This is a genomic window from Pseudomonas sp. MHK4 (assembly GCF_054600775.1).
On record NZ_BAAIAK010000001.1, the window covers coordinates 570,118 to 1,031,490 of the forward strand.

At 60.5% G+C, this 461,373-nt stretch carries 389 protein-coding genes and 13 pseudogenes (1 of these 402 only partly in view); 229 read left to right on the plus strand and 173 right to left on the minus strand.

Translation table 11 applies throughout. From position 1 onward, the window contains the following. The 4 genes from ACYP2Q_RS02435 to ACYP2Q_RS02450 all read left to right on the plus strand — a co-directional run. Nucleotides 1–1,398 carry the 3' portion of a long-chain-fatty-acid--CoA ligase gene (locus tag ACYP2Q_RS02435; protein ID WP_459729010.1) on the plus strand. 168 nt of this gene lie to the left of the window's left edge, so the window shows 1,398 of its 1,566 coding nt (coding positions 169–1,566); the start codon falls outside the window, past its left edge; its stop codon occupies nt 1,396–1,398. Between the two features lie 110 nt (nt 1,399–1,508). Continuing rightward, nucleotides 1,509–3,329, plus strand: a complete 1,821-nt coding sequence (locus ACYP2Q_RS02440) for a DUF1302 domain-containing protein (protein WP_459729011.1) — start codon at nt 1,509–1,511, stop codon at nt 3,327–3,329. Nucleotides 3,330–3,354: 25 nt separating this feature from the next. Continuing rightward, nucleotides 3,355–4,722: a DUF1329 domain-containing protein gene (locus tag ACYP2Q_RS02445; protein ID WP_459729012.1), complete on the plus strand. Its 1,368-nt coding sequence runs from the start codon at nt 3,355–3,357 to the stop codon at nt 4,720–4,722. Nucleotides 4,723–4,805: 83 nt separating this feature from the next. Further along, complete coding sequence (locus tag ACYP2Q_RS02450; protein ID WP_459729013.1) at nt 4,806–5,993, plus strand: lipid-transfer protein; 1,188 nt, start codon at nt 4,806–4,808, stop codon at nt 5,991–5,993. 262 nt (nt 5,994–6,255) lie between these two features. On the opposite strand, the gene ACYP2Q_RS02455 is transcribed toward ACYP2Q_RS02450, so the two are convergent. Then, the gene (locus ACYP2Q_RS02455) at nt 6,256–7,968 is read right to left on the minus strand and encodes a hypothetical protein (protein ID WP_459729014.1); all 1,713 of its coding nucleotides are present in this window, start codon (nt 7,966–7,968) and stop codon (nt 6,256–6,258) included. Nucleotides 7,969–8,129: 161 nt separating this feature from the next. Here ACYP2Q_RS02455 and ACYP2Q_RS02460 point away from each other — a divergent pair, with 161 nt between their 5' ends. Together ACYP2Q_RS02460 and ACYP2Q_RS02465 are read left to right on the plus strand one after the other, a co-directional pair. Then, nucleotides 8,130–9,245 carry a CaiB/BaiF CoA transferase family protein gene (locus ACYP2Q_RS02460; protein WP_459729015.1) on the plus strand — a complete coding sequence of 372 codons (1,116 nt, stop codon included), beginning with the start codon at nt 8,130–8,132 and terminating at the stop codon, nt 9,243–9,245. A gap of 111 nt (nt 9,246–9,356) precedes the next feature. Further along, nucleotides 9,357–10,367, plus strand: a pseudogene (locus ACYP2Q_RS02465) (LuxR C-terminal-related transcriptional regulator); the annotation flags it as partial. Between the two features lie 54 nt (nt 10,368–10,421). Here ACYP2Q_RS02465 and ACYP2Q_RS02470 read toward each other — a convergent pair. Then, a complete protein-coding gene (locus ACYP2Q_RS02470; protein WP_459729016.1) occupies nt 10,422–12,929 on the minus strand; it encodes a LuxR C-terminal-related transcriptional regulator in 2,508 nt (835 codons plus the stop codon). Nucleotides 12,930–13,403: 474 nt separating this feature from the next. Here ACYP2Q_RS02470 and ACYP2Q_RS02475 point away from each other — a divergent pair, with 474 nt between their 5' ends. Both ACYP2Q_RS02475 and ACYP2Q_RS02480 read left to right on the plus strand, forming a co-directional pair. After that, nucleotides 13,404–15,311 (plus strand): DUF1302 domain-containing protein, encoded by a 1,908-nt coding sequence (locus ACYP2Q_RS02475; RefSeq protein ID WP_459729017.1) that lies wholly within the window; start codon nt 13,404–13,406, stop codon nt 15,309–15,311. Nucleotides 15,312–15,337: 26 nt separating this feature from the next. Continuing rightward, entirely contained in the window at nt 15,338–16,705 is a 1,368-nt protein-coding gene (locus ACYP2Q_RS02480) for a DUF1329 domain-containing protein (protein ID WP_459729018.1), read from the plus strand. Between the two features lie 850 nt (nt 16,706–17,555). On the opposite strand, the gene ACYP2Q_RS02485 is transcribed toward ACYP2Q_RS02480, so the two are convergent. Next, nucleotides 17,556–18,296 carry a helix-turn-helix transcriptional regulator gene (locus ACYP2Q_RS02485; protein ID WP_459729019.1) on the minus strand — a complete coding sequence of 247 codons (741 nt, stop codon included), beginning with the start codon at nt 18,294–18,296 and terminating at the stop codon, nt 17,556–17,558. 338 nt (nt 18,297–18,634) lie between these two features. Here ACYP2Q_RS02485 and ACYP2Q_RS02490 point away from each other — a divergent pair, with 338 nt between their 5' ends. From ACYP2Q_RS02490 to ACYP2Q_RS02530, 9 genes and pseudogenes are all read left to right on the plus strand, one after another. After that, nucleotides 18,635–19,516 (plus strand): HTD2 family dehydratase, encoded by an 882-nt coding sequence (locus ACYP2Q_RS02490; protein ID WP_459729020.1) that lies wholly within the window; start codon nt 18,635–18,637, stop codon nt 19,514–19,516. Further along, nucleotides 19,513–20,673, plus strand: a complete 1,161-nt coding sequence (locus tag ACYP2Q_RS02495; protein ID WP_459729021.1) for an acyl-CoA dehydrogenase family protein — start codon at nt 19,513–19,515, stop codon at nt 20,671–20,673. The genes ACYP2Q_RS02490 and ACYP2Q_RS02495 overlap by 4 nt, the downstream gene beginning before the upstream one ends. A 10-nt stretch (nt 20,674–20,683) precedes the next feature. Then, the gene (locus ACYP2Q_RS02500; RefSeq protein ID WP_459729022.1) at nt 20,684–22,051 is read left to right on the plus strand and encodes an MmgE/PrpD family protein; all 1,368 of its coding nucleotides are present in this window, start codon (nt 20,684–20,686) and stop codon (nt 22,049–22,051) included. After that, on the plus strand, nt 22,041–23,255 hold the full coding sequence (locus ACYP2Q_RS02505) for a CaiB/BaiF CoA transferase family protein (RefSeq protein WP_459729023.1): 1,215 nt from the start codon (nt 22,041–22,043) through the stop codon (nt 23,253–23,255). Before ACYP2Q_RS02500 ends, ACYP2Q_RS02505 begins: the two co-directional genes overlap by 11 nt. A 13-nt stretch (nt 23,256–23,268) precedes the next feature. Further along, entirely contained in the window at nt 23,269–24,081 is an 813-nt protein-coding gene (locus ACYP2Q_RS02510) for an HpcH/HpaI aldolase/citrate lyase family protein (RefSeq protein WP_459729024.1), read from the plus strand. Between the two features lie 211 nt (nt 24,082–24,292). Continuing rightward, entirely contained in the window at nt 24,293–25,615 is a 1,323-nt protein-coding gene (locus ACYP2Q_RS02515) for an MFS transporter (RefSeq protein ID WP_459729025.1), read from the plus strand. A gap of 168 nt (nt 25,616–25,783) precedes the next feature. After that, nucleotides 25,784–27,034 (plus strand): OprD family porin, encoded by a 1,251-nt coding sequence (locus ACYP2Q_RS02520; protein ID WP_459729026.1) that lies wholly within the window; start codon nt 25,784–25,786, stop codon nt 27,032–27,034. Between the two features lie 67 nt (nt 27,035–27,101). Then, nucleotides 27,102–28,217: pseudogene (locus ACYP2Q_RS02525) on the plus strand (AMP-binding protein); the annotation flags it as partial. 123 nt (nt 28,218–28,340) lie between these two features. After that, nucleotides 28,341–28,664: an AMP-binding enzyme gene (locus ACYP2Q_RS02530; RefSeq protein WP_459729462.1), complete on the plus strand. Its 324-nt coding sequence runs from the start codon at nt 28,341–28,343 to the stop codon at nt 28,662–28,664. A 44-nt stretch (nt 28,665–28,708) separates the two neighbouring features. Here ACYP2Q_RS02530 and ACYP2Q_RS02535 read toward each other — a convergent pair whose 3' ends face one another. Continuing rightward, the gene (locus ACYP2Q_RS02535; protein WP_459729027.1) at nt 28,709–30,001 is read right to left on the minus strand and encodes a carbohydrate porin; all 1,293 of its coding nucleotides are present in this window, start codon (nt 29,999–30,001) and stop codon (nt 28,709–28,711) included. Nucleotides 30,002–30,104: 103 nt separating this feature from the next. Further along, nucleotides 30,105–32,510 (minus strand): glucose/quinate/shikimate family membrane-bound PQQ-dependent dehydrogenase, encoded by a 2,406-nt coding sequence (locus ACYP2Q_RS02540; protein WP_459729028.1) that lies wholly within the window; start codon nt 32,508–32,510, stop codon nt 30,105–30,107. Nucleotides 32,511–32,782: 272 nt separating this feature from the next. Between ACYP2Q_RS02540 and tcuC the strand changes: the two genes are divergently transcribed. Then, on the plus strand, nt 32,783–34,075 hold the full coding sequence (gene tcuC / locus ACYP2Q_RS02545) for a tricarballylate/proton symporter TcuC (protein ID WP_459729029.1): 1,293 nt from the start codon (nt 32,783–32,785) through the stop codon (nt 34,073–34,075). Nucleotides 34,076–34,100: 25 nt separating this feature from the next. Next, nucleotides 34,101–34,877 (plus strand): substrate-binding domain-containing protein, encoded by a 777-nt coding sequence (locus ACYP2Q_RS02550; RefSeq protein ID WP_459729030.1) that lies wholly within the window; start codon nt 34,101–34,103, stop codon nt 34,875–34,877. On the opposite strand, the gene ACYP2Q_RS02555 is transcribed toward ACYP2Q_RS02550, so the two are convergent. Then, nucleotides 34,867–35,772, minus strand: coding sequence for a LysR family transcriptional regulator (locus tag ACYP2Q_RS02555; RefSeq protein ID WP_459729031.1), 906 nt, complete (start codon nt 35,770–35,772; stop codon nt 34,867–34,869). The genes ACYP2Q_RS02550 and ACYP2Q_RS02555 overlap by 11 nt on opposite strands. A 162-nt stretch (nt 35,773–35,934) precedes the next feature. Continuing rightward, nucleotides 35,935–36,404, minus strand: a pseudogene (locus tag ACYP2Q_RS02560) (isochorismatase family protein). Between the two features lie 169 nt (nt 36,405–36,573). Between ACYP2Q_RS02560 and ACYP2Q_RS02565 the strand changes: the two are divergent. After that, the gene (locus tag ACYP2Q_RS02565) at nt 36,574–37,221 is read left to right on the plus strand and encodes a dTMP kinase (RefSeq protein ID WP_459729032.1); all 648 of its coding nucleotides are present in this window, start codon (nt 36,574–36,576) and stop codon (nt 37,219–37,221) included. A 387-nt stretch (nt 37,222–37,608) separates the two neighbouring features. On the opposite strand, the gene ACYP2Q_RS02570 is transcribed toward ACYP2Q_RS02565, so the two are convergent. After that, nucleotides 37,609–38,478, minus strand: coding sequence for a LysR substrate-binding domain-containing protein (locus ACYP2Q_RS02570; RefSeq protein WP_459729033.1), 870 nt, complete (start codon nt 38,476–38,478; stop codon nt 37,609–37,611). 153 nt (nt 38,479–38,631) lie between these two features. On the opposite strand from ACYP2Q_RS02570, the gene ACYP2Q_RS02575 reads away from it, so the two are divergent. Then, nucleotides 38,632–39,273 carry a DUF998 domain-containing protein gene (locus ACYP2Q_RS02575; protein ID WP_459729034.1) on the plus strand — a complete coding sequence of 214 codons (642 nt, stop codon included), beginning with the start codon at nt 38,632–38,634 and terminating at the stop codon, nt 39,271–39,273. A 176-nt stretch (nt 39,274–39,449) separates the two neighbouring features. Here the strand turns inward: ACYP2Q_RS02575 and ACYP2Q_RS02580 are convergent, their stop codons facing one another. Further along, nucleotides 39,450–40,259, minus strand: a complete 810-nt coding sequence (locus ACYP2Q_RS02580; RefSeq protein WP_447763583.1) for a helix-turn-helix transcriptional regulator — start codon at nt 40,257–40,259, stop codon at nt 39,450–39,452. Between the two features lie 129 nt (nt 40,260–40,388). Here ACYP2Q_RS02580 and ACYP2Q_RS02585 point away from each other — a divergent pair, with 129 nt between their 5' ends. The 7 genes from ACYP2Q_RS02585 to ACYP2Q_RS02615 all read left to right on the plus strand — a co-directional run bounded on the left by ACYP2Q_RS02585 (nt 40,389) and on the right by ACYP2Q_RS02615 (nt 47,970). After that, the gene (locus ACYP2Q_RS02585; protein ID WP_447763585.1) at nt 40,389–41,204 is read left to right on the plus strand and encodes a carbon-nitrogen hydrolase family protein; all 816 of its coding nucleotides are present in this window, start codon (nt 40,389–40,391) and stop codon (nt 41,202–41,204) included. 106 nt (nt 41,205–41,310) lie between these two features. Further along, nucleotides 41,311–42,411, plus strand: coding sequence for a polyamine ABC transporter substrate-binding protein (locus ACYP2Q_RS02590; RefSeq protein WP_459729035.1), 1,101 nt, complete (start codon nt 41,311–41,313; stop codon nt 42,409–42,411). Nucleotides 42,412–42,466: 55 nt separating this feature from the next. Further along, the gene (locus ACYP2Q_RS02595; protein WP_447763589.1) at nt 42,467–44,101 is read left to right on the plus strand and encodes an amidohydrolase; all 1,635 of its coding nucleotides are present in this window, start codon (nt 42,467–42,469) and stop codon (nt 44,099–44,101) included. A gap of 181 nt (nt 44,102–44,282) precedes the next feature. Beyond that, nucleotides 44,283–45,608, plus strand: coding sequence for a hypothetical protein (locus ACYP2Q_RS02600; protein ID WP_459729036.1), 1,326 nt, complete (start codon nt 44,283–44,285; stop codon nt 45,606–45,608). Between the two features lie 17 nt (nt 45,609–45,625). Further along, the gene (locus ACYP2Q_RS02605) at nt 45,626–45,754 is read left to right on the plus strand and encodes a hypothetical protein (protein ID WP_276310309.1); all 129 of its coding nucleotides are present in this window, start codon (nt 45,626–45,628) and stop codon (nt 45,752–45,754) included. Between the two features lies 1 nt (nt 45,755). Continuing rightward, entirely contained in the window at nt 45,756–47,090 is a 1,335-nt protein-coding gene (locus tag ACYP2Q_RS02610; RefSeq protein WP_459729037.1) for an APC family permease, read from the plus strand. Nucleotides 47,091–47,421: 331 nt separating this feature from the next. After that, nucleotides 47,422–47,970 (plus strand): cytochrome b, encoded by a 549-nt coding sequence (locus tag ACYP2Q_RS02615; protein ID WP_459729038.1) that lies wholly within the window; start codon nt 47,422–47,424, stop codon nt 47,968–47,970. A gap of 39 nt (nt 47,971–48,009) precedes the next feature. Here the strand turns inward: ACYP2Q_RS02615 and ACYP2Q_RS02620 are convergent. Together ACYP2Q_RS02620 and ACYP2Q_RS02625 are read right to left on the minus strand one after the other, a co-directional pair. Continuing rightward, nucleotides 48,010–48,120: pseudogene (locus ACYP2Q_RS02620) on the minus strand (hypothetical protein); the annotation flags it as partial. Between the two features lie 75 nt (nt 48,121–48,195). Continuing rightward, nucleotides 48,196–49,161: a helix-turn-helix domain-containing protein gene (locus ACYP2Q_RS02625; RefSeq protein WP_459729039.1), complete on the minus strand. Its 966-nt coding sequence runs from the start codon at nt 49,159–49,161 to the stop codon at nt 48,196–48,198. A gap of 378 nt (nt 49,162–49,539) precedes the next feature. Here ACYP2Q_RS02625 and ACYP2Q_RS02630 point away from each other — a divergent pair, with 378 nt between their 5' ends. The 4 genes from ACYP2Q_RS02630 (at nt 49,540) to ACYP2Q_RS02645 (ending at nt 54,000) form a co-directional block, all read left to right on the plus strand. Continuing rightward, a complete protein-coding gene (locus ACYP2Q_RS02630) occupies nt 49,540–50,370 on the plus strand; it encodes an SDR family NAD(P)-dependent oxidoreductase (RefSeq protein ID WP_459729040.1) in 831 nt (276 codons plus the stop codon). A 76-nt stretch (nt 50,371–50,446) separates the two neighbouring features. Next, nucleotides 50,447–52,192, plus strand: a complete 1,746-nt coding sequence (locus tag ACYP2Q_RS02635; protein ID WP_459729041.1) for an FAD-dependent oxidoreductase — start codon at nt 50,447–50,449, stop codon at nt 52,190–52,192. Nucleotide 52,193: 1 nt separating this feature from the next. Further along, the gene (locus ACYP2Q_RS02640; protein ID WP_459729042.1) at nt 52,194–52,526 is read left to right on the plus strand and encodes an NIPSNAP family protein; all 333 of its coding nucleotides are present in this window, start codon (nt 52,194–52,196) and stop codon (nt 52,524–52,526) included. A gap of 115 nt (nt 52,527–52,641) precedes the next feature. Then, the gene (locus tag ACYP2Q_RS02645) at nt 52,642–54,000 is read left to right on the plus strand and encodes an MFS transporter (RefSeq protein ID WP_459729043.1); all 1,359 of its coding nucleotides are present in this window, start codon (nt 52,642–52,644) and stop codon (nt 53,998–54,000) included. 180 nt (nt 54,001–54,180) lie between these two features. Here the strand turns inward: ACYP2Q_RS02645 and ACYP2Q_RS02650 are convergent, their stop codons facing one another. Beyond that, on the minus strand, nt 54,181–55,080 hold the full coding sequence (locus ACYP2Q_RS02650) for a LysR substrate-binding domain-containing protein (RefSeq protein WP_459729044.1): 900 nt from the start codon (nt 55,078–55,080) through the stop codon (nt 54,181–54,183). A gap of 85 nt (nt 55,081–55,165) precedes the next feature. Here ACYP2Q_RS02650 and ACYP2Q_RS02655 point away from each other — a divergent pair, with 85 nt between their 5' ends. Then, a complete protein-coding gene (locus tag ACYP2Q_RS02655) occupies nt 55,166–55,663 on the plus strand; it encodes a hypothetical protein (protein ID WP_459729045.1) in 498 nt (165 codons plus the stop codon). Between the two features lie 97 nt (nt 55,664–55,760). Here the strand turns inward: ACYP2Q_RS02655 and ACYP2Q_RS02660 are convergent, their stop codons facing one another. From ACYP2Q_RS02660 to ACYP2Q_RS02675, 4 genes are all read right to left on the minus strand, one after another. Then, nucleotides 55,761–57,470, minus strand: a complete 1,710-nt coding sequence (locus tag ACYP2Q_RS02660; protein ID WP_459729046.1) for an FAD-dependent oxidoreductase — start codon at nt 57,468–57,470, stop codon at nt 55,761–55,763. 76 nt (nt 57,471–57,546) lie between these two features. Next, nucleotides 57,547–57,867, minus strand: coding sequence for an NIPSNAP family protein (locus tag ACYP2Q_RS02665; RefSeq protein WP_419710100.1), 321 nt, complete (start codon nt 57,865–57,867; stop codon nt 57,547–57,549). Then, complete coding sequence (locus ACYP2Q_RS02670; protein ID WP_459729047.1) at nt 57,836–59,611, minus strand: FAD-dependent oxidoreductase; 1,776 nt, start codon at nt 59,609–59,611, stop codon at nt 57,836–57,838. Before ACYP2Q_RS02670 ends, ACYP2Q_RS02665 begins: the two co-directional genes overlap by 32 nt. Continuing rightward, nucleotides 59,608–60,462, minus strand: a complete 855-nt coding sequence (locus tag ACYP2Q_RS02675; RefSeq protein WP_459729048.1) for a shikimate dehydrogenase family protein — start codon at nt 60,460–60,462, stop codon at nt 59,608–59,610. Before ACYP2Q_RS02675 ends, ACYP2Q_RS02670 begins: the two co-directional genes overlap by 4 nt. 145 nt (nt 60,463–60,607) lie before the next feature. On the opposite strand from ACYP2Q_RS02675, the gene ACYP2Q_RS02680 reads away from it, so the two are divergent. Then, nucleotides 60,608–61,381 carry an IclR family transcriptional regulator domain-containing protein gene (locus tag ACYP2Q_RS02680; protein WP_459729049.1) on the plus strand — a complete coding sequence of 258 codons (774 nt, stop codon included), beginning with the start codon at nt 60,608–60,610 and terminating at the stop codon, nt 61,379–61,381. Between the two features lie 297 nt (nt 61,382–61,678). On the opposite strand, the pseudogene ACYP2Q_RS02685 reads toward ACYP2Q_RS02680, so the two are convergent. Further along, nucleotides 61,679–61,870 (minus strand): annotated as a pseudogene (locus ACYP2Q_RS02685) (transposase); the annotation flags it as partial. 2 nt (nt 61,871–61,872) lie between these two features. Next, nucleotides 61,873–62,862: pseudogene (locus ACYP2Q_RS02690) on the minus strand (site-specific integrase); the annotation flags it as partial. Nucleotides 62,863–64,144: 1,282 nt separating this feature from the next. On the opposite strand from ACYP2Q_RS02690, the gene ACYP2Q_RS02695 reads away from it, so the two are divergent. Continuing rightward, complete coding sequence (locus ACYP2Q_RS02695) at nt 64,145–64,750, plus strand: class I SAM-dependent DNA methyltransferase (RefSeq protein ID WP_459729050.1); 606 nt, start codon at nt 64,145–64,147, stop codon at nt 64,748–64,750. A gap of 730 nt (nt 64,751–65,480) precedes the next feature. Further along, nucleotides 65,481–69,530: an autotransporter outer membrane beta-barrel domain-containing protein gene (locus tag ACYP2Q_RS02700; protein WP_459729051.1), complete on the plus strand. Its 4,050-nt coding sequence runs from the start codon at nt 65,481–65,483 to the stop codon at nt 69,528–69,530. A gap of 338 nt (nt 69,531–69,868) precedes the next feature. Here ACYP2Q_RS02700 and ACYP2Q_RS02705 read toward each other — a convergent pair whose 3' ends face one another. Then, nucleotides 69,869–70,792, minus strand: a complete 924-nt coding sequence (locus tag ACYP2Q_RS02705; protein ID WP_459729052.1) for a LysR family transcriptional regulator — start codon at nt 70,790–70,792, stop codon at nt 69,869–69,871. Nucleotides 70,793–70,877: 85 nt separating this feature from the next. On the opposite strand from ACYP2Q_RS02705, the gene ACYP2Q_RS02710 reads away from it, so the two are divergent. The 9 genes from ACYP2Q_RS02710 (at nt 70,878) to ACYP2Q_RS02750 (ending at nt 82,138) form a co-directional block, all read left to right on the plus strand. After that, the gene (locus tag ACYP2Q_RS02710; protein ID WP_459729053.1) at nt 70,878–71,939 is read left to right on the plus strand and encodes an LLM class flavin-dependent oxidoreductase; all 1,062 of its coding nucleotides are present in this window, start codon (nt 70,878–70,880) and stop codon (nt 71,937–71,939) included. Between the two features lie 61 nt (nt 71,940–72,000). Continuing rightward, nucleotides 72,001–72,999, plus strand: a complete 999-nt coding sequence (locus ACYP2Q_RS02715) for a flavin reductase (RefSeq protein ID WP_459729054.1) — start codon at nt 72,001–72,003, stop codon at nt 72,997–72,999. A gap of 66 nt (nt 73,000–73,065) precedes the next feature. Further along, the gene (locus ACYP2Q_RS02720) at nt 73,066–74,457 is read left to right on the plus strand and encodes an MFS transporter (protein ID WP_459729055.1); all 1,392 of its coding nucleotides are present in this window, start codon (nt 73,066–73,068) and stop codon (nt 74,455–74,457) included. Between the two features lie 11 nt (nt 74,458–74,468). Next, nucleotides 74,469–74,882, plus strand: coding sequence for a GFA family protein (locus ACYP2Q_RS02725; protein ID WP_459729056.1), 414 nt, complete (start codon nt 74,469–74,471; stop codon nt 74,880–74,882). Nucleotides 74,883–74,938: 56 nt separating this feature from the next. Beyond that, the gene (locus ACYP2Q_RS02730) at nt 74,939–75,979 is read left to right on the plus strand and encodes a YeiH family protein (RefSeq protein ID WP_459729463.1); all 1,041 of its coding nucleotides are present in this window, start codon (nt 74,939–74,941) and stop codon (nt 75,977–75,979) included. Nucleotides 75,980–76,099: 120 nt separating this feature from the next. Then, nucleotides 76,100–77,473, plus strand: coding sequence for a DUF1329 domain-containing protein (locus tag ACYP2Q_RS02735; protein WP_459729057.1), 1,374 nt, complete (start codon nt 76,100–76,102; stop codon nt 77,471–77,473). Nucleotides 77,474–77,653: 180 nt separating this feature from the next. After that, nucleotides 77,654–79,840 (plus strand): ornithine decarboxylase SpeF, encoded by a 2,187-nt coding sequence (gene speF / locus ACYP2Q_RS02740; protein WP_459729058.1) that lies wholly within the window; start codon nt 77,654–77,656, stop codon nt 79,838–79,840. A 55-nt stretch (nt 79,841–79,895) separates the two neighbouring features. After that, nucleotides 79,896–81,236 (plus strand): putrescine-ornithine antiporter, encoded by a 1,341-nt coding sequence (gene potE, locus ACYP2Q_RS02745; protein WP_459729059.1) that lies wholly within the window; start codon nt 79,896–79,898, stop codon nt 81,234–81,236. Next, nucleotides 81,233–82,138 (plus strand): amino acid ABC transporter substrate-binding protein, encoded by a 906-nt coding sequence (locus tag ACYP2Q_RS02750; RefSeq protein ID WP_459729060.1) that lies wholly within the window; start codon nt 81,233–81,235, stop codon nt 82,136–82,138. Before potE ends, ACYP2Q_RS02750 begins: the two co-directional genes overlap by 4 nt. 52 nt (nt 82,139–82,190) lie before the next feature. Here ACYP2Q_RS02750 and ACYP2Q_RS02755 read toward each other — a convergent pair whose 3' ends face one another. Further along, on the minus strand, nt 82,191–83,150 hold the full coding sequence (locus ACYP2Q_RS02755; RefSeq protein WP_459729061.1) for an HlyD family secretion protein: 960 nt from the start codon (nt 83,148–83,150) through the stop codon (nt 82,191–82,193). Nucleotides 83,151–83,153: 3 nt separating this feature from the next. Next, entirely contained in the window at nt 83,154–83,528 is a 375-nt protein-coding gene (locus ACYP2Q_RS02760; protein WP_459729063.1) for a DUF3302 domain-containing protein, read from the minus strand. Nucleotides 83,529–83,601: 73 nt separating this feature from the next. On the opposite strand from ACYP2Q_RS02760, the pseudogene ACYP2Q_RS02765 reads away from it, so the two are divergent. The 4 genes and pseudogenes from ACYP2Q_RS02765 to ACYP2Q_RS02780 all read left to right on the plus strand — a co-directional run. After that, nucleotides 83,602–83,709 (plus strand): annotated as a pseudogene (locus ACYP2Q_RS02765) (hypothetical protein); the annotation flags it as partial. Nucleotides 83,710–83,866: 157 nt separating this feature from the next. Next, a complete protein-coding gene (locus ACYP2Q_RS02770) occupies nt 83,867–85,378 on the plus strand; it encodes an aldehyde dehydrogenase family protein (RefSeq protein ID WP_459729064.1) in 1,512 nt (503 codons plus the stop codon). Nucleotides 85,379–85,476: 98 nt separating this feature from the next. Continuing rightward, entirely contained in the window at nt 85,477–85,632 is a 156-nt protein-coding gene (locus ACYP2Q_RS02775) for a hypothetical protein (protein ID WP_459729065.1), read from the plus strand. Continuing rightward, on the plus strand, nt 85,629–87,059 hold the full coding sequence (locus ACYP2Q_RS02780) for a purine-cytosine permease family protein (RefSeq protein ID WP_459729066.1): 1,431 nt from the start codon (nt 85,629–85,631) through the stop codon (nt 87,057–87,059). The genes ACYP2Q_RS02775 and ACYP2Q_RS02780 overlap by 4 nt, the downstream gene beginning before the upstream one ends. A gap of 41 nt (nt 87,060–87,100) precedes the next feature. Here ACYP2Q_RS02780 and ACYP2Q_RS02785 read toward each other — a convergent pair whose 3' ends face one another. Next, nucleotides 87,101–87,733, minus strand: a complete 633-nt coding sequence (locus ACYP2Q_RS02785) for a helix-turn-helix domain-containing protein (protein WP_459729067.1) — start codon at nt 87,731–87,733, stop codon at nt 87,101–87,103. A gap of 676 nt (nt 87,734–88,409) precedes the next feature. On the opposite strand from ACYP2Q_RS02785, the pseudogene ACYP2Q_RS02790 reads away from it, so the two are divergent. From ACYP2Q_RS02790 to ACYP2Q_RS02800, 3 genes and pseudogenes are all read left to right on the plus strand, one after another. After that, nucleotides 88,410–88,535: pseudogene (locus ACYP2Q_RS02790) on the plus strand (double zinc ribbon domain-containing protein); the annotation flags it as partial. 138 nt (nt 88,536–88,673) lie between these two features. Then, nucleotides 88,674–91,862 (plus strand): adenylate/guanylate cyclase domain-containing protein, encoded by a 3,189-nt coding sequence (locus tag ACYP2Q_RS02795; protein ID WP_459729464.1) that lies wholly within the window; start codon nt 88,674–88,676, stop codon nt 91,860–91,862. Nucleotides 91,863–91,976: 114 nt separating this feature from the next. After that, nucleotides 91,977–93,026 carry a patatin-like phospholipase family protein gene (locus ACYP2Q_RS02800; protein ID WP_459729068.1) on the plus strand — a complete coding sequence of 350 codons (1,050 nt, stop codon included), beginning with the start codon at nt 91,977–91,979 and terminating at the stop codon, nt 93,024–93,026. Nucleotides 93,027–93,287: 261 nt separating this feature from the next. On the opposite strand, the gene ribBA is transcribed toward ACYP2Q_RS02800, so the two are convergent. From ribBA to ACYP2Q_RS02825, 5 genes are all read right to left on the minus strand, one after another. Further along, nucleotides 93,288–94,373 carry a bifunctional 3,4-dihydroxy-2-butanone-4-phosphate synthase/GTP cyclohydrolase II gene (gene ribBA / locus ACYP2Q_RS02805; protein WP_459729070.1) on the minus strand — a complete coding sequence of 362 codons (1,086 nt, stop codon included), beginning with the start codon at nt 94,371–94,373 and terminating at the stop codon, nt 93,288–93,290. Nucleotides 94,374–94,482: 109 nt separating this feature from the next. Next, complete coding sequence (locus tag ACYP2Q_RS02810; protein ID WP_459729071.1) at nt 94,483–95,700, minus strand: MFS transporter; 1,218 nt, start codon at nt 95,698–95,700, stop codon at nt 94,483–94,485. 88 nt (nt 95,701–95,788) lie between these two features. Further along, nucleotides 95,789–96,676 carry an alpha/beta hydrolase gene (locus ACYP2Q_RS02815; protein ID WP_459729072.1) on the minus strand — a complete coding sequence of 296 codons (888 nt, stop codon included), beginning with the start codon at nt 96,674–96,676 and terminating at the stop codon, nt 95,789–95,791. 114 nt (nt 96,677–96,790) lie between these two features. Beyond that, nucleotides 96,791–97,897, minus strand: coding sequence for an LLM class flavin-dependent oxidoreductase (locus ACYP2Q_RS02820; RefSeq protein ID WP_459729073.1), 1,107 nt, complete (start codon nt 97,895–97,897; stop codon nt 96,791–96,793). A 60-nt stretch (nt 97,898–97,957) separates the two neighbouring features. Then, nucleotides 97,958–98,365, minus strand: a complete 408-nt coding sequence (locus ACYP2Q_RS02825; protein WP_459729074.1) for a RidA family protein — start codon at nt 98,363–98,365, stop codon at nt 97,958–97,960. A gap of 494 nt (nt 98,366–98,859) precedes the next feature. On the opposite strand from ACYP2Q_RS02825, the gene ACYP2Q_RS02830 reads away from it, so the two are divergent. Further along, nucleotides 98,860–99,165 (plus strand): hypothetical protein, encoded by a 306-nt coding sequence (locus ACYP2Q_RS02830; RefSeq protein WP_459729075.1) that lies wholly within the window; start codon nt 98,860–98,862, stop codon nt 99,163–99,165. Further along, complete coding sequence (locus ACYP2Q_RS02835) at nt 99,162–99,449, plus strand: LysR family transcriptional regulator (RefSeq protein WP_459729076.1); 288 nt, start codon at nt 99,162–99,164, stop codon at nt 99,447–99,449. The genes ACYP2Q_RS02830 and ACYP2Q_RS02835 overlap by 4 nt, the downstream gene beginning before the upstream one ends. 102 nt (nt 99,450–99,551) lie before the next feature. On the opposite strand, the gene ACYP2Q_RS02840 is transcribed toward ACYP2Q_RS02835, so the two are convergent. Then, the gene (locus ACYP2Q_RS02840) at nt 99,552–100,103 is read right to left on the minus strand and encodes a flavin reductase family protein (RefSeq protein ID WP_459729077.1); all 552 of its coding nucleotides are present in this window, start codon (nt 100,101–100,103) and stop codon (nt 99,552–99,554) included. Continuing rightward, complete coding sequence (locus ACYP2Q_RS02845) at nt 100,103–100,606, minus strand: NAD(P)H-dependent oxidoreductase (RefSeq protein WP_459729078.1); 504 nt, start codon at nt 100,604–100,606, stop codon at nt 100,103–100,105. The genes ACYP2Q_RS02840 and ACYP2Q_RS02845 overlap by 1 nt, the downstream gene beginning before the upstream one ends. 278 nt (nt 100,607–100,884) lie before the next feature. Here ACYP2Q_RS02845 and antA point away from each other — a divergent pair, with 278 nt between their 5' ends. From antA to antC, 3 genes are read left to right on the plus strand one after another with little or no spacing between them, the layout of a single operon-like run. Next, on the plus strand, nt 100,885–102,291 hold the full coding sequence (gene antA / locus ACYP2Q_RS02850) for an anthranilate 1,2-dioxygenase large subunit (protein WP_459729465.1): 1,407 nt from the start codon (nt 100,885–100,887) through the stop codon (nt 102,289–102,291). A 3-nt stretch (nt 102,292–102,294) separates the two neighbouring features. Beyond that, nucleotides 102,295–102,786 carry an anthranilate 1,2-dioxygenase small subunit gene (gene antB, locus ACYP2Q_RS02855; RefSeq protein WP_459729079.1) on the plus strand — a complete coding sequence of 164 codons (492 nt, stop codon included), beginning with the start codon at nt 102,295–102,297 and terminating at the stop codon, nt 102,784–102,786. Nucleotides 102,787–102,804: 18 nt separating this feature from the next. Continuing rightward, nucleotides 102,805–103,836 carry an anthranilate 1,2-dioxygenase electron transfer component AntC gene (gene antC / locus ACYP2Q_RS02860; protein ID WP_459729080.1) on the plus strand — a complete coding sequence of 344 codons (1,032 nt, stop codon included), beginning with the start codon at nt 102,805–102,807 and terminating at the stop codon, nt 103,834–103,836. Between the two features lie 204 nt (nt 103,837–104,040). Here the strand turns inward: antC and ACYP2Q_RS02865 are convergent, their stop codons facing one another. The 6 genes from ACYP2Q_RS02865 to ACYP2Q_RS02890 all read right to left on the minus strand — a co-directional run bounded on the left by ACYP2Q_RS02865 (nt 104,041) and on the right by ACYP2Q_RS02890 (nt 110,402). After that, nucleotides 104,041–104,745, minus strand: a complete 705-nt coding sequence (locus tag ACYP2Q_RS02865) for a methyl-accepting chemotaxis protein (protein WP_459729466.1) — start codon at nt 104,743–104,745, stop codon at nt 104,041–104,043. A 67-nt stretch (nt 104,746–104,812) separates the two neighbouring features. Continuing rightward, on the minus strand, nt 104,813–105,679 hold the full coding sequence (locus ACYP2Q_RS02870; protein WP_459729081.1) for an MCP four helix bundle domain-containing protein: 867 nt from the start codon (nt 105,677–105,679) through the stop codon (nt 104,813–104,815). Between the two features lie 184 nt (nt 105,680–105,863). Further along, complete coding sequence (locus ACYP2Q_RS02875) at nt 105,864–106,859, minus strand: AraC family transcriptional regulator (protein ID WP_459729082.1); 996 nt, start codon at nt 106,857–106,859, stop codon at nt 105,864–105,866. 115 nt (nt 106,860–106,974) lie between these two features. Next, entirely contained in the window at nt 106,975–107,937 is a 963-nt protein-coding gene (locus tag ACYP2Q_RS02880) for a PDR/VanB family oxidoreductase (RefSeq protein WP_459729083.1), read from the minus strand. Nucleotides 107,938–108,109: 172 nt separating this feature from the next. After that, entirely contained in the window at nt 108,110–109,159 is a 1,050-nt protein-coding gene (locus tag ACYP2Q_RS02885) for a Rieske 2Fe-2S domain-containing protein (protein WP_459729085.1), read from the minus strand. A gap of 451 nt (nt 109,160–109,610) precedes the next feature. After that, complete coding sequence (locus ACYP2Q_RS02890; RefSeq protein ID WP_459729086.1) at nt 109,611–110,402, minus strand: outer membrane protein OmpK; 792 nt, start codon at nt 110,400–110,402, stop codon at nt 109,611–109,613. A 547-nt stretch (nt 110,403–110,949) separates the two neighbouring features. On the opposite strand from ACYP2Q_RS02890, the gene ACYP2Q_RS02895 reads away from it, so the two are divergent. The 4 genes from ACYP2Q_RS02895 to ACYP2Q_RS02910 all read left to right on the plus strand — a co-directional run bounded on the left by ACYP2Q_RS02895 (nt 110,950) and on the right by ACYP2Q_RS02910 (nt 114,973). Beyond that, complete coding sequence (locus ACYP2Q_RS02895; protein ID WP_459729087.1) at nt 110,950–111,384, plus strand: CBS domain-containing protein; 435 nt, start codon at nt 110,950–110,952, stop codon at nt 111,382–111,384. 233 nt (nt 111,385–111,617) lie between these two features. After that, nucleotides 111,618–112,730 (plus strand): S-(hydroxymethyl)glutathione dehydrogenase/class III alcohol dehydrogenase, encoded by a 1,113-nt coding sequence (locus tag ACYP2Q_RS02900; RefSeq protein ID WP_459729088.1) that lies wholly within the window; start codon nt 111,618–111,620, stop codon nt 112,728–112,730. Between the two features lie 56 nt (nt 112,731–112,786). Further along, nucleotides 112,787–113,170: a VOC family protein gene (locus ACYP2Q_RS02905; protein ID WP_459729089.1), complete on the plus strand. Its 384-nt coding sequence runs from the start codon at nt 112,787–112,789 to the stop codon at nt 113,168–113,170. A gap of 189 nt (nt 113,171–113,359) precedes the next feature. Then, nucleotides 113,360–114,973: a long-chain fatty acid--CoA ligase gene (locus ACYP2Q_RS02910; protein WP_459729467.1), complete on the plus strand. Its 1,614-nt coding sequence runs from the start codon at nt 113,360–113,362 to the stop codon at nt 114,971–114,973. Between the two features lie 465 nt (nt 114,974–115,438). On the opposite strand, the pseudogene ACYP2Q_RS02915 reads toward ACYP2Q_RS02910, so the two are convergent. The 4 genes and pseudogenes from ACYP2Q_RS02915 to parS form a co-directional block, all read right to left on the minus strand. Further along, nucleotides 115,439–115,819 (minus strand): annotated as a pseudogene (locus tag ACYP2Q_RS02915) (DNA-binding protein); the annotation flags it as partial. A gap of 94 nt (nt 115,820–115,913) precedes the next feature. Then, entirely contained in the window at nt 115,914–117,059 is a 1,146-nt protein-coding gene (locus tag ACYP2Q_RS02920; RefSeq protein WP_459729090.1) for an ATP-binding protein, read from the minus strand. A 227-nt stretch (nt 117,060–117,286) separates the two neighbouring features. Beyond that, on the minus strand, nt 117,287–117,745 hold the full coding sequence (locus ACYP2Q_RS02925) for an RES family NAD+ phosphorylase (protein ID WP_459729091.1): 459 nt from the start codon (nt 117,743–117,745) through the stop codon (nt 117,287–117,289). Continuing rightward, nucleotides 117,745–118,221 carry a type II RES/Xre toxin-antitoxin system antitoxin gene (gene parS, locus ACYP2Q_RS02930; protein WP_459729093.1) on the minus strand — a complete coding sequence of 159 codons (477 nt, stop codon included), beginning with the start codon at nt 118,219–118,221 and terminating at the stop codon, nt 117,745–117,747. Before parS ends, ACYP2Q_RS02925 begins: the two co-directional genes overlap by 1 nt. Nucleotides 118,222–118,507: 286 nt before the next feature. Between parS and ACYP2Q_RS02935 the strand changes: the two genes are divergently transcribed. Together ACYP2Q_RS02935 and ACYP2Q_RS02940 are read left to right on the plus strand one after the other, a co-directional pair. Beyond that, nucleotides 118,508–119,845 (plus strand): MFS transporter, encoded by a 1,338-nt coding sequence (locus tag ACYP2Q_RS02935; protein ID WP_459729095.1) that lies wholly within the window; start codon nt 118,508–118,510, stop codon nt 119,843–119,845. Between the two features lie 55 nt (nt 119,846–119,900). Then, the gene (locus ACYP2Q_RS02940) at nt 119,901–121,253 is read left to right on the plus strand and encodes an amidohydrolase (RefSeq protein ID WP_459729096.1); all 1,353 of its coding nucleotides are present in this window, start codon (nt 119,901–119,903) and stop codon (nt 121,251–121,253) included. Between the two features lie 46 nt (nt 121,254–121,299). Here ACYP2Q_RS02940 and ACYP2Q_RS02945 read toward each other — a convergent pair whose 3' ends face one another. The 4 genes from ACYP2Q_RS02945 to ACYP2Q_RS02960 form a co-directional block, all read right to left on the minus strand. Next, nucleotides 121,300–123,486 (minus strand): methyl-accepting chemotaxis protein, encoded by a 2,187-nt coding sequence (locus tag ACYP2Q_RS02945; RefSeq protein WP_459729097.1) that lies wholly within the window; start codon nt 123,484–123,486, stop codon nt 121,300–121,302. Nucleotides 123,487–123,586: 100 nt separating this feature from the next. Beyond that, complete coding sequence (locus ACYP2Q_RS02950; RefSeq protein WP_459729098.1) at nt 123,587–125,023, minus strand: MFS transporter; 1,437 nt, start codon at nt 125,021–125,023, stop codon at nt 123,587–123,589. Nucleotides 125,024–125,079: 56 nt separating this feature from the next. After that, nucleotides 125,080–125,895, minus strand: coding sequence for a shikimate dehydrogenase (gene aroE / locus ACYP2Q_RS02955; RefSeq protein WP_459729099.1), 816 nt, complete (start codon nt 125,893–125,895; stop codon nt 125,080–125,082). A 20-nt stretch (nt 125,896–125,915) separates the two neighbouring features. Then, nucleotides 125,916–126,680 carry an SDR family oxidoreductase gene (locus ACYP2Q_RS02960; protein ID WP_459729100.1) on the minus strand — a complete coding sequence of 255 codons (765 nt, stop codon included), beginning with the start codon at nt 126,678–126,680 and terminating at the stop codon, nt 125,916–125,918. A gap of 139 nt (nt 126,681–126,819) precedes the next feature. On the opposite strand from ACYP2Q_RS02960, the gene ACYP2Q_RS02965 reads away from it, so the two are divergent. Next, a complete protein-coding gene (locus tag ACYP2Q_RS02965; protein ID WP_459729101.1) occupies nt 126,820–127,716 on the plus strand; it encodes a LysR substrate-binding domain-containing protein in 897 nt (298 codons plus the stop codon). A 377-nt stretch (nt 127,717–128,093) separates the two neighbouring features. On the opposite strand, the gene ACYP2Q_RS02970 is transcribed toward ACYP2Q_RS02965, so the two are convergent. Then, complete coding sequence (locus ACYP2Q_RS02970; protein WP_459729102.1) at nt 128,094–128,978, minus strand: LysR family transcriptional regulator; 885 nt, start codon at nt 128,976–128,978, stop codon at nt 128,094–128,096. A 158-nt stretch (nt 128,979–129,136) separates the two neighbouring features. Here ACYP2Q_RS02970 and ACYP2Q_RS02975 point away from each other — a divergent pair, with 158 nt between their 5' ends. From ACYP2Q_RS02975 to ACYP2Q_RS03000, 6 genes and pseudogenes are all read left to right on the plus strand, one after another. Then, complete coding sequence (locus ACYP2Q_RS02975; RefSeq protein WP_459729103.1) at nt 129,137–130,492, plus strand: MFS transporter; 1,356 nt, start codon at nt 129,137–129,139, stop codon at nt 130,490–130,492. Between the two features lie 15 nt (nt 130,493–130,507). Beyond that, nucleotides 130,508–130,963, plus strand: coding sequence for a type II 3-dehydroquinate dehydratase (locus ACYP2Q_RS02980; RefSeq protein ID WP_459729105.1), 456 nt, complete (start codon nt 130,508–130,510; stop codon nt 130,961–130,963). 129 nt (nt 130,964–131,092) lie between these two features. Beyond that, on the plus strand, nt 131,093–132,388 hold the full coding sequence (locus ACYP2Q_RS02985) for an OprD family porin (protein WP_459729106.1): 1,296 nt from the start codon (nt 131,093–131,095) through the stop codon (nt 132,386–132,388). A gap of 199 nt (nt 132,389–132,587) precedes the next feature. Then, nucleotides 132,588–132,890: pseudogene (locus tag ACYP2Q_RS02990) on the plus strand (PAS domain-containing protein); the annotation flags it as partial. Between the two features lie 228 nt (nt 132,891–133,118). After that, on the plus strand, nt 133,119–134,153 hold the full coding sequence (locus ACYP2Q_RS02995; RefSeq protein ID WP_459729468.1) for a methyl-accepting chemotaxis protein: 1,035 nt from the start codon (nt 133,119–133,121) through the stop codon (nt 134,151–134,153). 284 nt (nt 134,154–134,437) lie between these two features. After that, nucleotides 134,438–135,121, plus strand: coding sequence for a class I SAM-dependent methyltransferase (locus ACYP2Q_RS03000; RefSeq protein ID WP_459729107.1), 684 nt, complete (start codon nt 134,438–134,440; stop codon nt 135,119–135,121). Nucleotides 135,122–135,277: 156 nt separating this feature from the next. On the opposite strand, the gene ACYP2Q_RS03005 is transcribed toward ACYP2Q_RS03000, so the two are convergent. After that, entirely contained in the window at nt 135,278–135,544 is a 267-nt protein-coding gene (locus ACYP2Q_RS03005) for a hypothetical protein (protein ID WP_459729108.1), read from the minus strand. A 145-nt stretch (nt 135,545–135,689) separates the two neighbouring features. After that, nucleotides 135,690–137,240, minus strand: a complete 1,551-nt coding sequence (locus ACYP2Q_RS03010) for a phospholipase D family protein (RefSeq protein WP_459729109.1) — start codon at nt 137,238–137,240, stop codon at nt 135,690–135,692. 232 nt (nt 137,241–137,472) lie between these two features. Here ACYP2Q_RS03010 and ACYP2Q_RS03015 point away from each other — a divergent pair, with 232 nt between their 5' ends. After that, entirely contained in the window at nt 137,473–137,862 is a 390-nt protein-coding gene (locus ACYP2Q_RS03015) for a hypothetical protein (RefSeq protein ID WP_459729110.1), read from the plus strand. 117 nt (nt 137,863–137,979) lie between these two features. Beyond that, nucleotides 137,980–139,176 (plus strand): GAF domain-containing sensor histidine kinase, encoded by a 1,197-nt coding sequence (locus tag ACYP2Q_RS03020; RefSeq protein ID WP_459729111.1) that lies wholly within the window; start codon nt 137,980–137,982, stop codon nt 139,174–139,176. Nucleotides 139,177–139,179: 3 nt separating this feature from the next. On the opposite strand, the gene cydB is transcribed toward ACYP2Q_RS03020, so the two are convergent. Next, the gene (gene cydB, locus ACYP2Q_RS03025) at nt 139,180–140,181 is read right to left on the minus strand and encodes a cytochrome d ubiquinol oxidase subunit II (RefSeq protein WP_459729112.1); all 1,002 of its coding nucleotides are present in this window, start codon (nt 140,179–140,181) and stop codon (nt 139,180–139,182) included. A gap of 12 nt (nt 140,182–140,193) precedes the next feature. Next, complete coding sequence (locus tag ACYP2Q_RS03030) at nt 140,194–141,570, minus strand: cytochrome ubiquinol oxidase subunit I (protein ID WP_459729113.1); 1,377 nt, start codon at nt 141,568–141,570, stop codon at nt 140,194–140,196. Between the two features lie 216 nt (nt 141,571–141,786). Between ACYP2Q_RS03030 and ACYP2Q_RS03035 the strand changes: the two genes are divergently transcribed. Continuing rightward, nucleotides 141,787–143,010 (plus strand): zinc-dependent alcohol dehydrogenase, encoded by a 1,224-nt coding sequence (locus ACYP2Q_RS03035; protein WP_459729114.1) that lies wholly within the window; start codon nt 141,787–141,789, stop codon nt 143,008–143,010. Between the two features lie 54 nt (nt 143,011–143,064). Here ACYP2Q_RS03035 and ACYP2Q_RS03040 read toward each other — a convergent pair whose 3' ends face one another. The 5 genes from ACYP2Q_RS03040 to ACYP2Q_RS03060 form a co-directional block, all read right to left on the minus strand. After that, on the minus strand, nt 143,065–144,231 hold the full coding sequence (locus tag ACYP2Q_RS03040) for a carboxylate-amine ligase (RefSeq protein ID WP_459729115.1): 1,167 nt from the start codon (nt 144,229–144,231) through the stop codon (nt 143,065–143,067). A 22-nt stretch (nt 144,232–144,253) separates the two neighbouring features. Beyond that, nucleotides 144,254–144,502, minus strand: coding sequence for a hypothetical protein (locus ACYP2Q_RS03045; RefSeq protein WP_274075715.1), 249 nt, complete (start codon nt 144,500–144,502; stop codon nt 144,254–144,256). Between the two features lie 132 nt (nt 144,503–144,634). Then, the gene (locus ACYP2Q_RS03050) at nt 144,635–145,456 is read right to left on the minus strand and encodes a DUF3618 domain-containing protein (RefSeq protein WP_459729116.1); all 822 of its coding nucleotides are present in this window, start codon (nt 145,454–145,456) and stop codon (nt 144,635–144,637) included. Then, complete coding sequence (locus ACYP2Q_RS03055; protein WP_459729118.1) at nt 145,453–145,884, minus strand: phage holin family protein; 432 nt, start codon at nt 145,882–145,884, stop codon at nt 145,453–145,455. The genes ACYP2Q_RS03050 and ACYP2Q_RS03055 overlap by 4 nt, the downstream gene beginning before the upstream one ends. After that, nucleotides 145,884–146,522, minus strand: coding sequence for a hypothetical protein (locus ACYP2Q_RS03060; protein WP_459729119.1), 639 nt, complete (start codon nt 146,520–146,522; stop codon nt 145,884–145,886). Before ACYP2Q_RS03060 ends, ACYP2Q_RS03055 begins: the two co-directional genes overlap by 1 nt. Before the next feature lie 232 nt (nt 146,523–146,754). Here ACYP2Q_RS03060 and glgX point away from each other — a divergent pair, with 232 nt between their 5' ends. After that, entirely contained in the window at nt 146,755–148,929 is a 2,175-nt protein-coding gene (gene glgX / locus ACYP2Q_RS03065) for a glycogen debranching protein GlgX (protein ID WP_459729120.1), read from the plus strand. A gap of 1,089 nt (nt 148,930–150,018) precedes the next feature. On the opposite strand, the gene ACYP2Q_RS03070 is transcribed toward glgX, so the two are convergent. Further along, nucleotides 150,019–150,978: a threonine dehydratase gene (locus ACYP2Q_RS03070; protein ID WP_459729121.1), complete on the minus strand. Its 960-nt coding sequence runs from the start codon at nt 150,976–150,978 to the stop codon at nt 150,019–150,021. A gap of 96 nt (nt 150,979–151,074) precedes the next feature. Between ACYP2Q_RS03070 and ACYP2Q_RS03075 the strand changes: the two genes are divergently transcribed. Next, complete coding sequence (locus ACYP2Q_RS03075; protein ID WP_459729469.1) at nt 151,075–151,896, plus strand: helix-turn-helix transcriptional regulator; 822 nt, start codon at nt 151,075–151,077, stop codon at nt 151,894–151,896. Between the two features lie 12 nt (nt 151,897–151,908). On the opposite strand, the gene ACYP2Q_RS03080 is transcribed toward ACYP2Q_RS03075, so the two are convergent. Continuing rightward, a complete protein-coding gene (locus ACYP2Q_RS03080) occupies nt 151,909–152,604 on the minus strand; it encodes a tRNA (adenine(22)-N(1))-methyltransferase (protein ID WP_459729123.1) in 696 nt (231 codons plus the stop codon). Between the two features lie 199 nt (nt 152,605–152,803). Here ACYP2Q_RS03080 and ACYP2Q_RS03085 point away from each other — a divergent pair, with 199 nt between their 5' ends. Continuing rightward, entirely contained in the window at nt 152,804–153,103 is a 300-nt protein-coding gene (locus ACYP2Q_RS03085) for a hypothetical protein (protein ID WP_459729124.1), read from the plus strand. A gap of 162 nt (nt 153,104–153,265) precedes the next feature. On the opposite strand, the gene ACYP2Q_RS03090 is transcribed toward ACYP2Q_RS03085, so the two are convergent. The 8 genes from ACYP2Q_RS03090 to ACYP2Q_RS03125 form a co-directional block, all read right to left on the minus strand. Beyond that, on the minus strand, nt 153,266–154,762 hold the full coding sequence (locus tag ACYP2Q_RS03090; protein ID WP_459729470.1) for a diguanylate cyclase domain-containing protein: 1,497 nt from the start codon (nt 154,760–154,762) through the stop codon (nt 153,266–153,268). Nucleotides 154,763–154,828: 66 nt separating this feature from the next. Next, entirely contained in the window at nt 154,829–156,448 is a 1,620-nt protein-coding gene (locus tag ACYP2Q_RS03095; RefSeq protein ID WP_459729125.1) for a mechanosensitive ion channel family protein, read from the minus strand. An 89-nt stretch (nt 156,449–156,537) separates the two neighbouring features. Then, the gene (locus ACYP2Q_RS03100; protein ID WP_459729126.1) at nt 156,538–157,554 is read right to left on the minus strand and encodes a M14 family metallopeptidase; all 1,017 of its coding nucleotides are present in this window, start codon (nt 157,552–157,554) and stop codon (nt 156,538–156,540) included. A 15-nt stretch (nt 157,555–157,569) separates the two neighbouring features. Further along, entirely contained in the window at nt 157,570–158,544 is a 975-nt protein-coding gene (locus ACYP2Q_RS03105; protein ID WP_459729127.1) for a DMT family transporter, read from the minus strand. Continuing rightward, on the minus strand, nt 158,541–159,239 hold the full coding sequence (locus ACYP2Q_RS03110) for an ABC transporter permease (RefSeq protein WP_459729128.1): 699 nt from the start codon (nt 159,237–159,239) through the stop codon (nt 158,541–158,543). Before ACYP2Q_RS03110 ends, ACYP2Q_RS03105 begins: the two co-directional genes overlap by 4 nt. Nucleotides 159,240–159,257: 18 nt before the next feature. Further along, nucleotides 159,258–159,971: an ABC transporter permease gene (locus ACYP2Q_RS03115; RefSeq protein ID WP_459729129.1), complete on the minus strand. Its 714-nt coding sequence runs from the start codon at nt 159,969–159,971 to the stop codon at nt 159,258–159,260. A 118-nt stretch (nt 159,972–160,089) separates the two neighbouring features. Next, nucleotides 160,090–160,872 (minus strand): transporter substrate-binding domain-containing protein, encoded by a 783-nt coding sequence (locus tag ACYP2Q_RS03120; protein ID WP_459729130.1) that lies wholly within the window; start codon nt 160,870–160,872, stop codon nt 160,090–160,092. Between the two features lie 26 nt (nt 160,873–160,898). Further along, nucleotides 160,899–162,455 (minus strand): aminotransferase class I/II-fold pyridoxal phosphate-dependent enzyme, encoded by a 1,557-nt coding sequence (locus ACYP2Q_RS03125; RefSeq protein WP_459729132.1) that lies wholly within the window; start codon nt 162,453–162,455, stop codon nt 160,899–160,901. Nucleotides 162,456–162,693: 238 nt separating this feature from the next. On the opposite strand from ACYP2Q_RS03125, the gene ACYP2Q_RS03130 reads away from it, so the two are divergent. From ACYP2Q_RS03130 to ACYP2Q_RS03140, 3 genes are read left to right on the plus strand one after another with little or no spacing between them, the layout of a single operon-like run. Then, on the plus strand, nt 162,694–164,247 hold the full coding sequence (locus ACYP2Q_RS03130; RefSeq protein WP_459729133.1) for an efflux transporter outer membrane subunit: 1,554 nt from the start codon (nt 162,694–162,696) through the stop codon (nt 164,245–164,247). Then, complete coding sequence (locus ACYP2Q_RS03135; RefSeq protein WP_459729134.1) at nt 164,244–165,365, plus strand: HlyD family secretion protein; 1,122 nt, start codon at nt 164,244–164,246, stop codon at nt 165,363–165,365. Before ACYP2Q_RS03130 ends, ACYP2Q_RS03135 begins: the two co-directional genes overlap by 4 nt. Further along, nucleotides 165,355–166,389: a DUF2955 domain-containing protein gene (locus tag ACYP2Q_RS03140; protein WP_459729135.1), complete on the plus strand. Its 1,035-nt coding sequence runs from the start codon at nt 165,355–165,357 to the stop codon at nt 166,387–166,389. Before ACYP2Q_RS03135 ends, ACYP2Q_RS03140 begins: the two co-directional genes overlap by 11 nt. Here ACYP2Q_RS03140 and ACYP2Q_RS03145 read toward each other — a convergent pair whose 3' ends face one another. From ACYP2Q_RS03145 to ACYP2Q_RS03210, 14 genes and pseudogenes are all read right to left on the minus strand, one after another. Next, on the minus strand, nt 166,390–166,842 hold the full coding sequence (locus ACYP2Q_RS03145) for a hypothetical protein (RefSeq protein ID WP_459729136.1): 453 nt from the start codon (nt 166,840–166,842) through the stop codon (nt 166,390–166,392). It abuts the gene before it with no gap. Nucleotides 166,843–166,894: 52 nt separating this feature from the next. Beyond that, complete coding sequence (locus tag ACYP2Q_RS03150; RefSeq protein ID WP_459729137.1) at nt 166,895–167,233, minus strand: Rieske (2Fe-2S) protein; 339 nt, start codon at nt 167,231–167,233, stop codon at nt 166,895–166,897. 2 nt (nt 167,234–167,235) lie between these two features. Continuing rightward, the gene (locus tag ACYP2Q_RS03155; protein WP_459729138.1) at nt 167,236–167,547 is read right to left on the minus strand and encodes a YciI family protein; all 312 of its coding nucleotides are present in this window, start codon (nt 167,545–167,547) and stop codon (nt 167,236–167,238) included. A 3-nt stretch (nt 167,548–167,550) separates the two neighbouring features. After that, the gene (locus ACYP2Q_RS03160; protein WP_459729139.1) at nt 167,551–168,423 is read right to left on the minus strand and encodes a dioxygenase family protein; all 873 of its coding nucleotides are present in this window, start codon (nt 168,421–168,423) and stop codon (nt 167,551–167,553) included. Between the two features lie 36 nt (nt 168,424–168,459). Further along, nucleotides 168,460–169,527 (minus strand): maleylacetate reductase, encoded by a 1,068-nt coding sequence (locus ACYP2Q_RS03165; RefSeq protein ID WP_459729140.1) that lies wholly within the window; start codon nt 169,525–169,527, stop codon nt 168,460–168,462. An 8-nt stretch (nt 169,528–169,535) separates the two neighbouring features. Further along, nucleotides 169,536–170,999 (minus strand): aldehyde dehydrogenase family protein, encoded by a 1,464-nt coding sequence (locus ACYP2Q_RS03170; RefSeq protein ID WP_459729142.1) that lies wholly within the window; start codon nt 170,997–170,999, stop codon nt 169,536–169,538. 91 nt (nt 171,000–171,090) lie between these two features. Next, complete coding sequence (locus tag ACYP2Q_RS03175) at nt 171,091–172,110, minus strand: hydroxyquinol 1,2-dioxygenase (protein ID WP_459729144.1); 1,020 nt, start codon at nt 172,108–172,110, stop codon at nt 171,091–171,093. A gap of 45 nt (nt 172,111–172,155) precedes the next feature. Then, nucleotides 172,156–172,650 carry a hydroxyquinol 1,2-dioxygenase gene (locus ACYP2Q_RS03180; RefSeq protein ID WP_459729145.1) on the minus strand — a complete coding sequence of 165 codons (495 nt, stop codon included), beginning with the start codon at nt 172,648–172,650 and terminating at the stop codon, nt 172,156–172,158. Between the two features lie 220 nt (nt 172,651–172,870). Further along, on the minus strand, nt 172,871–173,800 hold the full coding sequence (locus ACYP2Q_RS03185) for a LysR family transcriptional regulator (protein WP_323609007.1): 930 nt from the start codon (nt 173,798–173,800) through the stop codon (nt 172,871–172,873). A 196-nt stretch (nt 173,801–173,996) separates the two neighbouring features. Next, a complete protein-coding gene (locus ACYP2Q_RS03190; RefSeq protein WP_459729146.1) occupies nt 173,997–174,458 on the minus strand; it encodes a nuclear transport factor 2 family protein in 462 nt (153 codons plus the stop codon). Between the two features lie 30 nt (nt 174,459–174,488). Further along, nucleotides 174,489–174,884, minus strand: a complete 396-nt coding sequence (locus ACYP2Q_RS03195; protein ID WP_459729147.1) for a c-type cytochrome — start codon at nt 174,882–174,884, stop codon at nt 174,489–174,491. A gap of 36 nt (nt 174,885–174,920) precedes the next feature. Then, nucleotides 174,921–176,648, minus strand: a complete 1,728-nt coding sequence (locus tag ACYP2Q_RS03200; protein WP_459729148.1) for an FAD-dependent oxidoreductase — start codon at nt 176,646–176,648, stop codon at nt 174,921–174,923. A 57-nt stretch (nt 176,649–176,705) separates the two neighbouring features. Further along, nucleotides 176,706–177,617 (minus strand): transporter, encoded by a 912-nt coding sequence (locus ACYP2Q_RS03205; RefSeq protein WP_459729149.1) that lies wholly within the window; start codon nt 177,615–177,617, stop codon nt 176,706–176,708. A 342-nt stretch (nt 177,618–177,959) separates the two neighbouring features. Beyond that, nucleotides 177,960–178,142: pseudogene (locus ACYP2Q_RS03210) on the minus strand (NAD(P)H-dependent oxidoreductase); the annotation flags it as partial. A 127-nt stretch (nt 178,143–178,269) separates the two neighbouring features. Between ACYP2Q_RS03210 and ACYP2Q_RS03215 the strand changes: the two are divergent. Next, entirely contained in the window at nt 178,270–179,373 is a 1,104-nt protein-coding gene (locus tag ACYP2Q_RS03215) for an RHS repeat-associated core domain-containing protein (RefSeq protein WP_459729150.1), read from the plus strand. Between the two features lie 88 nt (nt 179,374–179,461). On the opposite strand, the gene ACYP2Q_RS03220 is transcribed toward ACYP2Q_RS03215, so the two are convergent. The 16 genes from ACYP2Q_RS03220 to ACYP2Q_RS03295 form a co-directional block, all read right to left on the minus strand. Beyond that, nucleotides 179,462–180,175: an NAD(P)H-dependent oxidoreductase gene (locus ACYP2Q_RS03220; RefSeq protein ID WP_459729151.1), complete on the minus strand. Its 714-nt coding sequence runs from the start codon at nt 180,173–180,175 to the stop codon at nt 179,462–179,464. Nucleotides 180,176–180,184: 9 nt separating this feature from the next. After that, nucleotides 180,185–181,831, minus strand: a complete 1,647-nt coding sequence (locus tag ACYP2Q_RS03225) for an ABC transporter ATP-binding protein (protein WP_459729152.1) — start codon at nt 181,829–181,831, stop codon at nt 180,185–180,187. A gap of 2 nt (nt 181,832–181,833) precedes the next feature. Next, nucleotides 181,834–182,661 carry an ABC transporter permease gene (locus ACYP2Q_RS03230; protein ID WP_459729153.1) on the minus strand — a complete coding sequence of 276 codons (828 nt, stop codon included), beginning with the start codon at nt 182,659–182,661 and terminating at the stop codon, nt 181,834–181,836. 3 nt (nt 182,662–182,664) lie between these two features. Further along, a complete protein-coding gene (locus ACYP2Q_RS03235) occupies nt 182,665–183,624 on the minus strand; it encodes an ABC transporter permease (RefSeq protein WP_459729154.1) in 960 nt (319 codons plus the stop codon). A 163-nt stretch (nt 183,625–183,787) separates the two neighbouring features. After that, on the minus strand, nt 183,788–185,389 hold the full coding sequence (locus ACYP2Q_RS03240; RefSeq protein ID WP_459729155.1) for an ABC transporter substrate-binding protein: 1,602 nt from the start codon (nt 185,387–185,389) through the stop codon (nt 183,788–183,790). A gap of 98 nt (nt 185,390–185,487) precedes the next feature. Beyond that, nucleotides 185,488–186,903, minus strand: a complete 1,416-nt coding sequence (locus ACYP2Q_RS03245; RefSeq protein ID WP_459729156.1) for an aldehyde dehydrogenase family protein — start codon at nt 186,901–186,903, stop codon at nt 185,488–185,490. Beyond that, nucleotides 186,896–188,086, minus strand: coding sequence for a pyridoxal phosphate-dependent aminotransferase (locus ACYP2Q_RS03250; RefSeq protein WP_459729157.1), 1,191 nt, complete (start codon nt 188,084–188,086; stop codon nt 186,896–186,898). Before ACYP2Q_RS03250 ends, ACYP2Q_RS03245 begins: the two co-directional genes overlap by 8 nt. Nucleotides 188,087–188,113: 27 nt before the next feature. Further along, a complete protein-coding gene (locus ACYP2Q_RS03255; RefSeq protein WP_459729158.1) occupies nt 188,114–189,721 on the minus strand; it encodes a 5-guanidino-2-oxopentanoate decarboxylase in 1,608 nt (535 codons plus the stop codon). A 10-nt stretch (nt 189,722–189,731) separates the two neighbouring features. After that, complete coding sequence (locus ACYP2Q_RS03260; RefSeq protein WP_459729159.1) at nt 189,732–191,831, minus strand: acetate--CoA ligase family protein; 2,100 nt, start codon at nt 191,829–191,831, stop codon at nt 189,732–189,734. A gap of 18 nt (nt 191,832–191,849) precedes the next feature. After that, nucleotides 191,850–193,010, minus strand: coding sequence for an acyl-CoA dehydrogenase family protein (locus ACYP2Q_RS03265; protein WP_459729160.1), 1,161 nt, complete (start codon nt 193,008–193,010; stop codon nt 191,850–191,852). Nucleotides 193,011–193,113: 103 nt separating this feature from the next. Further along, nucleotides 193,114–193,905 carry an enoyl-CoA hydratase/isomerase family protein gene (locus ACYP2Q_RS03270; protein WP_459729161.1) on the minus strand — a complete coding sequence of 264 codons (792 nt, stop codon included), beginning with the start codon at nt 193,903–193,905 and terminating at the stop codon, nt 193,114–193,116. A gap of 352 nt (nt 193,906–194,257) precedes the next feature. Beyond that, the gene (locus ACYP2Q_RS03275; protein WP_459729162.1) at nt 194,258–195,670 is read right to left on the minus strand and encodes an amino acid permease; all 1,413 of its coding nucleotides are present in this window, start codon (nt 195,668–195,670) and stop codon (nt 194,258–194,260) included. Between the two features lie 208 nt (nt 195,671–195,878). Beyond that, a complete protein-coding gene (locus ACYP2Q_RS03280; protein WP_459729164.1) occupies nt 195,879–198,140 on the minus strand; it encodes an ATP-binding protein in 2,262 nt (753 codons plus the stop codon). Then, nucleotides 198,137–198,880 carry a substrate-binding periplasmic protein gene (locus tag ACYP2Q_RS03285; protein WP_459729165.1) on the minus strand — a complete coding sequence of 248 codons (744 nt, stop codon included), beginning with the start codon at nt 198,878–198,880 and terminating at the stop codon, nt 198,137–198,139. Before ACYP2Q_RS03285 ends, ACYP2Q_RS03280 begins: the two co-directional genes overlap by 4 nt. A gap of 35 nt (nt 198,881–198,915) precedes the next feature. Further along, entirely contained in the window at nt 198,916–199,632 is a 717-nt protein-coding gene (locus ACYP2Q_RS03290; RefSeq protein WP_459729166.1) for a response regulator, read from the minus strand. 74 nt (nt 199,633–199,706) lie between these two features. Then, nucleotides 199,707–200,354 carry a TetR family transcriptional regulator C-terminal domain-containing protein gene (locus ACYP2Q_RS03295; protein ID WP_459729167.1) on the minus strand — a complete coding sequence of 216 codons (648 nt, stop codon included), beginning with the start codon at nt 200,352–200,354 and terminating at the stop codon, nt 199,707–199,709. A 110-nt stretch (nt 200,355–200,464) separates the two neighbouring features. On the opposite strand from ACYP2Q_RS03295, the gene ACYP2Q_RS03300 reads away from it, so the two are divergent. Then, nucleotides 200,465–201,100 (plus strand): hypothetical protein, encoded by a 636-nt coding sequence (locus tag ACYP2Q_RS03300; RefSeq protein ID WP_459729168.1) that lies wholly within the window; start codon nt 200,465–200,467, stop codon nt 201,098–201,100. A 136-nt stretch (nt 201,101–201,236) separates the two neighbouring features. Here the strand turns inward: ACYP2Q_RS03300 and ACYP2Q_RS03305 are convergent, their stop codons facing one another. Continuing rightward, nucleotides 201,237–202,028, minus strand: a complete 792-nt coding sequence (locus ACYP2Q_RS03305; protein ID WP_459729169.1) for a class II aldolase/adducin family protein — start codon at nt 202,026–202,028, stop codon at nt 201,237–201,239. Between the two features lie 77 nt (nt 202,029–202,105). Next, entirely contained in the window at nt 202,106–203,155 is a 1,050-nt protein-coding gene (locus tag ACYP2Q_RS03310) for an ABC transporter substrate-binding protein (protein ID WP_459729170.1), read from the minus strand. A gap of 314 nt (nt 203,156–203,469) precedes the next feature. Here ACYP2Q_RS03310 and ACYP2Q_RS03315 point away from each other — a divergent pair, with 314 nt between their 5' ends. Together ACYP2Q_RS03315 and ACYP2Q_RS03320 are read left to right on the plus strand one after the other, a co-directional pair. Next, nucleotides 203,470–205,431 carry an oxidoreductase gene (locus ACYP2Q_RS03315; protein ID WP_459729171.1) on the plus strand — a complete coding sequence of 654 codons (1,962 nt, stop codon included), beginning with the start codon at nt 203,470–203,472 and terminating at the stop codon, nt 205,429–205,431. Between the two features lie 157 nt (nt 205,432–205,588). Next, complete coding sequence (locus ACYP2Q_RS03320) at nt 205,589–206,170, plus strand: cupin domain-containing protein (protein ID WP_459729172.1); 582 nt, start codon at nt 205,589–205,591, stop codon at nt 206,168–206,170. Here the strand turns inward: ACYP2Q_RS03320 and ACYP2Q_RS03325 are convergent. After that, complete coding sequence (locus ACYP2Q_RS03325; protein ID WP_459729173.1) at nt 206,167–207,099, minus strand: helix-turn-helix domain-containing protein; 933 nt, start codon at nt 207,097–207,099, stop codon at nt 206,167–206,169. The genes ACYP2Q_RS03320 and ACYP2Q_RS03325 overlap by 4 nt on opposite strands. Nucleotides 207,100–207,259: 160 nt before the next feature. Here ACYP2Q_RS03325 and ACYP2Q_RS03330 point away from each other — a divergent pair, with 160 nt between their 5' ends. From ACYP2Q_RS03330 to ACYP2Q_RS03375, 10 genes are all read left to right on the plus strand, one after another. Beyond that, nucleotides 207,260–208,618: a glutamine synthetase family protein gene (locus ACYP2Q_RS03330; RefSeq protein ID WP_459729174.1), complete on the plus strand. Its 1,359-nt coding sequence runs from the start codon at nt 207,260–207,262 to the stop codon at nt 208,616–208,618. Between the two features lie 153 nt (nt 208,619–208,771). Continuing rightward, the gene (locus tag ACYP2Q_RS03335) at nt 208,772–209,860 is read left to right on the plus strand and encodes a polyamine ABC transporter substrate-binding protein (RefSeq protein ID WP_459729175.1); all 1,089 of its coding nucleotides are present in this window, start codon (nt 208,772–208,774) and stop codon (nt 209,858–209,860) included. After that, the gene (locus tag ACYP2Q_RS03340) at nt 209,857–211,158 is read left to right on the plus strand and encodes an NAD(P)/FAD-dependent oxidoreductase (protein WP_459729176.1); all 1,302 of its coding nucleotides are present in this window, start codon (nt 209,857–209,859) and stop codon (nt 211,156–211,158) included. The genes ACYP2Q_RS03335 and ACYP2Q_RS03340 overlap by 4 nt, the downstream gene beginning before the upstream one ends. Before the next feature lie 208 nt (nt 211,159–211,366). Continuing rightward, a complete protein-coding gene (locus ACYP2Q_RS03345) occupies nt 211,367–211,963 on the plus strand; it encodes a paraquat-inducible protein A (RefSeq protein WP_459729177.1) in 597 nt (198 codons plus the stop codon). Beyond that, the gene (locus ACYP2Q_RS03350; RefSeq protein WP_459729178.1) at nt 211,960–212,616 is read left to right on the plus strand and encodes a paraquat-inducible protein A; all 657 of its coding nucleotides are present in this window, start codon (nt 211,960–211,962) and stop codon (nt 212,614–212,616) included. The genes ACYP2Q_RS03345 and ACYP2Q_RS03350 overlap by 4 nt, the downstream gene beginning before the upstream one ends. Next, on the plus strand, nt 212,597–214,252 hold the full coding sequence (locus tag ACYP2Q_RS03355; RefSeq protein WP_459729179.1) for a PqiB family protein: 1,656 nt from the start codon (nt 212,597–212,599) through the stop codon (nt 214,250–214,252). The genes ACYP2Q_RS03350 and ACYP2Q_RS03355 overlap by 20 nt, the downstream gene beginning before the upstream one ends. Nucleotides 214,253–214,269: 17 nt before the next feature. Beyond that, complete coding sequence (locus tag ACYP2Q_RS03360; protein WP_459729180.1) at nt 214,270–214,836, plus strand: PqiC family protein; 567 nt, start codon at nt 214,270–214,272, stop codon at nt 214,834–214,836. Nucleotides 214,837–215,032: 196 nt separating this feature from the next. Then, nucleotides 215,033–216,046, plus strand: a complete 1,014-nt coding sequence (locus tag ACYP2Q_RS03365) for an iron ABC transporter substrate-binding protein (RefSeq protein ID WP_459729181.1) — start codon at nt 215,033–215,035, stop codon at nt 216,044–216,046. A gap of 3 nt (nt 216,047–216,049) precedes the next feature. After that, nucleotides 216,050–217,648 carry an ABC transporter permease gene (locus ACYP2Q_RS03370; protein ID WP_459729182.1) on the plus strand — a complete coding sequence of 533 codons (1,599 nt, stop codon included), beginning with the start codon at nt 216,050–216,052 and terminating at the stop codon, nt 217,646–217,648. Beyond that, on the plus strand, nt 217,645–218,715 hold the full coding sequence (locus tag ACYP2Q_RS03375) for an ABC transporter ATP-binding protein (RefSeq protein WP_459729183.1): 1,071 nt from the start codon (nt 217,645–217,647) through the stop codon (nt 218,713–218,715). Before ACYP2Q_RS03370 ends, ACYP2Q_RS03375 begins: the two co-directional genes overlap by 4 nt. A gap of 24 nt (nt 218,716–218,739) precedes the next feature. On the opposite strand, the gene ACYP2Q_RS03380 is transcribed toward ACYP2Q_RS03375, so the two are convergent. Continuing rightward, nucleotides 218,740–219,678, minus strand: coding sequence for a site-specific integrase (locus tag ACYP2Q_RS03380; protein WP_459729184.1), 939 nt, complete (start codon nt 219,676–219,678; stop codon nt 218,740–218,742). A 184-nt stretch (nt 219,679–219,862) separates the two neighbouring features. Here ACYP2Q_RS03380 and ACYP2Q_RS03385 point away from each other — a divergent pair, with 184 nt between their 5' ends. The 4 genes from ACYP2Q_RS03385 to ACYP2Q_RS03400 all read left to right on the plus strand — a co-directional run bounded on the left by ACYP2Q_RS03385 (nt 219,863) and on the right by ACYP2Q_RS03400 (nt 224,654). After that, on the plus strand, nt 219,863–221,242 hold the full coding sequence (locus ACYP2Q_RS03385) for a UDP-glucose dehydrogenase family protein (RefSeq protein ID WP_459729185.1): 1,380 nt from the start codon (nt 219,863–219,865) through the stop codon (nt 221,240–221,242). A gap of 210 nt (nt 221,243–221,452) precedes the next feature. Next, nucleotides 221,453–222,160, plus strand: coding sequence for an HPP family protein (locus ACYP2Q_RS03390; protein WP_459729186.1), 708 nt, complete (start codon nt 221,453–221,455; stop codon nt 222,158–222,160). A 232-nt stretch (nt 222,161–222,392) separates the two neighbouring features. After that, the gene (locus tag ACYP2Q_RS03395) at nt 222,393–223,499 is read left to right on the plus strand and encodes an enoyl-CoA hydratase/isomerase family protein (protein ID WP_459729187.1); all 1,107 of its coding nucleotides are present in this window, start codon (nt 222,393–222,395) and stop codon (nt 223,497–223,499) included. A 3-nt stretch (nt 223,500–223,502) separates the two neighbouring features. Next, the gene (locus ACYP2Q_RS03400) at nt 223,503–224,654 is read left to right on the plus strand and encodes an acyl-CoA dehydrogenase family protein (RefSeq protein ID WP_459729188.1); all 1,152 of its coding nucleotides are present in this window, start codon (nt 223,503–223,505) and stop codon (nt 224,652–224,654) included. A 123-nt stretch (nt 224,655–224,777) separates the two neighbouring features. Here the strand turns inward: ACYP2Q_RS03400 and ACYP2Q_RS03405 are convergent, their stop codons facing one another. The 6 genes from ACYP2Q_RS03405 to ACYP2Q_RS03430 form a co-directional block, all read right to left on the minus strand. After that, the gene (locus ACYP2Q_RS03405) at nt 224,778–225,551 is read right to left on the minus strand and encodes an enoyl-CoA hydratase (RefSeq protein ID WP_459729189.1); all 774 of its coding nucleotides are present in this window, start codon (nt 225,549–225,551) and stop codon (nt 224,778–224,780) included. 13 nt (nt 225,552–225,564) lie between these two features. Further along, the gene (locus ACYP2Q_RS03410) at nt 225,565–226,692 is read right to left on the minus strand and encodes an acyl-CoA dehydrogenase (RefSeq protein ID WP_459729190.1); all 1,128 of its coding nucleotides are present in this window, start codon (nt 226,690–226,692) and stop codon (nt 225,565–225,567) included. A gap of 144 nt (nt 226,693–226,836) precedes the next feature. Then, a complete protein-coding gene (locus tag ACYP2Q_RS03415; protein ID WP_459729191.1) occupies nt 226,837–228,030 on the minus strand; it encodes an acetyl-CoA C-acyltransferase in 1,194 nt (397 codons plus the stop codon). A gap of 12 nt (nt 228,031–228,042) precedes the next feature. Continuing rightward, a complete protein-coding gene (locus tag ACYP2Q_RS03420; RefSeq protein ID WP_459729192.1) occupies nt 228,043–228,804 on the minus strand; it encodes an SDR family NAD(P)-dependent oxidoreductase in 762 nt (253 codons plus the stop codon). 16 nt (nt 228,805–228,820) lie between these two features. After that, nucleotides 228,821–230,485 (minus strand): AMP-binding protein, encoded by a 1,665-nt coding sequence (locus tag ACYP2Q_RS03425; protein WP_459729193.1) that lies wholly within the window; start codon nt 230,483–230,485, stop codon nt 228,821–228,823. Between the two features lie 260 nt (nt 230,486–230,745). Continuing rightward, nucleotides 230,746–231,762, minus strand: a complete 1,017-nt coding sequence (locus tag ACYP2Q_RS03430) for an AraC family transcriptional regulator (protein WP_459729195.1) — start codon at nt 231,760–231,762, stop codon at nt 230,746–230,748. Nucleotides 231,763–232,037: 275 nt separating this feature from the next. Here ACYP2Q_RS03430 and ACYP2Q_RS03435 point away from each other — a divergent pair, with 275 nt between their 5' ends. The 5 genes from ACYP2Q_RS03435 to ACYP2Q_RS03455 all read left to right on the plus strand — a co-directional run bounded on the left by ACYP2Q_RS03435 (nt 232,038) and on the right by ACYP2Q_RS03455 (nt 235,646). Continuing rightward, nucleotides 232,038–232,895: an SDR family oxidoreductase gene (locus tag ACYP2Q_RS03435; protein ID WP_459729196.1), complete on the plus strand. Its 858-nt coding sequence runs from the start codon at nt 232,038–232,040 to the stop codon at nt 232,893–232,895. Nucleotides 232,896–232,991: 96 nt separating this feature from the next. After that, nucleotides 232,992–233,606: a Yip1 family protein gene (locus tag ACYP2Q_RS03440; RefSeq protein WP_459729197.1), complete on the plus strand. Its 615-nt coding sequence runs from the start codon at nt 232,992–232,994 to the stop codon at nt 233,604–233,606. 10 nt (nt 233,607–233,616) lie between these two features. Then, a complete protein-coding gene (locus ACYP2Q_RS03445; protein WP_459729198.1) occupies nt 233,617–234,969 on the plus strand; it encodes a cation:proton antiporter in 1,353 nt (450 codons plus the stop codon). 20 nt (nt 234,970–234,989) lie between these two features. Next, the gene (locus ACYP2Q_RS03450; protein WP_459729199.1) at nt 234,990–235,121 is read left to right on the plus strand and encodes a hypothetical protein; all 132 of its coding nucleotides are present in this window, start codon (nt 234,990–234,992) and stop codon (nt 235,119–235,121) included. A 48-nt stretch (nt 235,122–235,169) separates the two neighbouring features. Then, nucleotides 235,170–235,646, plus strand: coding sequence for a hemerythrin domain-containing protein (locus ACYP2Q_RS03455; protein WP_459729200.1), 477 nt, complete (start codon nt 235,170–235,172; stop codon nt 235,644–235,646). A 159-nt stretch (nt 235,647–235,805) separates the two neighbouring features. On the opposite strand, the gene ACYP2Q_RS03460 is transcribed toward ACYP2Q_RS03455, so the two are convergent. From ACYP2Q_RS03460 to ACYP2Q_RS03470, 3 genes are read right to left on the minus strand one after another with little or no spacing between them, the layout of a single operon-like run. Next, nucleotides 235,806–237,725 carry a hybrid sensor histidine kinase/response regulator gene (locus ACYP2Q_RS03460; protein WP_459729201.1) on the minus strand — a complete coding sequence of 640 codons (1,920 nt, stop codon included), beginning with the start codon at nt 237,723–237,725 and terminating at the stop codon, nt 235,806–235,808. A gap of 7 nt (nt 237,726–237,732) precedes the next feature. Beyond that, nucleotides 237,733–240,045: an ATP-dependent DNA helicase gene (locus ACYP2Q_RS03465; RefSeq protein WP_459729202.1), complete on the minus strand. Its 2,313-nt coding sequence runs from the start codon at nt 240,043–240,045 to the stop codon at nt 237,733–237,735. Continuing rightward, nucleotides 240,042–241,694 (minus strand): VRR-NUC domain-containing protein, encoded by a 1,653-nt coding sequence (locus ACYP2Q_RS03470; protein ID WP_459729203.1) that lies wholly within the window; start codon nt 241,692–241,694, stop codon nt 240,042–240,044. Before ACYP2Q_RS03470 ends, ACYP2Q_RS03465 begins: the two co-directional genes overlap by 4 nt. A 209-nt stretch (nt 241,695–241,903) precedes the next feature. Between ACYP2Q_RS03470 and ACYP2Q_RS03475 the strand changes: the two genes are divergently transcribed. Both ACYP2Q_RS03475 and ACYP2Q_RS03480 read left to right on the plus strand, forming a co-directional pair. Then, nucleotides 241,904–242,128 carry a YgdI/YgdR family lipoprotein gene (locus ACYP2Q_RS03475; RefSeq protein ID WP_459729204.1) on the plus strand — a complete coding sequence of 75 codons (225 nt, stop codon included), beginning with the start codon at nt 241,904–241,906 and terminating at the stop codon, nt 242,126–242,128. Nucleotides 242,129–242,292: 164 nt separating this feature from the next. After that, a complete protein-coding gene (locus ACYP2Q_RS03480; protein WP_459729471.1) occupies nt 242,293–242,949 on the plus strand; it encodes an MliC family protein in 657 nt (218 codons plus the stop codon). Nucleotides 242,950–243,013: 64 nt separating this feature from the next. Here ACYP2Q_RS03480 and ACYP2Q_RS03485 read toward each other — a convergent pair. The 4 genes and pseudogenes from ACYP2Q_RS03485 to ACYP2Q_RS03500 form a co-directional block, all read right to left on the minus strand. Then, nucleotides 243,014–243,480, minus strand: a pseudogene (locus ACYP2Q_RS03485) (type 2 periplasmic-binding domain-containing protein); the annotation flags it as partial. A gap of 72 nt (nt 243,481–243,552) precedes the next feature. Continuing rightward, nucleotides 243,553–243,894, minus strand: a complete 342-nt coding sequence (locus ACYP2Q_RS03490) for a cupin domain-containing protein (protein ID WP_459729205.1) — start codon at nt 243,892–243,894, stop codon at nt 243,553–243,555. 30 nt (nt 243,895–243,924) lie between these two features. Further along, nucleotides 243,925–245,331: an NAD(P)/FAD-dependent oxidoreductase gene (locus tag ACYP2Q_RS03495; protein ID WP_459729206.1), complete on the minus strand. Its 1,407-nt coding sequence runs from the start codon at nt 245,329–245,331 to the stop codon at nt 243,925–243,927. A 50-nt stretch (nt 245,332–245,381) separates the two neighbouring features. Beyond that, nucleotides 245,382–246,197, minus strand: a complete 816-nt coding sequence (locus ACYP2Q_RS03500; protein ID WP_459729207.1) for a helix-turn-helix transcriptional regulator — start codon at nt 246,195–246,197, stop codon at nt 245,382–245,384. 260 nt (nt 246,198–246,457) lie between these two features. Between ACYP2Q_RS03500 and ACYP2Q_RS03505 the strand changes: the two genes are divergently transcribed. After that, the gene (locus tag ACYP2Q_RS03505) at nt 246,458–246,730 is read left to right on the plus strand and encodes a DUF1652 domain-containing protein (protein WP_033043601.1); all 273 of its coding nucleotides are present in this window, start codon (nt 246,458–246,460) and stop codon (nt 246,728–246,730) included. Nucleotides 246,731–246,972: 242 nt separating this feature from the next. Here the strand turns inward: ACYP2Q_RS03505 and ACYP2Q_RS03510 are convergent, their stop codons facing one another. Next, a complete protein-coding gene (locus ACYP2Q_RS03510) occupies nt 246,973–249,447 on the minus strand; it encodes a UvrD-helicase domain-containing protein (RefSeq protein WP_459729208.1) in 2,475 nt (824 codons plus the stop codon). 277 nt (nt 249,448–249,724) lie between these two features. Between ACYP2Q_RS03510 and ACYP2Q_RS03515 the strand changes: the two genes are divergently transcribed. Continuing rightward, on the plus strand, nt 249,725–250,420 hold the full coding sequence (locus tag ACYP2Q_RS03515) for a pirin family protein (RefSeq protein WP_459729209.1): 696 nt from the start codon (nt 249,725–249,727) through the stop codon (nt 250,418–250,420). A 205-nt stretch (nt 250,421–250,625) separates the two neighbouring features. On the opposite strand, the gene pgm is transcribed toward ACYP2Q_RS03515, so the two are convergent. From pgm to ACYP2Q_RS03535, 4 genes are all read right to left on the minus strand, one after another. After that, entirely contained in the window at nt 250,626–252,272 is a 1,647-nt protein-coding gene (pgm, locus tag ACYP2Q_RS03520; protein ID WP_459729210.1) for a phosphoglucomutase (alpha-D-glucose-1,6-bisphosphate-dependent), read from the minus strand. Nucleotides 252,273–252,414: 142 nt separating this feature from the next. Then, nucleotides 252,415–253,815, minus strand: a complete 1,401-nt coding sequence (locus tag ACYP2Q_RS03525) for an aminotransferase-like domain-containing protein (RefSeq protein ID WP_459729211.1) — start codon at nt 253,813–253,815, stop codon at nt 252,415–252,417. A gap of 67 nt (nt 253,816–253,882) precedes the next feature. Further along, nucleotides 253,883–255,361 (minus strand): hypothetical protein, encoded by a 1,479-nt coding sequence (locus tag ACYP2Q_RS03530; RefSeq protein ID WP_459729212.1) that lies wholly within the window; start codon nt 255,359–255,361, stop codon nt 253,883–253,885. A gap of 561 nt (nt 255,362–255,922) precedes the next feature. Further along, nucleotides 255,923–256,945 carry a zinc-dependent alcohol dehydrogenase family protein gene (locus ACYP2Q_RS03535; RefSeq protein ID WP_459729213.1) on the minus strand — a complete coding sequence of 341 codons (1,023 nt, stop codon included), beginning with the start codon at nt 256,943–256,945 and terminating at the stop codon, nt 255,923–255,925. A gap of 269 nt (nt 256,946–257,214) precedes the next feature. Here ACYP2Q_RS03535 and ACYP2Q_RS03540 point away from each other — a divergent pair, with 269 nt between their 5' ends. From ACYP2Q_RS03540 to ACYP2Q_RS03615, 16 genes are all read left to right on the plus strand, one after another. Next, complete coding sequence (locus ACYP2Q_RS03540) at nt 257,215–258,129, plus strand: LysR family transcriptional regulator (protein WP_459729214.1); 915 nt, start codon at nt 257,215–257,217, stop codon at nt 258,127–258,129. A gap of 132 nt (nt 258,130–258,261) precedes the next feature. Next, the gene (locus tag ACYP2Q_RS03545) at nt 258,262–258,945 is read left to right on the plus strand and encodes a GntR family transcriptional regulator (RefSeq protein ID WP_217835079.1); all 684 of its coding nucleotides are present in this window, start codon (nt 258,262–258,264) and stop codon (nt 258,943–258,945) included. Between the two features lie 114 nt (nt 258,946–259,059). Beyond that, entirely contained in the window at nt 259,060–259,992 is a 933-nt protein-coding gene (locus ACYP2Q_RS03550; protein ID WP_459729215.1) for a 4-hydroxyproline epimerase, read from the plus strand. Further along, entirely contained in the window at nt 259,989–261,104 is a 1,116-nt protein-coding gene (locus ACYP2Q_RS03555; RefSeq protein WP_459729216.1) for an NAD(P)/FAD-dependent oxidoreductase, read from the plus strand. Before ACYP2Q_RS03550 ends, ACYP2Q_RS03555 begins: the two co-directional genes overlap by 4 nt. Beyond that, entirely contained in the window at nt 261,097–261,333 is a 237-nt protein-coding gene (locus ACYP2Q_RS03560) for a 2Fe-2S iron-sulfur cluster-binding protein (protein WP_459729217.1), read from the plus strand. The genes ACYP2Q_RS03555 and ACYP2Q_RS03560 overlap by 8 nt, the downstream gene beginning before the upstream one ends. Further along, nucleotides 261,330–262,586: an FAD-dependent oxidoreductase gene (locus ACYP2Q_RS03565; RefSeq protein ID WP_459729218.1), complete on the plus strand. Its 1,257-nt coding sequence runs from the start codon at nt 261,330–261,332 to the stop codon at nt 262,584–262,586. Before ACYP2Q_RS03560 ends, ACYP2Q_RS03565 begins: the two co-directional genes overlap by 4 nt. 74 nt (nt 262,587–262,660) lie before the next feature. Beyond that, nucleotides 262,661–263,410 carry an AraC family transcriptional regulator gene (locus ACYP2Q_RS03570; protein WP_459729219.1) on the plus strand — a complete coding sequence of 250 codons (750 nt, stop codon included), beginning with the start codon at nt 262,661–262,663 and terminating at the stop codon, nt 263,408–263,410. Between the two features lie 300 nt (nt 263,411–263,710). Further along, nucleotides 263,711–264,529, plus strand: coding sequence for an ABC transporter substrate-binding protein (locus ACYP2Q_RS03575; RefSeq protein WP_459729220.1), 819 nt, complete (start codon nt 263,711–263,713; stop codon nt 264,527–264,529). A gap of 10 nt (nt 264,530–264,539) precedes the next feature. After that, a complete protein-coding gene (lhpI, locus tag ACYP2Q_RS03580; RefSeq protein WP_459729221.1) occupies nt 264,540–266,318 on the plus strand; it encodes a cis-3-hydroxy-L-proline dehydratase in 1,779 nt (592 codons plus the stop codon). Next, entirely contained in the window at nt 266,311–266,976 is a 666-nt protein-coding gene (locus ACYP2Q_RS03585) for an amino acid ABC transporter permease (RefSeq protein ID WP_459729222.1), read from the plus strand. Before lhpI ends, ACYP2Q_RS03585 begins: the two co-directional genes overlap by 8 nt. Nucleotides 266,977–266,986: 10 nt before the next feature. Continuing rightward, a complete protein-coding gene (locus ACYP2Q_RS03590) occupies nt 266,987–267,637 on the plus strand; it encodes an amino acid ABC transporter permease (RefSeq protein WP_414873032.1) in 651 nt (216 codons plus the stop codon). After that, complete coding sequence (locus ACYP2Q_RS03595; protein WP_459729223.1) at nt 267,630–268,352, plus strand: amino acid ABC transporter ATP-binding protein; 723 nt, start codon at nt 267,630–267,632, stop codon at nt 268,350–268,352. The genes ACYP2Q_RS03590 and ACYP2Q_RS03595 overlap by 8 nt, the downstream gene beginning before the upstream one ends. 187 nt (nt 268,353–268,539) lie before the next feature. Further along, on the plus strand, nt 268,540–269,568 hold the full coding sequence (locus ACYP2Q_RS03600; RefSeq protein ID WP_459729224.1) for a trans-3-hydroxy-L-proline dehydratase: 1,029 nt from the start codon (nt 268,540–268,542) through the stop codon (nt 269,566–269,568). A gap of 126 nt (nt 269,569–269,694) precedes the next feature. Further along, the gene (locus tag ACYP2Q_RS03605; protein ID WP_046027192.1) at nt 269,695–270,612 is read left to right on the plus strand and encodes a dihydrodipicolinate synthase family protein; all 918 of its coding nucleotides are present in this window, start codon (nt 269,695–269,697) and stop codon (nt 270,610–270,612) included. 73 nt (nt 270,613–270,685) lie between these two features. After that, nucleotides 270,686–272,080 carry a fosfomycin efflux MFS transporter AbaF gene (gene abaF / locus ACYP2Q_RS03610; RefSeq protein WP_459729225.1) on the plus strand — a complete coding sequence of 465 codons (1,395 nt, stop codon included), beginning with the start codon at nt 270,686–270,688 and terminating at the stop codon, nt 272,078–272,080. A 153-nt stretch (nt 272,081–272,233) separates the two neighbouring features. Next, entirely contained in the window at nt 272,234–273,814 is a 1,581-nt protein-coding gene (locus ACYP2Q_RS03615; protein WP_459729226.1) for an aldehyde dehydrogenase (NADP(+)), read from the plus strand. Between the two features lie 111 nt (nt 273,815–273,925). On the opposite strand, the gene ACYP2Q_RS03620 is transcribed toward ACYP2Q_RS03615, so the two are convergent. Next, complete coding sequence (locus ACYP2Q_RS03620) at nt 273,926–274,933, minus strand: Ldh family oxidoreductase (RefSeq protein WP_459729227.1); 1,008 nt, start codon at nt 274,931–274,933, stop codon at nt 273,926–273,928. Nucleotides 274,934–275,307: 374 nt separating this feature from the next. On the opposite strand from ACYP2Q_RS03620, the gene mexE reads away from it, so the two are divergent. From mexE to ACYP2Q_RS03635, 3 genes are read left to right on the plus strand one after another with little or no spacing between them, the layout of a single operon-like run. Next, the gene (gene mexE / locus ACYP2Q_RS03625) at nt 275,308–276,561 is read left to right on the plus strand and encodes a multidrug efflux RND transporter periplasmic adaptor subunit MexE (protein ID WP_459729228.1); all 1,254 of its coding nucleotides are present in this window, start codon (nt 275,308–275,310) and stop codon (nt 276,559–276,561) included. Between the two features lie 15 nt (nt 276,562–276,576). Then, entirely contained in the window at nt 276,577–279,756 is a 3,180-nt protein-coding gene (locus ACYP2Q_RS03630) for an efflux RND transporter permease subunit (protein WP_459729229.1), read from the plus strand. Beyond that, the gene (locus ACYP2Q_RS03635; RefSeq protein ID WP_459729230.1) at nt 279,756–281,177 is read left to right on the plus strand and encodes an efflux transporter outer membrane subunit; all 1,422 of its coding nucleotides are present in this window, start codon (nt 279,756–279,758) and stop codon (nt 281,175–281,177) included. The genes ACYP2Q_RS03630 and ACYP2Q_RS03635 overlap by 1 nt, the downstream gene beginning before the upstream one ends. A 193-nt stretch (nt 281,178–281,370) precedes the next feature. Here ACYP2Q_RS03635 and ACYP2Q_RS03640 read toward each other — a convergent pair whose 3' ends face one another. From ACYP2Q_RS03640 to ACYP2Q_RS03650, 3 genes are read right to left on the minus strand one after another with little or no spacing between them, the layout of a single operon-like run. Further along, the gene (locus tag ACYP2Q_RS03640; RefSeq protein ID WP_459729231.1) at nt 281,371–282,318 is read right to left on the minus strand and encodes a biotin/lipoyl-binding protein; all 948 of its coding nucleotides are present in this window, start codon (nt 282,316–282,318) and stop codon (nt 281,371–281,373) included. 4 nt (nt 282,319–282,322) lie between these two features. Then, nucleotides 282,323–282,523, minus strand: a complete 201-nt coding sequence (locus ACYP2Q_RS03645) for a DUF1656 domain-containing protein (protein ID WP_274075808.1) — start codon at nt 282,521–282,523, stop codon at nt 282,323–282,325. Beyond that, nucleotides 282,513–284,648 carry an FUSC family protein gene (locus ACYP2Q_RS03650; RefSeq protein ID WP_459729232.1) on the minus strand — a complete coding sequence of 712 codons (2,136 nt, stop codon included), beginning with the start codon at nt 284,646–284,648 and terminating at the stop codon, nt 282,513–282,515. Before ACYP2Q_RS03650 ends, ACYP2Q_RS03645 begins: the two co-directional genes overlap by 11 nt. A gap of 147 nt (nt 284,649–284,795) precedes the next feature. Between ACYP2Q_RS03650 and ACYP2Q_RS03655 the strand changes: the two genes are divergently transcribed. From ACYP2Q_RS03655 to ACYP2Q_RS03665, 3 genes are all read left to right on the plus strand, one after another. Next, a complete protein-coding gene (locus ACYP2Q_RS03655; protein ID WP_459729233.1) occupies nt 284,796–285,851 on the plus strand; it encodes a tetratricopeptide repeat protein in 1,056 nt (351 codons plus the stop codon). Between the two features lie 273 nt (nt 285,852–286,124). Further along, nucleotides 286,125–287,627, plus strand: a complete 1,503-nt coding sequence (locus tag ACYP2Q_RS03660; protein ID WP_459729234.1) for an ATPase domain-containing protein — start codon at nt 286,125–286,127, stop codon at nt 287,625–287,627. Next, nucleotides 287,624–289,294, plus strand: coding sequence for an ATP-binding protein (locus ACYP2Q_RS03665; RefSeq protein WP_459729235.1), 1,671 nt, complete (start codon nt 287,624–287,626; stop codon nt 289,292–289,294). The genes ACYP2Q_RS03660 and ACYP2Q_RS03665 overlap by 4 nt, the downstream gene beginning before the upstream one ends. Nucleotides 289,295–289,399: 105 nt before the next feature. Here ACYP2Q_RS03665 and ACYP2Q_RS03670 read toward each other — a convergent pair whose 3' ends face one another. From ACYP2Q_RS03670 to ACYP2Q_RS03690, 5 genes are all read right to left on the minus strand, one after another. Then, nucleotides 289,400–289,777, minus strand: a complete 378-nt coding sequence (locus ACYP2Q_RS03670) for a response regulator (RefSeq protein ID WP_459729236.1) — start codon at nt 289,775–289,777, stop codon at nt 289,400–289,402. 77 nt (nt 289,778–289,854) lie between these two features. After that, nucleotides 289,855–291,036 carry a hybrid sensor histidine kinase/response regulator gene (locus ACYP2Q_RS03675; RefSeq protein ID WP_459729237.1) on the minus strand — a complete coding sequence of 394 codons (1,182 nt, stop codon included), beginning with the start codon at nt 291,034–291,036 and terminating at the stop codon, nt 289,855–289,857. Next, nucleotides 291,030–291,623, minus strand: a complete 594-nt coding sequence (locus ACYP2Q_RS03680; RefSeq protein WP_459729239.1) for a chemotaxis protein CheB — start codon at nt 291,621–291,623, stop codon at nt 291,030–291,032. The genes ACYP2Q_RS03675 and ACYP2Q_RS03680 overlap by 7 nt, the downstream gene beginning before the upstream one ends. Beyond that, nucleotides 291,620–292,453 (minus strand): CheR family methyltransferase, encoded by an 834-nt coding sequence (locus tag ACYP2Q_RS03685; protein ID WP_459729240.1) that lies wholly within the window; start codon nt 292,451–292,453, stop codon nt 291,620–291,622. Before ACYP2Q_RS03685 ends, ACYP2Q_RS03680 begins: the two co-directional genes overlap by 4 nt. Next, a complete protein-coding gene (locus tag ACYP2Q_RS03690) occupies nt 292,453–295,941 on the minus strand; it encodes a response regulator (RefSeq protein ID WP_459729241.1) in 3,489 nt (1,162 codons plus the stop codon). Before ACYP2Q_RS03690 ends, ACYP2Q_RS03685 begins: the two co-directional genes overlap by 1 nt. Nucleotides 295,942–296,202: 261 nt before the next feature. Here ACYP2Q_RS03690 and ACYP2Q_RS03695 point away from each other — a divergent pair, with 261 nt between their 5' ends. The 10 genes from ACYP2Q_RS03695 to ACYP2Q_RS03740 all read left to right on the plus strand — a co-directional run bounded on the left by ACYP2Q_RS03695 (nt 296,203) and on the right by ACYP2Q_RS03740 (nt 307,549). Further along, on the plus strand, nt 296,203–296,568 hold the full coding sequence (locus ACYP2Q_RS03695; protein ID WP_459729242.1) for a response regulator: 366 nt from the start codon (nt 296,203–296,205) through the stop codon (nt 296,566–296,568). A 73-nt stretch (nt 296,569–296,641) separates the two neighbouring features. Beyond that, entirely contained in the window at nt 296,642–297,943 is a 1,302-nt protein-coding gene (locus ACYP2Q_RS03700; protein ID WP_459729243.1) for a glycosyltransferase, read from the plus strand. Nucleotides 297,944–297,998: 55 nt separating this feature from the next. Next, on the plus strand, nt 297,999–298,904 hold the full coding sequence (locus tag ACYP2Q_RS03705) for an AraC family transcriptional regulator (protein ID WP_459729244.1): 906 nt from the start codon (nt 297,999–298,001) through the stop codon (nt 298,902–298,904). Nucleotides 298,905–299,133: 229 nt separating this feature from the next. Then, nucleotides 299,134–300,444, plus strand: a complete 1,311-nt coding sequence (locus ACYP2Q_RS03710; protein WP_459729245.1) for an ABC transporter substrate-binding protein — start codon at nt 299,134–299,136, stop codon at nt 300,442–300,444. Nucleotides 300,445–300,506: 62 nt separating this feature from the next. Next, nucleotides 300,507–301,406 (plus strand): carbohydrate ABC transporter permease, encoded by a 900-nt coding sequence (locus tag ACYP2Q_RS03715; protein ID WP_459729472.1) that lies wholly within the window; start codon nt 300,507–300,509, stop codon nt 301,404–301,406. A gap of 10 nt (nt 301,407–301,416) precedes the next feature. Continuing rightward, nucleotides 301,417–302,247, plus strand: a complete 831-nt coding sequence (locus tag ACYP2Q_RS03720) for a carbohydrate ABC transporter permease (RefSeq protein WP_459729246.1) — start codon at nt 301,417–301,419, stop codon at nt 302,245–302,247. A 166-nt stretch (nt 302,248–302,413) separates the two neighbouring features. Continuing rightward, complete coding sequence (locus ACYP2Q_RS03725; RefSeq protein ID WP_459729247.1) at nt 302,414–303,517, plus strand: ABC transporter ATP-binding protein; 1,104 nt, start codon at nt 302,414–302,416, stop codon at nt 303,515–303,517. A gap of 15 nt (nt 303,518–303,532) precedes the next feature. Further along, nucleotides 303,533–305,005: a mannitol dehydrogenase family protein gene (locus ACYP2Q_RS03730; protein ID WP_459729248.1), complete on the plus strand. Its 1,473-nt coding sequence runs from the start codon at nt 303,533–303,535 to the stop codon at nt 305,003–305,005. A gap of 95 nt (nt 305,006–305,100) precedes the next feature. Then, nucleotides 305,101–306,597, plus strand: coding sequence for a xylulokinase (gene xylB, locus ACYP2Q_RS03735; RefSeq protein ID WP_459729249.1), 1,497 nt, complete (start codon nt 305,101–305,103; stop codon nt 306,595–306,597). A 13-nt stretch (nt 306,598–306,610) separates the two neighbouring features. Next, nucleotides 306,611–307,549: a carbohydrate kinase family protein gene (locus ACYP2Q_RS03740; protein WP_459729251.1), complete on the plus strand. Its 939-nt coding sequence runs from the start codon at nt 306,611–306,613 to the stop codon at nt 307,547–307,549. A 51-nt stretch (nt 307,550–307,600) separates the two neighbouring features. Here the strand turns inward: ACYP2Q_RS03740 and ACYP2Q_RS03745 are convergent, their stop codons facing one another. Continuing rightward, nucleotides 307,601–308,902 carry an OprD family porin gene (locus ACYP2Q_RS03745; RefSeq protein ID WP_459729252.1) on the minus strand — a complete coding sequence of 434 codons (1,302 nt, stop codon included), beginning with the start codon at nt 308,900–308,902 and terminating at the stop codon, nt 307,601–307,603. A gap of 333 nt (nt 308,903–309,235) precedes the next feature. Here ACYP2Q_RS03745 and ACYP2Q_RS03750 point away from each other — a divergent pair, with 333 nt between their 5' ends. Further along, complete coding sequence (locus ACYP2Q_RS03750; protein WP_459729253.1) at nt 309,236–309,508, plus strand: DUF2790 domain-containing protein; 273 nt, start codon at nt 309,236–309,238, stop codon at nt 309,506–309,508. Nucleotides 309,509–309,597: 89 nt separating this feature from the next. Next, nucleotides 309,598–309,993 (plus strand): hypothetical protein, encoded by a 396-nt coding sequence (locus ACYP2Q_RS03755; RefSeq protein WP_459729254.1) that lies wholly within the window; start codon nt 309,598–309,600, stop codon nt 309,991–309,993. Here ACYP2Q_RS03755 and ACYP2Q_RS03760 read toward each other — a convergent pair. Continuing rightward, entirely contained in the window at nt 309,990–310,262 is a 273-nt protein-coding gene (locus tag ACYP2Q_RS03760) for a DUF1652 domain-containing protein (RefSeq protein ID WP_046819995.1), read from the minus strand. The two genes, ACYP2Q_RS03755 and ACYP2Q_RS03760, sit on opposite strands and share 4 nt — an antisense overlap. A gap of 303 nt (nt 310,263–310,565) precedes the next feature. Here ACYP2Q_RS03760 and eco point away from each other — a divergent pair, with 303 nt between their 5' ends. Next, complete coding sequence (gene eco, locus ACYP2Q_RS03765; RefSeq protein ID WP_459729255.1) at nt 310,566–311,048, plus strand: serine protease inhibitor ecotin; 483 nt, start codon at nt 310,566–310,568, stop codon at nt 311,046–311,048. A 42-nt stretch (nt 311,049–311,090) separates the two neighbouring features. On the opposite strand, the gene ilvA is transcribed toward eco, so the two are convergent. The 3 genes from ilvA to ACYP2Q_RS03780 all read right to left on the minus strand — a co-directional run bounded on the left by ilvA (nt 311,091) and on the right by ACYP2Q_RS03780 (nt 313,999). Further along, the gene (gene ilvA / locus ACYP2Q_RS03770; protein WP_459729256.1) at nt 311,091–312,104 is read right to left on the minus strand and encodes a threonine ammonia-lyase, biosynthetic; all 1,014 of its coding nucleotides are present in this window, start codon (nt 312,102–312,104) and stop codon (nt 311,091–311,093) included. 372 nt (nt 312,105–312,476) lie between these two features. Continuing rightward, nucleotides 312,477–313,628 carry a PQQ-dependent sugar dehydrogenase gene (locus ACYP2Q_RS03775; protein WP_459729257.1) on the minus strand — a complete coding sequence of 384 codons (1,152 nt, stop codon included), beginning with the start codon at nt 313,626–313,628 and terminating at the stop codon, nt 312,477–312,479. Between the two features lie 44 nt (nt 313,629–313,672). Beyond that, the gene (locus ACYP2Q_RS03780; RefSeq protein ID WP_459729258.1) at nt 313,673–313,999 is read right to left on the minus strand and encodes a hypothetical protein; all 327 of its coding nucleotides are present in this window, start codon (nt 313,997–313,999) and stop codon (nt 313,673–313,675) included. A 193-nt stretch (nt 314,000–314,192) separates the two neighbouring features. Here ACYP2Q_RS03780 and ku point away from each other — a divergent pair, with 193 nt between their 5' ends. After that, nucleotides 314,193–315,053, plus strand: coding sequence for a non-homologous end joining protein Ku (gene ku, locus ACYP2Q_RS03785; protein ID WP_459729259.1), 861 nt, complete (start codon nt 314,193–314,195; stop codon nt 315,051–315,053). 100 nt (nt 315,054–315,153) lie between these two features. Here the strand turns inward: ku and lpxO are convergent, their stop codons facing one another. After that, entirely contained in the window at nt 315,154–316,053 is a 900-nt protein-coding gene (lpxO, locus tag ACYP2Q_RS03790; RefSeq protein ID WP_459729260.1) for a lipid A hydroxylase LpxO, read from the minus strand. 378 nt (nt 316,054–316,431) lie between these two features. Between lpxO and ACYP2Q_RS03795 the strand changes: the two genes are divergently transcribed. Together ACYP2Q_RS03795 and ACYP2Q_RS03800 are read left to right on the plus strand one after the other, a co-directional pair. Beyond that, a complete protein-coding gene (locus ACYP2Q_RS03795; protein ID WP_077183320.1) occupies nt 316,432–318,018 on the plus strand; it encodes an ABC-F family ATPase in 1,587 nt (528 codons plus the stop codon). Between the two features lie 254 nt (nt 318,019–318,272). Beyond that, nucleotides 318,273–319,460, plus strand: a complete 1,188-nt coding sequence (locus ACYP2Q_RS03800; protein WP_459729261.1) for an MFS transporter — start codon at nt 318,273–318,275, stop codon at nt 319,458–319,460. Here ACYP2Q_RS03800 and ACYP2Q_RS03805 read toward each other — a convergent pair whose 3' ends face one another. Further along, entirely contained in the window at nt 319,461–320,498 is a 1,038-nt protein-coding gene (locus ACYP2Q_RS03805; protein ID WP_459729262.1) for an alpha/beta hydrolase family protein, read from the minus strand. It abuts the gene before it with no gap. A 180-nt stretch (nt 320,499–320,678) separates the two neighbouring features. Further along, nucleotides 320,679–321,290, minus strand: a complete 612-nt coding sequence (locus tag ACYP2Q_RS03810; protein ID WP_459729263.1) for an FMN-dependent NADH-azoreductase — start codon at nt 321,288–321,290, stop codon at nt 320,679–320,681. A 131-nt stretch (nt 321,291–321,421) separates the two neighbouring features. On the opposite strand from ACYP2Q_RS03810, the gene ACYP2Q_RS03815 reads away from it, so the two are divergent. Next, on the plus strand, nt 321,422–322,330 hold the full coding sequence (locus ACYP2Q_RS03815) for a LysR substrate-binding domain-containing protein (RefSeq protein ID WP_459729264.1): 909 nt from the start codon (nt 321,422–321,424) through the stop codon (nt 322,328–322,330). Continuing rightward, nucleotides 322,327–322,686: an MmcQ/YjbR family DNA-binding protein gene (locus tag ACYP2Q_RS03820; protein WP_459729265.1), complete on the plus strand. Its 360-nt coding sequence runs from the start codon at nt 322,327–322,329 to the stop codon at nt 322,684–322,686. The genes ACYP2Q_RS03815 and ACYP2Q_RS03820 overlap by 4 nt, the downstream gene beginning before the upstream one ends. Here ACYP2Q_RS03820 and ACYP2Q_RS03825 read toward each other — a convergent pair whose 3' ends face one another. Both ACYP2Q_RS03825 and ACYP2Q_RS03830 read right to left on the minus strand, forming a co-directional pair. Continuing rightward, on the minus strand, nt 322,687–323,115 hold the full coding sequence (locus ACYP2Q_RS03825; protein WP_459729266.1) for a DUF1294 domain-containing protein: 429 nt from the start codon (nt 323,113–323,115) through the stop codon (nt 322,687–322,689). Then, nucleotides 323,112–323,942, minus strand: a complete 831-nt coding sequence (locus ACYP2Q_RS03830; protein WP_459729267.1) for an undecaprenyl-diphosphate phosphatase — start codon at nt 323,940–323,942, stop codon at nt 323,112–323,114. The genes ACYP2Q_RS03825 and ACYP2Q_RS03830 overlap by 4 nt, the downstream gene beginning before the upstream one ends. A 287-nt stretch (nt 323,943–324,229) precedes the next feature. Here ACYP2Q_RS03830 and pnuC point away from each other — a divergent pair, with 287 nt between their 5' ends. The 8 genes from pnuC to ACYP2Q_RS03870 all read left to right on the plus strand — a co-directional run bounded on the left by pnuC (nt 324,230) and on the right by ACYP2Q_RS03870 (nt 331,131). Then, nucleotides 324,230–324,793 carry a nicotinamide riboside transporter PnuC gene (gene pnuC / locus ACYP2Q_RS03835; protein WP_459729268.1) on the plus strand — a complete coding sequence of 188 codons (564 nt, stop codon included), beginning with the start codon at nt 324,230–324,232 and terminating at the stop codon, nt 324,791–324,793. Continuing rightward, nucleotides 324,790–325,314, plus strand: coding sequence for an AAA family ATPase (locus ACYP2Q_RS03840; protein ID WP_459729473.1), 525 nt, complete (start codon nt 324,790–324,792; stop codon nt 325,312–325,314). Before pnuC ends, ACYP2Q_RS03840 begins: the two co-directional genes overlap by 4 nt. Before the next feature lie 332 nt (nt 325,315–325,646). Beyond that, nucleotides 325,647–326,084 carry a hypothetical protein gene (locus ACYP2Q_RS03845; protein WP_459729474.1) on the plus strand — a complete coding sequence of 146 codons (438 nt, stop codon included), beginning with the start codon at nt 325,647–325,649 and terminating at the stop codon, nt 326,082–326,084. Between the two features lies 1 nt (nt 326,085). Then, the gene (locus tag ACYP2Q_RS03850; protein ID WP_459729269.1) at nt 326,086–326,658 is read left to right on the plus strand and encodes an adhesin; all 573 of its coding nucleotides are present in this window, start codon (nt 326,086–326,088) and stop codon (nt 326,656–326,658) included. Nucleotides 326,659–326,709: 51 nt separating this feature from the next. Then, a complete protein-coding gene (locus tag ACYP2Q_RS03855) occupies nt 326,710–328,275 on the plus strand; it encodes an autotransporter outer membrane beta-barrel domain-containing protein (RefSeq protein WP_459729270.1) in 1,566 nt (521 codons plus the stop codon). 62 nt (nt 328,276–328,337) lie between these two features. Beyond that, on the plus strand, nt 328,338–329,018 hold the full coding sequence (locus ACYP2Q_RS03860) for a C39 family peptidase (RefSeq protein ID WP_459729271.1): 681 nt from the start codon (nt 328,338–328,340) through the stop codon (nt 329,016–329,018). A gap of 33 nt (nt 329,019–329,051) precedes the next feature. After that, complete coding sequence (locus ACYP2Q_RS03865; protein ID WP_459729272.1) at nt 329,052–329,804, plus strand: hypothetical protein; 753 nt, start codon at nt 329,052–329,054, stop codon at nt 329,802–329,804. 46 nt (nt 329,805–329,850) lie between these two features. After that, on the plus strand, nt 329,851–331,131 hold the full coding sequence (locus ACYP2Q_RS03870) for a hypothetical protein (RefSeq protein ID WP_459729273.1): 1,281 nt from the start codon (nt 329,851–329,853) through the stop codon (nt 331,129–331,131). A 73-nt stretch (nt 331,132–331,204) separates the two neighbouring features. On the opposite strand, the gene ACYP2Q_RS03875 is transcribed toward ACYP2Q_RS03870, so the two are convergent. Continuing rightward, a complete protein-coding gene (locus tag ACYP2Q_RS03875) occupies nt 331,205–332,530 on the minus strand; it encodes a sigma-54 dependent transcriptional regulator (protein ID WP_459729274.1) in 1,326 nt (441 codons plus the stop codon). Nucleotides 332,531–332,873: 343 nt separating this feature from the next. On the opposite strand from ACYP2Q_RS03875, the gene ACYP2Q_RS03880 reads away from it, so the two are divergent. The 3 genes from ACYP2Q_RS03880 to nhaB all read left to right on the plus strand — a co-directional run bounded on the left by ACYP2Q_RS03880 (nt 332,874) and on the right by nhaB (nt 336,295). Next, a complete protein-coding gene (locus tag ACYP2Q_RS03880; protein ID WP_459729275.1) occupies nt 332,874–333,140 on the plus strand; it encodes a hypothetical protein in 267 nt (88 codons plus the stop codon). Between the two features lie 284 nt (nt 333,141–333,424). Next, nucleotides 333,425–334,714: a hypothetical protein gene (locus tag ACYP2Q_RS03885; protein ID WP_459729276.1), complete on the plus strand. Its 1,290-nt coding sequence runs from the start codon at nt 333,425–333,427 to the stop codon at nt 334,712–334,714. A gap of 78 nt (nt 334,715–334,792) precedes the next feature. Then, a complete protein-coding gene (gene nhaB / locus ACYP2Q_RS03890) occupies nt 334,793–336,295 on the plus strand; it encodes a sodium/proton antiporter NhaB (protein WP_459729277.1) in 1,503 nt (500 codons plus the stop codon). 120 nt (nt 336,296–336,415) lie between these two features. Here the strand turns inward: nhaB and zwf are convergent, their stop codons facing one another. Next, nucleotides 336,416–337,939, minus strand: coding sequence for a glucose-6-phosphate dehydrogenase (zwf, locus tag ACYP2Q_RS03895; RefSeq protein WP_459729278.1), 1,524 nt, complete (start codon nt 337,937–337,939; stop codon nt 336,416–336,418). Beyond that, a complete protein-coding gene (gene gnd / locus ACYP2Q_RS03900) occupies nt 337,936–338,916 on the minus strand; it encodes a phosphogluconate dehydrogenase (NAD(+)-dependent, decarboxylating) (RefSeq protein ID WP_459729279.1) in 981 nt (326 codons plus the stop codon). Before gnd ends, zwf begins: the two co-directional genes overlap by 4 nt. 274 nt (nt 338,917–339,190) lie before the next feature. Between gnd and ACYP2Q_RS03905 the strand changes: the two genes are divergently transcribed. From ACYP2Q_RS03905 to ACYP2Q_RS03920, 4 genes are all read left to right on the plus strand, one after another. Further along, complete coding sequence (locus ACYP2Q_RS03905) at nt 339,191–339,367, plus strand: DUF6026 family protein (RefSeq protein ID WP_459729280.1); 177 nt, start codon at nt 339,191–339,193, stop codon at nt 339,365–339,367. A 197-nt stretch (nt 339,368–339,564) separates the two neighbouring features. Next, nucleotides 339,565–341,307 carry a phosphoethanolamine transferase CptA gene (locus ACYP2Q_RS03910; RefSeq protein WP_459729281.1) on the plus strand — a complete coding sequence of 581 codons (1,743 nt, stop codon included), beginning with the start codon at nt 339,565–339,567 and terminating at the stop codon, nt 341,305–341,307. A gap of 182 nt (nt 341,308–341,489) precedes the next feature. Continuing rightward, nucleotides 341,490–343,730: a TonB-dependent siderophore receptor gene (locus tag ACYP2Q_RS03915; RefSeq protein ID WP_459729282.1), complete on the plus strand. Its 2,241-nt coding sequence runs from the start codon at nt 341,490–341,492 to the stop codon at nt 343,728–343,730. A gap of 106 nt (nt 343,731–343,836) precedes the next feature. Then, nucleotides 343,837–344,055: a hypothetical protein gene (locus ACYP2Q_RS03920; protein ID WP_323607867.1), complete on the plus strand. Its 219-nt coding sequence runs from the start codon at nt 343,837–343,839 to the stop codon at nt 344,053–344,055. A 106-nt stretch (nt 344,056–344,161) separates the two neighbouring features. Here ACYP2Q_RS03920 and ACYP2Q_RS03925 read toward each other — a convergent pair. From ACYP2Q_RS03925 to zapE, 3 genes and pseudogenes are all read right to left on the minus strand, one after another. Further along, nucleotides 344,162–344,308 (minus strand): annotated as a pseudogene (locus ACYP2Q_RS03925) (GNAT family N-acetyltransferase); the annotation flags it as partial. A gap of 1 nt (nt 344,309) precedes the next feature. Continuing rightward, nucleotides 344,310–344,891, minus strand: coding sequence for a DinB family protein (locus tag ACYP2Q_RS03930; RefSeq protein WP_459729283.1), 582 nt, complete (start codon nt 344,889–344,891; stop codon nt 344,310–344,312). 18 nt (nt 344,892–344,909) lie between these two features. Continuing rightward, complete coding sequence (gene zapE, locus ACYP2Q_RS03935) at nt 344,910–346,028, minus strand: cell division protein ZapE (RefSeq protein ID WP_459729284.1); 1,119 nt, start codon at nt 346,026–346,028, stop codon at nt 344,910–344,912. Nucleotides 346,029–346,195: 167 nt separating this feature from the next. Here zapE and ACYP2Q_RS03940 point away from each other — a divergent pair, with 167 nt between their 5' ends. After that, a complete protein-coding gene (locus tag ACYP2Q_RS03940) occupies nt 346,196–347,248 on the plus strand; it encodes an aldo/keto reductase (protein ID WP_459729285.1) in 1,053 nt (350 codons plus the stop codon). A gap of 111 nt (nt 347,249–347,359) precedes the next feature. Here ACYP2Q_RS03940 and speB read toward each other — a convergent pair whose 3' ends face one another. Then, nucleotides 347,360–348,319 carry an agmatinase gene (gene speB, locus ACYP2Q_RS03945; RefSeq protein ID WP_459729286.1) on the minus strand — a complete coding sequence of 320 codons (960 nt, stop codon included), beginning with the start codon at nt 348,317–348,319 and terminating at the stop codon, nt 347,360–347,362. A 193-nt stretch (nt 348,320–348,512) separates the two neighbouring features. Between speB and ACYP2Q_RS03950 the strand changes: the two genes are divergently transcribed. From ACYP2Q_RS03950 to ACYP2Q_RS03960, 3 genes are all read left to right on the plus strand, one after another. Next, nucleotides 348,513–349,406 carry a LysR family transcriptional regulator gene (locus ACYP2Q_RS03950; RefSeq protein WP_459729287.1) on the plus strand — a complete coding sequence of 298 codons (894 nt, stop codon included), beginning with the start codon at nt 348,513–348,515 and terminating at the stop codon, nt 349,404–349,406. 112 nt (nt 349,407–349,518) lie between these two features. Continuing rightward, nucleotides 349,519–350,976 (plus strand): nucleobase:cation symporter-2 family protein, encoded by a 1,458-nt coding sequence (locus tag ACYP2Q_RS03955; protein ID WP_459729288.1) that lies wholly within the window; start codon nt 349,519–349,521, stop codon nt 350,974–350,976. Nucleotides 350,977–351,039: 63 nt separating this feature from the next. Further along, the gene (locus ACYP2Q_RS03960) at nt 351,040–351,513 is read left to right on the plus strand and encodes an LEA/WHy family protein (RefSeq protein ID WP_459729289.1); all 474 of its coding nucleotides are present in this window, start codon (nt 351,040–351,042) and stop codon (nt 351,511–351,513) included. A gap of 27 nt (nt 351,514–351,540) precedes the next feature. Here the strand turns inward: ACYP2Q_RS03960 and ACYP2Q_RS03965 are convergent, their stop codons facing one another. Beyond that, the gene (locus tag ACYP2Q_RS03965; RefSeq protein ID WP_459729290.1) at nt 351,541–352,464 is read right to left on the minus strand and encodes a carbon-nitrogen hydrolase family protein; all 924 of its coding nucleotides are present in this window, start codon (nt 352,462–352,464) and stop codon (nt 351,541–351,543) included. An 84-nt stretch (nt 352,465–352,548) separates the two neighbouring features. On the opposite strand from ACYP2Q_RS03965, the gene ACYP2Q_RS03970 reads away from it, so the two are divergent. After that, complete coding sequence (locus ACYP2Q_RS03970; protein ID WP_459729291.1) at nt 352,549–353,457, plus strand: LysR family transcriptional regulator; 909 nt, start codon at nt 352,549–352,551, stop codon at nt 353,455–353,457. A 118-nt stretch (nt 353,458–353,575) separates the two neighbouring features. On the opposite strand, the gene ACYP2Q_RS03975 is transcribed toward ACYP2Q_RS03970, so the two are convergent. Continuing rightward, nucleotides 353,576–353,827 carry a hypothetical protein gene (locus ACYP2Q_RS03975; protein WP_008061409.1) on the minus strand — a complete coding sequence of 84 codons (252 nt, stop codon included), beginning with the start codon at nt 353,825–353,827 and terminating at the stop codon, nt 353,576–353,578. Between the two features lie 163 nt (nt 353,828–353,990). Here ACYP2Q_RS03975 and ACYP2Q_RS03980 point away from each other — a divergent pair, with 163 nt between their 5' ends. After that, nucleotides 353,991–354,308, plus strand: a complete 318-nt coding sequence (locus ACYP2Q_RS03980) for an ElaB/YgaM/YqjD family protein (RefSeq protein ID WP_459729292.1) — start codon at nt 353,991–353,993, stop codon at nt 354,306–354,308. Nucleotides 354,309–354,424: 116 nt separating this feature from the next. Here the strand turns inward: ACYP2Q_RS03980 and ACYP2Q_RS03985 are convergent, their stop codons facing one another. Then, nucleotides 354,425–355,465 carry an Ldh family oxidoreductase gene (locus ACYP2Q_RS03985; RefSeq protein ID WP_459729293.1) on the minus strand — a complete coding sequence of 347 codons (1,041 nt, stop codon included), beginning with the start codon at nt 355,463–355,465 and terminating at the stop codon, nt 354,425–354,427. A gap of 197 nt (nt 355,466–355,662) precedes the next feature. Here ACYP2Q_RS03985 and ACYP2Q_RS03990 point away from each other — a divergent pair, with 197 nt between their 5' ends. Together ACYP2Q_RS03990 and ACYP2Q_RS03995 are read left to right on the plus strand one after the other, a co-directional pair. Then, the gene (locus ACYP2Q_RS03990; RefSeq protein WP_459729294.1) at nt 355,663–360,468 is read left to right on the plus strand and encodes a dermonecrotic toxin domain-containing protein; all 4,806 of its coding nucleotides are present in this window, start codon (nt 355,663–355,665) and stop codon (nt 360,466–360,468) included. 96 nt (nt 360,469–360,564) lie between these two features. Continuing rightward, entirely contained in the window at nt 360,565–361,569 is a 1,005-nt protein-coding gene (locus ACYP2Q_RS03995) for a FecR family protein (RefSeq protein WP_459729295.1), read from the plus strand. A 54-nt stretch (nt 361,570–361,623) separates the two neighbouring features. Here the strand turns inward: ACYP2Q_RS03995 and pvdQ are convergent, their stop codons facing one another. Further along, nucleotides 361,624–363,963, minus strand: a complete 2,340-nt coding sequence (gene pvdQ, locus ACYP2Q_RS04000) for a bifunctional acylase PvdQ (protein WP_459729296.1) — start codon at nt 363,961–363,963, stop codon at nt 361,624–361,626. A gap of 261 nt (nt 363,964–364,224) precedes the next feature. Between pvdQ and ACYP2Q_RS04005 the strand changes: the two genes are divergently transcribed. Next, nucleotides 364,225–364,596: a fe2+ zn2+ uptake regulation protein gene (locus ACYP2Q_RS04005; RefSeq protein WP_459729297.1), complete on the plus strand. Its 372-nt coding sequence runs from the start codon at nt 364,225–364,227 to the stop codon at nt 364,594–364,596. 22 nt (nt 364,597–364,618) lie between these two features. On the opposite strand, the gene ACYP2Q_RS04010 is transcribed toward ACYP2Q_RS04005, so the two are convergent. Continuing rightward, nucleotides 364,619–364,807, minus strand: coding sequence for a hypothetical protein (locus tag ACYP2Q_RS04010; RefSeq protein WP_130907255.1), 189 nt, complete (start codon nt 364,805–364,807; stop codon nt 364,619–364,621). A gap of 352 nt (nt 364,808–365,159) precedes the next feature. Here ACYP2Q_RS04010 and ACYP2Q_RS04015 point away from each other — a divergent pair, with 352 nt between their 5' ends. From ACYP2Q_RS04015 to ACYP2Q_RS04045, 7 genes are all read left to right on the plus strand, one after another. Beyond that, complete coding sequence (locus tag ACYP2Q_RS04015) at nt 365,160–365,606, plus strand: DUF411 domain-containing protein (RefSeq protein ID WP_459729298.1); 447 nt, start codon at nt 365,160–365,162, stop codon at nt 365,604–365,606. Next, on the plus strand, nt 365,606–366,040 hold the full coding sequence (locus tag ACYP2Q_RS04020) for a YqaA family protein (protein ID WP_459729475.1): 435 nt from the start codon (nt 365,606–365,608) through the stop codon (nt 366,038–366,040). Before ACYP2Q_RS04015 ends, ACYP2Q_RS04020 begins: the two co-directional genes overlap by 1 nt. A gap of 83 nt (nt 366,041–366,123) precedes the next feature. Beyond that, nucleotides 366,124–367,146 (plus strand): alpha/beta fold hydrolase, encoded by a 1,023-nt coding sequence (locus tag ACYP2Q_RS04025; protein ID WP_459729299.1) that lies wholly within the window; start codon nt 366,124–366,126, stop codon nt 367,144–367,146. 13 nt (nt 367,147–367,159) lie between these two features. Further along, entirely contained in the window at nt 367,160–368,113 is a 954-nt protein-coding gene (locus tag ACYP2Q_RS04030; protein WP_459729300.1) for a D-2-hydroxyacid dehydrogenase family protein, read from the plus strand. Between the two features lie 149 nt (nt 368,114–368,262). Beyond that, entirely contained in the window at nt 368,263–368,796 is a 534-nt protein-coding gene (locus ACYP2Q_RS04035) for a tetratricopeptide repeat protein (protein ID WP_459729301.1), read from the plus strand. 65 nt (nt 368,797–368,861) lie between these two features. Further along, nucleotides 368,862–369,347, plus strand: a complete 486-nt coding sequence (locus ACYP2Q_RS04040; protein ID WP_459729476.1) for an RNA polymerase sigma factor — start codon at nt 368,862–368,864, stop codon at nt 369,345–369,347. Continuing rightward, nucleotides 369,344–370,105 (plus strand): anti-sigma factor family protein, encoded by a 762-nt coding sequence (locus tag ACYP2Q_RS04045; protein WP_459729302.1) that lies wholly within the window; start codon nt 369,344–369,346, stop codon nt 370,103–370,105. Before ACYP2Q_RS04040 ends, ACYP2Q_RS04045 begins: the two co-directional genes overlap by 4 nt. Nucleotides 370,106–370,120: 15 nt before the next feature. Here the strand turns inward: ACYP2Q_RS04045 and ACYP2Q_RS04050 are convergent, their stop codons facing one another. The 3 genes from ACYP2Q_RS04050 to ACYP2Q_RS04060 all read right to left on the minus strand — a co-directional run bounded on the left by ACYP2Q_RS04050 (nt 370,121) and on the right by ACYP2Q_RS04060 (nt 372,517). Further along, nucleotides 370,121–370,399, minus strand: a complete 279-nt coding sequence (locus ACYP2Q_RS04050) for a hypothetical protein (RefSeq protein ID WP_459729303.1) — start codon at nt 370,397–370,399, stop codon at nt 370,121–370,123. A gap of 112 nt (nt 370,400–370,511) precedes the next feature. Next, a complete protein-coding gene (locus tag ACYP2Q_RS04055) occupies nt 370,512–371,810 on the minus strand; it encodes an ATP-binding protein (RefSeq protein WP_459729304.1) in 1,299 nt (432 codons plus the stop codon). Between the two features lie 5 nt (nt 371,811–371,815). Then, nucleotides 371,816–372,517, minus strand: coding sequence for a response regulator (locus tag ACYP2Q_RS04060; protein WP_459729305.1), 702 nt, complete (start codon nt 372,515–372,517; stop codon nt 371,816–371,818). Between the two features lie 265 nt (nt 372,518–372,782). On the opposite strand from ACYP2Q_RS04060, the gene ACYP2Q_RS04065 reads away from it, so the two are divergent. The 3 genes from ACYP2Q_RS04065 (at nt 372,783) to ACYP2Q_RS04075 (ending at nt 377,863) form a co-directional block, all read left to right on the plus strand. Next, nucleotides 372,783–373,940: an efflux RND transporter periplasmic adaptor subunit gene (locus ACYP2Q_RS04065; protein WP_459729306.1), complete on the plus strand. Its 1,158-nt coding sequence runs from the start codon at nt 372,783–372,785 to the stop codon at nt 373,938–373,940. A gap of 15 nt (nt 373,941–373,955) precedes the next feature. Then, nucleotides 373,956–377,042 (plus strand): multidrug efflux RND transporter permease subunit, encoded by a 3,087-nt coding sequence (locus ACYP2Q_RS04070; protein ID WP_459729308.1) that lies wholly within the window; start codon nt 373,956–373,958, stop codon nt 377,040–377,042. A 179-nt stretch (nt 377,043–377,221) separates the two neighbouring features. Beyond that, the gene (locus ACYP2Q_RS04075; RefSeq protein WP_459729309.1) at nt 377,222–377,863 is read left to right on the plus strand and encodes a DUF1345 domain-containing protein; all 642 of its coding nucleotides are present in this window, start codon (nt 377,222–377,224) and stop codon (nt 377,861–377,863) included. A 61-nt stretch (nt 377,864–377,924) separates the two neighbouring features. Here ACYP2Q_RS04075 and ACYP2Q_RS04080 read toward each other — a convergent pair whose 3' ends face one another. Continuing rightward, entirely contained in the window at nt 377,925–379,607 is a 1,683-nt protein-coding gene (locus tag ACYP2Q_RS04080; protein WP_459729310.1) for a fibronectin type III domain-containing protein, read from the minus strand. Between the two features lie 179 nt (nt 379,608–379,786). Here ACYP2Q_RS04080 and ACYP2Q_RS04085 point away from each other — a divergent pair, with 179 nt between their 5' ends. From ACYP2Q_RS04085 to ACYP2Q_RS04115, 7 genes are all read left to right on the plus strand, one after another. Next, the gene (locus tag ACYP2Q_RS04085) at nt 379,787–380,626 is read left to right on the plus strand and encodes an AraC family ligand binding domain-containing protein (RefSeq protein ID WP_459729311.1); all 840 of its coding nucleotides are present in this window, start codon (nt 379,787–379,789) and stop codon (nt 380,624–380,626) included. 53 nt (nt 380,627–380,679) lie between these two features. Further along, nucleotides 380,680–381,288: a LysE family translocator gene (locus tag ACYP2Q_RS04090; protein ID WP_459729312.1), complete on the plus strand. Its 609-nt coding sequence runs from the start codon at nt 380,680–380,682 to the stop codon at nt 381,286–381,288. Nucleotides 381,289–381,420: 132 nt separating this feature from the next. Then, complete coding sequence (locus ACYP2Q_RS04095; RefSeq protein WP_459729313.1) at nt 381,421–382,446, plus strand: LacI family DNA-binding transcriptional regulator; 1,026 nt, start codon at nt 381,421–381,423, stop codon at nt 382,444–382,446. 149 nt (nt 382,447–382,595) lie between these two features. Next, nucleotides 382,596–383,378: a sugar phosphate isomerase/epimerase family protein gene (locus ACYP2Q_RS04100; RefSeq protein ID WP_459729314.1), complete on the plus strand. Its 783-nt coding sequence runs from the start codon at nt 382,596–382,598 to the stop codon at nt 383,376–383,378. Continuing rightward, complete coding sequence (locus ACYP2Q_RS04105) at nt 383,371–384,393, plus strand: sugar kinase (RefSeq protein WP_459729315.1); 1,023 nt, start codon at nt 383,371–383,373, stop codon at nt 384,391–384,393. Before ACYP2Q_RS04100 ends, ACYP2Q_RS04105 begins: the two co-directional genes overlap by 8 nt. Before the next feature lie 41 nt (nt 384,394–384,434). Beyond that, the gene (locus ACYP2Q_RS04110) at nt 384,435–385,730 is read left to right on the plus strand and encodes an MFS transporter (RefSeq protein ID WP_459729316.1); all 1,296 of its coding nucleotides are present in this window, start codon (nt 384,435–384,437) and stop codon (nt 385,728–385,730) included. Nucleotides 385,731–385,744: 14 nt separating this feature from the next. Further along, complete coding sequence (locus ACYP2Q_RS04115; protein WP_459729317.1) at nt 385,745–386,722, plus strand: 2-hydroxyacid dehydrogenase; 978 nt, start codon at nt 385,745–385,747, stop codon at nt 386,720–386,722. A 127-nt stretch (nt 386,723–386,849) separates the two neighbouring features. On the opposite strand, the gene ACYP2Q_RS04120 is transcribed toward ACYP2Q_RS04115, so the two are convergent. Then, nucleotides 386,850–388,037, minus strand: a complete 1,188-nt coding sequence (locus ACYP2Q_RS04120; protein ID WP_459729318.1) for a pyridoxal phosphate-dependent aminotransferase — start codon at nt 388,035–388,037, stop codon at nt 386,850–386,852. Nucleotides 388,038–388,381: 344 nt separating this feature from the next. Here ACYP2Q_RS04120 and ACYP2Q_RS04125 point away from each other — a divergent pair, with 344 nt between their 5' ends. Together ACYP2Q_RS04125 and ACYP2Q_RS04130 are read left to right on the plus strand one after the other, a co-directional pair. After that, on the plus strand, nt 388,382–388,666 hold the full coding sequence (locus tag ACYP2Q_RS04125; protein ID WP_459729319.1) for a LuxR family transcriptional regulator: 285 nt from the start codon (nt 388,382–388,384) through the stop codon (nt 388,664–388,666). Nucleotides 388,667–388,717: 51 nt separating this feature from the next. Next, entirely contained in the window at nt 388,718–389,467 is a 750-nt protein-coding gene (locus ACYP2Q_RS04130) for a response regulator (RefSeq protein WP_459729320.1), read from the plus strand. A gap of 105 nt (nt 389,468–389,572) precedes the next feature. Here ACYP2Q_RS04130 and ACYP2Q_RS04135 read toward each other — a convergent pair whose 3' ends face one another. From ACYP2Q_RS04135 to ACYP2Q_RS04150, 4 genes are all read right to left on the minus strand, one after another. Further along, the gene (locus ACYP2Q_RS04135) at nt 389,573–392,383 is read right to left on the minus strand and encodes an RHS repeat-associated core domain-containing protein (protein WP_459729321.1); all 2,811 of its coding nucleotides are present in this window, start codon (nt 392,381–392,383) and stop codon (nt 389,573–389,575) included. Further along, the gene (locus tag ACYP2Q_RS04140; protein WP_459729322.1) at nt 392,361–394,247 is read right to left on the minus strand and encodes a hypothetical protein; all 1,887 of its coding nucleotides are present in this window, start codon (nt 394,245–394,247) and stop codon (nt 392,361–392,363) included. The genes ACYP2Q_RS04135 and ACYP2Q_RS04140 overlap by 23 nt, the downstream gene beginning before the upstream one ends. A gap of 252 nt (nt 394,248–394,499) precedes the next feature. Then, nucleotides 394,500–395,642, minus strand: a complete 1,143-nt coding sequence (locus ACYP2Q_RS04145; protein ID WP_459729323.1) for a glycerate kinase — start codon at nt 395,640–395,642, stop codon at nt 394,500–394,502. 135 nt (nt 395,643–395,777) lie between these two features. Beyond that, entirely contained in the window at nt 395,778–396,890 is a 1,113-nt protein-coding gene (locus ACYP2Q_RS04150) for a sugar diacid recognition domain-containing protein (RefSeq protein WP_459729324.1), read from the minus strand. A gap of 146 nt (nt 396,891–397,036) precedes the next feature. Here ACYP2Q_RS04150 and ACYP2Q_RS04155 point away from each other — a divergent pair, with 146 nt between their 5' ends. Further along, nucleotides 397,037–398,053 carry an aldo/keto reductase gene (locus ACYP2Q_RS04155; RefSeq protein WP_459729325.1) on the plus strand — a complete coding sequence of 339 codons (1,017 nt, stop codon included), beginning with the start codon at nt 397,037–397,039 and terminating at the stop codon, nt 398,051–398,053. A gap of 212 nt (nt 398,054–398,265) precedes the next feature. Continuing rightward, nucleotides 398,266–399,147, plus strand: a complete 882-nt coding sequence (gene rarD / locus ACYP2Q_RS04160; RefSeq protein WP_459729326.1) for an EamA family transporter RarD — start codon at nt 398,266–398,268, stop codon at nt 399,145–399,147. A 95-nt stretch (nt 399,148–399,242) separates the two neighbouring features. On the opposite strand, the gene hppD is transcribed toward rarD, so the two are convergent. After that, the gene (gene hppD, locus ACYP2Q_RS04165; RefSeq protein WP_274077140.1) at nt 399,243–400,319 is read right to left on the minus strand and encodes a 4-hydroxyphenylpyruvate dioxygenase; all 1,077 of its coding nucleotides are present in this window, start codon (nt 400,317–400,319) and stop codon (nt 399,243–399,245) included. Nucleotides 400,320–400,750: 431 nt separating this feature from the next. On the opposite strand from hppD, the gene ACYP2Q_RS04170 reads away from it, so the two are divergent. Next, nucleotides 400,751–402,283 carry an EAL domain-containing protein gene (locus ACYP2Q_RS04170; protein ID WP_459729328.1) on the plus strand — a complete coding sequence of 511 codons (1,533 nt, stop codon included), beginning with the start codon at nt 400,751–400,753 and terminating at the stop codon, nt 402,281–402,283. Nucleotides 402,284–402,510: 227 nt separating this feature from the next. Further along, nucleotides 402,511–402,873: a histone-like nucleoid-structuring protein, MvaT/MvaU family gene (locus tag ACYP2Q_RS04175; RefSeq protein ID WP_008065377.1), complete on the plus strand. Its 363-nt coding sequence runs from the start codon at nt 402,511–402,513 to the stop codon at nt 402,871–402,873. A gap of 177 nt (nt 402,874–403,050) precedes the next feature. On the opposite strand, the gene ACYP2Q_RS04180 is transcribed toward ACYP2Q_RS04175, so the two are convergent. Continuing rightward, the gene (locus tag ACYP2Q_RS04180; protein WP_459729329.1) at nt 403,051–403,575 is read right to left on the minus strand and encodes a DUF4946 domain-containing protein; all 525 of its coding nucleotides are present in this window, start codon (nt 403,573–403,575) and stop codon (nt 403,051–403,053) included. Between the two features lie 145 nt (nt 403,576–403,720). On the opposite strand from ACYP2Q_RS04180, the gene gloA reads away from it, so the two are divergent. After that, complete coding sequence (gloA, locus tag ACYP2Q_RS04185; RefSeq protein WP_459729330.1) at nt 403,721–404,242, plus strand: lactoylglutathione lyase; 522 nt, start codon at nt 403,721–403,723, stop codon at nt 404,240–404,242. Between the two features lie 58 nt (nt 404,243–404,300). Here gloA and ahpF read toward each other — a convergent pair whose 3' ends face one another. From ahpF to ACYP2Q_RS04200, 3 genes are all read right to left on the minus strand, one after another. Beyond that, nucleotides 404,301–405,863 carry an alkyl hydroperoxide reductase subunit F gene (gene ahpF, locus ACYP2Q_RS04190; protein ID WP_459729331.1) on the minus strand — a complete coding sequence of 521 codons (1,563 nt, stop codon included), beginning with the start codon at nt 405,861–405,863 and terminating at the stop codon, nt 404,301–404,303. Between the two features lie 134 nt (nt 405,864–405,997). After that, nucleotides 405,998–406,561, minus strand: a complete 564-nt coding sequence (gene ahpC / locus ACYP2Q_RS04195) for an alkyl hydroperoxide reductase subunit C (protein WP_007975937.1) — start codon at nt 406,559–406,561, stop codon at nt 405,998–406,000. A 137-nt stretch (nt 406,562–406,698) separates the two neighbouring features. Further along, the gene (locus tag ACYP2Q_RS04200) at nt 406,699–407,637 is read right to left on the minus strand and encodes a site-specific integrase (RefSeq protein ID WP_459729332.1); all 939 of its coding nucleotides are present in this window, start codon (nt 407,635–407,637) and stop codon (nt 406,699–406,701) included. A gap of 280 nt (nt 407,638–407,917) precedes the next feature. On the opposite strand from ACYP2Q_RS04200, the gene ACYP2Q_RS04205 reads away from it, so the two are divergent. Continuing rightward, nucleotides 407,918–408,931 (plus strand): DNA-binding protein, encoded by a 1,014-nt coding sequence (locus ACYP2Q_RS04205; protein ID WP_459729333.1) that lies wholly within the window; start codon nt 407,918–407,920, stop codon nt 408,929–408,931. Here the strand turns inward: ACYP2Q_RS04205 and gorA are convergent. After that, nucleotides 408,928–410,286 carry a glutathione-disulfide reductase gene (gene gorA, locus ACYP2Q_RS04210; RefSeq protein ID WP_459729334.1) on the minus strand — a complete coding sequence of 453 codons (1,359 nt, stop codon included), beginning with the start codon at nt 410,284–410,286 and terminating at the stop codon, nt 408,928–408,930. The two genes, ACYP2Q_RS04205 and gorA, sit on opposite strands and share 4 nt — an antisense overlap. 975 nt (nt 410,287–411,261) lie before the next feature. Next, nucleotides 411,262–412,101 carry a UTP--glucose-1-phosphate uridylyltransferase GalU gene (gene galU / locus ACYP2Q_RS04215; RefSeq protein WP_274077150.1) on the minus strand — a complete coding sequence of 280 codons (840 nt, stop codon included), beginning with the start codon at nt 412,099–412,101 and terminating at the stop codon, nt 411,262–411,264. A gap of 291 nt (nt 412,102–412,392) precedes the next feature. Here galU and ACYP2Q_RS04220 point away from each other — a divergent pair, with 291 nt between their 5' ends. After that, complete coding sequence (locus ACYP2Q_RS04220) at nt 412,393–412,581, plus strand: hypothetical protein (protein WP_459729335.1); 189 nt, start codon at nt 412,393–412,395, stop codon at nt 412,579–412,581. Between the two features lie 132 nt (nt 412,582–412,713). Continuing rightward, nucleotides 412,714–412,995 carry a hypothetical protein gene (locus ACYP2Q_RS04225; protein ID WP_459729336.1) on the plus strand — a complete coding sequence of 94 codons (282 nt, stop codon included), beginning with the start codon at nt 412,714–412,716 and terminating at the stop codon, nt 412,993–412,995. 11 nt (nt 412,996–413,006) lie between these two features. Here ACYP2Q_RS04225 and ACYP2Q_RS04230 read toward each other — a convergent pair whose 3' ends face one another. Both ACYP2Q_RS04230 and ACYP2Q_RS04235 read right to left on the minus strand, forming a co-directional pair. Next, nucleotides 413,007–413,237 (minus strand): hypothetical protein, encoded by a 231-nt coding sequence (locus ACYP2Q_RS04230; RefSeq protein ID WP_459729337.1) that lies wholly within the window; start codon nt 413,235–413,237, stop codon nt 413,007–413,009. A gap of 72 nt (nt 413,238–413,309) precedes the next feature. Then, nucleotides 413,310–413,666, minus strand: a complete 357-nt coding sequence (locus ACYP2Q_RS04235) for a hypothetical protein (protein ID WP_459729338.1) — start codon at nt 413,664–413,666, stop codon at nt 413,310–413,312. A 211-nt stretch (nt 413,667–413,877) separates the two neighbouring features. On the opposite strand from ACYP2Q_RS04235, the gene ACYP2Q_RS04240 reads away from it, so the two are divergent. From ACYP2Q_RS04240 to ACYP2Q_RS04265, 6 genes are all read left to right on the plus strand, one after another. Next, nucleotides 413,878–414,180 carry a DUF1883 domain-containing protein gene (locus ACYP2Q_RS04240; RefSeq protein ID WP_008065357.1) on the plus strand — a complete coding sequence of 101 codons (303 nt, stop codon included), beginning with the start codon at nt 413,878–413,880 and terminating at the stop codon, nt 414,178–414,180. Nucleotides 414,181–414,215: 35 nt separating this feature from the next. Then, entirely contained in the window at nt 414,216–414,386 is a 171-nt protein-coding gene (locus ACYP2Q_RS04245) for a hypothetical protein (protein ID WP_459729485.1), read from the plus strand. A 118-nt stretch (nt 414,387–414,504) separates the two neighbouring features. Then, entirely contained in the window at nt 414,505–415,209 is a 705-nt protein-coding gene (locus tag ACYP2Q_RS04250; protein WP_459729339.1) for a 2OG-Fe(II) oxygenase, read from the plus strand. A gap of 5 nt (nt 415,210–415,214) precedes the next feature. Then, nucleotides 415,215–415,880 carry a DNA oxidative demethylase AlkB gene (alkB, locus tag ACYP2Q_RS04255; protein WP_459729477.1) on the plus strand — a complete coding sequence of 222 codons (666 nt, stop codon included), beginning with the start codon at nt 415,215–415,217 and terminating at the stop codon, nt 415,878–415,880. 87 nt (nt 415,881–415,967) lie between these two features. Then, nucleotides 415,968–417,032: a bifunctional DNA-binding transcriptional regulator/O6-methylguanine-DNA methyltransferase Ada gene (gene ada, locus ACYP2Q_RS04260; RefSeq protein WP_459729340.1), complete on the plus strand. Its 1,065-nt coding sequence runs from the start codon at nt 415,968–415,970 to the stop codon at nt 417,030–417,032. A gap of 165 nt (nt 417,033–417,197) precedes the next feature. Next, a complete protein-coding gene (locus ACYP2Q_RS04265) occupies nt 417,198–418,094 on the plus strand; it encodes a LysR family transcriptional regulator (protein ID WP_459729342.1) in 897 nt (298 codons plus the stop codon). Between the two features lie 125 nt (nt 418,095–418,219). On the opposite strand, the gene ACYP2Q_RS04270 is transcribed toward ACYP2Q_RS04265, so the two are convergent. The 3 genes from ACYP2Q_RS04270 to gspG all read right to left on the minus strand — a co-directional run bounded on the left by ACYP2Q_RS04270 (nt 418,220) and on the right by gspG (nt 420,666). Next, nucleotides 418,220–418,864: a hypothetical protein gene (locus ACYP2Q_RS04270; RefSeq protein ID WP_459729343.1), complete on the minus strand. Its 645-nt coding sequence runs from the start codon at nt 418,862–418,864 to the stop codon at nt 418,220–418,222. Between the two features lie 150 nt (nt 418,865–419,014). Next, nucleotides 419,015–420,202, minus strand: a complete 1,188-nt coding sequence (locus ACYP2Q_RS04275) for a type II secretion system F family protein (RefSeq protein WP_459729344.1) — start codon at nt 420,200–420,202, stop codon at nt 419,015–419,017. A 14-nt stretch (nt 420,203–420,216) separates the two neighbouring features. After that, on the minus strand, nt 420,217–420,666 hold the full coding sequence (gspG, locus tag ACYP2Q_RS04280; RefSeq protein WP_274076660.1) for a type II secretion system major pseudopilin GspG: 450 nt from the start codon (nt 420,664–420,666) through the stop codon (nt 420,217–420,219). A 206-nt stretch (nt 420,667–420,872) separates the two neighbouring features. Between gspG and ACYP2Q_RS04285 the strand changes: the two genes are divergently transcribed. The 21 genes from ACYP2Q_RS04285 (at nt 420,873) to ACYP2Q_RS04385 (ending at nt 444,993) form a co-directional block, all read left to right on the plus strand. Continuing rightward, nucleotides 420,873–421,481: a lytic transglycosylase domain-containing protein gene (locus tag ACYP2Q_RS04285; protein WP_459729345.1), complete on the plus strand. Its 609-nt coding sequence runs from the start codon at nt 420,873–420,875 to the stop codon at nt 421,479–421,481. A gap of 206 nt (nt 421,482–421,687) precedes the next feature. Continuing rightward, nucleotides 421,688–427,528 carry a manganese-oxidizing multicopper oxidase MnxG gene (gene mnxG / locus ACYP2Q_RS04290; RefSeq protein WP_459729346.1) on the plus strand — a complete coding sequence of 1,947 codons (5,841 nt, stop codon included), beginning with the start codon at nt 421,688–421,690 and terminating at the stop codon, nt 427,526–427,528. A gap of 157 nt (nt 427,529–427,685) precedes the next feature. After that, the gene (locus tag ACYP2Q_RS04295; protein ID WP_459729347.1) at nt 427,686–429,638 is read left to right on the plus strand and encodes a YncE family protein; all 1,953 of its coding nucleotides are present in this window, start codon (nt 427,686–427,688) and stop codon (nt 429,636–429,638) included. A 13-nt stretch (nt 429,639–429,651) separates the two neighbouring features. After that, the gene (locus ACYP2Q_RS04300; RefSeq protein WP_459729348.1) at nt 429,652–430,320 is read left to right on the plus strand and encodes an SCO family protein; all 669 of its coding nucleotides are present in this window, start codon (nt 429,652–429,654) and stop codon (nt 430,318–430,320) included. Then, nucleotides 430,317–430,949, plus strand: coding sequence for an SCO family protein (locus ACYP2Q_RS04305; protein ID WP_459729349.1), 633 nt, complete (start codon nt 430,317–430,319; stop codon nt 430,947–430,949). The genes ACYP2Q_RS04300 and ACYP2Q_RS04305 overlap by 4 nt, the downstream gene beginning before the upstream one ends. A gap of 9 nt (nt 430,950–430,958) precedes the next feature. Further along, nucleotides 430,959–432,509 (plus strand): cytochrome c/ABC transporter substrate-binding protein, encoded by a 1,551-nt coding sequence (locus ACYP2Q_RS04310; protein ID WP_459729350.1) that lies wholly within the window; start codon nt 430,959–430,961, stop codon nt 432,507–432,509. Between the two features lie 14 nt (nt 432,510–432,523). Then, on the plus strand, nt 432,524–433,477 hold the full coding sequence (locus ACYP2Q_RS04315; RefSeq protein WP_459729351.1) for a peptidylprolyl isomerase: 954 nt from the start codon (nt 432,524–432,526) through the stop codon (nt 433,475–433,477). Nucleotides 433,478–433,697: 220 nt separating this feature from the next. Beyond that, complete coding sequence (locus ACYP2Q_RS04320) at nt 433,698–434,231, plus strand: response regulator (protein ID WP_459729352.1); 534 nt, start codon at nt 433,698–433,700, stop codon at nt 434,229–434,231. Nucleotides 434,232–434,315: 84 nt separating this feature from the next. After that, entirely contained in the window at nt 434,316–436,022 is a 1,707-nt protein-coding gene (locus ACYP2Q_RS04325) for a GspE/PulE family protein (RefSeq protein ID WP_459729353.1), read from the plus strand. Beyond that, nucleotides 436,003–436,806, plus strand: a complete 804-nt coding sequence (locus ACYP2Q_RS04330; RefSeq protein ID WP_459729354.1) for a hypothetical protein — start codon at nt 436,003–436,005, stop codon at nt 436,804–436,806. The genes ACYP2Q_RS04325 and ACYP2Q_RS04330 overlap by 20 nt, the downstream gene beginning before the upstream one ends. A 1-nt stretch (nt 436,807) precedes the next feature. Next, nucleotides 436,808–437,353, plus strand: a complete 546-nt coding sequence (locus ACYP2Q_RS04335; protein WP_459729355.1) for a pilus assembly protein — start codon at nt 436,808–436,810, stop codon at nt 437,351–437,353. After that, on the plus strand, nt 437,340–437,888 hold the full coding sequence (locus ACYP2Q_RS04340) for a GspMb/PilO family protein (protein ID WP_459729356.1): 549 nt from the start codon (nt 437,340–437,342) through the stop codon (nt 437,886–437,888). The genes ACYP2Q_RS04335 and ACYP2Q_RS04340 overlap by 14 nt, the downstream gene beginning before the upstream one ends. Beyond that, nucleotides 437,888–438,406, plus strand: coding sequence for a hypothetical protein (locus ACYP2Q_RS04345; protein WP_459729357.1), 519 nt, complete (start codon nt 437,888–437,890; stop codon nt 438,404–438,406). Before ACYP2Q_RS04340 ends, ACYP2Q_RS04345 begins: the two co-directional genes overlap by 1 nt. Continuing rightward, nucleotides 438,403–440,235, plus strand: coding sequence for a secretin N-terminal domain-containing protein (locus ACYP2Q_RS04350; RefSeq protein WP_459729358.1), 1,833 nt, complete (start codon nt 438,403–438,405; stop codon nt 440,233–440,235). The genes ACYP2Q_RS04345 and ACYP2Q_RS04350 overlap by 4 nt, the downstream gene beginning before the upstream one ends. A 2-nt stretch (nt 440,236–440,237) precedes the next feature. After that, on the plus strand, nt 440,238–440,711 hold the full coding sequence (locus tag ACYP2Q_RS04355; protein ID WP_046815448.1) for a type II secretion system protein: 474 nt from the start codon (nt 440,238–440,240) through the stop codon (nt 440,709–440,711). Nucleotides 440,712–440,715: 4 nt separating this feature from the next. Further along, nucleotides 440,716–441,090 (plus strand): type II secretion system protein, encoded by a 375-nt coding sequence (locus ACYP2Q_RS04360; RefSeq protein ID WP_008054599.1) that lies wholly within the window; start codon nt 440,716–440,718, stop codon nt 441,088–441,090. After that, nucleotides 441,065–441,604 carry a type II secretion system protein gene (locus tag ACYP2Q_RS04365; RefSeq protein ID WP_459729359.1) on the plus strand — a complete coding sequence of 180 codons (540 nt, stop codon included), beginning with the start codon at nt 441,065–441,067 and terminating at the stop codon, nt 441,602–441,604. The genes ACYP2Q_RS04360 and ACYP2Q_RS04365 overlap by 26 nt, the downstream gene beginning before the upstream one ends. Then, complete coding sequence (gene csgE / locus ACYP2Q_RS04370) at nt 441,601–441,990, plus strand: curli production assembly/transport protein CsgE (RefSeq protein WP_459729360.1); 390 nt, start codon at nt 441,601–441,603, stop codon at nt 441,988–441,990. The genes ACYP2Q_RS04365 and csgE overlap by 4 nt, the downstream gene beginning before the upstream one ends. Continuing rightward, complete coding sequence (locus ACYP2Q_RS04375) at nt 441,987–442,406, plus strand: curli assembly protein CsgF (RefSeq protein ID WP_459729361.1); 420 nt, start codon at nt 441,987–441,989, stop codon at nt 442,404–442,406. The genes csgE and ACYP2Q_RS04375 overlap by 4 nt, the downstream gene beginning before the upstream one ends. Before the next feature lie 30 nt (nt 442,407–442,436). Then, nucleotides 442,437–443,309, plus strand: coding sequence for a CsgG/HfaB family protein (locus tag ACYP2Q_RS04380; RefSeq protein WP_459729362.1), 873 nt, complete (start codon nt 442,437–442,439; stop codon nt 443,307–443,309). A 607-nt stretch (nt 443,310–443,916) separates the two neighbouring features. Beyond that, the gene (locus ACYP2Q_RS04385) at nt 443,917–444,993 is read left to right on the plus strand and encodes an RHS repeat-associated core domain-containing protein (protein ID WP_459729363.1); all 1,077 of its coding nucleotides are present in this window, start codon (nt 443,917–443,919) and stop codon (nt 444,991–444,993) included. Between the two features lie 110 nt (nt 444,994–445,103). Here ACYP2Q_RS04385 and ACYP2Q_RS04390 read toward each other — a convergent pair whose 3' ends face one another. The 4 genes from ACYP2Q_RS04390 to ACYP2Q_RS04405 are packed head-to-tail and all read right to left on the minus strand — an operon-like array spanning nt 445,104 to nt 450,739. Further along, on the minus strand, nt 445,104–446,558 hold the full coding sequence (locus ACYP2Q_RS04390) for a curlin (RefSeq protein WP_459729364.1): 1,455 nt from the start codon (nt 446,556–446,558) through the stop codon (nt 445,104–445,106). Nucleotides 446,559–446,585: 27 nt separating this feature from the next. Then, entirely contained in the window at nt 446,586–447,047 is a 462-nt protein-coding gene (locus ACYP2Q_RS04395; protein WP_459729365.1) for a curlin, read from the minus strand. A gap of 60 nt (nt 447,048–447,107) precedes the next feature. Then, a complete protein-coding gene (locus ACYP2Q_RS04400) occupies nt 447,108–449,357 on the minus strand; it encodes an Ig-like domain-containing protein (protein ID WP_459729366.1) in 2,250 nt (749 codons plus the stop codon). A gap of 35 nt (nt 449,358–449,392) precedes the next feature. Further along, nucleotides 449,393–450,739: a hypothetical protein gene (locus ACYP2Q_RS04405; RefSeq protein WP_459729367.1), complete on the minus strand. Its 1,347-nt coding sequence runs from the start codon at nt 450,737–450,739 to the stop codon at nt 449,393–449,395. Between the two features lie 290 nt (nt 450,740–451,029). On the opposite strand from ACYP2Q_RS04405, the gene ACYP2Q_RS04410 reads away from it, so the two are divergent. From ACYP2Q_RS04410 to ACYP2Q_RS04430, 5 genes are all read left to right on the plus strand, one after another. Continuing rightward, nucleotides 451,030–452,478, plus strand: a complete 1,449-nt coding sequence (locus ACYP2Q_RS04410; RefSeq protein ID WP_459729368.1) for a sensor histidine kinase — start codon at nt 451,030–451,032, stop codon at nt 452,476–452,478. A 186-nt stretch (nt 452,479–452,664) separates the two neighbouring features. Beyond that, nucleotides 452,665–455,472 carry a multicopper oxidase domain-containing protein gene (locus tag ACYP2Q_RS04415; protein WP_459729369.1) on the plus strand — a complete coding sequence of 936 codons (2,808 nt, stop codon included), beginning with the start codon at nt 452,665–452,667 and terminating at the stop codon, nt 455,470–455,472. 17 nt (nt 455,473–455,489) lie between these two features. Further along, a complete protein-coding gene (locus tag ACYP2Q_RS04420) occupies nt 455,490–456,575 on the plus strand; it encodes an SCO family protein (RefSeq protein WP_459729370.1) in 1,086 nt (361 codons plus the stop codon). 101 nt (nt 456,576–456,676) lie between these two features. Continuing rightward, nucleotides 456,677–458,158, plus strand: coding sequence for a sensor histidine kinase (locus ACYP2Q_RS04425; RefSeq protein WP_459729371.1), 1,482 nt, complete (start codon nt 456,677–456,679; stop codon nt 458,156–458,158). Next, entirely contained in the window at nt 458,127–459,557 is a 1,431-nt protein-coding gene (locus tag ACYP2Q_RS04430) for a sigma-54-dependent transcriptional regulator (protein ID WP_274076857.1), read from the plus strand. The genes ACYP2Q_RS04425 and ACYP2Q_RS04430 overlap by 32 nt, the downstream gene beginning before the upstream one ends. Before the next feature lie 50 nt (nt 459,558–459,607). Here ACYP2Q_RS04430 and ACYP2Q_RS04435 read toward each other — a convergent pair whose 3' ends face one another. Both ACYP2Q_RS04435 and ACYP2Q_RS04440 read right to left on the minus strand, forming a co-directional pair. Next, nucleotides 459,608–459,988 (minus strand): hypothetical protein, encoded by a 381-nt coding sequence (locus tag ACYP2Q_RS04435; RefSeq protein ID WP_459729372.1) that lies wholly within the window; start codon nt 459,986–459,988, stop codon nt 459,608–459,610. 273 nt (nt 459,989–460,261) lie between these two features. After that, entirely contained in the window at nt 460,262–460,843 is a 582-nt protein-coding gene (locus tag ACYP2Q_RS04440) for a hypothetical protein (protein WP_459729373.1), read from the minus strand. Nucleotides 460,844–461,373 lie beyond the last annotated feature (530 nt).

Here is a 461,373-nt window from a genome sequence, read left to right on the forward strand (position 1 = left end):
ATGCTGTCGTACAACTCGCAACGCTTCGTCGAGTATTACCAGGCTGTGCCGTGGGCCGATGCCGTGGTCAATCCGGTGAACTTTCGCTGGAGCCTGGCGGAAATCGTCTATTCGCTGGACGACTCCGAAACCACGGTGCTTATCGTCGACGATCACCACAAGGCACTGGGCGCCAAGGTGCGCGAACAGGCAAAAACCGTGCGTGTGGTGATCTACGCCGGTGACGGCGAAACACCACCGGGGATGCTCAACTACGAAACCCTGATCGAAATCAGCGAGCCGGTGGAAGATGCGCGCCGCAGCGGTGATGCCTTGCTGGGCATTTTCTACACCGGCGGCACCACCGGCCAGCCTAAGGGCGTGATGCTCAGCCATAACAACGTTGGTTTCTCGGCGATGAACTCCTTGATTGCCGGACGTTGCAAGCCGGGGACGACATTCCTCCACGCGATGCCCATGTTTCACCTGGCGGACTTCGCAGCGATGACGTCCTGTTTCATCAGTGGCGCGACCCATGCGGTCTTGCAGACGTTTACCGCGCAAGGCGTTCTGCAGGCCATAGACCAGGAGAAAGCCAATGAGGTGCTGCTCGCGCCAACCATGATCCAGATGCTGCTGGACTGGCATCAGGCACAGGGTCGGGATCTGGATCTGAGTTCGCTCAATCGCATCATCTACGGCGCTTCCACCATTACCCCAGCGTTGCTGGACCGGGCACGAGCAGTATTCACCGATGCCGATTTCTCCCAAGGCTACGGCATGACCGAACTCTCCCCGGCAGCGGCGCTCCTCGACAGCGAGTATCACAGCCCGGAGCACCAGGCGAGCGGCAAGATGTACTCGGCTGGCCTGCCGGTGCACTGCGTGGAAATACGTGTCGTGGACGCCAACGACAACGAAGTACCGCGCGGCACCGTGGGCGAAATCATCGTGCGCGGCCCGAACGTGATGCTCGGTTACTGGAAAAAACCCGAGGCCACTGCCGAGGCGCTGCGCGGCGGCTGGATGCACACCGGTGACGGCGGCTACATGGACGAGGACGGTTTCATCTACATCTGCGACCGTCTCAAGGACATGGTGGTCAGTGGCGGCGAAAACGTCTACTGCGGGGAAGTTGAAGCGGCCATCGGCAGCCATCCCGCCGTGGCACAAAGCGCTGTGATCGGCATTCCCTGCCAGAGGTGGGGTGAGACCGTGCATGCGGTGATCATTCTCAAGCCTGGCATCAAGGCCAGCAGCGAAGAAATCATTGCCCACTGCCGCGACCGGATCGCCGGCTACAAAGTGCCGCGCAGCGTCGAGTTTCGCGAAGCACTGCCGCTGACCAGCGTCGGCAAAGTGCTGAAGACCGAACTGCGCAAACCCTTCTGGGAAAACCAGCAACGCGGGATCGCCTGAACCAGTGTCGCGCGGTCATTGCGGCCGCGCATCTTATTTCCAACGCCAGGAACTCAAGCGCATCCACCGGTGCGCACGGGTCACCTTGTGTCAATTCAATCGGAGGACGCATGAGCATTACGAGATTGCGTAGAGCTTGCTACCCAAACCTGCTGGCAGTGGCCGTCGCTGCGGCAGTCACCCCACAGGCTTTTGCCAAGGATTTCAGCATCGGTGAAATCGAAGGCAGTTTCGATTCGGCGCTATCGGTTGGCGCCAGTTGGGCTGTGCGCGGACCGGACCCGGATTTCATCTCCAACTTCAACTCCCAGGGCGTGCGGGGCGATGCATCGTCGCGCACCAACGATGACAACCGCTTGAACTTCAAGAAGGGTGAAACCTTCTCGAAGATCTTCAAGGGCGTGCACGACCTGGAACTGAAATACGGCGACAGCGGCGCGTTTGTGCGCGGCAAATACTGGTACGACTTCGAACTGATGGACGAGAGCCGTCCGTTCTACGACATCGACGATCACGGCCGCCAACGTGCCGCGAAATCATCCGGTGCGATGTTCCTCGACAGCTTCGTCTACCACAACTACACGATCGACGAATTGCAGGGCAACGTGCGCCTGGGCAAGCAGGTGGTGAGCTGGGGTGAAAGCACCTTTATCGGCAACTCGATCAACAGCATCAACCCAATCGACGTCGCTGCGCTGCGCCGTCCGGGGGCCGAGGTCAAGGAAGGGTTGATCCCGGTGAACATGCTGTACGTGTCCCAGGGGCTGACGGAAAACGTCACCGCCGAAGCCTTCTATCAGATCGAATGGGCGCCGTCGGTGATCGACAACTGCGGCACCTTCTTCGGCAACGACGTCACGCCCGAAGGCTGCAACGACCGCGCCGTGCTGGCGGGCCTGGACCTGGCACCGGGCGTTGCCAACAACACCGGGGCGCCAGGTCTTGCGGATGACGCCTACATCCCGCGCACCAAGACCAAGGACGCCCGGGACAGTGGCCAGTTCGGCCTGGCCTTGCGCTGGTACGCACCAGAACTCAACGACACCGAGTTCGGCGCCTACGCCATGAACTATCACAGCCGCAACCCGAGCCTGAACTTTACCCGCGCGACCAACACCGCCAACGCGGTGACGGCGATTCGCAGCGCCAGTTATAACGTGGTCTACCCCGAAGATGTGCGCCTGTATGGCTTGAGTTTCGCCACCAACGCAATGGGTACTTCGCTGGGCGGCGAGGTGAGCTTTCGGCCGAACATGCCGTTGAACCTCAACGGCGCCGACATCAACCTGGCGGCCGTGGGCAACGCCGCTTCGCCGCTGTTCGTCAGTGGCCAGTCCGCCAATGTCGCCGGAGCCAGCGTCGAGGGCTACAAGCGGATGCCGGTGCTGCAGGCGCAGATGAGCGCCACCCGGTTCTTCGACCAGGTACTGGGTTCCGAGCGCCTGACCCTGGTGGGCGAGGTGGGCTACAACCACATCAATGGCCTGGGCGCAAGCGATGGTAGCGAGGAACGTTTCGGTCGCAACACCGCGTTCGGCGCGGGCGAGTTGGTCAACCAGGCCGTCTGCGTCGGCCAGGCCACACCGGTGCCCGGCCAGCCTGGCGTCACCCGCCCGAGTAACCCGCAACAGGAATGCAACAGCCACGGTTTCTATACCAGCGATTCCTGGGGCTACCGCCTGCGCGGCAAGCTCGAATACCCCAACGTGATTGCCGGCATCAACCTCTCGCCCAACCTGGCCTGGTCCCATGACGTCAATGGTGTGGGTCCCAACTTCGAGGAAGGCGACAAGGCCATCAGCCTGGGCGTGGATGCCGACTACATGAACACCTACACCGCGAGCCTCAGTTACACCGATTACTTCGGTGGCAAGTGGAATACCAACACTGATCGCGACTACGTCGCCCTCAGCTTCGGCGTGAACTTCTGACACGGGTCAGACGGAGAAAATAAAAATGCAATCAAGCACTCTGATTAAAGCCTGCACCTTGACCCTGAGCCTTATCGCTTCCAGCGTGATGGCCGCCGTTTCTCCCCAGGAAGCGGCGCAACTGGGCACCACGCTGACACCTTTGGGCGGTGAAAAGGCCGGTAATGCCAGCGGTACCATTCCCGCCTGGACCGGTGGCCTCAAGCCCGGCGCCGCGCCACTGACCAACGACTTTCTCGGCAACCCCTTCGAAGGGGAAAAGCCGCAGTTCGTGATCACCGCCGCCAATGCCGCGCAATACAAGGACAAGCTGACCGCCGGGCAACTGGCGATGTTCCAGCGCTACCCCGACACCTACAAGATCCCGGTGTACAAGACCCAGCGCACCGCGGCTGCGCCTCAGGAGGTCTACGACGCGGTGAAGAAAAGCGCGGTGACCACCGAGGCGACCAACGACGGCTACTCGTTGAAGAACTTCGAGCAGTCGCGTTACTACGCCTTTCCAATTCCGAAAACCGGCCTGGAAGTGGTGTGGAACCACCTGACCCGCTCGCGGGGCACCAACTTCATCAACCGCCAGGCCCAGGCCACGCCGCAGGTCAACGGTGACTACACCATCGTCGACATCGAAATGGCCACGGGACTGCCGTGGAAAATGGCCGATGCCAAGCCGGAGGACGCCGCCAACATCCTGTTCTATGTCAAGCAGACCGTGACCGCACCGGCGCGGATGGCGGGCAGTGTGCTGCTGATCCACGAGACCCTCGACCAGGTCAAGGAACCGCGCATGGCCTGGGCCTACAATGCCGGCCAGCGCCGCGTACGCCGGGCTCCGCAAGTGGCTTATGACGGTCCGGGCACCGCCTCCGATGGGCTGCGCGTGGCCGACAATGCCGACATGTACAACGGCGCGCCGGATCGCTACGACTGGAAGTTGATCGGCAAAAAAGAGGTGTACGTGCCTTACAACAACTACCTGCTGCAGTCGCCGAAGTTGAAATACGCCGACATCATCAAGCCAGGCCACATCAATCAGGACCTGACGCGCTATGAACTGCACCGGGTATGGGAAGTGGAGGGCACGCTCAAGCCTGGTCAGCGGCATATCTACGCCAAGCGTCACATGTATTTCGACGAGGACACCTGGGCTGCGGTGGAAATCGACCAGTACGACGGTCGCGGCCAGCTGTGGCGGGTCAGCGAAGGTTATCTGGTCAACGATTACCAGCAGGGCGTCGCCGTGTATGCCGCGATGGGTGTGTACGACCTGATGGCAGGCCGCTACCTGGTGTCCAACCTGGGCAACGAGAACAAGCGCGGCACCGATTACGCCTATCAACCGACCATGGGCGATTTCACCCCGGCCGCGCTGCGTAACGCCGGTATTCGCTAAGCCAATCGAACCATCGCTGTTCGCCCTCGGTGGGGGCGAACGGCTTCCCCCTGCGTCCCGTTCACTGAATATGGAGAGAAGCAATGTCGCAAAAACCTTACGTTGTCGGCGTCGGCATGATTCCGTTCGTCAAACCTGGTACCAGCGGTACTTACATTGAAATGGGTTCCCAGGCCATTCGCCTGGCGCTGCAAGACGCTGGCGTGGACTACCGACTGGTCCAACAGGCCTATGCCGGCTACGTTTATGGCGATTCCACCAGCGGCCAGGCCGCGCTCTATGAAGTGGGCATGAGCGGCATCCCGGTAATCAACGTCAACAACAACTGCGCCACCGGTTCCAGTGCCCTGTTCCTGGCGCGTCAGGCCGTGGAAAGCGGGGCAGTCGAATGCGCCTTGGCATTCGGTTTCGAGCAGATGCAACCCGGCGCCCTGAAAGGCAACTGGGACGATCGCCCACGTGCCACCACGCACATGACCCAGTCGGTGATCGACGAGCTGACCGCCGATATTGAAATCCCCAGCGCGCTGCGGATGTTCGGCGGAGCGGGTCGCGAACACATGCAAAAGTACGGTACGCAGATGAGCACCTTCGCCGCGATCCGCGCGAAGGCCAGCCGCCACGCCGCCAACAACCCTCTGGCGTTGTTCCGCAAGGTCGTGACCACCGAAGACGTGATGAACGACATGGTGATGTGGCCGGGGGTGATGACCCGCCTGATGGCTTGCCCGCCAACGTGCGGCGCGGCGGCTGCGATCATCTGCTCCGAAGCGTTCGCGAAAAAACATGGTCTGCGCACGGACGTGGTGATCCTCGCGCAATCGTTGACCACCGACAAACCGGTGTGCTTCGAAAGCCGTTCGATGATTGAAGTGGTCGGTTTCGACATGGCGCAGCGGGCTGCCAGGGAGGTCTACGAGAAGGCGGGCGTCGACCCGCAGGACATCCGCGTCGCCGAAATGCACGACTGCTTTGCCCATAACGAGCTGCTGACCTATGAATCCCTGGGCCTGTGCGATGTCGGCTGCGCCGAGCAGTTCATCCTCGACGGCAACAACACCTACGGCGGCCAGGTGGTGACCAACCCGTCCGGCGGCCTGCTGTCCAAGGGACACCCACTGGGAGCGACCGGCCTGGCGCAATGCTACGAGCTGACCCAACAGCTGCGAGGCAACGCCGACAAGCGCCAGGTCGAAGGCGTCAAGCTGGCCCTGGCACATAACCTGGGCCTGGGTGGCGCGTGTGTGGTGACCCTCTACGGTCGCGCCTGATCCATCCGGCGGCGCATGCCGCCAATCGAAGCTCCTTGTTTCGCCGGGCCACGCGCCCGGTTTTTTTATACCGCCAGTAATGGGCACACAGGACATCTGTAGGAGCGAGCTTGCTCGCGATGGAGGTTAACGATTGCTCGGGCCGTCTGGAGGTACGCAGAGATATGTTGCTTGCATAAAAAAACGCCGACCCCTCAGAGAAGGGCCGGCGTCGCTTGCTGAAGGAACGCGATGAACGTCAACAACATCCCTTCATGGACGCTTACTCGCTCTTGGCGACCTGTTCGACTTTCTGCATGCGGTTGGTGTCCATCAGCACCATGCCGAAGGCCATGCCATACATCAGGCGGCCCTGCTTATCGACCTTCATCGGCGCGTACATGCCGTTGAACACAGGGTCGCTGCCGGTGGCAATTTCCAGTACGGTCTTGCCGGTGTCCAGGTCCATGCCGATGTGGAAGCCTTCACCCAGGCGGCCGGCGTAGAAACCGTTGATCAACGCCATGCGGCTACCACCGCTGATCATCGGCACGATCGAGATCGAACCCACGTCGTCACGGGTCCACAAGGTGTTCCACTGGTCCTTGGCATTGTCCCACTTGAACATCGCCACGCCGCTCGGGGCAGGGCGGGTCATGCCGTTGAGCATGGTCACGTAGTAGCCGGACTTGGCCAGCACCGGTTTCTCCACGGCAGGGATGTTGTTCACCACGAACGCGTGGCCGTCATACACCGCCACCGATTGTTCCGATTGCACGGTAGGCACGTTCGGGCCCATGTCGACGACACGCTGGTCAGCCACTCGCGGTGACGAAGTGCCGGGCTTCTGCTTCCAGCCGGCCGGGATCTTGTCGCGCCACATGGCGACGATGTTCATCTTTTTCGCGCCGTCGGTGAACACCACCAGTTTGTCTTCGTCCGGACCGTAGCCCATCAGGGTCGGTGTGGAGCCGGTGCCGTCGGCAATCTTGATCGAAGTGAAGCGTGGCCCGCGCTCGTAAGGGGCCTTCCAGGCACCGCTGGCTTCGTCGGCGTGGATCTTGCCCTGTTTGTCGACCACCAGGCGGTACATGTTCTGGTTGGACGCGACATACACCGCGCCGCCATCGACTTCCGGGCCGGTGGCGAAGGAGTTGAGGAACAATTCGTCGCTGCCTTCCACGCGGTAGCTGTCGATCAGTTTCAGTGTGGTGCGGTCGAGGGTGGCCACGGTCCCGCCCATGGTGTTGACCACCAGGAAGCCATTGGGGGTCATGCCCATGCCAAAGGTGGTGTCCATCGGCACGCCGACGCCAATCTTGGTCTTTTCATTGTTGAACAGTTCATCCGGCAGTTGAACCTCTTGGGTGAGTTTCATGCCGGACGTCGGATCCTTGTGATCGTTCTGGTCAATGCGGAACACCCGGCGGGCACTGGCGCCAATGAAGGCATCGTCGCGGGTCAGCAGTGAATAGATCGCGCCGCCCAACAGTTGGTCGGTGGTGCCGGTCAGCATGCGGTTGGGTTGCGCATTCATGTAATCGAGCAAACCTTTCTCGTCCTTGGCCTCGAGAAATTTACGGGTCTGCGCGGCTTGCTCCAGGCGTTGCTCAGGGGTGATCGGCTGGTAATTGGGCAACTTGACCGGCAGGTCGACGCGGGCCACTTCGGTGAACTTGAAGTCGTTCTCGATCTTCACCTTGCGCAGCGAAAAACCAGCCCAGAACCAGTACAGGTCGGTATCGCCGACCTTGTCGCTGTACTGCACCAGGCTGCCCGACTCATTGGGCACTACACGGTAGGCGTCCGGGGTCATTTTGTACGCACCGCGCGGCACGGCGATGTCAGTGCTGTCCGAAGCCCCATCGTTCCAATGGGTCTGGTTGTTGTAGGACTGCGCCAGATAAGGGTTGGCCGGTGCGACCTGGGCCAGGGCCAGCGTCGGAACAGTCAGCAGGCCCGCCAGCAGTGTCCAGTGCGAACGTAGAGCAAACATGTGTTCTTCCTTTCTATTGTTGTTATGGCTTGAGGATGAAGTCTTAGAGTAACCATCCGGGGTTCACTCCCGAGCCACCCGTAGCGGGGGGCCACGCTTCGCGGCGGGCTTTGCTAGCGTGTCCACCATTCAAAGCGCAGTGGCAACCCGGAGGAAAGCAGATGCTTTCAGGTATCAAGATCGTAGAAATTTGCGGGATCGGCCCAGGGCCGTTTTGTGCCATGCACCTGGCGGACCTGGGCGCGGATGTGATCGCGGTCGAACGGGAAAACCCGCTGCCGATCGGCATGACGGGCAAGGCGCCGGCCAACCCGATTCACCGCGGCAAGCGTTCGGTGGTCGCTGACCTGAAAAGCCCGGAAGGCCGCGATCTGGTCCTGAAACTGATCGAAAGCGCCGACGTCCTGATCGAAGGCATGCGCCCCGGCGTCATGGAGCGCCTGGGCCTGGGTCCGCAGGACTGCCAGGCGCGAAATCCGCGCCTGGTCTACGGTCGCATGACCGGTTGGGGACAGGACGGTCCGATGGCCAGTGTCGCCGGCCATGACAACAATTACATTGCCCTGTCGGGTGCGCTTTATCACAGCGGCACCGCCAACGAAGCGCCGTCGTCTCCCATCACCCTGATCGGTGATATCGGTGGGGGTGCGCTGTACCTGACGATCGGCATCCTGGCCGGTGTGCTCAATGCGCGGCAGACCGGCAAGGGCACGGTGGTCGATGCGGCCATCGTCGACGGCTCGGCGCACATGATGCAGCTGATGCTGTCGCTGCAGGGCCGCGGATTGCTCAAGGAACAGCGCGGCAAGAGCGTGCACGACGGCTCGCATTTTTATGCCACCTATCGCTGCGCCGACGACCAGTACGTGGCCTTGGGCTCGATGGAGTCGCAATTTTATGCACTGTTGCTGAACAAGCTGGGCCTTGAGGATGACCCGCGCTTCGCCAAACAGTGGGACATGAACCGCTGGGAGGAACTGCGCGGCCTGCTGGCCGAGGTGTTTGCCAGCCAGCCACGCGAACACTGGTGCGACCTGCTCGAAGGCACCGACGCGTGTTTCGCCCCGGTCCTGAGTCCCCGCGAGGCCTCGCAGCACCCGCATATGGTGGAGCGGGGCGTGTACTTCGAACGCGACGGCTTGTTGCAAACCAGCCCCGCGCCACGGTTCGATGGTCGGGTCGAGGTGCCAGGTTCGATCCCGGTCCGTGGCGAGCACACGGCAGGGATCATGACCGCACTCGACGCCGGCGATCTTGCGGCGCTCTGGAAACCGTAACGTCTGGACGTCACCATCACCCTGCGGGCGGCCTGGCGCCTGATCGCCCTCGTTCGGTTCGACGAGGCAAGGCGCAGGCTGTCCCAGGGAATCGGGCAGGGTGTGGATGGCATGGCCTGCGCGGCGACAGCGCTGGAAAGCCTCATCGACCTGACTCAGGGATGCCTGGCGACGGCGCGCCTGCGCCTGGAGTGTTTTGCCCCGGCCGGCACGCAACCCGACAGTGTTCGCGCCCTGGTGCTCTATGAGAGTGGCGAGCTTGCGCAAGCGCAGCGCGTGCTTACATGCATGCCTGACGACTGTCCAGTGGATGCCTTGATCCTCAGGCATATGCTCATGGCGCGCATCGCCTGGTGCCGGGGTGAACAGTCGATCAGCCACCGTCACCTCGCCGTACTCGAGCAGATCGGGCGGGACAAGGCTTGCCATCGTATCCAGTGTTGCGTGTGGATCGAGCGCGCCCGTGTCGCGACGCTGGACGGTCGCGCCGAAGCGGCGGTGCAAGCGCTCGCTCATGTGGACAGATATGGCGAGTGGGCCGATACGGAGCGGTTTTACCTCGCCAACGACGTCGATACCCCAACCATCGCCCACGTGCGCCTGCACATCGCCCAGGGCCGTTTCGACCAGGCCATTGCAGCGCTGCAACCAGACATTCGGCACGCACGGCAGTGCGGCCGTTTGCGCCGCACGCTCAAGCTGCGCTTGCTGTTGGCCATGGCCCTCGAGGGCATGGGACGACACGATGCGGCGATGGCGCAGTTGTCCGGGGTGTTGCCGTGGGCCAGCGAGGAGGGCTGGCGCAGCACCTTTGTCGAAGAGGGCCCCCGTCTGGCTGCGTTGCTGCATCGCCGCACGCCCTCAAAGCCTGTTCAGGGATTCGTCGATGACCTGCTCAAGCGCTTTGCAGACCGCAATGGCACGCTGTCCAGGTCAGAAAACAGGGTAGAGACCATGCAAAGCCCGGCGCTGACCGAGCGTGAGTGTCAGGTTATTCGTCTGGTTGCCCGCGGCCACCCGATCAGCTCAGTTGCCGGGCACTTGCAGCTTTCCGCGCACACGGTAAAGGCCCATCTGCGCAATCTCTATCGCAAGCTTCACGCCCATGGCCAGGCGCAAGCTGTCGCTATCGCCAGGGCGCGGGGGTTGCTGGATTGCCCGACCGAAGCCTTTGACTCACAGCAGCACACCGGTCGCCCTGGCCCGCATCACGGCCTGGGCGCGCCGGGTGACGCCGAGTTTTTCGTTGATGTGCTTGATGTGTGCCTTGACCGTATTGGTCGAGATGTACAGGCGCTCGCTGATCTCACGGTTTGAAAAGCCTTCGGCGAGTAATTCCAGCACCGCCATCTCCCGGCTCGTGAGCCGGTTATCGCGCTTGCTGTCTTCCATGGGTTTACTCGGCGGGGCCAACCGGGCTTCGCTGACCACCAGGTTGAAGGTGCCGGCGTTTACCCTCGACGGGAGGGTCGGTCGGGCCGCGCCTGCGTCCTGGGAGAAGTGTTGCAACAGGCGCAACGCCTTGGTTTCAAGCCCATGAAAGTTGAGGCGCTGGCATTCGCGCAGTGCGGTTTCCAGGCGCCTGCAGGCATCCCGGGTTTGCCCCACGGCCTGTTCGACAATGGCCAGTAGCAGCTGACTGTGCACCGGCAACGACGGCACCTGCACGCTGGTCAGCCGTGCGGCAGAGCCGCGAAGATAGTGCTCGGTCATCTGCGCCATGAGCAGGGCCTGTTTCCAGTTCTGTTGAAGAATCAATACGCTCAGCGTCTGCAGGTTGAGCACCGCGCGATAGCTGCTTTCCTGGACATTGGCGCATTGCATATGGCGCTCGGCGTCCTGCAGGAAAGCGCAGGCCTGTTGGAAATCGCCACGGCAGGCGGACACTTGCGACAGGCCCATCAGGGCTTGAAGGGTGGACAGGTGGTGGCCGCCGGCCAGTTGCATGGCCTGGTGCAGGAGGCGCTCGCATTCATCAAGTTCTACGCGCTGCAAATGCAGCTTGCCCTGCAACACCCGCAAGCGTCCAAGCAACATCACATGCCGGTTTCCGTCGGCCTGTAACAATGACAGGTTGTGCTGCAACAGGCGGTCGGCCAGATCGCTCTCACCGCACAGAATCATCAGGCAGATGCGCTGGATGTTGACCTGTACTTCCCGGACCAGGCAACCCTGGCGGCGGGCCTGTTCGACGGCGAGCATCAGGATCTGCTGGGCCTGGGCGGTTTCGCCGCTGCTCATGGCCAGGCGCGCAAGGATGACCGTGCAGACGAACGACATGTGTCGTTCATCGTCGCCCAAGTCATTGAGTGCCGCCTGGCAGTGCTCGGTGGCCAGCGTGCAGTGGCCCTGCAGGCCGTTGATGGCGCCCCACAAGGCTTGCCAGCGTGCCAGCAGGCGTCGGTTCTGTTCGGCGGTAGGTTGTGGCAGGAAGCGGTTCAATTGCGCGAGGCAAACCTGCGCTTCATCCAGGCGGATGTTCATCATCAGCGCGCAGGCATTGAGGACCACCAGTTGCGGCGTGCTGGTCCGCAAGCCGGCAGGCAAGCGCGCCTGCCAGTCGAGCAGGCGTGGCAGATTGCGCCCGGCCAACAGCCAGCCCGGATTGAGGGTGGCCATGTAATTGGCGGCCACATCGGCGCGGCCGGCACTGAACGCCAGGTCAATGGCATCTTCGATGAAGCCCGCCGCACTCAAGCCCCGGCAGGCACGCAGGCGCAGGCGATTGAGTGGGTTGAGGTCGATTCTTCCCTGCAGGGCCTGCGCCACGGCCGGCAGGATGCAATACCATTTACCCTCACTGTCCAGCGGCTGGAAGAACGTATGGGCGCGCAGCATTTCGCGCAGGGATGACGTGTCGTGGTGCTCCTCCCACAGCTCGGCGCACAGGGTTTCGCTAAACCGTGGCAAATAGGCCAGGGCGCATAGCAGGCTGCATTGCTCTGCATCCAGCTGTGCCAGCAGTTCACGTTCCAGGTAGTCGTACAGCATGGCTCGTGCGCCAGTTGCCGAGTTGACCAGCAGACGTGTGCCCGCGCACCAACCCGCCGCCTGCTGCCAGATCGCCTCGCAGCCGGCATCGCCGATTGTCGGGGCGAACCGGCGCACCAGATCGTCGGACTCCTGACGGGAAAAGGCCAGCGCCCGGCTATCGAGCTCCAGCAGTTCACCCTCGAGCATCAGGCGCGGCAGGTTCCAGGCCGGGCGTTGTCGGCAACTGACCCACAATTCAATGGCGGCGGGGGAATGCAGCAGCAGGTGGTCGATCCAGGCATCGAGTTCGGTATCGGCCCTTGCCGGGTAATCGTCAAGGATCAGGGTGCAAGGTTCTTGCAATCCTTCAGCCCATTTGAGCAATGCGACCGCCGTATTGACGGGCTGCGCCAGGTCGCCTAACTGCTCGGCGATGCGTGTGCAAAACCGGGCCAGGGTCAGGGGTTGTCCCGCCAGATTCAATTGCAGGATTCGCGGTGCCGGTACGGGGCGGGTCATGCATTGTCTGATCAACGAGGTCTTGCCATAACCTGCCGGTGCGCAGAGCAGGCGCAGTCGTTGCGGTTTTTCCAGCAACTGCGCTGTGAGATGTTGGCGCGGCAACCATCGCGTGGAGGGCGTGGGTATTTCGACGCTCGGGCTGACCGGTTTGCAGGCTTCAAGAGAGGGGGGTGAAAGGGACTGCGACATGTCGTTCTCCCGGGCCTTTGGGCGATGCTCTTGCGTTCGGTCCACAGCATCCGCAGGCTGGCCATCGCCGGCAATACCCTTTTCGGTTGAAAAGAGTGCTCGGCCCCTTGCCTGCCATGGCGGCTGTAGGAGCCGGCTTGCTGGCGATGACGGCCTGACAGCCGACTCATCTCTCACGCCTGTACCCGATCCACTGTGGGAGCGAGCCTGCTCGCGAAAAACGTCCAGCCACCGCGTTCATCCAGCCCCTGCGCGTTATCGTTGACGACCATCGCGAGCAGGCTCGCTCCCACAGTGATCGGGGTGCAACCCAGGCCCCGCAGCGCAACCCTGGACTGCGTTACTTCCCGTATCGACCCCAACCCCCTAATCACCCAAACGGGTAACCCGAAATCACCCCATCAGGGAATGTCACGGTGATGGCACAGTCCCTACTGTTGGCGCTCCAACACAAACCGTAGTTCGGGGAGCCGCATGACAAAAACAACAAAGTGCGCAATCTTTCAACCGCACCTGCTGGCAGCAGCCGTTGCACTGGGGATTAGCGCGCAGGCTTGCGCTGTAAATTTCGATATGGGTGAGATTGAAGGCAGTTTCGATTCATCGCTATCGGTGGGGGCCAGTTGGGCGGTGCGCGGGCCGGATCCGGATTTCATCTCCAACTTCAACTCCCAGGGCGTTCGGGGGGGCGCCTCGTCGCGGACCAACGATGACAACCGCCTGAATTTCAAGAAGGGTGAAACCTTCTCGAAGATCTTCAAGGGCGTGCACGACCTGGAACTGAAATACGGCGACAGCGGCGCGTTTGTGCGCGGCAAGTATTGGTACGACTTCGAGTTGATGGACGAGAGCCGTCCGTTCTACGACATCGACGATCACGGGCGCCAACGTGCCGCGAAATCATCCGGCGCGATGTTCCTCGACAGCTTCGTCTACCACAACTACACGATCGACGAATTGCAGGGCAACGTGCGCCTGGGCAAGCAGGTGGTGAGCTGGGGCGAAAGTACCTTCATCGGCAACTCGATCAACAGCATCAACCCGATCGACGTCGCTGCCTTGCGCCGTCCGGGCGCGGAAGTAAAAGAAGGACTGATCCCGGTCAACATGCTGTACGTGTCCCAGGGACTGACGGAAAACGTCACCGCCGAAGCCTTCTATCAGATCGAATGGGCGCCGTCGGTGATCGACAATTGCGGCACCTTCTTCGGCAACGACGTAACGCCAGAAGGCTGCAATGACCGCGCCGTGATTGCCGGCCTCGACCTGCCGCCGGGCGTGGGCACCAACACCAAGTCCGGGTTGGCAGTCGCCGGTACCGGAGCGCAGGGCGGTGGCGTGGATGATGCCTACGTGACCCGCACCAAGACCAAGGATGCCCGCGACAGCGGCCAGTTCGGCGTGGCGTTGCGCTGGTTCGCGCCGGACTTGAACGACACCGAATTCGGCGCCTACTTCCTCAACTACCACAGCCGTAACCCCAACCTCGACTTCACCCGCGCCACCGTCACCACCAATACCGGCGCCGGTCTGGCGACCGTGCCAGGGGCGATCAACTCGATCCGCACCGCGACGTACCACGTGGTTTACCCCGAGGACATTCGCCTGTACGGCTTGAGCTTCGCGACCAACGTCCTCGGCACCTCGCTGGGGGGGGAGGTCAGCTACCGGCCAAACATGCCGCTGCAACTCAACGGTGCCGACCTCAACCTGGCGGCCACGGGTAACAAGAACTCACCGTCGTTTGTCGCGGGGCTCTCGCAGAACGTCGCCGGTACACCATTGGACGGCTATGTGCGGATGCCGGTGCTGCAAACCCAATTGAGCGCCACGCGTTTCTTCGATCAGGTGATGGGTGCCAGTCGCCTGACCCTGGTGGGCGAGGTGGGTTACAACCGCATCAACGGCCTGGGCGACGCCGACGGCAGCGACCTGCGCTTTGGTCGCAGCACGATTTTCGGCGCAGGCGAACTGGCGACGGGCGCGGGGGCCGGCCCCACCGGTGCGCAAACCTGCGCCGGTGCGCCTAGCCAGGTACCAGGTGCGGCAGCCGGAGTGACCCGGCCGAGCAACCCGCAACAGGAATGCAACAGCCACGGTTTCTACACCTCTGATTCCTGGGGCTATCGCCTGCGCGGCCGACTCGACTATCCGAACGTGTTTGCCGGGGTGAACCTGGCGCCGAACATCGCCTGGTCCCATGACGTCGAGGGTAACGGCCCGAACTTCGAGGAAGGCCTCAAGGCGATCAGCGTCGGGGTCGATGCCGACTACGCCAACCTCTACACCGCCAGCCTCAGCTACACGGATTTCTTCGGCGGCCATTTCAATACCAACGGCGACCGCGACTACGTTGCGCTCAGCCTCGGAGTGAACTTCTGATAGCCCGACAGCAAAGGATCGAGACCATGAAAAAAATCATTCTTGTTGCATGCGGCACCCTGGCGCTGAGCCTGTTATCCACCAGCATTCTGGCCGCTGTGTCCGAGCAGGAAGCGGCCAAACTGGGCACCAGCCTGACGCCCCTGGGCGGGGAAAAGGCCGGCAATGCCAGCGGCACCATACCCGCCTGGACCGGTGGCCTGAAACCCGGCGCCGCGGCGATGACCAACGACTTTCTCGGCAACCCGTTCGAAGGGGAAAAGCCGCAGTTCGTCATCACCGCCGCCAATGCCGCGCAGTACAAGGACAAGCTCACCCCTGGGCAACAGGCAATGTTCGTGCGTTATCCGGACACCTACAGGATTGCGGTATACAAGACCCAGCGCACGGCATCGGCGCCCCAGGAGGTCTACGACGCGGCGAAGAAAAGCGCGGTGACCACCGAGGCGGCCAATGGCGGTTACGCACTGAAGAACTTCGAACAATCGCACTACTACGCGTTCCCGATTCCCAAGAATGGCCTGGAGGTGGTGTGGAACCACCTGACCCGTTCACGAGGTACCAACTTCATCAACCGCCAGGCTCAGGCCACGCCGCAAACCAACGGCGACTACACCATCGTCGACATCGAAATCGCGGCGGGTTTGCCGTGGAAAATGGTCGACGTCAAGCCCGAGGACACCGCCAACATTCTGTTCTTCGCCAAGCAGACGGTGACCGCGCCGGCACGGATGGCGGGCAGTGTGCTGCTGATCCACGAGACCCTCGACCAGGTCAAGGAACCGCGCATGGCCTGGGCCTACAATGCCGGCCAGCGCCGTGTGCGCCGAGCCCCGCAAGTGGCCTATGACGGCCCGGGTACCGCCGCCGACGGCATGCGCGTGGCGGACAACGCCGACATGTACAACGGCGCGCCGGATCGTTATGACTGGAAGCTGATCGGCAAAAAGGAGATGTACATCCCGTACAACAACTACCTGCTGCAATCGCCGAAGCTCAAGTACGCCGACATCATCAAGCCCGGTCATATCAACCAGGACCTGACCCGCTACGAGCTGCATCGGGTGTGGGAAGTGGAGGGCACGTTGCGCCCGGGTGAGCGCCACATCTACGCCAAGCGTCATATGTACTTCGACGAGGACACCTGGGCAGCGGTGGAAATCGACCAGTACGACGGTCGCGGTCAACTGTGGCGGGTCAGCGAGGGGCATCTGGTCAACGATTACCAGCAAGGCGTGGCAGTCTACGCCGGGATCGGCATCTATGACCTGATCGCCGGGCGTTACCTGGTGTCGAACCTGGGCAACGAAAACAAGCGCGGCACAGACTACAGCTATAAGCCCTCCATGGCCGACTTCACCCCGGCGGCGCTGCGTAACGCCGGTATTCGCTAATCCTCATCGCAACCCCCTGGAGCTGGCTTGCCAGCGAAAGCGGTCTGACATCCAACATCGATGTCGACTGACCCGGCGCCATCGCTGGCAAGCCAGCTCCTACAGTTGATCGGGGTCGCACACAAATGCCATGCCCGGCAAAGAACCCCTGTAGGAGCTGGCTTGCCAGCGAAAGCGGTCTGACATCCAACATCGATGTCGACTGACCTGGCGCCTTCGCTGGCAAGCCAGCTCCTACAGTTGATCGGGTCGCACACAAATGCCATGCCCGGCAAAGACCCCCTGTAGGAGCTGGCTTGCCAGCGAAAGCGGTCTGACATCCAACATCGATGTCGACTGACCCGGCGCCATCGCTGGCAAGCCAGCTCCTACAATTGATCGGCGTCGCACACAAATGCCATGCCCGGCAAAGAACCCCTGTAGGAGCTGGCTTGCCAGCGAAAGCGGTCTGACATCCAACATCGATGTCGACTGACCAGGCGCCATCGCTGGCAAGCCAGCTCCTACAGTTGATCGGCGTCGTACACAAATGCCATGCCCGGCAAAGACCCCCTGTAGGAGCTGGCTTGCCAGCGAAAGCGGTCTGACATCCAACATCGATGTCGCCTGACCAGGCGCCATCGCTGGCAAGCCAGCTCCTACAGTTAATCGGGGTCGCACACAAATGCCATGCCCGGCAAAGAACCCCTGTAGGAGCTGGCTTGCCAGCGAAAGCGGTCTAACAGCCGGCATTGATGTCGACTGACCCGCCGCCATCGCTGGCAAGCCAGCTCCTACAGTTGATCGGGGTCGCACACAAATGCCATGCCCGGCAAAGAACCCCTGGAGCTGCCGCAGGGGTTGAGATCGGTCAATCCAGCCAGCCCCGGGCGCGGGCAATGGCCAGGGCCTGGGTGCGGCTGCGGGCACCGAGCTTGACGTTGATTTTGTGCAGGTGAGTCTTGACCGTGCATTCGCTGAGGAACAATTTCTGGGCGATGATACGGTTGCGATGCCCGGCGGCCAACAGATGCAATACCTGTATTTCCCTTGTGGTCAGGGTTATGGGGGCGATGGTCCTATCGGAATGCGCGCATCGCTGCCCGACCCAACGTCGCAACAGCGCCGCCAAGGGCTCACCTTCGTCAATCAAACACTGCAAGAAACCGCCATCGCCCGCCAAACGTAGGGCGCGGTCGAGTGTCTGCATGGCCAAGCGAGGGTGCTTGAGACCGTCCTGTTCCATTGCCAATTTGGAAGACCGTCGGCCGCCGATGCTTTGCGCTGTTTGCAATGCCACCTGCGCGACATCCAGCTGGTTGTTCAGGGTCGCCACCCGGCTGCGTTCCAGCCAGGCCGCGCACTGGGCCTGCGCGCAGCCCGATTGTTGCCCGAACCGTTCAAGCTCGATCAAGTGGCGCAACCAGGTTTCTCGCTCGCCACGTACCAGGGCCAGGCGAGCCATCAGCACGTGGCTGATGATCAGGGTATCGGCTGCGCCGATCTGCCGGGCTTGGGGCAGGATAGCTGCCAGTCGCTGCCCGGCCTCATGCAGTTCACCGCGTTCATAAAGCGCCAGGGCGGCGAGAGTTTCGCGCAACAGGCCAGGCATGACAGTGATCTCGCTAAATCCATACAAGATCCTCTGTTTCCTGGCCGTCGGGGAGTAGCAAAATCGCCGGTGACAATCTCCCTCCAGCGCACGTTCCTTCGAACGCCGTCAACTTCATCCCAGGCTTCACTCCTTCGACCGTCGCCCCGGCAAAGAACCTTGTAGGAGCTGGCTTGCCAGCGAAAACGATCTGATATCCGGCATGGATGTCGACTGACACGCCGCCATCGCTGGCAAGCCAGCTCCCACGGAACCGATGCCCCCCAATGCGGGGAGTTCTGCCGGGACCAGCAAACATCCGAGCATGGGTCCCACGCGCCCCAGACAGGATTTTGTGCATGACCTCCCCGAGTGATTCCCCTTACGCCGCCTGGATCGGGCGCAGCGAGCACACCACCGAGCATTTGAGTTCGGGCCTGGTCAAGCGCATCGCCGCAACCCTGGGTGATGTCGCCCCTGATCCGGGCCAGCCATTGCCCGCGCTCTGGCACTGGGCATTCTTTCAGCCCGCGGTAGAAGAGACCGGGCTCGGCCACGACGGTCACCCGGCCCACAGCGACCTCCTGCCACCGACCCACAATCGCCATCGGATGTGGGCGGGTGGACGCGTTGAATTCTTCGAGGCTCTGCAGGTGGATGCCCAGGCAACACGCACCACCAGCGTCCTCAATATCGAGGAAAAATCCGGACGCAGCGGTTCGTTGCTGTTCGCGACCCTGCGTCACGACTACACGCAGGACGGGCGCCTGGCGATTCGCGAGGAGCAGGACATCGTCTATCGCGACCCGACCCCACCCAGGCTTACCAGTGGCGAAGCCTTGCCCCTGGCCGGTTGGCAAGAATCGATAACGCCCAGCCCGACCCTGCTGTTTCGCTACAGCGCCGTGACCTTCAACGGCCATCGCATCCACTACGACTGGCCCTATGTCACCGAAGCCGAGGGTTATCCCGGCCTGGTGGTGCAGGGGCCGTTGATTGCCACGCTCAACCTGCACGCCTTCCGCCGAGCCCACCCGCAGGCGCGAATCCGGCGCTTTGACTATCGCGGCATCCGACCGTTGATCTCGCCGCAGCCCTTCGTGGTCGGTGGACGCCTGTATGCCCCCGGCAGGGCCGAGCTCTGGGCCGGCGACAACGGCGGAATCGCCCAGCGCGCCGAATTGATTTTCGACCTGCCTTCTCCTGGCAGCCCCCTAACAACAATCGAGGACATCCGATGAACCCCAACAGTGACGAACTCAATGTGATCCGTGAAGGTGTACGCGCGTTGTGCGCTGAATTCGATGCCGCCTACTGGCGTGGGATCGATGAGCAAAAAGGCTTCCCGGAAGCCTTCGTCGAGGCATTGACCAAGGCCGGTTGGCTGGCCGCGATGATCCCGGTGCAATATGGCGGCTCGGGCCTGGGCCTGGCCGAAGCCTCGGTGATCCTGGAGGAAGTGAACCGCTGCGGCGGCAACTCCGGTACCGTGCATGGGCAGATGTACAACATGTTCACCCTGCTGCGAAACGGCAGTGAGGCGCAGAAAAGCTACTACCTGCCGAAGCTGGCCAGCGGCGAACTGCGCCTGCAATCGATGGGCGTGACCGAGCCAACCACCGGCACCGACACCACCAAGATCAAGACCAGTGCCGTGCGCAAGGGCGACAAGTACGTGATCAACGGCCAGAAGGTGTGGATCTCGCGCATCCAGCATTCCGACCTGATGATCCTGTTGGCTCGCACCACACCCTTGGCCGAGGTGAAGAAAAAGTCCGAGGGCATGTCGATTTTCCTCGTGGATCTGCGTGAAGCGATCGGCAATGGCCTGACCGTGCAGCCCATCGCCAACATGGTCAATCACGAGACCAACGAGTTGTTCTTCGACAACCTGGAGATTCCTGCCGACAGCCTGATTGGCGAGGAGGGCAAGGGCTTCAAGTACATCCTCGATGGCTTGAATGCCGAGCGCACCCTGATCGCCGCGGAATGCATTGGCGACGGACGCTGGTTCATCGAGAAAGCCAGCGCCTATGCCCGCGATCGCGTGGTCTTCGGCCGTCCTATCGGCCAGAACCAGGGCGTGCAATTCCCGATTGCCGAGGCTCACATCGAAATCGAAGCCGCGGACCTGATGCGCTGGCGTGCCTGCGCTGAATACGACAGCGGGGTGAACGCCGGTGCCAGCGCCAACATGGCCAAGTACCTGGCCGCCAAGGCCTCGTGGGAGGCGGCCAACGCCTGCCTGCAAACCCACGGCGGTTTCGGTTTTGCCTGCGAATACGACGTAGAGCGCAAATTCCGCGAGACGCGCCTGTACCAGGTGGCTCCCATCTCCACCAACTTGATCCTGTCCTACGTCGCCGAGCACCTGCTCGAACTGCCACGCAGCTTCTAAGGAAACATCGATGAGCCATACCCGTACGCTGGCGACCTTTCTCGCCCGCCTGAGCCATGCAGATTTGCCGCAAGCGGTGGTTGCCCGCACCGAAGACCTGTTCCTCGACTGGCTGGGCTCCGCGCTGGCCAGCCAGGGCGCGCACCCGATCCCGCTATTCGAGCGCTACGCCGCGACCATGGGCCCGGCCAACGGCCCGGCCACCCTGCTGGTCAATGGCCTTGGCACCTCGGCGTACTTCGCCGCGCTGGTCAATGGTGCTTCCTCGCACCTGGTCGAGCAGGACGACCTGCACAACAGTTCCGTGCTGCACCCGGCCACCGTGGTCTTTCCTGCCGTGCTGGCCGCCGCCCAGGACCTGGGCAAGTCCGGTGCCGAGCTGTTGCTGGCCGCCGTGGCCGGTTATGAAGCCGGCATCCGCATCGGTGAATTCCTCGGCCGCTCCCATTACCGGATTTTCCATACGACTGCGACCGTCGGCACCCTGGCCGCCGCGGTGGCGGTTGGCAAACTGATGGGCTTTGACGAAGAACACTTCATCAACCTGCTCGGCACCGCCGGCACCCAGGCCGCCGGGCTCTGGGAGTTTCTGCGCGATGCGGCGGATTCCAAGCAGTTGCACACCGCCAAGGCCGCGGCCGATGGATTGCTGGCGGCGTACCTGACCCGCGACGGCCTGACCGGGGCGCGCGACATCCTCGAGGGCGAGCAGGGCATGGCCGCCGGCATGTCCAGCGATGCGCAGCCACAGTGCCTGTCCGATCGCCTCGGCAGCCGCTGGGCACTGCTGGAAACCTCCTTCAAGTTCCATGCTTCGTGTCGCCACACCCATCCCGCCGCCGATGCGTTGCTGGCGCTGATGCAAACCGAGCGCTTGCAGCATCAGCAGATCGCCAGGGTCGTTACCCGCGTGCATCAGGGCGCCATCGACGTGTTGGGTCGGGTCACGGTGCCGCAGAGCGTGCACCAGGCGAAGTTTTCCATGGGTACCGTGCTCGGGCTTATAGCGGTGCATGGCAAGGCCGGCTTGCCGGAGTTCGAGCAACTGGCCTTGACCGACCCGGCGGTCAGCGAGTTTCGCGGCAAAGTGCTGATGCAACTGGACGCAGAAGTGGATGGCGCCTACCCCCGGCGCTGGCTGGGACGTGTCGAGGTGCACACCACCGACGGTCGCGTGCTGCGCGGGGCCATCGATTCGCCCAAGGGCGACCCGGACAACACGCTGTCGCGCGCCGAACTGGAAGACAAGTTCCGCCGCTTGCTGGCGTTTGCCGGCCGGTTGAATGGTGATCAGGCCGGGGTACTGATCACCCGTGTCTGGGGGCTGCGCGATGCACTGGACCTGAAGGGTTTGATGGAGAACATCCATGAGCAATGAACAAGGCAACCCGCGGCCGCTGGACGGTATTACCGTGATCAGCCTCGAACATGCCATTGCCGCGCCGTTCTGCACGCGGCAACTGGCGGATCTGGGCGCACGGGTGATCAAGGTCGAGCGTCCTGGCAGCGGTGACTTTGCCCGTGGCTATGATCAGCGCGTGCGTGGCATGGCCTCGCATTTCGTCTGGACCAATCGCTCCAAGGAAAGCATCGCACTTGATCTCAAGCAGCAAGAAGCCCAGGTCATTCTCGACCAGCTATTGCAACAGGCCGACGTGCTGGTACAGAACCTTGCACCGGGCGCCGCCGCGCGGATGGGGCTGTCGTTCGAGACGTTGCACAAAGACTATCCACGACTGATTGTCTGCGACATTTCCGGTTATGGCGAAGGCGGCACCTACGAAGACAAGAAGGCCTATGACCTGCTGATCCAGAGCGAAAGCGGCTTTCTGTCCGTGACCGGTAACGCCGCGGAGGAGGGCATGGCCAAGGCCGGTTGTTCGATCGCCGACATTTCGGCCGGCATGTACGCCTACACCGGCATTCTCTCGGCGCTCCTGCTGCGCGGCAAGACCGGGCAGGGCAGTCGTGTCGAGATTTCGATGCTGGAAAGCCTGGTGGAATGGATGGGCTTCCCGATGTACTACGCCTTCGAGGACGCCGCGCCACCGCAGCGCACGGGAGCGTCCCACGCGACGATTTATCCCTATGGACCATTCCCTTCAGGCGATGGCGGCACGGTCATGATCGGCCTGCAAAACGAACGAGAATGGGTGCAGTTTTGCGAGTTGGTGCTTCAGCGTCCGGAGTTGATCGACGACGAACGCTTCAGCGCCAACTTCAAACGCTCGGACAACCGTCAGGCCTTGCGCGCGATCATTGTCGAAGTGTTTGCCCAACTGGATGCCGCCACCGTCATCGAAAGGCTCGATGCCGCGCAAATCGCCAACGCCCAGGTCAACGACATGTCCGGCGTCTGGGAACATCCGCAGCTCAAGGCGCGAGGTCGCTGGACAGAAGTCGCCAGCCCGGTGGGCATTCTGCCGACGCTGTTGCCGCCGGCCAGCAGCAACGCATTTTCACCGCGCATGGCGGCCGTACCGGGGTTGGGTCAGCACAGCAACACGCTACTGGCCGAATTGGGCTACAGCGCCATGGATATTCAGCGCCTGAGCGAAACAGGCATTGTCCAGAATGGTTGAGGGAGACGTGTGTATGTCCAGTCTATGTGTTCGCTCGGCACTGTTCGTGCCGGGCAATCGTCCTGAACGATTCGCCAAGGCGCTGGCCAGTGGCGCCGACGCAGTGATCATCGATTTCGAGGACGCCGTGCCCGCCGCGCAAAAAGCAGCAGCGCGCCAGCACCTGGCGCAGTTCATCCAGTGGAACCGGGGCGTGCAGCTGCTGGTGCGGATCAACGCCGCTGGCACCGCGGAGCACGAGGCCGACCTTGAGGTGTGCCGTCAGCATCCGGACGTGGTCGGGATCCTGTTGCCCAAGGCCGAGTCCGCCGCTCAGGTAAACCATGTCGCCGCCAGCGCAAAAGCGGTCTGGCCCATCATCGAAAGCGCCCGGGGCATGCTCTCTATCGCCGAAATCGCCGCGTGCACCGGGGTACATCGCCTGACGTTCGGCGCACTGGACCTGGCACTCGACCTGGGATGGAAGGTGGGCAGTCCAGCCGTGGAAACGCTGTTCGACCAGACCCGTTTTGCGCTGTTGCTGCATTCACGGGTCAACGGCCTGCCACCGCCGCTGGACAGTGTCTACCCGAGTTTCGAGGATGACGCCGGCCTTGGCGCGGCCATGCGCCGTGCCCGCGACATGGGCATGGGCGGTGCCTTGTGCATCCATCCGCGCCAGGTGCCCGTTGTGCATGCAGCAATGGCACCCAGTGCCGAAGAAATGGCGTGGGCGCAACGCGTGGTGAGCGCGGCCGAGTCCGGCGAGGCCGCGTTCAAGGTTGAAGGGGAAATGGTCGATGCACCCGTGTTGGGGAGGGCGCGAAGGTTGTTGGCGATGGGCTAGGTATTAAAAGATCAAAAGATCGCAGCCTCGTTGCACTCGACAGCTCCTACAGGGTTTGCGCAGAACCTGTGGGAGCTTGGCTTGCCCGCGATTCGACGAACATTACCCCCCCGGTAGGGGGAGGACTTACCGGACGTTTACCTGACGTAACCTCGAGCCGCTCAAGTGAGTGCAGCGATAACAATCAAAATAATAATATCGAGGTTATTTCATGACTTTACTGAACACCGTCGCACCTCCCGAAGTGGTCAACGCCGATGCCTTGTACCGCAGAGTCACGTTCAGGCTGCTGCCGTTTCTTTTTATCTGTTACGTCATCAATTACATCGACCGTGCCAATATCGGCTACGCCAAGTTGCAGTTCACTCAGGACCTGGGTTTCTCCGAAGCGGTGTATGGCCTGGGCGCGGGCCTGTTCTATCTGGCCTACTTGCTGTTCGAAGTGCCGAGCAACCTGTACCTGCAAAAGATCGGTGCACGTGCAACGCTGACCCGCATCATGATCATCTGGGGCCTGGCTTCAGGGCTGACGTGCCTGGTGACGACACCCATGCAACTGTATGTGGCCCGTTTCTGCCTCGGTGCCGCCGAGGCCGGTTTTTTCCCCGGTGTCGTGTTGTACCTCAGCTACTGGTTCCCGGCGGCGCGCCGCGGGCGCATCAGTTCGATCCTGTTGATGGCGATCGTTACGGCAGGTTTGCTGGGCGGCCTGGTATCCGGCTGGATCATGCACGAGGCCGATGGCTTGTTCGGCCTGCGCGGGTGGCAGGCGTTGTTCGTGATCGAAGCGATACCGGCGATATTGCTCGGTCTGGCGGTGTTTTGGGTGCTTGACGATTCGCCGCAGAAAGCCAAATGGTTGTCACCAGCCGAACGCGAACTGATTCGCCAGGATCTGGAAAATGACCAGGCGCTCAAGACCTCCAAAGGGCATAGCGGGGCATTCAGCGCATTGCGTGACCTGCGTGTCTATCTACTGGCGCTGGTCTATTGTGCGGTGTGCGTAGGCTCGGCGGTCATCGGCACCTGGGGGCCGTCGATACTCAAGAGCGCCGGGGTCACGGATCTCAAGCATCTGGGCATGTTGATGATGCTGCCCTATCTGACGGCGGCCATCACGATGTATCTGGTTGGCCGCAGCTCCGATCGCCTGTTGGAGCGGCGCTGGCATGTGATTGTCCCATCCCTGATGGCGGCAATCGCCTTCCTTGTCCTCAGCTTGCCCGACATCGGTGTGCCGGTGACGCTCTTGATGCTGTGCTTTGCTGCGGCGGGCGTGTACTCGGCGACGCCGGTGTTCTGGACCATTCCTCCTACCTATCTGGGCAAGGATACTGCGGCGACCGGGATCGCGTTCATCAGCAGTGTCGGCGCCGGGGCCGCCGGTTTCGGTTCCGCTGCGTTGCTGGGATGGATCATGGCCGAAACGGGCAGTTTGAGCGTGGGCTTGGCGTCCGTTGGCGTCTTGATCATTCTGGGATGCGGGCTGTTTCTCGCCTGCATGCCCACCCGGTTGCTCAGGCTCAACCGCTGAAAGCGGCACTGACGCTTCTGTTCCACATCCACTTTTAACGGTCACTCGATGTCCCTGCTCCAGGGGCAGCGAGACAGCTCACCTGCAATTTCTGACTGGCAGTTGTTCAGGCGCCGAAACGGGCCCTGGACAATCTGCTGCGGACTGCAAAAAAGAAGAGATGTTGAAATGCATGTAAAGCAACTGTGCTGGTGTTCTTCGTCAGGGGCGTTGCTGGTCACTCTGCTGGCTTCGCCTGCGGTGCGGGCCGAATTTGTGCAGCAGAGCCACGCCAGCCTGCTGACCCGCAACTTCTATCTCAATCGTGATTTTCGCCAGGCCGGTGCACCGCAGAACCTGTCTGCGGAGTGGGCACAAGGCTTCATCCTGCGCGCCGAGTCTGGCTACACCGATGGCGCGGTCGGCCTGGGAGTCGATGCCCTGGGATTGCTGGGCGTCAAGCTCGACTCCAGTCCTGGGCGCAGTGGCGGCACCGGTTTGTTGCAACGCGACCGTGAAACGCGGCGCGCCGAAGATGAATACGGCGAGTTGGGCTTGACCGCCAGACTCAAGGTGTCGAACAGCGTGCTGAAGGTCGGTACGTTGACCCCGCTTTTGCCGTTGGTGATGTTCAACGACACCCGCCTGTTGCCTCAGACGTTCGAGGGCGCCTGGCTGAACTCCACAGAGCTTGACGGGCTGACCCTGGACCTCGGCCAATTGCGCCAGGTCAACCAGCGCGACTCCTCGGATAACGAATCCCTGACCGCGAGTCGTACCACCCCAGGGCTTAAATCCGATCGCTTCGATTTTGTGGGGGGCAACTACAAATGGACCCCTGGGCTGAGCACGGGACTTCATTACGGCATTCTGGAGGATGTCTACAAGCAACTGGTGGCGACGCTGGTGCATAGCTGGCCCATCGCGCCAGGGCATGCATTACGCACCGATCTACGCTGGTCCCACGAGAGCGCCGATGGCAGTGCCAGTGAGGTGGACAATCGTGCGCTAGGGGCTGCGGTTACCTACAGCTACCAGGCGCACCGCTTCGGTTTCTACTACCAGCAAATGGACGGTGACACGGGATTCGCCTACCTCACCGCGACCAATCCTTATCTGGTCAACCTGTTGCAGGTCAGCGATTTCGGCTCCGCCAAAGAGCGTTCGTACCAATTGCGCTACGACTACGACTTCGCCGCATCGGGCTTGCCGGGCCTGACGTTCATGACGCGTTACGTGCAGGGCAAAAACGTCGAAGTGAGCGCCAGGGCAGAGGATGGCCGGGAATGGGAGCGCGACACCGATATCGCCTATGCGATTCAAAGCGGCCCGCTGAAAAACCTTTCATTGCTGTGGCGAAACGCGAGTGCCCGTTCTGACTTTGGCAGTGATATCGATGAGAACCGCCTGATTCTCAGCTATTCCCTGGCACTGTGGTGACCGCGCATCCATCCGCCTCCACGCCGTTCCAGATCCAGGCAACAACCCCAACCATCCGGAGAGACCCATGTACATCACTCAAGGGCTGCATCGTCATCTGCAAAGTCGTCCCAATGCCGTGGCCATTCGTGCCGATGGCCGTAGCACCACTTACGCGCAATACGCTGACCGGGTAGCCCGCCTTGCCGGAGCGCTGAAACGCCTGGGTGTCCAGAGCAATGATCGAGTGGCCATGCTTGCGTTCAACAGCCAGCGCTATATCGAGTATTTTCTGGCGGTACCCTGGGCCGATGCCGTGCTCAACCCGGTGAACTTCCGCTGGAGTGCGGCGGAGATCATCTACTCTCTCGACGACTCCGAGACCGCCATCCTCATTGTCGATGATCATCACAAGGCGCTTGGCGCGAGGATCCTGCAAGAGGCAAAAACCCTGCGCCAGGTGATCTACGCCGGTGACGGTGAAACCCCCGCCGGCATGCTCGATTACGAAACCCTGATTGCCGCCAGCGAGCCAGTTGAGGATGCGCGCCGTAGTGGCGATCAACTGTTGGGCATCTTCTACACCGGCGGTACCACCGGTTTTCCCAAAGGCGTGATGCTCAGTCATGACAACATCGCTTTCACGGTGATGAATGCCCTGATGCATGGCCGTTGCGGGGCCGATGCAGTGTTCCTGCACTCGATGCCGATGTTTCACCTGGCCGACTTTTCCGCGATGGCGGCCTTGTTCGTCAGCGGCGGCACCCATGTGGTCTTGCCGTCGTTCACGCCCAAGGGGGCACTTTAGGCCATCGACCAGGAAAAGGTTACCGAGATTTTGCTGGCACCGACGATGGTCCAAATGCTTCTGGACTGGTACCAGAGTCAGGACCATGCACTGCAAGTCGGATCGCTCAAGCGTATCTGTTATGGGGCGTCATCCATTACCCCGGCGTTGCTTGACCGCGCGCGTAATGTTTTTTTCAATGCCGGTTTCTCGCAAAACTACGGCATGACCGAACTGGCACCTACCGCGACCACCCTGGGTGTGCAGCATCACTCACCCGAGTGTCAGGCTAACGGCAGGATGTATTCGGCGGGCCTGCCAGCGGCCTGCGTCGAAATCCGTATCGTCGATGCCCAGGACAATGAGGTCCCCCGTGGAACAGTGGGCGAGATCACCGTCCGCGGCCCGAACGTGATGCTCGGCTACTGGAACAAGCCCGAGGCCACCGCCGAAGTCTTGCGCGGTGGCTGGATGCATACCGGTGACGGTGGCTACATGGACGAGGAGGGGTTTGTTTTCGTCTGTGACCGGCTCAAGGACATGGTGGTCAGCGGTGGCGAAAACATCTATAGCGCCGAAGTCGAGACAGCCATTGCCCGCCATCCGGCAGTGGTGCAAAGCGCGGTCATCGGTATCCCTTGCCAGAAGTGGGGCGAGACCGTGCATGCCGTGATCATTCTCAAACCCGATTGCAGCGTCAGTGGCGATGACATCATCGCTCATTGCCGTCAGTACATCGCGGGCTACAAAGTCCCCCGCAGCATCGAGTTCCGCGAATCACTGCCGCTATCGAGCGTCGGCAAAGTGTTGAAAACCGAGCTACGCAAACCGTTTTGGGAAAACCAGTCGCGGGGGATTGCGTAGGAACTGCCGCAGGCTGCGATCTTTTTCCCTGGCTTTCAAGAGGTTTAGAGCGCAGCTTTCACCTGCAAACCCAGCACCAGCGCATTGTCGATGTCCTGCCCGGAAAACGCGCCCGGTTCGATGATGTATTGCACATTCGGGCGCAGCGTCAGCCAGGGAGTGGCCTGGTAGCCGTAGCCAAGTTCGACCAGTTGTTCGGCACTGTCCAGATTCGGGAACGTTGTGCCATTGGCCAGCGCGGCGTCCTCCTGCACATCGCGGCTGCGCGGGTTAGGCACCGCCCGGCCATAGCCCAGGGCGACGGTGTCGCGCGGGCGACCTTCGAACGGTTTGTACAGAACCACGCCGGTGCCGTACCACTTGCTGAACGGTGAAGCCGCTTCGCTGGCTGCCGAGTATTGGCCGAAGGCGTGCAGGCTGCGGCCCTCGGACGATTGCGAACGCCACACGGCCTGGTCAATCAGCAGGTAATGACCACCGCGGCCGGACACTTCCTTATCGCTGCCGATGCGTTTCACGTCGGAACTGTCGTAGTAGTAGCCAACTTTGTACTCGCCGGGCAACTCACCTGCGTGCTTGTACACCAGTTCGATCGGCACCACGGTGCCAGTCGTATGTTTCGGGCCCGGATGCCAGGCACGGCTGGAATTGCCGTTGCTCTCGGGATCGACATTGAAGGCCGCCACGCGCAGCTGCCAGGACGACGACAGGTCGTACTTCACGCGTGCACCCAAGTGGGCGTTGGGGTAGTTGGTCCAGCCACTGCCGCCGGACATGTTCAGCGGATGGCCGCAGAAACCGGCGTTCATGAAGTTGCAGAGAATGCCACTGTCCAGGCCACCGAGGTCGTTGCCCATGGCCATGTAACCCAGCTTCACGTTGAGCGACGGGGTGAACAGGCTGCGCTCGTAACTCAGTTCAGTCAGGCGAGTGTAGAGACCGCCGTAGTTTTCCTGGATGGGCAGGCGGTTGCCGACCAGATCCTCGGAGGCGCTATTGCCGCGTCGGTCGTTGATGGTCAGCTGAATCTTGCCAGCGTTATCCACGCCATACAGTTTGCTCAGGTCGAACTGCGCGCCGAGCTTGATGTTCTGCGAGTAACGGGCCGAACGGTGCAGGCCGCCATCGGCGTTGTAGGCGGTTTCGCCGCTGTATTCGCCGGTGAGCTTGATGCCGTCCTGATCCATCTGGTGGCGTAGACCACCCCAATCACCGGTCAGGGTAGCGCGGGTCAAAAGGTTCGAATCGGTATCGGCGAAGGCGGGCAGGGTGGCGCAGCAGGTCAGGCCCAGCAGCAAGCCCCAGCCTGCATGGGAAAAGCGAACAGCCAAAAACATGTGAGTCTTCCTGGTGGAATCTTGAATGATTGCGCAAAGCGGCGCGGCACCCGCAGGTGCCGCGCACAGAGGAGTTGCCCGCCAGTGAGGCGGGCACGGCGGCTTACGGCAAGGCGTAGGCCATCACGTAGTCGCCGCGATCGGTCGACTGGCGCGCACCACCGGCGGTGATGACGATGTACTGCTTGCCGGACTTCGGTGAGACGTAGGTCATCGGGCCGCCCTGGCTGCCGACTGGCAGGCGGGCTTTCCACACCTCTTCACCGTTGCCGCTGTTGAAGGCGCGCAGGTAGAAGTCCTGGGTACCGGCAATGAAGATCAAGCCACCTTGGGTCGACAGGGTGCCGCCGAGGGTCGGCAGACCAACCTTGATCGGCAGGTGCATGCGGATACCCAGGGGACCTGTGTCTTCAACGGTGCCGACCGGAACCTGCCAGGCGACTTTCTGAGTCTTCATGTCGATGGCGGTCAGCGTGCCGAACGGCGGTGCCTGGCAAGGAATGCCGGCGACCGACAGGAAGCGGTTTTTGTTCACTGCGTAAGGGGTGCCCTTGAGTGGAACGGCGCCCATGCCAGTGTTCAACGCTTCGCCACCGGAAGTGGCCTGGCCTTTGTTCTGCGACGGGATCATCTGAATCCACAGCCCCAGGCGCATGTCGTTGACGAAGATGAAACCGTGCACCGGGTCAGTGGAGATGCTGCCCCAGTTCATGCCACCCAGCGAACCTGGGAAACTCAGCGATTTGTCGGTACCCGGCGCGGTGTACAGGCCGTCATAACGCATCGATTTGAAATCGATACGGCACAACAGCTGGTCGTACGGCGTTGCACCCCACATGTCGGCTTCGGTCAGGTGCTGAGCACCGATCTGCGGCATGCCCACCGATTTCGGCTGGGTTGGCGAGTACGGTTCGTTGGGGATGTTGGCGGCTTTGACCGGTACTTCCTCAACCTGGGTCAGCGGCTTGCCGGTGGCACGATCGAGCACGTAGATCTGCCCGGCCTTGGTGCCGATGACCAGCGCCGGTACGCTTTTGCCGTCCTTGGTGAAGTCGATCAGGCTCGGCTGCATCGGCAGGTCGAAGTCCCAGAGGTCGTTGTGCACGGTCTGGAACACCCAGCGTTCTTCACCGCTGGTGGCGTCCAGCGCCAGTATCGAGGCGCCGTAGGTGTGATCGAGCTTGCTGCGTTCGACACCATAGATGTCGGTGGAAGAACTGCCCATCGGCAGGAACACCGTGTTGGTCGCCGGGTCATAGGACATCGGCGCCCAGCTGTTCGGCGTGCTACGCGCATAAGTACTGCCGTCGGCCGGCGCTTGGCGATCCTGCGGGTTGCCCGGGTCGAATGCCCAGCGCATGGCGCCGGTGATCACGTCAAAGCCACGGATCACGCCGCCCGGCATGTCGGTTTGCACGTTGTCGGCCACGCGACCGCCCACCACCACGGTGGTGCCCGCCATCAGCGGGGCGGAAGACAACTGATAATAGCTGTCCGGAACATCACCCAGGCCTGCCTTCAGATCGACCTGACCGTTGTTGCCAAACCCCTGGCAGAACTCGCCGGTGTCGGCATCGACCGCGATCAGGCGGGCATCGATGGTGTTGGTCAGCAGACGGCGCTGGCAGTTGGCAGCCGGAGCAGGCTTGGCTTCGATGATGCTCGAATTGCTCGGTTGAGCGATGTCCTTCGTGGCATCGAAATAAGCCATGCCACGGCAACGCTGCCAGACTTTCGACTTCGCGTTGATCGCGTTTTTCCAGAGTTCCTTGCCGGTGTCGGCATCCAGTGCGATGAGGTTGTTGTGCGGGGTGCAGATGAACACTTTGTTGCCGATCTGCAGCGGGGTGAGTTGGTCTTCGGCGCCATTGCCATCGCTCTCGGCGACGTCACCGGTGTGGTATGTCCACGCTACCTTCAACTTGTCGACGTTGTCGCGGTTGATCTGATCCAGCGCAGCAAAGCGGCTACCGCCCTCGGTATTACCGTAGTGAGCCCAGTCCTTTTGCGCGTTGGCTGGCTCGACGGGCGTCAGGCCCGGGCCAGTGCCCGTGGCGGCGACAGTCGGGTGCGCAACGAACATGTTGCCAGCCGCCACCGCCAGCGCAATCGCCAACACAGCAGCGACGCCATAGGCACCGCGACCTGGGATGCCACCATTGGCACGCTTGAGCAGCGGGTAGACCAGCGTGACCGCCAGGCCAACGGCGCTGAACATGAACAGGCGCGAGAATACCGGCCAGAACACCAGCCCTGCATCACTCACGGCCCAGATCGCCGTGCCCAGCACAAACGCAGCGAACAACCAGGCACCGGCCAGTTTGAAGCGGGCGATCAGCAGACCGGAAACGGCCATCACCAGACCACCCACCAGGAAGTACCAAGACCCTCCCAGGCTGACCAACTTCACGCCGCCAGCAGCAAGCGCCAGGCCGAGGAGGGTGATGATCACGCCCAGCCCGACCAGTATGAATTTTGATATGCCCGAGAGGCGTTGACTCTGCTTCACGTTGAATGTCCCGTTGAAATGAGGGGGGCATTATATAGTTAGGTAACTATCTAGTTAAATCATAATTTCTTGATGAAGCGTAGTTCGCTGCTCAATGACGCGCCTGATCGATGACAGTGCGCCCCAGGGATTTGCGTTGATGCGTTAAGCGCATCAATGCATGCCAACAATGCACTTATCAAATAGGTCTGCCTGCTCCACCATTCTCGCCAATAAGAACCGTGCAGCGCCTACAGGCGGTGCACGTCATAAAAGCGGTGGAGTACAGGTCAATGACAACATCAATTGCTTCCGGGCGTTCACGCGCCAATGCGATTTTCCGGGTCACCTCGGGTAATTTCCTTGAACAGTTCGACTTCTTCCTTTTCGGCTTTTATGCCACGCAGATTGCGGCCGTGTTCTTCCCGGCCAGCAGTGAATTTGCCTCCCTGATGATGACCTTTGCAGTATTCGGTGCTGGCTTCCTGATGCGTCCATTGGGCGCGGTGGTGCTGGGTGCTTACATCGATGATGTAGGTCGGCGCAAAGGCCTGATCGTGACGCTGTCGATCATGGCCAGCGGCACGATCCTGATTGTGCTAGTGCCAGGTTACGAAACCATCGGACTGTTTGCCCCAGCCATCGTGCTGATCGGTCGCTTGCTGCAAGGCTTCTCGGCCGGTGCAGAAATGGGTGGTGTCTCGGTGTACCTCTCGGAAATTGCCACGCCCGGCAACAAGGGTTTTTTCACCAGTTGGCAATCGGCCAGCCAACAAGTTGCGATCATCGTCGCAGCAGCGTTGGGCTACGGACTGAACCAGTGGATGGCGCCAGCGATGATTGCCGATTGGGGCTGGCGAATCCCGTTTTTCATCGGCTGCATGATCGTCCCGTTCATCTTTTTCCTGCGTCGCAATCTGGAAGAAACCGAGGAGTTCGCCGCGCGCAAACACCGGCCGAGTATGGGCGATGTGTTCCGTACCCTCGCGCAGAACTGGGTGATCGTATTTGCCGGGATGATGATGGTGGCACTGACCACTACCGCGTTCTACTTGATCACCGTGTACGCGCCGACATTCGGCAAAACCGTGCTGCACCTGAGCACATCCGACGCGTTGTTGGTGACGCTGTTGGTGGGTGTTTCAAACTTCTTCTGGTTACCCATTGGCGGTGCATTATCTGACCGTATAGGTCGGCGTCCGGTTCTGATTGCCATGGCGCTGCTGACCCTCTCCACCGCGTATCCAGCGCTGACGTACCTGGTGAACGCGCCGAGCTTCGTCAACATGCTGTTGGTCTTGCTGTGGTTGTCGTTCATTTACGGTTTGTACAACGGCGCGATGATTGCAGCGCTCACGGAGATCATGCCGGTCGAAGTCCGCGTCGCCGGTTTCTCCCTGGCGTACAGCCTGGCGACAGCGGTGTTTGGCGGTTTCACACCGGCGATTTCGACCTTCCTGATTCAGTACACCGGCGACAAGGCAGCACCAGGCTACTGGATGAGTTTCGCGGCGCTCTGTGCCCTGTGCGCGACGCTCTATCTCTATCGCCGTTCGACCGGTCGTTTGCAACCCGCGATTTCTTGATCCCGCCCATTTGCGAGAAACAACGATGAAACAGCTATTCAATGTTGCCGCCTTCGCCCTGGTGGCCAGCCTCGGGCTGAGCACCGCAGTCCAGGCGGAGGAAATCCGCGTGATGACGTCTGGTGGTTTCACCGCCGCCTACAAAATCCTCGGTCCTAAATTTGCAGCGTCTACCGGCAACACGCTCGATACCGCGCTTGGCCCGTCGATGGGCCAGGCGCCGCAAGCGATTCCCAACCGTCTTTCTCGCGGAGAAAAAGCTGACGTAGTGATCATGGTCGGTTATGCCCTCGATGAGTTGATCAAGCAAGGCAAAGTCGATCCCGCCTCACGGGTAGAGCTGGCGGATTCGCGGATCGGTCTCGTGGTGCGCGAAGGAGCACCGAAACCGGACATCAGTACCGTCGATGCATTGAAAAAGACATTACTGAACGCGCAGTCTGTCGCCTATTCAGACAGCGCGAGCGGCGTATACATCGAAAATCAACTGTTCACGCGCCTGGGCATAGAAGACCAGCTCAAACCTAAATCGAAAATGATCCCGAAGATTCCCGTGGGTACGGTTGTCGCCACTGGTGACTACCAACTGGGCTTTCAGCAGGTCAGCGAATTGCTGCCAGTGCCGGGCGTGAGTTTTGTGGCGAAGATTCCGGAGCCGGTGCAGTCGGTGACGCGTTTCGCTGCCGGAATTCCCGTGGGTGCGCAACACCCTGCTCAAGCCAGGGCGTTGCTGGAATACCTGGCGTCCTCGGATGCACAAACGGACGTAAAGGCCACCGGCCTGGATTCGGTCAGTCGCTGATCTGAACTTTCATTTCCACCACCAAGCGCTCCAGCTCCAGCGCCGCCGGGGTCAATGTACGACCTCGGCGTTTGATCAGACCAACACTGCGCATCACCTGCGGATCGGTCAGCGGCACCCGCGTCAAAATCGGATGATCCGCTGCCGGCATCGCCATCAGCGGCACCGCCGCTACCCCCAGCCCAGCCTCCACCAAACCGATCATCGTCGTCACATGCCGGGTTTCACAGATGCTCTGGCGCTGCGGGATGATGCCGGTCAGCGCCTGATCGAGCAGAAAGCGATTGCCCGACGTCTTGTCTAGCGAGATGTAGTCCTGCTGGTAGAACTCGTCCCAGCTCACGCTATGGCGACCCGCCAACGGATGATCACGCCGGCACGCGACAACATAACTTTCCTGCACCAGCGGTTCGAACTCGACTTCAGCCTCCAGCGTGCCTATGAAGCTCAGGCCGAAATCTGCTTCGCCATTGACCACTGCACTGAGCACGTCGTGAGCGCTGGAATCCAGCACTTTGACTTTGATACGTGGAAATTGCCGGTGGTAATGCGCAACCACCCGCGGCATGAAGTAGTAAGCCGCTGACGGTACGCAGGCGACAGTGACATGGCCAAGCCGGGTCGAAGCCACTTCGCTAATGCCCAGCAACGCCACATCCAAATCATCCAGCAAGCGCTCGACGCTGGGAATAAAACTTCGCCCGGCCTGAGTCAGACTGACTTTACGCGTAGTGCGCTCGAACAACCGCACACCCAAGGCATCTTCAAGCTTATCGATCCGCCGGCTCAGGGCAGGTTGAGAGATGCGCACAGTGTCGGCGGCCTTTCGAAAACTGCCTTGCTCGACGACAGCGCGAAAAGCCTGCAAATCGTGAAGGTCGAAGTTGATGGCCATAGGCATATACTCGGGAACAGGCAGATTGATCAGTTTAACCTAAGAGTAAATGCAACTAATGCACAATCTAACTGAATTTAAATTTATGACGTGCATGTAGCGATTGCGCATGAAGCCCATGCCTAAAGCCCGCAGAAGCGGGCCTTGGGTTTAAAACCAGACTTACGATTGGCGTGCAGTCAATGCCGAGTAGCTGTTCATCAAGTTGCGGTAGTTAGGAATGCGCTGGGACAAGAGATTACCCAGGCCTTCGATGTCGTTGCGCCAGTCGCGCTGTAGCTCACAGGCCACCGAGAACCAATTCATCATTTGAGCACCGGCCTGTGTCATGCGGTTCCAGGATGCCTGTTGCACAGTGGTGTTGAACGTACCGGAAGAGTCGGTCACCACGAACACTTCAAAACCTTCTGCCAGTGCAGAGAGGGTAGGGAACGCTACGCAGACGTCCGTGACGAAATCTTCGTTTCGGGCACCAATGGGCCATTCGGGCCTTGTTCAAAACTGGTGGTGAGAATGGTCGGCAGCTCGAAAAACCTGGCAACGTCTGCCAAGGCCAGCACGTTGTTCTTGAACTCGTTGGGTGAAAAGTGCTGAACAAGTGAAATCAGACTGGTTTGATGGTCGACCAACAGAACTTCCGCGGCGTAGTCCCCAAATTTTGGGGCCCGTTAGCCAGCAATCGGGTTAGAGTGTTGATCAAGATCTGTGCATCAGGACCCTCCACTCGATTCGCGTCGTCGCGCCAAGCGGTTCCCGCGAACGAGCCGGGTAAAAAACCGTACATCAATCGTTATGTGAAAAATGAATCGTGCGCTGTTTGTTTCTCTGGATGGGCCCAAGGGAGCCGGCAAAACCACACTGTTGGAGGCCGTTACGAAAGTACTGAGGGCAGACAACAAAAAGGTGATCCGACTTTGCGAGAAAAAAAGCGATCCCTACAGGGGTGAAACAATGGCCCTCGTTAACAAGCTCGTCAGAAATCCCAGCCGGGAATTGGAGTTGGGGGTCTGCGAGCGCCTGGCTGATAGCCGTACCTGGATTTCCCGGCACGTGCTGGCTAAACAGCCACCCGGCAGCATCATCTTGATCGATCGCTGGTACCCGTCTGATGCCGCATTTCGCCGGATAGTCCCGTTTGCAGAGATTCTGCAGTTGAACATGGATCGAAACGTGCAAGTGCCGGACCTGCATGTCGGCGTTGTCACTGACCCTGATATTTCCTGGGCGAGGGCAGCGGCACGACGGCGTGGGCTGAGCAGTACGGTGCTCCATAAGCTGGAAGACCATGTTGCATGTACCCAGGCGTTCGAGCGAGCGATTGCAGATCACGACTGGGTTTTATGCCGTAATGAAGGAACGATCGAAGACGCCACGATGCAGGTGATTTCTGAGATTCAAAGAGTCCTTCGATGCAAGCCGCAGGTACAACCCGCGCAAAGCTTCGACTGACGTGCAGTCAGCGCCGAGTAGCTGTCCTTCAAGTTGCGATAGTTAGGATGCGATTGAGATAGGTGCACGCCAAGACACACGGATTCGCCGCGCCAGGTAACGCCTTGATTTTCAGATCTACGGTTTTATTCGAAATCTCAGATTTCAGGTGCTGCCGACATAAGCGGGGGAACCACCTAGTATATGATTTAACTAGTGGGCCATGTCATATGTTCATAGGCAGGCCGTTACTATGTTCTGCGGCACGTCCGAAGGCTAATGGCATGGAAATGTTCATCGGTCCAAGTTCATGGAAACCGGGCTGCAGCTTCCGAACTGTCCGGCCCAGCAGAACATCAAAACGGCCAAGCACCCCGACCATTCCAGCCCAGGGCTGAAGTTGATCGATTATCTCGCGGTAGCTTCGTCGATCAACCAGCGTTCGAATTTCGCCAGGGCTGGAGCGGTTTCTGTCGTCGGGCGAGTCACCAACACGTAGCGTTCGCACAGTTGCGCAGTTGTTGGCCAAGGGGTTACGAGCTTACCTCCCAGTAGATCTTCCTCGACGTAGCAACCAGGTACCAGTGCCATGCCGATACCGGCCTTTGCCGCTTCGATCAGTAAGCCGTAGCGATCATAAGTTGGGCCTGTCGATCCAGTGCTGAGCGACAATCCGACAAGCTTCGCGTAACGAGCCCAACTGTAGGGGCTTGAGTGTTTGTGCAGCAGCGGCATGCTTTCGGGGGCTTCGTTTGCCAGGCCGGGATGACAGACGGCGACCATCGGGTCTTCGAATAGCGGCTGCACTTTCATTGTGTGCCAGATTGGGTGGTCATAGTTGATCGCGGCCTGCAAGCCACTTTCCTCCAGCGAAAAGGGCTGTGTCCGTTCTCGCAGGTTGATTCCGATCTCCGGATGGCGCTTTTGGAATCGGGTGAGCCTGGGGATCAGCCAACGGCTGGCCAGGGTGGGAATGATGCCGATTTCCAGCGAGGGAATGCCTCGTGAGTCGGCTATGAGCTGGGAGGTGTGTCGTTCGATGTCGGCCAGTGAAGCGCGGATCTGAGACGCATAGCTCGCACCATAGCCAGACAACTCGACTCGATTGCCGACACGGTTGAACAGCCGTATTCCGAGAAACTCTTCCAGCTTGGCGATCTGCCGACTGATCGCACCTTCGCTAAGCGAAAGTTCCTGGGCCGCTTTGGCAAAGCTCTGGTGGCGTGCGGCTGCTTCGAGGGCAAGCAGCACAGAGGTGCTGGGTAGGCGTCGGGCCATCGGGGCCATCCATGGTTCGAGGGGCGACAGGATGACGCATGCGCAAGCTGTCTTGCAAAAAAATCGATAACGCACTGGCCGGCGGTCTCCCTAGTATGAGGCCATTTCGTGAGAGACGGATTTATCACAGATATGACAAAGGAGTGCTGTACCGTGAATACCACTGACCGGAGCTTGTTGGGCTTGGGGCTACTGATTCCATTCTGGCTCTTCGCTGGCGTGTCGCTTACCTCGCTTGGCTATCCGGGTTATAGCCACCTTGACCAGGCGATGAGCCAGTTAGGGGCGGTAGGGGCTCCCACTCATAGGTATTCGGCGTGGGTGAACAATTTTCCCTTAGGGGTACTGTTCGGGCTTTTCGCCCTGGGTATAGCGCGACGGTACGCAGGTTCGCGCTTGGCCCTGGTCAGCGCCGCGTTTATATTGCTCCACGGCCTGGCTAGTTTCGCTACTGGTTTCTTCTCCTGTGATGAGGGGTGCGCACCGCCGCAGCCTTCAATTTCTCAGCAGATCCATAACATTGCGGGACTGGTGATGTTTCTTTCGCTGACGATGGCGAGCGTGCTGTGGTTGTTTTTGAGCAAAAGATTGCTGTCATCGCCAGGGTTCCGATGGCTCTCGGCACTCTGTGTAATCCTGGCTCTCGCGACAGTTGCAATGATGGCCAAGGCATTCGGTAACGGTCATGGGTTTGGTCTGTATCAGCGACTCAATTACGGCGTTTCCGTCATCTGGATCGCTGCTCTGGCCTGGACTGCACTTCGCAGTGAGCCAGCCACGGCCAGCGTCCGCTAATGGCCGATTTCTGCCTGTTGCGAGGGGTAGAAAACGACCCAATATAGCTGTCATTCATGCCAAGCAACTTTTAGCCTCCAGGTAGAGAAAGCAAAGCGTGCAGCGTGGCGTATTCCTTGTTTTGCCTGCGTGCATTTACTACTGTCGACCTAGTCAAAGTGGCAAGGTCAAGCGGGCTAAGTCGATTCCCTACCCAGCGTTTCAACCTGCGCTTTGTGAAATAGTGAAAACAGCTCTTGCGGCGACTTTATGTTCAGTTTCGCGTAGACATGCCGGCGGTGGACCTTCACGGTCTCTGCCGAAATGCTCAACTTGCTAGCCACTTCCTTGTTCGAACAGCCACTGAGAATCAAACGGATCACGTCGAGCTCTCTGGCGGTCAGGGGAGTACCGAGGCGCACCATTGCCTCTTCCAGATTGTCTTGCCACCGCGGCGTCTGGCGAGGGACGCTTTCAGCCATCGCGCTTTCGAAAAACATGCGCTGGCGCATCAGGCCTACTACCCAAGGGCGGATCATTTCCAGCAACGAAATCTGTTCCGGCGTGAATAACTGACGACTTCCCAATGACAGACACAAGCTACGGGCCTCATCGAGTTGCACGTTGTACTGCAATTCATCCTGCTCTAAGTACCGAGTGAAGTAGCGTTCGTAGTACTCCGTCTCCTTGAAGCGCTCCGGTGCCACGTCCGCCAAGCGGTACAGCCCGGTGGCTGGTTGTTCGCGATTGGCGATGTAGAAGGGGTCGAGCAGATACAGGCCCTTGATGTAATCGTGGAACAGAGGGTCCGGTCCCTCGCCCTGATACGGGCTCTCGGCGAAGGCAAAAGGGCGGCCGTCGCTGAACAGCAGCACCGCCCAGGTATCGACCGGAACGTATTCGCCTATCAGCCGGCTCAGGCTTCGCCAGAAGTCAGTCTTGTCCAGGTGTTCGATCAATTGACCGGCAGAGCGATGCCAGGCCATGTCCTGGAGCGTTGGTGTCATGCATATACCCCCTGGGGTTAATCACTCGACGTGATAGGAAAATCGCTGGCAAAACGCATAATTGCATCGACCTTTTGCAAAAGTCACTTACTTCCTGACCGGGATTTACCCTGATAACAAGGTCCGAATATGAAGCTCGAACTCCTACAACTGGCGGGGCGCGATGGCGACACCGCGCACAATTTGCGACGCACGCTGGAGGCCATCGCCCAATGTGCGCCTGACACCGATGTCGTGTTGTTTCCCGAAGCGCAAATCACCGGTTTCCTCAATTACCAGAACATTGCCGAACAGGCTCTGACGCTGGATAGCCCCAGTGTCCTGGCCATCCAGCAGGCCGCACTGGAGCGTGACGTGGCGGTAGTGGTGGGGCTGATCGAAAACGATGGCGGGAATTTTTACAACACGACGCTTTTCATCACCCCCGAAGGTATTCAACTGAGCTACCGCAAGACCCACCTCTGGGTTTCCGAGCCTGGCCTGGTATTGCCTGGCGACCGCTATGGCACGGTGGAGTGGCGTGGTGTGCGCATCGGTCTGTTGATCTGCTACGACACCGAGTTCCCGGAAACGGCGCGGGCCGTCGCAGCCCTCGGCGCCGAGCTGATCCTGGTCACCGACGGCAACATGGAGCCTTACGGTCACGTGCACCGCACCTCGATCACCGCGCGTGCCCAGGAAAACCAGGTATTTGCCGTGGTGGTGAACCGGGTCGGCCCGGGTGATGACGACACGGTGTTCGCCGGGGGCAGTGCGGTGATTGACCCCTTTGGTCATGTATTGCTCGAGAGTGGGCGCCAGGAGAGCCGCCATGTGATCAAGCTGGACATGACGCAACTCGCCGATGCCCGAGCCGTCTACGACTACCGCAAAGACCAGCGCTTCCAGTTGGCGGGGGAGCGTATTGAGCATGCGGATGGCCGACGCGAACTGCTGATTCCTTAAAATAAGGCGCTACATCGACCGGCGCAGCTCAACCCATAACAATAATTCAGCAACAGTCAGCTGGGGGTGCGTTTGCCACGAACGTGCAGTCAGCCAGGAGCATCCCATGAAGTTTCCCCGCTTAATGAAGTTCAGTCTTGTCGCATTGTTCGCAGGCGGTCTCGGCGTCGCGTGGGCCGAACCGCCGCGCGTGCACTTGTATAACTGGTCGGATTTCCTCGCACCGGAAACGCCCAAGGAGTTCCAGACGGATACGGGTATCTCGCTCGTCTGGGACGCCTTCGACAATGCCGAAGTGATGCAAAGCAAGTTGATGGCCGGACGCACCGGTTATGACGTGGTGATGGTGCCTGACGACCTGTTGCCGAGCCTGGCAAAGGCCGGCGTGATTCAGGAACTGGATCGTGGACGTATGGACAACTGGTCGCACCTGGCGCCGGACGTTCTGGCGAAACTCCAAGGCAATGATCCGGGTAATCGCTACGCGGTCCCCTATATGTGGGGCACGACAGGCATTGGCTACGACAAGACCAAGGTCGAGCGTCTGTTAGGCACGAACGCTCCGGTCGATTCCTGGGACCTGATCTTCAAAGAAGAAAACATCGCAAAACTCAGCCAGTGCGGAGTGGCGATGCTGGATGCACCCGTCGAGATCGTGCCTATCGCGCTGCACTATCTGGGCTTGCCACCGAACAGCAAGAACCCCGAGGATTACCTCAAGGCCGAGGACTTGCTGCGCAAGATCCGCCCCTACGTTCGCTACTTCGATTCCTCGAAATTCACCACGGACCTGGCCAATGGCGATATCTGTGCCGTGGTCGCTTGGGGCGGCTCCGTCTACAACGCGAAAGTCACCGCCGACCATGCCAACAACGGCGTCAATCTGGCCTACAGCATTCCGCGAGAAGGCGCGCCGGTCTGGTTTGAGAACATGGTGCTGCTCAAGGACGCGCCTCACCCGCAGCAGGGCTATGACTTCATCAACTACATGCTGCGCCCGCAAGTGATTGCCAAGAGTTCCAACTACGTCGGCTACCCCAACGGCAACAAAGACGCATCGGCCTTCATCGATCCGCAATTGCGCGACAACCCGGGCGTGTACCCCTCCAAAGACGTCATGGCCACGCTTTACCCGCTCGAGACGCTGCCACTCAAACTGGAGCGCGTGCGTACCCGGCTCTGGAGCAAGGTGAAAAGCGGCACCTGAGTGCCGTCCTGTGTTGACCCTTTACACAACAAAAATCCGTTTGACCGGAGTTACCATGACCACCGCAGTAGACTTGATCATCACCCACGCCGACATCCACACCATGGACCCGAGCCAGCCCAGGGCCCAGGCCATCGCCGTGCATCAAGGGCGCATCGTCGCCGTGGGCGATAACGTGGACATCGAACGCATGGCCGGCGTCGAGACGCGCCGCATCAACGCACAAGGGCAATTGATGCTGCCCGGGTTGCAGGACACCCACGTGCACTTTCAACTGAGCAGTGCCGACCTCTATCACAACGCGTCGTTGTACGCCGCCACCAACCTTGACGAACTGCTGGCCGCCATTCGCGAGTTTGCCGAACGCCATCCCGGTAAGGCCTGGATTCGTGGCGTCGGATTCTCCCCCAGTCTGTTCAGCCCGGACGAACTCACCAAGGAATTACTGGACAGCGTGACGGGAGGGCGCCCAGCACTGATGCTAGCCAACGACTACCACAACGGCTGGGCCAACAGCGCCGCGTTCGAGATTTCCGGGGTTACAGTGGGCAGCCCCGATCCCGCGAACGGTAGCTATGTGCGCAACGCCGACGGTGCCCCCAAGGGTTGGCTGTTGGAGGATGCCATTTGGGCGATGAACCGCATCGCACCGGGGTACACGGACGAAGAGTACCTGGAGGCCATGCAGCACTACAGCAAGGCGTTCAACCGTCGCGGCATCACGGGCGTGCTGGATGCCATGGTCAGTCGCAACTACATGAAGAACTACCAGGCCTCCCATGATCGCGGTGACCTGACCCTGCGGGTCCGCGCTACGTCGAAAGTTTTCGCGCACAAGCCGCTGGACGAGCAATTGCGCGAACTCAAGGACCTGCGCGAAACCTACCGGGGCGACCGGGTCAGCCTGCACTCGGCAAAATTCTTCCTCGACGGCGTGCTGGAAAGTGGTACCGCGGTGTTCCTCGAACCGCGTTGCGACACCGGTGGGAATGCCGAGTTGATGTTTACCCAGGAACAAATCAACGCCTGCTTTGCAGCGTTTGATCGGGAGAAGTTCCAGTTGCACGTCCACACCATTGGCGACGGCGCGGTCCGTGCTGCCGTGGACGGGATCGAGCATGCCCGACAGCAAAATGGCCAATGGGATTCGCGACACCAATTGGCCCACCTGCAAGTCGTGGCACCGGCGGATATTCCCCGCTTTACGTCCTTGGGCATCCTGGCCAATTTCCAGCCCTTGTGGGCTCAGCCGCAACCCGAAGCCGACGCCATCGCCGAAGCCATGCTGGGCGCGGAACGCAGCCAGTGGATCTTCCCGATCGGTGCGTTCGTGCGTAAAGGCGTGACCTGCATGATGAGCAGTGACTGGGGCGTCAGTACCTACGATCCGTTCGAGATCTTGCAGTCGGCCGTCACTCGTCAAAACCTCGGTGCCGGTCCAAACGACCCGGTGCACAACCCGCAACATCGCATCAGCATCGAGGACGCCATCCGTGGTTACACGCTCAATGCCGCCCATGCGGCCTGGCGCGATGACTGCACCGGTAGCCTTAGCGTCGGCAAGTACGCGGACTTGATCCTGCTCGATCGCAACCTGTTCGAAATCGATCCCGGCGACATCGCTCAGACCCAGGTGTTACTCACCCTGCTGGAAGGGCAAGAAGTCCATCGATCTCCAGACTTCGGCTGACTGATCGCCCCTGAACGGGGCCTTCCACGCCAATCCATTCACATCGACCTCTGTTTCGGGCCGCCAGGCCCGGGGGGTTAGTGAGTGCGCTTGATTCGCGGCGGGGGGGCGGTCGCAGCCGTGGACGCATTCGCAGGCAGCAGATTTGCCAATACAACAAGAACAATCGGGAGAAATCAGTATGTCTTTCATCACTCACGTGCGGGTGTTTTCGGCACTTGGCGCGTTGATCAGCCAGTGTGCCTTTGCGGGTTATGCCTTCGAGGCGGGGGACGTCAAAGGGGAGGCGACCCTGGCTGCCGGCGTGGCCAACATCAACGCCAGCAACGTCAACTTCGGAGCAGGGCGCGTAGACCTGCGCAACGGCCGTAACACCGGTGAGCGTGCCGACTGGCAGGAAATGTATGTGAAGCCCGGCACGACGCTCAGCTATGAACTCGATCCGGACCTCGAAGTCTTCGGTGGCGCATCGGCGGTAGGGGCCGCGACCTTTGGCGACGGTGACGCCGGCGGCTACACCCGCAGTTCCGATCATGATCTGTCCATCGAAGCCGCCTATGCCGGTATTCGTCAAGGGGACTGGTCGCTCAGCGCCGGGCGCCAGGATTTCAAGGTCGGCACAGGCTTCATCGTCATGGATGGCAACCTCGATTTCTTCAACGATGGCGCCTACTGGATTGGCCCGCGCACAGCGTTTCGCGACTCCGCCATCGTGCGTTATGGCCATGATCACCTCAGCGCCCAGGCCTTCAGCTTGCGCACGGACGACGATCTGGGTGACTTTCGCATGAACGGCCTGAACGTCGATTACGACCTGGCCGGTGCGGTGACGCTGGGGGCCATGGCGATGAAGGTCAACTCCCTGGACCGTGAAGCCAATCTCCAGAACCCGCGCGAGGGGATGCAGGTCTACAACCTGCGTGCGTTGCAGGGCAAGGTGCCCGGCCTGGATGACCTGACGCTGCATGGCGAATACGCGGTCGAGCGCGGCAGCGGTGCCGGCGTCGACTACGACGCCAGCGCCTGGTACGCCCAGGCCGACTATGCGTTCCCCTCAGTGGCGTTGCAGCCACTGTTGAGTTATCGCTATGCCTACTTCTCCGGTGACGACGACCCCAGTGATGCCAAGAAGAAAGCCTGGGACCCACTCAGCAAGGGCTACGTCGATTGGGGCACCTGGCTGATTGGCGACGTCGTCGGCAATTACCTGCTGTTCAACAGCAACGAGCGCGTCAGTCAGTGGACGCTGCGCACTCACCTGACGCCAACCGTTAGCCTGGGCGGCATTCATTACCAGTTCAGCCTGGATGAAAAAGTGCTCAACGGTGTGTCGGTCAGCGACCGACGCTTCGCCGACGAGAATGTCGTTTTCCTTGAGTGGACCCCGACCGCCAGTGTCTATACCAGCGTGTCGTACAACTGGGTCAAGCCCCTGGCGGCGGCCCGCGAAACCTACGGCAACGACGACTTCAGTGCCGTCGAAATGTTCATCTCCTACCACTATTGAGCCAAACCCGAGTGTGGATGTGGCCGCTTTCGGCTGCGTCCGCGTTCATCAACCACAGGACTATCGCCGTGATCAACGCAGTAACCGGGCGCTTCAGTGCCGAACCCATTTTCTTCATCGCCCTGACCCTCGGGATGGAGATTTGAGATGTCCAATAATCCCGTCAAATTGACCGCCAGCCTCAGTCTGACCTCTGTGGTGCTGTTCGGTCTGGCGTACATGGCGCCCAGCCTGGTGCTGGTGATTTTCGGCGTCATCGCCCAGGTCAGTTCAGGCACCGCGCCCAGCGCCTTCCTGCTGGCCACCGGCGCCATGCTGTTATCGGCATTGAGCTACGCCAAGATGGCCAGGCTTTTTCCCGTTTCCGGCTCTGCCTATTTTTATGCCCGGCAAATGCTGGGCAGCCAGTTGGGCTTTCTGGTCGGCTGGTTGATCCTGCTCGACTACCTGTTCATGCCCATGGTCGCCTGGCTGGTTCAGTCGGTTTTCCTCAATGTGCAGTTCCCTGCGATACCCGTGTGGGCCTGGATGCTAATCAACATCGTGCTGACGACCTTGGTCAACATCTTGGGGTTGAGCCTGGCTGATCGCACGAACAAGTTGCTGACTGGATTGGGTATCGTCCTAGTATTGTTGTTTGTGGTTTTTTGCCTGATTTTCCTCGGGCATGAGCCACCGGTCTCCCTGACTGAGCCGCTATGGAACGCCGGCAGTACGCTCGTCGGTGTATCGGCGGCTGCCGCCGTGGCAGCCTATTCCTATCTCGGTTTCGACGCGGTCACCACCATGGCCGAGGACACTCGCGACGCGAAACGTAACATTCCACGGGCCGTGGTGCTGGTGATGGCAACCGCGGGGCTGTTGTTTGCGCTAGTGGCGTACATCATGCAATTGGTACATCCCACAGGCGTGTTCGAAGACGCGCAGATCGCTTCCTACCTGATGTCTGTTGAAGTCGGCGGACAAGTCTTCGCGGATTGGCTCAACCTCGGTTTCATCGTCTCCGGGTTTGCCTCTGGTCTCATCGTACAGCTGAGCACCAGCCGTCTGCTGTACTTCATGGGACGGGCAGATGTTCTGCCAAAACCGCTGTTCGGTACGCTGCACCCCAAGACCAGAACACCGGTTTTCAACCTGCTATTTACCAGCGTCATCGGGTTGATCGGTTTGAACATCACGGTCGAGATGGCAACCTCGTTCATCAACTTTGGGGCCTTCCTCGGCTTCACGGCGGTGAATCTGTGTGTCATCTGCTACTTCTACCGCACCCGCCGAACCCGGCACCTCGGGCTGTTGGGCTACCTGCTGTTTCCACTGCTGGGTATGTGCGTGAACCTCTACCTGGTCAGCCAACTGAGTACGACAGCGATCACCATCGGGCTTTGTTGGCTGGCGGTCGGTTTGTTTTACCTTGTTTGGCTGACACGCGGCTTCCGCCACCCCGCACCGGAAGTGAACATGAGCGAGCGCGCACGGGGGTAGCCCGGTGGTTTTGGAAGATTTTTATATAACTGCCCGGAGTTGAGAGGTTTGGTGGAGGGAAAGGAGTAATAGCTGTCAGGAACAAGGTATCGCTAGTACCCAAGTGCGACTGTTTGCCAATGACCGCAATTGGCCGATTGTTGCCTGTCGCCACGGGCAGAAACGACCCATGGCTGACCCTCTCTTTTGAAGGTGGGAAAGCTTGGCAGCCGGGGGGTTCTGAGTGGAATGTATCGAGCTATTCGATTTTTATAAGCAGTAATTATAATTTTTTTTCGATAGGTTATCGAGGCAATAATCCATCTACGATTGAACTGAAAAGGCTAACGGGATGGCAAAAGCAGAGAGTTACACCAGTACTGCAAAGTGGCTGCATTGGGGGATGGCGTTGCTCTGGATCGGTGCCTGGTTCATTGGCATTCTGGCCACTCACTGGCGTGATGAGTTCAATGCGCATCATGAGCTGACATTCCTGCACAAAGCGATGGCGAGTACGCTGCTGTTTTTGATTGTCGTGCGTATCGCATGGAGGCTCACTCACCCGGCGCCGGCATTGCCCGCGGCGATGAGCCCGTTAATGAAGCGGGGGGCTTTCTTTGGTCACTTGATGCTTTATGCAATTGCGCTAATCGGCATACCACTCTCTGGCTGGTATTGGAGCTCTGTGGCAGATAAACCAATCCTCGTGGCCGGGCTTTTTCAGTTACCGCCTATGGTCGGTCCTGACAAATCGCTTTATGACTTGGCAAAATCGATTCATACCTATGTTGCTTGGCTATGCGGAGCCTTGGTGGGAGGACACGCCCTCGTGGCGCTCACGCATCACTTCGTTGAAAAAGATGATGTGTTGAAAAGCATGCTGCCTGGTCGTAATTCGTAAGCGAGTCCAAAGTTCGAAGACGTCATGCACCAGGCCTTAGCGATCCATGCGCTCGCTGACGCCGGCCTCGCGCAGCAGTTCGACCATGCCCTGTTCGAGCACGCCGGTGCGGATCCGGCCGAGCACGTAGTCGGCGCTCTGGCGCTCGACATGACGTCGTCAATTCCAGGCCGTGCGAAAGCTACTGCGCTCGGTGATACGGCGTTGAAAACAGGCTCGGGCTGCTCATTTACAGCTCGTAACCTCCGCACCCTCGCTTGTTTTCGCCTTGTCTAACCTTCGCTCGCTACACACAGGGCCGGCGGCAGGCTGTTCGCGTCGCGACGCCTCGCGAAACTCGCTCGGACTCAGCTCGCTGTTCTTGCGGAAGAAACGGCTGAAGTAGCCGACATCGGAGAAGCCGAGGTCATGGGCGACCTCCTTGATGCTCAGGCTCGAGTAGGCCAGTTCGCGCTTGGCTTCCAGCACCAGGCGGGTGTTGATCACCGCCATTGGCGTCATGCCCAACTGCTCTTGGCACAGGCGGCCGAGGGTGGCGACGGTGACGCCGAGGTCGCTGGCGTAGACCTTGACCGGGCGGTGTTGCCGGTAGTCGCTGTCGACCAACTCGCGGAACGCCTTGACCTGCTGGCTGCGCCGGCTGATCGCGGCCACCGGCTGCTCGGCGTCCACCCCGGCGAAGCGCAAGATGTGGATCAGTAGTGCCATCAACAGTCCTATGCTGCAGGCCTGATGGTCGCGCTCGCGGCTGAAATACTCCTCGCGCAATTGCTGGCACAGCGGCAGCAACGGGTCTTCGGCGCCGCTCCAACGCGGCAGAGGGATCACTTGGGGCCTCTGCAGCAACGGCATCAGGTTCGGCGCTAGGGTACGGGCGATGCTTTCCAGCGGCGGTTGTACGGAGGTTATCACCAGGCCCTCGACCCGCCCGGCCCAGTTGAAGCCATGCACGATCTGCGCGGGAATGACGATCACGCAGGGCGCCTGCGCCTGCACCCGCGCGCTGTCCATCAGCACCTCGCCAGCGCCCTGTTGGACGTAGAGGATCTGGAGCAGGCCGTCGTGGCGGTGCGCGGAAATCTCCCAGTTGTAGGCGCCGGAACGCGTCGAGATCGACTCGACGTGCAGCGCTTCGTGCCACACCGGCTGCGGGGTTTCGCCATAGAGGTCGTAGTTGGGAATCTTGCTCATTGTTGTTCTGGTCTGCAGGCGAGATGGTTTTTTTACCATAGCGAAGACTTCCACCTCTAGGCAAACCCGCCCGCCGGGTGCGTAGATTGGCTTGCGCGCAGCGCTACCCAACCACGCCTGAATGCCGGGTATCGCTACGCTCAAGCCATCCTCCAAAGCCTCGCGTTCACGCGCTCGTGTGAGCCTTTATCGGCTGCGCAAGGGATTGGACGTTTTGTAGAAAATGTCTGGCTGCTTGTGGGTTTTGTCCATTCTGCCGCTGCCTTGAGCGGTCATAAGATCTGTTCCACGTGAAGGGGCTGCCGAGTTCCACCTTCGCCTTTCGGAATGCCTTGCGGGTCCTGGCCCGCCTTCGTGCCTATCACGCTGGAGATAACAATGACCAAAATCCAAGCGCAAAACTCGTGGCTCGCTCTCGAAGATACCGTGTGCGTCATCACCGGCGCCGCTGGCGGTATCGGGAGCGAGATCGCCACCTCACTGGTCCAGCAAGGCGCGCGCGTCGTGCTACTGGATCGCGATGAAGTCAGGTGCCGCGACCTCGCCGGCGAGCTCTCCCAATTGACCGGTGCCGGCATCCCGGTGATCGGTTGCGATATCGCCGACCCGGCCAGCGTGCAGAGCGCCGCCGCCCAGGTCGAAGCGCAGTACGGAACCTGCGAGGTGCTGATCAACAACGCCAGCGTGTTGCAACCGGCGGCGTTGGAAGACATCACCCTCGAGCAGTGGAACCGTGTTTTATCAGTCAACCTCAACGGCTACCTGCTCTGCGCCCAGGCCTTCGGCCGTTCGATGCTGGCGCGCCAGTCCGGGCGCATCGTCCATATCGCCTCGATTGCTTCCCACTATCCGCAGACCTGGAGCGGCGCCTACAGCGCGGCCAAGGCGGCGGTGAGCATGCTCTCGCGCCAACTGGCCTCCGAGTGGGGGCCGCGCGGGGTGCGCAGCAACGCCATCTGCCCGGGGCTGATCCGCACGCCGCTGTCGGCCGCCTTCTACGCCGACGCCAAGGTCGAGCAACAGCGCAAGGCGATGACCGCCAACCGCCGCATCGGCGAGCCGCAGGATATCGCCAACGCCGCGCTGTTCCTCGCCAGCCCGCGCTCGGACTACGTCAACGGTGCCGAGATCACCGTCGACGGCGGCCTGGAATCCATGCTGATGGCGCTGATCCCGCGTCCCGGCTACGAGTCGCCGCTCGATCGCTGAGCCTTCCCAATTTGGTATCGGTGCGCGCTGCGCACCTTATGGCGCTAGCCACGTGGCTCGCGCCTGGAGATAGATCATGAGCAAGCAAACCGCTTCCACCCTGCAATGCGACGTGTTGGTGATCGGCGCTGGCGCCGGCGGCCTGTCCACCGCGATCACCGCGAAGAAACACGGCCTCGATGTGGTGGTGATTGAGAAGGAAGCCCACTTCGGCGGCACCACCGCGTTCTCCGGTGGCGTGCTGTGGATTCCCGGCAACCCGCATGCGCAAGCCAATGGCGTGAAGGACAGCCGCGCCGCGGCGCGCACCTACCTGCAGAACGAGGCGGGTGCCTGCTTCGACGCCGCGGCGGTGGACGCCTTCCTCGACACCGGCCCGCAGATGATCGAGTTCTTCGAGCGCGAAACCGAGGTCAAGTTCGTGCCGACCCTATACCCGGACTACCATCCGCACATCGGCGGCGGCGTCGACATCGGCCGTTCGATCCTCGCCGCGCCGTTCGACATCCGTAAGCTCGGCAAGGACATTGACCGCCTGCGTCCGCCGCTGAAGACCATCACCTTCATCGGCATGATGTTCAATTCGTCGAACGCCGACCTGAAACACTTCTTCAACGCCACCAAGTCGGTGACCTCGTTCCTCTACGTCGCCAAGCGCCTGGCCATCCATGTCAAGGAGCTGCTGCTGTATCGTCGTGGCGTGCAGGTCACCAGCGGCAACGCGCTGGCTGCGCGGTTGGCCAAGTCGGCGCTGGATCTGGGTATCCCGCTGCACACCAGTACCGGCGCGCACCAGTTGCTGGTCGAGCAGGGCCGGGTGCGCGGCGCGCTGGTCAACGGCGCGCAGGGTGAGGTGCGGATCGAGGCCAGGCGCGGTGTGGTGCTCGCCTGCGGCGGTTTCTCCCATGACCTGGCGCGGATCAAGCAGGCCTACCCGCACCTGCAGCGCGGCGGTGAACACTTTTCGCCGGTGCCGAGCGGCAACACCGGCGACGGCGCGCGCATGGCCGAGGCGGTCGGCGGCCAGGTCGATATCCGCTTCCCGCAGCCGGCGGCCTGGATGCCGGTGTCCAAGGTGCCGATGGGCAATGGCCAGTTCGGCGCCTTCCCGCACCTGCTGGATCGCTACAAGCCGGGGGTGATCGGCGTGACCCGTAAAGGCAAGCGTTTCACCAACGAATCCAACTCCTACCACGACGTCGGCTCGGCGATGATCGAGGCCTGTGCCGGCGAGCGCGAGACCGCCATGTGGCTGATCTGCGACAGTCGTACAATCGCCAAGTACGGTCTCGGCTACGCCAAGCCGGCGCCGATGCCGTTGGCACCCTTAGTGCGCAACGGCTACCTGGCCAAGGGCAAGACGCTGGCCGAACTGGCGCGCAACGCCGGCCTCGACGCGGCGGGCCTCGAGCAGACCGTGCGCGAGTACAACCAAGGCGCGGTGCAGGGCGAAGACGGCCAGTTCGCTCGCGGCAGCACCACGTTTAACCGCTACCTGGCCGATCCCGAGAACAAGCCCAACCCCTGCGTGGCGCCGCTTGGCGAAGGGCCGTTCTACGCGCTGAAGGTGCTGATGGGCGACCTCGGCACCTTCGACGGCCTGCGAACCAGCATTGAAGGCGCAGTGCTGACCGACAACGGCGCGGCGATCCCCGGCCTCTACGCGGTGGGCAACGACCGCGCCAGCGTGATGGGCGGCAACTACCCCGGCGCCGGCATCACCCTCGGCCCGATCATGACCTTCGGCTACATTACCGGCCGCCACCTGGCGTTGGGTGACGCCGCCCGCAGCGTGCAACCCAGCGAAAGCGAGGTGGCCTGAGATGAACCACAAGCCGATCGTCGACCATCGCATCTACACCATCAAGCCACGCGGCATGGCCGAGTTCCTCGAGGTGTTCGACCGCCTGGCGATGCCGCTGCTGCTCAAGCACCTGGGCGCGCCGCTGGCGTTCTACACCAGCAGCATCGGCCCGCTGAATCAGGTGGTGCACCTGTGGGGCTACGACAGCCTGGGCGACTTCGAGAAACGCAGCTGCGCGCGCGACAGCGACCCCGAGTTCAACGAGTACCTGCAGGCCTCCAAGCACCTGATCGTTGCCCAGGAGACGCGGATCATCAAACCGGTGCGGTTCAGGGCGCTGGCGGGGCGCTGAGGCCTTCGTTATCCCCGCCCGTTTTTGGTTAAAGAGCGCGAGAAGGGACGGGGACAGTGCGAGGTCGTAAAAGCGACCCTTCCCCTTTGGCGACCCACATTGAGAGGTGACTGCTGTGAACAAAACGCAAACGCTGGACGTGCGTGAACTGATCGATAGCCGGCCGCTCGGCGGCTATCAGAAGTGGATCATCTTCCTCGGCTTCCTGATCATCGCCCTCGACGGTTTCGATGTGGCGATCATGGGCTTCATCGCCCCGCAGCTTAAGATGGACTGGGGCCTCAGCCCGCAGGCGCTGGGCCCGGTGCTGAGCGCCGCGCTGATTGGTTTGGCGGTCGGCGCATTGGTCGCCGGCCCCTTCGCCGACCGCTACGGGCGCAGGATAGTGCTGGTCTGCAGCGTGTTCTTCTTCGGCCTGTGGACGCTGGCCACGGCATTTTCCACCGATGTCAGCATGCTGGTCGCCTTGCGCTTCCTCACCGGCCTCGGCCTCGGTGCGGCGATGCCCAACGCCAGCACCCTGGTGTCGGAGTACGCGCCAGAGCGCAGCCGTTCGTTCCTGATCACCGTGGCCTTCTGCGGCTTTTCCCTGGGCGCCGCCGGCGGCGGCTTCCTCTCGGCGTGGATGATCCCCAACCTCGGTTGGCAGAGCGTGCTGGTGCTCGGTGGCGTGTTGCCGCTGATCGTCGCGCCGATCCTGTTGTTCAAGTTGCCGGAGTCGGTGAGCTTCCTGGTGGCGAAGAACGCGCCGGCCGAACGGGTGCGGCGCATCATCGAGCGCCTGGCGCCCGGCAGCACCAACGCCAACACCACCTTCACGCTACCCGAAGCGCCGGCGGTCAGCCGCAGTCCCGCGCGGATCGTGCTGTCGCCGCGCTATCGCTTCGGCACCCTGATGCTGTGGACGGGCTATTTTCTCTCGCTGTTCCTGGTCTACCTGTTCAGCAGCTGGCTGCCGACCTTGGTCAAGGAGGGCGGCGGCTACAGCGTCGCCGACGCCGCCATCGTCACCTCGATGTTCCAGATCGGCGGGCCGGTCGGTGCGCTGAGCGTGGGCTGGGCGATGGACCGCTGGAGCCGCTACCGGGTGATCATGCTGACCTTCCTGCTCGGCGGCGCGGTGATCTTCGCCATCGGCCACGTCATCCACGAGTTGGTCGTGCTCTGCGCCGTCGCCTGGGCGGTGGGCTTCTGTCTCAACGGCGCCAGCGTCGGCATGAACGCGCTGGCCGCCTGTTTCTACCCGACCGAGGCGCGCGCCACCGGCGCTAGCTGGATGAGTGGAGTGGGTCGCTTCGGCGCCATCCTCAGCGCCTTCGCCGGTGCGCAGATGATGACGCTGGACTGGTCGTTCGAGCAGATCTTCGCCGCCCTGGTGATCCCTGCCGGCCTGGCCGCGCTGGCGATCTACACCCAGTGTCGCCAGCACGCGCGCAGTTCCCAACGACAGGCGCTGCAGGTGTCGGCGCCCTGATTGACGCGGCGAAATCTTTTCCCAAAACGGCGCCGGTCTTTTTCGCATGACGCGTCCTCCATGTTGATGGAGGACAAGGGTGGATCAGCCACAACGAGCGGTGGTCGCAGTTCGACCCATTAGCTACCCTTCATTGGAGCACCTGAATCAGTACGAAAGGGACGTTTGCGTCCCTTGGTTTCAAAAGGTGAAACTTTCTCTCAACAACCGGCGAAGCCTCGACCGAACCCTCATTGGCGGTGTATGAGCCGGGCCAGGCTTCGACAGCAGGAAGAATCTCAGTGGGCTTGGGCAGCTCAACTCACTCAGCGCGACCAATTGTCCACCGAATGCATCAAGCGAGTGAATCGCCGGATTCCAGAGTGCGATGCCCAGTCCTGAGCGGGCGGCTTCGATTGCCAGGGCGTAGTCACCCATCACCCTGTCGGTGGGCTTGGAAGGCAGGCGTTTGCCGTGATGGATCATCCACGCTCGCCACAGTGTCGTGTCGCCGGTGTGTAGCAGCGCAGTTTCCTGTATCAAGGACAACAGCTGTTCATTGTTGGCGACGACTTCGGGTGACGCCACGGGGCAAAGCGACTCCTCGAATAGTGGCTCCTCGTCTCCGTCATTCCATTGCCCACGCCCGTATCTGATGGCCAGATCGACCTCGCCTGAGGAAAGGCTGGCATTGAGCGCTGAGGTGACCAGTTCGATACGTAAATCCTGAGTCGTACCTTCCAGTTTGGTCAGGCGCGGGATTAGCCAGAAACGCGCGAAAGATAACGTTGTGGCCAATTTGACGATGGGCAAGGTTTGGCCGACGGGTCGGGGCTGTCGCGCATGTTTGAGTTGTTCGAAGGCATGAGCGACTTTGGCCAGCGCGATTTGTCCCGTGGCCGTAACGGTGACACCGCGCGCATGGCGGTCGAACAAGGAGCATTGAAACCATTTTTCAGCCATTTCCACACGTCGGCTGATGGTCGCATGCGTAACTTCCAGTTCCGCTGCCGCAGCAGTGAAAGAACCGGTTCGGGCGGCGGCAAGGGCAGCTTGCAGGGCTTCGAAGGGAGGGAAAATATCGTCTGAGCTGTACGTCATATGCACAGCTTATGGATAAGTAGTGCTATAGGTCAACAGCTCGGGGTTTTCTATGCTGCGCTTCCTTATTCATTGAGATAGCAGCATGTCGTGTTTGAAAGCGCTCATTTCGCCATTGGTTTTCATCGCTCAAGTGGCAGGGCTTTGGGCGGGCAATGATTGTTATGCCGCCCCAAGCTTGGAAAGGCCAATCGTACGGGGTTACGAAGGGAATGGAGGCGTCACCGTTGAACTGGTCATGTCTGGCTCACCTGGAAAAGAATGGGCATTGCTCAGGATTCGAGGAACGGAAACGGGAGCGGGGGCCGTGGTACATCAAACAAGCGTTCAGCGCTCACCGGTTTCAACATCCTTTGTAGAAAGTATTAACGGGGTTTCACGGACAATTTTTGAGGTACGGATGCATCAGGGTTTTCTTGCGCGTCAAGACCAGGAGCCTTATGTGTTGGGAGAAAGCGCCCGCTTGGAAAGACTGAGTAATATCGGCCTGGAGCTACAGAGGTTTGGAACTGAAGAGTTTGCCGCTCATCAAGCTGGGACACAGACCGCGCTAACCGAAGATTTGACCGTAAACCGTCCTTGATCAAACGGCTCCTCTTGGCCGATCGGTGCCTGTAAAAGAAACTCCCTGCAAGACAGTCGGATCAGTGCCTTTAGCCTTCGTTTCTTTTTTCCCAATCTCACAGCCCTGCAAGTGTCCTTCCTGCGATGTAACCGAACGTCATGCCCGGCCCGAGGGTAATGCCACCGCTGGGGTAGAAACCGTTCATGATGCTGTTCATATCGTTACCCACGGCGAATAACCCGGGAATCGGCGCTTCGTTGTGGTCCAATGCCCGTGCACAGGCATCGGTATGCAGCCCGGCGAAGGTGCCGAGGCTGCCAGGCACCAGCTTCACGGCGTAGAACGGTCCTTGCCGCAGGCTGCCAAGGGATGGGTTGGGGCCATGGAGAATCTCCCCCTGGTTCTGGTTGTACAGCGACTCACCGCGCCGGAACTGCGGATCGCAGCCTTTCTCGGCATACTGATTGAACGTGTTGACCGTGGCTTCCAGTTGTTGCGCATCAATCCCGCATTGGCGCGCCAGTCCCGTCAGGGTCGGATCCTTGAACAGATAGCCCTTGCGAATATAGGACGCAGTCGGGAATGGAAAGGGTCTGGACCAGCCCAGGCCATAGCGCCGTTGGGCCCGGTGGTCGCAGATCAACCAGGACACCGGGGATTCTCCAGGTTGGCAGGCATCGAACAGTGCGCACATGTAGTCATGATAGGAGTCTGCCTCGTTGACGAAGCGTCGACCATCCTGACGCACCGCGAGAAAACCCGGTTTCGCCCGCTCCATCAAATGGGGGAAGCCACTGAAACCTCCGTCCTCTCGCGGCACGCGAGAGACGGGTGCCCAGGCAGCGGCATGGGGCAAGTCGGACGCAACGCGAGCGCCGACGCTTTCACCCAGGCGTAAACCATCACCGGTATTGCCTTTGGGCGCAGCGCTCAAGTGTCCGGCGCCATCCGGGGCATGGGCGAACTGCCGGGCAATCCGCTGTCGGTCATGGGGGAAACCGCCGCAGGCCATCACCACACCACGTCGTGCGCGGATGTCGATCAGGCGTGCGCTGCCCTCGATACGTGCGCCGACCACACGCTGATCCTCCTGCAGCAACAGCTGTACCGGCGAATCCGTCAGCAGGCGGACGTTACGGTCCAGTGCACTTTTCAGTAGCCGGGCGACCAATGCATTGCCGTTCACCAGGTGCATGCTCCTGCCGTGGCACATCAGGTCACGGGCATGGCGCAACAGGCGCTTGCCGGCATACAGCATTGAGGATGCAGATCGGCTCGCATTGAGAAAATGGTTGAGATCGGCGCCACCGGCAATACCCATTCCGGCAAGGCTGATGAGGTCCAGCGGACGCCGCAGCTTGTTGATCCAGGGACCCAGCCGACGACCATCGTACGGCAGGGCACAGAGCGAGCGACCACCCCTGGCATGTCCTTCGCTGGCATGAAAGTCAGGCATCCTGCTGCCGGAGAAAAACTGCACTTCGGTATGGTGCTGGAAAAATTCGACCATCTTCGGGCCTTGTTCGAGGAACATCTCCATGCGTGGGTCGAGCACATCACTGTGCAGTTCATTGCGCAGGTAGATCTTCGCCTGCTCAAGCTCTTCCACTATCCCCTCGGCGACCGCCAACGGGTTGCGGGGGATCCACAGCCAGCCCCCCGACCAGGCACTGGTGCCGCCGAGCACAGGCTCCTTTTCCACCACGATGACGTCGAGGCCAAGCTCGGCGCAGGTAATGGCACAGGCCAGGCCCGAGGCGCCGGAACCGATGACCAGGACATCGCAGGCAAGATTGTCGACCTCAGTCGACGGCAAGACGCTCATGGCGACCTCCGTTGTTGTTTTTTGGGTGGAGAGGGGCTGGCCGCTCCCCGGAGGAAGCGGCGCGACCGGACGACGGTTACTGCAACGGTGAAAAGTCGGTGGGTCGCAGCAGGCGCGACTCCAGCGTCACCACGGCGTCGAGTTCCTTGTTCTGCCGGGCAAAGTCCTGCCAGCGCGGATCGGCTGCCATGGCGTTGCGCCGGGCCATGCGATCGTCGAGGCTGGCGTAGGCCCAGACGTGCACCACTTGGTTGACCTCACCGATTTCGGTGGTGAAGAAGCCGACCAGGTTGCCCAGGTGCTCCTGCTGCACGGCCAATGCGGCGTTCTTGTACAGGGCCAGCCAGTCACCCAGGCGGGTCGGTTTAATCGTGTAGGTGCGCAGTTCGTAGTACATGCTGTTCTCCAGTGTGGGGTTGTTGGGTTGTGCTGCGGTCCAGACGAGCGGCGATATCACTGGCGGCGAGGTAACCGAAGGTGATGCCAGGGCCAAGGGTGATGCCGGGACCAGGGTAAGTGCCGTCCATGATTGAATTCATTTCGTTGCCGGCGGCGTACAGGCCGGGGATCGGTGCGCCGCTGCGGTCGAGCACGTTGGCCTCACCGTTGGTAACCAGTCCGCGGGCCGAGCCGAGGTCACCGGTACACAGGCGAATCGCGTAAAACGGCGGCTTGTGCAGCGGTTTCAGGCACGGGTTGGGTTTGTGGAGCGGGTCGCCCATGTAGCGGTTGTAGGCGCTGCTGCCTTTACCGAACTGACGATCGATGCCAAGGGCTGCATCGGCGTTGAACTGCGCCAGGGTCTGCTCCAGTGCAGTGGCATCGATGCCCGTGAGGAGGGCCAGTTCGGCGAGATTGTCTGCCTGCAGCAGATAACCGGCGTCGATCAATGCGCTGTTATCGACCGGTCGCGGACGAGCCAGGCCCATGCCGTATCGGTTCAACGCTTCGCTGTCACAGACCAGCCAGCAGGGCGCATTGGTGCCGCCGTTGGCGAACATTCCTTCGACGAAGCAGTGGTAGGAGTCCGACTCATTGACGAAACGTCGCCCGGCGCGGTTGACCGCGATCACGCCGGGTTTGGCCCGATCAGTCACCAGATGCGGAAAGCGCTCGAGGCTGCCGTCGGCTTTTCGCAGTACCGAAACCGGCGCCCAGAAGAAGTTCGCCGCGAGGTTGTCGCCGATGGCCGCGTTGACCGAAGCGGCCAATCGTTGTCCGTCACCTACATTGGCCGGTGGCGACATGCTCCAGTGTTCCGAGTCCGTTGCTGGCCGCTGTCCAGCGGCGTGGGCACCGGCCGCAAATCCGCCCATGGCCAACACCACACCCCCTTTGGCAAATACCTTGCGGGTTTGCCCGCGCCAGGTGATCTGCACACCCTTTACGGTGCCCTGCTCGACAAGCAGCGCTTCGGGGGCCGCCCGCAGCCACAAGTCAACGCCATTGGCAAAGGCGGTGGTTGCCAACCGTGCGATCAAGGCATTGCCCACGGTCAGGCGTGTGCCCCGTGGATGGTTGAGGCGATCCAGGGCATATCGGCCCATCAGTTTCAGGCAATGCCAGAGCGATTGCGGCGAGCGCTTGAAGCTGAGGAAGTGCTGGATGTCGACGCGATTGACCATCATGCCGCCGAACAGCAGCATGCCGTCCGGAGGTCGCTTCAGGTCCTTGAAGTGCTCACCCAGCTGGCGTCCGTCGTACTCATCGATTTCCAGGGCGCGCCCGGTTTGAGTGCCGCCGGGCAAGTCCGGGTAATAGTCGGGCGACAGAGGCCGCAGGCTGTATTTGAGCTCGCTGTGGGTCTCGAGAAACCGTAAGGCTTCGCGGCCATTGTCGATGAAGGAATCGATCAACTCAGGGTTGTAGCCGGCACCAATCACTTGCTTGAGATAGCAGCGCATTTGGTCGGCGCTCAGGTGATGCCCGGCGGCCCGGGCCTGATCGGTGTCGTGCAGCCAGATCGCGCCACCCGAGATCGCCGAGGTGCCGCCAAAGGCTTCGGTCTTTTCCACCAGCAAGACTTTGAGGCCGCGGCAAGAGGCGGTCACTGCCGCAGCGAAACCGGCGGCGCCGCTGCCCAGGACAATCACGTCGTAGGCCAGGTCCGAACCGGCAGGGAAGGGGGTAGTCATGTTCATTGTCTATCGCCTGTCGAAGACACGGCCGCAGGTTTGACCTGCAGCGGTGTGACGCCCATGAAGTGGCCGAGGTTGCCCAGCTGCGCCAGGGCCATTTCCGGGCCGGTCTGGATCAGGCAGCCACGGCTTTGGGCGAAGGCGAGAAACGGCGTAACGGCCGGTGAAGTCACGACATCGGCCACCAGCGTCGATGTTTGCAAGGTTTGCATCAGGGCGTGCGGCAACGGCAGCGGGCCTTCATCGCTGGTGGCGCCCATGCCGACCGGCGAGGCGTTCACCACCAGATCGAAGTGCTCCAGCGAGGCAGGGTTGGCGCTGATCACGATCTCGGGAAAGGCGTCGCGCAACAGTTCGCCGAGCATCTCGACGCGCTGCGCGCTCAAGTCGCTGATGACCAGATGACTGATCCCGGCCTGACACAGTGAGTAAGCAATCGCACTGCCGACTCCGCCGGTGCCGATCACCAACGCCTGCTTGTCCTGCGGATTGAAACCCTGCTGGCGCGCAGCACTGAGAAAACCTTCGCCGTCGACGATATCGCCCACCAGCCGGCCGTCGGTCTCGCGTCGAATCACGTTGACCGAGCCGAGCGCCGCCGAGCGCTCACTGACGCTGTCCAGGCGGCCGGCCAGTAGTTGTTTGTAGGGAACGGTAACCACGCAACCGCGCAGGTTTTGCCAGCCACGCAAGGTCTCGATGAAGTTCTGCAGGGCGGTCGGCGCAAGGTCGATGGCCAGCATGGCAACGTTTTGCTGGTGCTCATCAAACCAGCGGTTGAAGTTTTCCGGCGATTTCACCTGGCTAACAGGTGAGCCGACGATGGCGACCAGTTCAGTCGAACCCTGGATCATTTGATGCTCCCGCTTGTTGGCTGTGTTGTGGGGCCGATAGTGCAAGCGAGCAGGGAGATGGACAATCAAGGTGCTGGATGTTCAAGTTGATAATCGCATCATCAATGCGATAATCGCATTACATGCCTGAAAAAGAGTCGCAGCCATGAAGCAACCCACCATTCATCAACGGGATTTGATCGTTGGCCTGCAAAAGGGACTGGCGCTGTTGCAGCTGTTTTCCCAGGAACACCCGCGCCTGAGTGTGCCCGAGGTGGCGCGCATGGCTGACATGACCCAGAGCGCCGCCCGACGTTTTTTGCTGACCCTGGTGCATGACGATTTCGCGCAGACCGATGGTCGCTTTTACTGGCTGACCGCCAAGACCTTGCGCATCGGCCAGGCCTATGTCGATTCGGCCGTGTTGCCGCGCATGCTGCGGCCGATCGTCGAGCAGGTGGCGCGAACCACTCAGGAGCATGTGTCGGTGGGTATTCGCGACGGGGATGACATCGTGCATGTGGTGCGCAGCCGCTACAGCCACATCACCTCGATGTCTATTCGGCCGGGCTCACGTGTGCCGATGTATTGCACCGGCAGTGGCCGGCTATGGCTGGCGAGCCTGTCGACGCAGGCGCTCGACGCATATTTCGCACGCAACCCGCCACAGGCCATCACGCCTTACACCCTCACCGACGAAAACCGGATCCGCGCCGAAATCGCCTTGGCGGCGCAGCGTGGCTACGTGCTGGTGGATCAGGAATATGAAGTGGGCATGCGGGTGCTGAGCGTGCCGTTGATTGATCGGGAAGGGCAGTTGCAAGCCACCTTGACGCTCACGACTCATGCGTCGCGAATGACCGTCGAGCAGATGCGCGAACGTTACCTGTCGGCATTGTATGAAGGTCAGGCACTGCTACGGCCGATCATGACGCTGTAGGCATGGGAGATGACTATCAGGCTTGCCTGGCGAATTGCGTCGACCCTCCCATAGAGTTCTTGTGACGGTCAACCGGGGCTGTCATTGGATCGGTTGCCGCTTCTCTTGACTGGCTGTTCCCGACCCAGGCTGTGTGAAAACGCACTAAATACGTCGAAAACTGAAAGTTGCGAGGGTTGCCTATGGAATCAGCGGGCGGAAGCGCGAATCAGCTTAGTCAGTGACATAGAAGTTAGTAGCCGTTTGGGCCGCGTCAGCGGCCCAAACGGCTACTAACGGCTGAGCAAACGGCTGGATTCACGCCCTGATCGCCTCAAGCAGTCCTGCGATGCCGAAGATGCTCATCATTCGTTTGAGGTTGTAGGCGAGCACATGAAGGCTCATCTCAGTGCTCACCCTCGGCAGGGTTTTGGTCAGGAAGTGGGTACTTCCCATCCAGTACTTGAGCGTTCCAAAAGGATGTTCAACGGTCTGTCGACGAACCCTCATCTCGTTCTAACAAGTGGCGTACTTTCTTTGTGAGACGGTAAAGGTGGGAGGGAGAGGGTGGTCCTGTACCTCTTCAAGTACCCTTCGATGTATTCGTCCCGCACACTGACTTTTGCCGCCTTATTGCCTTTACCCACGACGTTGAACCACCAATTCTCGCCGTCATACTCGAACGAACCCATCGTCGGTTTCCAGTTGTCCCGACCGACGAGATCAGAGATTCGGAGATAAAGAGAGAAGAGGGTGGCCACAATGAATAGCGTTCGCTCGTGCCTAGGATCCTCGGTGGCCATGACTTCCGCGGTCTCCATTACATAATTCCACTGGAGCGGAGTCAGCGCCTTGCCCGAGCTGATCACAGTGTTGCGCTGCTTGAAGTTGGATTTTTGTTTGACGGACCGAATGGGGTTGGCGTCAGCGGTCAGGCCTTCGTCGATGGTGTACTGAAAAAAACTGCCACAAACAGCAAACACCTGGCCCATCGAGCCAGCAGACATTTTGTAGGCTGTTTCATCTAAATCTGTACTGTTCTCCGCAGCGACTTTGCGAATTTGCTTATCGATTTTGACGTTAAAGGGCCGCCAATTGTCGTTGATGATGTAGGTGTCAGTTTCAGCAGCCTTACGACCTCCCACCCGGGTAAATCTCGATTTGACTATAGGACCGATCCACTCAGGACGAGGCTGTAAGCAAAACTCCAGGAAGCTCTCACAATCATGGCGTTTGAGTTCGAGCAGCGGTTTTTTGGCGATCAGAAGAGACCACAGCAGAAGACGTTCAACATGGGTGCGGTATGAGTTGAACGTGGCTTCATTGTTTGAGTAGGATTTTAGAAATCCGCGAACCGCCATGTAACCATCTTGAGCCTTCAATTCTGACGGAAAGGAGAACAGATACTGAGTGACAAGAGGCAGTTCAGCAGTCACACGACTAAAGTTCAGGTTTCGAAAACGGTTGTACGCTTCAAATAAGGGCATTGGAGTTGTGGCCATGTAAACACCGGATAAGAGACTGAACAACGTGCCTCGATGATAGGTAGCGTCGGCAGACCTGCAATAACCGAGTCTGCGCGTTATCGGATATTACAGCTCTATCTTTTCAATCTGACCGTTAGGTATTCGCTCGATGGATACCTCGACAGCCTAAAGCGTCTCTGTTCCTTTGCTGTAGTATCGGTCTAGAGTTTGGGCAAGTGATGCATGGCGGAGATCTCTCTGAAGATGTCTATGATCCCTAAATTCTGCGGCGGTCATTGCCCCCGTTTCGCGGAGCCAAGCTACAGAAGCTGCGCGGAGGGAAGCACATTATCCAATCACTGGCAGGGCACTGATTAAAAGCCATAAAATCTTTAATATCACCGACATTCAAGCTCAATGAAGATTTTTTCGCGTAGATCCAACTCCAGAGAAGTAAACGCTCAATAAAATTTCTATAGTTTCCAAACGTCTTAGGCTCTACACAGCGCGCTAATAAAAAGGCGCGAGCATGCGTGTAATCTAGCTCGACATCAATTGAAGACTGGAAAATATCAAAATACTGTCGAACCGACGGATACCTACCGTAGAAATTTGACAATGGAATTTCGAGAGAGGCTTTGTCATCAAAATTGGGCGAGGCTGAAAGCTAACTCTCACTTAGGAATACTCCACATATAACGGAATAAGGAAATCCTGTGAATGAGCCGGAGGTCTGGCGGCACTCACAGGCTCATCGAAACGGTAAATGCGTAATTCAAATTAGTCAATTAATTGATATCAACCCCAGGCAATCCTAGGATATTTCCACTGATCATCGATTACTTTTGGAAGACTATCAGATGGATTATCCCAGCAAAGAAATCTCCAAAAAACGTGAAATTTCTTACTATTATGACGCTCATAGTGCAGTTACTCATCAGAAAAAAGTGGAGTGCATAGCTGTTAATCAGTGGAATTGCTCATTATTGGGTGGAAAAAGCGATGTTTAGGGGGGTATTGAGTGGATAAATCTCAGTTCAATTCCAGCGATTAACGACCTATGACGACCACGTAATCGCTAGCTACGAACATAACAGAATGAAAATGTTAGATTTTCCTCGCCTCGATAGAATTTCATTTAATTTTGATCGGTCACAGCTGCCGACATAAGCGGGGGAACCACCTAATACACGATTTAACATAATATACATTATGCGTACCGAAAGGTATTCCACACAGGGCGTCTCCAAGGTACATTTCAAACCCCGGAACATCCCTCGACCACATCCCTCGACCACATCCCTCAGGATTGTCCCTCATGCATGAAGCAGCCCATCAGATCATCGATCTCTACGACCGTCACGCTCAAACGTGGGATCGTGTTCGCTCGCGGCGCCTGGTCGAACAATCCTGGCTGGATCGTTTTCGTCAGGCCATGCCTGTCGTGGCTGGTGATGTCCTCGACATCGGCTGTGGCTGTGCCGAACCCATGGCTGCTTACTTGATCGGCGCGGGACACGCCGTGTGTGGCATTGATTCGTCCATGGCGATGATCACCTTGTGTGAGCAACGTTTCCCGCAGCAGGATTGGCATGTGGCCGACATGCGCGACTTGGCGCTTGATCGGCGTTACGCGGGCATTCTGGCGTGGGACAGTTTCTTTCACCTGACGCCTGAGGATCAGCGTCGAATGTTCCCGATTTTCCAGGCTCATGCTCAGCCTGGTGCTGCATTGATGTTTACCAGCGGGACGGCCCATGGCATTGCGTTGGGCAGCTTCGAAGGTGAAACGCTTTATCACGCCAGCCTGGACCACCATGAATATGTTGCGCTGCTCGATGCCCATGGTTTTAGCGTCGTTGAGCAAGTATCGGAAGATCCGGATTGTGGTGGGCATACAATCTGGCTTGCTGTTTTCGGTTAGAAACGTCCCTTTGCCCTGCACGCCAATATCAAAAACCTTATAACTCAATTAAACGTCTATTTAGTTGAGTTAAGTTTAGGCTGATATCGCTATTCGCTGGTCCCCACCTGCGCCAGTCCAGGTACTGGCTGCCAACTGTTGTTTCGTCCATGCCCCGTACGCCACTGCCACCCGACCCTTTGCCAGCACCCTCCTCCTCGCCTCGCTGCCATCCGGCCGGCAGTCCAGCCATTGCCAAGCACACAAGAACACGAGCGGTCAGTCTAGTGATTCTGTCGGCTTCGACTAAATGAGGCCTGAACATGAGTGATGTTAACGCGCCAGATCTCTTGGCATCCGCAACCGGATCGGCAACCTGACGCTGAACCGCCCGGCTGCCTTGGAAGATGATCCGCAGATTCTCGCCGTGGTCCTTCGTGGCAGCGGTATTGGATCCGAAATTAGACGAAGTAAACGGAAAAAGTTACAGATTGGACTAAACCTAACGCTAGGCATATCCCATGCAGTCTCGAGCGTGTGACCTGTGCGCCAGCCAAATCGCGCGTAAATGCCGGGTGATTGGACGCTTCTGAGGGGAATCTCGACAGTGTATTTCGAGGGTTCGCAAAGGGAGTTGATCGCAATGGCTCAGCACTTGAATTCATTCGGTTTGTTCATTCACCCCAAACAAACAATGAAAGGCAGCACCAGGTGTCCCCACCATTTGCCGGCGAGAATCGTGAGGTGTGGTGTGAACCCTGAATGGCTCCTGCGATTGCAGATAGCGACCACGGTGGCGCTGTTGGGTGGTGCGGTCGCGCCCGCGTGGTCCGCAGGTGTCTGCCCTGCACCCGCGGTGGCCTCTAACACTGATTGCACGGTTCCTCCCGGCACCATCGTCAATGTCACTCCCGCCGGGGCCATCGGGCTAAACGCCAGTGGTGCCTTGGGGCAGATCACCGCTGATGGCATTACCCTTAATCTGGGGGCCACCACCACCACAGGCGCATTGGCACTGCAAGGCGCCGCCATCAGCTTTAATGCAAGCACCGTCAGTACCACCTCCGTTGGCGCCGCCGCCACCGGACAGATCGGATTACGCGCGTCCGGCGCGGGCAGCAATATCTCGGCCACCGGCGCCACCCTCGACCTGACACCCGCCTCGGGAACCTCGCTGAACATGCGTGGCGCCACCGCCGACAATGGCGGCGTGCTCACGCTGAACGGTAGCACTGTGCTGGTGACGGGCGGCGGCAACGGCACGGGTAACTACGGTCTGGTCGCGAGCGGAACGGGCAGCCAGCTCAACTTTTCCGGGGGCTCGGTCAGTACCAGTTCCCGCGGAGCCTTCGGGGTGTTGGCCGAAGGCGGCGGCGTGGTCAATTTATCCAACGGCGCACAGATCACCGCCGCCGGGGCGCAGAACACCACCACGCTTGCCGGCAGCCATGCCCTGTACGCGACGGGAGCCGGCAGCCAGATCAATGCCACAGGCATCGCGGCCAGCACCTCCGGCACCAACGCCTCAGCCGCGCTTGCCGACACTGGTGCCACCCTGGTCTTGACCAGCAGTTCGTTCACCAACTCGGGGGCCGCCAACATAGACAGCACCCCAAACGCCGGGGTGCGGGCCGTCAACGGTGGCAAGATCGTGATGAGCGGAGCCGGCAGCGCGATCACCACAACCGGCGTGCGTGGCTTTGGCCTTTCCGTGGAGGGTGCAGGTTCCCAGGCGCAAGTGGCGGACACGGCCATCCTGTTGGCAGGCAGCCGCGCATTCGGGATTTCCATCAAGGCCGGTGGCAGTGCGCAGGTCAACAACAGCAGCGTCGCGCTCAATGGCGTCACCGGGCCTTTTTCACCCGCGGTGCAGGTAGAGGGCGCTGGCTCGACCCTGACGATGACCAACAGCAGTGTCAGCACCACGACCCCCACCGTCGCCGTCGGCGTGACGGCGCGCGATGGCGCAAACCTCACCCTCAGCGACAGCTCGATCACCACGACCGGCCCGAACTCCGCGGCACTGACCGCCAGTGGTCTGGCAGCCTCGCCTGGCTCGGTGACCGCGAACAACGTGACGATCAATACCAGCGGTGACGATAACGCCATGGGCGCGATCGCGGAATTGCACGGATCGATTACGCTCAACGGTGGCACGATCACCACCACTGGCAACCGGGTCAGGCCATCGTCCTACGCCCATGGCCTCGGCGCACGCAATCCCGGCGGCACCCTGATTGCCAACGGTACCGTGGTCAACACTTCCGGGCTTTCCGCCATGGGCGCCTGGTCCGACGATGGCGGTCACTCGACCCTAAATGACGTCAGGATCACCACCTCGGGTGAATCGGGCATAGGGGTATTTGCGATCGCGGAACAGGTCGGCACGCAATTCAGTGCCAACACCACGGCCAACCGCACCACCGTGCAAACCAGTGGCCTGAATGCCCACGGCGCACAGGCGCAATCGCGCAATGACCAACCCGTTGATGTCGCCACGGTCACCGTGAATGACACCTCGATTACAACCCTGGGCACCGGTGCCGCAGGCCTTCGCGCCGTGCTCGAGGACTACGGCACGACGCCCACCGGTCGTGGCCAGGCCGATGTGGTGGCCAACCGCACCACGGTGCTGACCCAGGGCGTGGGTGCGCATGGTGCGTTTTCCCGCGACAATCCCACCTCGGTGACGATCAACCAGAGTTCAATCCAGACCAACGGCGCGACCGCCCATGGTGCTGTCGCGGTCATTGGCGGGCGCATCAATGGCACCGACTCGACGGTGGTGGCCAGCGGTGCCAACTCAATGGCAGTCTATGCCTTGGGCATACCCGCGGCGGTCTCCACGGCCGACTTCACTCGCAGCACCTTGAACAACAGCAGCGGCCCGATCATCGGTATCGCCGGCGATGCCAACGTGACCCTGACCGACTCGACCGCGACGGGTGCCAGTGAGTGGCTGCGCGTGGGCACACTCAATGACTTTCCCCTGCTGGCCACTGCGCATCCACCCCTGACCGGCCCGGAGGATTTCCCGGATGAACTCACCGGAGACTTGCCGCCGTTGCAATCTGCGCCGATCACCGCCCCTGCCCCACCCGTGACGCCCGGCCTTGCCACTATCAACCTCTCTGGATCAACCGTGGTGGGCTCGGCCTTCACGGCGCCCGGCAGCGTTTCCAACCTGACGCTGAGCAACAACAGCGTCTGGCGCATGACGGGCGATTCCAATTTGACCAACCTGGTGAATGACCCCAGCCTGATCGATTTCTCTGCCCCGACGGGCGGGGTATTCAAGACCCTCACCGTCAACAATTACAGCGGCGATGGCGTCATTGCGCTCCATACGTTCCTGGAGGGAGACGGCTCGCCTTCGGACAAACTGGTGATCGATGGCGGCACCGCGACGCCGATCGCCGCCGGCAACACAGCATTGCTCATTCGCAACGCCAGGGATGCCAGCGGGTTGTTGGGGCGAGGCGCGTTGACCACCGGCAACGGCATCATGGTGGTGGATACGTTGAACGGCGGTACCACCGCGACCAACGCTTTCCGCCTGGGTGGCCGCGCGATTGCAGGTCCCTACGAATACACGCTACAACGGTCAAGCGTGGATGCCAGCAACGGCGAAGCGTGGTACCTGCGTTCCACTGCCGAGCCTGTTCCGCCGACACCACCGGTGCCCCCCGTACCACCCGTACCACCGGATGATGGGCCCGTACCACCTGTTCCGCCCGAGCCGCCCGAGCCGCCAACGCCTGCGCCACCGGTGCCGAGCTTCCGTGCGGAAACCTCGTTGTACGGCGCCATTCCCGCCATGGCGCTGGTCTATACCCGTGGCATGATCGACACCCTGCACGAGCGGGTTGCCGAAGAGCGCCGCATGCCCACCGACCCATTGCCCAAGGAACATGAAGAAACCTACGGCCCGTCCCTCGGTTGGGGGCGCATGATTTTCCGCAACGGCGAGCGCGAGAGTAGCCATGACGGCCCGTTTGGCGATTCCCCGGCTTACAACTATGACATGCAGGCGTTCCAGGTCGGTCTCGATCTGTATCGCGGCGAAGACACCGACGGCAGCCACGATCAGGCGGGCCTGTCCTTGGCCGTCGGCAAGATTGACGGCGGTGTCGAGCACTACACCGGCTTCGGCGCCGGCAATGATGTACTGCGCGCCTACAGCCTGGGCGGGTACTGGACGCACTTCGGCCCCGATGGCGGGTACGTCGACGGTGTGCTGCAAGTGCACCGTTTCGACATCGAAGCCAAGCCGGGTGACATCGATGAGCTGGACACCAAAGGCTGGGGTTACTCCGCGTCCCTGGAAACCGGCTACCCGTTCCTGGTGGATGAGGGCGATGACCAACACAAGCATGAAAACCTGTACCTCGAGCCACAGGCCCAGGTGATCTATTCGCATATCGATCTGGACGACAGCGATGACATCGCTGCCGACGTGCGTTTCAGGGACGTCGATTCGCTGATCGGCCGCCTGGGCGTGCGCCTGGCCAAGGACTGGTTCCGCGAGACCGACAAGGGTGAGACCTTGCGTACCAACGGCTGGCTGCGCCCCAGCGTCTGGCATGAGTTCAAGGGGCAACCCAAGACCGAATTTTCATCGGCAGACGGCTTCGTACCCTTCGAAGCGGATATCGGCGGGAGCTGGTGGGAAGCCAACCTGGGCGTCGATTACCAGGCCGACAAGAAAGTCACGTTCTTCGTCTCAGCGGGGTATCAGAAGTCCTTCGATGGCGACAGCCACAGCTACGAGGGCATGCTGGGTGTGAAATACGATTTCTGACAAGACCCATGTAAGATTTGGGTCGATTTCAGCCGGTCGTGGCAGGCAGAAAACGCCCATCATGAGCCTGCTCGCACAGGGTTCTTGTAGGAGCAAGCTTGCTCGCGATGGACGTCAACGATAACGCGGGCTGTCTGGATAATCGCATGCCGAAAGCGACTGACGACATATTTCCCATGCTGCGCGCCAGTTCCCCGGCACGCGCGCGAAAATCCGCGGCGGGATGGACCTCAAGAACCATTCAGAGATAAACGTCCGTTACCCTCAAGTCGAGGTAAAAGCGGCATGACAAACCAATCGCGATCCCGTGGATGTGGGTGTGCATCGGTCCCCTGCCCTCACTCAGCTCGGCTGACCGCGCATTCCTTTATCTGCTCGCGCAACCATCTCAAGCCCGGATCCGCATCGAACCGAGCGTGCCAGTACCCGATCAATTCGGGTTCAGGGAAATCCACTGGCGGCTGATGGCAGCTCAGGCCGAACGTCTCTGCAAAAGCCTGTGCAATCGGCCCCGGTAGATTGCAGATATAGCCCGTTTGCGAAGCAATCACCGGCATCGCCATGAAGTTCTGCACCAATACGCCAACACGACGCGCCAGCCCTTGGGCCTGCAGGGTCGTGTCGATGATGTTGCCTTCCCGTTGGTGCATTTCGATCATCACCTGTGGACGCTCCAGGTACAGCTCGAGCGGAAAGCGTCCGGGGGGCAAGCCTTCGCGCTGCCAGATCAGTGTGAGCAGCGAAACCGTGGTGATCGACTCCTCGCGCAGTCCAGCTCCCAGGGTCATGGGCGTGTTGATGACCAAGTCGATTTCACCGCTCTCCAACAGCGCTGGCAAGGCATTGTTCGGCGGCAGCGGCACCACTTCGATCATCACCCCCGGAGCCTCACGGGCGATGTACTGGATCAGCCGCGGCAGGATCAGGAACTCGACGAAATCGCCGGAGGCAATGCGGAACTTGCGCTGCGCCACGGCCGGCAAAAATGGCATGGAGCCTTGCAGCACTTCGTCCAGACGGCCCAGTGCTTCGCGCACCGGGCCGATCAGCTCGGTCGCGCGCGCGGTGGGTACCAGGCCATGGCGTCCGGTGACGAACAGTTCGTCGCCCAGGCGCTCGCGCAGTCGCCGTAGCGCATGGCTGACCGCCGGCTGGCTGAGCGCCAGGCGTTCGCCGGCGCGGGTGACGTTTTGCGTATCCCACAGGGTCGCGAAGACCACCAGCAGGTTCAGGTCGAGAGTGCGGGTATTTATACTGTGCATGCCTGAAATTCTATCTATTCATTTCCCTCACTGTAACGCTTTTGGTCTAGTGGCTCCATCGATCCCTCGGTACTAGAGCCCAAGCATGAACAATAAAAAATCCCTGCAGATGGGTTGGTTCATTCCAACTCTTGGCGACACCACTGCCTTCAGCGATCCGAGTAAAAGCATCCCGCAATCCCTTGAACATTTCGAGCGAGTAGCCGTCGCCGCCGAACAGGCCGGTTTCGATTACGTACTGGTCCCCGTTACCCCCTACTGCTGGGATGCCTGGGTTACCGCCTCCTTCATCATCGCCCGCACCCAGAAGCTCAAGGCCCTGGTGGCGGTGAAGCCTGGTTTCATCCATCCGGTGGCCCAGGCCAAGATGTTCGCCACCTTTGACCAACTATCCAAAGGACGCATCTACATCAACCTGATTGCCGGCCTCAGCGAGAAAGACGCGCACGCCGAAGGCCAGATCGTCTCCAAGGAAAGCCGCTACGAGCAATTGGAAGAAGAAGTCGAGTTGATGAAACGCCTGTGGACCGAAGAAGGCGTGGAATATGAAGGCAAGTACCACCAGGCACACGGCCCGAAAGTCATCCCGACCCCCTTCCAGCAACCCCACCCGCCCTTCTTCCTCGGCGGTGGTTCGGAGCATGCGGCCGAAATTTCCGCCAAGCACTCCGCCGTGCACCTGTTCTGGGGCGATTACCCGGAGCGCATCGCCGAACAGATCAAGGAAATGCGTGAGCGCGCTGCCAAATATGGCCGCGGCGAGGACATCGAGTTCGCCATGCGCCTGCAGATCATCTGCCGGGAAACCGAAGAGCAAGCCTGGGCGGCGGCTGACACGCTGGTCAACGGCGCCGATCCGACCTGGACCGAACAGGTCAAGACCATGATGGCCGAGTCGGTTGCCAACCAGCGCATGAAAGAGCTCTCCAAAACCGTCGGCCGCAAGATGACGCCGCACCTGTGGACCGGCATCACTGAAGTGCGCCCCGGCGCCGGTATTGCCGTGGTGGGTACCCCGCAGCAGGTTGCCGACCAGTTGCTGGCGTTCGTCGATGCCGGCTGCAGCGGCTTCTGTCTGTCCGGCTACCCGCATCACGAGGAAGCCGAGCGTTTCGGCCGCCTGGTCATGCCGCTGCTCGACCGCTGAACCACTCCTATCCAATAACAATCAGCCGCCGGCGCGTCCGGCGGCAATGGAGTCTCTGTCGATGAACACCTGTAACTTCGACCCCAAGCAGTTCCGTCAGGCGCTCGGCGCCTTCACCACCGGCGTGACCATCGTCACCACCCGCGGCCAGGACGGCCAGGACTATGGCTTGACCGCCAACAGCTTCAACTCGGTATCGATCGACCCACCGATGGTGCTGTGGAGCATCAACAAGGATTCCTCGTCGGCACACGCCTTCACCGATGGCTCGCACTTCGCCGTGCACATCCTGGCCACTGACCAGGAGCCGCTGTCCAATCGCTTCGCCAAAAGTGGTGCCGACAAGTTCGCAGCGCTCGAGCTGCAGCGTGGGCCCAGCGAGATTCCGCTGCTGGATGGCTGCTCGGCACGCTTCCAGTGCAAGACCACCTACCAGTACGAGGGTGGCGACCACATCATCCTGGTCGGCGAAGTGCTGGCATACGACCGCTTCGACAAGGCCCCGCTGGTGTTCCACAGCGGTAGTTACCGGCGCCTGCTGCCTGCCGCCGCGCGTGGGCAGGAAAGTGTGATCTACGGCGAAAACTGGCTCGGTTTTCTTCTCGGCCGCGCCTACTACCAGCTGCAACTGCCGATTCGCCAGCAGCTGAAGGCGATGGGCATGCAGGACCAGGACTTCGAACTACTGGGCCTCCTCAGTTTCAGTGAAGGCCGGACCCTGGACGAGTTGCGCCAGCTGTTCGAGTTCACCGGCAAAGCGCTGTCCGAAGAACAATTGGCGATCTGGCTGCAGAAGGATCTGCTGGCGCTACAGGAGGACCGCGTGCTGTTCACCGACAAGGGACGCCAACTGGCGATCCAGTGGCTGACGTTTGCCAAGGCCGCGGAGATGACTGCACTGCAAGCCCTGTCCTTCGACGAAGCACAGCAACTCAAGCTGCTGATCGGTCGTGTCATCGAGCACACCGGCGCCGAACTGCCCAGGCACTGGCGCAAGGAAAACATCTGGCAGGACAACAACCTCTGGCAGCAACCCGATGCCATCGCATCGGCGCGCTAAGGCAGTACCGCGCGGCGACCTGTGCGCCGCGCGACCACCAGGACAAGCCCAAGAGGTAAACCGCCGATGACTCGCACAACGTCCATCCCGGCGCCGGCAACGCCCTGCGCGACGCCGTTACTGACCAACCGGGGTCGAGCCAACTATGCCTTGGCTGTGCTGATGCTCGCCTACGTCTTTTCGATCATGGACCGCCAGGTTCTCAGCCTGCTGGTCGGACCGATCCAGCAATCGCTGCACGTCAACGATGCCTGGATGGGCATGCTCCATGGCTTCACCTTCGCCGCCTTCTACTCCCTGGCCGGCCTGCCGATCGCGCGCCTGATCGATCGTGGTAACCGCCGCCTGATCATCATTGTCGGTATTGGCCTGTGGTGCCTGGCCACCGCTGCCAGCGGCCTGGCCAGTGAGTTCTGGCACCTGCTGCTGGCACGCGTCGGCGTGGCGGTTGGTGAGGCCGTGCTGCTGCCAGGCGCCGTGTCGCTGATCAGTGACCTGTTCGTCGCGCAGAAACGCGGCCGTGCCCTCGGTGTGTTCGGTGCCGGCGGTCCGATCGGCGTTGGTGGTGGTTTACTCGCCACCGGCCTGGTGCTCGGCTACTTCAGCGCCCATCCACTGACCCTGCCGTTGCTTGGCACCCTGGCGCCCTGGCAAACCACGCTGATGTCGATCGGTCTGCCGGGCCTGATCGTGTTGTTGCTGATGTTCGGCGTGACGGAGCCGCGACTGGATCGCACCGCACGGGCGACGCCAATATCGGTGGCGCCGGGCGTGCCACTGGCTCAAGTGCTGGCGTTCCTGCGCGCCAACCGGCGCACCTTCGTCGCCATTGTGATTGGTATGGGCTGCTACAACGCCGCGGTGTACGGATGCGGCGCCTGGGTCCCCAGCTATCTGGTCCGCGAGTTCGGCTGGACTTACGCCAAGGCTGGCACCGTGATGGGGTTGATCATGTGCGTCAGCTCGCCGCTGGGTGTGCTCGGTGCCAGTTGGCTGGGTGAGTACTGGCGCCGCCGCGGCGTGGCCAATGGCAACCTGCGCGTAGCGATCTGCGCCAGCATGGTCCTGCCGCTGTGCGCCACACCGCTGCTGCTGGCACCCAGCGCACTTCTGGCGATGCCGTTCCTGGCCCTCTGCGCGGCCCTCTGGGTCTGCCTGTTCGGCATCGGTCCGGCATTGATCGTCGAAATAGCGCCCGCGCCGATGCGCGGACAGTTCATCGCCCTGTTTACCGGCGTGCTCAATCTACTCGGTGTCGGCATCGGCCCGCTGGCGATCGGCGTCATCACCGACTACGTGCTGGTCGACCCCGCCGCCATTGGCTACTCGATCCTGATCGTCACGTTGATCGCCTGCGCCCTCGCCTGCCCGCTGCTGCTCGGCGCGAAGCACAGCTTCAAGCATACAGCCCGGCGAGCCGCCGAATGGCAGCCCGCCTCCCCGACCTCCTCCAACTGACGAGAACGCTCATGATCACTATCAAAGGCAGCTGCCTGTGCGGCGGCATCCATTACTCCAGCCACCTGGCCCCCCTGTCCACGGCGGTCTGCCATTGCAGCGACTGCCAGAAACAGACCGGCAGCGCTTTCTCGGTCAACCTGCTGGTACAAGCCGAAGGTTTCCTGGTCGAAGGCGCTGGCCTGGGCTGCTACGCCAAGGCCGGCGGCAGCGGCTTGCCGGTCAGGCGCTACTTCTGCACCCGATGCGGTTCGGCGCTGTACTCCGAAATCACGGCAATGCCCGGCGTACTGGCGGTCAAGGCCGGCACCCTGCTCGACCCGGCCAACACCCCGCCGAATCTGCACCTTTGGTGCGCCTCGGCACAGCCGTGGGTGGTCATTGACCGCTCACTGCCGTGCTTCGAGCAGGCGCCTACCGAGTGAACTATCACGACCCGGCTGACGGCCTGCCGCAGCCGATCGAGTATGAGATGCCCTCCATGATCAAAGATGCGCACAGCGCTGCCTCCATCAGCGCTCACCGGCAACGGCTGTCCCGGTTGCAAACCCTGGGCCCCGGGTTGATGGTCAGCCTGGCAATCGCCATGGCCTCGGCGTTCATCGCCGATCACTACGGCGGGCCCACGCTGCTCTATGCCTTGCTCTTCGGCATGGCCTGCCATTTTTTGAGCGAGGACAGCCGCTGCCTTCCCGGCATTGAGTTCACTTCACGGACGATTCTGCGTATCGGTGTGGCATTGCTGGGTGCACGAATCACCCTCGAGCAGATCGGTTCGCTGGGTTGGGGAACGGTTTTAGCCGCCGTGTTTGCAGTCACTGCGACTATTTCTGTCGGCTGGGTGAGTGCCCGCCTGCTGAACGTGCGTGCCGATTTCGGCGTGCTGACCGGGGGTGCCGTCGCGATTTGTGGTGCTTCGGCGGCACTGGCGATTTCCGCCGTGCTGCCCAGGCATGAGCACAGCGAGCGCGATACCTTGCTGACCGTGGTGGGTGTAACGGGCCTGTCGACCCTGGCGATGATCACCTATCCGATCATCAGCAAATTGCTGGGCTTGTCACCTGAACACACCGGGATTTTCCTGGGTGGCACCATTCATGACGTGGCGCAGGTGGTCGGCGCCGGCTACATGATTTCGCCGGCCACCGGCGATATCGCCACCGTTGTGAAGCTGCTGCGCGTGGCGCTGCTGGTGCCCGCCGTCGTGGTGATTGCCTGGTTGTTTCGAAGGCAGCAGGGCATGCAGGCTGACAGCGGGCGGCGGATACCTCTGGTGCCCGGATTTCTGTTGGCGTTCATCTGCCTGGTCGCGGTCAACAGCAGTGGTTTTCTGCCGCACGCGATAACCGACGCCATGAGTGAAACGTCCCGTGGCTGCCTGGTGATCGCCATCGCCGCCCTGGGGTTGAAAACGTCGCTGCAAAAACTCGCATCAGTCGGCTGGCGTCCGATCGCTTTGCTGGTGGGCGAAACACTGTTCCTGGCGATGTTGGTAATTGGCCTGCTTTACCTGGGTCGATGAATCGACCCCGCCCTGTACCTGATTCTTCGGCAACACCCACAACACCCCAACCGATCGCGATGCTGTTGCGCTCGCGAGGGCGTGCATTCCCAAGCGGTTCCAAAACTTGAGAGCGACTAGATGAAAACAACAAAAATATTGATGCAAACCGGCGCCTTGGCGCTTTCGCTGCTGGCCACGGCTGTCATGGCCAAGGTCTCTCCTGAGGAGGCCGCACAGCTGGGCACGACACTGACGCCAATGGGTGGCGTCAAGGCGGCGAACGCCGACGGCAGCATTCCCGCCTGGACCGCAGGCCTGCCGGCAACAGCGGGTTCCGTCGACAGCAAAGGCTTTCTGAGTGACCCGTTTGCCAACGAAAAGCCCTTGTTCGTCATCACGGCAGCCACCGCCGAAAAGTACAAGGACAAGCTGTCTGCAGGCCAAATGGCCATGTTCAAGCGTTACCCGGACAGCTACAAAATCCCGGTGTACCCCACCCATCGCACCGCCGCGGTACCGGCAGACATCTATTCGGTGATCAAGGCCAGCGCGGTCAAGACTGAAGAGGTTGATGGCGGTAATGGCCTGAGCGGTTTTTCCGATACCCGTTACTACGCGTTCCCTGTGCCCAAAAATGGCATCGAAGTGCTGTGGAACCACATGACTCGCTATCGGGGCGGCAACATCAACCGTTTGGCAACCCGCGTCCAGCCGCAAGTCGACGGGTCATTCACCATGGTCCAACTGGAAGACGAGATCTCCTACCCGCGAGAACTGCCTGACCTGGACAAGAGCAAGGCCGAGAATGTCCTGTTTTATTTTATCCAGCGCGTGACAGGGCCAGCCCGACTGGCCGGCAACGTGCTGCTGGTCCACGAAACCATCGACCAGGTGAAGGAGCCACGCGATGCCTGGTTGTACAACGCCGGACAGCGCCGCGTGCGCCGTGCACCACAGGTTTCCTATGACGGCCCGGCCACTGCAGCCGATGGCCTGGCGACCACCGACAACTACGACATGTTCAACGGTGCTCCGGATCGGTATACATGGGAACTGGTCGGCAAAAAGGAGCTGTACATCCCGTACAACAGCTACAAGCTCGACTCACCCAACCTCAAGTACGCCGACATCCTCAAGGCCGGCCATATCAACCAGGACCTGACTCGCTACGAACTGCACCGGGTGTGGGAAGTGGTGGCCAAGGTCAAGCCAGGCCAACGTCACATCTACGCGACGCGCCACATGTACTTCGATGAGGACACCTGGCAACTGGCGGAAGTCGACCATTACGACGGCCGCGGTCAACTGTGGCGCGTCGGCGAAGGGCACGCCCAGCAGTATTACCACAAGCAGGTGCCTGGCTATACCGCCGAAGCCCTCTATGACCTGCAGTCCGGTCGCTATTCGGTGTTGGGTTTGAAAAACGAAGAAAAGCGCAGCATTCAATTCGGCGCGGTGGCCTCGGCGAACAGCTACACCCCGGCGGCACTGCGCCAGACGGGCATCCGGTAGTCTCCTCATCGCCTTGGGTGATCTTTTTGGCGGCTATCCAGCCGCCTTTTTTCAATCAGCTTCGCTGATTTGATCTATACCAATATCTCAAATGCCTTGGCTTCATATTCTTCGTTGCGCACTGCCAGGCATCTACCCTCATGAAAAGCCGGTGCTATCGCCGGGTGGGAGACCTTGTCAATGAAGGCTTTGAAAGTCGCTGCCAGCGATACGGTTCTGGATTGCTTCCATACTTCCCGCCCGATTGTGGCCCTGGATCAAACCGACTTTACCGATGTTGCCGCCGCGGTCCTGACCGTCGACGATGTCATGGGCGGCGCGCTGGATGCCATTCAACGAACAGGTTTCGACATCCCGCTATTCCTGGTGGTACCTCGCGGCGGTGCCGGCAATCGGGCGCTCGATATCTACAAGCGCCTGCACGAGGTGATCCTGCTGGTAAACGGGGTGTTTGACCTCTCCAGCGCCAATGCCGAGTACTACGGCAATCAACTGGAAACCGCCGCCAAGGCCTATGAAGAAAACCTGTTGCCGCCCTTCTTCGACGCCCTCAAGCACTACACCGAGGCCGCCAACGCGACCTTCGCCTGCCCCGGCCACCAGGGCGGTCAATTCTTTCGCAAGCACCCCGCCGGCCGCCAGTTCTTCGATTTCTTCGGCGAAACCCTGTTCCGCGCCGACATGTGCAACGCCGACGTCAAGCTCGGTGACCTGCTGATCCACGAAGGCCCGGCCCTGCAGGCGCAAAAGCATGCCGCCACTGTGTTCAACGCGGACAAGACCTACTTCGTGCTCAACGGCACCTCGGCCTCGAACAAGGTGGTCACCAATGCGCTGTTGACGCCTGGCGACCTGGTGCTGTTCGACCGCAACAACCACAAATCCAACCACCAGGGCGCGTTGATCCAGGCCGGTGCCACGCCGGTGTACCTGGAAACCGCGCGCAATCCCTACGGCTTCATCGGCGGCATTGATGCCCATTGCTTTGAAGAAGGCTACTTGCGCGAGCTGATCAAGGAAGTCGCCCCGGACAAGGCCCAGCTGCCACGGCCGTTTCGCCTGGCGATCATCCAGCTGGGCACCTATGACGGCACCATCTACAACGCGCGCCAGGTGGTCGACCGCATTGGCAAGCTGTGCGACTACATCCTGTTCGACTCGGCGTGGGTGGGCTATGAGCAGTTCATCCCGATGATGAAGGATTGCTCGCCCATGCTGCTCGACCTGGGCGAAGACGACCCGGGGATTTTCGTCACCCAATCGGTGCACAAGCAACAGGCCGGCTTCTCCCAGGCCTCGCAGATCCACAAGAAGGACCGCCACATCAAGGGCCAGCCGCGCTACTGCAATCACGCACGGTTGAACAACGCGTTCATGGCCCAGGCCTCCACCAGCCCGTTCTACCCGCTGTTCGCCTCGCTGGATGTGAATGCACGCATCCACGCCGGCCGTAGTGGCCTGCGTCTGTGGGAAGACTGCGTGAAGTTCGGCATCAACGCGCGCAAGCTGATCCTCGAAGCCTGCACCCTGGTCCGCCCCTTCGTGCCGGAAACCATCGACGGCCGACCCTGGCAGGACCACCCCACCGACGCCATCGCCAGCGACCTGCGTTTCTTCGAGTTCCACCCCAAGGATCGCTGGCACGCCTTCCCCGGCTATGCCGACAAGCAATACTTCATCGACCCCTGCAAGCTGCTGTTTACTACCCCGGGCATCGACCCGATCGATGGCAGTTACACCGACTTCGGCATCCACGCCGGCATCCTGGCCAACTTCCTGCGCCAGAACGGCATCGTCCCGGAAAAGTGCGACCTCAACTCGATCCTGTTCCTGCTCACGCCCGCCGAAGACTGGGCGAAGATGAGCCATCTGGCCGCGCAACTGGCCCGCTTCGAGCAGTTCCTTGCCGATGATGCGCCCATGAGCCGGGTGCTGCCGGCCATCTACGCCAGGTTCGAGGACCGTTACCGCAACTACACTATCCGCCAGCTCTGCCAGGAAATGCACGACCTCTACCGCAGCCACAACGTGCAGCAACTGCAGAAGGACATGTTCCGCAAGGAACACTTCCCGAAAAAAGCCATGAACCCGCAGCAGGCGCAGGTCGAATACATCCGCGGCAATGTCGAACTCGTCGCGCTGAGCGATGCCGATGGCCGTGTCGCTGCCGAAGGTGCGCTGCCCTACCCACCCGGTGTGTTGTGCGTGGTGCCGGGGGAAATCTGGGGTGGCGCGGTGTTGAAGTATTTCCTGGCGCTGGAAGAAGGCATCAACGCCTTGCCCGGGTTCACGCCGGAACTGCAAGGGGTGTACCTGAAAGAGCAAGACGGCCGTATTCGCGCTTATGGATACGTGCTCAAGACCTGATCCTCGCCCCATTCAAAGAGCAGCGTTTCCTGCGACCTACAGCAAGGAGTATGCGATGGCTGATTCAAGCAAGAAAATGGGCCTGATGGGGCTCACCACCCTGGTAACGGTCAACATGATGGGGTCGGGCATCATCATGCTCCCCACCAACATGGCCCAACTCGGTGCCGTCTCGCTGTTGTCGTGGATTTTCACGGCGATCGGCTCGATGGCCATTGCCTATTGCTTCGCTCAGTGCGGCGTCTTCTGCCCTCGATCCGGCGGCTTGTCGGCGTACACCGAAGAGGCCCACGCGAAGTCGGGCTTCTTCCTCTGTTCCTACCTGTATTTCCTGTCCCTGGCGATCGCCAACGTGGCCGTGGCGATCTCGGCAGTAGGCTACATGACCGCCTTTGTACCCTGGCTGGGGACTGGTGCCATCCCGCTGTGCATCGGCACGATCAGCCTGATCTGGTTGACCACCGTTGCCAACTTCGGCGGGCCCGGCATCACCGGCAAGATCGGGGCGATCACGGTGTGGGGTGTGATCATACCGGTAGCGGGCCTGAGCATCATCGGCTGGTTCTGGTTCAAGCCCGATGTGCTGGCGGCCGCCTGGAACCCCAATAACCTGGCAATCTCCGAAGCCATCGGCAAAGCCATACCCCTGACCCTTTGGGCTTTCCTGGGGATGGAGTCGGCCGCCCAGGCGACCGATGCCGTGGAGAACCCCAAGCGCAACGTGCCGCTGGCCTGCCTGTTCGGAACCCTCGGCGCAGCCGTGGTGTACGTGTTGTCGACCACGGTCATCCAGGGCATCGTGCCCAACGCCGAACTGGCCAATTCCTCGGCGCCCTTCGCGCTGGTCTACAGCAAGATATTCAGCCCGATGGTGGGCAACATCGTCATGGCACTGGCGGTCATGGCGTGCGTGGGCTCGCTGCTGGGCTGGCAGTTCACCCTGGCCCAGACCGCCAAGATGACCGCCGACCAGAACCTGTTCCTCAAGCTGTTCAGCAAGGTCAACGCCAGCAACGCGCCCGTGGTCGGCATGATTGTCTGTGGCGTGCTGCAAACATTCATGGCCCTGTCGACCATATCCCCCGATGCCGCTGCGCAGTTCAGCAAGCTGGTCAGCCTGGCCGCCGTGACCAACCTGATTCCTTACATAACGGCGCTGACTGGCTTGCTGGTGATCATGTACAAGGCCAACGTCGGGGCTACGGTGTACACGCGCAACCTGGTGGTGTTGCTGGTGGCCGTGGCCTACTCGTTGTATGCGTTGTATGCCTGCGGCAAGGATGCGGTCATGGGCGGCACCCTGGTCCTCGCCATCGGCTACCTGCTCTATGGTTTCCTCGCCAAGCGATTCGTCAACGAGCCGGCGGCAGATCTGAATAGGGGGATCAATCCATGAACCTGTTATCGAGCAAATCGGCGAATGTGCTGATCGCTTGCGGACTCTCGATGATGTCGGCAGTGGCCGGTGCCAATACCCTGGAACGCGTGCGAGCCAGCAATACCCTGACCTTGGGTTATCAACCGGACTTTGCCCCGTTCAGCACCCACGTGGGCGACAAGGCCAGCGGCTACGCCATTGACCTGTGCAGTAAAATCGCCGACCAGGTCAAGACCGAACTGGGGTTGTCCTCGTTGCAAGTACGCTTCGTACCGATAAAGATTACCGAAGAGGTCAGCGCCGTCAGCTCAGGCAAGGTCGACATCTTCTGCACGCCAACACCCATGACCCTCGAACGGCGCAAGACGGTGAGTTATTCAGTGCCGATCTACACCGCCGGGCTCTCTGCCGTGGTGCACAAGTATTCACCCGAACCCTTGCTCAAGGTACTCAGGGGTGAAGTGGCGCATGACGGACCCACCTGGCGCGCGACCGTCAATCGCGGCCTGGCCAAGCAAACCTTCGCCGCCCCTGAGGGTGGCGTGACCGAGCAGTGGATACGCGAGCAGATGCGTCTGCTCGGCGTGATCGCCACCCTGGTCACGGTCAACAATAACGACGATGGGATCAAGTTGGTTGCCGAAGGCAAGGCCGATGCGTTCTTCTCCGACCGCATCGTGCTCAAGAATCATATTGCCAGTGACTATCCCAACGGTGAACTGCTGGTTCTGGACCGTATCTACAAATACGCGCCAACCTCGATGATGCTCGAGCGTGGCGATGAAGACTTCCGTCTGCTGGTGGACACCGTGTTGAGCAATATGTATCGCGCAGGTTCGATCGAACAGGCTTACACGCAATACCTTGGCGGCGCCAGTGATACCGCCAAGAAGCTTTTCGACGTCTATGCCGTGCCTTAGCGCCTGCCCTGTGACAGGCCGCCTGCGGGCGGCCTGTTTTGATCAGGCTCAATCAATGAAACGGGAAGATGTAGTTCATCCAGGCGGCCATGCGCAGCAGGATCTTGCGCATCGCCGCGATATGATGGAAGTGTTGGCTGTAGAGTGCCGCCTGCCCGTAAGCGCCACCCGGCATCTGGTTTTTGTACTGGGCGAATTGCGGATCGGTGATTTCGATGATGACCGGAACGCGACCGGCCGGTACTGAGCCGGAGAAGCTGATCAGCGTACCGGAGGGCTGCACCTGCCCCTCGGCAATTACCGAGTAGACCGTCTTGACCTTACCCTGGAAAACCTTGCCGGGAATACCATCGAAGGCCACCTCTGCCTCATCACCCACCGCCAGGCGCAAGAGACTGTTCTGCCGCATCCAGGCGGCGAAGTACTGCCCTTCTTCGGGAATGAACACCATCGAGGGTCGCAACGGCAACTTGCTCGCCATCATGCCCGGGCGCAGGGAAACATGGGTCACGAAACCCTTGCTCGGCGCACGGACGACGGTGTTGTCGAGTTCGTACTGAGCATTGTCCAGTTGTGCCTGCAAGTCATCGCTTCTTGCGACGGCGATGTCCAGATCACGTTGCGTACCAAAATTGCGCTTGATCAGTTCGGTGATCCGGAAGCGATCACCCTTGGCAGCCACCAATTGCGCCTTGAGGGATTTGACACGATTTTCAAACGGGGTGGGATCGATCCGGAACAGCACATCGCCTTTTTCCAGCGGCTGGTTCGTTTGCGCCGGTACCTCGATCACCTGGCCACTGATCACGGGTATGACCGGAACAGAAACGAAATAAGAGCGCGCCACTTCGGAATAGGGATGGTTGTAGTTCATGGTGAAAATCAACGCACCAATCAACACGATGCCACCCAGCACCGCGGTGGGCACGGTCCACTTGTTCAAAGGTATGCGAAAAATCTTGAACAGCGCTATGCAGAAGGCCGCGTAGGTGAGGATCAGCAACAGGTCCATTGTTCAAATTCCTGCGCCATGATTATCGGGAGGCGTGCGAGCGCTCTGCGGCGTTCCTGTTGCCGCCTCCAGATCTGCAATGCGCTTTTGCAGGTCGGCGACCTGTTGCTCCAGATGAACGACATGGCTCGCAGGCGACTTGCCATCGCCAAATCCCCATCCTCGATCTTCACGATAAAGCGTGGCCCAGATCCACAGGAATGGCCACAGCGCATGGAGGGTGAACAGACTGACCCACCCGGTCGCATGTATCGCGTCCTGATGGGGATGGTTGCGGTGCTTGGCAATGTCGTAGGGGATGTCATGCAGCACGATGATCCCGTAGAACAGCACTATTCCAACGAAAATCAACAGACCTAGAGCAAAGTAGTCGAGCATGACTGCGTCCCTTGCGCGGTGAGAATGGATAGAGTGTAGACGAGGTGTATTGGGGCATTTGATGCCAACATTCTCCCTGCATACGGTGAAAACCCACGCGCGAAAAATCCACTGCAAACTGGGGGTCGAGCGTCGTACGCAGGCTGTTGCGCATGCCAAGGCGATAGGACAGCTGGCATGACAAATCGCAGGATTGAATAAAAAGCAGCAGGAACCTGAAAGATCGACAAATGGCACAGGGCATAACGTGGAGTTGCTTCAGCGCATTCACAGCACACCTTCAGACGACCCCGTCTGGGTAATTGTCTACTCCATTTGTTAAAGGAACTGCTTCTTCCATGAGTGCTCAAGAACTGTTCACCAGCCTTAGCGGCTGTCATTGGATCGGCGGCCGGTTGCAGGCTGGCGCCGGCACCTGGAACCACGACGTACTGGACCCGGCGACCGAGCAACGCATTGGTCAACTCTGTGACGCCACTCGAGAGGAGGTAAACCGGGCGATCGCCATCGCCAATCAGGCGCAGAAAACCTGGAACCGCAGTAACGCCCTGCATCGCGCCGAAGCGATGCATGAAGTCGCCGCGCAAATCCGCCAGCAACGCCCACTCGTGGCGGAGATGCTGACCCGGGAAATCGGCAAGACCTACAAGGAGTCTGTCGACGAAGTCTCCTGGTCGGCGACGGCAGTGGATTACTACGCGGAGTTGGGCCGGCATGAGATCGGACGGGTTGCAGGTCCGGTGGTGGACGGGCAATTCAATTTTTCGCTGAAAGAGCCACTCGGGGTGGTGGTGCTGATCCTGCCATTCAACTATCCGCTCTGCCTGCTCTGCTGGCAGGCCGCCGCCGCGCTGGTGGCCGGCAACGCGGTGATCATCAAGCCTTCCGAATTGACCTCGCTGACCACGTTGCAGTTTGTCCAGGCATTTGCCGGGCTCGGCCTGGGTCTGGTCCAGGTGCTGACCGGTGGCGCTGACGTCGGCCAGCAGCTGGTCCGCCATGCGGATACACACATGGTGGCCTTTACCGGCGGGATCGAGACCGGCCGCAGCATCGCTCGTGAATGTGCCGGGTTGTACAAGCGCACCTTGATCGAAACCTCAGGCAACGATCCTTTCATCGTCATGCCCTCGGCCCCCATCGATATCGCGGCGCGTGGCGCGGCGTTTGGGGCCTACCTCAACTGCGGCCAGGTGTGTGCATCCTCTGAGCGCTTCTATGTGCACGAAGCGGTCTACGATGCTTTCGTCGATCGCTTGATTCACCATGCCCGCCTTATTCGGGTAGGCAATGGCCTGGATAAGGTCGACATGGGGCCCCTTGCCTCTCAGGCCCAGCGCGAACGCTATGAGCGGATTCTTCACCGGGCGGTCGAACAAGGGGCTCGTGTCGGTGCCGGCGGCGGTCGCCCACAGGGCCTCGACAAGGGATGGTTCGCGCAAGCGACGGTGCTGACCGACATCACCCCGACGATGGATATCATGCGCGATGAAAGCTTTGGGCCGGTGGCCCCCATCTGCCGAGTGGCGAGTCTCGATGAGGCCCTGGCGCTCTCGAACGACTCCCGGTATGGATTGGGGTCGACGATCTACACCACCAATCTGCAAGAGAGCATGCGCGCCACCCATGAGCTGGAGGCGGGAATGGTCTGGGTCAATGCGCCACTGCTGGATAACGATGCCGGGCCGTTTGGTGGCCGCAAGCAATCGGGCATGGGCCGTCAACTTGGGGCCGAGGGGCTGGATAATTTTCGTCACAGTAAATTCGTCATGATGGATCCTGCGGCTTCGGCCCAAGACTTCTGGTGGTTCCCGTTCCGCGATGAGGACGCATTCCCGGGGCAGCGCTGAGTATCGTTTCGACCGCCTCTTGTGGGAGGTCAACTACCCCGCGGCTCCTTCCTGGACGGCGGGTCATTTTCGAATGGATTCTGGTGAGGGCCAAAAAAATGCAACAACAAACTGGCGAACTGGAAAGACGTTTACGACTGCTGGAGAACCCGGCGGAGCAAGGCGAAGACTTTGATGGGGCGAGTTGGTTCTGGTTGCTCCTGCTCGGGGTGTTCTTGCCGATTCTCGCGCTGATTGCGGGGTGGTACCTATGACCGAGCATTCAACGGCGTTGTCCGGTTCCTCCACGGATTCAGTCGGCGGCATCGAGGCAGACAAAAGTGCCTTGCCGCTCCTGCGCCACGAGCGCACCTGGGGTAGCTGGAAACTCGGCATTTCACTGGCCACTGCCGCTGCCGCGACCTGGTGCTATCTGATTGGCGGTTATGTCGGGGCTTATCTTCCCTTCGCCCAGGGTGCGATTTCCCTCACCGCCGGCTGCATGATCGGCATGCTGTTGGTCGCCTTGGCCGTTGTTCCGGTGTGCATGCGCTTTGGCGTCGATTCCATTGCCTCGGCCAAGCCGCAGTTTGGCAACCGCGGCTGGATTGTAGTCAGTGCGATGCAATTCATCTCGATCGTCGGCTGGAACTCGCTGCTGCTGATTTTCTTTGCCAAGTCGACCACGCAGTTGCTCCTGGCGCTTGGCTGGATCGCCGACGGCAACAGCGCCTTGCTGGTGCCCATGACCATCCTGCTGGCCTGCTCGCTGGTGTTTTGCTTTCTCTTGAAGGGGGCTCGCGGAGTCGATCGGGTCGCGAGGATTCTGGTGGTCCATGTACTGGTCGGTTTCTGGGTGCTCTACATCATTGTCAGCGAGCGTTGGGACGAACTCTCCACGGCTGTGCCGGCAGCGGCATCGCCAGATCGCCTGTGGAACTACACCACTGGCGTGGAAATCGGCATCGCCTCCTTGCTGTCCTGGTGGCCTTATATAGGCGCGATGGTGCGCATGGCGCCCAAAGGACGAACTGCCGCACTTCCAATCATGCTGGGCATGTCGGCCCCGGTGCCGGCACTGAGCCTGATCGGGATCGCCGGGGTTCTGGTGCTACAGGTCTCCGATCCGTCCGAATGGCTACGAACCATTGGTGGCCCTGCCTATGGCATCGTTGCCCTGCTATTCGTGACGGCCGCCAATTTGGGCACTGCGGTGGCCGGGGTGTATGCGTCGGCTATCGGGTTGCGGCACTTCAAGGCATTGGAAACGTTGTCCTGGCCAGCGATCCTGCTAATCACCATCGTGCCGGTGGCGATGGTCGGCCTGTTTATCCCGGAGCTGTTCTTTGCCCACTTCGGCACATTTCTGGCGTTCATCGGCGTCGGCTTTGCGCCCCTGTGCGGAATTCAGATTGCCGATTACTACCTGATGCGGCGACGTCGGGTGGGAGTACGCGCACTGTTCGACAATGGCCCCGACAGTCCTTATCGCTTCTGGGGCGGCTTCAATCCCGCGGCACTGGTGGCGATGGCCGCCGGTTGCGCAACCTATGTCGGGCTGCTTGACCCCCTGACCTATGAAAGCCATGGCCCCTATGCCTTCACCACCGCCTCACTGCCATCGGTATTGGTGGCCGCACTGGTGTACTGCATCGTCACTCACCTGTGGGTTCGTCCTGCAGGTAAAGGGGGCTATCGATAACGACCGTGCTGGAGCAGGCCCCGCGCCTCAATGGCGCGGGGTCATTCCAGTTGGCGTTCGCGAAAGCGCCGAGGGGTTTGTTGGCTGGTCCTGCGAAAGCACGCTGTAAAGTGACTCTGGCTGGAAAAGCCGGTAGCCAACGCCACATCGCTGATGGCTGCGTCAGTCTCCCTGAGCAGGCATTTGGCACGCTCGATACGTCGCTGCAGCAAGTAATGGTAGGGTGAGACCCCCATGGCTCGGCGAAAGGTATGGGCAAAATGGCAAGGGCTGATTTTGGCCGCCGAGGCGATATCTTCGACCGAAATGTTCTGCGCCAAATGGCTTTCAACAAAATCCAATGCGGCTTTGAGCTTGTGCGGCGAAAGGGCCAGACGCTCATCCGGTTCATTGGGGTAGACGTTGCAGTGACCTCGTAGCAGTTCCAGGCAGAACGTTTGAGTCAGTGCTTGCACATAGGCAGCCGAACCGATTTTTTCGCCACGCAACTCGTCGAGTAGCCCCAGGCCGATGTTGTAGATCGCCTTGTTCTCCAGCCCTATCCCGTCCACCAGTTCGAAAGCGCTCATGTCGATATCACGCGCTGTGCGCTGCAGCATCTGGGGGTCAAGGCAGACGTGCAGGGAATCGATTGCCGACGACCACTCCCAGGCGTTTTCCTGGTTGGCCGACATGATCGAAATTTGTCCCGGGCTACTGTGTCCGCGAAGCCATTGGCCGTTCAGTCGGACACCGAGGTCACCAGGGGTGTCGAGGTGGATCACGATGAAGTGGGAAGCTAAAGGAGGTGGTTTGACATGCCCGCGGGGTGGATGCCGGTGACGACGTGCTGTTATCGCCGCCCAGCCGCTGTCATCGCTGGATAGTTGCGCGGGAGTCGGCATGAAAGCCGCCCAGGCCTGCGGTGAAAGTGCATCGGGATGTGGACCTTTGCGAATCATGACATCGCCTCTTGTTATTGTTCTGGCTCAGGTACAATACGGCTGATGCCCCCCTATATTCGGGGCAACCATTGAAATCATGTTCGCCGCCGCAAATTAAGGGCGTCGTAGGCAGGTGCTGCAATCATCCCGCACCCGATCCCTTCCTTGAAAAGATGCTGGACTGCTCCAACTGAAGTCAAGCGCTGAGCCAGAGTTTTCCGGTCCTCGCGCCAGATTGGATGGTCTTCACCAATGAGCGAATTTTACTTTTCGCTACAACGATACAAACGTATCTTTGAAAGGGAGGGTTACAAGGCTCTCTAAACCTGCTGGCCCAATGGCTCCCATCTAGCTGTCACCAGCTCGATGTCACGTTTTCCTTATTTTGAGCGGTCTTCTTGAACGCGTGCAAATGGGAAGAGATCGTATGCGCTGCGTAAACTGCGGATTCGAGAACCCCTCCGGGGCCAGCCTCTGTGAAGCGTGCAGCGCCAGGCTGTCTCGCAGCTGTCCGCGCTGTGGCCATGAAGCTGGCGTTTGCGCCAAGTTCTGCAGTGAATGCGGCGTAGCGCTGACTGACGTACCTGCTGCGCCATCATCGCAGCCCAGGCCCGTTTCAGAGACCTCTCAAGCCCCCATTCATTACACGCCCCATCACCTTGCCGAGCGCATCCGCGCTGAACAGGCGGCCATGAAAGCCCGAGGCGAGACCTCTGGTGAACGTAAGACTGTCACGGCGCTGTTTGCCGACATGGCCGGATCCACAGCGTTGATCCACGACCTCGATCCAGAAGAGGCCCACCGCCTCATCGAGCCCGTCGTCGCGCTGATGATGGAAGCCGTCCACCACTATGAAGGCTACGTGGCCAAGACGCTTGGCGATGGCATCCTTGCGCTCTTCGGCGCCCCCATCGCCCATGAGGATCATACGCAGCGGGCGCTATATGCGGCGCTGCGCATGCAGCAGGCGATACGCCGACATAGCGACCGTATTCGTCTGGAGAAAGGCATTGCACTGCAAATCCGCGTCGGCATCCATACCGGAGAAGTCGTAGTGCGTTCGATCCGCACGGACGATTTGCACACCGATTACGATCCGGTCGGGAACACGATCCACATCGCATCTCGGATGGAGGGAATCGCGACACCTTCGTCGATCCTGGTGAGCGAGCCGACCTACAAGCTGGCCGAGGGTTACTTCGAATTCAGGGCGCTGGGCGCTACTCAGGTCAAAGGCATTCCCGAGCCCCTCATGGTGTACGAGGTGCAGGGTCTCGGTGCGCTACGTACGCGCCTGCAGCTCTCAGCACACCGCGGATTAGCCAGGTTCGTCGGCCGCGAACTTGAACTCGAACACCTTCATCAGGCGCTCGAGCAATCCAAAGTGAGCCACAGTAAGGTCGTCGCGGTGGTAGGCGAGGCCGGAGTCGGCAAGTCGCGGTTGTTCCATGAGTTCAAGGAGCGCTCGCGGCGTGGCTGTCTGGTGCTGGAGACATTTTCGGTGTCGCACGGAAAGGCCTTTGCGTACTTTCCCCTGATCGAGCTGCTGAACAACTATTTTCAGATTACCGCCCAGGATGACGAGCGACGGTGCCGGGAAAAGGTCATGGGAAAGACCCTGACGCTCGAGCGCAGTTTCGAGGATCTCGTGCCCTACCTGCTCTATCTGCTAGGCATCGGCGAACGCAAAACGGCACTTGCGGAAATGGATCCTCAGATCCGTCGCGATCGCACCTTTGACGCGATCATTCAACTGCTGGCGTGCGAGAGTCGCAATCAGCCAATTGAACTGCTGTTCGAGGATTTGCAATGGCTGGACTGTGAGACTGAAGCATTCCTCGCGCACTTCATCGACCGATTGGCGAGTACTCCGATCCTGCTCCTCGTGAACTACCGGCCCGAGTATCAGCCGGTGTGGACGTGCGCGGGTCATTGCAGTCAACTGCGGCTCGAACCGCTGAGCCCGGCCGAAGCCCAGGGAATGCTCGCGGCCCTGCTTGGGGATTCCCCTTCCCTCGCCCTCCTCAAGCAGCTCATTCTGAAGAAGACAGAGGGCAACCCATTCTTCATGGAGGAAGTGGTGCAAACGCTGGCCGAGGATAAGTCGCTGCTCGGTGAACCTGGCCGTTACTGGATCGAGCAAACGCCGGCGGCGCTGCATATTCCCACGACCGTGCAGGGTGTGCTCGCCGCCCGTATCGACCGGCTCCCCGTTGCGCAGAAGGAATTGCTGCAGACCCTCGCCGTCATCGGCAAGGAGTTCCCGTTCAGTCTGCTCAAGCGCATCTGTGATGGACTGGGCACTCGGACGGACGACGATTTGCGCGATCTGCTAGCCCGACTGGAGGCCGTGGAGTTCATTTACCAACGGCCTGCATTTCCGGAGGTAGAGTATTGCTTCAAGCATGCTCTGACCCAAGAGGTCGCGGGCCATACGCTACTCGCAGAGCGGCGTAGAACATTGCACGAACGCACGGCGCAGGCCATCGAGGAGCTGTTCCCCACCCGCATCGCCGATTATTGCAGTGAACTCGCGCACCACTACAGACTGAGTGGCAATGTCCCGAAGGCTGTGGAATACCTGCACCTTACCGGCCAACAGGCCCTCCAGCATTGCGCCCATCTGGATGCGATGCGTGACCTCGGCGCGGCGCTGGAATTGCTCGAGCATTTGCCCGACACGCCCGCGCGTGCTCATCAGGAACTGACGTTGCTACTCGCCCTGGGACCGGCTTTGATGGCCGTGCGAGGCTATGGTGCATCCGAGGTCGAAGCCACTTACACCCGCGCAATGGCGCTGTGTGCGCAAGTCGGCGACCAATCCGTGCTCTTCCCTGCGCTGCTAGGGCTTCGGACTTATTACTCATTGCGTGCGCAGTACTCAGTCGCGTTCGAACTCGGTGAACGATTGCTCAGTATTGCGCAAACTGCACAAGATCCCGACTTGCTTGTGGATGCCCATGCCGCACTCGGGGCGACATTGTTTTGCCAGGGTGATCTGTGCCATGCCTACGAACATCAGGAGCAGGCGCGTGTACTCTACAACCAAGACATGCATCGCACACATGCCATTACGCACCGCATGGATCCAGACTACGTCTTGTCATTTTCGGCCTGGAGTCTTTGGTACTTGGGTTTCCCTGATCAGGCCAGCAAGCGCAACCGGACTACCCTTGCTCTAGCCAAGGAATCCCGCCCGTTCAGCCTGGCCTTCACCCTATCCGCTACGTCGATACTGGGGCAGTTTAGGCACGATGTAAGACTCGCCGAAGAGTTCGCGGATGCCGTCATCTCGCTTTCACTCGAACGAGGGTTTCCGTTTTATTTGGTGTGGGGGACAATTCTTCAAGGTTGGGCTCGCGCCGAGCTGGGAAACACTGACGAGGGGATCGCTCAGATAACCAAGGGTATCGCGACTTACCAAACAACCGGAGCAGAGTTTGGATGTTCTTATTTTCTGGCCCTGCTGGCCGCGGCTCATGAGCGCGTCGGGCAATCGCAAGAAGGACTGGATGCCGTGACCGACGCTCTGGCTATGGTGAACCGAACTGGCGAACATTTTTACGAAGCAGAACTGTATCGGCTCAAGGGCACCCTGATTCTCCAGTGTCCAGTCGAAGATGGCCAGGAATTACCCGTCAGGCAGCAAGCGCAAGCATGCTTTCACAAGGCGATATCGGTCGCTCGACAACAAGGGGCAAAGTCACTCGAGCTACGAGCTACAGTGAGCCTTGCTCAGCTATTGGAAACTCAAGACAGGGAGGCGGCCAGGAAAATGCTCGCCGACATTTACGACTTCTTTACCGAAGGCTACGACAGCGTTGATTTACTACAAGCCAAGGCGCTGCTCGATACCTGGGTACAAGCAGAGGGTGAATGAACGATACCCCAAAGCGCGGAATGGGGTGTCAGCGAGTTGTCGGCGAGGGAGCGACAAGAAGGAGCCACCGTAACAAGTTCCCGATTCGGCTCAGCACCGACGAGGAGATCAAGAATGCCCATGCAAAACGATAAGCCTCGATGCAGCGACGAGCGAAAGCCGATCACGCTGGCTTTACAGGGCGGCGGGATGCACGGCGCATTCACCTGGGGCGTTCTTGATCGGTTGCTCGACGACGGCAGGCTTGCCATTGAAGGGGTGAGCGCAACCAGTGCCGGCGCGATGAATGCCGTCGTGCTGGCCTACGGCATGCTACAAGGTGGAGAGGCCGGCGCGCGCCAGGCGCTGCACGATTTTTGGTACGCCGTGGCGCAGTCCGCCGAGCGCCATAACCCGCTGCGCTGGATGCCATGGCTCAAAGGGACACACAGCTTCGGACTGGACTATTCTCCAATGTATACGTTCGCGGATATGGTGCTGCGCATTTTTTCGCCTTATCAGTTCAATCGCCGCAACTTGAGTCCACTGCGGGATGTGTTGGAGAAGCAGATTGACTTTGCTGCCCTTCGCAAACAATGCCCGCTCCACCTCTACCTGTGCGCGACCAATGTCGAGACGGGGAAGATACGCATCTTTTCCGACGAGGACGTCTGCGCCGAAGCGGTGCTTGCTTCGGCCTGTGTACCGACCTTGTTTCAGGCAATCACGATCGACGGGCAACACTACTGGGATGGCGGCTATATGGGAAACCCGGCCATTTTCCCGTTGATCTACCACTGCCATACACGCGATGTGGTGATCGTCCACATCAACCCACTCGTCCGCCCTGGCGTGCCCATTACAGCTGCCGAAATTCTCAATCGAATCAGCGAAATCAGCTTCAACTCGTCGCTAATGCGCGAATTGCGAACCATCGCCTTTGTGACCGACCTCATCCAGCAAGGTAAGATCGATAGCAACGTGATGAAGGAGATGCTGATCCACTCTATCAAGTCCGACGAGGCGATGTGCGCGCTCAGCGTATCCAGCAAGTACAACGCCAACTGGCACTTTCTTTGCGCTCTGCGCGAAAACGGACGACGCGAAGCCGAGGCATGGCTCACGCAGAATTACCAAAATATTGGCGAACGTTCGAGCATCGATCTCCGAAAGGAGTTTCTTTGAATGCCGCGAGCAGCGAAAATATTGTCATCCCCCGTGCAGCATCGACGACATAGCGGCACACATTAAGTGAATCATGCCAATGCCTTTCGTCCATCGCAATGTTCCACGAATTGGCTGCGGGAGCGCAAAAAAAGGGCGGCAAAGGATCACTTTGCCACCCAACCCCATTAAGGGAAACTTCACTTCACAAAGGAACATACCGTTATGAACTATACGGTATGTACACACAGCACTGGCGAAGGTACTGAATGTTAGTAGCCACTATTCTGGCGAAATATAATCCACAACCTCCAGCTCAAATCTCGACAAAGCATTAAATTTAACTTGGGAGCCAAGCAGTTTCATTTTATGCACGCCAAGGTCACGCAAAACTTGCGAGCCAGCCCCAACCATATTGTAACTGCCGCGCTTTTTCTTAGCCTTTATCGACTCTGTCAGTCGTAGCACCAAGTCTTCACCTTCAAGCGAATTACCGAGTAAAAGGACCACTCCAACGCCTTCGTCAGCTACACGAGTCATGGCAGCACGCAAACTCCATCTTCCAGGTCGCTGAACATGCAAAAGATCTTGTAAGGGGTCCATGTTGTGTACCCGAACCAAAGGGACATCGCAGCCAGCCAGATCGCCTCGGACCAAGGCGACGTGCACGTCGTTTTCAACTTCGTCCCTGTAAGTGACCATCTGAAACGGCCCCGATTCTGTTTCCAACGTCTGTTGACTAATGCGTCGAACGGTGTGCTCGTGAAGAAGGCGATAGTGTATGAGGTCAGCAATTGTGCCTATTTTCAGTCCGTGCAACTCTGCAAACGCTTCAAGCTCTGGGCGACGCGCCATGCTTCCATCATCGTTCATGATCTCGCAGATGACCCCACTCTCGGCAAAACCAGCAATACGCGCCAGATCGCAGGCAGCCTCAGTGTGACCGGCGCGGGCAAGCACGCCGCCAGACATTGCCATCAACGGAAACATATGGCCTGGGCTGACCAAATGATTGGCGTTGGCGTCTTTGGCCACAGCGACTTGCACCGTATGTGCTCGATCTGCTGCTGAAATTCCGGTACTGATGCCTGCAACCGCTTCGATGGATACTGTGAATTTGGTGCCAAACCCGGAACCGTTACTTGGAACCATTGGAGGCAAGCACAAATGTTCACAAAGCGCTTTAGACATCGGCATGCAAATTAATCCGCGGGCATGCTTAGCCATGAAGTTAATGTGATCAGCGGTGACGCATTCAGAAGCAATGATCAGGTCGCCTTCATTCTCCCGATCCTCATCGTCGACAAGGATCACCATTTTTCCTGCACGAATGTCTCGGATAATGTCTTCGATGCTGCTGAGTGCCACGTGAGATCATCCTCAAGACTAGATAGATAACACCCGAATACTGAGCCGCCTTGCGAAAGGCCAGGCATGCTCAATAACGATCAACGGAACATGTAGTGAAACCCGCTGTTCATCGATCCACGAGCAAGAGACTCTTCAACGACTCCTCTTTTGATGGAGACGTTGCAAAGAAGCAAAACAATGTCGACACAAAGGAAACTGCAGCCAAGGCTACCCAGGCTTCGCCATGCCCGACGTTACCGACAAACCATCCATAGATAACCGGAACGATGAACCCACCGATGGCTGAAAGAGTCAGCATCAAGCCGCAGGCAGTTGGAATATCCGACATTTCAAGATCCTGCTGGTAGAACCCTGGAGCTGAGATCCAGGCAGCAAACGCCATAATTGTCGAAGCGCCGATGACAGCTGCTACCACCTGTAAACCTGCCAACTCCAGATGGGGTACCAGAAACAATGCAATAGATTCGATGAGGCAGGCGACGACAAAAGTTGGAAGGACACCGAATACTCGGTCAGCGAGCCATCCCCCCAGCGGTCCACCGACAGCCCCGCTCACTAGAAGAATTGCCCCTAACAAACCTGCTTCGTGGGCCTCAAGATGCAACTGCGCCGAGGCATACTGGGGCAGTAGTTGAGCCGCGGTAAAATAACTCCCATACCCGCCAATAAAACTGACACCCAGCACCCACAGGTTTCGGTTGCCAAAGGTGCGCTTGAGAGATTCGAGATTGACCGCCTTCCTGTCATTAGCCTCACCCATGAGCGCAGGAGGATTTGGAAAAAAGAACAGAATGAGCACAAAGGTTGCTGCAGCAACAGACCCCGCTAACAAGAGAGCGTCGCGCCAGCCGTATTGGTTAACGACGTCAATCCATACGTACAGGCCTAGGCAGGCACCCAACGTGAACGCGACCCCGTCGACGATTCCGTTCGCTGTCCCCAGCTCGCGCCCCCTGAACCAGGCTGCAGTGAGACCGAGCGCACCACCGACATAGATTGAGGCGCCAACGCCACTCATGAATCGGGCAATGAGTAAAAGATCGTAATTCGGTGCCTTGGCAGACATGATCGTCCCCAGGGTTAGAACCGCAATGCCCAACAACATGGCGGTGCGCAGACCCAGCGCTTCGGCAATCATCCCTGCAGGAATATGTGCAATGCCGTAGCCTGCGACGAATATACCCACAAGCAATGCCAGTTGAGGGTATCCCAGATTCATCTCTGTCATCAGTGTGCCAAAGGTTGGAACAATACTGAACCAGTTCAGTGTGCACTGGAGAAACGAGACTGCTATAACTGCTAATGCCACCCATCTGTTATTCATGACCGCTCCTTTCGCTCTTAGGCGAAATAATTAAATTGAAACGAGTTCTTTATACGGGTAGACGCACAAACCTACGCAACTGTGTAACTCAGTCGCACGATGTTTCCTGTATTAACTTAATAATTGCTTGAGTCAGTGGCTGTTCCGGTCGTGAGAGTTCCGATAGCAGGTTGAAGTGGTTTCGCTCGGGGGCGCTGATGGTGAGCACCGCGTGGCCCTTATCTCTCCATGCTGATTCGAAAGCTTGGGTTTGCCTTTTAAATCCCTGCGTCTCAAGCCCCCCAACCGATAGAATCAAGGGTGGAGCAGTTTCCGGGATGAGATGGATAGGACTGAGTGCTCTTGCCTGGTACGGCTCCAACCGCAGCCATTCGTTGGGACCTATATCGCACAGCGGCTCAATATCAAACACCCCACTCAAGGCAACCGCTCCCTTGATCAGGTCGGGCGGGACATTGAACTCATCCTGCCAATGCGAAGCCAACAACATCCCCACCAGATGCCCACCGGCAGAGCTACCGCCGACATGGAATTTCGATGGATTGACGCCAAACTTTGCAACGTTATGGTACAGCCAGGCAACGGCACTGCGTATTTCCCTGACGACTTCCGCCAGCGTCGCCAGTGGCAGCAAGGTGTACTCCACTGTCGCAACTGCGATCCCAGCATCGGTAAAGACTTTTGCCATCAGCGCCGCATCTTCTTTAGACTGCGAACGCCAATATCCGCCATGGATAAAGATAAAAAGCGGCGCAGGCTGATGCGTAGACGAGGTCGGAAAAAGATCGAGCCGTTCGGCAGCCGCCAATCCGTATTTCAGATCGTAGATGCCCACACAGGCTGCCTTGGCAGCGCGGGAGAGTTCCGCATATTCGCGTACGCAAGCATCGAAGTCGGGAACAGAACCGCGGGCGCTGTACTCAATATTCCGTTGCTCAACGGTTTCAAAATAGAGATCGTATTCGGCGTTTGACATTTTGTGGTTTCTTCACTTAATTGAAGGGCCATGCAAACTGTGAGTTCATCGCCCGCAAGATCACTCGGCAAACTTCAATCTGCCGAGCGACCTCGCTTCATCTGCTCATCGAAATCACTTCGACCGGAGGGCGGATACTTTAGTTTTAACTCCGAATTCGGCCATCATCGGAATGACTTGCTCTCCAACAATTTTAAGATCGTCGACAAAATCCGGCACGATAATCGTAATGCCGTCTAGTTGCCCTTCGATAACGGTATGAGCAACTCGCCGTGCCAGCGTTTCCACAGACCCTGTCATTGCGCCGCCGAGCACAGAACTCACGTGTTCATTTTGATTGATGAAATATTGCGCTGCGAAATTTTCCTTCGCGCTCTTGTCAGAGGAATATTCCATTGCCTGGCGGGCCAGCGCTTCGCGATCCACACCCGCATCGTAGAAGTCCAGGCGCTCCTTCGCCTCTGCGTCGGTGGCCCCGGGTATCAAGGTGAACAAGCCATAAGACTTGAAACCAGGCTTTTGTGCCTGGGCTGCCAGTTCCTTGACTCGCTTACCGCGCGCCAGTGATTTTTCATCGTCGCCGCACGGGAAGAAGCTACCGTTACAATTATCGATGGTGAATTGGAACCCGCGATCTGAAGCTCCGGCACAAATGATCGGCGGCACCTGCCTTGGCTTCGGATTGGACATGCAGTCCACCAGTTCGAAGAAGTCGCCCTTGTGGTTGACGCGATCCTCTGTCCAGAGCCGCTTGACGACTTCGATCCACTCTTGCGCCAGCGCGTAGCGACTTGCGTGATCCAGGTCGCGCCACAGGCCCATTTGTCCGAGATCGAAAGGGTTGGAGCCGGAAACCAGGTTCAGGCCTATTCGACCGTTGGAAATCTGATCCATTGTAGAGATCATCTTGGCCACTATTGCCGGCGGGAAAATCATCATGTGTACAGTCCCCCAGACGCCAATGGTGGACGTTGCCTCGGCCAACGCCGCCATGGTACTCAGCGATTCAAGTGAGATGTTCCAATGATTGGTTGCACCATCGTAACCGCGCCAGTTGGCTTGGCTGAGCGCAAAGTCAAAACCCATCTTTTCCGCAAGGAGCGTCACCTGCTTTGCGTACTCATAAGTGCCTGGCAACTTGGGGCCATTGGTCGACACCACCCAACCATTGTTAGTGACCGGCAGAAAGACACCAACTTCAGTAACCTTAGAATCGTTCATTTAAACACCTCAACGAGCGTTAATTGATTAGATATGCAAGCGTTGTATGAACACTGCACTTCAAGAACACACGACAGCTTCCGCTTCGATCTCAATCAGGATCGAAGGGAAAATTAGCGCACTGACTTCAACCCCGGTACTGGCAGGTCGATAGCCACCAAAATACGCCTGGCGTACTTTCCAGTATTCTTTGGTAACTTCTGGAGTCAGTGGACATGCAAAGTAAGTAGTGAGCCTTACAATGTCTGACATCGACGCCCCTTCACGTTTCAGGATTGCCTTGATGTTTTCGAAACATTGCGCTGCTTGTGCCGCCAAATCACCCTCACCCACAACATTTCCCTGGGGATTGAGTGCAATCTGCCCGGACAGATAGATATTGTTACCTGCACGAATGGCGGGTGCCGGCGGCATGTCCTTTTCCCACTCCCATTCGCACGCCACGGATTTAATATGATGCTCGGGCATTTTATTCTCCTACAATCAAATGAGCAGCCCAGCCGATTGGACGTACCTCATTTGAACGCACCAAATTGCCCTCGCCTATCCGATTTACCCTCGCGTTCTGTCCATTCTCTAAAATTCCAGCTAAAACCAGCGGTTGATTTGACCGAAGCTTTCCTCTGACGTTTTTCCAATAAAGCGTGACTCGCAGGGTTTGTACTCCAACCTCCAAAGCCCCAACAATCAAAAATACTGATTACAGCAACATTGCTTTGCGCACAACCACCCCAAACAAGTCAATATTGACTCATTCGAAGATTCGGTTAACTATCCTCCAGCGCAACAGAATAGGCGTAAAACAAATGACTATAGCCACCACCTATACCTATGAGCGAGTCCTTATCCGCACCAATAACTGAGTAAACTTTTCAAGGCGCCAGTCACCCTGAGCGAGGGGAACAGCACTTATTCCAAAGCAACAGCCTTCAATACACCAAACTTACTGTGGAGCCCTACCCATGTCTATCGAGGCCGTTACCACTCTCGAAATCAGCTTTACTGTCGAGCCAAATCCTGATGACGTTACGCATCTGTATGATTATGCAAAGCGCATGCGAAGTTTGCCGGGATGCCTTGGGTACGATGCGACAACAGGCAACCAACTCCCTTTTACCTGGATCATGGCTGGGTATTGGAGCTGCCCGAAACTCATGATCGAGCACTATACGGAAGATTCGATTGATGAACTAATCATAGCCATAGATAGCAAGTTGAAAAAAATAATATTTCGGAACTTTCCTAGCGAAAAAGAGCTTCAGCCATGAAAAGCGAGCGAGAAATTCTTGGTTTTGACTTAAATCTACTTATTACCTTCCTCATTGTTTATCAAGAGCAAAGCGTATCCCGCGCAGCCGTGCGGCTCCACGTGACGCAACCAGCGGTGAGTAATACGTTGAAGAAACTTCGCGATATATTTGACGATGAACTGTTTCTACGACAAGGGAAAAAGCTGGTTGCTACACAACGGGCGACCGAGATTTCCGAGATACTCAAAAACGTGCCTTGCGCAATCGCGCAAGCGCTGGATTTGGTCTACCGCAGTACATAGCCTTGGGCGTATTCAGCCATGATGCTCGTTTGCAGCTCAAGACGGCCGCAAATGTCTCAAAAGTGGGGACAGAAGTCCCCACGCTTTCTTAATGTTGCTGCTTCAGCTGGAAGCAGGCTTTGATTCCAGGTTTCGAAAGGCACTTCCATGAAAAACCAGTGGTTCTTCCATCGGACGGGTTGTTAAAGCGTTAATGCGCAAAAGCACGATACCGTGATCGCCTGCCGGCAACACATTTTCCAGCGTGCAATCCAGCCATGCTGTCGCACCATCGATAAACACTGCGCCCTCGGGGCTAATCGACAAGTTCAATTGCTCAAATTTGTCCTCTGCGCGGGAGGCGAGTCGACGAACCGATTCGTTGTGCTGGTACCCCAGAACGCTTATGCCTAACCGGGGTAGAGGTTTTAGGATATCCCAGGTATGTGAACTCCACTGCACACAAAACGCGACTAAAGCGGGCTCGATGGAAACCGCCACGAAACTACTGGCGATCAGGCACACAGGTTCCTCATTGGCTATGGCACTGACGGCGACGACACCCGTTGGAAAGCAGCCAAAAGCACCTCGCAAAAGTTTGGTTTCCTCTTCCAGGCCTTTGAGAGATTGAAATGGTGGATCCGCTACCAGATTGACCTCAGGAATACGTGACATTAGCGTGCCCTCCCCGCCATGGCATGTTTGAGGATTGGCCCCCAAACCTCTACGTATTTAGCGATCTGTACACCGTCTTCGTAAGTCTTGTCAGACAGGTAAATACCCGCGGCCGGGCAAGTTGCACCCAGCTCTACCAGCAAAGGTTTGAGCAGCAGGTCAGGCGCCATCGCGTGCGCAGGGCCCGCGCCAAGCATCAGCGGCACAGCCACCGTTGCGCGCAATCCATCACCGGTTGCAAACTGATCCATAAACAGCTTGAGCAGCCCAGTGTAGGTGGCTTTGAAAGTCGGGCTGGCAACAATCAGCAAGTCTGCGTTTGCCGCTACCTGGATGGCCTTCTGTACCGCGGGTTCTTCCCAGCCGAGCAAGGCAGCCCCCAGATCAACAACATCGATAATCTCATGTGATGTGCTGCCCGTTATTGCAGTGGCCAACAACTGCGCGGCATGTGCGGTTCTCGATTTTGGCTTCGGGTTGCCAACGATAATGACGATAGACATGTTGTCTCTCCTGTGAATATGACGTTCGTCCCTGCCGGAACCAACAAAGGCTCTTTGTTCCCCGTGATATGCGGGACTTCATCCCTTGTGGCTAGTTTGAACCGACAAGTCACAGGAGCTATCCAGTTACGCCACCAAGCTTATCCAGCGCGCACGAAGCAATACCGCAGTGGCTTTGAAGTAGCCGCCAACGGATAGATTCTGCCGGCAAAACGGATAGATGGGGCGCTCTGACAGCGCTTCAATCGAGTCAAGGCCAATGACTCTAAAAGGAGCCCCTGATGAGCACTACACGAAGCGTGAACCAATGGCAGCAATTTATCGAGGGGTGCCTGGATTTCCGCCCTGTCGAGGGTATCTACCGTATTGCCCGGGATATGTTCACAGAGCCCGAACTGTTCGACCTAGAGATGGAACTTATCTTCGAGAAGAACTGGATCTACGCGTGCCACGAAAGCGAAATTGCCAAAAACCACGATTTCATGACCATGCGTGCCGGACGTCAGCCGCTGATTATCACTCGTGACGGCCAAGGTAAGCTCAATGCACTGATCAATGCGTGCCAACACCGTGGCACCACACTGACGCGGGTCGACAAAGGTAACCAGTCGACTTTCACCTGCCCCTTTCATGCCTGGTGCTATAAGAGCGACGGCCGCCTGGTAAAGGTAAAGGCACCCGCTGAGTACCCCGATGACTTTGACAAGGCCACCCGCGGTCTGAAGAAGGCGCGCATCGAGAGCTACAAGGGCTTTGTATTCATCAGCCTTGATGAACAGGGTAGCGACAGCCTTGAGGACTACTTGGGGGACGCCAAAGTGTTCTTCGAAATGATGGTTGCGCAGTCGCCTACCGGAGAGTTGGAAGTGCTGCCAGGCAAGTCCAGTTACACGTACGACGGCAACTGGAAACTGCAGAATGAAAACGGCCTGGACGGCTATCACGTCAGCACTGTGCACTACAACTACGTGGCGACGGTTCAACATCGTCAACAGGTCAACGCAGAAAAAGGCCTGTCTGCCAGCAGCACTCTGGACTACAGCAAACTGGGTGCAGGCGATAAGGAAACCGACGACGGCTGGTTCGCCTTTCACAATGGCCACAGCCTGCTGTTCAGCGACATGCCCAACCCAGCCGTCCGCCCTGGATACGCCGCGATCATGCCGCGGCTGGTAGAAGAGCATGGCCAAGGCAAAGCCGAATGGATGATGCACCGTCTGCGCAACCTGAACATCTACCCGAGCATGTTCTTCCTCGACCAGATCAGCTCACAGTTACGAATCATCCGTCCACTTGCCTGGAACAAGACCGAAATCCATAGCTTCTGCCTGGGGGTCAGGGGCGAATCCGACGCCGATCGCGAGAACCGCATTCGTCAGTTCGAAGATTTCTTCAACGTATCGGGTCTTGGGACGCCCGACGACCTGGTCGAATTTCGTGAAGCCCAACGCGGATTCCAGGCACGCCTGGAGCGCTGGAGCGACATTTCCCGAGGCTGTGACAAATGGGTCAAGGGCGCGACCCGCAATAGCGCCACGATTGGTATCGCCCCGGCCTTGACCGGCACCGAATTCACCCATGAGGGCCTGTATGTGAATCAGCACGGCAATTGGCAGCGCTTCCTGTTGGAGGGCTTGGCGCGCAAGGCTCAAGAACAACAATCCCTGCTGCTCAAAGAGGTGTGAAACATGAACGCCCCACTGCAACACCGTATCGAGCAGTTCTTCTACCGCAATGCCGAATTGTGCGACGCACAAGACTGGGATGCCTACTTGGACATGTTCAGCGAAGACAGCGAGTTCCACTTGCCGCAATGGGATTCAGAGCACGTGTATACCACCGACCCAAAAAACAGCATGTCGCTGATTTACTACTCCAACCGTGGCGGTCTGGAAGATCGGGTATTCCGGATTCGTACCGGTAAAGCGGCATCGACCATTCCGATGCCGCGCACGCTACATCAGATCAGCAATGTGCGGATTACCGAACTTGCAGATGGCGACCTTGAAGTAAAGGTCAATTGGCACACCTTGTACTACCGTTTACAGGCTGCCGAGCAATTTTTCGGCCTCGCCACCTACCGCCTATGTCCTGACGGGGAAGACTGGAAGATTGCACGCAAACATGTGCTGTTGCTGAACGACACGATCAATTCCGTGCTCGATTTCTATCATCTTTGAATCAACGGAATTCTGATCATGACGCACAAGGTCGCTTTCAGTTTCGCGGATGGCAAGACATTGTTCTGCGCCGCCCAGAACAATGAAATCCTGCTCGATGCGGCGTTACGTTCGGGGATCAAAATCCCGTTGGACTGCCGTGAGGGCGTCTGCGCCACTTGCCAGGCTCGGTGTGAATCCGGCCAATACACCCAGGATTACGTCGACGAAGAAGCACTGTCACTTCAGGATCTTGCCCAAGGCAAGGTGCTGACCTGCCAAACCCGGGTGCAGTCCGATGCTACGTTTTACTTCGACTTTGACTCGACGTTGTGCAGCGCAGAGGGTCCTCGCCGCGTACAGAGCCTTATCACCCGCGTGGAGCTGGTTTCACAAACGACCGCAGTCCTCCACGTCGACGCCGGGCAGCACCCCCAGCAACTTGATTATCTGCCTGGGCAATATGCGCGACTGCATATTCCTGAAACAGATGAATGGCGCTCTTACTCATTTGCCAGTCGCCCAAGCCCCGACAATAAGTTGCAGTTTCTCGTAAGGCTGTTACCGCAGGGGGTCATGAGCGACTTCATGCGCGATCGCTGCCATCCGGGTCAAGAGCTGGAATTCGAGGCGCCGCTAGGAAGTTTTTACTTAAGGCAGATTACCCGGCCCCTGTATCTGGTTGCCGGTGGAACCGGGTTATCGGCGTTCCTGGGAATGCTCGATGAACTCGCGATTCGTGGCACCTGTGGCCAACCGGTCAGACTTTTCTATGGGGTAACCCTGGAGGCCGATCTGTGCGAAGTTGAGCGTTTGCTCGGCTACTGCGATCAAATCGCTGATTTCGACGTGCAGGTTGTGGTGAGCCGGCCGTCGACGACTTGGTCTGGAAAATGTGGCTGGATTCCCGAGCACTTTGACCGTGATGCCCTCGAGGCCGGCTCTTTTGACATGTATGTTTGCGGGCCGCCACCGATGGTGGAAGCGATCAAGGGGTGGCTGAACGAAGAAAACGTTCAAGGGGGAAATCTCTATTACGAGAAGTTTGTAGAAAGTAATTCTTCGCGGTGATCGTAATGGCCCCCCGTCATTGCGGGTGGTTGCCACGACATCTTTGATGCATGGTGCCGAGCTCCTTTTTCCATCAGTTTGCCTTGGCGAACTGGTGGTTTTTTTTCGGCAACCGATCCGATGTCATCGTTTCCAGGACTCAGGTTTGGAGCAACCTGAGTCTTGCATTGCATTTACATCGCCGTGCCGGATAAGCCCGGTAATTCAGTACCGAAATTGTTCGACCAGACGGCCCAGGGACCTGGCGAGACGAGTCAGTTCATGACTCGCTGCTGCGGTCTGATGTGCACCTGCGGCAGTTCGGGTGGAAAGATCCTGAATGTTGACCAGATTACGACCCACCTCTTGAGCAACTTGAGCTTGCTCGTTCGACGCGCTCGCGATAACAACATTTCGCTCGTTGATGTGCCCTACCCCTTCAGCGATTCGATCGAGGGCTTGTCCGGCACGAGTTGCCAATTGCTGAGTCTCGTCGGTCAATGCCTGGCTAATCGTCATTGCCCTGACTGCCTCCTTAGCGCCCGCCCGCACCGAATTCATCATTCGTTCAATCTCGCCAGTCGAGCCCTGGGTACGGTGGGCCAGCGCACGGACTTCATCCGCCACTACCGCAAAACCACGTCCTTGTTCACCGGCCCGTGCTGCCTCGATTGCGGCATTAAGTGCCAACAAGTTGGTCTGCTCGGCAACCCCACGGATCACATCCAATACCTGGCCGATATCGCGGATTTGATTTTCCAGCGTTTGCACCTTGGCAGTCGACTGCGTGATCTCATGGGTCATCTTAGTTATGGCATCAACGGTTTGCTTGACCTGCATGCTGCCATTTTCAACGTACTGGCTGGCATCCATCGAAGCCTCGGATGTCGAGACGGCATTGCGGGCAACCCCTTCGGCTGCAGCTGTCATTTGATTGACAGCCGTTGCGGCCTGTCGCACCTCGTCATGCTGGCGGGTCAAGCCTTGCGAACTCTCCTCAGTACTTGTTCAGCTCTAGCGCAGCCAGTGCGAGTTGGCTTGAAGCATTCGCCATCTCCTCGACCGTAAGTTTCAGGCTCTGTCGCATAGCACCCAGGGCTTGTAACAATTGCCCCGCTTCATCTCGGCGGTCGCTTGAGATGGGTTGAGTAAGATCCCCCCCGGCAATACGTTCCGCGCTGGAAACCGCCTGTTCGATAGGCCGCGTAATCAGTCGTGTAATGATGATGGCCAGCGCCAACGCTGTGAGCAGCGCTAACGCCACACCCATCCCTAGCGTGAAGTCCGCTTGAAAATGGGTGGCCTTGGCGGCTTCATAAGCTTCGATACCCTGACGCTGCTTGGACTCAACCATAACGTTCATGTCCGCCATCACTTTCAAGTAAGCCGGGAACGCCTGGCTTTCCAGCACTGCATACGCAGCCAGTAGATCCTTGGCCGCAATGTGCTGTTTCGCAACATCAACCCCTTCCAGATAAATACGTTTATGTTCTTCAAAGGCATCACTGGCAATGCGTTCATCACTTTGCAACTGAGTACGCCGGTATAGGGAGAAGGAGGCCTGTGAGCTGGCAATATCTCGTCCCATAATCTCTAACGCTCGATCCAGCTCACTTTGTGTAGCGCCACGGTATGCAAGCGTCATCAACCAGTAGAGGTCTCGATCATGAGCGATCAACGTACTCTTGACATCATTGAGCAGCACCAAGGGTTTTAGGTTTTTCTCCAATAGACTTTCCACAGTCAGGTTGAGATTAGTCAGCCCTTGCTTACCAGAAAATCCAACAGCCGAGGTTATTAATGCACACACACCAAAAGCGATAGCGAGTTTATGCGCCATCTTTAAGTTGTCAAACCAGGTCATCAGATTGTCCACTCCAAGGCAGAGAACGTTAAGGAAGGGTATTTCAACGACGAAGAGCCCGAACACCTAATACTAAATGCATTAAGCATACGGACTTGGCGGGATAAATTAACGCGGCGCCCGAAACTCCAGAAACATTGACACGGCGTCATAAAACAACCGGTGATTCATCAACGAGCCTAGACTATCCGTGATGCACTCTGGCCACTGTGTCCTTCGGGCTTTCACCAAAAAACCTCTTGTATTCAAGAGAGAATCTGCCGATGTGGTTAAAGCCCACGTCCATTGCTATAGAGGCGATGGTTCTCCTGGGGTAGGTTTTGAGCAGTTCCTGCCGCGCCTTGTCCAACCTGATTTTTTTCAAATAATCGATCGGTGTGGTACCTACAAAGTCCTTGAATTCCGCGCAAAATTTTGCCGGAGTCACACCAGACATTCGTCGCACTGCGTCCAAACATATTTTATCGAAAAAGTGTTCTTCCATATAACGCTTGGGCCTGGCGATGCGCTCTGGCAGCGTGATGGACACTTTCTTGGCTATTTCATCAGAGTAATTACTTTCCTGGGTCATCAGAAAGGTGCGGATCAAACTCAACTCCCAATCCGCACCAACACCCGGAAAACCAACTATGCTGCCTTCACTGGACATTTCGCTAAGATAATATCTAGCCGCACGCCACCAAGAACTTGCCTGGGCTGTCCCTATAGGCATCTCCATGCGAAATACCAAAGGTCTATCAATCGGCCGACAGACCAGACGCTGGAGCTCGCGGTACATCAACTCACGGTTGATTGTGACAAAAACCGAGGAACAATCATGATCGAGATCTATAATAATTTCGTTCCCGGGCGAGAGTACTAGCCCTTTGCTGGGCTCGGATAATGTACTTGCACCCGCCGTTCGAACCGTTTGGCTACCACACAGTGGCAGGCTGACACTGAAATGTTCCATACCACTGCCCAAGTGCACAGACACGGGGGCGCCATACTTCAAATAGCCCAAGGTCATTTCCGTGGTGGCCTTAGCATGACCAGAGTATTCAAAACGCAAGTTTCGCTTTTCACGAATATCCATATCGTGATCGCCACAAAAACTACGCATGAACTGCAAGACAGAATCAGGATTATCGTCGATGACTTTGACGGTTTGTTTTTTATTGAAGAAGTCTACATACGTCACGTTCAGCTCCTCCTTTCCCCAGCCTAGCTCGGCGGCTAGCCTCAGCTGAGTTGAAGAAATATCAGATCGGCCACTGCTGGGCCAGCAGGATACTGGCACAGTAGGCTCTTTTTTTTTACAGATCCAGTACTAGCACCGAGCCATGCTTGGCGCGCGAGACGCAGATTAGCATCTGGTTGCCACGAGCCCTGTCTGCGGCAGACAAGTAAAAGTCCTGATGATCGATGTCGCCGCTGATAACGGCCGTAAGGCAGGTACCACAGATTCCCTGCTCACAGTTGAGTGGGCATTCGACACCGTGTTCGGCGATAACCTCAACAATGCTTTTATCCGAAGGTACGACCACCTCGACCCCTGAACGAGCGAGCTGCAGCGTGAAGGCTGCGTTATCACCGGTTGGCTGCACTGCAGGAGCAGCAAAATACTCTTTATGCAAGACAGTATCCGGGCGCGCTTGTACGGCAGCGCAAACCGAGTCCATGAATCCTACCGATCCGCATAAATAAATATGACTTCCAGAGTCCAGACTGCTGATCAGCTTTCCCGCATCAAACCGTGGCTCATCAGGGCAATCCCCGCGATACAGCACCACTTTTTCGGCAAAAGGAGCCTGAGTGAGCTCACTTGAAAAAGGCGTGCGCGCCTTTGATCGCGTCACGTAATGAAGGACATAAGGTTTGCCTTTTCCTTCAAGACTCCTGGCCATCGCCAGTATCGGTGTAATTCCAATACCCCCGGCAATCAGGATGATTGGGGCCGAACTTGCCTCCAGTGGAAAGGCATTTCTTGGCAGCCCAATCCTCACGCGCATGCCAGCTTCGACGACGTCATGCATCCATCGTGAACCACCTCGCCCTTCCTCCTCTCGCAACACTGCGATTACATAGCGATGACGCTCTCGTTCATCGTTAAGTATCGAGTACTGTCGCGTCGTGCCTTCCGGGGTGTGAACATCTATATGCGCCCCGGCAGCGAAGCCTGGAAGCAAATCGCCGTCAGGGCAAACCAACTCGAACGAGCGAATCGCTTCTGCTTCATCCGTCACTTTGCTGACTATGAGCTCTCTAACATCATTCATAATGAATTCCCCTTTTACGAGCTGCCTTGGCGGCCGAATGACCTGGCAGCGTGTGGGCCTCACCAGGCTTACTTCCTCCAGGCTCGGGGGACGAAGCAAGGGCGCCTCGTGGAGACCATGCAAAGAGGCGATTGAAATCACCGCCTCGCTGCGCGTAGTTTTTCCAAAGCCATCAACGATAGGCAGCGGCCCCCAACCCGAGCCTCGCTAACGCCCTGCGGTATTCAACTGACATACGATCTGCCGGGATGTGAACTTCATCTCTCAAATCAAGTGGCAAGTCATATGGGCACTGGGCTTCAACCTGAGGCGAATCCTCACTATTGACCTGCTTATTGAAGGCGCGAACCGCCTGAGCAGACATCTCCCAACTTTCATCGAGAACCATCTGAAATACCTTGGACTTGCTGGAAGATATCGGGCTCACGATATCGTAAACCCGATAAATGTGGCCCGTTCCAGCGTTGAACACTTTTACACTCGAAGCAAAAGGAAGAGTCAGTTTGTATTCGTATACTGCATCTTGATAAGTAGGCCCTTCAGCATCGCTACCGACGTACCGCGTTTGCTCGACGATATTCGTCTTGAACGAGAGGGTTTGTTCGGTGACATCCACATCATAAGGTGCAATATCAGTTGCAGGTCCACCAAAAGAGTTCTTATGCAGGAACGGTACGTGTGCAATGTCATTGAAATTTTCCACACGCCTGCCAGCGGAAGCATTGATAACGTAAGAGGGGCTGCTAATTACATTCCCAGAGCCGTCTTCAAGTTGTGGCCAGCTAGGCAAACCAGACTTTGCTTCGTCTGCCAGGCAAACCCAGATCAATCCATAGCGTTCTTCGGATTGATATGTGCGAAGGCGCAGCTTTTTAGGTATCGGTGAGCCTTTTGCCAATGCTGGAATCCCGACACAAGTCCCCTCCCCATTGTATTCGAAACCGTGAAAGCCGCAGACCAGCTTGCCATCTCGAACTTCACCGAGACTGAGTTGCCCTCCTCGATGCATGCAAACGTCCTTGGCCGCACTAATGCCAGCGTCTGTTCGAAACAAAACCATCGGCGTATCCAACAAATATACCCTGACGGGCGAATCAGCAATTTCATCGGACTCAGCGACGGGGTGCCAATACGTAGACAAAATCTCCCAGTCCGACTCACTGAAAGTACAATTTCGCGGCAGCTGTACTTTGACTGCCTCGGTTTTTGCAATAAGCGACATAATACAACTCCTCTTTCTTAACAATCAGCTTTGGGCTGACGAAGAATTACAGGCCATCGAAAAAATAGAGCAATCAAGCTGCCAGGAGGGCGAGTCTGTGTTTTTCGCCAAGCGTACATAATCAAAGATGAGGTTTGATTGCCGGCAGCAGGCGGAGGATGGAAAAAAGCTTAGCGTGCGCGGATCAAGCACCGTACGAGCGGAGAAGCCCAACAGGAGTGCGCATATTTGATGCCGCCACCCCATCCCGATAAAAACGCGGCCTGAAGTAAAAATACGGGCGGGACTGTAATGATGAGTGCACATAGGTACATCCATAAGTTCTTATTTTTTTAATTCGGATTGAGTTAATTCAATCCCGTCGTAATCTGTGTCGACACCTTTTAGGTGTATCGTGACAAATCAGCCTAACCTTATGTGAAAATCAAACTGCAAACATTACAACCAGCAATCAAAAGTCGTAGCGAGCAATTGCACTTGTAGCACTTTGGTTTGTATCAAACGCCGAAGTACTCTTGATTCCGTATTTGTCACTCCAATACTCATATTCAATACCCACAAAGAAATGCCGCTTTTCAAAGCCCATCAATCTTCCCAGGTCATACTTGATTTGAGGATTGAAATGCACGTAGGAGTGATAGTCACCTTTGTTGTTGACCACCCAATCAATGTAACCATCAATAACTATATCCGATCGCCCGAATGGCAGGGTATACGACCAAACCGGAGTAATCTGGTAGCGCCCAGACGGCACGTTGCCTCCATCCGGTTTACGGTAGTAGGTATTGATCAGGAAATAATCGAAACCTGGCACCTTAAGATCAAAACCAGGACCTATCAAATAGTTGACCCCATCATGGGTTCCTTTGACGTCATTTTTGTCCCACTCGATGGTGGTCGCCAGCAAGACATCCGTAACAGGCCCGAAAGAAATTTTCTGATTTGCTATTTTCCCAAAAGAAAATCTTGTACTGAACTCCCCATAACTTCCGTTATGGCCATCGCTCGGTTCACTTTCGCCGTTGTACCAATAATTATCAATAAAGGTGTAGATATCACCCCATGTCCAGTAACTGGCATGTTCAAATGTTACCGTTTGCTGAATTGACGGATCAACCTTGAAATTTTTGCCATAGGCATAAGTCAAGCTCTCCCCATGCCAAAGCAGTGGGCCGTCAGCGACAGCGGAGCCTATCCAAAGCAACGACGCCAGCAGCGCGCCTTTGGCAAATATTGATCCCATTTAACTTATCCTATTCGAGTAATTATAAGCGCAGCGTATCCGCCACTTGACAAGGTTTAACAACGGCAGGGAGAGCCAAAAATCTGTTTTATAGCTTTCAAGTATTTGTTCTTCATGACCTCCTGTTTTCCAGGTATAAAAAGGCATTGCGTAGTTGTGAACCAGCTCAGACCCAGATAAGTAAACTTGAGCCATAGTCAGCCTTGCGCGGTGTTCCGTGACTATTCTCGCGAGCGGTTTGCTTCCCAGCTATCCAAAATTCCAGCCTGGATTATCCAATTTTCCTTACAGGGATCATCGTGTCGCGGCTAGCCAGTGAAGGCTGGAAATGGATAGCGAAAGCGCCATAAATGGATTGAGGCGCCGGTGCCCAAGCCCTTTAATCTGAACGGGACAAAAACCCAAAAGAGGATTCCCTCATGAGCTCTAGCCCTTATTCACACCGGTCTGGCGGATCTCACCTCGCCTTGTATCTGCCGAGAGCCTTAGTCAAGGATGAGGCCATAAGGCAACCTGATGGAACTCAAATCAGCGGAGGGTCGCTGTGATGAAAACAGTCGCCCAGCTTTTGGCAAAAAAGGTGGACAAGCATGTGCATACCGTATCTCCAGAGACCACGGTACTCGATGCATTGAGCCTAATGAGTAACCACAATGTCGGTGCGCTGCCCGTTTTGCGCAATAACGAATTGGTTGGCATTGTCAGCGAACGCGATTACGCACGAAAAATTGTATTACAGGGTCGTTCTTCATTCGTAACGGCGGTCAGTAACATCATGACAGAGGCGGTGATCATTATATTTCCTATGCAAACCGTCAGGGATTGCATGGCGCTGATGACTGAACACCGCCTGCGACACCTGCCGGTGATGAATAACGGACAGCTTGTCGGTCTTTTATCAATCGGCGATCTGATCAAGGAGACTATCACTGATCAGGCTGCGCTAATCCACCAACTCGAGTGCTATATAAGAGGAGAATAAGTCTACCGATGCAATAAAAAGGCAATTTATGCCCATTCACAAAAACTCGCACGAAGTCTGTTCTGAAATTTTGCGTCATGGATAGACTGCCGAGCAGATTCGGATAGACGCTGGCGCCACAATAAGCGATCTTTTCCTCTCTGCTGCGATTGCGGCAATTGAGTTCGAGTTCAGGCGGCAGGTATTAACGATTTGTCTTCTGAAAGTTTAAACCGTTTAGTCAGGATTCCAACATGATCAAGTCTCGTGCTGCAGTTGCATTTGCTCCAAACCAGCCGCTGGAAATCGTTGAAGTAGATGTGGCCTTGCCAAAACAAGGCGAAGTGCTGGTTAGAATCGTTGCTAGCGGGGTTTGCCACACAGATGCCTATACCTTGTCGGGCGCAGATCCCGAGGGTATTTTCCCCGCGATATTAGGACACGAGGGCGCTGGTATCGTAGAGGCTGTTGGTGCAGGAGTGACCTCTGTCGAGATTGGTGATCATGTAATCCCTCTTTACACGGCAGAGTGCAAGGTTTGCAAGTTCTGCACCTCCGGTAAAACCAACCTCTGCCAGGCAGTCCGAGCCACTCAAGGCAAGGGGCTCATGCCAGATGGTTCGTCTCGCTTCTCGTATAAGGCAAACCCTATTTACCACTACATGGGAACGTCGACGTTTTCCGAGTACACCGTTTTACCAGAAATCGCGCTCGCAAAAATTTCAAAGTCAGCTCCTCTGGAAAAGGTCTGTCTGCTGGGTTGTGGCGTGACAACCGGCATTGGCGCTGTACTGAATACAGCAAATGTTGAAGCAGGCGCTACGGTCGCAATCTTTGGCCTGGGTGGCATTGGCTTATCAGCAGTTATCGGCGCGAAAATGGCACATGCAAAACGGATCATCGCTATCGACATTAACCCTGAAAAATTTCAGATTGCCAAAGACTTTGGTGCAACGGATTTTATAAACCCCAAGGACTACGATCGCCCCATACAAGATATCATCGTAGACATGACTCAGGGAGGTGTGGACTACTCTTTTGAATGCATCGGCAATGTTGAGCTCATGCGTGCTGCATTGGAGTGCTGCCATAAAGGCTGGGGTGAGTCCATCATCATCGGAGTTGCCGCCGCTGGCAAAGAGATTAGCACCCGGCCTTTCCAGCTGGTCACTGGCCGAGTATGGCGCGGAAGTGCGTTTGGCGGGGTAAAGGGACGCACCGAACTACCTAACTATGTTGCAAAATCCGAATCCGGCGAAATCCCTCTAGACAAATTCATTACTCATACGATGCCGCTGGCCGATATCAACAAAGCGTTTGAGTTGATGCGCTCAGGTGAGAGTATCCGCACTGTTATTCACTTCTAATAATTAATATTTATCCACGGTTTACCGCTGAACACGACCCTCAATAGGAGAGCATGATGTCTGTATTTACTCACGTAACAGTTGGCACCCAAAACCTTGATCAAGCGCGAAAATTCTATGATGAGATTTTGGGTAAAATTGGTTTAAAGCGCCTCGCTGATCTTGGCGATAATGGCTCCATTTGGGGTGAAGACAAGCCTTCCTTTTTCGTTCTCAAACCTGCAAATGGACACCCGGCATCAGTAGGGAATGGTGTGACAATCAGCTTTGCAGCGCCAAATCGTGCTGCGGTAAAGGCCTTCCATGAAGCGGCTTTAGCTTTGGGAGCTCAGGACGAAGGGGCTGTAGGTGAACGCTCTTGGGCACCCAATGCATTCGCGGCGTACGCTCGTGATCTGGATGGCAATAAATTAGCTGTTTATTCTTTCTCGGAAGAATAAGCGCAAGCGCGGCTGCTACGCCCAGCCGCGCTCCTGTTGATTTCACCAGCGGCACCCGCCGCCAGGACTTACTGGAATGAACGCGTCACGGTGTAGGAGCGCCGTCTCTTGCCTGCGGCCAACGACTTACTTACAGCGCCCTTTACAATCAGAACAAGAATCAGGAGAGAAAGCATGCAACTAGGCACTATGCAGCAAGCGCCCTTACTGATAGGCGATATCCTGCGCCACGCCGCCGTTGCTCACGGGGAGCGTGAGATTGTCTCGTGCCTGATTGACGAACCAGTCTGGCGCTATAACTATGCAGAGCTGGAAAAACGTGCCGGTCAGGCGGCAAGCATGCTGCGCTCGTTCGGCATCGGTCAGGGCGATTGTGTTTCAACCTTGGCTTGGAACACTCACCGTCACTATGAGCTGTTCTTCGCAGTGCCAGGTATCGGCGCAATGCTGCATACTGCCAACCCGCGGTTTTCCGACGAGCAAATCGCCTACACCCTTAACCATTCCGGAAGTAGTGTGCTGCTATTTGATCGCACCTTTATTGGGCTGGTTATCCGGCTATTACCCTCTCTGGTAAACATTACTCATTTCATCATACTCAGCGAAGACAACGTGCCTCCTATATCCGGGTTGGACGCTCAGTCCTATGAAGCCCTTATTTCCGCACACCCGGCATTGATAAAATGGCCAAGCTTCGATGAAAACAGTGGCGCAGTCCTGTGTTATACCTCTGGCACAACGGGCAACCCGAAAGGCGTGCTCTATAGTCATCGCTCTATCGTCCTGCACGCTATGGCCGCGGGCCTCAGTAGTGCATTCGGTTTCACGGCATTCGATTGCATCATGCCCTGTTCGTCTCTATACCACGCCACTGCCTGGGGAGTTCCCTTTGCCGCAGCGATCAATGGTTGCAAGTTCGTTCTTCCCTGCAACAGGATGGATGGTAAAAGCCTACAGGAGTTAATCCAAGCCGAGGGGGTAACGTTCTCAGGTGGAGTGCCAACGATTTGGACAATGTACATCGACCACTTAGAGCGCAGTGGCGAGGACGCTGGCAAGTTGAGTCGCCTGGTTATAGGTGGCTCGGCGGTACCGAGGGCGATGGCTGAGAAATTCCAGAATCGATATGGTGTATCCGTACTTCAGTTGTGGGGTATGACCGAGACCAGTCCGCTTGGGGTAGTTGCGACTACCACACCCAAACTGGAAGCTATGGGCAAAGCCTTTACCAACGATATGATCTGGAGCCGCCAGGGTCGCCTACAATTCGGGATCGAGATAAAGATCATCGATGACCAGGGCCAGGAATTACCACGGGACGGGCGAAGCCCGGGAACACTGATGGTTCGTGGCCCCTGGACGATCGAACGTTATTATCGCAGTGAAGTCAGTGCACTCGACACGGCCGGCTGGTTCAATACCGGTGACATCGCTACGCTCGATGCATATGGTTTCCTTCGTATCACCGACCGCAGCAAGGACGTGATCAAGTCTGGTGGTGAATGGATTAGCTCGATAGATATTGAGAACGCCGCAGTGGCCTGTAACGGCGTTAAAGTGGCAGCTGTGATCGGCGTCCACCACCCCAAATGGGATGAACGTCCCCTATTAGTGGTTGAGCTACACGAAGGCGTCGAATTGAGCGAGACGCAGATGATTGCGCATTTGGAACCTAACATCGTCAAATGGTGGATGCCTGATGCGATCATCTTTGCCAGCGTGCCATTGACCGCCACTGGCAAGATCGACAAGAAAATGCTGCGCGAGCTCTATTGCAACCATTTGTGCGGCCAGACCGCATGAATAACCACCCCTAAAGTACAGGAGAATGGTGCATCACTATTTGCCGGGTACACTTCCTGCAAGAGTATGCAGTGTGCAACTGCAACTCCTGATAGATGCACCGTGCGAAGAGAGGCTTGTACTGAAGCAAAGCTGTATATGAGAGTCTAACGATACACCCCGCGCCCTGCTGAGCGAATGCTGGCCTGACGATGTTCTCTTCCTCCGCTGGCGAGACAGGGAGAAGACAAGTCCCAGCGGAGCTAACCTCAGTGGTTTGCATTTTCACCCAACAATGCCCTAGCTGCGATTCAATGAAGCAGCATCTTGTTGAAACCTGACAAATCTTCCACCTGCGGCACATGGCCTTGCCTGCAAACACGATCAGCTTCGTAGTTCAGCAGGGCCTGCCAAACCAGCGTTGACGATTGCTGTTATCTGCGCCGGCAAAACTGGCGCCTCCATGTGCGCTTTAGCACGGCATTCCTAGCAAACACCAACATCACAATTAGGGATTTTACTCGGCGCCGCAACCTTCCGGTTCCGTGTCTTACGCTTGCTCTCAGAAACCTGCCGCACCTGCGTCAATTGTTGCTCTAGGGTTTCAGCGCGGGCATGCTGTGCCACGGCACGTTGTTGGGTTTGACTGAGCTCGATTTGGATCGACTCCAATCGCCGCTGTAACCGCTCGACGAGGCGACCGGCTTCTTTGAGCTGGGCCGCCATCGCCTTGCCCTCCTCGCGTGCGCGGTCGACCTCACGGTGCGCGCGATCTTCTACGCCGCGCACGTAGCTCTCCTGCGCGACGCGCTCCTGTTCGGCCTTGAGCCGCAGCGCCTGCAGTTTCTGCTGCAATGCGTCCCTTTGCCCTGCCCGTTTATATAAATAATTCTTATAACTCAACTAACATATATTTAATTGAGTTATGTTTTATTAGTATCCTGTTAGATGTCCCCTGCCCTCAGGTCAAGAAATTGCTATCCAGGTCGAGTTGAGGGTCAACGTCCACGAAATTCCGACGCAAGTAGCTCTCCATGGCGATTTCCTCAATCGCCCACTCACCATGCCCAAGGTTCCCAACCAGGTCGCGGCGTTGCAGTCGCTTCAATGCAGTCTGGACACTTGCGGCGCTGGGTACGTGGCCACCCGGCATCTCGCTACCAATCCACTCGCGCCCCTCGGTAGAGAAAACCGAAATTCCCCTGACTATCCCGACAAGCACAGTGAAATCCAGAGGAGCCATCTCCAGAATCAAGTTCTCAAAGTTGCCTTCGTCCGTCATGGTGCCCCAAGCTCGGTGGTCTGCATCTCGCACGCTGAGTCCCTCTGTGAGGCACAGCAGAAACACGTCGCGAATGTACTTTGGCATGTAACCCCGGGCAGCAAAACGCTCGAATGCGGCATTTACGTCCCATTCCCTTCCGGTGATCTCCATGAATCGCTGGCCCAGATGCTGCACGAATTCCAAGCCAAGGTCAGGAAACTGGATCTCGTGGCTGAACTGGTAGAAAGGAACTTTGGTGCGTCGAAACATGCGATGTAGACCGTCCTGAGAGGACCCGGTGAACACTGCAAAAACTTCACCGTGCGCCTGCTGCAATAACGAGCGGAGCGTAGCGGTCAGATCCTCGAAATCCTTCTTGCTCGCCAGGTGCTGCACCTCGTCGTTGATCAGCAGCGCCTTGCCATTTCCGAGCAACCGGAAGAGCTCGATCAGGTTCAGGCCGCACTCCTTCGCCAGCTCGGCCTTCACTGTCACGCCGCCGGTACCAGCGCCGGCCTCCACCGCCTGGACGATCGAGCCCGGTCGCATTAGCTTCAGCCAGTTGCGTCGAAAGAACCCGGCACCGTAGATGGCCTTATACAACGCGCCAGCAATCACCCGCTCGGGGTGAGCCTTGTCAAACCACAGGTCTGCCGTGGCAACAATAAAACCGTGTGCCTTGGCAATCGGTATCAGGTCGTTGATGAAGAAAGTGGTTTTGCCCTTGCGGCGAGGTGCGAAGATGGTCGCCGCATTCTGTAGGCGCGACTCGAACGTGACCAGGATTCCTTCAGCCAGCTTGGAGCGAGTGAAGAGAAGCGTGTCCTTGTTTTCCGGGGTCATTATGGATCTTTATGCGAAAATTCATAATTTAGAAATATTCGCATAATTACCCATAATTGAGGACACACCCCAGCGCTACCCGCGTGCCGGCAGTCAAACCTACCCTTCACCAGCGGCCGTCGAAACGCCGATGCTCCACCACTATCTACTTCGGCCCTTCGAAACCCGCGGATGCCAAAGTCGGCAGTGAGGTGAGACAGGTCAGTGGTCAGCACAACCGCAAATGGCTATTTGAACATGCGAGGGTCGTACATGAAGTCAAACACATCGACCACCTTGATCCGGTTGACCGCCGGATGATTGGGGTTGATCACCACATTACGCTCCAGGACCAGCACCGCCGAAGGCACGATCAAGCCAAGATGTGTGTTGGCCTTCAGCCAGGCAGTGCCAAAGTCCATGCCTGGACGGTCAGCGGGAAGACTCGCCCAGCCTTCAGGCAAGGTTTTTGGATCAGGCTCCCAGTAAAGCGCGGCATCGGCGGGCAGCTCGAAGCAGGTAATCTTCATCGGGAAAGTGGGCTCGCCCCCCGCATGAACGAATGTTTCAAGGCAGCAGATAGCCGGTGTCAGCCCCATGTACACAGTGGGCACATCCTGATCGTTCCAGCGCCCTCCTTCGATAGCCGCCCCCATGCCTGATAGATCGGTCGAACGTTTCGCTTTCGCGATCCGCCAAGCCCGCATCAGGCTGCACCCCCCCATTCAAGGGCATGAAGGACACGGCGAACCTGCCTGGCGCCTATCTCGGTCTCGCAGAGCATGATCGGTGCAGCACCGCCGAGCGCTTTATTCGCAGATGACATCCATTGAGCCGCTTTCTCCTGGCTCTCGAAGACCTCCTCTGCCAAGTGACCCACTGTAGCAATTCGATCCAGGCGCTCGGAGGCAACAGAATCCAGGTTCTTGTGCTCTCGCCGCCGTCTTTCCAGTGTCGAGATGGAGGCATTGAGCAGCGTTTCCAGATTGCGCTCATGGAGGTCGAACGTCTGCCTGACTGCGTAAACGAGGTAGGCGGGAAACCCCTCCCTGATCTGATTCAACCGCTCAGAGTCCTTGAGAAACTCTCGGGCTGAACTGAATCGCCAAAAGGCCGCGATCCCGGCTTCACGAGGCTCTTCTTTCGTTTTGGTCGGACGCGGAGCAACCGTTGAAGCGCTCATCACCACCATCTCCAAATGAATAATTTTTTCCGTCAAATGAACTATACGCTGTCTTTTCTCGCCAGGGTACTGCCATCGGGCGGCAATTGATGTTCTGGGTTCAAGCTTTCAGCACGCGTCTTTTCAACTACCGCATCGCACCTGGCGCTTTGCCGATCATACCTACGAGGTATCGTAGCGCACCAAAACGATATTAGACCCTCTCGAGCATCACACTTAGCCTGTGATTCGGCAGGTTCTGCCTGCGCACAAGAACTATAAAAAGTCCCTACTGATTGGAGCAGTGATGAGCACTCATTATTCAATTCCCGAGTTGATCGATAGCACTCGAGTCAGCGCTTTTCAGTGGCGGGTTTTTGCCCTGTGTTTTTTCGTAGCCATTCTCGACGGATTCGACACCCAAGCGATCGCGTTCACCGGTCCCTCGATCATCCAGGCATTCGGACTCGGCGCAGGCGCTTTGGCGCCTATCCTGACAGCCGGCATTATCGGCATGGTGCTCGGGGCAATGGTACTGGGCCTCATGGGCGATAAATTCGGCCGACGGCCAACGATTATCGGGTCGGTCGCATTGTTTGGTTTCGCCTCCCTGGCCACTGCATTTGCGCAGACTACAGAACAGATCCTGGTCTTGCGATTTATCGCCGGGCTTGGAATGGGCGGTGCAACACCGGTCGTGTTATCGCTCGCGGCCGAGTATGGCAGCGCGAAACAGCGTGGCACGATCATGACCACGGTTTTACTGGGCTTGCCCGCAGGCGCCATTCTTGGAGGGTTGCTGGCAGCCCGGATGCTCCCCTCGATCGGTTGGCAAGGCATCTTTGCCGTCGGCGGTATCGTGCCGCTGATGTTGGTGGTTGTATTGATGTTCGCACTGCCAGAGTCGCTGTATTTTTTAACGAGACGCCGGACAAATATCAGCCTTGCAAAGATCGAGAACATTGTTGCCACCATCAGCAAGAAGAAGATCTTGCCCGGCAGTACCTTCAGCGTTCCGGAGGTCGATGTCAAAACCAGCGTAACGTCCTTGTTCTCTGGCGGCCTGGCGCGCAATACCTTTGGTATATGGACCATCTACCTGTTCAACTGGGTCGCCTGGTTCATGTTCCTGTCCTGGCTGCCCACCGTGCTCAAAGCCACCGGGCTCCCCGCAGATCAGGCCCCCATGGGGACTGTCGCGGTCAACGCCGTGTTTGTCGTCTGTGCGATTCCACTGTCGATCATCTTGCCGAAGATCAACATTCGCCTATTGCTGCTGACCCTGTTTGTTTTCGGGATTGCCCTGTGCCTGGGCCTGGCGAACAGCGGCACCAACTGGGCACTGGTGTTCACCCTCGCCGGTCTGGCCGGCCTGGGTATCGGCGGTCAGCAAATCGTCCTGAACTACATGGTTGCCCAGGCGTACCCGACTGCCTTGCGCGCCACGGCGACAGGCTGGGCGATTGCCCTGGGTCGGGTCGGAGCGATCATCGGATCGGCGAGCGGCGGCTGGTTTCTCGAACACGGCGGCCCGGCGGGTTATTACTCGGCGCTGATCGTGCCCTTGGCGATTGCAGCGGCAGGGCTGCTGATCATTCGCGCCCAACCCGATGCGCTGGATGGTCAGCCTGTCGCAGCGCATTGAACGGCTTCGCAGTTGCCTCCTGCGGCCCCTGACAATCAATAGAAAGGACCTCACCTTGATCCGTTTTAGCAAAGCCCCGCTGTGCCTGGCCATTTTGACAGCGCTCATCGCCCCCACCAGCCGCGCAACCGAGCCGAGTTGGGTCGATGCCGCCGTCAGCGCGGTCAACCAGGACGTCATCGACCTGCGCCATACCATCCACCAGCATCCGGAACTGGGCAATCTGGAGTTCAAGACCGCCGCTCTCGTTGCCGAACAATTGAAGGCGTCGAACATGGAGGTGCGCACTCAGGTCGGTAAAACAGGCGTGGTCGGCGTGCTCAAAGGGGGGCTGCCGGGACCTGTGGTCGCTCTGCGTGCCGATATGGATGCGTTGCCGGTCAAGGAGATGACCAACCTGCCTTTTTCCAGTCAGGCCACCAGTACTCGCCTGGGCAAAAGCGTACCGGTGATGCACGCCTGTGGACACGATACGCACACCGCCATGCTGCTGGGTGCCGCCAAGGTGCTGGCTGAGCATCGCGATCAGATTCGCGGTACGGTGGTCTTCCTGTTCCAGCCCGCCGAAGAAGGCGCCGCCGATGTGGACGAGTTCCAGAGCGACACCTTGATCGGCGCACAAGCCATGATCCGCGACGGGGCACTCGACTCGCCGAAGGTCGAAGCCATATTCGGCGTGCATGTCATGGCGGGATATCCGACCGGGCACCTCTTCTATAAATCCGGGACCGTGCTCAACAGCAGCGACTCGTTTCGCATAACGGTCAAGGGCCAGCAAACCCACGGTTCCGCGCCATGGAGCGGAGTCGATCCGATTATCGCCAGCCAGGCAATCATCAGCGGCCTGCAAACGCTGGTCAGCCGCCGAATCGATCTGACCAAGGGCATGGGGGTGATCAGTGTCGGCACGCTCAATGCCGGGTCAGCCGCCAATATCATTCCCGAGACCGTGGAGATGTCCGGGACCATTCGCACCAACAATGCCGATATCCGCGAGACGATCCTGCAGAAAATGCCGCCGTTTGTCAGCGGCATCGCCAGTGCCTACGAAACGCAAGCCAAGCTGTTGCTGATCAATAACGCTCCGGTGACCACCAATGATCCGGCGCTGACCGAGGCCATGGTGCCGGCACTGGAGCTGGCAGCACCCGGCAAGGTCGAACGGCTCGATTCTTCCCTGTCTCCGAGCGAAGACTTCTCCTATTACGCGCAAAAGGTCCCCGGGTTATTCGTATTCCTTGGAGCAACGCCCGAGAACCAGGACATGCGCAAGGCGCCCAACAACCACAGTCCATACTTCACTGCCGATGATGCGACGTTGGCGACCGGGGTCAAGGCGCATGTGCAGTTTGTCCTCAACTATCCAGGCGCCTTGAAGGCTCAGTCAAAACGGAACGAGGCGCCGTAAGCCGAGGCTGGCAAATGACTTGAACCGTCGGGCGCTGTCCGGCGGCTCATGCGGTCGCCACTCGACCGCCATTGCTACTCACCTCGAACTGCCCCACCAGTTTCTGCAGTTTATTGGCATTGAGCCTCACGGTTTCCGCACTGTTTTGCAGCACCACCACGGTCTGGCGCATTTGCGTGGAGCAGTGATCGACTTTCGTGATCGTCTTGCCGCAGTCGAGACTGCGCTTGTTGAGCTGCTGAATGATCGCAAACATGCTTTCCACTGCCTGATGCAACTGCACGTTTTCCGAAGAAGCATCTTCGGCCAGGCGCAGGCTGTTATCGACATCCTTGACGCCCTCCTCCATGAAGCTGACGGCTTTTTGCGTTTCGTTCTGCAAGCCTTCGACCATCTGCCGAATGTCGTCGGCCGCCCGCGATGTGCGTGAGGCCAGGCTGCGGACCTCGTCGGCGACCACCGCAAAGCCTCGTCCGTGCTCACCCGCGCGAGCGGCCTCGATGGCCGCATTGAGCGCCAGCAGATTGGTCTGGTTGGTGATGTCGCTGATCAGGCCGGTGATCTTGCCGATCTGGGTCATCCTGCTGTCGAGCAACTGCACGCTCGAAGAAGATCGCTCGACCACATCGCGAATGGACTGCGTCCCCTCCTGCACGGCGAGAAATTGTTCGCGGGCGCGGGTGACGACTTCGTCCATCGCCTGCTTCATTTGTTCGGCACTGGCCGAGGCCTGCTGGATCTCGCCCAATTGATCTTCGACGATGATCATCATCCGATGGACCGCTTCGGCCACTTCGGCAGAGGTGACACTGGCTTCCTGGCTGCGGCCCAGCATCATCTGGTTGGTGCTGCCGACGTTGCTGCTGGCCTTCACCACTTGCCCGACCACCGAGTCCAGGTTATCGATGAAACTGTTGATCCAGCGCCCCATGTCACCGGTCTCGTCGTTGGCCATGCGCTGGATGTCCAGCCGCTGGCGCAGGTTGCCCTCGCCTTCGGCGAGGGTCCTGATCACGCTCGTCATTTCGTTGAGCCTTGCCGCGAGACGTTTGGGCCCGAGCCGGCTGAACAGCAGCGTGGCGCACAACATGCTCAAGACCTCGACGCTATCGATCAGGCCCTGGGCCAGGCCGCTGTAATGATGGACCAGAAAATTGCAGGCAAAGAGTCCGGACATGGTCGCGATGCAAGGTTTCATCAGGCCATGGCTGAGCGAGCGCCGGCGGTAGACTTCCTCCAGGTCGGCCTCGCACATCATGCCCCAGCGGTCAGGTGAGCCTGGCAACTGGAAGGTCACTCCCTTGCCAACCACCGGAATGTGCCGGTAGTCCGAGTAACCGGGATAAGTCACGAACAGGTTGGAGCCAGCGCGAATGGTCTCGCGTACACCGGGGTGCAGTTGCTGGGTCGCCGGGTCGGTGAAGCGCAGTTCCAGCTCAGTGTGGCGCTGGATCTGCACGGTCTTCCAGGGTGTGTGTACTCCGCTTTTGAGGTTCTCGCCGTGGCTGAAGGTGCCATCCTCGAAACGCGAACGTGACAAGGCGGTTCCGGGCTCGATGGCCGGATCAAAACGCGATTGCGCCATGAACAGATAGTTGTCGCCCGACTCGGCAAAAATGTGCCCGGCCTCGCGCTGGATGAGATCGCCCAATACATCGTTGGGCACGCGCCCGCAGAGGCAGCCGAGGACTTTTCCATCGACGCGCAGGGGCTGATAGAACATCAGCGTGACTTCATCGTGGAAGCGCGAAGACGATGGGCCGATTTGCAAGGTCAGTGGATCGCTGTAAGGGCCATGAAGGAACGGCGCCTTTAGTCCTTCCGCCAAAGCTCGGGTGTGCTCGAGCCGGGTTTTACCGCGGCGACTCCAGGTCGACACGATGACATCGCCTCTGGGATCAACGACAAACAGCTCGGAAAAATCTGCCGCCTGAATGAGCTTGTCCGTTAACGCAGTGCTGTCGAGGTTGGCGAAATCACGACCGAGGTTTTCCGCCAGTTCAGCCATATGCTCCCACTGTTCCCGCGTCCAGTTCTGCAGCAACTGCACCCGTGTTTCAGCAATGGCTTCGAAGGTTTGTTCGATCACCGGGTAAGCTGATCGATTGAGCCCGCACGACCAGCCCATCGTGATTTTCCCCGTCTTGCCGAACCAGGGTAGCCAGCGCTTCTCGCTCGCGGACAACGGCATGAAATGACTTGCTAGCGACATCCACTTAATCCATTGCGACATTGAGATGGCAATTCAATAGCAAATACCAGGCCAAGTCGTAAGCACGCTAATCAATTCATCTCGCGAGGCAAGAAGGCTATTGCTCCCTGGCCGGTTCATCTCACGCGGTGCGCGCGCGGGTTCTGGACTGCACAGGTATCGCCGCTGCCGCGTTGGCTATCTCCCAGGCATCGCGGGGTTCGTCGAGGTCGCGGTTGAGGGTTTCCGGGGTCTTGAACGTGGTGTACAGGGTGACCAGCGTGAGCAGCGTCAGGTAGCAGGCAATCGGCAGCCAGGCTTTGACCCCGGCGCTGGCGTCGCCATCGTGGCTCGCCACAACCAGGGCGATGAGGCCGGCACCGATCATTGGTGCAATGCCCCCTGCAATCACTGCCGACGCTTCCCTGGCGATGGACACCCCCATGTAGCGGTGACGCGAGCCGAACAGCTCGGGCATCAGCGCTGCCTGGGTACCGAACATGCCCCAGGTGCCGATGCCCAGCGCAATCGAGATGGCAATGATGCTCGCCACCACGTTGCCCAGGCTGAGGACCCACCACACCGGAAAGGCCAGTGCCAGTTGCAGCAGCGCGAAGGCGCGGTAGACCACGACTCGACCAAAGCGGTCGCTGAGCTTGCCGGCAATCGGCACGGTCATCGCACCGAGGCTGGCCGCGCAGATCAGGGTCAGTACGCCCACCGGCCCCTGCAGACCGACCACGCCGACGATGTAGCTCACCGCCAGTGCCTGGTAAATCGAAGACCCACCGTTTTCCGCCAGGCGCAGGCCGATGCCGAGCAGCAAGGTGGGTTTTGAGTGCTCCATGGCACTTTTCAGCGGGTTGACGCAGACGCGCTTGAGCGCCTGGAGGCGGATGAAGGTCGGGGATTCCTTGAGTGACAGGCGCATGTACAAGCCCAGCGCGACGATCACCACGCTGCTGAAGAACGGCACCCGCCACAGCCCGCTCTCGATGACGTTGTCGTTGCCGCTGACCACCAGGAAATACACCAGCGCCGCAAGGATGGTGCCCAACTGGATGCCGAGAAACGGCAAGGCGGCGTAGAAACCGCGTCGGCCCTCGGGCGCGTACTCGGTCATCATCACCGCGGCACCGGCCTGCTCGGCACCGGCGCCCAGCCCCTGCAAAAGACGCAGGATCACCAGCAGCACCGGTGCCAGGTAGCCAACCTGATGGAAGGTCGGCAGTGCACCAATCAGGGTGCTGGAAATGCCCATCAGCAGCACCGTCGACGCCAGCACGAACTTGCGCCCTACCCGGTCGCCGATCATGCCGAACAGCACGCCGCCCAGCGGCCGTATCGCAAAACCGAGGAAGTAGGTGCCGAAACTGGCGATCAGGCTCATGGCGCGGGTCTGTTCCGGAAAGAACAGCGGGCCGAAGATCAGCGCCGAGGCCAGGGTGTAGAGCGCGAAGTCGTAGTACTCAAGGGCACTGCCCAGGGAACAGGCCCAGGCTGCACGGTGCAAGTCTTTCTTGCGCTCTTGTGGCTCGGGGATCAAGGCGCTGTCGGATGGAGAATGATCGTGGGTCATCTTGGTGCCTCCAGGTGCCTTCATGGCATCTTGTTATTGACGGGTAATTGGGTTGCCTACAATTTCAACCGCTGGATTTCCTGGAGCATGGCCTGCTCCATGATGTCGATCGGTGCTTCTTTGCCGGTGTACAACTCGATCTGCCGACAGGCCTGGTGCACCAACATGCGGGTGCCGGCCACGGTGCTGCAGCCCAGCGCCTTGGCTTGCAGCAGCAGAGCGGTCTGCACCGGCATGAACGCCACATCCATGACAATCAGGTGGCTGGCCAGGCGGCCATCCAGCGGGTTGCTCTCCGGTTGCTTGAAACCCACGGAGGTCGCGTTGATGACGATATCGAAGGCCTTGGCCGCGAACGCCTCGACGCTGCCGCCCCACCGCGCCCCCAGGTCCTCGGCCAGGGCGGCACCGCGTTCGATACTGCGGTTGAACACCGTGACTTCGGCCTCCTCTTTCAGACACCCGTAGACCACCGCACGCGCCGCGCCACCGGCACCGATCACGGCGATCCGCTTGCCGCTCAGTTCGCTGACTTCCTGCAGGGCGCATATCGCGCCGAGATAGTCGGTGTTGTAGCCGGTCAGTACGCCGTCGACATTGTTGATGGTGTTGACCGCGCCGATTGCCTGGGCCGATTCGTCGATCCGGTCCAGATGGGGCATCACCGCGGTTTTGTAGGGCATTGAGACGTTCATGCCGCGCACGCCCAGCGCGCGAATGGCCGCCACGGCGGCAACCGGATCTTCGACGCCAAAACAGACAAAGGTATAGTCCAGGCCCAGGGCCGCGTAGGCGGCGTTGTGGATCTTCGCCGAGAGCGAAAATGGCGAGCCCATGATCGAGCCGCAGAGGGTTGGCAGGGATTGAGGCATGTGGGAGTCCTTTGCGAGAGTTAGACGACGCTGGTCAAGCCACCATCGACGAAAAGGGTCTGGCCGTTGACGAAATCGGATGCTGGCGAGGCGAGGAAAACCGCCGCGCCGCACAGTTCCTCGACCTTGCCCCAGCGCCCGGCGGGGGTGCGTTGCGCCAGCCAGTGGCAGAACGCCGGGTCGTCGACCAGCGCCTGGTTCAAGTCGGTGCGGAAATAGCCGGGAGCCAGGGCGTTGATCTGCAGGCCATGGCCGGCCCAGTCGGCACACATGCCACGGGTGAGCATGCGCACGGCGCCCTTGCTGGCGGCGTAGGGTGCAATGGAACGGCGCGCCAGTTCGCTTTGCACCGAGCCGATGTTGATGATCTTGCCGCGCTGGCGAGCGATCATGTGTCGGGCCACCGCCTTGGACACGTTGAATACACCATCGAGGTTGGTGCCCATCAGCCGGTGCCAGTCTTCGGCACTCACGTCCTCAAGCGCCTGACGATGCTGCAGCCCGGCGTTGTTGATCAGAATGTCGATTGGACCCAGGCGGTGTTCCAGCGCATCGATCGCCGTTGCGACGGCCTGGTGGTCGGTTACGTCGAATACCGAGTAATCGGCACTCAGGCCTTCATCGCGTAACAACGCGCAGGCACCTCGGGCGCGTTCGGCATCGCGGCCATTGAGCACCACCTGGGCCCCCGCTTGGGCCAGCCCGCGAGCCAGGGCCAGGCCGATGCCGCGCACCGAGCCGGTAATCAGCGCCCGACGCCGGTCCAGGCGAAAGTGGTCGATCATGTGTGTCTTCCTGTGCTGGATTTACCAATGCAATGACGCCACTTTCAATCGCTACCGCCCTGGCGTGCCAATCGTTTATGGTGATGCCGTGATCACCGCTCGTGATCACCAGCAGCGCCTTACCGGATCAGGAGGATCGATGGAACTCAAGCATTTGCGGGCTTTTACGGCCTTGGCCGAAGAGCTGCACTTTGGTCGTGCGGCGGCGCGCCTGCACATCGTCCAGCCGGCCCTGAGTGCGCAGATACGTGCCCTGGAGGACGATGTCGGTGCGCAATTGTTCGAGCGTGACCGGCACCGGGTCGAGTTGACCGAGGAAGGCGCGCTGTTTCTCCCCGAGGTCCTGGCGACCCTGCGCCAGGCCGGGCGCGCCCGGGAGGTGTTGCAGCAGGCCGCGGCCGGCGAAGTCGGGGTGTTGCGCCTGGCCTTTGTGTCTTCAACCTTGGCGCACCTGTTGCCGGTGCTCGTGCGCACCCTGGAGGAGCGCTACCCGCGCATCGAACTGGAACTCAAGGACATGCCTTCCCTGCCCCAGGCCCGGGCCTTGCTGGACAATGCCCTGGATTTCGGCCTGGTGCGCCTGCCATTGAACGTGCCTGGCGTGCACACGCGCCTGCTCTTCGAGGAATCGCTGGTGGTGGCGCTGCCGCAAGACCACGCGCTGTGCGCCAAGCGACGTATACAGCCTCTGGATCTGGCGGGATGCCCGGTGCTGGTACTGGCACGCAAGTTCGCGCCCGGTTTGTATGACCAGATGCTGGCGGGTTTCCACCGCCGCAAGATCACCCTGACGATTGCCCGGGAAATGGGCGAGTTCACCACCCAATTGGCCTTGGTCGCCGCCGGCCTGGGCGTCAGCATCCTGCCAAGCGGCGCCGCCTCGGCGCTGCCAGCCGGCGTCGTGACCCGGCCATTGGCGCTGGCCATGAGCGGAGCAGGCATCGGCGTGGCGTGGACCGGGCTGGAAAATCCGCGCAAGCGCGCGTTGATGCAGGTGCTTGCCGAGCTCTATCCCCCTGTAGGAGCTGTCGAGTGAAACGAGGCTGCGATCTTTTGATCCTGTTTTTAGAGGCAAGATCAAAAGATCGCAGCCTGCGGCAGCGCCTACGGGATCTTGGGCCGCTTGTTGATTCGCGGAAAATAGCCCCGAACCCAGGAGCTGACAGCGATGGTGACGGGTGAGTCGACATCAACGCCGGCCGTCAGACCGCTTTCGCTGGCAAGCCAGCTCCTACAAGGGATCGTTGCCAGCCACAAATTTTGTCCTCACCCCCGATTAACTGTAGGAGCTGGCTTGCCAGCGATGGCGACGGATCAGCCGGCATCAATGCCAGATCTCAGACCGCTTTCGCTGGCAAGCCAGCTCCTACAGGGTGTTGGGGTGTTTGTTAAATAGCTGGGCCAGAGGATTGCCTACCCCCACCCCTGAGCCTCCTCGATAAAATGCAACACCGCACTCGAACGTTCATCAATACGTGAAATCAGCGACAGTTCACTGACCATTTCCGGTTGAGCCAACGGTACGATCCGTATGCCTGGCATGGTCAGCCGGGTCATGGTTTCCGGGACGATGCTCAGGCCGATGCCTGCGGCCACCAGTCCTGGAATGCTCATCAGGGACGGCACGTGCATGATGTTCTCGGGGTGCAGCTGGTTTTGCCGGCAGGCCTGAAGCGTGTGTGAGGTCAGGCCGATGCCGGCGCTGTCCTGCAGGAACACGAACTTCTCATGGCGCAGCGTCGCCAGTTCGCCGGTAAAATCATGCGCCAGCTCATGGTTGTCCGGGATCAGCAGGACGAGCCTGGATTGGCTGAAATGGTGGGTGCGCAGACGGTCGGGCAAGTGATCCTTGAACACCCTGGCAAAAGCCAGGTCGAGCTTGTGGTCGAGCAGCATGTCGAACTGCGCGCGAATACCCGCATCCACCAGCGATACTTTGACTTCGGGAAAGGTGCTGAAGTAATGCCGCAGCAGTTGCGGCAAATTGGCCTCGAACAGCGCCGAGTGGTAGCCGATATTGATCTCGCCGACTTCACCACGCCGGGCACGCCGTGCGGCGGCAATCGCCAGTTCGCTGGAATCGATGGACTGCCGCGCATGGGGCAGGAATGCTTCGCCGGCAGCGGTCAACGCCACGCCACGGTTTTCCCGTCGAAACAGGGCCAGCCCCAGCTCGGATTCCAGCGTGCGCATCAATTGACTCAGTGCCGGTTGCGCAATACCCAGCTGTTCAGCGGCCCGGCTGAAGTGCTGCAGGTCGGCGGCGACCACAAAGGCTTTCAGGTGACGCAACTCCATAATCGCTATCCATAAGGTTGGCTTATCTATTTGTTGTTATTTCGATAATTATTTTGCAAGCAGGATGCGCTAACGTCTACTCACTTCGACGATTCCTTGCAGCTGCATCGAAATCGTATGGGGATCCCAACACCATAAAAACAATGACGAGCACCTTTATGAGCACAACCCGTCAAGAGACTCATGATTCGCGCATGCCTCGCAAAGCGGTGACCGCCGCGACGATCGGCACCGCCCTGGAATGGTTTGACTTCACGCTGTACGGCGCGGTGTCGGCGACCATCCTGCCCAAACTGTTTTTCCCGGCGATGGAGCCAACAGCCGGCCTGCTCGCCTCGCTGGCCACCTTCGGTGTCGGTCTGGCCGCTCGGCCATTGGGCGCCATCACCTGTGGTTACCTGGGTGACAAGCTCGGCCGTCGCAACCTGATGCTGGCCACCGTGACCATGATGGGCCTGGCTTCGGTGTTGATGGGCTTGCTGCCCACCTACGGCCAGGTTGGCATCTGGGCGCCCATCCTGCTGGTGTTGCTGCGGATCATCCAAGGCTTCGCGCTGGGCGGTGAGTCCACCGGCGCGCAACTGATGGCGCTCGAGCACGCCTCCCCCGATCGCCGCGGTCGTTATTCCGGCATGCTCGGCTTGTGCTCACCGCTCAGCCAGATATTGGCCAACGGCGTGTTGATGGGCCTGGCAGCGACGCTTTCAAGCGAACAGTTCGAAAGCTTTGGCTGGCGAATTCCCTTCCTCATGAGCTTCGTACTGGTGGTGGTCGCGATCTTCATCCGCCTGAAAGTCGATGAAACCCCGGCCTTCGTCGCCTTGAAAAAGACCCCGGTCAAACAGGAAAAGAGCCCGCTCAAATCCGCACTGGGCAGCCACTACAAAACCATCCTGCGCCTGATGTTTTTCTTCTGCTCGCCCGCTGCACTGTTCTACCTGATCGTGATTTTCTCCCTCAGCTACCTGACCAAACACCTGGGCTTCAGCCAGTCGACAGGCTTCATGTCGCTGATGGTGGCCAACATGTGCGCGATTTTCGGTGCGCTGGCCGGTGGTTATCTGTCCGATCGCTGGGGCCGTAAAAAGGCGCTGGCATTTGGCTCGTGCATGACCTTGCTGATCCTGTTCGTGTACTTCCCGATCCTCAACACACTGAACGTGCCCGCCATCATGGCAATCATGGGGTTGTTCCTGGGCTTCACCCAGTTCCAGAGCGGCATCCAGCCGGTGGCCTTCGCCGAAGCCTTCCCGACACAAGTGCGCTACTCCGGCTCGGCTTTGGCCTACACCGGCGCCAACCTGGTGATCGGCGGCCCTATGCCAATGATCGCGGTCTATCTGATGAGCCAGTCGAACAACTCGCCATGGCCTCTGGTGACGCTGTGCGCGGTGATCAACCTGATCTCGCTGGCCATGATCGTCATCGGCCCGGAAACCCGCGGCATCGACCTGAACGCTGTCGCCAAAGACGACGAGATCGACACTCGCGCTACCGCCATTCTTTCCAAATAACGCAGCAGGACGACCATGAACCGCACCGTCTTCATCCTCAACGGCCCAAACCTCAATCTGCTGGGTCGTCGTGAGCCGCACATCTACGGCCACACCACGCTCGAACAAATCCGCCAACGCAGTCAGAGGCTGGCCGAAGAGCTTGATCTGGTAGTCGACTTTCGCCAGACCAACCACGAAGGCGTGATGGTCGACTGGATTCAAGAGGCCTTCGAGCAAGGCGCCGCCGTGATCATCAACCCGGCCGGCCTTTCGTTTCACTCGATCCCGGTGCTGGATGCGCTGAAGTTGCTCGACGCGCCACTGATTGAACTGCACCTGTCGAACATCCATGCCCGGGACGAACTGCATCGCCACTCGATCATGTCGGGCGTGGTCAATGCGGTGATCTGCGGCATGGGCGCCGACGGCTATCCCCTCGCCATCCGCGCCATTGATGACTTGCTGCGTCGTCAGGTCGCCAACCACTAACACCTCTTCGCCAAACGCTTACCCGGCGGTCCTTCGGCAGGTGGTTGCCAGGGCCGCCTGCGCCTGAAATTCAGTCGCAGACTGCAAATAATCCTGAAAAAAATAATAATTGATTGCGAGACAACGACCATGCGCCACACCGATTTTCGCCGCAACGTGCCCGCACATTACTCCTTGATCGGCCTGACCCTGGCCCTTAGCGCCGGCTCAGCGACTGCCGTACATGCCGATGAGAACAGCGGTTTTATCGAAGGCTCGACCGCCACGCTCAATCTGCGCAACGCCTACATCAATCGCAACTTCGTCAATCCCGCCTACCCCAACAGTGCTGCACCGCAGAACAAAGCGGAAGAGTGGACGCAAAACTTTATCCTCGATGCGCGCTCCGGCTATACGCCCGGGCCCGTCGGGTTTGGCGTCGATGTGCTCGGGCTTTATTCACAGAAGCTCGACGGTGGCAAAGGCACCGCCGGCACGCAACTGTTGCCTGTCCATGGTGACGGAGAACCTGCTGACAATTTCGGACGCCTGGGAGTTGCCGCCAAGGCCAAGGTGTCGAAGACAGTCGTAAAAGTCGGCGAATGGGTCAGTACCTTGCCGATCCTGCGTTCCGATGACGGTCGTTCGTTGCCGCAAACCTTCCGTGGCGCGCAGGTCACCTCCCAGGAAATAGGCGGGCTGACGTTGTATGGCGGTCAAATCCGGCAGAACAGCCCGCGCAATGACGCCAGCATGGAAGACATGTCGATGAACGGCAAAGCCGCGTTCACCTCCGACCGATTCAACTTCGGTGGCGGTGAGTACACCTTCAACGACAAGCGCACCACGGTCGGGCTCTGGTATGACGAGCTCAAGGACATCTATCAGCAGCAATACTTCAGCCTGAGCCACAGCCAACCCGTGGGCGACTGGACGCTCGGCGCCAATATGGGCTTTTTCACGGGGAAGGAAAACGGCGCCAGCCTGGCCGGCGATCTGGACAACAAGACCGCCTTTGGCCTGTTCTCCGCCAAACTGGGGGGCAACACCTTTTATGTCGGCTTGCAAAAGCTCACCGGTGATAGCGTGTGGATGCGGGTCAATGGTTCCAGTGGCGGCACCTTGGCGAACGACAGTTACAACTCCAGCTACGACAACGCGCAGGAACGTTCCTGGCAGGTTCGTCATGACTATAACTTCGTCGGACTGGGTGTTCCGGGCCTGACGATGATGAACCGCTACATCAGTGGCGACAACGTGCACACCGGGGCTATCACCGATGGCAAGGAATGGGGCCGGGAATCGGAACTGGCTTATGTCATTCAGTCGGGCGCCTTGAAAAACCTGAGCGTGAAATGGCGAAACTCAAGCATTCGCAAAACCTTCAGCACCAATGAATTCGACGAAAACCGTCTGTTTATCAGCTACCCGATTTCGTTGCTGTAGTGCTGTTGAATTGAACACGCCACGGCCCGCCTGAAGCCATTCAGCTGGGCCGTGGTTCTTTCTGGTCTGTCATTAAATGAAAAGAAAGTGTCGTCGAATGCGGGGTCGTCGAACACGCAATGGGCGTAGAACAGGTCGCGTATCGTTCTGTTTTACATCTGCCACACCATAATAATAATCCGACCAGGGATCGCCCTTAATGCGCGTGAATTTGCCCGTAACTGACCATGAAAGACTATTTCCCAGCGAACAACGCCTGATCTCCACCACCGACCTTGATAGTCGTATCACCTACTGCAATGACGCGTTTGTCGACATCAGCGGTTTCACCTACGACGAATTGGTCGGCCAGACCCATAACCTGGTCCGACACCCCGATATGCCACCAGGAGTGTTCATCCATATGTGGCACACCATCAAGCAAGGCAAACCCTGGATGGGGATTGTGAAAAACCGGGCGAAAAATGGTGATTTCTATTGGGTCAGTGCCTATGTCACGCCCATCTATGAAAACGGCCGCATGAGTGGTTACGAGTCGGTTCGCTCGGTGCCCAGCCGCGATCAGGTCCGTCGGGCATCAGCGCTTTATGCCAGGATGCGTGCCGGCAAACCAATCGTCTCGCTGAGTGCGCGGATTTTCCGGCCACTGCAGCACGGTTGGCCATTAGTCGTGGCGGGCGCGGTTTCGCTGCTGGCTGATCAATGGCTGCCAAAAGCTTCGGCCCAGGGGATGCTGTTGGTAAGCCTGGGAATTGCCTGGTACCTGATCGAGTCCCGACAACGCAACGCCATAAAGCACACCCTGGCCGAGCATCCGAAAGCATTTTCCGACCGGCTGGTCGCCCTCACCTACAGCGACAACCATGGTCCCCAGGGCCAATTGGACATGGCCATGCTCAGTGAGGAGGCCCGCTTGCAGACCGCCCTGAGCCGTCTCGTCGATGCCGGCGTCAGCGTAAAGGCCAAGGCGGCACAGTCATCGGAGCTGTCCGGCTTGCAGGCGCAGTCGCTCGATCGCCAGCGCAGCGAAACGGATCAGTCCGCCGCCGCCATCTCGCAGATGGCGGCCACCAACCAGCAAGTGACCCAAAACGTCATCAGTACCGCCCATGCCGCTGCCGAGGCTGACCAGTTGACGAGGGACGGCAGCGAGTTGGCCCGGCAAAGTCTTCACGCCATGGAAACCATGAACGCGGCCGTCAACGAAATCGGCCAGGCGGTCAATGCGTTGGCGAGCGAGACGCAATCGATCGGCAGCGTCGTCGATGTGATCACTTCAATTGCCGAACAGACCAACCTGCTGGCGCTCAACGCCGCGATCGAGGCGGCCCGGGCCGGTGAGCAAGGTCGCGGTTTTGCCGTGGTCGCCGACGAGGTGCGGTCCCTGGCCCAACGCACTCGCACCTCCACCGAGCAGATCCACGGCATTATCGCTTCGCTTCACACAGGTGCCGATCGCGCAGTCTCGACCGCCGCCCGAGGGGAGCAGATTTCCCGCGAAAGCATGCAGCGTGTCGAGGCCGTGCAGGCTGCCCTGGTCGGTATCAGCCAGGCGGTCAGCCGGATCACCGACATGAGTCAGCAAATGGCATCGGCATCGGAAGAGCAAAGTCACGTGACTGAAGACATCAATCAACAGATCACGCGCATTGCGCAGCTGTGCGATCACAGTGCCGGGCAAGCCAAGCAAGGCGCGGCGATCAGCCAGGACCTTGAAGTGATGGCTGAATATCTGCACAGCCTGGCCGAGCGGTTCAACCGATAAACGTCAGTTCAGCGGCGGGCCGGACGGTCCGCCGCTTGTGCACAGGGCTACGCAAATCCAAGGAACGACAGGACGACCGCGACGACCACCACCAGCCCGACGATGTAGATAATGCTGTTCATCAGTCCACCTCTCAATCTGAACAAATTGCGAAACGAGGGTGCGACAGCTTCCAGATCAGGCACCTTCGCTTGTCACTCCATTCGACAACACACAGGGCCCATTGTCCCAATCGAGCGTAGAGACACTATGCTTGTATCCAGCCAACCACTCCGGACATCGACATGCCCGCCGAAGAATCCACCCTCCTCCAGAGCTGGCACCACAACGCCCAGGCCTGGATCGAAGCCGTGCGCAGCGGCGCCATCGAAAGCCGCTTGAAGGTCACCGACCAGGCCATTCTGTTGGCGATACTGGGGCGCCAGCCCGAGCGCGTGCTCGACCTCGGCTGTGGCGAGGGCTGGTTGCTGCGGGCACTGGCGGAACGTGGCATCGAAGCGGTCGGCGTGGATGGCGATGCGACGCTGGTCGAGGCGGCGCGGGCGGCATGCGCTTCGCCGGTGCATCTGGCCAGTTATGAACAGTTGGCAGAGGCGCAAGTGAATATCGGCCGCGACTTCAATCTGATCTGCGCCAACTTCGCCTTGCTGCACCAGGACATCATCCCGTTGCTCGCGGCCATGAACGTACTGCTCGCCCCCGGTGGCGCGCTGGTGATCCAGACGCTGCACCCATGGACCGTGGCCGCGGGCGACTATCAGGATGGTTGGCGGGAAGAGACGTTCAGCGGATTCGCCGGGAAGTGGCAACCCATGCCATGGTACTTGCGCACCTTGTCCAGTTGGATCAATGCGCTGGACATGGCCGGTTTTCGGTTGGCCGGCCTTCAGGAGCCGCAGCACCCACAAAGCCCCGTGCCGCAGTCGTTGTTGTTCGTGGCCGAGTCGCGGAAGGCGTGCACGGTGTGACGGTATAACGGCCACCACCGCATCGCCAGCAAGCCGGCTCCTACAGATGTGTGCCTCACCACAAATCCAACATACCCCGCAAACCCTGTAGGAGCTGGCTTGCCAGTGATGGCGATCTGACCGACCCATCGCCAGCAAAGCCGGCTCGCCGCCCTACTATTGATATTTGACGTCCCGGGCCGTATCGCGGGTGTCCTGCTTGGTGTCGCGCTTGTCCTGGCGACAATCGGCACGGCTCTTTTCATCACCCTCCTTGCATTCTTCCTTGGTTTCCCTTGAGGCTTCGCGCCCTTCCTGTTTGGTGTCACGCGATTCTTGCCGTTGGTCGGCCTGGTCGGTCGCGTAGGCCGGCAACGACACGCCGTATAGGCCGGCCGAGAGGGCCAGTGACGCCAGTGAAGCCATGTAAAGCCTGCGAATCATGAGCTTTCTCCTGTTCAAGAGTACTCAATCACTGGAGTTCCCCGGTCATTGACCGGAAACGCACGTTTTCCACAAGATCCTCTGGAGTGGGAGTTTTAACGATAGTCGATACGCGCCACCCCACAAGGTCGGGGGTGTATACGGTCTAAAGCATCTTCTCCAGGCCGATCTTGTCGCTGAGCCAGGCCTTGAAGCTGCGCCATCTGCTGCCGGGCTCCTGGCGCAAGACATGCAGGCGACCATCGTCCTCGGCGATCCAGACGATTTCGCCATTTTCCAGGCGCGCCTGGTAACTCACCGCTGGCGCCATGCCCTCAAGCGCCAGCTTGCGCATGTAGCCGGCCAGCTCAGGGCTGTCGACCAGCACGCCGACTTCAGTGTTCCACAGCACTGAACGCGGATCGAAATTGAAGGAGCCGATGAACACTTTCTGCTGGTCGAGGATCATGGCCTTGGTGTGCAGGCTGGAGTCCGAGCCACCACTGAGGCCAAAGGAAGAAGAACCACCACTGGGGTCATCCGGTTGGCGCCGCAGTTCATAGAGCTTCACCCCATGTTCGAGCAGGCTCTTGCGATAAGGCGCATAGCCGCCATGCACCGCCGGCACATCGGTGGCTTCCAGTGAGTTGGTCAACAGGCGCACATCGACACCGGCATCGGCACGCCCGAGGAGGTAGCGCATGCCGGATTGTTGTGGGACGAAGTACGCCGAGATCAGAATCAGCTCTTTATTGACTCTATCGAGCTCAGGCCGCAGTTGTGTGGCCATCAACAGCGCGCGGGCCGGTTCGTCGTCGGCCAGGACCTTGCTCGGGGCGTCCCACATCGCCGTGCCATGGGCCCAGATCAGCTGCTGGCGCCAATTCGCGAGTTGCGGTTTGGTGCGGTAGGTCATGAGGTGGTCGTACAGGGCCTGGTTTTCGATACGCGTGCTCTGCAGCGATTGTTCCAGGCGCTGGCGGCTCTCCTGCAAGTCTTCGGCGGTTGGCTTGACGATCAGGAAGTCACTGATCGCCCGGCTCAGGGCGCTGTTCCAGTACTGATCGAAGCTGTGGCCCAGTTGCTCGGCGACCGGACCGAGGCACAGCAGGTCCATGTCGGTGAAGTTGAGATCGGGCTTGGCGTCGAAATATTCATCTCCCAGGTTGCGTCCGCCGACGATCGCCGCGCTGTTGTCGGCCAGCCACAGCTTGTTGTGCATGCGCCGGTGCTGTTGGGACAGATTGAACAGGCGGCCCATGGTGCGGGTCACCAGGGTGCTGCGCCCCAGATGCAAAGGGTTGAACACGCGGATATGGATGTTCGGGTGCTCGGCCAATGTAGCGATGACTTCTTCCTGGCCATCGCTGGCCGTGTCATCGAGCAACACGCGGATCCGCACGCCGCGATCGGCTGCCAGCAGCAGTTCACGCACCAATGCCCGGGCACTCAGGCCGTTATGGACAATGTAGTACTGCACATCGAGGCTTTTCTGCGCATTGCGGATCAACTCGGCCCGCGCCCGGAACGCTTCACTGCTGTTAGGCAGCAGGCGAAAACCCGAACGCCCCTCATGCTGGGCGGCCGCGGCCTGGATCGAGCGCCCGAACGCCGACTCGCCGGCGGGTATGACCGCGCTTTTCTCGGGGGGCAAGCGAGGGGTCGCGCAGCCGGCGAGCAGCAGCGTGAGCAACAGGACGGGGATGAACAACGACATGGACAACGGGCTCGTCCTCAACCTCGGCGGGATGGGTTTTGATTTATTCCAGTAAAGCCCCGTTCGAGCGTGGCGTGGCGATATTTTGCGGTAGTTCCAAGCCCAGGAGTGGTTTTCCTCATAAAGGCTATTGGCCTCCACGGATGAGCTACCATAGCTAAACCGTTTTTTTATCCGGGAGAAGATTATGCATCGATTGGTTAAACCGTCGGATTATGTTCTTCAGACTGCAATGGACAAAATGGTTTACATCCTGCCTTGGGAACGCCGTCATTGCCCCGGAAATCCTACGGATGAGCCCGAGCAAGGCGCCCTGCTCTATAACCAATACATCCTCAATTTCATCCATGGCCTGACACCGCAAACGCCAGGCGAACGAATCATTGAAATTGCCCAATGGTGCCTGGCGTTGGCCGGTGAACCTGCCAGGGCGTTGGCCGATGACTTGTCGGCGGCCTACCTCAGTCGGTACAGCTTCGTGCTGGCTGACATCTCCAAATACGATGATGAATCGAGAGAGTTACGCGGGCACCTGGCGCTTTGGCCTGAGGAAATAAAAAAGATGCCCGCCAATCTGGTGATGGCGTTGCGAGCCCGGGCTGCGGGCCTTTTGATGGGCTGATGCGCGGGATAGGCAGAAATCGGGGCAAGCCGGCAAACAGCTGCTGGCCTGCGCCAAGTGGTCAGGTCGTGAGATTAGGGATAGTCTCTGAGCGACATCATTTCGAACAGCCGAGCCATGACCCGCGTAGAGTTTTCACCAGACGTAGAAGCCATCCGCGCCATCGATGCCGTTCCAGTCATCCTGAGCATGGTCAAGCATTTGACCGGGATGCGCTTCGCCGCGGTAGCGAGAGTCACCGAAAGAAGCTGGGTGGCCTGTGCGGTCGATGATTCAATCGATTTCGGTTTGAAGCCCGGCGGCGAGCTGGTCGTCGAGTCGACCATCTGCCACGAGATTCGCCAACACAGGCAGCCTGTCATCTTCGGCCACGCCAGTGCGCACCCGGTTTTCTCGTTGCACCACACCCCCCGGACCTACGCCCTGGAAAGCTATATCTCCATTCCCATCATCAGAGCCAATGGCGATTTTTTCGGCACCCTGTGTGCCATCGATTCCGTACCGGCGAATCTCGACGAGCCCGCCATCGCCAAGACACTCACCCTCTTCGCCCAACTGATCGCGATGAGTCTCGACGCCCAAATCAATCTGCAGGCGACGCAAGCCGCACTGGTCAATGCCCATGAGCACGCAAGGCTACGCGAACAGTTCGTCGCCGTCCTCGGACATGACCTTCGCACGCCCCTGAGCGCGATCCGGATGAGCGCTGATCTGCTGGAAACCAGGACTTCGGAAAAACGCTCACTGAACCTGATTGCAGCGATCCGCAATAGCTCGACTCGAATGGGCGTCCTGATTGAGAACGTGCTGGATTTTGCCCGGGGAAGGATGGGTGGCGGGATTCCAGTCAAACGCCAGCTGGTCGATGACCTGGGTCGCACGCTCAAACTCACGCTGGACGAAGTACAGGCCTCACACCCCGAAGCGAAGCTGACCCATAAGCTGGACGTTCCAACCGGCGTCTATTGCGACGCGCTTCGCATCAGCCAGTTACTTTCAAATCTCTTGGGCAATGCCGTGACCCATGGCTCAACAGCCGAGCCTATCCGCGTGCACGCCTATGCCGAGGGAAATGAGGTGGTCATATCGGTGAGCAATCAGGGGGCGCCCATTCCACCGCCGTTGATGCCGTTGCTGTTCGAACCCTTTACCCGCTCAGAAGCTGGCCAGCGTGGCGAAGGCCTGGGCTTGGGACTTTACATCGCTTCTCAGATCGCCACCGCGCACAACGGTAGCTTGAGTGTCGCCTCGACGCTGGAAGCAGGAACCTGTTTCGTCGCAAGATTTCCGGCTGACTTCAAATGGATCAGTTGAATTCTAATCACGAGCAGCACGAACCTTCCCGCTGAAGACGCTGAAGCCGTAGGTGTTGTAAATGAGCGTCACCGGTATCAGCACGGCGAAACCGACCAACATGAATAGCTGGCTGGCCGGACTGGCGGCGGCAGCCTGAAGCGTCAGCTGCGGCGGGACAATCAGCGGATAAAGCGCAGCAATCATCAATGCAAGGGCCAGGACAAAGATGCCCAATGTAGCGAACAGCGGCAGATAGTCCCGATGGCTTCGAAGTCCCAGCGTGAAGCCAGTCAGCAATACCAGCAGCAATGTCGCGGCCGGCAACCAGACCAAAGGATCTGAAAGCCGCTGCGCATATCGAGGGTCCAGGCTCACTGTCCAGGTCACCAACACGGCCAATAGCAGCAGCGTCACGATTGCCAGCGCCCTCGCCTGACGAGCTGATCGCCGCTGCAGTTCTTCTTCTGTACGCCAGTAAAGCCAGCAGGCGCCCAGCCATGTGTAGCCGACGACCAGCACGGCGCCGCAATACAGTGGAAATATGCCCAGCCACTCCCAGCCGTCACCGCTGTACTGGCGGCCATCATTGGGGATGCCTTGTACCAGCGTGCCCAACACGATCCCCTGACAGGCGCCGGTGAGCAGCGACCCACCCAGCATCAAGCCGTCGACCGCGCGCTTGATGCCTTCATTGGGTGAGTAGTCACGAAACTCCAGGGCGACCGCACGAAGAATCAACGCCAGGAACATCAGGATAAACGGCAGGTAGAGCGCTGGAAGCAGGATCGCGTAGGCCAGCGGAAACAACGCCAGCAAACCGCCGCCCCCCAGTACCAACCAGGTTTCATTGGCATCCCAGATCGGCAGGATGGTCACGGCCATGGCACGCCGATGCCGACTGCTATGGGTCAGGCCCAGCAATACGCCAACGCCAAGATCGGTACCGTCCAGCAACACATAGTTCAACACTGAGAAGCCCAGGGCGGCGGCAGAAAGCAGTGTCAGCCAGTCATTGTCCAACATGGATCGATGCCCTCAGGATTTGCCCGTCTCATCGGCCAAAGTGGGTTGTGGTCCGGGTTCGCCCGCGTGAGGCGGCTCACGCAATAATCGCAGGAGCACCCAGAGCCCTACGCCGAAGATCACCAGGTAAAACCCCAGGATTGTCCATGTCGCCCCTACCACCTGTTGGCGAGAGACCGAAGACAGGCTGTCCGCCGTGCGCAGCAATCCATAGACGGTAAACGGTTGGCGCCCAACCTCGGTCACGACCCAGCCACTCAACATCGCCAGAAGTCCAGCCGGGGTCATCAATACACTCAACCGATACATCCAGCGCGTTGCGTGCAGGCGCTGGCGCCAGCGCAGGATCAGGCTGGCGACCCCCTGCCCCAACATCAAAAGACCCAGGCCGACCATGACGCGAAAGGCAAAGAACACCGCGGGCACTGGGGGAATGTCCTGAGGCGGGAATTCGTCCAGGGCGGCGATGGTACTGCTCAGGTCATGGCGCAAGTACAACGACCCCATGCGCGGGATTGCCACTTCCCAATGATTGCGCCGCTCAGTCATGTCCGGCAGGGCGAACACGCGTAGCGGCTCCCCTGCCCCTTCGGCCGGGCGAGTCCATGAGCCTTCGATGGCGGCGACTTTCTGTGGCTGCACCTTGAGGCTGTGCAGACCATGCAGGTCGCCGACCACGATTTGCACAGGCGTGAGTACCACGATTGCCCATAGCGCCATGGAATAGACAAGCCGTGCTCGCGGATTTTGCGGCGCACGCAACAGCTGCCAGGCGCTGACACCGGCCAGCAGTGTCGCGGTGCCGAGCACTGTGGCCAAGGTCATGTGCGCCAACCGATAAGGGAAGGAAGGATTGAAGATGATTGCCCACCAGTCCTGCGCAATGAAGCGGCCATCGGCACCAATGGCGTAACCGGCGGGTGTGTGCATCCAGGAATTGGCTGACAGGATCCAGAAGGCGCTGATGAGCGAACCGGTGGCGACGGCGCAAGTGGCAAAAAAATGCAGGCGCGGGCCAACCTTCTTCAAGCCGAACAGCATGATGCCCAGAAAACCTGCCTCAAGAAAAAATGCCGCAAGCACTTCGTAGAACATCAACGGGCCGAGGATATCGCCCGCCTGGGTCGACAGCCGCGACCAGTTGAGCCCGAACTGGTACTCCAGAATCAGACCCGAGGCGGTACCCACCGCCACGGTGAGGGCGAATACTTTCAGCCAATACCGGTAGACGTCCAGGTAGATCTGTTGCCCGCGCCATAACCAGAGTGCTTCAAGCACCATCAGGAAGTTGGCCAGGCCAATCGTGAGTGCCGCCAGGACAATATGAAAGCTGATGGTGATCCCAAACTGGGCACGTGCAGCCACCAGCGTCGAATCAACCGCGTCCATGATCGCCGCCGACTGTTGGCCAAGGCGGATTGCCGAAGGTGCTGGCGCAAATGGGCATGACACCGGTCCCATGCAGTATTTGTCGGTTGACTCTTCCCGGCGCCAAATGATTCCGCAACAAGACCGCTAGTCCCGTCCCCCGCCATCTCTATGAACTAACCTCCGTGCGCGCTCCTCTCCCGCTTACCATCAAACCCATGAAAGGGGCAGGACGTCATGAGAGCACTCACCTATCACGGCGCGCACAGCGTCAAAGTCGACACCGTCCCCGATCCGGTTATCGAGGACAGCGACGACATCATCCTTCGCGTCACCGCCACTGCAATCTGTGGCTCGGACCTGCACCTGTATCGCGGGAAGATCCCCACCGTCGAGCATGGCGATATCTTTGGCCATGAGTTCATGGGGATCGTTGAAGAAACGGGCTCGGCCGTCACCGCCGTGCAACCCGGCGATCGCGTGGTCATCCCCTTCGTCATTGCTTGCGGCAGCTGCTTTTTCTGCCAGATGGATCTGTTCGCCGCCTGTGAAAAGACCAACACCGGTCGTGGCGCGATCCTCAACAAGAAGGCCATTCCATCAGGTGCCGCGCTGTTTGGTTTCAGCCACATGTACGGCGGCATACCCGGCGGCCAGGCGCAATACGTGCGTGTTCCAAAAGCCAACACCGGGCCGTTCAAGGTCCCGGGTACTCTCTCCGACGAGAAGGTGCTGTTCCTCTCGGACATCTTGCCCACCGCATTCCAGGCCGTGACCAACACCGGCATCGGTAACGGCTCAAGCATCGCCATCTATGGTGCAGGCCCGGTCGGTCTGTTGAGTGCAGCCTGCGCCAGGATGCTCGGCGCCGAGCAGATCTTCATGGTCGATCACCATCCCTACCGCCTGGCATATGCTGCAAAGACCTACGGCGTGATACCGATCAACTTCGATGAAGACGCCGATCCCGCCGACACCATCATTCGCCAGACCAAAGGCATGCGCGGCGTGGACGGTGTGGTGGACGCGGTGGGCTTCGAAGCCAAGGGCAGCACCACCGAGACCGTGCTCGCCACGCTCAAGCTTGAAGGCAGCAGCGGCAAGGCATTGCGCCAATGCATTGCCGCGGTAAGACGGGGCGGCGTCGTGAGCGTGCCGGGGGTGTATTCCGGGTTCATCCATGGTTTCCTGTTTGGCGATGCCTTCGACAAAGGCCTGACCTTCAAGATGGGCCAGACCCATGTACAGCGTTATCTGCCGGAGCTGCTCGAACACATAGAGACCGGGCGCCTTAGCCCCGAGGTCATCATCAGCCACCGAATGTCGCTGGAGCAGGCAGCAGAGGGATACAGAATGTTCGACAAGAAGGAGGACAATTGCACAAAGGTCATCCTGACGCCGGACGACAACCGGATTGCGTTGCCGGAGAGCGACGACACCGCCACGGTCCTGGCTACCTGATAGGGCTCTGCGGGAAAGAGGACATCTGCATTTCGTCCTCTTTCCAACCGTTGCCTACGGCTCACACACCGCTGGTTGCAGGTCATCGCTTTTGCAAGGCTCTTGCGACGTTTCCAACAGCAGCTGGTCCACGACCTGAGCCAGAGCGGCATGGACATCCCCTGTTCTGGGCAACGCTCGCTGGAAGACGCTTCGTTGCCGGTCTGCACTGGTGCCGTTGCGCAGAATGGCGCGGGCCTGGGCGAAGACACTTTCCACTCGCCATGCCCGCGCCGTATCGCCAAGGGTTTGCTGCGCCAGGGAAAGCCACTGCTCAGCCGAGAAGGGTCGGTCGTACCCTTCGACAATGAACGACGCCTGGGTGCCATAGCGTTTTGCACGCCAGCGATTTTCCTTGAGGAGCCAGCGGGACGTTTGCGAGTAGGCCAAGCCTGGCCTGTGTTGATCAATCGCGTAGGCAACCAGCAAGCGAAACAATGACGCGATGCACAAGGCATCTTCCAGCCGTGGGCAGGCATCGGTCATGCGTAATTCCAGGGTCGGGTAGCGGCAAGCGGGCCGTAAACCCCACCAGCATTCGCTGGCCTGGGAGATGGCGCCGCTACGGATCAGCAAGGCGACGTAGGCGTCATAGGCAGGTTCATCCTCGAAGAACTCCGGAATGCCCATTCTTGGCCACTCGTCACAGGCCGTTTGCCGGTAGCTCATGAAGCCGCTGTCGGCACCGTCCCAAAAGGGCGAAGAGCTGCTCAATGCCAACAACAACGGCGTCCACGGCAAGACTTCGTTCATCACCTGGACACGATCCAGATGACCGGCAATTTCAACGTGCACGTGCAGGCCGGATAGCAGGCTACGCCGAGCGACCCGTTGATAGTCTGCAAACAGTTGAAGAAAGTGATGTTGCTCGGTGGCCTGTTGAATGCGCCAGTCAGCCAGGGGATGACTCCCCGCACAGAGCATTCCCAGGCCATAGGACTCCAGCGTACCCCGCAAGCGCTTGCGAGCAGCCGCAAGGTAATCCTCGGCTTGCGCCATGCCAGTGAAGATCGGCGAAGCCACTTCGATCTGGCCCTGGAACATCTCATGGGCAAAACAATCACCCATCGCCGCCTCGCACGCCTCGATCGCAGCCCTGGGCGGCTGCGCGGTCATGCGCCGGGTGTCCAGGTCGGTGATGAGGTATTCCTCTTCAATGCCGAATCTCAGCTGTTTGTTCATCAACGCGCCCTCGGCGTGCCACTCAGTGATAATCCTCTCCCGCTACTGCGCGCAGAAACGCCTCGTCCGCCTTGATTCTCAGATCGCGCCACTCTTGCCAACTGACAATGCGCTGGCGATCCATCTCATCGGACTGTCGCAGCAGTTCTTCGTGATAGGCATCGGGAGATTCCATGCGCAGCGCGATGTCATCGAGTGCTCGATGCCAGGCATCCAGTGCACACAATCTTCGTTCCTGGGACGGCGTCAGCTGGTTTTTGAAGGCATTCATGGCAGTGCAATCCCGGAGTGATTTCTGAATGGATCAACAGGGTTCGAGCCAGGTTCATGAGGGCCGACCAGAGGTGTCTGACGCAAAAGAAGAGAGGCCGGCATTCGACCTCCCCCTTTTGCATGCGACGCCTTACGACGTGCCCAATCCACGGGACAGATCGGCCGGTTGACTGGAGGCTGCGTGACCATCCCCTTGCGGCTTCTCCTCCTCCGTATGTTCCGTGGTTTTGGTCACCGTATCGCGCACCGCCTCGAAGCCCTCCCGCGCCTGCTGCTTGACCTTGTCGGCCAGCCCGGCGCTGGTCTTGCCCATGTAGCGCTGTTCGGCCGCTGTCGAGGGCAAGGCCGCCCCCAGCATGGCCCCCAAGGCGATGCCCGCAGCCGCGACCATCAGCGGTTGCTCCTTGAGCAACTGGCTGACTTGATTGCTCATCACCTGTGTGCTGCGCACCAGGCGGTCGCTGGCGTCATGCACGGCATGGCTGATGTTTTCGCCAGCAGCGCCCAGGTTGTCGCCCAGATGCGCCGCTTTGTCTTTGACACTCTGGTAACCTTCCTTCAGGGTGTCCGCCGTCTCGTGCAAGTGCTCGCGCGCACTGTCGATGCCCTCGCCCAGCCCTTCGGTCCAATCCCCCACCTTGTTCCGCGCAGGGGCCACGGGGTAAACCGGACGAGGAGTCGGCGGACGGTTCTGGCTCATCATCAACCACAACAGACCCACTGATGTCACTACCGCAGGCACCGGATTATTGCGCACGCTGGTGCCAAGGTTGCTCAGGAACGTGGTGCCGTTGCTCTGCATGAAAGACAACGCCTGGTCGAAGACCTGTCCCGGGGTGAACTTGCTTTCCAGCGCGTCAACGATGTTGCCAATGCTTGCACGCTGCGCGTCGATTTCACGCTCGATGGTCTCCGGACTTTTCTGCGACTCGATTTCAAATTCAGTGTTCATGAGACTCTCCTGCGAAGCGCTTCCTGGTCTTTGTTCAAGGCGTCCAGCGTGCGATCAGGCTTTAAGTGGGACGGTTCGAACTGTTTTTTTCCGGACTGCAGCATGGCGAACCCCACGATCATCACCACGACACCGACGATCAACGCGGCCAACCACGGCGCCATGACCATGCTCAAGCCGTAGACCGCCGACATCAGCAGGATGATGAACCCCGCCAGCAGCACGATCGCACCACCGGCGACACCGGCAATCCCTGCCTTGAGCGTCGTGAGACTGGCCTGCAGTTCGGCCTTGGCCAACGCCAGTTCCTTGGTGAACAGTGCGGGCACTTCGCGGGTCAGCTGACGTAACAGGCCGACGACTGAAGCGTCAGGTTCGGGAGTGGGTACGGGTCTGATGCCCGGTAGGTCTTGATCTTCTCTGTTCATCACAGCGCTCCTTTATAGGATGGGGAAGCGGGTGTCGCGCTCGTAGCGAAGTCTGACGGATGATCCTGTGCATTCGGCGAGGCCGGCGTGATGCCGGTGGCCAGGCCAGGGTTTTGATCGGTGTGTGATGGAACGGAGGTTTCGTAGGGGCGTTGTGCGCCGAATCCGCCTGACGCAGGCATTGAATGCCCTGCTGCAGGATCGTCGTCATCGCTGACCGTCGCCGCCGGCGCGGCCCCGGCCTTGAGAAAACGCGACAGGCCAAAACCCAGCGCAATGCTGCCAGCAATGAACAATGCCGGGTTATTGCGCGCCAACTCGGCGCCGTCATGCAGTAACTGTTCCGCACTTTTCCCGCGCAGATTGCCCGCCAACCCGCTCATGGACTCGGCCATGTCAGCGAGGTAGTCGGACATGCCCAACCGGTCCTTGTCCTGCAGTTCTGAAACGAAGGATTTTGCGCCTTCGGCCAGTGCCTCGATCTGGTCTGCTGCCGTGTCACGGTATTGGCCAAACTGTTCATCCGCCTGCTGCCTTGCTCCGCCAAGTGCCTCCGTTACGTTTTCCTTGAGATGTTGGAAGTCTGGGGAGTCGGGTTTGTCTGCCTGGCTCCCGGTCGTGCTGTCTGTAGTATTCATGTCGTCCCTCGCCATCGAGTAAAAACAAGCGTTAGCAGGGTTCGCCACGAAATAGCCGCAGCCCCCCCTATTGCTGATGACGGAGCAGCGTCATGGGGAGTTCCAACAGAATGATGAGTGAGGGGTACATCTCAATCGGGCTGCAAATTTCCTGAACTGTTGCGCGCCGCAGGCTTCTATCGGTAGACCGCATTGGTCATCCATCCCAGAATTTACTCCGGAGCGCTTGATCATGACGGATCAACCACAGAGCGACAGTGCATCAAGCCAAGAACGTCCCGCCAGCCGTGTCAGCGAGGGGCTGCCCTATCCGTTGGGCGCGACGTGGGACGGCTCGGGCGTCAACTTCGCGATTTTTTCCGCCAATGCCACGAAGGTCGAACTGTGCCTGTTCGACGCCGATGGCCAGGCAGAAATCGAGCGCATCGCCCTGCCGGAATTCACCAACGAGATCTGGCACGGCTACCTGCCCGACGCCCGCCCTGGAACGCTGTATGGCTATCGCGTGCATGGCCCCTACGATCCGGCAAACGGTCATCGCTTCAACCCCAACAAATTGCTGATCGACCCCTACGCCAAGCAGATCTCGGGGGAGTTGCAATGGGACGATGCGCTGTTTGGCTACACCGTTGGCCACGCAGACGGCGACTTGTCGTTCGATGAACGCGACAGCGCGCCGTTCATGCCCCGCTGCAGGGTCATCGACCCGGCCTTCACCTGGGGCAACACCGCAAAGCCCAATGTCCCCTGGGAAAACACGGTTTTCTACGAAACCCATGTACGCGGCTTCAGCAAACGGCATCCTTCGGTGCCAGAGCCTGATCGTGGCACCTTCGCCGCTTTCCACCAGAACGATGTGGTGGAATACATCCGCTCACTCGGCGTGACCTCCGTGGAATTGATGCCCGTGCATTACTTCCTCGATGACAACCACCTGCTGGAAAAAGGCCTGCGCAATTACTGGGGCTACAACACCCTGGGCTTTTTTGCCCCCCATGCGCGCTACATGGCGGGTCAGTCGATCGGCGAGTTCAAGATCATGGTCTCGCGCTTTCACAAGGCCGGGCTGGAGGTGATCCTCGATGTGGTCTACAACCACACGGCCGAAGGTAATGAAATGGGGCCGACCCTGTCGCTCAAAGGCATCGACAACGCCAGCTACTATCGACTGATGCCCGACGATGCGCGTTACTACATCAACGACACCGGTACCGGTAACACCCTCAACATGAGCCACCCTTGCGTCTTGCAGATGGTGACCGACTCCTTGAGGTACTGGAGTTCGGAGATGGGCGTGGACGGGTTCCGGTTCGACCTGGCGACCATCCTGGGGCGCGAGCCTGAAGGATTCAGCGAGGGCGGTGGTTTTCTCGATGCCTGTCGCCAGGATCCGGTCCTGGCCAAGGTCAAGCTGGTCGCCGAGCCTTGGGACTGTGGCCCTGGCGGTTACCAGGTCGGCAACTTCCCACCGGGGTGGATGGAGTGGAACGACAAGTTCCGGGACGTCTCTCGGGCCTTCTGGAAAGGCGACGATGACATGCTGGGCGACTTCGCGAAGATCTTTCTCGGCTCCGGTGAGCAGTTCAATCGACGTGGCCGCAAACCGGCTTCATCGGTCAACTTCATCACCGCCCATGACGGGTTCACACTCAATGACCTGGTCTCCTACAACGACAAGCACAACGAGGCCAACGGCGAAGACAACCGCGATGGCCACTCTGATAACAGGTCGTGGAACTGCGGTGTCGAGGGCCCGACCGAAGACCCTGAGATCATCGACTTGCGCTATCGGCAGATGCGCAACCTGCTCGCCACGCTGTTTCTTTCACAGGGCACGCCCATGCTCCTGGCGGGAGACGAGTTCGCGCGGACCCAGGGCGGCAACAACAATGCCTACTGCCAGGACAGCGAGATCGGCTGGATAGACTGGAATGTCAGTGAACAAAGCAGCGAGCTGCAAGAGTTTGTCCGATACCTCATCGAACTGCGCAACCGCCACCCGCTGCTGCGCCGCAATCGTTTCTTCACCGGCGAGTTCGACGAAAGCCTGGGCGTCAAGGATGTCAGTTGGCTGCAACCCGGTGGCGAAGAGATGGGGGTGGAACAGTGGCATGACGGCAGCAACCGCTGCATGGGGATCTTGCTCGATGGCCGTACCCAGACCAGCGGCATTCGCCGTGAAGGCGTCGATAAATCGCTGCTGATCATCGTCAACGCCCATCACGACGTGGTGAATTTCACCCTGCCGCAAGTGCCACAGGGGCAGCAGTGGATTCTGCAGCTGGACACCAACCAGGCGCAGATCGAACCCGGGGAATCGTTTTCGTTTGGCGATGAGTATCAGGTGACGGGACGCTCGATGCTGATGTTCGAACTGAAAAAACCTTCGACGAAAAAACGCAAGTAGGACGCCCCAGACAGGGGGATGTGCCAGGCACGGCATTTGTGTACGACGCCGATCTGTAGGAGCTGGCTTGCCAGCGATGGCGCCGGGTCAGTCGACATCGATGTTGGATGTCAGACCGCTTTCGCTGGCAAGCCAGCTCCTACAGATCTGCGTCACACCTCAAATCCAACCTACCCCGCAAACCCTGTAGGAGCTGGCTTGCCAGCGAAGGCGATCCCACCGATGCCATCGCCAGCAAGCCGGCTCCTACAGATCTGCGTCACACCACAAATCCACCACACCCCGCAGAACCCTGTAGGAGCTGGCTTGCCAGCGAAGGCGATCCCACCGACGCCATCGCCAGCAAGCCGGCTCCTACAAGTCTGCGTCACACCACAAATCCACCACACCCCGCAGAACCCTGTAGGAGCTGGCTTTGCCAGCGAAGGCGATCCCACCGACGCCATCGCCAGCAAGCCGGTTCCTACAGATGTGTGTCACACCACAAATCCACCACGCACCGCAGAACCCTGTAGGAGCTGGCTTGCCAGCGATGGCGCCGGGTCAGTCGACATCGATGTTGGATGCCAGACCGCTTTCGCTGGCAAGCCAGCTCCTACAGGGGTTCTTTGCCAGGCATGGCATTTGTGTGCGACGCCGATCAATTGTAGGAGCTGGCTTGCCAGCGATGGCGCCGGGTCAGTCGACATCGATGTTGGATGCCAGACCGCTTTCGCTGGCAAGCCAGCTCCTACAGGGGTTCTTTGCCAGGCATGGCATTTGTGTGCGACCCCGATCAACTGTAGGCGCTGGCTTGCCAGCGAAGGCGCCTGGTCAGGCGACATCGATGTTGGATGTCAGACCGCTTTCGCTGGCAAGCCAGCTTCTACAGGGGTTCTTTGCCGGGCATGGCATTTGTGTGCGACGCCGATCAATTGTAGGAGCTGGCTTGCCAGCTCCTACAGGGGGTCTTTGCCGGGCATGGCATTTGTGTGCGACCCCGATCAACTGTAGGAGCTGGCTTGCCAGCGATGGCGCCGGGGCAGTCGACATCAATGCCGGCTATTAGACCGCTTTCGCTGGCAAGCCAGCTCCTACAGGGGATCTTTGTCAGGCCCCAATCACTCGCGCATACACCGATCTGTCGATATTCCCCCCGGACAGAATCACCCCCACCCTTTTGCCCCGCATCGTTTCACGCTCCTGGATGAGTGCTGCCAAGGCGGCCGCGCCTGCTCCTTCGGCGAGATTGTGGGTGTCGGTGTAATACACGCACATGGCCTCGGCAATCTGCGCGTCCGTGACCGACACGATTCGCGCCGCACCGGTCGCGTACACGGCAAAGGCTTCAGCAATCGGCTTGCGCACGGCCAGGCCGTCGGCAAAGGTATCGGCCGAGGCGGTTTCGTGTATTGCACCCGCTTCAAACGACAACTTGGCGGCCGCCGCCTCACTGGAAACCACGCCCACCACCCGGGTCTTCAAGCCCAGCGCATCGCGGGCAGCGATGACCGCGCAGATCCCCGAGCCACAGCCAATCGGCACGTAGACCGTATCCAGGCCCGGCGCGGCCTTGAACAGTTCGAGCGCATAGGTGGCCACGCCCTTGACCAGCTCGGTGTGGAACGGCGGCACCAAGTAGAGACCATGGGCGGTCGCCAGGCGTGCGGCCTCTTCACGGGCCTCATCGAAATCGCGGCCAAACTCGACCACTTCACCGCCAAAGCCGCGCATGGCATTGTTTTTTTCCAGCGAGTTTCCCTGCGGCACGACAATCAGCGAGCGCAAACCCAGCGCCGTCGCCGCCAGCGCCAGGCTCTGGCCATGGTTGCCGCGGGTAGCGGTGACGATGCCCTGCGCTTCGGGATGAGTGCGCTTGAGCCAGTGCATGAAGGTAATCCCACCGCGCACCTTGAAGGCACCGGTCGGCGTGTGGTTTTCGTGCTTGACCCACACCGTGCAACCCAAGCGTTCGGCCAGCAAGGGCCAAGCGTACTGTGCAGTGGCAGGCATCACCTGGTAAACCAGGCCGGCGGCTTGTTCGATATCGTCGCGAGTCAGTCTGTACATGAGGTGTCTCCCTGAGGTGTTGCCCAGTGTAGACACGGGTTCCACTGGCCGGCTTTCAGAAAACCGACCTGACTTTTGCAGCCCCTTTTCACTACTATGGCGTTCATGAACCGTCACAACCGCCAGCAACTACCCTTGCCGTCTGAACCGGTGCGCCGCATCGAGGCCGGGCCATGGGCGATCGAATTGCTACCGGGCAGCGCCTACGCGACCCGCTATGTTGCGACCCAGGCGGCGATTGGCTTCGCTTTCGACAGCCAGCAAGGTCTGCACGCCATCGGCAGCGATCGGGTTCAGCCCTTCGTTGCCATGCCCAACGGCCTGGCGTTCGTCCCCGCGGGGTGTGACGTCTTGTCCGAATCCCCCACGGGCGGCGAATACCTGCGGGTACTGCGCACCGACGGCATGGCGCTGCCGGGGGATCGTGCCTTCAACAACCGCATCGATCCGCAGGCGACCGCCCTCGCCCTGCGCATGCGCGGCGCACTGTTGCAACCCAGGGTGGCGGACGATTGGGAGGCCTGGGCCCTCGCCTTGGCTGAACGGCTCAAGGGTAAAGACCCGTTGTCGGCACCACTGCAAGGCTCGATAACCGCCAGCCGGATGCGCTTGCTCGATGAGTTCATCGACGCCGGTCTCGGCGGGCCGCTGGGTGTCCAGGCGATGGCGCAGTTGCTCGGACTGTCCGAAGGCTATTTCATGCGCGCTTTCAAGCATGCGACGGGTAGAAGCCCCCACAGTTACCTGATCGACCGCCGCCTCGCCAGGGCGCGTACCCTGATGCGCGACTCGACCGCGCGGCTGGCGGAGATCGCCCACGCCTGCGGTTTCAACTCCCAGGCCCACATGACGACGGCTTTCAGGCAACGCCTTGGCGTGAGCCCGGCGCAGTTGCGTGAATATTCCAGGTTCCAGTAGCGCTGGCGAGGCTCAAGCCAGCAGCTCGGTGATCCACCGGGCCTGTCGGGCGATCTCCTGCACCTTGTCCTCGGGCACTGCCTGCCGCGCCCGGGCGAAATGGCTCAGGGTCTTTTGCTTCACGCGCAGCATTCGCTGCCACTTGACCAGGAACGCCGGGCTGCGGGCCAGCATTTGCAGCGGGCCGAAGTACAACTCCTCGGCGCTATACACCACCGGTCCGGTACGCTCGGCGACAATGATCTCGTAGTCGAAGCGATTTTCCCGCAGCACTTCCTCGCAGAGGATGCGGTAGCCATTTTCCATCAGCCATTGCCGCAGCGGCTGTTCGCCGCCATTGGGTTGCAGGATCAGACGCTCCTGGCCGCTCAGGTGCGCCTTGCCGCTGTCGAGGATGTCGCGGATCGTTTCGCCGCCCATGCCGCACAGGGTGATTGCCGTTATCTGGTCTTGCGGCTCGATCGCCGCCAGGCCATTGGCCAGGCGCACCGTGATTCGCAGGTCCGGGCCGTTCTCGCGCACGGTGCGTTCGGCTGCACGGAACGGCGTCAACGCCACCTCGCCGGCCACCGCCGCCGCAATGACGCCACGGCGCAGCAACGCTACCGGCAGGTAGCCGTGATCCGAGCCGATATCGGCCAGGCGCGCCCCGACGGGCACATGCGCTGCCACACGCTCCAGGCGCATGGACAATGTCTGTTCGTTCAACTGCAGCCCCTTTCCACCGCGAACGTCCGGCACCCTTGGCCGAATCGGGGGCGATTCTGTCGGTTAATGCCGTGCATTTCAAATACAGGCGACCAGGGCCCCATGACTGTTGATCGGCCGCACGCCCGCCTGGGCCCGGGCCGTCTAGACTGAACAGGCACACCACAGGTTGCCAGCCGCCTGATTCAGGGGAAACGGGATGACCGCTATAACCGCGCGCCAATGCACGTCATGGGTCCTGCCCTCCCTTATCGCCATCAACCTGGTGCTGGCGGCGGGATGTTCAGGCAAGTCCTCAACAGCCCGCTACTCAGCGTCGAACATGGGCTCAAGCTGCTATGCCAAAGCCCTGCCCACTGCCGGCGAAGGCGGCCTCGCCTGGGGCAACACCTTGAGCATCGCGCGGCAGAAATCCCTGAATAACTGCATCCGCTATGCCGGGCGCTCTGGGGGTACGCCCAGTACCTGCCAGGTGGTGTTGTCGGAGTGCAGGCATTGATCTTGTAGGAGCGAGCTTGCTCCGGGCGGCGTTGCGACGAAAAACCTGAGAGCACCGCGCAGTGTCAGGCTCCCGGAGTCATCGTTAACCTCCATCGCCGGCAGGCCGGCTCCCACAGTAGATAGGGTTACAACCGTAGATCGGGTACCGCCGCGCCAGCGCCTACACGGCCTTGGTCATGGCAATGCCTTTTCGCCCCAGTTGCTTGACTCCGTACATGGCCTGGTCAGCCGCCTTGAGCAAGGTATCGAGCGTCTGGCCATGCCGTGGACACAGGGCAATGCCGATACTGCACGAGAGCGTGATCTCGCCCCCGCTGGTAATGATCGACTGACCGATCGCCTCGAGCATCTTCGAAGCCTTGATCTCGGCGTTATCAGGCTCGGCCAGGTCGGTGACCAGCACCACGAACTCATCGCCCCCGTAGCGGGCAACGGTGTCCCCCGTACGCGTGGCCCCCAGCATGCGACTGGCCAGCGCGCGCAAGACCTGGTCACCGACCTCATGGCCGTACCGATCATTGATGTCCTTGAAATGATCCAGGTCGATCAACAGCACGGCAAACGGCACCCGGTCGCCCCTCCAACGGGATTGCGCCTGCTCGAAGCGTTCGGCAAACAGATAGCGGTTGGGCAGATCGGTGAGCACATCGTGGGTGGCCAGGTAGGCCGAGCGCTGGTGCTCGGCGTCTGCCCGCTCGAGCGCCTTGAAATGCCGGATCAGCAGCAGCGGGATCAAGACGAACGCCGCACCCAATATCGCCAGGATCGCCAAGGCTTGCCCGGTCAGGACGTCGGCCAAGCGCAACTGACGCTCGAACAGCAACGTCATCGGCTGCGAGGCGCTGTGAATCTCCACCCGCTCTTCAAGCAGGGGCAGGAAAAAACCATCGATCAATCCGGCATCCGAGGTTCCCGTCGCGAAGACATGGCTTTGCGTGCCGGCAGCGGTCTGCAACACGGCGCGGATGTGGACTCGCGGGTCGACATTCGCATGAACCACCGCATCCAGCAGCGATCCCGTCCTGACCAACAGCAAGGCGACCATGGTGCTGCCGAAGAAATTCGGCCGGGAGCTTTCGCGCACCCGTTCAGGCCGGCTGACCGACTGCATCAGGATGAACGCATCGCCGCCTTCATACATGGAGAACACCGGCGAGACCACCGGCTTGGGATTGTTGTACGTGCGGGCCAGCGCATGGGACAGATAGCCGACGGTTTCCAGCCTGACGCCGTAGATCGCATTGGCCTCCGACAGCACCGGATACATGAACAGCACTGGCCACGTCTCTCGCAGAAAGGCCTGGTGCCGGGCAGGCTGGCGGGTCAGCGTGGGAAAATCCTTGAGCGTGAAGTCCGGCCGCCAGGTGCGGCGCAGCAGTGCTTCGAAGGCTGACTGCTCGGCCACGGGCACCGCGCGTGCCGCTTCGAGCATGTACAGATGCGGGTAAGCCGCCATTACCGCGGCGGCATAACGCGCCGCCGCTTCGGTGTCGCTCTGATCGACCGCCTGGAGAAAAGCCGAAAAACCGGCCAGTACCGCTTCGTTGGTGTCGAGCTGATTGCGCACAATGCCGGAAATGTTCTGCACGTATTCGGAGAAGCGCGTTTCCCGGCGTTGCGTTTCCGACTTGAGCAGCAACAGCGCAGACAGGCCCATCAGGCCGACGGCCAGGAGAATGAAGCCTGCAAAAGCACGGTGGCGCCTGGTCACTCGCGGCCCACCTCAGCGCTGCCCGTTCTTCTGCGCCGGGGCGGCATACCACTGGTCCCGGGGCACCCGTTTCTCCTGTTCCGGGTCGCCCAGATAGTGCGGCGACATGATCTGCACCTCGTATTCGTTGAACACATCCTGGATGTTGGCGTGCAACATGCTCAACAACACCGCGCGCGGGCGTGGCTGGCTGGGGATGGCCTGGGCCACGAGGCGGTACTCGGGGTAGAAATCCGACAGGGCTGTCTGGAACACCTGCGCCGGCGGTTCCTCGAGGACACCCGGGGTGCGCCTGGCCGCTTCCAGGAGCATCGCTTCGACCTGGCGCCACGGCGTGTCGTAGCCGATGGTCACCACGGTGTCGACCACATAACCCGGGCCTTGCACGGTGCGCGAATAGTTCTTGGTGACGGTGGCGGTGATCATCGAATTGGGCAGCGTCAGCACTTCGCCAAGGCCTGTGCGAATGCGCGTGGTGAACATGCCCAGTTCAGTCACCGTGCCTTCGTATTCGCCAATGCGCACGAACTCGCCGGGGCGCAAGGTGCGGGTGTAGGTCAGGATCAACCCGGCCGCCGCCTGCCCGACCACGCTGGTGGCGCCCAGGGAAATCATCAGGCCGATCAGCACCGACAAGCCCTTGAACGCATCGGTGCCGGCGCCCGGCAGGTAGGGATAGGCCATCGCCAGGGCAAACAGCCAGATCGCCAGCGACGTCAGGCGTTGGGTCGGTTGCAAGGTTTCCTGGTTCAACCAGCTGAAGGTGCCGGGCGTGGCCATGCGCCGCAGGATCCGTCGGGCAAAGGCCGTGGTGCCCCGGGCAATGAAGAAGATCGCCAGGGCCACGCCCAGTCCCGGTATCGCGCCGACGATGCCCTCGAACAAGTAACCGGCGACTTCCAACAGATAGTTGTTGAGGCTTTCACCCCAGGGCCGGGTATAGGGAAACCGCGACAGGACAAAACCCAGCCATTCGTAAGTCAGCAGCAGCACCACGAGCCAACGCAGCAACGCCAACAGGCGGCTGACCAGCGGATACAGGTAGTTGGCATCGATCACCTGCACCCGTCCGACTTTCAGGGCCTGGGTGTGCCGGTGCATCAAGTCCGGCAGTTTTTTCAGCAAGCGCCGGCGCAGGTACGCCATGCCCCAGAGCAAGGCCACATAAATGCCGGTGGCCAGCGCTGCGCCAGCCAATGACCTGAGAATCAGATGCAGGCTGCGGGCTTCCCCGGTTTCGGCCACCACCTGGCGCAGTTTGTCGGCGGCACTTTCCGCCGCCTGCCTGACCGACTCGAACTCGCTGGCATCGACATCCTTGGGCGACACGATAAAGGCGCGCTTGGCGCCCAGCAGCACCAGGTAACTGTCCTGGATGGAATCGAGGGTGACCCGCAGATCGTCCGCGTCATCCAGCGCTTCGTTGATCGCCGTCTTGGCCCGCTTGACCCGGGTTTGCGGCGTCTCACCAAGCAGCGCGCCGCGAAAAACCATGATGCTGCGGTTGGCGATTTTCAGTTCCGCTGGCGTAGGCGCAGGATCCAGCGGTTTCGCCGCGTCCTCGGCCCACAGCAATACCGACCAACACATCGCGAACATGACGATCAATGGGGTGAGCAGCCTGCTCCGCATGCGTCGTTTTTCCTTACGTCACAGGGTTCTGGACAGGGGTACGTATCGCAGCGTAGTCCAGCGATGAACGGTTGTCAGATATCCGCCACTCAGTTGGGATCCAGCAGCCCGCCGTTCCAGTTGCGCGACGGGCGACTGCCGGTGAACTTCGCCACCCCCATGCCCTGGGCGATCAGGCGATCGCGATAGCGTGTGACCAGGCGCCCGGTCTGCTCGGCATACAGCACCACTTCGGAGGACGAATCGCCGGGGCGGCGCAGGATGCGCGCGAAGCGCTGCCCTTGCTCGACGAGATCACCCAGTTGCTTCTCGAAGATCAGCACCCCGGGCTGCGGCGCGAGAATGGTCTCCATATGGCCCATCTCCACCACCTCGACCGGCCAGTCGGCGGGTGCCACCTCATCCTCGATCACCCCATAAGCGCAAAGCCAGGCATAAAGCCCCTGGGCATCCTGCTCGGCGAAATGGTCGCTGACGTCGCCCTGCCCGCGCAGCTCCAGGGTCGCGGCCATGCGTTGCGCAGTCGTGCCCTCGCGCAGCCAGGGTGCAATGACGGTCTCCTCGAAAGAGCCGTCGTCGCCGTCATCCCAGATGATCGCCACGTCCATGCGCAGCGCCGCCGCCAGTTCACGGCCACGGGGCCAGAAACTGCGGTGCACATAAAGGTAGGGCAGCGCTTCGTCATCGGTGTGCAGATCCAGCACCACGTCCGCCGGCGCCGCCAGTTGCACCAGTTTCTTTTGCCACGCCTGCACAACGGTCGATGGTCGCTCCATGGCGGCCGACTGATCGAAGCCGCGGTTGAAGTTATGCCCGGTCGCATCGTGATAGCGCCCCAGTATCCGCCCCTGGCGAAACTGGCCGATGCCCAGCGGGTTGGCTTGTGGCACCACGGTCACGCTGCCTTTGAGCCGGCCCTGTGATTGCGTCACTTCGAGACGTTGCATCAACAGGTGCAGTACCAGCATGCCGGCGATTTCATCGGCATGCACCCCGGCCTGCAAGTGCACCTTCGGCCCGCCCTCGGCGCCTTCGAAGCGCCAGGCGCCGACTTGAACCGGATCACCATTGTTATTGCGAACGTTGAACGAAATATCCTGGGCCATCTGCTTGCCCTCCTGTCATTGATCGACGACACCCGCCCGGCCACCATCGGGTTTGCGCTCGTGCGCTTCGGGATAAAGGGGCTGCGACACGGAGCATTCGGCGCCGACCACGTCCTGCTCCGGGTGCCGACCGAAAATCATCGCCAGGGTGCCGCTGACCGCGATCAAGCCGGCGCCGATCATCAACGACACATCCATCAGCGTGCCCCAGATCAGGCTCGACAGCAGGAACGCCCAGATCAGCCCGGTGTACTCGAACGGCGCGAGCACGGTCGCGGTGGCACGCTGGAAACTGGCGAACAGCAGGAACTGGCCAATGCCGCCCATCAGTCCGGCGCCGAGCATGCCCAGCCAGGCCGGAGCCGGTGCCGGGGTGTGGGTCCAGGGCAACGCCAGTGCCATGCAGATGACAAACACCACATTGCTGATCAGCATCTGCTCCAGCACCGAGGTCTGCTCATCCACCTGGCGCAACTGGATATAGGTGAACGCCCAGCACATCGCCGCCAACAGCGTCAGGACGATCGGCAGCGGATCGGCCATGTTGCCCGGGCGACAGGCAATCACCACACCGATAAAGCCGATGATCAGGGTGAACCACTGCCAGCCGTTGACGCGCTCCTTGAGAATCGCCGTCGCCAGCACCGTGACCATGATCGGTGCAGAGAAATACAGGGTGGTCATTTCCGCCAGGGTCAGGTCACGGGCCGCCGTGTAGTACAGCAGCCAGGCCGCGATCGAGAGCAAGCCGCGCACCACCAGCAGCCGCCGGCTGGACGAGCGCCAGGCGCGCCGCACCAGTTGCAAACGGCCGATCAGCAAACAGGCGAGCACCACCACCAGGGCACGCCAGAACAGGATGGTGAACACCGAATAATCGGCCACCAGCCACTTGATGCCGGCATCCTGCAAGGACAGGAACGCGTAGCCCAGGGTGCACAGGCCAATGCCTTGCAAGGAACGGTCAACCACTGGCGTGCTTTTCATCATGCGGACCTGCGAACCGGGGTGCCACGGCGCTCGAAGAAGGCGAACAGCGCCTCGATCAGGAACGTCAGGCACACGTAGACACCGGCCACCAGCAGCAACGGCTCATACACTTGCAGGGTTTGCGCGCGCACCACGTTGGCTGCGCCCAACAGATCGATCACGGCAATGGTCGAGGCCAGGGCCGTGGATTTGAGCAACATTACGGTTTCCCCGGCCAGGGTCGGCAACAGCAAGCGCAGCGCCCGGGGCAACCGCACCCGCAACAGGGCCTGGCGCGGGGTCATGCCAAACGCCGAGGCCGCTTCCATTTCGCCCTTGGGCACCGCCAGCAGGCCGCCGCGGATCACTTCGCCGACGTAGGCCCCCACCGATACCACCAGGGCGAACACGATGTACCAGTAGCCGTCACGCAGGTACGGCCAGAGGAAACTGCCGCGAATCAGCGGGAACTGCGCAAACAGGCTGCCCAGGCCGTAGTAGAAAATGTAGATCTGGATCAGCAAGGGGGTGCCGCGGGTCACGCTGGTGTAGAACAGGCTGAGCCTGGCGATGACCTTGTTCTTCGAGATCCGCGCCAGCGCCACCAGCACCGCCAGGACAAAACCGAACACACTGGAAATCACCAGGATCAAAAGGGTCGTCTGCAGTCCGCGGACCAACAGCGACGCGTATTCAACTATCCACGCTGGCATCATTTCATTCTCTCTGCCGGTTCAGTCAACAAGCGGCATCCAGCGACGAATGCGTCGCTCGAGCCGGCCCGACAGGTAGTTGGACACCAGCGTCACCGCGTAATACAGCGCCGCGGCGGTGAGGTAGAACAACAGGTAATGACGGGTCGAACCCGCCCCTTGCCGGGCGGTGTACAACAGCTCGTTGGTGCCGACCACGCTAATCAGGGCGCTGTCCTTGATCAGGTTGATCCACAGGTTGGCCATCCCCGCCATCGCATAGGGCGCCATGATCGGCAGCGTCACGCGGCGGAACAGGCCGAAACCGTGCAGGCCGAAGGCTTTCGCCGCTTCGATCTGGCCGAAGGGAATCGCCTGGATCGCCGCCCGGAAAATCTCCGACGCGTAGGCGCCCTGCACCAGGCCCAGCACCACGATCGCCGCCAACGGACCGCTGACATTCACCGCGCCGTAACCCAGGGTTGCCATCAGCGAGTTGAGCAGCATGGAGCCGACGTAGTACAGCAACAGGATCAGCAGCAGCTCCGGTACCGCGCGGAACAAGGTAGTGTAGCCGCGAGCCAGCGCTGCAATGGGTCTTGGCCCGCCCAACTTGAGGCAAGCCACCACCAACCCGATGGCCAGCCCGACCAGGAAGGCACCGGCGGAGATCTGCAGGGTCATCAAGAGCCCTTTCAGCAACGCCGTGCCCCATCCTTGCTCGCCGAAATTAATCAAATCGAACATTGCTGGCATTTCAGTCTCCTGTTACGTATTGCTAAACCCTTGTAGGAGCTGGCTTGCCAGCGAAGCTTCTGGCGGCCTCAAGGCCCCCTTCGCCGGCAAGCCGGCTCCTACAGGATTTGTGCCGGGGTCAGAACGCCGGCTTCACGCTCGTGCCGAAGTAGCGCTGGGACAGATCGTCGTAGTCCTTGCTCGCCAGCAGTTCCTGGATGGCCTTGTCGAGCTTGGCCTTGAGCTCGGTGTCGTCCTTGCGCAGGCCAGCGCCCACGCCCTTGCCGAAGATCGGGTCGTACGGCACGGCGCCGAGGTAGGCCAGGTCCTTGGCGTCCGGGGTCTTGACGAAGGCTGCCATGGCGGTGCCGTCGGCCATCATCAGGTCGATGCGCCCGGCGATCAGGTCGGCGTTGGCCGAGTCCTGGGTGTCGTAGTACTTCACGTCGGCGATTTTTTCGTAGTAGGTCTTCAGGTAGCTGGCGCTCACCGTGGAGTTCTGCACGCCGATGGTCTTGCCCTTGAGGTCATCCGGGTACGTCTTCACCGAAGCGTCCTTGGGACCGACCACGGCGATCACCGAGTCGTAGTACGCCTTGCTGAAGGCAATCTGTTTTTCCCGCTCCTGGGTCACCGACATAGAGGAGAAGATCACGTCGATCTTCTTGGCCAGCAGCGACGGAATGATCCCGTCCCACGCCACTTCCTTGATCTCGCACTCGGCTTTCATTTCGCTGCACAGCTTGTGGATAAGGTCCACTTCAAAGCCCTTCCATTCGCCGTTGGCCTGTTTCTCGGTGTAGGGCGGATAGGGTTCGGCCGCGACCGCAAAGCGGATCGGCTGCGCTTGGGCCGCGCTCATGCCAGCCAGCAATACGCAGGCTGCGCCGGTCAACCAGTGTGCAAAACGTCGATTTCCCATGGTGTTTTCCCGTCTTTTTATTGGTGTTAGCGAGTTTGATGAGCGTTGACGAATTGCCGGCAACGCTCGCTGCGTGGGTGTACGAACACTTCGTCCGGCGAACCGGTTTCCTCGATCAGCCCTTGATGCAGGAAGGCGACTTTGGAGGAGACATCGCGGGCAAAGGCCATTTCATGGGTCACCAGGATCATGGTGCGGCCTTCTTCGGCGAGAGAGCGGATCACCCGCAGCACTTCCCCGACCAGTTCCGGGTCGAGTGCCGAGGTGGGTTCATCGAACAGCATGACCTTGGGCCGCATCGCCAGGGCCCGGGCGATGGCCACCCGTTGTTGCTGTCCCCCGGAGAGAAACGCCGGGTACTCGTTGCGCTTGGCCGAAAGCCCTACGCGTTCGAGCAAGGCTTCGGCGCGCTCGGTCGCCTCCGCGCGGCTCTCGCGCAGGACCTGGGTCGGCGCTTCGATGAGGTTTTCCAGCACCGTGCGATGGGGCCAGAGGTTGAAGTTCTGGAACACCATGCCCAGGCTCGAGCGGATGCGCACCAGCTGCTTGGCGTCGGCCACCAGCGGCGCGCCGGGACGGGTGTGGTTCAGGTGAATGCTTTCGCCGTCCACCAGGATGCGCCCCTGGTCCGGCACTTCGAGCATGTTGATGCAGCGCAGCAAGGTGCTTTTGCCCGAGCCGCTGGCGCCGATCAGCGAGATCACCTCGCCTTCGCGCGCGGTCAGGGACACACCCTTGAGCACCTCGATGTTGCCGAAGCGTTTGTGCAGGCGATCGACTTCGATCATGGTTCGCGCGGTGACCGGCTCCCTGACCGGTTCGCTCGACACGCGACTGATCACAGGCTTGGGTGCTGGCGCTTGCAACGCCTGGACAAAATCGCGGATACGTTGGGAGGCCTTGGCCGACACCAGGGACTGGGCATGCGCGACCAGGGTGGGTTCAGCGACGATCCAACCCATGGGCCAATCAGCCATCGGGTGGGATTTCGCCAGGCGACCGATCACCACGCAACGTTCGGCCATGCCCGGCGCTGCTGCGAGGTTCAGGTGTGGGTGCTGCAGCGTCAGGTCGTCATGGACCTCGTCGATCACCGCCCACAGGTCATGGGCAATGGCGAATCCGGCGATGGCTTGCACGGCTTCAAGGTTGAGCTTCGGGCCGGACAGGAAAATTGCCCGGGTGCGCGGGGTAATCGCCTTGGCCAGCGCGGTGGCATCCGCCGTGAACGCCACCGGCACCAAAGTGGCGCCGCAGGCCTTGAGCGACGCCTCGCAGGTCAGTGACATCGGATCGAGGGCAATCACTTCGTCGCCTGCAGCGAGCAGGCACATCGACGCGACGAACAAGGCATCCTGCGCCCCGGCCAGCGTGATCACGTTCGCGGCGTTCAGCCCACGGCTCAACAGCTTGCCGTAGTGCTCGGCAAGCGCCTCGCGCAAGACCAGGTGATCGGTAGATTCGCGGTTGTGAGTGTCACCTGCTGCTGGCACATCAAGAGCGGCATCGGTGATGAAATCGGCGGCGGGAAAATCCGCGGTGCCGACACTCGGCTTCCGCTCGACAAAGGGTGAAAACCGCATGCCAGTGCCTCGTTCAATATGAAGAAACGCAAGCCCGCAACCAGCCGGGAAAGAAGGTGGAACGAACATAGTCCAAGCTGAACAGTCGTTCAACAGAAAACTGTTGAAGGTTCGCGTTCAGCGTAAACAGGTCGTTTTTGCGACAGTCGCGACGTTTTTGCGTACCGGCCCTCAAGGCCATGCAGAAGGCATACGGGCGGCTATGCTGCTGTGATGTCCTTTGGTTGGAATACGCCCAATGCAATCAGGTACATCCACACGGATGCGGCATTGCCGACTACTGCTGTTAGGCATAGCGGCCCTCGGCGGGTGCGTTCGGTTGGGTCCGGACTTCCAGCCGCCCGCCGAGCCGTGGGTCGACCACTGGAACACCCCGGCCCTGGAACACGCCAGCCAACGCGCGCAGTACCCGGACATCCGCCAGTGGTGGCAGATCTTCGCCGACCCGGTGCTCGACCGCCTGATCGCCGAGTCGGACGCGCACAACGCCAGCCTGAAGATCGCCGGCCTGCGCGTGATGGAAGCCCGCGCGCAATTGGGCATCGCCGAGAGCGGGCGCTACCCGCAGCTGCAACAGATCGCCGCTGACAGCGTGTACATCGACCGGCACCAGTCCGGCGGGGACAATCCGGTTGACAGCCATCTGTGGCAACACAGCGCCGGGTTCGATGTCGGTTGGGAGCTGGACTTCTGGGGGCGCTTCGCCCGTGCCATTGAGGCCGCCGATGCCAGTTATTTCGCCTCTGAAGCCAACTACGACGACGTACTGGTCCTGCTGCGGGCGCAAGTCGCCGACAGCTATTTTTTCCTGCGCACCACCGAGGCGCGCCTGCGCGTCGCCAATGCAAACGCCAAGCAGCAATATCGCAACTACGAAATCACCGAAAAACTGTTCAACAGCGGCCAGACCGCCGAACTCGACCTGCAACAAGCCAAGACCCAATACCTGGGCACGTTGAGCACCATTCCCCTTCTGGAAGATCAGCTGTCTCGCACCCGCAATGCGTTGGCCGTATTGATCGGCCAGCCACCCGGTGCGCTACCGCTGGTGGTCGACAACACCCAATTGATCCCGCTGGTGGATCGCGCCGTATTGCAGGATGTCCCGGCCAATCTGCTGCTGCGCCGACCCGATGTGCGCGCCGCCGAGCTGAATGTGGCGGCGCAGTCGGCGCTGGTTGGCGTCGCCGAAACTGATTACTACCCGGCCCTGACGTTGCTGGGCAGCATCGTGTGGTCCACCGATTCCTTGAGCGGAACTTCCCGCAGCCTCGACCTGATTGGCGGGCCGAGCCTGCGCTGGAACGTCTTCGACTACGGCCGCATCGCCAACAACATACGCGTGCAGGATGCGCGTTTGCAGCAGTTGATCGAGTCCTATCGCGACAAGGTGCGCCAGGCCGCGCGCGAGGCGGATGACGCCGCCAACGGCTTGACTCGTTCCCTGCAACGCGAACGCATCCTGCGCGAAGCCGAAAGCGCCGCACAACGTTCGCTGGCGCTGGCCAACACGCTGTACCGCGAAGGTTATTCGGACTTCCAGCGGGTGCTGGATGCCCAACGTGCGCTGCTCGAACTGCAGGACAGCTATCTGGTCAGCCGTGGCGATGCGGTGAGCAATGTGATTGCCCTGTACAAGGCGTTGGGCGGCGGTTGGTACAGCGCCCAGCCCAGGGTCGATGCCGCCACGCGCCAGCAAATGGAACAACGGACTGACTGGGGCGACCTGCTCAAAGACCCTACGCCTGAGCAGCCTGCCTCCCCCTTGCCCACTCAGGTGAAAAAACCATGACTGAAGCCGCGCCCTCCCCTCAGCCAGCGCAGCCTGCCGCCGATCCCGCGAAAAAAGGCATCAAGTGGGTTTTACTGTTGATCGTTGTCAGCCTGGCCTGGTACCTGCTGGCTGATCGTTTCACACCGTACACCCAGCAGGCACGGGTAGGCGCGTTCGTGATTCCAGTGGCGGCGGAAGTGGCCGGCCGGGTAATTCGTGTCAACGTGCGCAATAACCAGGACGTGAAGGCCGGCGAGGTGATTTTCGAAGTCGACCCGCAGCCCTACCAGATCGCGGTAGACCGGGCGCGCGCCGACCTGGAATCCACCCGCCGGCAGGTCGGTGCCAGTACCGCCGGCATCGCCTCGGCGCAGGCCAGCCTGCGTGCAGCACAAGCCAACGAGCTCAAGGCGAAGCAGGATAACCAACGCCTGGAAGGTTTGTACCGCGAAGACCCCGGGACCGTTTCCGTGCGCTTGCTGGAGGTTTCCCGCGCCAGCCGCGAGGCGGCCACCAGCCAGGTTGCCGCTGCCCGTGCCGAAGTCCAGCGTGCGAAGGAGCAGGAAGGAGGCAAAGAGGAAGACAACGCCCTGCTGCGCAGCGCCGCCACCGCCCTGTCGAAAGCCGAACTGGACCTGTCCAATACGCAGATCCGCGCCCGTTCGGCCGGCTTGATCACCGACCTGCGCACCGACGTCGGCCAATTCGCCGCCGCCGGCAACCCGGTCATGACCCTGATTGCGATCCACGATGTCTGGATCAGCGCCGACATGACCGAGAACAACCTCGCCCTGGTCAGGCCCGACACCCCGGTGTCCATTGCCCTCGATGCGCTGCCCGGCGAAGTGTTCCAGGGCCGCGTGCGCAGCGTCGGCTACGGCGTCAGCGTGGGCACCCCGGCCGCTCCCGGCAGCCTGCCCACGGTGCAGAACAGCCGTGACTGGCTGCGTCCGGCCCAGCGCTTTCCGGTGATCATCGAGTTCTCGGCCGAATCCCTGTCCATGCTCAAGGACAACCGCGCGATTCGTTCCGGTGGCCAGGCCGAAGTCATGGCCTTCCCTTCCGAAGGCAACGTGCTCAACCCGCTGGGCCGGATATTCCTGTGGCTGATGAGCTGGCTGTCGTATGCCTACTAAACGCACGCCGAGGGTGCAGCGCGCACTGCGCCTGGCCTGCGGCACCGCACTGTGCCTGGCGGTGAGCTTTGGCCTGGGGATGCCGATCCCCTTCCTGGCGCCGGTGCTGGGGGCATTGCTGCTGGTCAGCGTCAATCGTCCGCTGCCGTTCAAAGCCACCCTGGTGCTGGCGCTGACCGCGATGCTGACCACCGGCATCGGCCTGCTGCTGATCCCGCTGCTGCGGTATTACGCCTTCAGCGGCGTGCTGCTGATCGGCCTCGGCCTGCTGGCGGTCTTTCGATACGGCCAACGGGGCGGCAACAACCTGGTGGTGACCTTCCTGGTGATCGGCCTGACCATGATCCCCGCAGCCGGGGTTGCCGATTTCGGCTTGGCGGCGACGGTGATCAAGGCGTTGACCAGCGGCCTGCTCCTGGCGGTCCTGATCGGCAGGGTGAGTCACTGGCTGTTCCCCGAACCGGCCAATGCCCCCACGCCCCCACCCGCTCCGGCCTTATCGGCCGAAGACGTCGACCGCGTGGCGTTGCGCGCCACCCTGATCGTGATGCCGACGTTCCTGCTGGCCATGATCGACCCCGCCAGCTACATGCCCATCGTGCTCAAGGCCGTGAGCCTCGGCCAGCAGAGCTCCACCACCAACGCCCGCGACGCCGCCCGCGAGCTGATTGGCTCGACCTTGCTGGGCGGCCTGTTGGCCATTGCGTTCTGGACCGCGCTGACGGTCTTTGTGCACTTATGGATGTTCTTCCTGTGGATGCTGCTGTTCGCCCTGATCCTGGCGCGCAAGCTCTATGGCCTGAGCCCGGGCCGCTTGAGTCCGGGCTTCTGGCTCAACACCCTGGTCACCCTGATTATCCTGTTGGGGCAATCGGTGCAGGACAGCCTGGCGGGCAAGGACGTCTACACCGCTTTTGCGGTGCGCATGGGGCTGTTCATCGCCGTGACGTTGTATGCCTGCCTGATGGTGCATTTGCTGGATCAGCGGCAGAACACCAGCCTCGCGCCTACCGGTCCCATATGATCATGGATTGACCTGATACCCCTTGCCCTGCAGACAACTGGTATACGCCGTCGAAGTGGTCGCGGCGTTGGTTTTCTCCTGCTCACGGCGATCCTGGCGCTGGCGCGAACCGCCGACCACGACACCTGCCGCGGCCGTTTGCTTGGCGCGGTCCTGGCGGTAGTCCTGCTGCTTGTCATCATCGACACGATCATAAAACTCGTCGTGCTGGCGCCCGCGCACCTGGGCCCCGGCGGCGCCGGCAGCAGCGCCCACGGCGGCGCCCTTGACCCGTCCGCCCGACGGGGTCGACGTGGTCGAGGCACTGCTGGCGGCGATGCTGTTGCATTCGTTGATGTCCAGTTGAGTCTGTTGCGAAGTCTGGCCCTTCAGCGGTACTACCGTCTGGGTCCATCCCTGGGCACTGAAAAACGCCAGTGCGACGCACAGGCCGATGGGTGACAACCTTTTCATGATGATCTCCGGATGGGCGTGATTCACCCTGAAACAGTGTAGTTCAGCCCTCCTAGCCCACCTCCATGACCAAGCTGTTTTCCACCCAGCGCACCGGCACAGGCTCCAATTGCGCGCCCTTGCACGGTCCGTCGATGCAGTGCCCGTCCTCGAAACGAAACATCGCGCTGTGATGCGCACACATCAGCACCTGGCCGCGATAGGTGCAGAATTCCTGGGGGTTATAGTCCAGCGGCACCGAAAAATGCGGACAGCGGTTGATGTACACCCACACCTGCTCGCCCTGGCGCACCGCAACCAGGCCGGCGGGATGCAGTTGTTGATGCTGCGGCAGACCCAGGGCGCCGCCGTCGGTGATGTCTTCCCGTTGGCACAAGGTGATGAGGGTCATGGTCAGCCCCGCAGTTCCGGGTTGCCGAGGCTCCAGTGCCAGGGCCGTATCTGGATGCTGGCAAACAGCCCGGCCTGGACGTAGGGATCGTCCTCGATGAAGGCTTCCACCTCCGCCAGGCTGCCGGCTTCGATCACCAGCAGCGTGCCGTTCATCGCCGCGCCTGCCTCATCAAGGGTCGGGCCGCCCAGGCGCACGACCACGCGGTGCGTATCGGTCGCCCGCAGATGCGCCTGGTGGCTTGGCCGCAGGCGCGAACGCAGGGCCAGGGAATCCGGGTGGTCGGTGGCGAATACCGCAAAAAACTGGCCCATGCTTCACCCGGCTTCCATGACGAATTCGTAACATGCCCGCTTGAACGGCAATGGCATGCCCAGCCGCGCGGACACCTCATCGTGGCTGATGCGGTCTTCATAGATCACCTGCAACGACGGCTTCACACCGAACACCGCATCGGACGCCAGGTACGGATCGTCGTGATTGAACAGGTGGGTCACCAGTTTGCGATAGCCCGGCACCTCGATCATGAAGTGCAGGTGCGCCGGCCGCCACGGATGCCGGTTGGCGGCATCGAGCATGCGCCCTACCGGGCCATCGGTGGGGATCGGATAACACACCGGGACAATCGTGCGGATCGCAAAGCAGCCGTCGGCGTCGGTGCGATAACGACCGCGCAGATTGCCGAATGGCTGTGCGCTGTCCTGGCCGGAATACATGCCGTTTTCGGCGGTCTGCCAGACGTCCAGCACCGCGCCGGCCAAGGCATTGCCCTGGGTGTCGACCACCCGTCCGCGCACCAGCGCCGTCTCGCCCGGGGTAAAGGCCATGTTCTCGCCGAACTCCCGCTCAGGCATGCCTTCGATGTAGAACGGCCCGAACACCGTGGTCTCGGTGGCGGTTGCACTGTGTCGATGGTTGATTGCGTCGACCAGCATCGACACGCCGAGGGTGTCCGAGAGCAGGATGAATTCCTGGCGCACCAGGCCATCGCATGTGTGCCCGGTTTCAGTCAGGAAGCGAATGCCCTCGAACCACTCCTGTTCAGTCAGTTCGACCTCGCTGACAAACGCGTGCAGGTGGCGGACCAGGCATTGCATGATCTGTTTGTAGCGGGCATTCGGTGCGTCGCCGAAGCTGTCCACGGCCTGCTCGGAGATTTGTTTTTCTATCGCTTTGTCTTGATCGGTCATTGTTTTTATTCCGACAGGTGCTGGCTGCGCGCTGGGTCAGGCTGGCGCCTGGCCGTTCATCGCCCGGGTCAGCAGTGCTTCGATCGGGCCTTGTTCAAACGGCCGTGGATTGTAATAAGGGCTGGCACAGGCAATTTTGGCCGCCTCGGCCGGACCGTTTGGTGGCAGGCCGATGTCCGCCAGTGCCAAGGGGATACCCAGTTTCTGGTTGAGTGCATACAACAATGCGCCCACCTCACTGGCCGAGCTACCACCCAGGGCACGTGCGGCGCGTTGCAACGGCCCGGCGGCGGCTTCGCGGTTGTAATGCGCGGCATGGGGCAAAACAATTGCGTGCGCCTGGGCGTGGGGCAAATTGAAAGTGCCGCCCAGGGTGTGGCAGAGCTTGTGGTGCAAGGCCATGCCCACCGAGCCCAGGCAAATACCCGCCAGCCAGGCGCCATACAATGCCTGGCTGCGAGCTTGCGGATCGTTGGGGTCGTCGACCACCCCCGGCAACGCCTGCGCCAACGAGCGAATCGATTCCTCGGCCATCAAGCCAATGATCGGGTTGGCGTCCTCGGCGTACAGCGCCTCCACCGCGTGGGCCATGGCGTTCATGCCCGAACAGGCGGAAATCTGTGCCGGCAGGCTCAGGGTCAATTGCGGGTCGTAGATCACGGTTTTCGGCAGGACCCGTGGATCACGCCCGGTTTTCTTCAAGCGATTTTCGGTCAGCCCGTAGATCGGCGTCATCTCGGAGCCTGCGTAAGTGGTCGGCACCGCCACGATCGGCAGCCCCGAATCCATGGCGATCGCCTTGCCCAGGCCAATGGTCGAGCCTCCGCCAATAGCCACACAGCAATCGGCATCCAGGCGCGCCGCTTCGACGCGGGCCGCTTGCGCCACTTCCAGCGGCACGTGCATCACTGCGTGCGGATACACGCCAGCAGCGCGATCACCGAGCAACGCCGCGACGCGTTCGCCCAGGCTGTGCTGTTCCGGCGTGGTGAGGATTAGCGCCCGCCGGGCACCCAATCGCTCGATTTCTTCAGCCAGCGCCGCGAGCTTGCCCCAGCCGAACACCACGCGGGTCGGCAGGCTTTGGTAGACAAAAGGATTCATGATCGGCCTCAGCGCTTGAAGTGTGGCGCGATTGTCGCGTCGACGTTGACCCACACCGAACGGGCTTCGGTGTAGTCGTGGATCGCTTCAAAGCCCATTTCCCGGCCATAACCGGATTGACCGACGCCACCGAACGGGCTGCCTGGGCTGACGCGTTTGTAGCAGTTGATCCAGCACATGCCCGCATGGATGGCATTGGCCATTTTGTGCGCCCGGCCGAGGTTCTGCGTCCACAGGCCGCTGCCCAGTCCGTATTCGGAGCCGTTGGCGATGGCCAGCGCTTCTTCGTCGGTGCGAAAGCGCACGACGGTGACGAAGGGACCGAAGACTTCTTCCTGGCAGACCCGGTCACCCGGCTTGGCCTCGACCACGGTGGGCTCGACATAAAAACCCTTGGCCAGCGCCGGGTCGTCCGGTGCCTTGCCGCCGGCGAGAACCTTGCCGCCCTGCTCGATGGCGATATCGATGTAGGCCATGACGCGGTCGCGGTGCAGGGCCGAGGTCAACGGGCCCATTTCGGTTTGCGGGTCCATCGGATCGCCGAGGCGGATCGACTTGGCCAGGGCGATGAAGCGCTCGAGGAACTGCTCGGCGATGTCTTCATGCAGGATCAACCGCGAACCGGCAATGCACGCCTGGCCCTGGTTGTGGAAGATCGCCCAGGCAGCGCCGTTGACCGCCGCTTCCAGGTTGGCGTCTTCGAAGACGATATTGGCCCCCTTGCCGCCCAGCTCCAGCTGGATGCGCTTGAGGTTGCCTTTCGAGGCTTCGACAATCCGCCGACCGGTCGCGGTCGAGCCGGTAAACGCAATCTTGCCGACGTCCAGATGTTCCGCCAGCGCCTGGCCCGCGGTATGGCCGTAGCCCGGCACCACGTTGACCACGCCTTTGGGGAAGCCGACTTCGGTCATCAGCTCGACGATGCGCAAGGTCGACAGCGGCGTGATTTCCGAGGGTTTGATGACGACGGTATTGCCCGCCGCCAGCGCCGGGCCCATCTTCCAGCTGGTGAACATCAGCGGAAAGTTCCACGGCACGATCTGCCCGACCACGCCAATCGGCTTGCGCTGTACGTAATTGAGGAAGCCGACTTCGACGGGTATCACCGAACCTTCAATTTTATCGGCCATGCCACCGAAGTAGCGGAAGCAGGCGGCAGTACGCGGCACGTCGAGGCCACGGGAGTCGCGGATCGGGTGCCCGGTGTTCAAGGATTCGAGCTGCGCCAGTTCTTCGCTGCATTCTTCGATCCGGTCCGCCAGTTTGAGCAACAGGCGTCCGCGCTCGGCAGCAGCCAGCGCAGACCAGGCCGGAAACGCGCGTTTGGCGGCGGCCACCGCGAGGTCGACGTCAGCGGCTTCGGCGGCGGCGATGCGGGTGATCAACGAGCCGTCATGGGGCGACACGACGTCGATGGTGCCGCCGGCGAGCGCATCGACGAAGCGGCCATCGATATAGAGCTGATTTTGCATAATGGTTTCCTCGCACTGCGCTTAAGAAAGCAGTGTCTGACTGGATGGCTGAGTGCCTGGCCCGGGACGATGTCGTGCCAGGCACGAGGTCTTAGAATTCGATCGGGTACGGCTTGAGTTCACCGCTTTCGTAGCGCTGCGGCAGGTTCGGCGTGGCGTTTTCCCAGACCAACAACATCGAGCGCTTGGTCGAATAGCCCTGGTGACGAATGTCGGCGGGCATGGCGCAGATGTCGCCGGCTCGCATGGTGATGCGCGCACGGGGGTTGCCATCGTCCTTGTCGCCGACATCCCAGATGATCTCGTCCGACAGCTGCAGAAACCACTCGATCCGGTCATTGCCATGGAACACCGGCAGGATGAATTCTTCGGTGGTCGGGCAGAACAGGCTGGCCTTGCACACCGAGGTCACCGAGGGGTTCCAGGTCACGTCGGAGCGCGACAGGTACTTGTGCAGGTTGAAGGCATGCAACTGACCTTCGAAACCTTCGGCGGCGTGGATCTGCGGCTCGTCCTGCGGCACATCGATGAACTGGCGGTTAACCGGCAGATCGTTGCGCAGCGGCGAATCATCCGGCAGGCCGGGCATGCGCTTGGTGGCGATGCGAAAGCGTTCGATGGCTTCGATGTTGTTGCCGTTCTTGCGTCCGAAGGCGCTGCCGGTTTCTTCCGGCGCGGCGAAGGGGTCGAAGGTGGCGTTGGTCCAGTCGCGCAGGATTGCCTTGAACGTCGCCATGATCAGCGGCGTTTCGAAGTTTTCGGTGTAGTTGACCCCGGCCGCCTTGAGCGTGCCATTGAAGGTGCCGGCGTACAGGTCGACCTTGCCGTAGTAGTTGCGAGTGCCGATGACGTGGTCGAAGTTGACCCAACCGTAGAAAAAGCCCCAGGCCACGTCGCGCATCAAGGCACGCAGGAAGGCATCGACCGGAATCAGATGGGAACGGGTCTGGCCTTTGGCGGGCCAGGTGATGCGGGCAAAATACTCGTCGCGCGACAGCTCGAACGCACCGAGTTTGAAGGCGCAATAGCCGGTGACGGCATGGGCCGCGCTGGCCTGGACGTCTTCATCGGCAAACAGTGGGGTAAGGGCTGCGGTGTCAAGCATGGCCATGTCGGGATTCCTCTTGTTTTTGTTGGCGGGGGGCGGCTGGGCAGATCACTTCAGGCAGATGTCGGCCCACTTCTCCACCGACAACGGGCCCTTGATCGTCTGCTGCAGGATCACGCCCGGGCGACTGGCTTCGAAGCGATAGGCCGTGCCCACCGGCAGCAGGCACTGGTGACCGCGCTTGAGCAGGACGTATCCCATGGGTTTTCCCGCCGGCACGTCACCGGCCAGTTGCGTGCCCTCGCCTGCCGTCAATGGCGCGTCGAGCTTGAGGAAATCCACCCGCACTTCGCCGTCCATGACGATGGCGAATTCGTCGTGCGCGGCCGTGTACCAGGGCGACTGGCCTTCGGCGCGCAGGGTTTCGATGACGTAGCCGAGGTTGAGACCCACCACGACCTTTTCATACGGCAGGGATTGTTCCGCTACCTCGAACACGTTGGAAAAGGCGTAGTGACTGGCCTGGCCGCTGATGATTTCAACCGAGCCTTTTGTGTACTTGTCCAGCGAGCCGAAGACCGTTTCGATTGCCGCGCTACTCATGGTTTTCACCGTTTTGTTGTTGTAGTAACAGTGAGGCAACAGTACGTCTGAGCCCTTGCGGGAACAATTAGAGAGTCGGCGACAACAGTGTTCGCGAAACGCAAACACTGGGGTCATTGTGGGAGCGAGCCTGCTTGCGAAGGCGGTGTGTCAGCCAACATTTCCGTCAAATGAAAAACCGCATTCGCGAGCAAGCTCGCTCCTACAGGTTTGGTGTGACTCAACGGATCCAGCCGCGTTCGAGCAAGGGCTTGTCCCAGCATGGCTCATCGCCGAAGTTCTCCACCAGAAAGTCGATCAACGTACGGACTTTCAGGGCCCGGCGCTGGGTCGCCGGATACACCGCAGAGAAATTGAAGGAGGACAACGCGTATTCGGGCAGCACCGGAATCAAGCGCCCGCTGAGCAGGTCGTCACTGGCCACCAGCGTCGGCAGGCAGACAATGCACACGCCGGTCTGGGCGTAATCGCGCAACAGATGCACCGAGTTTGAGCGCACCTGCCCCGGCAGGCTCAGTTCCACCTGTTCGTCTTCGCGATTGAACAGCCAGCGGTTGCGCGACGGATAACCCTCGTACAGGGCGATCTTGTGTTGCAGCAGTTCCTGGGGATGGGTTGGCACGCCGAATTCGCTGGCGTAATCGGGGGACATGCAGAACAAGCGCCGAACGCTGAACAATTTGCGCTCGATCAGGGTTTCCGCCATCGGCGGGAACATCTGGAACGCCACATCAAAACCTTCTTCGATCGGGTCCACCACCCGGTCGTTGACGATAACGTCCACTTCAATGTCCGGGTACAGCCGCGTGAACTCGGCCAGCATGCGGCCGAAATGGCCGATGGCAAAACCGGGCAGCATCTGCACCCGCAGCTTGCCGGTGGGTTTGGCGCGCAATTCGCGCATGTGTTCGGTCAACGAGTTGAAACTCGCGACCATGTCCGCGCATTCCTTGTAGTACGTCTCCCCGACCTCGGAGAGCCGCACATGGCGCGTGCTGCGATGGAACAGCGGCGCATTGATGAACTGCTCCAGCTGCTGGATGCGGTGAGTGATGACCGAGCGGGTCACGCCCAGTTGCTGGGCCGCCCTGGCGAAGTTGCCGGTTTCGGCAACCCGCACGAAGGCTTCGACACTGAGTAAACGATCCATGGGCGGGTTCTCTGGATGTTTTTGTTCTTATAGAAATACGAGGTTAGCCTCTTGGCACCTCGCACTCCACATCCCGGACGAGAACCTGCCCCTGTAGGAGCGAGCTTGCTCGCGAAGAACTCAAGGGCAACGCGTTTAACCAGTAAACACGCGTTATCGTTGACGACCATCGCGAGCGAGCTCGCTCCTACAGCGTTTACCGATTGAGCCAGGGATAACGCGCGGTGTCCTGGCTACCATAGTCAGGGTCCAGGTAGATGAAGCAGCGCTGGATCTTGAAATCACGGATCTCGAACACGTCCGCCCAGTAGCCGGCACCCGCCGGTGACGGCACGCCCGCGCGCCAGTGGCCGTCGACGTGTTCACCAAAACTGGTGCCTTCGCAGACCAGCGTGTCGGTGCCGGTGAGAATCCAGTTGAAGTGCGCATAGTCGTGGGTGATCGATTTCAAGCGGCTGCCCAGGTCGCCAAACATCTGGCCGATCTGGTCGCGGCCGGTGGCCAGTCCCCACTTGGGAAACAGGACCTGCGCGTCCTCGGCGAACAGTTCGAGAATGCTGCCACCGGTGGAGGTGATGCCGCCGTTGTCGAAGGCCTTGAGGTATTCCAGGGCGACCGATTTGCGTTGCTCGTCGGTCATTGTCAGGGTGCTGATCATGGTTGTCTCCGCGTTATTTTATGCTGGCCGTCAGTGCAACGACTTGATGTAGGTGATGATCTTCTGCCGCTTGGCCGGGTCTTCCTGGGAATACACCATGGCACTGCCCGGCGCCACGCTCTGGGCATCGGTCAGCCAGGCGTCGAGCATTGGCTCATCCCAGACCTTGCCGGCCATGGCTTTGGCGTAGCCGTCGCTGTAAGTGAAGTTGCTTTCGCTGGCAGCCTTTCGCCCCAGCAGCCCGAACAGGTTCGGTCCCTGCCCCGGCGGGCCGCCCTTGTCGAAGGTGTGGCAGACCGCGCAGTGGTTGGTCGCCAGTTTCTGTGCCACTGCCAGGTCATCGGCCAAAGCGCTGCCGGTCAGGCCGAAACCTGCTGCCAGCACCCACAGTGCCGGGGCACGCAGGAAAAATTTGAAGTGCGTCATATCGTTGTTCTCGTGCAATCGAGGTTTAAGCAAACATCAGCTTCGGCTCGGCTCTTTGTGCGCCTGGTTCGCCGCGCGATAGGCGAAGGCGATGATCGGGCCCAGCGTTGATCCACCGGCCCAATAGGCGCGACCGGAGGCCGATGCCACGCAGTTGCCGACGCCGTACAAACCCGGGATCGGTGCATTGGCATTGTTCAACACCTGGCCGACCGAGTTGGTTTTCGGCCCGCCCTTGGTGTCGAGGTTGCCGCCGGTGATCAACGCCGCGTAGTACGGGCCTTTCGCCGCCAGCGGATACATCGTCAGGTTGCCGCTGCGGTCGGGTTTGACCGGACCTGTGAACACGCCCTGGATCACCAGCTCGCCGCGATGGAAGTCCAGGTCCTTGCCCGTCTTCGCCAGGTCGTTGAAACGCTTGAGCGTGGCTTTCAGGTTCAGGTTGAAATCCGCGCTGAGCTTCATCCCGCCAATATCGGCGGCGTGTTTATCCAGGCGTTCGGCGATGTTCTTTGCCAGCTCTTCCAGGGTTTCGCCCTTGACCACATGGCGGTCGTTGCCGCCCTTGGGCACGATCGGCGAGCCGTATTCGTCGCTGCTGCAGAAGTCCTGGGCGCGCTGGTCCCAGATCGAGAACATCACCAGGTTCGGGTATTCGGCCTTGTCGCCGTCCCATTGGAAGAAGGTTGGGACCAGTTCGTTGTAGACCGTCTTTTCGTTGACGACGCGCTTGCCGTACTTGTTCACCATCAGCATCGAATCGCCGTTCATGGTGAAAATGCCAGACATCGAACCGTCCTTGGCCAGGGCTTTTTCCAACAGGATCGGGCACGACCAGGCGTAGTTCATGTTGCGCAACTGCACCCCCAGTTCACTGGAGATACGAATGAAATCGCCCTCGTTGGTCAGGGCCGCGCAACCGCCGTAGACCGGGGCGTTGAGGAAGTTGCGGCGCAGTTCCGGGTCGTGGGTGAAACCACCGGTGGCAAAGATCACCGCTTTGCGCGCCCTGACCCGTTGCAGCGTGCCCTCTTCGGTTTCGACTTCGACACCGACCGCTTCGCCTTTGCCGTTGAGGATCACTTTGACCACGCGTTCGCCGGTGCGGATCTGCACGCCGTCGCGCTTGGCGGCGGCGGTCAGCGTACGAATCGCCACGCGACCGCCGTCCGACATGCTTGGCCGGGCTTCCCTGGGCACCAATACGCGACCTTTCTTGGCCTTGTCTTCGGGCAACTCGGCCCAATAGTCCGGCACGTCCGGGCAATGGCGGTAAGGCAGCGCGTCGCGTTCGGCCAACAGTTCAGCCGCCGGCGAGGCGCTCTCGTAGATCGCTTCACACATCTCGTATTCCCAGTCGGACAACCCGAGCTTGGGCAACGAGGCGTCGTAGGATTGCGGGCGTGTCAGGCGCGCGACATAACGCAGGTAGTCGGCTTTTTCATCGACGATGCCGGCGTCACGCATCGGCTTGTTGTTCGGCACCCAGTACCAGAACGCCGCTTTCGCCGCAGTTCCGCCAGGGCTGCCGGCCTTCTCCAGGATGACCACGTCATTGCCCAGCCAGCGCGAGAACAATGCGGTCGGCAAGCCGCTACCGCCACCGCCAACGACGACTATGTCGTGTTCCCTGTCAAAGGGCAGCTCGTCGCTGGCCATGGCCCGTGCCGCTACGCCCGACAAGGCGGCGACAGCCGTACCGGCGGCGCCGGCCTTGATGAAGTTGCGGCGAGACAGTGCAAGTTTCTGGTGTTCTTCGTTCACTTTTTATTCTCCGGAATGAGTAGCGGCGACACAGGCCAATCAACGCGGCTGCGTGACTCACCAGTAATGCCAGAGCTGCACGAACAAGCCGTCGGTGACGGTGGTGTTGCGCCCTTCCACGCCTTTGGAATAGTGGATGGACACCTGGTCCCACATTTTCTGGGCGAACACCTTCTGCACGCCGGGCTTGAGCTGGAACAGCACCCCGGCGCCGAGCGCGGTTTCGTTGGATTCAGAGAACTCGATGGCATCGTTGTTGCGATCATCGGAGCTGAAGGTTTTCTGGTAGTCGGCACTGACGAAGGGCGTGACCTGGTAGGTCGGGCGATCGACGATGTTGTAGCCCAGGCGCAGGTTGGCGTGACCGGTATCACCAGGTTCGGTGTGGTGCGGGCCATCGCCGCGCAGGATCGCGCCCACCAGCAGGTCGATGTTCACCTTGCCCAGCCATTCGTTGTAGAACAGCGAAGGCCACAAGGCGTAGGTGTCGCTGCTGACCGAGTCGGCGCCGGTCGGCAGTTGCACGTAGGCTTGCGCGCCGATGGTGCGCAGCGGCGTCGGGTTGTACCAGACCAGGCCGCCAACCAGCGGATCGCCCAAGCCGCTGACCCGCGTACCGTTGCCGCGAACCGCGATTTCCGGGAGGGTAATGCTGGCGATGAAGCCGGTATTGGGCAGGCCGTCCATCTTCCAGTAGTGCAACAACGACGTCAGGCCAACGTAGGTCTCGGTGTTGCTGCCGGCGACCTTGTTGCCGTGATCGTCAAAGCGTTTGCGGTCGTCGTTGTATTCAAACTCCTGGCCCACTGAATTGTAGGGCTCGGTGAAGTCCGAGCTGAACTGGAAGCTTTGGGGCCTGTTGCTGGCATAAGGAATGCCCGAGGCTTGCACCATCGAGGGAAACAAAATGCCAGCCCCCAGAACGGGAGCGAACAGGGCCGCTGCGCGTCCCCATGCACGAATACTCATACCTGCCTTCCTTATTTTTATAGGAGCCAAACCCCCGAAGGGGCGTAAGGCCGAAAGCAAGGTATGACGTCTTGTTGAGCCCTGGCTGGAGCTCCACCGGATCGTTGGCGGATCCTGGTGTTCGGCGAGATGGAGGCTACAAGCCCGCCACTACACCAACAATTCCATTCTCGGCGACTTCAGTGTTTGCGTATTCAGAACAATGCTGCGGGGATTTGAACACGCTGAAAATCAACTGTGGGAGCCAGCCTGCAGGCGATGGCGTCGGGTCAGGCAACATAGATATCGAATGTGCCGGCCTCATCGCGAGCAAGCTTGCTCCTACAGGTTTTGTGACGTTAATCAGGCATTCGAAGTCAGCGGATACAGTTGTTCGTCGAACTGCGACAGCTTCGCAAACACCAGCGGCTGATCATCACTCAGGTGCTGCAATCGCTGCCCGTAATCAACCAGAAACTGCTGCCGCGCCTCATCGGTGATGCACGGCACATGCCAGGCCACGAACGGCTCCAGCACATCAAAACCCCCTTCATTGCGGGCAAGCGTTATTGGTTTTTACGCACGTTTTCACCTATCAGTTCTGCTAGTTCCCGTTTCCGACAATCCCCTTGATACTCAAACCCTCCCAGACCTTGAAAGCTCGGAGCGCCCGATGTCCAATCCACAGCAACCCTGGCTCATCCGCTATCGCTACGACCCACTGGATCGACTGACCAGCCACACACAGTCAGACAACCCGGAACGTCATCGCTTTTACTGCAAGAACCGCCTGGCCACCGAGATTCAGGGTGCAATCGGGCACTCCATCGTCCAGCACGATGACGGTCTGCTGGCCCAGCAGCAGCGCCACACCGATGGGCACGAGACCACCCTGTTGGTCACAGACCTGCAACGCTCGGTGCTGTACACGCTCACGAGGGACAGGCAACCACAACCCATTACCTATTCCCCCTACGGACATCGCCCCGCCGAGAACGGGCTGACCAGTTTGCTGGGGTTTAACGGAGAACGACCGGATGCGGTGACCGGGCATTATCTGTTGGGTAATGGGTATCGGGCGTTTAATCCGGTGTTGATGCGATTTAATAGTCCGGATAGTTGGAGTCCGTTTGGGAAGGGTGGTCTGAACTCATATACCTATTGTTTAGGGGATCCTGTTAATTTTTCCGACCCCAATGGACATTCCCTTTTTGTAGCGACGCAACTTCTCCGCTGGGGGCGGCGGGCGGCTACGAAGATAGTAAAAAAAAGCAGAGAAATTGTTCTCGACGAAAGTATCACATCACAATCAGTAGCCAAATTAAGGCCCGGGATAACACCGACGCAAGCCGTATCTGCGCGGAGCAAAATGAACAAAATTAAATATCTAGCGAAAACCGAGCCACTAAACGCAAAGTATCGTAGCGATTTGAAATCTGCAGAAAAACATGCGAAAGCTATTGAGAGTTTGACTGGGATTCCGGTCAGTGGGAACCAACGACTAAATCTTCTAAAAAGTATCGCTGGAAGTGAGCCTTCGGATTTAGAGCTAATCTTTTCATACAGGAAATTAGCCAACATTAAAAGAGGGGAATTTGCTCCCGAGACGCCGATATTTGGACGTCCAAGTCAACAATCGGCTAGGACTTATGACCATCAGATGAGAAATTTACAAGATTCGAACACTCAAATATACCATGAAGAAGAAAGTCGACTTTTTAATTTGCATTTTCAGGACGACTATGTTCGAGAACGTCAACAAATTCGCACCGAGTGATAATTCGGGACAGCGGGACATCAGCCAAATCAACTAGTGTGGCTGATGCCCTCATCGCGGGCAGCCCGCTCCCACATGGTTTGTGGTACTAAAAAGCATTCGTTGTCAGTGGATAAAGCTGTTCATCGAACTGCGACAGCTTCGGAAACTCCAGCGGCTGTTCATCACTCAGCTGTTGCAACCTCTGGTCGTAATCAACTAGAAATTGTTGCCGCGCCTCATCGCTGATGTACGGCACATGCCAGGCCACGAACGGTTCCAGCACGTCGAAGCCAACATAAGCCAGGGTGCCGCGCAGAATCGGCCGCAGCATGTCCTCCAACGGACCATGGATCGCCTCTTCCCCAAACATGTGTTCACGGCCTCCCAAGGTTACGGTGACCAATGCCTTCTTGCCGGCAAGCCCACCCTGATCATAGAAACGCTTGCCGCCATAGCAAATCCCCGACACCAGCACCCGATCAATCCAGCCCTTGAGCATCGCCGGGGTGGAGAACCAGAAGATCGGGAAGTTGAGAATCAGCAGATCGGCCCACAGCAGCTTGTCCAGTTCTGACTGGATGTCCGCCGCCAGCGACTGGCTCTTCACACCCAGGCGTTGTTCCAGGGCGTAGACCAGGTACTCAGGGTTTTCCCGGGACGAGAAGTCATCGGCGCTGGCCACCGGGTTCCAGTTCATCTTGTACAGGTCGCTGACCTGCACTTCGTGGCCCTGGGCTTGAAGGGTGGCAATCGCCTGGTCGCGCAAGGCGGCGGTGAACGATTGTGGCTCTGGATGAGCGTGGACGATCAGTACTTTCATGGGGGTTCCTTAGACTTTTTCCAGCGTAGGATTTGTATTTGGGATAGCACGGCTGGCCAGCAGGCGGTCGAGCCAGTCGGGGTCCATTTGTGGTTCGGAGGAAAACAGCAGTCCGGTGTAGTCCTGGTGCGGTGGGGTGAAGATAGCGCTGCGCGAGCCATGATCCACCACCCTGCCCCGTTGCATTACCAGCACTTCGTCGGCGATCGCCCGCACGGTGGCAACGTCATGGGTGATGAACAGGTAGGCCACGCCGAGCTGTTGCTGAATGCGGTTGAGCAACTTGAGCACGCCTTCGGCCACCAGTTGATCGAGGGCCGAGGTGACTTCGTCGCAGATGATCAGTTGCGGATCGGCCGCCAGGGCCCGGGCGATGCAGACCCGCTGTTTCTGCCCGCCGGACAATTCACGGGGCTGACGCTCCATGAAGGTCGCAGGATCCAGCTCGATCATCTCCAGCAGTTCGGCGACCCGCGCACGCATGGCCTTGCCCTTGAGCCCCAGATAGAACGTCAGTGGCCGGCCGATGATGTCGACGATGCGCTGGCGCGGGTTCAGTGCCGTGTCGGGGATCTGATAAATCATCTGGATGCGCCGCAGTTGCTCCTTGCTGCGTTGGCGAAAGTCCGCTGGCAGCGGTTGGCCGTCATACAGCACCTCGCCGTAGGTCGGCGGCAGCAAACCGGTAATCAGCCGCGCGGTGGAGCTTTTGCCACTGCCGGATTCGCCGATCACCGCCAGGGTCTGGCCACGGTACAACTTCAACGAAACGTCGTGCAGCACCGGCTGATGACCGTAGCTGGCGCAACTCTTGCGCAACTCCAGAAGTGGTTGTTCCTGCTGCGGCAACGCCTTGGGCTCGGTGCGGAAACTGCGCACCGCCCACAGCGACTTGGTGTAGTCCTCCTGCGGATCGCCGAGCATCTTGCGGGTCTCGGCCTCTTCCACCAGTTTGCCGTGGCGCAGCACCATGATGCGGTCGGCCATCTGCGCCACCACCGCCAGGTCGTGGCTGATGTAGATCGCCGCGCTGCCGTAGGTCTTCACCGCATCGCGAATCGCCGCCAGCACCTCGATCTGGGTGGTAACGTCGAGGGCGGTGGTCGGTTCATCGAAGATGATCAGGTCCGGGTGGCAGGCCATCGCCATGGCGGTCATGACCCGCTGCAGCTGGCCGCCGGAGACCTGGTGCGGGTAACGCTGGCCGATCTGTTCGGGGTTGGGCAAGCGCAGCACGCGGTACAATTCCACCGCCTCACGCATCGCCTGTTCACGGCTGATGCCGCCGTTTTTCACCGCCGTCTCGACATGTTGATCGATCAGGCGGTGGGCCGGATTGAACGAAGCCGCGGCACTTTGTGCGACGTAGGCGATGCGCAAGCCGCGCAACTTGCGCAGGGCTTCGGGTTTGGCCTTGAGCAGGTCGATGCCGTCGAAATGCACGGTGCCGCCGGTAATCTTGCAGCCGTCGCGGGTATAGCCCATGGCGGACAGGCCGAGGGTCGATTTGCCCGCCCCGGATTCACCGATCAGCCCCAGCACCTCACCGCGTTGCAGGGTCAGGTCGATGCCCTTGATCAGCGGATGCCATGCGTCCTCGTAATGGCCTTCGATGTGCAGGTTGCGGATTTCCAGCAAAGGTTTTGTAGTCGTCATGTTCAGCATTCCTTGAGGCCGCTGGATTTGTGCAGCATCCAGTCGACGACGAAGTTGACGCTGACCGTGATCAAGGCCACGGCCAGGGCAGGCAGTAATGGACTGATGTCGCCGAAGGTGATCAGCACCGCGTTGTCGCGCACCATGCTGCCCCAGTCGGCGGTGGGCGGCTGGATGCCCAGGCCGAGGAACGACAGCGCGCTGATGAACAGGAACACGAAGCAGAAACGCAGGCCGAATTCGGCAATCAGCGGCGCCGCCGCATTCGGCAGTACCTCGCGGGTGACCAGCCAGCACAGGCCTTCACCGCGCAGGCGCGCGGCCTCGACGAAGTCCTGCACCACCACGTTCATCGCCACGGCGCGGGACAGGCGAAACACCCGGGTCGCATCCAGCAGTGCAATCACCAGCACCAGTGAAGTCGCGTTGGTGCCGACCACACTGAGAATCAGCAAGGCGAAGATCAGTTGTGGAATGGCCATCAGGATGTCCACCACCCGCGACAGCCCCTGATCGATCGCACCGCCCTTGATCGCCGCGATCAGGCCGCAGGTCCCGCCAAGCAGGAACGCCAGCACCGTGGTCAGGAAGGCGATGCCCAGGGTGTTGCGCGCGCCATAGACCAGGCGGCTGAACATATCGCGCCCCAGGTTATCGGTGCCCAACAGGAACTGCCCGCCCCACGGCGCGAAGCCCTCGCCCACCACCTGGGTTTCGCCAAACGGCGCCAATACCTCGGCGAACAGCGCCACCAGGATGTACACAACGATCACCAGCAATCCGAACTGCGCACTCAGCGGCGCCCGGAGCAAAGTTTTAAGCAGGCTCATGGTCTACCCCTTTGGATGCATCAGGCGTGGGTTGCTGGCAATCGACAGCACGTCGGCGCTGGTATTGAGCAGGATGTAGGTCGCGGCAAAGATCAGGCTGCAGGCCTGCACCACCGGGATGTCGCGCTTGGCCACTGAGTCCACCAGCAACTGGCCGAGGCCCGGATAGACAAACACCACTTCGACCACCACCACGCCGACCACCAGGTACGCCAGGTTCAGCGCCACCACGTTGACGATCGGCGCCAGGGCGTTGGGCAAGGCATGGCGGAAAATGATCCGCGACTGGCTGATGCCCTTGAGCCGGGCCATTTCGATGTAGGGGCTGGCCAGCAGGTTGATCAGGGAGGCGCGGGTCATGCGCATCATCTGCGCGATCACCACCAGGCTGAGGGTCGCTACCGGCAGCACCGAGCGCTCCAGGACCTCACCCAGCGAGGCGTTGGGCGAGAGATTGGAAATGCTCGGGAACCAGTTGAGCTTCACCGCGAACACCAGGATCAGGATGTAGGCGACGAAGAACTCGGGGAACGACACCGCGCTCAGGGCCGAGGTGTTGAGCAGGCGGTCGAACCAGCTGTTGCGGTACAAGGCCGCGAGCATCCCCAGCAACAACGCCAGCGGCACCGACACCATGGCCGCCAGCAAGGCCAGGCTGAAGGTGTTGCCCAGGCGATTGCCGACCAGTTCGGCGATCGGCCGCTGGTTGGCCAGTGACACGCCCAGGTCACCGTGCAGCAGTTGCCAGATCCAGTGCCCGAAACGGGTCAGGGGCGGCAGGTCCAGGCCCAGTTGCGCGCGGTAGGCCGCCACGGTCTCGGGGGTGGCGGACTGGCCGAGCATGGCCTGGGCGATATCGCCCGGGAGCAGGCCGACGGCGAGGAAGATGATGACTGAAACGGCGAACAGCGACAGCAGGCCCAGGGCCAGGCGCTGCCCTAATAGCTTGAAAATACTTCTCATCGTGCAGTTCCTTGAAATGGACACGCCAATGGGGCTGCGAACCCCAACTGTAGGAGCCGGCTTGCCGGCGAAGGCGTCTTCATTGCCAGTGCAAGACTTCAGGCCGCCTTCGCTGGCAAGCCAGCTCCTACAGGCGATCTTCATTGTTTGTGAGATCCCGGTGTCAGGCCTGCCACCAGCGCTCGATTACGCGCAAGCCGTCGAGTTCGCCGTAAGGCGCGGTCTGTCCGCCGTGCGCCACCTTGTTGGACCGCGCCGCCACCGAGCTTGCGAACAGCGGCACGATCGCCCCGCCGTCATCGCGGCACAGCGCCTGCATTTCGTTGTACATCTCGCGGCGCAGCGGCTCGTTCATTTCGCCCCGGGCGGCGTTGAGCAGTTGGTTGAAACGCGGGTTGTCCCAATGGGTTTCGTTCCACGCCGCGCCCTTGGCGTAGCCGATGCTGAACATGCGGTCGGCGGTCAGGCTGCTGTACCAGAACGAGGTGGTGAAGGGTTGCTTCATCCAGACGTTGGAGAAGAAACCGTCGGCGGGCTCGCGCACCACATCGATGTCGATCCCCGCCGCCCGCGCCTGCTCCTTGAACAGCACCGAGGCATCGACTGCCCCGGTGTAGGCCGCGTCGGAGGCCTGCAGGCGGACCTTGAGCGAATCCAGGCCGGCCTGCTTGAGGTGAAAGCGCGCCTTGTCCGGATCGTAGGTGCGTTGCGCAAGCGACGTATTGATGAAGCGGCTGCCGGGCTGGATCGGGTGGTCGTTGCCCACCAGGCCATAGCCGTACAGCACCGACGCCAGCAGGGTTTCGCGGTTGATCGCGTGCTTCATCGCCAGGCGCACGTCGTTGTTCTGGAACACCTGGCTGTCGGTGAGCATCGGGAAGGTGTAGTGCTGGGCGCCCTTGGTTTCTTCGATCACCAGGTTCGGGTTGCGCTTGAGCAGCGCCACGGTCTTGAGGTCGACCTTGTTGATCACGTCCACTTGCCCGGTGACCAACGCGTTGATTCGCGCGGCGCCGTCGCCAATCGCGAGCAGCTCGGCGCCAGCGAAGTGCGCCCGCCCCGCCTTCCAGTAATCCGGGCTGCGTTCCAGGGTCATGCGCACACCCGGTTCGAAGTCCTTGAGGCGATAACCGCCGGTGCCAATACCTGCCTGCCAATCCGGCACGCCGTCCTTGCTCGGCATGATCACCAGGTGGTAATCGGCGACCACGTAGGTGAAGTCGGCGTTGCCCGAATGCAGCTCGAACACCACGCTGTCACTGCCATTGGCGCTGACCTTGGCCACATCGCCCAACACGGTCTTGGCCGCCGAGCTGGATTTTTCCCCGAGGTGGTGCTGGATCGAGGCAACCACATCCTCGGCGGTCAGGCTCTTGCCGTTGTGAAAGGTCACGCCCGGGCGCAACTTGAAGGTCCAGACGCGGGCGTCCGGGGTCGAGGTCCAGCTTTCAGCCAGTTCGGGGATCGCCGTGCCGTCGACGGCAATTTCGGTCAGGGTGTTATAGATCGCCGAGAAACCGACAAAGGTGAAGGTGTCGACCCAGGAGCCGGGGTCTTTCGAGTCGGTGGTGCTGGCACCCGCCAGGCCCAGGCGCAGCACGCCGCCGGGTTTCGGAGTCGAATCCGCCGCCATGGCGCCAAACGGCAAGCCCATGGAGAACGCTCCGGCCACCGCCGCAGCTGCCGCGCTGTACTTCAAGAAGTCACGGCGAGGAAAGCTCAATTCATGGTTCGCTTGAGTAATCTTGTTTTTGTTATCGCTCATTGCATTGCCCCTGATCAAAAACTAATGGAATACCGGTTCAAAACCACGCAAGACACCGGGCCAGGGCCCGGTGCGCAAAACCTTTGAATCGCCAACAGTCACACCTGGATCGCCTTCACTTCAACGAACTCGTTTAACCCCTCTTCTCCCCATTCACGTCCGTTACCGGATTGTTTGTAGCCGCCAAAAGGCGCCTGGTAATTGAATGCCGCGCCATTGACAAAGCACTGGCCCGCCCGCAGTTGCCGGCCCAATTGCAAGGCGCGCTCGGCACTGCCGGCCCAGACGCCGCTGGACAGGCCGAACGGCGAGTCGTTGGCGAGCTGGATCGCCTGCGCCTCATCGGCATAGGGGATCAGGCACAGCACCGGGCCGAAGATTTCTTCCTGGGCGATGCGCATGCGGTTGTCGACATCGGCGAACAGCGTCGGGCTGACGTAATAACCCCGCTCGAACGCCAGCGCCGAGTCGCCGCCACACAGCAGTCGCGCGCCTTCCTGCTGGCCGACCTTGATGTAATCGAGCACGGTGCGGCGCTGTCCGGCCGAACACATCGGGCCGAGGAAACTTTGCGGGTCGAGGGGATCGCCCATGCGCAGACTCAGGGTTTGCGCCAACGCCAGTTCGACGGCCTCGGCATACCGACTGGCCGGCAGCAGCATGCGGGTCAGCGCGGTGCAGGTCTGGCCGGAGTTGATCATCACGTCCTGCACGCCATAGCACACCGCAGCGGCCAGGTCGGCGTCCTCGGCGATCAGCAGCGGCGACTTGCCGCCCAGTTCCAGGCACACCCGCTTGACCGAAGGCGCCGCCGCTTGCGCGACCCGCACCCCGGCGCCGGTGGAACCGGTGAACGACACCATGTCCACGTCCGGGTGCCTGGCCAGGGCTTCGCCGACTTTCGAACCGGGCCCGCTGACCAGGTTGAACACCCCGGCCGGCAGGTCGATGGCCTCGATCATCTGCGCCAGCAGGAAGGCGTGCAGCGGGGTTTCCTGACTCGGCTTGACCACCACCGTGCAACCGGCCGCCAATGCCGGAGCGAGTTTGCCGATCAACTGGTGCAGCGGGTAATTCCACGGATTGATGAACGCGCAGACACCCACCGCTTCGCGAATCACCAGCGAGTTGCCGACTTCGCGCACTTCGTCCATCAGGCCGGCGAGTTCGACGTATTGCTCAAGACCGATGATCGGCCCGTCCACCTGCACCGAGCGACACCATTGCACCGGCATCCCCAGTTCAGTGGTGATCACCGCGGCCATTTCATCGGCGCGGGCGCGCAGTTGTTCGGCCAATGCGCGGATGTAGCCGGCACGCACGCTCGACGGCGTGCGCGACCATGGCCCGAAAGCCTTGCGCGCAGCGGCCACGGCGTTGTCGACATCGCGTTCGTCGCCCAGGGGCACGCTGCCGGCAACCTCGTCGGTGGCCGGGTTGATCACCTCGGCGATGCCCTGGCCCGACGGGGTTAACCAGCGTCCATCGATAAACAGTGCCTTGTGGTTAAGCATGCAGCTGAGCCTCCATCAGTTCATGGGCACAACGGGCGATGCGCTGACAGGCATCGCGCAAAGGATCGGTGTCGACCACCAGGCCGAGGCGAATGTGCCCGGCCGCACTCGGGCCGAAGGCTTCACCGGCCAGCACCGACACACCGTGGCGATCGAGCAGGCGATCGGCGAACGCCTGGGCGCTGAGCCCGGTTTCGCGGATATCGACCATCACGAACATTCCGCCATCGGGCTTCAGGGCGCGCACGCCGGGGCAATCGGCCAGGGATTCACACACCAGGTCGCGACGCTGGCGATAGGCTTCGCGCATGGCGTCGAGTTCCGGCAGGTTGCTTTCCAGCGCCACCACGGCGGCGTCCTGGATGAAGTCCGGCGAGCCGTAGAGCATGCACAGCGCGAGGTTTTCCAGGTGCGCGCTCAGGGACGGCGACGCTACCACCCAACCGACGCGCCAACCGGTCATGGCATGGGATTTGGACAGGCTGTTGAGGGTCGCGGTGCGCTCGGCCATGCCCGGCAGGCTCGCCGGGCTGACGTGCTCGCCCTCGAACAGCAGCTCGCTATAGACCTCATCGGAAATCAGCCACAGATCGTGGGCGATGCACAGTTCGGCCAAGGCTTGCCAGGTGCTGCGCGGCAGGCTCGCACCTGACGGGTTGTGCGGACTGTTCAGCGCCAGTGCGCGAGTTCGCGGGGTGATGCGGGCGGCGACGTCTTCCGGCAGGACACGGAAACCGTTCTCGGAACGCACCGGCACTGGCACGACCTTGGCGCCGCAAGCGCCGAACACCGCTTCGTAGGTGACGTACATCGGCTCGGCAACGATCACTTCATCGCCCGGATTGAGTACGCACTGGGCGACGCTGAACAACGCGCATTGCGCCCCGGCCAGCACCGTGACCTCATCGGCCGAAACCGCCTGGCCGCTGCGTTGCTGATGACGCCTGGCGATGGCTTCGCGCAGGGCTCGCTTGCCGCGTACCTCGGCGTAGTGGGTGTTGCCCGACAACAGGCTGTCGATCGCGCCTTGGATGATGGGTTGAGGCGTGTCGAAATCCGGGTCGCCCACGGACAGCAGCAGGATGTCTTCGCCCTGCTCGCGCAACGCCAGCGCGCGGTAGTGAATATCCCAGGCGGCGGCGCCGTCACCGGCGATTCGTTGCGTCAGATCGGAAAAGCGCATGGCCCTACTCCCTCTAAAAGTTGAACGTCAGCGAACGCAGGCGTGCTTGAGTTCGATCAGGGTGACGCCGTTGCGATTGAAGCCATGGCGCAGGTCGGTTTGCAGTTCGGCGAGGTTCTGCGGCTGGGTCACGGTGCAACCGAAGGCACGGCCAAGGGCGGCGAAATCCGGGTTGCGCGGCAGTACGCCGATCGGCTCGATGTCCAGGCCGAGCATGTCGTCGCGAATCTGCCCCAGCGCGTCGTTGTTCCACAGCAGCACCACCAGCGGGCTGTCCAGTTCTTCAACCGCGGTGGCCAATTCCTGCGCGGTATAGAGGAAACCGCCATCGCCCACCAGCACCAGGCCCGGGCGCTGCGGTGCGCCGAACTTGGCGCCGATACCCGCTGGCAAGCCGTAGCCCAAGGTGCCGTAACCGGTCGGGTGCAACCAGCTGCGGGTGGCCTGGCTGGCGAAGGCGTAGTTGCCGGTGTAGGCCAGTTGGGTCATGTCGGTGCTGATGAAGGCGTCTTGCGGCAGTTCGGCGGCGATGCGCTCAAGGATGGCTTGATGGATCGACTGCAACGGGCCGTGGCTGGCCTTGACCGCTTCACGCAATGCGGCGACCGAGGCAACTGCAGCGCTGGCATCACGTATATCGTCAGGCAGCCGCTGCAGAATCGCGCTGAGGGTTTGCTGTGCATCACCTTGCAGGGCCACCGCACATGGGTAGAAATCGTTGAATTTGCGCGGATCGATGTCCACCCGCAGCAGCTCGGCGTTGAGCGGCAGGCGTTCGCGCCAGAAATCGGTGTCGGCCATTTCGGTACCGACCGCCAGTACCACGTCGGCCTCGGCGATCAGGTTCCAGCCCGGTTCCACGCACAGCGACGAACCGGCATTGAGCGGTGCGTCGGGAGCCAGCAAGCCTTTGCCGGCGACGCTGGTGAACAGCGGCGCGGCCAGTCGGGTGCTGATTTCCTTAAGCTCTGCGGCGGCATTCAGCGCGCCGCCGCCAGCGATGATCATCGGGCGTTTGGCGCTGTGCAGCCTGGCCACCGCCTGATCCAGCGCAGTCGCTGCGGGCGTGCCGCGACCCGGGCGACGCACCACCTCGTTGCTCCAGTCACGCGCCACCGGTGCCGACAGCACGTCCAACGGCACCGAAATGTGCACCGGCCGTGGACGCTCGCTGTCGAACACCGCGTAGGCACGAGCAACCAGTTCCGGCAGGTCTTCGGCGGTCAATGCCACGGCGGAGAACGCGGTGATCGGCGCAGTCATGGCGCGCTGGTCCTGGCACTCGTGCAGGATCCCCCAGCCCTTGCCGAGGCTGGCCGTGTGGTTGACGCTGGAAATCACCAGCATCGGAATCGAGTCGGCGTAGGCCTGGCCGATGCCGGTGGCGGCGTTGGTCACGCCGGGGCCGGTGATGACGAAACACACCCCGGGTTTGCCGCTGACCCGGGCATAGCCGTCGGCCATGAAACTGGCGCCCTGTTCATGGCGGGTCAGCACGTGGCGAATCCCGCTGCCGGGCAGGCCGCGATACAGCTCCAGGGTGTGTACGCCGGGAATGCCGAACACGGTATCGACGCCGTAGTTGGCCAGCAGGCGCACCAGCGCCTGGCCACCGGTCAAGGTTTTGCTTTGCATGTTCAGGTCCTCACGCATGGCCGATGCGAATCAACGCATCGACCGCGGTCGTGCCAAGGGCGCCGACCAACAATGGGTTCACATCGAGTTCCAGCAACTGCGCGGCGTTTTCGCAGGCGTAGTCGGCCACGGCGCGGATGGCCGACACCAGAGCGTCCAGGTCCGCCACCTCGCGGCCGCGAAAACCTTGCAGCAACGGGGCGCTGCGCAGGCTCAGCAGGGCTTGGCGAATCGCGCCGTCGGTGGTTGGCAGCAACAGGCTGCGACTGTCCTTGAGCAATTCCACCAGAATCCCGCCTGCGCCAATCACCAGCGCCAGGGCAAAATCGTTTTCGCGCTTGATGCCGACGATCAGTTCGGCCAGCGGTGGCTTGGCCATCGGCTCCAGCAGCACCTGATCGAAAGGCACGCCCGGTGCGTAGGCAGCAATGTTCGCCCGCATGTTGTCCAGGGCAGCGCTCAGTGCCGCGCCGTCCTTGAGGTTCAAGGCGACGGCGCCGGCTTCGGTCTTGTGCGGCAATTGCGCACTGACCGCTTTTAATACCAGTGGAAAACCCAGTGCTTCGGCGTCTTTCAGCGCCGTGTCCGGGCTGCTTAATACACCGTTGGGCGTCGGTAGACCGAACGCACGCAACGCCTGTTTCGAATCCCATTCGTTGAGCAACCGGCCTTCGCCTTCCAGCGCTTGCGGACAGAGCGGCACCAGGGCCGATTCACCCAACGCCAGCAATGCCTGACGGTTGCGCTGATAACCGGCGATGCGACCCCAGGCCGCCAAGCCATCTTCGACTCCTTGCAATGCCGCCACACCTTGGGCATGCAGCTGCTCGCGGGCGTGGGCCGGCAACAGTTCCGGGAATGCCGAGGTGACAAATCCGGTCTTGCCATGCCGTACCAGCGCCTTGCAGTACAGGTCCAGCAGCAGGTCGCACTCCTTGCGCTCGCCGGTAAATTGCGCCGGGTAGTCGAGCACCAGCATCGCTGCGTCTGCTTCGGTGCGCAGGGCGCTGTCGAGCATGCGGTTCAGGGCCTCGCCGTCGCCCCAGATCGCCGTGGTGAAATCCAGCGGGTTGACCAGGTTGGCGTAGCTCGGCAGCACCTCGGCCAATTCGCTGACCTGGCCGGCATCGAGCTTGGGCAGACTCAAGTCATTGCGCTCGGCGTAGTCGGCGATCAGCCCCGCATCACCGCCCGAACAGGCCAGCGCGATCAGGCTGTTGCCCGCTGGCAGGTTGCCGCAGGCCGCCGCTTTCAGGGTTTCGACGAAGCTCACCGGGCCGCTGACGCGAATCACCCCGAGGCGATCGAACAGCGCGTCGTACAACGCATCGGAACCGGACAGCGAACTGGTGTGACTGAGGGCCAGTTCGGCACCGATCTGCGACACACCGGTCTTCAGCGCGATGATCGGGATGCCCTTCTCCAGTGCCTTGTGCGCGGCTCGGGCGAATCCCGGGATGTTCTTCAGGCCTTCCAGGTGCAGGCCGATGGCGGTGACACGCGGCTCGTCGAGCAGCACGTCCATCAGTTCGGCCACGCCCAGTTGCGCCTGATTGCCGACCGAGGCCATGTAGGCCACCGGCAGCGATCGGTCGCTCATGGACAGGTTGTAGGCGAAGTTGCCGCTCTGGGTCAGCACTGCAACGCCCTTCTCCACCGCCTTGCCGCCATGGGCCACCGGCCACAGCGCGCTGCTGTGCAGGTAGTCGAGCAGGCCGTAGCAGTTGGGGCCGAGCAAGGCCATGTCGCCCGCGGCTTCAAGCAGTTGCTGTTGCAGGGCCTGGCCCTCGGCGCCAGTCTCGGCAAACCCCGAGGCGTAACAGATCGCGCCGCCGGTGCCGATGGCGGCAAGTTCCGCGACGCAGGTCAGGGTCAGGTCGCGGTTGGTGGCGATAAACACCGCATCGGGCCCGCACGGCAGGTCGGCAATGTTGCGCACGCACGGCACGCCTTCAAGGCTGTCGTGCTGGGGGTTGATCAGCCACATCTGCCCTGGGTAGCCGCCCTCGGCGCAGCGCTTGAGGGCGCGGGCCATGCTGCGGCCGCCGACAAAGGCTACATGCCGGGGCGCGAGCATGCGCTTGAGGTTGTCACGAATGGTCTGGGACATGGGAATTCTCCGGGCCGATCAGCGCAGCAGTGGCCGCAGCAGTTCGCGGGAAATGATGTGCCGCTGGATTTCCGAGGTGCCTTCCCAGACCCGCTCGATCCGCGCGTTACGCCAGATGCGTTCCACCGGGCTTTCGTCCATCAGGCCCATGCCGCCAAAAATCTGCACCGCCTCGTCGGCCGCGCGACCGAGCACTTCACTGGCGAACAGCTTGGCCATGCCGGCCTCGCCGTCGGTCATGGTGCCCTGGTCCATTTTCCACGCGGTGTGCAGGGTCAGCAGTTCGGCGGCGCGGATTTGCGTGGCCATGTCGGCCAGCTTGAACGACACGCCCTGGAAGTTGCCGATGGCCTGGCCGAACTGTTTGCGATCCGCCGCCCATTGCAGCGACACGTCCAGTGCCCGCTGCGCCTGGCCCACGCAGTTGGCGGCGACCATGACCCGCCCGGCGGTGAGCCAGGCGTTGGCCACGTCCCAACCCTTGCCGACTTCGCCCAGCACCTTGTTGGCCGGCACGCGGCAGTCGTCGAAGTACATTTCGAAGGTGTGGTAACCGCGGTTGCTCACGCATTTGGGGCCGCGGCGGATGGTCATGCCCGGGGTGTTGCGGTCGACCAGGAACGAGGTCACGGCGTTACGCTTGCGACCGTTGTGTTCGTAGGTGTCGGTGACGGCGAAGACGATGGCGAAATCGGCGTGGCCGGCGTGGCTGATGAAGTGCTTGCTGCCGTTGAGCACGAAGTCGTCGCCCTCACGCACGGCGCGGGTCTTGATCGCGTTGGCGTCGGAGCCCGCGCCGGGTTCGGTCAGGGCAAAGCAGTCGATCTTCTCGCCCTGGATGCACGGCAACAGGTAGTCGTTGATCTGTTCACCGGTGCAGGCCATGAGGATTTTCGACGGCCGCGCGACAAACACGTGCAGCGCCCAGGAGACCTTGGACAGCTCGCGTTCGATCAGCGCCTGGGACAGGTAGTCCAGACCGCCTCCGCCCACCTCTTCCGGCATGTTGAAGGCATAGAAACCGGCGGCGATCGCCTTGCCGCGAATCTGCGCGGCCAGCTGCGGGGAGACTTCGTCGGCGCGGTCGACCTCGGTTTCATAGGGCAGCAGTTCCTTCTCGACGAAGCTGCGTACCGAGTCCACCAACATTTCTTGTTCTTGGGTCAGTTGGAAATTCATGCTGCTACCTGTTGTTCGTTAACCGCGAAAATGGGCGAGATGCTGAAAGCTTCGCTGGCAAGCCAGCTCCTACAGGGGTGCGCAACGCCGACGCAGGCCGGGGTTAGCGACCGACAAAGCTTGGCGGGCGTTTTTCCGTGGCGGCGCGCAGGGCTTCGTTGCCGTCTTCACTGCGCCCGCAGAGCAGGCCGGCGGCCAGTTCCGCCTGTAGCTGCTCGGCCAGGCTGCGCTCGGCGCCTTCGCGCATGAGTTTTTTGGTCTGGGCGAAGGCAAAGGTCGGCCCGGCGGCCAGGCGTGCGGCGAGCTCGCCGGTGACGCTCAGCAGTTGCTCGTCGGCGCAGACTTCACCGACCAGCCCGGCGGCCAGGGCGCGGTCGGCACCCCACAGTTCGTCGAGGAACAGCAGGCGCTTGGCTTGCTCGGTGCCGATCAGCCGTGGCAGGTGCCAGCTGGCGCCGGCGTCCGGCGAATAGGCCATGCTGGTGTAGCCGGCCTTGAAGCGTGCGGACTGTGCGGCGATGCGCAGGTCGCAGCACAGGGTCAGGTCCATGCCGGCGCCGACGGCGGTGCCGTTGATCGCGGCGATGGTGGGTTTTTCCAGGCTGTGCAGGCGGGTCATCAGGGCGTGGGCGGTTTCGGTCCAGCCGTAGGTTTCCAGCGCGCCACGGGCTTCGGCCTCGGCCCACTCCGCCAGGTCGGCGCCGGCGCAGAAGCTGCGACCGCTGCCGGTCAATACCACCACGCGTACCGCGGCATCGGCGTTGAAGGTGTCGAGCAAGGCGTGCAGGTTTTCCAGCGTTGGAATGTCCAGCGCGTTGCGCTGGGCCGTGCGATTGAGGGTGATCCAGGCAACGCCGGCTTCGACCTGACTGAGCAGCGAATCGTGAGTAGTCATGCGAGTCCTCGAATTATTGTGTTTGGTGTGAGGTGATGCGACTTGAGGCCATACTAAACGAGTGTTCAGTAAGGCGGCAATCGGTGAGGAAATGGGCTGTAACAAGCCGAAAAAACCTGTAACACTCTGGTTTTATTGATTTATTTATGGATTGTCGTGCGTATACCGTTGGCGCTGTTACAACTTCGAACAACTGGCGACAGGAGGCAGGTCGAAAATTACCGAACGCCGCAAACCCCTGTAGGAGCTGGCTTGCCGGCGATAGCGGTGGACCAGTCAACAGTGATGTTGAACCTGATGCCGCCATCGCTGGCAAGCCAGCTCCTACAGGGGATGTGCGTGATAGAAGGAATCAGGCAGTCGGCAGGCTCGGAGCCAGCACGCCCCCGCGCTTGCGATGAATCAGGAAGTAGGCGCCATAACACAGCGCAATGAATCCAAACCCCCAATACAGCGACGGTCGCTGGGTTTCATCCAGTGCCAGGAATACGAACAGCGAGCAGCACAGCGCGATGCACATCAGTGGCAATACCGGGAACCACGGCGCGCGGTATTTCAGGTCGCTGAGTTGGCCGCCGTCGCGCAGGTAGGCCTTGCGGAACTTGTACTGCGCCAGCGCGATGACAATCCAGGTCACGGTGCCCGACATCCCGCTCACCGCCATCAGCACCATGAACAGGGTGTCGGCGGCGACGAAACTGGTCATCAGCGACACCAGGGCAAAACACAGGGTGATGCTCAAGGCGCGCAACGGCACGCCGCGCTTGCTCAAGGGCGAAAGACTTTTCGGTGCCATGCCGGTTTTCGACATGGCCCACAGGATGCGCGTCGAGGCGTACAGGCCGGAGTTGCCCACCGACAGGATCGCCGTGAGGATCACGAAGTTCATCAGGTCGGCGGCGTAGGGAATGCCGACCATGTCGAACACCTGCACAAACGGACTTTCCATCAGCCCAGCCTGCTGCCACGGCACGATGGCCGACAGGACGATGATGGCCAGCACGTAGAAGATCAGCACACGGAACACGACGTTGCGCACGGCACGGGGGATGCTTTTTTCCGGCTGATCGGTTTCACCCGCCGCAACGCCCATGATCTCGCAGCCCTGGAAGGCGTAGACCACAGTCATCATCACCGCGAACACCGCGGACAAACCGTTGGGGAACAGCGAATCGCCGATCAGATTGGTTGCCATCGGCGCCGGTGCGCCACTGCTCAGGGGCATCACGCCGAAGATCACCAGCACGCCGACCACAATGAAGCCGAGAATCGCCGCGACCTTGATCCCCGAGAACCAGTATTCGGCTTCACCAAAGGCACGAGTGGCCATGGCATTGATACCGAACAGCACCACCACGAACAGCGCCGACCAGTACCAGATCGGCACCGCCGGGAACCAGCGGGTCATCAGCATCCCGGCGGCGGTGAATTCCAGGCCCACGGTGGTGGCCCAGCTCATCCAGTACACCCAGCCGATCATGAAGCCGGTGGCCGGGCCGATGAATTTGGTCGCGTGGGTCTGGAACGAACCGGACACCGGCATCTGCACCGACAGTTCACCGAGGCAGACCATCACCAGGTACATCAGGAAACCGGCGACCAGGTAGGCCAGGATCGCCCCCACCGGCCCGCCCTGGTTGATGGTCACGCCGGAGCCCATGAACAGCCCGGTGCCGATGACGCCGCCCAGGGACAGCATGAAGATATGCCGGCTTTTCAGCGCTCGGGTCAGTTGGATGCCTTTACGATCAGTGTTTTCACTCATGTCGGCTCCTCAGCAGTCGGTGAGGGGCGCGGCACATGACAGGACGTCATGGTGCAGGGGGGAATCAGCTTTACGGCAATTCATTATTATTATCTCCAATAAGCTTCGAAGACCGCGCTGCGGCGGTTGCGTCGATTATTGGAAAGCCATGTAAGGTCGCGTTGTACGTAAAGATCGAAGTTGTAGAAAGTCGTAACAAATATGTACGTCAGCTCTGCAACAGGCCTTTGAGGGTATGCAGCGAACGTTGCAATTGCGCTTCGACGGCGGGCACCAGTGCTCGAACCGTCGGCTCATCATTGCCCAGCGCGGCCTCTTCCAATGTGCGTAATACCGAGGCCAATGCCCGAAACCCCAGGGAATCGCTACTGCCGGCCAAACGGTGGGCAAGCTGGGCGACTTCAGTGCAATCGTCGGCCTCGATGGCTTCGCTCAGCGCCTCACGGTGTTGCAGGATCGAATCGTGCAGCACGGCCAGCAGGCCCTGTACCTTCTGTTCGCCGAGCAAGGTGCGATGGGTTTGCAGCAACGGCCAGTCCATCGCTTCGTCGTCTACCGGCGATTGGACGGGTGTTACTTGCCCCGCCAGCACCTGCCGCAGGTGTTCCAGCTTCAATGGTTTGGCCAGGATGCCATCCATGCCGGCATCCAGATAACCGCGCACCAGCGCCGGTTGCACGCTGGCGGTCAGGGCAAAGATGCGCGCTTGCCGGTTCGGTCCGTCGTTGCCGCGGATCTGTTGGCACAACTGGACGCCACTCATCCCCGGCAGATGCACATCCAGCAAAATCAGATCGAAGGCTTGCGTCGCGCATGACACCAACGCCTGTTCAGCATCGATGGCCAGCCAGACTCGATGCCCGTCCCGTTGCAGCAGGCCCTCGGCCACTTCACGATTGAGCGCCACGTCCTCGACCACCAGGATGTCCAGCGCCGGGCCTGCCACTTGAGTCGGCGTCAGGCCAACGGCAGCGACGGCCGGCTGCAACGTCAACTCGAACCAGAAACAACTGCCGCGTCCGACTTCGCTGCTGACGCCAATGCAGCCGCCGATCTTCTCCACCAGGTGTTTACAGATGGCCAGGCCCAATCCGGTGCCGCCATAACGCTGGGCGACTTCTTCGCTGGCCTGGGTGAAACGTTCGAAGATCTTCGCCTGCATGGCCGGGGCAATGCCGATGCCGTTGTCGGTGACACTCACCCGCAGCCGCTGTCCCTCTTGGCCTTGAGCCTGCGCGAGCAACGACACCTGGACACTGACGTCGCCGCCTTCAGTGAACTTGATCGCGTTGGCCAACAGGTTGCTCAACACCTGGCGCAGGTATTGCTCGGCGCCGTGGTGATGCTCGGCCACCCGTTGATCGACCCGGCAATTGAGCAGCGTGTCGTTGTCCAGCGCCTTGGGTTCGAGCAGCGTGAGGACTTCGTCGAGCAATTGGCGAATGGAGAAATTCACTGGCTCAGGCAGGCTGGTCCCCTCCTCCAGCTTGGCGAAATACAGCACTTCATTGAGGATGGTCAGCAGCCCCTCGCCGGCCTTGTGCAGCGCGTCCAGGCGTTTGCCGTCCCGGGAGTCGAGACGGGCACCACGGAGCAATTCGGCCATACCGAGGATGCCGTTGAGCGGCGTGCGCAACTCGTGGCTCATGGTCGCCAGGAACCGCGACTTGGCGAGGTTGGCCGCTTCGGCTTCGTCCTTGGCGCGCATCAGGCTGGCGGTGCGGCGCTCGACCCTGCGCAGCAATTCGTCGCGGTTGTCCTGCAGGGCCAGGCGATCGGTTTCCCGGCGATCGATGTCACTGACGATCGCCCTGCGCATGTCGTCGAGGGCATGGGCCACGGTGTCGATCTCGTCGTTCTGCGCACTGCGCCGCTTGTCCAGGCGCAACGGCTCGTGCCATTGCCCGGCGGCAATGCGCCGGGCAAATTCGGCCATGACTTTCAGGTGGCGGGTCACCAGCCGATAAAACAGGCCCGACAGCGCCACCGCCAGGCCGCAGAAAAACGCCGCCATCCACAACAGGTTGGTCAAGCCGGTGGCATACAGGCGTTGATACACCGCCCCCAGGTCGGTGCTGACTTCGAGTTCGCCGAGATGGCGCAACGGCCCGGAGGGCGGTTGGTAATCCAGGGCAAAACGCTCGATGCGCAAGGGCCCTGCAGGTGTGGGATTGCCTTGCACCAGGTCGAAATCGGCACCGGTCAAATGCACCCTGGCGACGTCGGAGAAATCCACCAGGCCGCGCAACTGCACCTTCAACTGTTCCTCATCCAGATCCCAGAGGCTGCGCTCAAGACTGGCCAGGTAACCGGCGCGGATCAGTTCCATGCGCGAGTCGATCTCGCGCATTTCCCGGCGATATTCGATGTACAGCTGCACGCTGCTGGCCAGCACGGTAAAACCCAGGCTGAACAACAGAATGAACAGCAACAGGCGCCGCAACAGTCCACCGCGGCGCGCGCGAATCATCGTGCGTCCGCCGGCAGGTTGATCATGTCGCGGTAGGTCACTTCGCTTTCATTGAGCAGGCGCTCGACATCACCGGCCTCCACCATGCGCTGCAACTGCGCATCGATCTGCGCCATCTGTGCGGCCAATGGCGAACGGCGGGAAACGGCGACTCGCAAGTAGTCCACGCTCAGGGCCTTGGGCAAGGCCACGATGTCTTGCGCGCCGGGCAGGTTTTCCACGTACAGCTCGCCGGTGCGGCGCTCCTGGGTGATGAAATCGATGCGCCCGCGAATCAGCTTGCCGAAGTTCTGCCGGCTGCTGGCGACCCATTCGATGTTGTTGTGCTGCGCGACCATGCGATCGAACGCCAGGCCGTAGCTTTCACCGAACAGCAGGCCGCCACGGTAATGGGCCAGGTCCTGCAACTGTTCGAACTTCACCGGATGCCGACGATTGATAAACAAGGCCACCTCTTCGCGCAGCACCGGTACGCTGGAAAACAGCATGCGCTGTTCCCGTTGCGCGGTGCTGTAGGCCAGCACCACATCGACCCGGCCTTCGGCGGCGTCCAGCAGGCAGCGTTTCCAGTTGCCCAACACCACGACCTCGACTTCGTAGCCGAGTTGGCCGAACAACTGCTTGACCACGCTCGGCGCCAGACCGCGCACCTGTTTGCCGTCGCTCCAGGAAATCGGCGGGTACACCGGGTAATCGCAGTAGCGGATTCTTTCTGCGGCCTGCACCGTGCCCGCAAACATGACCAGCACCCACCAGAGCCAGCGCCCCACTGCCGTCACGCCGCCAGGCTGGCAGTGAACAGGTAACCGGCGCCGTGGATGGTGATGATCAGCTGCGGTTCGGCGGGATCATCGTGCAACTTGCGGCGCAGGCGCCCGACCAGCACGTCGATCGAACGGTCGTTGGGCACCCATTCGCGGTTGCGGATCTGGTCCATCAACTGGTCGCGGCTGAGGGTGTGGCCACTGTTGCGCAAGAACACGCTGAGCAGCTGGTATTCACCGTGGGTCAGCAAGGTCTCGCTGCCAGCCGCGTCGATCAGGCGTCGGCGGTCGGTGTCCAGCGCCCAGTCGGCGAACTGCTTGACCGGTTTGGCCACGGCGGCCACCGGTTGTGGCGTTTGCGCATGGCGCACCCGGCGAATCAGGTTTTTCGCCCGCGACACCAATTCCCGCGGATTGAGGGGTTTGATCACGTAGTCGTCGGCGCCGCATTCGAGGCCGACGATGCGGTCGATTTCGTCGTTGCGCCCGGTGATCAGGATGATCCCGACTTCCGAGCGCACCCGCAGTTCGCGGGTCAGGGTCAGGCCGTCCTTGCCCGGCAGGCGGATATCGAGCATGACAAGGTCGACGGCCTGGCTGGCCAGGAAGGTTTCGGCCAGTTCCGCCGTGGCGGCGCAATGCACGTCGTAGCCTTCCTGGGACAGGTAGGCGTGCAACAGTTCGCGAATCAGCGGATCGTCATCGACGATCAGTACCCGAGGAGTCATTGCTGGGTGTCCTGCTTGTTTCTTATTAGGGGGACTGCATCAGCGGCAGAGAGTAGCCACTGCTGAACGGGTGATCAACAGCTACTCGTCTGTCCACAAAAACGCTGCCGGCCACCGGCCTGCAAACCGTCGACCCAGGCTTCGCAAATCTGGATGCCCTGCTCGGGGGTAAAGGTCCCGGGGTTGAGCCCGGATTCCAGCCACAGGCCATCGAGCAGTGCGCTGAGGCTGATGGCGGCCAGGTCGGCATCGAAGTGCTCCCAGCCCTCCTCCTGCGCCAACTCCCTGAGCACCTTGCCCAGGATCGCGCGGTACTCGCCATAGGAGTGTTCGTGGGCCTGATTGATCGCCTCGGCGGTTTTCACCGCACCCCAGAACGCCAGCCAGGCATCGATCAGTTGCGGGTCGAGCAATTCGGCGCAGAACGAACCCCGGAAAAACGCCGACAAACGCTCGCGGGCATTGGGTGCCGCTTGCTCCATGGCATCGCGCAGCAGGGTCATGACGCGCCCGGTGATCGCCATGTACGCCTCGGCCACCAGTTCATCCTTGCCCGAATAGTGATGGCTGATCAGCCCGACCGACACACCCGCCTCGGCGGAAATCTTGCGGATCGACGCGCCCTGGAAACCATGGCGCTTGAGGCACACCAGCGTCGCCTCGATCAGGTTGGCCTTGCGCAACTCCGGTTCCATGCGGGAAAAACGGGCTTCCTGGTTCATCGGCGACTGCTCCTGGTTTGTCGATCGTTGAACGACTGTACAGCAAGAGGCGGTTTACCTGCCACATCGTGTAATCGTTCTTCGCCGGCGAGCGTGGCGCCTACAGGGCTTTGCGTATTAACCTCGGTACCCGCATCGACTTTGAATACACCTTCATGAATCGCTCACTTCGCAATAGCATTACCGCGTTGGCTGCCATTTGCCTGTCACCCATCGCCGCTGCCGAGATCGAGGTGATCCGACCGGCGCATCCCGTGTGGTTGCTGGAACAACCTGACGCCGAGAATGCCATGCTCACCGCGCGTACCTTCGGCGAGAGCGCGTACGGGGATTATCAGGTCAATGCCACCTTGCTGATAAGTTGTCACGCACAAAGTCAAAAAGCCCGTCTTACCCTGCAGATCGCACCGGCATCACTGGGTTTTGATAGCGATCCCTTTGAAGGTCCCGATGCCACCGCAAGTGGCCCCCTGCACATCACGACGGGAACTCGCGCCACCGTCGACCAGCGGGTTTCTGGCTTTTGGACCTCCGGCGGGACTTTCCAGGTAGGTAGCCTGTTTTCGATCAGTACGGACATCACATCGCCTGAGCTGGACTATTGGCTGAGCGATGCCTCACGGGGGCAGCCGTTGAAACTTTCGTTGGCCCCGGCGAAAACCGGTGGCAAGCCATTGACCGCAACGTTCTTGTTGCCGCGAGACAATGAGAGGTTGAAACAGGCGTGTCTTGGGGCGCGGTTGTGACTCGCGGGCATTGATGTCGCCTGATCGGCCTCATCGCTGGCAAGCCAGCTCCTACAGGGATCTCGCGTACACCCATTACCCCTGTAGGAGCTGGCTTGCCAGCGATGAGGCCAGGCCGAACAACCACGCATACAGATCAATCCCGATACCCCGGCGCCACCCGCTCCAGCAATCTCAACAACGCCGCCCACGCCAGCTGCATGGCATCCGGATCATTCAGCTCACCCTCTTGCAGCGGCCGCCCCGGGTCGTTGAACTGGCGCTCGGTATGCGCGCAAACCTCGTCCGGTGGCAACACCACCTCGCCAGCCGCCTGCGCCGCCAGCTGGATTTCGCAGGCCTTTTCCAGGTAGTACATGCGCAGAAATGCCTGACTGACAGTCTCACCAACGGTCAGCAGGCCATGATTGCGCAGCATCAGCACCGGCTTGTCGCCCAAGTCCGCCACCAGCCGTTGCTGCTCGCCCATGTCCAGGGCCACGCCTTCGTAGTCGTGGTAGGCAACGCGGCCGTAGAACTCCATCGAAATCTGATTCACCGGCAACAACCCGCACTTGAGTGCGGCCACCGCGCAACCGGATTTGGTGTGGGTATGCAGAACGCACTGTGCATCTTCCCGGGCGCCGTGAATGGCGCTGTGGATCACAAATCCCGCCGGATTCACCGGATACGGCGACGGCTCGACAGCGTGACCATTGAGATCGATCTTGACCAGGTTGGACGCGGTGATTTCGTCGAACATCAGCCCGTAGGGATTGATCAGGAAATGATGCGCGGGTCCCGGAATGCGCACCGAGATGTGAGTGAAGATCAGGTCGGTCATGCGAAAGTGCGCAATCAGGCGATAACAGGCCGCCAGCTCTTCGCGCAGGCGCTGTTCGGTAGCGCTGCACACAGGGGCGGTCTGGGCTGTGGCGAGGTTGTTCATGGTGCGGGTTCTCCAGGCAGTTCGGCTGGGCAGACAGTAAGACTGGACGCTTTGACACGTCCAGCCATCCTCGCTACTTATTTGCTGGCCCAGGCATTGAAGCGCTCCTCCAGTTCTTCGCCATGGTCGACCCAGAATTCAACGTTCATCGACAACGCGCCCTTGAGGTTCTGCGGCGCCGTGGGCACCCACTGCGCCAGTTTGTCATCGAGCCGCGCGGCGGCCTGGATGTTGGTCGGGCCGTAGGGGATCTGCTCGACGTATTTCACCTGGGCATCCGGCTGGTTGGCGAAGGCGATGAAGCGCTTGGCCTGGTCGACGTGTCTTGAGCCCTTGATGATCGCCCAATAGTCCATGCCGTACAGGCTGCCGGGCCAGACCAGGCCCAGGTGGCTGCCTTTCTGCGCGGCGTCGGCAATGCGCCCGCTGTAGGTCGAGGTCATCACCACATCGCCGGCGGTCAGCCATTGTGGCGGTTGTGCGCCGGCTTCCCACCACTGGATGTAAGGTTTGAGTTCAGTCAGTTTGGCAAACGCCCGATCCACGCCCTGCGGGGTGTTGAGCACCTTGTACACTTCATCGACTTTCACCCCGTCGGCCAGCAAGGCGAATTCCAGGTTGTACACCGCGCGTTTACGCAGACCACGCTTGCCGGGGGTTTTCTTCACGTCCCAGAAGTCCGCCCATGACGTCGGAGCCTGGGCCAGTTTGTCGGTGTCGTACGCAATGGCCACGCTCCACACCAGCGCGGCGGACCCGCACTCCTGCGCCGCCTCGGGGATCAACTGGTCGGTGTGGCCCAGACGGGTCCAGTCCAGCCGCTCGTACATGCCTTCCTCGCAACCGCGCATCAGGTCCGGGCCTTCGATCTGCACCACGTCCCAGTCGACGTTGCCGGTGTCGACCATGACTTTGATTTTCGCCATCTCGCCGTTGTATTCACTCTGGATCACTTTGCTTTGATCCACGGCGGCAAATGGCTGGAAGAACGCCACATCCTGGGCTTTTTGTCCGGCGCCACCGTAACCGACCACCACCATGTCCGATGCTGCCTGTGCGCTGCCCAGGCCCATGGCCAGGGTCAACGCCAAGGGATAAAAAACGTGCTTGAGCGTATTCGATTTCATCAGTGGTTCCTCGTGCAGGTACCAGGCGACTGCAGGTCGACATGGCCCTTTTTTATTGTTGGTGAGGGTCGCCCCAGGAGCGGGCTCGACACGAAACTACTCAAGGCCTAGTAAAAAAACAAGTTGATTTTTTACTCAAGGTAAATTTCTATAGATAAAACAAAAACAACTCAAACCTGATGCCTCTGTAGGAGCGAGCTTGCTCGCGATGGACCTGAGGGCGACGCGTTCATCCAGGCAACACGCGTTATCGTTAACGTCCATCGCGAGCGAGCTCGCTTCTACACAGGTCAGCCGCCCGGAGTAACCGCACCATGCCGAGCCCGACCCCTGCCTTCGCGCACCTGTTCGAACCCTTGCAGATCCGCGGCAAGCGCCTGAAAAACCGCATCATGTCCAGCGGTCACGACACCTCGATGCCCACCGACAACCTGGTCAACGAGCAACTGATTGCCTATCACCAGGCGCGTGCCGAAGGCGGTGTCGGCCTGATCGTGCTGCAAGTGGCCGGGGTGCATGACAGTGCGCGCTACACCTCCCATGTGCTGATGGCCACCGACGACGAATGCATCGAGGGCTACCGCAAACTTGCACAAACCTGCCATGCCCACGGCGCTGTGGTGCTGTCGCAGGTATTCCATCCGGGGCGGGAGATCATGGAGTCCAGCGATGGTCTGCTGGCGGTGGCCTACTCAGCGTCGGCGGTACCCAACGAGCGTTTCCGGGTGATGCCTCGGGCGCTGGACCAGGCGATGATCGACGAGATCGTCGCCGGTTACGCGGCGGCGGCCCGACGCCTGCACCAGGCCGGCATCGATGGCGTGGAAGTGGTGGCCAGCCACGGATACCTGCCGGCGCAATTCATCAACCCGCGGGTCAACCGCCGTACCGACGGCTACAACGGTGAACTGGAACAGCGTTTGCGTTTCCTGCGTGAAGTCATTGCCGCCGTGCGTGCGGCGACTGATGAGCAATTCATCATCGGGCTGCGCATCTCCGCCGATGAGCGCGATCCTGAAGGGTTGACCGAAGACGAATCATTGGCCGCCGTGCAATCGCTGCAAGGGCAACTGGATTACGTGCACATCGTCGCCGGCACTTCGGCATCGCTCGGTGGTGCGGTGCATATCGTGCCGCCGATGGCGATCGAAGCGGCGTACCTGGCCAAGGAGGCTGGCACCTTCAAGGCCGGCTTGAACATTCCGTTGTTCGTCACCGGGCGCATCAACCAGCCCCAGGAAGCCGAGTTGATCCTGGCCCGGGGCCAGGCCGATGTGTGCGGCATGACCCGGGCGTTGATCTGCGACCCGCAGATGCCCAACAAGACCGACACCGGCCACGTTGAAGATGTGCGCGCCTGCATTGCCTGCAATCAGGCGTGCATCGGGCACTTCCACAAGGGCTTGCCGATTTCCTGCATCCAGCACCCGGAAACGGGGCGCGAATTGATCTTTGGTCAACGCCAGGCAACGAAAACGCGCAAGCGCATCATGATCGCCGGCGGTGGCCCGGCCGGCATGAAGGCCGCCGCCGTCGCCGCCCAACGCGGCCATGACGTGACGTTGTACGAGGCCAGTTCGCAACTGGGCGGTCAGGTGCTGCTCGCGCAATTGCTGCCACGGCGCAGTGAGTTCGGTGGTGCCAGCACCAACCTGCAGCGGGAAATGGAACTGGCCGGGGTGCGTGTGGTGCGCAATACCCGGGTCGACCGAGCCTTGGTGGAGCAGGAAAAACCGGACATGGTGATCGTCGCCACCGGTGCCGAACCCTATTGGCCGGTCTTCGAACGCGGTGGCGAATTGCAGGTGGTGGATGCCTGGCAAGTGCTGCGTGACGAGGTGCAGATCGGCCGTTCGGTGGTAGTCGTCGACTGGCGCTGCGACTGGATCGGCCCCGGCATCGCCGAGCGCCTGACCCGTGCCGGGCATCAAGTGCAACTGGCGGTCAACGGCACCCATTGCGGGGAGAACCTGCCGCTGTACGTGCGTGATCAACTGGCTGGCGAGCTGCACAGGCTCGCCATTCCCATCATCCCCTACGCCCGGTTGTACGGTTGCGACGACAACACGGTCTACCTGCAACACACCGCCAGCGGCGAGCCGATGTTGCTGGAAAATATCGACACGCTGGTGCTGTGCCAGGGCCATCAACCGGTGGATACCCTCGGTGAAGAACTGCAAGGCCTGGTGGAATTTCGCCGCATCGGCGATTGCCTGGCGCCACGTACCGCCGAAGAAGCGATTTATGAGGGGTTGAAAGTCGCGTGGGAGCTTTAAGCCTGTTTATACTCCGGGGCTTTAATGACTAACCCCTACCTGTAGGAGCGAGCTTGCTCGCGATGGACTCGATAGCGCCGCGTTGAACCAGTCATCACGCGTCATCGTTCGCGACCATCGCGAGCAAGCTCGCTCCTACAGGGGTTTGGAACTCAGTATGAGCAATGACAGCAAGACCCAGGCCGAACCGCATTTCCTCGGCACGCGCATCCGCGGCCTGCGCAAACGCCGGGGCATGACCCTGGCGGAGCTGGCGCAGCAGAGCGAACTGACCGCCGGCTATATCAGCCAACTGGAACGCAACCTCGCCTATCCGTCAATCCCGGCGCTGTTCAACATTGCCCGCAGTCTCGGCGTGACCATCCAATGGTTCTTCGCCAGCGAGGCGATCACCGATCCTGAAGACGACGGTATTGTCGTGCGCAGGCACAGCCGCCTGAACGTGCATTACGAAGATGGCATCGTCGACCAGCTGCTGACCCCGCAAGCCAACCGCCAGCTGGAAATGCTCCACTCGCGTTTCCCGCCCGGCACCTACAGCCAGCAAAGCTACAGCCACGACGGCGAAGAAGCCGGGTATCTGCTGTCGGGCAGCTTCGAGTTGTGGGTCGGCGAGCGCTACTTCCAGCTCAATGAAGGCGACAGTTTCAGTTTCTCCAGCCAGGAGCCGCACCGCTACGGCAACCCGGGCGAGGTGGATGCGGTGGTGATCTGGGTGATCACCCCGCCGACCTTCTAGCGCCGGCCGCGCCCGCTTGCCTGGGCGACACTGGCGCGCTTGAGGGTGTCGCTCGGCAATTCCTTGAACAGCGCGCGATAGCTGCTGGAAAACCGTCCCAGATGCCAGAACGACCAGTGCATGGCCACTTCGGCCACTGTGGTTTGCGTCGGCGTGCGGCTGAGCAGTTCGCGGCGGGCGCTGTTGAGACGGCGCAGGCGCAGCCATTGGGTTGGCGCCATGCCGGTGTAGGTCTTGAACGCATGCTGCAGCTGGCGCAGCGAGACCCCGGCAACCCGGGACAGCTCCAGCAGATTGAGCTGTTCCTCCGGGCTGTCCGCCGCCCATTCCCCTACCCGCTGCATGATCGCCCGCTCCCCGGCCCGGCGCTGCAATGCGCCCTGGTCGAGGCGGACACAAGCGTTGTCGAGGATGAACAGGCAGTCTTCCAGCAACTGCTGGGTCAAGGCTTCGCGGCTGGGCGGGTCGTAGGTCTGCGACAGCTGGGTCAGGGTTGCGCTGAGCCAGCGACTGAACAAGGCATTCTGCTGCGAATTGAGCGGCGCCATGAACAGCCCCTCCAGCCGCGCGACATCCAGCGCATGGCGCTTTACGAACTCCGGCCCGAACACCACGGCGATTTCCTGGTAGTTCTCCGGGGTGATCCAGATGTTGCGGCTTTCACCGTTCAACACGTACAGCGCGTTGTCGCTGCGGTCGAAACAGAACGCCAGCGAGCCTTGTGGCGCGCTGAAATTCTGCTCGACCCGGGTGTTCATCTGCTCCTCGTAGATCTCCACGCCCTGTAGATCCAGATAGCGCACCAGTCCTGCGAAATGCCCCGGTGACATCTGTTGGTAATGCTGGACCCAGCCCGGTGTGGCGCGGATTTGCTCGGCGACATCGGCGGTGCTGAAGGCTTGGACCTGTAATGAGTTGCACGTTGACATGGGTGACCTTACGCACTCTTTTGGTGCGCTTTGTGTTGCTAAAAGTGGATAGATGGAACCACAACGCTCGCCCAAGATAGACGTCAACGCGCTACAGGGGAAGCGTCCTACAGATGAATCGACTTTCTCCCGCGTTAACAAAACCAATAACGAGGTCTTTATGAATGCCCCTTTCGATCAGCTGTTCACTTGGCTGAAAGATCACAAGATTACCGAAGTCGAGTGTGTCGTCAGCGACCTGACCGGCATTGCACGCGGCAAAATCGCACCCACCAACAAGTTCCTGCATGAGCGAGGCATGCGCCTGCCGGAAAGTGTGCTGTTGCAAACGGTAACCGGGGACTTTGTCGACGACGACATCTACTACGACCTGCTTGATCCGGCCGATATCGACATGGTCTGCAAGCCGGTGTCCGACGCGGTGTACGTGGTGCCATGGGCGATCGAGCCGACCGCCATCGTGATCCACGACACCTTCGACAAGTTCGGCAATCCGATCGAATTGTCGCCGCGCAACGTGCTCAAGAAAGTCCTGCAGTTGTACACCGACAAAGGCTGGCGGCCGATCGTCGCGCCGGAAATGGAGTTCTACCTGACCCAGCGCTGTGAAGACCCGGACTTGCCACTCAAGGCCCCGATGGGGCGCTCGGGCCGCGCCGAAAGCGGTCGCCAGTCGTTCTCCATCGACGCCGCCAACGAATTCGACCCGCTGTTCGAAGACGTCTACGACTGGTGCGAACTCCAGGGCCTGGACCTCGATACGCTGATCCACGAAGACGGCCCGGCGCAGATGGAAATCAACTTCCGCCATGGCGATGCCCTGGACCTCGCCGACCAGATCACCGTGTTCAAGCGCACCATGCGCGAGGCCGCGCTCAAGCACAATGTCGCGGCGACCTTCATGGCCAAGCCGGTCGGCGATGAGCCGGGCAGCGCCATGCACATCCACCAGAGCGTGGTGGACATAACCACCGGCCAGCCGATCTTTGCCGATGCCGACGGCAACATGAGCGAGTTGTTCCTGCACCACATCGGTGGCTTGCAGAAGTACATCCCCAAGGTGCTGCCGATGTTCGCGCCGAACGTCAACTCGTTCCGCCGCTTCCTGCCGGACACCTCGGCACCGGTGAACGTCGAGTGGGGCGAAGAGAACCGTACTGTCGGCCTGCGCGTGCCGACTTCCAGCCCGGATGCCATGCGCGTGGAAAACCGCTTGCCGGGGGCCGATGCCAACCCTTACCTGGCCATCGCCGCCAGCCTGCTGTGTGGGTACCTGGGCATGGTCGAGCGCATTGAACCGAGCGCCGCGGTACAGGGTCGGGCCTATGAGCGGCGCAACCTGCGTCTGCCGATCACCATCGAGGATGCGCTGACGCAGATGGAAGAATGCGACACCGTGAGCCGCTACCTGGGCGACAAGTTCGTGCGTGGCTATGTCGCGGTCAAGCGCGCCGAGCACGAGAACTTCAAGCGCGTGATCAGCTCGTGGGAGCGCGAGTTCCTGTTGCTGAGCGTCTGACCCCTTCGCTGTCTGAAACGACCTTATCGCCAGCAGGCTGGCTCCCACACTTGGAAGGCATTCCCCCTGTGGGAGCCAGCCCGCTGGCGATGACGGCCGCCAGAACACTAGAACACCACCTGAAGAATCCAATAATTCCAAGAAGGTATCGATATGCGTCTGTTGAAATCCATGGTCCCGGCCGCGCTCGCGGTCTTGTTCAGCGCCGTAACCCAGGCGCAGCCACAGGTCAGCGTCTACAACTGGACCGACTACATCGGCGAGACCACCCTCGCCGACTACCAGGCCAAAACCTCGATCAAGGTGATCTACGACGTTTTCGACTCCAACGAAACCCTGGAAGGCAAACTGCTCGCCGGGCGTACCGGGTATGACGTGGTCGTACCGTCCAACCACTTCCTCGCCCGTCAGGTGAAGGCCGGCGCGTTCCTCAAGCTGGACCGCGAGCAACTGCCGAACTTCCAGAACCTGGACCCGAAACTGCTGGCCCTGCTGGAAAAGAACGACCCGGGTAACGCGCACTCGGTGCCGTACCTGTGGGGCACCAACGGCATCGGCTATAACGTCGACAAGGTCAAGCAGGTGCTGGGCATCGACCACATCGATTCCTGGGCCGTGCTGTTCGAGCCGCAAAACATCAAGAAGCTCAGCGCCTGCGGCGTGTCGATGATGGACTCGGCGGATGAAGTGTTCCCCGCGGTCCTCAATTACATGGGCATGGACCCACGCAGCGAGAATCCCGAAGACTTCAAGAAAGCCGAAGCCAAGCTGCTGAGCATCCGTCCGTACATCACCTATTTCCACTCTTCCAAATATGTCTCGGACCTGGCCAACGGCGACATCTGCGTGGCATTCGGTTACTCCGGTGACGTGTTCCAGGCCGCCAACCGCGCCAAGGAAGCCAACAACAACGTGAACATCGCCTATGCCATTCCCAAGGAAGGCGCGAATCTGTGGTTTGACCTGCTGGCCATCCCGGCGGACGCCGGCAACCCGAAGCAAGCCCACGCCTTCATCAACTACCTGCTCGACCCGCAAGTGATCGCCAAGGTCAGCGCCTCGGTCGGCTATGCCAACCCGAACCCGGCCGCCAAGCAGTACATGGACCCTGAATTGGTCAACAACCCCGAGGTTTACCCGCCTCAGGAAGTGCTCGACAAGCTCTACATCTCGACCACGCCGCCGCAGTCGATCATGCGCTTGATGACGCGTTCCTGGAGCAAAGTGAAGTCCAACCAATGAACCAGCACACCCACGAACACGCCCAATCCTATTACGCCGCATCGGCCAACGGCCTGTTGCCCTACCCCACGCTGGCCGAAGACCTGATGGCCGATGTCTGCGTGATTGGCGGCGGGTTTACCGGCGTCAATACGGCCATCGAACTGGCCCAGCGCGGGCTCTCGGTGATCCTGCTGGAAGGCCGGCGGATCGGCTGGGGTGCCAGCGGGCGCAACGGCGGTCAGCTGATTCGCGGCATTGGCCATGACGTCAGCGGTTTCGCCAAGCATGTCGGTGTCGACGGTGTGCGCTATCTGGAGCATGCCGGGACTGAGTCGGTGCAGGTGGTGGGCAGTCGAATCCGCGATCACGGCATCGATTGCGACTTGCGCTGGGGCTTTTGCGAATTGGCCAACACCCCGGCGCAGTTTGCCGGGCTGAAGGCTGAACACGCCGCACTCAAGGAATCGGGTTACGCCCATGAAACCCGTCTGGTCGAAGCCGCGCAGATCCGTGAGCAGGTGGTGAATTGCGGCGTGTATGCCGGCGGCCTGGTCGACATGGGCTCGGGGCACCTGCACCCGCTGAACCTGGTGCTTGGCGAAGCGAAACTCGCGCAATCTCTGGGCGTACGAATTTTCGAGCAAAGCCCGGTACTGGAGCTGATCCATGGCAGTACTGTGCAAGTCCGTTGTGCAGGTGGCACGGTCCGCGCCGGCAACCTGGTGCTGGGTTGCAACGCGCATCTGGAGGAACTCGAACCGAAACTCAGCGGCAAGGTGCTCCCGGCAGGCAGCTACATCATCGCCACCGAACCCTTGCCGGCGAAACTTGCCGCGCAGTTGATCCCGCACAACCTGGCGCTGTGCGACCAGAAAGTCGGCCTGGATTACTACCGCCTCTCGGCGGACCGGCGCCTGCTGTTCGGCGGAGCCTGCCATTACTCCGGGCGAGATCCGGCGGATATCAGCGCCTACATGCGCCCGCAGATGCTCAAGGTCTTCGCGCAACTGGCGAATGTGCGCATCGACTACCAATGGGGCGGCAAGATCGGCATTACCGCCAATCGCTTCCCCCAGGTCGGGCGCCTGAGCCAGCACCCGAACGTGTTCTACGCCCAGGGTTACTCCGGCCATGGCGTCAACGTGACTCACTGGTGCGCGAAATTGTTGGGCGAAGCGATCCATGCCGGTCACAGCAAAGGTTTCGATGTATTCAGCGCCGTACCGCACATGACCTTCCCGGGCGGCCGCGCCCTGCGTTCACCATTGCTGGCCCTGGGCATGCTCTGGTACCGCCTGCGCGAAGTGCTGGGCTAACACCCCACCCCTGTAGGAGCTGGCTTGCCAGGGATGGCAGCCTTGAACATTTGCGCTGTTCTTTCGGTCGCCATCGCTGGCAAGCCAGCTCCTACACGGTTACCGATCATTCCCCATCTCTTTGTTTAGCCTTTCGATTTGCTCAATTGCGAGTCACTTCTATATTGAGGGGGTGCTCATCAATTATGCCCTCTATCGAGCCTGGCCCATGGCGACGAGTGACCCACTGATCATCTGCGAGCACTGCGACAGCGTGTACGAAAAAGTGACGCTCGCCAAACACCAGAAAACCCTGTGCACCCGCTGCGGCGGCGTGCTTCAGCGTTATAACGGCTTGACCGTGGAGCAACGCCTGGCGTTGACCTTCGCCGCGTTGATGCTGTGGATTTTCGCCAACTTCTATCCGGTCATGAGCATCAGCCTCAAGGGCCTGAAAAACAGTGCGACCCTATGGGATTCGGTGGTGGCGCTGAGTCTGGGGCCCATCACCTTCATTGCCCTGGTAGCGGCGATCGCCATGATCATCGCACCGTTTTTTCAGTTGTTGCTGCTGATCTGGGTGCTGGGCTTCGCCCTCAAGCACCAGCGCGCGCCAGGTTTCAGTTTCAGCATGCGCTGGCTGGAAACCCTGCGGCCCTGGAGCATGCTGGAGGTCTGCCTGTTGGGCGCGATGGTCGCGGTGATCAAGCTCGCCGGGTTACTGGATGTGCTGCCCGGTATCGGCCTGTTCGCCCTGGCCGTCCTCAGCCTGATGATGATCCGCATTGCCGGCCGCGATATTCGTGAACTGTGGGACCTCGTATGACAATGCCGCCCCTCGCAAGCGACCTCAACCTGTGCCTGTGCCACAGCTGCGGCCTGGCCTGCGACATGACCGATGATCCCCACGAGTGCGAGCGCTGCGGTGCCCCTTTGCATCGACGTAAAACCAACTCGCTGACCCGAACCTGGGCTTACATGCTCACCGCCCTGGTGTTTTACGTTCCGGCCAACCTGTTGCCGGTGATGAACACCAAGATGGTCGGCGACGGTGCCGACAGCACGATCATGAGCGGCGTGATCGAGTTCTGGCAGCACGGTGCCTGGGACATCGCCCTGATCATATTCATCGCCAGCATTGCGGTACCGGGCGTCAAGTTCGTCGCCCTGACGCTGCTGCTGGTGACCGTTCAGCGCGACAGCCAGTGGGCGCTCAGGCAGCGCTCGCAAATGTACCGGTTCGTCGAACTCATCGGTTATTGGTCGATGCTCGACGTCATCGTGGTCGCCCTGGTGGCCTCACTGGTGAAATTCCAGGCCCTGGCCGATATCGAACCGCGTCCGGGCATTCTGTTCTTTGGTCTGGTGGTGGTGTTCACCATGCTCTCGGCGATGAGTTTCGATCCGCGCCTGATCTGGGATAAAGAGCGGCAACAACCACAAAATAAGGAGGTCACGGATGAAGTCACAAGCCACTGACGGGCCACTGGCCCCCGGGCAGGCTCCGATCAAGACCCGCCGCTTCAGCTTTTCGCTGGTGTGGATCGTGCCGATTGTCGCGGTGCTGGTGGGGATATCGCTGGTGGTCCACAGCATCTTGCAGGAGGGTCCGACCATCACCATCACCTTCAAGACCGGTGACGGCCTGACCGCCAACAAGACCGAGGTGAAGTACCGCAACGTGGTGATCGGCCATGTCTCGGACGTTGAACTGAGCAACGACCAGAAGAATGTCAATGCGACGATTAAACTGGTGAAACAGGCTGAAAGTTTTACCCGTAAAGACTCGCAGTTCTGGGTGGTGAGGCCGCGGATCGGCGCTGGCGGGGTGTCGGGTATCGATACGCTGTTGTCAGGGGATTACATCGGCGCCGATATCGGCCAGGAGAATGCCCGCGCGAAGAACTTCACCGGCCTGGAAAACCCGCCCGCCATCACCTATGGCGAGCCGGGCAAACGCTTCACCCTGCATACCCAGGACCTGGGCTCACTGGATATCGGCTCGCCGGTCTACTACCGCAAGATTCCGGTCGGCCAGGTCGTGGCGTACGCCCTGGACCCCGATGGCAAAGGGGTGAACATCGAACTGTTCATCCACGCACCGAACGATCAGTACGTCACCGAGAACACCCGTTTCTGGAACGCCAGCGGCGTTGACGTGAGCGTTGGGGCCAACGGTTTTGCGGTCAAGACCGAGTCACTGTCGGCGCTACTGGTGGGTGGCGTTGCGTTCCGCGCGCCGGAATACAGTCCCGACGACAAACCGGCCCCGGAGGAATATGCCTACGAACTGTTCGAGGACCAGCAAACGGCCCTCGCCCCGCCGAGCGGCAAGGGCCAGTACATGACCTTGCGTTTCGAGCAGGCGCTGCGCGGGCTCAAGGTCGATGCCCCGGTGGAATTCCTCGGCATCGAAATCGGCAAGGTGGTGTCGGTCAATCTGGATTTCGACGCGCAAAAACGCACCTTCCCGGTCAACGTCGGCATCATGATCTATCCGCAGCGCCTGGGCCGCGCGCACACCAAGATGCAGCAGACACTCAATCACGATCCCAACGATGAAGCCGGCGCCGTACGCGTGATCGGTACCTTTATCGACAACGGCCTGCGCGCCCAGGCTCGCACCGGCAACCTGCTGACCGGCCAGCTGTACATTTCCCTGGATTTCTACCCTAAAGCGCAGAAAGTCGTATTTGATCAAAGCGCCCGTCCAGTCAGTATTCCGACCGTCCCAGGCAGCCTCGAACAATTGCAGGAAAAACTCGAAGCCATGGTCAACAAGCTCAACCAACTGCCTATCGAGCGCATTGCCGGCAATCTTGACAGCAACCTCGTCGAACTGCGCAAAGGCTTGGTGCAATTCCATGCCAAGACCCTGCCGGGTGTGCAAACCACCTTGACGGACATGAGCAAGACCCTGCAGTCGGCCAGCTCGACACTGGCTGAAGACTCGCCGCAGCGGGAAAAACTCGGGCAGACCCTGGACGAACTCGGGCGCACCTCGCGTTCCTTGCGTGACCTGGCGGATTACCTTGGCCGGCATCCGGAATCGCTGATTCGCGGTCGTCCGGATAATGCCGCACCGATGGATATGCAAGGGCCGCCGAGCAAATGACCACAGGAGCAACATTCATGGCTTTTCCCCTGAAAATAACGTTGGTCGCTGCGCTGTCGTTGCTCGCCGCCTGCCGCAGCGATCCGATCCAGTTCCACACCCTGACCCCGGCCCAACTGGCAGGCAGTTCACGCGGTACCGCCGGTATCCAGATTGAAATGCTCACCGTCCCGCCCCAGGTCGATCGCCCGCAGATCGTCGTGCGCCAGGGCAATACCGGCATGGCAATCCTCGAAACACAATGGTGGGGGGCCAGCCTGGTGGACGAGTTGCGCAGTGCCCTGAGCGACCAGATGATCAACAACAATCCGCAACGCAGGGTATCGGTGCGCCTGGAAGTACAGCGCTTTGATTCGATTCCCGGCCAGTATGGACTGCTCGACGTGAAATGGCGCCTGCGTACCAACAATGGCAGTGAAAACCTCATGGACACTTGCCGCAGCACCCTGCAGACACCGTCGGGACCGTCCATCGATGAGCTGGTGGCGGCGCAGCAAAATAACGTCAGGCGCCTGGCCGCGCTGATCAACCAGGCAGCGGCCTCCACGCAAAAAGGTTGTCCATCCGCAAGTACCAGCCCATAACACCATTCCCCTGTAGGAGCGAGCTTGCTCGCGATGGTGTGTCAGGCGACATCAATGTGTCTGATACACCATCGCGAGCAAGCTCGCTCCTACAGGCTGCAAATGATTCGTATTGATCTAGAATAATTGACGACCTTCTTTTGTCGATTCGCTCGAATCAGCCTGCAAGACCAAAAATAACAGGAGCTGACGCCGCATGAAGTCCCCTATCCCTTCGATCCTCAAAAAGGCCTTGCTGGTCACCGCCCTGGTGAGCGCAGGTCACGTTTACGCCGCCGATACCGTCGGCATCGTGGTCTACAACGCCCAGCATGAAAGCCTGACCAAAGCCTGGGTCGAGGGGTTTACCCAGGAAACCGGTATTGCGGTCACCCTGCGCAACGGCGATGACACCGAAATGGGCAACCAGATCGTCCAGGAAGGCACTGACTCGCCGGCCGATGTGTTCCTCACCGAAAACTCCCCGGCGATGGTTCTGGTCGATAGTGCTGGCCTGTTTGCCCCCGTGGACAAAGCCACCCTGGAACAGGTCGACCCGGCCTACCGCCCGGCCCACGGCAAATGGCTGGGGATCGCTGCGCGTTCCACGGTGTTCGTCTACAACCCGAGCAAACTGCCCCAAGACAAGTTGCCCAAATCGATCATGGACCTCGCCGCACCAGAGTGGAAAGGCCGCTGGGGCGCATCGCCCGGTGGCGCCGACTTCCAGGCCATCGTCGCCGCCATGCTCGAACAGAAAGGTGAAGCCGCGACCCTGGACTGGCTCAAGGCGATGAAAACCAACTTCACCGCCTACCGGGGCAACAGCTCGGTGCTCAAGGCGGTGAATGCCGGGCAGATCGACAGCGGCGTGATCTACCACTACTACAGCTTCGTCGATCAGGCCAAGACCGGCGAAAACAGCAAGAACACCGCCCTGCACTACTTCAAACACAAGGACCCGGGGGCTTTTGTGAGCATTTCCGGAGGCGGCGTCCTGGCCGCAAGCCAACACAAGGAACAAGCCCAGGCGTTCCTCAAGTGGATCACCGGCAAGGACGGCCAGGCCATCCTCAAGGACGGCAAGTCGTTTGAATACGCCGTGGGCAAGAACGCCGAATCCAACCCTAAACTGGTGCCTTTGCAGCAGCTCGACGCCCCATCCGTCGACGCCTCGAAACTCGACAGTAAAAAAGCCGTGGAGCTGATGACTCAGGCAGGACTGCTTTGATTGATGCCTGAAATCCTGCCCGCGGGTACCGCCCAAGCGCTACCCGCCAATTTGCGTAGACGATCGCGCGGCGTGTTCGCGAGCCGCGGTGGCGCGCGGGTGGTCGGTTTGTCGGTGCTGGTGTCGTTGCTGGCACTGCTGCCGATTGCCTACGTCATCGGCGTGTCCTTGCAGACCGGCTGGTCCACGGTGGTGACCCTGGTGTTCCGGCCACGGGTGGGTGAATTGTTGATCAACACCGTGTTGCTGGTGGTGCTGACGATTCCCCTCTGTGTGGCGCTGGGTGTGACGCTGGCCTGGCTGACCGAGCGCACGGATTTGCCGGGGCGGCGTTGGTGGTCATTGCTGGCCACAGCGCCCCTGGCGGTGCCGGCCTTCGTCCACAGTTATGCCTGGGTCAGCCTGGTGCCGCCGATTCACGGCTTGTTCGCCGGGGTGCTGGTGTCGGTGATTGCCTACTTCCCGTTCCTGTACCTGCCGATTGCCGCGACCTTGCGACGCCTCGACCCGGCCATTGAAGATGTCGCCGAATCGCTTGGGCTCAAGCCGTGGGCGGTTTTTTTTCGCGTGGTGCTGCCGCAGTTGCGCCTGGCCATTTGCGGCGGTGCGCTGCTGGTCGGCCTGCATCTTCTGGCCGAGTATGGCCTGTACGCAATGATCCGCTTCGATACCTTCACCACCGCGATCTTCGATCAGTTCAAATCCACCTTCAACGGTCCTGCCGCCCACATGCTGGCCAGCGTGCTCGCCCTGTGTTGCCTGGTGATGCTGACTGTGGAATCCGCCGCACGGGGTCATGCGCGCTACGCCCGTGTGGGCTCGGGAAGTGCCCGCGAGCAACGGATCGTCTGCCTGAAAACCCCGGCCAGGGTGCTCGCACTGGCGTTGCAAAGCGCCACCTGTGCCCTGACGCTGGGTGTGCCCCTGATCACCCTGGGCAGTTGGCTGATCGCCGGCGGTGTGCAGGCCTGGGACCTGGGCGAGCTGCTGCCGGCGCTGCAACAGACGCTGATGCTGGGCGTGGCCGGTGCAGCGCTGACCACCTGCGCCGCCATTCCGATTGCGTGGTTGTCGATCCGCCATCCCGGGCGCCTGCAACGGCTACTGGAGAGCTGCAACTACATCACCAGTTCGTTGCCGGGCATCGTCGTGGCGCTGGCCCTGGTGACCGTGACCATTCATTTTGCCCGGCCGATCTACCAGACCACCGTCACCGTGCTGCTGGCGTACCTGCTGATGTTCTTGCCCCGGGCCCTGGTGAGCTTGCGCGCCGGCATCGCCCAGGCGCCCGTGGAGCTGGAAAACATGGCCCGCAGCCTGGGCCGCTCCCCTGCCCGCGCGCTGTGGCTGATCACCTTGCGCCTGGCCGCTCCGGGTGCGGCTGCCGGTGCTGCGCTGGTGTTCCTGGCGATCACCAATGAACTGACCGCCACCCTGTTGCTCGCGCCCAATGGCACGCGGACCCTGGCGACCGGGTTCTGGGCCATGACCAGCGAAATCGACTATGTCGCGGCGGCGCCCTATGCCCTGCTGATGATCCTGTTGTCGCTGCCGTTGACCGGGCTCCTGTATCACCAATCGAAAAAAACGGCTGGCCGATGAATACTCTTGAACTGCATTCACTGAACAAAGCCTACGGTTCCCAGCGAGCCCTGGACAACGTCAGCCTGTCGGTACCCAGCGGCAGCCGTACGGTCATTGTCGGCCCCTCGGGTTCAGGCAAGACCACCTTGCTGCGCATGATCGCCGGCTTCGAGTTCCCTGACTCCGGCCGCCTGTCGCTCAATGGGCAAACCCTGGTCGACAGCACCCACGAAGTACCGGCGCACCAACGCCTGATTGGCTACGTCCCCCAGGACGGCGCCTTGTTCCCGCACATGACGGTGGCCGACAACATCGGCTTCGGCCTGTCGACCAAAGGCCGCGTCAAGCATGAGCGTGTCGCGCAATTGATGGACAGTGTGGCCCTGGATTCGAACATGGCCGGGCGCTGGCCCCACGAGCTGTCCGGCGGCCAGCAGCAGCGCGTGGCGTTGGCGCGGGCGCTGGCGCAGCAGCCACGGTTGATGTTGCTGGACGAGCCGTTTTCGGCACTCGACACCGGTTTGCGCGCGGTCATGCGCAAGATGGTCGCGCGCCTGCTGGAAGACGCGGGGGTCACCACCATCCTGGTCACCCATGATCAGAGCGAAGCCTTGTCCTTCGCCGATCAACTGGCGGTGATGCGCCATGGGCGGCTGGTGCAGTCTGGCCATCCGCTGGACCTCTATCGCTACCCCGAAGATGAACAGACCGCGCTGTTTCTCGGCGATGCCGTGGTCATGCCGGCCCGGATCGAAGCTGGCTGGGCCCATTGCGACCTGGGCCGGATACCGGTCAACAATCACCGCAACAACCACTCGGCGCAGATCATGCTGCGACCCGAACAATTGCAACTGACCAGCGTCCTGCCCAACGCCACGGAGGTCACGGGCTGCCGGGCCAAAGTGGTCGACCGGGACTTCAGCGGCAACACCTGCACCTTGACCGTGGAGTTGCATTCGCGCGCCCCCGATCAGCCCATCGGCCGATCATTGCTGGTACGCAGCTCCGGCATGTATGCGCCGCCTGCCGGCAGCGCCGTCCAGGTCTCGACCATCGGCCACGCGCACGTGCTGAGCGAGCCTTGATCCCTGAACCTTGGAGCATGGCCTTCAAAGGTCGAAGCGATCCACCGCGCGACGCCGCTCGTTGTCGTCGCGCACATCGTAGTTGGCGGTGGTCTGGATGTTGCTGTGGTGCGCCAGTTTCTGCGCGATGGACAGGTCGTGTTCTTCGATCACCCGAGTGATGAACGAGCGGCGAAAATCATGCGGCATGATTTTCACCCCCACCTGTGCGCCCCGCTGCCGGGCGATGTAATAGATCGCGTGTTTGGTGATGCGCTCGCGGGTGATATGACTGCCACGGCGGATACGGTTGAACAGGAACGGGTCATCCTCTTCGCCTTCCTTGAGCATCGAGCGGCGCAGTTCCAGCCAGGCATCGAGCTTGGCGAACGCCCAGGCCGGGGCGTACTTGATCAACTGCTTGTTGCCCTTGGCCGTGACGCGCAGGCTGCGCTCGTTGAAGTCGAGCTGATTGAGGTCGAGGTTCACCGACTCCGATTTGCGCATGCCCGAACCGTACAGGATCGCGATGACGGCGGCGTCCCGCCGGCCTTGTGGCCTGGGATCGGCGGCGCAAACCTCCATCAGTTCCTGGATCAATGAGCGCCGCAGGTTACGGCCCTGGGACAGGCGGGTACCGGCGATGCCCTTGACCGAGCGCATTTTCAACAAGTGTTCCTGGCTGATCAGGCTCATGCGCCATGCTTCATTCATCACCCCGCGCACCGCATTGACGTACAAGGACGACGTGTTGGGCGCATAACCGTCGGCGCGCAAGGCGGCGACCAGGGCGATGACATCTTCGGGCTGCAGGTTGTGCCAGGCAATCTCCTCTACATTCATTTCTTCGAAGCCCAGGCGGTCGGCGGCGTCCTGCAGGACATAACGCATGGTCAGTTGGCTGGAGGGCGCCAGTCGTGCGAGATACAGGGTCAGCGGATTGGGTCTGAGGGCACTTGGATCAGTTGCGGGTAAGTCAGTCAAACGAAACGGCCTTGGATAAAAAGAGGATACAGAAACGCCATGGCGACAGGAATGGCCGCTACGCTGCCGGTCGTGGCCGGGAAAGTCAATGTTGTGCCGACAAAGGCCGCTGTAGCCACGATAGACGAATTGAAACATGGCGCTGCTAAACCTTGAGCGGACTCGATCGGGGCAGGAGCAAACCATGAGAATCAGTGTGTTCGGTAGCGGCTATGTGGGACTGGTACAAGCGGCGGTATTGGCAGAAGTCGGCCACGACGTGGTCTGCATGGACGTCGACGAGAAAAAGGTCGAGTGGCTGCAACAGGGCCATGTAAGCATTTTCGAACCGGGGCTGGCCAGCCTGGTACGCGAAGGCCTGGACGCCCATCGGTTGCAGTTCACCAGCGATGAGAAGCTCGCGGTGCAACATGGCCAGGTGTTGTTCATCGCGGTCGGTACGCCGTCCCGGGACGATGGTTCGGCCGACCTGAGCCAGGTGATGGCAGTGGGTGAAGCGGTCGCACGGCACCGTGAACAACCGCTGATCCTGGTAGAGAAGTCCACGGTGCCGGTGGGCACCGGCGATGCCCTGCGCGCGCATATCGACAAGTGCCTGATCAAGGTCGGGCGCCTGTTGCAGTTCGATATCGTGTCCAATCCCGAGTTTCTCAAGGAAGGCTCGGCCGTGGCCGATTGCCGGCGTCCGGACCGTATCGTCGTGGGCTGTGAACGCGAGGAAGTGCGCGATGTGATGCGTGACCTGTACGCGCCGTTCAACCGCAACCATGAACGCATCATGTTCATGGACCTGCGCAGCGCCGAGCTGACCAAATACGCCGCCAACTGCATGCTGGCGACCAAGATCAGCTTCATCAACCAGATTGCCGAACTGGCCGAGCACCTGGGGGCCGACATTGAGTCGGTGCGCCTGGGCATCGGTGCCGACTCGCGCATCGGCTACCACTTCATCTACCCCGGCTGCGGTTATGGCGGTTCCTGCTTCCCCAAGGACATGCGTGCCCTGATCCACAGCGCCGAACAGGCCCATTGCTCCAGCGACTTGCTGCAAGCGGTGGAAGCCATCAACCAGCGGCAGAAACACAAGTTGTTCGAGCGCCTCAAGGCATTCTACAAAGGCGAGTTGCGGGGCAAGACCTTCGCCGTCTGGGGCCTGGCATTCAAGCCCAACACCGACGACATGCGTGACGCACCGAGCCGCATGTTGCTCGAATCGCTATGGGCCGCCGGTGCCAACGTGCGGGCCTTCGACCCCGAAGCCATGCAGCAGACCCAGCAGCTGTACCCCGATGAAAGCCGGTTGATGCTCATGGGCACGCCGGAATCGGTGCTCAACGGTGCGCACGCGTTGATCATCTGCACCGAGTGGCAACAATTCAAGGCACCGGATTTCGAGCTGATCCGCCAGCGTCTCAAGGCACCGGTGATCTTCGACGGTCGCAACCTCTACGATGCCGAGCGCCTGGCGCGCAATGGCTTCCAGTACTTCCCGATGGGCCGCGGCGACTCGCGCACGTTGCCGATTCCGTACCAGCAATGGCCAGCCGCACAAGTAGTCGCCTAATCCCCCAGGAGGAAGCGCTGGATGTCGGGGCGTGGCGATACATCAGAAATAATGAACTGAAGCTTCATTAATATGAATTTGTCAGCATCGGCAATGAACGGCACACTGTCATCGTTCCTCCCCCAATAGTTGGAACACCTTCAAGGGCTTTCTGGGTTTCCCAGACAAGCCTTTTTTTTTCCTCAGGTTTTCAAAGGAACGACGTTCATCATGCTTGCTCGCTGGTTGCCCGCCGCTGTCAACACCCGCCCTTCGGAATGGAGTCGTGCCGCCATCGGAATGGCGCTGGGGACGATGTTCAGCGTCTGGCTGTGCGCCCAGGTATTCGGCATGCCCGTGGCGCAGCACCTGGTCGGGCCGCTGGGCGCCTCGGCGGTGTTGCTGTTTGCGGTGTCATCCGGCGCGCTCGCGCAACCCTGGTCGATACTCGGCGGCTATTTGAGCGCCGCGGTGGTCGCGCTACTGGTGGCCCACGTACTCGGCCGGACCCTGGGCAGCGCCTGCCTGGCGGCGGGCATGGCGCTGATCCTGATGTGCTGGCTGCGCTGCCTGCATCCACCGGCCGGGGCGCTGGCATTGCTGCTGGTCCTGGCGGACCCGGCGACCATCGCCATGGACTGGAAAGCCCTGGGCCCGGTGATGCTGGCCGCGTCGACCATGCTGCTCAGCGCGCTGGCCTACAACAACCTGACGCGTATTCGTTATCCCAAGCGTGCCAGCGAGCCGGTGGCGGTGGTTCCGGCGGACCACCCGCCGGTGGAGTCGCAGGCGATCACTGCCCAGGATCTGAAACTGGCCCTGGCGGACATGGAGGCTTTTTTTGACGTTACCCCGGAAGACCTTGAACAACTAATCCATGCCAGTGAGTTCCACGCCAGGCGGCGCAGTATTGGCGAGGTGTTGAGCCGTAGCGCCTGAATCGCCTTACCTGTAGGAGCGAGCTTGCTCGCGAAAAACATCAGGGCACCGCTGCACCAATGGTTTACGCGTAATCGTTCACGACCTTCGCGAGCAAGCTCGCTCCTACAACAAAAATGCAGACAGCACCTGCACATATCCCGGTTGTACAAGGCAAATTTGCACTGGTACGATCCAGCATCGCTCGCGCGCGAGCTTCTTTATAAAGAACAATAAAAGCAGGGAGTTAGTGATGACTGCTCAGGTTTTGTCGAAGGCGACTTCGTCCATGGATGCCACGCAAAACGAAGTGCTGGCCGAGGTTCGCAACCACATCGGTCACCTGACCCTCAACCGCCCCGCCGGGCTTAACGCCATCACCCTCGAGATGGTCCGCGACCTGCAGCGTCAGCTCGATGCCTGGGCCCAGGATGACCAGGTGCATGCGGTGGTGCTGCGCGGTGCCGGCGAAAAAGCCTTCTGTGCCGGTGGCGACATTCGCTCGCTGTACGACAGCTTCAAGGGCGGCGATACGCTGCACGAAGATTTCTTCGTCGAAGAGTACGCCCTCGACCTGGCGATTCATCATTACCGCAAACCGGTGCTGGCCTTGATGGACGGTTTTGTCCTGGGTGGCGGCATGGGCCTGGTGCAAGGCGCCGACCTGCGGGTGGTCACCGAGAAAAGCCGCCTGGCGATGCCTGAAGTCGGCATCGGTTATTTCCCGGATGTGGGCGGCAGCTACTTCCTGCCGCGCATCCCCGGTGAACTGGGGATTTACCTGGGCGTGAGCGGCGTGCAGATCCGCGCGGCCGATGCGCTGTACTGCGGGCTGGCCGACTGGTACCTGGACAGCGGCAAGCTGGCCACGCTGGATGAAAAACTCGATCAACTGCAATGGCATGACACACCCCTGAAGGACCTTCAGGGCCTGCTGGCGAAACTCGCCGTGCAACAGTTGCCCGATGCGCCATTGGCGGCCTTGCGCCCGGCTATCGACCACTTCTTCGCCTTGGCCGATGTGCCGAGTATTGTGGAGCAACTGCGCGAGGTCACGGTCGCCGACAGCCATGAGTGGGCGTTAAGCACCGCCGACCTGCTGCAGACCCGCTCGCCCCTGGCCATGGGCGTGACCCTGGAAATGCTCCGGCGCGGTCGGAACCTGAGCCTTGAACAGTGCTTCGCCCTTGAGCTGCACCTGGACCGCCAGTGGTTCGAGCGCGGCGACCTGATGGAAGGCGTGCGCGCCTTGCTGATCGACAAAGACAAGAACCCGCGCTGGAACCCGCCAACCCTGCAGGCGTTGGACGCCGAACACGTGGCGAGCTTCTTCAACGGTTTCGATGAGAGCGGGAGCTGAACCATGCACGATCTCGAATTGACCGAAGAACAAGTCATGATCCGCGACATGGCCCGGGACTTTGCCCGTGGCGAAATCGCACCCCACGCCCAGGCCTGGGAAAAAGCCGGCTGGATCGACGACGCCCTGGTGGCGAAGATGGGTGAGTTGGGCTTGCTGGGCATGGTGGTACCCGAGGAATGGGGCGGCACTTATGTCGACTACGTCGCCTATGCCCTGGCGGTGGAAGAGATCTCGGCCGGCGACGGCGCCACTGGCGCGTTCATGAGCATCCACAACTCGGTGGGCTGTGGGCCGGTGCTCAACTACGGCAGCGAAGAACAGAAACAAACCTGGCTGGCGGACCTGGCCAGCGGCCAGGCCATTGGTTGCTTCTGCCTGACCGAACCACAAGCCGGTTCCGAGGCGCACAACCTGCGCACCCGCGCCGAATTGCGCGACGGCCAATGGGTGATCAACGGCGCCAAGCAGTTTGTCAGCAACGGCAAACGCGCCAAGCTGGCGATCGTGTTTGCCGTGACCGACCCGGACCTGGGCAAGCGCGGTATTTCGGCGTTTCTGGTGCCAACGGATACCCCTGGCTTCATCGTCGACCGCACCGAACACAAAATGGGCATCCGCGCCTCCGATACCTGTGCGGTTACCTTGAACACCTGCACCATCCCCGAGGCCAATCTGCTCGGCGAGCGCGGAAAAGGCCTGGCCATTGCCTTGTCCAATCTCGAAGGCGGCCGCATCGGCATCGCCGCCCAGGCGCTGGGCATTGCTCGTGCGGCGTTCGAAGCGGCACTCGCCTACTCCCGCGATCGCGTGCAGTTTGGCAAAACCATCAATGAACACCAGAGCATCGCCAACCTGCTGGCCGACATGCACATGCAAATAAACGCGGCACGGCTGATGATCCTGCACGCGGCACGCCTGCGTACGGCGGGCAAGCCGTGTCTGTCGGAGGCCTCGCAGGCCAAGCTGTTTGCTTCGGAAATGGCCGAGAAAGTCTGCTCCTCAGCGATTCAGATTCATGGTGGGTATGGGTATCTGGAGGATTACCCGGTCGAGAAGTATTACCGGGATGCGCGGATCACGCAGATCTATGAAGGGTCGAGCGAGATTCAGCGGATGGTGATTGCCCGCGAACTGAAGAACTATCTGGTGTAAAGCCTTGAAAGCATCGCTGGCAAGCCAGCTCCTACAGGTTCCTGGGTATACACAATTTTTGTAACCGACCGATAACCCTGTAGGAGCTGGCTTGCCAGCGATGATGCCCGCCAGATCGCTACATCACTTGCCCTGGAACTGCGCCTCACGCTTGGCAATGAACGCCGCCATCCCTTCCTTCTGATCCTGCGTCGCAAACGCTGCATGGAACACCCGACGCTCAAAGCGCACGCCTTCCGACAGGCTCACTTCAAAGGCACGATTGACGCTTTCCTTGACCATCATCGCAATCGGCAGGGACTTGCTGGCGATCAGGGTCGCGACCTTCAGCGCTTCGTCCAGCAGCTCATCGCTCGGCACGATGCGCGCCACGATGCCGCAACGTTCCGCTTCCACGGCATCGATCAGACGACCGCTCAGGCACATTTCCATGGCCTTGGCCTTGCCCACGGCCCGGGTCAGGCGCTGGGTGCCGCCCATGCCCGGCAACACGCCGAGGTTGATTTCCGGCTGGCCGAATCTGGCGTTGTCGCCGGCCAGGATGAAATCGCACATCAGCGCCAGCTCACAGCCGCCGCCCAAGGCGAAACCGTTGACGGCGGCGATGATCGGCTTGCGGCGGTTGGCCACGCGGTCGCTGTCGCTGAACAGGTCGTCGATATAGATCTGCGGATAGGTCAGCTCGGCCATTTCCTTGATGTCGGCACCGGCGGCAAAGGCCTTTTTCGAACCAGTCAGGACGATGCAGCCGATGTTCGAGTCCGCCTCGAAGCTGTCGAGGGCCTGGTTCAGCTCGCTGACGATCTGCGCGTTCAACGCGTTCAGCGCCTGTGGGCGGTTAAGGGTAATCAGGCCGACTCGGCCATGGGTTTCCAGCAAAATCGTTTCGTAGCTCACAAGTGGGTTCCTTTCAAAGATTGCGTGAAATGACCATGCGTTGAATATCGCTGGTGCCTTCGTAGATCTGGCAGACCCGCACGTCGCGGTAGATCCGCTCCAGCGGGAAGTCGTTCAGGTAACCGTAGCCGCCAAGGGTTTGCAGCGCCGAGGAGCATACCTTCTCGGCCATTTCGGACGCGAACAGCTTGGCCATCGACGCTTCCACCAACGCCGGCTTGCCGCTGTCGCGCAGCGCCGCCGCGTAATGCACCATTTGCCGTGCCACGGCGATCTGGGTCGCCATGTCCGCCAGGCGGAAGGCCACGGCCTGGTGCTCGATGATCGGCTTGCCGAAGCTCTCGCGCTCACGGGCATAGTCGCGGGCCGCTTCGAACGCGGCGCGGGCCATGCCCACCGATTGCGAGGCAATGCCGACACGTCCGCCTTCGAGGTTGGCCAGGGCGATTTTGTAGCCTTCGCCCTCCTCTCCCAAACGGTTCGCCACCGGGACTTTTACGTCTTCAAACAGGATCTGGCAGGTATCGGACGCATGCTGACCGAGCTTGTCTTCAACCCGGGCCACTTTGTAGCCCGGCGAGTCGGTGGGCACGATGAACGCCGTGATGCCGCGCTTGCCGGCAGTCGGGTCGGTCACGGCGAACACGATCACGATCCCGGCGTTCTGCCCCGAGGTGATGAACTGTTTGCAGCCGTTGAGCACGTAGTGATCGCCGTCCAAACGGGCCCGGGTTTTCAAGCCGCTGGCATCGGAACCGGCCTGGGGTTCGGTCAAGGCGAAAGCGCCGAGCATGGCGCCGCTGGCCAGGGGCTTGAGGAAGCGCTCTTTCTGGTCGTCATTGCCGTAATTGAGGATGGGTACGCAGCCCACCGAGTTATGCACGCTCATGATGGTCGAGCAGGCACCATCGCCAGCAGCTATTTCTTCCAGGGCCATGGCGTAGGCCAGGTAACCGGTCTCACAACCGCCCCACTGCTCCGGCACCAGCATGCCGAAGAAGCCCAGCTCGCCCATCTCGGCGATGGCTTCCTTGGGGAAGCGGTGTTCACGGTCCCACTCGGCGGCGAAGGGTTTGAGGCGTTCCTGGGCAAAGTCCCGGGCCGCGTCGCGTATCTGCTGTTGTTCGTCATTGGGGATCATGACCATTCCTTAAATTTGATATTGCCCCTTGTAGGAGCGAGCTTGCTCGCGAAGAACGTCAGGGCACCGCATTGATCCAGGCAGCCCTCGTTATCGTTAACGTCCATCGCGAGCAAGCTCGCTCCTACAGGGATTGTGCGGGCTTTAGTAGAGGCATTCCACGGCCATGGCCGTGGCTTCGCCGCCGCCGATGCAGATCGCTGCTACGCCACGCTTGAGGCCCTTCTGGCGCAGGGCCGAGAGCAAAGTCACAAGGATCCGCGCGCCGGACGCGCCGATCGGGTGGCCGAGGGCACACGCGCCGCCGTGCACGTTGAGTTTCTCGTGAGGGATTTCCAGCTTGGTCATGGTCACCAGGCTGACCACGGCGAAGGCTTCGTTGACTTCCACCAGGTCGACGTCATTCAGTGACCAGCCGGTTTTCTTCATCAGCTTCTCGATCGCACCCACCGGTGCCACCGGGAACAGGCTTGGGGTATCGGCGAAGGCCGCGTGACCATGGATCACCGCCAGCGGCTTGAGGCCACGCTTGTCGGCTTCGGAACGGCGCATCAGCACCAGCGCCGCCGCACCGTCGGAGATGGAACTGGAGTTGGCCGCCGTCACGGTGCCACCATCGCGGAACGCCGGTTTCAGCGAGGCAATCTTGTCCAGGCGGGCTTTCGGTGGCTGCTCGTCATGGCTGATCGTCACCTGCTCTTTGCCGACGGTAACGGTCAACGGCACGATCTCGTCCTTGAAGCTGCCGTCCTTGATGGCCTGCTGGGCGCGGGTGGTCGAAGCCACCGCGAAAGCATCCTGGGCCTCACGACTGAAGCCGTTGGTTTCGGCGCAGTCTTCGGCGAAAGTGCCCATCAGGCGGCCCTTGTCGTAGGCGTCTTCCAGGCCGTCGAGGAACATCGAATCCAGCACCCGGCCGTGGCCCATGCGGTAGCCGCTACGGGCGCGGTCCAGCAAGTATGGCGCGTTGGACATGCTTTCCATCCCACCGGCGACGACGACCTCGGCGCTGCCGGCAATCAGCATGTCATGGGCCAGGATGGCCGCTTCCATGCCCGAGCCGCACATCTTGTTGAGGGTGGTGCAACGGGTCGATTTATCCAGCCCCGCGCCCAACGCTGCCTGACGCGCAGGGGCCTGACCCTGGCCGGCAGGCAGTACGCAGCCAAACAACACTTCGTCGACGGCATCGCTGGCAACGCCGGCACGCTCCACCGCGGCCTTGATCGCGGCGGCACCCAGTTGTGGCGCGGTGAGGCTTTTCAGTTCGCCCTGGAATCCGCCCATCGGGGTGCGAACGGCGCTGACGATAACAATCGGATCGTTGATGATGGTCATGACAAATCCTCCTTATTTGGCCGCCATGCGCAAGGCACCGTCGAGACGGATCACCTCGCCATTGAGCATGCTGTTTTCAATGATATGCCTTACCAGCTGGGCATACTCGGCAGGTTTGCCCAGGCGCGGCGGAAACGGCACGCCAGCGGCCAGGGAGTCGCGGACTTCCTGGGTCATGCCGGCCATCATCGGCGTTTCGAAAATACCCGGGGCGATGGTCATCACGCGGATGCCGAAGCGCGCCAATTCACGGGCGGCCGGCAAGGTCAGGCTGACGATGGCGCCTTTGGACGCGGCGTAGGCCGCCTGGCCGATCTGGCCATCATAGGCCGCCGCGGATGCGGTGTTGATGATCACGCCGCGCTCGCCATCGGCGTCCGCTTCGGTTTCGGCGATCGCCGCCGACGCCAGGCGCAGCATGTTGAAGCTGCCGATCAGGTTGACGTTGATTACCTGGCTGAAACTTCCCAGCGCGTGCGGACCGTTCTTGCCGAGGATCTTTTCGCCGCGCACGATGCCGGCGCAGTTGACCAGGCCATTGAGGCCGCCGAAGGCCTGGACCGTCGCCTGCACCGCCGCTTCTGCTGCCGCTTCGTTGTTGATATCGGCGACAACGCTTTGCGCGCCCAGGCGCTGGGCCTGGGCCGCCACCGCTTCGGCATTCATGTCCACCAGCATGACTTTGGCGCCGGCTGCGACCAGCATTTCAGCGGTGGCCGCGCCGAGGCCAGAAGCACCGCCGGTGACGAGAAAAACCTTGTTTTCGATCTGCATCATTGTGTCCTTGGATTCAAGCTGAAAGGTTCTTCGCCGCGGCCTCTTGAGCCTTGGCGATTTCCTGGTTGCGCAAGATAAAGCGCTGCAATTTGCCGCTAGGGGTTTTCGGCAACTCGCTGACGAATTCGATTTCCCGGGGATAGGAGTGCGCCGCCAGGCGCTTGCGCACGTGTTGGCGCAGCTCTTCGGCCAACTCTGGCGCGGCACGGTATTGCGCGCTGAGCACGACGAAGGCCTTGACCAGCTCGGTACGTTCCGGATCCGGTTTGCCGACCACTGCCGCTTCCACCACCGCCGGGTGCTCGATCAAGGCGCTTTCCACATCGAACGGGCCGACGCGGTAGCCGGAGGTAGTGATCACATCGTCGCTACGGCCCACGAAGCTGATGCTGCCGTCCGGGTTCCACTCCACCGTGTCGCCGCTCAGGTAGTAATTGCCGACGAAAGCCTTGGTCGGTGCGCCTTCGTAGCCGGCGAACCAGCACATCGGCGACTGGGTGCGGTCGATGGCCAGGATACCCGGTTGGCCGACGCCCAGTTCCTGGTTGTCGTCGTCCAGCACCACGATGCGGTGGCCCGGCGAGGCAAAACCGGCGGCGCCCATGTGAATCGAGTGCGCAAGGCCGTGGTGGTTGCACAGCACCATGCCCAGCTCGGTCTGGCCATAGTGGTCATGGATGACCACGTCCAGGTTATCGGCGAACCAGCGGATCACTTCCGGGTTCAGCGGCTCGCCGGCGCTGCTGACGATGCGCAGCTTGCCTTTGATCGACCGGGCGAATTCGTCGCCACCAGCGATCAACAGGCGGTACGCGGTCGGTGAGCCGGTGAGATTGGTGATCCCGTACTTGTTGATCACCCGGCAGGTGCTCTCCAGGGTAAACGGGCCATCGTAGAAGGTAATCGGGTGGCCCATGGACATGGGGCCGGTGACGCCGAAATAGATGCCGTAGGCCCAGCCCGGATCGGCCACGTTCCAGAAGGCGTCTTCGGGGCGCAGGTCCACCGCGTCGCGGGTATAGCTCTGGAAGGCGACGATGGCCTTGAGCGGCACCGACAGTGCTTTCGAAGGGCCGGTGGTGCCCGAGGTGAACATCAGCAGGAAAGGGTCTTCGCCGGTCAGCAGCACGGGTTCGCAGACATTGGAGTGGTTGGCCAGTTCGGCCCAGAAGCTGTAGTCGCCACGGACAATGCCCTGGCCCTTGGGGCCGGCGACGGTGACGATGGTCGGGCAATCGGCGACTTCCGCGAGTTTTGCGCGATTGACCGCGTCGGTGACCACCACTTTGGCCCCGGAACTGCCCAGGCGATGCTCGATGGCCTTGGGGCCGAAGGCGGTAAACAAGGGTTGATAGACCGCGCCAATGCGCCAGGTTGCGAACACGGTGATCAGCAATTCGATGTTGCGTGGCAGGAGACCGGCGACCTTGTCGCCTTTCTTCACGCCCTGGGCCAACAGGAAGTTGGCAAAGCGCGCGGCCTTGTCCTGCAGCTCGTTGAAGGTGTAGGTCGCGCTGGAGCCATCACGGCCTTCCCAGAACAGCGCGATACGCCCAGGCATAGCATGCCGGTCGCAACATTCGATGCAGGCGTTGAGGGCGGTCAGATTGCCGGCGAGTGCGGCATCGACGGTGTGCTGATAGTTGAACTGTGAAACGGCAGACAAGTAATCGCGCATTGCCAGAATCCCTCTGTATTTTTTGTTAGGGGGGGAACCGTAACCAACAGGGAAATACTCGCTCTGCACGGGGTGTGGGGCAATGGTCAAAGTTATCAAGTTGTCTGACTGGTTTGGCCAAGGCTGTAGGAGCGAGCTTGCTCGCGATGGGCTCCAGAACACCGCGGGGCATCAGGCTCCCAGGGTCATCGTTCACGACCATCGCGAGCAAGCTCGCTCCTACAGGCGAAGAGGCCCGCCCATACGACCAGAAATCCAGATCAACTGGCTTCGTTGAGAATCAAACTGCGGTAATGCCCGGGATTGGACCCCGACCATTTGCGAAACGCCTTGTAGAACGAGCTCGCATCGGCAAACCCCAGCCGGGTGGCGATTTCGGCGAAGCTGATGGCCGGTTCGGCCAGCCAGGCGATGGCCAGTTCCTTGCGCACGCTGTCCTTGAGCCCTTGGTAGGTCTGGCCTTCCTCGGCCAGGCGACGGCGCAGGGTCGAGGCCGACATGCACAGGCGTTGCGCCAGGGCTTCGGTCTCCGGCCAGTGCTCGGCGGGCAGTTGCCGCAAATCCTGCTTGATCCGGCTGGCCAGGCTTTGCGGATCGCGGTACTTGACCAGAATGTTGGCCGGCGCATGGGCCAGGAACCGCCGCAGCTCTTCGACACTGCGCTTGATCGGCAAACCCAGGCAGTCCGCGGAAAAGATCATCCGCGTGCGCGGTCGGTCAAAGCGCAGGTTCTCGGAGAACATCACCTGATAGTCATCGCAGAAATCCGGTTGGGCACAACGCAACTCGATCGCCAGGATCGGAATTCGCCGTCCGGCCAGCCAACAGGCAACGCCGTGCACGATCATCCAATAGGTGAAATAAGTGAAGGCCCGGCGCGGCTCATGGTCGTCTTCGAGCAACACGATTTCCGCCAGGCTTTGCTGATGCACAAGCTCGGCGGGCATGCGCTCGAGCATCAACGACAGGAAGCCCAGACCGCTGCTGAGCCCCGCCGCCAGGCTCGGCTGGACCATGGCACAGCGACAGAGGAACTCCAGGCTGCCGGACTTGAGTTTGCGCGGGTCCATGCCAAAGAACTCGTCATCCCCCCGCCGAGCCAGCAAACGCCACAGGCGCGCGTAAGCGCTGGCGGGAACCCGGGCATCGCTGCTGCCGAGCAACGCCGGATCAATGCCGACCTTGTCCAGCACCTCATCGGTGGCCGCGCCCGGGGCGCAACTTTGCAACAGCGCTTCACGTACCAGCTGAATGGAAATGGTGTCTTTTTCCGACATTGAGCGAAGGGAGCCTTATTCTTGTTTGAGTGATGGGCATATTAGCGCAGCCGCCCGTGCGGCGCAGAACCCTGTAGGAGCGAGCCTGCTCGCGAAAAACCTGAGAGCACCGCGGGGTGTCAGGATCCCCGGGTCATCGTTGACCTCCATCGCCGGCAAGCCGGCTCCCACAGTGGATCGGGCGCAACCGCCATCAGGTCATCATCCAACCGAACTCCGCACAAAAGGCCAGGGTCAACCCTTTGACTCCCCCACCCTGAAACCGGAGATCGACGATGAACGACTACCCCAAACCACCCTTCCCCAAACAGCACCAACCGGTCCCCGGCTCCCAGCGCAAAATGGACCCGTATCCAGATTGCGGTGAGCAGAGCTACAAGGGTTCGGGTCGCCTGAACGGCAAGATCGCCCTGATCACCGGGGGCGACAGCGGCATCGGCCGCGCAGTGGCCATCGCCTTCGCCCGTGAAGGCGCGGACGTGGCCGTGGCCTACCTCGATGAGCAGGAAGATGCCCAGGAAACTGCGCGTTGGGTTGAACAGGCCGGCCGTCAATGCCTGTTGCTGCCAGGTGACCTGGCGCACAAGGTGCATTGCCGGGCACTGGTGGAGAAAACGGTCGAGCGTTTCGGACGCATCGACATCCTGGTCAACAACGCAGCGTTCCAGATGACCCACGAAAACCTCGAAGACATTGCCGACGAAGAATGGGTGATGACCTTCGACGTCAACATCACCGCCATCTTCAGGATCTGCCAGGCGGCACTCAAGCACATGCAGCCCGGCAGCTCGATCATCAACACCAGTTCGGTCAACTCCGACATGCCCAACCCCACCCTGCTGGCCTATGCCACGACCAAGGGCGCGATCGCCAACTTCACCGCCGGCCTGGCGCAAATGCTCGGGCCGAAGAATATCCGGGTCAACAGCGTGGCGCCGGGACCGATCTGGACGCCGTTGATCGTCTCGACCATGCCCGAGGAAACGGTACAGAATTTCGGCGCCAACACCCCGCTCGGCCGTCCGGGCCAACCGGTGGAAGTGGCGCCGATCTATGTGCTGCTGGCTTCGGATGAAGGCAGCTACATCACCGGCCAGCGTTTTGGGGTAACCGGAGGCAAGCCGATCCTGTGATGCGCGGGGCACCGGAAAATGGAACCTGGCGAACCCCGCAGCGCTCAACACTTCATAGGCCCTCTCTGGCGGGCCTTCCGATACCTGGAGGTCGTCATGTCCGCACCTATCGTCAAACTGTTTACTCAGCCGAACTTTGCGTGGACGGATATTCGCAAGGAAGAGGAAGCGCATCCACGCCACTACCTCGCCCATTTGATCCTGCTGGCCTTGATCCCGGCCATCTGCCTGTACATCGGCACCACTTACGTTGGCTGGAGCCTGGCGGAAAACGAAACGGTCCACCTCAGCCACCGCAGCGCGCTGCAACTTTGCGCCCTGCTGTACCTGTGTACGCTCGCCGGCGTCGCCATCATGGGGGGGTTCATACGCTGGATGTCGCGCACCTTCGACGCACGCCCAACGCTTAACCAGTGCATCGGTTTTGCCGCCTACACCGCCACACCGTTTTTCCTGGCGGGCATTGCCGGCCTGTACCCCAGTCGCTGGCTGGCGATCCTGGTGCTGGCAGCCGCCGCGGCTTACTCGACCTTCCTGCTGTTCGTCGGTCTGCCGACCTTCATGCACGAGCGCAAAGAGCAAGGCGTGCTCAATGCCGCCTGCGTCTGGGGCGTCGGGTTGCTGGTTCTGGTCACCATTATGGTGAGCATGATCCTGCTGTGGTTCAACGTTCTGACGCCGGAATACTTGCGCGCTACTGTCGGTCAATGACCCTCGGGCCATGAGTTTCATTGCCTGGGTCGCGGTGCTGGGAGCCGTGCTGCTGACGCTGGCACTGACCTCGTCCTACCTGCGCTGGATGCCGGTGACCACCTCGGCCGTGTGCCTGGCACTCGGGGTGGCCATCGGGCCGGCAGGGCTGGGTTGGCTCAGGCTGGACATCAAGGATGCCGCCGACTGGATGGAGCACCTGACGGAAGTCGCGGTGCTCTTTTCGTTGTTCGTCTGTGGCCTCAAGCTGCGCCTGCCCCTCAGGGACCGCAAGTGGCGCGTGGCTTTCGGGCTGGCGGGGCCGGTGATGGTCCTGACCATCATCGGCGTCAGCCTGATGCTGCGCTATGCCTTCGACCTGGCGTGGGGGCCGTCGTTACTGATCGGCGCGATCCTGGCGCCCACGGACCCGGTGCTGGCCTCGCTGGTGCAGGTCAACGATGCCAAGGACGACGACGCCGTCCGCTTCGGCCTGTCCGGCGAGGCCGGGCTCAACGATGGCATTGCGTTTCCCTTCGTGATCCTGGGGTTGCTGTTAATCCAGCAAGGCGGCGCAGATTCCACCGCCTGGCTCGATGACTGGGCGCTCAAGCGCCTGGTGTGGGCGGTGCCCGCCGGATTGCTGGTCGGCTACATCATGGGCCGTGTCATTGGACGCCTGACGTTGTCGATGCGCATCAGGAATGCCGACAGCACCCTGTCGCCCAACGACTACCTGACCTTTGCCCTGATCGCCCTGGCGTATGTCGCCGCCGAAGCGGTGCACGGCTACGGATTTCTGTCGGTGTTCGCGGCGGCCCTGGGGTTGCGCCGGGCCGAGGTCAAGTCGATGGGGCATTCACAGGTGCCGGCCGAGCATCTGGTGCAGCCGGTTGTCGGTCATCAGAACGTCGAGCCCGATGCCGCCGTGCATGGCGATGTGGCAAACCTTGCGCAAGCGCAGGTGGCGGCCGGGATCATGATCGGCGACATGCTGTCCTTCGGTAGCCTGGTCGAACGGGCCATGGAGGTATTTCTGGTAACGCTGCTCGGGGTGGTACTGGTAGGTCATTGGGACTGGCGTGCGCTGGCGATTGCGCTGGTGCTGTTCTGCGTGATTCGGCCGCTGATTGTCGGGTTGGTGCCTTGGGGCAATCTGCTCGATGGCAAGCAACGGCTGTTGATCGGTTGGTTCGGGATTCGCGGTATCGGCAGTTTCTATTATTTGTTCTACGCCTTGAATCACGACCTCCCGCCATCGATGGCCACCTTGTGCACCGACCTCACGCTCTGCGTGGTGGCGCTGAGCATTCTGTTTCACGGGATCAGTACCCAACCGATCCTCGCTCACTATGAACGGCAAAAGCAGCACCGGCTTGATTGATCCTTGCCGTGGCGAAGTGCATGAGTCAAAAGCCCGGCCTCATGCAGGCTGCATGGCCGCAATTGGCCATTAGGGCAAACATCCCATTGATTTTAAAGCGCTTTATCGAGGCAGCCAAAGCGGCACGACAAATGCTTTTTAACGATGAGTGACCTGCGGTAAACACCGTTCGCGCTGACCTCAACTTGAGAGACTTGACCATGAATGCCATAGACCTGTTGAAAGCCGACCATGAACGCGTAAAAGGCATCCTCAGCCAATTGAGCGAATCCACCGAGCGCGGCCTGAAAAAGCGTACCGATCTCCTTGAAAAGCTGGAAATGGAAATCTCCATCCATACCCGTCTGGAAGAAGACATCCTGTACCCGGCCTACAAGGAAGCCGGTGGCAAGGAACAGGACATCATGTATTACGAAGCCAAGGAAGAACACCGGACCGTGGATTCCCTGGTGCTGCCGGACCTGAAGGTTACCGACCCGTCCACGCCGGAGTTCGCCGGTCGGGTCAAAGTCGTCAAGGAGTTGCTCGAACACCACATTGAAGAGGAAGAGACCGAGATGTTTCCCCAGGCTAAAAAGCTGCTGGGTAAAGCGGCTCTGGACGAGCTCGGGGAAAAAATGGAGGCTCTGAAGGCGCGGCTGAAAAAGGAACTGGCGGCTTCGCATATGGCTGCTTGATGGTTGGATGCGATCCATACTGACCACCCGCGGGCTCTGTAGGAGCGAGCTTGCTCGCGAAAAACCCGAGAGCACCGCGGGGTTTCAGGCTCCCCGCGTCATCGTTGATATCCATCGCTGGCAAGCCAGCTCCTACAGCGTTTTTTCCTGCCGCGCCATCTACATCGCCGACGCGATGATCTCCACCAGATTCTGCTGGGTAAACGGCTTGGACAATCGCGGCAACCCGGACGCAAAACCCTCCAGTCGCTCGGCATAACCGGTAGCCAGGATAATCGGCATACCGGCTTTGAGCGTGCGGATCGCATCCGCCAGTTGCGCGCCGCTCATGTGCGGCATGGCCATGTCGGTGATGACCAGATCGATGGCCGGGTTTTTCTCGAACAGCTCCAGGCCCTGGGCGCCGGACGTCGCGGTGATGACGCGGTGGCCAAGGTCTTCAAGCAACAGGCAGGTGCTGGTCAACACCAGGCTGTCGTCATCCACCACCAATATGCACAGCCTTGGGACTTGCGGCGCTGCTGGCTCGTCGGCAATGGGCGCCGCCACGGCGTATGCCGAGGCCACCGGCAACCACAGCTCTGCGGTAGTGCCCTGGTCTTTCTGGCTCTTCAAAATAAATCGGCCACCCAATTGCTCGATGAAGCCATGGACCATCGACAACCCCAGCCCCGTGCCCTTGCCAAGCCCTTTGGTGGTGAAAAATGGATCCATCGCCGAGGCCAGTGTCGCTTCATCCATCCCTTCGCCGGTGTCGGTGACACTCAGGCACACATAACGTCCTGCCGCCACGCCGGATCGGGACGGCTCAGCGATCGTTTCGGCGCGGGTACCGATGACGATCTTGCCGCCATTGGGCATGGCATCGCGGGCGTTGGTGGCCAGGTTCAGCATCGCCAGTTCGAGCTGGTTGACGTCGGCCATGACCGGCTCGATCTGCGTCGGGAAACGGGTTTCCAGTGCCACCGAAGGCCCGAGCGAGCTTCGCAGCAACCCGGAAATCCCTTGCACCAGATCCGCGAGATCCACCGGTTCGGACTTGAGCTCCTGTTTCCTGGCAAAGGCCAGCATGCGTTGGGTCAGGGACACGCCGCGCAGCGCACCCTGGGTGGCGTTGTCGAGCAAGCGGACTATTTTCGGGTCGTTGGCCAGGCGTTTACGGACTATTTCCAGGTTGCCGAGAATCACGGTCAGCAGATTATTGAAGTCGTGGGCAATCCCGCCGCTGAGCTGGCCGATGGCTTGCATCTTCTGCGCCTGGAACAGCGCTTCGCGGGTTTGCTCAAGCGCCTGCTGGGCCTGGGTCGCTTCGGTGATGTCACGGGTGATCTTGGCAAAGCCGAGCAAGGTACCGGTGTCCCCCCGTATCGGGTCGACCACGACATGGGCCATGAACCGCGTGCCATCCTTGCGCACCCGCCAGCCTTTGTTCTCGAAGCGTCCCTCGCGCGTCGCAATCTCCAGGGCCCGAGTTGGCAAGCCTGCAGCCTGGTCTTCGGGGGTGTAGAACAGGGAAAAATGCTGGCCAATGACTTCTGCGGGCAAGTAACCCTTGATGCGCTGGGCCCCCAGGTTCCAGTTGGTCACACGGCCATCCGGGGCAAGCATGTAGATGGCGTAGTCGGTAACGCTTTGCACCAGCAACCGAAACTGTTGTTCGCTTTGCTTGAGGGTTTCTTCGGCCATCTTGCGGTCGGTGAGGTCACGGGTGATCTTGGCGTACCCCAGGAGCGTGCCCGTCGGGTCGTAGATCGGATCGATCACCACATGGGACCAGAAATGCGTGCCGTCCTTGCGCACGCGCCAGCCTTCGCCTTCGAAACGCCCCTCGCGCATCGCCGTGTCCAGCGCCCGCTGGGGCAAGCCGGCACGACGATCTTCATCGGTGTAGAAGCGCGAGAAATGCTGGCCGAGAATCTCCGCTTCCTCATAACCCTTGAAACGCCTGGCCCCTGCGTTCCAGCTGGTAATGATGCCATCGGGATCAATCATGTAGATCGCATAGTCAACCACTGCATCGATCAGCAGGCGCAGGCGCCTGTCTTCGTTGATCTCGGCCTGGGTTCGAACTTCACTCATTGATCCCTCACATCGACTGCTGTTTTTCTGAAGTATGCGATAAACCGTCCATTTGAACAGTCGCCGGTGCAATTGACCACCAGCGCGGCAACAAGTGCTTGACCTTGGTCTCGCCAAACCGGTCATCGATCAACATCACCACGCCTTGATCCTGCTGGGTACGAATCACCCTGCCTGCGGCCTGCACCACTTTTTGCACGCCGGGATACAGGTAGGTGTAGTCGTAGCCTGCGCCGAACAGGGCCGCCATGCGTCGCTTGAATTGCTCATTGACCGGGTTGAGCTGCGCCAACCCCAGGGTGGCGATGAACGCGCCGATCAAGCGTGCGCCTGGCAAATCGATGCCTTCGCCAAACGCCCCGCCCAGCACGGCGAAGCCAACACCTTGGCTTTCGGCGGTGAAGCGCTCGAGGAATTCCTGGCGTTGCGCCTCCGCCATGCCCCGTGACTGTGACCACAGGTTGATCCCGGGATAGCGCTCAGCCAGCAACTGCGCCACTTGCTGCAGGTAATCGAAGCTGCTGAAGAACGCCAGGTAATTGCCGGGGCGCTGTTGGAACTGTCGGGCGATCAGCTCAACGATTGGCGCCAGGGAGGCCTGGCGATGAACAAAGCGCGTTGAGATCTGGTTGACGATCTGCACGTGCAGCTGCCCAGCATGAAAGGGTGACTCGACGTCGATGCACACGGTGTTCGCCGGGGTACCCAGCAAATCGGCGTAATAGTGGCGCGGGCTGAGGGTCGCCGAGAACAGCACGGTGCTGCGTGCAGCGCTCAGGCGCGGCCCGATGAAGCCGGCGGGCACCACATTGCGCAGGCACAGTTGCGAGAGGTTGCGCTTGCGTTCGAGGTCGCGTTTGCTGATGTCGAACAGGTACTGCGGGTCGAACAGTTCGCCCACCCGACAGAACTGCAGGACGTCGAAGTAGAAACCCTGCAATGCACTATCAAGACCCTGCGGATGGTCGTTCAGGTAATCACCGATGCTGGCGCTGCACGAAGACAAGGCCTGGAGCAGTTTTTCCGGCGGCTTGTCGTAGGCCTGATAGGCCCCCAGTTGCAGGTTATGCAGGGCATTCCATTCACGGTTGACCCGCTGCAGTGGCTTTTTCAACGCCTCGGGGGCGGTTTTTCGTACGCCATCGAGGGTCGATTGATCGAGGCTGGCGCTGTACATCTGGCGACCACGCTCCACCAGGTTGTGGGCTTCGTCGACCAACACCGCGACTTTCCAGGCGTTGGCCTGGGCTAGGCCGAACAACAGCGCACTGAAATCGAAGTAATAGTTGTAATCGGCAACCACCACGTCGGCCCAGCGGGCCATTTCCTGGCTCAGGTAATACGGGCATACCTCATGCTCCAGGGCGACCCGGCGTAATGCGCTCTGGTCCAGCAGGCTCAGCTCGCTGGCGGCCTGGCGCGCCGCCGGCAAGCGATCATAGAAACCCTGGGCCAGCGGGCAGGACTCACCGTGGCAGGCCTTGTCCGGGTGTTCACAGGCCTTGTCCCGCGCGATCATCTCCAGCACCCGCAGGGGCGGCGCATCGGCGCTTTCCAGGATCACCTGCGCGGCGTCCAGGGCCAGCTTGCGTCCCGGGGTTTTAGCCGTGAGGAAGTACACCTTGTCCAATTGCTGCGGCGCCAGGGCCTTGAGCAGCGGAAACAGGGTGCCGACGGTCTTGCCGATTCCCGTGGGGGCCTGGGCCATCAGGCAGCGGCCGGTGCTGACGGCCTTGAACACCGATTCGGCGAGGTGACGCTGCCCCGGGCGAAAGTCGGCATGGGGAAACGCCAGCTGTTGCGCCGCCCGGTTACGCCCCTGGCGATGGACCGTTTCCTGTTCGGCCCAATGCAGGAACAGGCGGCAATGGTGTTCGAAGAACTGCTCGAGTTCGCCAGCGTCGACCCCCTCGACCAGACAGGTTTCCTTTTCGCTGACGATATCGAAATACACCAGCGCCAGGTTGATCTGCGCAAGTTTGAGTTTGCAGCACATCAGCCAGCCATAGATCTTGGCTTGCGCCCAGTGCAATTGACGGTGGTTGGCCGGTTGCTTGCTCAAGTCGCCACGGTAGGTCTTGACCTCTTCCAGGCAGTTTTGCACGGGGTCGTAGCCATCCGCCCTGCCCTTGACCGTCAGGCCCTGAAACGAACCTTCAAGGGCGACTTCACTCTGATAGCCGTCACTGCGCCGTGACGCCACCGTGCGGTGCCCGACAATACCTTCCAGCGCGGTCGGCGACGGGGTGAAACGCAAGTCGAGGTCTCCGACCTTGGCGGTGAACTCACACAACGCGCGCACCGCGATGCTGTAGCTCAAGCGCCCTGCTCCGCCCATTGCACATAACACACGGCGATCGGCATGCGGTGTTCATGGCAGAACTCCAGCCAGCGCAGCTGGTTATCCTGCAGACGATCCCCCGGCCCCTTGACCTCAATCATGCGATAGGTTTTTTCCTGCGGCCAGAACTGGATCAGGTCCGGCATACCCGCGCGATTGGCCTTGATGTCCAGCAACAAGCGGTTGAACCAGTGCTTGAGGTGCTCGGCGGGCAAGCAGTCCAGCGCCTGCTCCAGCAACGCCTCGCTGAGTGCGCCCCAGAACACGAATGGCGACTGTACCCCCCACTTTTCGACATAGCGCGCGCGGATGGTTTCACGGTAGCGCCCGTCGTCGAGTTCGCCGAGGCAGGCCTGGAACAACTCGGCCCGGCGGCCATGGAAGTCTTCGCTCAACAGGTCCACCGGACCGCGCTGGAACGGATGGAAAAACGCCCCCGGCAGCGGTGCGAAAATCGCCGGCCAGCACAGCAGGCCGAACAACGAGTTGACCAGGCTGTTTTCGACGTAATGAACCGGTGCCGAGTCTTCGCCCAGGTGCGCCTGGACGTAGTTTTCCACTGACAACAAAGGGTCGGTCCTGCTCAGTTGCAGGTCCAGGCGCAGCATCTCCCGCGGGGCCGCACGTTTGACCGCCGGCCCGCCCAGCTTGCGCCGCAGCCTGGGCAGGACACGCAGCAGGTGTTGCTGCTCCGCGGCGTTTTGCGGCGACTGTTCGGCCTGGCAAGCCAGGTCCAGGGCCAGCTGGTACTCACCCAGACGCTCCAGCACCCGGATCATGCGCACGCGCGCGCCGGGATACGCGCAATCACGGTACAGGCTCAACGCGGCGCAGAAATCACCGACGCGCTCGCACTCCTGGCCCATCTGGAACAACTGCTTGTCGCGGCGCCTCTGCAGCCAGGGATTGCTCAACGCCAGGGCGTTGATCTGCAGGACGATGTCGGCCACCGCCTCTCCGGCCTCGAACAGCTGCTGGCACTGATAGAGGAAAAGGCAGGCGTCGACATCCTCGCGGCTGCGCAAGCCCCGGGAATCATCGCTAAACTCGACCTTTTCATAGGTAAAGATACCCAGGTCCGCCAGGACGAATTCTGACCAGTCCTGGTAGGCATTGCCGAAAAACATCAAGCGCAGGCGATCGCACAAGCTCATGATAGTCAGGCTGAACAAGCGGTCGCTCAGCGCCGGACACCAGTCGTTGAAGGCCTGCGTTTGAGGAAACTGCTCGCACAGTGCCGGCAGCCAGTCAGTTTTTTTACCCTTGGGCTGAACAATCGTGTTGCCCAGGTGTTGAAGTATTTCTGCCTTGAGCAACACTTCAAACAACGCCTCGATCGATAACGGCTGGCGCTCGTCGAGCCAGCCCAGCGCCAGCAACGGCTCGGCTGCGCTGGCGATGTCACCGATCTCGGCGTAATGCAGCTTGGTGGCCCGGAAATGAACGCCCTTGCGCATGACCATTCTGACCAGCAGCGCCCGGGACTCGCGAGGCAAGCCATTGAAGTCGCTAATGAAGCGATGCTCTTCGTCGCTCAACACGTCGCCATAGCGATGCTCCAGCCAATCAAGCACTTGCATGAAGTTGTTGAGGTAGTAGAACGGATCGTCGAGAGGATTTGCGGTCACGTGAAAAGAGCCATGATGAACGAGCACTGGTTATGCATACAGATACCAGTAACGCCCTGCCCCATGCAATCGGAAAAGGATAAGCGGCGGCCCTGTAAGGGTTTTTTGCCCAGGGCACAGAACTTTCTGCCGTTCCATGGCACCAATCGCCATGGACCTGTACTCGCTTGCGGCAGCCACCCTGTTTTATTGAACCATGAGAGGTGACTATGAACATCAAGACCCTGGGCTTACCCCTGGCGATAGCAGCCTTTTTGGCCCTGGCCGGCTGCTCGACGCCCACGGTGGTTACCCTGCAGAACGGCACCCAGTACCTGACCAAGGACATGCCGAAAACCAAGACAAAGGACGGCTTCTACGAGTTCGAGGATATTTCCGGGGCGACGGTGAAGGTCAGGGCTGATGAAGTGGCCACGGTTCGCCAGGAAGATTGAGAAGCAACAGTCTCTCAACGCCGCCCTGCTCACGCGCTCTCGGTGTGGCAGGTTCGGCACACTAGCTTAAACTGCGATACAGCCCATGCGCAGGAACGACGGTGGACGGGCTCGATGGATTCCGTTGTACCTCAAGCTCACGCATTGATCCGGGTGAAACCCGCATGAAAATGGTCACACCCCTATTGGCGTCTCTCTTTGCCGCCACCCTGTGCGCGACAGCAAGTATCCATGCAAGGACCAAAGCGCCCGCGCCCGTCTTCAAAACCAGCTTCGATTGCGCCCAGGCCCGGGAGTCGGTGGAAAAGCTGATCTGTCGCGATGCCCAACTGGCGCAAATGGACAGGGAACTGCAACGCCTTTATCTGCTGGCGCTCACGGATGAACATTCGGTACCGCACCCGGACAAAGTGGAGATTGATCAGCAGTTCTGGATCCACGCCCGTAATCAGTGTGCCGGGGCGCAAGCCAAGGCGTGCACGGTCCGCAGCTATGCCGAGCGCGCGCACCAGTTGCGCCAGGGTTCGGCGATTGCCCGGACCAAGGATCCCAGCAGACTCACCGAAGGCCCCATCGCCTATCGTTGCACCGGGTTCAACGGAGTGATCACCGCGACCTTTTTCAATGCTGAGCCGGGCGTCGTCTACCTGAAATGGGCCAACGCCGCAGTCATCCTTGACCAGGTGTCGAACTATTCCGGCACCCAGTACAAGGGCAAGGACTTTCGAGGCGACTACAGCTTCTGGCAAAACGGCAGCGAGACCCTTTTACAAATGCCAGGCGCCGGAGCAATGACTTGTACGGTCGATCCGGCAGCTTGATTGCCGTAACGCTTGCACTAAAAGGCAACCAGGACGTCCTGTCCCGATGGCCAGGGTAAGGTTTTCAGCTGCCGGTCCGAATCTTGTTCCAGACACGCGTGCGAATGCGGTCGATGTTCAACGGCATCGCTTCGAGCGCAAACAGTTTCCCCATCATGTCCGGGCTCGGATAAACCTTGGTGTCGTTCTTGATGGCCGGGTCGATCAGGCTATCGGCCTGTGCGTTGCCATTGGCGTAGTGCACATGGTTACTGATGCTGGCCATGACGTCCGGCCGCAGCAGGTAGTTCATGAAAGCGTAACCGGCCTTTTCATCTGGCGCGTCCACGGGCATGGCGACCATGTCAAACCAGATGGCGGCGCCTTCCTTGGGGGCTTGAAGATCAGGTCCCAGGAATCCACTGGCACGTTTTCGCCCAGCACCGCCTTGATCCTGGCGATGTTGTAGCCGATGCCGGTACTGCCCCACAGGTACGGGAAACCGTGCTCGTTGCCCGGATCGTTGGTCTGCAATGCCTTGAGCAGCACCGGGCGGTCATGGGTAGATTCCTGTGGTGACTGTTTTTGTTGTTGGAAAACGGCAGGCAATCGAGGGATCGGTATTCAGAAAATCAGGACGTAGGTCTTGCGCACGGTTTCCTGGATATCCCAGACGCCGAGGCTATTGGCCGGCAACATCAGTGCATCGCCCGCTTCGATGTGCAGGGTTTCACCCTCGTCCGGGGTGAAGGTGCAGCGTCCCTGGATGAAGTGACAGAATTCCTGGGCGACGATCTGCCGCCGCCAGCGACCGGGGGTGCATTCCCAGACGCCCGTCTCGACGCCGTCGTCGCGCTCGACGCTGGTGGTGGAAGCCACAGCCACCGGCGTGCCCAAAGGCACGGCGACCGGGTTCGACTCTTGCAATTGCACAGTGGCGGTGTTTTTGAATTGGGTGATGCGCATGGGAGTACCTGTCAGTGAAGAAAACGCTGGTTAGTGCATGAAACCTTCCATGAAGCCCGCGACCCCGCTGGCGAGCTTGCGCCGCCAGGGCGCGCTGCTCGGGTTCGCCAGGGTCTGGTCTTCGTGGACGAAGCTGCGGATGATTGCGTTGTAGCCGAGCCAGCGGCAGGGTTCGGGTTCCCAGGCCTTGAGTGCGTCCAGACCGCCCTGGGGGATCACCCAGGGTTGCCGGACCCGCACGGTGTCGCGCTGCAGGATCAGGTCGGCCAGGGTCCTGCCGCCCAGGTTGCTGGCGCCGACACCCTCCCCGCCATAACCACCGGACAGGGCGATACCGCTGGCCTGGTCGCACAGCATGTGTGGCTTGAAGTGCCGCGACATGCCCAGGTTGCCACCCCAGCCATGGGTGATCTGCACATTGCGCAGCTGGGGGAAAAGTTCGCCGAACAGATACCGGCGCAACTCGATTTCGCTGTGGGTCAGGTCAAAGTCATGGCGCAGCCTGCCGGCAAATTGATAGCCGCCACGGGCACCGAAGATCAATCGGTTGTCGGCCGTGCGTTGGCCATAGGTGACCTGGCGACTGCTTTCACTGAAGGCCTGGCCGTGACTGAGGCCGATCTCGTCCCAAGTGGCGGCCGACAGCGGCTCGGTGGCCACGATCAGGCTTTGCACGGGTAACTGATAGCGCCCCAGCGGCGGCAAGGTCACCGAATAGCCTTCGACCGCCGGCACCACCCAGCGGCTGCGCACCGAGGCCCGGGCCGTGCGCAGGCTGCCAGACTGCCAGTGGTTTACCGGGCTGTTCTCGTAGATCCTGACGCCCATGCGCTCGACCGCACTCGCCAGCCCGCGGACCAGTTTGGCCGGATGCAGGGTCGCGACGTGGGACGCATGGATACCGCCGTAAGGCTTGGCCACGCGGATCTGCTGCGCCAACTGCTCCGGATTCAGCCAGCGGTAGTCGTTTTCGTTAAGACCCTGGCTGTACAGCGTGTCCAGGTACTGGCGCAGGCTGGCCTCCTGCTCGGGGTAGCGGGCGGCGCAGTAGAGTGCGCCACCTTTGCGATAATCGCAGTCGATGCCTTCACGTTCGATGACGTTTTTCACTTCATCGGGAATGTCATGCAGCAAACCGTAGGAAGCGCGACGTTGCTCGGGCGACGAGGCTGCAAGCAAACGGTCTTCGCCCAGCAAGTTGCCCATCAACCACCCGCCATTGCGCCCCGAGGCGCCGAAACCGGCTGTTTGCGCCTCGATGATGACAATGTTCAGGTCGGGGGCCTGGCGCTTGAGGTAGTACGCGGCCCAGAGCCCGGTATATCCCGCGCCGATGATGGCGACGTCGACATCCAGATCCTGTTCCAGCGCCGCACGCGCCACCAGAGGCTCGTCGAGTTGGTCCATCCACAAACTGATAGTGCGCCACGCCGGCATGCAAGACTCCGCCATTCAGACTTCAATGGCGTTGATCCTAATGCGCGGGTTCAGGCGCTGTCTTGCGCGCGTGCACGCAAGGAAATCTGTTTGACGTAGGCCTTGGGCGACAGGCCGGTGTGCTGGCGGAAACAACTGTAGAACGCCGACAGTGAATTGAAGCCTGCGGCAAACGCCAGCTCGTCGATGCGCACCGGCGGCGTGGCATTGTCCAGGGCGCTGAGCAGATGCTGCAGGCGTGCCTGGTTGACGTAGCGATAGAAGCTCTGCCCCAGCACCTGGTTGAGCAGATAGGAAATCTGGTTGCGACTGTAGCCGCACTCCTGAGCCACCCGTTGCAGGTCGATCCCAGGGTCGAGATAAGGCTGCTGGCGTTGGAAGTACTGTTGCAGGTCGTCGGCCATGAAGCTCAGCTGCCGTGGCGAAAGGCCCAGGCGACTGACCGCCGGGCGCTGGCTGCCGCTGGTTTTGCGGGTTGGCTGTTCGTGAACCAGTGAAGCGTATTCGTTGACCCGCCAGATCAGCCCGTCCTTCACGGTGATCGCTTCACTGGCGCGAAACGACACCAGCCCTTCACCGCCGCGCAGGGTGATGCGGTACTGGATGAACGCGGTGTTGCCGTCCAGGCGGATGCGGTCGGTGTGTTCCAGGGCTTCGTCTGCGTCACGGGGCATGCTGCTGTGCACATAGTCACGCAGTTCATCAAGCGCCATCACCCGGTTCTGGAAATAATCGCTGTATTGGACTTCGGGGTGATACAGCGCCATGACCCCGTCCAGATCGCGGTGTTTCCAGCGCAGGTGGTAACGCATGACCGTCTCGCCCGTGGCCTGGGTTTGCAGCGGGCCATCATCCTCGGCGTGCATGGTAGGTCTCGAACAAAAGTGCCGAGCTTGCCCAAGTTTGCCCGCACCTTCAATGGCTGACGAAGGCTGGCCGTTGCGCAAACGTTGGCGGGCGTGACCTGCATCAAAAAAATGGCAGCAATTGCCAAACGGCCTGAAAAAACCACATTTCTTTCACATCCAGATGCTACTTTTAAAGACTGTCACTGGTTGAGCCAATGAAGGCTCTTCCCTCCTAACGTGAGCTAACGGAAGCGCTCGATGAAGAAGGCGGGCAACACATGAATAAAGGGTTCAGCAAGGTCACTTTTCCAAATGCCTGCCAGCTGATGCGCTGGCATTTCCATCCCATGGGTTTCGAGGCAAGCATGGACGCCCCGGGCAGCATGATTGCCCGTTTGTTTGATCGGGCCAGTGGCGAGACCATGATCGCCATCGCCGGTATCCCCTGTTCGACCGTCATGAATGCCGCTGACGTCGAGCGAATAATCGAAGCCGTGGAGGATGAGCTAGAAGCGTTCATTCCTCCGGTGGCCCTCAGGAGTTATGCCTGAAGGCAGGCCTCCCCCCATCCAAAAGCCCACGATATGGTGGGCTTTTTTGTTTTTTGCGGGATCATGGATCGGGCAGCAGATCATCTCTCGCGGTTGTGCCCGATCAACTGTAGGAGCTGGCTTGCTCGCGAAAAACGTCCAGACAACGCATTCTTTCAGACAGTGCGCGTCATCGTTGACGACCATCGCTGGCAAGCCAGCGCCTACAGGAGATCGGGTACGGCCGCGAGAGATTGATTGGATTACGCCGGGGTCTTGGCCTGCCTATGATCGGCAAAGAACGCCTTGCCCTGACTGATCCGGTCCGACGCCTTGGGCATGTTCACCGCCTGGGTCTCCTGCGCGTCGACATACCAATAGCAATGGCTCACGGCCCGGGTAATGCCCACGTAGGCCAGGCGTAGAATTTCGTCTTTCTGTGCATTGTCATAAGGCTCGCTATCGCCAGCCTTGCCCAGGCCCGCCATGCGGTACACCTGGTTCTTGTACGGTGAAAGGGTCAGGTGTTGGCAATCGCCAAGCAGGAACACGGCGTCAGCCTGAAGACCCTTGGCGCTGTGATAGGTCAGTTGCTTGAGCCGCCGGGCTTCGTGGGGCAAGTTAGAATCTACATTAACTACGGATTCAATATGCTTTTCTATCAATAACTTATCGCTACTTTTTCGATACAGCATCAAGATTGAGTCACCCTTGCGGTAGTGCTCCATCAGGCGCTCAGCCATTCCCTGGTCGTCCCGGTCCAGCACATTGACCGGCAACAACGCCTTTGGCTCGCCGCTGGCCTTGGCCTTCTTGCCGGCAATCGCTGGCGCAGCCCGCACGATGTGTTCGGCAGCGTCGATGATGTGCTGGTGGCTGCGATAATTGTCGCTGAGCATGACCTTGGTGGTACTCGGCGAAGAGAACGTCTTGTTGAACTCCATGAAATAGCTCGGCGAACTGCCGCGCCAACCGTAGATCGACTGCCAGTCATCGCCCACGCACAACAATGATGAGCGCTGGGCGCCGCGTCCTGTGTGCATGGCCGGGCCGCGGCTGCGGATCTCGGCCAGGCTGGCGCGGATCCACGAGACGATCTGCGGCGAGACATCCTGGAACTCGTCGATCATCAAGTGCGACAGCGGCCGCAACAGCTCGTCGCTGAGCAACTTGAGGTTCTCCGGGGAATGCTCGCTGAACAACGCGAACATACGGTTGTAGGTCATGACCGGCGGCTTCTGGTCGAGCAAGTGATCTTCCAGGGCTCGCCAGAACAGGCTCAAGGCCTCGAAGAAAAACCGGTCCGGATCATCCTTGGCAAAGCTCATCTGGCCCACCGCCGTCGGCACATCCAGGCCGAGGTTTTCGATGAACCCGGCGGCGCCGACAAAACAGTCCAGCAACGGCGCGGAAGCCAGTTCACCCTTGACCTTGTAATCGAAGCCGGGCCCGGCGCTCGCATCGCCGGCAAGGGACGCCAAGACACGCCTGGATGATTCGTAACTATCCAGCCATATCAATGGCTTACGGCAGAAAGCTTGAAACAGGGTGCGCTTAACCGCCGTTTCCGCACGCAGTGTCAGCTTGGCATTCGGCCGGGTCAGTTGCGGATTTTCCCCAGGGTCGAAACCCAGCACCACCCAGGCATCCAGCGACGGAATGTAACCGTGGCAATGAAAGGTGCTGCCGTTGATATCAAACGTTTGCCGCTGGGGTTCGATGCCCTTGATTGGCCAGGCGCCAGCACGAAACCACAAGTCCTCCACCAGGTCGCAGAGTTCTTCATCGCGTTTGGCCGCCAGCTCGGTGACGGCCACGCGCTTCTGTACATCGGGGTGGTCGCGCTCAAGCTCCTTGAGTTGCAAGGCGTGGCGCGACAGCGGCTGGATCAGCTCGCGAAAACGCTCATCGCGACTATGCAAGGCGTGATAACAGGCGTTGAGTTGCTGACGCTGGGCGTCATTGATGCGCAGGTCGAACGGGTTGCTGTCCACCTCGTCATCCGCCCCTTGCGCTCGGTGGCTGAGGTTTTCGAAAGCTTGCAGCCGTTCAAAGCCCGGCAGACTGCGAACCATCGGCAGTATCCGCGAATGGAAGGTGCGCACCAGGTCACGCGCTTCCCTGAAACTGACTGCCCGCCCCCAGAGCGCGAACAGTTCGATCAGTTTGTTGATGAAGTCCTTGCGCGACTCGCGGGTAAACGTCACCACGGTCATCGAGCCCAGCTCGAACCCCAGGTAGTGGTGGAGCAGCAAAATGCGCAGGACCAGCGTCGTCGACTTGCCTGCGCCCGCACCGGCAATCACCGAGGTCGATGGCGTGTCACTGAAGATCATCTTCCACTGCGCGGCGCTGGGCTGGGCATATGCCGGCAGCAAACGGGCAACGTCGGCTTTCATGCGCTTCTTCAATTCGGCGCTCAATGGCAGGCGCCAATCGTCGAACAGATGGTCATCAATGTTGGGTGGCCGGTGCTCGGTGCAGCGCGAGTCGCGAATCAGCAGGACTTGCCGGCCCTCTTCGAGCCCTTCGAGCTTGCCTTCCTTGTATCCGTAATCCACCCCGGCGCTATGTCCGCTGCGAAATCCGTCGGCCTGACCGTGCAACCAGGACGCACGGTGTTGTGCGCGCAGGCGTGTCAGGCCATGACCAAAAAAGCGCGCGGCCAAGCGTTTGAGCAGTGGCATCTCGGCCAGGGGGCGAAGTTCAGGCGGAAGATCGGGGGTGTGTTGCGGCACGCGGACGGACTCCAGGGTGTGAGGCTGTTGAGGGCTATGGTGTCTGTATTTGCCATTCAGTTCTAGTGAAATGCTTATGAGTCATGGGCTTATGCGCGATATTGAAGGCTGTATAAGACTGTTTCCAGGCGTTTTCCTATCTAATCATTCGATGATTATGAGGCACTTTTTACGCTTTTTATCGATTGTTGCCTGACGGATGATGCCCGTCATCAACCACCGGTCCCGATTCGTGGCCAGCCATTGTGCCCCATGACGAACCTTTCAGGAGACGATCATGCTTGAACTCAGACCTTTCAGCTCGCTTGGCGGTGCTCACCATGGCTGGCTGGATGCCCATCACCACTTTTCGTTTGCCGAATACCATGACCCCAAGCGCATGAACTGGGGCAACCTGCGGGTGTGGAACGATGATGTGATCGCCCCGGGCACCGGTTTCCCGCAGCACTCGCACCGGGACATGGAAATCATCACCTATGTTCGTGAAGGTGCAATTACCCACCAGGACAACCTGGGCAACAAGGGGCGCACTGAAGCGGGTGACGTTCAGGTCATGAGCGCCGGCACCGGGATCGCCCACAGCGAATACAACCTGGAAGCGACACCGACGAGGATTTTCCAGATCTGGATCATCCCGAACGAATCCGGCCTGGCACCTTCCTGGGGCGCCAAGCCATTTCCGAAAGGCCAGCGCGAAGGGTTCGTGACGTTGGCCAGTGGCAAGGCCGGGGACGATCAAAGCCTGCGAATTCGCGCCAATGCGCGCTTGGTGGCGGCGAACCTTAAGGCCGGCGAAACCGCTGAGTACCAACTGGACAGCGGCCGTCGCGCTTACCTCGTGCCGGCCACGGGTGTCATTGAAGTCAATGGCTTGCGTGCACAAGCTCGAGACGGTGTCGCGGTTGCCCAGGAGCAGGTATTGCGGGTGACGGCGATTGAGGACAGTGAGATTGTGTTGGTGGATCTGGCTTGATCGGGTGAATGCCAGGCAAAAAAGAGGCGACCGTGAGGGTCGCCCTTTTTTTGCCTGCAAGTATCGGTGTTGATGCTGCCGTCTTCACTGTAGGAGCGAGCTTGCTCGCGATGGTCGTTAACGATAACGCGTGTGTACTGATTCAACGCGCCGTTCTTGAGTCCATCGCGAGCAAGCTCGCTCCTACAGGGGATGAGCCCATCAGTTATTTCGCCGAAATAGCCCCGTCCACCAGGGTCTGGGCTTCAGCCACCAACTGCTTGAGGTGGTCGTCGCTGACAAAGCTCTCCGCGTAGATCTTGTAGATGTCTTCAGTGCCCGACGGACGCGCCGCGAACCAGCCGTTTTCGGTCATGACCTTCAGGCCGCCAATGGCCTGGTCGTTGCCCGGTGCGTGGCTGAGGATGCACTGGATCGGCTCCCCTGCCAGTTCGGTGGAGGTCACCTGATCCGGCGACAACTTGCTCAGCAGGGCTTTTTGTTCGGGGTTGGCCTTGGCATCCACCCGCACCGAGAACGGTTCGCCCAGTTCATCGGTCAAGGCACGGTAAGCCTGGCTAGGATCGCGGCCGGTTCGGGCGGTCATTTCAGCCGCCAGCAGGGCCGGGATCAGCCCGTCCTTGTCGGTGCACCAGACGCTGCCGTCCTTGCGCAGGAACGAAGCCCCCGCGCTTTCTTCACCACCAAAGCCCAGGGAACCGTCGAACAGGCCATCGGCAAACCACTTGAAGCCGACCGGCACTTCGTAGAGGCGGCGGCCCAGGCGCTTGGCCACGCGGTCGATCAAGCCGCTTGAGACCACGGTTTTACCCACCGCGGCATCGGCTCGCCAGTGCGGGCGATTCTGGAACAGGTAATCGATCGACACCGCAAGGTAGTTGTTCGGCGCCAGCAGGCCGCCAGAGGGGGTCACGATGCCATGACGGTCGTGATCCGGGTCGCAGGCGAAGGCCACGTCGAAGCGTTCTTTGAGGCCGATCAGCCCCTGCATCGCGTGGCTGGACGAAGGGTCCATGCGAATCTGGCCGTCCCAGTCGACCGTCATGAAGCGGAAGGTCGGGTCGACCTGCTTGTTCACCACATCCAGGTCCAGACGGTAGTGCTCGGCAATCGCCGACCAGTAGCGCACGCCTGCGCCACCCAGGGGATCGACGCCCAGGCGCAGCTTGGCATCACGGATGGCGTCGAAATCGATCACATTGATCAGGTCGGCGACATAGGTGTTGAGGTAGTCGTGACGATGGGTGGTACTGGCCTTCAGCGCCTGCTCGTAGCTGATACGCTTGACCCCGGCGAGCTTGTTTGCCAACAGCTCGTTGGCCTTGGCTTCGATCCATTTGGTGATGTGGGTGTCGGCCGGGCCGCCATTGGTCGGGTTGTATTTGTAGCCACCGCTTTGCGGCGGGTTGTGGGACGGGGTGATGACGATGCCGTCCGCCAGGCCCGAGGTACGCCCGCGGTTGTAGCACAGGATCGCATGGGAAACGGCTGGGGTCGGCGTGTATTCGTCGTCTGCGGCGATCATCACCGTCACACCATTGGCGGCCAGTACTTCCAGGGCGCTGGCGCCCGCCGGGGTGGACAATGCGTGGGTATCGATGCCGACGAATAACGGGCCATCGATACCTTGGGCCTCGCGATACAGGCATATGGCCTGGCTGATCGCCAGGACGTGCCATTCGTTGAAACTCAAGTCGAACGAGCTGCCCCGGTGCCCGGACGTGCCAAAGGCTACTCGCTGGGTCGAGATGGCAGCATCGGGCTGACCGGTGTAATAGGCCGTGACCAGTCGCGGGATGTCTACCAACAATTGCGCCGGTGCCGGCTTGCCCGCAAAAGGACTGAGTGTCATGCAAAACCTCTGGAATAGAGTTCAGGAGTAGGAACGGAGTTTACTGGCAGTTTGACCTTAGTGCGAAGCAGTTTGGCCTTGGTGCGAAGCATTTTGACCTTGGCGCGATGGAATCGATCCATTGGCATTATTTTGCCTGGTCTCAATCAACGGCTTCCAGGCGCAAGGCGTCCCCCAGCAAGCCCAGCGCGGCGGCCAGGTCCTGGTCGCTGCCAGAGCCATGGCTCAAGCGCAAGTATTGCGCATGCAAGCCTTGAAGACTGAACAGCTCGCCGGGCGCAACCACCACCTGCTGCCTGAGCAATCGCTGGAACACCCGGCTCATATCGACCCGGCGCAGCGAGCGCAGCCAGATCGTCGCGCCGCCCTGGGGCTCGACGAACTGCAGGGTGTCGCCCAGTCGTTCCTGGAGCAACCGGGTCATTTGCTCCTTGCCGTCCTTGAGGCGCCGACGCAGTACCTGCAGGTGCTGATCGATGCGACCGTTACTGTACAAACGGGCGATGGCTTTCTGGCGAATCGGCGACAGGCGAAAGGCGCGCAATAAAAATTGCCGCTGCAGCTCGCTGCTCATATGGCGAGAGAGCAGATAGCCGTAGGGGGCTTCCGGGCCGATGATCTTCTCGAACGTGGAAAACACCATCAAGCGCTCCGGGGCCAACAGGTCGCGAAATCGCAGCTGATCGGGCTCAAACCCGAGTTCGCCATAACAGTCGTTTTCCAGCACCCAACTGTCATGCCCTTCCAGCAACTGCGCGATCGCTTGCCGGTTATCATCGGATGCCTTGCTGCCCCGGGGCATATTCAGCCCGGAAGACACCATCACCAACCGCACCGGCTGCGCTTCCAGCACGTCCCTGAGGCGCTTGCAGTCCAGCGCACCGTCGCTCAGCAGCGGCCATTCGACCACCTTCACGCTGTTGGCCTGGAACAGGCGCAGGATCGCCCAGTCGCACGGCGACTCGACCACCACCGTGGCATCCTTGAGACCCAACACCACGATCAGTATTTCCAGTACCCCGCGCAGATCGGCGCCGATGTAGATATCATCGGCATGCCAGCAGCGCACCGGCGAGGTGGTATAGCGCGCTGCCAATGCGGTACGCAACTCCAGCTCGCCACAGGGTTGCGCAGACGGTTGCGGCTGGCGCGGGTACTGGCGCAATAGCTCCCTTTCCAGCAGCAACAGCGGGCTGTCGAGCGGTTGCAGCAAGGCCGGCTCATCCGCGCTCAGCACCAGCATGGCGGGAAGACGGGCGTTGACATAAACGCTCTCGAGCAAGTCACTGCCATCGTAGAGCGTGCTGTTGGGGGCGATCGGTAGCGCGTAATAACCCGACTTGGCCACCGAATACACCCGCCCCTCCTTTTCCAGTAGCGAGTAAGCGTACTGGATGGTCGAGATCGACACGCCCAGGCGCTCGGACAACTCACGTAAGGACGGCAGGCGTACACGCCTTTCGCTCACGGGTTCGCTGATCAGGCTGGTGAGGTAACGGTAGACGGCCTGATAGGCGAAATCGGTTTCACGATGTCCTTTCATGACAGGGGGGCACATCCATCGAGGAGGCCTTCACGCGCACTCGAAGTGACCGGCAATATGCGCACGCTCAACGTCCTGCCGACCATTCACCGGTCACGGACACCTCGTCGCTTGCCTGTTCGGGCGCCGAGGCATGGCTGTCGGGCTGGCTCATCGAATTGCCCTCCTCCACCACCGGCCCCATGCGATATAGCTGGCTGATCAGGCTGACAGGCAATCCGCTGACATCGACCATCCACTGCAGGATCTGCTCCGCGACCGGATGCCCCTGCATGGCCCGATGCAAATCGGGCATGGCCACGAGCATGCCCGGGTGGCATTGGCGCAGGAAGCGCTCCAGTGCCGCCCCCTGCTCGATAAAAGGTGCAAACAGCAGGCACACCCATTGCGCCTCGTTCAGGCCAAAGCCCCGCTGCGCCTCGTCGGCGATCAGTGCGCGCCGATCGGCCATTTTGTACGGGTTGCCAAACGCTTCGTCGGCCCGTTCGCACAAGCCTTCCGGTAGCTGGTTTCGGCGCATCATCACCAGGGCGCGCTGCAGGTACTGTGCAACACCTGCCTCATAGGTGCCGCCCTGGACGAAGCAGGCTTGCAATCCCCGCAGGTGCGCCGAGACAGCTACGCTGACGTATTGATTTTCGCCAACATGAGCCTCCAGTTCATCGGCCTGGAAGCCGAGAAACTCGGTCAGTAGCGGCCAGCGTTCTTCAAGGTGGCCGACCAGCACATCGTGTATATCGATGTAAGTGGTACGACGACAGGCTTCAAACTGTTCTGCCGGGCGCCAGGCCTCCTGGCCATAGTCGGCATAAACTGCCTGAAAAGGATCGCAGCCCATCTCATCGAGCAACATGAACAACCCACCGTAATCCGCCTCGTGACGGCTCGACGTCTTGAGGCCAGCCTTGGCGGCCGCGCGCTTGAGCCCTTCGATGAAACGTTTCTGCTGACGGGGTGAGTCGCCACTGACCAATGCATCGACGCCATCGTTCCAGCGGGCGATTTGTCCATGGAACTCGCCTGTGGCCAGATACCCGTCATCCCACAGGTCAAGCGGTCCGTCCACGACGCGACGATGGCCGATCATCAGCAGGTTCGTCCGATTGGATTCACGCCCGGCGCTGGACACAGGTGCCTGGTGATCGAACGGCAACACCTCCCTGTTATCCACCATCACCACCTCGACCCGGGGATCGTCGTAGACGAACAAGGCGCTGTAGCTGCGATGGATATTATCCAGCGCCAATTGGCTCATGCCATTGAGCCGTAGGGTCGCGACCCGTAACTGAAATGTCGCGGGTGCCCGAGTGGCGATCGTCAATTGTGCGGCACGCAGCAGTGCCAGCGTGTAGCAACTGTCACGAGAGCCGCACTGGACCGCCAATACCTTGTATTCACCCATTCTATCCATCCCGCCGGCCGCGACAGCCAGGCGCTGGATCAGCAACTGCAGTGCCGTGCGCTCGGCGCGTGAAAAATAGCTCAACAAGCGTTGCAGTACTTGTTGATAGACATAGTTCATCGCCTGGTCATGGATATGGGTCACTTCTATTTACCTGATACTCAGAAGTTCGATACAGCGCAAATAACTGCACGCACAGCGCAGGAATGCCTGAAAGGAGATTAATTACTGAACTTTATTACCAAATGCTAACAATTAAGTTTTTTGTCATCATTTGAAATAATTGGTCGCTGCAAGCTAGGCAGGCACGCAAAGGCTGACGCACTGCGCCTTTGCGAGAGCTTGTTGCGATTGCCTTCGGCATCCTAGGAAATGTCCGACAGCGTCCCACAGACATTTAATACAAAAAATGAGGAAAGTAGCTTCTCGTAATAATGTGGCGACTGCAAAACAAATCACTAGTTGTCGAACATGCGTCAACAAGGCGCATTGAAAAGTGTCGGCTTGATACCTGGCCATGACTCATTCCTTGAGATGAAAGTAATCATGCAATTATCAGTACTTGGATGTTGATTAGAAGCTACAGATCGAGAGCAAAAACCGGTTCAGTTGCTGAACCGACCCACCTTCAGGCTGGCGGGACGTCTCATGTCGGGGAATGCTAAAAGCGCAAGAGTCCGTGCAGGCACGGACTCTTTGAGGGGATCAAGCAGGTTCGACTTGCAGGGCAACCCTTTCGCGGCATGGACATTCGTCCATGTAGCGGTGCGCCTCGACAAACTCGTTAAACGGGAAGACCCGGGTCTTGAGCGGCAGCAGCACGCGATCGGCGGTCAGCTGGTTGATGTCGCGCAAGGCACGTTGCAGTGCGACCTGGTCCTGGATGATGCCCAGTTCCGGCTTGCCGGTGAAGTTGCCGATGCAGTGCACGAAGAACTGGATGTTCTTCTGGAACGCCGCACACGCCGGGAATGGCGTCTGGTTGCCACCTTGCAGGCCGTACAGCACCAGGCTGCCGCGAGGCGCCAGTACATCGCCGAGCAATGACATCTGCGGGCCACCCAACCCATCGAACACCACATCCACGCCGCGGTTGTCGGTGATCTTGTTGATCCGCATCAGCAGGTCTTCTTCCTCGGTGACGATGACTTTCTCGGCACCCAGCGACAGCAGGTATTCACGCTCGTCCGCGGTCTTGGTCGCGGCGATCACTCGCACACCCAGGGCCTTGCCCAATTGTACGAACGAAGGGCCGGCGCAGTGACTCGCGTCAGTGACCAGGGCAAATTGCCCGGGCTTGACCCGCGCCAGATCGACGTAGCCAAAATAGGCGATCAACAACGGCGTGTAATGCACGCTGGCTTCGATCGGGCTGAGCACGTCCGGGTAACGGGACAGCGAGGAACGCGGCAGCACGATCAGTTCGCCGTAGACCGGATAATCGTTCGGGCTCTGGGCCGGGAAGCTGGCGACCTTGTCACCGACCGCCAGGTCATCGACACCCTCACCGACCGCAGTGACGATACCGGCCATTTCCTGGCCAATACCAGCAGGCAAACGGGCGTGGGACGACGCCAGGTTCTGCCGCCAGAGTGTGTCGTACCAGCTGATGCCAATGGCTTCGACGCGCACCTGCACTTCGCCCGGTGCAGGCAGAGCCGCCGCATGCTCTTCGCATTTGAGCACCTCGGCTGAACCAAACTTGTGAAAACGGATCGTGCGGGACATCGCAAACCTCGCCAATTGAACCTCTAATGCCTTGAACTCTAGCTGGGCTTTCAACCCAACACTATCAGTGGCTATTAATAGTCGACATGCCTGTCATTGATTCCGCAGCTGCGGCGACATCGTCAAATGTCGCAAGAAACCGAAGCAGCCTTTGTGGGAAAACTCAATTACCCGGTGCAGAGTACCAGCCTTTGCCCGTAATATTCCTGCTGGCCATTGTTCCCATATGACCGCTCACGTCAAGTTTGCTGACTCTGCCAGGACTCAAGATGAATCGTAATGACCTGCGTCGTGTCGACCTGAACCTGTTGATCGTATTCGAAACCCTGATGCATGAACGCAGCGTGACCCGCGCCGCGGAGAAGCTGTTCCTCGGCCAGCCGGCCATCAGTGCGGCCCTCTCGCGCCTGCGCGGGCTGTTCGACGACCCGTTGTTCGTGCGCACCGGCCGCAGCATGGAACCGTCCGCGCGGGCGGTCGAGATCTTCGCCCTGCTCTCTCCGGCGCTGGATTCGATTTCCACCGCCGTCAGCCGTGCCGCCGAATTCGACCCGGCCACCAGCACCGCGGTGTTTCGCATCGGCCTGTCGGACGACGTCGAATTCGCCCTGCTGCCGATGCTGCTCAAGCGCCTGCGCGCCGAATCGCCGGGCATCGTGCTGGTGGTGCGGCGGGTCAACTATATCCTGATGCCCGGCCTGCTGGCCTCCGGCGAAATTTCCATCGGCGTCAGCTACACCACCGACCTGCCCGCCAATGCCAAGCGCAAGGTGTTGCGCCGCAGCTTGCCAAAACTGTTGCGCGCCGACACCGTGCCGGGGCCATTGAGCCTGGATGACTTCTGCGCGCGCCCCCATGCGCTGGTGTCGTTCGCCGGCGACCTCAGTGGCTTTATCGATGAGGAGCTGGAAAAGCTCGGGCGCAAGCGTCACGTGGTGCTGGCGGTGCCGCAGTTCAACGGGCTGAGCACGCTGTTGAGCGGTACCGACATCGTCGCCACGGTGCCTGACTATACCGCCGATGCGCTGACGGCAGCCGGCGGGGTGCGGGCTGAAGACCCGCCGTTGCCGGTGCGCAGTTTTGAATTGCACATGGCGTGGCGCGGGTCCCAGGACAATGATCCGGGGGAGCGTTGGCTGCGGTCGCGGATTCAGATGTTTTTCGGGGATCCTGAGAGTCTTTGAGAAGGCGGCGCAGGCCTGGATGAAAACGGGTGCCTTTGCAGGCGCCCGTTTTGTTATAGCGGGCTGCATGGCCGTCGCACCGGGGAAGATCAGCAAAAGAATTTCGTATACCCTAGCGCTATCTCACTCCAAATGACTGCCGCCGTGAACCTACCCAAACTCAACGCCCCCGACCTTGGTAACACGCCTTCGACTTCGGAAATCATCACCCGCCATCTGCGGGATGCGATTGTCGCCGGGCATTTTGCCGAGGATGAGCCGATCCGCCAGGACGACATCGCCCGCCAGTTCAATGTCAGCAAGATCCCGGTGCGCGAAGCCCTCAAGCGGCTGGAGGCCGAAGGGTTGGTCATGTTCCAGCGCAATCGCGGGGCGATGGTCACGCGGGTTTCCGATGCGGAACTGGCGCAGATGTTCGAAGTGCGGATGTTGCTGGAGGACAAGATTCTGCGCCTGGCCATTCCGAACATGACCGAAGAGACCTTCGCCCGTGCCGAGCGCATCTGTCAGGAGTTCATCGGCGAGGACGACGTGGGGCGCTGGGCCGAGCTCAATTGGGAGCTGCATTCCTGCCTGTACGAGCCGGCGCAGCGACCGTTTCTGGTGAGTCTGATCCGTTCGGTCAACGACAAGCTGGAGCGTTATCTACGCATGCAGATGAGCTTGTCGGCCGGTAAGGAACGGGCCGATCACGAACACCGCGAGATCCTCGCGGCCTGCCGCGCAGGCGATGTGGACCTGGCGGTGAAGCTTCTGGACGAGCACATTGCCGGCGTCTGCACGACCCTGTTCGAGCACCTGCCCCACAGCCACTGACAGCGGCGGATGCTGTGCCGATTTCGTCATCGACACAGACTAAATCCATCAAGCCGACACCCCGTCGCACGGGCCACTCTTGCGTTCACTCAACCGAATGGACGTGGCCCTCCCATGAAACGCATCTCAGTGATCGACTCCCACACCGGCGGCGAACCGACCCGCGTGGTGACCGCCGGCTTTCCTGACCTGGGCACTGGCAGCATGGCCGAACGGCGCAGGGTATTGGCCGAACAGCATGATCAATGGCGCGCCGCCTGTATGCTGGAACCACGGGGCAGTGACGTACTGGTCGGCGCCCTGCTCTGTACACCGGTGGACCCTGGCGCCTGTACCGGGGTGATTTTCTTCAACAACACCGGTTATCTGGGCATGTGCGGCCACGGCACCATCGGCCTGGTGGCGTCGTTGGCGCACTTGGGCAAGATCGGCCCCGGCGTGCACAGCATCGAAACGCCGGTGGGCACGGTGCAGGCAACCCTGCACGAAGACCATTCGGTGAGCGTGCGCAACGTGCCGGCCTACCGTTATCGCAAGGCGCTGGCGGTGCAGGTGCCGGGCATCGGCCAAGTGGTCGGTGATATCGCCTGGGGCGGCAACTGGTTTTTCCTGATCGCCGAGCATGGCCTGCGTGTGGCCGGCGACAACCTCGAAGCGCTGACCGCTTACACTTTCGCTGTGCAGCAAGCACTGGAAGCCCAAGGCATTCGCGGTGAAGACGGCGCCTTGATCGATCACGTCGAGTTGTTCGCCGATGACGATCACGCCGACAGCCGCAACTTCGTGCTCTGCCCCGGCAAAGCCTATGACCGTTCGCCCTGCGGCACCGGCACCAGTGCCAAACTGGCATGCCTGGCGGCCGACGACAAATTGCAGCCGGGGCAGATCTGGCGCCAGGCCAGCGTCATCGGCAGCGAGTTCGAGGGGTCCTACGAACTGCAGGGTGAGCGCATCGTGCCGACCATTCGTGGTCGCGCGTTCATCAGTGCCGAGGCGAGCCTGATCATCGAACAGGACGACCCGTTCGCCTGGGGCATTCGTCCATGAGCGAGGGCCAGGTGGCCGATGTGATCGTGATCGGCGCCGGCATTATCGGCGCCGCCTGTGCCCAGGCGCTTGCCCGTCGCGGCTTGCAGGTGCTGGTGCTGGACGCCGGCCTGCACGGCGCCACGGCCGCCGGCATGGGTCACTTGCTGGTACTCGACGACAACCCCGCCGAACTGGCCCTGAGTCAATATTCGTTGCAGCGCTGGCGCGAACTGGGCACGGTCCTGCCCGACAGCTGTGCCTACCGCTGCAACGGCACGCTGTGGCTGGCGGCGAATGCCGAAGAAATGGCGGTGGCCCACGGCAAATTCCTGAACCTGCAAGCCCAGGGCGTGGCTTGCGAACTGATCGGCGCCAGTGCCCTGCGCCAGCGCGAACCGCAACTGAGCGAAGGACTGGAAGGCGGCTTGCTGATCAATGGCGACGGCATTCTATATGCCCCGGCGACGGCTGGATGGATGCTCGAAACACCGAACATCCGCCAGCGCCGGGCACGGGTCAGTGCGGTCGAAGGCAACCGCGTCCGCCTCGATGATGGTCACTGGTTGAGTGCCGATGCCGTGGTGTTGGCCAACGGCATTCAAGCCAACGAGCTGTGCCCGGAATTGCCCATCGAACCGAAAAAAGGCCACTTGCTGATCACTGACCGCTACCCCGGCAGCGTCACCCATACGCTGGTGGAACTGGGTTACGTCACCAGTGCCCACAACGCCACGGGGCCGTCGACTGCCTGCAATATCCAGCCGCGCCCCACCGGGCAACTGTTCATCGGCGCCTCGCGGCAATTCGGCACCACCGACCCGCAGGTCGAAGGCTGGATGCTCGCGAAAATGCTCAAGCGGGCCGCCGAGTACATGCCGGGACTGGCCGGGCTCAATGGCATCCGTGCCTGGACCGGCTTTCGTGCCGCCAGCCCCGACGGCTTGCCACTGGTGGGCCAACACCCACAAGGTCAAGGCTTGTGGCTGGCAGTCGGTCACGAAGGACTGGGCGTAACCACCGCCCCCGGCACCGCCGATTTACTGGTGGCGCAACTGTTCAACGAAACCCCGCCACTGGCTGCACAACCTTATCTGCCCCAGCGTTTTCTCGGAGAACCGGTCTATGCCTGAATTGTTGCTGGACGGCCACGCCCTGAAAGTCGTCGAAGGCACCAGCGTCGCCGCGGCCCTCGCGTTAGCCAGTGACGGCTGCACGCGCACCTCGGTCAGCGGCCAGCGCCGTGCGCCGCTGTGCGGCATGGGCATTTGCCAGGAATGCCGGGTGACCATCGATGGGCGGCGTCGCCTGGCTTGCCAGACCCTGTGCCGTGACGGCATGCAGGTGGAGTCCCGCCCATGAATGAATACGCTGATCTGTTGATCATTGGCGCTGGCCCTGCCGGGATGAGCGCAGCCCTTGCCGCCGCCCCCAGCGGCGCCCGCATTGTCATGCTCGACGACAACCCGCTGGCGGGCGGGCAAATCTGGCGCGACGGCCCTCAAGCCAATGTGCCCGGCCAGGCCCGGCGCCTGCGCGAGCGTCTGGCGTCGTGCAACAACATCCGCCATCACGCCGCTACTCGGGTGATCGCCAATCCCGGCGCAAAACAACTGCTGGTGGAAGATGACGACCATGGCTGGTTGATCAGCTACGACAAACTGATTCTGTGCACCGGCGCCCGTGAATTGCTGCTGCCCTTCCCCGGCTGGACCCTGCCGGGTGTGACCGGTGCGGGTGGTTTGCAGGCGCTGATCAAGGCCGGTTTGCCAGTGCAGAACGAGCGCGTGGTGATCGCCGGCAGCGGCCCGCTGTTACTGGCCAGTGCCGCCACCGCCAAACAGCATGGCGCGCAAGTGCAACGAATCGCCGAACAAGCCAGCCGCCGCGCCGTCGCCGGTTTCGCCGCGCAACTGCCGCGCTGGCCCGGCAAATGGCTGCAATCGTTCAGCCTGTTCGACCACCATTACCGCACCGCCACCCACGTATTGGCGGCGCTTGGCACCGACCGGGTGGAAGGCGTGCGCCTGCAACAGCAAGGCAACATCGTCGAACTGGAATGTGATCGACTGGCCTGTGGATTCGGGCTGATTGCGAATATCCAGTTGGCTCAGGCACTGGGTTGCGCCGTCGAAGATCAAGCCATTGCGGTGGATGCCTGGCAGGCCTGCAACCGCGCCGATCATTATGCTGCGGGCGAATGCACAGGATTGGGCGGCAGTGAACTGGCCTTGGTGGAAGGTGCGATTGCCGGCCACGCAGCGGTCGGCAATCTGCAAGCCGCCAGGCAATTGTGGCCGCGCCGGGCGCGCTGGCAGGGTTTCGCCAAGGCGCTGAACGGCGCGTTCGCCCTCGACCCGCGACTCAAGTTCCTGGCCCGACCCGACACCCTGGTTTGCCGCTGCGAGGACGTGCCCTACGCGGCATTGACCGGTCACGCTGATTGGCGCGAAGCCAAACTCGCCAGTCGCTGCGGCATGGGCGCGTGCCAAGGCCGGGTGTGTGGCGGCGCGGTACAGCATTTGTTTGGTTGGCAACCCTCGGCTCCGCGCCCCCCCTTCAGCCCGGCGCGGATCGAAACGTTGATGTCCCTGGACGATACCCCGCCAGCGTGATGACCACGCCAGGGGTTTCAGCCACGCAGGCGAATCTCTATGATCCCGGGGGTGACCCTCAGACCCCCAACGCCATGTATCCCTCGCTCACCACCTTTGAACCTTGCGATCTGTCGACGCTGCTGAGCAGCCTTCAGCCCATCGCGCCGTTGCTCGATACCCTGTCGGACGTGGTGTTTTTCATCAAGGACGGCGAGGCCCGCTACGCCTTCGTCAACCAGACCCTGGCCCGGCGTTGTGGTTTCAAACACAGGGACGAGCTGCTGGGGCGCACCGCTGAAATGGTCTTCCCGGAACGCTTCGGTCCGCTGTACACCGAGCAGGATCGGCGTGTGCTGTCCAGCGGTCGCGAACTGGCCGATCAGTTGGAGCTGCATTTGTATTATGGCAACCAGCCGATCTGGTGCCTGACCCACAAACTCGCCTTGAAGGATGCACAGGGTCGAATCGTCGGCCTGGCCGGAATCTCCCGCGACCTGCAATCGCCGCAGTCGAACCATCCGGCGTTCCAGAAGCTCGCCGCCGTGGATGCCCATATTCGCCGCCACTTCGCCCGCTCCATCAGCCTCGCCGAACTGACCGCCATCGCTGGCTATTCCGTGGCGCAATTGGAGCGGCACTGCAAACGGGTGTTCCAGCTCACCCCACGGCAAATGATTCACAAGGCGCGCCTGGAAGAAGGTTCGCGGTTGTTACTGCACACCGGGTTGCCGATTACCGAGATTGCCTTGCGCTGTGGTTACACCGACCACAGTGCTTTCAGCCGGCAGTTTCGGGCGCTGACCAGTTTGTCGCCGAGTCAGTATCGCGATAACCAGCGCTGAAGATCAACAGATCGCAGGCTGCGCCAGCTCCTACATCGGCTGCGTACACCCGTGATTAAAACGTCTGCCAGTGTTCCTTATAGGGGCGCCCGCGCAACCATTGCTCCCATATGTAACACCTGCCCCCGATACCCTGGCGTCACCGTCCCTCCGGTTGCTCCGCTACAAAACCTCTACTTCAAGGCCTGACAACTAATTCACCCCTCGCACTGGAAATAGGCACGTTGATTGCTATTATTAATATCGTATACGAAATCCTCAATACGATATTCAACAGCACTTCACATCAACGAGGCCTCTATGAAAAACCCCGCATTTGCCGTAGCCCTCAGCGCTGTTCTCAGTACCTCCTTTATCGCCACTGCCCAGGCCGACAAGCTCGACGACATCATCGGTTCGGGCAAGCTGCGCTGCGCCGTTACCCTGGACTTCCCGCCCATGGGCTTTCGTGATGCCAGCAACTCGCCGGCCGGCTTCGATGTGGACTATTGCCGCGACCTGGCGAAGATCCTCGGGGTCGAGGCCGAAGTGGTGGAAACGCCGTTCCCGGATCGCATTCCGGCACTGGTCTCCGGGCGGGCTGACGTGATCGTCGCGTCCACCTCCGACACCCTCGAACGCGCCAAGACCGTTGGCCTCACCGTGCCCTACTTTGCCTTCCAGATGGTGGTGCTGACCCGCGACGACACCGGCATCAACGGCTTCGACGACCTCAAGGGCAAAGCAGTGGGCAACACCAGCGGCACCTATGAGGCCATCGCCCTGGAGAAAGACGTGAAGAATTGGGGCGCGGGCAGTTTCCGAGCCTACCAGTCGCAGAACGATACCCTGCTCGCCGTCGCCCAAGGCCACATCGATGCCACCGTGGTCACCAATACCGTGGCCGCCGCCACGCTCAAGTCGGGCAAATACAAAAACCTGAAAGTCGCCGGTAACGCCCCGTACGTCATCGACTACGTGTCCCTGGGTGCCAAGCGCAGCGAGTTCGGCCTGCTCAACTACCTCAACCTGTTCGTCAACCAACAGGTGCGCACCGGTCGCTACAAGGAATTGTTCGTTAAATGGGTCGGCACCGAGATCCCGCCGACCAACCTGACCGTGCCTCAGGTCTACTACTGAGATGTCCGGCATGCCTAGGCCAATTTCTCTGACCGGGCGCAGCCTGGTGGCGGGTGCCGCGCAAGGCGCCCTGCTGTTCGCCGATGTCGGCTTGAGCTTCTGGGGCGGAGTCGATCCCTGCACGGGTGAAGTCATCGACCGCCATCACCCGCTCAGCGGCCAACACCTGGCCGGCCGCGTGCTGGCGATTCCCAGTGGTCGCGGCTCGTGCACCGGCAGCAGTGTGTTGATGGAACTGATCAGCAACGGCCATGCACCGGCGGCATTGGTGCTGGCCGAAGCCGACGAGATCCTGACCTTGGGCGTGCTGGTGGCGCAGACCATTTTTGCCCGTTCCCTGCCGGTGCTGTGCATCGGTCCGCAGGCCTTCGCCGCCTTGGGCGGCCAGGCCTTTGCCCGGGTCGAAAATACAACGCTGAGCCTGTTCGATCACCTGCCGGGCGACGCCTGGCAGGCGCTCGACAGCCCATTACCGAACTCTGACAGCAGCGCCTCGATCAGGCTCAACGAGCACGATCGGGCGCTGCTCGATGGCCGACATGGCAAGGCCGCGCAAATGGCCATGCAGATCGTCCTGCGCATGGCCGAACTGCAGGGTGCCGACCACTTGATAGATGTCACTCAAGCACACATCGACGGCTGCATTTACACGGGACCTGCGAGCCTGCGCTTTGCCGGGCAACTGGTGCAATGGGGAGCAAAAGTGCGAGTGCCCACCACCCTCAATTCAATTTCCGTCGACCAGCGCCGTTGGCGCGAGCTGGGTATCGACCCGGCACTGGGTGAACCGGCCAGTGCCTTGGGCGATGCCTATATGGCGATGGGCGCACAGCTCAGTTTCACCTGCGCGCCGTACCTGCTCGACACTGCACCGAAGGCTGGCGAGCACATCGTCTGGGCGGAATCCAACGCAGTGGTCTACGCCAACAGCGTGCTTGGTGCACGCACCCTGAAATACCCCGATTACCTGGACATCTGCATCGCCCTCACCGGGCGCGCCCCGCTGATCGGCTGCCACCTGGACGCACAACGCAAGGCCCGTTTGCAGATCGAGTTGCCTGCCCTCGGTGAACTGGACGATGCCTTCTACCCGCTGCTGGGTTACCACATTGGTGCCCTGGCCGGCAGTCGCGTGCCGCTGGTGCTGGGGCTGGAAAAACGCAAGCCGGGCCTGGACGACCTCAAAGCCTTTGGCGCGGCCTTCGCCACCACCTCTGCGGCGCCACTGTTCCACATCGCCGGGGTCACCCCGGAGGCCATTGACCCGGCGCAGGTGCTGGATGCGGACACTTGCAGTGCCGTGGAAAAAATCTGCCTGAAGGACCTGCTGTCGAGTTGGCGCGAACTCAACAGTGCTCGCGACAACCGGGTGGATGTGGTGTCGCTGGGTAACCCGCACTTTTCCCTCAGCGAGTTCGCTCACCTGGCGCGACTGTGCCGGGGACGACAAAGACACCCGGATGTGGTGCTTGCCATCACCTGCGGCCGTGCCGTGTTGGAGCAGGCCCGCGAGGCCGGACACATCGCCGCGATCGAAGCGTTTGGCGCGACCCTGGTCACCGACACCTGCTGGTGCATGCTCGGCGAACCCGTAATCCCCCTGGCCGCTAAAACCCTTATGACCAACTCGGGAAAATACGCCCACTACGCACCGGGACTGGTCGGCCGCAAGGTGCACTTCGCCAGCCTGGCCGAATGCGTCGATGCGGCCTGCACCGCAATGGCCAGCGGCCGTTTGCCGGCCTGGTTACAACCTGCCGCCCTACTGGAGAGTCCTGCGCATGTTTGACTACAGCTTCCAATGGCGCGCCGCCCTGCGCGCCCTGCCGGACATGCTTGCCGGTGCCATCGTCACCTTTGAAACCGCCGCGCTGTCGATGATCTTCGGCGTGCTGATCGCCCTGGCCCTGACGGTGATGCGCGAGGCCAAACACCCATTACTGCGGGGGTTCGGTAACGGTTGGGTATCGATTGCCCGCAACACCCCATCGCTGTTCCAGATCTACATCCTCTACTTCGGCCTCGGCTCGCTGAACCTGCACGTCAGTTCCTGGTTCGCCTTGCTGGCCGGGATCACCTTCAACAATGCCGGGTATCTGGCGGAGAATTTTCGCGGCGGCCTCAAGGCCGTGCCGAACACGCAGGTGCGTGCGGCGCGTTCCCTCGGCATGAGTGCCTTCCAGGCCTACCGCATGATCATCGTCCCGCAACTGCTGCGGATCGTGTTCTACCCGCTGACCAACCAGATGGTCTGGGCGGTGTTGATGACGTCGCTGGGGGTGATCGTCGGGCTGAACAATGACCTGACCGGTGTGACCCAGGAATACAACGTCAAAACCTTCCGCACCTTCGAGTATTTCGCCATCGCAGCGGCGCTGTATTACCTGATTGCCAAGGCGATCGTCGCGGCAGCCCGGCTGATGGCCTGGCGGTTGTTCCGTTACTGAGGAGCTGTCCATGTTTTCCACCGATTTTTCCTCGAATGACCTGATGTTCCTGCTCAATGGTGCGTGGGTCACGATGCAACTGACGTTCTGGTCGATCATCCTCGGCTCCCTGGCCGGGTTGTTCTTCGGCCTGCTGCGGGCCTTGTTGCCACGGGCCAGCCTGCCGTTGGCCTGGGTGCTGGACGTGTTTCGCAGCGTGCCGTTGCTGATCCAGTTCGTGCTGTTCAACTCACTCAAAAGCATCATCGGTTTGAACATCAGCGCCTTTAGCGTCGGCTGCATTGTGTTGGGGGTCTATGCCGCGGCGTACTTCACCGAGATCGTGCGTGCCGGCGTGCTGGCGGTGCCGTTCACCGTGCGCCGGGCCAGCCGTTCGCTGGGGCTGAGCTTCTTGCAGGACTTGCGCTGGATCGTCCTGCCGATGGCCACCCGGGTAGCGTTCCCCGGCTGGCTGAACCTGGTGCTGGGTGTCATGAAAGACACCGCGCTGGTGATGTGGATCGGCATTGTCGAACTGCTGCGCGCCTCGCAAACCATCGTCACCCGCATCCAGGAACCGTTGCTGGTGCTGTGCATCGCGGGCCTTATCTACTACGTCATGAGCCTGGTGGTCGCACGCCTCGGCGCTCGTCTGGAAAGAAGGTGGCAAGAAAATGATTGAGATCGACAACGTACATAAATCCTTCGGCAACCTCGAAGTGGTCAAGGGCGTCAACCTGACAGTGAACAAGGGCGAGGTGGTGTCGATCATCGGCGGCTCCGGCTCCGGAAAATCGACTTTGCTGATGTGCATCAACGGTCTGGAACCGATCCAGAAAGGCAACATCCGCGTTGACGGCGTCGAGGTCCATCACAGCGCCACCGACCTCAATCGCCTGCGGCAGAAAATCGGCATTGTGTTCCAGCAATGGAATGCCTTCCCGCACCTGACGGTGCTGGAAAACGTCATGCTCGCGCCGCGCAAAGTGCTGGGCAAAAGCAAGGCTGAAGCGCAAGAGCTGGCGGTCAAGCAACTGACCCACGTTGGTCTGGGCGACAAGCTCAAGACCTTCCCTGGCAAGCTGTCCGGTGGACAGCAACAACGCATGGCCATCGCCCGCGCCCTGGCCATGTCACCGGACTACATGCTGTTTGACGAAGCCACCTCGGCCCTCGACCCGCAGCTGGTCGGTGAAGTGCTGGACACCATGCGCATGCTCGCCGAAGACGGCATGACCATGGTGTTGGTGACCCACGAAATCCGCTTTGCCCGGGACGTGTCCGACCGTGTGGCGTTCTTCCGCAATGGCCTGGTGCATGAGATCGGGACGCCTGACCAGGTCATTGGTAATCCGCTGCATGCGGAGACGGCGGCGTTTCTCAGTTCGGTGAAATAACCCAAGACCAAAGCAACCCTGTAGGAGCTGGCTTGTCGGGTCGCCGCATCGCAGCGAAGATTGCAAGGACGACGCGTTTATCCAGCATGCACGCGTCATCGTTGACGTCCATCGCTGCGATGCGGCGACCCGACAAGCCAGCTCCTACAGTGATCGAGGTCCTGACAGACAACACAAGGAGCAAACCATGCGTTCATCAAAAGTCATTCATGTCGTCAGCTGCCACGCCGAAGGCGAAGTCGGCGACGTGATCGTCGGCGGTGTCGCCCCGCCGCCCGGCGCCACCGTGTGGGAACAGTCGCGCTGGATCGCCCGGGACGAAACCCTGCGCAACTTCGTCCTCAACGAACCCCGCGGCGGAGTGTTCCGCCACGTCAACCTGCTGGTCCCGGCCAAAGACCCACGGGCGCAGATGGCCTGGATCATCATGGAACCGGCGGACACCCCGCCGATGTCCGGCTCCAACTCGTTGTGCGTGGCGACCGTATTGCTCGACAGCGGCATCCTGCCGATGACCGAACCGCAAACCCGGCTGGTACTGGAGGCGCCCGCAGGCTTGATCGAAGCCGTGGCCGATTGCCGTGACGGCAAGGTCGAGCGGGTGGAAATCAAGAACGTGCCATCGTTCGCCGATCGCCTCGATGCCTGGATCGAAGTCGAAGGCCTTGGCTCGTTGCAAGTCGATACCGCGTACGGCGGCGACAGTTTTGTGATTGCCGATGCCAAAGGCCTGGGTTTCTCCATCCGCCCGGATGAAGCGGCCGACCTGGTGGCGGTCGGGCTGAAAATCACTCGAGCGGCCAACGAACAACTGGGCTTCGTGCATCCGCTGAATCCCGAGTGGTCGCACATTTCCTTCTGCCAGATCGCCGCACCCATCGTCCATGAGAACGGCATCGCCACTGGCGCCAATGCGGTGGTGATTCAACCGGGCAAGATCGACCGTTCCCCCACCGGCACTGGTTGCTCGGCGCGCATGGCGGTGTTGCAGGCCAAAGGCTTGATGCAGGTTGGCGAGCGCTTTGTCGGCCGTTCGATTATCGGCTCCGAGTTCCACTGCCGCATTGATTCATTGACCGAAGTCGCCGGCCGCGCGGCGATCTACCCGTGTATTTCCGGTCGGGCCTGGATCACCGGCACCCACCAATTGCTGCTCGACCCGAGCGACCCATGGCCACAAGGCTATCGCCTGTCCGACACCTGGCCCGGCGCCTGATCGCGCAATCCCTGAACCCCCAGACCAACGGCCAGTAAAAACCCCTTAAAACCAAAAAAAACACTAGCCGAGCATTGTCATTTTAAATATCGTATACGAAATACAATTAACCAACCGGAGGCAACAATGAGCAAGCGCATTAACTGGAGTGGCGTATTCCCTGCAGTGACCACTCAATTCAACGATGACTTCTCCATCAACCTGGAAAAAACCCATCAGGTGATTTCCAACGTGATCCGCGACGGTGTGTCCGGCCTGGTGGTGTGTGGCTCGGTAGGTGAAAACACCTCGCTGACCGCCGAAGAAAAAATCGCCGTGACTGAAGTGGCCGTCGATGCCGCCCGGGGTCGCGTGCCGGTGATCTGCGGTGTGGCCGAGTTCACCAGCGTGGCAGCGGCCAAGGTCGCCAATGCCGTACGCCGGGTCGGCGTCGATGGTGTGATGCTGATGCCGGCGCTGGTCTACGGCTCCAAGCCGTTCGAGACCGCCGAGCATTACCGCTACGTGGCGAAAAACGCCGACGTGCCGCTAATGGTCTACAACAACCCGCCTATCTATAAGAACGACGTCACCCCGGACATCCTGATTTCCCTGGCCGACTGCGACAACGTGGTGTGCTTCAAGGATTCTTCCGGCGACACCCGCCGCTTCATCGACGTGCGCAATGAAGTCGGTGACCGTTTCGTGCTGTTCGCCGGCCTCGACGACGTGGTGCTGGAAAGCATCGCCGTGGGTGCCGAAGGTTGGGTCTCGGGCATGTCCAATGTGTTCCCGAAAGAAGGCGAAACCATCTTCCGCCTGGCCAAGGCCGGACGTTTCGCCGAAGCCATGCCGATCTATGAATGGCTGATGCCGATCCTGCACCTCGATGCCCGTGCCGACCTGGTGCAGTGCATCAAGCTGTGTGAAGCCATCGCCGGTCGCGGCAGCGCCTTGACCCGTCCGCCACGCCTGGCCCTGCCGGAAGCCGACCGCGTATTCGTCGAGCAGATCATGGCCAAGGCGTTGGCCAACCGCCCGGAACTGCCGGACGTCGGTCTCTGAGTGATTGCCGGGCGGGCCTATACCGGCCCGGCCCGGCTGCCCGCTTTTTTGCGCCTTAACAAGGTACATCAGCATGTCGAATCCTCAACACACGCAAAGCGCAACCTCACCCTCTGGACTCAAACGCGTAGTGGCCGCCGCCATGGCGGGCACCGTCGCCGAATGGTATGAATTCTTTCTCTACGGCACCGCCTCGGCATTAGTTTTCGGCAAGCTGTTCTTCCGCCAGACCGACAGCCCCATCGACGGCATCATCGCCGCCTTCGCCTTGTACGCGGTGGGCTTTCTCGCCCGGCCGTTGGGCGGTCTGGTATTCGGTCACTACGGTGACAAATTCGGCCGCAAACGCCTGCTGCAACTGAGCCTGGTAGTGGTTGGCATCACCACCTTCCTGATGGGTTGCCTGCCTGGCTTCGACCAGATCGGTTACGCAGCGCCGGTGCTACTGGTGCTGTTGCGGTTGATTCAGGGCTTCGCTTTCGGTGGCGAATGGGGCGGTGCGATTCTGCTGGTGTCCGAACACTGCCCGGACAATCGTCGGGGCTTCTGGGCCAGTTGGCCGCAAGCCGGGGTGCCGGCCGGCAACCTGGTGGCCACGCTCGCCCTGCTGCTGTTGTCATCCAACCTGTCAGAGCAACAGTTCCTGGCCTGGGGCTGGCGCGTGGCATTCTGGTTCTCGGCGGTTGTGGTGTTGATCGGTTACTGGATTCGCACCAGCGTCGATGACGCGCCGATCTTCAAGGAAGCCCAGGCCCGTCAGGCACAGACCCAACAGCAACAGCTCGGGGTGGTGGAGGTGCTGCGTCATCACTGGCGTTCGGTGCTGGTGGGAATCGGCGCACGCTTTGCCGAGAACATCCTCTACTACACCGTTGTGACGTTCTCGATTACCTATCTGAAACTGGTGGTGCACAAGGACACTTCGCAAATTCTGCTGCTGATGTTCGGCGCGCACCTGGTGCATTTTTTCCTGATCCCGCTGATGGGCTATCTGTCGGACATCGTCGGGCGCAAGCCGGTGTACCTGACCGGCGCGGTGCTCACAGCGTTCTGGGGTTTCATCGGTTTCCCGATGATGGACACCGGCAACAACTGGCTGATCATGGCCGCCATCACCCTGGGCCTGGCCATCGAGTCGATGACTTATGCGCCTTACTCGGCGCTGATGGCTGAACTGTTCCCGACCCACGTACGCTACACCGCTCTGTCCCTGTGCTACCAGGTGGCGCCGATCTTCGCCGGCTCCCTGGCACCGCTGATCGCCATCACCTTGCTCAACAAGTACCACAGCTCGACTCCGATCGCCTGGTATCTGGTGGGCGCCGCGCTGATTTCCGTGGTGGCTGTCGGCCTGACCCGCGAGACCCGTGGCAAGTCATTGCGCCAGGTGGATGCCGAGTCGGCGGCGCGGGTTGCGGCGCTGGACCCAGCCCCGACTAGCCCACGCCGGTCCGACTCTCTGGCGTAGGAGCGAGCTTGCTCGCGATGGACGTCAACGATAACGCGTGTTGTCTGAATGGAAGCGTTGTCCTTGCGTTTTTCGTCGCAACGCCGCCCGGAGCAAGCTCGCTCCCACAGAGGTTTTGTGTTGCTACCCCATTTTTCGACAGGAGCTTTTTTGATGTCTGAGATCCTTGGCCACAACTACATCGGCGGAGCGCGCAGCGCCGTCGGCGGCATCATCCTGAACAGCCATGACGCCAGCACCGGCGAAGCACTGCCCTACTCTTTCGTGCAAGCCACCGCGCAAGAAGTCGACGCGGCCGCCCAGGCCGCTGCGGCCGCCTATCCAACCTTTCGTAATTTGCCGGCCACGCGCCGCGCAGAATTCCTTGAAGCCATCGCCACGCAACTGGATGCTCTCGATGACGAGTTCGTTGCCCTGGTGACCCGTGAGACCGCCCTGCCCAGCGCCCGGATTCAGGGCGAGCGGGGCCGCACCAGCGGCCAGATGCGGCTGTTCGCTCAGGTCCTGCGTCGGGGCGATTTCTACGGCGCGCGCATCGACCGTGCCCTGCCGGAGCGTCAGCCGCTGCCACGGGTTGACCTGCGCCAATACCGGATCGGCGTCGGCCCTGTGGCCGTGTTCGGCGCCAGCAATTTTCCGTTGGCCTTTTCGACTGCTGGCGGCGATACCGCAGCAGCCCTGGCTGCCGGTTGCCCGGTAGTCTTCAAGGCCCACAGCGGGCACATGGCAACCGCCGAATGCGTGGCCAATGCAATCCTGCGCGCCGCCGAGCAGACCGACATGCCCAAGGGTGTGTTCAACATGATCTACGGCGCGGGTGTCGGTGAAGCGCTGGTCAGGCACCCGGCGATTCAGGCCGTCGGTTTCACCGGCTCGCTCAAAGGTGGCCGTGCCCTTTGCGACATGGCCGCCGCACGGCAACAACCCATCCCGGTGTTCGCCGAGATGAGCAGCATCAATCCAGTGCTGGTATTGCCCGAAGCCTTGCGTGCGCGCGGCGAGAAAATCGCCGGTGAACTGGTGGCATCGGTGGTCCAGGGTTGCGGGCAGTTCTGCACCAATCCGGGATTGGTCATTGGTATTCGCGGCCCTGAATGGACGGCGTTCACTGCGCGACTGAGCAACCTGATGGCCGCACAACCGGCGCAAACCATGCTCAATGCCGGCACCCTCGGCAGCTATGAAAAAGGGCTGCGGGCCTTGCTCGAGCATCCGGGCATGACGCACCTGGCGGGCCACGACCAGCAGGGCAATCAGGCGCGGCCGCAACTGTTCAAGGCCGATGTCAGCCTGCTGCTCAATGGCGATCCACTGCTACAGGAAGAAGTGTTCGGGCCGACCACCATTGTCGTGGAAGTGGCGGACGAGGTTGAGCTGCGGCAGGCATTGAACAGCTTGCACGGGCAACTGACTGCGACATTGATTGGCGAAGCATCGGATCTTCAGACCCATGCGGACCTGCCGATACTGCTGGAGCAAAAAGTCGGCCGGGTACTGTTCAACGGTTACCCCACCGGGGTCGAAGTCTGCGATGCCATGGTCCATGGCGGGCCTTACCCTGCAACCTCCGACCCCCGTGGCACGTCGGTTGGCAGCCTGGCCATCGAGCGATTCCTGCGTCCGGTGTGCTACCAGAACTGCCCGGACGCCTTGCTACCCGACGCCTTGAAAAACGCCAACCCGCTGGGGATTGCACGGCTGGTGGATGGCAGCAGCCAACGCGAGCCGGTTTAACAACACGACCTCCTGCTCGCGATAGCGGTGTGTCAGTCGACGAAAACGTTGAATCTGATGCCCTCATCGCGAGCAGGCTCGCTCCCACAGGAGTGGGCGCACCCATTCCATTCAAACCAGCAGTGCTTTCAGGTCGTTGTACAGCGCCTCGGGAATTTGCACGCCTTCCACCAGGCTGCGTACCCGCGCCGCGTAACGTCGCTGCGACGGCAAGCGTGCGCCCTGCCCTTCAATGCCCTGGAACAAGGTTTCGGCCCGGGCCAAATGTTCTTCAGTGGCGTCCCCCAGAAAGCGCCGAGGGTCCAGGGCGATGATCAACTCGCCATGGTACGGCGACGACTTGCTGCCCCCGTCGTATGCCAGCGACTCGGCACTGGTCAGGTCAGCAATCAGCGGCCCGGCAATCAACTCCACCATCGCCGCCAGCGCCGACCCCTTGTGTCCGCCGAACGTCAGCATCGCGCCGCTGTCGAGCACCACGTTGGCGTCGGTGCTCGGCTGGCCTTGGGCGTCGACGCCCCAACCTTCGGGAATCGCCTTGCCGGCACGCCGGTGCAGTTCGATATCACCACGGGCAATCGCGCTGGTGGCGAAGTCGAACACAAACGGATCTTGCGCCGCACGCGGCCAACCGAAGGCAATGGGATTGGTGCCGAACACCGGCAGTCGTCCTCCAGCCGGCGCCACCCAGGCGTGGCTCGGATTACACGCCAGTGCCACCAGACCGGCAGCCGTCAGTTGCTCGATTTCCACCCACAGCGCCGAGAAATGCACACAGCGGTTGATGGCCATCGCCGCTATGCCGTTGGCCCGGGTTTTCTGCGCCAGCAACGGCAACCCCGCCTGAAACGCCAACTGCGAAAAGCCACCGCCAGCATCCACCCGCACAATCGACGGCGCCTGGTCGATCACCTGTGGCTCGGCATCGGCTGACACCTTGCCGGCCCGCAGGGAATTCACACACCCCAGAATCCGGTACAAACCGTGGGAGGCACAGCCATCACGTTCGCCAGCCATCACCGTCGCGGCCACAGCTTGTGCATGGGCCAGATTGAAACCGTTGTGCAACAAGATCGATTCGGCCAACTCACGGGCTTCGATCAGGGTCAGTCGGATCATGGTCATCTCCTTGGACAGACCGGTCAGAGTGGTCTATCCAAGGCGTCATGGCTTGATGGGTTTGGGCATTGGTGGTGACGAAATTGGCACAGCGCAGGCCGTCGGACCGCGTTAAACCCATGGCTGATGAGATCCGGTGTGTGCGAGCCTGCTGACGAAGGCCACACCTCTGCCTCAAGACTGATTGATGCTTTTTCGGCAACACAGAATTGCCATCGACCTGATTGATAGACCTCTGCGCAAGGCGCAGGCTAGAGAGCTGATTTGGCCTCTCATATCATTCCGAATGATAGTTACCTTCGCCCCATTCGATTCGTGCGATACAACCCTGCCGAGCATCATTCGCCAATCTTAATACATTGGCGGATGCATCCATGGAACAGTCATTCAAACATTTGCGCTTGCCGTTGGCCCTGTTGGCCGTCGTGGTGATGAGCGCCTGTGGCAAGGCGCCAGAGACTGCAGCCAGCCTGCCCGCAGCCAAGGTCAGCGTGGCCAAGGTGCTGGAGCAACCGGTTAACGAATGGGACGAGTTCACCGGGCGCCTGGAGGCGCCGGAAACCGTGGAGATTCGTCCACGGGTCTCGGGCCAGATCGATGAAGTGGCCTTCACAGAAGGCGCCCTGGTCAAGAAAGGCGACCTGCTGTTCCAGATCGACCCGCGTCCGTTCCAGGCTGAGGTCCGCCGCCTCGAAGCGCTGGTCGCCCAGTCCCGTGCCAACGCCACCCGCAGCGAAAACGAAGCCCAGCGTGGCGAACGCCTGCGCACCAGCAATGCGATTTCTGCCGAACTGGCCGACTCGCGCACCAGCGCTGCCCAGGAAGCCCGCTCCGCCGTCGGTGCCCTGCAAGCGCAGCTGGACCTGGCCAAACTGAACCTGAGCTTCACCCGCGTCACCGCGCCCATCAGCGGTCGCGTCAGCCGTGCGCAAATCACCGCCGGCAACCTGGTGACCTCCGATACCACCCCGCTGACCAGCGTGGTTTCCACCGACAAGGTCTACGCCTACTTCGATGCCGACGAGCGCGTGTTCCTCAAGTACACCCAGCTCGCCCGCCAGGGCAAACGCGGCGCCACCACCCCGGTGTACATGGGCCTGTCCAATGAAGACGGCAACCCGCACCAGGGTGTGATGAACTTCGTCGACAACCAGGTCAACCCGAAAACCGGCACCATCCGCGGCCGCGCCGTGTTCGACAACAGCGACGGCAGCTACACCCCGGGCCTTTACGCGCGCCTGAAACTGGTGGGCAGCGGCACCTACAACGCCATGTTGATCAACGATGAGGCAGTGGGTACGGACCTGGGCAAGAAATTCGTGCTGGTGATGGATGCCGACAACAAGACGGCGTATCGCGCTGTCGAGCTGGGTCCGAAAATCGAAGGCCTGCGCATCGTGCGTAACGGCCTGAACAAGGACGACACCATCATCGTCAAGGGCCTGCAGCGGGTACGTCCGGGTTCACCGGTCACCCCTGAAGTGATCCCGATGGCCACCGAGCAAACCCTCGCGGCCCTGGCCCAACAACGACAAGCGCTGGAAGCCAGCAACCTGCCCCAAGTCGCACCTGCCAAGGTCGCGCCGGGCGTGGTTGTGAAAGTGGCTGCCGCGACTCCACGCGGTTAAGGGATAACGACTCCGATGAATTTTTCCCAGTTCTTCATTTCACGGCCGATCTTCGCCGCGGTGCTGTCGCTGCTGATCCTGATCGCCGGTGCAATCTCGCTGTTCCAGCTGCCGATCAGCGAATACCCGGAAGTGGTGCCGCCGACCGTCGTGGTGCGCGCCAACTTCCCGGGTGCCAACCCGAAAGTCATTGGTGAAACCGTGGCCGCTCCCCTGGAGCAGGCGATCACCGGCGTCGAGAACATGCTGTACATGTCCTCGCAGTCGACCGCCGACGGCAAGATCACCCTGACCATCACCTTCGCGTTGGGCACCGACCTGGACAACGCCCAGGTCCAGGTGCAGAACCGCGTGACCCGGACCGAGCCGAAACTTCCCGAGGAAGTGACGCGCATCGGTATCACCGTGGACAAGGCGTCGCCCGACCTGACGATGGTGGTGCACTTGACCTCGCCGGACAAACGCTACGACATGCTGTACCTGTCCAACTACGCGATCCTCAACATCAAGGACGAACTGGCGCGCCTGGGCGGTGTCGGTGACGTGCAGCTGTTCGGCATGGGCGATTACTCCCTGCGTGTCTGGCTCGATCCGAACAAGACCGCTTCGCGCAACCTGACCGCCACCGATGTGGTCACCGCCATCCGTGAACAGAACCGCCAGGTGGCTGCCGGTGCATTGGGCGCACCCCCTGCCCCGAATGCGCAAAGCTTCCAGTTATCGGTCAACACCCAGGGCCGCCTGGTCAGTGAGGAAGAGTTCGAGAACATCATCATTCGCTCTGGCGACAATGGTGAAATCACCCGCCTCAAGGACATCGCTCGCGTCGAACTGGGTTCCAGCCAGTACGCCCTGCGCTCCTTGCTGAACAACCAACCGGCGGTGGCGATCCCGATCTTCCAGCGTCCGGGCTCCAACGCCATCGAGATTTCCAATGAAGTCCGGGCGAAAATGGCCGAACTGAAGAAGAGCTTCCCCGAAGGCATGGACTTCAGCATCGTCTACGACCCGACGATCTTCGTGCGCGGCTCCATCGAGGCGGTGGTTCACACCCTGTTCGAAGCGCTGATCCTGGTGGTCCTGGTAGTGATCCTGTTCCTGCAGACCTGGCGCGCCTCGATCATTCCGTTGGTGGCCGTGCCGGTCTCGCTGATCGGTACCTTTGCCGTGATGCATCTGTTCGGCTTCTCGTTGAACGCCCTGTCGCTGTTCGGCCTGGTACTGGCGATCGGTATCGTGGTGGACGATGCGATCGTGGTGGTGGAGAACGTCGAGCGCAACATCGAGCTTGGACTCACGCCGGTTGAAGCCACCAAGCGTGCCATGCGTGAGGTGACCGGTCCGATCATTGCCACGGCGTTGGTGCTCTGTGCGGTATTCGTGCCGGCTGCGTTCATCTCCGGGTTGACGGGTCAGTTCTACAAGCAGTTCGCCCTGACCATTGCCATTTCGACGGTGATCTCGGCCTTCAACTCCCTGACCCTGTCGCCGGCCCTGGCTGCCGTGTTGCTGAAAGGTCATGACGCGCCCAAGGACCGTTTCTCCAAGGTCCTGTACAAGCTCTTCGGCGGCTGGTTGTTCCGTCCGTTCAACCGCTTCTTTGAAAAAGCCAGCCATGGTTATGTCGGCACCGTTGCCCGGGTTATCCGCTCGAGCGGCATCGCCCTGCTGCTGTACGCCGGCCTGATGGTCCTGACGTTTTTCGGTTTCTCCAGCACCCCGACCGGTTTCGTGCCTGGCCAGGACAAGCAATACCTGGTGGCCTTCGCGCAACTACCGGATGCCTCGAGCCTGGACCGCACCGAAGACGTGATCAAGCGCATGTCCGACCTGGCCCTGAAACAGCCTGGCGTGGAAAGCGCGGTGGCCTTCCCCGGCCTGTCGATCAACGGTTTCACCAACAGCCCGAACGCCGGCATCGTGTTCGTGACCCTGAAACCGTTCGAGGAGCGTAAAGACCCGAGCATGTCCGCAGGGGCCATTGCCGGTGCCCTGAACGGCCAGTTCGCGGACATCCAGGAAGCCTACATGGCGATCTTCCCGCCGCCGCCGGTACAAGGCCTGGGCACCATCGGTGGTTTCCGCCTGCAGATCGAAGACCGGGGCAACCTGGGCTACGAAGAGCTGTACAAGGAAACCATGAACATCATCGCCAAGAGCCACAATGTTCCGGAACTGGCCGGCCTGTTCACCAGCTACACGGTGAACGTGCCCCAGGTCGATGCCGCCATCGACCGGGAAAAAGCCAAGACCCACGGCGTGGCCGTCAGCGACATCTTCGACACCCTGCAGATCTACCTGGGTTCGCTGTATGCCAACGACTTCAACCGCTTCGGCCGCACCTATCAGGTCAACGTCCAGGCCGAGCAGCAGTTCCGTCTTGAATCGGACCAGATCGGCCAGTTGAAGGTGCGCAACAACAAGGGCGAGATGATCCCGCTGGCGACCTTCATCAAGGTCAGCGACATCTCGGGCCCGGATCGCGTTTCGCATTACAACGGCTTCGTCACCGCAGAAATCAACGGTGCGGCAGCCCCCGGCTACAGCTCCGGCCAGGCGGAAAAAGCCATCGAGAAACTGCTCAAGGAAGAACTGCCCAACGGCATGACCTACGAATGGACCGACCTGACCTACCAGCAGATCCTGTCCGGCAACACCGCGCTGTTCGTGTTCCCGCTCTGCGTCCTGCTGGCGTTCCTGGTGCTCGCGGCGCAGTACGAAAGCTGGAGCCTGCCACTGGCGGTGATCCTGATCGTGCCGATGACCCTGCTGTCGGCCATCACCGGGGTGATTGCTTCGGGCGGCGACAACAACATCTTCACCCAGATCGGCTTGATCGTACTGGTGGGGCTTGCGTGTAAGAACGCGATCCTGATCGTCGAGTTCGCCAAGGACAAACAGCTCGAAGGCATGAACCCGCTGGCCGCGGTACTGGAAGCCTGCCGCCTGCGTCTGCGGCCGATCCTGATGACCTCCTTCGCGTTCATCATGGGTGTGGTGCCCTTGGTGTTCTCCAGCGGCGCCGGTGCCGAGATGCGTCACGCCATGGGTGTGGCGGTATTCTCCGGGATGCTCGGGGTGACCTTCTTCGGCCTGCTGCTGACGCCAGTGTTCTATGTACTGATTCGCAACTTTGTCGAGCGTGGCCAAGCGCGCAAAGCCGACAAGGCCGCCCTGAAGCTGGAGTCGCACTGATGAGTTTGAAAGCTTTCCTGCCGAGCCTGCTGGCATTGGCGCTGAGCGCCTGTGCCGTGGGCCCGGACTACCAGACCCCAGCCACTGAACCGGCCCATATCACCACGGCCACCGACGGCGCTGCGGGCCAGAAGAACTTCGACCGCTCGCGTTTCGAAGGCATCTGGTGGCAGCAGTTCGAAGACCCGACGCTCAACCAGTTGGTGACCGAGTCCCTCAAGGGTAACCGCGACCTGCGCGTCGCGTTTGCCCGCTGGAAAGCGGCCCGGGCGATTCGTGATGACGTCAGCAATGACGCCATGCCGACCATCACCAGCCGCGTCAGCAGTGATCTGGGCAAAGGGCAGATTCCGGGCCAGACCACCGACCGGGTCAATCAGGAGCGCTACGACCTGGGCCTGGACATGGCCTGGGAGATCGACCTGTTCGGCCGCATCCAGCGCAACCTGGAATCGGCCAACGCCGAGCAACAGGCGTTCGAAGCCGACCTTTACCAACTGCAAGTGACCATGATTGCCGAATTAGTCGACGCCTACGGCCAACTGCGGGGTGCGCAGCTGCGCGAGAAAATCGCCCTGGCCAACCTGCAGAACCAGCAGGAGTCGCGCAAGATCACCATCAGCCTGCGTGATGCTGGCGTCGGTGATCAGCTCGACGTGGAACGTGCCGATGCGCGCCTGGCCTCGGTAGAAGCCAGCGTGCCGCAATTGCAGGCCGAGCAGGTTCGGCAGAAAAACCGCATCGCCACCCTGCTGGGTGAGCGTGCGGACAAGCTCACGGTCGACTTGAGTCCAAAGGACTTGCCGGCCATCGCCAAGGCCCTGCCGATTGGTGATCCGGGCGAGCTGCTGCAACGTCGTCCGGACATTCGCAGTGCCGAACGCCAACTCGCGTCGGCCACGGCGCGCATCGGCGTGGCCAAGGCGGATCTGTTCCCGCGCGTCAGCCTCAGCGGCTTCCTCGGATTTACCGCCGGGCGTGGCTCGCAGATCGGCTCCTCAGCGGCCAATGCCTGGGCACTGGGCCCGAGCATCACCTGGGCCGCCTTTGACCTGGGCAGCGTGCGTGCCCGATTGCGTGGGGCCGATGCCGATGCCGAAGGCGCCCTCGCAACGTATGAGCAGCAAGTGTTGTTGGCCCTGGAAGAGTCGGAGAACGCCTTCAGCGATTACGGCAAACGCCAGCAGCGGCTGATTTCGCTGATTCGTCAAAGTGAGTCGAGCCGCTCCGCTGCCGACCTCGCCGAGATCCGCTACCGCGAAGGCACCGCCGACTTCCTCGTGCTGCTCGATGCCCAACGTGAGCGCCTGGCCGCCGAAGACACCCAGGCCCAGGCCGAAGTCGACCTGTATCGCGGCATCGTCGCGATCTACAAGGCCCTCGGTGGCGGCTGGCAGCCGGAGACGGTCGCCAGCAAGTAACAGTCTTTAAAGAGCTCCTTTGGTTGGCCGCAACCAACCAATTTTTTGGCCCCGCGTCTCATTCGGTCGCGGGGCTTTTTTTGCCCACAACATACCTCCCCTGTAGGCGCTGGCTTGCCAGCGATGGCGCAGGCACATTCACCATTGAGGTGACTGACCCACCGTCATCGCTGGCAAGCCAGCTCCTACAGGGTTAGCGGTGTTCCTGGACGGTGACGGTGGCTGTTGTGCCTGCGCGCAGTTTGTCTTTACCGGCATAGTCATCATCGATCCTGATCCGCACCGGCACCCGTTGCGCCAGCTTGACCCAGGTGTAGCTGGGATTGATGTTCGCCAGCAAGCGTCCGCCCGGCAGGTTTTCCCGGTCGGCAATGGCGAAGGCAATGCTTTGTACGGTGCCAGCGAAACGTTCGCCGCTCATCAACTCGATGTCGACCCGATCACCCTCCTCGATGCGCGGCAGTTTGGTTTCTTCGAAGTAACCGCTGACGTAAAACGAATCGCTGTCCACCAGTGCCACCAGGGCACCGCCCGCGGTGGCGTAGTCGCCCTGGCGGGTCAACAGGTTGGTGACGTAGCCGCTGATGGGCGATTCGACCCGGGTGCGTTCCAGATCGTGCTCGGCCTCGGCCAATGCGGCGCTCGCCAATTGCACGTTGGCCTGGGCAAACCCCAGGTTGGCCTGGTTGCGCAATAGATCGGCCTCGGCCACAGCCACATCGGTACTGGCTTTTTCCCATTCTTCGCCGGAGATCGCCGAGCGTTCCTTGAGGGTTCGCCGGCGGCGCTCCTCGCTTTGACGCTGCTTGAGCAAGGCCTGGCTGGCGACGATGGTCGCTTGCGACTGCCCCAGTGAAGCCTTCGACACCTCCACCGCGCGCTTGCCGTGTTCTACCGCCAGGGCGTAACGCGAGGGATCGATTTCCAGCAGCAACTGGCCCTTTTCCACATGCTGGTTATCGTGCACGGCAAGGTTGACGATGCGTCCGCTGACATCGGCGGACAAGGTCACCACATCGGCCCGCACCCGTGCGTCCCGAGTCCAGGGTGCGCGGGTGTAATGCTCCCAGGCAAACCAGCCGAGCACGAAGGCCAGCAGTACCACCGCCAGGGTGGTGAGATGGGCGAGGATTTTCTTCACGGCATCAGGCTCCCATCACCAGGATCAGCGTCGCGCACACGCAGGCGTACAACGCGCCTTCGAACAAGGCTTCATGCCAGACAAACTGTAATACGCCGAGGCGCCGCAGCAGCCAGTCCAGCACCAGGAAAATCGGCAGTCCCAGCAATAACGCCTGGGCGATCGGCGGCAGGTAGACCCCGCCTATTTCCACATCAATGGGCAAGTTCAGGTACTCCTGGCGAGGGTTCAGGTTCAAAGTGAGCACGGTGGCGCTGCAGGAACGACACCACGATCAACAGTGCCACGCGCATGCGAAACACTGACCAAAGCTGTTCATGGACGCTGCAGTGCAGCGCGTCCAGTTCATCGCCCAAGCCGTGGAGGCTGTCGAGCACACGATCCACTTCGATACCGGGCCGCCCAGCGACCAACCGACCGGTTTCGCGCACGGTGGCGGACAGTCGACCCTGTGTCTCGGCACTCAGCAGTGCGTTACCCTGCCCTTGCTGCCGGAGCTGGTTCAAGGCGATGCCCAACGCCATGCAACCGAGACTGACTTCGAACAGATCCTTCGTTGGCTTGTCCTGGATGGCCGGCAACAGGCCCAGCATCGTGGTCAGACGGTCGACGATGCGACTCTCGAAGGCGAACTGGTTTTTATCGGTGGCCGGGGATTTCAACAGCGCATTGACCTGCTCGCAATTCTCCTGATGCAACCGTCGCAGGCGCAGGATCGGCCGGAACGGGAAGATCAAGGCATAGACACTCAATGCCAACGCGGCGGCGCAGGTGTAGGCACCGGCAAACTCGAACCACTGGATCGCGGTGTTTTGCCCCAGGCCGGTGTTTGCAGGGCCCAGCAACAGGAAAGTCGTCAACCCCAGGCCAATCCCCGTGCCCGTGGTTGGCGGGCTGGACAACCCCACCGCGACGGCATAGAGCAGCGGCACCAGCAGCAGGGCCAACAGTTCGAAACTGCTGATCATCGGCACCAGCGCGAACTGCAGTACCGCCGACACCACCAGCGCCAGGCCCAGCCCCCGGGCATAGCTCTGAACAGCCAGCAATGGCCGGGGAAACGTCGCCATCAGCGAGCACAGGATCCCCGTCACGACCATCGCGCCCCGAGCCCCATCCCAACCGGTTTCGATCCAGATCAGGCCGGCGACCATCAGTGCGCACCAGGCGCGGATGGCGTTCATCGTCGCCAGGGTGAAGTCCAGGTGCAGCGGGTTGGCCTGGCCGCGAAACACGCTGCTGGCCTTGCGTCCACTCTGGATCACATCGCTCAGTTCCAGAATCGTCTCAAGCTGCTCGAGCATTCGCGCCTGTTCCCAACGCAACGACCAGGACAGTGAGCGCAAGGTCGCCTTCAAAGGCTCGGTCAGTTGCTCGGACCGGTAGGCCAGCGCATCGAAACGCTGCTGCAGCACTGCAAACTGGCGTCGCTGCTCAGCCGGCAGCGCGCGCCCTTGCCGGGCCAGTTCATCGAGGAAAACCAGTTCTTCGCTGAGCAAATGCTGTATTTCGCTGGGGATCTCGCCTTCCCAGCGCTCCAGCAGCAGCTCGCGCTGGTGACGCAAGGCGGTGAGTCGGGCGGTCAGCAGCAACAGTTGGTTGCCGAGCAATTGCACCAGGTCGTCGGCACTGCGCAATCGCGGCGCGTCGTAGTACAGATGCCGGCGTACCCCCTCCAGTGCACTGATCTGCCCCAGCAGCTGCATTTGCCGGCGGTGGAAGTCGGCCTCGCTTTCCTCGGTACGGATGACGGCGCTGGCATGGGTCGCCAGCAGCTTGATGACCTGGTCGATCCGGTCGAAATAGTCCTTGGCCACCGCCTCCGGGCGCGCGGTCAGCAGGCTCACGACGCAGACGCAGGCCACCGCCAGCAGTGTCTCGGTGACCCGGGTCACGGCCAGCAGGAAGGTGCCGTCCTGATCGGGCACAGCCAGCAGTCCCACGACCACCGCCGTGTAGCCGCTGAGGACAAAGGCCTGGGAGCTGGTATAGCGCAACAAGGTGCCACCAGCGGTGCACAGCGCCAGCCACAAAGACAGGGTGATGAGGAAAGGCAGCGGCGCCTGGGGGAAGATCGCCATGATCACCACGGCCACCGTCGCCCCCAGGGTGGTGCCGATGACCTGGCCGAAACTGCGGGCCAGCACCATGCCGGCCAAGGGTTGGCTGATGATGACCACGGCCATGATCGACCACTTGGGCTGCTCGAGGTCGAATACGAACGCCAGGTACAGGGTCAACAGCCCGGCCGCGATGGTTCGCAGGGCGAACAGCAGCACGCCGCGCCCGGGTTTGAGCATTGCCTTGAAGTATTGCAGCAGCGCTTGCATGGGCACGCCCGTCCAGTCCACTCCAGCAAGCGTAGTCACAGCGGCGGGGTCTGGACAGGTTTGAGTATCGCAGTCAGGGTTTGACTCCGGGCCGTGCCTGACCGAAGCTGACAGCTTTGCCAAAGCCTGCCAGCTTCCGGATCCTGCATGCCCCAGTCCCGCCGCTACCTGCTCATCAGCCTCTGTGTCGTGTTTGCCGTCGGTCTTGCCTGGATGCTCCTGCACAGCAGCGCCCCGGTGGTGCCCGAAGCGATCAAGCGCGGCTACAGCGAAGCGCTGACGGCGGCCCGCAACGGCCAACCGGGGGCCGCGCGGGTGCTCTACCAGCAATTGGCCCGCACGGACATTTCGCCCAAGCGCCGCGTCTGGCTGCATGCCGAACTGCCCAACTACCCAAGCTCCGTGGCGCTGAAACTGGCGGATGCAGACCTGCAGCATGAGGAGCCCGAGGTCCGGATCGCCGCAATCAAGAGCATCAGCGGGCTGGTGCCCAGCGGCCAGCGCAGCCTGCTGCTGGGGCCGTTGCTCGATGACAGCGAGCAAAGCGTGCGTTTCGCTGCCGTCAATGCGTTGTTGGGCTTGTCACCGGATGATCTAGGCCTGTATTTCGGCCCGCTGGAGCAGGCCATCGACGCCTGGCAGATGGTTCTGCAAAATGCCCCGGAAAGTGCCGACAACCAATATCAACTGGCCCGGTTGCACCTGCACAATGCCGAGTTCAAGGAGGCCCAGCAGGCCCTTGAACATACCTTGCGCCTTGCACCAGACAACCTGCCGGCACTGGTGATGCAGATCGAGGTCCTGGACAAACTGGGCCAGTCCGACGCCGCCCGACAATTATTGGCCAAACAACTGAAAACCCAACCCGATTCGGCCTATCTGCAACATGCGCTGGGCATGTGGTTGCTCCATCACGGCCAAAACGAGTTCGCCCTGCTGGGTTTGTCCAAGGCGGTGGAGCTTGAGCCGAACAACAGGGATTACCGCTACGACCTGGCCAACTTGCTGCATGGCGAACAGGAACTGGAAGCGGCGCAGAAACAGCTCCAGGAAATCGTCCAGCGGCATCCGAACGACCGTCGGGCACGGGTGCTGCTGATCAATTACTGGAAGGAAAGCGGGCAATTGCAGAACGTGCAGATATTGCTGGCGCAGCTGGAACAGATGAACCCGGATGATCCGGCGTTGCAGCAAGGGCTTTGATGCCATGCCCCACCCTGTAGGAGCGAGCCTGCTCGCGAAAAACCTGAGAGCACCGCGGGGCGTCAGGCTTGCCGCGTCATCGTTGACCTCCATCGCTGGCAAGCCAGCTCCTACAGTGGATCGGGGGGGGTCGTGAGAGATGGGGCGGCTGTCGATGCGGCGATCCCACCCAACAAAAAGTTGAACGCTCATTGCCGCCAAAGGTCAAGTGAACAGGTAGCCCGCTATGCTTTACCTGCTGCCTCGCTTCCCCTAGTCATGAGAGGGCATTTTTTGTCTACATCCAACGAGTTGATCAGCGTAAAAGCCGCCACAGGGATTGATGGTCTCGATGACATCCTCAACGGCGGACTGTCCCGCGGCCACGTGTTTTTGCTTGAGGGAGAACCCGGTACCGGCAAGACCACGGTCGCCCTGCACTTCCTGTTAGCCGGCGCCCAGGCCGGCGAGCGCTCGTTGTACATCACCCTGTCCGAAACCGAACGCGAATTGCGCCAGGGTGCGCGCTCCCATGGCTGGGAGCTGGACGATAACGTCCATATCTTCGAACTGACGCCCCCCGAGAGCCTGCTCACTGCCGAGCACCAGCAATCGCTGCTGTATTCCTCGGACCTGGAACTGGGCGAGGCCACCAAACAGATTTTTGAAGTGGTCGAACGGGTCAGGCCGACCCGCGTGGTGCTCGACAGCCTGTCCGAGATTCGCCTGCTGGCGCAAAGCTCGTTGCGGTACCGCCGGCAGATTCTCGCTATCAAGCACTACTTCGTGCGCTACGAGGCTACGGTGCTGCTGCTCGACGACCTGACCACCGAATCCCTGGACAAGACCGTGCACAGCGTGGCCCACGGGGTGGTTCGCCTCGAAGAGCTGACGCCCAACTATGGCGCCGAGCGCCGCCGGGTGCGCGTGGTGAAATATCGCGGCCAGAAATACCGCGGCGGGTATCACGACTTCACCATCATGGGCGACGGCGTCCACGTGTTCCCGCGCCTGGTGGCCGCCGAGCACCGGGGGGATTACCTCAGGCAACAGTTGACCAGCGGCATCAGCGAAATGGATGCGCTGCTCGGTGGAGGCATCGAGACCGGCTCAAGCACGCTGATCCTCGGCCCGGCCGGCACTGGCAAGTCGCTGATCTCGATGATTTTCGCCGCCGCTGCCGTCGCACGCGGCGAGAAAGCGGCCCTGTTTATCTTCGATGAAGAACTGGGCCTGCTGTTCGCACGCATGAAGAACATCGGTATCGACTTGAAAGTGCTGCAAGACACCGGCAATTTGCTGATCGAGCAAGTGGATGCCGCCGAGCTCTCCCCCGGCGAGTTTTCCCACCGGGTGCGGCGCTGCGTCGACGAGGGTGACATCAAGACCGTGGTGATCGACAGCATCAACGGCTATCAAGCGGCGATGCCGGAAGAAAACGCCTTGGTGCTGCACATGCACGAATTGCTGCTGTACCTCAACCGCAAAGGGGCGGCGACCTTCATGACGGTCGCCCAGCATGGCCTTGTCGGTGACATGCAGGCTCCGGTGGACATCACTTACCTCGCCGATACGGTCATCCTGTTGCGCTATTTCGAGGCCCTGGGCAAGGTACGGCGAGCCATTTCGATCATCAAGAAACGCACCGGCAGCCACGAGTCGACCATCCGCGAATACAAGATCAGCGGCAGCGGCATGACCATCGGTGAGCCGCTGGAAACCTTCCAGGGCGTGTTGCGCGGAGTCCCGACCTACCTGGGCGCGAGTAATCCCCTGCTCGGGGATGAAAGCCCGTGACCGTCAATGACGCGACGTCCGAGCGTGCGATCATTCTTGCCCCCCTCGGGCGAGACAGCCAGATCGCCATGATGCTCCTCAACGAGGCAGGCTTCGGCGGGGTCGTCAGCCACGACCTGCCGGAACTCTGCCACGAACTCGAGCAAGGCGCCGGCCTGTTGCTGATGTCTTCCGAAGCCCTGCTGCGCAGCGACCTCGAGCCGCTGCTCGGGCTTATCGAGCAACAACCGGCCTGGTCCGATCTGCCGATCGTGTTGCTGACCCACCACGGTGGCCCGGAACACAATCCGGCGTCACGCTTTGGCCCGCTCCTGGGGAACGTCACGTACCTCGAACGCCCCTTCCACCCGGAAACCTTGATCAGCCTGGTCGCCGCCGCCCTGCGCGGGCGCCGACGACAGTATGAAGCCAGGGACCGGCTGGTGGACTTGAGCCAGAGCGAACTGCGCCTGCAGAACACCCTCGAGACCCTGGAGCAACAGGTCGAAGAACGCACCGCACAACTGCGCCACAACGAGGAAGTCCTGCGCCAGTCGCAAAAAATGGAAGCGGTCGGCCAACTCACCGGCGGCATCGCCCATGACTTCAACAATATGCTGACCGGCATCATCGGCAGCCTGGAATTGCTGCGCCGACGCCTTGCCCGTGGACGCACCGAGGATCTGGACAGCCTGATAGATCTCGGCGTGACGTCGGCCAATCGCGCCGCAAGCCTGACTCACCGCCTGCTGGCGTTTTCCCGGCGCCAGTCGCTCGACTCCAAGCCCGTGCAGATGAACACCCTGGTGGTGTCCATGGGCGAACTGTTGCAGCGCAGCATCAACGAAAGCATTCACCTGGACATGCAACTGAGCGAACAACTGTGGGTGGCGGAAGCCGACCCCAATCAACTGGAAAGCGCCCTGCTCAACCTGGTCATCAATGCCCGCGATGCCATGCCAGATGGTGGACGACTGCTGGTGCAGACCTCCAACCGCAAGCTTGACGCCGAATTCACCAAACCCCACGGTAACCTCAAGGCGGGCGACTACGTGGTACTGAGCGTCACCGACAATGGCTGCGGCATGCCGCAGAACACGATCAACCGAGCCTTCGACCCGTTCTTTACCACCAAGCCCATTGGCCAGGGCACTGGCCTGGGCTTATCGATGATCTATGGCTTCAGCAAGCAATCGGGCGGGCATGTCGCCATTCAAAGCGAAGTCGGCAAAGGCACCACGGTGAACCTGTATTTGCCGCGTTTTGGCGGGGACCTGCCCCAGGACCACCCGATCGACATCGAACATCCTCCCTATGCGCAGAATGGTGAGACGGTGCTGATCGTCGAGGACGATCCGGCGGTGCGGCTATTGGTCAGCAACGTGTTGGGTGATCTGGGCTATGCCTTTGTCGAGGCCTGTGATGCCGACACCGCGATGCCGATCCTCGACTCGGCCCAGCGCATCGACCTGTTGATCAGCGACGTCGGCCTGCCCGGCATGAATGGTCGGCAATTGGCGGAAATCGGTCGGCAGCTGCGGCCGGACCTGAGGGTCCTGTTCATTACCGGTTACGCTGAACACGCGGCGGTGCGCGGCGGTTTCCTCGATCCGGGCATGCAGATGATCACCAAGCCGTTCACCTTCGACCTGTTGACCGCCAAGGTGCAGGAGATGATTCGCGCCTGACACAACCGCTTCCCGGTAGGAGCTGCCGCAGGCTGCGATCTTTTGATCTTGCTTTTGAAAGATCAAAGTCAAAAGATCGCAGCCTTCGGCAGCTCCTACACAGGATCAGGAGAGCATGTCCTGCATCAGTTCCTGCAACCGGTCCAGATCGAAGGGCTTCTCCAGAATCGGTGCCTTGCGGGTGATCGGGCTATCTGTGTCGCGGATTTCCTGGGCGTAGCCGCTGATGAAAATCACCTTGAGCTCGGGCCGCAGTTTCACCGCGGGCTCGGCGATCTGCACGCCGGAGATTCCGCCAGGCAGGCGAAAATCGGTGATCATCATGTCCAGGTGCGGTTTGCTCGCGAGGATGGCGAAGGCCTGCTCGCCGTTTTCGGCCTGCAGGACCCGGTAACCCTCCCCTGACAGGTAGGCCGATAGCACCATCAGGATGGAGGGATCGTCCTCGACGACGAGGACTACATCTTGTGCATCTTCACTCATGGGAAGCCTTTGTTCGGTCAATAGCTGCTGATACGACCGTGGGGTCGATCAGAGGTTGCGTTTATCTGGCTGTTTTCCTACAGCGGCAGACAAACGCGAAACAGGGCGCCTTCGCCAATCCGGCTTTCGACGGTAATGGTACCGCCATGGGCGGTGACTATCTGTTCGGAAATAAACAACCCCAGGCCCAGCCCGGCGGCCACATGGTTGGCCGAGACGCGCTCGAATTGCTGGAAAATCCGTTGCTGGTTCTCTTCACTGATGCCGATTCCACAATCACGGACTTCCACCCGTGCCTCACCGTTCTCACTGTACACCTTCAGCGTGATCGGGCTCTTGGCGCCATAACGCAAGGCGTTGGTCAGCAGGTTGGAAATCACCTGTTCAATGCGAAATTCATCCCAATCGCCCATCACCGGTTGCTCGGCCTCCAGGCTGACCGATGCCTCGGCGGCCTCGATCTGCTGGGCAAAATTCTGGACCAGACCGCGAGCCAGCGCCGCCAGATCGAAGTGTGTGGGGCGAATCGACAACTTGCCGGTGCGAATGCGTGACACATCGAGCATGTCTTCGATCAGGCGGATCAGGCTCTTGATCTGCCGTTCGTCGCGATCGACCATGGCGTGCATCTTGTCCAGGGTGAACGCCGCGGCGTTGTCCCGGGCCAGGTGCATCTTGCGCAACTGGGTTTCGAGAATCAGGCCGTTGAGCGGCGTGCGCACTTCGTGGGCAACGATGGACATGAAGTCATCGCGCATGCGCACCGCCTGCTCCAGTTCCCGCTGGGTACTCTGCAACTGCTGAAGCAGCGCTTCCTGCTCGCGGCGGCTGCGTTCCAGCGCTTCAACCTGTTGCTTCATGGCCTTGCTCTGGCGGTAGAGGTCGACGAAGACGTTGACCTTGCTCTTGACCGCCTGGATATCCAGGGGCTTGTGCAGGAAATCGACGGCGCCGCTCTCGTAGCCCTTGAACGCGTAGTTCAGCTCGCGACCGGCGGCGCTGACGAACACGATCGGGATGTTCCGGGTCTTTTCCGTGCCGCGCATCAATTCGGCCAGCTCGAAGCCATTCATGCCGGGCATCTGCACGTCGAGGATGGCTATCGCGAACTCGTGTTGCAACAACAGTGACAAGGCCTCATCGGCGGACAACGCCTTATAGACCAAACGGTCTTCACGGGCGATCAGTGCTTCGAGCGCCAGCAGATTTTCCGGCAGATCGTCGACGATCAGCAGTTTGGCCTGAATATTACTTAGCATGCGATTCTTTCCAGCTCGACAAGCAAACGGCCGATGCCGCGTAGGGTGAGTATGTGGTCGGGTTGCACAATATCCAGCGCCGCCTGGGGCATGGTCGCGACCTGGGCGTCGTCCGGGTCCTGGACGATGGTCAGCCCGCCACGCTGCTTGACCTGAGACAAGCCCTGCGCGCCATCCTGGTTGGCGCCGGTCAGCAACACCGCGGCCAGGGTCGGCCCGTAGGCATCGGCGGCCGATTCGAACAGATAATCGATGGCTGGCCGCGAATGATGCACCCGGTCTTCCAGGCTCAGGGAAAAGCTGCGGTCATGTTCGACCGACAAGTGATACCCGGGCGAGGCGAAATACAGGGTTCCGGGTTCGACCGGGGTCTTGTCCCTGGCTTCCAGGACCGGCAGCGACACACGCCGGGCGAAGACTTCCGCCAGGTGGCTGCGGCGCTCGTCCGGCAGGTGCAGGACCACGATGATCGGCAAGACGAAACCCTCACGCAGCGGGCCGAGGAGGTTCATCAGCGCCTCTACCCCGCCGGCCGACGCACCGATCACGATCGCTTCTATCGAAGGTAAGCCCGTTGCGTTGTTCATGTTTTGCGATAGATCCGTTCTTGTTTGACCAATGGCTCGAATCGGTTGCCGAAGGCCGAAAAATCCGGGGTTTCCTTGCTGCCCAGCACCAGGAAGCCGCGGTGGCACAGCGACTCATGAAACAACCCGAACGCACGATCCTGAAGTTTTTTATTGAAGTAAATCAATACATTACGGCATGAAATTAATTGAGTTTCTGAGAACACACTGTCCGTTGCCAGGCTGTGATCGGCGAAGGTCACGTTTTCGCACAATGACTTGTCGAAAATCGCGTACCCATACGCCGCCGTGTAGTAGTCGGCGAAGGAGCATTGGCCCCCGGCCTGCTGGTAGTTGGAAGTGTAGGCACGGACATTCTCCATGGAGAAAATCCCCTGTTTGGCTTTTTCCAGCGAACGCGGATTGATGTCAGTGGCGTAGATGATGGTGCGCTCGAGCAGGCCTTCTTCGCGCAGCAGGATGGCCATTGAATAGACTTCTTCACCGGTGCTGCACCCGGCGATCCAGATCTTGATCGACGGGTAGGTCTTGAGCAGCGGCACCACCTCGCGGCGGATGGCCAGGAAGTGCGACGGGTCGCGAAACATCTCACTGACCGGAATCGTCAACAGTTGCAACAGCTGCATGAACGCCGTCGGATCGTGCAGGACCTTTTCCTGCAACGCCGAGATGGTGTTGCACTCGAACTGACTCAACGCGTGCGCCACCCGGCGCTTGATCGATGCGCCGGAGTAATCGCGAAAATCGTAGCTGTACTTGAGGTAGATCGCTTCGATCAACAAGCGCAGTTCGATTTCGCTGCTGCGCTCCCCTGAATAATTGCGCTCCACTAAATGCGTTCCATCTTCGGTAACCACACGCGTATCAGCGAAAACAGGCGATCGAGGTCGATGGGCTTGGCCAGGTAATCGTTGGCGCCGGCCTGCAGGCAGCGCTCCTGATCGTCCTTCATGGCCTTTGCCGTCACCGCGATGATCGGCAGCTTGCGCCAGCGCGGCTCCTTGCGGATCAAGGTGGTGGCTTCGAAACCATCCATTTCCGGCATCATCACGTCCATCAACACCAGATCGATGTCTTCAAATTCATTCAATCGCTCGATCGCTTCACGACCATTTCGGCCGATGACCACGACGGCGCCTTTTTGCTCCAGTGCACTGGTGAGGGCGAAGATGTTGCGTACATCGTCGTCCACCAGCAGCACCTTGCGCCCCTCGAACACCCTGTCACGGCTGCGAGCGGTCTTGAGCATCCTCTGCCGGTCATGGGACAACCGTGATTCGACTTTGTGCAGAAAAAGTGTCACTTCATCCAGCAGGCGCTCGGGGGAGCGCGCGCCCTTGATGATGATCGAGCGCGAATACTTGCGCAGTTCGGCCTCTTCGTCCCGGGTCAGGTTGCGCCCGGTATAGACAATCACCGGCGGGAACGAGCAGATGTCCTCGGTGGACATGCGCTTGAGCAGGTCGTTGCCGAGCATGTCCGGCAGCTTGAGGTCGATGATCATGCAATCGAACACGGTGGTGCGCAGCAGTGCCAGGGCATCCTGCGCCAGGCCAACGGCGGTGATCTCTATGTCTTCATCGCCGATCAGCCGGGAAATGCTGTCGCGTTGCAGATCGTCGTCCTCGACCAGCAAGATGCGCTTGACCTTCTGGGTCAGCTTGGCTTCCAGGCGCCCGAACACTTCCTTGAGTTCTTCGCGGGTGGTCGGCTTGACCGCATACCCGATGGCCCCCATGTGCATCGCCGCCTCGACCCGGTCTTCGACGGAAATCACATGCACCGGAATATGCCGGGTCTCGGCGTGCTCCTTCAGGCGTTGCAGCACGGTCAGCCCGGAATGGTCCGGCAGGCGCATGTCCAGCAGGATGGCGTCCGGCACGAATTGCCTGGCCAGGTCGTAGCCTTCGTCGGCGCCATGGGCCACTAGGCACTGGTAACCCAGCTCATGGGCGAGGTCATAGAGGATGTGGGCAAAATTCGGCTCGTCCTCCACCACCAGGATACAGCGCACGTCGAAGGGGGCCTTGAGACGGTCATCATCGAAACGCGCAATCTCCTGGACCGCTGCCTGCGCTATCGCGGCGGGCGCTACCGGGGTCGTCGCGAGAACCGGCAAGGCGCGCATCGGCTCGACCGGCTGGTCACCCGGTTCGACGTATTGCAGCGGCAGGATCAGGCTGAACGCACTGCCCTGCCCCGGCGTGCTGGCGACATTGATCGAGCCGCCGAGCAGCGCGGCCAGGTCGCGGGAAATCGACAGGCCCAGGCCCGTGCCGCCGTAACGACGATTGGTGGTGCCGTCGGCCTGGCGAAAGGCCTCGAAAATGCTTTCATGCTGGTCGTCGGCAATACCGATTCCCGAATCGCTGACGATAAAGGCAATGCCGTTGTCCGGCGCCGCGCGCACGGTCAGGCTGACACGGCCTTGCTCGGTGAACTTCACGGCGTTGGAGAGCAGATTCTTGATGACCTGTTCCACGCGCTGGCGGTCGGTGTACATCATCAAAGGCGCACCGTCCTGCAACTCGACCGCAAACTCAAGCTGCTTGTCCGCCGCCAAGGGCTGGAACATCCCGCGCAAACCGTCCACCAGGCGTGCAACGCTGGTGTTTTCCGGACGAATCTCGAGTTTGCCGGCTTCGACCTTGGAAATGTCGAGAATGTCGTTGATCAGGTTGAGCAAGTCGTTGCCGGCCGAGTAGATCGACTCGGCGAACTTGACCTGTTCGGCACTGAGGTTTTCCTGCGGGTTTTCCGCCAGCAGCTTGGCCAGGATCAGCGAGCTGTTCAACGGCGTGCGCAGCTCATGGGACATGTTGGCGAGGAATTCGGACTTGTACTTGCTCGAACGCTGCAATTCTACGGCGCGCTCCTCGAGCTGGACCTGGGCCTGATTGAGTTCGGTATTTTTCAAGTCCATCGCGTCGCGTTGGTCGGCCAGCACCTGAGCCTGTTCGGCGAGCTGTTCGTTGGTTTGCTCCAGCTCGACCTGCTGGGTTTCCAGGTGCGCCTGGGACTCCTTGAGTATCCGCGACTGTTCTTCAAGCTCTTCGTTGGCGGTCTTGAGTTCTTCCTGCTGGACCTGCAATTCTTCGTTGAGTTGCTGGGTCTCGGCCAACACCTCCTGCAAGCGCTGGCGATAACGCGCGGCCTCGATGGAGGTACCGATATTGCCGGCGATGAGCGACAGCAGATCGATGTCACGCTCGGTCAGCGGGCGCAGGAAGCCCAACTCGATGACGCCGTTGATCCGGTCGTCGTCGCTGGTCGGCACCACCAGCACGCTGCGCGGCAAACCTTCGCCGAGACCGGAACTGACCTTGAAATAGTCGCTTGGTACATCGTCCAGGCGAATCAGGCGGCCCTGTTGCGCGACCTGGCCGACAATGCCTTCGTCGCTGTAGATCTGCTGCTCCCGCTCCTGCTGCTCGCGGGAAAACCCATAGGACGCCACGCGACGCAGACCGCCGTGTTCTTCACGCACATAAATGGCCGCCACGGCAGTGCCAAGGTACTGCGCGCAGAACTGCAGGATGTTGCGCCCCAGCAGGTTCAGCGACAGTTGTCCCAGCACCTGTTCGGCCAACTGGGTCTGACCGTTGCGCAGCCAGGCCTGTTGCTCCAGCCGATGGGCACTGGCCTGTTGCGCCTCCAGGGTCGCGGCGTAGCTCTGCGACAGCTGGACCAGGTCGCGGCGACCGATGTACGCCAGCAAGCCGCTGATCGCGGCAATGAACAACAGATAAAGGGTGATGCTCCAGATCGTGGTACGGCGCACTTCCTCGTTGCGCGTGGCGCGCAACTGCTGCTCCATGTCGATCACGTCTTCGTACTGCTTGCGGATTTCATCGGTCAGGCGCTTGCCTTTGCCGGCCCTGACCGCCCCGCGGTAGTCACCGTTGGCACGCTGCAGTTCAATCATCGATTGCGCGTAAGCACCCCACTCCTGCTGCAGAGACTCGAGCCTGTGCAAGCGGTCAGTCTGGACCGGGTTGTCGGCGGTCAGCTCGAGCAGGGTCTTGAGCACGACCTCGATGCGCGGCTTGGCCGTTTCATAGGGTTCGAGGAACTTGTCATCACTGGTGAGCAGGAAACCGCGCATGCCGGTTTCCAGATCGACCGTCAGCTTGACCGCTTCATTGGCGTTATTGATCACCCGGTCCGTGTGCTCGACCCACTGGATGGTCGACAGCAAATAGGTGATCAGTGATACGAAAAACACCGCGCTGATGGCGCCGACGCCCAGTGGCAGACTGATGTTGCGGCTCAGGAGCTTACGGAATCGCTGCTCATCAACCGAAGACTCAGAGGTCATAGTTAAGCCTTGTTGAACGGATGAAAACCAAGGAGTTTGCCCCAAAACTGACGCAATGATCGAATTTTCTCACGGCCTTGGGCGCAAAATCCCACATTCCACTGCTGCCGCGCCTGCACAGCGGTTATCCTTTGCCCAAACGCGAGCCGCCATTCTTTTTATAGCCCATCGGGAACTTGTCGGGATCCGTCACTTACTCATGCAAGAGAGCCGGCGATTTTGATCGGCCGAAAACCTTCCCACCTTTGCGAGAAAGCCATCATGATCGCCAACGCCCCCACCATCCTGGTCGTCGAAGACGATGCCATCGTGCGCATGTTGATTGTCGACGTGCTGGAGGAGCTGGAGTTCAACGTTCTTGAGGCCGATGGCAGCGAGCAGGCGCTGGAGAGGATCAAGGACGCGAACCAGCACATTGACCTGATGATGACCGATGTCGGCCTTCCAGGCATGGACGGCCGCGAGCTGGCCATTGAAACGCGCACCCTGCGTCCCGCCCTTCCCATCCTGTTCGCCAGTGGTTATGCCGAAACCATCGATGTGCCAGATGGCATGCACCTTATCGGCAAACCCTTTTCCATTGATCAGCTTCGCGACAAGGTCAAAAGTATCCTCCAGAATGCCTGACCCTGGCTGGGCTTGATTGCCGGCTTCCTTTACCTCTTCTGCTTTGTGCCCCCGTTTCAAGGAATCCCCGTTCATGAGTCAGCCCCACGCAACCAACGTCCTGGTCATTGGTTACGTCTGGCCCGAGCCCCGCTCTTCGGCGGCCGGCGGGCATATGATGCAAATCCTCGACAGCTTCCTGCAACAAGGCTGGCACGTCACCTTCAGCAGCCCGGCCGGCAGCGGCGAACATCGGGCCGACCTGACGGCAATGGGCATCCGGGAAGTACCGATCGAATTGAACAACAGCAGTTTCGACAGCTTCATCAGTGAACTGGCCCCGGACATCGTGCTGTTCGATCGTTTCATGATGGAAGAACAGTTTGGCTGGCGTGTGGAACAACACTGCCCCGATGCACTGCGGGTACTCGAGACCTCCGACCTGCAGAGCCTGCGCGATGCGCGCCAGCAACGCCTGAAGAACCGCTTGAAGGCCAGTGACGACAGCAATGACTTCAACGAACTGTTCGCGCCAGCGTTGCGCGAGGAGTTCGAGTTCATGGCCGAGACTGATCTGGCCAAGCGGGAAATCGCCGCGATGTTTCGTTGCGACTTGAACCTGATGACCTCCGAAGTGGAGATTGAGTTGCTGGTCGAACACTTCAAGCTGCCGCGCAGCCTGCTGCATTGGTGCCCGCTGATGGTAGACCTGCCCACCCATGCGCTAACGCCATTCGAAGACCGGGCGCACTTTCTGCACATAGGCAATTTTCGCCATGCCCCCAACTGGGATGCGGTGCTCTGGTTGAAGAGCACTATCTGGCCAATGATTCGCCAGCAATTACCCGCTGCACAACTGCACATCTACGGCGCCTACACACCGCCCAAGGCGACTGCGCTGCATAACGCGGCACAGGGGTTTCATGTCATGAACTGGGCTGAGGACGCCCTGCAAGTGATGTCGGCGGCACGCGTGTGCATGGCGCCGTTGCGTTTTGGCGCGGGCATCAAAGGCAAGATCGTCGATGCAATGCTCTGTGGCACGCCGAATGTCACCACGCCCGTGGGCGCCGAAGCCATGCACGCCGACGAACCCTGGCCGGGGGCGATCACCCGCACAGCCAGATCCTTTGCCGATCGTGCCGTGCAGCTTTACCAGGACAAGCCACAATGGCTCAGTGCCCAGGCCCTGGGCCTGGACTTGCTGGCGAGTCGTTATCAGCCCCGTATGCATGGCCCGGCACTGATTGCCCGGCTCGAGGATTGCCGCCGACACCTGACGTCGATCAGAAGAGACAACTTTACCGGCAACATGCTGCGTCATCATCAGCACAGGAGTACCCAATACATGGCGCAATGGATTGAAGCCAAGAATCGCCATAAGGCAGATAGCTGATATTCGTCCGAGAAAGAGGCATGATCGACATGCGATAACAAAAAAGCGTCCCGACATGAGCCGAGCCACCCGCGTTACCGATCCTTCCTATGAGCTGATGGACGACCATAACGGGTTGTCCATCATCTATCGCCAGCACGGATTCCCTTGCCCCCTGGTGCGCTGGCATTTTCACAAGGAGTACGAGCTGCACCTGATCGTCGCCAGTTCAGGCAAGGTGTTCATTGGCGACTACATCGGTAACTTCCATCCGCAATCCCTGTTCCTGACGGGTCCCAACCTGCCCCACAACTGGATCAGCCAGGTGGCCGAAGATGAGGTGGTGGCCAAGCGCGACATGCTGGTCAACTTCACGGACGAGCTGTTCGACAGCGGCTATCAGGTATTTGCCGAGCTCAAGACCCTGGCGCCCCTGCTGGAGCGCGCGCAGTACGGCATCGAATTTCGCTGCAAGCACACGATCGGCAAGGCGATGGAGCTGATGCAGCGCATCGCAGACACCCAGGGCGTGACCCGCCTCGGGCACTTTTTCATTTTGCTGGAGTTGCTGGCGGCCTGTGACGATTATCAGCTGCTTTCGGGCGCGACGACGCCGCAACTGGCTGACGAGCACAGTATCGACCGGACCAACCGCGCGGTGGACTACATCTTCGCCCACTACGCCCGCGAGCTGCCGCTGGAAGAAGTCGCCGAACATCTGGGCATGAAGCCGACCTATTTCAGCCGTGTGTTCAAGCAGGCCACCGGGCGCTGCTTTATCGAGTTCGTCAATCGACTGCGCATCAGCAAGTCCTGCGAGCTGCTGGCCGATGGCGACAAGCCGGTGACCGATGTGTGCTTCGAATCGGGTTTCAACAATATTTCCAACTTCAACCGGCGCTTTCAGCAGCTCAAGGGCATGACGCCTTCGCATTATCGGCGGTTGGTGGTGCAGCGGTTGACCGAGCAGAATCACGGTTAACGAACACAAAAACCTGTACGGATTCGGTATCACTTCGCCGCTGAAAAGCCCTTCCCTGCGTCCACCCCTTAAAACAGCAGTGCAAAATAGTATCAATCCAAGTGCGATGGATGATTTGTCTCGCCCTCAATTGAAGGCTGTAATCAGCGCACATTCTTCCAGCGACCGGAAGACACAAAAACAATAACTGTCCTTCTGTGGCCCTCCGGGTACAGAAAAGGAGTGCACGATGCAACCTTCTGTAAAAGCCCTGCTTGCCCTCACCTGCATGACCCTCAGCAGCGTCAGCCTTGGCGCCCAGACACTGACCGTCGCCACCGTCAACAACAGCGACATGATTCGCATGCAAAAGCTCTCGAAAACCTTCGAGTCCGAGCATCCGGACATCAAGCTCAATTGGGTGGTGCTCGAAGAAAACGTCCTGCGTCAGCGCCTGACCACCGACATCGCGACCCAGGGTGGGCAGTTCGACGTGCTGACCATCGGCATGTACGAAGCGGCACTGTGGGGCGCCAAGGGCTGGCTGGAACCCATGAAGGACTTGCCCGCCACTTACGACCTGGACGATGTATTCCCGTCGGTGCGCGAAGGATTGTCGGTGAAGGGCTCGCTGTATGCCTTGCCGTTCTACGCCGAAAGCTCGATTACCTATTACCGCACCGACCTGTTCAAGGACGCCGGCCTGACCATGCCCGAGCGCCCGACCTGGACCCAGATCGGCGAATTCGCCGGCAAACTCACGCACAAGGATAAGGAACAGTACGGCATCTGCCTGCGCGGAAAGGCCGGCTGGGGCGAGAACATGGCGCTGATCACCACCGTGGCGAACGCCTATGGCGCGCGCTGGTTCGATGAGCAGTGGCAGCCGCAATTTCGCGGCCCTGAATGGAAAAACGCGCTGAACTTCTATGTCGACACCATGCAGAAATCCGGCCCGCCGGGCGCGTCTAGCAACGGTTTCAACGAAAACCTGGCGCTGTTCAACAGTGGCAAGTGCGCGATCTGGGTCGACGCCAGCGTCGCCGGCTCGTTCGTCACCGACAAGACCCAGAGCAAGGTCAGCGATCACGTCGGTTTTACCTACGCCCCCCAAGAGGTCACCGATAAAGGCTCGGCCTGGTTGTATTCCTGGGCACTGGCGATCCCGACCAGCTCCAAGGCCAAGGAAGCGGCCAAGACCTTTAGTACGTGGGCCACGTCCAGGGAATACGGGGCGTTGGTCGCGGAACAAGACGGCATCGCCAACGTGCCGCCAGGCACCCGGGCCTCCACTTACAGCGAGGCCTACTTGAGCGCCGCGCCATTTGCCAGGGTGACGCTGGAATCGCTCAAGGCGGCGGATCCGACCAAGCCGACGCTGAAACCGGTGCCTTACATCGGCATTCAGTTGGTGACCATTCCTGAATTCCAGGGCCTTGGCACCCAGGTTGGCAAATCGTTCTCGGCGGCGCTGATCGGCCAGGCCACGGTTGACCAGGCGCTGACCGCGGCCCAGCAAACCACTGAACGCGAGATGAAACGCGCGGGTTATCCCAAATAACCCCCCGACCCTTGTTCTCAATCGGTCCCTACGCCATGAATACTTCTACTGCCAACGCTCACATGGAAATCCCTCGACCGCTGCGCAAAAGCTGGTTGAGCAACCCTGGCTGGTTCCTGGTCAGCCCTTCGGTAGCGTTGCTGCTGTTGTGGATGATCGTGCCGCTGGGCATGACCCTGTACTTTTCGCTGATTCGCTACAACCTGCTCAATCCGGGTGAAAACGAATTCATCGGGCTGGAAAACTTCACCTACTTCCTGACCGATTCGGGTTTCCTGCCCGGCGCCACCAACACCCTGGTGCTGGTGGGCAGTGTGCTGCTGATCAGCGTGGTGCTCGGCGTATTGATCAGTGCACTGCTGGAAGCCAGTGAGTTTCTCGGTCGCGGCATCGTCCGGGTCATGCTGATCTCGCCGTTCTTCATCATGCCCACGGTCGGCGCGCTGATCTGGAAGAACCTGATTTTCCATCCGGTGTCGGGGATTCTCGCCTACGTCTGGAAGCTGTTTGGCGCGCAACCGGTGGACTGGCTGGCGCACTACCCGCTGCTGTCGATCATCATCATTGTCGCGTGGCAATGGCTGCCCTTCGCGATCCTGATCCTGATGACGGCGATGCAGTCGCTTGACCAGGAGCAGAAGGAAGCCGCGCGCCTCGATGGTGCCGGGCCGATCGCGATCTTCTGGCACCTGACCCTGCCGCACCTGGCGCGCCCGATCGCGGTGGTGGTGATGATCGAAACCATCTTCCTGCTCTCGGTGTTCGCCGAAATCTTCACCACCACCAACGGCGGCCCGGGCTACGCCTCGACCAACCTCGCCTACCTGATCTACAACCAGGCGCTGGTGCAGTTCGACGTCGGCATGGCGTCCGCGGGGGGGTTGATCGCCGTGGTGATCGCCAACATCGCGGCCATCGTCCTGATCCGGATGATCGGCAAAAACCTGACTGACAAAGCCTGAGGTCCTCGCCATGACCCTTCAACAATCCCGTCGCCTGCAAAGCCTGCTGCTGGGCACCCTGGCCTGGGCCATCGCGATCCTGGTCTTCTTCCCGATCTTCTGGATGGTGCTGACCAGTTTCAAGACTGAAATCGACGCGTTTGCCACGCCGCCGCAGTTCATCTTCACCCCGACGTTTTCGAACTACCTGCACATCAACGAGCGCAGCGACTACTTCAGTTTCGCCTGGAACTCGGTGGTGATCTCGTTCAGCGCCACGGCCCTGTGCCTGCTGATCGCGGTGCCGGCGGCATACTCGATGGCGTTCTACGAAACCCAGCGCACCAAGGGCACGCTGCTGTGGATGCTCTCCACCAAGATGCTGCCGCCGGTGGGCGTGCTGATGCCGATCTACCTGCTGGCCAAGAGTTTCGGCCTGCTCGACACGCGCATCGCACTGATCGTGATCTACACGCTGATCAACCTGCCGATCGTGGTCTGGATGATTTACACCTACTTCAAGGACATCCCCAAGGACATCCTCGAAGCCGCCCGCCTGGATGGCGCAACGCTGGCGCAGGAAATGCTCCGGGTCCTGCTGCCGATCGCCAAGGGTGGCCTGGCCTCGACCGTGCTGCTGTCGCTGATCCTGTGCTGGAACGAAGCGTTCTGGTCGCTGAACCTGACCTCGTCGAACGCCGCGCCCCTGACCGCGTTGATCGCCTCGTACTCAAGTCCCGAAGGCTTGTTCTGGGCCAAGTTGTCGGCGGTCTCGACCCTGGCCTGTGCACCGATCCTGATCTTCGGCTGGATCAGCCAGAAACAATTGGTCCGCGGCCTGTCGTTTGGCGCCGTGAAATAACAAGCACAACACGATCCCCTGTAGGAGCCAGCTTGCTGGCGATGGACGTGAACGATAACGCGTGCTGCCTGCAAGAACACATTGTCGGGACGTTTTTCGCGAGCAAGCTCGCTCCTACAGAAAACAGTCCGGTGTACCGAATAACAACAAGCGGAGGCCCATGATCATGGCCAACCTGAAAATCAAGAATCTGCAAAAAGGCTTCGAAGGCTTCTCCATCATCAAGGGCATCGACCTGGAAGTGAAGGACAAGGAGTTCGTGGTATTCGTCGGCCCGTCAGGTTGCGGCAAATCCACCCTGCTGCGCCTGATCGCGGGGCTGGAAGAAGTCAGCGGCGGCACCATCGAACTCGACGGCCGCGACATCACCGAAGTCAGCCCGGCCAAGCGTGACCTGGCAATGGTGTTCCAGACCTACGCCCTGTACCCGCACATGAGCGTGCGCAAGAACATGTCGTTTGCCCTCGACCTGGCCGGGGTGCCGAAGGCCGAGGTCGAGAAAAAAGTCGGTGAAGCGGCACGCATCCTTGAGCTCGGGCCGATGCTGGAGCGCAAGCCCAAGCAACTGTCCGGCGGGCAACGCCAGCGCGTGGCGATTGGCCGGGCGATCGTGCGTAATCCGAAGATTTTCCTGTTCGACGAACCCCTGTCCAACCTCGACGCTGCGCTGCGGGTGCAGATGCGTCTTGAATTGCTGCGCCTGCACAAGGACCTGCAAGCGACGATGATCTACGTGACCCACGACCAGGTCGAAGCGATGACCATGGCCGACAAGGTCGTGGTGCTCAATGGCGGCAAAATCGAACAGGTCGGCTCACCGCTGGACCTCTATCACCAGCCGGCCAACCTGTTTGTCGCAGGCTTTCTCGGCACACCGAAAATGGGCTTGCTCAAGGGCCAGGTCAGCCGGGTCGACGGCCAAGGCTGCGAAGTACAACTGGACGCCGGCACCCGTATCAGCCTGGCGCTCAGCGGCGCCAATCTGAGCGTCGGCGGCGCCGTCACCCTGGGCATTCGCCCGGAGCACCTGCAACTGGCCACACCCGGCGATTGCACGCTGCAAGTCACCGCCGACGTCAGCGAGCGCCTGGGCAGCGACACCTTCTGCCACGTGCGCACCGCGTCCGGCGAAGCGCTGACCATGCGTGTTCGCGGCGACCTGGCGAGTCGCTACGGCGAGACCCTGAGCCTGCACCTGGACGCCAGCCACTGCCATTTGTTCGATGCCGACGGCGTGGCGCTGACCCGTCCGTTACGCGTCGCTGCCTGACTCAGAGAGCCTGTGATGAAACTCGATAAAAACAACCTGCACCGCCTCGCACCCGAGGTGGTCCTGCCCGCCTACGCCCTGAGCGACATCCGCCAGGGCATTGCCCACATTGGTGTCGGCGGCTTCCACCGTGCCCACCAGGCGTATTTCACCGATGCGTTGATGAACACGGGTGAAGGCCTGGACTGGGCCATTTGCGGCATCGGCTTGCGCGGCGAAGACCGCCGCGCCCGGGATGACCTGCGGGAACAGGATTACCTGTTCACCCTGTTCGAACTCGGCGATACCGATGACACCCAAGTGCGGGTCATCGGCGCGATCCGCGACATGCTGCTGGCCGAAGACGGTGCCCGGGCGCTGATCGACAAACTCGCCAGCCCCGAGATCCGCATCGTTTCGCTGACCATCACCGAAGGTGGCTACTGCATCGATGACAGCAACGGCGAGTTCATGGCCCACCTGCCGCAGATCCAGCACGATCTGGCGCAGCCGAACGCACCGAAAACCGTGTTCGGCTTACTGTGCGCCGCGTTGGCCAAACGCCGAGCGGCAGGCACCGCGGCATTCACCTTGATGTCCTGCGATAACCTGCCGCACAACGGCGCGGTTACCCGCAAGGCCCTGCTGGCCTTCGCTGCCCTGGGCGATACCGATCTGCGCGACTGGATCGAGCACCACGTGCTTTTCCCCAACGCCATGGTCGACCGCATCACGCCGATGACCAGCACCCAACACCGCCTGCAACTGGCTGACAAGCATGGCGTCGACGACGCCTGGCCGGTGGTCTGCGAACCCTTCGTGCAATGGGTGCTGGAGGACAAGTTCGTCAACGGCCGCCCGGCTTGGGAAAAGGTCGGCGTGCAGTTCACCGACGACGTCACGCCTTATGAAGAAATGAAGATCAAGCTGCTCAACGGCAGTCATCTGGCCCTGACTTACCTGGGTTTCCTCAAGGGTTATCGCTTCGTCCACGAGACCATGAATGACCCCCTGTTCGTGCGCTACATGCGTGCCTACATGGACCTGGACGTGACGCCGCAGCTGGCGCCGGTGCCGGGCATCGACCTGACCGAGTACAAGAACACCCTGGTGGCGCGCTTCTCCAACCAGGCGATTGCCGATCAACTGGAGCGCGTGTGCTCGGACGGTTCGTCGAAGTTTCCCAAATTTATCGTGCCGACCATCAAACGCTTGCTTGCCGATGGCCGCGACACCCGGCGAGCGGCGCTGGTGGTGGCGGCATGGGCCTTGTATTTGAAGGGTGTGGATGAGCATGGCGAGACCTATGCCATTGCAGACCCGCGGGCGGCGTTCTGTCAGGCGCTGGTGGCGGATGATGGGTTGATTACCCAGCGATTGTTGGCGGTCGAGGAGATTTTTGGCGCGGCGATTCCTCGTTCGGCGGAATTTGTCGCGGCGTTTGAGTGGTGCTGCAATAGTTTGCGCGAGGATGGGGTAGCGCGGACTTTGGAGCGGATTTTGGCCTGAACCTCGCGGTGACACATCTACCGTCATCGCGGGCAAGCCCGCGATGACCGACTGATGAACAACACATGATCGCACCTGACACCAAAGGATCTGCCATGGCCAACCAACAACTCTTCCTCGGCATCGACTGCGGCACCCAGGGCACCAAAGCCATCATCCTCGATGCGCTCAGCGGCCAGGTGCTGGGCCATGGCGCCGCCGCGCACACTCTGATCAGCGGCGCCAACGGTCGCCGTGAGCAAGACACGACGCAGTGGCTGGACGCGTTCACCCTCGCCACCCGTCGCGCGTTGCTGGCGGCGGCTGTCGATGGCCAGGACATCCTCGGCATTGGCGTTTGCGGCCAGCAACATGGCCTGGTATTGCTCGACGATCAAGGCCAGGTCCTGCGTCCGGCCAAGCTCTGGTGTGACACCGAAACCACAGCAGAGAACGATCGACTGCTCAAGCATCTGGGCGGTGAAGACGGCTCGCTGGAACGCCTCGGCGTGGTGATTGCGCCGGGCTATACGGTGTCAAAGCTGCTTTGGACCAAGGAACAGCACCCCGACCTGTTTGCCCGAATCGCACACATCCTCCTGCCCCACGACTACCTGAATTTCTGGCTCACCGGTCGCCGTTGCAGCGAGTACGGCGATGCTTCGGGCACCGGCTATTTCAATGTGCGCACCCGCCAGTGGGATTTGCAGCTGCTGCGCGACATCGATCCCAGCGGACGCCTGCAAGCCGCGCTGCCGCAACTGATCGATGCCCATCAAGCGGTCGGCACGGTGCTGCCGGGGATCGCCGAACTTCTGGGCATCAACCCGCATGCGCTGGTGTCCAGCGGCGGTGGCGACAACATGATGGGCGCCATCGGCACGGGCAACATCAAGCCTGGGGCGATCACCATGAGCCTCGGATCGTCCGGCACGGTGTACGCCTACGCCGAGCAACCGAAAGTCAGCCCGCACGCAACGGTGGCTACGTTCTGTTCCTCCAGCGGCGGTTGGTTGCCATTGATCTGCACGATGAACCTGACCAATGCCACCGCGGTCATCCGCGACCTGCTCGAACTGGATATCGATGGTTTCAACGCCCTCGTTACCCGGGCCCCCATCGGTGCCGAAGGCGTGAGCATGCTGCCGTTCCTCAACGGCGAACGTGTCCCCGCCCTGCCCCACGCCACCGGTAGCGTACTGGGCCTGACCATGAGCAACCTGACCCAGGCCAATCTGTGTCGCGCCGTGGTGGAGGGCACGACCTTCGGTTTGCGTTTCGGGCTGGACCTGCTGCACCACAATGGCTTACAAAGCCTGCGCATCTGCCTGATCGGCGGTGGTTCGAAAAGCGCGGTGTGGCGGCAGATCGTCGCGGACACCATGAACATGCCGGTCGTCTGTCCCGAGCAAAGTGAAGCCGCTGCCCTGGGCGCGGCGATTCAGGCGGCGTGGTGCAACGCCTGGGCGAACGGGCATGAAGACAGTCTGGCGGATCTGTGCGATCGCTGCGTGAGGCTCGACCCGGCCAGTGAAACCTGGCCGATTGCAGAAAACGTGGCGGCCTCGCGGTTGGCCTACGAACGCTATCAACGGCATGTCGCAACCCTTTAAAGAGCGATCAACTATGTATCTGGTGTGTGGCGAAGCGCTGTTCGATTTCTTCAGTGAAAACGACGTCAGCGGCCTGGCTTCAAAAGTGAATTTCAAGGCGATTGCCGGCGGCTCGCCGTTCAACGTGGCGGTGGGTTTGCGCCGCCTGGGCGTGGACGCTGCGCTGTTTGCCGGATTGTCCACCGACTACCTCGGCCGGCGTTTGCTCCAGGTGCTGGAGGAGGAAAGCGTACGCACCGACTATCTGCAGTATTTCGCCGCACCGACCACCCTGGCGATGGTCGCCGTGGGGGCCAATGGCTCGCCGCACTACAGTTTCCGCGGTGAAGGCTGCGCCGATCGACAACTCAAACCCGAGCATTTGCCGGCGTTGGGGCCGCAAGTTCGCGGCATGCACATCGGTTCGTTTTCGCTGGTGGTGCAACCGATTGGCGACACGCTGCTGGAACTGGTGCTCAGGGAAAGCGGCAAGCGCCTGATCAGCCTTGATCCGAACGTGCGACTGAACCCGCAGCCGAGCATCGAGCTGTGGCGCTCGCGGGTGGCCACCCTGGTCGAACATGCCGATCTGATCAAGGTCAGCGACGAGGACTTGAGCCTGCTGTACCCCGAACAGGACCCGGCGCGGGTAGTCGAAGGCTGGTTGCAGCACCGCTGTCAGTTGGTGTTCCTGACCCGTGGAGGCGAAGGTGCGACGGTTTTCAGTCGGGCCCACGGTTCGTGGTCGGTGCCGGCCTGTGCGGTGGAGATCGCCGACACCGTGGGCGCCGGCGATACGTTCCAGGCCGCGTTGATCAGTTGGTTGACCGAGCAGCGGCTGGATTCGGTTGAGGGGGTGCGTGAGTTGAGTCGCCAGCAGATCGAGGCGATGGTCAGGTTCGCGGTGCAGGCGGCGGCACTGACGTGCAGCAAGACCGGGCCGGATTTACCCTATCGCCATCAACTGCCCTGACACATCCCCCCTGTCGATCATTCCCACGCTCTGCGTGGGAATGATCAGAGGTCACAACACCGAGAAGTTGTAGCTGACGATCAACCGCGTCTCATCCACATCCCGGGCGTACTGCGCATAATTTGTGCGATACGTCGCATTGCGCAACCGCAGGCTGACATCCTTGAACGTCCCGCCCTGCACCACATACTTGAGCTCGCTGTCGCGCTCCCACTCTTTGCCCTCCTGATCGCTGCCCGGCACCATAATATGATCACCATTGACATAGCGGGTCAGGAACGTCAGGCCGCTGAGGCCGATGGCCTTGAAGTCGTAGTCGTAACGCAACTGCCACGAGCGCTCCTGCGCCGCGGCGAAGTCGTTGACCTGCACGTAGTTGACCAGATACGGATTGCTGCCATCGAGGTACGGCATCGAGTTGTCGCCGTTCATGCGCTGCCAGCCAGCGCTGAAGGTATGACCGCTGATGGCGTAGGCGAGCATGGTGCTCAGGGCGCGGTTGTCGATGGAACCAGCGCGGGCGTCGCCGCTGTCGGCACTCTTGAGCAAGCGCAGATCGGCCTTGAGCACGCCGCCGCCCAGTGGTTGGTTGGCCAATAAACCGAGGAAGTGCTGACGGTAGATGTCTTCCAGTTCAGCGTAGTGATACTGACCGGTCAGCCAATCGTTGATCTTGTAATCGAAGCCGTACATGTCGAAATGATCGGCCGTGATGTTGCAGGCATAGCGCTTGTTCTTGCAGTGCACGCGAATGTCCTGGGAATCGGTGGAGTCCCGGGCCGTGTACTTGTCCAGGCGCGCGGCCATGAAATTCAGGTCATTGACTTCCCTGGACGTGAGCATCGCACCATTGAACATGGTCGGCAGCAAGCGACCGTCGTTGTACTTGAGCAGCGGTACATCCGGCAGCAGCGCGCCGTACTTCAGCACGCTCTGCGAGACGCGCAACTTGGCGGTCAGGCCGAGCTTGGTGTATTCGTCCGCCGAACCACGGGGGTTACTGCCGCTGGACGGCAGCAGGCCGCTGTTGCTGCTGTCGGGACTGGAATCGAGCTTGAACCCGGCCATGCCCAATGCATCGACACCAAAACCGAGGGTGCCTTCGGTGTACCCCGATTGCAGATTGAGAATGAAACCCTGGGCCGACTCTTCGCGCTTGGACGCGCCTTGGTCGTTGGAGCTGTGCCCGTCACGAAAATCACGGTTGAAATACACCGTACGTGATTCGATTTTCGCCGTGGTGTCATCGATAAAACTGCTCGCTTGGGCTTGCCCGGTAATACCCGCGCACAGGACCAGGGCGCCGAAGCCGATTTGCTGGCGCGCGCGGATGGATGTAAAGGGGGGACGCATTAAAAAGCTCCAACAATGCAGCGTATGCGCCAGGGCGCAATCAGCCAGAAATAGCCTTCATCCGGTCAGATAACAGACCGGGTTGAAGTGAAAAGCGGGGTGAACTGTAATGATGGCAGAAGGCTTTTGCTTACTGCAGACGACTTTAGTCGCAAAAATGACCCGCCGAACGGTAGTGTCTTGACGACCGGCGGCGTTCAGCTGGCTTAACCAATGCTTAATCGCGCAGTCCAACACTCTACTGGACCGCACGCCCTCAGAGTTCTCTGACGCCCAGTGCGGCAGGTTCGACGATACGTCGAACTCACTTGCATCCGCACTGGAGATTGCCCCATGAACTCGCGCGCCCTGCTCGTTTCAATCGCCCTCGTCTGTGCCTCATCGACCGGTATCGCCCAGGCCAACGACCCCGCCTCCACACAAAACGTGCCTTCCTATCACTACGGCATGCCGCTGCACGTGGGCAAAGTGATTGCGCTGAGCGAACCCACCACCCTGGATTGCGAAGTGATTACCGCAACGATGAAGTACATCGACTCACAATCGGGCCAGCCTGCAGAAGTCGCCTACCGAAAGCTGTCTGACGCTTGCAGTTATCAGAACTGAAGGAAAATTCTGAAATAACGCCTTGCGGTACTCGTGGGGAATTTCAGGCGCTATGCTCATGCGCTTCCTCACTGCCGCAAGGATTCGCCATGCAGTTGTCGTTTCGTACACTGTCGATATCAACTGCCGGGCTATGTTTGCTGCTGGCACTGGTCTGGGGCGTGATGCCCGACTGGCTGCTGGCCACCTGGGATCTTGAATACTCCCTGACTGCTGGCCTTATTGCACGACGCATAGCGGTGCTGTTCGCAGCGTTGAGCGTAATCCTCTATCGGGTGCGCAATCAGGCACCCTGCGCTTCTCGCCAGGCGTTGGCCACTGGCTTCGTGGTGGGTTGCTGGGGGCTGGCGATACTAGGATTCGGCGAATGGCTCAATGGCCATGCCGGTCCGGGCATAATGCTGGCTGTCGGGGTTGAACTGGCGCTGGGCCTGGCGTTTTTCCAGACCCGGCGCGAGTCGGCAAAACTTGAAACGAGCGCTTAAAGTGCTTTTCGCATGCCCTGGCTATGCCCGGGTTCCGTGTAGTGGTTCTGAAGATCGGAACGCAGAACGGCTATCAGTTCGTTGATTTCCCGACAGCCATTGAGTTGCTGGGCGTCGATTCCGGTTTTTAATAGATCGAGTTGATCGGTTTCACCATCGGCAAACACTTTTACAGTCATGGACAAGTCCGGCGACAGCGTGCATTGACAGCGTTTTGGGAGAAAACTGCTTTCAATGATATTGCGAAGTTCCAGGGCAGAAAGAAACATGGCGACCCTCTCCGTTGTGAGACTGCCAATTAACTATCGACGCTGACTCATGTGCAATCCCGGTCAGCTTAAGACCAGCTACAGCATAAAACATGCCTTGAATTTCGCTGTGCAGCTCATCGGTAAATCAAGGGCTTATTTCAAAGTCTCGTAAAAACCACCGTGCAAACTGCAAAAAAGGCGTCTGCCGGCCCTGCAATTTGCACGCTGGGGCGAAGGATTTGCATTGACCGCGGTCGCGGTCGAGAATGGCGGCCAGCCGATCCAGTATCCGCTCACCCCTCACATTCGCAAGGAGGCATCATGGGTTCATCGACCATCAGCACCACCGTCGGGCTGATAGCCGTCGCGCTGTCGAGCATCGTCCACGGGGCAAAACTCGAAGAAGTCGCGCCCTTCCCGCAACCGGACAGCGGCTTCACCCGCCAGGTCATACACCTCGCCCCACAAACCCGTGAAGACGACTTCCAGGTCGAGATCCTGGCCGGCAAGACCCTGGCCGTCGACTGCAATCGCCAACGCCTGGGCGGCATTCTCGAAGAGAAGAACCTCGAAGGCTGGGGCTATCCGTTCTACCGCCTGGAAAAAGTCATCGGTCCGATGAGCACCCTGATGGCCTGCCCCGATGGCAAGAGCAAACAGGATTTCGTGCCGGTGGTGGGCGACGGCTTCATGCTGCGCTACAACAGCAAGTTGCCGATGGTGCTCTACGTGCCCAAGGACATTGAAGTGCGCTACCGAGTCTGGTCGGCGTCGAGCAAGGTCGAAAAAGCCGTCGCGGAGTAACCCGCAAGCGGACCTGAGATCTGCTTGCCGGCCTCACGAGCGTCAAGCCAGCGCATCGCACAACGCGGCGCGCTCGGCAACATGGCGCAAACTGTCGAAATTGATGTTGGCGCCTGACTTGATGGCAATGAAGGTCTGGCCACGGGCCTTGCCTTGCGCCACGTACTTCTTGATCCCTGCCACCGCCAATGCACCAGCAGGTTCGGCGATCGAGCGTGTATCGTCATAGATATTCTTGATTGCAGCGCAGAGTTCATCGTTGCTGACAGTCAGCACCTCATCGACACAGAAGCGGCACAGCTCGAAACCATGGGCGCCGATCTGCGCAACCGCCACCCCATCGGCGAAGGTGCCGACCTGGGGCAGGACGACGCGCTGGTCCGCCTCCAGTGCCGCTTTCAAGCAAGCGGAATGTTCCGACTCGACGCCGATGATGCGCACTTGCGGCTGCAGGTACTTGATGTACGCCGCGATGCCGGCGATCAGACCGCCACCGCCCACCGGTACAAAAATCGCATCCAGGGGGCCTTGGTGCTGGCGCAGGATCTCCATGGCCACGGTGCCCTGCCCGGCAATCACATCCGGGTCGTCGAAGGGTGACACAAAGGTCTTGCCGGTTTTTTCCGCCAGCTCCAGCGCATGGGCCAGGGCAAACGGGAAACTCTCGCCGTGCAACAACGCCTGCGCGCCACGACTGCTCACCCCGAGCACCTTCAACTCAGGCGTGGTGGCAGGCATCACGATGGTCGCCTCGATCCCCAGTTCACGCGCCGCCAACGCCACGCCCTGGGCGTGATTGCCTGCCGAAGCCGTCACCACGCCCCGCGCTTGTTGCTCACGGCTCAATTGCATGAGCTTGTTGTAGGCACCGCGGATCTTGAAGGAAAAGGTCGGTTGCAGGTCTTCGCGTTTGAGCAGGATGTGATTGCCCAGGGCCAGGGACAGCGCCGGGGCGGGTTGCAAGGGTGTGCGCACCGCCAGTTCATAGACCGGCGCGGCAAGGATTTTCTTGACGTAATGTTCAAGCAGGCTTTGTTGTTTGGCAGTGCAATTCATCACGATCTCCTGATATCCGGATTCACATGCCCGATGCAGGAGCTGCCGCAGGCTGCGATCTTTTGCTGTTGAAGATCAAAAATCACAGCCTGCGGCAGCTCCTACACCGATATTGCGAACCCGATTTGTTCAAAACCCAGGAGACAGATAATGAAAACCCGCCTCAAGGGCGGGTTGGGTGCTGCAGTCGTGAGCTAGCCCGCCAAATGAGGAATGGCGGTAATAATGCTTGGCTGGCAGCGCAATACGGTTAAAGTCATGTCCGGAAAGTAGCCGGGCGCTGAGAGCAAGTCAATGGTTCGATTTCAAGATTGCCATCACTGGCAGGCTCGCTCCCACATTTGATCTCGGTCAAATGCGGGAGCAACGCCTTTACTTCAATCCGACCCTGTACAGCCCACCATCCTCCTCATCGGTCAGCACGTACAAATACCCATCCGGACCCTGCCGCACATCGCGGATGCGCTTGCCGAGTTCGCCCAGCAAGCGCTCTTCGTGAACCACCTTGTCACCGTCGAATTGCAGGCGAATCAGCTCGCGGGTGACCAGCGCGCCAATGAACGCGTTGTGCTGCCAGGCCTTGAAGCGGTCGCCGTCGTAGAAGGCCAGGCCGCTCAGGCCGGGAGATTTTTCCCACACGTGGTGCGGTCCAGCGGTACCTTCGGCGGTCTTGCCCTTGGCTTCCGGGATTGGCTGACCCGAATAGTTGATGCCGTGGGTGGCCAGCGGCCAGCCGTAATTCTTGCCGCGCTCGATGATGTTGACCTCGTCACCGCCCAGAGGACCGTGCTCGTTTTCCCAGAGCGTGCCGGTCCAGGGATTGAGCGCCACACCTTGCGGGTTACGCACGCCATAAGCCCATATTTCCGGGCGCACGCCAGCCTGCCCGACAAAGGGGTTGTCCTCGGGCACCTTGCCGTCCGGATAGAGCCTGACGACCTTGCCCTGCAACTTGTCGAGGTCCTGGGCGGTGGGCCGGTCGTTGTTTTCCCCCAAGGTAACGAACAGATAGCCGTCCCGGTCAAACACCAATCGCGAACCAAAATGGTTGCCGACCGAGAGCTTGGGCTCCTGACGGAAAATTACCCGAAAATCCTTCAGCGTGGTCAGGTCCTCGGACAACCGTCCGCGACCGACCGCGGTGCCGGCCTTGTCACCCTGACCGCCGCCTTCGGCATAGGACAGGTAAATCATTCGGTCCTGCTTGAAGTCCGGGGACAGCGCCACATCCAGCAAGCCGCCCTGGGCCTTGGCCCAGACCTTGGGCACGCCGTTGAGCGGCGCCGACAGTTTGCCCTCGGCGCTGACCACGCGCAGGTTACCCGGGCGCTCGGTGACCAGCATTCCCTGGCGATCCGGCAGAAAGGCCAATGCCCAGGGATGCTCAAGTCCCGCGGCGATCGGCATGACCTCAAGGGAGCCCTGCTCGCTTTGCATGTCCTGGGCAGTCGCTGCCAGAACAGGCGCACTGACGGCTAACAAGGTGCTGGCGCAGACAGTGGCCAGGAGGGTTTTACGTAACATGCACGATTCCTTTTGTCATGGGATACAGGCGGCTGCCCTGTGATTCAGGGGCTGCGGGGAGGCGGATTGGGGATGAACTTCGGGGCACTGGCGGGAGCAGAGCCTTGGGGATAGCGGTTGCCAATGCCGCCGTTGTCCAGGGTCGGCGGACGTGGCACAGGCACCGTGTTTGGTCCCCGGATGGTCGGGGCACTGGGCTGCGTGCCCTGCATGCTGTTTGGATTGGCCCGGTGGATCGGGCTGTTGTAGGGGTTGTTGTTGGTGCTGCCGGGAAGATTTTGCGCCAGGTACAACGCAACGTCTGCCTGGGCCGCATGACCGAGCACGCCGCTCAATGCCAACACGATAAGGCCAGGTACGTATCGATTCATGGGATGCCTCTCGACCTGTGCGTGAATACAGTCTTCGATAGCACGCTACGCCTGGGGTTCGGATTTGTTAACACAAACCTTGCCGACAAGATGTAACACGAAGTTGATGCACGGCCAGGACCGGGCCGCAGGCCGAAGAAACTTTTGCGCAAGGCCCAAGGTCACCTGAACATCACTTTTCGGGAAGACGACCATGGCACGGGCAATCTGGAAAGGCGCGATCAGTTTCGGGCTGGTGCATATTCCTGTGGCGCTGGTCTCGGCGACGTCCTCCCAAGGGGTGGATTTCGACTGGCTCGACAGCCGCAGCATGGACCCGGTGGGCTACAAGCGCGTCAACAAGGTGACCGGTAAAGAGGTCACCAAAGAGCACATCGTCAAGGGCGTGCAATACGAAAAGGGCCGCTACGTGGTGCTCAGCGAAGAGGAGATTCGCTCGGCGCACCCCCTCTCGACCCAGACCATCGATATTTTTGCCTTTGTCGACAGCGAGCAGATCCCGCTGCAGAACATCGACACGCCCTATTACCTGGCGCCGGATAAGCGCGGGGGTAAGGTCTATGCCCTGTTGCGCGAAACCCTGACCAAGACCCATAAAGTCGCCCTGGCCCGCGTGGTGCTGCATACCCGCCAGTATCTGGCGGCCTTGATGCCGATGGAGTCGGCCATGGTCCTGGTGAAACTGCGCTGGCCGGCGGAAGTTCGCAGCCTGGACGAGTTGGCACTGGGGCCCGATGTGACCAAGGCCGAATTGGCCAAGGGCGAACTGGACATGGCCAAGCGCCTGGTGCAGGACATGAGCGTCGATTGGTCGCCGGACGATTACCGGGATGAATTCGAAGACAAGATCATGGCCCTGGTGGACAAGAAGGCCCATGAAGGCAAGATCGAGGACGTTGAAACGGCCACGGGCGAAGAAGAGCGCAAGACAGCGGATGTGATCGACTTGACCGAGCTGCTCAAGCGCAGCCTGGGGGGCAAGGGCGCGGCCAAGGCGCCTGCCAAGCCCAAGTCGACGACCAAGCCGGCTGCGAGGAAGAAGGTCAGCAAGTGATGGGTTGGATGTTCTGGCCTCATCGCTGGCAAGCCCGCTCCTACAGGTTTTGTATGCACCGTCAATCTCTGCAGGAGCTGGCTTGCCAGCGAAGGCGTCCTCAGATCAAAACATAAATCGCCAGCAACCCGCCGAAGAACGCCCACTTCTGCAGGTAATAAAGCTTGCGATTGCGCTTCTTCAATGCCTTGCCGTGCAGGCGAACCTTGTAGATTCTGCCGAACAACCGGTTGATGCCACCGGTCTTGTCGCCCTCCTCGTTCGGCGCACCGGCAGCCGACATCACGTTGCGGCTGAACCAGCCATTGAATGCGGCGGCCCAGCGGTATTTCAGCGGGCGCTCGACATCGCAGAACAGAATGATGCGGTTTTGCTGGGTGGTGTTTTCCGCGTAATGAATGAAGGTCTCGTCGAACATCACCGCTTCACCATCGCGCCAGTGATAGTTCTCGCCATCGACATTGATGTAGCAACCGGCATCATTGGGCGTTTCCAGGCCCAGGTGGTAACGGTAGGAGCCGGCATACGGATCGCGATGGCGAACCAGTTTCGAGCCCGGCGGCAACTCGGCGAACATCGCTGCCTTGATCGAGCCGATGCTCTGCACCAGTTCAGTGGTGCGCGGGCAGAGTTTCATGGCCGACGGGTGGCTGTCACCGTACCACTTGAGGTAGAAGCGCTTCCAGCCGGTCTTGAAGAAGGAATTAAAGCCAACGTCGTCGTAGTCGTTGGAGCGCTTGATCTCCCCCGCCCTCAGCAGATTCTGGCCTTCGGCGCGAATTTCTTCCCAGTGAGTCTGCAGCGGCGTCAGGTCGGGAAAATCCGCCGGGTTGAGAAACGGCTTGTTGGGGATCTTCGAGAACAGATAAAGGAAGCAATTGATCGGCGCCAGGAATGTCGAGTGGTCGCTCAGTTGGCGCCCCAGTTTGTGGCGTACGCGACCGCGCAGGTGGACATAGGCGATGGATACGAGGTAGACAGCGGCAATGATGAGTTTCACGGAGATCGTCACACGTCAGAGGTGAACAAACTGCGCCCCTGGCGGCCAACGGCCTACGAGGCTTGTGCAGCGTCTGAAAACCAAACAGCGGGCCCGGTGACCCGTCCTTGAGCCGACGCCGAAGTTCGGCATCAAGTGAAAGATGGCATTTTAGCCATCGTCTGTAAGCAATTGTTAGTGTGCAAATGTGAAAATCTGTCCGTTGATGCGGACAATGCGTCGGTGCGGCCTTATTGCCCTATCGTTTAAAGAGCCAGACCAGTACAATCGCCGCCAAACTTTACGCGCCCCCCTTGGTTGATGACGGCAATCCCGGCCTCAGCGCACTTCGACTCGGGCCAAGCCCTAGCTACTCTGAATGCTTCGCAGGAAAAACCTTTGATTTCTACAGCTAACATCACGATGCAGTTCGGCGCCAAGCCGCTATTCGAAAACGTGTCGGTCAAATTCGGCGCGGGCAACCGCTACGGCCTGATCGGCGCCAACGGTTGCGGCAAGTCGACCTTCATGAAAATCCTCGGTAGCGACCTTGACCCCTCTGGCGGCCAGGTCATGCTGGAACCGAACGTGCGCCTGGGTAAGTTGCGCCAGGACCAGTTCGCCTACGAAGAATTCACCGTGATCGACACCGTGATCATGGGTCACGAAGAGCTGTGGAAGGTCAAGGCCGAGCGCGATCGCATCTACTCGCTACCGGAAATGACCGAAGAAGACGGCATGGCCGTGGCTGAGTTGGAAACCGAATTCGCCGAAATGGACGGTTACACCGCGGAGTCCCGTGCTGGCGAACTGTTGCTGGGCCTGGGTATCGGCATCGAGCAGCATTTCGGCCCGATGAGCGAAGTTTCCCCAGGCTGGAAACTGCGCGTATTGCTGGCTCAGGCGCTGTTCTCCGATCCGGAAGTGCTGTTGCTCGACGAACCGACCAACCACCTGGATATCAACACCATCCGCTGGCTGGAAAACGTTCTGACCCAGCGTTCCAGCTTGATGATCATCATCTCTCACGACCGTCACTTCCTGAACAGCGTGTGCACCCACATGGCTGACCTGGATTACGGCGAGTTGCGCCTGTTCCCGGGCAACTACGACGAGTACATGACCGTGGCGACCCAGTCCCGCGAGCAACTGCTGTCGGACAATGCCAAGAAAAAAGCCCAGATTTCGGAACTGCAATCGTTCGTCAGCCGCTTCTCGGCCAACGCCTCGAAAGCCAAGCAGGCCACTTCCCGTGCCAAGGCGATCGACAAAATCCAGCTGGCCGAGGTCAAGCCTTCGAGCCGCGTGAGCCCGTTCATCCGTTTCGAGCAAAACAAGAAGCTGCACCGCCAGGCGGTCATCGTCGAGCGCATGGCCAAAGGCTTCGACGGCAAGACACTGTTCAAGGACTTCAGCTTCCAGGTTGAAGCCGGCGAACGCGTGGCGATCATCGGCCCGAACGGTATCGGCAAGACCACCCTGCTGCGCACCCTGGTCAACGAGCTGACCCCGGATGCCGGTAGCGTCAAGTGGACCGACGCCGCTGAGTTGGGCTACTACGCTCAGGATCATGCGCACGACTTCGAAGACGACGTGACTCTGTTCGACTGGATGGGTCAGTGGACCCAGGGCGAGCAGATGATTCGCGGCACTTTGGGTCGCATGCTGTTCTCCAACGACGAGATCCTCAAGTCGGTCAAGGTCATCTCCGGTGGTGAGCAAGGCCGCATGCTGTTCGGCAAGCTGATCCTGCAAAAGCCGAACGTACTGGTGATGGACGAACCGACCAACCACCTGGACATGGAATCCATCGAAGCGCTGAACCTGGCGCTGGAAAACTATCCGGGCACGCTGATCTTCGTCAGCCACGACCGTGAGTTCGTGTCGTCCCTGGCCACCCGCATCATCGAGTTGAGCCCGAACGGCGTGACCGACTTCAGCGGTACCTATGATGATTACCTGCGTAGCCAGGGTGTGGTGTTCTAAAAACTGCTTTAAGCTGCAAGTCAAAAGCCCTGTCCATGTGACGGGGCTTTTTGCATTCACGGTCAGTATTTGTTCAGGTGCCGAGTCCTTCGCGAGCAAGCCCGCTCCCACATTTGGAATGCATTCCCCCTGTGGGAGCGCGCTTGCTCGCGAAGAGGCCTTCAAGAACCGCGATAATTAGTTAGCCTGCTTTCTTTTATCCCACGGCCACGCCATCATGAAGCTCTCCCACCGCCGCCCGCGAACGAGCCCTCATGTCTGCGCAAGAACAGCCACCGCAAAGCTCCATGGCGATCACCCTGCAGATCGTTTCCATCGTTTTCTATACGTTCATCGCCTTCATCTGCATCGGCCTGCCGATTGCGGTGTTGCCGGGGTATGTCCATGAACAGCTCGGGTTCAGCGCCGTAGTCGCCGGGCTGACCATTGGCTCGCAATACCTGGCCACCCTGCTCAGCCGCCCCATGGCCGGGCGCATGTCGGACAATGTCGGCACCAAGCGCGCGATCATTTATGGGCTGTCGGGGATCGTGTTGAGTGGCGGGCTGACCTTGTTGTCGACCTTGCTGCAAGGCTTTCCATTGATCAGCCTGTCGATCCTGATCGCCGGACGCTTGTTGCTGGGCATCGCCCAAGGGCTGATCGGGGTCGGCACCATCAGTTGGTGCATGGGCCAGGTCGGCGCCGAGCACACCGCGCGCTCGATCTCGTGGAACGGCATCGCCTCGTATGGCGCGATTGCCATCGGAGCGCCACTGGGGGTGGTGATGGTCGGTCAGCTGGGGTTTGCCAGCCTGGGTATTGCCCTCTCGGCGCTGGCCTTGTTGGCATTGCTGCTGATTCGCAACAAGCCGTCGGTGCCGGTGGTGCGCGGTGAACGGCTGCCGTTTTGGGCGGTGTTCGGGCGGATCGCTCCATTCGGCGCCAGCCTGAGCCTGGCCTCGATCGGCTACGGCACCCTCACCACCTTCATCACTCTGTATTACGTCAATCGCGGCTGGAGCGGCGCGGCGTATTGCCTGACGGTGTTCGGCGTGTGCTTCATCCTGGCCCGGTTGTTGTTCATTTCCAGCATCAGCCGTTTTGGCGGCTTCACGTCGGCCGTTGCCTGCATGTCCATTGAAACCGTCGGCCTGGTGCTGTTGTGGCTGGCGCCGTCGACCGGCTATGCCTTGATCGGTGCCGGCCTGACCGGTTTCGGCCTGTCGCTGGTGTATCCGGCGCTGGGTGTCGAGGCGATCAAGCAGGTGCCCAACTCCAGTCGCGGCGCGGGCCTGAGCGCTTATGCGGTGTTTTTCGACCTGGCGCTGGCGATTGCCGGTCCGCTGATGGGCGCGGTGGCGTTGAACCTGGGGTACGCGTGGATCTTCTTCAGCGCAGCGTTGTTGTCGGTGTGTGCACTGGGCTTGACCTTATTGCTCAAACACCGTGCGACCGCCTGATCACTGATCGGCGGTCTGCATCCCCGCCCGCGTGGCCTTGCCCAACGTACGAGAGAAGAAACGCCCGGCCTCGGAAATCAGGCTACGGTGAATGTCCGCGCGATCGACTCCCTCGGCATCGGTGCACAGGGCTGGCATGATGACGATTTGCTCGTCATTGCACGGTGCCATGAACACGAAGTGCCCGGCCCCGGCGAGCAGTTTGAAGTCGGGAGCGACGGGCAGCTTGCGCGCCAGGGCTGCGGCATTTTTGTCGGGGGCCACCAGCTTGTCGCCATCGCCGCTGTACAGCAGTACCGGAACATGCACATCGGCCAGGGTATGACGGCCGAACTTCAGGCTCAGTGGCGCCATCAGCAGCAGTGCATGGACCCGTGGATCGGCCACCGGTTGCAAATCGTCGCGGTCGACAATCAGTTCACCCTGGGTGTTGCAGGCATCGCGGTCGTCCGGGCGTTCCTGGCAATAACGACGCAGGCGATCCAGGTCCGGGGTCGCGCCGGACAGTATCAACGCCGTCTCGCCGCCTGCCGAATAACCAATGACCCCGACCTGCTCGGCATTGACGAAGGGTGCCAGCATGGGATCACCCAGCGTCGCGGTAATGGCTTCGGAAATCTGGATCGGCCGTCCGTACAAATTGCTCAAGGTGCCGAGGCGGCTGTGGTCCTTGGAGTTGTCGCCCGGATGAATCACCGCCACCACCACAAACCCCTTGCGGGCCAGCGACGTGGCCAGGTCGTGCAAGGCCAGCGGCGTGCCGGTGTTGCCATGGGACAACATCAGCATCGGAAAGCGGCCGATGGCGACCTTGGTGTCTTCGCCGGCTTCGACGTTGTAACCCTCAAGCACGCTGGAGTGTTCCTTTGCGCTCGAAGGATAGAAGGCAATGGCACGCATCGGTTGCAGATCGAGCGGATCAAGGAAGCTCATTTCATGAAACCCGACGCTCCAGTGCGGATGCGGCGCAGGCGCGGCGTGCACTGAATTCAGGCTGGCGAGCAGACAGATCAGTAAAGCTGCACAAAGACGCACCATGGGATGCCCCACCTTGTTACCGGACCAGAGACGTTAAGCCTCGACTGCATAACTCGGGCCACAATTTGCAACAGCATTGTAGCAGCCAGAAACAAAAAACTCCGTACCTGCCACTTGCGTGATCAGAATACAGAGTTTTTGGGGAATTGCCTGTAGCGCTAGCGGGTCTTTACGCAAGCCTTACGCGGCGGCGAACAGTTGCTCGCTGATTTGCGCCTGGGCATCGCTCATGGCTTTGCCACGCACTTCGTCACCATAAGCCAGGCCGTGGGCGCGGACGAACTCGATGTCGGTGATGCCGATGAAACCGAACAGCACCTTCAAGTAGTCTTCATGGGCAACACCGGTTGCTTGCCCTGCGTGCAGGCCACCAGACGTCGAAACGATCACGACTTTCTTGCCACCGCACAAGCCTTCAGGGCCGGCTTCGGTGTAGCGGAAGGTCTGGCCGGCAACGGCGATGCGGTCGATCCAGGCTTTCAGTTGGGTCGGGATGGTGAAGTTGTACATCGGCGCGGCAATCACAACTGCGTCGGCGGCCAGGAACTCGGCCAAGGTCGATGCGCTCAGCTCGGCTTCGTGCTGTTGGGCGGCGTTGCGAAGTTCAGCGGTGGTACCCGCTGCAACCAGCGTGGCCGCCGAAAAATGGCTGATGGCGTCGGCAGCCAGGTCGCGGTAGGTCACCACGGCGGACGGCTCGGCGGCTTGCCAGGCTTTGACAACTTCGCCACTCAGCTGACGGGAAGCCGAGTTGTCACCAAGAATGCTCGAATCGATATGCAGCAGTTTCATGTGGGATCTCCAGGTGAGGATCGCCGCCAGGGCGATCTGATGGGAAACAATCCTACAGACGAAACCAATAGCTGATTAGACTGCAACAATGCGATAGTTTGTCCCACTGATAGAACGATCGAGAAAGCGCCATGCAAGACCTTAACGACCTTTATTACTTCGCCAAAGTCGTGGAGGCCGGTGGCTTCGCGGCCGCCGGGCGTTTGCTGGGGATTCCAAAGTCGCGACTGTCACGGCGAATTGCCGAACTTGAGGAGCGCCTGGGCGCGCGGCTCCTGCAACGCACCACCCGCCAGCTGAAACTCACCGCCGTCGGCGAGCGTTATCTGCGCCACTGTCAGGCAATGCTACTGGAAGCGGAAATGGCTGACGAAGCCGTGGCCAGCATGTCCAGTGAACCCCGCGGGCGTTTGCGGGTTTCTTCCCCGGTCGGCCTGGCCCATGAAATGCTTCCGGGGGTGATCAGCAATTTCCTGGAGAAATATCCTCAGGTACAGCTGGAGGTGATGCTGGTCAATCGTCGCGTCGACCTGGTAACCGAAGGCGTGGACGTCGCCTTGCGTGTACGCGAGCCGGGTGATGAAGATCCGCTGCTGGTGACGCGCCGTCTGCGCCAGGCACAAATGCTGATGGTCGCCAGCCCTGCCTTCCTCCAGGGACTGGACATCAAACACCCCGATGACCTGAAAAACCTGCCGGTGCTCGGCGCCCTCGAACCCGATCGCCTGGTGCACATTGGCCTGGTCGATCGTCAGGGCAAAAAACACGAACTGGCCCTTGAAGCGCGACTGGGCATCGACGACTTCATTGTGCGCAAGACCTGCACCCTCGCCGGCCAGGGGTTCACCACGTTGCCTATGATGTATTGCGAGCAGGAACTGGCCAACGGCTCACTGGTACAGTTACTGCCCGAGTGGTCGTTGCCCGGGGGCTGGTTGCAGGCGGTCTACCCTCATCGACGGGGCGTGATGCCGGCCGTACGTGCCTGGCTCGACCATCTGATTGAAACATTCAATGCCTGTGGGGATCGTTTGATATGAAGGCAGGACGCATGAACGAAGCCGACGTGGCGGCTTTTTGCCTGCAATTACCGGGTGCCCGGGAAGACTACAAATGGGGTGGCGTGCGGGTGTTCTCGATTGCCGGCAACAAGATGTTCGCCCTGCAGAACCTGCGCGGCGACTCCCTGGCGTTCAAGGTGGACAAGGACCTGTTTCTCGGTCACTGCGACCGTCCGGGCATTCACCCGGCGCCTTATCTGGCGCGGGCCCAGTGGATCATCATGGCCACGCCCTACCCGCTCGGCGCCGAGGAACTGCAAGGCCTGCTGCGGCGCTCCCACCAGCTTGTCGTCAGTAGGTTGCCCAAGCGCACCCAGGTCGGACTGTTGCCCTGATCAGAACAGGGCGAACACCTGCGCTGCGAGGAACAACCGGTCGATCCAGAACACCTGGTGCAGCAGCACGATGATCCAGAACACCAGTTGAAAGGACAGCTTGCGCGTCTTGTGCCGAAACACTTGCTGGGCGAGCAAGGCGCCCGGCCAGCCGCCAGCGAACTCCAGCGCATGCAGGACATTTTCCGGGGTACGCCTTTGATCGGCGCGCGCCTGGCGCTTGTCGCTCCAGTACAGCAGGAACGCCAGCACGCTGACCATGCCGTATGCCGCCAGGGGAATCAGCGACCCCCCCTGCAGCCACAACGACATCGAACCGAACAGCGGCAGCGCGCACAACAACACGAACACCAATAGTTTTAGGCGCAGATGGCGAATGTCTGACCCGGATTGGCGTCCGGCGTTGTTACGCGCGCGGGTTTCGTTCATGGCTTGGCCGCGGTCCAGTCGACCCAACCGAACTGCCAGGTCGCCAGGATCAGCAAGCCGAACACAATGCGGTACCAGGCAAACGCCGCATAGCTGTGGCTGGCGATGAACTTGAGCAAGCCCCTGACCGCAATCATCGCGAAAATGAACGCAGTGACGAAGCCGAGCGCAAACACCGGGAAGTCAGACGGCTCGAACAGATTTCGGTACTTGTAGCCCGAGTACACCGCTGCGCCCACCATGGTCGGCATGGCCAGGAAGAAGGAAAACTCGGTAGCGGTCTTGCGCGACAGGCCAAACAACAAACCGCCGATGATCGTCGAGCCGGAGCGCGAAGTACCCGGAATCATCGCCAGGCACTGGGCCAGGCCGACTTTAAGGGCGTCTTTCCAGGTGATGTCATCGACGCTTTCGGCATGCACCTGGTGCTGACGCTTTTCGGCCCATAACATGATGATCCCGCCCACGACCAATGCAGTGGCCACCGTGATCGGATTGAACAGGTAGTGATGAATCAGATCGGCGAAAATCACCCCCAGGACCACCGCCGGCAGGAAAGCAATCAACAGGTTGGCGGTAAAGCGCCGGGCACTGGGCTGCGTCGGCAAGCCTATGACCACGTCGAAGATCTTGCGGCGAAACTCCCACACCACCGCCAGGATCGCGCCGAGCTGGATAATGATGTTGAACGCCATGGCCCGCTCGCCACCGAAGTCGAGCAAGTCGGCGACAATAATCTGGTGCCCGGTACTGGAAATGGGCAAGAACTCCGTCAGCCCTTCTACAACGCCAAGAATCAAAGCCTGAAAGGCCGTCCAAAGATCCATCAATCCCCCAAAAGGCTATGCGTGGCCGCATGCCCATTAATTTATATGTAGCCGTTTACTGTAATCAGCGTCGTTGAGTCCCGCGCGCACAAGCCTACGCAAAAAACGTTACGCGTTTCGTGAAAAATCAGTTTGATTTCAGGTTTTTGCGTGCGGGACGAAATGCTAGCAGACAAGTCCGCTTTACGCTGCCGTGTAGTCAGCATCGATGGCACCCGCTGCCACAAGCCTGTTTGCCATAATCCGGTTACAATCCGCCTCCTCTTCGATTTCCCCAAGGAACCTGCATGTCCGGGCTTGAACTGTTTGCCGCCACGCTCGGCGTCATTGCCGTCTGGTTAACGGTCAAACAGAATCCCTGGTGCTGGCCGATCGGCCTGGTCATGGTGCTGATCTACAGCTGGATCTTTTTCGAGGTCAAGCTGTATTCGGACATGTTGCTGCAAGTGGTTTATGCCGCACTGCAAGTTTACGGCTGGTGGCAGTGGACTCGCGCAGGCCAGGCACATCAGGGGCGCGAAGTCAGCCGGCTGGACGCACCCGCGGTGGCGTCGGGACTGGCCATGGGCGCGATCGGCAGTCTGTTGCTGGGCGCCGCCATGGCGCACTGGACCGATGCCGCACAACCCTGGCTTGATGCCGTCCTCACCGCTTTCAGCCTGGTGGCACAATGGTGGATGGCGCAAAAACGCCTGCAGTGCTGGCCGCTGTGGATTGTCCTGGACTGTGTTTTCGTCGGCCTGTTCCTTTATAAGGGGATGTACCTGACAGCCGCCCTGTATGGCCTGTTCACCCTGCTGGCCATTCAAGGCTGGCGCACATGGCGCAGCGATCCGCTGCTGTGCCCATGAAGGTGCTGGTGCTGGCAGGACCGGAATCAAGCGGCAAAAGCTGGCTGTCGAACGAGATTCACGCCAATTTCGGCGGCATATTGGTCGGCGAGTACGTTCGGCATTTCATCGAAAAGCAAGCGCGCGTAACCTGCTACGATGACATCACGCCAATAGCACTTGGCCAGCTGTCTTGGGAAGATCAGGCACGGGCCGAACAGCCGTCCCTGTTGATTCTCGATACACACCTTTTGAGCAATATCCTGTGGAGTCGCACCTTGTTTGGCGCATGCCCGGTGTGGATCGAGCAGGCATTGCGGGACCGGCATTACGACCTGCATCTGTTGCTGAGCCCGGAAACCGTGGCCTGGCACGACGACGGGCAGCGTTGCCAACCGCAGTTGGCAGAACGCCAGGCGTTTTTCCAGGCCAGCCGCCATTGGCTTGACTTGAATCGCCAGCCTTACGAGGTGGTGCAAGGTGACTGGAAACAGCGCAAGGACGCGGCATTCGAGGCTGTAGCGCGCTTGCTCAACGTCTGACGGGACGGCCCCGCCCTGCCGAAAATGTCCATTTCTGAAACACTCTCCCCGATGCAAACCCGCGAGCTAAAGCGGTTTGAGCATTTTCGCAAGAAAATGTTAAGCCACTGATACAAGCTGCCTAAAACGACCTCAGCGAGCAATGCCGCCAGCAAGGACGGCACTTTTGCGTGGTTCTGTCTCAGCGGTGTTACAAAGTGTTTTTCACCACCTCAAGAGTTAAAGCCAAGCCACTGTTATCAAACGAAAAACCAAAACCGGCACACCTTCTGCTCTCTTCCTTCGCAACGCTGATAAGGGCCAGCGTTCCACTTACAGAAGGAATTGCCGCCGTGGGGAAATTTCATAACAACATCCATAGTCTCCTGCTGGTCGGATGCGCTCTGAGTTCAATGGCTTGCCTGCCTGTACAAGCGGACAACGGCATCATCATCATCAAACGCGATGTCCAGGTGCGCAACGCAACGATTCCGCCGCTCGTTCCCGATCCGAACCCCACCACTGTCAATGCCAACCCGTCAAAACAGGTCCTCGCTCAAACCAACGAGTTGAGCGACGGTGACTTTGCCGGCGTCGCCAGCGGTGCAGGCATCTCCCGCCTGGTCACGCAAAACACCAACAACCTGGGCGGCAACATCAGCACCCAGAACCAGCTTTCCAACCTCCCCGCCGGGCGGTCGGGCAATTCCGGCAGCGGCATTGCCAACATGGTCAATTCAAGCGTCCAGCAGGGCATGGGTGCCCTCAGAATCATAACGGGAGACCGTTAAGATGAATCGTACGCTGCTGATGATCGCCATGTTTTGCAGTGCATCGACCTTCGCCCAATCCCCCGTCATTGATAACGCCACCATCGACAATTCGGGTGCACAGTACCAGGGCAACGTCGGGGTCAACCAGGCGGCCGGCGACCTGCAGCAACAGGCCAACGCCCGAGCCTTCGCCATTGGCCGTGACGCCAGCGCGACCACCGATATTCGCCAACGGTTGCGCACCATTGTCGATCCCAGGATCGATGCCAGCTCAAGCATTCAAGGCAACTCCTTCAGCCATGGCAATGGCGCATTGGGCGTCAACCAGAGCGCGGGCGCCAGCAACCAGCAAGCCAATGCGCTGCGCATAAGCACCAGTAAGCAGCCGCAAAGTATCGACGACAGCGTCCTCATGCAACAGAACGTGACGCTGCTCTACAACTCCGATCCAACTGACTCTGCACCCGGCTATCGCCAGGTCACTACCAGTGACCAGGCATTCACCGGTAGCCGTGGGGTGATTCAGTTGAATCAGAGCGCCGGGGTGGGAAACCGAATGGCCAATACCCTGAGCGTACGGGTCGTGGATTGACCCAAATAGGTAACAACAACACTTAACCTAAAATAAGTACGGAGAATCACCATGAAACCTTCGATGGCATTAAAGCCTCTGGTTTTCGCAATTGCTGCGGTCATGGCTGTTGCTGTACAAGCTGGGCAAAACGATAGGCGTGGCAACCACCACAACGGTGGCCAACAACAAACCCCTCCTGCAAGGATGGTCCCCATCAGCGCGACTGCCAATGCGACGGATAGACAGAGCAGTACCGGCAACCGCATCTGGAATGAAGGAGTAGAAAATTCGGCCGAGATGAGCAGTTCGGCCGCAGGCGCAAGCGGCAACGTCGGCGTCAACGTGGCGGCAGGTTCCGGCAACCAGCAAGACAACGCCGCCGCCATCGCCAACGCGGCCTCCGATAACGCTGCGATCGATAACAGCTTTGTGTTCGGCACGGCCACTGCCACCGCGAACGTTACGCAAATCAGCAACAATAATCGCGTCAGCAACTTTGGCGTGACCAACTCTGCCGTGATGAGTGGATCCGCCGACGGCAGCAGCGGTAACGTGGGTGTCAACATTGCTGGTGGCGATCTGAACCAACAGAAAAACACCATGGCAATTGCCAATACCAATGCTCCACTCGGTAACGCAAGAGCCACCGCCTCCGCCAACCAAAGCGGTCCTGGCCTGACGGTGAACAACACCGCCGATCGGACCTACCGTGTTGATACGATCACCGTTACCAATACGCGGTCCGGAAGTGCCTCGTTTGACAAGTCGTTCGAAGCCAGCGGCAGTCAAAGCAACTCTTCGAGCTGGGCCGCGGCCGGATCCAGGAGCTCTGATGCCAGCGGTTCGCTTAGCATTGATGTAAGCGGTTCTACCGCCAGCGCTGCGAGCGGTTCCAACAGCAGCGCTGCCAGCGGTTCCAACAGCAGCACTGCCAGCGGTTCCAACAGCAGTTCTGCCAGCGGTACCAACAGCAGCACTGCCAGCGGTTCCAACAGCAGCACTGCCAGCGGTTCTTCGAGTGCTTCTCTGACTGCTTCCCTGGGCGCTACCCTGGACGCAACTGCAGCGGCTTCCAACTCCACTACCGTCAACAACGGTTTTGGCGATCGCACCCGCAGCAGCAGTTCCGATGCATCGCTCAACGCTTCGCTTGATGCAACGCTTGACGTAGCGGTAGACAGATCGTACGACCGTTCGCGCGACTCCTCGTTCGACCGTTCGCGTGATTCCTCGTTCGACCGTACCCGCGATTCCTCGTACGACCGTTCACGCGACTCCTCGTATGACCGTTCGGCCGAGTCTTCGTACGACAAATCGCGCGAATCGTCGTTCGAGAAAGCGTTCGATGCTTCGTTCGAGAAATCGACCGCGTCCTCGTACGATAAGTCGGGCAGCAAGTCGTCCGAATCTGCGTACGACAAAGCGAAAAGCTTCAGTGAAAGCAGCTCTTATGATTTGAGCAACACCTACTCTTATCAAGTGCTGACTCCAACTGGCTGGGCCAACCCTGTAACCAACACTGCAACCCTGAGCGGTTCGGTGAACGGCGGCAGCGGCAACCTGGGCGTCAACGTGGCTGCTGGTGTGGGCAACCAACAAAGCAACTCGCTGGCCATCTCCAACCAATCGTTCTAATGCTGTCTGTGGAGGCCCCCTTCCGGGGGCCTTTTTCAACCCAACCAGAAGGCGTCCCCACCATGCGTATTATCGCCTTGGCAATCTTGCTTTGCGTGGCCAGTGTGGTCGAGGCTGCACAACTGCCGCTGTCCGTCCTGCCGGGCGGGGGGTTGGTGTACAAGCCGATCCAGAGCGTGCGTGAACGCAAGTTTTCCGACCTGGTGCAACAGAAAACCGACTTCAGTTGCGGCGCCGCGGCGCTGGCGACCATCTTGCGCCAGGCCTATTGGCTGGACGTCAACGAAGAACAGATCATCGAAGGCATGCTGTCACATTCCGACCAGGATCTGGTCCGCGTCCAGGGCTTTTCCATGCTCGACATGAAGCGCTACGTGGAAAGTCTCGGTATGCGGGCCCGGGGCTACCGGGTCGCGACGGAAACCTTGAACGAGATCAAGATCCCGGTGGTGGTACTGATGGATATCCGTGGCTACAAACATTTTGTGGTCATGCAAAGAGTTCATAACGGCTGGGTATACATCGGCGATCCAGTCCTGGGGCATAAACGCTACAAGATCGACGACTTTGTCAAAGGCTGGAACGGCATCATCTTTGCCGTCATCGGCCAGGGTTACGACAAGACCAATGCGTTGCTCGACCCGCCCCTGCCACTGACCGCCAGGAACCGCGTCAACACCTTCAGCCCGGTGCAGGACGCTGAGTTAATGGATTTCGGATTTATCCAAAGCGACTTCTTCTAATAACAATGGAGCACGATGCTCCGGGAGTATCCAATGAAGACTCCAATCTGGCTGGCACTGGTTTGCCTGGCCGCCAGCCTGCCGACCCATGCGGAACTATTGAAACCCATTGAACTGAACGACCACGAACTGGCAAGCCTGCGCGGTCGCTATGTCATGCCGGGCCGGATCATCAGTTTCGGCATTGCCATGAGCAGCACCTGGCAAAATGCCAACGGTGAGGTGATCGGCGCGACGTCCTCGATGCAAATTCAGCAATCGACCATCAAGCCACAGTTCTACGTGACGATGATCGACGAACAAGGCAATGGCCCGGCGCGTAGCCAACACACCAGCTCGGGTACCGGCACCGTCACGGGCGGCGCCGGCCTCAACAGCACCGAAGGCGTCACCCAAGTCGTGCGGGCTGCCGGCGACAACAACAGTGCCTACAACAATGTTGATATCAACGTCACCAAGGCCAACCAGGCGCCAGCCACGCAACAACAAGGCCAGGCACTGGCCGCGGGCTCGACATTGACCGGCTCCAATGGGGCGGGCTCGCTCAGCGTTTCCTCGAGCGGTGCGGGTGTGCAACTGAACATCGTGGCCAACAACAACCAGGGCAGTTCCATGCAACGCCTGGCCCAGGGTGGCTTGATGCAGAACACGACGTTGCTCGGCAACAGTAACCAGGTCAGGAACCTCACGTCCTTCAATGTCGTGCTCCGTGACAACGTGGCGACCGCTGGCTCACTGAACGGCAACCTCGACCAGCTCAAAGGTCTTCGCACACAAGGATTCTGATCTACGCTCAGTCTCATCAAATGTAGTCAGAAGGGACGGCTAACCCATGCATCGAATGTTAACGATCAGAGCTATCGTCTGTTTGAGTAGCCTGGCCCCGGCTTCATTGCTTTACGCAGCACCGGACCCCCAGGTCGAAGCACTAAAACAAGAACTCATGGAGTTGAAACAGCGTTACGAAGCACAACAGAACGCGCTGATGGTACTTGAGCAGCGTGTTCGCCAAGTCGAAGAAGCACCGGCGACACCTGCTCCCAAACGCCTGACCAAATCCCCCGCCGAAACACCCAAGAGTGGCCAGACGGTGGCTGCCGGCGCACCCGGGACCTCGGGCAGTTCCTACGGGCAGTCGCTCAAGGACGACTCGGAACCGGCACAAAGCGTGTCCAACCTGTACGACGAAGCCAGCGGGTTCTTCGGCGGCGGCAAGTTCAGCGTCGAAACCGGCCTGACCTACACCCATTACGATACCCGTGCGCTGACGCTCAACGGCTTCCTGGCGCTGGACTCGATTTTCCTCGGCAACATCAACCTCGATCGCATCAAGGCGGATAACTGGACCCTGGACCTGACCGCTCGCTACAACGTGGCGCAACGCTGGCAGTTCGACATTAACGTCCCCGTGATCTATCGCGAATCCACGTATTCATCCGGTGGCGCCGGTGGCGCAGCCAACGGGGTTTCAGACGAAACCGTTACCCGCGATCCGGCCATCGGCGATATCAACGTTGGCGTTGCCTACAAGTTCCTGGATGAGTCGGCCAACCTGCCCGACGCGGTGGTTACCCTGCGCGTCAAGGCGCCGACCGGGGATGACCCTTACGGCATCAAGCTGGTCGAGGTGCCTGGCAACGATAACCTCGCGGTCCCCGAGGACCTGCCGACCGGCAACGGTGTCTGGGCGATCACCCCGGGAATCTCGCTGGTCAAGACCTTCGACCCGGCCGTGCTGTTCGGCAGCCTGGCCTACACCTACAACATGGAGGACTCTTTCAGCGACATCAGCCCTACGGTCAACACCAAGGTGCCCGGGGACGTGAAACTGGGCGACTCCTGGCAAGTCGGCGCCGGTATTGCGTTCGCCTTGAACGAGAAGATGAGTATGTCGTTCTCCTTTACCGACCAGTTTGCCCGCAAGAGCAAGATCAAGCCGGACGGCGGCGATTGGCAATCGATTTCCAACAGCGACTACAACTCGGCCAACTTCAACATCGGCATGACCCTGGCAGCCTCCGACAACCTGACGATCGTTCCCAACCTGGCCATCGGCCTGACCGACGACTCGCCAGACTTCTCCTTCAGCCTGAAATTCCCGTACTACTTCTGACCCGCGAAAAAAGCCCCGTTGCGACTTCAGTTGCAGCGGGGCTTTGTTGTTTGTAGAGCAAAAGATCTTGCGGTCAGCGGATCTGGTGCTTGTGCAGTAGACGGTAAAAGGTCGGCCTGGAGATCCCCAGCACCTTGGCAGCAATGCTCAGGTTATCGCTGTGGCGATTGAGTACATCGCACAAGGCCTGGCGCTCCGCCCGATGCTTGTAATCTTCCAGCGTGCCCATCGGCGCGGCGATGGCCTGGTGGCTGATCAGCCCCAGGTCTCGCGCTTCGATCTGCCGGCCTTCGGCCAGTACCAAGCCACGACGTACCCGGTTGGCCAGCTCGCGAACATTCCCCGGCCAGTCGTGCTTGCCCATGGCAATCAAGGCGTCCTCACTGAAGCTGCGCGGACGGCGGCCGGTTTCGTGGCTATAGAAATGGGAGAAATGGTTGGCCAGCATCGACAGGTCGCCATTGCGCTCACGCAGGGGCGCGGTCGCGACTTGCAACACGTTAAGGCGGTAATACAGATCTTCGCGGAAGCTTTTCTTCTCGATCGCCGCCTCAAGATCGACATGGGTTGCCGCCAACACCCGTACATCCACCGGAATCGGCTGGCTGCCGCCAACCCGTTCGATGTGTTTTTCCTGGAGGAAGCGCAACAGGCTTGCCTGCAGTTCCAGCGGGAGGTCACCGATCTCGTCGAGAAACAGCGTGCCGCCGTGTGCCGCTTCGATCCGCCCGACCTTTCGTTGATGGGCGCCGGTAAAGGCGCCCTTCTCGTGGCCGAACAGTTCGGACTGGATCAGGTGTTCCGGAATCGCCCCGCAATTGATCGCGACAAAGGGTTTGCTGTGGCGCAGTGATTGCCGATGCAGCGTGCGGGCCACCAGCTCCTTGCCTGTGCCGCTTTCACCGCGAATCAACACCGGCGACTCGGTGGGCGCCAGTTTGCTTAACAGCTTGCGCAATTCGCGGATGGGCTTGCTGTCGCCCAGCAGTTCGTGCTCGGGCTGATCGATGTGAACCGTGCCCTGCCCGCGCAGTCGCGCCATGCCAAAGGCCCGGCCCAGCGTGACCTGGACCCTGGAGACATCAAACGGCAAGGTATGGAAATCGAAGAACCATTCGCAGACAAAGTCTCCGACATTCTGTAGCCGCAGGACATCCTGGTTGAGCACGGCGATCCACTCGGTACCGCTGCGGCTGATCACCTCCTTGACCGTATCCGGGTGCTCAAGGTGAAAGGGCTGCAGTCGTAACAAACCCACGTCACAGGTTCGATCGGCGGCGTTGTCCAGCGAACAGCTGTCAACATCCCAACCCACGGAGCGTAATCCCGGTAACAGGCGATGGCAGTCGTCGCAGGGATCCACCACTAATAAACGTCGTAACGCAGGCGCTTCGCTCATGTGATTTCCTTGACGCCAAATTTTAGGATTTTTTATTAAAAACAGTCATTTGGCGGACCTGGCTGTAACATTAGCAAGAATTTGACGGACGCTTGTACCGATTGACTATAGGCCTGCTGCGCAAAGAGTTATAAGAAACGGGTTTTCCCAGCGACTCGACCAATGTTTCCTTTCATCAAGCTTTCAACCCGGGCCCGATTGACGGCGATATAAAAGAAAGTTGAAATTTCCTCTGATTGTGTGTGACCCGAACCCCGGTTGCGGGCATCAGTACAAGTAACCAGCCGAACGGTAAGCCCAACCGACGGCAATTGACTTGATTGGGCCTATAGAGAGACGACCTATGAACGCCCCGCTCCGTGTCAACGAAGCTCTTCTGATTGCCGACCGCGCATTTAAGCCGTTCAAATGCGTGGCCTGGGCCCCACAGGATGGGAATGGCGAACTGACCCTGACCGTTATCGACCGCACCAGTAACAATATTGGGCGCAAACAGATTCCGAGCAGTGCCTATAGCGATCCGGCGCAGCTTGAAAGCTTGCTGGAACAGGCCCGCGCCGAATTGAGCGAAGAAGGCTACACGCTGCAATCCTGGTCGATGCCACAATAATTGTATTGCGGATTACTCCGGAGTAATCCGCGCCCTCGCCTGTCGTTAGTTGGCTGTCTTTTTCAGGCCAACCGCACTTAAGACCTTGGCTTACTTGAACTTCGGCGCGCCCTGAATTCTTTGCTGGCTTGCCTTTGGTTCGAAAAGACAGTGTTGTGGCACACAACGACCTTCCACCTGTTAGTTATGACAGTTGTGCAATCGATCATTCAGGGATTGAATAATCTCTTAATAGTCGCCACCCCCAACTTCTGGATCAGGACGACTCGCAAGGAGATGCGTGCATGTCAATCCAGTCCGTTCTGGCTTTCCCCCCAACAGTCCATCAGGTCGGAAAGCTCGACCCCAGCTTCGCTGCCAAAGGCACCACCCAGGTGTATTTCTTCGGCAGCACTTCAAGCCTGGCCAACGACATCGTGCTTGACTCACAGGGTCGGTTACTGGTGGCGGCCAAGGTCACAATGCCCGGCGGCAGCCGCTTTGGCCTGGCGCGTTTGCTGAAGGATGGTTCGGCGGACCTGGCCTTTGGCAAGCAAGGCAGCGTCATCGGGCAATTCGAACCGGGCTTCGAAGCCATGGCAGGCAAAGTGCAGGTGCTTCCCGACGGAAACATCCTGATCGCTGGTCTGCAATATGAAAGCGAGCACCGCACGCTCCCGGCATTGGCGCTGTTTGACCCGCAGGGTCAACCGGTCCAGTGTTTTGGCGACAATGGCCGCTGTGTGGTGCGCCTGCCAGGCAATTTGTCTCAGGGCATGCGCGATGTCTGGCTGCCCCCGGGCGTACCGGGCGCCGAGGCTTGCAGTGTCGACGTGCAGGAGGACGGTCGAATTCTGCTGGTGGCCAATCATCACTTCGAACTGGCCGATCATGCCGCCATGCTGATACGGCTGAACACCGACGGCACGCTGGACAGGACCTTCAATGGCCGTGGCTTTGTGATGGTCAGGCACCTGCTGATGAATACCTGGCTCAGCAGCGTTACAGTGCAACACGACGGTCGCATCCTGGTGGCTGGATCAATCAACTTTCCGCAAGAAGGCCTGGTGGCCCGCTACAACCCCGATGGCAGCCTCGACACCAGTTTCGCCGTGGATGGCTTCATGAGCTTTTCGGCAAACGGGCACGGTGCCCAGGTCAGTCAAATCGTCCAGCAGGACAACGGCGACCTACACTGCTTTGGCAGCAGCCGCGACCCCATGCGCTGCATGACCCTGAAACTGCACCTCAATGGTCGCCCGGATCATCACTGCAATGGCGGCCAGGCGCAATTGCTGGAGATCGGCCACAGCGGCTGCCAGTGGACCGCCGCCCAAACGCAGCCGGACGGCAGCGTAGTCACCGTCGGCGCCACCATTGGCGGCGTCGAGGCCGACTTTGTATTGGGTCGATACCTGCCAGGCGGGCAACTCGACAGCGATTTTGCCAACGGTAGTGGATGGGTGCGCACCCGCCTGGGCCGTAGCCTCGATACGGCCACATCCGTCGCGGTGCAAGACGACGGAAACGTTCTGGTCGGCGGCTATTCTCTGGACGGCAACTATCGGGCGATCGTCGCACGCTACCTGGTCTGATTCGATGGAATTTTCCTACGCTTGATCTTCTTTCAGGCTTACGGCAAGTTGCGCGCTTCTTAATACAAGGAGTAGCCGATGTCCGGTTCGATGGTCCAGGCGTTCGCGCACAATTTTCTCGGCAACTCACCGCGCTGGTACAAGGCCTGCATTGTCGGCTTCCTGATTCTCAACGCCCTGTTGTTATGGACCGCAGGCCCGGTGGTAGCGGGCTGGATGCTGGTGCTGGAGTTCATTTTCACCCTGGCCATGGCGCTCAAGTGTTATCCGCTGATGCCCGGCGGCCTGCTGTTGGTCGAAGCACTGCTACTGAAGATGACCACGCCCCAGGCGCTCTATGACGAGTTGCTGCACAACTTCCCGGTGATCCTGCTGCTGATGTTCATGGTGGCGGGCATCTACTTCATGAAAGACCTGTTGCTGTTCCTGTTCTCGCGCCTGCTGCTGGGTGTGCGCAGCAAGGCCCTGCTGGCGCTGATGTTCTGCTTTTTGTCGGCGTTCCTGTCGGCGTTTCTCGACGCCCTGACCGTGACCGCGGTGATCATCAGTGCCGCCGTCGGGTTTTACTCGGTGTACCACCGCGTCGCCTCGGGTAGCGATCCGCGCCAGGACAGCGAATACAGCGACGATGAGCACCTGCCCACCCTGCATCACGCTGACCTCGAGCAGTTCCGCGCGTTTTTGCGCAGCCTGCTGATGCACGGCGCCGTGGGCACGGCGCTGGGTGGCGTGTGTACACTGGTCGGCGAACCGCAGAACCTGTTGATTGGCCATGAAATGGGCTGGCACTTCGCCGAATTTTTCCTGAAGATCGCACCGGTTTCCTTGCCAGTGCTGGTCGCGGGCCTGGTGACTTGCGTCCTGCTGGAAAAACTGCGCTGGTTTGGTTACGGCACCTTGCTTCCGGACAACGTACGCGCCGTGCTGGCCAATTACGCCGCCCAGGACAATGCCGAGCGCACCTCACGCCAGGGTGCAGCGTTGATCGTGCAATCCGTGGCCGCCCTGATCCTGATTGCCGGCTTGGCCTTTCACGTAGCCGAAGTGGGCCTGATAGGGCTGATGGTGATCGTGTTGATCACCGCGTTCACTGGCATCACCGACGAGCACCGCCTCGGCACCGCGTTCAAGGACGCCATGCCCTTCACCGCGCTGCTGGTGGTGTTTTTCGCCGTGGTGGCAGTGATCCACGATCAGCAGTTGTTCACACCATTGATCCAATGGGTACTGGCCCTGCCCGCCGATCAACAACCGGGCATGCTGTACATCGCCAACGGCCTGCTCTCGGCCATCAGCGACAACGTGTTCGTGGCGACCATCTACATCACCGAAGTGAAACAGGCCTTCCTCTCCGGGCACATGAGCCGCGAGCATTTCGAGACGCTGGCGATTGCGATCAACACCGGCACCAACCTGCCCAGCGTGGCAACCCCCAATGGCCAGGCGGCGTTCCTGTTCCTGCTGACCTCATCGATTGCACCGCTGATTCGCCTGTCGTATGGGCGGATGGTGTGGATGGCGTTGCCGTATACCGTGGTGATGGGGATCCTTGGCTGGTACGCCGTGAGTTTCTGGCTGTAACACATTACCCAATGTGGGAGCGGGCTTGCTCGCGAAGGCGGCGTGTCATTCAACATTAATGTTGCCTGATACGGCCCCTTCGCGAGCAAGCCCGCACACATTTGGACTTCGCCACGTCATTCAGCCAAGGCCGTGCCAGACTCTACCGTCGCGAACCAGCAGTTCTTCGGCGGCCTCGGGGCCGTTTTCACCCGCGGCATAGCCCTGCACGCTGGAATCCTGCTGCCAGGCATCCAGGAAAGGCTGCACGGCACGCCAGCCGTTCTCGATGTTGTCGGCGCGCTGGAACAGCGTCTGGTCACCGGTCAGGCAGTCGTAGATCAGGGTTTCATAGCCAGTGGACGGCTGCATTTCGAAGAAGTCCTTGTAGGCAAACCCCAGTTCGATGTTGTCCATCTTCAGCGCCTGGCCGGGCCGCTTGGCCAGCAGGTCGAACCACATGCCTTCGTTAGGTTGAATCTGGATCCGCAGATAGGTCGGCGCCAGCTCATCGACTTCGGTATCGCGGAACTGCGCATAAGGCGCCGGCTTGAAGCAGATGACGATCTCGGTGTCGCGCACGCTCATGCGCTTGCCGGTGCGCAGGTAGAACGGCACACCGACCCAACGCCAGTTGTCGATCATGACCTTGAGGGCGACATAGGTTTCGGTGTTGCTGTCGGGCGCCACCTTCTCTTCCTGGCGATATCCGGGCAGTGGCTTTCCATCGACTTCGCCAGCGGTGTACTGGCCCCGAACCGAATTGGCCCGGGCCTCTTCCACCGACCAGGGACGAATCGCGCCAACCACCTTGGCTTTCTCGCCACGTACCGCATCGGCACCAAAGGCCGCCGGTGGCTCCATGGCCACCATCGCCAGCAACTGGAACAGGTGGTTGGGCACCATGTCCCGCAGGGCGCCGGTGTGTTCGTAAAAGCTGCCACGGGTTTCCACGCCGACGGTTTCGGCGGCGGTGATCTGCACGTGGTCGATGTAATGGTTGTTCCAGAACGCTTCGAACAGGCTGTTGGAGAACCGGCTGACCAGGATGTTCTGCACGGTCTCCTTGCCCAGGTAGTGATCGATGCGATAGATCTGCTTTTCCGTCATGACCTTGAGCAGGCAGGCGTTCAACGCCTCCGCGGTTTGCAGGTCGGACCCGAAGGGTTTTTCGATCACCACCCTTCTGAACGCTTCGGGGCTTTCTTCGAGCAAGCCGGACGCCCCAAGCCGGCGCGCCACTTCACTGAAAAAGCGTGGCGCGGTGGCCAGGTAGAACACCGCGTTGCCTGTGCCGCTGTCGGCGATTTTCGCCGCCAGCGCCTGATAAGTGCTGTCGTCCAGGAAGTCGCCCTGGACGTAGCTGATGCCTTTGGCGAGTTTGGCCCACACATCCGGGTCAAGGGCCTGATCGCCCTTGCCGACTTTGGCGGCCACCTCGCTGCGGATGAAGTCTTCGAGTTTTTTCGCGAAGCCTTCATCGCTGATGGCGTTGTGGTCAACGCCGATGATCCGCAGGCCATCCCCGAGTAAACCGTCGCGCTTGAGGTTGTACAGCGCCGGCATCAGCAGGCGCTTGACCAGATCGCCGTGGGCGCCGAACAGGAACAGCGTGGTGGGTGGCGCGGGTTCAGTCTTGGATTTCCTGCGGATCCCATGGGTCATTTTTTCGCAGTCTCCTTGTGGCCGCCGAAGCCGAAGCGCTGGGCCGAGAGGACTTTGTCGCCGAAGGTACCCTGGCCGCGCGAGCGGTAGCGCGAGAACAGCGAGTTCGACAGCACTGGCACCGGCACCGCTTGTTCCATGGCGGCTTCGATGGTCCATTGACCTTCACCGCTGTCCGCTACGGAACCGGAATAACCGTCGAGTTTCGAATCACTGGCCAGGGCGTCGGCGGTCAGGTCGAGCAGCCACGAGGACACCACGCTGCCACGACGCCAGACTTCGGCAATATCGGCGACGTTCAGCTCGAAACGCTGGTCGGGTGGCAGGATTTCGCTGGATTTGGTTTTCAGGATGTCGAAGCCTTCGGCGAAGGCCTGCATCATGCCGTACTCGATACCGTTGTGGATCATCTTGACGAAATGCCCGGCACCGGCGGGACCGGCGTGGATGTAGCCGTGCTCGGCACGATTGTCATCGGACTTGCGGTCCTTGGTGCGCGGAATGTCACCCATGCCCGGCGCCAGGGATTTGAACAGCGGATCAAGACGAGTCACGGTCTCGGCATCGCCGCCGATCATCATGCAGTAACCGCGCTCCAGGCCCCAGACACCGCCGGAGGTGCCGACGTCGATGTAGTGCAGGCCTTTTTCCGCGAGGGTTTTCGCCCGGCGAATGTCGTCCTTATAGAAGGTGTTGCCGCCGTCGATGATGGTATCGCCGGCTTCGAGCAAAGTGCTCAGGGTGTCGATGGTGTCTTCGGTCGGTGCGCCTGCCGGCAGCATGACCCACACCGCTCGTGGTTTGGCCAGGCCAGCAACCAGGGCCGGCAAATCGGCAACGCCCGTGGCGCCCTCTGCGCTCAAGGTATCGACGAAGGCGGTATTGCGGTCGTACACAACGGTGGTATGTCCGTTGAGCATCAGGCGCCGCGCAATATTGCCGCCCATGCGGCCCAGTCCAATAATCCCGAGTTGCATGTGCTGATGCTCCCTACTACAAATAAAAGTGTGTCAAAGGTTATAGCCCAACGCGACTCATGAGGTTAGTCCAGAGCGTTGGCATGAAGTTTCCGGGCATTGTGCCCGATCCTGATGGATAACGTCGGGAATCGTGCCGAAGACACAACGACCATGAAAAATAAAAAAGTTCCCTTCAGGGGCAAAAGAAATCAAAATTGGCGCCGATAGTAGATCAACCACCGATTCCGGCGGGCAAACCTACAGTTGAGACACGCCATTTGCGAGGTGAGCAATGGGCACAGTACACACCGCACTGCCAGCACAAACCCTTTACGCCACTATCCGCCGCGACGAATTACGTCAGTTGAAAGACGAGCGCGACCAGTTGAAACAAGAGCTGGCGCAACTGCGCTTGCTGATCCAGGGCCAACAGCCCTTGCCCCTGCCCCAGCGGGCACCTCACGCCTGACCCCTAGCCGAAATCGGAAGCAGCATTGCTCTGCTTCCGACACGCCATACCCCCCTTTATCCCCGGTAACTCACGAAATTTTCACATTCGCCTGTTGATACTCCGGCGCAATGTGCGCCGCCTGGACTGTGCGCGGTCGCCGTTTTTCGGCGACTGCGGGGCCTGGTGGTGCTAGTGATTACTGGCTGGAGCGTTGAATGACTTGGTTTAAACGCAGCGATACGTCTGCGAAAGGTTTCGATTGGGCAGGACTACTCTGGTTGTTTCTGTTCTTCTGGTATTTTTCCGGCATCACCCAACTGTTGATCCAGCTGACCGGCACCTCCGGTTTCACCGGCTTCCGCCAGGCGTTCGTGATGAGTGCCATCTGGCTGGCGCCGATGCTGTTGTTCCCCCGGCAAACCCGGGTGATGGCTGCGGTGATCGGCGTGGTGCTGTGGGCGTGCTCGATGGCCAGCCTCGGTTACTTCTTCATCTATCAGCAGGAATTCTCCCAAAGCGTCATCTTCATCATGTTCGAATCGAACGTGTCCGAAGCCGGCGAATACATGACCCAGTATTTTGCCTGGTGGATGGTCCCGGCCTTCCTCGCGCACACCGCGGTCAGCTACTTCCTGTGGACCCGCCTGCGCCCGGTGTACCTGCCTCGCACCAAGGCACTGGTGGCGGCAACCGCCATTCTGGTTGCCGTGGTCGGTTATCCGCTGGTCAAGCAAACGATGCGTACCGGCAGCTTCGCCGAGGGTTTCGAGAAGTTCGAAACCCGCATCGAGCCGGCGGTGCCGTGGCAAATGGCCGTGGCTTATCACCGCTATCTCGATACCCTGGCCGGCATGCAGGACATGTTGCACAGCGCGAGCAAGGTGGCGCCGCTGCACAACCTCAAGGATGCCACGGCCAACCAGCCCGCCACCCTGGTGCTGGTGATTGGCGAGTCGACCAACCGTCAGCGCATGAGCCTGTACGGCTACCCTCGGCAAACCACGCCGGAGCTGGACAAGCTCAAGGATCAACTGACGGTCTTCGATAACGTCATCACGCCGCGCCCGTACACCATCGAGGCGTTGCAACAGGTACTGACCTTCGCCGACGAAGAAAACCCCGAGCTGTACCTGTCCACGCCGTCATTGGTCGCCATGATGAAACAGGCCGGCTACAAAACCTTCTGGATCACCAACCAGCAGACCATGACCAAGCGCAACACCATGCTCACGACGTTCTCCGAGCAGGCTGACGAGCAGGTCTACCTCAACAACAACCGCAACCAGAATGCCGCCCAGTACGATGGCGACGTGATCGAGCCTTTCAACAAGGCCCTGGCCGATGCGGCACCGCGCAAGCTGATCGTGGTGCATCTGCTCGGCACGCACATGAGCTACCAGTACCGCTACCCTTCGACCTTCGACAAGTTCAAGGACCGCAATGGCGTTCCGCCAGGCGTGCGTGACGATCAGCTGCCAACGTACAACAGCTATGACAATGCCGTGCTGTACAACGACTTCGTGGTGTCGAGCCTGATCAAGGACTACGCCAGGTCTGAGCCGAACGGCTTCCTGCTGTACCTCTCCGACCACGGTGAAGACGTCTTCGACTCCCCTGGCCATGGCACGCTCGGGCGCAACGAAAGCAAACCGACGGCGCCGATGTACACCATCCCGTTCATGGCGTGGGCCTCGCCAAAATGGCGCGAAAGCCACGACTGGAACTTTGCCGCTGACCTGGGACGGCCCTACAGCAGCTCGCACCTGATTCACACCTGGGCAGACCTGGCAGGCCTGAGCTTCGATGAGCTCGATCGCAGCAAGAGCGTGGTCAGCGACAGCTTCAAGCCACGGCCATTGCTGATCGGCAACCCTTACGAGCGTCAACAGCGGCCATTGATCGACTTCAGCCTGATCAAGCCAAAAGCGCCTGTCGCGCCTGAAGTCGTACATAACTAGCCCATTCAACGCCGTTCAAACCTGTGGGAGCGGGCTTTCGCGAGCAAGCCCTTTCCCACAGTTATTTGTGTTGTAGGAAATATCTCATAATAATAATTATTCTCGTTTAAGCCTAAATCCCTCCCTCCTCCTTCGTCTTTGAATCAACGGATTTTTCCCTCGACGACAAGGAGTCGGCCGCGATGTTCGCGCCTATCACCCGTTCCATGACTTTTACCCTTGGCCTGTGCGGTGCCGCACTCAGCCAGGATTTGCTCGCTGAAATCGAGACCGAGACCGCGCCTTTGGCGCCAACCCTCATGCTCGGCGCGACCAACGTCACCGCCCAAGGCCTGGGCAGCACCACCGAAAATACCGACTCGTACACCACAGGTTCCATGAGCACGGCTACCCGGTTACCGATGTCGATCAAGGAAACTCCGCAATCGGTGTCCGTGGTCACGCGCCAGCAAATGGACGATTTCAAACTCGGCAGCCTGTCCGAAGCCATGAGCCAGACCACCGGCATCGTGGTCCAGCACAACGACTCGGACCGGGTCAGCTATTCCTCGCGCGGCTACTCGATCAATAATTTCCAGATCGATGGCATGTTGAATACCTTCAGCTACATGAAGTCCGATTCCGACACCATCATCTACGACCGCATCGAAGTGGTACGCGGTGCAACGGGCTTGACCACCGGCGCGGGCGATCCTTCGGCCACCATCAACATGGTGCGCAAGCGACCGACCGCACAGTGGGAAGCCAAAAGCGGCGTCAGCGGCGGCAGCTACGACGATTACTACAGTTACCTGGACGTCGGCGGTCCCCTGGCCTTCGACGGCCGCCTGCGCGGTCGTGGGGTGGTGGCCTACCGCGACAGCGATTCCTACCGTGACAAATACCAGCAGCAACGGGAAGTCGGGTACGGAGTGCTGGAGGCCGACCTGACCGACGACACCCTGCTGGCGGTGGGTTACGACTATCAGAACAAGCACGTGCAAGGCACGTCGTGGGGCACGGTGCCGTACTGGAACGCCGACGGCAGCAAGGCCAAGCTGGGGCGCTCGACCAACATGGCGACGTCCTGGAGTTCCTGGCCGCTCAAGGACAAGACCGCGTTCGCCAACCTCGATCATCAGCTCGGCGGCGGATGGCAACTCAAGGCCGCCTACACCCACCGCGAAAGCGATACCGACGGCAAGATCTACTACGCCGGGGGTGGCTTCCCCGAAGCGGACCGCAGCGGCATGGTCGCCAACGTCAGCCACATGATCGGCACGCAAAAAATGAAGGCCTATGACTTCAACGTGTCCGGCCCCTACACGCTGTTGGGGCGCGATCACGAAATGATGGTGGGTTATGGCGAGGCGGAGCGCCGCGAGGATTCGCCTTACACGGTGGATGGCCCAAGAGCCGCCGATTACGAAAATGTCCCTGACTGGAAATACATGGGCAACATCGGCAAATTCCCCGACACCGTGACCAGCCTGACCGGCTCGAAAGACTATACCCGGCAGAAAGCCGGCTACCTGGCCACGCGCCTGAACCTCACCGATGAACTGCACGCCGTCCTCGGCAGCCGCTACGGCAGCTGGAAAACCTCGACCACCACCAACAGCTACCACGCCAATCTGCAGCTCAGTGGTGTCGATCACAGTAGCCAGCAACAGAACGACATGTGGACGCCCTACGCCGGACTGCTCTACGACCTCACGCCGGAGTACACCGCCTATGTCAGCTACACCGACATCTTCAAACCGCAGACCAACCGCGACAGCAATCGCAAATACCTCGAACCGGTGGTGGGCAGCAACTATGAACTGGGGCTCAAGGGCAGCCTGCTGGAAGAGCGCTTGAACCTGGCTACGGCGCTGTTCTGGAGCAAGCAGGACAACGTCGCGGAACTGGACGACTCGGTACCACCGGATCCGGTGACCGGCGAGGAGTTCTATAAATCCAGCGGTAAAGGCAACAAGGTGCAAGGCTTCGAAGCCGAGCTGTCAGGCGAAGTCATGGAGGGCTGGAACATGACCGCCGGTTACACCTACACCCATTCGGTCGATGGGGAAAGTCAACGGATCAACACGGTCCAGCCGTTGAACATGCTGCGCTTCTCTACGGCCTGGCACCTGCCCGGCGAGTGGCAGGCGCTGACCGTGGGGGCTGCGGTGAACTGGCAGAGCGACATTTATCGCGGCGCCAATCGTCCGGTCGGACGCCGCGCCGATGGCAGCCTCATCACCGAGCGCACGGACATCCAGCAGGAGGCCTACACCGTGGTCAACCTGATGTCGCGCTACGAATTCGACCGGCACCTGTCTGCCTCATTGAACGTCAACAACCTGTTCGACAAGAAGTATTACGACAATGTCGGGTTCTACAACGGTGTGTATTGGGGCGACCCGCGCACGGTGACCTTGAGCCTCGACTGGAAGCTCTAGAGTAATTAATTCCCATTTAACGGAATCGGCGGATAATGGGCGTTCGACTTCGATTCATCGACTCATGGACGAACGGCATCCGACAGCTGTAAGTGGGAGGCACACCATGAAAAGATCTACCTTGATCCTTGCGGTACTGATGACCTTAGGCTCCGCCAGCGCCTTTGCCGAAGGCGGCGCCGAACGCATGCGCTACTACTACGAAACCCTGCACTACAACCAGCAAGTGGCGCTAGGCAACATCACGCCAGACCAGGCGAAAGAGTTACGGGTACCGGACGATCAAACCGCGCAAATGACCGAGTCCTATCGGCCGAAAGATTAACCTCTGACTACCCGTGTTTCTGTAGGAGCAAGCTTGCTCGCGATGGTTGTTAACGATAACGCGTGTTTACTGACTAAACGCGGCGCTCTCTAGTCCATCGCGAGCAAGCTCGCGCCACCGCATTGCCTTCCAGAACCTCCAGGGTGATCTTGCAGCAGCCGCGCTGACGAGCAATGTCCTCGACCTTGTGCAGCATTCGCTGGCTCAGCCCCAGGCCGCGAAACTTGGGCACCACCGCCACGTCGTGCACGTTCCTAATGCCCCCAGATCAGTGCTTCAGTCCACCCCAGCCCGGCAAAATCCTCCGCCCGTAGATTCGACTCCCCTGCACAGAAAAATTCATCCAGCTGCGGCGGCTTTACCGAGGTGCCGCTGAGCATCGCATGGACCTGTCCGCGATGATGAATCTGGTGCTCGAACAGGTGCGACAACAGGCGCAAGCGGCTGTCGTATTGCGGCGTGTCCCGGGCGATGGTCACGATCTTGCCCAGGTCTGCATCGCGCATCTGCTCGCAGTAGGCAATCAGGCGTCGGTCGACCTGGGCTTGTTCGCGCTTGAGGTCGACGGCCTGGGTAAGCGGCTCGTCGTCCTTGAAGAAAAGGTAGCAATCGGGGTGGGGATCATCACCGCGCAACTCGCGTTCAAGGGCATCCACGTAGAACCAGTCGCAGGTCAGGATGTGGTTGAGGGTGGCGCGCAGACTGGGAAAGAAGCTGACCCGCGGTGCCGCCAGCTCATCCTCGCTCAACTGACTCCAGGCCTTGGCCAGTCGGTGATTGGCCCAGGCATTCTGGTAAGCCATGGTCAGCAAATGGTGCGACAGAGGTTGATTCATCTTCACTCCTCCTGGATGTCACGCCTGGGCGAAACGTTGCAGCTGCATTTCCTGCAGGCGACTGAGGGTGCGGCGGAACGGAAATTCCAGGTAGCCCTCGGTGTAGAGCGAGTCCATGGGTACCTGGGCTTCGAGATACAGCGGTACCTTGCGGTCGTAGCACTCGTCCACCAACGCTATGAAACGCCGCACACCGTCGTCGTGCACCGACAACTGCGGCAACTCGCGATCCCCGGCCTCCACTCGCACGGCACCGTCTTCAGTGCCCCGGGCAATGCGCCCGGCACGTTGTTGCGCGCTGAGGTTGGGCACGTCACCTAGAAGAATAGCGCTGAAGGTGTCGCACAGGGCCATGAAATCCATCGCGGCAAAAGGCTGTTCACAAAGGTCGGCGTAGCGGCACCAGAGCACGCCCTGGCTGGCCTGCACCACCGGGAGCGTACGGTAACCGACCTGGAACGGCTCGCTGGAAGACGCTTGGCCAACGGTCAGCATCCGGAAAACGTCATTCAATGCGCTGGGCTCGCCGGGCGCGGTCACCCAGTAACGTTGCAAGCCCTGCCCCGGGTGCAGGCGATGATCTTCCCCGCCGTCCACCGCGATCACCTGCATGTGCTGCTTGATCGCGACAATGGCCGGCATGAATCGGTCGCGGTTGAAGCCGTCGGCGTATAGCTGGTCCGGGGGCAGGTTGGAGGTGCAGACCACCACCACGCCCTGTTCGAACATCACCTGGAACAGGCGCCCAAGAATGATCGCATCACCGATGTCGTTGACGAACAACTCGTCAAAGCACAGCACCCGCACTTCTTCGCTCAGTTCGCGGGCCAAGGCCTGCAGCGGGTCGGCGGTACCGGTCAGCTGAAATGAACGCTGGTGCACCCAACCCATGAAATGATGAAAGTGCTGTCGCCGGGCCGGCACCCGCAGGTTTTGGTAGAACTGGTCCATCAACCAGGTCTTGCCACGCCCCACTGGGCCCCAGAGGTAGACGCCCATGATAGGTTTGCGCCCTTCATGCAGCGCTTCATGGCACTTTTGCAAGGCCCAGACAGCATGTTCCTGAGCCTCGTCCTGGACGAAACCCTTCTGTTCGATCGCGTGCTGCCAGGCACTGAGGGGGGAGTCGACATTCATGCGCGGCAGTATGCCATCCGTCGACGCCGGTTCCTGAGAAATATCGCGCCGGACCTGCGCTGTTCGACCAGGAAAAAGTGTCTTGACGGAATATATGATTGGCATCATATTTAATAGATGACGCACAGCATTTAAATTCAACAGGCGTTCCCTCAGGAGTTCTCCCCATGCATTACAAAGTTTTCGGCCGTAAAACCGGCTTGCGGGTTTCCGAACTGGCGTTGGGTGCCGGCAACTTTGGCACCGGCTGGGGTCATGGTGCCGAGCGCGAAGAAGCCAAGGGCATTTTTGATGGCTACCTGGCGGCAGGCGGTAATTTCATCGACACCGCCAACGGCTACCAGGCTGGCCAGTCGGAAGCCATGCTCAGCGAATTCATCGCCGCGGAACGCGATCATCTGGTCATCGCCAGTAAATACACGCTTGGCACCACGCCGGACGCCGGCATTTCCCATACCGGCAACAACCGCAAGAACATGGTTCGCGCCGTGGAAGAGAGCTTGAAGCGGCTGAAAACCGATCACCTGGACCTGTTCTGGGCACACATGAGCGACGGCGTGACGCCGATGGAAGAGATCCTGCGCGGTTTCGACGACCTGGTCCGCGCCGGGAAGATCCACTACGCCGGACTGTCGAACTTTCCGGCGTGGCGCATCGCCCGCGCCGACCTGCTGGCCGAGGTGCGCGGCTTCGCCCCGATTGCGGCGATCCAGGTCGAATACAGCTTGGCCGAACGCACCGCCGAGCGTGAACAATTGCCCATGGCCGAAGCCCTGGGCCTGGCCGCGACCCTGTGGTCGCCCTTGGGCGGCGGCTTTCTCACGGGCAAGTACCGCACAGGCGACGGCGACAACCGCGCGAGCAAACTGGGGATGCTGGTCCACGCCGAGAAAAGCGCCCGGGAAACCGCCCTGCTCGACACCCTGCTGGCCGTCGCTGAGGAACTGGGTGTGAGCCCGACCCATGTGGCCATTGCCTGGCTGCGCGAAAAAGCCAGCCGCTCGACCACGACGTTGATTCCGATCCTCGGTTCACGTACCCGCGAACAGCTGGATGCGACCCTGGGGGCGTTGAACGTGCAGCTGGATGCCGAGCAGTTGTCGCGGCTCGATGGCGTCAGCGATGTGCCCAAGGGCGTGCCCCATGAATCCATTAGCGGGTCGTTTGCGCGGTTCAGCGGGGGCGTGACCCTCGACCTGCCGAAAATCCCTGTCGCCTGACCCCGATTACCTGTAGGAGCTGGCTTGCCAGCGAAGGCGGCGCCACATTCAACATCGTGGTGTCAGGCAGGCCCTCTTCGCTGGCAAGCCAGCTCCTACAGGGGTTGTGTGTTACCGGTCGACTTTGTGTTTAGCCGCATACAGGCACAGCATCTCCATCGCCAGCGTTGCCGCCGCCAATGAGGTGATGTCCGCATGGTCATAGGCCGGCGCCACTTCCACCACATCCATGCCCACCAGGTTGATCCCGCGCAAGCCACCGAGGATTTCCAGCGCCTGCACCGTGCTCAAGCCGCCACACACCGGGGTGCCGGTGCCCGGTGCGAACGCCGGGTCCAGGCAGTCGATGTCGAACGTCAGGTACACCGGGTTGTCACCGACCCTGGCGCGAATCGCCTCGACAATCGCATCGACCCCACGCCTTTGCACGTGCCGCGCATCCAATACCTGGAAGCCCTGATGATCGTCGTTGGTGGTGCGCAAGCCGATCTGCACCGAACGCGACGGATCCACCAGCCCCTCCTTGGCCGCATGCCAGAACATGGTGCCGTGGTCGATCCGCTTGCCCTCCTCGTCCGGCCAGGTATCGCTGTGGGCGTCGAAGTGAATCAGCGACAGCGCACCATGCTTGCGTGCATGGGCCTTGAGCAGCGGATAGGTGATGAAGTGATCGCCGCCGAAGGTCAGCATCGCACTGCCAGCATTGAGGATGTGCTCGGCGTGGGCTTCGATCGTTTCCGGAGTCGACTGGGGCGAACCGTAATCGAAGTCGCAATCACCGAAGTCGACCACCGCCAGATGATCAAAGGGATCGAAGGTCCACGGCCAGTGCCGCTCCCAGGCAATCCCGGTGGAAGCGGCGCGAATCCCCCGTGGGCCGAAGCGCGCGCCGGGTCGGTTGCTGGTGGCGGTGTCGAACGGCACGCCGCTGACCGCTACGTCGACACCGCGCAAGTCGCGGCTGTAGCGTCGACGCATGAAACTGGTGATGCCGGCGTAGGTGCTTTCGGCGGCGGTGCCATAGAGGCTGTCACGGGTGATGGCCTGGTCGTTCTGCACGGGGACGTCCATTGGAGGATCCTTGTTATTGGCGGCTACGCAAAGTTGTCCACACGCGGGTACGGTGGCGCATGTCCTTGAGGCTCAGGCTGCGGTCGGCGTAAAGGCGCTCGCGGATGTCCTCGGGTGGATGGAGGATGCGTCCTCGGTTACATTGGTAAAATATAAAGATTATTACGCTGACATTATCCCGGAGTAATGTTTGATGCTCGGTCAATTGCATGATCTGGACCTGCAACTGTTGCGCCTGTTTGTCAGCGTGGTGGAGTGCGGCGGCTTCAGCGCCGCCCAGGGTGAACTGGGCCTGAGCCAGTCGAGCATCAGCCAGCAAATGGCCAAATTGGAAACCCGCCTCGGCTACCGCTTGTGCAGCCGTGGCAAGGGCGGATTTCGCATCACGCCCAAAGGCGAACAATTGCTCAGCGCGACGCGCAGCCTGTTCCAGTCCATCGAAGCGTTCCGTCATCAATCCAACGGCGTGGCCGGGCGCCTGATCGGCGAGGTGCGCCTGGGGGTGTCCGAAGCGCTGGATCAATCGGTGCTGCAACGGGTGGCCGAGGCTATCCGGCGCTTTCGCGAGCGCGACGAATCGGTGCGCATCGAGTTGATGAGCGCGATGCCCGGCGACATGGAGCGCTTGCTGCTACAGCAGCGTCTGGACCTGGCCATCGGTTATTTCTCGCAGATACAAGGCGCGTTCGACTACCACCAGCTGTTCAGCGAAACCCAGCACCTGTACTGCGCCCTGGGCCATCCGCTGTTCACCGATGAGGCGCCGGATGATGAGGCACTGCAGGCGTGCGACCGGGTCGATCACCCCTACCGCTTCCTGCGCAGTGACGAGCCCTATCAAGGAAAGCTGTGTTCGGCGCGCGCGGAGCAGGTCGAAGGCACCCTCGCCTTCATCCTGTCCGGCAAGCACATCGGCTACCTGCCCAGTCACTTTGCCCGCAGTTGGGAAGACAAGGGTTTGCTGCGGCCGGTGCGTCGCGAAGGCTTGAGTTTTGAGGTGGCGTTTCATCTGGCTCGCCATCGCGCGCAGGTGCCGGGGGATGCGCAGAAGGCGTTTGAAGAGGATCTGCTCGCAGCGTTTGCCTAAGATCAAAAGATCGCAGCCTGCGGCAGCGCCTACATTTTTTGCCGTGGCTTGATCGTTCTGGCATCCTGCGCCTCCATTTTCTGACCCGGCCCTGCCTCCCGGCACGCAAACCATGACTTCCCCAGAAAAAAACCCGCGCCACAACGACCTGATCTACGGCCTCGACGACCGCCCGCACCTCACCGCCACGGTGTTCGCCGCCCTGCAACACGTGCTCGCCAGCTTCGTCGGCATCATTACCCCGACGCTGATCATGGGCAGTGCCTTGGGTTTGCAGAGCGAAATCCCCTACCTGATCAGCATGGCGCTGTTCGTCTCCGGCCTCGGCACCTTCGTTCAGGCGCGGCGCTTCGGTCCGGTGGGTTCGGGCCTGTTGTGCCTGCAAGGCACCAGTTTCTCGTTCATCAGCGTGATCCTCAGTGCCGGTTTCATGGTCAAGGCCCGGGGCGGTGGTACCGATGAAATCCTCTCGACGATCTTCGGCGTGTGCTTTTTTGCCGCCTTCATCGAAGTGGTGTTGAGCCAGTTCATCGGCAAGCTGCGGATGCTGATCACCCCGGTGGTGACCGGCACCATCATCACCCTGATGGGCCTGTCGTTGATCAAGGTCGCCATGACCGACATCGCCGGCGGCTTCGGCGCTCCCGACCTCGGCGCGGCCGGTCACCTGGGCCTCGCGGCCCTGGTGCTGGGCACCATCGTGGTGTTGAACCGGGTGGACGTGCCGTTCCTGCGCCTGGGCGCGATCGTCATCGGCCTGACCCTCGGCTACGTCGTCGCCTGGCTGCTGGGCCACGTCGATTTCGCCAGCCTGCCCGCCGTGCCGCTGATGAGCGTGCCGGTACCGTTCAAGTATGGCTTTGCCTTCGACTGGGTGGCGTTCGTCCCGGTGGCGGTGATTTTCCTGGTGTCGCCGCTGGAAGCGGCCGGTGACCTGACCGCCAACTCGATGATTTCCCGTCAACCGGTCAAAGGCCCGCTGTACATTCGAAGGATCAAATCCGGTCTGTTGGCCGACGGCCTCAACTCGGCCATGGCTGCGGTGTTCAACAGCATGCCGATGGTCACCTTCGCGCAGAACAACGGCGTGATCCAACTGACCGGCGTGGCCAGTCGTTACGTGGCGTTTTTCATTGCCGGCCTGTTGGTCGTGCTGGGGCTGTTCCCGATGATCGGCGCGGTATTGCAGCTGATGCCCAAGCCGGTGCTCGGGGGTGCCGAACTGGTGATGTTCGGCACCGTCGCCGTGGCCGGGATCAAGATCCTCGCCGAAGCCGGACTGCATCGACGCAACATGCTGATCGTGGCGATTTCCATCGGCATGGGCCTGGGTGTGGCGGCTGTGCCGCAGGTGTTGCGCGAACTGCCCAAGGCGCTGCACAACATTTTCGAATCGCCGATCACCGTGGGTGCACTGTGCGCTATCGTGCTGAACATCTTCCTGCCCGAGGACTTCATCGAGCTTGCGCAAGACGATTTCGATCCGGAAGCCTCGATCCTCCAGGTCATGGAGAACCCCGAGATTGCGCCCAAGGCTGAACCCGCATCAAAGGCCGCTGTCGCACAGTAGACCACTACGGTTTCAGGGCTGGGCCGTTGACGGCACAGCTCTTCTCCAGACAAGAGCACCTCCATGCGCAGCGTCCACACCCTCGTACTGTCTCTTTTGCTGCTCGCCCTGAGCGCCTGTGCCTCCTTCCCCAACAGCGACCCGCTGAACGTCACCGTCGTCGGTGTCGAGCCATTGCAAGGCCAGGACATGGAAGTGCGCTTTGCGGTGAAGATTCGCGTGCAAAACCCCAATGACAACAACATCGACTACAACGGCGTTGCCCTGGACCTCGACATCAACGACCAGCCCTTCGCCTCCGGCGTCAGCGATCAATCGGGCTCGATCGGACGTTTCTCCGACGCCGTGCTGAGCGTGCCGGTGAGCGTGTCGACGTTCTCGGTGTTTCGTCAGGCAATCGGCCTGAGCCAGACCCAGACCCTGAACAACATGCCCTACACGTTGCGCGGCAAACTGGGCGGAGGCTTGTTCGGCACCCGGCGTTTCGTCGACAGTGGCAAGCTCAACCTGCCGGGGCCTGCTACCCGCCCCCGTTAATGAGATAAACGCAAATCCCTGTGGGGGTTATGTGGTGAAGCGAACCCCGGGTTTGGCCCGCTCATCCACCGTCAATTCGAACACATCCGGGCGCGCGTAATGCCCGACCACATCGTAATCATATCGAGCGCGAATCAGGTCATCGGTGTCGATTTCAGCGCAAAGCAGACCCGGCCCATCCCGTAGCGGTCCGGCCAGGATATCCCCCATCGGGCCGACGATTACGCTGCCGCCGGCAATCAGCGGTCGATCCGCCGGCCAGTTGGCGATCTGCAGCCCCAGGGCTTGCGGCGAATCCTGGACCTGGCACGCGCTGACCACGAAACAGCGCCCCTCATGGGCAATATGGCGCATGCTCACCTGCCACATCTCCCGCTCGTCCACGGTGGGCGCACACCACACCTCCACGCCTTTGGCGTACATCGCGGTGCGCAGCAGCGGCATCATGTTTTCCCAGCACACCAACGCGCCGATCCGCCCGACCTGACTGTCGAGCACCGGCAAGGTGGAGCCGTCGCCCACGCCCCAGATAAGCCGTTCGGTGCCGGTCGGCATCAGTTTGCGGTGCCTGGCGAGCAATCCGGCCTGGGGGTCGAAATACAGCGCGGTGCAGTACAGGGTACTGCCAGCGCGCTCGATCACGCCGATCACCAGATTGGCCCCGGTGCGCGCCGACAGCCCTGCCAGCGCGTCGGTTTCCACGCCAGGCACGTCGATCGCGTTGGCGAAATAGCGGGCAAAGGCCTCGCGCCCCTGGGGCAAGCGATAACCCAGTTGCGTGCCAAAACCCTCGCCCTTGGGATAACCGCCCAATAGCGCTTCGGGCATGACCACCAGCGCGGCGCCGCTTTCGACGATCTCACTTTCATACGACAAGATCAGTTCCAGGGTGTCGCCCTTGCCATCGGGCAAGGCGCCGATCTGCAGGGCGGCAACGATTGACTTGGGCATGGCGGTAACTCCTTTGGCTTCCAGTGTTGCTCATTTTCGGCCGACACCGGATCATCAATAAAGCCCAACTCACTGCTTAATGATATGAATCATATGAATATCGCCGCCCTCGATCTCAATCTGCTCAAGGTGTTTGAAGCCCTGCACGAAGAATCCAGTGCCAGCCGCGCGGCATTGCGCCTGGGAGTGACGCAATCGGCCGTCAGCGCGGCATTGCGACGCTTGCGCGAGGTGTATGGCGATCAGTTGTTCGTGCGCACCGGTCGCGGCCTGGCGCCAACGCTCAAGGCCAACCAGTTGAAGCCGGTGCTCAGCGAGGCCTTGAACAAATGCCGGCAGAGCCTGGCGATGGTCGATCCGATGGCCAACCATTTCGACGGACGCTCCGTGACCGTGGGGCTATCGGATGATTTCGAGATCGCCTACGGCCGGCGCCTGATCGAGGAAATTGCCCGATGCGCACCCAGGCTGAGGCTGATTTTTCGCCAGACCCACAGCCAAATCGTCGCCCAGGCCTTGATGGAACGCAGCATCGACCTGGCGATCACCGCCGGCGGCTTTGCCGAGCGCCTGCTCAGTCGCCAGGTGTTGGGTGAGGGAGATTATTTGTGTCTGGTCGATCCGCTCAGCCTGACCGAGGGACAACAGGCCATCAGCCTTGAGGAATTCGTCGCCCGCGAGCACATTCTGGTGTCATCGGGCGGCTTCATCGGGATCACCGATGAGGGGCTGGCCGCGCTGGGCCTGAGTCGACGGGTCTGCGCCTCGACCACCCACTTTGCGGCGTTGCCGCATCTGCTCAAGGGCAGTCAGGCGGTGGCGACCATCCCGGCGCACGCGGCCAGGAGCATCGCGGCACTCAGCGGCCTGGCGCTACTGCCCTGCCCCCTGGCATTGCCGCGCTACCCGATCGAAATGGGCTGGCGTACCGGTGCCCAGCTCGATCCTGTGGTCATGAAGGTGCGAGAAGCGATTGTGACCTGCTTCCTGTAGGAGCGAGCTTGCTCGCGAAAACCATAAGAGCAGCGCGGGGTGTCAGGCTCCCCACGTCATCGTTGACCTCCCTCGCGAGCAAGCTCGCTCCTACAATAGACGGGTAGGCCGAGGGAGATTATTTGGCCGCCATCAGCCGATTGACTTCGCTGCGCACCATGTTCGAGAACTCCGGCGGCGACATGCCGTCCAATTCGGCCCGGACCCACTCGGCCCATTTGCCCTTGCGCTTGGCGCGTTCACCGAACAGGCGCGCGGCTTCGCCCTTGGCTTTGCCCAGGTTGTTTTGCCAAAGCTCGAACAGACGGGATTTCTCATCTTCCAGCGCGGCGCGCTCGGCCAGGGGTTTGTCGGCCAGATTGAAACTCATGGGGATTTTCCTGCTGCGTAAATAGGCGACATCTTACACTGTAGGAAGAATCGTCCTGCTCTGGTTTTTCTGGCGGATCGAGCGACCAGGCAAAATCCCTGCAACTTTTTCCGTCGCCAGGCACTCCACTGTTCACTGTCCAATCACCGCAAGGAGTACATCAATGGCCCGCAAAACCGCCCTGCAAGCCGCCGAAGATCAAATCAAGGATCAAGCCTTCAGTGAGCTGCAGTCCCTGATCGAAGAGTCTGAAAAGCTGCTCAAGAGCAGTGCCTCACTGGTCGGTGAGGAAGCCGAAACCCTGCGTGAGCAAATCGCCCTGAAACTGCAACAGGCCCGGGACTCGGTCACCAGCGTTCGGCAGCGGGCAATGCCGGCCGTCGACGCCACCGAAACCTACATTGGTGGCCACCCATGGCAAACCGTGGCGGTTTCCGCCGGTTTCGGGCTGGTGGTCGGCCTGCTCCTGTCTCGCCGCTGATCCGCTCTTTGTAGGAGCTGCCGGAGGCTGCGACCTTTTGATCTTGATCCTCGGCGCATCTGAAGCCGCCAAAGGATCGCAGCCTTCGGCAGCTCCTACAATGACCGGGCAAAGCCTCAGAGACTGGCCAGTTCCCGCAATTTCGCCAGCTCCGAGGCCTCCAGCGCAATACCGTTGGCCAGGGACCGGGCGCGCTGATTGTGGCGCCGATCACCCGGCAAGCGCTTGAGACCCACGCCATGCATCTGCCGCACCAACTCCTGGCTGCGTTCGGCAAAACCCTGCCCCGCCGCCTTGCCCGGGTCAATCACGATCAGCAATTGGCCAGTCCAGGGCGTCTTGGCGCCGGGATGGTTTTTCCAGTCGAACTCGAAGGAAAAATTACCCCCGGTCAAGGCTGCCGCCAACAACTCCACCATCATCGACAGCGCCGAGCCCTTGTGCCCGCCGAACGGCAGCAATGCCCCTCCTTCGAGAATCGCCTTGGGGTCCTGGGTCGGTTGACCAAGGCTGTCGACGCCCATGCCCGGCGGTAACCGCTCGCCCTTGCGGGCGGCAATCTGCACGTCGCCATGGGCAATGGCGCTGGTGGCCAGGTCGAAGACGATCGGATCGCCATCGGCTCGCGGGGCGGCAAAGGCAATCGGGTTGGTGCCGAACAGCGGTCGATCGGCGCCGTGGGGCACCACGCACGTCATGCTGTTGACCACGCTGAGTGCCACCAGCCCTTCATAGGCGAAAGGCTCGACGTCCGGCCACAGGGCGGCGAAGTGATGGGAGTTACGGATCGCCAGCACTGCGATGCCGGCGCTGCGGGCCTTCTCCACCAGCAACGGGCGTGCTGCCGCCAGGGCCGGTTGGGCAAATCCGTTACCGGCATCGACCCGCACGAACCCGCTCGCCACATCCTCTACCACCGGAACGGCTTGGCCATCGACCCAACCGCTTTGCAAGGTCGAGACATAACCGGGAATACGGAACACGCCATGGCTGTGGGCACCATCGCGTTCGGCGCCGGCGCAGTTTTGCGCCAGCACCCGGGCGACGTCGCCAGAAGTGCCATGACGCAGGAAAATCTGCTCTAGCAATGCCGTCAGCTCGTCAAGGGACAGGTTTTGCGAGGCAACAGTGGATACAGGATCGTGTGGCGCGGACATCTGAAGCTCCAGACTAATTATTGGAGGGGGCAACAGCGTAGCTAGACCGCCGATTAACAACGTGCGACGAGCGACCTGTCAACTGTGAAATGGGCCGTCAAGCAATATGTACCGCACTTGGGCGTTGCTCCAGGCGTAGTGTTTTTTCTCGATTCGACACCTGCGAGCACTGATCGCAGCGCCATTGAGGAAAAACCATGACTCCCCCCCCATTGCCGTATTTTTTCGACGAGGCAGAGCGTGCATCCAGAACCAGGCAGCCTGGCGAACGCGAGAAAGCCCTGGGCCTGACGATGGACGACCTGAAATGGTTGAAAAATGTCTACCTGGCGACCGATTCCGCCCGTGCCAGCACACTCAACCCCATGCACGCCAAACGCATTCTGTTGAGCCTTGCCGACCAGAGCAACATTCCACTGGCCGGCGCGTTTGCCCTGAGCCGTTCCGACGATGACGAAGTCATGCTCTACACACCATGGCGGGGCCTGACCAAGTTCGCCGACATGGACGATCTTCAAAGCAAGCTCAAGGAGTGGCTGGCACAAGCCACGGGCAAGCGCCACTTGCTGCGTTTTCTCTCCATCGCGCAACGCGGCGCGGTGCTGAAGGCCAGCACCGCCGATATCTCCATGGAAAAGATCGAAGGAGCAGTGTTCCAGGACCAGGAGCGTATCCTCGATTTCAACCAGCAACACAATACCGATTCGATGATGGGCGAGTTGCTCAAGTTGCCCCATTTGCAATCGATGCTTGATGAAATGCTCAAGATCGCATTGCGCATACCCTTTCCCAAACTGGACCAACGCCTTACCCGGTTGAAAAGCTTTGTCGGCACGGATTCGACGTTCGATGGCAGCAAGTATGCGCACATCATTTCCACGATCTCCCTGAGCGACGCCCTCCTGCACGTCTACCTGACCAATCAATGGCCCCCTGGCGATTCGCGGGTCTTCACCCATCCTGAACACGGCGTGAGCAGTGACGCCGATAACCAGGCGTGGGAGAGTGCGGTACAGGAAATCGCCCACAGCTTTACTCCTTACCTGTACAGCCTGCTCGAATCCTTCTGGAACAGCCCGCCAGGCGCCGGGCTATCACCGCTGCAACTTTGTATCGAGGGCATGCAAGACGCTTATCACGTGAGGCTTTTGCTGCAGCGCCAACAGGGCGTCATCACCACGCAAGAGTACGCACGGCTGGGCAATCTCAGTCTCGCGCCAACCATGGACCATTCGCTGCACATCGAAAAAGTACGGGTCAGCGCGCCTTTCAAACCGTACGTGGAGTTGGCCTCGACCTTGATGATCGGCAGCAGCGACACCCTGGGTTTTCTTTACACCCAATCCAGGGGTATCGAGGCGACAACTGATCTGGCGGCGGTGAAAAAAATACTGTTGCAGATGATGCAAAGCCAGGGGCATGAAGACACGCTCCTCAATGTCCTGTCGCAGGATGAGCGTGCCATCTTCCTCACGCTGCCTGCGGATGAGCGTTTCATTACCGGTACACCTGTCACAGACCCGGTGTTCGAGCAGTTGATGGCGGACATCCTCGCCAAGCAACGGCGGAACCTGAGCCACGCCTTGAGTCTTTACCGTCAAAGTGAAGGCACGCTGGAGCCCCATGCCTTGCTCGACAAGGCACTGGATGTCAGGGGTTTGATCGATGATCGATTGCTGGCTGCGAATGCCGAGGGACGCTGGAGCACACAGCCCGACCTACGCTGGAGCGCACAACCGGCCACGGTGCGTGCCGAGTCGGCGCACGAGCAATTGGCAACGCTCGATAGCGTTGAGCAGGCCCTGCGCCAGCGCCTCGACAATTTCCCGGCCATCCCCGCGACAATCCGTACGGTTGACCAGGCACAGCGCATCGTCGATGCGTCACTGACACCACTGCAAGCCAGTTTTACTCACACCCTGTCCACCGCACTGCGCAGCGAACTGAAGCTGCGGGCCGTCACCCGTACCTTGGGTGAAACTGAACAGGCCATGATCAAGACACTGCTCGATAACCCGGTGCGCTTGCAACGCACAGCATTGAACGGCTTCTTGCCGGATGTATTTTCCCTGGCATTGAAGGCAGGCGACACAACGCTCGCGCTGCAACTGGCCAGTTGTTTTGTGCTGACTGAGCGAGGCGGCCTGGACCCGCTGCATTCCGGCAAGGCGATACTATGGACGCCCGCGTTCGGCTATGAAGCCTTCAAGGCATTGCCTGCTTTGGCCGGCGAACTCGATCGACGACTCAGCGACCCTGCCCTGCGCCTGACCCTCCTGGAGAACCTTGGCCGCAGCGAGCGCCATCCTGGCAAGCCTTACACGCTGGCACCGTTACAGCGCATCGACGGAGACTTTCTCGATGCGCTGCAGAAAAACCATGTCCACCTGGATTCGGCGAGCGTGACCGATGCTTTGGCCACGGCACTGGACACCACGTCACAGGCCAGTCTTTTGAATCTCGTGGCGTTGCGCCAGCCGCTGGCGGGCCTGGACCGCGTGACGGACATCGCCCGTTCCCTCACCACCCAGCAAAGACTGCCTGCATGGCTGGCCCAGGCATCCGTCAAGGAGCTGCAGTTGCACGGCGAACTGCTGCAGCAGTACTTCAATACTGTCACAGATGACCAGGACTACCTCTCGGGTGTGGATTCGCTGCTGCGCACAGCGCGCCATGAGCTGGAACAACAGTTGAAGACAGACACCTTCAACATCGATCCTGATAACGTCCAGATCCAGGTCAGCGCCCGCCCGACGGTCTCGGCCAGCGTCCAGACCCTGACCGAGTTTGCCCTGACTCACCTCCAGGATCTCGACCAGATCCGTTTCGCAGTGGTGTCGCTGGATTCCACGGTGATTCCCGAGGAGATGGACGAGCGCTACATCAAAGACCTGATACAAAACCTGAAGCTGGCCGAGCAACAGCAGAAAAAACTCGACGTTGCCTTTGCGGATACCCCGGCTAACACCGAACGCCGAACGCGCTTCTACGAGCAACTGCCCTGGCAACTGCTGCATTACGCCCACTCGGAAAAACTGCAGGAGCGCCTGAGCGAATCGGCGTTTGACCTGATCCGGCAAGTCGTGGACATGCCGGACGCGATTGCCCGTGCGACCATCGAAGGCGCCCACGCAATCATCCGCCCTCTCGAGTTCACCGGCCTCAGGAGCGACCAGACAACCACAGTGCCAGGCGTCTATCTGATCAGTTCAAGCGCCAACGACTCCACGCGCCAGGTGTTGCTCGCGCCGCACAGTCCTCGGCACGGACTCAAGGAATATGAAAATGAACAGCAACTGCTGGCAGAGCTCAAGACCCGCGGGGCACTGTACGACTGGCTGCTGATGAATTTGTCCCAACCTGAGCGGACGCTGCTGGAGCATCGCATGGCAACCCGTCAGCGGCGCGCCGCCAATTTCACAGGCACACTGGCGCTGGCATCCCGGCCGATCCAGGGAACCCTGTTCAAGCGTTTGCTCAATGACAACGTGGCGTTGTTGGGGCGATTGCTCGGTTGTCGCGCCGATGACAAAAAGCAAAGCGAATGGGCAACCATCAAACAGGTGCTGGGCGAGGATCTGCAGGCAGCCTTTTCGTTTTGCATGGGCAAGCTTGCCTACCCCGTAACGGTGTGGCGCAGCTACCGCGACATCAAACAATCGGCCGAAGACCTGCAAACCCACAAATGGCGCGCGGCCGTAACGCAATTCATCAGCGGCATTGCACAGCTCGCTACATTGCGCCAGTCGCTGGAACCTGAAGTCGGGACGCCTTCGCCGCCGGGCGTAACGGCCAATGCCCCGATCAAGTGGCAGGACATCGACAGCACCGCCACCGAGCGCACAGCCTTGAAGCGGTACGAAAGCCATGATGTCGCCCTGGACTCCCTGACGCCCAACTGGACACTTGGCCATTACTTCCATCCGATAACAAAAAACCACTATGCGCCGGTGGCAGGAAAGGTTTATCCAGTCATCCAGCGCAATGCGCGGTGGCGCATCGGTAATCTGGACACCCGTGGCCCTTACCTGCGCCAGAATATATCGAGGCAATGGTGCCTGGCCGACGACAGGACGGCGCCCCGTTTCAACTTGTTCAGACGGTTGGATACTCTGGTTTCAGTGTGGGATGGCATGAATATCGACGCCAACGGAATGCTCAGCATCCGTCAGCGGTATCCGCAAAAGGCGCGCGAAATACAAGAGGCACTGGACCACGCGACGACCTATGCCTGGAACAGCTTTCGCAATCTGCAATTGCTCAAGACTTCCGGTACCACGGTCACACCGGTGCATCAGTTGATCATGGACTTCATCGATGTACCGCAGGTGTTGCCCACCCATGTGCAGATGCTTGAAAAAGTCGTGGGCCAGATGCTCACGGCCCTGCTGGACCCCACTCTCAGAAAAGAGAATTCGCGGCGTTTTGCGGTGGGCAGATTGATCCAGGATCCGCTCAACACCTTCGCCTTCACGGTCCCAAGAGACGCCAAGCGGAAAATTTACCTGGGTGAACGCTTCTTTGCTCCCCAATTCGATATCTACCGGCGACATCTAACCGACCCGACCTTCCCGATCGACGCACACGCCCGGGCGGCGACCATTATCCATGAACTGGCGCACATTGAATGTGGAAGCGAAGACATTACCTATCTCGACGCGGGCAGGCCTTTTGTCGACCTGATTGGCGCGAGCAGCGTCGCCGCCAGCGATCTCAAGAACGAGTTGAGCGCACTGCAGGACACCGCGCTGTCGATGAAGACACCTTATACCCAGTTGTTCATGGACTACGACCTTGATACCGGTGAATGGGCGGACCTGGATGTCACAGCCCCCGCAGCTCGGCGTATCCTGGCCGTGACCGGCGCAGACAACCTCAGCGGAGCCCGCACTGCATTCAAGAAAAACGCCCTGACCAGACTGGCCGTGCAACTGGCAAACGCCGACAGCGTATCCTGGCTGATCAGCCATCTGGGGTGGCAGCTTCACGTCACGACGCCATGAGACGGAAAAAAAAGCGCAGATTGATGGGTAATTGCCATGACGGATGTTCTCGCCGACAGCCCTCAAGGTTAGAATGCAGGAAATCAGGATGAGTCAATGACCGACACCCCTCTCTCGCAAATCCAACATGACGCCATCACCGAGGCCGCCGCGCATTGGTGCATGCGCCTGCACGAGCCCGATTGTACTGTCGCAGAGCGGCAGGCGTTCGAGCAGTGGCTGGATGTCCATCCGCTTCATCGGGTGGAATACGAGGCCATGCTGGAGATCTGGGAGATTGCGGGCGATCTGCCACGCCCGCAAACCAACGTTGTGCCAATGGTTCGCCAGCAGCCCCGGACATCCTGGCGTACCTTCGGCATGGCGGCGGCCGTGTGCGCATTGGCGTTGCCGTTGGCGGCTTACAGCGGGTGGAACCTGGGGTGGCTGCCCGATTCATATCAACACGTCGAGGCGACCGACAATGTGCGTCTGGTCACGTTGAAGGACGGCAGTCGCGTCGAACTGAACCTGGGCAGCGAACTGACCTACAGCAACTACAAGGATCGACGTCAGGTCACGCTGGGCAAAGGCGAGGCATATTTCAGCGTCAGTCACGACACATCCCATCCGTTCGTCGTCAAGGCGGCCGACGGCAAGATCCGGGTCACCGGAACCCAATTCAATGTCTGGATGTATGAAGACCAGGTGAAAGTGAACCTGATCGAAGGCTCGGTACTGGTCAGCAGCAATGATGACCTGCCGGGGGACGGCTTGAGGCTCGGTCCCGCGATGCAAGCGAGCTATCGCCATGGCGACTATATTCCGCGGATCAGCCAGACCTACGACGACGACAATTCGCTGGCCTGGCGCAGCGGCAAACTGGTGCTCGACGACCTGGCGTTGAACGATGCCCTGCCATTGATCAATCGATACCTGGACAAACCCTTGGTGGTCGCCGATAACGGCACTGGCGCGATCCGCATCGGCGGCATCTACAACATCAAGGAGCTCAATACCCTCGTGACATCCCTGCCCAAGGTGCTGCCGGTCTACCTGACCCGCAACAAGGACGGCAACCCGGTCCTCAATTCCATTCCGCAACAAACCCCGAAAAGCTGAAGGCCGCGACCCTTGCGGGTGCGGCCTTCATTCTTCGCTCAACACACTTTCAGCTTACTGGGCAGCCACCTTCGCGTCTTGCTCGCGGATGGTCCGGGCCTGATAGTTCGGGTCGGCCAGGATCTGTTGCTCGGTAAACGGCAACACACTCCATTGTTTCTTCGAAAATGCCAGCGTCTGGTCCCGGGAGTATTTCGAGGCCGGATCACTCGACAGTGAGAACGCCAGTAAACCTTTGGCCTGAGGACCTTTTTCATCGAAGGTCACCACTTGCAAATAACTGGTGCCGCTGACCACTTCGCGCTTGCCGTCGGTTCTCGGCACGCTCTGAATCGCGTTGTAGATACCCAGCGTCCCTGGCCCGCCGTGAATCGGCGTCTGCTGGCCACCACTGCTGACCACCTGAATATCACCCCAGAGAGCCCCCTTCTTCAGCCCCGTGGCATTGACCTGCTCCACCGACGCCAGCATCGCCTGGCGCAACGCCTGCGCCACTGGCGCACGGTCGATCGCCAGGCCACGCGGAGTGTGTTGCGGGTCTTTGGGGTCAAACGCCACGCGCCAGACATCAGGCGCCTGCTCCAGCGACTCCATGACATTCTGGAAATGCACCAGACCCAGGCCGCTCTGCAGATTCGCCTTGCGATCCCAGGCCTTGAGGCTGGCACACAATGGCGCCAGCGCTTTCGCATCGGCCCCCAGGTCGGCCGCGCAGAATTGCAACAGGTCCGGCACCACTTGCGCCGCCTGATACACCTGGTCGTCCATCACCATGTGTTGCAGATCCGCCGCTGCGATCGGCCCAGCCTTGACCAGTGACTCCAGACGATCGAGGGCGAAGCGCGCACGCAGGCCCAATGGCTGGCTGTCCTGGCTGATCAGCGGCGAAAAACCGGTGAGCGGCTGCGCCGGGTTGACCATCCACGCCGAATCGTTGGAGTGCTGCACAAAGTCCTTGCGCAACAATTGCGGCAATTTGTCCGCGGCATAAATGCCTTTTTGCGCAGCTTGCGGGTCGATGTCCCAAGCGCAGGCACTGTTGGAACCGTCGAGCACGATCATCTGCACGCCGAGGCGTGGATCACTGCACTGCGCGAGTTTTTCGCTGCTGACGTTTGGCACCACCGACAGGTTCATGTAAAGCGTTTGCCCCTGATCGTCCGCCGCCAGCGTGTTGACCCACGGGATGCCCTGGATCTGATGCACGCTGGCCGCAAAGCCCTTGAGGCTATCGGCACGGTTCATGGCGTACCACTGCTGCAGCACCCGGTCATTGTCCAGGTTGGCGTCGCGCAGGCTGTAGGCGAACTGATTATCCCAGTCGAGTTTGCCGGGCCATTGCACAATCGGGCCGAATTGCGAGCTGTACACCACCTGGGAAACCGCTTTGACCGAACCGTCCGGCTGCTTGAAGTCAACCGTCAATGTCTGTTTGTGCATCGGCAGGGATTTGCCATCGAGCAGGTAGCGGGTCGGATCCTTGGGATCCAGTTGCAACCGGTACAGCGTGAAGTGCTTGGACGAATCCACCGTGTGGGTCCAGGCCAGGTGCTGGTTGAAACCGATGTTGATCAGGGGCAACCCAGGCAGCGCGGCGCCCATGACGTCCAGTTTGCCAGGAATGGTCAGGTGCATCTGGTAGAAACGCATCCCGCCGACCCAAGGAAAATGCGGGTTGGCCAATAACATGCCGCGTCCGTTGAAGGACCGCTCGCTACCCACTGCCACCGCATTGCTGCCGCGATCGAGGGCAAAGCGCTGCATGCGCGCAGCGGCCACCTGCAACGCCGCCTGCCCGCTGGTGATTCCGGCAGCGGCGGCGGCCGGTGGCGTGGCACCCGCCAAGGCTTCGGCAAACTGTCCGACGCCGCCTTCGACCAGCAGGCGCCGTGTCAACTTGACCAAGTCAGCGGCGGTGATTGCCCGCACCCAGTCGCCCTGGCACTGCTGCGGTAAACCCTGGGCCCGACGTTCCGTCAGGGAACGGTTGTAGCCGGCCACGTAACCTTCCATCAACTCGCGCACTTCGGGGGTTTGCGCCTGCCAGAAGGCGTCGACGGCCTGCCGGGTGTTCAGCCAGGTGAAAAACAGATCACTGACGCGGTTTTCGCGCTCTTCTGCCGAGAACTGATCCGGGCCGAAAAACCGCGAACGTTGACCGTTCACCGTGGCGATCTCATTGGCCAGCAAACACAGGTTATCCTGAGCGTAGGCATAGCCAATGCCATAACCGAGCCCCCGCTCGTCCTCGGCACGAATATGCGGCACGCCGAAGCTGGTCCGGCGGATATCGGCACTCGCCTGCTCAGGCTGACTGCGCGCATTCGCCGCAAGACTCAGCCCCAGAAACACACCCGCCAGGCTTAACCTGGTCAACTGGCTGGAAATAATCACATTCGCTCCTGATCGAAAAACGATGGTCACAGTTCTGCGTACCGACACGCACTGCGCATCCTTTTAGGGACGAAGCAAACGCCAAAAATTTAGGCGATTGGATAGCGATTCCGGGTCGCGCTACAGAGGCGCTTTACACAGCGATCACACCATGATGACGAAATTTCTACATTTAAGTCTTCATGATTTGTGTCGCTCATACGTCTTGTTTTGTAAGAGCGCCCAATTTTCCCGATCAGGCTCTGAAAAGGAGTTTTTGCAATGTACAACTCGCAACTGCCAACGGACGGTAGCAACGCGCCAAAGGGCACATCCATTGGGGTCAGTGTTTTCGACCAGCGTACCGAGCGCCACGGCAACGAGCGGATCCGCATCCTGCTCAAGAGTTTTGGCCTGCGAACCAGTCTGATTCGTCTGAAAGTCATCGACGCCTTGCTGTCGGCCGCCGAGAACGACCGCAGCCTGGGCGTGCGCGGCGTGCACACCCAATTGCTGGAGCTGGACATTCCCCTGTCGTTCCTGAGTGTGCGCGAAGTGTTGAAACGCCTGTGCAGCGAAGGCGTGATCGTCCTCAACCCGGACAAAAGCTACAGCCTGCACCCCCGGGCCGCCGCCATGCTGCGCAACGACTGATCCCGCCAGCCCCGGGGACTGCTCAGGGCTTGACCTTGCGGCGCATCACGCCGTTGATGACCACCACGACCACCGCCACGCCAATGGCGATGTACTGGAACAGTTTTTCGCTGATGACGCCGGTGTTCTGCAAATACGAAAGGCCAAACATGATCCCCAGTACCACGAGGGAGATCAGAATCGAGTATTTCAAACGTTGCGACTGAGTCATTGGCAATTCCTGAACCTGAAAAATGTATCTGCTGTGTATCCGTTCGCATGCCAGGCCGGCTGCGAACGGGGGGCTCATGTTACCGCCGATGGAGAATTTTAGCTTTATCACGGCGATGACAGCCTCCAATAGTGCATCGCGCTTTCGGGCCTCTTCGCTGGCAAGCCAGCTCCTACAATGGTTTGCGTCGGGCTGACAAGTTTGTCATCTTCCCCTCATCCGCCTGACAGCTTTGATCTACGATAATAAAGCTGGAGCAGCTTCGTATCACTTCGAAACAAACCTTGAATATCCGCCGGCAAAAAACCGTCAAAATGCATTCTTTTGCCCGCAATCCGAGACCCCTTCCGACATGCGAACCTCTTTACGTCTGGCTGCCTTGGGCGCCCTGTTCATCTCCTCCCTGGCCCAGGCCGCCGACCTGATCCCGATCGAAGTCCACCGCGACGCCAATTGCGGATGCTGCAAGAAATGGATCAGCCATCTTGAGGCCAATGGCTTCAAGGTCGAGGACCACGTCGAAAGCAATATGAGCGAATTCAAGCAACAACACGGCGTGCCACCGCGCCTGGCGTCCTGCCATACCGGTCTGATCAACGGCAAATTCGTCGAAGGCCATGTGCCGGCCGACCAGGTGCTGGCCTTGAGCAAGCGCAATGACTTGCTGGGCGTCGCCGCGCCTGGCATGCCCATGGGCTCGCCGGGGATGGAAATGGACGGCATGAGCGACGCCTATCAAGTGATCGGCCTGAAAAAGGACGGCTCCGATGTGGTGGTGGCGGACTATCCCGCCCATTGATTTTCGGCGCCTACATCGGCATGTTCCTGGCGGCATTCGGTGCCGCGACCTTGCTGCCCCTGCAGTCCGAAGCCCTGCTGGTCGGGCTGATCGTCAGCGATCGCTACTGGCTGTGGTCGCTGCTGGCGGTCGCCACGCTGGGTAACGTCCTCGGTTCACTGGTGAACTGGTGGCTGGGGCGCGCCATCGAGCGCTTCCGGGACCGGCGCTGGTTTCCGGTCAGTTCCAGACACCTGGAACAAGCCCGTCGCCACTATCAACGCTACGGCCACTGGTCGCTGCTGCTTAGCTGGCTACCAGTGATCGGCGACCCACTGACCCTGGTAGCCGGCGTCATGCGCGAACCCTTGGGGCGCTTCCTGCTGATCGTCACCCTGGCCAAGGGCGCCCGTTATGGGGTGCTGGCGTTGGCGACCCTGGGGTGGATGGGTTGAACCAAGTGCCGCGACAGTTGCCTGTTTAATGTCGCCCTAATCGTGCCGATCCAGCATCGGCGGATTTTCCACGGAGTTCATCCATGCGCCTTACCCGCTCAAGCTGGCTGTCCGGCCTGCTGCTGACCGCCGCCCTGCCCGCCATCGCTGCGCAAGGCCCGGCCTATGGCCCCGAATTGCAAGGCTTCGAATACCCCTACACGGTCAAGCATTTTGCCTTCGAGTCCCAGGGCAAATCCCTGCAGATGGGCTACATGGACGTCGCTGCCCACGGCAAGGCCAACGGTCGCAGCGTGGTGCTGATGCACGGCAAAAACTTCTGCGGCGCCACCTGGGAGACCTCGATCAAGGCCCTGAGCGATGCCGGCTACCGGGTCATTGCCCCGGACCAGATCGGTTTCTGTACGTCCAGCAAACCGGACCACTATCAATACAGCTTCCAGCAACTGGCGAGTAACACCCAACAACTGCTCAAGGCCCTCGGTATCCAGAAAGCCACCCTGCTCGGGCATTCCACCGGCGGCATGCTCGCCACCCGCTACGCGCTGCAATATCCCGAACAGGTCGAGCAGCTGGCGCTGGTCAACCCCATCGGCCTGGAAGACTGGAAAGCCCTCGGGGTTCCCTATCGCACGGTGGACCAGTGGTACGAGCGCGAACTGAAACTCAGCGCCGAGGGTATCCGCAACTACGAGCGCGCCACCTACTACGGCGGCCGCTGGAAACCCGAGTTCGAGCGCTGGGTGGACATGCTCGCCGGCCTGAACAAAGGCCCGGGGCATACACAGGTGGCATGGAATTCGGCGCTGATCTACGACATGATCTTCACCCAGCCGGTGTACTACGAATTCCACAACCTGAAGATGCCGACCCTACTGTTGATCGGCACGTCCGACACCACCGCCATTGGCAGCGATATTGCGTCGCCCGAGGTCAAGGCGAGAATCGGCCATTACGACGTACTCGGCAAGCAAGTGGCGAAACTGATTCCACAGTCGACACTGGTCGAATTCCCTGGCATGGGCCATGCACCGCAAATGGAAGAGCCGCAGCAGTTCCATAAGGCGCTGCTTGGCTGGCTGAACAACACCAATCCCGTTCGTTGACGAGGTAAAGCTGATGGCAGTGCAGATTGCGGTAATCGATGACTGGCAAGACGTGGCCCGCAATGTACTGGACTGGTCCGTGCTGGAGGCTATCGGTGACGTGGAGTTCATCCATGACTACCCTGCCGACAACACGACCCTGGCGGCGCGCCTGGAAAAGTATGCGGTGATCTGCGTGATGCGCGAGCGCACCCGGTTCGACGAAGACCTGCTGCGCCGCTTGCCGCAACTCAAGCTGCTGGTCACCGGCGGGATGCGCAATGCCGCGATCGACCTGCAAGCCGCCGCGGCGCTCGGCATCCAGGTCAGTGGCACCGACAGCTACAAACACGCCGCGCCGGAACTGACCTGGGCACTGATCATGGCCGCGACCCGCAACCTGGTGGTCGAAGCCAACGCCTTGCGCGCCGGCAAGTGGCAGCAAGGCATCGGCGGCGACCTGCACGGCAAGACCCTGGCGATTCTGGGGCTGGGCAGCATCGGCCAGCGGGTTGCCCGGTTTGGCCAGGTATTCGGCATGCGCGTGATTGCCTGGAGCGAAAATCTGACCGCCGAGCGCGCCGCCGAAGCCGGAGTAACCCTCGTCAGCAAACAGGCACTGTTCGAACAGGCCGACGTGCTCTCGGTGCACCTGGTACTCAGTGATCGCAGCCGGGGATTGGTGGACGCCCAGGCGCTGGCCTGGATGAAGACCACCGCGCTGTTGGTCAACACCGCCCGCGGGCCCATTGTGGATGAAGCAGCGCTGATCAAGGCCCTGCAGAAACAACGCCTGGGTGGCGCGGCGCTGGATGTGTTCGAGCAGGAGCCGTTGCCTGAACATCATCCGTTCAGAACCCTGGACAACGTGCTGGCAACGCCCCATGTCGGATACGTCAGCCAGCAGAATTACCATCTATTCTTCTCGCAAATGATCGAAGACATTCAAGCCTGGTCGGCAGGAAAACCGGTTCGCCTGTTGAACTGATAGCGCCCGGCGACTTGGCCTTTCTTGCAAAAAAACGTCGGGGAAAATGAATAAATGCCCACGCTGCGGTGTTTATGTTTCGCTTGAGGGGTCATCAGCCCCTCTGAACATTTTCGGCCCATTCGATGTCCCGACTCGGAGCATTGCCCATGAATCGCCGTCTCTCGATTGTTACTGCCCCGCTGGTGCTTGCCGTCGCGCTGTCCGGTTCCCTGGCGTGGGCCAACGGCGAGGAAGATACCCCCGCCAAACCGCAGTGCCCTCGAGGGCAAGTGTTCGACAGCAAGGCGCAAAAATGCGTCAAGCTAACCAGCATGCTCGTGCCGGACGCCGACCGCACCGATTACGCCTATCAATTGGCCAAGGACGGGCGTTACGAAGAAGCCCTGGCCCTGCTCGATACGCTCAAGCAACCCAACACCGCCAAGGCCCTGAACTATCGCGGCTATGCCACACGTAAACTGGGGCGCACCGATGAAGGTATCGGTTACTACCTGCAGTCGGTCAAGCTCGACCCGCAGTACGCAAAAGTTCGCGAATATCTGGGCGAAGCCTATGTGATCAAAGGTCGGCTGGACCTCGCGCAGGAGCAACTGCAGCAGATAAAATCGATCTGCGGCAACACGACCTGCGAGGAATACCAGGACCTGGCCGAAGCTATCAACGGCTCGTCGCAAACCTGACAACCGGGCGCACGGAGGTCTCCATCGCCAACATCCAGGAAATAAGGGCAGAACTGGGCCAACATCTGGCGCGTTTGTGGCGCTATGGCCTGCTGTTGTCGCGACAACGGCACGTCGCCGAAGACCTGGTGCAGGCGACCTGCGTGCGCGCGCTCGAACGCGCGGAACAATTCACCCCGGGCACCCGAATGGACCGCTGGCTGATGAGCATTCTGCACTCGATCTGGCTGAACGAAATCCGCACCCGCCGGGTGCATCAGGGACAGGGCCTGGTCGAGCCCGATAGCGCCTTGTCGTTTGACGGTGAATACGCGGCGCAGACTCACGTGCTGGCGGCGCAGGTCATCCGCCGCGTCGACGCGCTGCCCGAAGCCCAGCGCGAAACGGTATTTCTCACTTACGTCGAGGGTTTGTCCTACCGCGAAGTTGCCGAAGTCCTGCAAGTACCCATTGGCACCGTGATGAGCCGGCTGGCCACCGCGCGGGCGAAACTCGCCGAATATCCGCCACTGCACACGGTGCCCAACCCTTCAACCGGAGAACGTCGATGAACGCGATACCCTCGGATGAGCAATTGGTGGCCTACCTGGACAACCAGCTCGACGCCGAACAACGCGCCCACATCGACGCGGCCATTGCCCAGGACCCGATGCTCGGCCTGCGCCTGCAATGGCTGGCCCGCAGCAGCCTGCCCTTCAAGTCCGCCTATGACGAGCTGGCTCGCCAGGCACCGGTGGATCGCCTGCAGGCCATGCTCGACACCTTGCCCGTGCCTGCCCCCCCAGCGCTGAGCCGGCGCTGGTTCCTGGCGGCCGCGGCCGGGCTGGTGGCGGGCGGCGTGGTCGCGGACCGCTTGTTTCTTGGCTGGCAAAGCAGTCAGCAAACCCACAGCTGGCGCGGGTTGGTGGCGGACTACATGGTGCTTTACGTACCGGAAACCCTCGACCATTTACCCAGTGACGAAGCGACGCAACGGGCGCAGCTGCAAACGATCGATGCACGCTTGGGCCTCAACCTTGTGCCGGCAAATCTGACCTTGCCGCGCGCTGAATTCAAACGCGCGCAAATCCTTGAGTACGATGGCGTGGCCATCGCCCAGATCAGCTACCTGGACCCGGTACACGGCCCCATGGCGCTGTGTGTCACCCATTCCAACAGCGGCAGCCGGCACTTTGCCCAGGAGCGCCGGCACGGGATGAACATTGTCTATTGGGCGGACATGCAACATGCGTGGATGCTGATCGGGCGTAATCCGATGGCGGATCTGGAGGGCATGGCCAAGCAGTTGCGCATCCGGATGAACGCCTGATCCCTGCGCCAGCGCCTACACAGGGCGGGGCAGCGTTAGGACTTTCACCAGGTCTTGCGCCTTGGGAAACGCTCCCGCCGGCCCCGTCAGCAAGGTGTACTTCACCTTATCGCCCACCAGGAAACAGTCGTCTCCATCTTCCGTGATGTTAAGACCTATACGGATCGCCAACCTGGAACCGGACCCATCATCGGGAAGGACCAGGGCAAAGGAGGTCGATGTCGTGTCGACCCGCACCTCCCTGATCGCGTTGATTGTGCCCTGCCCCATTATTCTTGTGATTGGCTCGGCCATTTCCATCCTCCTGCCCTGCCGTCAGATCCTGACAAACAAAACACAATCAAACGCGCACGCAGTGAATCTGGCTACTGTCAGATCTGACAGATGCAGCAACCGTTCGTCGCAATCACCCCGGCGTCGGCAACCACAACCGAAACCGTGCCCCGCCCAACGGCGACGACTCGACCGTCAACGACCCACCCTGCGCCTCCAGTGCCCGGCGGCTGATCGCCAGCCCCAGGCCAAACCCGCCGGTTGACCGATCCCGACTGCGATCCAATCGATAGAACGGCTCGAAAATCCGTTCGCGCTCGTCGTCCGGAATACCGATTCCGTCGTCGTCCACCCAGATCTCACAGCCCTCGGGACAAACCTGCACACCGACCTGAATGCGTTTTTCGCAGTAGCGCATGGCATTGCGCAGCAGGTTCTGCAACGCGCGAGCGGTCAGCCGTGGGTCGAGGCTGAAGCGCTCGAGTTGGCCGTGGAGCAAGACGTCGATGACGATGTCTGGGGATTGTTCGTCATCGACGCTGCCCAGGATGCTGTCGATGAATTCATCCAGCGACACATCGACCTGTTCCGGCACCCGTGCCGGGTTTTGCAGGCGGCTGTAGGACAGCAGCTCCAGCACCAGTTCGTCGAGTTCGCGAATGTGATCGACCAACCCCTGCAAACGCTCGCGGCTGGTCGCCGGCAAGTCATCGGACAGGGCCAGGGCCAGGCCGAAATCCAGGCGCGTCAGGGGGGTGCGCAGTTCGTGGGACACCGCATTGAGCAGGTCCCGTTGCTGGTTCAGCAGGCTCTCGATGTCGCCCGCCATGGTGTCGAAGACGTTGGCCAGGCCGCCGATGTTGGAACTGGGGGCAATCTGCGTGCGCTCGCTCAAGTGCCCCTTGCCGAAGCGCTCCGCGGCGCTTTTCAGGCGTTCCAGATCGCGCCAGTGCGGACGCAGCCACAACAGCAGGCACGCGAGCATGGTCGCGCCGATCAGCACGTTGATGCTCCAGTACAACAGGCTGACGTCCATCGGGTCCGGCGGCACGACCATTTGCACCACCGTGTGCTCGTTCAGCGGAGCCACCGCCAGGGTACGCCAGCCCCAGTCGCCAATGCGTACGACGTTCTCACCGCGTTGCAAACGCTGCTGTTCCTCAAGGGAAAACCCGGCGTCGTCGTTGCCACTGAGCACGATGTGCAGCGGCTGGAACTCCTTGTCCATTTGCGCCGCCAGGGCCGGCCATTGGTCGGTCGGGACGGCCTTGAACTGCTTGACCATGAGGGTTTGCAGGCCACGGGAATAGTCGAGGTTGTAGCTGAGGAAGCGCTCGTGGAAGACCTTGATCACCAGGTCCGGCACCAGGTAGATCGCGGCGCTGAACGAAACGATGGTCACCAGGTACAGGCGAAAGAGGATTCTGAACATCGTCTTTAGCATTCCCACTCGGAACGGCTGAACAGGTAACCCTTGCCCCACACGGTCTTGATCTTGCGCGCTTCACCCGCGTTGTCGTCGAACTTGCGCCGCAGCTTGGAGATCGCCACGTCGACCGAGCGGTCGGTGCCGTTGAACTCGATGCCGCGCAGACGTTGCAGGATCTGGTCGCGACTGAGCACTTCACCGGCATGACGGGCCAGTACCACCAGCAGGTTGTATTCACCGCTGGACAACTCAACCGGTTGTTCTCGCCAGGTCACCGTGCGTTCGGACAGGTCGATGCACAGGTTGCCCATGAGGATGCGGTCATTGGCCGCCAGTGGCTCAGAGAGGCTGCTGCGCCGCAGCAAGGTGCGCACCCGGGCCAGCAGCACCCGGGGCTCGCAAGGCTTGGTGACGTAGTCGTCGGCGCCCATTTCCAGGCCCAGCACCTGATCGTGGCTGTCGTCGCGGGCAGTGAGCATGAGGATCGGCAAGGTCGCCGAGTCGGCGCGCAGCAAGCGGCAGACCTGCAGGCCATCGAGACCGGGCAGCATCAGGTCGAGGATCACCAGGTCCGGAGGATCGAGCCGCGCACGCTCGCGCACCTGGTCGCCGCGGCTGATCACGCTGACGCAGTAGCCATTGCGTTCCAGGTAGCTGGCAATCAGCTCGGCGAGTGCGGTGTCGTCTTCGACCAGGAGGATGTTGGGCATGGGGTGTTTCCAGCAGATGCAGTGGTGACTTGCGGCCTCTTCGCGGACAAGCCCGCTCCTACAAAGATTTCGCGGACAACTGTAGGAGCGGGCTTGCCCGCGAAGAGGCCGGGACAGTCGCAATAGAATTCAAGTTGTTCAGGATATACGCCCTCACGCACACCCGAGTAAAACCCTTACACAATTTCACACAGCACCAACAAAGCTTCACCGCTACCCTCGCCGTCGCCCAGTAGGATGCTGGGCGTCACTATTGGGGTAATCCATGTCAAAGAATCTGCTTGCCGGGCTCAGCCTGATCGCACTGGCGCTGACGCTGAGCGCCTGCGACAGCGCCTCGAACGCCGAAGAACAGGCGCCGCCGGCCACCGTGCGCATCGAAACCATCGAAGCCCGACCGCTGTCGATCAGCAGCGAATTGAGCGGGCGGATTGCCGCGCCGCGCATGGCCGAAGTCCGTGCCCGGGTGGCCGGCGTGGTGTTGCAGCGGGCCTTTCGCGAAGGCAGTGACGTGAAGAAAGGCGATGTGCTGTTTCGCATCGACCCGGCGCCGTTCAAGGCCGACCTGGACAGCGCCGACGCCGCGCTGCGCAAGGCCGAGGCCAATGCGTTCCAGGCCAGGCTGCAGGAACAGCGTTACGCCCAGTTGATCGAAGGCAACGCCATCAGCGGCCAGGACTACGACAACGCCCGGGCCGCCACACGGCAAACCGCTGCCGACGTCGCCGCCAGCAAAGCCGCGGTCGAGCGGGCGAAACTGAACTTGGGCTATGCCACGGTCACGGCGCCGATTTCCGGGCGCATCGGTCGCGCCCTGGTCACCGAAGGCGCGCTGGTGGGGCAGAACGAAACCACGCCGTTGGCGCTGATCCAGCAGCTGAATCCGATCCACGCCGACCTCAGTCAATCGACCCGCGAACTCAATGACCTGCGCCGCGCCTTCCGTTCCGGCCATTTGCAACAGGTCGGCCAGGATCAGGTCAAGGCCACGCTGATCCAGGACGACGGCAGCCTCTACCCGTTGCCGGGCAAGCTGCTGTTCACCGACATCACGGTCGATCCGGGCACCGGCCAGATCATCCTGCGCAGCGAATTCCCCAACCCCGATCTCGACCTGCTCCCCGGCAGCTTCGTGCGCGTGCGCCTGGAGCAAGGGGTCAACCAGCAAGGCATCAGCGTGCCGCAACGGGCCATCCAGCGTGACAGCGCCGGCATCGCGCAAGTCTTGTTGCTCGACCCCCAGCAGCGCGTGGGCCTGCAACCGGTGGAGCTGGGTGGCGTGCAGGACGATCGCTGGATCGTCACCGGCGGCCTCAAGCCGGGCGATCGCATCGTCATCGAAGGCCTGCAACACGCCCGCCCCGGCGAGACCGTGCAGATCGATGACACCCCCCTTCCACTTGCCCAGGTTTCTGGCCAGTAAGCAGGACGCTTGTCTATGCCGCAGTTCTTTATCGATCGCCCGGTGTTCGCCTGGGTGGTGGCCCTGTTCATCCTGCTGGCCGGTGTCCTGGCCATCCCGCAGTTGCCGGTGGCGCAGTACCCCGATGTGGCGCCGCCGCAAATCGAAATCTATGCCGTGTACCCTGGCGCTTCGGCGCAGACCGTGGACGAAAGCGTGGTCAGCCTGATCGAGGAAGAACTCAACGGCGCTGATCACCTGCTGTATTTCGAGTCGCAAAGCAGCCTCGGCAGCGCCACGATCAAGGCGACTTTCCAGCCGGGCACCGACCCGGAAATGGCCCAGGTCGACGTGCAGAACCGCCTCAAGGTCGTCGAGTCACGTTTGCCGCAAGCGGTGAACCAGCAGGGCTTGCAGGTGGAGAAAGTCTCCGCCGGATTCCTCCTCCTGATCACCCTGACCTCCAGTGACGGCAAGCTCGACGACGTGGCACTCAGCGATTACCTGGCGCGCAACGTGATGAACGAAATCAAGCGCCTGGACGGCGTCGGCAAGGCGCAGCTGTACGGTGCCGAACGGGCGATGCGGATCTGGATCGACCCGCAGAAACTGATCGGCTTCAACCTCACGCCAGCCGATGTCAACGCCGCCATCGTCGCACAGAACGCCCAGGTCTCGGCTGGCAGCATTGGCGACTTGCCAAGCCGCAGCACCCAGGAAATCACCGCGACCATTGTGGTCAAGGGTCAGCTGTCGACCCCTGACGAGTTCGCCGACATCGTGCTCAAGGCTAACCCCGATGGCTCCACGGTGCGCATCGGCGATGTCGCCAGGGTCGAGATCGGCAGTCAGGATTATCAGTTTTCCACCCGCCTCAACGGCAAGCCGTCAACCGCCGTCGGCGTGCAACTGGCGCCGGGGGCCAACGCCCTGAACACCGCGACGCTGGTGCGGGCGAAAATGGATGAACTGGCGCGTTACTTCCCCGCTGGCGTGGAATACAAGATCCCGTACGACACCTCGCCCTTCGTCAAGGTCTCGATCACCAAGGTGGTCTACACCCTCGGCGAGGCGATGCTTTTGGTGTTCGCGGTGATGTTCCTGTTCCTGCAGAACGTGCGCTACACGCTGATCCCGACCCTGGTGGTGCCGGTGGCGCTGATGGGTACGTTCGCGACCATGCTGGCCCTGGGTTTCTCGATCAACGTGCTGACCATGTTCGGCATGGTACTGGCCATCGGCATCCTGGTGGATGACGCGATCGTGGTGGTGGAGAACGTCGAGCGGATCATGGCCACCGAAGGCCTGTCGCCCAAGGAAGCGACACGCAAGGCGATGCAGCAGATCACCGGCGCCATCGTCGGCATTACCCTGGTGCTGGTGGCGGTGTTCATTCCCATGGCGTTCATGCAGGGTTCGGTGGGGGTGATCTACCAGCAGTTCTCGCTGTCGATGGCCACCTCGATCCTGTTCTCGGCCTTCCTGGCCCTGACCTTGACCCCGGCGCTGTGCGCCACCTTGCTCAAGCCGATTGCCAAGGGCGAGCACCACGAAAAGAGCGGATTCTTCGGCTGGTTCAATCGCCGTTTCGAGCAGCTCACCGAGCGCTACCAGGGTTGGGTCGCCTACGCGTTGAAACGCACCGGCCGCTACCTGCTGATCTACGGTGTGTTGCTGATCGGTCTGGGGATTTGCTTCAGTCGCCTGCCCTCCTCGTTCCTGCCGGTGGAAGACCAGGGCTATACCATCACCGACATCCAGTTGCCGCCCGGCGCGAGCAAGAACCGCACGGTGCAGGTGGTCGAGCAGATCGAAGCGCACAACGCAACCGAGCCGGGTGTCGGCGACAGCACAGTGATCCTCGGTTTCAGCTTCTCCGGCAGCGGCCAGAATGCGGCGCTGGCCTTTACCACGCTCAAGGACTGGTCGCAACGCGGCAGCGACGACTCGGCCAGTTCCATTGCCGATCGCGCCAACATCGCCGTCAGCCAGATCAAGGATGCCGTGGCCTTCGCGGTGCTGCCGCCGCCGGTGGATGGCCTAGGCACGTCCAGCGGTTTCGAGTTCCGCCTGCAGGATCGAGGCGGCCTCGGCCATGCCACGTTGATGCAGGCGCGCAGCGAATTGCTCGCCGCCGCCGAGAAAAGCCCGATCCTGATGAACGTGCGCGAAAGCGCCCTGGCCGAAGCGCCACAGGTCGAGCTGATCGTCGACCGCAAGCAGGCAAATGCCCTGGGAGTGTCCTTCGCCGACATCGGCAGCGTGCTCTCCACCGCCGTCGGCTCGACCTACATCAACGACTTCCCCAACCAGGGGCGGATGCAGCGAGTCGTTGTGCAGGCTGAGGGCGATCAGCGCAGCCAGGTGGCCGACCTGCTGAAAATCCATGTGCGCAACACCAGCGGAAAAATGGTGCCGTTGTCGGCCTTCGTCCAGGCCAGATGGACCCAGGGACCGGCGCAGTTGACCCGCTACAACGGCTATCCGGCGGTGAGCATTTCCGGCGAACCAAAGCCCGGCCACAGCACCGGCGAAGCCATGGCCGAGATCGAACGGCTGGTGGCGCAGGGCCCGGCCGGGTTGGGCCAGGAGTGGACCGGCCTGTCATTGCAGGAACGCCTGTCCGGTAGCCAGGCGCCGATCCTGCTGGGCTTGTCGCTATTGATCGTGTTTCTGTGCCTGGCGGCGCTTTACGAGAGCTGGTCAATTCCGACCTCGGTGTTGCTGGTGGTGCCTTTGGGCGTTCTCGGTGCGGTGCTCGCGGTGACGTTGAGAGGTATGCCCAACGACGTGTTCTTCAAGGTCGGGCTGATCACCATCATCGGCCTGTCGGCGAAGAACGCGATCCTGATCATCGAATTCGCCAAGAGCCTGTATGACGAAGGCCACGACCTGATCGACGCCACGCTGCAGGCCGCGCGCCTGCGCCTGCGGCCGATCGTCATGACCTCGCTGGCGTTCATCCTCGGCGTGGTGCCATTGGCGATTGCCACGGGCGCCAGCTCGGCGAGCCAGCAAGCCATCGGCACCGGGGTGATCGGCGGGATGATCACGGCGACACTGGCGGTGGTGTTTGTGCCGGTGTTTTTTGTGGTGGTGATGAAGCTGGTGCGCAAACGCTAACCCACACACCCACATTGTAGGAGCTGGCTTGCCAGCGAAGACGGTGTGTCAGTCAATAGGGATGTTGAATGAAATGGCCTCTTCGCTGGCAAGCCGGCTCCTACAAGGGGCTTCATTGATTTCAAGATTGGGATCACCTGGGCTAAGGTGTTTGCAATGCCCCGAACCAACGAGCCTTCATGTCCTACCTCACCCACACCCACCCTCGCCTGTCCGCCGCCGCCACCCTCGGCGTTGCGGCAGGCATCCTGGCTCCAGCCGATTCGATCATCAGCAAAATCCTCATCGGCTGGAACGTCGGGGTCTGGACCTATCTGCTCCTGATGTTCTGGCTCACCGTGCGCTCCAAGGCAACCGATGTGAAACGCATCGCCGAGATCGAAGACGAAAACGCCGGCCTGGTGCTGTTCGTGGTGTGCATCGCGGCGATTGCCAGCCTGGCGACCATCGCCTTCGAACTGGCCGGCAGCAGAGACCTGGACACCTCCCGCAAGCTGCTGCACTACGGTTTCACCGCATTGACGGTGATCGGCTCATGGCTGCTCATCGGGGTGATCTTCAGCGTGCACTACGCGCGGCTGTTCTACACCTGGAACGGCAAGGACCCGGCGCTGCGTTTTGCCGAAGGCCTGACAACGCCCAACTACTGGGACTTCCTGTACTTTTCCTTCACCATCAGCGTGGCAGTGCAGACGGCCGATGTCGGTGTGGCGACTCGGGATCTGCGCAAGATCGTGCTGGCCCAGTCGCTGATTGGCTTCCTATTCAACACGGCGATCCTCGGGTTTTCGATCAACATCGCTGCGGGGTTGTTTGGGTAAAAAAACCGCGAGCTGCCAGATCCTTGCTCTGAAAGGTTTGATGCAGCGATCCGTGCCCTGACTACAGCGAGCCGGGTTTGCCCCGTTGCATTGCGATCAGTACATGGCTTGGCTCTGACACATTGTTCCCACCCCCTTTCGCGCGCACTGCCAAATAGTACTCGCTATCGGCTTTCAGCCCTGTCACCTCGCATGGAGGTCGAATCACATTAAGCGTCGCGATACCTTCGCCGCTTATTTCATAGTCCACAGCGTCCGGGCACAAAGGGCACGTTGCATAGGGCTCCTCCCAACTCAGCAAAGCCGTAGTTGCGGTACTGCGACCGCCTCTCAATCCGCCAGGGGAGCAAATTCGTATTCCTCTGTAGGGTTTGATTGTAAAACTGTCCGACACATAATTCGAGAAATAGCCACCCGGCCCTTTGGCGCGAACCTTGAACACGTATTGGGTATTTTCGGTTAAACCTTTCACGAGATACTGGGTGTCACCCACCGTATCCAGAACCTGATCCCCTAGCGAGACCTCGTAGCGGGTGCCATTCGGATAATCGGCGCCAGCACTCCAGCGCCAGGCCGCCGATTCGTCAGTCAATTCACCTGGGGTCAGACTGCGCGGAGCCTCAAAAATCGCAGTGGTGGCAGTGGCGCTGGAGGGTGCTGACTCGCCAGTTGAATTGACACCGCGAACTTCGACGAAATACCCGGTTTGAGGTTGCAGACCTTGGACTACGTAAGTCAGATGTTGCGTTTTTTCGCTGCCAATGACCACGTGCTCGCCATTGTCCAGGCCATGGCTGACCCTGTATTCCGGCGCAGGGGACGCTGCCCAAGTGACGCGAATAGAGTGAGGGGTGACAAGCGTGTGCAACGGACCGGGAGTCGAAGGAATCGGTGGCCCATCCTGAGTCCTTGCGGTGATACGCGCCGGCAACGATTCGCCATTGACATTGACGGCGCTGACTTCCACAAAATACAGAGTGTTTTTTGCAAGACCTGTCAGCGTGTGACTGGTGATTCTGGTGGTCTGGGTTTGAGACGCCCCACCAGGTTCGACGCCATGGCGGATGACGTATTCAATAGCACCCGCAGAGCCCGTCCACGACAGATCCATCGAGAGAATGGCTGGCGTTGCCTTCAGATTGGTCGGGGCTGCGGGCACCGCCAGCGTGGATGCCGTTGCTCGCACCGACGGTGAATCACCCGCCGCGTTAAACGCCACCAGATCAAAATAATAGGCAGTCCCTGAGCTTAACCCGCTGACCGTATAGGCCTCGACGGTGGTGGTGAATGTATTGATGACCGGACCATTGGGGAGCAAGCCGTAACTGACTCGATAACCTGCTGCAAGCGCGGACTTCTGCCAGGTCAATGCCACTGTGTCTTTCGTCGGCTGGGCGCTGAATCCGGTTGGGGCAACAGGTTTTACTACGCCGGCCTGAGTGGTGGCGGTACCTTCCGACGGTGCCGAAAGGCCACTCGCATTTTCCGCGCGTACTTCGATGAAGTATTTGGTTTGCGGTTGCAATCCTGTAATACGGTAGTTTCGACTCGTGGTATGTTTTGTATCGATAGGGGTCGGCCATTGATCATCGCGCCCATAGGTCACTTCAAATCTTGTGAACTGAGTCGTGTAGGACCACGCGACATTCATAGAGTCCGAGGTAATCGAAGTGATCACAAGATAACCGGGTTTCTGGGGTAGCAAAAGATTCATGACTGGCCCTTTCTGTTCAGATGGCTCCATTGGCTGAGACTAAACTCCAGCCTTTTTGAAAAACAGCTATCAGAACAGCTAGTGGCGTTACGAGTTGTTTGTGCTACTAACGGTTTTGCTTATGGAAGTGTTCTATCTGCACAAACGTTCTAGCCATGACTCTCGCCACCGTCGTTTAATACGCTGGCAATCCGTCCCACAGGTGCAACATGACCGCCCACAACTGGATCGACCTGGCCCAGGATGCCGACACCGGCATCGAGACCCTGCGCGCGCATTTCGAAGGCCATGCCTACGACCCGCATTGGCATGACAGCTATCTGGTGGGCGTAACCGAGCAAGGGGTTCAGCAATTCAATTGCCGACGCAAGAAGCACCAGAGCACGCCGGGCAAGGTGTTTTTGCTGGAGCCTGGCGACATTCATGACGGTGAAGCACCGAACGTGGACGGATTCACCTACCGCATGCTCTACCTCGACCCGCAGTGGTTGCAACGCGAACTTGGCGCCGTGTTCGACAATGCGCCGGACAACAGTGAATTGAGTTTCGCCAACACCCTGGCCAGCGATTCGCGTCTAGCCCATGCAACAAGCCTGGCGTTTGAAACGCTGCATCGCGGTGAATTGAAAATCATCCGCCAGAGTGCCCTCGACGGTTTACTCGAACGCCTGACCAGCCATTCGCACTGGCGCACCCGCTATAACGAAGACCCGCGCCTGCCGCGAGTGGCGCAAAAGGCCCGGGAGTACCTGCACGCCAACGCGCAAAACGACATCGGCCTCGACCAACTGGCTGTTGCCACCGGCGTCGACCGCTTCCGCCTGACCCGAGCATTCAAAGCCGCTTATGGCATCGCGCCCCACGCGTATCTGGTGCAATTGCGCCTCGCCTGCGCCCGACGAATGCTGGCCCAGGGTGAACAACCGACGACGGTGGCCATGACGCTTGGCTTTGCCGATCAGAGCCACCTGGGACGCTGGTTCGTGCGCGCCTACGGTCTGACGCCGGCGCTGTACCGCAAGCGCTGCTCAAATCTTCCAGACAGATAACGCCGGGGATTGTGAAGATCGACTTCACTGATCTTCACCGGAGTTTGCCCGCGATGCTTTCTTCTTTCCCGACGTTACTGCCCTTCTTGCTCTTCGCCTTCGTGGCATCGATCACTCCCGGACCGACCAACATTCTGGTGCTCAGCAACAGCGCCCGATTCGGCCTGGCCGCCGCTGTGCCGATCATCCTGGGTGCCGGCGCCAGCGCGGCGACACTCGTACTTGTGGTGGGCACTGGCGCCGGCTCCTCACTGACGCACTGGCCGCTGCTGCAAACCGTCATGCAATGGGCCGGCGTGGCGTGGCTGAGTCATCTGGCCTGGCAGATCTTCCGTGCCCCGGCCGGGGCCATCACCACGCAGGGGGCTGAGGCCCGTCTCGGTCTGCTGGGCGCCGCCAGCCTGCAATTGATCAACCCGAAAACCTGGATGATGGCGCTGGCCGTGGTCAGTGTGTTCGCCGGTGTGGGCGAAGATCGATCGGTGCGTGTGATGTACCTGTCCCTGGTGTTCTTTCTGATTTCCCTACCGTGTCTCGGGATGTGGGCATTGCTCGGTGCAGGCTCCGCCCGCTGGTTGCGCTCACCCCGCTCGATGCAACGCTTCAACCGCGGTATGGGCCTGTTGTTGTTGGGTTCGGCGTGGTTGGGTGTGCTGGTCTGAGCGCCACCTGTCGGTGTAAATCGATTCGGGAAGCATTCGACACTTGACGGCACATTTGCTTTTGGTGTCTCCTGAAACCGGTTTCAGCGCCAGACGCTCAACCTTATAAATCCAATAAAAAGGTTTCTGACCGTGAACGATTTTTCCGCCGCCCAGCGCAGCCGCGTGACCATGCTCGACGTGGCCGAACACGCCAAGGTCTCCAAGGCCAGCGTTTCGCGGTTCATCGGCGATGATCGCGCGTTACTCTCCGATGCCATCGCCCAGCGCATCGAACAGGCGATTGCCGAACTCGGTTACCGCCCGAACCAGATGGCCCGCGGCCTGAAACGTGGACGCACCCGCCTGATCGGCATGCTGGTGGCCGACATCCGCAACCCTTATTCGATTGCCGTGATGCACGGGGTGGAAACCGCCTGCCGTCAGCACGGCTACAGCCTGGTGGTGTGCAACACCGACCGCGATGACGAACAGGAACGCCAACATCTGGCCCTGCTGCGCTCCTACAACATCGAAGGCCTGATCGTGAACACCTTGGGTCATCACCGCGACGAGTTGCACGAACTGCACCGGGAAATGCCCCTGGTGCTGGTGGATCGCAAGGTCGAGCACCTTGAGAGCGACATGGTCGGGCTGGACAACCCGGCGGCCGTCGAGATGGCCCTCGCCCACCTTGAAGAGCGTGGCTACCGCGATGTGCTGCTGGTGACCGAACCGTTTGACGGCACCAGTTCGCGGATCGAACGGGTCAGCAGTTTCAAGGCGCAGATCGAGCAGCGACCCGCGCTTCGCGGCGCCATCGCAGAAACCGGCAGCGAGCTGACGGCGAATCTGAAAAACTTCCTTGCCACACCCGGTCCCGGTCCAAAAGCGCTGTTTTGCGCGAACGGGATTGCCGCGCTGGCCAGTACCCATGCGCTGCGTGAACTGCAGTGCAACCTGTTCGAAGACGTGGGCCTGATCGCCCTCGATGACCTCGACTGGTATCCGCTGGTTGGCAGCGGCATCACCGCCCTCGCCCAGCCGACCACCGAGATCGGCGCGAGTGCGTTTGAGTGTTTGCTCAAGCGGCTGCGTGGGGATGATGGAGCGGTGCGGACGCTGGATTTTTCGGTGCGGTTGATTGCCAGGGGGTCGACCCTTGGAGTTTTCGAGTGATTGGACGGGCCCCTTCGCTGGCAAGCCAGCTCCTGCAGGGATCTGTGAACGACACCTAACCGTGTAGGAGCTGGCTTGCCAGCGAAGAGGCCCTATAGTTCTCCATTTTTTTGAACAAAAATGAAACCGGTTTCAGAGGTAAAAAAACAATGAACAAACCCGCCGTTTCCATCAGCCTCTCCAGCTACGGCGCCGATCTGGTACGCCAGCGCGGCCAAGGCAGTTTCATCGACGTACTGGCCGCCGCCAGCGCCACGCGCATCGAATGGCGCGAAGAACTGCTGACCGTTGAAGACCCCGTACAATTGGCCGACGCAACCCAGGCCCAAGGGCTGGAGAGTGTGTATTCCTCACCCATGGAGTTGTGGCTGGCCGGTCAGTCGAAACCCAATCCCGAACTGATCGGCGCCCTGCACCGCGCCGAGGCGTTCGGCAGTAAATGGCTGAAAGTGTCGCTGGGTTATTTCACCGACAACAGCGACCTGCACACCCTCGCCCGTCTGCTGGACGAAACCCCTGTGCAACTGCTGGTGGAAAACGACCAGACCTTGCACGGGGGTCGAATCGAGCCGTTCCAACGGTTTTTTGCGGCCGTGGAGCAACACAACCTGCCGATCCAGATGACGTTCGACATCGGCAACTGGCACTGGCAAGACCAGTCGCCTGCCAGCGCGGCGCGCTTGCTCGGTCGCCATGTCGGCTACGTGCACTGCAAGGCAGTGACCCGCCGCGCCGACGGCAAGCTGGTCGCCATCCCGCCCGCCGCCAGCGACCTGCAACAGTGGGAACAGCTGCTGCGGCACATGGCCCAAGGTGTCATGCGGGCTGTGGAATATCCGCTGCAAGGCGACGACCTGGTGCAACTGACCCGCGAACATGTCACCGCCCTCGCCCACCTGGGTCAATCGCGGCTGGAGAGCGCTCATGTCTGAGATCGATATTCTGTCGTTCGGCGAAACCATGGCGATGTTCGTCGCCGAGCAAGCCGGTGATCTGGCCAGCGTCGGCCGCTTCCATAAACGCATTGCCGGCGCCGACAGCAACGTTGCCATTGGCTTGTCGCGGCTAGGCTTCAAGGTGGCGTGGCTGAGTCGGGTTGGTGCCGATTCCCTGGGTCGCTTCGTGATCGACACGCTGGAAAAAGAAGGCCTGGATTGCCGCCACGTCGACATCGACGCCGCACACCCCACCGGCTTTCAGCTCAAGTCGCGCACCGACGATGGCAGCGACCCCACCGTCGAGTACTTCCGCCGTGGTTCGGCGGCCAGTCACTTGTCGCCGCACTCGATCGTGCCCGAATTGCTCAAGGCCCGTCACCTGCACGCCACCGGCATTCCCCCGGCGCTGTCGGAAACCGCACGGCAGATGTCGTTCGAACTGATGACCCGCATGCGCCAAGCCGGGCGCAGCGTATCGTTCGACCCGAACCTGCGCCCAAGCCTGTGGGCCAGCGAGCAGCAGATGATCCGCGAAATCAACCGCCTGGCCGCCCTCGCCCATTGGGTGCTGCCGGGGCTGAGTGAGGGGCGATTGCTCACCGGTTTCGAAGACCCGGCCGACATCGCCGCGTTCTACTTAGGCCAGGGCGCCGAAGCCGTGGCCATCAAACTCGGGCCGCATGGCGCTTACTACCGCACTCACCTTGATCAAGGTTTCGTCGCGGGCGTGCCGGTACAAACAGTGGTCGATACGGTGGGTGCCGGCGATGGTTTTGCCGTCGGCATGATCAGTGCGCTCCTGGAAAACCACAGCTTTGCCGACGCGGTGCAGCGGGCCAACTGGATTGGCAGCCGTGCCGTGCAGAGTCGGGGGGATATGGAGGGGTTGCCGACAAGGCTTGAAATGTCCGTTGAATTCGAGGCCGTCATCGCCAGCAGGCTGGCTCCCACAAAACCTGTGCAAGCCAGCCTGCTGGCGATGAGGCCGGCACAGTCACTGAAGATCTGAACACCTGCTGCGACAAAAACAACAAGCTCAGGAGCATCACCATGAAAACCGCAACGCTCGCCACCCGCCGCTGGTGGTACATCATGCCCATCGTGTTCATCACCTACAGCCTGGCGTATCTGGACCGCGCCAACTACGGCTTCGCCGCGGCCTCCGGCATGGCGGCGGATTTGATGATCACCCCGGGCCTGTCGTCGATGCTCGGCGCTCTGTTCTTCCTCGGCTATTTTTTCTTCCAGGTGCCGGGGGCGATCTACGCGCAGAAACACAGCGTGAAGAAACTGATCTTCGTCAGCCTGATCCTCTGGGGCAGCCTGGCGACCCTGACCGGGATCGTCTCCAACGCCTACTGGCTGATCGTCATCCGCTTCATGCTCGGCGTGGTCGAAGCCGCGGTGATGCCGGCGATGCTGATCTACCTGTGCCACTGGTTCACCCGCGCCGAACGCTCGCGCGCCAACACTTTCCTGATTCTCGGCAACCCGGTGACCATGCTGTGGATGTCGGTGGTCTCGGGCTACCTGGTGCAACACTACAGCTGGCGCTGGATGTTCATCGTCGAAGGTTTGCCGGCGGTGCTCTGGGCATTCATCTGGTGGCGCTTGGCCGATGATCGTCCGGCCCAGGCCAAGTGGCTCAACGACCAGGAAAAACAGGACCTGGAAAGCGCCCTGGCCGCCGAACAGGTCGGCATCAAGGCGGTGAAGAATTACGCCGAAGCGTTCCGTTCGCCGAAAGTGATTATCCTGGCCCTGCAGTTTTTCTGCTGGAGCATCGGCGTCTACGGCTTCGTGCTGTGGCTGCCATCGATCCTCAAGGCCGGCGCACAGATGGACATGGTGCAGGCCGGTTGGCTCTCGGCGCTGCCTTATCTGGCGGCGGTGATCGGCATGCTGCTGGTGTCCTGGGGCTCGGACAAACTGCAAAAACGCAAACGCTTCGTCTGGCCGCCGCTGCTGATCGCCTCGTTCGCTTTCTATGGTTCCTACGCCCTGGGTGCCGAGCACTTCTGGTGGTCCTACACCTTGCTGGTGATTGCCGGCGCCTGCATGTACGCCCCTTACGGGCCGTTCTTCGCGATCATTCCGGAAATCCTCCCGGCCAACGTAGCGGGTGGCGCCATGGCGTTGATCAACAGCATGGGCGCCCTCGGTTCGTTCGGCGGCTCCTACCTGGTCGGCTACCTGAACAGCTCCACCGGTTCGCCCGGCGCATCGTACCTGTTGATGAGTGGCGCGCTGATGTTCTCGGTGGTACTGACGATTTTCCTCAAGCCCGGCGCCAGCGACCGGGAGCGTCCCACGGTCACCTTGACCCGCACCGCCGCCCATTCCTGATCGAGATGATGACAATGAAAAAACAGGTTGTGCTGTACAAGAAACTCTCGCCGTCGCTGATGGCTCGCTTGCACGAGCAGGTCGAGGTGACGCTGATCGAAAGCCTCGACACCGAAGGCCTGGCCCAACTGCGTGATGCCCTGCCCCGCGCTCACGGTTTGCTCGGTGCCAGCCTGAAGCTGGATGCCGAACTGCTCGACCTGGCGCCCGACCTGGAGGCCATCGCCAGCGTCTCGGTGGGCGTCGACAACTACGACATCGACTACTTGACCGAGCGGCGCATCCTGCTCAGCAACACGCCGGATGTGCTCACTGAAACCACCGCCGACACCGGGTTTGCACTGATCCTGGCCAGCGCCCGGCGCGTGGTGGAACTGGCGAACCTGGTTCGCGCGGGGCAATGGACCCGCAACATCGGCCCCGCGCATTTCGGCAGCGATGTGCATGGCAAGACCCTGGGCATCATCGGCATGGGACGCATCGGTGAGGCGCTGGCCCAGCGTGGGCATTTCGGTTTCGGCATGCCGGTGATCTACCACAGCCAGTCGCCGAAACCGGCGGTGGAGCAGCGGTTCGATGCACAATACCGCAGCCTGCCGGAGCTGCTGCAGCAGGCCGATTTCGTTTGTCTGACCTTGCCGTTGACCGCTGAAACCGAAGGCCTTATCGGCGCAGAGCAGTTTGCGCTGATGCGCCCCGAGAGCATCTTCATCAACATTTCCCGGGGCAAAGTGGTCGACGAAGCGGCGCTGGTCGAGGCGTTGCGCAAGGGACAGATTCGTGCAGCCGGGCTGGACGTGTTCGAGCGCGAACCGTTGAACCATGACTCGCCGTTGTTGCAGATGGACAATGTGGTGGCGACACCGCACATGGGCTCGGCCACCCATGAGACACGGGAAGCGATGGCCCGGTGTGCGGTGGATAATCTGCTGGCAGCGTTAGCGGGTGAGCGGCCGGCTAACTTGGTCAATCCGCGGGCGTGGAAGGCTTGATGGATTGGGTGTTTGTCAGATAGCTATCGCCAGCAGGCTAGCTCCCACATTGGATCTGTGGCGTGCACAGTTCCCCTGTGGGAGCTAGCCTGCTGGCGATGAGGCCAGCCCAAACACAAAAAACCCCTCAGGCTCGCCGCGCTTCCAGAAGGTCCATCGCACACAGTGCTATGCGTCGACACGCATCCGCCAACTTGCGCTGATCCACCACCAACCCGATGCGGATATGCCCCGCTGCACTGGGCCCAAACGCCTCACCCGCCAGCACCGACACCCCATACCCCTCCAGCAGCCGCTCGGCGAAATGCTGGGCAGTCATCCCGGTCTGGCGCACGTCGGCCATTACAAACATGCCGCCATCCGGACGAATGGCCCGGATACCCGGACACTGGTTCAGGCTCGCACACACCAGGTCGCGGCGCTGTCGATATTCTTCGCGCATCATCGCCACCTCCGGCAGGTCTTCATCCAGCGCCAGTTGCGCCGCCTGTTGAACGAACTCCGGAATGCCAAACAGCATGCTCAACGAGAGATGCTCCAGATGGTCGTTCAAGGTTTTTGGCCCGATCACCCAGCCCACACGCCAGCCGGTCATGGCGTGGGATTTGGACAGGCTGTTGATGGTCGCCGTGCGCTCGGCCATGCCCGGCAGGCTGGCCGGGCTGATGTGCTCGCCCTCGTAGAGCAGATCGCTGTAGACCTCGTCGCTGATCAGCCACAGGTCATGCCGAATACACAGCAAGCCCAGTTCCTGCCAAATCATCAGCGACAGACTGGCGCCGGAAGGATTGTTCGGGCTGTTGAGCAACAGCGCGCGAGTCCTTGGAGTGATGCGCGCCGCCACGTCCGCCGGATCGACCCGAAAACCGTTCTCCGGACGCACCGGCACCGGCACCACTTTCGCCCCGCACGCGCCGAATACCCCTTCATAGGTCACGTACATGGGCTCGGCGACTATCACTTCGTCGCCCGGATCGAGTACGCACTGCGCGACCGAATACACCGCGTTTTGCGCCCCGGGCATCACGATCACATGGTCGGCATCCACCACCTGGCCGCTTCGACGCCGGTGTCGCCGGGCAATGCTGTCGCGCAGGCTCCGACTGCCACGCACTGACGAATAGTGGGTGTCGCCGGCCAGCAAACTGTCGATGGCCGCCTGGACGATGGGTTTGGGTGTATCGAAATCCGGGTCGCCGACCGACAACAGCAATATGTCGACACCCTCTGCGCGCAATTGCAGCGCGCGGTCATGAATCTGCCAGGCCGCGGCGCCTTCACCGGCGATGCGTTGGGTCAAGCTTGAATAGCGCATGTATTTCTCCAATCGCGCGAGTTCCTGAGTCAACCCTATCTCAAATCGCGCAACACGCCAGCGCAGCATTCAAATCGACGAACGGATGCGGCGGCGGAAAACATAGCGATACCTCCTACAACAGGCGGCGCTTTAGCTGACAGTCTTTTCTCTGGCATCTGATTAAAGTGGGCCACCTGTAAATTGTGACAGGTTCCAAGCTGGCCGATTCGAGATATAAGGAAATTGTGCCTTCCAGGCCTGACACAGGGGTCTGAAGGACGGCCGCGTGAACCATGCCATCAAGCAGTAGGAAGATTCCGTCGCGCCCACGCCGTCAATGATGATGAATGGGAGATTCAACCATGTACCGCGCCACCAACGTTTCGGTTCGATCATCGCCAGCCCAGGTCAGTTTCCAGCCGCAGGAGGGCGAAAAACCTCCTGCGATAAAACTTACAACCCGAGAAAAAGAAGTCTTGCAGTGGAGCGCCGCTGGCAAGTCGTCCTGGGAGATCGGCAAGATCTGCAGCTGCACCGAGGCCGGTGTTAATTACCACTTTTGTAACATCCGCCGAAAGTTCGGTGTGAGATCGCGCTGGGTTGCCGTCGTCATGGCGCTGGATTTGGGCTTGATACATCTGCCTTGAGCCAGTACCTGCACAGGGGGCAGCGTGGTATCGACCCTGTGGAGACGTTTCATGATGCAGGACCAGACGCCTCGAAAACCCGAATGGCTTTACCCCTCTTCGGACAATGCCTGTAACGATATGCCGGAGTTGTACAGGCATCGCCCTGACTCTGCGCTGCGCATTGTGCTTGCCGACGACCACCCGGTCGTCTTGCTGGGTGCCGAAACGGCCCTGAGCTCCCCCTCCGGCAGGCCCTGCAGGATTGTCGCTCAGGCCCAAAATGCCGATGAGCTGATTCACCATTTGCAGCACACCGCCTGCGACCTGGTGATCAGCGATTACTCGATGCCTTACGGACGCTTTCCCGACGGCCTGGCTTTGATGGGCTACCTGAAACGGCACTTCGCTCACCTCCCGTTGATCGTCATGACCATGCTGCGCAACCCTTCCCTGCTGCAAGCTTTGCTCAACACCGGCGCGCAGGCACTGTTCGACAAGCGTAGCCCCATGAGTGAACTCAAGCGGGCGGTACAGATCGTTGGCAATGGGCGACGCTACCTGTGCCCGACGTTTGCCGCGATTCTCGATGCACAGGCGTTACCCGCCGCTGGCGCAGAGACGCCGCGGGTGAGACTTTCCGAACGGGAGTTGGAGGTGGTGCGGTTGTTTGTCCAGGGCTTGTCCGGACGACAGATCGCGGTGCAACTGAACCGCAGTGAAAAGACCATCAGCCGACAAAAACGCACCGCCATGGACAAGTTGGGACTTGAGCATGACGGTGGGTTGGTAGAGTTTGCGCGAGTGAGTGGGTTGGGGTGATCCTGGTTTTCTCCATTATGTTGAACTCCTCCACCGATGAGGATCAAATATTTTCCGACACGGCGTTTTCTGCCGTGTCGGACAAGACAGCGTTATTATATAAATTTATTTAAGAATTCTAATTCTGGCTTGGCGACTGATATCGCGCTCCTTGGGTTTAGTATTTCTTGGCAAAGGGGCTTCAATTTTTGGTGTTACTTCAAATTCGACCTCCCTGAATGAATATTTCTGGTCCATCAGTTTTTCTTTTTCTTGCAGGTACCATTGACGGTATTTTTTATTTGTCTGAATTATTTTACGCACCCTTTTAGGCTTAGCGAATTCCTTGCCGAGTCCAACATCCATCAACCAACTATTATTTGCACGGTAAGTGCCTATGAATCCGAGTTCCTCCCTATGTAACGCTACAAGACCGGCATGTTCCCGAGCAACCGGCCCATTAAGTCTGTACGTCGTAGAAAAAACATCATCCGACCTATTTACTGTGTTCTTTATCGCATCTTGTGCTAATTCCCGAGCCAATCTATTGTTTTTTGTACCCTTCCCGAAAAGTCTAGCAAAAAATCCCGCAACACCATGCCCAGTTGGATCCGTATACTTGATCGGATTGCCCAAGCAATAAGCATAGTTATTCAACCCCCCCTCCCCAAACGGGCTCCAGCTATCCGGACTATGAAATCGCATCAACTGAGGATTAAACGTCCGATACCCTTTACCGAGCAAATACCAACCGGTTTGCGTTTCCCACGGTTCACCGTTGTAGCCCAATTGACCGCTAACGGGCAGTTCATCCGAACGATAGCCATACGGTGAGTAACCGAGGTCATTGGCAAAGTCTTGCCCGACCTCACGCAGCACCGTGTTTTTATCATCACTGGCCAGCAGCATCGACTTTGGGTCAGCACCTTCCTTGTGCTCTGCGAGCACCACTCCATTGGCACTGACAAAGGTGCTGGTGTTGGATGTGCCTCGCAGGTTGACCAGATTGTCGCCTTGGTAAAACCGTTGCTGTTCGTCTCCCCCGATGTCTTGACTGGCCAGCTTGTCCAACGAATCGAAGCGATAGCTACTCGGCGTTTCGCCGGCCAGGCCGCTAACGCTGATCAAACGGCCGAAGACGTCGTAACCCAGGCTGCGTCCGACTTCGTCGTGCAGCAGGTTGCCATCGGCGTTGTAGTCCAGATCAACGATTTGCTGAGGTTCGTTCTCGAACTGACTGACAACCTTGATCAACTGCGTCGGATCCTTGTCCGGGTCATAGTAATACTCGGCGACATTCATGCCGCCTGGTGAATCTTCAGTATCAGGTGACCAGGTTTGCACCAGCTGCAAGTTGTCCAGCTCATCGAATATGAAATATTGCATTTCGATCGGCCGGTTGTAAGGATCCAAAGGCTGTTGAGTACCGCTGCAGTTGTACTCTTCCAGACGTCCGCGAATGTCATAGCCATAGGTTTCGTCACGCAATAACACTGACCCGTTTTCCAACAACGTGCGCTGCACCAACCCGTCAACCAGGTTGTAAACCTGGCTCAGTTGCTGAGTCTGGCCGGCGCCAAAATCGAACTCGCGCAGCACTTCACGTCCCTGATCATCGTAAGTCAGCTTGACTTCCAGACGCTGCGCGCCGTCGATGGTTTCAATTCGTTCCGTCAGGCCAAGGGTGTTGTAGAAAAAACTGGCAGTCGTGGTGCCCAACGTCGTGCTTTTAAGCTGGCCGCTGGACTTGTCGTAGTCGTAGGTTTGATCCTGTTCGAGTACATCGGTGTATTTGAGCAGCCGTGCCTGCCGACTGTAGTGGTAGTCCATGCGCAGTGGCGTCTGACCAGGCTGTTCGCGCGTTTCACTTTTTATCTCGCCGGTGGTGTGGTACTCGCGTAAAAGCTTAATCCCGTTTTCCTCGGTCCACTTCAAGCGGGCGCTTTTCTCGTCGTATTCGTAGGTTGCAGCAATGCCTGTATGGGTGGTGCGCGTCAGCGGATCCTCGCCCAAGGCCGGCAGGTATTGGTAGTCGACCTCTTCAAGAGAAGGCCGAATGACTTTGTACGGTTGGGTCTGCCCCGGATTGAAACGATAGCGTGTGACACGACCACCGGTGATCGATTCGATCATTCGATCGAGGCCGTCAAACGCTTGTTGCCCCAACTCAATGTCGTTGACACCAATCCAGACTGGCAGGTCTTCAGTGCTGTGCAAAGCATAACGACGCTCGACCACGGCATTGTCGGGCAACGTATTCTCGACCATGCGATCAAAGGCATCGTAAACATACTTGGTGGTTTTCAGCAGTGCATCGGTCTCTTGCTCGGTTCGCCCGAGACCATCGTAACGGTAAAGATGTTCACTGATCGGCTCCACCCGTGGGTCGGTTGGGTCATCGCCCAGTTTGTAGCGATTGACGCTGTCGGGCTTTTCGAACAGGTTGTTTTTCGTGACCGTTTTGCCCATGCCTTCAATCCAGGTCGTAACCGTCTGGGTGATCGGGTCGCTGACCTCGTGCTCCTCGACCCCGTCCGGGCGGGTCATGCTGCGCTGCTCGCCCCAATCGTCATAGCGGTACCGACTGAGCAGCACCAGGTCATCGGCGCTGTCGGCGCTGCACCAGTCGCGTTCGATTTCTTCTGCCAGATCCCCCAGCTCGTTGTAAGTCGCGAAGTAGGTGTCGCGAAACTCCTCGGCCCTGGCACCGGTCATGTTGTCCTTGTCCTGGCGTTGTTCCTTGATCACCCGATTCAGGCCGTCGAACAGCGTGCAGGTCTGTACGCCCTTGACGTCGGTGGCTTCCTGGCTGGCCTGTTGCCCGGGGGCGTTGCTCAGCACGTAGCGGTAGGTGCGCGAGGCGGTGTAGGGGGTGTCCGGTGCCACGGTTTCGCTGGTCACTCGCTGCAAGGCGTCATAGGTGTAGCGGATTGCCACCACTGATCGGTGGTCTATAGGTAGGCTTTAAACATTTGTCATAGGGAACGAACCAGTTAATGCCGTTCGCTTGCTGCTCAGCAGAAACGGTCAAAGTCTCTTCGTGATCGGTGCCGTCAATTGGCGTAATGCCGTCAAATTCGTAGGTCTGCCATTCCAATTCGACGTCTACGTCTTCTAATAGGTAATTGGATGCAGGTATATGTACGAAGATCCCCCATTCCGTACCTCCCGCAACCTTGCGCTTCAGGCTGCTGCAATTGGCTATGTTGCTTGGAAAGTCTGCCGCAGGAAAATCCGGTTCAGGCAGATCGACGACTTCCACCAGAACATCGATGGTGGTGCGATTTGATTCCTGCGGGTTGGCGAAGTCCTGGTGTGTCAGGGTGTAGTAGATTGGCAAGTCTTCCATGACCGGCGTGCGTTCGATATCGCTCCACGGTATGACAAAGTCGATGACCTCGTTTGGGTTCTCCATTCCGTTGACTACATAAGGATTATTGGACGCAGCGACGACAACGCCATGGTAAAAAAGCGTCAAGGTATCCCCGTCGTCAGGGTCATCAAACAACTCGATAGACGCGGTGGCATCGTTGCCGATATCGGCCAGCGTCAATTCCGTGCCGCTGCCACTGGAACTTACGAAGACAACCAGATTCAGGGTCGGATTGATCGGCTCAGGATTCGGGTTCACTGGCCCGGTAATCTTGAAGTTCGTATTGACGTCAATAGGGCCTGGCGAAGCAAAGGGGTAGTCGCCCCTCAATACTGAATAGTCCACTTTGACCGGTTGCACATGCGTGGCTGAGTTGAAGTCGTACTCCGCTGCCATGCGGGGCCAGGGCACGGTGATTCTCAGAGGAAACGGCAGATGCGCGCCGACAGAAGTCCGGGCGAGGGTGTCCGTCCCCCAATTGACCAGGATGCCATCAGTTGCGACCCACCCGTCGTACTCTTCGATATGTACCCTGGTGGGAAGCGCCGCGTCGGCTCGATCAATCAAGCCATCGGCGGCCAAAGGCACGGTGCAAGGATCCAAGTTGCCGGGCAGCGTGCCCAATGCAACCTGAACCGTTGCCGGTAACGACCTCTCCCCACGGTTACCCGCCTTGTCCACCAGGGTGGCCACCGCATATTGAGTTTTCGAGCCATATCTAGTGACCGCAACGGCAGGTACCAGCACTGTACGGTTGCCAGGAAGCAACTGCGAAAGCACGACAAAACTGGTAATGTCCTCCCCTGGTGCCGGTGCTCTATCGAGCCAAGCGACGTGAACCGTGACCTCAGCTCGTTTAGTCTCGATAAAATCCGGGATCACGCAAAAGACCCCATTATCCCGGGCTAAAACTTCATCGGTAATCACCGGTTGTTCAACGATTTCGATCATCGCGTGATCTGGTTCCAGCCAAATCGGCCCGGTTCTGTCGACGGTCACCGGAGTCGATGGCGAATACCTTACAGTCAGGTCATTCCAGTTCGTTACACGGTAACGAAAAAGAAATCTGCCCTCATAGTCTTTGAAAACAGCGAGCGGTATTTGCCTTGACAGAGGAAAGGACGAATCAGGCAGATCGCCAGGCCAGGGAATATCTTCTGGAGCGGCGATTTGAACCCACACGTTTGAACTTGTCAGCAGACACTCCATCGTCAACACGTTTACCGGCCCAGGAAAAGGAGGCCGCACATCCCACACTGGAATCGTCACGTCCAACGCCGCGACAAGCTTGTCTTTGTGTATTAAACCGTCGGGATCGCCGGGCATGGCGTCAACAACTCCAGGGGGCTGCAAATCGGCGACGAAGAATTGTTGATGGTAATTGGCCCGCACCTGCTCAGCCGTCAGCTTGTTGTATGAACTTGCCATGCTTATCTCTCCAAATCCGTTTTAGTTCGGCCATGAACAGAGTCAGGGCCGGCAAAACTTTTCTGGCAGTTCAACGCATGGCTCTACTACTGCACAGCGCAATGTCGTTCTGCCCGGTCGTAAGACCTGGGCAAATTAAGCGCCGGTTTTTCGGAACGCGATACTGTCAAAGTTGACAGGTTTGCCGTGTTTTTTGGCAGCCCGGTTTCCTGACGCAGCCTGCGACGAAGGCATTCTGAGCGAATGGGTGATTCAGGACGCGCGTGAGGCCATCCGCCAGACACGGGCAATATCGCTCGCCCTTTCGTGCAGCAAGCGGGGCGCATCGGCGCAGGCCTGCTGCAGCGTCATCGGCCCGCTCGCCAAGGTAAACGCGGCATCGATGCCGTGGGCATACAATTGTTGGTAGCCGTCACCCAAGGTACCGGCAATGACGATCACCGGGACACCCTGCTGCCTGGCAATCCTGGCGACGCCAAACGGAGTTTTGCCACGCAAGGTTTGCACATCGAAACGACCTTCTCCGGTGATCACCAGATCGGCATTTTTTATCGCATCCGCCAGCCCCACCAGCTCCGCCACCACGTCCACCCCAGCCTGGAATTGCGCCTTGAGAAACGCCTTGGCGGCAAAGCCCAGACCGCCTGCCGCACCGCTGCCCGGTTCGTCGCGGACATCGTGGTCCAGGACCCGGGCGCAGTGATCGGCGAAGTGCTCCAAGGCGCTGTCCAGTTGCTGTACCTGCGCAGGCGTTGCGCCTTTTTGCGGACCGAAAATCGCCGAGGCACCGTGGGGGCCGCACAGTGGATTGTTCACATCCGCGGCAATGTCGAAGCGCACTTGCGCCAAGCGCGGATCGATGCCGGTCAGATCAATGCGTGCCAGTTGCGCCAGCGCCAGGCCACCGGCTTGCAGCTCCTGGCCCTGTGCATCGAGCAGCTTCACGCCCAGGGCTTGCATGGCACCCGCGCCGGCGTCGTTGGTGGCGCTGCCGCCAATGGCGAGGATCACCCGCTGCGCGCCAGCCTCCAGTGCCGCACCAATCAATTCGCCGGTGCCAAAGGTGCTGCTGATGCACGCATCGCGGCGCTCGAGGGGCACCAACTGCAGACCGCTGGCTTCGGCCATTTCGATGATCGCGGTGTGGCTGTGGGGCAACCAGCCCCAGGACGCATCGACAGTTTCGCCCAGTGGCCCGCGAACCTCGGTTCGGCGCAACTCGCCAGCGCACGCGGCGAGCACCGACTCGACGGTCCCCTCCCCGCCATCAGCCATCGGGCATTTGATCAGTTGTGCATCAGGCCAGACTTGCGCCAGGCCAAGGGCAATGGCATCGGCCACGCCTTGTGCGCTGAGGCTGTCCTTGAACGAGTCGGGGGCGATGACGATTTTCATGGTAATTCTCCGTGTGTTATGGAGACCATGCTGCCAGCAGGCCCGGACAATAACGCCGGGCTGCTGCACAAGCGACACTGGGGATTATTGTTCATTCCCACAAATCCTGTGCACTCCTACAGGGGGAGTGCTTTATCAGGGGGTTTCGGGGAGCAGTTGTACGCCGAGGTAGAGCGCGAGCATGCCGTCCAGCCGCAATGGATCAACGCCGCTGAGTTCGGCAATGCGCTCCATCCGGTAGCGCAAGCTGTTGCGATGAATCCCCAGCGCATCAGCGCACGCCTGGCTCTGCCCGTCGTGCTCGCACCAGCTGCGCAAGGTCGCCAGCAACTGGCCGTTGTTGTCCTTGGCGATCACTTTGCGCAGCGGGTTGAGCAATTCGTCCAGCGCATCGTCGTTGCGATGTCGCCAGAGCATCACCGGCAGGCGATAGCGATTGAGGGTCAGCAAACGGGATCGGGGCAACACGTCGCGCCCATAGGCCAGCAAGTCACCGACCCTACGATAGCAGCGGCGCAAACCCGTCAGCCCATCCGCCTGCCCACCCACGGCGATGCGCTGGATGTTCCAGCCCAGGCCATCTAGTTTTTCCAGCAGTCGATCGTTCTCGACAGTCTGGTTCGCTGGTCGGCACCACAACAACGACGACTTGGCCGGACTGACGCACCAGCTATCCGGATAGCGTGAAGTCAGCCAGGCACTAAGCGCCTCGACGGTTTGCCCCGGACCGTGCTCCATGCCCAACTCGAACAGATACGGCACTCGTGTCAGTTGCGGCTTGAGCCCAAGCTGTTGCGCTTCGTCGATCAGCCGCGGCGAACCGCCGGCGTCACTGAGCAACAACGCCAGCAAGTCATCGCAACGCTGGCGCCGCCATTGCTGCTCGGCTTGTTGATTGCGCTGGCCCACCAGCATCTCGGCGGTCATGCGCACCAGTTCGGCGTAAGTGCGCAATTGCTCCGGCTCGCCGGTAATGCCCAGCACGCCGATCAGGCGCTGGTCGAGCATCAGCGGCAGGTTGATACCCGGCTGCACGCCCTTGAGATGGATGGCGGTCTGCGCGTCGATCTCGACCACGCGGCCGTTGGCCAACACCAGTTGCGCGCCTTCATGCCGGGTGTTGACGCGCTCCGGCTCGCCGCTGCCGAGAATCAGGCCCTGGCTGTCCATGACGTTGACGTTATACGGCAGGATGGCCATCGCCCGGTCGACGATGTCCTGGGCCAGGTCGTGATCGAGTTCAAACATAGTGGTGATCCTGAAAATCGTGACGGGACGGGTAGTTGCAGAGAATCTCCCACATTTTTGCTGCGCGGTGTTCGATAAATCAGTTTGATCCACGGGAGGGTTCTGGTATTTGTTTGAGCCCTTCCCTTTGGCAAAAGGATTTCCCCATGAGCTACCGCACACTGGGTCAGTCGGGCCTGCAGGTGTCCACCCTGACCCTGGGCACCATGATGTTCGGCGAACAGACGAGCACCGAAGATTCCCTGCGGATCATCGACAAGGCCTGGGACCAGGGCATCAATTTCATCGACACCGCGGACGTCTACACCAGCGGGCGCTCGGAAGAAATCGTTGGCGAAGCGATAGCCGGCAACCGCCACGAATGGGTGCTGGCGACCAAGGTCGGTTTCGGCCCGGTGGACGGTGTGCCGAACCGCAGCGGCCTGAGTCGCAAGCACATTTTAAATGGCATCGACGCCAGCCTGACGCGCCTGGGCACCGACTATCTCGACATCTACTACCTGCACCGCGAAGACCACAACACGCCGCTTGCGGTCACGGTCTCGGCGATTGGCGACCTGATTCGCCAAGGCAAAATCCGCTATTGGGGGCTGTCGAATTACCGTGGCTGGCGCATCGCCGAGGTCATTCGCGTAGCTGAAAAACTGGGAGTGGACCGGCCGGTGATCAGCCAGCCGCTGTACAACATCGTCAACCGCCAAGCCGAGACCGAGCAGATCACTGCCGCGCAAAATTTCGGCCTTGGGGTGGTGCCCTACAGTCCGTTGGCGCGCGGCGTGCTCAGCGGCAAATATGCGCCGCACGTCAAGCCCGACGCCAACAGCCGCGCAGGGCGTGCAGACAAACGCATTCTGGAAACCGAATGGCGCGTCGAATCCTTGCGCATCGCCCAGCAGATCCAGCAATACACCCAGGAGCGCGGCGTGGGCATCGTCGAATTTGCGATCGCCTGGGTGCTGAACAACAGCGCCGTGACCTCAGCCATTGTCGGGCCGCGCACCGAGGCGCAATGGGATGCCTACACCAAGGCGCAAGCGGTGAAGATTACGGCTGAGGATGAGGCGTTCATCGATTCGCTGGTGACGCCGGGGCATGCGTCGACGCCGGGGTTCAATGATGTGAGCCACTTTGTTTCCGGCCGTAAACCAAGTAGCTGCCGATGACATTCACACCTGTAGGAGCTGGCTTGCCAGCGATAGCGGTCTCACATTCAGCACTTGTATTGATTGATATGCCGTCATCGCGAGCAAGCTTGCTCCTACAGGGTTTGGTGTGCTTCCTGCAATGTTGTAAATATTGATCATCCGGCCAATATTCAGCACAAAAACCACGTATCCTCCGCAACCCGTTTTATGTTCAACCTCGCGAGGACAGCTTGTCTAAAGGTATCGCTTTATCGGTGTCAGCCTCGGTGCTGTTTGCCGTCATGTATTACTACACTTCGTTGCTCAAGCCTTTGAGCGGCGTGGAGATTTTCGGCTGGCGCATGCTGTTGACGGTGCCGTGCATGACGGTGTTCATGCTGGTGTCCGGGGAATGGCGGCGGGTGATCGACCTGTTGCGCAGGATTGGCGCGCAACCGAAGCTGATCGCCGGCCTGGTACTGTCGTCGGCACTGCTGGGCGTGCAGCTGTGGCTGTTCATGTGGGCGCCGCTCAACGGCTACAGCCTCGATGTGTCGCTGGGATACTTCCTGTTGCCGCTGGCCATGGTCCTGACCGGGCGTATCGCCTACGGTGAACGGCTGTCGTATCTGCAAAAAGTCGCGGTGTTCTTTGCGAGCCTGGGCGTGGTCAACGAGTTGTATCAGGTCGGCGGATTCTCCTGGGCGACACTGGTGGTGGTCATCGGCTATCCCCTGTACTTCGTGCTGCGCAAATGGCTGAAGGCCGACAACCTTGGTGGGCTCTGGCTGGACATGACCCTGATGCTGCCCATCGCCTACTGGTTTGTGCACGGTGGCGAGCAAGGTTTTGGTGTCTTCGATCAGCATCCGGCGCTGGCATGGCTGATCCCATTGCTCGGCCTGATCAGTGCGTCAGCGCTGGTGGTCTACATCATCGCCAGTCGCTTGCTGCCGTTCAGTCTGTTCGGTCTGTTGAGCTACGTCGAGCCGGTGCTGTTGCTGGGGGTGGCGTTGTTGCTGGGGGAAAGCATCAAGCCCGGTGAATGGCTGACCTATATTCCGATCTGGATGGCGGTAGTGGTGTTGGTGTTTGAAGGGTTCAAGCATCTGATGCGGCATCGCCGACCTTAAAGCAAAAGATCGCAGCCTGCGGCAGCTCCTACATGGGAATGGGTACACCTTGTAGGAGCTGCCGAAGGCTGCGATCTTTTGATCTTTACAACAAATCAGTCAGTGGACAGCACGCCACGACGAACCTGATCGCGTTCGATGGATTCGAACAGCGCCTTGAAGTTGCCTTCACCAAAACCGTCATCACCCTTGCGCTGGATGAATTCGAAGAACACCGGCCCCATCAGGGTTTCCGAGAAGATCTGCAACAGCAGGCGCTTGTCGCCCGACTCGGACGAACCGTCCAGCAGAATGCCGCGCGCCTGCAGCTCGCCCACCGGCTCGCCGTGGTTGGGCAAACGGCCTTCGAGCATTTCATAGTAAGTGTCCGGCGGCGCGGTCATGAAGCGCATGCCGATGCTTTTCAGGTGATCCCAGGTCTTGAGCAGGTCGTCGCTGAGGAAGGCCACGTGCTGGATGCCCTCGCCGTTGAACTGCATCAGGAACTCTTCGATCTGCCCGGCGCCCTTGGACGACTCTTCGTTCAATGGAATGCGGATCATGCCGTCCGGCGCGGTCATGGCCTTGGAGGTCAGGCCGGTGTATTCGCCTTTGATGTCGAAGTAGCGGATTTCGCGGAAGTTGAACAGTTTCTCGTAGAAGTTCGCCCAGTAGGCCATGCGACCGCGATACACGTTGTGGGTCAGGTGATCGATGATCTTCAGGCCGGCGCCGACCGGGTGGCGGTCAACGCCCTCCAGGAACACGAAGTCAATGTCGTAGATCGAGCTGCCTTCGCCGAAACGGTCGATCAGGTACAGCGGCGCGCCGCCGATGCCCTTGATCGCCGGCAGGTTCAGCTCCATGGGACCTGTCTCGATGTGGATCGGCTGGGCGCCGAGTTCCAGGGCGCGGTTGTAGGCCTTTTGCGAATCCTTGACACGGAACGCCATGCCGCACACCGACGGACCGTGCTCGGCGGCAAAGTACGAGGCGACGCTGTTGGGTTCATTGTTGAGGATCAGGTTGATCGCGCCCTGGCGATACAGGTGCACGTCTTTGGAGCGATGGGTCGCGACCTTGGTGAAGCCCATGATCTCGAAGATCGGCTCCAGGGTATTGGGGGTTGGCGATGCCAGTTCGATGAACTCGAAGCCCATCAGGCCCATTGGGTTTTCGTATAAATCTGCCATGGTTGGCGCCTCATCATGCTTTTAGATTAACAAATGTCAGTTGCTAGCAATGCTGAGACCGGTGGGTGGCGCACAGGAGATGCCCCGCACGCTGCGGGCGAGGAAGTCACCGTAGATCAATTGAAACCCGAATATCTTCATTGTCGACCCAAGGCTCTGAGGGCGAGGCTTCTGCTGCCAGAAGACGATTATTATTGTATGCGTAACCTGATTCTACACAGCGTAAATCATTTTGTCCGCCTCCTGTATCAAATCCCCTTTTTCCCCAGTCATGCAAGGGGTTTGTTGCAGGTTGGTCGAGCGCCTGGGCAACCCTTGAGCGGCACAAGTGCCGAGGGCCAACTATCCTGCCTCGTACCTGAACTCTTCATGGGAGGCCTCACGCCCCGCCAGCATTTGAGAGCACGACTTCATCGATACAGGTTTTGCGAATGCCACTGAAAATCAAAGCCCGACAACGCCGCATCAGGGTCGCCGTGACCCTGTTGAGTGGACTGCTGCCGATTATGCTGGGTTTTGCCATTCTTCATATGCAGGCCGAACGTGTACTTACGCAAAGTACCCGGCAAACCGCGCAAGAAGCGCTGCGCCAGTTCGAACTGATGCTCGACAACACTGCCCAGGCGGCGCGCGAGTTGCTGCCGTTGGCTGGCCAGAGTTGCATCGACGTCAACCTGGCATTGCGCGAGCAGGTAACAAAACGTCCATTCGTGCGCTCGACCAACCTACTGTGGGACGACACTATCTATTGCAGTTCCCTGTTCGGCGACTATCACGAAAAAATTGCCTCCGGGGACTATGCCAACGGCCAGTTGTTGTTGATGAAGGGCAACCCCGTGACACCCGACACTGCGCTGCTGGTTTATCGACTCAGCGAAGGCAAACGGGGCGCGATGAGCACGCTGGACGGGTACCACCTGAGTAATCTCTTGCGTCTGATGGGGCGGCAGAAACTGCTGCTGTTGCAAGTAGGGCCTAACTGGTTGTCCGCCGACGGCAGTTTTCACGTTGGCGAACCACCCGAGTTCCCCGTCGCGGAAAACAGTCTGACTTCTTCCCGTTATCCCTTCAGCGTGAAGGCCGGTTTCCCGGAAGGCGAAGTGTGGCGTTACATGAGCAGTGAATATCCGCCATTGTTCAGCTTATTGCTGTTCTTCGGCGTGATTTCCGGTTTGATCGGGTATGTCATACAGAAACGCTCGTCGTCACCGACCCTTGAAATGCAACGCGCACTGGACGCGGCGGAGTTCGTCCCGTATTTCCAGCCGGTGGTGCAGGCGCAAAGTAAAAAATGCACAGGGGTCGAGGTGCTGATGCGCTGGAACCATCCAAAAGAAGGCCTGGTACGCGCCGACCTGTTCATTCCGTTTGCCGAGCACTGCGGGCTGATCGTGCCAATGACCCGCTCGATCATGCAACAGACCGCCAGGCTGCTGGCACCGCAGTCGGCGTCCTTTGCCGAGCCGTTTCATATCGGCATCAATATCACCGCCGATCATTGCCACGATCTTGCGCTGGTCGACGATTGCCGGCAGTTCCTCGGCGCGTTTGCCAAAGGCTCCATCCACCTGGTCCTGGAATTGACCGAGCGCAAGCTGATCGAGCCCACGGCCATCACCCATCGCCTGTTCGAGCAGTTGCATGAGCTTGGCGTGATGATCGCCATCGACGACTTCGGCACCGGCCACTCAAGCCTCGGTTACCTGCGTCAGTTCAACGTGGATTTCCTGAAAATCGACCAGAGCTTTGTCGCCATGATCGGCGTCGACACCCTCTCCAGCCACATTCTGGACAGCATCATCGATCTCGCGGCCAAGCTCGACCTGGCCACGATTGCAGAAGGTGTGGAAACCCCGGAACAAAGTGATTACCTGACGGCCCACCATGTGAACTACCTGCAAGGTTATCTGTTTGGTCGACCGATGCCCGCGGCAGACTTCATTAACGCATTAAGTCATCATTAACTAGTGGCGTTTAGCAGCGAGCCGCCCTCCCCAAAATGATTCAACGCACAACTCTTGTTACATGAAGAAAAAGACATGATTTACTCTTGATCAATTAACAACTACAATTTTTCATGCCTGCGCTAGATTGGCAGGTGAGCCACTTATCACCGAGTCGCTTCAAGGCTCTTGGCTTATAGCTTTGTTTGCGGTTGGTATCAGCCAAACACACTATTGGAGTAAAGATATTGTCCAGACTCGCTGAATTTCGTGCAGCTGAAAAGGCCCTTCAAGAGCAGCTCAAGCAGCTTGAATCCCTGAAGAACGATGCCGGGCTCAAGAAAGAAATCGAATTCGAAGAAAAGCTGCAGGGGCTGATGAAAACCTACGGCAAGAGCCTGCGCGACATTATTGCCATCCTCGACCCGAACCCGGCAAAATCCGGTCTGCAACAGGCCGCGCCGAAAACCCGCCGTGCTCGCGTGGTCAAGGTTTATCAGAACCCGCATACCGGCGAGCTGATTGAAACCAAGGGTGGCAACCATCGCGGGCTGAAGGCCTGGAAGGAACAATACGGTGCAGCCACCGTTGACTCCTGGCTGCGCGGCTGAACCCTCGCACTGAAAAAAACAAAGCCCTGCACATGCAGGGCTTTGTTTTGATAGCATCTAAATGCAAGCATATCGACGGATCCACCGGGTACTTTACAGGCAACTTTGTGCTTAATCCTTTTGGCTATCTAAAACTATCGGCTTGGGCATGAAATCGGCGCTTATCGAGGCCTTCAATTAAAGTTTCAAGCCATTACGTGCCGCCTCTATTTCATTCTGACTGGCCTTATAAGCCTCGGCCTGCCCGGCGTAGGAAAGAACGTAGGCCTTATCGGCATCCACGGCAGCGACCAATGTTTGAGACAGCACATGTCGGCCGTTTTGGGTGATGGTGCAGGTGGTTTCCAGTGCCGCCAGGCGACTCAAGTTGGTCGAGTGAATCCGGTTGCAGACACTTTGATAGCCACCCTGGAAAAAGTCTTTCTGCACCGACTTGCGCATCTCCAGCAACACCGCTTCCAGGTTCACTTGATGACCGCTTTGCACCCGGGTCATGGTCAGTTCCATCACCATCATCGGCGTGCCTTGCGCATCGTTCTTGACCGCGCGCTGGCGGCTGACACCGGCGTCAGCGTCGCCCTGGGCAACGACTTCGACCTGCCAGCCTGGCGGCCAGGTCACAACCGGCTCATCGCTATCAGCCTGGACAACGACCGAAAGCACGCCACTCAAGATAATCAACGCCCTGCACAAACGAATCATTGCAATCAACACCCGGCCAGTTAGCCCTGAAGTCTGATCCTCGACCGGCGGTCAGGCAATAGCAGGCGCTTCGGGTTTGGTGATGTCGCACTCCATGCGTATCATTGGCGTCATACGTCAGCCCCAATTATTTTCCGGAGGGCCCATGAGCCTGCACGAACTGAACACCTTCCCCGGCGTCACCGCACAGCCTGACACCGCCACCCAGAGCTTCGTCTTCAACCACACCATGTTGCGGGTCAAGGACATCACCAAGTCCCTGGACTTCTACACGCGCATCCTCGGATTCACACTGGTGGAGAAACGCGATTTCCCGGAAGCCGAATTCAGCCTGTACTTCCTCGCCCTGGTCGACAAGAGCCAGATTCCGGCCGATGCCGCTGAGCGTACGCAGTGGATGAAGTCGATCCCCGGCATTCTCGAACTGACCCATAACCACGGCACCGAGAACGACCCGGACTTTGCCTATCACAACGGCAATACCGACCCACGCGGTTTCGGTCACATCTGCATCTGCGTTCCGGACATCGTCGCCGCATGCGAGCGCTTCGAAGCGCTGGGCTGCGATTTCCAGAAGCGACTGAGCGACGGCCGCATGAAGAGCCTGGCGTTCATCAAGGACCCGGATGCATATTGGGTGGAGATCATCCAGCCAGCACCGTTGTAAATCAAAATCAAAAAACCCCATGATCATTCATGGGGTTTTGTGTTTTCAGCGTCCGGTATTACGCCGGGGCCGAGGTGCGGATCAAGTGGTCGAATGCACTCAGGGAAGCCTTGGCGCCCTCGCCCACCGCGATCACGATCTGCTTGTACGGCACGGTCGTTACGTCGCCAGCTGCGAAGATACCCGGCACCGAGGTTTCGCCACGGGCATCGACGATGATCTCGCCTCGGGGTGACAGCTCGATGGTGCCCTTGAGCCAATCGGTGTTGGGCAATAGACCGATCTGCACGAAGATCCCTTCCAGCTCCACGTTGCGCAGTTCGTCAGTCTGGCGATCCTTGTAGCGCAGGCCGTTGACCTTCTGCCCGTCGCCCGTCACTTCAGTGGTTTGCGCACTGGTGATCACGGTCACGTTCGGCAGACTGTGCAACTTGCGCAGCAACACCGCATCGGCACGCAGCTGTACATCGAACTCCAGCAGCGTGACGTGGGACACGATACCGGCCAGGTCGATGGCCGCTTCTACGCCGGAGTTGCCGCCGCCAATTACCGCCACGCGCTTGCCTTTGAACAGCGGGCCGTCACAGTGTGGGCAGTAGGCCACACCCTTGTTGCGGTACTCCTGCTCACCGGGTACGTTCATCTCGCGCCAGCGTGCACCAGTCGCCAGAATCACGGTCTTGGCTTTGAGCTTCGCGCCGCTGGCGAATTGAACTTCATGCAGCTCACCATTCGCGCCCGGAACCAGCTTGTCGGCGCGCTGCAGGTTCATGATGTCCACGTCGTACTGCTTGACGTGTTCTTCCAGTGCCACAGCCAGTTTCGGCCCTTCGGTTTCCTGCACGGAGATGAAGTTTTCGATGGCCATGGTGTCGAGCACCTGCCCACCAAAACGCTCAGCCGCAACACCAGTGCGAATGCCTTTGCGAGCGGCATAAATCGCCGCCGAAGCACCGGCCGGGCCACCGCCGACCACCAGCACGTCAAAGGCTTCCTTGGCGCTGATCTTCTCGGCCTGGCGCTCGATGCCGCTGGTGTCGATCTTGGCGAGGATTTCTTCCAGGCCCATGCGGCCCTGGCCGAAGTTCACGCCGTTGAGGTAGATGCTCGGTACCGCCATGATCTGGCGCTCATCGACTTCTGCCTGGAACAGCGCACCGTCGATGGCGACGTGGCGGATGTTGGGGTTGAGTACCGCCATCAGGTTAAGCGCCTGGACCACGTCCGGGCAGTTCTGGCAGGACAGCGAGAAATAAGTCTCGAAGTTGAACTCGCCCTTCAGCGAGCGGATCTGTTCGATCACTTCGACACTGGCCTTGGAGGGGTGGCCGCCGACTTGCAGCAAGGCCAGCACCAACGAAGTGAATTCGTGCCCCATCGGGATGCCGGCGAAACGCAGGCTGATATCCGCTCCCGGGCGGTTGATCGAGAACGATGGCTTGCGGGCGTCATCACCGTTGTCGAGCAAGGTAATCTGGGTGGAAAGACTGGTTACGTCTTTCAGGAGTGCGAGCATTTCCTGGGATTTCGCACCGTCGTCGAGGGAGGCAACGATCTCGATCGGCTGGGTGACCCGTTCCAGGTACGATTTCAACTGGGCTTTAAGATTGGCATCCAACATACGGGCGATTTCCTTTTTTGCTTTGCTAAAGACATAAAAAAACGCCCGAGCGAATCTCGCCCGGGCGTTTTTATTGGGCGGTGCAGCTTGCTTAGAAGGTGCGCAAGTGCGCCCTGGTGAAGCGCGTCACAGACTTAGATCTTGCCGACCAGGTCCAGGGACGGGGCCAGAGTGGCCTCGCCTTCTTTCCACTTGGCTGGGCAAACCTGGCCCGGGTGAGCAGCGACGTACTGGGCAGCCTTGATCTTGCGCAGCAGCTCGGAAGCGTCGCGGCCTACACCGCCGTCGTTCAGCTCAACAATCTTGATCTGGCCTTCAGGGTTGATTACGAAGGTGCCACGGTCAGCCAGGCCAGCCTCTTCGATCAGCACGTCAAAGTTGCGGGAGATGGCGTGGGTCGGGTCGCCGATCATGGTGTACTGGATCTTGCCGATGGCTGGCGAAGTGTTGTGCCAGGCAGCGTGGGCGAAGTGGGTGTCGGTGGAAACGCTGTAGATTTCAACGCCCAGTTTCTGGAAGGCGTCGTAGTTGTCAGCCAGGTCTTCCAGCTCGGTCGGGCAAACGAAGGTGAAGTCGGCCGGGTAGAAGAACACCACGGACCACTTGCCTTTCAGGTCGGCGTCCGAAACTTTTACAAAGTCGCCGTTTTTGAATGCGTCAGCTTTGAAAGGTTTAACTTGGCTGTTGATGATAGGCATCGTTGACTCTCCGTCAGGGGTTAAGAAGTTGATGAAGAGACTTTACCCACTCGACGGACGGTTGGCTCATTGGCAAACCTCATGCCGCTGATTGGCTTTCGCTATTAGCCAACAGTATTAATAGAAGAAAACCGAATTTACGACGCCAGCGGCTTTTCCGCGAGACGGGCCATACCGGGAAACGGACTGGCTTCGATGTAGCGCATGGCGGACTTGACGTCCTTCCAGCCGACGTAGCTCATCAACGACTTCAAGTCCCAGCCGCTCTGGTGTGCCCAGGATGCAAAGCCGCGGCGAAGTGAGTGGCTGGTGTAGTGCTCGGCAGATATGCCGGCGCGTTCCAGCGCCTGGCGCAACAGCGGGATCACGCTGTTGGCATGCAAGCCCTCCTCGCTCAAATGGCCCCATCGGTCGATGCCACGGAACACCGGACCGCGAACCAGCGCGGCCTCGGTGATCCAGTCGATGTAGGCCTGCACCGGGCATAATCGCTGCAACGCGGGCGTCTGGTAGGTCTTGCCGAGGTTTTCCCGGTCGCTCTTGCTGCGTGGCAAGTACAGCGTGATGCCGGAACCGGCGCTCGCTTGCACATGCTCGATCTGCACGCGGCATAACTCATCGCTGCGAAACCCACGCCAGAAACCCAGCAGGATCAACGCCTTGTCGCGCCGGGCCCGCAGCAGCCCCGGTCGATCGCCTTGCTGCCTGGCGGTTTGTGCCTCCAGTTCCAGCCACGCCACCACTCGCTCCAGGTGCTGAAGCTGCAGCGGCTCAGCCTGTTTCTCCTGGGCCGGATGCAGCGCCCGAATGCCCTTGAATACTTTTCGCACCACCGGCGCCTTGGTGGGATCGGCAAATCCCTGGCTGTTATGCCACTGCGCCAGCGCAGACAGACGCAGCTTCAAGGTGTTGATCGATAGCACACCCGCATGGGCCACCAGATAGCGCGCCACGCTGTCGCCGGTCGCCGGCAGGAAACCGCCCCAACTGACCTCGAAATGCTCGATGGCCGCCCGATAGCTGCGGCGGGTGTTGTCGCGCGTGGCGGCTTGCAGGTAACGATCCAGCTCACTCATGTAAATAACCTTGCCTTAACTGTAGGAGCGAGCTCGCTCGCGATGGACGTTAACGATGACGCTGGCTGAATGGATGTACGCGGTGCTCTCTCGCGAGCAGGCTCGCTCCTACAGGGGTTTGTGTACGGATTTGCAGACGCGAACGCCTCAAAATCGATATCACACGGGGTAATACCAGTATATCCCGCATGATGAATACCCGGTATCAAACTTTCAATGATGGATGGTACAATGTTTATATACGTGGTACGTACCACACAGCAAAAACGCAGGAGTTCTCATGGCCCGTGTCGGCGTGAATAAACAAGTGGTACAAGCGGCTCGATTGGCGATCCTCGCCCGCGGCGAAAATCCCAGCATCGATGCCGTACGCATCGAAATGGGCAATACGGGTTCGAAAACCACGATCCATCGCTATATGAAGGAGCTCGATGACAGCACCCCGGACACTGAAGAGGCGCCGTCCGAGCCGATCGACGACGAGTTGCTGGCCCTGGTGACGCGCCTGGCGCAGAGGCTCAAGGAGCAGGCGCAAGAACCGATCGACCAGGCCTGCGAGCAGTACGAGCAACAGCGCAAGGCACTGGAAACGCAGCTGCAACAGGCCGAACAAGCCAATACGCAACTGCAGCAGCACTACGAACTGCAAAGCCTGGCCCTGACCCAGGAATCCGAGGCGCTGCACAGCACCCGTTCACAGCTTCAGGGCGAACAAACCCGCAACGCCGGACTGACTCAGGCACTGGCTGATTTCGAATTGCGCCTGAAAGACAAGGACGAGCAGATTCGCTCGCTCGAAGAGAAACACCTGCACAGCCGCGACGCCCTTGACCACTATCGCAACGCGGTCAAGGAGCAGCGCGAGCAGGAGCAAAGCCGCCACGAAGGTCAGGTGCAGCAACTGCAGATGGAGTTACGCCAGGCTCAGCAAAGCGCCCTGGTGCGCCAGGATGAAATCACCCAGCTGCACCGCGACAACGAACGCCTGCTGACGGAGAATCGCGGCACGTTGCGCGAGCTGAGCCTGTTGCAGGAGCAGCTCAAGCAAAGCAACACCCGCCAGGATCAACTGCTCGACCAGGCCAATCGGGTCGACAGCGAACGCACCCTTCTCCAGGAACGCCTGCGAGTGGCCATGCTGGAAAGCCAGGCACTCAAACAGAGCGTCGAGGAGCAAACGCAAGCCAGCAAACTACTGCAAGGCGAACTGCTGAAAACCCAGGCAGAGCTGGAAGAAAGCGTACGCCTGGCCGCTGCCGTTGCAGCAGCGCCAGGCGTCGCCAAGGGCGATTAAGCGCCGACCGGGGTACGCAGGGTGACGAACTCTTCGGCGGCCGTCGGGTGCACCCCGATGGTTTCGTCGAAGTGGCGCTTGGTGGCACCCGCCTTCAAGGCAATGGCCAGGCCCTGGACGATTTCGCCAGCCTCGGGACCGACCATGTGGCAGCCCAGCACCTTGTCGGTCTGGGCGTCCACCACCAGCTTCATCAGCGTGCGCTCCTGGCATTCGGTCAGGGTCAGCTTCATCGGCCGGAAGCGGCTTTCGAAGATCTGCACCTCGTGGCCGGCTTCCCGCGCTTCTTCCTCGGTCAGGCCGACCGTGCCGATGTTCGGCAGGCTGAACACCGCCGTCGGGATCATCTTGTAGTCCACCGGGCGATATTGCTCAGGCTTGAACAAACGTCGCGCCACCGCCATGCCTTCGGCCAGCGCCACGGGCGTCAGCTGCACCCGCCCGATCACATCGCCCAGGGCCAGGATCGAAGGCTCGGCCGTCTGGTACAGGTCATCCACCTCGACGAAGCCCTTCTTGTCGAGCTTCACCCCGGTGTTTTCCAGGCCGAGATTATCCAGCATCGGCCGGCGACCAGTGGCGTAGAACACGCAATCGGCCTCCAGCTGACGGCCATCCTTGAGCGTCACTTTCAGGCTGCCATCGGCTTGCTTGTCGATACGTTCGATGTCGGCATTGAATTGCAGATCCATGCCGCGCTTGCTCAGCTCTTCCTGCAAATGCTTGCGCACGGAACCGTCGAAGCCACGCAGGAACAACTCGCCGCGATACAACAGCGTGGTCTGGGCGCCCAGGCCGTGGAAGATCCCGGCGAACTCGACGGCGATGTAACCACCGCCCACCACCAGCACACGCTTGGGCAGCTCTTTCAAGAAGAACGCCTGGTTGGAACTGATCGCGTGCTCGTGCCCGGGAATCTCGGGAATCTGCGGCCAGCCGCCGGTAGCGATCAGGATGTTCTTAGCCGTGTGGCACTCGCCATTGATCTCGACGGTATGCGGGTCGACGATCTTGGCGTGGCCTTCGTGCAACGTCACGCCGCTGTTGACCAGCAGGTTACGGTAAATGCCGTTGAGGCGATTGATCTCACGGTCCTTGTTGGCGATCAGCGTCGCCCAGTCGAACTGCGCCTCATCCAGGCTCCAGCCAAACCCCGAAGCCTGCTCGAAGTCCTCGGCGAAGTGAGCCCCGTAGACCAGCAGCTTTTTCGGCACGCAGCCAACGTTCACACAGGTGCCGCCCAGGTAGCGACTCTCGGCCACGGCCACTTTCGCCCCGAACCCGGCAGCAAACCGAGCCGCCCGCACACCGCCAGAACCGGCGCCAATCACATAAAGGTCAAAATCGTAGGCCATTTTCAATCTCCTCGGCAGGCCAATAGCATACCTGCGGACGGCGGCTGAGCAAGCGTTGTGCGAAGCCTGCGTTCGGCGGCAGGTAGAGCAAGATCAAAAGATCGTCCGAACGCGGCCCGAACCTTCGGCAGCTACAGATGACCGTGTTCCCCTGTAGGAGCGAGCTTGCTCGCGAAAAACCCGAGGGCACCGCGGGGTATCAGGCACCCCGCGTCATCGTTGACCTCCATCGCGAGCAAGCTTGCTCCTACAGATGACCGTGTTCCCCTGTAGGAGCGAGCTTGCTTGCGAAAAACCCGAGAGCACCGCGGGGTATCAGGCACCCCGCGTCATCGTTGACCTCCATCGCGAGCAAGCTTGCTCCTACAGATGACCGTGTTCCCCTGTAGGAGCGAGCTTGCTCGCGAAAAACCTGAGAGCACCGCGGGGTATCAGGCACCCCGCGTCATCGTTGACCTCCATCGCGAGCAAGCTTGCTCCTACAGATGACCGTGTCCCCCTGTAGGAGCGAGCTTGCTCGCGAAAAACCTGAGAGCACCGCGGGGTATCAGGCACCCCGCGTCATCGTTGACCTCCATCGCGAGCAAGCTCCTACAGATGACCGTGTTCCCCTGTAGGAGCGAGCTTGCTCGCGAAAAACCCGAGGGCACCGCGGGGTATCAGGCACCCCGCGTCATCGTTGACCTCCATCGCGAGCAAGCTCCTACAGATGACCGTGTTCCCCTGTAGGAGCGAGCTTGCTCGCGAAAAACCTGAGAGCACCGCGGGGTATCAGGCACCCCGCGTCATCGTTGACCTCCATCGCGAGCAAGCTTGCTCCTACAGTAGATCGGGTGAAACCACGAGACCCAGGGGCTTTTTAGGGCGCAAAAAAACAAACGCCCCGATCAAGTCGGGGCGTTTGTTCAGGCCTTCATCAGCTTGGTTACAGCGCGTGAAGATCGCTTTTCAATACAAGCGGTCGGGGGGGCGCAATCAGTAAGCCTTGCCCGTCTTGTAGAAGTTCTCGAAGCAGAAGTTGGTCGCGTCGATGTAGCCTTCGGCGCCGCCGCAGTCGAAACGCTTGCCCTTGAACTTGTAGGCCATCACGCAGCCGTTCTGGGCCTGCTTCATCAGGGCGTCAGTGATCTGGATTTCGCCGCCCTTGCCTGGCTCGGTCTGTTCGATCAGGTCGAAGATGTCCGGAGTCAGGATGTAGCGACCGATGATGGCCAGGTTCGACGGCGCATCTTCAGGTTTTGGTTTTTCCACCATGCTGTGCACGCGGTAGATGTCGTCGCGGATCATCTCGCCGGCGATCACGCCGTACTTGTTGGTCTCTTGCGGGTCGACTTCCTGGATGGCCACGATCGAGCAGCGGAACTGCTTGTACAGCTTGACCATCTGGGTCAGTACGCCGTCGCCGTCGAGGTTGACGCACAGGTCGTCCGCCAGCACCACGGCGAAAGGTTCATCGCCGATCAGCGGACGGCCGGTCAGGATCGCGTGGCCCAGGCCTTTCATTTCGGTCTGGCGGGTGTAGGAGAACGAGCAATTGTCGAGCAGCTTGCGGATGCCGACCAGGTACTTTTCCTTGTCGGTGCCCTTGATCTGGTTTTCCAGCTCGTAGCTGATGTCGAAATGGTCTTCCAGGGCGCGCTTGCCACGACCGGTGACGATGGAAATCTCCGTCAGGCCGGCGTCAAGGGCTTCTTCGACGCCGTACTGGATCAGTGGCTTGTTTACCACCGGCAGCATTTCCTTGGGCATGGCTTTGGTCGCTGGCAGGAAGCGAGTGCCGTAACCGGCTGCTGGAAACAAGCATTTCTTGATCATAAAAGTCCTTGAAAGGGCTGTGGTACGAGTTTCGGCGCAGTCTAATCAGGCGGCGTACACCTTACAATGCCCCGCACTGGCTAACCGATGCCATCATAGAGAAATATTCTCGCCGTTAGTTCCGCGGCGAGCACCGCGAATGGATCAGCAGCCTGTTATTGATAGCAGAGTCCCCCAGACTTGCACGACAAGTCAACCAACGGGCAAGCGCACCACCGCGCGCCCAGCGGCACCCGAACGGTGCATTTGGCGGTATCATGGCGCCATTGAACCAGCCAACGAGGCAAATAGATGTCAGAAGCAAAAAGCGTCAACGGGTACTTGATCAACAAGGCCAAGGACGGCCAGTGGTGGGTAGCCGGCGTTGGCGGCGAGAACATTGCCGGACCTTTCCCGTCCGAAGCCATGGCGATCGAAGTGGCATCGGTGTTGCAACTGGAACACCCGGAACCGAAACGACGGGGCAAGGACAAGACCTGATCCGGGCCCGAAGCCCTGCCCTGGTGCAGGGCTTTTTTTTGCGAACGCCTGAAAGAAGTGGCCTTTCGCTATAACCTTTTGCCGCCCACGCTGTCACAGGCTTTGCCCTCTCCTCCTGACGACGACAACGACATGACCAAATTTTTGCCGCTGATAGCGGTGCTGGCCCTCAGTGGCTGCGCTACCTCCGAGACCACTTACTTGAACAATGGCGAACAAGGCCTGGCGATCGACTGCTCCGGCGAGGCCAATTCCTGGGCGACCTGTTACGAAAAGGCCGATGCCTCTTGCGCCGGCACCGGTTACCGGATCGTCGGCACTGACGGCACACCCTCCCCCAAGGAAAGCGACAAGACCCTGGGTGTCGACGTAGGCAACTTCAAGAACCGCAGCGTGGTGGTGGTCTGCAAATAGGGCCACGCGCCCTACATGTGGATTTCCGCGAACTTGATCCCCAGGCCGCGTACGGTCTCGACCAGTTCATCGAGACTGCTGAAGGATTCGACTTCGTCGCTATCGTCCACCAGGAAAAAACTGCGCCCGGCGCTTTTCTTGAAAAACACGATCCATTCCCCCGGATTCGCCGGGTTCTGAATCACATGGGTGGCGCAGATTTGGCCCTCTGCGTGCCGCTCCCTTACCTTCTCTCGCTTCATGTTCGACTCCAGAAATGACAATGCCGCCAAAGGCTTGCTTTGACGGCATTGGTGCTGACAGTCGACAGTCTATCAGCCGGAAATGCACGCCGTGGCGGCATCGCGAACATCGAAGGGGCGAAGCGGCACGTTGGAGATGCGCTCATGCAGCTTGATGCTGCTTCCGCCGGAGCGATCCTCGATATCGAATACCGCCGCCGGGCCCGATGAAAGCTTCTGCGGCACGATCACCCGCACCCCGTCTTTCTGCTCTTCGATTTGCAAGGCACCCCGGCTGTCGGCGAGTTTTTCGCTCAGGCACTGCGCGTACTCATGGGGCTTCTTGCCTGAAATCACATTCATGGTCGGCAATGTCTCGTTGATCTCCGAAACACTTGCACAACCACTGATTGCCAAGACCCACGGCAAGCCATATATGCCCCACTTCATACAAAACCTCCGATAAAGACCCTCCGACAGCTCAAACACGGGTTTTCTCCAACTCGCAGCGTTTTTTTCTTCCCGGGCGTGCGCAATCTGCGTTTTTATTGTCCCAGCGGGCCCGCAGAGCCGGATATTAACGCCTCAGGGCTGATAAACTGCGCCAATCGACCCTGCTATCGTTTTGATTTTGTAGAAAAAGCCCTTCTGGAGGCGCCTCATGAAATTTATCCACCAGCGCGAGCACCTCAACGAAGACGACATCGTCGTCATTCAATGCTCGCAAACGTGCAACATACGCTTGATGAACGACGCCAACTTCCGCAGCTTCAAGAATGGCGGTCGTCACACCTATCATGGCGGCGCATTCGACACCTTCCCGGCCCGCATCACGGCGCCGAGCACCGGTTTCTGGAACATCACCATCGACACGGTCAACCGCCGTCCGATCAGCGTGACGCGCAAGCCGACCCTGACGCATTCGATCAAGATCATCCGCCGCTCCAGCTCGAAACTGAGCTGAGCCGCGCCTCACTACGCACACAGGCAGGTATGACCGTGGCCCAGACGACCAAATACGTCATCAAGTACAAACTCAATGGCGAACGCCGCTTCGAATTCGCCCAGCTGGAAAACGGCACCGAAGAAGAAGCAAAAGCCGCGCTGGACGCCCTGCATGGCCAGGGCGAAGACGTCGTCAGCGATATCAGTGTCAGCAAAGCGCTGTAACATTGCCCCGGGCGAACATGGACGACGGCGCCCTGCCGACATTCGACCGCAAGTGTCGGAGTGCTTACATCGGCAATGCCGCTTAGTCTCGCCACCTCAATAACCTGAGGGCCCGGCAATGAGCGAGCAATATCTGGACAGGCTGGACTGGCCCCTGCTGGAACAGCAACTCGATCAGGACGGTTGCGCGGTCATCGCGTCGCTGTTGAGCCACAAGGCCTGTGATCAGATCAGCGCCTTGTACGGCCAGTCACAACCCTTTCGCTCGCAGGTGATCATGGCCCGCCACGGTTTCGGTCGTGGCGAGTACAAATATTTCGGCTATCCCTTGCCGCCGCTGGTGGCTCGCCTGCGCAGTGCGCTGTACCCGCGCCTTGTGCCGATTGCCAATCGCTGGCATGAGCAGATCGCCCTGCCGAGCCGTTTTCCCGACAGCCACCAGGCCTTCCTCGAGCGCTGTCATGCCGCCGGCCAACAGCGCCCTACACCGCTGTTGCTGCAATACGGACCCCAGGGCTACAACTGCCTGCACCAGGATCTGTACGGTGAGCATGTCTTCCCACTGCAGGTGGCGATTCTTCTGTCAGAGCCTGGGGAGGACTTCACCGGCGGTGAGTTCGTGCTGACCGAGCAGCGCCCGCGCATGCAGTCGCGCCCGCAGGTCATCGGTCTGAAAAAAGGCGACGGTTTGATCTTTGCGGTCAACCAGCGCCCGGTCAAAGGCGTGCGCGGTTACTATCGGGTGAGCCTGCGCCACGGTGTCAGTCGTCTGCACAGCGGACAACGGCAGACCCTTGGGATCATCTTTCACGACGCAACATGAGCACCATGCACCCGACCACCCTAGACCTGTTTGCCGACACAGAACCCGAACAGCAGCGCCGGCGCGAACAGATCGGCGAACAATCCTGCGTCCTCAGAGGCTTTGCCCTGCCCTGGCTTGCGCGTTTGCTGCCGGCACTGGATGCCGTGCTGGCTGCCGCACCGTTCCGGCAAATGGTCACCCCTGGCGGCTTCACCATGTCGGTCGCCCTGAGCAGTTGCGGCACCTGGGGCTGGACCACCGACCGCAGCGGTTATCGCTACACCCGCGACGACCCCCGGACCGGCCTTCCCTGGCCACCCATGCCAGAGGTTTTTTTCCAACTGGCGCAGGCGGCGGCCCGGGAGGCAGGATTTGAAGATTTCGTGCCGGACTCCTGCCTTATCAATCGCTATGTGCCCGGGGCGAAAATGTCCCTGCATCAGGACAAGGACGAAAAATCCTACGCTGCGCCTATCGTTTCGGTATCCCTGGGCTTGCCTGCGATGTTCCTGTTCGGCGGCTTCGCGCGCAGCGACAAAAGCCAACGGGTGCCGGTGCTGCACGGTGACATCGTGGTCTGGGGCGGCGTCGATCGCTTGCGTTATCACGGTGTCCTTCCGATCAAGGATGGCCATCACCCGCGCCTGGGCGAACAGCGGATCAACTTCACGTTTCGTACCGCGCGATGAGGCCGTGGAGTTTGACCGCAAGCGCCGGAGTGTGGACATAGGGGCCGGTGGTTAATCTGCGGCAAACGGGTCAAAGGATGTAATGCCATGACAAGCCAATCGACAACCATCAACACCGAAAACGATCCACGCTGGGCCGCGGTGGTCGCCCGCGATCCACACGCGGACGGGCAGTTTGTCTATGCGGTGAAAACCACCGGGATCTACTGCAACCCCAGCAGCCTCTCGCGCTTGCCGAAACCGCAGAATGTCGAATTCTTCGACAGCGCCGAACTGGCCCAGGCCGCGGGTTATCGTCCAAGCAAGCGCGCGGCAACGGATCAAAGCGCTGTCGCCGCGCAACATGCCGCCACCGTGGCCGCCGCGTGCCGCCAGATCGAAACCGCCGAGGCGCTGCCCGCGCTGAACGAGCTTGCCGAAGCGGCAGGCCTGAGCAGCTTTCACTTCCATCGGGTGTTCAAGTCCGTGACCGGCCTGACGCCCAAGGGTTATGCCGCGGCCCATCGTTCCCGCCGAGTGCGGGAGCGACTGGTGGATGGTCGCTCGGTCACTGAGGCGTTGTACGCTGCCGGCTTTAATTCCAACAGCCGTTTCTATGAGGCGGCGGATCAGGTGCTGGGCATGAAACCCGCTGATTACCGTGCCGCGGGGCAAAACAATGACATTCGTTTCGCGGTTGGCCAGTGTTCCCTCGGCGCGATTCTGGTGGCGCAAAGCGAGCGTGGGGTTTGCGCGATTCTCCTGGGCGATGATCCGCAGCAACTGGTGTGCGATCTGCAGGACAGGTTTCGCCGCGCCAATCTGATCGGCGCCGACCAGGCCTTCGAACAGTTGATCGCCAGGGTCGTGGGCTTCATCGAGGCGCCGGCCCTGGGCCTGGATTTGCCGCTGGATGTGCGCGGTACGGCGTTTCAGGAACGGGTCTGGCAAGCACTACGGGAGATCCCCGCCGGCAACACCGCCAGCTATGCCGATATCGCCCAGCGCATCGGCGCGCCGAAAGCCGTACGCGCGGTGGCACAAGCCTGTGGCGCGAACCGCCTGGCGGTCGCGATCCCTTGCCACCGGGTGGTGCGCAGTGATGGCAATTTGTCGGGGTATCGTTGGGGGGTGGAGCGCAAGCGGCAATTGTTGGAACGGGAAAAGCCGTGAATAGAGCCGCAGACCTGTAGGAGCCCGGCTTGCCGGCGATGGCGCCCATGAAATCGCCATCGCCGGCAAGCCGGGCTCCTACGGGTTTTGCGTGGGGCATTGAATAGGTGTCGAAATGGGAATAAGCCGCTATAAATGCGGGTGACTGTCAATCAAGGCACGACAATGAACCCGTTCGAAGATATGCGCATTTTTTGCCAGGTGATGGATTCCGGCAGCTTCACGGCCGCCGCCGATCATCTGGGGTTGTCCAAGCAGTTCGTCAGCCGGCGCCTGATGCAGCTCGAAGCGCGCCTGGGGGTGCGGCTGCTCAATCGCTCGACAAGGCGGCTGGATGTCACGCCATTGGGGCAGAGATACTACGAATCGGCCCTGCGCTTGCTGGGCGAAGTCGAGCAGGTGGAGCAGGGCATCGCCGGACAGACCACCGAGCCGCGCGGCACGATTCGCGTGAGTGCGCCGCTGTCGTTTGCGCTGGCACATCTGGGGTGCCTGCTGCCGCAGTTTTTGCAGCGCTATCGTGACGTCACGGTGGAAGTGGATTTGAGCGATCGCCCTGTGGATCTGCTCGGCGAAGGCTACGACCTGGCGCTGCGCATCGGCACGCTGGAAGACTCGACGTTGATCGCGCGGCGCATCGCTTCCATCCAGCGCGTTTACTGCGCCAGCCCGGCCTACCTGGCCGAGCGCGGCACGCCGGTAAAACCCGAAGACCTGCACCAGCATGACTGCCTGCCTTACGGCCATGGGCGTCAGGTGCAATGGCGCTTCGAAGGGCAGGGCAAGCCACTGATGGTCAACGTCACCGGGAGGATGCGGGTCAACAATGGCGAGTTGCTCAAGGACGCGGCGATTGCCGGGATGGGGATTACCTATTTGCCGACGTTTATCGTCGGTGCGCCGTTGAAGGATGGGCGGTTGGTGGCGGTGCTGGATGACTTTTGTCCCGAGCCGCTGGCGCTGTCGGCGGTGTATCCGCAACATCGCCAGTCATCGCGGCCGGTGCAGGCGCTGATCGAATTTTTGCGCGAGCGCCTGGATCAGATGGAAGTTGTGTTGTAGATCGGTGGTTCACACAATCCACTGTGGGAGCCAGCCTGCTGGCGAAGGCGTCAGGACATTCGACATTGATGTCGTCTGACCCACCGCCATCGCCAGCAGGCTGGCTCCCACAGGGTTAGACCAGGTCAGTTGACGCGTTTGTCGTCGCCGGGTTCGCCAGCAGCATGCAGGCCGCGATCGTCACCGACTTCGCCGGCCCGGTGAACGCCGTGGTCGTCGCCTATTTCGCCGGAGCGGTGTACCCCATTGTCGTCATGCCCGGCCTGATGAACGCCATGGTCATCACCGACTTCGCCGCCGCGATGTACGCCATGATCGTCACCCGGTTCGGCGTGGGTGCTGCTGCGTCCGGAGTTCGAGGCTGTATTGCCGGCGTTTCCTGAAGCATGGTCGCTGCCGCTATGACCGCTGCCGGCGCTATTGCCGCCGTGACCACCACCATTACCACCGCCGCCGCTGCCACCACTGCCGCCACCGCCACTGCCGCCACCGTGGCCACCACCATTACCGCCGCCACCGCCGCTGCCACCACCTCCGCCGCCGCTGCCACCTCCGCCGCCGCTGCCACCACCACCGTGACCGCCACCGCCACCGCCGCCACCGCCACCGCTGCCACCACCTCCGTGGCCGCCACCGCCACCGCCCCCACCGCTTCCACCTTCTTTCGCCTGGGCACTCGATACCCCGGACAGGCTGTCCGGAATCAGTACGGTAGACGCCGACAGGATCGCGCCAATTGCGACTGCCAGTAATAGCTTGTTGATGTGCATGTCGTTCTCCGTCTTCTAATTCAAGTTGGAACGTTGATGAACATTGCAACGTGCTGCCATATTCAGTGGGTAAACACGCCAAGGTCCGGCTTTATTCGATGTCACGGTGAAAAAGACTGCGATTTCCCGCGCAGGCCCGTCCCAGAGGCGTCAGTGAATGCTTGAGGCCAACTCGAATATCGGGATGTACATCAAGATCACGATCACCCCGATCAGCAGGCCGATGAAAGTCATGAGCAAGGGCTCGAACAGGCGGACGAACCATTCGATCCAGCGGCTGATTTCCTCGTCGTAGAAGTCGGCACTGCGTTCCATCATCTGCCCGAGGTTGCCGGACTGTTCGCCGGCGCGCAGCAGGCGCAGGGACACCGGGGTCACCAGGTGGTTGAGTTCCAGCGCCGTCGACAGGGATTGCCCCTCGCGCACCCGTTCGCAGGCCTGGTCCAGGCGCAATCGGGAGGCCGGGGTGAGCAGGTTGCGGACCATGCCCATGGCGGTGACGAGGGGGATGCCGCCCTGCAACAGGATGCCCAGGGAACGGTAGAACCGCGCCAGTTCGTACATGAAGATGCGCTGATGCACCGCCGGCAGCTTTTCGATCAGGCGGTCCAGGCCCCGACGAAAGGCCGGCTGGCGCTGGAGGAAGGCGAGGGTGACGACGATCGCCACCAGTGCGCCGAAGAATTCACCCTGGTGGGCATGCAGGAACATGCCGCTGCTCATGAGGATCTGTGACAGCCACGGCAGGTTCGACCCCAGCCCTTCGAACACCAGGCTGAAGCGCGGCACCACATACCCCATCAGGAACAACACCACGCCACCGCCCACCACCAGCAACAGCATGGGGTAGATCGAGGCGCTGACGATCTTCTGGCGAACCTCGTCCATGCGCTGGCGATAGCTGACGTAGCGGCCCAGGGCCTCGCCCACGGCGCCGGTCTTCTCGCTGGACTGGACCAATGCGACGTAGAGCGGGGGGAACACCGCCGACAGTTGGCCCAAGGCCTGGGAAAAGGATTTGCCTTCATAAAGCAGGCGCACCAGTTCGCTCAAGGTCTTGCGGGCTTGCGGCGCATTCTCTTTTTCCGCCAGGCTTTCCAGCGCATCGATCAGCGGCAGGCCGGCATTGAGCAGGGTGGTCAGTTCCTGGCTGAACAACACCAGGTTGAAGGTCTCCCGCTGCCTGGGGCGCAGCGCTCGCCAGTGGCGTTCGGCGTGCAGACTGACCACCCGCAGGCCCTGGTCTTCGGCGATGCGCCGGGCTTCGCTGTCGCCCGCCGCCTCGACGGTCATGGAAACCACACCGGCCTTGCCGACCGCTTTGAGGTGAAAACGCATGGTCGCCATTCCCGTCATTGCCAACTGGTGACTTCGGCGTTTTCGCCTTCGCCGCCGGGTTGGCCGTCCTTGCCCATGGACAGCAGGTCGTACTCGCCGTTTTCGCCAGGGTAGCGGTAGTTGTAGTTACGGCCCCACGGATCCTGCGGCAGTTTTTTCTGCAGGTACGGACCGGTCCAGTGGGTTTCGTCGCTGGGGGCGGTGACCAGTGCCTGCAGCCCCTGTTCGGTCGACGGGTAATGGCCGACCTCCAGGCGGTACAGGTCCAGGGCCTTGCCCAGGCCTTCTATTTGCGCCTTGGCCACCTTCACTTCGGAACGGCCCAGTTGCGCGAAGTATTTGGGCGCGACGATGCCGGCCAACAGCCCCAGCACCACCAGCACCACCAACAGTTCAAGCAATGTGAACCCGCGCTCGGCTCTAGGGGGAAAAGCACGCGGGGCGAAACGCAGACGCTGTTTCATGATGACCTCACACAGTCGGCAGAAGGGTCGCTTAAACCGCTTATGCAATTGCCATGCAAAGCCCCGCTCAATCTTCGGACATCCCCGTGCAGCCCCCGTATTACGGCCACTCGCGCTTTCGGCACAGTGCTTGCGTATGGCTGATACGCGACTGGCCATTGGGGCATTACCCCCATTTTTCGGGGCCGGTCAGGGGAGGTACAACAATGAAAACTCTCACCACAGGATTGCTTGGCATGATGCTGCTGGCCGGCGCTGTCCAGGCCGATGTGTTCGTTTCCAGGGACGCCAAGGGCGACTACGTCCTGTCCAATGTCCATCGCCCCGGCCGCCATTACGAACGAGTGGTGCAAGAGGTCGAAGTGGCGGCGGTCAGCCTCGATCAGCAGCCGCAAATGATCGCCGCGCGCCCCTATGCCGAGCTGGTCTCCAAGGCCGCCACGGACAACCAGTTGCCGGCGGCGCTGTTGCACGCGGTGATCCAGACCGAATCGAGCTACAACGCCAGTGCCGTATCGCCCGCGGGCGCGGGTGGCTTGATGCAGTTGATGCCCGACACCGCCCGGGAAATGGGGGTGAAAAACGTCTACGACCCCAAGGCCAACATCCAGGGCGGCGCCCGTTATCTCAAGCGCCTGATGACCCTGTTCGACAACGACATCGCCCTCGCCGTAGCGGCCTACAACGCCGGGCCGCAAGCGGTGCTCAGCCGTGGCGGGGTGATCCCGCCGTTCGCCGAAACCCAGCGTTATGTGCCCAACGTATTGCGCCAATACCGGCGTTTGCAGGGGCTGGCGGCGGATGCCCCGCTGTGACCGAAACCCAATGGATGATTTTCCCCAACATTGGGGCATGGTGGCCCCGGCGAAAAAGTGGGGAATTACTGGGGAATATCCCCCAGCGCATCAAGAGCCAATCGTAACTAGATGAAAAACCAATGAATTTTTTATGGCATGCGGATTGCTCAAAGGGTTTTGTCGAGAATTATTCCCTGTGAGCTCCCACAGCGAGGCCCGTGATCATGAACGGCATATTCCACGCTCCCCCCTTACTCAGTCTCCTGCTGTTCGCCGCTTCGATGTTTGGCGTCGAGCTGGTTGAAGCCGCTGCGCGATGTGAACGCAACCTGGTGGCCAACGTCGTGGCGCTGGACCAGCCGCTGATGTTCAACCGCCTCGGTGCGCAGAACGTCAACGGCATGATGTTCGCCCTGCGCCGCGATGTGGTCGATGACCGGGACATCTCACTCGCCCAGGGCGGTGCGGCGGTGCCGGGCAAGGTCTCGCTGCGTCCCGACAAGCGTCCGCGCCCGCTGGTGCTGCGGGTGGCCGCCGGTGACTGCCTGACCATCAACCTGCAGAACCTGCTGGCCTATCAGGCCAACCCCGGTTCCCACGAGGGTGGCGAGGAAGAAGAGGGCGAGGAAGAAGAAGGCATCCAGATCGGCAACAACGAAAACTTCAAGGTCGACGAACAGGTCGCCGACCGGCATGTCGGTTTCCAGGTCAACGGCATGCAAGCGGTCAACAGCATCGACGACATCGCCTCGTTCACCGGGCGCAATGCCAATAGCCTGATCGCCCCGGGTGGCAGCCGTTCCTACACGCTGTATGCCGAGCGCGAAGGGGTGTTCGCCGCCAGCAGCCGTGGCGCAACCTTCGGTGGCGAAGGCGCGGCCGGCAACGTCGCCAACGGTCTGTTCGGCCAAGTGGTGGTGCTGCCCAAGGGTGGTCGCACCTACCGCAACACCGTGACCGAAGAAGAAATGCGCCTGGCCACCACCGGGCGCACGCCGGCCGGTCAGCCAATCGTCGACTACCAGGCGCGCTACCCGCAACGCGAGCCATGGATCCGTGAAGGCAAGGCCGGCACGCCGATCATCAACATGGTCGATGGCAACGAAATCATTTCCAGCGAGAGCGACGCGATCGTCATGGGCAGCAATGCCGATGGCAGCTTCCCGCCCTCGACCTATCCGCTGGAAGCCGTGGGCAAGCGCAACCCGGCGATTCCCAATCGGCTGGAACCGTTCCGCGATTTCGCCTCGCAGTTCCAGGATGAAACTGCCGCGACCCAGGCGTTCCCCGCTTACTGGGCCGACCCGGTGATGGCCCATGTGCTGGAACCGACCCGCGATTCGTTCATGATCAACTACGGCTCCGGCGGCATGGGCGCCGAAGTGGTGGCCAACCGTCTCGGCGTCGGTCCGATGCACGATTGCCTGTCCTGCGCCTACGAAGAATTCTTCCTCAGCTCCCACACCGTCGGCGACGTGGCGATGCTGGTGGACGTACCGGCCAACGCCGGCCTGGAAGGCATCACCCCCGGCCAGACACCGAGTGCCGACCAGGTGGGCGTCAAGGCGACCATGGCGCTGTATCCGTCCGAGCCGTCCAACGTCAACCACAGCTACATCGGTGACTTCGTCAAATTCCGCAACACCCACAACGGCCATGAGCAGCACATCTTCCACTTGCACGGCCATCAGTGGCTGTTCAACCCCAACGACGACAACTCCGACTATGTCGACGCCCAGGGCATCGGTCCGGGTGCCGGCTACACCTATGAAATCGCCAACGGCGGTTCGGGCAACCGCAACCGGGTCGCGGGCGATGCGATCTATCACTGCCACTTCTACCCGCACTTTGCCCAAGGCATGTGGGCCATGTGGCGGGTGCACGACGTGTTCGAAGAAGGCACCAAACTGGAAGTCTCGCAACAAGGCAACGACGGTTTCCACAGCGAGCCCTATGCCCTGCGTAGCGGTAAGCCCGCGGCGGGCGCACGGGCCTTGCCCGATGGTGAAATCGTCGCCGGTACGCCGATTCCGGCAGTGGTGCCGCTGCCCGGCAAAGCCATGGCACCGATGCCAGGCAAGGTCGCGGTCGTTCCGAAAATCGGCGAAACCCTGGTGGCTGCCAACGACGATGACGATGAAGAAGAGGACGACGACGATGACGGCGAGCACCATGGCGGCAGCGGTGGTGCCCAGGCCATCGGTTCCCTGGCCCTGGTCGATCGTAGCGAAGCCAACCGCAACGCCGATGGCACCCTGAAAAACCCGGGTTATCCATTCTGGATCGGCGGCATGGAAAGCTCGGTCGGCCAACGCCCACCGACTCCACCGCTGGACATGCTCGATGCGGCCTCGGCGCAAGCCTTGAAAGCCACGGGCAAAGCCCTGTGGGCCAACCTTGACCCGGCGCAGTCCGGTGGCTGGAACGGCGGCCTGGGCCGCCATGCGCTGGACGGCGTGTCTGCCGGTGGCGAGGCCGAGACCATCACCACCTCGCTGGATTTCTCCAAGACCGTGACCCGCGCCAAGCCGATCTACCTGCCGGAAGAGGGCACCGAAGTCGAGCAGGCGGCCATGGCCTTCCACGCCAAGAAGGATCACCCAAGCTTCGCCCTGCTGCCGGGCAACCAGATCGTCGCACGGCCTTTCCGCACCAACGGCGCCTTGCCGATGGCCGGTGCGCCGTACTACGAGCCGTGCATGGACGACCGGCAGAAACGCCTGACCAGCAGTGCCGGCACTGGTGAATTCAACAGTGGCGAGCGGGCCGACGGCATGTCGTTCATCGGCTCCTCGAGCTTCACCGCCGACCGTCCGCGCATCTACAAGGCGGCCAACATCCAGTTCGATGCGGTCTACAACAAGGTCGGCTACCACTTCCCGCAAGCGCGCATCCTCGCGCTCTGGGAAGACGCCTGGCCGGTGATCACCAAGCAGCGTCCGCCAGAACCTCTGGTGATGCGCATGAACACCTTCGACTGCGTCCAGTACCAGCAAACCAACCTGGTGCCGGCCACCTATGAGATGGACGACTATCAGGTGCGCACCCCGACCGACGTGATCGGCCAGCACATTCACCTGCCCAAGTGGGACCTGGTGTCTGCCGATGGTTCGTCCAACGGCTGGAACTACGAAGACGGCGTACTCTCCCCAGGTGCGGTGCAAGAGCGCATCCACGCCATCCGCGAGTTCAACCAGTGCGAGGGGGCTGATCCGCGCGACGGCACACCGGCCTGCCCGAAAGCCAAGAACCATCCGTACTTCGGTCAGTATGGCCGGGCCGACTGGGTCGGTGCGCGTACGGCCATGCAGCGCTGGTTCGTCGACCCGGTGGTCAACGCCAAAGGCGTCGACCGTGGCCTGGGCACCATCTTTACCCACGACCACCTCGGCCCATCGACTCACCAACAGATCGGCCTGTACGCCACCGTCCTGGCAGAACCTGCCGGTTCCACCTGGTTCCACGCCGAGACCGGCGAACCGCTGTACAGCGGCGCGCGCCAGGACGGCGGGCCGACTTCGTGGCAAGCGGTGATTTCCACCGGTGACATCGACGGCGACGGCAAGAACGACAGCTTCCGCGAGTTCTTCCTCGAATACAGCGACTTCCAGCACGCCTATGAAGCCGGTGTGTACGTAGGCGCCGGTCCTGATGGCAAACCCAACGCGCAAGGCTTCCCGGCCACCGCCGACAGCTTCCGCTACGCCATCAACCCGCCAGTGCGCAACAACGCCAGTACCCTGCTGGACGGTGTCCTGGAAGTGCAGGGCGGCATGGTGCCGGGTTGCCCGAGCCGGCCATGCCCACAAGCCATCTCGGTGGATGACCCGGGCATGTTCGTGGTCAATTACCGCAACGAACCGCTGGCCCTGCGGGTGTACGACCCGAACAAGGTCGGCCCGGACGGCAAGCGCGGCATGCAGGCCGATGGCCTCGGCGGCGACCTCGCGTACGCCATGCAGAGCCGTACCGACCGTGCGATCCCGGCGATGAACCTGGCGCCGAACCTGATCACCGCAGCCACCGGCCCCACCGGCGGCACCACGCTGTTCCCGCCGCACATCAACAAGGGCGGCGCCGAGCCTGGCGATCCGTTCACCCCGATGCTGCGTACCTACACCGGCGACAACGTGCGGCTGCGGGTGCATGCCGGCGGTCATGAAGAGGAGCACAACGTTACCCTGCACGGCGTGAAGTGGCTGCAAAGCGGTTCCGGTTTCGGCAACAGCTCCAACTCCGGCTGGCGCGCGTCGCAGATGATCGGCATCTCCGAGCAGATGGGCTTCATTGCGCCGGTGTCGATGCTGTCGAGTTCCGCGGCCACCACCGGTGACTACCTGTACTCGATGGACGCCTCGATCGAAGGCTACTGGAGCGGCATCTGGGGCGTGATGCGCAACTACACGGCGCAACGCAGCGATCTGTTCGCGCTGCCCAACAACGCCAAGCCGACCGGCATGCGTAACACCGTGGCCTTCGATGGCGTTTGCCCGCGAATCGGCGCCAACCCCAATGGCATCGGCACCCGGCCGACCCCACAGCGCAACTATGAAGTGGTCGCGGCGCTGGCCAACGATATCCTCGGCAATCCGTTGGGCCTGACCATCGGCGATCCCGCAGGGCTCGGCCAGCATGTCGGCGGGCCGTTGAACCCGGCCGGCGGCACCCTGGTGTTCAACTCGCGCACCGTAAGCATTCCCCAGGTCACCGTGACCGACCCTGAAGACGGTGAAACCATCACCATCGGCGGGCAAAGCGGGCCGCTGCATGACCCGACCGCGATCCTGTATGTGCGCAAGGCCGACCTCGACCCGACCACCGGCAAGCTCAAGCCCGGTGTGCCTGTCGAACCCCTGGTGCTGCGCGCAGCGGCCGGTGACTGCATCAACGTCACCCTGGAAAACCGTCTGCCGAGCGTGATGCCGGACCTGACCCAGACCGCGGTGATGCAAGGCATGGTCAAGCGTGATCGCAACAGCGGGACCGGTTCGACCACCTTCAGCAACAACCTGATGCGGCCGTCGAGCCACGTGGGTCTGCACGCGCAATTGCTGGCGTACGACATCACCAAATCCGACGGCACCAACGTTGGCGCCAACCCGACCCAGACCGTGCCGCCGCGTGTCGGCAGCAGCGGGGCCTACCCGACACGTACCTACCAGTACTACGCCGGGCACCTGGAGCGTGAAGGCAAACCGATCACGCAACTGGGGCGCAATGTCGACAACATCAACTCCACGGCGATCGAGTTCGGCGGCTTGAACTTCACTCCGGCGGACGTGATCAAGCAATCGCAAAAAGGCCTGGCCGGGGCGATGAGCATCCTGCCGGTGGGCGCCACCTGGGTCGACGACACGCGCAAAGTGAATGCCACGGTCACCGCACCGGGGCAAACCACCTACCGCGACTTTGCGATGGTCTGGCAGAAAGCCTTGAACATTCGCTGGGCCAACGGGCGGCCGGTGGAAGGGATTGCCGCGGAAGGGTTCGGCGTGCCGACCGATCCGCAGGACAACTCGAGCATGGCGATCAACTACAGGACCGAACCGCTGTGGTACCGCTTCGGCCTGGCCCCGGATGCACCGTTCGGCCATGCCGACGGCGCAGGCTACGGCGACATGGTGAATGCGCACATGGCCTACAGCAACGCGCTGGTGGGTGGTGATCCGCAGACGCCGGTGCTGTACGCCAAGCCGGGGCAACCGTTCCGTACGCACATCCTGATGCCTACCGGCGGCAGCCGCGGCACGACCTTCCAGCTGGACGGGCACGTCTGGTCGACCAACCCGTTCCTGTCGGAGAAGAGCGATACCGGTGGCTACCCGATGGGCACCCCTGGCGTGGGTTCGGTGAAGTTCGGCTACAACCCGATGTCGATGTACATCGGCGCCCACGAGAGCGTCCTGCCGGCCGCGCACTTCAGCTTCATGCTGCCGAGCGCCGGGGGGGTCAACGCGATACCGGGTGACTACCTGTTCCGCGACTACGGCGCCTACGGCAACACCTCCGGGTTGTGGGGGCTGTTGCGGGTAACCAACGAACCGGAACCGGCGCCAGTGCCGTAGGGCAGGAAACAACGCAACACCTGTAGGAGCTGGCTTGCCAGCGAAGACGTCAGCACATCCAACATGCGTGTGCCTGACACTCCGCTTTCGCTGGCAAGCCAGCTCCTACAGGGGTAGGTGGTGAGGCAGGCATAGATCTGTAAAGGGGAGAAGTGACATGAACAGGACCATCAAAATCGCCAGTGTCGCGCTGATCGTCGGGGTCGCGCTGATCTGGCTCGGGGTTTGGCGCACGACGCCCCCCACGTTGCTCAGCGATATTGCGCTGCCCGACACCTGGAGCGAGCAGACCCTTGAACGCGACGGCGTATCAGTCGCCCTTGAAGTGCGCCCGCTGACCGCAGGCGGCGTATTGCGCGAGGGTGAATTTGCCGACGTGCGATTCAAAGTCACCGACAAGGCGTCCGGCCAACCGCTGGCGGGTATCGCCCCCGGCGCCTGGATCGACCCCGAAACCGTTGCCGCCGACCAGGCCCAGGGCCGCGAACAGAGCTGCAAGGCCCGGGTCGGGGTGTTCCTCAAGTCGAGTATCGGTGCACGGCCGCTGCTCGATCTCAACAGCTACTTCCTGATGGTGATGAACCGCGATGCCAGTGTCTCGGTGGTCGACCCTTCGGTCTCGGTAGGCGGCATCACCAGCACCATGACCCGCATCGACATCAAGCAACCGCCGATGGATTGGGTCACCCCCAGGGACAACAAACGGGTATTCGTGTCGATGCCGACGGCGGGCGAAGTCGCGGTGATCGACAGTGAGCAATTCAAGCTGCTCGACTCGGTGGCCGCCGGCAGCAATCCGGTGCGCGTGGCCTTGCAACCGGACGAGCGCCTGCTGTGGGTCGGCAACAATGCCCCGTCGGCCGAGCTTTCCGGGGTCACGGTGATCGACACCGCCACGCTCAAAACCCTCAAGCACCTGGCCACCGGCAACGGCCACCACGAGATCGCCTTCAGCAAGGACAGCCGCGTCGCCTTTGTCACCAACCGCGACGACGGCACCGTCAGCCTTATCGACGTCGCCACCCTGACCATCGCCAAGCAACTCAAGACCGGTTCGCACCCGCTGTCGGTGGCGTACTCGCCACTGTCCGACGCGGCCTATGTGGCCGATGGCAAGGATGGCACCGTCACCGTGGTCGATGCCGCGAGCCAGTCGGTGCGGCGGGTGATCAAGGTCAAGCAGGGCCTGGGCCCCATGGGCTTCAGTGCCGACGGCCGTTTCGGCATCGTGCTCAATACCCTGGAGAACCAGGTCGCGGTGATCGATGCGGCCAACGATGCGCTGATCCATGAACTGGACGTGTCCGCCGAACCCTACCAGGTGGTGTTCACCAAGGCCTATGCCTACGTGCGCGGGTTGGCGTCGGCCAAGGTGACCATGATCAACCTGGCGTCCCTCGGCGAAGGCCGCAAGCCGATCAGCCAGGGCTTCGAAGCCGGGCCGCAGCCGCCGCGACTGGCCGGTGACCTGCCGCTGGCGTCGAGCCTGGCGGTGTCGCGGGACGACAACGCGGTGTTCGTGGTCAACCCGGTGGACAACACCACCTACTTCTACGCCGAAGGCATGAATGCGCCGATGTCCGGCTACCCCAACCGTGGGCAAGTGGCGCGGGCGGCGCTGGTCATCGACCGCAGCCTGCGCGAAGTCGAGCCGGGGCTGTACAGCTCGCGGATCAAGCTGCCGGCGGCGGGGCGCTTCGACGTGGCGTTCCTGCTCAACCAGCCCAACATCATCCATTGCTTCAGCGCCGAGGTTGCGGCCAACGACAAACTCGCACCTGTCGCCGGCGTGCCGAAGGTGGAGTTCCTGCTGGATAGATCCACGGCCGCCCTGGGCAGCCCTTATGTCGTGCGCTTTCGTATCGTCCAGGGCAAGCAGAAGGTCCAGCGCAGCGGGGTCAAGGACGTACAGGTGCGCTACTTCCTGGCGCCCAGCTCACGGCCTCGGCTCGTCGCGGCACAGGACCTCGGCAATGGCATCTATGAAGCCCCGGTCACCCTCGACCAGAACGGCGCCTGGTACCTGCACGTGCGTGCGGCGTCCCTGGGGGCGAATTTCGACGATCAGACGTTTGCCAGCGTCCGGGTTACACCCGGCCAAGCTCATTGAAGAGGACATCGACATGAAGCGATTTGCACACTCCGCACTGCTGACCCTATGCCTGTTGGCCTGTTCGTTGGAATTAGCTATCGGCCAGGCCCTGGCCCACTCGGCGGACGAACATGCCGGCCACACCCAGGCGGCCAAGAGCGCCAGCTCCGAAACCGCCCAGGTCAAGTTTGCCGACGTCGCGCTGGTGGACCAGAGCGGCAAGACCGTGCGCCTGGAAAAAGACCTGGTGGCCAACAAGATCGTGGTCATGAGCTTCATCTACACCAGTTGCACCACGGTCTGCCCGGTGGTGTCCTCGATCATGGGCAAGGTGCAGAAACAGCTGGGTGCTCGGGTCGGTACCGAAGTGCAGCTGGTGTCGATCAGCATCGACCCACAGCGCGATGACGCCAAGCGCCTCAACGACTACGCCCGCGCCTTCCAGAACGGCCCGGGCTGGAGCTGGTTGACCGGCTCCACGCAGTCGGTCAATGAAACCCTCAAGGGCCTGGGCAGCTTCAGTGGCGACTTCAAGAATCATGCGCCGCTGATATTGGTGGGGGACGGCAACAGCCGCCACTGGACCCGCTACTACGGCTTCACCGACCCGAGCATTTTGACCCGCCAGGTGGAGAAGCTCAGCGGTGAACGCAACGCCCATGCCAAACACACCGCCATCGCCATGGAGCATCAGCCATGAGACTTTTCCACGGGTTCGCCCTGAGCCTCTGCGCCTGCCTCGCAAGCTCGCAGGCCTTTGCCCACGAAGGGCATGCACCCGCGGCGCCTGCCGCCGATACGGTGGCGGCCGCCGCCCAGCCGACCGCTGGCACCCGCGATGCCAAGACCTGGTTCACCGACACGCCGTTGCAGGACCAGAACGGCAATACCCTGCGTTTCTACAGCGACGCGCTGCAAAACCGCGTGGTGCTGCTCAATGTGATTTTCACCAGTTGCACCGATGCCTGCCCGTTGATCACCCAGAAGCTCAAGCAAGTGCGCGAAGTGCTGGGCGACAAGGCGGACGGCATCACCTTTATCTCCCTTACCAGTGATCCGCTGCGGGACACCCCGGCGGTACTCAAGGCTTACACCTTGAAGCAGGGCGTTGATGAGCCCCACTGGCTTTTTCTTACCGGCGACAAAGCGCAGATGGACCTGGTCCTGGGCCGTATCGGCCAGGTCATACCGTCCCCCGAGCAGCACTCCACCCAGTTGATCGTCGGTGACGTGGCGAACAAGCGCTGGAGCAAGATCCGTCCCGATGCCCCGGCCGCCGCCATTGCCCAGCGCTTGCAGTTGCTGGCAATGCCGGTTGCCGGTCGCTGAGCCAGGGCCATGAAAAACGTCCTGATCCTCGGCCTGCTTCTCCTCGGCGGCATCAGCCTGAGCGCCCAGGCATTAACCCTGACGCCCAGCGAAAGCGCCGGCAAACGCCTGTACCGCGAGGGAGTATCCGCCAGCGGTGAGCCGATCATGGCCCGGATCGGGGCGGCGGGCATGCTCCTGCCGGCCACCAGCGTGCCCTGCGCCAACTGCCACGGCAGCGATGGCCTGGGGCGCCCGGAAGGCGGGGTGCGCCCGCCCGACCTGAGCTGGTCGCGGCTGACCAGCACCTACGGACAACAGCAGATCAACGGACGTGCCTACCCGGCCTACACCGAGGGCACTGTGGCCCGTGCGATCCAGGAGGGGCGTGACCCGGGCAACAACCGGCTCGATTCGGCGATGCCGCGGTTCGTCCTGTCGATGAGCGATCAACGCAACCTGACGGCGTACCTCAAGCGCCTGGCCGATGAACGCGACCCGGGCCTGAGCCCCGATAGCCTGCACCTGGGCACCTTGCTGCCGAGCACCGGCGTGTTGGGTGAGGAGGGCGTCACGGTGGCGGCGGTGCTGCGCGGCAGCGTGACGCGGATCAACGAAGCGGGCGGGATCCATGGCCGGCAGTTGCGCCTGACCATCCTCGACCCCGGCCCCGACCGTGTCAGCGCCGAGCATGCGCTCGACCAGTTGATCGAACAGGAACAGGTGTTCGCCCTGGTCGCACCGCTGGTGCCGGCGCTGGATAACGAACTGGCGCCACGCCTGGAACAGGCCGGCGTGCCCCTGATCGGGCCGCTGTCGTTGCAAGGCACGGCCCAGTCCAGCCGGCAGATTTTCGAACCGCTGCCGGGGCTGCGCGAACAGATGATTGCCCTGGCCAACTACGCCGCTACCAGCCTGCGCGTGCTGCAAGGCCCGACGCTGATCGCCTACCCCAACGAGCCGGGCCAGCGTCTGGCGGCGGAGAAACTTGCCCAGTACCTGCAGGACAACGCCTGGCAGAAAGTGCGCCTGCAACCCTACGAAACGGCGCAGGACGAGTTGCCGCTGGGCTCGCGCTCGGTGTTCTACATGGGCAGCAGTGGCGGGTTCAGTCGCCTGGCCGCGCGTTTGCAGACCGCGGGCCAGGTGCCTTACCTGTTCGCCGCCTCGAACCAGGTGGCGGGGGACCTGATGCAGGTGCCCAGCGGGTTTTCCCGGCGGGTGTTCCTGGCGTATCCGTTCGTGCCCAGCGACTGGACGCGCACCGGGCGCACCGCCCTGACCCAATTGCGCGAACGGCAGAAGCTCGGCGGCGAACACGCGGTACTGCAAGTCGGGGCCTACAGTTCGATGCTGCTGCTCAGCGAGGGCATGAAACAGGCGGGGCGCGATGCCAGCCGGGAAAAACTCATCAGTGCGCTGGAGGGCCTGCACGACTTCGATACCGGCCTGACCCCGTTGATCAGTTTCGGCCCGGGCCGACGCCTGGGCCTCAATGGCGCCCATGTGGTCACCGTGGACCTGCCCGACCAGCGCTTCTACCTGGTCGCCCCCTACAAACCCATTGCCGCCATGCCCTGATCCGGAGGCCGAAGATGAAACTCACGACTGTATTGGCGTTGTTGACCCTGTGGGTGCCCGCCGCGTTTTGCAGCAATGGCCCGGCCGTGGCACGGGTCAATGGCGAGGAGATTTCCCAGCTGCGCCTGGAGCGCTATTTCGCCGAATACCTGGAGGACCAGGGCCGGGCGGTCGCCAGCATCCGCAGTCCCAGCGCCTACAAACAGCTGCGCAAGGCGGCGCTGGATGCGCTGATCGACAAGGAGTTGCTGTGGCAGGAAGCGCTCAAGCGCGGGATGGTGGTCAGCGATGCCACGGTGCAGGAGCAGGTCGAGCAGACTCGCCAGGCCATGGGTGGCCCGCAGGTGTTCGCCCGGCGCCTGGAAGACGCCGGTTTCGATGAAGCCGCCTACATCGAGTACACCCGTCGCGACCTGGCCGCGCAGCAGATGTTCGCCGAACTCACGAAGGTCGCAGAGCCGGACGAAAACCAGGTGCGGGCGTTTTATCAGGAACACCGCGCAGAAATGAACCGCCCCGAGGAAATCCAGGTCAGGCATATCCTGGTCAAAGTGCCTCAGGGTGCGGATGCTTCCACTGTCGAAGCCGCCAGACTACGCTTGCAGGCAATGCACACGAGCATCCGTGAAGGCGCCGATTTTGCCAGCGTCGCCCGCAGCGGTTCCGAAGACGCTTCGGCCAGCGCCGGCGGCGACCTGGGCTACTTTTCCCGGGGGCGCATGATGCCGGAGTTCGAAGCCGCGGCCTTTGCCCTCAAACCCGGGGCCGTGAGCGAGCCGGTGCGCACGGCGGTTGGCTGGCATTTGATTTTTTTACAGAACCGGTTGGAGGCCACCGATGTCACAGAGGAGCAGGGACTTGAAATGGTTCGGGCCTACCTTGCCCGACAGAAACAGGTCCAGGCGCGTCTGCAGGCATTGGCGCAGCTGCGCGCAAGCAACAGTATCGAAAGAATTGACGATCAATGAGCTTTCCCCAACAGTGGGGGAAAGCGTCGCTGCACATCCGTTCGCTTTCCCCCGTTTTTGGGGGGTGGGGCATGTGGACGAAAAGGCATTGCTTTTAAATTCAAGGACATGAATACATAAAATTACCGGCGCTCAGCCTGGCATGAAGTGTGCGTTAGACCTATCAAGGCGCGCACTCCGCCAGGTTCGGTACTCGAACCTGCGGTTCAAGGAGTCCACCTTGTTAAACAAAGTACTGGTTGTTGAAGACGAACAACTTCTTGCAGAAAACCTCCAGGGTTACCTGCAGGCGCAAGAGTTGGAAGTCCGGATTGCTCACGACGGTGCGCAAGGAATCGCTGAAGCCGGCGATTTCGCACCCGATGTGATGGTGTTCGATTACCGCTTGCCCGATATGGAAGGCTTTGAGGTGCTCGATGCCGTCCGCCAGAACAGGAAGTGTCATTTTGTGCTGATCACGGGGCACCCCACCGCAGAGGTTTGCGAAAGGGCCCGGCAAATGGGAGTCAGCCATATCCTGTTCAAACCCTTTCCAATGGCGGAACTGGCGCGTGCAGTGCTTGATCTTCTGGGGAGGCAGCGCGAACCCAACGCGGGTGTGAGCAGTGCCGAAGGCTTTGTCGAACGACGCCAGAGCAGGACCGAGAGTTTCCCGCTGCAGTTGTACGACGGTAGTTGGGTGCTAGCAGATCGCCGACGAAGTACCTCGGCCTCCACAGCGCCAGACGACGAACAATTGCTCACCGGGGAGTAATGGCGCGACAAGAGGTTACGGCACATGCCGCAATTGCTCGCCGCGCCGACAGGGCTCTAAGCCCCGGGCGTTGGAGAGCAAGCCATGGACCGTCTATCCCTTGTCGTCGATGTGCCACCGCTGGACTCTGTACCGACTCGTTTTTCCAGTGAGCAATTGGCCCAGGCCCGTTCCCGGGCCGGCAGTACCGGCGAGCGGATGCTCGAGGCCCTCGGGGTGCTCTGCGAACTGGCCCCCATGCCCTTTATCCAGTGCCTGGGCGCCACCCTGCATTATCCGGTGCTCGACACCGACAGCCTGTTCCAATCCACGCCTGTGTTCGACCGGGTCACCCTGGCCCAATGCCTCAAGCGCGAATTCATCCTGCTGCGTCACGCCGACGCGGTCATCGGCGTGTTTGCCGACCCCTTCGACACCGCGCGCCTGGCCTGGATCGACGACTGCCTGCACGGCGCGCCGCTGTACCTGGTGCATGCCGATGACCTGAAAGCCTACCTGGCGCGCCACGAAGAAAGCTTTCACGCAGTGGAATCGCTCAACGCCCAGGCCGACGGCAACACCGAGATCGACACCCTGCAAAGCCTGTCGCTGACCAGCATCAGCGAAGACTCGAGCGTGGTGGTCAAGCTGGTCAACTCGACCCTCTACGACGCGCTGAAGATGCACGCCAGCGATATCCACCTGGGCACCACCGGCAGCGGCCTGGTGATCAAGTACCGCATCGATGGCGTGCTCAACAACATCAGCAAGATCCAGGGCAACGAGTTCGCCGAGCAGGTGATTTCCCGGGTCAAGGTCATGGCCGAACTGGACATCGGCGAAAAACGCGTGCCCCAGGACGGGCGTTTCAAGATCGGTATCAGCGGCCGCCAGATCGACTTCCGGGTGTCGATCATGCCGAGCATTTTCGGTGAGGACGCGGTGCTGCGGGTGCTCGACAAACAGGACCTGGCCGACAAGGTCTGCGGCGTGCAGTTGCAGGCCCTGGGCTTCGAAGAGGAAACCCTGCGCCAACTGCGCCGCCTGGCCGCCGAACCCTACGGCATGGTGCTGGTCACCGGCCCCACCGGCAGCGGCAAGACCACCACGCTGTACGCGATGATCACCGAGATCAACCACGGCGTGGACAAGATCATCACCATCGAAGACCCGGTGGAGTACCAGCTGCCAGGCGTGCTGCAAATCCCCGTCAACGAAAAGAAAGGCCTGACCTTCGCCCGCGGCCTGCGCTCGATCCTGCGCCACGACCCGGACAAGATCATGGTCGGTGAGATCCGCGACCCCGACACCGCGCAGATCGCCGTGCAATCAGCGCTCACCGGGCACCTGGTGTTCACCACCATCCACGCCAACAACGTGTTCGACGTGATCGGCCGCTTCACCCAGATGGAGATCGACCCCTACAGCCTGGTCTCGGCGCTCAATGCGGTGCTGGCCCAGCGCCTGATCCGCCTGGTCTGCAGCGCCTGCAGCACGCCGTACGCGCCGAGCGAAGAAGAGCTTTCAAGCTCGGGCCTGGACCCGCAACAGGTCGGCCACTACCAGTTTGTCCACGGCAAGGGCTGCGGCCATTGCCGTGGCACCGGCTACCGGGGACGCAGCGCGATTGCCGAGCTGCTGCACCTGGATGACGAGCTGCGGCAGATGATCGTCGAGCGCCAACCCATTTCGAAAATCAAGGCCCACGCCTGCAAGCGTGGCTTGCGCCTGCTGCGCGAATCGGCTCTGGAACTGGTGCAACAAGGCCGGACCACACTCGAGGAGATCAATCGTGTCACTTTTATCTCGTGAGCGTTATGTCGCCGTGCTCGGCGCCAGTGGTGTCGGCCTCGGTCAGCGTCAGGGTGGCGACACCCTGTGGCTGGGCAGCGTCGGCTTCATCGATGAAGGGTTCATGGCCTGGGCGGTCGCCCTGGAAACCCTCGACCGCCTGCTGGGCGAACATGCCCGCGCCGGTGCCGAGTTGACCGTGGTGGTTTCCGGCCACTTCAGCCGGTTCTGCCTGGTGCCCTGGAGCGAGCAGATCAGCAGCCCCGCCGAGCTGCAGGGGTTTGCCCAGCTGTGCCTGGAAGACCTCTACGGTGCGGCGAACCAACCCTGGGACCTGGTGCTGTCGGCCGAACCCGCCGGTTACGACCGCATCGCCACCGCGCTGCCACAGGATTTGCTCGAACGCCTGCGCACCCTGGTCAGCGGCCGTGGCTTGCGCCTGCGCTCGGTGCAACCGTACCTGATGGCGGCGTTCAATCACTTCGACAAAAGCTTCGACGCCGGCGACTTCCTGTTCGTGGTCGCCGAGCCGGTGCGCAGCGTCCTGCTGCTGGCCCGGGAAGGTCGCTGGACGGCAGTGCGCTCGGTGGGCAGCAGCGACAGCGATGCCGCACTGAGCGCGCTGGTCGGGCGCGAATGCCAATTGCAGGCGTCGGCCAGCGAACGGCCGTTGAACGTCTACCTGCACGCACCGGCGCGCATCGACTCGCATCCCGAAGTGCCCGGTGTGCAGCTGCGCACCCTCGAAGAAGGCCGGACCTGCGTACGCGATGGCCTGTACGTCATGTCCCGGACGGTGGCCTGACATGCGCCCGCTGATGCTCGACTTCCAGCCGCGCCGCCGCTCGAGCCTCCTGGGCTGGAGCCTGCTGGCCGGTGGCGTGGTGCTGGCGCTGACCTGCATGGTGTTTGCGCAACACCTGAGCGGTGAGGCCGAACAGCAACAAGGCCATCTGCAAACCACCCAACGGGTGCTCACCGGCGACACCGGCGGCAAGGTCAGCCTGACCCCGGCCGAAACCCGCGAGCAGGCGCAGAACCTGGCCGAGATGCGCAAGGTCTCGCAGCAGTTGCGCCGCCCTTGGGAGCGCCTGTTCGCCACCCTGGAAGCCATGCCCCGGGACAACATTGCCTTGCTCACCCTGACCCCGGATGCCCGCAAGGGCCAGGTGCGGATCAGCGCCGAGGCGCGCGACCTGGACGCCATGCTCGACTTCCACCGCCGCCTCGAAGCCTGCGACGAGCTCTCCGACGTGTCGTTGCTCAGCCACGAAATCGTCGCCAACGTGCCGGAACACCCGGTGCAATTCAACTTGTCGGCTACCTGGGAGATTGGCGATGCAAATCCCTAGATTGATCGTCCACGAATACCTGCAAAGCCTGGGCGTACCTGGCCTGGCGGGGCTGGCCATGCTGGTGCTCGCGCTGAGCTATGGGCTGTTCGGCCTGTTGCCGGACTGGCAGGCGCTGCAGCAGCTGAGCCAGCAGACCCGCGAAGCCAGCGAGTACCTGGCCAAGGTCGAAGAGGGCTCGGTCGCCGCCCCGGTGGTACCGCAACGCCAGTTGGATGATTTCCGCAGCAAACTGCCGACCCAGCCCCAGGCCACCGTCGCCATCGACAAGATCTATGCGCTGGCCGCCCAGGAACGCATCACCCTGTCCCGGGGCGAGTACTCGCTGGGCATCGATCCCAAGACCCACCTGGCGCGCTATCAGATCCTGTTGCCGGTGCGGGGCAGCTACCCGCAACTGCGGCGCTTCATGCACGCCTTGCTCGGCCAGTTGCCGGCGGTGGTGGTGGAAGACCTGGAGCTTTCGCGCAAGAAGATCGCCGACACCGACCTCAATGGCCGGATCCGCATGACCCTTTACCTGTCGAGGTCATGATGAACAGCAAACGCGCAATGGGTTGGGTGGCGTTCCTCGGCGTGGCCGCGGCGCTGACCTGGTTGCCCGACTACTTCAAGCCAGCCGACGACAGCGACCTTGCAGGTGCCGCCGTGGCCACCCCGGCCAAAGGCAAGAACCGTGGCGCGTTGCCAGGCGCGCAAGCTGCCGCTGCGCCCGTGGCGATCAAGGACCTGAGCCCGGCGGGCGACCTGTTCGTCGCGCGCAGCTGGAAGGCCGCGCCGACCCTGGCCAGCGTCACCGAACAACCGGTCAACGTCGCGCCGGTGGTGCAGGTCCCCACTGCACCGCCGATGCCTTTCCAGTTCATCGGGCGGATGGATGACCGCACCGACCTGCAAGTGTTTTTGCAAAACGGCGAAAAGATCTACGTCGTGCGTAAAGGGGATGTGATCGACGAAACATGGAAGATCGAGGGGATTTCCGATCTGGAACTGAGCCTGGTCTATTTGCCTCTGCATTTGTCCCAGACTTTGTCTGTGGGGAGCGCGCAATGAACAAATCCCGTTTGCTGATGAGCCTCTGTCTCTGCGCAGGGCTGGCTGCTTGCAGCTCGGCGCAGGTCGCCAAGGAAGAAGCCTCCGAGCTGATCGAGCAGGGGCAGTACGAAGCCGGCCTGGCCCGGATCGAGGAGGGCCTGCGGGAAAACCCTCGCGACACCGAACTGCACATTGCTCTCAACAGCACCCGCGCCCGGGCCGTCACGGCGCTGCTGACCCAGGCCGACATGGACCGCACCCAGCGCGATTTCGCTTCGGCCCGCATGGGCTACGGCCGGGTGTTGACCATCGAGCCGAACAACCGTCGCGCCCAGGACGCCATGCGTCAGCTCGAACACATGCGCAGCCTCGACGAGAAACTCGAACTGGCCCGCGGCGACCTGCGCCGCGGCGACATCTACGGCGCCGAGCGTCAGGTCAAACAGATTCTCGAACTGGACCCGAACAACGAAGGCGCCCTGGAGCTGCAAGGCAATATCCGCCTGGTACAGAGCCGCAACGTGGTGGCCTATCCGCAACTGCGCACCCGCCTGGACAAGCCGGTGACCCTGGAATTTCGCGACGCCAACCTGAAAACCATCTTCGAAGTGCTGTCCCAGGTCGCCGGCTTGAACTTCATCTTCGACAAGGACCTGCGCCCGGACATGAAAGCCACCATCTTCGTGCGTGACGTGCGCATCGAAGACGCCGTGGAACTGCTGCTGCAACAGAACCAGCTGCACCAGAAAGTGGTGAACGAAAACACCCTGCTGATCTACCCGGACTCGCCGCAAAAACTCAAGGATTACCAGGAGCTGGTGATGCGCACCTTCTACCTGACCAGCATCGATGCCAACACCGCGCTGAACATGGTCAAGACCATGCTCAAGACCCGCGACGTGTTCGTCGACGAACGCCTCAACACCCTGACCATGCGCGACACCGGCGACGCCGTGCGCATGGCGGAAAAACTCCTGCAATCGCAGGATCAGTCCAACCCCGAAGTGGTGCTGGAAGTGGAAGTGATGGAAGTCGCCACCCAGCGCATCCTCGACCTTGGCCTGCAATGGCCGAACACCTTCGGCGTGGTCAACAGCGACGGCTCGGCGGTGACCATTCTCGATCAACTCAAGGGCATCAACTCCAGCCGCATCACGATCTCGCCTTCGCCACAAGCCAAGATCAATGCCCAGGACAAGGACATCAACACCCTGGCCAGCCCGGTCATCCGCGTCAGCAACCGCGAGCAGGCGCGCATCCACATCGGCCAGCGCGTACCGATCATCAGCGCCACGTCGGTGCCGTCGACCCAGGGACCGGTGATCACCGAAAGCGTGACTTACCTCGATGTCGGTCTGAAACTGGAAGTGCAGCCCACCGTGCACCTGAACAACGAAGTGGCGATCAAGGTGGCCCTGGAAGTGAGTAACGCCACGCCCCTGGAACCGACCCGCCAGGGCACGATTCCGGTCCAGGTCGATACCCGCAACGCGCAGACCACCCTGCGCCTGCATGACGGCGAAACCCAGATCCTGGCTGGCCTGATGCGCAACGACCATGGCAGCACCGGCAACAAGATCCCCGGCCTTGGCGACATTCCTGGCCTGGGGCGGTTGTTCGGCAGCAACAAGGACGACGTCAGCAAATCCGAACTGGTGCTGTCGATCACCCCGCGGATCGTGCGCAACCTGCCGTACCAGAGCCCGTCGGACATGGAGTTCACCACCGGCACCGAAACCAGCATGCACATCCAGGCGCCGGATCGTTCGAAGGTCGAAGTCGAAGAGGTCAAGGCCAATGGCATGAGCGCACCGATCGCGACCACCGTTACCGTCGGGAAGCCTTGATCATGAACGCCTCGCAACGCGGTTTTACCCTGATCGAAGTCGTGGTGACGCTGTCCTTGATCGGCCTGCTGGCCGGCATGGCCGCGCCGCTGACCGAGACCGTGGTGCGCCGGGGCAAAGAGCAGGAACTGCGCACCGCGCTGTACCAGATCCGCGATGCCATCGACGCCTACAAGCGTGCGTTTGACGCCGGTTACATCGAGAAGTCGCTCAACAGCAGCGGCTACCCGCCGAACCTGCAGGTGCTGGTGGAAGGCGTGCGCGATGTGCGCAGTGCCAAGGGTGCCAAGTTCTACTTCCTGCGGCGCGTGCCCCATGACCCGCTGGCACCGGTCAAGCGCGACGACGAAGGTGGCTGGGGCGTGCGCTCCTACGACAGTACGGCTCAGAACCCGCGGGAAGGCGAGGACGTCTTTGACGTTTACTCCAAGGCCCGCGGCAAGGGGCTCAACGGCATCGCCTACCGGGAGTGGTGAGCATATGCGTCGGGAAAAGGGTTTTACCCTGCTGGAACTGATGGTGGTCATGGCAATCATCGCGACCCTGATGACCATCGCCTTGCCACGCTATTTCAACAGCCTGGAGGCCTCCAAGGAGACCACGCTGCGCCAGAGCCTGTCGGCGATGCGCGAAGCCCTGGACCACTACTACGGCGACACCGGACGTTATCCCGATTCAATCGAGCAGCTTGTTGAACAGAGATATCTGCGCAATCCGCCAATGGACCCGATCGCCGAACGCAAGGACGCCTGGGTCATGGTTGCACCGCCTGACGGCGTGGCCGGCGGTGTCGCCGATATCAAGAGTGGTGCCACAGGGAGGGCCCGTGATGGCAGCCTTTATTCCGAGTGGTAAGCCTGCATCAGAAGAGGGCTTCACCTACCTGGGTGTGCTGTTTCTGATCATGGTGATGGGCATGGGCCTGGCCAGTGCCGGCGAGCTGTGGTCCACCGCCTCGCGCCGTGACCGCGAACGCCAGTTGCTGTGGGTCGGCACCCAGTACGCCCAGGCATTGCGCAGCTATTACCGCAGTTCGCCAGGCCTGGCCCAGTACCCGAAAGAACTCGCCGACCTGTTGCAGGACGAGCGCTTTCCAAATGCCAAACATCATATCCGCCAGCTCTACCCGGACCCGATCGGCGGCGGCGAATGGTTCCTGATGCGCGGCTTCGACGGACGCATCACCGGCATCAGCAGCCCGTCCACGGACACGCCCCTGAAACAGGCGGATTTTCCCAACCAGTGGTCTGACTTCAACGGCATGGCCAGCTACAAGGACTGGCAGTTCGTGGCCGAGAAAGCCTTCCTTGATGGCACCTCGGGCCCGGCCAAAGGCCAGTCCACAGCACCCCAGGCGTTGCAGCCATGAAGCGCTTCTGCCTGGCCTTGATCCTGGTGCTGAGCGCCTCTTTGACCTGGGCCGGTGAAGAGGACGAAATGCTCGGCTTCATCGTCGACGACACGATCTCGCACATCGGCCACGACTTTTACTACTCGTTCAGTGAACGCCTGCGCGCCACCAGCCCGATGGATTTCAACCTGGTGGTACGCGAACGACCTTCGGCTCGCTGGGGCAGCCTGGTGACCGTGGAATATCAACAACGACTGGTTTACCGGCGCTTCCTGCCGCCGAACACCGTGGAGCTCAAGGACGAGGCCTATGCCGCCGCCGACTGGGTACGCGGGCAGATTGTCCAGCGCAAGCTGGAAGCCTTGTTGCAGGACACCACGGACCTTGAGAGGGACGAACTATGAAAGCGAAAACGTTTTTGCAGCGCGCCGGTGGATGCTTGCTCGGCCTGGGCGCCTGCGCCCTGGCCCAGGGCACGGAACTGGTCTACACGCCCATCAACCCATCGTTCGGCGGCAACCCGTTGAACGGCACCTGGCTGCTCAACAACGCCCAGGCGCAGAACGACTACGACGATCCCGACTTGAAGGATCGCACCTCGGCGGCCGGGACCTCGGCCCTGGAGCGCTTCAGCGCCCAGTTGCAATCGCGACTGCTCGGGCAACTGCTGGACAACATCTCCACCGGCAACACGGGGAGCCTGTCCACGGACGCTTTTATCGTCGACGTGGTCGACGACTCCGGTGCCTTGACGATCAACGTGACCGACCGGGCCACGGGTGAAGTTTCGGAAATCCAGGTCAATGGCCTGGCCCCTTGAGGGGATGCGGGTTTATGGGGAGTTAAGGACATGAAAAAAATAATAGCGCTAGGGCTGATGTTGGCGGCATTGCAAGGGTGCAGTCTGCAAGAGCCGATGCCGGCCGAGCAGGACTCGAAAACCCCGACGCTGACCCCAAGGGCCTCGACTTACTACGACTTGATCAACATGCCACGACCCAAGGGCCGCTTGATGGCGGTGGTCTACGGCTTCCGCGACCAGACCGGGCAATACAAGCCAACCCCGGCCAGCTCGTTCTCCACCAGCGTCACCCAGGGTGCGGCGAGCATGCTGATGGACGCCTTGCAGGCCAGTGGCTGGTTCGTGGTGCTCGAGCGCGAAGGGCTGCAGAACCTGTTGACCGAACGCAAGATCATCCGCGCCTCGCAAAAGAAACCCAATACCCCGGTGAACATCCAGGCTGAACTGCCACCACTGCAAGCGGCGAACATGATGCTCGAAGGCGGAATCATCGCCTACGACACCAACGTACGCAGCGGCGGGGAAGGGGCACGTTACCTGGGCATCGACATTTCCCGGGAGTATCGCGTCGATCAGGTCACGGTGAACCTGCGGGCGGTGGACGTGCGCAGCGGGCAGGTGCTGTCCAACGTCATGACCAGCAAGACCATCTACTCCGTGGCCCGCAGTGCCGGGGTGTTCAAGTTCATCGAGTTCAAGAAGCTGCTCGAGGCCGAAGTGGGCTACACCACCAACGAACCGGCGCAGTTGTGTGTGTTGTCGGCGATCGAAGCGGCGGTGGGGCATATGCTGGCCCAGGGGATCGAGCGGCATTTGTGGCAGGTGGCGGGGGATAATTCCCAGCCTGCGCAGAACGAGACGCTGGATCGGTACCTGACGCAGAATCGGGTGGTGCCGGAGGGCGAGGGGGCGGACGAGTGAACCGGGGCGGCCTTGTAGGAGCTGGCTTGCCAGCGATGGCGGCCTGACAGCCGACCCATCTCCCATGGCCGTACCCGATCCACTGTAGGAGCGAGCTTGCTCGCGATGGAGGTCAACGATGACGCGGCGAGCCTGACACCCCGCGGTGCACTCAGGTTTTTCGCGAGCAAGCTCGCTTCTACAGGGCCCACTGCGCAGAACCTATATTCGGCCTCCCGAGGTGGCAAGAGAATCAAAAGCAAGATCAAAAGCCAAAGCGAGGCCCGATCCAGGCAACATCTGTAGGAAAAATACGAGGCTACATTGCCTTGCGCCGTTGCCTGTACCTACGCCGGAATCCGCCGGCTTGTGCGCCCTGATCCCCTGGCTTTATTGTTGCCGCACCGCTGTACATTCAGCGGTCGGGTCTAGCAGCTCGGTCAATTTCAAGGCGCGCCAGTGTCACCCCGTTATGGTGGCTGTGCGTGGGGCACTTCGGTGCGCCGGGTTCCTTGATCGCAGTCTTCGGCAGCTACAGGTGCTTTGCTACTATCAGTTCTGCCAGGTCACAACCTTGGCGTCATCACAGATACTCAAGCGCTCGGACCTTGAACGCTCGGAGCATCCCATGTTTTTCCCCCAGCAAAATCTGCTCTGCCTCTATCGATACGACCCTCTGGATCGTCTGATCAACCACACCCAACCGCTAGCGTCCCCACTTCACCGCTTTTACTGCAGCAGTCGCTTGGCCACCGAGATTCAAGGGACATCGCACCATTCCATTGTCCAGCACGAAGAACTGCTGTTGGCACAACAAGAGTGCCAGGGCGAAGCGTTCGAAACCGCACTGCTGGCCACCGATCTGCACCGCTCTGTACTCCATGCACTCAAGCCAGACGATCAACGACGCCCCATCGCCTATTCATCCTATGGCTACCGCCACCCTGAAAACGGACTGCTCAGTTTGCTGGGTTTCAACGGCGAACGACCAGACTCGGTGACTGGGCACTATTTGTTGGGTAATGGCTATCGGGCGTTTAATCCCGTATTGATGCGGTTTAACAGTCCGGACAGTTGGAGTCCGTTTGGGAAGTGTGGATTGAATTCATATGCATATTGCTTGGGCGATCCGGTGAATTTTTCCGACCCGACGGGGCACGTTCGATTTGGTTTTCTAGAACGCGTGAAAAAATTCTTTAGTTTCGGAACGACGCCTGAAGTGAGAAATGTTCCCACGAAAAATTCGCTTGAGGGCATTGCTTTTGATCCATTTCAAGAAATATCACAATATTTAGGTCGGGCTGACATGGACAGTCTTGCTCAGACTTCATGGCAGCTTAAAGAGCATTCGACAGCGGCAGGAATGAGTAACTTAAAAAGTTACCTGGCGTCTCATGAAGCAAGCGGAAAACCGGTTCACAGCTCCCTGAGTTCGTCTCGAAACGAATTCAGGCAGGTCATTTTGGAATCTGGCCGTATATCACACGATTCGGTGGCGCCTTTACGGGGTGTCGGTAGCGCTGCATTTAAAGAACTTCATCCGGCGATCAAGGGGTCGGCAACGCTAAAGCAGCTTAGTGGACAAGCCAGGCAGAGAGCTGCCGACAAGGTCAAAAAGGCAGGTCTTCCTGATGGAATTGAAAAAGAGCAGAAACTTAATTCGCTTCATGCACATCACCTTTCATCGCTACTTAGATCTCGATAATTCAGCGCTTTCATCAGAAACGCGCATCGACATTCCAGTCAGCCAAGTTCCAATAAAGCAAAAAAACCGCGACCTTCCCTCAAGGGCCGCGGCTCTTTCACCCCATGCGATTATTTCTGCATCACAGTCGCACTGTTCGCCGTACCAAACTGCTGCACGTTCGCCGTCTGGGTCATCCCACTCTGGTTCACGCTGGTGATGTTGCCAGTCCCCCCCTGGGTCACATACGCCACGTTCATGGTGTCGGCCTGCTTGATGGTGATCATGTTGTCCTCGCCATACAGCTGCGTGGTGAACGCCTGGTTGCCGGTGCCTTCCTGGTCGATGTTGGTGGTGTTGTTGGTGCCGGTGCTGCTGCCCTGGGTCAGGTTGTTGGTGCCGCGCTGGTCGGCGATGAGGATGTTGTCGGTGCCGTTCTGGTCGAAGTACAGCTCGTTGTAGGAATCGGCCTGGGTGACCGTGGTCTTGTTGCCGGACCCGGTCTGGTTGGTGGTCATGATGTGGCCGGTGTTTTTCTGGGTGAAGTTGGCGACGTTGCCGTTGCCGTTCTGGTTGACGGTAGCGCGCTGGTTGCTGCCGAACTGGCCGCCCATTTGCGTGACCGGGCCTTTCCAGTTGCTCGCGTAGACCTTGTTGTCGTTACCCGAGGATGTGGCGTTGAGCACCTGGCCGCTGCCGGTCTGGTAGGTGTAGTGGATGTTGCCGATGCCCTGTTGATTGAGGGTCACGGTCGAGCCCAGGGACTCGAACTGGTCGGCATAGATCGCGTTGAGGTCGCCGACCTGGATCACCTGGGCCACGTTGTGGTCGCCGAAGCTCTGGTCGACGATGGTTTCGTTGGTCTGCCCGTTCTGGTCGATGGTGGTTTTGCTGGCGACCTGGGTGTCCTGCCAGACTTCGCTGCCGTTGCCGTCGCCGTACTGGTTGATGGTCAGGTTGCCGCCATCGCCGTAGCGCTGGTCGCCGTAGGCATAGTTGTTGCCGCCGGACTGGGTGATGTCGATCTGGCCGTTCATGTGATTGATCTGTTCGGCGGTAGCGTAGTTGGCGGTGCCGTACTGGATGATCACCGCATTGTTGGCCGTGCCCAGCTGGATCTGTTCGATGTTGGCTTCGTTGTTGTCGCCATATTGGTAACTTTTGCCGGAGGTATTTTCCTGGCTGTCCTGGTAGATGAACGAGAAGTTTCCGGTGCCTTCCTGTAGTTGCAGGATCTGGCCACCGCCGACCCCGATCGACTGGCTGGCATGGCTGGTGTTGGTGTCACCGGCCTGGTTCTGGATGATGGTGCTGTTGTTCTCGAACAGTTGCTCGGCGTAGCCGGCGTTGTAATTGCCGGACTGGCTCTGCTCGATGGTGCTGGTGGCGGTGTCCTGCACGGCGGCCGCATCGTTGCCCGCACCCGACTGGTTCTGGGTGGCGGAGCTGGACGGTGCCGAAATCTGCTTCACATCGGCGATGTTGGTGTCACCGAACTGGTTTTGGGTCGACACGCTGTCGTCGGCCAATGCTTGGGCACTGACGATGACCAGGATGGCGGCGGTGAGGGGCGTCAATTTGAACATGATGAAACCTCCAGGTGGTGCAGTGCTTTAGCGATATTGGGTGACCGATACGCTCATTCCATTTCCTGCCTGGGTCACAGCGCTTTGCTGACCCGTGCCGGCCTGGACAATGCTGGCGTCGTTGTTGTTGCCGTTTTGAGATATCTGCGCGCGGTTGTGGCTGCCGGTTTGGGTAATGGACGCGGCGTTGCCGGAACCTTGCTGGTTGATCAAGGCCATCAGGTCGCTGCCTTGCTGCAGGATGTAGGCTTCCTGATTGCTGCCCGACTGCACGATCTGGCCGAGCAGCGACTGGCCGTTCTGTTGCAACAGCGCGACGTTGGCCTGGCCGTTCTGGTCGATCAGGGCTTGCTGGCCCACGGGGGGTGGCAGCTCGCCGAGATCGGCGCCGGGCGCCAGGTCGTCGTTCTCCATCAAGTCGTCGGCACGCACACCCGTGCTGCTGCAGAGCAGAAGCAGGCAGAGCAGGGCGGCGGTCGGCGTTTTCATGGCGTTGTCCTTTCGTTAGAGGCTTGCCCCATCAGCCAGCCTGGCCGATGGGGCGAGGGCTCAGTTCGCGATGACCTGCACCGTGCGTACAGTGCCTTGGGACGAGGTGATGGTGGCTGTCGGGTTCGCCGACGGAATCACCGTTGTGCTGTTGCTCACCGTCAGCCTCCAGCGCCCGGTCAACGGCACCGTGGTGCTACCCAGGGTTACCGGCCCGGTCGGGGTGGTGACCTGGACGGTGATGGTGTTGCCGGTGGTCACCGATGACGTACCACTGATGTCCCAGTTGAAGCGGTTGTTGGACCGCGCTGTCACGGTTGCAGCTGTGACCGCGAAGGTTTCCGCAGCAGGCCGTGGCGAGACTTGCACTGTCACCGTGGCCGGGGCCACCGACACGGCACCGAAGCTGTCCCGGGCGAAGTAGGTGAAGGTCGTGGTGAAGGCCGTGGTTATCGTGGCCGGAGGGGTGTAGGTCAGGACTGTGCCGTTACTGCTGACGGTGCCGCGACCTGCCGGTGGTTGGGTGAAGCTGTTGACCGCCAGCGGTACGTTGTTTTCCGGATCGTTATCGTTGGCCAGCACACTGATTGGAATCGCCACACCCAGCGTGGAGACGGCATCGGCGGTAGCCACCGGAGGCTGGTTAGGCGCTACGGTGATGGTCACGGTCGCCGCGGCGGTCGAGGCCAGGCCTTTGACGTCTTGTGCCTTGTAGGTGAAGGTCGTGGTCAGCGGTACGGTGACTACCGCAGGTGGGGTATAGACGACGGCCGTCGTTCCGCTCAATGCCACGGTGCCCTGGCCAGCGGCTGGCTGGGTCAGCGCGGTGATGCTCAGCGGCGTGTTGCCATCCGGGTCGCTGTCGTTGGTCAGCAGGCTGAGGGTGATCGGCACCCCGAAGCTGGTGCTGCCGCTGTCGGCGACGGCGATCGGCGCCTTGTTTTCGCCGGTGTCGGGTGCTGTGCCGACCACGACGACTGGCTCGGTATCGGTACCGCCCGCAGCCGATTTGATCGTCACGGTGGCCGGTGGCTGCGTCAGGTCGGCGACGGTCAGGCGTTGCAGGGTGCCCGACTTGGTCAGCCGTCCGTAGCCTTGGGCAACCATGTCCGGCACCACCACTTCGTCAGAGGAGGTGGCTTCGATCAGCAGGCTGTGGTTGCTCCAGCTGTAGCGAGCGGTCTGGACTTTCACCACGTCGGTGACTTTGCTGGAGGCTGCCGTCGGCCGGGTGGTGCTCGTCGGGTCGGTCGCGGTGACCACCACCACCGGCGGTACGGTGCTGCCGGTCAGGCGGTGGCCGAAGAACTGGCCGGTGTTGTTGCCGACCATGGTGGTCAGGCATGGCGTCTGCGGTGGTCCGGGAACCAGGGCCACGGTTTCGCGGAAGCACAGGCTCGAATTGTTCGCCGACTTGCCGAACACTTCCACCCGGGTACTGCTGGTGCCCGGACCTGTAGAAGTGCGGCGGTAAGTGGCGCGGCCGATCTCCACAGGGGTTTGCGCACGGTTGTCGAGGACTTTGCCGGACACGGTGAACAGGTTGGTCTGGATAGTCCCGGGCGGGCCCTGGATGCGCAGGAAGTTGGTGTTGTTGGGGCTGCCTTTGACCGGCTCGGTGAGGTTCGGATCGCCTACGAACGTCTCGATGGCGCCAGTATCCGGGTTCACTTCGGTGTAGGGTCCGTTGACACTTTGCAGGAAGGGGCCGACCTCACCATTGAGCGCGCCGCTGAAGTTGCCCGGTGCGCCGATGCCGATGTCGCGGGTGATATTGATTGCCCGCCGCCCCGGTGCGGTGACGTTGACCGTTTCCACGCCGTACGGGTGGGTGATGATGTAGGTCCCGGCGACCGGCACGTTCACCCGCAGGCGAATCCGCGCGAAGCTGGCCTGGTCGCCGTCGACAGGGTTTTCCGCGGCGAACGCCGCTTCGATCCCGGCCACGTAGGCGTCCACGCCATAGCCGGCGACATCGTTGATGCTGGTCTCGGCGAGGAACCAGAATGCCTCCGGTGGCCAGTTATCCGGGAATACCATCGGCAGGGTATCGTCGAAAACCCCGGGTTCGGGATTGAGGATGCACATGTAGGCTGGCGCGCCAGGAGCGCCGGGTGCACGGGTGCTGGTCGCCCGCGACTGGCACAGTTCCAGCGACAGCAGACTGGTGTCCTGGTACCACATGGGGAATTTCCCCGTGGCAAAGGTGTAGGGGCCGGGGTCGACGGCACCGAGTTGCGCGAATGCGCTGCCGGACAGCGAGAGCGTCAGCCCTAGCGCGTTGAGCGCGAAGCGTGGCCACTTGTTCATGATGCCTCCTGATGCGGATCTGGGCATGAGAGCGTTCATTGCACGATGACCACTTCTTCGGTGTCGCTGCCGCCATTGGCTGACGTCACCCGAACCTTGGCCGGCGGAATCGGCGAGATGTTGGTCGACAGGGTTTTCACCGCGCCGTCGCCACTGAGTGCGCCGATGGCGACACCGGTGCCGGAGGTGGCGGTGAGGACCGGTGGCGATGTTTCATCGCTGGTCGAAGCCACGATCGTGAGTTGTGCGCTATTGAGGCTGTACTCGGCCCGTGAGATCACCACCAGGTCGCTCAGCGGCATGGACAAGGAGGTTGGTGTGCTGGTGGCAATGGCCAGGTGGTTGTCAGCGGTCACCGCCAGGTTGCTCGGCAACGTCGGGTTGGTGGCGGACTGGGCATACCAGTGGCCGGTGGTGTCGGCCTCGGTCAGGTTCAGCACCGGGCTGTTGCTATCGAGGGTCACGGTGGCCGGCGGCGGTGGGGCCAACACGAACACGTCCTGCTGCGACACCGGTGCGCTATCACCGGCTTTGCGCGAGTACGTGCTGCGCTCGGCGATGATCGGGGTGGGGCGGGTCACTGTCGACAACTTGCCGGAAATGGCCATCACCGTGGTGCGCAAGTCCAGGCCGTTAGGCCCTTCGATACGGATGTAGTTGGTGTTGTACGGGCTGCCGGTGAAGGCTTCTTCCAGGTTCGGGTCGCCAACGAATTGCTCGGCTGCACCGGTGACCGGGTTGGTCTCGGTGTAGGGGCCGTTGACACTGCGCAGGAACGGACCGATGTCGCTCTTGAGCGCGCCGTCATAGGTTTTCGGCGTGCCAATGCCGATGTCCCGGGTCATGTTGATCGCACGGCGTCCACCGGCGGGAACGTCGAAGATGTCGACTCCGTAAGGGTGAGTGATGGTGTAGACCCCGGCGGTGGGCACGTCGACGCGGATACGGATACGGCCAAAACTGACCTGGTCGCCTTCTTTCGGTTCTTCTGCGGCAAAGGCGGCTTCCACGGCACTGACAAAGGTCAGGTCGATGCCCCGGGCCGCATCGACGATGGAGCCGTCGCCGGTGAACCAGAACGCTTCATCGGGAAAATTGGTCGGGAAAACGATGGGTTGTGTATCGTCGAAAACCCCGGGGACGGCGCCCAGGAGGCACATGTAGGACGGTGTACCTGGTGCACCGGGAACCCTGGAACTGACAGCTTTTGTCAAGCACAAGTCAAGGGTTCGGCCATGGCTGTCCTGATACCAGGAAGCGAAGCCACCCGTGGCTGGCGGGTAGGGACCGGGATCTACAGCAAACAGCGCGGCCTGGGCTGCGCCTTGGGCCAGAGCACTCACGACCAGGGCGATCGCGGTTTTGGACAGTAAAGGGTGCATGAGTATTCCCTCTATCAGAGTACCTGCCCCTTGGATATGGGTCAGTTGGTTGGTCTTCGGCAACTCCCATGCCAACCGTCAAAAAAGTCGGTGCGGGCCCCGGTACGCAGGCGTTTGCCCAGTGCTCGATGGTCGAACGGCAAATACCCGGGCGGGCCTCTTTCCCCATCTTTGGGGGTAGATCGGGGCTGCGGGGGGAGTGGGGAATCGGGGGAGGGGAAGGCCCCAAGGTCGGGCAAATTGCTAGTAGTGCGCTATAAACCTATAGGGGTTTTGCGGGAACACTGTCCATGACCATGCTTGCAAAGACACTGGCGTCCGACCAGGGCGAAATTCGCTTGAGCTCACGCAAACAGCCGTTCAACCTGCTGCGCTGGTTTTCGCTGATCAGCATGGCGGTGATCGGCACGGTGGCGGTGGCGCTGGGCTCGGTGTCGACCAAATTCGTGATTACCGAAAGCGTGCAGCGCGATGCCCTGCTGACCTCGCAATTCATCCAGGCGATTGCCTCGGCCGAGGTCCGCCATGTGTCGATTCCCAATGTGCGGACCATGGGCGAGCTGCTCGACCCGCGCAAGGACCGGGACTTTCCCGACGTCGACCCGCTGGCCCGCGCCAACGCCCGGGGCGAATTCCTCGACCACATCGAACATTTGCCGGATGTGATCCTGGCCAACATCTATGCCCCCGACCGCATGATCATCTGGTCGACCAACCCGGCCCTGATGGGCACCACCATTCACGCCGACGAAGACCTGGACCAGGCCTTCGCCTTGCAGACCCCCGTGTCAGCCAGTTATCACGATGTCGACAAGGCGCGCATGGAACAGAAGTTCATCACGCCGCCGGAATACATCTTTATCGAAAACTACATTCCGCTGTTCGATGCCGAAGGCAAGAACGTCACGGCGATGGTCGAGATCTACAAGGAACCCAAGGACCTGATCAGCCGCATGGAGCGCGGACTGGTGCTGATATGGCTGGCCACGGCCCTGGGTGGCGGCCTGATCTACCTGGGGTTGTACTGGATCGTGCGGCGGGCGGCGATCCTGCTGGCGACGCAACAGAAGCAACTGATCACCAACGAAACCTTCGTCGCCCTGGGCGAGATGTCGTCGGCCGTTGCCCACAGCCTGCGCAATCCCCTGGCGACCATTCGCTCGAGCGCCGAGCTGGCGCTGGAGTTCGACACGGGCCCGGCGCACAAGAACATCAACGACATCATCGGCCAGGTCGATCGCATGTCAAAGTGGGTTCGCGAGTTGCTGCAGTCCCTTCGACCGCTCAATGACGACGTCGAAGCGGTCAACCTGGTGGCGGCGCTGTACGACAGCCTCACGGCTTTCGAGCAGCAGATCGTCAAGGCCCGGGTCAATGTGCTGTTCGAACCTATAGGCACGCCGATGGTGCAGAGCCAGCAGGTGCAGCTGACGCAGATCCTCAACAGTTTGCTGGCCAACGCCCTGGAGGCCATGGACGAAGGCGGGACCCTGGGCATCACCATGGCGCCCATCGACGCCATGAGTGTCCGGGTAGTGGTCAGCGATACCGGCAAAGGCATGACCGAGGAGCAGCGGCGCATGGCGTTCCGTCCGTTTTTCACCACCAAGCACGGCGGGCTGGGTGTCGGGCTGGTGCTGGTCAAGCGCATCATGGAACGCTTTGGCGGGACGGTGGCCCTGGAAAGCCGCGAGGGCGAGGGCACCCGCGTCAGCCTGACCTTCAGTCGGATTCCCTGAAAATGGGTGTGAACTTTCCCCGCTAGCGGGTGCCATTCCCCAGTCGTTTTTCCCGGTCATGGCACATTGATGTTGATAAGCCATTGTTTTGCTGTGTGTTAATACCTTTGTATAAAACAGTTACAATTTTGGCTGACTCCTTGCAAAACCCCCATCACCCCCTTCCCATATTCGAGGCGGCTGGTGATGGACATAAAAGCGCGGTATCCCTTCAAATGGTTTGGTCTGTTGACGCCCTTGAGCGTCGCTTTGACGATTTCACTCAGCACAGGGACCTTGCGCGCCAGCCCCATAGACGATGAGCGACAGCCAGAGCCGACTGATCCCTCTGCCTATTACGATGAACCTGAAGACAAGGCAGGGGCGCTGAACGCCATCCTGACCATGCCGGACGCCAACGAGGATTCCTTCGACCTGCCCGACGGGGTCAAGGGCTCACGCGACACCGAGCGGGTGGAAAACGCTCTGCCGCCTGCGGTGCAAACCAGCTTCAACTACCCCACCAATGGCAAGCCGAGCCCGCTGTACAACGCCCAGCCGTTCACCCAGCAACTGCTGCTGTTCGAAGAATTCGGCCCGGAAAAACTCGACCCCACCACGCCGGCGGCGCCCTTGCCGTTTCCCGCGGCGGCCATTGGCCCGTTACCGGCGCAAGACCCCAACAGCGCGGCCCGCAGCGCTCCGCCGGGACCGGCACTGGATGCCTTCCTGCGCCAGCCGGGGCTGACCCCGTTCCCCAGCCAGTACGCCAACGTGGTGGATCGCAACCCGTGGCAGGCGCAGATCGAGTACTTTCTCAACCGGCATATCGGCTCATCCGCCGAAGGTCGTCCGCCAGGAAAGGGCTGGTCCCATCAGCGCTGGAACGAGTTCTATCCGCAAAACGCCTACAAGACCGTGCAGACCGGCGCGCGGATCAACGGTGGCTTGCGTGACGCCCGGCAGATGCACGGCTATGCCGTGGGCGAGTTCGGCCCCGGTGGCCTGTATCACAACGTCGCCGGCGTAGCGGCAACGGACGGTACGTCCAAGGGTGTCGACCCACGCTTTCACCCGAATATGCCGGTGCAGAACCACAACTCGGTCTGGACCTTCGACGGCACCCTGCCGCCCAAGCTGCTGATGGTCCGCTACGGCCAACCACTGCTGATGCGCCACTACAACGGCTTGCCGATCGACCCCTCGGCCAACATGGGTTTTGGCCTGCACACCATCAGTACCCACGAACACAATGGCCACGCGCCCGCGGAAAGCGACGGTTATGCCAACGCGTTTTTCTTCCCCGGGCAGTACTACGACTATCGCTGGCCGATCCAATTGGCCGGCTACGACAGCATCAACACCGACGCCCATGATCCGCGCGCAGCGTTCCCTTGTTCGCCAGGCGAAACCCTGTGGACCAACGACATGAGCCCGAGCCGCAAGACCTGCGAGAACGGCACGATCAAGATCCGCGGCGACTGGCGCGAAACCATGAGCACCCACTGGTTCCACGACCACATGCTCGATTTCACCGCGCAGAACGTCTACAAGGGCAACGCGGCGATGATGAACTACTACAGCGCCCTGGACCGCGGCAACGAGTCGGTGAACGACGGCGTCAACCTGCGTTTCCCCAGCGGCAGCGCCTTGCCGTGGGGCAACCGTGACTATGACGTCAACCTGGTGTTCGCCGACAAGGCCTGGGACGGCAATGGCCAGCTGTGGTTCAACCCGTTCAACACCGACGGCTTCCTCGGCGACCAGGTGCTGGTCAACTGGCAGTGGAAACCGACCTTGGACGTGCGGGCCCGCAGCTACCGTTTCCGCATGCTCAACGGCTCGGTGTCGCGCTACTTCAAACTGGCGCTGGTGCGGGAAATCAAGGGCACCAGCGGCGAGTTCCAGGGGCCCAAGGGTTCGGGTGTGTCCTATGCCCGTGTGCCGTTCCACATGATTGCCAACGACGGCAACATCATGGAACACAGCGTGCCATTCGACGGCACCATGGACCTCGACGCAGACGGCGACAAACAGAATCACAACGCCATCCTGCCGACCCAGGGCATTGCCGAGCGTTTCGACATCATCGTCAACTTCGCCAAGAACGGCATCAAGCCGGGGGACAAGCTGTTCTTCGTCAACCTGCTGGTGCATGACGACGGCAAGGGGCCGAAAGAGCCCGTCCCCCTGGCTGACGTGCTGTCGGAGAAATACCTGGCGGTGATCAAGCAAACCAGCAAGGGACCGATGTGGGACAAGGGCGATCCGGCGGTGGGCAAGGTGTTGCAACTCAACGTCAAGCCTTACACCGGCCAGGACCTGGCCATGGACCCGGCAGCCTACGAACCGGCCAAGCCGGGCAAGGCTGAAGGCCTGGTGATGATCCCGTTGAAAATCCATCGCGACAACGCCGCCGACAAGGCGCTGTTGGCCAAGGCTCGCCATCGCACCTTCACCTTCGGCCGCTCCGACGGCACCGATGAAGCGCCCTGGACAGTCAAGACCGATGGCGGCTTCGGCTTCCACATGGACCCTCGGCGCCTGAACGCGTCGACCCAGTTGGCCAGCGGTCCCACCGATGCCGGGGTCGCCGGCTACGGCACCCTGGAGGTGTGGAACATCAAGGCCGGCGGCACGGGCTGGAGCCATCCGGTGCACGTGCACTTCGAGGAGGGGATCATCCTCAGCCGCGGCGGCAAGGCGCCACCGGAATGGGAAAAATGGGCGCGCAAGGACGTGTACCGCATCGGCTCGGAAAAGGATGGCCTGGACAGTGTCGAGATGGCGATCAACTTCCGTGAATTCGCCGGGACCTACATGGAGCACTGTCACAACACCCAGCACGAGGACAACTCCATGCTGCTGCGTTGGGACATTGAAAAGCCCGGGCAATTCCAGTTGATGCCGACGCCTTTGCCAAGCTGGGACGGTGTGCGCTACGTGAACTCCGCCGCGCTGCCAACCTTCCGTACTGGCGACGGCCTGGGTCCAAAAGTGACGGTCAAACAATGAGACGGGAGGGTGTCGACATGAAGTTGCCTACCGCACGTTCGCAAGCACTGGGCATGCATCTGGTGCTGATATTGGTGACAGGGTTGCTGGCCAGCCAGTTGCTGGTCGCCAATCAGGTGCCGTCGACACCCGCTCCGGTCGCCGCTGAAGATTCCACCACCCCGTGGGGTGGCGACTATTTCCCCAACACCCTGCTGACCGACCAGGACGGTCGGCAGGTGCATTTTTTCGATGACCTGATCAAGGGCAAGGTGGTGGTGATCAATTTCATCTTCACCTCGTGCAGCGACTCCTGCCCGCTGGAAACCGCACGCCTGCGCCAGGTGCAGAAGCTGCTCGGCGACCGGGTCGGCAAGGACATCTTCTTCTACTCCATCAGCATCGATCCCTTGAGCGATACGCCCGCCGTGCTCAAGGCCTATGCGCAACGCTTCCAGGTCGGGCCGGGCTGGCAGTTCCTCACCGGCGAGTTCGCCGACGTCACCGAGTTGCGGCAAAAACTCGGGCTGTTCATCGAAGGGGTCGACAATGGCCGCAGCAAGGACCACAACCTGAGCCTGATCGTCGGCAACCAGCAAACCGGTCGCTGGATGAAAGCCTCGCCCTTCGAAAACCCGTGGATCCTGGCCGATCAATTGGCCAATACCTTGCATAACTGGAAACAACCGAGCATTGGCGAAAGCTATGCCAATGCACCAGAGATCCGCCCGCCGAGCAACGGCGAAGAATTGTTCCGCACCCGTTGTGCGTCGTGCCACAGCCTGGGGCCGATGGACGGGCAGGGCATCGGCATGCGCAGCATCGGCCCGGACCTGGTCGGCGTGACCCGCCAGCGTGATCCGGCCTGGCTGAGCCGCTGGATCCGCGAGCCGGACCGCATGCTGGCCGAGAAAGATCCGGTCGCCATGGAATTGTTCGAGCGCTTCGACAAGATCCCGATGCCCAACCTGCGCATGGATGAGCACTCGGCGCAGTCGATCATCGAGTTCCTGCAGGACGAAACCGAACGCCAGCAGCCGTTGCTCACACCCCTGGTCATCGGCGCCGAGGAACCGCAACACCAGCACGCCATCGCCGCACCGGACAAGGCCCGGGTGCAATAGTGGCGAAATAGTTATATCGGGCAGCCAGTGACGGTCAATGCCACCTACACTGATCGGGAATGCGGCTGAAAATGGCTTGTGTCAAGCGACCAGGACATCCCATGCAGATACTGGAATCAAAGCCGGATACGCCGGCAGCAGAGGCCAAGGATTGGCGACCGCCGTTCAACCTGGTGCGCTGGTTTTCCCTGGCGAGCTTTTTCATCATTGCCGGCGTGGCCTTGGGACTGGGCTACATTTCCACGCGCTTCGTGGTCGAGGAGAGCATCGAGCGCGACTCCATGCTGACTGCGCAATTCGTTCAGGCCATCGGCGCGGCGGAAATTCGTCATGCGGCGATTTCGCCGAACCGCACCATGGGCGAAATGCTCGACCCGCGCAACGACACGGCCTATCCCGGCGTCGACCCGCAAGCCCGGGCCGCTTCGCGCATCGAGTTTCTCGATCATGTCGAACACCTGCCGGACATCCTGCTGGCCACGGTGTACGCCCAGGACCGCACGGTGGTCTGGTCGACCAACCCCGAGCTGATCGGTGTGCGCATCGAAAACGACGATGAACTGGACGAGTCCTTTGAAATGAAGGAAGCGGTGTCCACCAGCTACCACGAGATCGACGAGGAGCGCCCCGAGCAACGCCTGCTGCGTGAACCGCAATACCTGTTCGTCGAGAACTACATCCCGATGTTCAACGCCGACAGAAGCAAAGTGATTGCCATGGTCGAGATCTACAAGGAACCGACGGACCTGGTCGAGCGCATCCAGCGCGGGTTCAAGGCGATCTGGCTGACCACCCTGCTCGGCGGTGCGGTGATCTACCTGGGATTGTTCTGGATCGTGCGCCGTGCGGCCCTGTTGCTGCAAAGCCAGCAGAAACAGCTGGTGGCCAACGAAACCTTCGTCGCCCTGGGGGAAATGTCCTCGGCGGTCGCCCACAGCCTGCGCAATCCGCTGGCCAATATACGCTCCAGCGCCGAGATGGCCCAGGAAATCGCCAGCCAGCCCGCGCAGAAGAACATCGGCGACATCATCGGTCAGGTCGATCGCATGTCGCGCTGGGTCCGTGAGTTGCTGGTGTCCTTGCGCCCGGTCAACGACGACTTTGAACCCGTCGACCTGGTGCTGGCTATCGACGACACCTTGAGCGCCTTCGCCCCACAGATCCAGCGTTCGAACGTCGAGGTGCGCTTCTCGCCCACCGCAGTTCCACCGGTCGTCAGCCAACAGGTGTTGCTCACGCAGATTCTCAATAGTCTGTTCGCCAATGCCCTGGAAGCCATGCCCAAGGGCGGCGTGCTGAGTATCGAAATTGAAACACCGGCAGCCGATCAGGTGTGCATGATTCTCAATGACACTGGCAAGGGCATGACCAAGCAGCAACAGCAAATGGTCTTCAAGCCGTTCTTCACCACCAAACAGGGAGGGCTGGGCGTTGGCCTGGCCCTGGTCAAAAGAATAATGGAGCGCTTCGAAGGCTCGGTCGAACTGACCAGCCAAGAGCAGGAAGGAACCCGCGTCTGTCTCAATTTCAAAGTGGCAACGGGAGGGGAATATGGAGCACAGCATACTGCTGGTCGAGGATGATGAGCTGCTCGCCGAGAATATCCAGACTTACCTGGAGCGCAAGGACTTCGAAGTGACCGTCTGCCACTCGGCCGAAGACGCACTCTCGCAGTTGAGCACCTTTCTTCCGGATGTGGTGCTGACCGACAACTCATTGCCGGGCATGAGTGGACACGACCTGATCCAGAAGCTGCGCATCAGCGCGCCGGATCTGAAAGTGATCATGATGACTGGCTACGGCAACGTCGAAGATGCCGTGGTGGCGATGAAAGAGGGCGCGTTCCACTACGTGACCAAACCGGTGGCGCTGCCGGAGCTCAAGCTGTTGCTGGACAAGGCCCTGGCCACCGACCGGATGGAGCGCACATTGTCGTTCTATCAGGAACGCGAAGCGCAGAAGTCCGGGGTGCAGGCATTGATTGGCGAATCGGCACCGATGGTCTACCTCAAGGGCACCATCGCCCAGTTGCTCGACGCTGAGCGGCGCATGGCCAACACCGATTTGCCGCCGGTGCTGGTGGAAGGCGAGACCGGCACTGGCAAGGAACTGGTGGCGCGGGCGCTGCATTTCGACGGTCCGCGCAGCAAGGGGCCGTTCATCGAGTTCAACTGCGCCTCGATTCCTTCCAACCTGGTGGAATCGGAGCTGTTCGGCCACGAAAAGGGCGCCTTCACCGATGCCAAGGACCGTCGCCTGGGGCTGGTGGAAGCGGCCGACGGCGGCACGCTGTTTCTCGATGAAATCGGCGAAATGGACCTGATTCTGCAGGCCAAGCTGCTCAAACTGCTGGAAGACCGGACCATCCGCCGGGTCGGTTCGGTGAAAGAGCGCAAGGTCGATTTGCGGGTGATCAGCGCCACCAATTGCAACCTCGAGCAAATGGTCCAGCAGGGCAAGTTCCGCCGCGACCTGTTCTTCCGCCTGCGCATCATTTCGATCAAGGTGCCGCGCCTGTATGCCCGGGGCGAAGACATCCTGCTGCTGGCCCGGCACTTTCTAGCCACCCATGGCAAACGCTACGGCAAGCCGCACCTGCGTTTCAGCGAACAGGCCGAAGAACTGCTGCTCAACTACACCTGGCCGGGCAACGTGCGCGAACTGCGCAACATGCTCGAGCAGACCGTCTTGCTGGCGCAACACGACACCATTGCCGCCCACCAGTTGAACGTCTGCCTGAGCCTGGTGGACGAACCGGCGATGTTTACCCATGAGCTGCCACCGAGCGAACCCCGTGCGGCCTATAACGGCAATGAGTCGATGAACCTGCCGGAAGTGGAGCGCGACATGGTGCGCAAGATGCTCGACAAGACTGACTGGAACGTCACCAAGTCCGCTCGGCTTTTAGGCCTGAGCCGCGACATGCTGCGCTACCGGATCGAGAAGCTCGGGCTGGCGCGTCCGGACAAGCGCCAGTGGTAGAGGAGCAGTTGCAAGCTTGAAGTTGCAGCGGCACGCAACAGCCGCCTTGGCTACAAGGCCGGGTTCTGACCGCTGAGGCACGCCAACATGCACGTCGGGTCGAGGACCTCCTGGTTCACGTAGACGCCGTGTTCGACGTCATAGGTGCGGATGAACACGCGCACGGTGGTATCGGCCACCGTCGGCAACCGGGAATCTGTGAATACGTGCTGGCTCGACACCGGGGTGAAGGACTGGGGCGATGTCGGTATGTAGGATCCCGGCGGCACGGTGCTCAGGGTCGGAGGCACCGGATGAGCAAAGGGCTGATCGGCACCGTAGTAGTTGAATTCACTGCTCGATTCTTCGGTTTGCATCGCACTGTCGTCCGCCTGGGCGCTGCTGGCAGCCAGGCACAGGGCAAGTAATAGCGTGGATACGGTTGTGTTCATGGCAGCACCTGCGGCATCGGTTTTCGCGCGTTTCCCCAAGGTCATTAACTATAGCGTTCCCGCGGGCGAGCGTCGGTGGTGCGTGGTTTACAACAGCGCAACACGGCGGTGATGGGGGCGTTTGCCGTCAGCCACTCGATTCAACCGCGAATGCCGGAGCGTGCAAGATGGCGCCCTGGCACGCGCCCGTTCCTCCAACTTGCCCGCGTCATCGTTGACGACCATGCGAGAAAGTTCGAGAAAGGGGGAGGTTTTATTTGCCGATGCCCTGTACTACGTCAACTCAAGCCGCTCCAACGCATAATCCTTACCTGCCAGGGTCAGTTCAAAAGTGGTGGTGCCGAACGTACCCCGAGTCACTTTTTGCCTCACAAGACCCTTGACCTGGAGTTGTTTTAGACCGGCTTCAACTTCTGACGTGTTGAGTGAGACAAGTTTGCAAACCGAGCTCAAGTTTGCAATTTTTCTAAAGCTCGCGTGATAGGCCAACGCTTCCATCAATAGCGTTTGGTCATCTGTCAATCGTGGGAACTGAGGGTTGTTCTTTTTGTAAACTTTGCGCTCTAACTCGTGTAACTCAACGTAAGCTCCATCCGTGATGCGGGCGTAGTAAATCGCGACGGACAGCATGCTGATCAACATCGCGATAATCATCAGCAGCGACCAGTTCGGCATTGGCGTTTCCAGCCCAAGCCAGTCCCAAAAGCCTTGCAGCCATTGCGTGGTATCGGCCAGCAACGTCAGGTCGAAGTGAGTGTCGAGCAGCTTCATGGCAGCCCAGGCGACAAGGAAAATTCCGGCCGAGCAGACCATGACCGTGAACGTGAACGGGGAAGGCTTCCCTTGTGCTGCCATGCTGCTCGTCTCAAGTGCAGAAACAGGTCTTGTCAGCATAGCAGTGGAAAGTGGCCCGGCTATTGGCAGTTGCCTGTTTTGAAGTGGGCGAGCCCCTGCACCTGTTGCCTGTAGGCACTAAAATAACCGGGTGATTTCATTCAAGATCCGATCCTGGGTTTGAGTACTTGGCCTGTGACGGTAAGCCACTGCAAAAAAGGCAACGCCTTCATAGTCGCAGCGAATCGAAAAAGTCATACCTTCTCGCAACCCATAGACTGATCTTTCTCCTGCTTCAACAAAATATCTCGCTTTTGCAAGGGCCGCCCTGGCGTGCTGCAGACAGCCAGCCTGGTTAAGTGAGTGTTGTAGCCAGCTAGTCGTGACGCGCACAGACGACGTCTCGCTGTCATCGATAGGGGGGCGAGTGATTTCTTTAGTCGGTGCCCTGTAGTTCTCGTCGCTGCTGCAAGCGGTCAGCCCCATTGCAATGACACCTAGTAAAAAACCAGACCGAACGCTCGAATGCTTAAGTGGATTTCGCATCGTGG

Coding starts and splice junctions, on each gene's coding strand:
- ACYP2Q_RS02440 (WP_459729011.1), top strand. CDS start 1,509: ATGAGCATTACGAGATTGCGTAGAGCTTGCTACCCAAACCTGCTGGCA.
- ACYP2Q_RS02445 (WP_459729012.1), top strand. CDS start 3,355: ATGCAATCAAGCACTCTGATTAAAGCCTGCACCTTGACCCTGAGCCTT.
- ACYP2Q_RS02450 (WP_459729013.1), top strand. CDS start 4,806: ATGTCGCAAAAACCTTACGTTGTCGGCGTCGGCATGATTCCGTTCGTC.
- ACYP2Q_RS02455 (WP_459729014.1), bottom strand. CDS start 7,968: ATGTTTGCTCTACGTTCGCACTGGACACTGCTGGCGGGCCTGCTGACT.
- ACYP2Q_RS02460 (WP_459729015.1), top strand. CDS start 8,130: ATGCTTTCAGGTATCAAGATCGTAGAAATTTGCGGGATCGGCCCAGGG.
- ACYP2Q_RS02470 (WP_459729016.1), bottom strand. CDS start 12,929: ATGTCGCAGTCCCTTTCACCCCCCTCTCTTGAAGCCTGCAAACCGGTC.
- ACYP2Q_RS02475 (WP_459729017.1), top strand. CDS start 13,404: ATGACAAAAACAACAAAGTGCGCAATCTTTCAACCGCACCTGCTGGCA.
- ACYP2Q_RS02480 (WP_459729018.1), top strand. CDS start 15,338: ATGAAAAAAATCATTCTTGTTGCATGCGGCACCCTGGCGCTGAGCCTG.
- ACYP2Q_RS02485 (WP_459729019.1), bottom strand. CDS start 18,296: ATGCCTGGCCTGTTGCGCGAAACTCTCGCCGCCCTGGCGCTTTATGAA.
- ACYP2Q_RS02490 (WP_459729020.1), top strand. CDS start 18,635: ATGACCTCCCCGAGTGATTCCCCTTACGCCGCCTGGATCGGGCGCAGC.
- ACYP2Q_RS02495 (WP_459729021.1), top strand. CDS start 19,513: ATGAACCCCAACAGTGACGAACTCAATGTGATCCGTGAAGGTGTACGC.
- ACYP2Q_RS02500 (WP_459729022.1), top strand. CDS start 20,684: ATGAGCCATACCCGTACGCTGGCGACCTTTCTCGCCCGCCTGAGCCAT.
- ACYP2Q_RS02505 (WP_459729023.1), top strand. CDS start 22,041: ATGAGCAATGAACAAGGCAACCCGCGGCCGCTGGACGGTATTACCGTG.
- ACYP2Q_RS02510 (WP_459729024.1), top strand. CDS start 23,269: ATGTCCAGTCTATGTGTTCGCTCGGCACTGTTCGTGCCGGGCAATCGT.
- ACYP2Q_RS02515 (WP_459729025.1), top strand. CDS start 24,293: ATGACTTTACTGAACACCGTCGCACCTCCCGAAGTGGTCAACGCCGAT.
- ACYP2Q_RS02520 (WP_459729026.1), top strand. CDS start 25,784: ATGCATGTAAAGCAACTGTGCTGGTGTTCTTCGTCAGGGGCGTTGCTG.
- ACYP2Q_RS02530 (WP_459729462.1), top strand. CDS start 28,341: ATGGTGGTCAGCGGTGGCGAAAACATCTATAGCGCCGAAGTCGAGACA.
- ACYP2Q_RS02535 (WP_459729027.1), bottom strand. CDS start 30,001: ATGTTTTTGGCTGTTCGCTTTTCCCATGCAGGCTGGGGCTTGCTGCTG.
- tcuC (WP_459729029.1), top strand. CDS start 32,783: ATGACAACATCAATTGCTTCCGGGCGTTCACGCGCCAATGCGATTTTC.
- ACYP2Q_RS02550 (WP_459729030.1), top strand. CDS start 34,101: ATGAAACAGCTATTCAATGTTGCCGCCTTCGCCCTGGTGGCCAGCCTC.
- ACYP2Q_RS02555 (WP_459729031.1), bottom strand. CDS start 35,772: ATGGCCATCAACTTCGACCTTCACGATTTGCAGGCTTTTCGCGCTGTC.
- ACYP2Q_RS02565 (WP_459729032.1), top strand. CDS start 36,574: ATGAATCGTGCGCTGTTTGTTTCTCTGGATGGGCCCAAGGGAGCCGGC.
- ACYP2Q_RS02570 (WP_459729033.1), bottom strand. CDS start 38,478: ATGGCCCGACGCCTACCCAGCACCTCTGTGCTGCTTGCCCTCGAAGCA.
- ACYP2Q_RS02580 (WP_447763583.1), bottom strand. CDS start 40,259: ATGACACCAACGCTCCAGGACATGGCCTGGCATCGCTCTGCCGGTCAA.
- ACYP2Q_RS02585 (WP_447763585.1), top strand. CDS start 40,389: ATGAAGCTCGAACTCCTACAACTGGCGGGGCGCGATGGCGACACCGCG.
- ACYP2Q_RS02590 (WP_459729035.1), top strand. CDS start 41,311: ATGAAGTTTCCCCGCTTAATGAAGTTCAGTCTTGTCGCATTGTTCGCA.
- ACYP2Q_RS02595 (WP_447763589.1), top strand. CDS start 42,467: ATGACCACCGCAGTAGACTTGATCATCACCCACGCCGACATCCACACC.
- ACYP2Q_RS02600 (WP_459729036.1), top strand. CDS start 44,283: ATGTCTTTCATCACTCACGTGCGGGTGTTTTCGGCACTTGGCGCGTTG.
- ACYP2Q_RS02605 (WP_276310309.1), top strand. CDS start 45,626: ATGTGGCCGCTTTCGGCTGCGTCCGCGTTCATCAACCACAGGACTATC.
- ACYP2Q_RS02610 (WP_459729037.1), top strand. CDS start 45,756: ATGTCCAATAATCCCGTCAAATTGACCGCCAGCCTCAGTCTGACCTCT.
- ACYP2Q_RS02615 (WP_459729038.1), top strand. CDS start 47,422: ATGGCAAAAGCAGAGAGTTACACCAGTACTGCAAAGTGGCTGCATTGG.
- ACYP2Q_RS02625 (WP_459729039.1), bottom strand. CDS start 49,161: ATGAGCAAGATTCCCAACTACGACCTCTATGGCGAAACCCCGCAGCCG.
- ACYP2Q_RS02630 (WP_459729040.1), top strand. CDS start 49,540: ATGACCAAAATCCAAGCGCAAAACTCGTGGCTCGCTCTCGAAGATACC.
- ACYP2Q_RS02635 (WP_459729041.1), top strand. CDS start 50,447: ATGAGCAAGCAAACCGCTTCCACCCTGCAATGCGACGTGTTGGTGATC.
- ACYP2Q_RS02640 (WP_459729042.1), top strand. CDS start 52,194: ATGAACCACAAGCCGATCGTCGACCATCGCATCTACACCATCAAGCCA.
- ACYP2Q_RS02650 (WP_459729044.1), bottom strand. CDS start 55,080: ATGACGTACAGCTCAGACGATATTTTCCCTCCCTTCGAAGCCCTGCAA.
- ACYP2Q_RS02655 (WP_459729045.1), top strand. CDS start 55,166: ATGTCGTGTTTGAAAGCGCTCATTTCGCCATTGGTTTTCATCGCTCAA.
- ACYP2Q_RS02660 (WP_459729046.1), bottom strand. CDS start 57,470: ATGAGCGTCTTGCCGTCGACTGAGGTCGACAATCTTGCCTGCGATGTC.
- ACYP2Q_RS02665 (WP_419710100.1), bottom strand. CDS start 57,867: ATGTACTACGAACTGCGCACCTACACGATTAAACCGACCCGCCTGGGT.
- ACYP2Q_RS02670 (WP_459729047.1), bottom strand. CDS start 59,611: ATGAACATGACTACCCCCTTCCCTGCCGGTTCGGACCTGGCCTACGAC.
- ACYP2Q_RS02675 (WP_459729048.1), bottom strand. CDS start 60,462: ATGATCCAGGGTTCGACTGAACTGGTCGCCATCGTCGGCTCACCTGTT.
- ACYP2Q_RS02680 (WP_459729049.1), top strand. CDS start 60,608: ATGAAGCAACCCACCATTCATCAACGGGATTTGATCGTTGGCCTGCAA.
- ACYP2Q_RS02695 (WP_459729050.1), top strand. CDS start 64,145: ATGCATGAAGCAGCCCATCAGATCATCGATCTCTACGACCGTCACGCT.
- ACYP2Q_RS02705 (WP_459729052.1), bottom strand. CDS start 70,792: ATGCACAGTATAAATACCCGCACTCTCGACCTGAACCTGCTGGTGGTC.
- ACYP2Q_RS02710 (WP_459729053.1), top strand. CDS start 70,878: ATGAACAATAAAAAATCCCTGCAGATGGGTTGGTTCATTCCAACTCTT.
- ACYP2Q_RS02715 (WP_459729054.1), top strand. CDS start 72,001: ATGAACACCTGTAACTTCGACCCCAAGCAGTTCCGTCAGGCGCTCGGC.
- ACYP2Q_RS02720 (WP_459729055.1), top strand. CDS start 73,066: ATGACTCGCACAACGTCCATCCCGGCGCCGGCAACGCCCTGCGCGACG.
- ACYP2Q_RS02725 (WP_459729056.1), top strand. CDS start 74,469: ATGATCACTATCAAAGGCAGCTGCCTGTGCGGCGGCATCCATTACTCC.
- ACYP2Q_RS02730 (WP_459729463.1), top strand. CDS start 74,939: ATGATCAAAGATGCGCACAGCGCTGCCTCCATCAGCGCTCACCGGCAA.
- ACYP2Q_RS02735 (WP_459729057.1), top strand. CDS start 76,100: ATGAAAACAACAAAAATATTGATGCAAACCGGCGCCTTGGCGCTTTCG.
- speF (WP_459729058.1), top strand. CDS start 77,654: ATGAAGGCTTTGAAAGTCGCTGCCAGCGATACGGTTCTGGATTGCTTC.
- potE (WP_459729059.1), top strand. CDS start 79,896: ATGGCTGATTCAAGCAAGAAAATGGGCCTGATGGGGCTCACCACCCTG.
- ACYP2Q_RS02750 (WP_459729060.1), top strand. CDS start 81,233: ATGAACCTGTTATCGAGCAAATCGGCGAATGTGCTGATCGCTTGCGGA.
- ACYP2Q_RS02755 (WP_459729061.1), bottom strand. CDS start 83,150: ATGGACCTGTTGCTGATCCTCACCTACGCGGCCTTCTGCATAGCGCTG.
- ACYP2Q_RS02760 (WP_459729063.1), bottom strand. CDS start 83,528: ATGCTCGACTACTTTGCTCTAGGTCTGTTGATTTTCGTTGGAATAGTG.
- ACYP2Q_RS02770 (WP_459729064.1), top strand. CDS start 83,867: ATGAGTGCTCAAGAACTGTTCACCAGCCTTAGCGGCTGTCATTGGATC.
- ACYP2Q_RS02775 (WP_459729065.1), top strand. CDS start 85,477: ATGCAACAACAAACTGGCGAACTGGAAAGACGTTTACGACTGCTGGAG.
- ACYP2Q_RS02780 (WP_459729066.1), top strand. CDS start 85,629: ATGACCGAGCATTCAACGGCGTTGTCCGGTTCCTCCACGGATTCAGTC.
- ACYP2Q_RS02785 (WP_459729067.1), bottom strand. CDS start 87,733: ATGTCGGCCAACCAGGAAAACGCCTGGGAGTGGTCGTCGGCAATCGAT.
- ACYP2Q_RS02795 (WP_459729464.1), top strand. CDS start 88,674: ATGAAAGCCCGAGGCGAGACCTCTGGTGAACGTAAGACTGTCACGGCG.
- ACYP2Q_RS02800 (WP_459729068.1), top strand. CDS start 91,977: ATGCCCATGCAAAACGATAAGCCTCGATGCAGCGACGAGCGAAAGCCG.
- ACYP2Q_RS02810 (WP_459729071.1), bottom strand. CDS start 95,700: ATGAATAACAGATGGGTGGCATTAGCAGTTATAGCAGTCTCGTTTCTC.
- ACYP2Q_RS02815 (WP_459729072.1), bottom strand. CDS start 96,676: ATGTCAAACGCCGAATACGATCTCTATTTTGAAACCGTTGAGCAACGG.
- ACYP2Q_RS02820 (WP_459729073.1), bottom strand. CDS start 97,897: ATGAACGATTCTAAGGTTACTGAAGTTGGTGTCTTTCTGCCGGTCACT.
- ACYP2Q_RS02825 (WP_459729074.1), bottom strand. CDS start 98,365: ATGCCCGAGCATCATATTAAATCCGTGGCGTGCGAATGGGAGTGGGAA.
- ACYP2Q_RS02830 (WP_459729075.1), top strand. CDS start 98,860: ATGTCTATCGAGGCCGTTACCACTCTCGAAATCAGCTTTACTGTCGAG.
- ACYP2Q_RS02835 (WP_459729076.1), top strand. CDS start 99,162: ATGAAAAGCGAGCGAGAAATTCTTGGTTTTGACTTAAATCTACTTATT.
- ACYP2Q_RS02840 (WP_459729077.1), bottom strand. CDS start 100,103: ATGTCACGTATTCCTGAGGTCAATCTGGTAGCGGATCCACCATTTCAA.
- ACYP2Q_RS02845 (WP_459729078.1), bottom strand. CDS start 100,606: ATGTCTATCGTCATTATCGTTGGCAACCCGAAGCCAAAATCGAGAACC.
- antB (WP_459729079.1), top strand. CDS start 102,295: ATGAACGCCCCACTGCAACACCGTATCGAGCAGTTCTTCTACCGCAAT.
- antC (WP_459729080.1), top strand. CDS start 102,805: ATGACGCACAAGGTCGCTTTCAGTTTCGCGGATGGCAAGACATTGTTC.
- ACYP2Q_RS02865 (WP_459729466.1), bottom strand. CDS start 104,745: ATGACAGCTGCAGCCGAAGGGGTTGCCCGCAATGCCGTCTCGACATCC.
- ACYP2Q_RS02870 (WP_459729081.1), bottom strand. CDS start 105,679: ATGACCTGGTTTGACAACTTAAAGATGGCGCATAAACTCGCTATCGCT.
- ACYP2Q_RS02880 (WP_459729083.1), bottom strand. CDS start 107,937: ATGAATGATGTTAGAGAGCTCATAGTCAGCAAAGTGACGGATGAAGCA.
- ACYP2Q_RS02885 (WP_459729085.1), bottom strand. CDS start 109,159: ATGTCGCTTATTGCAAAAACCGAGGCAGTCAAAGTACAGCTGCCGCGA.
- ACYP2Q_RS02890 (WP_459729086.1), bottom strand. CDS start 110,402: ATGGGATCAATATTTGCCAAAGGCGCGCTGCTGGCGTCGTTGCTTTGG.
- ACYP2Q_RS02895 (WP_459729087.1), top strand. CDS start 110,950: ATGAAAACAGTCGCCCAGCTTTTGGCAAAAAAGGTGGACAAGCATGTG.
- ACYP2Q_RS02900 (WP_459729088.1), top strand. CDS start 111,618: ATGATCAAGTCTCGTGCTGCAGTTGCATTTGCTCCAAACCAGCCGCTG.
- ACYP2Q_RS02905 (WP_459729089.1), top strand. CDS start 112,787: ATGTCTGTATTTACTCACGTAACAGTTGGCACCCAAAACCTTGATCAA.
- ACYP2Q_RS02910 (WP_459729467.1), top strand. CDS start 113,360: ATGCAGCAAGCGCCCTTACTGATAGGCGATATCCTGCGCCACGCCGCC.
- ACYP2Q_RS02920 (WP_459729090.1), bottom strand. CDS start 117,059: ATGACCCCGGAAAACAAGGACACGCTTCTCTTCACTCGCTCCAAGCTG.
- ACYP2Q_RS02925 (WP_459729091.1), bottom strand. CDS start 117,745: ATGCGGGCTTGGCGGATCGCGAAAGCGAAACGTTCGACCGATCTATCA.
- parS (WP_459729093.1), bottom strand. CDS start 118,221: ATGAGCGCTTCAACGGTTGCTCCGCGTCCGACCAAAACGAAAGAAGAG.
- ACYP2Q_RS02935 (WP_459729095.1), top strand. CDS start 118,508: ATGAGCACTCATTATTCAATTCCCGAGTTGATCGATAGCACTCGAGTC.
- ACYP2Q_RS02945 (WP_459729097.1), bottom strand. CDS start 123,486: ATGTCGCAATGGATTAAGTGGATGTCGCTAGCAAGTCATTTCATGCCG.
- ACYP2Q_RS02950 (WP_459729098.1), bottom strand. CDS start 125,023: ATGACCCACGATCATTCTCCATCCGACAGCGCCTTGATCCCCGAGCCA.
- aroE (WP_459729099.1), bottom strand. CDS start 125,895: ATGCCTCAATCCCTGCCAACCCTCTGCGGCTCGATCATGGGCTCGCCA.
- ACYP2Q_RS02960 (WP_459729100.1), bottom strand. CDS start 126,680: ATGATCGACCACTTTCGCCTGGACCGGCGTCGGGCGCTGATTACCGGC.
- ACYP2Q_RS02965 (WP_459729101.1), top strand. CDS start 126,820: ATGGAACTCAAGCATTTGCGGGCTTTTACGGCCTTGGCCGAAGAGCTG.
- ACYP2Q_RS02970 (WP_459729102.1), bottom strand. CDS start 128,978: ATGGAGTTGCGTCACCTGAAAGCCTTTGTGGTCGCCGCCGACCTGCAG.
- ACYP2Q_RS02975 (WP_459729103.1), top strand. CDS start 129,137: ATGAGCACAACCCGTCAAGAGACTCATGATTCGCGCATGCCTCGCAAA.
- ACYP2Q_RS02980 (WP_459729105.1), top strand. CDS start 130,508: ATGAACCGCACCGTCTTCATCCTCAACGGCCCAAACCTCAATCTGCTG.
- ACYP2Q_RS02985 (WP_459729106.1), top strand. CDS start 131,093: ATGCGCCACACCGATTTTCGCCGCAACGTGCCCGCACATTACTCCTTG.
- ACYP2Q_RS02995 (WP_459729468.1), top strand. CDS start 133,119: ATGCTGTTGGTAAGCCTGGGAATTGCCTGGTACCTGATCGAGTCCCGA.
- ACYP2Q_RS03000 (WP_459729107.1), top strand. CDS start 134,438: ATGCCCGCCGAAGAATCCACCCTCCTCCAGAGCTGGCACCACAACGCC.
- ACYP2Q_RS03005 (WP_459729108.1), bottom strand. CDS start 135,544: ATGATTCGCAGGCTTTACATGGCTTCACTGGCGTCACTGGCCCTCTCG.
- ACYP2Q_RS03010 (WP_459729109.1), bottom strand. CDS start 137,240: ATGTCGTTGTTCATCCCCGTCCTGTTGCTCACGCTGCTGCTCGCCGGC.
- ACYP2Q_RS03015 (WP_459729110.1), top strand. CDS start 137,473: ATGGACAAAATGGTTTACATCCTGCCTTGGGAACGCCGTCATTGCCCC.
- ACYP2Q_RS03020 (WP_459729111.1), top strand. CDS start 137,980: ATGACCCGCGTAGAGTTTTCACCAGACGTAGAAGCCATCCGCGCCATC.
- cydB (WP_459729112.1), bottom strand. CDS start 140,181: ATGTTGGACAATGACTGGCTGACACTGCTTTCTGCCGCCGCCCTGGGC.
- ACYP2Q_RS03030 (WP_459729113.1), bottom strand. CDS start 141,570: ATGGACGCGGTTGATTCGACGCTGGTGGCTGCACGTGCCCAGTTTGGG.
- ACYP2Q_RS03035 (WP_459729114.1), top strand. CDS start 141,787: ATGAGAGCACTCACCTATCACGGCGCGCACAGCGTCAAAGTCGACACC.
- ACYP2Q_RS03040 (WP_459729115.1), bottom strand. CDS start 144,231: ATGAACAAACAGCTGAGATTCGGCATTGAAGAGGAATACCTCATCACC.
- ACYP2Q_RS03045 (WP_274075715.1), bottom strand. CDS start 144,502: ATGAATGCCTTCAAAAACCAGCTGACGCCGTCCCAGGAACGAAGATTG.
- ACYP2Q_RS03050 (WP_459729116.1), bottom strand. CDS start 145,456: ATGAACACTGAATTTGAAATCGAGTCGCAGAAAAGTCCGGAGACCATC.
- ACYP2Q_RS03055 (WP_459729118.1), bottom strand. CDS start 145,884: ATGAACAGAGAAGATCAAGACCTACCGGGCATCAGACCCGTACCCACT.
- ACYP2Q_RS03060 (WP_459729119.1), bottom strand. CDS start 146,522: ATGAATACTACAGACAGCACGACCGGGAGCCAGGCAGACAAACCCGAC.
- glgX (WP_459729120.1), top strand. CDS start 146,755: ATGACGGATCAACCACAGAGCGACAGTGCATCAAGCCAAGAACGTCCC.
- ACYP2Q_RS03070 (WP_459729121.1), bottom strand. CDS start 150,978: ATGTACAGACTGACTCGCGACGATATCGAACAAGCCGCCGGCCTGGTT.
- ACYP2Q_RS03075 (WP_459729469.1), top strand. CDS start 151,075: ATGGCGTTCATGAACCGTCACAACCGCCAGCAACTACCCTTGCCGTCT.
- ACYP2Q_RS03085 (WP_459729124.1), top strand. CDS start 152,804: ATGACCGCTATAACCGCGCGCCAATGCACGTCATGGGTCCTGCCCTCC.
- ACYP2Q_RS03090 (WP_459729470.1), bottom strand. CDS start 154,762: ATGGGCCTGTCTGCGCTGTTGCTGCTCAAGTCGGAAACGCAACGCCGG.
- ACYP2Q_RS03095 (WP_459729125.1), bottom strand. CDS start 156,448: ATGCGGAGCAGGCTGCTCACCCCATTGATCGTCATGTTCGCGATGTGT.
- ACYP2Q_RS03100 (WP_459729126.1), bottom strand. CDS start 157,554: ATGGCCCAGGATATTTCGTTCAACGTTCGCAATAACAATGGTGATCCG.
- ACYP2Q_RS03105 (WP_459729127.1), bottom strand. CDS start 158,544: ATGATGAAAAGCACGCCAGTGGTTGACCGTTCCTTGCAAGGCATTGGC.
- ACYP2Q_RS03110 (WP_459729128.1), bottom strand. CDS start 159,239: ATGATGCCAGCGTGGATAGTTGAATACGCGTCGCTGTTGGTCCGCGGA.
- ACYP2Q_RS03115 (WP_459729129.1), bottom strand. CDS start 159,971: ATGCCAGCAATGTTCGATTTGATTAATTTCGGCGAGCAAGGATGGGGC.
- ACYP2Q_RS03120 (WP_459729130.1), bottom strand. CDS start 160,872: ATGGGAAATCGACGTTTTGCACACTGGTTGACCGGCGCAGCCTGCGTA.
- ACYP2Q_RS03125 (WP_459729132.1), bottom strand. CDS start 162,455: ATGCGGTTTTCACCCTTTGTCGAGCGGAAGCCGAGTGTCGGCACCGCG.
- ACYP2Q_RS03130 (WP_459729133.1), top strand. CDS start 162,694: ATGCAATCAGGTACATCCACACGGATGCGGCATTGCCGACTACTGCTG.
- ACYP2Q_RS03135 (WP_459729134.1), top strand. CDS start 164,244: ATGACTGAAGCCGCGCCCTCCCCTCAGCCAGCGCAGCCTGCCGCCGAT.
- ACYP2Q_RS03140 (WP_459729135.1), top strand. CDS start 165,355: ATGCCTACTAAACGCACGCCGAGGGTGCAGCGCGCACTGCGCCTGGCC.
- ACYP2Q_RS03145 (WP_459729136.1), bottom strand. CDS start 166,842: ATGAAAAGGTTGTCACCCATCGGCCTGTGCGTCGCACTGGCGTTTTTC.
- ACYP2Q_RS03150 (WP_459729137.1), bottom strand. CDS start 167,233: ATGACCCTCATCACCTTGTGCCAACGGGAAGACATCACCGACGGCGGC.
- ACYP2Q_RS03155 (WP_459729138.1), bottom strand. CDS start 167,547: ATGGGCCAGTTTTTTGCGGTATTCGCCACCGACCACCCGGATTCCCTG.
- ACYP2Q_RS03160 (WP_459729139.1), bottom strand. CDS start 168,423: ATGACCGATCAAGACAAAGCGATAGAAAAACAAATCTCCGAGCAGGCC.
- ACYP2Q_RS03165 (WP_459729140.1), bottom strand. CDS start 169,527: ATGAATCCTTTTGTCTACCAAAGCCTGCCGACCCGCGTGGTGTTCGGC.
- ACYP2Q_RS03170 (WP_459729142.1), bottom strand. CDS start 170,999: ATGCAAAATCAGCTCTATATCGATGGCCGCTTCGTCGATGCGCTCGCC.
- ACYP2Q_RS03175 (WP_459729144.1), bottom strand. CDS start 172,110: ATGGCCATGCTTGACACCGCAGCCCTTACCCCACTGTTTGCCGATGAA.
- ACYP2Q_RS03180 (WP_459729145.1), bottom strand. CDS start 172,650: ATGAGTAGCGCGGCAATCGAAACGGTCTTCGGCTCGCTGGACAAGTAC.
- ACYP2Q_RS03185 (WP_323609007.1), bottom strand. CDS start 173,800: ATGGATCGTTTACTCAGTGTCGAAGCCTTCGTGCGGGTTGCCGAAACC.
- ACYP2Q_RS03190 (WP_459729146.1), bottom strand. CDS start 174,458: ATGATCAGCACCCTGACAATGACCGACGAGCAACGCAAATCGGTCGCC.
- ACYP2Q_RS03195 (WP_459729147.1), bottom strand. CDS start 174,884: ATGACGCACTTCAAATTTTTCCTGCGTGCCCCGGCACTGTGGGTGCTG.
- ACYP2Q_RS03205 (WP_459729149.1), bottom strand. CDS start 177,617: ATGAGTATTCGTGCATGGGGACGCGCAGCGGCCCTGTTCGCTCCCGTT.
- ACYP2Q_RS03215 (WP_459729150.1), top strand. CDS start 178,270: ATGTCCAATCCACAGCAACCCTGGCTCATCCGCTATCGCTACGACCCA.
- ACYP2Q_RS03220 (WP_459729151.1), bottom strand. CDS start 180,175: ATGAAAGTACTGATCGTCCACGCTCATCCAGAGCCACAATCGTTCACC.
- ACYP2Q_RS03225 (WP_459729152.1), bottom strand. CDS start 181,831: ATGACGACTACAAAACCTTTGCTGGAAATCCGCAACCTGCACATCGAA.
- ACYP2Q_RS03230 (WP_459729153.1), bottom strand. CDS start 182,661: ATGAGCCTGCTTAAAACTTTGCTCCGGGCGCCGCTGAGTGCGCAGTTC.
- ACYP2Q_RS03235 (WP_459729154.1), bottom strand. CDS start 183,624: ATGAGAAGTATTTTCAAGCTATTAGGGCAGCGCCTGGCCCTGGGCCTG.
- ACYP2Q_RS03240 (WP_459729155.1), bottom strand. CDS start 185,389: ATGAGCGATAACAAAAACAAGATTACTCAAGCGAACCATGAATTGAGC.
- ACYP2Q_RS03245 (WP_459729156.1), bottom strand. CDS start 186,903: ATGCTTAACCACAAGGCACTGTTTATCGATGGACGCTGGTTAACCCCG.
- ACYP2Q_RS03250 (WP_459729157.1), bottom strand. CDS start 188,086: ATGCGCTTTTCCGATCTGACGCAACGAATCGCCGGTGACGGCGCCGCC.
- ACYP2Q_RS03255 (WP_459729158.1), bottom strand. CDS start 189,721: ATGCAAAGCAAAACCTTGACCGGTGGCCAGGCGCTGGTGCGCCTGCTG.
- ACYP2Q_RS03260 (WP_459729159.1), bottom strand. CDS start 191,831: ATGTCCCAGACCATTCGTGACAACCTCAAGCGCATGCTCGCGCCCCGG.
- ACYP2Q_RS03265 (WP_459729160.1), bottom strand. CDS start 193,010: ATGAATTTCCAACTGACCCAAGAACAAGAAATGTTGGTGGACTCGGTA.
- ACYP2Q_RS03270 (WP_459729161.1), bottom strand. CDS start 193,905: ATGACTACTCACGATTCGCTGCTCAGTCAGGTCGAAGCCGGCGTTGCC.
- ACYP2Q_RS03275 (WP_459729162.1), bottom strand. CDS start 195,670: ATGAGTGAAAACACTGATCGTAAAGGCATCCAACTGACCCGAGCGCTG.
- ACYP2Q_RS03280 (WP_459729164.1), bottom strand. CDS start 198,140: ATGATTCGCGCGCGCCGCGGTGGACTGTTGCGGCGCCTGTTGCTGTTC.
- ACYP2Q_RS03285 (WP_459729165.1), bottom strand. CDS start 198,880: ATGTTTGCGGGCACGGTGCAGGCCGCAGAAAGAATCCGCTACTGCGAT.
- ACYP2Q_RS03290 (WP_459729166.1), bottom strand. CDS start 199,632: ATGACTCCTCGGGTACTGATCGTCGATGACGATCCGCTGATTCGCGAA.
- ACYP2Q_RS03295 (WP_459729167.1), bottom strand. CDS start 200,354: ATGAACCAGGAAGCCCGTTTTTCCCGCATGGAACCGGAGTTGCGCAAG.
- ACYP2Q_RS03305 (WP_459729169.1), bottom strand. CDS start 202,028: ATGAACAACCTCGCCACAGCCCAGACCGCCCCTGTGTGCAGCGCTACC.
- ACYP2Q_RS03310 (WP_459729170.1), bottom strand. CDS start 203,155: ATGAAATCGAATACGCTCAAGCACGTTTTTTATCCCTTGGCGTTGACC.
- ACYP2Q_RS03315 (WP_459729171.1), top strand. CDS start 203,470: ATGCCGAGCCCGACCCCTGCCTTCGCGCACCTGTTCGAACCCTTGCAG.
- ACYP2Q_RS03320 (WP_459729172.1), top strand. CDS start 205,589: ATGAGCAATGACAGCAAGACCCAGGCCGAACCGCATTTCCTCGGCACG.
- ACYP2Q_RS03325 (WP_459729173.1), bottom strand. CDS start 207,099: ATGTCAACGTGCAACTCATTACAGGTCCAAGCCTTCAGCACCGCCGAT.
- ACYP2Q_RS03330 (WP_459729174.1), top strand. CDS start 207,260: ATGAATGCCCCTTTCGATCAGCTGTTCACTTGGCTGAAAGATCACAAG.
- ACYP2Q_RS03335 (WP_459729175.1), top strand. CDS start 208,772: ATGCGTCTGTTGAAATCCATGGTCCCGGCCGCGCTCGCGGTCTTGTTC.
- ACYP2Q_RS03340 (WP_459729176.1), top strand. CDS start 209,857: ATGAACCAGCACACCCACGAACACGCCCAATCCTATTACGCCGCATCG.
- ACYP2Q_RS03345 (WP_459729177.1), top strand. CDS start 211,367: ATGGCGACGAGTGACCCACTGATCATCTGCGAGCACTGCGACAGCGTG.
- ACYP2Q_RS03350 (WP_459729178.1), top strand. CDS start 211,960: ATGACAATGCCGCCCCTCGCAAGCGACCTCAACCTGTGCCTGTGCCAC.
- ACYP2Q_RS03355 (WP_459729179.1), top strand. CDS start 212,597: ATGAAGTCACAAGCCACTGACGGGCCACTGGCCCCCGGGCAGGCTCCG.
- ACYP2Q_RS03360 (WP_459729180.1), top strand. CDS start 214,270: ATGGCTTTTCCCCTGAAAATAACGTTGGTCGCTGCGCTGTCGTTGCTC.
- ACYP2Q_RS03365 (WP_459729181.1), top strand. CDS start 215,033: ATGAAGTCCCCTATCCCTTCGATCCTCAAAAAGGCCTTGCTGGTCACC.
- ACYP2Q_RS03370 (WP_459729182.1), top strand. CDS start 216,050: ATGCCTGAAATCCTGCCCGCGGGTACCGCCCAAGCGCTACCCGCCAAT.
- ACYP2Q_RS03375 (WP_459729183.1), top strand. CDS start 217,645: ATGAATACTCTTGAACTGCATTCACTGAACAAAGCCTACGGTTCCCAG.
- ACYP2Q_RS03385 (WP_459729185.1), top strand. CDS start 219,863: ATGAGAATCAGTGTGTTCGGTAGCGGCTATGTGGGACTGGTACAAGCG.
- ACYP2Q_RS03390 (WP_459729186.1), top strand. CDS start 221,453: ATGCTTGCTCGCTGGTTGCCCGCCGCTGTCAACACCCGCCCTTCGGAA.
- ACYP2Q_RS03395 (WP_459729187.1), top strand. CDS start 222,393: ATGACTGCTCAGGTTTTGTCGAAGGCGACTTCGTCCATGGATGCCACG.
- ACYP2Q_RS03400 (WP_459729188.1), top strand. CDS start 223,503: ATGCACGATCTCGAATTGACCGAAGAACAAGTCATGATCCGCGACATG.
- ACYP2Q_RS03410 (WP_459729190.1), bottom strand. CDS start 226,692: ATGATCCCCAATGACGAACAACAGCAGATACGCGACGCGGCCCGGGAC.
- ACYP2Q_RS03415 (WP_459729191.1), bottom strand. CDS start 228,030: ATGACCATCATCAACGATCCGATTGTTATCGTCAGCGCCGTTCGCACC.
- ACYP2Q_RS03420 (WP_459729192.1), bottom strand. CDS start 228,804: ATGCAGATCGAAAACAAGGTTTTTCTCGTCACCGGCGGTGCTTCTGGC.
- ACYP2Q_RS03425 (WP_459729193.1), bottom strand. CDS start 230,485: ATGCGCGATTACTTGTCTGCCGTTTCACAGTTCAACTATCAGCACACC.
- ACYP2Q_RS03430 (WP_459729195.1), bottom strand. CDS start 231,762: ATGTCGGAAAAAGACACCATTTCCATTCAGCTGGTACGTGAAGCGCTG.
- ACYP2Q_RS03435 (WP_459729196.1), top strand. CDS start 232,038: ATGAACGACTACCCCAAACCACCCTTCCCCAAACAGCACCAACCGGTC.
- ACYP2Q_RS03440 (WP_459729197.1), top strand. CDS start 232,992: ATGTCCGCACCTATCGTCAAACTGTTTACTCAGCCGAACTTTGCGTGG.
- ACYP2Q_RS03445 (WP_459729198.1), top strand. CDS start 233,617: ATGAGTTTCATTGCCTGGGTCGCGGTGCTGGGAGCCGTGCTGCTGACG.
- ACYP2Q_RS03450 (WP_459729199.1), top strand. CDS start 234,990: ATGAGTCAAAAGCCCGGCCTCATGCAGGCTGCATGGCCGCAATTGGCC.
- ACYP2Q_RS03455 (WP_459729200.1), top strand. CDS start 235,170: ATGAATGCCATAGACCTGTTGAAAGCCGACCATGAACGCGTAAAAGGC.
- ACYP2Q_RS03460 (WP_459729201.1), bottom strand. CDS start 237,725: ATGAGTGAAGTTCGAACCCAGGCCGAGATCAACGAAGACAGGCGCCTG.
- ACYP2Q_RS03475 (WP_459729204.1), top strand. CDS start 241,904: ATGAACATCAAGACCCTGGGCTTACCCCTGGCGATAGCAGCCTTTTTG.
- ACYP2Q_RS03480 (WP_459729471.1), top strand. CDS start 242,293: ATGAAAATGGTCACACCCCTATTGGCGTCTCTCTTTGCCGCCACCCTG.
- ACYP2Q_RS03490 (WP_459729205.1), bottom strand. CDS start 243,894: ATGCGCATCACCCAATTCAAAAACACCGCCACTGTGCAATTGCAAGAG.
- ACYP2Q_RS03495 (WP_459729206.1), bottom strand. CDS start 245,331: ATGCCGGCGTGGCGCACTATCAGTTTGTGGATGGACCAACTCGACGAG.
- ACYP2Q_RS03500 (WP_459729207.1), bottom strand. CDS start 246,197: ATGCACGCCGAGGATGATGGCCCGCTGCAAACCCAGGCCACGGGCGAG.
- ACYP2Q_RS03505 (WP_033043601.1), top strand. CDS start 246,458: ATGAATAAAGGGTTCAGCAAGGTCACTTTTCCAAATGCCTGCCAGCTG.
- ACYP2Q_RS03515 (WP_459729209.1), top strand. CDS start 249,725: ATGCTTGAACTCAGACCTTTCAGCTCGCTTGGCGGTGCTCACCATGGC.
- pgm (WP_459729210.1), bottom strand. CDS start 252,272: ATGACACTCAGTCCTTTTGCGGGCAAGCCGGCACCGGCGCAATTGTTG.
- ACYP2Q_RS03525 (WP_459729211.1), bottom strand. CDS start 253,815: ATGAAAGGACATCGTGAAACCGATTTCGCCTATCAGGCCGTCTACCGT.
- ACYP2Q_RS03535 (WP_459729213.1), bottom strand. CDS start 256,945: ATGTCCCGCACGATCCGTTTTCACAAGTTTGGTTCAGCCGAGGTGCTC.
- ACYP2Q_RS03540 (WP_459729214.1), top strand. CDS start 257,215: ATGAATCGTAATGACCTGCGTCGTGTCGACCTGAACCTGTTGATCGTA.
- ACYP2Q_RS03545 (WP_217835079.1), top strand. CDS start 258,262: ATGACTGCCGCCGTGAACCTACCCAAACTCAACGCCCCCGACCTTGGT.
- ACYP2Q_RS03550 (WP_459729215.1), top strand. CDS start 259,060: ATGAAACGCATCTCAGTGATCGACTCCCACACCGGCGGCGAACCGACC.
- ACYP2Q_RS03555 (WP_459729216.1), top strand. CDS start 259,989: ATGAGCGAGGGCCAGGTGGCCGATGTGATCGTGATCGGCGCCGGCATT.
- ACYP2Q_RS03560 (WP_459729217.1), top strand. CDS start 261,097: ATGCCTGAATTGTTGCTGGACGGCCACGCCCTGAAAGTCGTCGAAGGC.
- ACYP2Q_RS03565 (WP_459729218.1), top strand. CDS start 261,330: ATGAATGAATACGCTGATCTGTTGATCATTGGCGCTGGCCCTGCCGGG.
- ACYP2Q_RS03570 (WP_459729219.1), top strand. CDS start 262,661: ATGTATCCCTCGCTCACCACCTTTGAACCTTGCGATCTGTCGACGCTG.
- ACYP2Q_RS03575 (WP_459729220.1), top strand. CDS start 263,711: ATGAAAAACCCCGCATTTGCCGTAGCCCTCAGCGCTGTTCTCAGTACC.
- lhpI (WP_459729221.1), top strand. CDS start 264,540: ATGCCTAGGCCAATTTCTCTGACCGGGCGCAGCCTGGTGGCGGGTGCC.
- ACYP2Q_RS03585 (WP_459729222.1), top strand. CDS start 266,311: ATGTTTGACTACAGCTTCCAATGGCGCGCCGCCCTGCGCGCCCTGCCG.
- ACYP2Q_RS03590 (WP_414873032.1), top strand. CDS start 266,987: ATGTTTTCCACCGATTTTTCCTCGAATGACCTGATGTTCCTGCTCAAT.
- ACYP2Q_RS03595 (WP_459729223.1), top strand. CDS start 267,630: ATGATTGAGATCGACAACGTACATAAATCCTTCGGCAACCTCGAAGTG.
- ACYP2Q_RS03600 (WP_459729224.1), top strand. CDS start 268,540: ATGCGTTCATCAAAAGTCATTCATGTCGTCAGCTGCCACGCCGAAGGC.
- ACYP2Q_RS03605 (WP_046027192.1), top strand. CDS start 269,695: ATGAGCAAGCGCATTAACTGGAGTGGCGTATTCCCTGCAGTGACCACT.
- abaF (WP_459729225.1), top strand. CDS start 270,686: ATGTCGAATCCTCAACACACGCAAAGCGCAACCTCACCCTCTGGACTC.
- ACYP2Q_RS03615 (WP_459729226.1), top strand. CDS start 272,234: ATGTCTGAGATCCTTGGCCACAACTACATCGGCGGAGCGCGCAGCGCC.
- ACYP2Q_RS03620 (WP_459729227.1), bottom strand. CDS start 274,933: ATGATCCGACTGACCCTGATCGAAGCCCGTGAGTTGGCCGAATCGATC.
- mexE (WP_459729228.1), top strand. CDS start 275,308: ATGGAACAGTCATTCAAACATTTGCGCTTGCCGTTGGCCCTGTTGGCC.
- ACYP2Q_RS03630 (WP_459729229.1), top strand. CDS start 276,577: ATGAATTTTTCCCAGTTCTTCATTTCACGGCCGATCTTCGCCGCGGTG.
- ACYP2Q_RS03635 (WP_459729230.1), top strand. CDS start 279,756: ATGAGTTTGAAAGCTTTCCTGCCGAGCCTGCTGGCATTGGCGCTGAGC.
- ACYP2Q_RS03650 (WP_459729232.1), bottom strand. CDS start 284,648: ATGCAAGCGCTGCTGCAATACTTCAAGGCAATGCTCAAACCCGGGCGC.
- ACYP2Q_RS03655 (WP_459729233.1), top strand. CDS start 284,796: ATGCCCCAGTCCCGCCGCTACCTGCTCATCAGCCTCTGTGTCGTGTTT.
- ACYP2Q_RS03670 (WP_459729236.1), bottom strand. CDS start 289,777: ATGAGTGAAGATGCACAAGATGTAGTCCTCGTCGTCGAGGACGATCCC.
- ACYP2Q_RS03675 (WP_459729237.1), bottom strand. CDS start 291,036: ATGCTAAGTAATATTCAGGCCAAACTGCTGATCGTCGACGATCTGCCG.
- ACYP2Q_RS03680 (WP_459729239.1), bottom strand. CDS start 291,623: ATGAACAACGCAACGGGCTTACCTTCGATAGAAGCGATCGTGATCGGT.
- ACYP2Q_RS03690 (WP_459729241.1), bottom strand. CDS start 295,941: ATGACCTCTGAGTCTTCGGTTGATGAGCAGCGATTCCGTAAGCTCCTG.
- ACYP2Q_RS03695 (WP_459729242.1), top strand. CDS start 296,203: ATGATCGCCAACGCCCCCACCATCCTGGTCGTCGAAGACGATGCCATC.
- ACYP2Q_RS03700 (WP_459729243.1), top strand. CDS start 296,642: ATGAGTCAGCCCCACGCAACCAACGTCCTGGTCATTGGTTACGTCTGG.
- ACYP2Q_RS03705 (WP_459729244.1), top strand. CDS start 297,999: ATGAGCCGAGCCACCCGCGTTACCGATCCTTCCTATGAGCTGATGGAC.
- ACYP2Q_RS03710 (WP_459729245.1), top strand. CDS start 299,134: ATGCAACCTTCTGTAAAAGCCCTGCTTGCCCTCACCTGCATGACCCTC.
- ACYP2Q_RS03715 (WP_459729472.1), top strand. CDS start 300,507: ATGGAAATCCCTCGACCGCTGCGCAAAAGCTGGTTGAGCAACCCTGGC.
- ACYP2Q_RS03720 (WP_459729246.1), top strand. CDS start 301,417: ATGACCCTTCAACAATCCCGTCGCCTGCAAAGCCTGCTGCTGGGCACC.
- ACYP2Q_RS03725 (WP_459729247.1), top strand. CDS start 302,414: ATGGCCAACCTGAAAATCAAGAATCTGCAAAAAGGCTTCGAAGGCTTC.
- ACYP2Q_RS03730 (WP_459729248.1), top strand. CDS start 303,533: ATGAAACTCGATAAAAACAACCTGCACCGCCTCGCACCCGAGGTGGTC.
- xylB (WP_459729249.1), top strand. CDS start 305,101: ATGGCCAACCAACAACTCTTCCTCGGCATCGACTGCGGCACCCAGGGC.
- ACYP2Q_RS03740 (WP_459729251.1), top strand. CDS start 306,611: ATGTATCTGGTGTGTGGCGAAGCGCTGTTCGATTTCTTCAGTGAAAAC.
- ACYP2Q_RS03745 (WP_459729252.1), bottom strand. CDS start 308,902: ATGCGTCCCCCCTTTACATCCATCCGCGCGCGCCAGCAAATCGGCTTC.
- ACYP2Q_RS03750 (WP_459729253.1), top strand. CDS start 309,236: ATGAACTCGCGCGCCCTGCTCGTTTCAATCGCCCTCGTCTGTGCCTCA.
- ACYP2Q_RS03755 (WP_459729254.1), top strand. CDS start 309,598: ATGCAGTTGTCGTTTCGTACACTGTCGATATCAACTGCCGGGCTATGT.
- ACYP2Q_RS03760 (WP_046819995.1), bottom strand. CDS start 310,262: ATGTTTCTTTCTGCCCTGGAACTTCGCAATATCATTGAAAGCAGTTTT.
- eco (WP_459729255.1), top strand. CDS start 310,566: ATGGGTTCATCGACCATCAGCACCACCGTCGGGCTGATAGCCGTCGCG.
- ilvA (WP_459729256.1), bottom strand. CDS start 312,104: ATGAATTGCACTGCCAAACAACAAAGCCTGCTTGAACATTACGTCAAG.
- ACYP2Q_RS03775 (WP_459729257.1), bottom strand. CDS start 313,628: ATGTTACGTAAAACCCTCCTGGCCACTGTCTGCGCCAGCACCTTGTTA.
- ACYP2Q_RS03780 (WP_459729258.1), bottom strand. CDS start 313,999: ATGAATCGATACGTACCTGGCCTTATCGTGTTGGCATTGAGCGGCGTG.
- ku (WP_459729259.1), top strand. CDS start 314,193: ATGGCACGGGCAATCTGGAAAGGCGCGATCAGTTTCGGGCTGGTGCAT.
- ACYP2Q_RS03800 (WP_459729261.1), top strand. CDS start 318,273: ATGTCTGCGCAAGAACAGCCACCGCAAAGCTCCATGGCGATCACCCTG.
- ACYP2Q_RS03805 (WP_459729262.1), bottom strand. CDS start 320,498: ATGGTGCGTCTTTGTGCAGCTTTACTGATCTGTCTGCTCGCCAGCCTG.
- ACYP2Q_RS03810 (WP_459729263.1), bottom strand. CDS start 321,290: ATGAAACTGCTGCATATCGATTCGAGCATTCTTGGTGACAACTCGGCT.
- ACYP2Q_RS03815 (WP_459729264.1), top strand. CDS start 321,422: ATGCAAGACCTTAACGACCTTTATTACTTCGCCAAAGTCGTGGAGGCC.
- ACYP2Q_RS03820 (WP_459729265.1), top strand. CDS start 322,327: ATGAAGGCAGGACGCATGAACGAAGCCGACGTGGCGGCTTTTTGCCTG.
- ACYP2Q_RS03825 (WP_459729266.1), bottom strand. CDS start 323,115: ATGAACGAAACCCGCGCGCGTAACAACGCCGGACGCCAATCCGGGTCA.
- ACYP2Q_RS03830 (WP_459729267.1), bottom strand. CDS start 323,942: ATGGATCTTTGGACGGCCTTTCAGGCTTTGATTCTTGGCGTTGTAGAA.
- pnuC (WP_459729268.1), top strand. CDS start 324,230: ATGTCCGGGCTTGAACTGTTTGCCGCCACGCTCGGCGTCATTGCCGTC.
- ACYP2Q_RS03840 (WP_459729473.1), top strand. CDS start 324,790: ATGAAGGTGCTGGTGCTGGCAGGACCGGAATCAAGCGGCAAAAGCTGG.
- ACYP2Q_RS03850 (WP_459729269.1), top strand. CDS start 326,086: ATGAATCGTACGCTGCTGATGATCGCCATGTTTTGCAGTGCATCGACC.
- ACYP2Q_RS03855 (WP_459729270.1), top strand. CDS start 326,710: ATGAAACCTTCGATGGCATTAAAGCCTCTGGTTTTCGCAATTGCTGCG.
- ACYP2Q_RS03860 (WP_459729271.1), top strand. CDS start 328,338: ATGCGTATTATCGCCTTGGCAATCTTGCTTTGCGTGGCCAGTGTGGTC.
- ACYP2Q_RS03865 (WP_459729272.1), top strand. CDS start 329,052: ATGAAGACTCCAATCTGGCTGGCACTGGTTTGCCTGGCCGCCAGCCTG.
- ACYP2Q_RS03870 (WP_459729273.1), top strand. CDS start 329,851: ATGCATCGAATGTTAACGATCAGAGCTATCGTCTGTTTGAGTAGCCTG.
- ACYP2Q_RS03875 (WP_459729274.1), bottom strand. CDS start 332,530: ATGAGCGAAGCGCCTGCGTTACGACGTTTATTAGTGGTGGATCCCTGC.
- ACYP2Q_RS03880 (WP_459729275.1), top strand. CDS start 332,874: ATGAACGCCCCGCTCCGTGTCAACGAAGCTCTTCTGATTGCCGACCGC.
- ACYP2Q_RS03885 (WP_459729276.1), top strand. CDS start 333,425: ATGTCAATCCAGTCCGTTCTGGCTTTCCCCCCAACAGTCCATCAGGTC.
- nhaB (WP_459729277.1), top strand. CDS start 334,793: ATGTCCGGTTCGATGGTCCAGGCGTTCGCGCACAATTTTCTCGGCAAC.
- zwf (WP_459729278.1), bottom strand. CDS start 337,939: ATGACCCATGGGATCCGCAGGAAATCCAAGACTGAACCCGCGCCACCC.
- gnd (WP_459729279.1), bottom strand. CDS start 338,916: ATGCAACTCGGGATTATTGGACTGGGCCGCATGGGCGGCAATATTGCG.
- ACYP2Q_RS03905 (WP_459729280.1), top strand. CDS start 339,191: ATGGGCACAGTACACACCGCACTGCCAGCACAAACCCTTTACGCCACT.
- ACYP2Q_RS03910 (WP_459729281.1), top strand. CDS start 339,565: ATGACTTGGTTTAAACGCAGCGATACGTCTGCGAAAGGTTTCGATTGG.
- ACYP2Q_RS03915 (WP_459729282.1), top strand. CDS start 341,490: ATGTTCGCGCCTATCACCCGTTCCATGACTTTTACCCTTGGCCTGTGC.
- ACYP2Q_RS03920 (WP_323607867.1), top strand. CDS start 343,837: ATGAAAAGATCTACCTTGATCCTTGCGGTACTGATGACCTTAGGCTCC.
- ACYP2Q_RS03930 (WP_459729283.1), bottom strand. CDS start 344,891: ATGAATCAACCTCTGTCGCACCATTTGCTGACCATGGCTTACCAGAAT.
- zapE (WP_459729284.1), bottom strand. CDS start 346,028: ATGAATGTCGACTCCCCCCTCAGTGCCTGGCAGCACGCGATCGAACAG.
- ACYP2Q_RS03940 (WP_459729285.1), top strand. CDS start 346,196: ATGCATTACAAAGTTTTCGGCCGTAAAACCGGCTTGCGGGTTTCCGAA.
- speB (WP_459729286.1), bottom strand. CDS start 348,319: ATGGACGTCCCCGTGCAGAACGACCAGGCCATCACCCGTGACAGCCTC.
- ACYP2Q_RS03950 (WP_459729287.1), top strand. CDS start 348,513: ATGCTCGGTCAATTGCATGATCTGGACCTGCAACTGTTGCGCCTGTTT.
- ACYP2Q_RS03955 (WP_459729288.1), top strand. CDS start 349,519: ATGACTTCCCCAGAAAAAAACCCGCGCCACAACGACCTGATCTACGGC.
- ACYP2Q_RS03960 (WP_459729289.1), top strand. CDS start 351,040: ATGCGCAGCGTCCACACCCTCGTACTGTCTCTTTTGCTGCTCGCCCTG.
- ACYP2Q_RS03965 (WP_459729290.1), bottom strand. CDS start 352,464: ATGCCCAAGTCAATCGTTGCCGCCCTGCAGATCGGCGCCTTGCCCGAT.
- ACYP2Q_RS03970 (WP_459729291.1), top strand. CDS start 352,549: ATGAATCATATGAATATCGCCGCCCTCGATCTCAATCTGCTCAAGGTG.
- ACYP2Q_RS03975 (WP_008061409.1), bottom strand. CDS start 353,827: ATGAGTTTCAATCTGGCCGACAAACCCCTGGCCGAGCGCGCCGCGCTG.
- ACYP2Q_RS03980 (WP_459729292.1), top strand. CDS start 353,991: ATGGCCCGCAAAACCGCCCTGCAAGCCGCCGAAGATCAAATCAAGGAT.
- ACYP2Q_RS03985 (WP_459729293.1), bottom strand. CDS start 355,465: ATGTCCGCGCCACACGATCCTGTATCCACTGTTGCCTCGCAAAACCTG.
- ACYP2Q_RS03990 (WP_459729294.1), top strand. CDS start 355,663: ATGACTCCCCCCCCATTGCCGTATTTTTTCGACGAGGCAGAGCGTGCA.
- ACYP2Q_RS03995 (WP_459729295.1), top strand. CDS start 360,565: ATGACCGACACCCCTCTCTCGCAAATCCAACATGACGCCATCACCGAG.
- ACYP2Q_RS04005 (WP_459729297.1), top strand. CDS start 364,225: ATGTACAACTCGCAACTGCCAACGGACGGTAGCAACGCGCCAAAGGGC.
- ACYP2Q_RS04010 (WP_130907255.1), bottom strand. CDS start 364,807: ATGACTCAGTCGCAACGTTTGAAATACTCGATTCTGATCTCCCTCGTG.
- ACYP2Q_RS04015 (WP_459729298.1), top strand. CDS start 365,160: ATGCGAACCTCTTTACGTCTGGCTGCCTTGGGCGCCCTGTTCATCTCC.
- ACYP2Q_RS04025 (WP_459729299.1), top strand. CDS start 366,124: ATGCGCCTTACCCGCTCAAGCTGGCTGTCCGGCCTGCTGCTGACCGCC.
- ACYP2Q_RS04030 (WP_459729300.1), top strand. CDS start 367,160: ATGGCAGTGCAGATTGCGGTAATCGATGACTGGCAAGACGTGGCCCGC.
- ACYP2Q_RS04035 (WP_459729301.1), top strand. CDS start 368,263: ATGAATCGCCGTCTCTCGATTGTTACTGCCCCGCTGGTGCTTGCCGTC.
- ACYP2Q_RS04045 (WP_459729302.1), top strand. CDS start 369,344: ATGAACGCGATACCCTCGGATGAGCAATTGGTGGCCTACCTGGACAAC.
- ACYP2Q_RS04050 (WP_459729303.1), bottom strand. CDS start 370,399: ATGGCCGAGCCAATCACAAGAATAATGGGGCAGGGCACAATCAACGCG.
- ACYP2Q_RS04055 (WP_459729304.1), bottom strand. CDS start 371,810: ATGTTCAGAATCCTCTTTCGCCTGTACCTGGTGACCATCGTTTCGTTC.
- ACYP2Q_RS04060 (WP_459729305.1), bottom strand. CDS start 372,517: ATGCCCAACATCCTCCTGGTCGAAGACGACACCGCACTCGCCGAGCTG.
- ACYP2Q_RS04065 (WP_459729306.1), top strand. CDS start 372,783: ATGTCAAAGAATCTGCTTGCCGGGCTCAGCCTGATCGCACTGGCGCTG.
- ACYP2Q_RS04070 (WP_459729308.1), top strand. CDS start 373,956: ATGCCGCAGTTCTTTATCGATCGCCCGGTGTTCGCCTGGGTGGTGGCC.
- ACYP2Q_RS04075 (WP_459729309.1), top strand. CDS start 377,222: ATGTCCTACCTCACCCACACCCACCCTCGCCTGTCCGCCGCCGCCACC.
- ACYP2Q_RS04080 (WP_459729310.1), bottom strand. CDS start 379,607: ATGGAGCCATCTGAACAGAAAGGGCCAGTCATGAATCTTTTGCTACCC.
- ACYP2Q_RS04085 (WP_459729311.1), top strand. CDS start 379,787: ATGACCGCCCACAACTGGATCGACCTGGCCCAGGATGCCGACACCGGC.
- ACYP2Q_RS04090 (WP_459729312.1), top strand. CDS start 380,680: ATGCTTTCTTCTTTCCCGACGTTACTGCCCTTCTTGCTCTTCGCCTTC.
- ACYP2Q_RS04100 (WP_459729314.1), top strand. CDS start 382,596: ATGAACAAACCCGCCGTTTCCATCAGCCTCTCCAGCTACGGCGCCGAT.
- ACYP2Q_RS04105 (WP_459729315.1), top strand. CDS start 383,371: ATGTCTGAGATCGATATTCTGTCGTTCGGCGAAACCATGGCGATGTTC.
- ACYP2Q_RS04110 (WP_459729316.1), top strand. CDS start 384,435: ATGAAAACCGCAACGCTCGCCACCCGCCGCTGGTGGTACATCATGCCC.
- ACYP2Q_RS04115 (WP_459729317.1), top strand. CDS start 385,745: ATGAAAAAACAGGTTGTGCTGTACAAGAAACTCTCGCCGTCGCTGATG.
- ACYP2Q_RS04120 (WP_459729318.1), bottom strand. CDS start 388,037: ATGCGCTATTCAAGCTTGACCCAACGCATCGCCGGTGAAGGCGCCGCG.
- ACYP2Q_RS04125 (WP_459729319.1), top strand. CDS start 388,382: ATGTACCGCGCCACCAACGTTTCGGTTCGATCATCGCCAGCCCAGGTC.
- ACYP2Q_RS04130 (WP_459729320.1), top strand. CDS start 388,718: ATGATGCAGGACCAGACGCCTCGAAAACCCGAATGGCTTTACCCCTCT.
- ACYP2Q_RS04140 (WP_459729322.1), bottom strand. CDS start 394,247: ATGGCAAGTTCATACAACAAGCTGACGGCTGAGCAGGTGCGGGCCAAT.
- ACYP2Q_RS04145 (WP_459729323.1), bottom strand. CDS start 395,642: ATGAAAATCGTCATCGCCCCCGACTCGTTCAAGGACAGCCTCAGCGCA.
- ACYP2Q_RS04150 (WP_459729324.1), bottom strand. CDS start 396,890: ATGTTTGAACTCGATCACGACCTGGCCCAGGACATCGTCGACCGGGCG.
- ACYP2Q_RS04155 (WP_459729325.1), top strand. CDS start 397,037: ATGAGCTACCGCACACTGGGTCAGTCGGGCCTGCAGGTGTCCACCCTG.
- hppD (WP_274077140.1), bottom strand. CDS start 400,319: ATGGCAGATTTATACGAAAACCCAATGGGCCTGATGGGCTTCGAGTTC.
- ACYP2Q_RS04170 (WP_459729328.1), top strand. CDS start 400,751: ATGCCACTGAAAATCAAAGCCCGACAACGCCGCATCAGGGTCGCCGTG.
- ACYP2Q_RS04180 (WP_459729329.1), bottom strand. CDS start 403,575: ATGATTCGTTTGTGCAGGGCGTTGATTATCTTGAGTGGCGTGCTTTCG.
- gloA (WP_459729330.1), top strand. CDS start 403,721: ATGAGCCTGCACGAACTGAACACCTTCCCCGGCGTCACCGCACAGCCT.
- ahpF (WP_459729331.1), bottom strand. CDS start 405,863: ATGTTGGATGCCAATCTTAAAGCCCAGTTGAAATCGTACCTGGAACGG.
- ahpC (WP_007975937.1), bottom strand. CDS start 406,561: ATGCCTATCATCAACAGCCAAGTTAAACCTTTCAAAGCTGACGCATTC.
- ACYP2Q_RS04200 (WP_459729332.1), bottom strand. CDS start 407,637: ATGAGTGAGCTGGATCGTTACCTGCAAGCCGCCACGCGCGACAACACC.
- ACYP2Q_RS04205 (WP_459729333.1), top strand. CDS start 407,918: ATGGCCCGTGTCGGCGTGAATAAACAAGTGGTACAAGCGGCTCGATTG.
- gorA (WP_459729334.1), bottom strand. CDS start 410,286: ATGGCCTACGATTTTGACCTTTATGTGATTGGCGCCGGTTCTGGCGGT.
- galU (WP_274077150.1), bottom strand. CDS start 412,101: ATGATCAAGAAATGCTTGTTTCCAGCAGCCGGTTACGGCACTCGCTTC.
- ACYP2Q_RS04220 (WP_459729335.1), top strand. CDS start 412,393: ATGTCAGAAGCAAAAAGCGTCAACGGGTACTTGATCAACAAGGCCAAG.
- ACYP2Q_RS04225 (WP_459729336.1), top strand. CDS start 412,714: ATGACCAAATTTTTGCCGCTGATAGCGGTGCTGGCCCTCAGTGGCTGC.
- ACYP2Q_RS04230 (WP_459729337.1), bottom strand. CDS start 413,237: ATGAAGCGAGAGAAGGTAAGGGAGCGGCACGCAGAGGGCCAAATCTGC.
- ACYP2Q_RS04235 (WP_459729338.1), bottom strand. CDS start 413,666: ATGAAGTGGGGCATATATGGCTTGCCGTGGGTCTTGGCAATCAGTGGT.
- ACYP2Q_RS04240 (WP_008065357.1), top strand. CDS start 413,878: ATGAAATTTATCCACCAGCGCGAGCACCTCAACGAAGACGACATCGTC.
- ACYP2Q_RS04250 (WP_459729339.1), top strand. CDS start 414,505: ATGAGCGAGCAATATCTGGACAGGCTGGACTGGCCCCTGCTGGAACAG.
- alkB (WP_459729477.1), top strand. CDS start 415,215: ATGCACCCGACCACCCTAGACCTGTTTGCCGACACAGAACCCGAACAG.
- ada (WP_459729340.1), top strand. CDS start 415,968: ATGACAAGCCAATCGACAACCATCAACACCGAAAACGATCCACGCTGG.
- ACYP2Q_RS04265 (WP_459729342.1), top strand. CDS start 417,198: ATGAACCCGTTCGAAGATATGCGCATTTTTTGCCAGGTGATGGATTCC.
- ACYP2Q_RS04270 (WP_459729343.1), bottom strand. CDS start 418,864: ATGCACATCAACAAGCTATTACTGGCAGTCGCAATTGGCGCGATCCTG.
- ACYP2Q_RS04275 (WP_459729344.1), bottom strand. CDS start 420,202: ATGCGTTTTCACCTCAAAGCGGTCGGCAAGGCCGGTGTGGTTTCCATG.
- gspG (WP_274076660.1), bottom strand. CDS start 420,666: ATGAAACAGCGTCTGCGTTTCGCCCCGCGTGCTTTTCCCCCTAGAGCC.
- ACYP2Q_RS04285 (WP_459729345.1), top strand. CDS start 420,873: ATGAAAACTCTCACCACAGGATTGCTTGGCATGATGCTGCTGGCCGGC.
- mnxG (WP_459729346.1), top strand. CDS start 421,688: ATGAACGGCATATTCCACGCTCCCCCCTTACTCAGTCTCCTGCTGTTC.
- ACYP2Q_RS04295 (WP_459729347.1), top strand. CDS start 427,686: ATGAACAGGACCATCAAAATCGCCAGTGTCGCGCTGATCGTCGGGGTC.
- ACYP2Q_RS04300 (WP_459729348.1), top strand. CDS start 429,652: ATGAAGCGATTTGCACACTCCGCACTGCTGACCCTATGCCTGTTGGCC.
- ACYP2Q_RS04305 (WP_459729349.1), top strand. CDS start 430,317: ATGAGACTTTTCCACGGGTTCGCCCTGAGCCTCTGCGCCTGCCTCGCA.
- ACYP2Q_RS04310 (WP_459729350.1), top strand. CDS start 430,959: ATGAAAAACGTCCTGATCCTCGGCCTGCTTCTCCTCGGCGGCATCAGC.
- ACYP2Q_RS04315 (WP_459729351.1), top strand. CDS start 432,524: ATGAAACTCACGACTGTATTGGCGTTGTTGACCCTGTGGGTGCCCGCC.
- ACYP2Q_RS04325 (WP_459729353.1), top strand. CDS start 434,316: ATGGACCGTCTATCCCTTGTCGTCGATGTGCCACCGCTGGACTCTGTA.
- ACYP2Q_RS04335 (WP_459729355.1), top strand. CDS start 436,808: ATGCGCCCGCTGATGCTCGACTTCCAGCCGCGCCGCCGCTCGAGCCTC.
- ACYP2Q_RS04340 (WP_459729356.1), top strand. CDS start 437,340: ATGCAAATCCCTAGATTGATCGTCCACGAATACCTGCAAAGCCTGGGC.
- ACYP2Q_RS04345 (WP_459729357.1), top strand. CDS start 437,888: ATGAACAGCAAACGCGCAATGGGTTGGGTGGCGTTCCTCGGCGTGGCC.
- ACYP2Q_RS04350 (WP_459729358.1), top strand. CDS start 438,403: ATGAACAAATCCCGTTTGCTGATGAGCCTCTGTCTCTGCGCAGGGCTG.
- ACYP2Q_RS04355 (WP_046815448.1), top strand. CDS start 440,238: ATGAACGCCTCGCAACGCGGTTTTACCCTGATCGAAGTCGTGGTGACG.
- ACYP2Q_RS04360 (WP_008054599.1), top strand. CDS start 440,716: ATGCGTCGGGAAAAGGGTTTTACCCTGCTGGAACTGATGGTGGTCATG.
- ACYP2Q_RS04365 (WP_459729359.1), top strand. CDS start 441,065: ATGGCAGCCTTTATTCCGAGTGGTAAGCCTGCATCAGAAGAGGGCTTC.
- csgE (WP_459729360.1), top strand. CDS start 441,601: ATGAAGCGCTTCTGCCTGGCCTTGATCCTGGTGCTGAGCGCCTCTTTG.
- ACYP2Q_RS04375 (WP_459729361.1), top strand. CDS start 441,987: ATGAAAGCGAAAACGTTTTTGCAGCGCGCCGGTGGATGCTTGCTCGGC.
- ACYP2Q_RS04380 (WP_459729362.1), top strand. CDS start 442,437: ATGAAAAAAATAATAGCGCTAGGGCTGATGTTGGCGGCATTGCAAGGG.
- ACYP2Q_RS04385 (WP_459729363.1), top strand. CDS start 443,917: ATGTTTTTCCCCCAGCAAAATCTGCTCTGCCTCTATCGATACGACCCT.
- ACYP2Q_RS04390 (WP_459729364.1), bottom strand. CDS start 446,558: ATGTTCAAATTGACGCCCCTCACCGCCGCCATCCTGGTCATCGTCAGT.
- ACYP2Q_RS04395 (WP_459729365.1), bottom strand. CDS start 447,047: ATGAAAACGCCGACCGCCGCCCTGCTCTGCCTGCTTCTGCTCTGCAGC.
- ACYP2Q_RS04400 (WP_459729366.1), bottom strand. CDS start 449,357: ATGAACAAGTGGCCACGCTTCGCGCTCAACGCGCTAGGGCTGACGCTC.
- ACYP2Q_RS04405 (WP_459729367.1), bottom strand. CDS start 450,739: ATGCACCCTTTACTGTCCAAAACCGCGATCGCCCTGGTCGTGAGTGCT.
- ACYP2Q_RS04410 (WP_459729368.1), top strand. CDS start 451,030: ATGACCATGCTTGCAAAGACACTGGCGTCCGACCAGGGCGAAATTCGC.
- ACYP2Q_RS04415 (WP_459729369.1), top strand. CDS start 452,665: ATGGACATAAAAGCGCGGTATCCCTTCAAATGGTTTGGTCTGTTGACG.
- ACYP2Q_RS04420 (WP_459729370.1), top strand. CDS start 455,490: ATGAAGTTGCCTACCGCACGTTCGCAAGCACTGGGCATGCATCTGGTG.
- ACYP2Q_RS04425 (WP_459729371.1), top strand. CDS start 456,677: ATGCAGATACTGGAATCAAAGCCGGATACGCCGGCAGCAGAGGCCAAG.
- ACYP2Q_RS04430 (WP_274076857.1), top strand. CDS start 458,127: ATGGAGCACAGCATACTGCTGGTCGAGGATGATGAGCTGCTCGCCGAG.
- ACYP2Q_RS04435 (WP_459729372.1), bottom strand. CDS start 459,988: ATGAACACAACCGTATCCACGCTATTACTTGCCCTGTGCCTGGCTGCC.
- ACYP2Q_RS04440 (WP_459729373.1), bottom strand. CDS start 460,843: ATGGCAGCACAAGGGAAGCCTTCCCCGTTCACGTTCACGGTCATGGTC.